316 protein-coding genes, 5 tRNA genes, 3 pseudogenes and 1 CRISPR repeat array (2 of these 325 only partly in view) are annotated in these 461,373 nt (G+C 30.2%); of the genes and pseudogenes, 111 read left to right on the plus strand and 213 right to left on the minus strand.

What is annotated here, in order from left to right; translation table 11 throughout:
- Nucleotides 1–3,139: the 5' portion of a hybrid sensor histidine kinase/response regulator transcription factor gene (locus MKD41_RS08680; protein ID WP_240241914.1), read on the minus strand. It extends 869 nt beyond the left edge of the window; 3,139 of the gene's 4,008 nt are visible here — the first part of the coding sequence; its start codon is at nucleotides 3,137–3,139; its stop codon lies off the left edge, out of view.
- A gap of 395 nt (nucleotides 3,140–3,534) precedes the next feature.
- Between MKD41_RS08680 and MKD41_RS08685 the strand changes: the two genes are divergently transcribed.
- A complete protein-coding gene (locus tag MKD41_RS08685; RefSeq protein WP_240241915.1) occupies nucleotides 3,535–4,674 on the plus strand; it encodes a glycoside hydrolase family 43 protein in 1,140 nt (379 codons plus the stop codon).
- Between the two features lie 10 nt (nucleotides 4,675–4,684).
- Entirely contained in the window at nucleotides 4,685–6,121 is a 1,437-nt protein-coding gene (locus tag MKD41_RS08690) for a sulfatase-like hydrolase/transferase (protein WP_240241916.1), read from the plus strand.
- 362 nt (nucleotides 6,122–6,483) lie between these two features.
- Here the strand turns inward: MKD41_RS08690 and MKD41_RS08695 are convergent, their stop codons facing one another.
- The 8 genes from MKD41_RS08695 to MKD41_RS08730 form a co-directional block, all read right to left on the minus strand.
- Complete coding sequence (locus tag MKD41_RS08695) at nucleotides 6,484–7,485, minus strand: glycoside hydrolase family 16 protein (protein ID WP_240241917.1); 1,002 nt, start codon at nucleotides 7,483–7,485, stop codon at nucleotides 6,484–6,486.
- Between the two features lie 393 nt (nucleotides 7,486–7,878).
- Entirely contained in the window at nucleotides 7,879–9,252 is a 1,374-nt protein-coding gene (locus MKD41_RS08700; RefSeq protein ID WP_240241918.1) for a TlpA family protein disulfide reductase, read from the minus strand.
- Between the two features lie 30 nt (nucleotides 9,253–9,282).
- The gene (locus MKD41_RS08705) at nucleotides 9,283–10,665 is read right to left on the minus strand and encodes a TlpA family protein disulfide reductase (RefSeq protein WP_240241919.1); all 1,383 of its coding nucleotides are present in this window, start codon (nucleotides 10,663–10,665) and stop codon (nucleotides 9,283–9,285) included.
- Between the two features lie 47 nt (nucleotides 10,666–10,712).
- The gene (locus tag MKD41_RS08710) at nucleotides 10,713–12,092 is read right to left on the minus strand and encodes a TlpA family protein disulfide reductase (RefSeq protein ID WP_240241920.1); all 1,380 of its coding nucleotides are present in this window, start codon (nucleotides 12,090–12,092) and stop codon (nucleotides 10,713–10,715) included.
- A 167-nt stretch (nucleotides 12,093–12,259) separates the two neighbouring features.
- A complete protein-coding gene (locus MKD41_RS08715) occupies nucleotides 12,260–13,390 on the minus strand; it encodes a DUF4465 domain-containing protein (RefSeq protein ID WP_240241921.1) in 1,131 nt (376 codons plus the stop codon).
- A gap of 15 nt (nucleotides 13,391–13,405) precedes the next feature.
- The gene (locus MKD41_RS08720; RefSeq protein ID WP_240241922.1) at nucleotides 13,406–14,908 is read right to left on the minus strand and encodes a RagB/SusD family nutrient uptake outer membrane protein; all 1,503 of its coding nucleotides are present in this window, start codon (nucleotides 14,906–14,908) and stop codon (nucleotides 13,406–13,408) included.
- Nucleotides 14,909–14,919: 11 nt separating this feature from the next.
- Nucleotides 14,920–18,306 carry a SusC/RagA family TonB-linked outer membrane protein gene (locus MKD41_RS08725; protein ID WP_240241923.1) on the minus strand — a complete coding sequence of 1,129 codons (3,387 nt, stop codon included), beginning with the start codon at nucleotides 18,304–18,306 and terminating at the stop codon, nucleotides 14,920–14,922.
- Between the two features lie 206 nt (nucleotides 18,307–18,512).
- Nucleotides 18,513–19,685, minus strand: a complete 1,173-nt coding sequence (locus MKD41_RS08730) for a FecR family protein (RefSeq protein WP_240241924.1) — start codon at nucleotides 19,683–19,685, stop codon at nucleotides 18,513–18,515.
- A 134-nt stretch (nucleotides 19,686–19,819) separates the two neighbouring features.
- Here MKD41_RS08730 and MKD41_RS08735 point away from each other — a divergent pair, with 134 nt between their 5' ends.
- Nucleotides 19,820–20,407 carry an RNA polymerase sigma factor gene (locus MKD41_RS08735; RefSeq protein WP_240241925.1) on the plus strand — a complete coding sequence of 196 codons (588 nt, stop codon included), beginning with the start codon at nucleotides 19,820–19,822 and terminating at the stop codon, nucleotides 20,405–20,407.
- 279 nt (nucleotides 20,408–20,686) lie between these two features.
- On the opposite strand, the gene MKD41_RS08740 is transcribed toward MKD41_RS08735, so the two are convergent.
- Nucleotides 20,687–20,890, minus strand: coding sequence for a hypothetical protein (locus tag MKD41_RS08740; protein WP_090120032.1), 204 nt, complete (start codon nucleotides 20,888–20,890; stop codon nucleotides 20,687–20,689).
- A 159-nt stretch (nucleotides 20,891–21,049) separates the two neighbouring features.
- Here MKD41_RS08740 and MKD41_RS08745 point away from each other — a divergent pair, with 159 nt between their 5' ends.
- Genes MKD41_RS08745 through MKD41_RS08755 form a run of 3 tightly spaced genes read left to right on the plus strand, consistent with a single transcriptional unit; the run spans nucleotide 21,050 to nucleotide 22,443 of the window.
- Entirely contained in the window at nucleotides 21,050–21,805 is a 756-nt protein-coding gene (locus MKD41_RS08745) for a hypothetical protein (protein ID WP_240241926.1), read from the plus strand.
- On the plus strand, nucleotides 21,805–22,200 hold the full coding sequence (locus tag MKD41_RS08750; RefSeq protein ID WP_240241927.1) for a DUF5675 family protein: 396 nt from the start codon (nucleotides 21,805–21,807) through the stop codon (nucleotides 22,198–22,200). The genes MKD41_RS08745 and MKD41_RS08750 overlap by 1 nt, the downstream gene beginning before the upstream one ends.
- Before the next feature lie 3 nt (nucleotides 22,201–22,203).
- The gene (locus tag MKD41_RS08755) at nucleotides 22,204–22,443 is read left to right on the plus strand and encodes a hypothetical protein (protein ID WP_090124686.1); all 240 of its coding nucleotides are present in this window, start codon (nucleotides 22,204–22,206) and stop codon (nucleotides 22,441–22,443) included.
- A gap of 366 nt (nucleotides 22,444–22,809) precedes the next feature.
- Here the strand turns inward: MKD41_RS08755 and MKD41_RS08760 are convergent, their stop codons facing one another.
- From MKD41_RS08760 to MKD41_RS08915, 32 genes are all read right to left on the minus strand, one after another.
- The gene (locus MKD41_RS08760; RefSeq protein WP_240241928.1) at nucleotides 22,810–25,152 is read right to left on the minus strand and encodes an NACHT domain-containing protein; all 2,343 of its coding nucleotides are present in this window, start codon (nucleotides 25,150–25,152) and stop codon (nucleotides 22,810–22,812) included.
- A gap of 201 nt (nucleotides 25,153–25,353) precedes the next feature.
- Nucleotides 25,354–25,716: a DUF2493 domain-containing protein gene (locus tag MKD41_RS08765; RefSeq protein ID WP_240241929.1), complete on the minus strand. Its 363-nt coding sequence runs from the start codon at nucleotides 25,714–25,716 to the stop codon at nucleotides 25,354–25,356.
- Between the two features lie 64 nt (nucleotides 25,717–25,780).
- Entirely contained in the window at nucleotides 25,781–26,185 is a 405-nt protein-coding gene (locus MKD41_RS08770) for a DUF6943 family protein (RefSeq protein ID WP_090120369.1), read from the minus strand.
- Nucleotides 26,186–26,917: 732 nt separating this feature from the next.
- Nucleotides 26,918–28,092 (minus strand): IS3 family transposase gene (locus MKD41_RS08775; RefSeq protein WP_240241930.1). Its coding sequence is split into 2 segments (ribosomal slippage): nucleotides 26,918–27,843 and nucleotides 27,843–28,092, totalling 1,176 coding nucleotides; the frame shifts between segments, so codons are not numbered across the junction.
- A gap of 961 nt (nucleotides 28,093–29,053) precedes the next feature.
- Nucleotides 29,054–29,317 carry a heavy metal-binding domain-containing protein gene (locus MKD41_RS08780; protein WP_090120026.1) on the minus strand — a complete coding sequence of 88 codons (264 nt, stop codon included), beginning with the start codon at nucleotides 29,315–29,317 and terminating at the stop codon, nucleotides 29,054–29,056.
- Between the two features lie 36 nt (nucleotides 29,318–29,353).
- Nucleotides 29,354–31,120, minus strand: coding sequence for an efflux RND transporter periplasmic adaptor subunit (locus MKD41_RS08785; protein WP_090120025.1), 1,767 nt, complete (start codon nucleotides 31,118–31,120; stop codon nucleotides 29,354–29,356).
- Between the two features lie 4 nt (nucleotides 31,121–31,124).
- The gene (locus MKD41_RS08790; protein ID WP_240241931.1) at nucleotides 31,125–33,617 is read right to left on the minus strand and encodes a heavy metal translocating P-type ATPase; all 2,493 of its coding nucleotides are present in this window, start codon (nucleotides 33,615–33,617) and stop codon (nucleotides 31,125–31,127) included.
- Between the two features lie 9 nt (nucleotides 33,618–33,626).
- The gene (locus MKD41_RS08795; RefSeq protein WP_090120023.1) at nucleotides 33,627–33,989 is read right to left on the minus strand and encodes a heavy-metal-associated domain-containing protein; all 363 of its coding nucleotides are present in this window, start codon (nucleotides 33,987–33,989) and stop codon (nucleotides 33,627–33,629) included.
- A gap of 10 nt (nucleotides 33,990–33,999) precedes the next feature.
- Nucleotides 34,000–35,226 carry a TolC family protein gene (locus MKD41_RS08800; protein ID WP_240241932.1) on the minus strand — a complete coding sequence of 409 codons (1,227 nt, stop codon included), beginning with the start codon at nucleotides 35,224–35,226 and terminating at the stop codon, nucleotides 34,000–34,002.
- Nucleotides 35,226–38,951 carry an efflux RND transporter permease subunit gene (locus tag MKD41_RS08805; protein ID WP_240241933.1) on the minus strand — a complete coding sequence of 1,242 codons (3,726 nt, stop codon included), beginning with the start codon at nucleotides 38,949–38,951 and terminating at the stop codon, nucleotides 35,226–35,228. Before MKD41_RS08805 ends, MKD41_RS08800 begins: the two co-directional genes overlap by 1 nt.
- A gap of 105 nt (nucleotides 38,952–39,056) precedes the next feature.
- Complete coding sequence (locus MKD41_RS08810) at nucleotides 39,057–39,473, minus strand: HYC_CC_PP family protein (RefSeq protein WP_240241934.1); 417 nt, start codon at nucleotides 39,471–39,473, stop codon at nucleotides 39,057–39,059.
- Between the two features lie 60 nt (nucleotides 39,474–39,533).
- Nucleotides 39,534–41,489, minus strand: coding sequence for a heavy metal translocating P-type ATPase (locus tag MKD41_RS08815; RefSeq protein WP_240241935.1), 1,956 nt, complete (start codon nucleotides 41,487–41,489; stop codon nucleotides 39,534–39,536).
- 29 nt (nucleotides 41,490–41,518) lie between these two features.
- Complete coding sequence (locus MKD41_RS08820) at nucleotides 41,519–42,103, minus strand: methyltransferase family protein (RefSeq protein ID WP_090120011.1); 585 nt, start codon at nucleotides 42,101–42,103, stop codon at nucleotides 41,519–41,521.
- Between the two features lie 60 nt (nucleotides 42,104–42,163).
- Nucleotides 42,164–42,580, minus strand: a complete 417-nt coding sequence (locus tag MKD41_RS08825; RefSeq protein WP_090120009.1) for a Fur family transcriptional regulator — start codon at nucleotides 42,578–42,580, stop codon at nucleotides 42,164–42,166.
- Nucleotides 42,581–42,583: 3 nt separating this feature from the next.
- On the minus strand, nucleotides 42,584–43,783 hold the full coding sequence (locus MKD41_RS08830; protein ID WP_240241936.1) for an efflux RND transporter periplasmic adaptor subunit: 1,200 nt from the start codon (nucleotides 43,781–43,783) through the stop codon (nucleotides 42,584–42,586).
- Nucleotides 43,784–43,787: 4 nt separating this feature from the next.
- Complete coding sequence (locus tag MKD41_RS08835) at nucleotides 43,788–48,122, minus strand: CusA/CzcA family heavy metal efflux RND transporter (protein WP_240241937.1); 4,335 nt, start codon at nucleotides 48,120–48,122, stop codon at nucleotides 43,788–43,790.
- Nucleotides 48,123–48,245: 123 nt separating this feature from the next.
- Nucleotides 48,246–48,557 (minus strand): DUF6660 family protein, encoded by a 312-nt coding sequence (locus tag MKD41_RS08840; protein WP_090120002.1) that lies wholly within the window; start codon nucleotides 48,555–48,557, stop codon nucleotides 48,246–48,248.
- Nucleotides 48,558–48,855: 298 nt separating this feature from the next.
- Nucleotides 48,856–49,530, minus strand: a complete 675-nt coding sequence (locus MKD41_RS08845) for an ATPase (protein ID WP_240241938.1) — start codon at nucleotides 49,528–49,530, stop codon at nucleotides 48,856–48,858.
- Between the two features lie 53 nt (nucleotides 49,531–49,583).
- The gene (locus tag MKD41_RS08850) at nucleotides 49,584–50,255 is read right to left on the minus strand and encodes a hypothetical protein (protein ID WP_240241939.1); all 672 of its coding nucleotides are present in this window, start codon (nucleotides 50,253–50,255) and stop codon (nucleotides 49,584–49,586) included.
- Between the two features lie 47 nt (nucleotides 50,256–50,302).
- Nucleotides 50,303–50,581 (minus strand): helix-turn-helix domain-containing protein, encoded by a 279-nt coding sequence (locus tag MKD41_RS08855; protein ID WP_090119995.1) that lies wholly within the window; start codon nucleotides 50,579–50,581, stop codon nucleotides 50,303–50,305.
- A gap of 366 nt (nucleotides 50,582–50,947) precedes the next feature.
- Nucleotides 50,948–51,793 (minus strand): RteC domain-containing protein, encoded by an 846-nt coding sequence (locus MKD41_RS08860; protein WP_240241940.1) that lies wholly within the window; start codon nucleotides 51,791–51,793, stop codon nucleotides 50,948–50,950.
- A gap of 56 nt (nucleotides 51,794–51,849) precedes the next feature.
- A complete protein-coding gene (locus tag MKD41_RS08865; protein WP_240241941.1) occupies nucleotides 51,850–53,118 on the minus strand; it encodes a site-specific integrase in 1,269 nt (422 codons plus the stop codon).
- Nucleotides 53,119–53,453: 335 nt separating this feature from the next.
- Nucleotides 53,454–53,538 (minus strand) — tRNA-Ser (locus MKD41_RS08870).
- Nucleotides 53,539–53,543: 5 nt separating this feature from the next.
- Nucleotides 53,544–54,074, minus strand: coding sequence for a ribosome maturation factor RimM (gene rimM, locus MKD41_RS08875; protein WP_240241942.1), 531 nt, complete (start codon nucleotides 54,072–54,074; stop codon nucleotides 53,544–53,546).
- Between the two features lie 12 nt (nucleotides 54,075–54,086).
- A complete protein-coding gene (locus MKD41_RS08880; protein ID WP_240241943.1) occupies nucleotides 54,087–54,665 on the minus strand; it encodes a 30S ribosomal protein S16 in 579 nt (192 codons plus the stop codon).
- Nucleotides 54,666–54,834: 169 nt separating this feature from the next.
- Complete coding sequence (locus MKD41_RS08885) at nucleotides 54,835–55,410, minus strand: electron transport complex protein RnfA (RefSeq protein WP_240241944.1); 576 nt, start codon at nucleotides 55,408–55,410, stop codon at nucleotides 54,835–54,837.
- Between the two features lie 3 nt (nucleotides 55,411–55,413).
- Entirely contained in the window at nucleotides 55,414–56,019 is a 606-nt protein-coding gene (locus tag MKD41_RS08890; protein ID WP_240241945.1) for an RnfABCDGE type electron transport complex subunit E, read from the minus strand.
- Nucleotides 56,020–56,024: 5 nt separating this feature from the next.
- On the minus strand, nucleotides 56,025–56,621 hold the full coding sequence (locus MKD41_RS08895) for an RnfABCDGE type electron transport complex subunit G (protein WP_240241946.1): 597 nt from the start codon (nucleotides 56,619–56,621) through the stop codon (nucleotides 56,025–56,027).
- A gap of 2 nt (nucleotides 56,622–56,623) precedes the next feature.
- The gene (locus MKD41_RS08900; RefSeq protein ID WP_240241947.1) at nucleotides 56,624–57,631 is read right to left on the minus strand and encodes an RnfABCDGE type electron transport complex subunit D; all 1,008 of its coding nucleotides are present in this window, start codon (nucleotides 57,629–57,631) and stop codon (nucleotides 56,624–56,626) included.
- Nucleotide 57,632: 1 nt separating this feature from the next.
- Nucleotides 57,633–58,961: an electron transport complex subunit RsxC gene (rsxC, locus tag MKD41_RS08905; protein WP_240241948.1), complete on the minus strand. Its 1,329-nt coding sequence runs from the start codon at nucleotides 58,959–58,961 to the stop codon at nucleotides 57,633–57,635.
- On the minus strand, nucleotides 58,954–59,937 hold the full coding sequence (locus MKD41_RS08910; RefSeq protein ID WP_240241949.1) for a Fe-S cluster domain-containing protein: 984 nt from the start codon (nucleotides 59,935–59,937) through the stop codon (nucleotides 58,954–58,956). The genes rsxC and MKD41_RS08910 overlap by 8 nt, the downstream gene beginning before the upstream one ends.
- Before the next feature lie 2 nt (nucleotides 59,938–59,939).
- Nucleotides 59,940–60,389 (minus strand): SoxR reducing system RseC family protein, encoded by a 450-nt coding sequence (locus MKD41_RS08915; protein ID WP_240241950.1) that lies wholly within the window; start codon nucleotides 60,387–60,389, stop codon nucleotides 59,940–59,942.
- 267 nt (nucleotides 60,390–60,656) lie between these two features.
- Here MKD41_RS08915 and dnaE point away from each other — a divergent pair, with 267 nt between their 5' ends.
- The 4 genes from dnaE to MKD41_RS08935 are packed head-to-tail and all read left to right on the plus strand — an operon-like array spanning nucleotide 60,657 to nucleotide 68,004.
- Nucleotides 60,657–65,033, plus strand: a complete 4,377-nt coding sequence (dnaE, locus tag MKD41_RS08920; RefSeq protein ID WP_240241951.1) for a DNA polymerase III subunit alpha — start codon at nucleotides 60,657–60,659, stop codon at nucleotides 65,031–65,033.
- A gap of 3 nt (nucleotides 65,034–65,036) precedes the next feature.
- The gene (locus MKD41_RS08925; protein WP_240241952.1) at nucleotides 65,037–66,134 is read left to right on the plus strand and encodes an acyloxyacyl hydrolase; all 1,098 of its coding nucleotides are present in this window, start codon (nucleotides 65,037–65,039) and stop codon (nucleotides 66,132–66,134) included.
- Between the two features lie 9 nt (nucleotides 66,135–66,143).
- Nucleotides 66,144–67,241, plus strand: a complete 1,098-nt coding sequence (locus MKD41_RS08930; RefSeq protein ID WP_240241953.1) for an acyloxyacyl hydrolase — start codon at nucleotides 66,144–66,146, stop codon at nucleotides 67,239–67,241.
- A gap of 19 nt (nucleotides 67,242–67,260) precedes the next feature.
- Nucleotides 67,261–68,004 carry a head GIN domain-containing protein gene (locus MKD41_RS08935; protein WP_240241954.1) on the plus strand — a complete coding sequence of 248 codons (744 nt, stop codon included), beginning with the start codon at nucleotides 67,261–67,263 and terminating at the stop codon, nucleotides 68,002–68,004.
- Between the two features lie 113 nt (nucleotides 68,005–68,117).
- Here MKD41_RS08935 and gldA read toward each other — a convergent pair whose 3' ends face one another.
- Nucleotides 68,118–69,014: a gliding motility-associated ABC transporter ATP-binding subunit GldA gene (gene gldA, locus MKD41_RS08940; protein ID WP_240241955.1), complete on the minus strand. Its 897-nt coding sequence runs from the start codon at nucleotides 69,012–69,014 to the stop codon at nucleotides 68,118–68,120.
- Nucleotides 69,015–69,103: 89 nt separating this feature from the next.
- On the opposite strand from gldA, the gene MKD41_RS08945 reads away from it, so the two are divergent.
- Nucleotides 69,104–69,262, plus strand: a complete 159-nt coding sequence (locus tag MKD41_RS08945; RefSeq protein ID WP_240245023.1) for a YqaE/Pmp3 family membrane protein — start codon at nucleotides 69,104–69,106, stop codon at nucleotides 69,260–69,262.
- Entirely contained in the window at nucleotides 69,262–69,957 is a 696-nt protein-coding gene (gene lipB / locus MKD41_RS08950; protein WP_240241956.1) for a lipoyl(octanoyl) transferase LipB, read from the plus strand. The genes MKD41_RS08945 and lipB overlap by 1 nt, the downstream gene beginning before the upstream one ends.
- 197 nt (nucleotides 69,958–70,154) lie before the next feature.
- Here the strand turns inward: lipB and MKD41_RS08955 are convergent, their stop codons facing one another.
- Both MKD41_RS08955 and MKD41_RS08960 read right to left on the minus strand, forming a co-directional pair.
- On the minus strand, nucleotides 70,155–71,207 hold the full coding sequence (locus tag MKD41_RS08955) for a nucleoid-associated protein (RefSeq protein WP_240241957.1): 1,053 nt from the start codon (nucleotides 71,205–71,207) through the stop codon (nucleotides 70,155–70,157).
- A gap of 153 nt (nucleotides 71,208–71,360) precedes the next feature.
- Entirely contained in the window at nucleotides 71,361–71,975 is a 615-nt protein-coding gene (locus tag MKD41_RS08960; protein ID WP_240241958.1) for a ribonuclease HII, read from the minus strand.
- A 98-nt stretch (nucleotides 71,976–72,073) separates the two neighbouring features.
- On the opposite strand from MKD41_RS08960, the gene MKD41_RS08965 reads away from it, so the two are divergent.
- Nucleotides 72,074–74,476 carry a putative porin gene (locus MKD41_RS08965; protein ID WP_240241959.1) on the plus strand — a complete coding sequence of 801 codons (2,403 nt, stop codon included), beginning with the start codon at nucleotides 72,074–72,076 and terminating at the stop codon, nucleotides 74,474–74,476.
- A 128-nt stretch (nucleotides 74,477–74,604) separates the two neighbouring features.
- Here the strand turns inward: MKD41_RS08965 and nhaC are convergent, their stop codons facing one another.
- Entirely contained in the window at nucleotides 74,605–76,065 is a 1,461-nt protein-coding gene (gene nhaC / locus MKD41_RS08970) for a Na+/H+ antiporter NhaC (protein ID WP_240241960.1), read from the minus strand.
- Nucleotides 76,066–76,174: 109 nt separating this feature from the next.
- Nucleotides 76,175–77,374, minus strand: coding sequence for an aminotransferase class I/II-fold pyridoxal phosphate-dependent enzyme (locus tag MKD41_RS08975; protein ID WP_240241961.1), 1,200 nt, complete (start codon nucleotides 77,372–77,374; stop codon nucleotides 76,175–76,177).
- A 168-nt stretch (nucleotides 77,375–77,542) separates the two neighbouring features.
- On the opposite strand from MKD41_RS08975, the gene MKD41_RS08980 reads away from it, so the two are divergent.
- Complete coding sequence (locus tag MKD41_RS08980) at nucleotides 77,543–78,007, plus strand: Lrp/AsnC family transcriptional regulator (RefSeq protein WP_240241962.1); 465 nt, start codon at nucleotides 77,543–77,545, stop codon at nucleotides 78,005–78,007.
- A gap of 63 nt (nucleotides 78,008–78,070) precedes the next feature.
- Here the strand turns inward: MKD41_RS08980 and MKD41_RS08985 are convergent, their stop codons facing one another.
- The 5 genes from MKD41_RS08985 to rsgA all read right to left on the minus strand — a co-directional run bounded on the left by MKD41_RS08985 (nucleotide 78,071) and on the right by rsgA (nucleotide 84,282).
- Nucleotides 78,071–78,712: a YceI family protein gene (locus tag MKD41_RS08985; protein ID WP_240241963.1), complete on the minus strand. Its 642-nt coding sequence runs from the start codon at nucleotides 78,710–78,712 to the stop codon at nucleotides 78,071–78,073.
- A 69-nt stretch (nucleotides 78,713–78,781) separates the two neighbouring features.
- Nucleotides 78,782–80,731, minus strand: coding sequence for a DUF3857 domain-containing protein (locus MKD41_RS08990; RefSeq protein ID WP_240241964.1), 1,950 nt, complete (start codon nucleotides 80,729–80,731; stop codon nucleotides 78,782–78,784).
- 2 nt (nucleotides 80,732–80,733) lie between these two features.
- Nucleotides 80,734–82,641, minus strand: coding sequence for a DUF3857 domain-containing protein (locus MKD41_RS08995; RefSeq protein ID WP_240241965.1), 1,908 nt, complete (start codon nucleotides 82,639–82,641; stop codon nucleotides 80,734–80,736).
- 83 nt (nucleotides 82,642–82,724) lie between these two features.
- Nucleotides 82,725–83,177 (minus strand): D-aminoacyl-tRNA deacylase, encoded by a 453-nt coding sequence (dtd, locus tag MKD41_RS09000; RefSeq protein WP_240241966.1) that lies wholly within the window; start codon nucleotides 83,175–83,177, stop codon nucleotides 82,725–82,727.
- Between the two features lie 166 nt (nucleotides 83,178–83,343).
- Nucleotides 83,344–84,282, minus strand: coding sequence for a ribosome small subunit-dependent GTPase A (gene rsgA, locus MKD41_RS09005; protein WP_240241967.1), 939 nt, complete (start codon nucleotides 84,280–84,282; stop codon nucleotides 83,344–83,346).
- A 217-nt stretch (nucleotides 84,283–84,499) separates the two neighbouring features.
- Here rsgA and corA point away from each other — a divergent pair, with 217 nt between their 5' ends.
- The 3 genes from corA (at nucleotide 84,500) to MKD41_RS09020 (ending at nucleotide 87,780) form a co-directional block, all read left to right on the plus strand.
- Entirely contained in the window at nucleotides 84,500–85,555 is a 1,056-nt protein-coding gene (gene corA / locus MKD41_RS09010) for a magnesium/cobalt transporter CorA (protein WP_240241968.1), read from the plus strand.
- 145 nt (nucleotides 85,556–85,700) lie between these two features.
- Entirely contained in the window at nucleotides 85,701–87,221 is a 1,521-nt protein-coding gene (locus tag MKD41_RS09015) for a carbon-nitrogen hydrolase family protein (protein ID WP_240241969.1), read from the plus strand.
- Nucleotides 87,222–87,387: 166 nt separating this feature from the next.
- A complete protein-coding gene (locus tag MKD41_RS09020; protein ID WP_240241970.1) occupies nucleotides 87,388–87,780 on the plus strand; it encodes a DUF6146 family protein in 393 nt (130 codons plus the stop codon).
- 1 nt (nucleotide 87,781) lies between these two features.
- Here the strand turns inward: MKD41_RS09020 and nhaA are convergent, their stop codons facing one another.
- From nhaA to MKD41_RS09045, 5 genes are all read right to left on the minus strand, one after another.
- Nucleotides 87,782–89,083, minus strand: coding sequence for a Na+/H+ antiporter NhaA (nhaA, locus tag MKD41_RS09025; RefSeq protein ID WP_240241971.1), 1,302 nt, complete (start codon nucleotides 89,081–89,083; stop codon nucleotides 87,782–87,784).
- Nucleotides 89,084–89,515: 432 nt separating this feature from the next.
- Nucleotides 89,516–91,942: a sodium-translocating pyrophosphatase gene (locus MKD41_RS09030; RefSeq protein ID WP_240241972.1), complete on the minus strand. Its 2,427-nt coding sequence runs from the start codon at nucleotides 91,940–91,942 to the stop codon at nucleotides 89,516–89,518.
- Nucleotides 91,943–92,053: 111 nt separating this feature from the next.
- The gene (locus MKD41_RS09035) at nucleotides 92,054–92,587 is read right to left on the minus strand and encodes an inorganic diphosphatase (RefSeq protein WP_240241973.1); all 534 of its coding nucleotides are present in this window, start codon (nucleotides 92,585–92,587) and stop codon (nucleotides 92,054–92,056) included.
- A 67-nt stretch (nucleotides 92,588–92,654) separates the two neighbouring features.
- Nucleotides 92,655–95,150 carry a DUF5686 and carboxypeptidase-like regulatory domain-containing protein gene (locus MKD41_RS09040; protein WP_240241974.1) on the minus strand — a complete coding sequence of 832 codons (2,496 nt, stop codon included), beginning with the start codon at nucleotides 95,148–95,150 and terminating at the stop codon, nucleotides 92,655–92,657.
- 125 nt (nucleotides 95,151–95,275) lie between these two features.
- On the minus strand, nucleotides 95,276–96,256 hold the full coding sequence (locus MKD41_RS09045; RefSeq protein WP_240241975.1) for a pyruvate dehydrogenase complex E1 component subunit beta: 981 nt from the start codon (nucleotides 96,254–96,256) through the stop codon (nucleotides 95,276–95,278).
- Nucleotides 96,257–96,432: 176 nt separating this feature from the next.
- Between MKD41_RS09045 and MKD41_RS09050 the strand changes: the two genes are divergently transcribed.
- The 19 genes from MKD41_RS09050 to MKD41_RS09140 all read left to right on the plus strand — a co-directional run bounded on the left by MKD41_RS09050 (nucleotide 96,433) and on the right by MKD41_RS09140 (nucleotide 115,162).
- Nucleotides 96,433–97,179 carry an electron transfer flavoprotein subunit beta/FixA family protein gene (locus MKD41_RS09050; RefSeq protein ID WP_240241976.1) on the plus strand — a complete coding sequence of 249 codons (747 nt, stop codon included), beginning with the start codon at nucleotides 96,433–96,435 and terminating at the stop codon, nucleotides 97,177–97,179.
- An 88-nt stretch (nucleotides 97,180–97,267) separates the two neighbouring features.
- Nucleotides 97,268–98,230, plus strand: a complete 963-nt coding sequence (locus tag MKD41_RS09055; RefSeq protein WP_240241977.1) for an electron transfer flavoprotein subunit alpha/FixB family protein — start codon at nucleotides 97,268–97,270, stop codon at nucleotides 98,228–98,230.
- An 89-nt stretch (nucleotides 98,231–98,319) separates the two neighbouring features.
- Nucleotides 98,320–98,931 carry a bifunctional nuclease family protein gene (locus MKD41_RS09060; protein WP_240241978.1) on the plus strand — a complete coding sequence of 204 codons (612 nt, stop codon included), beginning with the start codon at nucleotides 98,320–98,322 and terminating at the stop codon, nucleotides 98,929–98,931.
- Nucleotides 98,932–98,944: 13 nt separating this feature from the next.
- Complete coding sequence (locus MKD41_RS09065; protein ID WP_240241979.1) at nucleotides 98,945–100,339, plus strand: NupC/NupG family nucleoside CNT transporter; 1,395 nt, start codon at nucleotides 98,945–98,947, stop codon at nucleotides 100,337–100,339.
- Between the two features lie 82 nt (nucleotides 100,340–100,421).
- Nucleotides 100,422–101,246 carry a thymidylate synthase gene (locus MKD41_RS09070; RefSeq protein WP_240241980.1) on the plus strand — a complete coding sequence of 275 codons (825 nt, stop codon included), beginning with the start codon at nucleotides 100,422–100,424 and terminating at the stop codon, nucleotides 101,244–101,246.
- 38 nt (nucleotides 101,247–101,284) lie between these two features.
- Nucleotides 101,285–101,491, plus strand: coding sequence for a hypothetical protein (locus MKD41_RS09075; protein WP_240241981.1), 207 nt, complete (start codon nucleotides 101,285–101,287; stop codon nucleotides 101,489–101,491).
- A 13-nt stretch (nucleotides 101,492–101,504) separates the two neighbouring features.
- Nucleotides 101,505–101,912, plus strand: coding sequence for a 2TM domain-containing protein (locus MKD41_RS09080; RefSeq protein ID WP_240241982.1), 408 nt, complete (start codon nucleotides 101,505–101,507; stop codon nucleotides 101,910–101,912).
- Nucleotides 101,909–102,391 carry a dihydrofolate reductase gene (locus MKD41_RS09085; protein ID WP_240241983.1) on the plus strand — a complete coding sequence of 161 codons (483 nt, stop codon included), beginning with the start codon at nucleotides 101,909–101,911 and terminating at the stop codon, nucleotides 102,389–102,391. The genes MKD41_RS09080 and MKD41_RS09085 overlap by 4 nt, the downstream gene beginning before the upstream one ends.
- 84 nt (nucleotides 102,392–102,475) lie before the next feature.
- Entirely contained in the window at nucleotides 102,476–103,027 is a 552-nt protein-coding gene (locus MKD41_RS09090) for an RNA polymerase sigma factor (RefSeq protein ID WP_240241984.1), read from the plus strand.
- Nucleotides 103,028–103,115: 88 nt separating this feature from the next.
- Complete coding sequence (locus MKD41_RS09095) at nucleotides 103,116–104,348, plus strand: FecR family protein (RefSeq protein WP_240241985.1); 1,233 nt, start codon at nucleotides 103,116–103,118, stop codon at nucleotides 104,346–104,348.
- Nucleotides 104,349–104,519: 171 nt separating this feature from the next.
- Entirely contained in the window at nucleotides 104,520–107,087 is a 2,568-nt protein-coding gene (locus MKD41_RS09100; RefSeq protein ID WP_240241986.1) for a SusC/RagA family TonB-linked outer membrane protein, read from the plus strand.
- Nucleotides 107,088–107,117: 30 nt separating this feature from the next.
- Complete coding sequence (locus MKD41_RS09105) at nucleotides 107,118–107,804, plus strand: hypothetical protein (RefSeq protein WP_240241987.1); 687 nt, start codon at nucleotides 107,118–107,120, stop codon at nucleotides 107,802–107,804.
- A gap of 11 nt (nucleotides 107,805–107,815) precedes the next feature.
- A complete protein-coding gene (locus MKD41_RS09110) occupies nucleotides 107,816–109,246 on the plus strand; it encodes a RagB/SusD family nutrient uptake outer membrane protein (RefSeq protein WP_240241988.1) in 1,431 nt (476 codons plus the stop codon).
- Nucleotides 109,247–109,261: 15 nt separating this feature from the next.
- Nucleotides 109,262–110,038: a DUF4843 domain-containing protein gene (locus MKD41_RS09115; RefSeq protein ID WP_240241989.1), complete on the plus strand. Its 777-nt coding sequence runs from the start codon at nucleotides 109,262–109,264 to the stop codon at nucleotides 110,036–110,038.
- 24 nt (nucleotides 110,039–110,062) lie between these two features.
- A complete protein-coding gene (locus tag MKD41_RS09120; protein ID WP_240241990.1) occupies nucleotides 110,063–110,290 on the plus strand; it encodes a hypothetical protein in 228 nt (75 codons plus the stop codon).
- Between the two features lie 9 nt (nucleotides 110,291–110,299).
- Nucleotides 110,300–111,574 carry a PKD-like family lipoprotein gene (locus MKD41_RS09125; RefSeq protein ID WP_240241991.1) on the plus strand — a complete coding sequence of 425 codons (1,275 nt, stop codon included), beginning with the start codon at nucleotides 110,300–110,302 and terminating at the stop codon, nucleotides 111,572–111,574.
- A gap of 241 nt (nucleotides 111,575–111,815) precedes the next feature.
- Nucleotides 111,816–113,198, plus strand: coding sequence for a TlpA family protein disulfide reductase (locus MKD41_RS09130; RefSeq protein ID WP_240241992.1), 1,383 nt, complete (start codon nucleotides 111,816–111,818; stop codon nucleotides 113,196–113,198).
- 8 nt (nucleotides 113,199–113,206) lie between these two features.
- Nucleotides 113,207–114,115, plus strand: a complete 909-nt coding sequence (locus tag MKD41_RS09135) for a S1 family peptidase (RefSeq protein WP_240241993.1) — start codon at nucleotides 113,207–113,209, stop codon at nucleotides 114,113–114,115.
- Between the two features lie 12 nt (nucleotides 114,116–114,127).
- Nucleotides 114,128–115,162 (plus strand): TlpA family protein disulfide reductase, encoded by a 1,035-nt coding sequence (locus MKD41_RS09140; protein ID WP_240241994.1) that lies wholly within the window; start codon nucleotides 114,128–114,130, stop codon nucleotides 115,160–115,162.
- A 298-nt stretch (nucleotides 115,163–115,460) separates the two neighbouring features.
- On the opposite strand, the gene MKD41_RS09145 is transcribed toward MKD41_RS09140, so the two are convergent.
- From MKD41_RS09145 to MKD41_RS09155, 3 genes are all read right to left on the minus strand, one after another.
- The gene (locus MKD41_RS09145) at nucleotides 115,461–116,060 is read right to left on the minus strand and encodes a DUF3244 domain-containing protein (protein ID WP_240241995.1); all 600 of its coding nucleotides are present in this window, start codon (nucleotides 116,058–116,060) and stop codon (nucleotides 115,461–115,463) included.
- 417 nt (nucleotides 116,061–116,477) lie between these two features.
- Nucleotides 116,478–117,077: a DUF3244 domain-containing protein gene (locus tag MKD41_RS09150; RefSeq protein ID WP_240241996.1), complete on the minus strand. Its 600-nt coding sequence runs from the start codon at nucleotides 117,075–117,077 to the stop codon at nucleotides 116,478–116,480.
- 404 nt (nucleotides 117,078–117,481) lie between these two features.
- Complete coding sequence (locus MKD41_RS09155) at nucleotides 117,482–118,081, minus strand: DUF3244 domain-containing protein (protein ID WP_240241997.1); 600 nt, start codon at nucleotides 118,079–118,081, stop codon at nucleotides 117,482–117,484.
- A 200-nt stretch (nucleotides 118,082–118,281) separates the two neighbouring features.
- On the opposite strand from MKD41_RS09155, the gene MKD41_RS09160 reads away from it, so the two are divergent.
- On the plus strand, nucleotides 118,282–119,160 hold the full coding sequence (locus MKD41_RS09160) for an AraC family transcriptional regulator (RefSeq protein ID WP_240245024.1): 879 nt from the start codon (nucleotides 118,282–118,284) through the stop codon (nucleotides 119,158–119,160).
- Nucleotides 119,161–119,269: 109 nt separating this feature from the next.
- Here the strand turns inward: MKD41_RS09160 and sppA are convergent, their stop codons facing one another.
- On the minus strand, nucleotides 119,270–121,024 hold the full coding sequence (gene sppA / locus MKD41_RS09165) for a signal peptide peptidase SppA (RefSeq protein WP_240241998.1): 1,755 nt from the start codon (nucleotides 121,022–121,024) through the stop codon (nucleotides 119,270–119,272).
- A 203-nt stretch (nucleotides 121,025–121,227) separates the two neighbouring features.
- Between sppA and folK the strand changes: the two genes are divergently transcribed.
- Nucleotides 121,228–122,358 (plus strand): 2-amino-4-hydroxy-6-hydroxymethyldihydropteridine diphosphokinase, encoded by a 1,131-nt coding sequence (gene folK, locus MKD41_RS09170; protein ID WP_240241999.1) that lies wholly within the window; start codon nucleotides 121,228–121,230, stop codon nucleotides 122,356–122,358.
- A 53-nt stretch (nucleotides 122,359–122,411) separates the two neighbouring features.
- Here folK and gldC read toward each other — a convergent pair whose 3' ends face one another.
- Both gldC and gldB read right to left on the minus strand, forming a co-directional pair.
- Nucleotides 122,412–122,747, minus strand: coding sequence for a gliding motility protein GldC (gene gldC, locus MKD41_RS09175; RefSeq protein WP_240226491.1), 336 nt, complete (start codon nucleotides 122,745–122,747; stop codon nucleotides 122,412–122,414).
- Entirely contained in the window at nucleotides 122,747–123,706 is a 960-nt protein-coding gene (gldB, locus tag MKD41_RS09180; protein WP_240242000.1) for a gliding motility lipoprotein GldB, read from the minus strand. Before gldB ends, gldC begins: the two co-directional genes overlap by 1 nt.
- Nucleotides 123,707–123,765: 59 nt before the next feature.
- Here gldB and nadE point away from each other — a divergent pair, with 59 nt between their 5' ends.
- A complete protein-coding gene (gene nadE, locus MKD41_RS09185) occupies nucleotides 123,766–124,554 on the plus strand; it encodes an NAD(+) synthase (protein ID WP_240242001.1) in 789 nt (262 codons plus the stop codon).
- A 5-nt stretch (nucleotides 124,555–124,559) separates the two neighbouring features.
- Here nadE and MKD41_RS09190 read toward each other — a convergent pair whose 3' ends face one another.
- A complete protein-coding gene (locus tag MKD41_RS09190) occupies nucleotides 124,560–125,393 on the minus strand; it encodes a universal stress protein (protein ID WP_240242002.1) in 834 nt (277 codons plus the stop codon).
- Between the two features lie 163 nt (nucleotides 125,394–125,556).
- Here MKD41_RS09190 and rimP point away from each other — a divergent pair, with 163 nt between their 5' ends.
- Genes rimP through infB form a run of 3 tightly spaced genes read left to right on the plus strand, consistent with a single transcriptional unit; the run spans nucleotide 125,557 to nucleotide 130,220 of the window.
- A complete protein-coding gene (rimP, locus tag MKD41_RS09195; RefSeq protein ID WP_240242003.1) occupies nucleotides 125,557–126,021 on the plus strand; it encodes a ribosome assembly cofactor RimP in 465 nt (154 codons plus the stop codon).
- Nucleotides 126,022–126,033: 12 nt separating this feature from the next.
- The gene (nusA, locus tag MKD41_RS09200; protein WP_240242004.1) at nucleotides 126,034–127,293 is read left to right on the plus strand and encodes a transcription termination factor NusA; all 1,260 of its coding nucleotides are present in this window, start codon (nucleotides 126,034–126,036) and stop codon (nucleotides 127,291–127,293) included.
- 50 nt (nucleotides 127,294–127,343) lie between these two features.
- Nucleotides 127,344–130,220: a translation initiation factor IF-2 gene (gene infB, locus MKD41_RS09205; RefSeq protein WP_240242005.1), complete on the plus strand. Its 2,877-nt coding sequence runs from the start codon at nucleotides 127,344–127,346 to the stop codon at nucleotides 130,218–130,220.
- A gap of 59 nt (nucleotides 130,221–130,279) precedes the next feature.
- Here infB and MKD41_RS09210 read toward each other — a convergent pair whose 3' ends face one another.
- The 9 genes from MKD41_RS09210 to leuC form a co-directional block, all read right to left on the minus strand.
- Entirely contained in the window at nucleotides 130,280–131,566 is a 1,287-nt protein-coding gene (locus MKD41_RS09210; RefSeq protein WP_240242006.1) for a hypothetical protein, read from the minus strand.
- 91 nt (nucleotides 131,567–131,657) lie between these two features.
- Entirely contained in the window at nucleotides 131,658–132,410 is a 753-nt protein-coding gene (locus MKD41_RS09215) for a LytR/AlgR family response regulator transcription factor (RefSeq protein ID WP_240242007.1), read from the minus strand.
- A 5-nt stretch (nucleotides 132,411–132,415) separates the two neighbouring features.
- Nucleotides 132,416–135,328 (minus strand): sensor histidine kinase, encoded by a 2,913-nt coding sequence (locus tag MKD41_RS09220; protein ID WP_240242008.1) that lies wholly within the window; start codon nucleotides 135,326–135,328, stop codon nucleotides 132,416–132,418.
- Between the two features lie 282 nt (nucleotides 135,329–135,610).
- The gene (locus tag MKD41_RS09225) at nucleotides 135,611–139,267 is read right to left on the minus strand and encodes an ABC transporter permease/M1 family aminopeptidase (RefSeq protein WP_240242009.1); all 3,657 of its coding nucleotides are present in this window, start codon (nucleotides 139,265–139,267) and stop codon (nucleotides 135,611–135,613) included.
- A gap of 31 nt (nucleotides 139,268–139,298) precedes the next feature.
- Complete coding sequence (locus MKD41_RS09230) at nucleotides 139,299–140,192, minus strand: ABC transporter ATP-binding protein (protein WP_240242010.1); 894 nt, start codon at nucleotides 140,190–140,192, stop codon at nucleotides 139,299–139,301.
- Between the two features lie 288 nt (nucleotides 140,193–140,480).
- Nucleotides 140,481–141,536 carry a 3-isopropylmalate dehydrogenase gene (leuB, locus tag MKD41_RS09235; protein WP_240242011.1) on the minus strand — a complete coding sequence of 352 codons (1,056 nt, stop codon included), beginning with the start codon at nucleotides 141,534–141,536 and terminating at the stop codon, nucleotides 140,481–140,483.
- A 99-nt stretch (nucleotides 141,537–141,635) separates the two neighbouring features.
- Nucleotides 141,636–143,156 carry an alpha-isopropylmalate synthase regulatory domain-containing protein gene (locus tag MKD41_RS09240; RefSeq protein WP_240242012.1) on the minus strand — a complete coding sequence of 507 codons (1,521 nt, stop codon included), beginning with the start codon at nucleotides 143,154–143,156 and terminating at the stop codon, nucleotides 141,636–141,638.
- Between the two features lie 117 nt (nucleotides 143,157–143,273).
- Nucleotides 143,274–143,870 (minus strand): 3-isopropylmalate dehydratase small subunit, encoded by a 597-nt coding sequence (gene leuD / locus MKD41_RS09245; protein ID WP_240242013.1) that lies wholly within the window; start codon nucleotides 143,868–143,870, stop codon nucleotides 143,274–143,276.
- Nucleotides 143,871–143,958: 88 nt separating this feature from the next.
- Nucleotides 143,959–145,353, minus strand: a complete 1,395-nt coding sequence (gene leuC / locus MKD41_RS09250; RefSeq protein ID WP_240242014.1) for a 3-isopropylmalate dehydratase large subunit — start codon at nucleotides 145,351–145,353, stop codon at nucleotides 143,959–143,961.
- A gap of 706 nt (nucleotides 145,354–146,059) precedes the next feature.
- Between leuC and MKD41_RS09255 the strand changes: the two genes are divergently transcribed.
- From MKD41_RS09255 to MKD41_RS09295, 9 genes and pseudogenes are all read left to right on the plus strand, one after another.
- Complete coding sequence (locus MKD41_RS09255) at nucleotides 146,060–146,473, plus strand: DUF134 domain-containing protein (RefSeq protein ID WP_240242015.1); 414 nt, start codon at nucleotides 146,060–146,062, stop codon at nucleotides 146,471–146,473.
- Between the two features lie 2 nt (nucleotides 146,474–146,475).
- Complete coding sequence (locus MKD41_RS09260; RefSeq protein ID WP_240242016.1) at nucleotides 146,476–146,808, plus strand: NifB/NifX family molybdenum-iron cluster-binding protein; 333 nt, start codon at nucleotides 146,476–146,478, stop codon at nucleotides 146,806–146,808.
- On the plus strand, nucleotides 146,805–147,401 hold the full coding sequence (gene ribA / locus MKD41_RS09265; RefSeq protein ID WP_240242017.1) for a GTP cyclohydrolase II: 597 nt from the start codon (nucleotides 146,805–146,807) through the stop codon (nucleotides 147,399–147,401). The genes MKD41_RS09260 and ribA overlap by 4 nt, the downstream gene beginning before the upstream one ends.
- Nucleotides 147,402–147,447: 46 nt before the next feature.
- Complete coding sequence (locus MKD41_RS09270; RefSeq protein ID WP_240242018.1) at nucleotides 147,448–148,236, plus strand: MBL fold metallo-hydrolase; 789 nt, start codon at nucleotides 147,448–147,450, stop codon at nucleotides 148,234–148,236.
- Between the two features lie 248 nt (nucleotides 148,237–148,484).
- The gene (locus MKD41_RS09275) at nucleotides 148,485–149,435 is read left to right on the plus strand and encodes a tRNA dihydrouridine synthase (protein ID WP_240242019.1); all 951 of its coding nucleotides are present in this window, start codon (nucleotides 148,485–148,487) and stop codon (nucleotides 149,433–149,435) included.
- A gap of 16 nt (nucleotides 149,436–149,451) precedes the next feature.
- Nucleotides 149,452–150,333 (plus strand): zinc-dependent peptidase, encoded by an 882-nt coding sequence (locus MKD41_RS09280; protein ID WP_240242020.1) that lies wholly within the window; start codon nucleotides 149,452–149,454, stop codon nucleotides 150,331–150,333.
- A 153-nt stretch (nucleotides 150,334–150,486) separates the two neighbouring features.
- Nucleotides 150,487–151,074, plus strand: a complete 588-nt coding sequence (locus tag MKD41_RS09285) for an outer membrane beta-barrel protein (RefSeq protein ID WP_240242021.1) — start codon at nucleotides 150,487–150,489, stop codon at nucleotides 151,072–151,074.
- A 175-nt stretch (nucleotides 151,075–151,249) separates the two neighbouring features.
- Complete coding sequence (locus MKD41_RS09290; RefSeq protein ID WP_240242022.1) at nucleotides 151,250–151,699, plus strand: hypothetical protein; 450 nt, start codon at nucleotides 151,250–151,252, stop codon at nucleotides 151,697–151,699.
- Between the two features lie 42 nt (nucleotides 151,700–151,741).
- Nucleotides 151,742–152,179, plus strand: a pseudogene (locus tag MKD41_RS09295) (DUF6933 domain-containing protein); the annotation flags it as partial.
- Nucleotides 152,180–152,214: 35 nt separating this feature from the next.
- Here the strand turns inward: MKD41_RS09295 and MKD41_RS09300 are convergent.
- Nucleotides 152,215–152,409, minus strand: coding sequence for a cold-shock protein (locus MKD41_RS09300; RefSeq protein ID WP_240242024.1), 195 nt, complete (start codon nucleotides 152,407–152,409; stop codon nucleotides 152,215–152,217).
- 371 nt (nucleotides 152,410–152,780) lie between these two features.
- Between MKD41_RS09300 and MKD41_RS09305 the strand changes: the two genes are divergently transcribed.
- Both MKD41_RS09305 and MKD41_RS09310 read left to right on the plus strand, forming a co-directional pair.
- Nucleotides 152,781–153,752 (plus strand): bile acid:sodium symporter family protein, encoded by a 972-nt coding sequence (locus tag MKD41_RS09305; protein WP_240242025.1) that lies wholly within the window; start codon nucleotides 152,781–152,783, stop codon nucleotides 153,750–153,752.
- Between the two features lie 232 nt (nucleotides 153,753–153,984).
- On the plus strand, nucleotides 153,985–154,146 hold the full coding sequence (locus MKD41_RS09310; protein ID WP_240242026.1) for a hypothetical protein: 162 nt from the start codon (nucleotides 153,985–153,987) through the stop codon (nucleotides 154,144–154,146).
- Nucleotides 154,147–154,181: 35 nt separating this feature from the next.
- Here the strand turns inward: MKD41_RS09310 and MKD41_RS09315 are convergent, their stop codons facing one another.
- The 35 genes from MKD41_RS09315 to MKD41_RS09500 form a co-directional block, all read right to left on the minus strand.
- Nucleotides 154,182–155,918 (minus strand): ABC transporter ATP-binding protein, encoded by a 1,737-nt coding sequence (locus tag MKD41_RS09315; RefSeq protein WP_240242027.1) that lies wholly within the window; start codon nucleotides 155,916–155,918, stop codon nucleotides 154,182–154,184.
- A 191-nt stretch (nucleotides 155,919–156,109) separates the two neighbouring features.
- The gene (locus MKD41_RS09320) at nucleotides 156,110–157,945 is read right to left on the minus strand and encodes a glycoside hydrolase family 2 protein (protein WP_240242028.1); all 1,836 of its coding nucleotides are present in this window, start codon (nucleotides 157,943–157,945) and stop codon (nucleotides 156,110–156,112) included.
- Nucleotides 157,946–158,039: 94 nt separating this feature from the next.
- The gene (locus tag MKD41_RS09325; protein WP_240242029.1) at nucleotides 158,040–160,337 is read right to left on the minus strand and encodes a glycoside hydrolase family 3 N-terminal domain-containing protein; all 2,298 of its coding nucleotides are present in this window, start codon (nucleotides 160,335–160,337) and stop codon (nucleotides 158,040–158,042) included.
- Nucleotides 160,338–160,449: 112 nt separating this feature from the next.
- Nucleotides 160,450–162,051, minus strand: a complete 1,602-nt coding sequence (locus tag MKD41_RS09330; protein ID WP_240242030.1) for a glycoside hydrolase family 43 protein — start codon at nucleotides 162,049–162,051, stop codon at nucleotides 160,450–160,452.
- 28 nt (nucleotides 162,052–162,079) lie between these two features.
- Entirely contained in the window at nucleotides 162,080–162,919 is an 840-nt protein-coding gene (locus MKD41_RS09335) for a hypothetical protein (RefSeq protein ID WP_240242031.1), read from the minus strand.
- Between the two features lie 114 nt (nucleotides 162,920–163,033).
- Complete coding sequence (locus MKD41_RS09340) at nucleotides 163,034–164,296, minus strand: glycoside hydrolase family 5 protein (RefSeq protein ID WP_240242032.1); 1,263 nt, start codon at nucleotides 164,294–164,296, stop codon at nucleotides 163,034–163,036.
- A 136-nt stretch (nucleotides 164,297–164,432) separates the two neighbouring features.
- Nucleotides 164,433–167,891 carry a hypothetical protein gene (locus tag MKD41_RS09345; RefSeq protein WP_240242033.1) on the minus strand — a complete coding sequence of 1,153 codons (3,459 nt, stop codon included), beginning with the start codon at nucleotides 167,889–167,891 and terminating at the stop codon, nucleotides 164,433–164,435.
- A gap of 74 nt (nucleotides 167,892–167,965) precedes the next feature.
- Nucleotides 167,966–169,276, minus strand: coding sequence for a glycoside hydrolase family 2 TIM barrel-domain containing protein (locus tag MKD41_RS09350; protein ID WP_240242034.1), 1,311 nt, complete (start codon nucleotides 169,274–169,276; stop codon nucleotides 167,966–167,968).
- Between the two features lie 7 nt (nucleotides 169,277–169,283).
- Nucleotides 169,284–170,798, minus strand: a complete 1,515-nt coding sequence (locus MKD41_RS09355) for a sugar porter family MFS transporter (RefSeq protein WP_240242035.1) — start codon at nucleotides 170,796–170,798, stop codon at nucleotides 169,284–169,286.
- A 45-nt stretch (nucleotides 170,799–170,843) separates the two neighbouring features.
- Nucleotides 170,844–172,331: a glycoside hydrolase family 30 protein gene (locus MKD41_RS09360; RefSeq protein ID WP_240242036.1), complete on the minus strand. Its 1,488-nt coding sequence runs from the start codon at nucleotides 172,329–172,331 to the stop codon at nucleotides 170,844–170,846.
- 30 nt (nucleotides 172,332–172,361) lie between these two features.
- Nucleotides 172,362–173,480, minus strand: coding sequence for a glycoside hydrolase family 16 protein (locus MKD41_RS09365; protein WP_240242037.1), 1,119 nt, complete (start codon nucleotides 173,478–173,480; stop codon nucleotides 172,362–172,364).
- A gap of 86 nt (nucleotides 173,481–173,566) precedes the next feature.
- Entirely contained in the window at nucleotides 173,567–174,367 is an 801-nt protein-coding gene (locus tag MKD41_RS09370) for a hypothetical protein (RefSeq protein ID WP_240242038.1), read from the minus strand.
- Between the two features lie 27 nt (nucleotides 174,368–174,394).
- Nucleotides 174,395–176,104 carry a RagB/SusD family nutrient uptake outer membrane protein gene (locus MKD41_RS09375; protein WP_240242039.1) on the minus strand — a complete coding sequence of 570 codons (1,710 nt, stop codon included), beginning with the start codon at nucleotides 176,102–176,104 and terminating at the stop codon, nucleotides 174,395–174,397.
- A 19-nt stretch (nucleotides 176,105–176,123) separates the two neighbouring features.
- Nucleotides 176,124–179,336, minus strand: coding sequence for a SusC/RagA family TonB-linked outer membrane protein (locus tag MKD41_RS09380; protein WP_240242040.1), 3,213 nt, complete (start codon nucleotides 179,334–179,336; stop codon nucleotides 176,124–176,126).
- 797 nt (nucleotides 179,337–180,133) lie between these two features.
- Complete coding sequence (locus MKD41_RS09385; protein WP_240242041.1) at nucleotides 180,134–182,947, minus strand: helix-turn-helix and ligand-binding sensor domain-containing protein; 2,814 nt, start codon at nucleotides 182,945–182,947, stop codon at nucleotides 180,134–180,136.
- Between the two features lie 138 nt (nucleotides 182,948–183,085).
- Complete coding sequence (locus MKD41_RS16400) at nucleotides 183,086–185,368, minus strand: polysaccharide lyase family 7 protein (protein ID WP_305852409.1); 2,283 nt, start codon at nucleotides 185,366–185,368, stop codon at nucleotides 183,086–183,088.
- Nucleotides 185,369–185,441: 73 nt separating this feature from the next.
- Complete coding sequence (locus MKD41_RS09405; RefSeq protein ID WP_240242042.1) at nucleotides 185,442–187,691, minus strand: heparinase II/III family protein; 2,250 nt, start codon at nucleotides 187,689–187,691, stop codon at nucleotides 185,442–185,444.
- A gap of 48 nt (nucleotides 187,692–187,739) precedes the next feature.
- Nucleotides 187,740–190,049: a chondroitinase-B domain-containing protein gene (locus MKD41_RS09410; RefSeq protein ID WP_240242043.1), complete on the minus strand. Its 2,310-nt coding sequence runs from the start codon at nucleotides 190,047–190,049 to the stop codon at nucleotides 187,740–187,742.
- A 13-nt stretch (nucleotides 190,050–190,062) separates the two neighbouring features.
- The gene (locus MKD41_RS09415) at nucleotides 190,063–190,731 is read right to left on the minus strand and encodes a bifunctional 4-hydroxy-2-oxoglutarate aldolase/2-dehydro-3-deoxy-phosphogluconate aldolase (RefSeq protein ID WP_240242044.1); all 669 of its coding nucleotides are present in this window, start codon (nucleotides 190,729–190,731) and stop codon (nucleotides 190,063–190,065) included.
- Between the two features lie 41 nt (nucleotides 190,732–190,772).
- Nucleotides 190,773–191,990, minus strand: coding sequence for a 6-phosphofructokinase (locus tag MKD41_RS09420; protein ID WP_240242045.1), 1,218 nt, complete (start codon nucleotides 191,988–191,990; stop codon nucleotides 190,773–190,775).
- 162 nt (nucleotides 191,991–192,152) lie between these two features.
- Nucleotides 192,153–193,193 carry a sugar kinase gene (locus MKD41_RS09425; protein ID WP_240242046.1) on the minus strand — a complete coding sequence of 347 codons (1,041 nt, stop codon included), beginning with the start codon at nucleotides 193,191–193,193 and terminating at the stop codon, nucleotides 192,153–192,155.
- Between the two features lie 68 nt (nucleotides 193,194–193,261).
- Nucleotides 193,262–194,026 carry an SDR family NAD(P)-dependent oxidoreductase gene (locus MKD41_RS09430; protein WP_240242047.1) on the minus strand — a complete coding sequence of 255 codons (765 nt, stop codon included), beginning with the start codon at nucleotides 194,024–194,026 and terminating at the stop codon, nucleotides 193,262–193,264.
- A gap of 21 nt (nucleotides 194,027–194,047) precedes the next feature.
- A complete protein-coding gene (locus tag MKD41_RS09435) occupies nucleotides 194,048–195,349 on the minus strand; it encodes an MFS transporter (RefSeq protein WP_240242048.1) in 1,302 nt (433 codons plus the stop codon).
- 193 nt (nucleotides 195,350–195,542) lie between these two features.
- Nucleotides 195,543–196,250 carry a FadR/GntR family transcriptional regulator gene (locus tag MKD41_RS09440; RefSeq protein ID WP_240242049.1) on the minus strand — a complete coding sequence of 236 codons (708 nt, stop codon included), beginning with the start codon at nucleotides 196,248–196,250 and terminating at the stop codon, nucleotides 195,543–195,545.
- 142 nt (nucleotides 196,251–196,392) lie between these two features.
- Nucleotides 196,393–197,304 carry a polysaccharide lyase family 7 protein gene (locus MKD41_RS09445; RefSeq protein WP_240242050.1) on the minus strand — a complete coding sequence of 304 codons (912 nt, stop codon included), beginning with the start codon at nucleotides 197,302–197,304 and terminating at the stop codon, nucleotides 196,393–196,395.
- An 18-nt stretch (nucleotides 197,305–197,322) separates the two neighbouring features.
- Complete coding sequence (locus MKD41_RS16405; protein ID WP_305852410.1) at nucleotides 197,323–199,461, minus strand: PKD domain-containing protein; 2,139 nt, start codon at nucleotides 199,459–199,461, stop codon at nucleotides 197,323–197,325.
- A gap of 22 nt (nucleotides 199,462–199,483) precedes the next feature.
- A complete protein-coding gene (locus tag MKD41_RS09460; protein ID WP_240242051.1) occupies nucleotides 199,484–200,659 on the minus strand; it encodes an apolipoprotein A1/A4/E family protein in 1,176 nt (391 codons plus the stop codon).
- Nucleotides 200,660–200,671: 12 nt separating this feature from the next.
- The gene (locus MKD41_RS09465) at nucleotides 200,672–202,267 is read right to left on the minus strand and encodes a RagB/SusD family nutrient uptake outer membrane protein (RefSeq protein ID WP_240242052.1); all 1,596 of its coding nucleotides are present in this window, start codon (nucleotides 202,265–202,267) and stop codon (nucleotides 200,672–200,674) included.
- 6 nt (nucleotides 202,268–202,273) lie between these two features.
- Nucleotides 202,274–205,465: a SusC/RagA family TonB-linked outer membrane protein gene (locus tag MKD41_RS09470; protein WP_240242053.1), complete on the minus strand. Its 3,192-nt coding sequence runs from the start codon at nucleotides 205,463–205,465 to the stop codon at nucleotides 202,274–202,276.
- 621 nt (nucleotides 205,466–206,086) lie between these two features.
- Nucleotides 206,087–206,911 carry a cupin domain-containing protein gene (locus tag MKD41_RS09475; protein WP_240242054.1) on the minus strand — a complete coding sequence of 275 codons (825 nt, stop codon included), beginning with the start codon at nucleotides 206,909–206,911 and terminating at the stop codon, nucleotides 206,087–206,089.
- 248 nt (nucleotides 206,912–207,159) lie between these two features.
- Nucleotides 207,160–208,686 carry a RagB/SusD family nutrient uptake outer membrane protein gene (locus tag MKD41_RS09480; protein WP_240242055.1) on the minus strand — a complete coding sequence of 509 codons (1,527 nt, stop codon included), beginning with the start codon at nucleotides 208,684–208,686 and terminating at the stop codon, nucleotides 207,160–207,162.
- A 22-nt stretch (nucleotides 208,687–208,708) separates the two neighbouring features.
- Nucleotides 208,709–211,702 carry a SusC/RagA family TonB-linked outer membrane protein gene (locus tag MKD41_RS09485; RefSeq protein WP_240242056.1) on the minus strand — a complete coding sequence of 998 codons (2,994 nt, stop codon included), beginning with the start codon at nucleotides 211,700–211,702 and terminating at the stop codon, nucleotides 208,709–208,711.
- A 535-nt stretch (nucleotides 211,703–212,237) separates the two neighbouring features.
- Nucleotides 212,238–212,612 carry a cupin domain-containing protein gene (locus MKD41_RS09490; RefSeq protein WP_240242057.1) on the minus strand — a complete coding sequence of 125 codons (375 nt, stop codon included), beginning with the start codon at nucleotides 212,610–212,612 and terminating at the stop codon, nucleotides 212,238–212,240.
- 10 nt (nucleotides 212,613–212,622) lie between these two features.
- Entirely contained in the window at nucleotides 212,623–214,896 is a 2,274-nt protein-coding gene (locus MKD41_RS09495) for an alginate lyase family protein (protein WP_240242058.1), read from the minus strand.
- A 510-nt stretch (nucleotides 214,897–215,406) separates the two neighbouring features.
- Nucleotides 215,407–219,528 carry a hybrid sensor histidine kinase/response regulator transcription factor gene (locus tag MKD41_RS09500; protein ID WP_240242059.1) on the minus strand — a complete coding sequence of 1,374 codons (4,122 nt, stop codon included), beginning with the start codon at nucleotides 219,526–219,528 and terminating at the stop codon, nucleotides 215,407–215,409.
- Nucleotides 219,529–219,700: 172 nt separating this feature from the next.
- Between MKD41_RS09500 and MKD41_RS09505 the strand changes: the two genes are divergently transcribed.
- The 13 genes from MKD41_RS09505 (at nucleotide 219,701) to MKD41_RS09565 (ending at nucleotide 242,188) form a co-directional block, all read left to right on the plus strand.
- On the plus strand, nucleotides 219,701–221,080 hold the full coding sequence (locus MKD41_RS09505; RefSeq protein WP_240242060.1) for a SusF/SusE family outer membrane protein: 1,380 nt from the start codon (nucleotides 219,701–219,703) through the stop codon (nucleotides 221,078–221,080).
- 86 nt (nucleotides 221,081–221,166) lie between these two features.
- Entirely contained in the window at nucleotides 221,167–224,202 is a 3,036-nt protein-coding gene (locus MKD41_RS09510) for a SusC/RagA family TonB-linked outer membrane protein (protein ID WP_240242061.1), read from the plus strand.
- Nucleotides 224,203–224,219: 17 nt separating this feature from the next.
- Entirely contained in the window at nucleotides 224,220–225,728 is a 1,509-nt protein-coding gene (locus MKD41_RS09515) for a RagB/SusD family nutrient uptake outer membrane protein (protein ID WP_240242062.1), read from the plus strand.
- 161 nt (nucleotides 225,729–225,889) lie between these two features.
- Nucleotides 225,890–227,488, plus strand: coding sequence for a glycoside hydrolase (locus tag MKD41_RS09520; protein ID WP_240242063.1), 1,599 nt, complete (start codon nucleotides 225,890–225,892; stop codon nucleotides 227,486–227,488).
- 126 nt (nucleotides 227,489–227,614) lie between these two features.
- A complete protein-coding gene (locus MKD41_RS09525; protein WP_240242064.1) occupies nucleotides 227,615–230,797 on the plus strand; it encodes a glycoside hydrolase family 2 TIM barrel-domain containing protein in 3,183 nt (1,060 codons plus the stop codon).
- Nucleotides 230,798–231,080: 283 nt separating this feature from the next.
- Nucleotides 231,081–231,641 carry an RNA polymerase sigma factor gene (locus tag MKD41_RS09530; RefSeq protein ID WP_240242065.1) on the plus strand — a complete coding sequence of 187 codons (561 nt, stop codon included), beginning with the start codon at nucleotides 231,081–231,083 and terminating at the stop codon, nucleotides 231,639–231,641.
- Between the two features lie 141 nt (nucleotides 231,642–231,782).
- A complete protein-coding gene (locus MKD41_RS09535; RefSeq protein ID WP_240242066.1) occupies nucleotides 231,783–232,754 on the plus strand; it encodes a FecR family protein in 972 nt (323 codons plus the stop codon).
- 119 nt (nucleotides 232,755–232,873) lie between these two features.
- A complete protein-coding gene (locus MKD41_RS09540; protein ID WP_240242067.1) occupies nucleotides 232,874–236,488 on the plus strand; it encodes a SusC/RagA family TonB-linked outer membrane protein in 3,615 nt (1,204 codons plus the stop codon).
- Between the two features lie 12 nt (nucleotides 236,489–236,500).
- A complete protein-coding gene (locus MKD41_RS09545) occupies nucleotides 236,501–238,069 on the plus strand; it encodes a SusD/RagB family nutrient-binding outer membrane lipoprotein (RefSeq protein ID WP_240242068.1) in 1,569 nt (522 codons plus the stop codon).
- Between the two features lie 14 nt (nucleotides 238,070–238,083).
- Complete coding sequence (locus MKD41_RS09550; RefSeq protein ID WP_240242069.1) at nucleotides 238,084–239,316, plus strand: BACON domain-containing protein; 1,233 nt, start codon at nucleotides 238,084–238,086, stop codon at nucleotides 239,314–239,316.
- A 17-nt stretch (nucleotides 239,317–239,333) separates the two neighbouring features.
- A complete protein-coding gene (locus MKD41_RS09555) occupies nucleotides 239,334–241,310 on the plus strand; it encodes a calcineurin-like phosphoesterase C-terminal domain-containing protein (RefSeq protein WP_240242070.1) in 1,977 nt (658 codons plus the stop codon).
- A gap of 102 nt (nucleotides 241,311–241,412) precedes the next feature.
- Complete coding sequence (locus MKD41_RS09560; RefSeq protein ID WP_240242071.1) at nucleotides 241,413–241,610, plus strand: hypothetical protein; 198 nt, start codon at nucleotides 241,413–241,415, stop codon at nucleotides 241,608–241,610.
- A gap of 14 nt (nucleotides 241,611–241,624) precedes the next feature.
- Nucleotides 241,625–242,188, plus strand: a complete 564-nt coding sequence (locus tag MKD41_RS09565; RefSeq protein ID WP_240242072.1) for a glycerophosphodiester phosphodiesterase family protein — start codon at nucleotides 241,625–241,627, stop codon at nucleotides 242,186–242,188.
- 188 nt (nucleotides 242,189–242,376) lie between these two features.
- Here the strand turns inward: MKD41_RS09565 and MKD41_RS09570 are convergent, their stop codons facing one another.
- Genes MKD41_RS09570 through MKD41_RS09585 form a run of 4 tightly spaced genes read right to left on the minus strand, consistent with a single transcriptional unit; the run spans nucleotide 242,377 to nucleotide 275,968 of the window.
- A complete protein-coding gene (locus MKD41_RS09570) occupies nucleotides 242,377–242,703 on the minus strand; it encodes a hypothetical protein (RefSeq protein WP_240242073.1) in 327 nt (108 codons plus the stop codon).
- Between the two features lie 53 nt (nucleotides 242,704–242,756).
- Nucleotides 242,757–244,697, minus strand: a complete 1,941-nt coding sequence (locus MKD41_RS09575; protein ID WP_240242074.1) for an OmpA family protein — start codon at nucleotides 244,695–244,697, stop codon at nucleotides 242,757–242,759.
- A gap of 56 nt (nucleotides 244,698–244,753) precedes the next feature.
- Nucleotides 244,754–245,683, minus strand: coding sequence for a PorP/SprF family type IX secretion system membrane protein (locus MKD41_RS09580; RefSeq protein WP_240242075.1), 930 nt, complete (start codon nucleotides 245,681–245,683; stop codon nucleotides 244,754–244,756).
- Between the two features lie 57 nt (nucleotides 245,684–245,740).
- Nucleotides 245,741–275,968, minus strand: a complete 30,228-nt coding sequence (locus tag MKD41_RS09585; protein WP_240242076.1) for a Calx-beta domain-containing protein — start codon at nucleotides 275,966–275,968, stop codon at nucleotides 245,741–245,743.
- 751 nt (nucleotides 275,969–276,719) lie between these two features.
- Between MKD41_RS09585 and MKD41_RS16450 the strand changes: the two are divergent.
- A pseudogene (locus MKD41_RS16450) lies at nucleotides 276,720–277,058 on the plus strand (transposase); the annotation flags it as partial.
- Between the two features lie 39 nt (nucleotides 277,059–277,097).
- Here MKD41_RS16450 and MKD41_RS09595 read toward each other — a convergent pair.
- The 20 genes and pseudogenes from MKD41_RS09595 to MKD41_RS09690 all read right to left on the minus strand — a co-directional run bounded on the left by MKD41_RS09595 (nucleotide 277,098) and on the right by MKD41_RS09690 (nucleotide 306,680).
- Nucleotides 277,098–278,276, minus strand: a pseudogene (locus MKD41_RS09595) (IS3 family transposase).
- A gap of 214 nt (nucleotides 278,277–278,490) precedes the next feature.
- Nucleotides 278,491–279,567, minus strand: a complete 1,077-nt coding sequence (locus MKD41_RS09600; protein WP_240242077.1) for a glycoside hydrolase family protein — start codon at nucleotides 279,565–279,567, stop codon at nucleotides 278,491–278,493.
- A 48-nt stretch (nucleotides 279,568–279,615) separates the two neighbouring features.
- Entirely contained in the window at nucleotides 279,616–280,446 is an 831-nt protein-coding gene (locus tag MKD41_RS09605; protein ID WP_240242078.1) for a dienelactone hydrolase family protein, read from the minus strand.
- A gap of 74 nt (nucleotides 280,447–280,520) precedes the next feature.
- Nucleotides 280,521–281,648 carry a glycoside hydrolase family protein gene (locus MKD41_RS09610; protein WP_240242079.1) on the minus strand — a complete coding sequence of 376 codons (1,128 nt, stop codon included), beginning with the start codon at nucleotides 281,646–281,648 and terminating at the stop codon, nucleotides 280,521–280,523.
- A 107-nt stretch (nucleotides 281,649–281,755) separates the two neighbouring features.
- On the minus strand, nucleotides 281,756–282,766 hold the full coding sequence (locus MKD41_RS09615) for a family 43 glycosylhydrolase (protein WP_240242080.1): 1,011 nt from the start codon (nucleotides 282,764–282,766) through the stop codon (nucleotides 281,756–281,758).
- A 51-nt stretch (nucleotides 282,767–282,817) separates the two neighbouring features.
- A complete protein-coding gene (locus MKD41_RS09620; protein ID WP_240242081.1) occupies nucleotides 282,818–284,284 on the minus strand; it encodes a DUF459 domain-containing protein in 1,467 nt (488 codons plus the stop codon).
- Nucleotides 284,285–284,361: 77 nt separating this feature from the next.
- Nucleotides 284,362–285,942: a sialate O-acetylesterase gene (locus MKD41_RS09625; RefSeq protein ID WP_240242082.1), complete on the minus strand. Its 1,581-nt coding sequence runs from the start codon at nucleotides 285,940–285,942 to the stop codon at nucleotides 284,362–284,364.
- A gap of 63 nt (nucleotides 285,943–286,005) precedes the next feature.
- Nucleotides 286,006–287,487 carry a GH39 family glycosyl hydrolase gene (locus MKD41_RS09630; protein ID WP_240242083.1) on the minus strand — a complete coding sequence of 494 codons (1,482 nt, stop codon included), beginning with the start codon at nucleotides 287,485–287,487 and terminating at the stop codon, nucleotides 286,006–286,008.
- Between the two features lie 68 nt (nucleotides 287,488–287,555).
- Nucleotides 287,556–288,536 (minus strand): glycoside hydrolase family protein, encoded by a 981-nt coding sequence (locus MKD41_RS09635; protein ID WP_240242084.1) that lies wholly within the window; start codon nucleotides 288,534–288,536, stop codon nucleotides 287,556–287,558.
- Nucleotides 288,537–288,658: 122 nt separating this feature from the next.
- On the minus strand, nucleotides 288,659–291,217 hold the full coding sequence (locus MKD41_RS09640; protein WP_240242085.1) for a hypothetical protein: 2,559 nt from the start codon (nucleotides 291,215–291,217) through the stop codon (nucleotides 288,659–288,661).
- A 22-nt stretch (nucleotides 291,218–291,239) separates the two neighbouring features.
- The gene (locus MKD41_RS09645; protein ID WP_240242086.1) at nucleotides 291,240–291,383 is read right to left on the minus strand and encodes a hypothetical protein; all 144 of its coding nucleotides are present in this window, start codon (nucleotides 291,381–291,383) and stop codon (nucleotides 291,240–291,242) included.
- A 94-nt stretch (nucleotides 291,384–291,477) separates the two neighbouring features.
- On the minus strand, nucleotides 291,478–291,891 hold the full coding sequence (locus MKD41_RS09650) for a DUF1565 domain-containing protein (RefSeq protein WP_240242087.1): 414 nt from the start codon (nucleotides 291,889–291,891) through the stop codon (nucleotides 291,478–291,480).
- A gap of 43 nt (nucleotides 291,892–291,934) precedes the next feature.
- On the minus strand, nucleotides 291,935–293,365 hold the full coding sequence (locus MKD41_RS09655; RefSeq protein ID WP_240242088.1) for a sulfatase-like hydrolase/transferase: 1,431 nt from the start codon (nucleotides 293,363–293,365) through the stop codon (nucleotides 291,935–291,937).
- Between the two features lie 42 nt (nucleotides 293,366–293,407).
- Complete coding sequence (locus MKD41_RS09660; protein ID WP_240242089.1) at nucleotides 293,408–295,048, minus strand: sulfatase; 1,641 nt, start codon at nucleotides 295,046–295,048, stop codon at nucleotides 293,408–293,410.
- 102 nt (nucleotides 295,049–295,150) lie between these two features.
- Complete coding sequence (locus MKD41_RS09665) at nucleotides 295,151–296,557, minus strand: sialate O-acetylesterase (RefSeq protein ID WP_240242090.1); 1,407 nt, start codon at nucleotides 296,555–296,557, stop codon at nucleotides 295,151–295,153.
- A 149-nt stretch (nucleotides 296,558–296,706) separates the two neighbouring features.
- The gene (locus MKD41_RS09670; protein ID WP_240242091.1) at nucleotides 296,707–298,215 is read right to left on the minus strand and encodes a sulfatase-like hydrolase/transferase; all 1,509 of its coding nucleotides are present in this window, start codon (nucleotides 298,213–298,215) and stop codon (nucleotides 296,707–296,709) included.
- A 38-nt stretch (nucleotides 298,216–298,253) separates the two neighbouring features.
- Nucleotides 298,254–300,860, minus strand: coding sequence for a fibronectin type III domain-containing protein (locus MKD41_RS09675; protein WP_240242092.1), 2,607 nt, complete (start codon nucleotides 300,858–300,860; stop codon nucleotides 298,254–298,256).
- A gap of 1 nt (nucleotide 300,861) precedes the next feature.
- Nucleotides 300,862–302,349: an arylsulfatase gene (locus MKD41_RS09680; protein WP_240242093.1), complete on the minus strand. Its 1,488-nt coding sequence runs from the start codon at nucleotides 302,347–302,349 to the stop codon at nucleotides 300,862–300,864.
- A gap of 466 nt (nucleotides 302,350–302,815) precedes the next feature.
- Nucleotides 302,816–305,125 (minus strand): glycoside hydrolase family 95 protein, encoded by a 2,310-nt coding sequence (locus MKD41_RS09685; RefSeq protein WP_240242094.1) that lies wholly within the window; start codon nucleotides 305,123–305,125, stop codon nucleotides 302,816–302,818.
- A gap of 34 nt (nucleotides 305,126–305,159) precedes the next feature.
- A complete protein-coding gene (locus MKD41_RS09690; RefSeq protein ID WP_240242095.1) occupies nucleotides 305,160–306,680 on the minus strand; it encodes a sulfatase family protein in 1,521 nt (506 codons plus the stop codon).
- Between the two features lie 605 nt (nucleotides 306,681–307,285).
- Between MKD41_RS09690 and MKD41_RS09695 the strand changes: the two genes are divergently transcribed.
- From MKD41_RS09695 to MKD41_RS09725, 7 genes are all read left to right on the plus strand, one after another.
- Nucleotides 307,286–310,360, plus strand: coding sequence for a SusC/RagA family TonB-linked outer membrane protein (locus tag MKD41_RS09695; protein WP_256451663.1), 3,075 nt, complete (start codon nucleotides 307,286–307,288; stop codon nucleotides 310,358–310,360).
- Between the two features lie 11 nt (nucleotides 310,361–310,371).
- Nucleotides 310,372–312,291 carry a RagB/SusD family nutrient uptake outer membrane protein gene (locus tag MKD41_RS09700; protein WP_240242097.1) on the plus strand — a complete coding sequence of 640 codons (1,920 nt, stop codon included), beginning with the start codon at nucleotides 310,372–310,374 and terminating at the stop codon, nucleotides 312,289–312,291.
- Nucleotides 312,292–312,350: 59 nt separating this feature from the next.
- Nucleotides 312,351–315,146 (plus strand): SusC/RagA family TonB-linked outer membrane protein, encoded by a 2,796-nt coding sequence (locus MKD41_RS09705; protein WP_240242098.1) that lies wholly within the window; start codon nucleotides 312,351–312,353, stop codon nucleotides 315,144–315,146.
- Between the two features lie 20 nt (nucleotides 315,147–315,166).
- The gene (locus MKD41_RS09710) at nucleotides 315,167–316,903 is read left to right on the plus strand and encodes a RagB/SusD family nutrient uptake outer membrane protein (RefSeq protein WP_240242099.1); all 1,737 of its coding nucleotides are present in this window, start codon (nucleotides 315,167–315,169) and stop codon (nucleotides 316,901–316,903) included.
- A gap of 20 nt (nucleotides 316,904–316,923) precedes the next feature.
- Nucleotides 316,924–317,829 (plus strand): DUF1735 domain-containing protein, encoded by a 906-nt coding sequence (locus MKD41_RS09715; RefSeq protein ID WP_240242100.1) that lies wholly within the window; start codon nucleotides 316,924–316,926, stop codon nucleotides 317,827–317,829.
- A 359-nt stretch (nucleotides 317,830–318,188) separates the two neighbouring features.
- Entirely contained in the window at nucleotides 318,189–318,968 is a 780-nt protein-coding gene (locus tag MKD41_RS09720) for an ion transporter (RefSeq protein ID WP_240242101.1), read from the plus strand.
- Nucleotides 318,965–320,818 carry a hypothetical protein gene (locus MKD41_RS09725; RefSeq protein WP_240242102.1) on the plus strand — a complete coding sequence of 618 codons (1,854 nt, stop codon included), beginning with the start codon at nucleotides 318,965–318,967 and terminating at the stop codon, nucleotides 320,816–320,818. Before MKD41_RS09720 ends, MKD41_RS09725 begins: the two co-directional genes overlap by 4 nt.
- 404 nt (nucleotides 320,819–321,222) lie before the next feature.
- On the opposite strand, the gene MKD41_RS09730 is transcribed toward MKD41_RS09725, so the two are convergent.
- The 7 genes from MKD41_RS09730 to MKD41_RS09760 form a co-directional block, all read right to left on the minus strand.
- Complete coding sequence (locus tag MKD41_RS09730) at nucleotides 321,223–321,492, minus strand: IS3 family transposase (protein ID WP_240242103.1); 270 nt, start codon at nucleotides 321,490–321,492, stop codon at nucleotides 321,223–321,225.
- Between the two features lie 416 nt (nucleotides 321,493–321,908).
- Nucleotides 321,909–322,259 carry a hypothetical protein gene (locus tag MKD41_RS09735; RefSeq protein WP_240242104.1) on the minus strand — a complete coding sequence of 117 codons (351 nt, stop codon included), beginning with the start codon at nucleotides 322,257–322,259 and terminating at the stop codon, nucleotides 321,909–321,911.
- Between the two features lie 44 nt (nucleotides 322,260–322,303).
- Entirely contained in the window at nucleotides 322,304–322,819 is a 516-nt protein-coding gene (locus MKD41_RS09740; RefSeq protein WP_240242105.1) for a hypothetical protein, read from the minus strand.
- A 24-nt stretch (nucleotides 322,820–322,843) separates the two neighbouring features.
- Nucleotides 322,844–323,203: a hypothetical protein gene (locus tag MKD41_RS09745; protein WP_240242106.1), complete on the minus strand. Its 360-nt coding sequence runs from the start codon at nucleotides 323,201–323,203 to the stop codon at nucleotides 322,844–322,846.
- A 35-nt stretch (nucleotides 323,204–323,238) separates the two neighbouring features.
- On the minus strand, nucleotides 323,239–323,592 hold the full coding sequence (locus tag MKD41_RS09750; protein ID WP_240242107.1) for a DUF3127 domain-containing protein: 354 nt from the start codon (nucleotides 323,590–323,592) through the stop codon (nucleotides 323,239–323,241).
- Between the two features lie 15 nt (nucleotides 323,593–323,607).
- Complete coding sequence (locus MKD41_RS09755; RefSeq protein WP_240242108.1) at nucleotides 323,608–324,204, minus strand: hypothetical protein; 597 nt, start codon at nucleotides 324,202–324,204, stop codon at nucleotides 323,608–323,610.
- A 32-nt stretch (nucleotides 324,205–324,236) separates the two neighbouring features.
- Entirely contained in the window at nucleotides 324,237–324,626 is a 390-nt protein-coding gene (locus MKD41_RS09760; RefSeq protein ID WP_240242109.1) for a hypothetical protein, read from the minus strand.
- A gap of 94 nt (nucleotides 324,627–324,720) precedes the next feature.
- Here MKD41_RS09760 and MKD41_RS09765 point away from each other — a divergent pair, with 94 nt between their 5' ends.
- Nucleotides 324,721–324,954, plus strand: a complete 234-nt coding sequence (locus MKD41_RS09765; RefSeq protein WP_240242110.1) for a helix-turn-helix domain-containing protein — start codon at nucleotides 324,721–324,723, stop codon at nucleotides 324,952–324,954.
- A gap of 253 nt (nucleotides 324,955–325,207) precedes the next feature.
- Here the strand turns inward: MKD41_RS09765 and MKD41_RS09770 are convergent, their stop codons facing one another.
- From MKD41_RS09770 to MKD41_RS09780, 3 genes are all read right to left on the minus strand, one after another.
- Entirely contained in the window at nucleotides 325,208–325,696 is a 489-nt protein-coding gene (locus MKD41_RS09770; protein WP_371824260.1) for a JAB domain-containing protein, read from the minus strand.
- A gap of 241 nt (nucleotides 325,697–325,937) precedes the next feature.
- Nucleotides 325,938–327,112 (minus strand): IS3 family transposase gene (locus tag MKD41_RS09775; RefSeq protein ID WP_240241930.1). Its coding sequence is split into 2 segments (ribosomal slippage): nucleotides 325,938–326,863 and nucleotides 326,863–327,112, totalling 1,176 coding nucleotides; the frame shifts between segments, so codons are not numbered across the junction.
- A gap of 242 nt (nucleotides 327,113–327,354) precedes the next feature.
- A tRNA-Met gene (locus MKD41_RS09780) sits at nucleotides 327,355–327,427 on the minus strand.
- Between the two features lie 96 nt (nucleotides 327,428–327,523).
- Between MKD41_RS09780 and era the strand changes: the two genes are divergently transcribed.
- On the plus strand, nucleotides 327,524–328,405 hold the full coding sequence (gene era / locus MKD41_RS09785; RefSeq protein ID WP_240242111.1) for a GTPase Era: 882 nt from the start codon (nucleotides 327,524–327,526) through the stop codon (nucleotides 328,403–328,405).
- Between the two features lie 75 nt (nucleotides 328,406–328,480).
- The gene (locus tag MKD41_RS09790; protein ID WP_240242112.1) at nucleotides 328,481–329,368 is read left to right on the plus strand and encodes a CPBP family intramembrane glutamic endopeptidase; all 888 of its coding nucleotides are present in this window, start codon (nucleotides 328,481–328,483) and stop codon (nucleotides 329,366–329,368) included.
- An 87-nt stretch (nucleotides 329,369–329,455) separates the two neighbouring features.
- On the opposite strand, the gene MKD41_RS09795 is transcribed toward MKD41_RS09790, so the two are convergent.
- Nucleotides 329,456–329,962, minus strand: coding sequence for a GTP-binding protein (locus tag MKD41_RS09795; protein ID WP_240242113.1), 507 nt, complete (start codon nucleotides 329,960–329,962; stop codon nucleotides 329,456–329,458).
- Nucleotides 329,963–330,085: 123 nt separating this feature from the next.
- Between MKD41_RS09795 and der the strand changes: the two genes are divergently transcribed.
- Entirely contained in the window at nucleotides 330,086–331,387 is a 1,302-nt protein-coding gene (gene der / locus MKD41_RS09800) for a ribosome biogenesis GTPase Der (protein WP_240242114.1), read from the plus strand.
- Between the two features lie 61 nt (nucleotides 331,388–331,448).
- Here der and MKD41_RS09805 read toward each other — a convergent pair whose 3' ends face one another.
- From MKD41_RS09805 to MKD41_RS09820, 4 genes are all read right to left on the minus strand, one after another.
- A complete protein-coding gene (locus tag MKD41_RS09805) occupies nucleotides 331,449–332,168 on the minus strand; it encodes a LytR/AlgR family response regulator transcription factor (protein ID WP_240242115.1) in 720 nt (239 codons plus the stop codon).
- Nucleotides 332,168–333,169 (minus strand): sensor histidine kinase, encoded by a 1,002-nt coding sequence (locus MKD41_RS09810; protein WP_240242116.1) that lies wholly within the window; start codon nucleotides 333,167–333,169, stop codon nucleotides 332,168–332,170. The genes MKD41_RS09805 and MKD41_RS09810 overlap by 1 nt, the downstream gene beginning before the upstream one ends.
- 366 nt (nucleotides 333,170–333,535) lie before the next feature.
- Nucleotides 333,536–334,522: a Kelch repeat-containing protein gene (locus tag MKD41_RS09815; RefSeq protein ID WP_240242117.1), complete on the minus strand. Its 987-nt coding sequence runs from the start codon at nucleotides 334,520–334,522 to the stop codon at nucleotides 333,536–333,538.
- 10 nt (nucleotides 334,523–334,532) lie between these two features.
- Nucleotides 334,533–335,411, minus strand: a complete 879-nt coding sequence (locus MKD41_RS09820; protein ID WP_240242118.1) for a DUF6268 family outer membrane beta-barrel protein — start codon at nucleotides 335,409–335,411, stop codon at nucleotides 334,533–334,535.
- A gap of 231 nt (nucleotides 335,412–335,642) precedes the next feature.
- On the opposite strand from MKD41_RS09820, the gene MKD41_RS09825 reads away from it, so the two are divergent.
- The 7 genes from MKD41_RS09825 (at nucleotide 335,643) to MKD41_RS09855 (ending at nucleotide 342,018) form a co-directional block, all read left to right on the plus strand.
- Complete coding sequence (locus tag MKD41_RS09825) at nucleotides 335,643–336,944, plus strand: DUF4270 family protein (RefSeq protein ID WP_240242119.1); 1,302 nt, start codon at nucleotides 335,643–335,645, stop codon at nucleotides 336,942–336,944.
- Between the two features lie 111 nt (nucleotides 336,945–337,055).
- Nucleotides 337,056–338,312: an OmpP1/FadL family transporter gene (locus MKD41_RS09830; RefSeq protein ID WP_240242120.1), complete on the plus strand. Its 1,257-nt coding sequence runs from the start codon at nucleotides 337,056–337,058 to the stop codon at nucleotides 338,310–338,312.
- A gap of 165 nt (nucleotides 338,313–338,477) precedes the next feature.
- The gene (locus tag MKD41_RS09835) at nucleotides 338,478–339,809 is read left to right on the plus strand and encodes a cytochrome ubiquinol oxidase subunit I (RefSeq protein ID WP_240242121.1); all 1,332 of its coding nucleotides are present in this window, start codon (nucleotides 338,478–338,480) and stop codon (nucleotides 339,807–339,809) included.
- A 3-nt stretch (nucleotides 339,810–339,812) separates the two neighbouring features.
- Nucleotides 339,813–340,886, plus strand: coding sequence for a cytochrome d ubiquinol oxidase subunit II (gene cydB, locus MKD41_RS09840; protein WP_240242122.1), 1,074 nt, complete (start codon nucleotides 339,813–339,815; stop codon nucleotides 340,884–340,886).
- 10 nt (nucleotides 340,887–340,896) lie between these two features.
- Entirely contained in the window at nucleotides 340,897–341,199 is a 303-nt protein-coding gene (locus tag MKD41_RS09845; RefSeq protein ID WP_240242123.1) for a hypothetical protein, read from the plus strand.
- A complete protein-coding gene (locus tag MKD41_RS09850) occupies nucleotides 341,196–341,570 on the plus strand; it encodes a NifB/NifX family molybdenum-iron cluster-binding protein (RefSeq protein ID WP_240242124.1) in 375 nt (124 codons plus the stop codon). Before MKD41_RS09845 ends, MKD41_RS09850 begins: the two co-directional genes overlap by 4 nt.
- Before the next feature lie 58 nt (nucleotides 341,571–341,628).
- Nucleotides 341,629–342,018, plus strand: coding sequence for a hypothetical protein (locus MKD41_RS09855; RefSeq protein ID WP_240242125.1), 390 nt, complete (start codon nucleotides 341,629–341,631; stop codon nucleotides 342,016–342,018).
- A 14-nt stretch (nucleotides 342,019–342,032) separates the two neighbouring features.
- Here MKD41_RS09855 and MKD41_RS09860 read toward each other — a convergent pair whose 3' ends face one another.
- The 9 genes from MKD41_RS09860 to MKD41_RS09900 all read right to left on the minus strand — a co-directional run bounded on the left by MKD41_RS09860 (nucleotide 342,033) and on the right by MKD41_RS09900 (nucleotide 352,658).
- Nucleotides 342,033–343,499 carry a hypothetical protein gene (locus MKD41_RS09860; RefSeq protein ID WP_240242126.1) on the minus strand — a complete coding sequence of 489 codons (1,467 nt, stop codon included), beginning with the start codon at nucleotides 343,497–343,499 and terminating at the stop codon, nucleotides 342,033–342,035.
- A gap of 53 nt (nucleotides 343,500–343,552) precedes the next feature.
- On the minus strand, nucleotides 343,553–345,148 hold the full coding sequence (locus MKD41_RS09865) for an SLC13 family permease (RefSeq protein WP_240242127.1): 1,596 nt from the start codon (nucleotides 345,146–345,148) through the stop codon (nucleotides 343,553–343,555).
- A gap of 39 nt (nucleotides 345,149–345,187) precedes the next feature.
- On the minus strand, nucleotides 345,188–345,661 hold the full coding sequence (locus MKD41_RS09870) for a CYTH domain-containing protein (RefSeq protein WP_240242128.1): 474 nt from the start codon (nucleotides 345,659–345,661) through the stop codon (nucleotides 345,188–345,190).
- A 104-nt stretch (nucleotides 345,662–345,765) separates the two neighbouring features.
- Nucleotides 345,766–346,407 (minus strand): hypothetical protein, encoded by a 642-nt coding sequence (locus MKD41_RS09875; RefSeq protein WP_240242129.1) that lies wholly within the window; start codon nucleotides 346,405–346,407, stop codon nucleotides 345,766–345,768.
- Between the two features lie 28 nt (nucleotides 346,408–346,435).
- Nucleotides 346,436–347,260, minus strand: a complete 825-nt coding sequence (locus MKD41_RS09880; RefSeq protein WP_240242130.1) for an SdiA-regulated domain-containing protein — start codon at nucleotides 347,258–347,260, stop codon at nucleotides 346,436–346,438.
- The gene (locus MKD41_RS09885) at nucleotides 347,236–348,831 is read right to left on the minus strand and encodes a lamin tail domain-containing protein (RefSeq protein WP_240242131.1); all 1,596 of its coding nucleotides are present in this window, start codon (nucleotides 348,829–348,831) and stop codon (nucleotides 347,236–347,238) included. Before MKD41_RS09885 ends, MKD41_RS09880 begins: the two co-directional genes overlap by 25 nt.
- Before the next feature lie 24 nt (nucleotides 348,832–348,855).
- The gene (locus MKD41_RS09890) at nucleotides 348,856–350,211 is read right to left on the minus strand and encodes an OprO/OprP family phosphate-selective porin (RefSeq protein ID WP_240242132.1); all 1,356 of its coding nucleotides are present in this window, start codon (nucleotides 350,209–350,211) and stop codon (nucleotides 348,856–348,858) included.
- 33 nt (nucleotides 350,212–350,244) lie between these two features.
- The gene (locus MKD41_RS09895; RefSeq protein WP_240242133.1) at nucleotides 350,245–351,993 is read right to left on the minus strand and encodes an inorganic phosphate transporter; all 1,749 of its coding nucleotides are present in this window, start codon (nucleotides 351,991–351,993) and stop codon (nucleotides 350,245–350,247) included.
- A gap of 14 nt (nucleotides 351,994–352,007) precedes the next feature.
- Entirely contained in the window at nucleotides 352,008–352,658 is a 651-nt protein-coding gene (locus MKD41_RS09900) for a DUF47 domain-containing protein (protein WP_240226261.1), read from the minus strand.
- Nucleotides 352,659–353,197: 539 nt separating this feature from the next.
- On the opposite strand from MKD41_RS09900, the gene MKD41_RS09905 reads away from it, so the two are divergent.
- A complete protein-coding gene (locus MKD41_RS09905; protein ID WP_240242134.1) occupies nucleotides 353,198–353,674 on the plus strand; it encodes an META domain-containing protein in 477 nt (158 codons plus the stop codon).
- 20 nt (nucleotides 353,675–353,694) lie between these two features.
- Here MKD41_RS09905 and MKD41_RS09910 read toward each other — a convergent pair whose 3' ends face one another.
- Nucleotides 353,695–354,099, minus strand: coding sequence for a hypothetical protein (locus MKD41_RS09910; protein ID WP_240242135.1), 405 nt, complete (start codon nucleotides 354,097–354,099; stop codon nucleotides 353,695–353,697).
- 58 nt (nucleotides 354,100–354,157) lie between these two features.
- Nucleotides 354,158–354,231: transfer RNA gene (locus MKD41_RS09915), tRNA-Asn, on the minus strand.
- 331 nt (nucleotides 354,232–354,562) lie between these two features.
- Between MKD41_RS09915 and MKD41_RS09920 the strand changes: the two genes are divergently transcribed.
- The 3 genes from MKD41_RS09920 (at nucleotide 354,563) to MKD41_RS09930 (ending at nucleotide 361,451) form a co-directional block, all read left to right on the plus strand.
- On the plus strand, nucleotides 354,563–357,292 hold the full coding sequence (locus MKD41_RS09920; RefSeq protein ID WP_240242136.1) for a 2-oxoglutarate dehydrogenase E1 component: 2,730 nt from the start codon (nucleotides 354,563–354,565) through the stop codon (nucleotides 357,290–357,292).
- A 34-nt stretch (nucleotides 357,293–357,326) separates the two neighbouring features.
- Nucleotides 357,327–358,535 (plus strand): 2-oxoglutarate dehydrogenase complex dihydrolipoyllysine-residue succinyltransferase, encoded by a 1,209-nt coding sequence (gene odhB, locus MKD41_RS09925; protein ID WP_240242137.1) that lies wholly within the window; start codon nucleotides 357,327–357,329, stop codon nucleotides 358,533–358,535.
- A gap of 549 nt (nucleotides 358,536–359,084) precedes the next feature.
- Nucleotides 359,085–361,451, plus strand: coding sequence for a TonB-dependent receptor (locus MKD41_RS09930; protein ID WP_240242138.1), 2,367 nt, complete (start codon nucleotides 359,085–359,087; stop codon nucleotides 361,449–361,451).
- Between the two features lie 190 nt (nucleotides 361,452–361,641).
- Here MKD41_RS09930 and MKD41_RS09935 read toward each other — a convergent pair whose 3' ends face one another.
- The 18 genes from MKD41_RS09935 to MKD41_RS10020 form a co-directional block, all read right to left on the minus strand.
- Entirely contained in the window at nucleotides 361,642–362,706 is a 1,065-nt protein-coding gene (locus MKD41_RS09935) for a hypothetical protein (RefSeq protein WP_240242139.1), read from the minus strand.
- Nucleotides 362,707–362,737: 31 nt separating this feature from the next.
- Nucleotides 362,738–363,493, minus strand: a complete 756-nt coding sequence (locus MKD41_RS09940; protein WP_240242140.1) for a hypothetical protein — start codon at nucleotides 363,491–363,493, stop codon at nucleotides 362,738–362,740.
- Nucleotides 363,480–364,043, minus strand: a complete 564-nt coding sequence (locus tag MKD41_RS09945) for an RNA polymerase sigma factor (protein ID WP_240242141.1) — start codon at nucleotides 364,041–364,043, stop codon at nucleotides 363,480–363,482. The genes MKD41_RS09940 and MKD41_RS09945 overlap by 14 nt, the downstream gene beginning before the upstream one ends.
- Before the next feature lie 255 nt (nucleotides 364,044–364,298).
- Entirely contained in the window at nucleotides 364,299–364,751 is a 453-nt protein-coding gene (locus MKD41_RS09950) for a retropepsin-like aspartic protease (RefSeq protein ID WP_240242142.1), read from the minus strand.
- 3 nt (nucleotides 364,752–364,754) lie between these two features.
- Entirely contained in the window at nucleotides 364,755–367,448 is a 2,694-nt protein-coding gene (locus MKD41_RS09955) for a CHAT domain-containing protein (RefSeq protein WP_240242143.1), read from the minus strand.
- 167 nt (nucleotides 367,449–367,615) lie between these two features.
- On the minus strand, nucleotides 367,616–369,607 hold the full coding sequence (locus MKD41_RS09960) for a PKD domain-containing protein (protein WP_240242144.1): 1,992 nt from the start codon (nucleotides 369,605–369,607) through the stop codon (nucleotides 367,616–367,618).
- A gap of 209 nt (nucleotides 369,608–369,816) precedes the next feature.
- On the minus strand, nucleotides 369,817–370,536 hold the full coding sequence (locus MKD41_RS09965) for an energy transducer TonB (protein ID WP_240242145.1): 720 nt from the start codon (nucleotides 370,534–370,536) through the stop codon (nucleotides 369,817–369,819).
- Nucleotides 370,537–370,599: 63 nt separating this feature from the next.
- Complete coding sequence (locus MKD41_RS09970) at nucleotides 370,600–370,965, minus strand: VanZ family protein (protein WP_240242146.1); 366 nt, start codon at nucleotides 370,963–370,965, stop codon at nucleotides 370,600–370,602.
- A complete protein-coding gene (gcvH, locus tag MKD41_RS09975) occupies nucleotides 370,958–371,338 on the minus strand; it encodes a glycine cleavage system protein GcvH (RefSeq protein ID WP_240242147.1) in 381 nt (126 codons plus the stop codon). The genes MKD41_RS09970 and gcvH overlap by 8 nt, the downstream gene beginning before the upstream one ends.
- 29 nt (nucleotides 371,339–371,367) lie before the next feature.
- Entirely contained in the window at nucleotides 371,368–378,411 is a 7,044-nt protein-coding gene (gene sprA / locus MKD41_RS09980) for a T9SS outer membrane translocon Sov/SprA (protein WP_240242148.1), read from the minus strand.
- Between the two features lie 3 nt (nucleotides 378,412–378,414).
- Nucleotides 378,415–378,996 carry a Holliday junction branch migration protein RuvA gene (gene ruvA, locus MKD41_RS09985; RefSeq protein ID WP_240242149.1) on the minus strand — a complete coding sequence of 194 codons (582 nt, stop codon included), beginning with the start codon at nucleotides 378,994–378,996 and terminating at the stop codon, nucleotides 378,415–378,417.
- A gap of 11 nt (nucleotides 378,997–379,007) precedes the next feature.
- Entirely contained in the window at nucleotides 379,008–381,314 is a 2,307-nt protein-coding gene (locus tag MKD41_RS09990) for an NADP-dependent malic enzyme (RefSeq protein WP_240242150.1), read from the minus strand.
- A gap of 229 nt (nucleotides 381,315–381,543) precedes the next feature.
- Nucleotides 381,544–382,176 carry a DUF6973 domain-containing protein gene (locus MKD41_RS09995; protein WP_240242151.1) on the minus strand — a complete coding sequence of 211 codons (633 nt, stop codon included), beginning with the start codon at nucleotides 382,174–382,176 and terminating at the stop codon, nucleotides 381,544–381,546.
- An 81-nt stretch (nucleotides 382,177–382,257) separates the two neighbouring features.
- Nucleotides 382,258–385,026: a WD40/YVTN/BNR-like repeat-containing protein gene (locus MKD41_RS10000; protein WP_240242152.1), complete on the minus strand. Its 2,769-nt coding sequence runs from the start codon at nucleotides 385,024–385,026 to the stop codon at nucleotides 382,258–382,260.
- Nucleotides 385,027–385,170: 144 nt separating this feature from the next.
- Nucleotides 385,171–386,070 carry a universal stress protein gene (locus MKD41_RS10005; RefSeq protein ID WP_240242153.1) on the minus strand — a complete coding sequence of 300 codons (900 nt, stop codon included), beginning with the start codon at nucleotides 386,068–386,070 and terminating at the stop codon, nucleotides 385,171–385,173.
- Between the two features lie 58 nt (nucleotides 386,071–386,128).
- A complete protein-coding gene (locus MKD41_RS10010) occupies nucleotides 386,129–387,187 on the minus strand; it encodes a response regulator (RefSeq protein WP_240242154.1) in 1,059 nt (352 codons plus the stop codon).
- Nucleotides 387,188–387,308: 121 nt separating this feature from the next.
- A complete protein-coding gene (locus MKD41_RS10015; protein ID WP_240242155.1) occupies nucleotides 387,309–388,541 on the minus strand; it encodes a PAS domain-containing sensor histidine kinase in 1,233 nt (410 codons plus the stop codon).
- A gap of 144 nt (nucleotides 388,542–388,685) precedes the next feature.
- Nucleotides 388,686–389,540, minus strand: coding sequence for a ChaN family lipoprotein (locus tag MKD41_RS10020; protein WP_240242156.1), 855 nt, complete (start codon nucleotides 389,538–389,540; stop codon nucleotides 388,686–388,688).
- Between the two features lie 148 nt (nucleotides 389,541–389,688).
- Between MKD41_RS10020 and MKD41_RS10025 the strand changes: the two genes are divergently transcribed.
- The gene (locus MKD41_RS10025) at nucleotides 389,689–390,984 is read left to right on the plus strand and encodes an aminopeptidase P family protein (RefSeq protein ID WP_240242157.1); all 1,296 of its coding nucleotides are present in this window, start codon (nucleotides 389,689–389,691) and stop codon (nucleotides 390,982–390,984) included.
- 80 nt (nucleotides 390,985–391,064) lie between these two features.
- Here the strand turns inward: MKD41_RS10025 and MKD41_RS10030 are convergent, their stop codons facing one another.
- From MKD41_RS10030 to MKD41_RS10050, 5 genes are all read right to left on the minus strand, one after another.
- Nucleotides 391,065–392,840, minus strand: a complete 1,776-nt coding sequence (locus MKD41_RS10030; RefSeq protein ID WP_240242158.1) for a hypothetical protein — start codon at nucleotides 392,838–392,840, stop codon at nucleotides 391,065–391,067.
- A 21-nt stretch (nucleotides 392,841–392,861) separates the two neighbouring features.
- The gene (locus tag MKD41_RS10035; RefSeq protein ID WP_240242159.1) at nucleotides 392,862–394,079 is read right to left on the minus strand and encodes a DUF4249 domain-containing protein; all 1,218 of its coding nucleotides are present in this window, start codon (nucleotides 394,077–394,079) and stop codon (nucleotides 392,862–392,864) included.
- 13 nt (nucleotides 394,080–394,092) lie between these two features.
- Nucleotides 394,093–396,846 (minus strand): TonB-dependent receptor, encoded by a 2,754-nt coding sequence (locus MKD41_RS10040; protein WP_240242160.1) that lies wholly within the window; start codon nucleotides 396,844–396,846, stop codon nucleotides 394,093–394,095.
- A 10-nt stretch (nucleotides 396,847–396,856) separates the two neighbouring features.
- Nucleotides 396,857–397,576, minus strand: a complete 720-nt coding sequence (locus MKD41_RS10045; RefSeq protein WP_240242161.1) for a hypothetical protein — start codon at nucleotides 397,574–397,576, stop codon at nucleotides 396,857–396,859.
- Between the two features lie 124 nt (nucleotides 397,577–397,700).
- A complete protein-coding gene (locus tag MKD41_RS10050) occupies nucleotides 397,701–399,023 on the minus strand; it encodes an aspartate kinase (RefSeq protein WP_240242162.1) in 1,323 nt (440 codons plus the stop codon).
- Between the two features lie 102 nt (nucleotides 399,024–399,125).
- On the opposite strand from MKD41_RS10050, the gene MKD41_RS10055 reads away from it, so the two are divergent.
- The 4 genes from MKD41_RS10055 to MKD41_RS10070 all read left to right on the plus strand — a co-directional run bounded on the left by MKD41_RS10055 (nucleotide 399,126) and on the right by MKD41_RS10070 (nucleotide 406,394).
- Nucleotides 399,126–399,782, plus strand: a complete 657-nt coding sequence (locus MKD41_RS10055) for a hypothetical protein (protein ID WP_240242163.1) — start codon at nucleotides 399,126–399,128, stop codon at nucleotides 399,780–399,782.
- A 19-nt stretch (nucleotides 399,783–399,801) separates the two neighbouring features.
- Nucleotides 399,802–400,584, plus strand: coding sequence for an alpha/beta fold hydrolase (locus MKD41_RS10060; RefSeq protein ID WP_240242164.1), 783 nt, complete (start codon nucleotides 399,802–399,804; stop codon nucleotides 400,582–400,584).
- A gap of 874 nt (nucleotides 400,585–401,458) precedes the next feature.
- On the plus strand, nucleotides 401,459–404,644 hold the full coding sequence (locus MKD41_RS10065; RefSeq protein ID WP_240242165.1) for a SusC/RagA family TonB-linked outer membrane protein: 3,186 nt from the start codon (nucleotides 401,459–401,461) through the stop codon (nucleotides 404,642–404,644).
- Nucleotides 404,645–404,663: 19 nt separating this feature from the next.
- On the plus strand, nucleotides 404,664–406,394 hold the full coding sequence (locus MKD41_RS10070) for a RagB/SusD family nutrient uptake outer membrane protein (protein WP_240242166.1): 1,731 nt from the start codon (nucleotides 404,664–404,666) through the stop codon (nucleotides 406,392–406,394).
- Nucleotides 406,395–407,132: 738 nt separating this feature from the next.
- Here MKD41_RS10070 and xylE read toward each other — a convergent pair.
- The 20 genes from xylE to MKD41_RS10170 form a co-directional block, all read right to left on the minus strand.
- A complete protein-coding gene (gene xylE / locus MKD41_RS10075) occupies nucleotides 407,133–408,542 on the minus strand; it encodes a D-xylose transporter XylE (protein WP_240242167.1) in 1,410 nt (469 codons plus the stop codon).
- A gap of 11 nt (nucleotides 408,543–408,553) precedes the next feature.
- Entirely contained in the window at nucleotides 408,554–409,879 is a 1,326-nt protein-coding gene (xylA, locus tag MKD41_RS10080; RefSeq protein WP_240242168.1) for a xylose isomerase, read from the minus strand.
- Between the two features lie 21 nt (nucleotides 409,880–409,900).
- Nucleotides 409,901–411,388: a xylulokinase gene (locus MKD41_RS10085; protein ID WP_240242169.1), complete on the minus strand. Its 1,488-nt coding sequence runs from the start codon at nucleotides 411,386–411,388 to the stop codon at nucleotides 409,901–409,903.
- Between the two features lie 3 nt (nucleotides 411,389–411,391).
- On the minus strand, nucleotides 411,392–412,393 hold the full coding sequence (locus tag MKD41_RS10090) for a GntR family transcriptional regulator (protein ID WP_240242170.1): 1,002 nt from the start codon (nucleotides 412,391–412,393) through the stop codon (nucleotides 411,392–411,394).
- Nucleotides 412,394–412,561: 168 nt separating this feature from the next.
- Nucleotides 412,562–413,260 (minus strand): hypothetical protein, encoded by a 699-nt coding sequence (locus MKD41_RS10095; RefSeq protein ID WP_240242171.1) that lies wholly within the window; start codon nucleotides 413,258–413,260, stop codon nucleotides 412,562–412,564.
- 147 nt (nucleotides 413,261–413,407) lie between these two features.
- On the minus strand, nucleotides 413,408–414,433 hold the full coding sequence (locus MKD41_RS10100) for an alpha/beta fold hydrolase (RefSeq protein WP_240242172.1): 1,026 nt from the start codon (nucleotides 414,431–414,433) through the stop codon (nucleotides 413,408–413,410).
- A 327-nt stretch (nucleotides 414,434–414,760) separates the two neighbouring features.
- Nucleotides 414,761–417,142: a ribonucleoside-diphosphate reductase subunit alpha gene (locus tag MKD41_RS10105; protein WP_240242173.1), complete on the minus strand. Its 2,382-nt coding sequence runs from the start codon at nucleotides 417,140–417,142 to the stop codon at nucleotides 414,761–414,763.
- 96 nt (nucleotides 417,143–417,238) lie between these two features.
- Nucleotides 417,239–418,210 (minus strand): ribonucleotide-diphosphate reductase subunit beta, encoded by a 972-nt coding sequence (locus MKD41_RS10110; protein ID WP_240226213.1) that lies wholly within the window; start codon nucleotides 418,208–418,210, stop codon nucleotides 417,239–417,241.
- A gap of 349 nt (nucleotides 418,211–418,559) precedes the next feature.
- A complete protein-coding gene (locus MKD41_RS10115) occupies nucleotides 418,560–419,453 on the minus strand; it encodes a hypothetical protein (RefSeq protein ID WP_240242174.1) in 894 nt (297 codons plus the stop codon).
- Nucleotides 419,454–419,503: 50 nt separating this feature from the next.
- Nucleotides 419,504–420,145: a hypothetical protein gene (locus MKD41_RS10120; protein WP_240242175.1), complete on the minus strand. Its 642-nt coding sequence runs from the start codon at nucleotides 420,143–420,145 to the stop codon at nucleotides 419,504–419,506.
- 15 nt (nucleotides 420,146–420,160) lie between these two features.
- On the minus strand, nucleotides 420,161–421,603 hold the full coding sequence (locus MKD41_RS10125) for a hypothetical protein (RefSeq protein ID WP_240242176.1): 1,443 nt from the start codon (nucleotides 421,601–421,603) through the stop codon (nucleotides 420,161–420,163).
- Between the two features lie 65 nt (nucleotides 421,604–421,668).
- Nucleotides 421,669–422,148, minus strand: a complete 480-nt coding sequence (locus MKD41_RS10130) for a hypothetical protein (protein WP_240242177.1) — start codon at nucleotides 422,146–422,148, stop codon at nucleotides 421,669–421,671.
- Nucleotides 422,149–422,156: 8 nt separating this feature from the next.
- A complete protein-coding gene (locus tag MKD41_RS10135; protein WP_240242178.1) occupies nucleotides 422,157–423,332 on the minus strand; it encodes a hypothetical protein in 1,176 nt (391 codons plus the stop codon).
- 6 nt (nucleotides 423,333–423,338) lie between these two features.
- Nucleotides 423,339–424,445: a hypothetical protein gene (locus MKD41_RS10140; RefSeq protein WP_240242179.1), complete on the minus strand. Its 1,107-nt coding sequence runs from the start codon at nucleotides 424,443–424,445 to the stop codon at nucleotides 423,339–423,341.
- Between the two features lie 99 nt (nucleotides 424,446–424,544).
- A complete protein-coding gene (locus tag MKD41_RS10145) occupies nucleotides 424,545–425,312 on the minus strand; it encodes a TIGR00266 family protein (protein WP_240242180.1) in 768 nt (255 codons plus the stop codon).
- 24 nt (nucleotides 425,313–425,336) lie between these two features.
- On the minus strand, nucleotides 425,337–425,861 hold the full coding sequence (locus MKD41_RS10150; protein ID WP_240242181.1) for a DUF3592 domain-containing protein: 525 nt from the start codon (nucleotides 425,859–425,861) through the stop codon (nucleotides 425,337–425,339).
- Between the two features lie 19 nt (nucleotides 425,862–425,880).
- Nucleotides 425,881–426,777 (minus strand): hypothetical protein, encoded by an 897-nt coding sequence (locus tag MKD41_RS10155; RefSeq protein WP_240242182.1) that lies wholly within the window; start codon nucleotides 426,775–426,777, stop codon nucleotides 425,881–425,883.
- Nucleotides 426,778–426,793: 16 nt separating this feature from the next.
- The gene (locus tag MKD41_RS10160) at nucleotides 426,794–428,527 is read right to left on the minus strand and encodes an OmpA family protein (protein ID WP_240242183.1); all 1,734 of its coding nucleotides are present in this window, start codon (nucleotides 428,525–428,527) and stop codon (nucleotides 426,794–426,796) included.
- Nucleotides 428,528–428,727: 200 nt separating this feature from the next.
- Nucleotides 428,728–430,311 (minus strand): tetratricopeptide repeat protein, encoded by a 1,584-nt coding sequence (locus MKD41_RS10165; protein WP_240242184.1) that lies wholly within the window; start codon nucleotides 430,309–430,311, stop codon nucleotides 428,728–428,730.
- Nucleotides 430,312–430,391: 80 nt separating this feature from the next.
- Nucleotides 430,392–430,958, minus strand: a complete 567-nt coding sequence (locus MKD41_RS10170; protein ID WP_240242185.1) for a DUF3109 family protein — start codon at nucleotides 430,956–430,958, stop codon at nucleotides 430,392–430,394.
- Between the two features lie 90 nt (nucleotides 430,959–431,048).
- On the opposite strand from MKD41_RS10170, the gene MKD41_RS10175 reads away from it, so the two are divergent.
- Nucleotides 431,049–431,639: a MarC family protein gene (locus MKD41_RS10175; RefSeq protein WP_240242186.1), complete on the plus strand. Its 591-nt coding sequence runs from the start codon at nucleotides 431,049–431,051 to the stop codon at nucleotides 431,637–431,639.
- A 1-nt stretch (nucleotide 431,640) separates the two neighbouring features.
- A complete protein-coding gene (locus tag MKD41_RS10180; RefSeq protein ID WP_240242187.1) occupies nucleotides 431,641–432,252 on the plus strand; it encodes an FAD-dependent oxidoreductase in 612 nt (203 codons plus the stop codon).
- A 198-nt stretch (nucleotides 432,253–432,450) separates the two neighbouring features.
- Here the strand turns inward: MKD41_RS10180 and sufD are convergent, their stop codons facing one another.
- The 5 genes from sufD to MKD41_RS10205 form a co-directional block, all read right to left on the minus strand.
- Nucleotides 432,451–433,773, minus strand: a complete 1,323-nt coding sequence (gene sufD, locus MKD41_RS10185; protein WP_240242188.1) for a Fe-S cluster assembly protein SufD — start codon at nucleotides 433,771–433,773, stop codon at nucleotides 432,451–432,453.
- Between the two features lie 80 nt (nucleotides 433,774–433,853).
- The gene (gene sufC, locus MKD41_RS10190) at nucleotides 433,854–434,591 is read right to left on the minus strand and encodes a Fe-S cluster assembly ATPase SufC (protein ID WP_240242189.1); all 738 of its coding nucleotides are present in this window, start codon (nucleotides 434,589–434,591) and stop codon (nucleotides 433,854–433,856) included.
- Between the two features lie 90 nt (nucleotides 434,592–434,681).
- Nucleotides 434,682–436,130: a Fe-S cluster assembly protein SufB gene (gene sufB / locus MKD41_RS10195; RefSeq protein ID WP_240242190.1), complete on the minus strand. Its 1,449-nt coding sequence runs from the start codon at nucleotides 436,128–436,130 to the stop codon at nucleotides 434,682–434,684.
- A 36-nt stretch (nucleotides 436,131–436,166) separates the two neighbouring features.
- Entirely contained in the window at nucleotides 436,167–436,526 is a 360-nt protein-coding gene (locus MKD41_RS10200; protein WP_240242191.1) for a four helix bundle protein, read from the minus strand.
- Between the two features lie 45 nt (nucleotides 436,527–436,571).
- Nucleotides 436,572–436,901 (minus strand): HesB/IscA family protein, encoded by a 330-nt coding sequence (locus MKD41_RS10205; protein WP_240242192.1) that lies wholly within the window; start codon nucleotides 436,899–436,901, stop codon nucleotides 436,572–436,574.
- Nucleotides 436,902–437,090: 189 nt separating this feature from the next.
- On the opposite strand from MKD41_RS10205, the gene thiL reads away from it, so the two are divergent.
- The 4 genes from thiL (at nucleotide 437,091) to cas2 (ending at nucleotide 444,970) form a co-directional block, all read left to right on the plus strand.
- Complete coding sequence (gene thiL, locus MKD41_RS10210; RefSeq protein ID WP_240242193.1) at nucleotides 437,091–438,134, plus strand: thiamine-phosphate kinase; 1,044 nt, start codon at nucleotides 437,091–437,093, stop codon at nucleotides 438,132–438,134.
- An 870-nt stretch (nucleotides 438,135–439,004) separates the two neighbouring features.
- On the plus strand, nucleotides 439,005–443,612 hold the full coding sequence (gene cas9 / locus MKD41_RS10215; RefSeq protein ID WP_240242194.1) for a type II CRISPR RNA-guided endonuclease Cas9: 4,608 nt from the start codon (nucleotides 439,005–439,007) through the stop codon (nucleotides 443,610–443,612).
- A gap of 86 nt (nucleotides 443,613–443,698) precedes the next feature.
- A complete protein-coding gene (cas1, locus tag MKD41_RS10220; protein ID WP_240242195.1) occupies nucleotides 443,699–444,595 on the plus strand; it encodes a type II CRISPR-associated endonuclease Cas1 in 897 nt (298 codons plus the stop codon).
- A 33-nt stretch (nucleotides 444,596–444,628) separates the two neighbouring features.
- Nucleotides 444,629–444,970: a CRISPR-associated endonuclease Cas2 gene (gene cas2, locus MKD41_RS10225; RefSeq protein WP_240242196.1), complete on the plus strand. Its 342-nt coding sequence runs from the start codon at nucleotides 444,629–444,631 to the stop codon at nucleotides 444,968–444,970.
- 108 nt (nucleotides 444,971–445,078) lie between these two features.
- Nucleotides 445,079–448,684: a CRISPR direct-repeat array (repeat unit 46 nt; unit sequence CCTGCGAATGCTAAGTAAAAATACAAATCTGAAAGCAATTCACAAC).
- Nucleotides 448,685–448,820: 136 nt separating this feature from the next.
- On the opposite strand, the gene MKD41_RS10230 is transcribed toward cas2, so the two are convergent.
- Together MKD41_RS10230 and MKD41_RS10235 are read right to left on the minus strand one after the other, a co-directional pair.
- Nucleotides 448,821–448,906, minus strand: a tRNA-Leu gene (locus tag MKD41_RS10230).
- 22 nt (nucleotides 448,907–448,928) lie between these two features.
- A tRNA-Gly gene (locus tag MKD41_RS10235) sits at nucleotides 448,929–449,000 on the minus strand.
- A 214-nt stretch (nucleotides 449,001–449,214) separates the two neighbouring features.
- Here MKD41_RS10235 and cyoE point away from each other — a divergent pair.
- From cyoE to tsaB, 10 genes are all read left to right on the plus strand, one after another.
- Nucleotides 449,215–450,087: a heme o synthase gene (gene cyoE, locus MKD41_RS10240; RefSeq protein WP_240242197.1), complete on the plus strand. Its 873-nt coding sequence runs from the start codon at nucleotides 449,215–449,217 to the stop codon at nucleotides 450,085–450,087.
- A gap of 12 nt (nucleotides 450,088–450,099) precedes the next feature.
- The gene (locus MKD41_RS10245) at nucleotides 450,100–450,681 is read left to right on the plus strand and encodes a cytochrome c oxidase subunit 3 (RefSeq protein ID WP_240242198.1); all 582 of its coding nucleotides are present in this window, start codon (nucleotides 450,100–450,102) and stop codon (nucleotides 450,679–450,681) included.
- A 58-nt stretch (nucleotides 450,682–450,739) separates the two neighbouring features.
- A complete protein-coding gene (locus MKD41_RS10250; RefSeq protein ID WP_240242199.1) occupies nucleotides 450,740–451,720 on the plus strand; it encodes a cytochrome c oxidase subunit 3 in 981 nt (326 codons plus the stop codon).
- Between the two features lie 19 nt (nucleotides 451,721–451,739).
- Complete coding sequence (locus MKD41_RS10255; protein ID WP_240242200.1) at nucleotides 451,740–452,096, plus strand: cytochrome C oxidase subunit IV family protein; 357 nt, start codon at nucleotides 451,740–451,742, stop codon at nucleotides 452,094–452,096.
- A gap of 73 nt (nucleotides 452,097–452,169) precedes the next feature.
- Complete coding sequence (locus tag MKD41_RS10260; protein ID WP_240242201.1) at nucleotides 452,170–452,817, plus strand: hypothetical protein; 648 nt, start codon at nucleotides 452,170–452,172, stop codon at nucleotides 452,815–452,817.
- A gap of 93 nt (nucleotides 452,818–452,910) precedes the next feature.
- A complete protein-coding gene (locus MKD41_RS10265; protein ID WP_240242202.1) occupies nucleotides 452,911–453,537 on the plus strand; it encodes an SCO family protein in 627 nt (208 codons plus the stop codon).
- A complete protein-coding gene (locus MKD41_RS10270; protein ID WP_240242203.1) occupies nucleotides 453,537–454,052 on the plus strand; it encodes a DUF420 domain-containing protein in 516 nt (171 codons plus the stop codon). The genes MKD41_RS10265 and MKD41_RS10270 overlap by 1 nt, the downstream gene beginning before the upstream one ends.
- A gap of 25 nt (nucleotides 454,053–454,077) precedes the next feature.
- Nucleotides 454,078–454,296, plus strand: coding sequence for a hypothetical protein (locus MKD41_RS10275; RefSeq protein WP_240242204.1), 219 nt, complete (start codon nucleotides 454,078–454,080; stop codon nucleotides 454,294–454,296).
- 151 nt (nucleotides 454,297–454,447) lie between these two features.
- Entirely contained in the window at nucleotides 454,448–455,815 is a 1,368-nt protein-coding gene (locus MKD41_RS10280) for a TolC family protein (RefSeq protein ID WP_240242205.1), read from the plus strand.
- A 201-nt stretch (nucleotides 455,816–456,016) separates the two neighbouring features.
- On the plus strand, nucleotides 456,017–456,691 hold the full coding sequence (tsaB, locus tag MKD41_RS10285) for a tRNA (adenosine(37)-N6)-threonylcarbamoyltransferase complex dimerization subunit type 1 TsaB (protein WP_240242206.1): 675 nt from the start codon (nucleotides 456,017–456,019) through the stop codon (nucleotides 456,689–456,691).
- Nucleotides 456,692–456,723: 32 nt separating this feature from the next.
- On the opposite strand, the gene MKD41_RS10290 is transcribed toward tsaB, so the two are convergent.
- The 3 genes from MKD41_RS10290 to MKD41_RS10300 form a co-directional block, all read right to left on the minus strand.
- The gene (locus tag MKD41_RS10290; protein ID WP_240242207.1) at nucleotides 456,724–457,530 is read right to left on the minus strand and encodes a mechanosensitive ion channel family protein; all 807 of its coding nucleotides are present in this window, start codon (nucleotides 457,528–457,530) and stop codon (nucleotides 456,724–456,726) included.
- A gap of 188 nt (nucleotides 457,531–457,718) precedes the next feature.
- Nucleotides 457,719–459,764, minus strand: a complete 2,046-nt coding sequence (locus MKD41_RS10295) for a thioredoxin domain-containing protein (RefSeq protein ID WP_240242208.1) — start codon at nucleotides 459,762–459,764, stop codon at nucleotides 457,719–457,721.
- A gap of 107 nt (nucleotides 459,765–459,871) precedes the next feature.
- Nucleotides 459,872–460,072 carry a dodecin family protein gene (locus MKD41_RS10300; RefSeq protein ID WP_240242209.1) on the minus strand — a complete coding sequence of 67 codons (201 nt, stop codon included), beginning with the start codon at nucleotides 460,070–460,072 and terminating at the stop codon, nucleotides 459,872–459,874.
- A gap of 113 nt (nucleotides 460,073–460,185) precedes the next feature.
- Here MKD41_RS10300 and MKD41_RS10305 point away from each other — a divergent pair, with 113 nt between their 5' ends.
- On the plus strand, nucleotides 460,186–460,932 hold the full coding sequence (locus MKD41_RS10305; protein ID WP_240242210.1) for a DUF2490 domain-containing protein: 747 nt from the start codon (nucleotides 460,186–460,188) through the stop codon (nucleotides 460,930–460,932).
- A gap of 293 nt (nucleotides 460,933–461,225) precedes the next feature.
- Here the strand turns inward: MKD41_RS10305 and MKD41_RS10310 are convergent, their stop codons facing one another.
- Nucleotides 461,226–461,373 carry the final stretch of a pyridoxal phosphate-dependent aminotransferase gene (locus MKD41_RS10310; RefSeq protein WP_240242211.1) on the minus strand. 1,040 nt of this gene lie beyond the right edge of the window, so the window shows 148 of its 1,188 coding nt (coding positions 1,041–1,188); its start codon lies off the right edge, out of view — the gene reads right to left on this strand; it ends in the stop codon at nucleotides 461,226–461,228.

Raw genomic sequence — 461,373 nt, forward strand, 5'->3', positions numbered from 1 at the left:
CATCAATTTCACCTTTGTATAATTCTGGGGTTAATGATAACTTTATAACAAACTCTGTTTCAACATTTTTTTTACTAGACACTTCAATACTTCCGTGATGTAATTCAATAATTTTTTTAGAAAAAGCCAACCCAATTCCGCTACCAATCATTCTTGTAGTATTTGCTGATTTTATTTGAAAAAAACGATCAAATATTTTACCTAAATCTTCTTCATCCATACCTATTCCGGTATCTTTTATGGAGATAATACAGTAGTTAGCATCTTTACTTAAGGTTATTATAACTTTATCTTCTTCATTACAATATTTTATTGCGTTTGAAATTAAATTGCATAAAACAATTTCCATTTTTTTTCTATCAAACGGAAAAAACAATTCATCTACCGTAGTTTTAAAATCGTATTTAATATTTTTTGATTTTGCTAATTGCTTAAAATAAAGATGTACCTCACTAGCAAAACGCACAAAATTACCATAAGAAACATTTAGCTTTAACAAGCCATATTCTGCTTTTCTAAAATCTAAAAGCTGATTAATTAAATCTAATAATCTATTTGCATTTCTATCTATTAAATTTAATTTTTTTAATGTACTATAAGGTAAATCTTTACTACTTAAAAGCTCTGTTAGAGGTGTTATAATAAGTGTTAAAGGAGTTCTAAATTCATGTGAAATATTGGTAAAGAAATTGGTTTTTGTTTCACTTAACTCCATTTCTTTTTCTCTATCTATTCTTGCTATTTCTAGACTGTTTTTAAGTTTTAACCTATCGTTCTTAGCTTTTATAAAGAACATAAGAATACCACATAAAATTGTAAAATAAATAAATACTGCCCAAGGCTCTAACCAAGGAGAGTTTAATAAATTAATTGACATTACTTTAGGCGTGCTCCAATTTTTACCATCTCTAGAAGCTTGTACTTTTAATTTGTATTTACCTGGTGGTAACCCCGTAAAGTTCACCTCGTTTTGATGACCTAAATTTATCCAGTCTTTCTGATATGTTTCAAGTTTATAACGATACATGATACTAGAAACCCCTAAATAATCATTAGCTACAAAACTAATAGAGAAGAATTTATCTTTATGAGCTAGAGTAATATTATCTGTATAACAAAAACTTTGATTGAGTTTTTTACTATCTGAATGGTATTCTATTAAGTTGTTATTTACTTTTAAATTCATATAGATAACCTCAGGAGTAATATCACTATCTATCACTTTTTGAGGATTGAAAAAAGTTATATTATCATTCCCTCCAAAAAAAATTAATTCGTTTTTATAATTACAAACTGCATTTTTATTAAAGGAACTAGTATTAATATTATTTAAATGATTATAATTAATTAGTGTTTTCTCTTTAGCATTGTATTTTACTATTTCAGTAGTTGTACTCACCCATATATTTCCTAAATTATCTAAGGTAGATGAAGATATAAAATCACTATTTAAACCATCTTTTTTATCTAATTTAGATAGTATCTTTAATTCATTATTTATATAACTTAATTGAAATAAGCCACTAGGTGTTCCAACCCAAATAATATCTTTATTAATAGTAATAGAATTTATAATTTTTGGGAGCTGCTCTTTTGATAATGAAGAGTAATGAATAATTTTTTCACTACCTTTATTTATAATATGTAATCCATTATAAGTTCCTAGCCATATATTTCCTTGTAAATCTTCTTTAATAACACTAACCCTATCACTTTGCAACTTTTTATCTTCTACTAAGTTATCTGAATAAAAAACATACGCACTTTGTACATTTAAATTATTAAGATTTACAATACAAAGTCCATTTTGTTGTGTACCTATATACAAATCATTTTTTTTATCTATATAAAAATCGGTTATTTTTTTAATTTTTTTATTTGAAAAGATTACTTTTTTTGTTTCAACGTTTAATATATAAAAGCCTTCACTAGTACCAACATATAATTTTTTATTATGCTCGTATATAGATCTAACTTTAGAGTTATCTATTGTCTCTATTTTTTTTAAATCGGAAAAATTAGTTCCATAAAATAAGCCTGAAGCTTCTGTTCCTATAAAAACATTTGCATCATTTTTATAAACACTATTAATATTATAACGTTCACCTACTTTAAAAAAAGAAGAAGCATTATTAAAACCGTTACCTTCAGTTAGTTTTAAAATACCACCATTTGCTGTGGCTACCCAAATTAAATGATTTTGATCTTCGTGAATATTTAATATCGTCTGATAATTTACTTCCATTTTATCAGAATGATTTAACACCAAATCCATTTTAGAAAATTTCGAAAGATCCTCATTGCTTCTATACAAACCATAACCCCAAGTACCAACCCAAAGTCTATTTTTTCTATCCAGCAATAATTTTTTTGCAAAATTACTGAAAACACCAGTTTCTATTGAATCTATAGCTTGCTTATTATAATTAAAACTATATAATTTAGTTGTTTTGTTATCAATAGAGATCCAAACTTTATCTCTAATTTTATCTGCAAGAATATCTGTAATTAACCCATTCGTTTTATAAATAATTGTTCTATCTTCTGAAGGATCATATTTTACCAAATTTTTATATCTGGTAAACCACATATTATTATATGCATCTTTTTCAATATCATATACTGTAGAACCACTAGGAAAACGTTTAATAAGTTTATTATTAATATAATCAACAACAAAAACACCATTTCCCCAAGTGCCTAACCATATATAACCTTTATTATCTTCGCTAATAGCAGTTATTCTAAGGTTTTTTCCAGGTTCTAAATTAATAAGGTTATTTAAGTGTTTTATTCTGTTTTTTTTAATATCTAAAAAAGAAATACCACCACTTTTTGTACCAATCCAAATATTATTAGATTTATCTTTATATAAAACTTCAATATTTTCATTTAATAATCCTACGTGTTTATTACTTGGCTTTATATACTCAAAATCATAACCATCATATTTAGAAATCCCGTTTTCAGTACCAATCCATTTTATATTTTGATCATCACTAATAATTGAAGTAACATAATTATGAGACAATCCTTCTTTTGTCCCTATAAAATCAACTATATAATCCAGGTTATTTTCTTGCGCAAACACAGTAATAAAAAACAAAAGGTGAATTAAAATTAAAAAAAATTTCTTCATATAACTTTGTACTTATTTAATTGGTATTCGATAAAAATGTTTTTAATCTAGTTTTCAATTATTACCATTTTATTATAAAGTCTCTTAATAGTTCATAAAAGTAATATAAAATTAAAACTAGAACTATTCTAATTTCTATATTGACCATATTATCCATTATTTTGAATTAATAGACCTACTTATTTTCTTAATGTGTTACTTAACTTTGTTTTAAAGTAAATTAGCTTACAAACGTCATTAAATTTGTCTCTATATTTTACTTGTTCATATAATTTAAGTACGCTGTATTTTTTTTAAAAATTTGCTACTGAATAAAAGAGTACTCCTTATAAAAAACAAATAATTCTACAATTAAAAATTTTAAAAAAACATTATTTAATTTATAAATTTTAAAAATGAGTAAAAAACACATCTTCTTCTATTTTATAACTTTATCCTTTATACTAACTGGATATTCACAAAAAAAATACACAACTTTTAAACCTGGCGATTTATGGTTAGATAATAACGGTAAACATATTAATGCACACGGTGGTGGTATATTAATTTATAACAACACATATTATTGGTTTGGAGAACATAAAACAACTGGAAGCCTAGGAAACAAAGCTATGGTGGGTGTAGGTGTTTACTCATCTACAGATTTATACAACTGGAAAAATGAAGGAATTGCTCTTAAAGCTGTAAATGATACTACTAGTATGCTTCAAAAAGGCTCTATTATAGAGCGCCCAAAAGTTATTTATAATAAAAAAACTAAAAAGTTTGTAATGTGGTTTCATCATGAACTTAAAGATCAAGGTTATGCTGCAGCATTAACAGGAGTTGCTACTGCAGATAACATCACAGGGCCTTACACATACATAAATAGTTTTAGGTTACACCCTGGAGTTTTACCACTTAATTTCTCTAAAAAAGAATTTGATGCTGTAGAAATGATAAAAGACAGAACCGATAAAAATTGGAAAGAAAAAGTTGTAAAAGGCGCCTATTTTAAAAAGGATTTTGAAGTTGGGCAAATGTCTAGAGATATGACGCTTTTTGTTGACGATGATGAAACAGCATACCATATTACAGCTTCAGAAAACAACCAAACGCTTCATATTTCTAAATTAGCTGACGATTACTTATCCGTAACAAATGAATATATTAGAGTTTTTCCTGGTGGTAGAAATGAAGCTCCAGCTATATTTAAAAAAGACGGTAAATACTATATGTTTTCATCTGGATTAACAGGTTGGAAACCAAACCCAGGAAAATCTGCCGTTGCTGACCATATTATGGGAGAATGGACGTTTTTAGGCAATCCTTGTATTGGTACAGAAAAAGAAAAAGCAACCACTTTTTGGTCTCAAAGCACCTACGTAATACCTGTTATTGGTAAAAAAGATGCATTTATTTTTATGGGAGATCGCTGGACTCCTAAAAACCCAATTGATGGAAGATATATATGGCTTCCCGTTGAATTTGAAAATATCAAACCTATTCTAAAATGGCAATCTGAATGGGATTTAAATTACTTTAATAATAATTAACAATTAATCTATGAAAATTTCAATCCGCATATTATTTGCAACACTATTAACTTTTTATATTGGATGTAATACTGCAACAAAACAAAAAGAAACTGAAGCCACAAAAAAACCAAATGTAATTGTAATCTTAATTGATGATGCAGGTTACGCAGATTTTGGATTTATGGGCTCTAAAGATTTAGATACTCCAAATATAGATGCACTTGCAACAAGCGGTGTTGTTTTAACAGACGCACATGTAAGCGCAACAGTTTGTGCTCCATCTAGAGCAGGAATAATGACTGGTAAATACCAACAAAGATTTGGTTTTGAAGCCAATGGAACTGGTGGAATTGGTTTAAGTAACGATGTGGTTACTATTGCCGATGTTTTTAAATCTAATGGATACAAAACTTATGCCTTAGGTAAATGGCATTTAGGATTTGATAAAACTGACCATCCAAACCAACGAGGATTTGATGAGTTTTATGGATTCTCTGCGGGTGGTAGATCTTACTTTCCAATTAAAGATCCTGCCAAATCTCATATGCTACAACACAATGGAGAACGCGTTGTTTTTGATGGGTACTTAACCGATGTTTTAGGAGATCAATCTATAAAATATATAGAACAAAGTGCAAACGAGCCTTTCTTTATGTACTTAGCTTATAATGCAGTACACACTCCAATGGAAGCTAAAAAAGAAGATCTTAAAAAATATGAAGGACACCCTCGTAAAGAATTAGCTGCTATGACCTGGTCTCTCGACGAAAATGTTGGTAAACTAATAAATAAATTAAATCAACTAGGAATACGTGATAATACTTTAATTTACTTTTTAAGCGACAATGGTGGTGCACATAACAATCAATCTACCACAGGACCTTTAAAAGGCTGGAAAGGAAATAAATTTGAAGGTGGACACCGAGTACCTTTTATAATAAGTTATCCAAATGAAATTAAAGGTGGAGCTACTTATAACGGACTTACTTCTTCTTTAGATATATTTGCAACATCAATAGAAGTTGCTAACATTACTAAACCAGAAAACTTAATTCTTGATGGTGTAAATGTCATACCATACTTAAAAGGAGAAAAAGAAGGTGAACCTCACAAACAACTTTTTTGGAGAAAATTAGAAGAATCAGCTGCAAGAATTGGAGATTATAAAACCATTCATTTAGACAAATATGGTACAGTTATGTATAATTTAAATAACGATCTTGGAGAAACAGTTGATCTATCTAAAACTGAACTAGAGAAATTTAACGAACTTCAAAACGCCTATCAAAACTGGGAAACTATAGTTTCAGATCCTTTATGGGATGAAGAAAATAATTGGATGGATGCTACTTACCACATTCATAAAATGCTAATGCAAAATAAGGAACCTAAATACAAATCCCCTTCAAAAGACCCATCTATTGTAATTAAAAGAGTTAAAATAGGAAATAGTGACATTCCTTAATTCTATACTTTTTTAATTTTAAAAGAGACTGTCTATAAAGTTGAATTTTCGTCAACCTGAATTTATTTCAAGTTCTCATAGTGATTGTTTATCAGCAAGATGAGATTCTGAAACAAGTTCAGAATGACGGATTCCTAGGCTTTTTAGACAGTCTCTTTTTTTGATGAATATCTTACACAATTTTTAGAATCGTATAAATAATTTGAAAATAATTATACCACACCTCAAAATACTAACTACAGAAAATTTAAGCTATAATAAAGCTTTCATCTTTAGGTTAAACCTTAAAGCAATAAATGTTGTTTCTCATAAGAAAAACAACATTTATTTTTATTGTATCAATTTTAAATTATTCTATAAACTTACTTACTATCCATAACATAAATACGCGCATAATCTATTTCGTATTGACGAGGAAATTCAGTTTTTTCAAACTTTTCTAAATCTGGATGTGGTTTACCTCCAACAGCAAGGTTTATCCAATAATTACACGTATTACCTTTAAAAGGATATTCTAATTTTGAAGTATCTCCATTTTTAGTATCTAAAGCTATTCTCGACATAAAAACATCATCTAAATATATTGTTAACCATTTTCCGTTTCCAATAAGTTTCCAAACATGGTATTTTTCTAACCAATCTTTATCAGTATTAAAACCTAATGCTTTACCGCTAATTATATTTCTAATATCTGAATTTAATGCATTGTCTTGTCTATTCCCCTTCCAATTAACACCTTTTTTCCCTTTCGTGGCAAAATTAGCCATCATATGTCCGGTGTAATATTCCATAATATCTATTTCTCCTCCGTGTGGCCAAGGTCCAGCACCTGTTGTCCAAAATGCAGGCCATACTCCATAATCTTCATCTCCACCCGTTTTTAGCGGTAATTTGGCCCTCATAATCATCATAATAGAATCGTACTTTTGATGATGTTCTTTTTTTGTAATAAAACTTGCTGAAGTATATTTAGCATAGGGTCTGTTTTTTTTCCAATTAGAACTTCCTTCTTCATAATCAGGATTTACAACTTGTTCTTTTTTTGCAGTTATTACAAGGCGTCCTCCTGTACAAATTCCATTTTCAGATTGATACCATTGATGCTCGTTATTTCTTTTAAATCCAACTTCTGCATTCCAATATTCCTCTTTCATTGGACCTTCATGATTAAACTCATCATTAAAGACTAATTTATATCCATTTATATCTTTTTTAGGTTGAGAATTATCTGGTTCATATGGATTTATCTCATTGTTAGTCTGAACTTTTATTTCAGATTTTTTATCAATTCTAAGGCATCCAACAAATAACACAAAACCAATTACAACAGTCAAAATAATGTTTACATTTTTAATAATTTTCATATTTTACTTCTTATTTATAGATTACATTTTAACAATAACTAACTTTTTTCATAAAAAGTTACTCGTACACATTGTTGAATTTTAATACTTCAACAACATTGTTAAAACAAAAATAAAAATACTTTAAATTACATTTTGGAGGTAATCAATTCAAATTAGGGTATAAATAGGTCTTTACCTATTTTACAATGAAGAAATTGAATTGTTTAAAAACTAAATACTATCTATAATGTTATTTTATTTCATAATTATTTTGAACTGTATCATAAAAATAAGGTTCAATCATAAACCTTTTGAATACTAAAAATTAATTTCTTATTAAAAAAAATCACTTCAATGAAACACTGAAGTGATTTTAAAAAATAATTCAAACAAAAATATTAGGGTATGTTGTTATATTTTTAGCTCATTAAAGAGTTCAATTAATTTTGAATTTGATGGTCTTGGAGCATTTGCTGTTACAATATTACCTTCTGGATCTAATAAAATAAATTTAGGAATACCATTAATTACATAATCCTTAATAAATTTAGATTGAAAATCGTTATCAGCAAACAATTGAACACCGCCAAGTTCTTTATCTTCAATCATCTTTTGCCATTTTTCGAAACTCTCTTGCCTATCAACAGAAATACTTACAAATTCTATATTTTTACCATGGTAATTTTTTTCAACTTTTTTAAGCGATGGAATTTCCCTTATACAAGGGCCACACCAAGTTGCCCAAACGTCTATATAAACGTATTTTCCTTTTAAATCATCTAAAGAACTAGTTCCTCCAGTATAATTTATATAATTTTCAAATTTAGGTGATGTATTTCCTGCTTGTACTTTTTTTAAATTTTCATAAGACTCTGTTATAGCTTCTTTTTGTTTTTTATCTGTAGAAGCAGCCATAAAAAGATTGTAATATTCGTCGAGATTTTCTGTTCTAGTTATGCTAGCAATAGTTGAACTCAACAAATCATTTTTAATAATTTGGTTATTAGCTAAAGAAAATGCTTTTAAATCGGCAATATCTTTTGAAATATTTTCAGATTCTTTAATCTCAGCAGCTTTATTTCTATAATATATACCTACTAGAGATTTATAGGCTCTAGAATTTATATAATCTTCTTCATTATCATAATCTATATTATCTAAATCATTTAAGAAATCTGAAGTAACTTTAAAATCTTCTTTTTTTGTATACCTAGCGTGAGCATATTCAAAATTGGCTATTTTATTAAGATAGGTATATTTTATATCCTTTTGTTGTATTGACCTAAAACTTTCTTGAATATCTTTTGTATTGCTTAATAATTCACTTAGAGAAGAAATAATTGTATTCATTTTTTCTTTAAATACATCTTGTTCTAAAGTATAAATATTCTCTGTACCCTCTAGTTCTTTAGCTTTTTTAGCTCTAGTTCTCAAAAAATTATTCTCTCCTGCTCCATTTCCGCTAATAACAACAGTACTATCTAATGCTTTTGAATCTGCATTCATAGTTAAATCATATCCATTTTCTAAATGAATATTGGTCCGCATTTTATTATATATTAATTGATATAAGCCTTTTTCACCTCTAATGGTATCTTTAAAAGACCCATCACTTGATACTTGTATAGTATCTCTAAATGCGCGATCATTAAAGCTTAACAAAATTATTTTATCATCATTATTGTTCAGTAACTTACCTGAGAGAAGCGCATAATCTACAGGGGCTTTTTCTTTACAAGAAAGAGCTAGTATAGTCATTCCTATTATAAATAGTTGTTTTTTCATACGATAGTTATTATTTTTTAAAGGCATCTGTTAAACACCTAACTCATTAAATAAGGTTATTAATTCTCCATTTGAAGGCCTAGGCGCATTCCATGATACAATATTTCCCTCTGGATCTATTAAGATAAAACGTGGTATACTGTTAATTTTATAGGCCGTAATAAAATCAGTACTCCAATCCTTATCTGCAAGTAACTGAATTCCTCCTAATTCTTTATCTGTAATCATTTTACTCCAAGCGTCTCGTTTTTCTTGTCGATCAATTGAAATACTTACAAATTCGATATTCTTACCATGATATTGCTTCTCAACTTTTTTAAGGGAAGGCACTTCAGCTAAACAAGGACCACACCAAGTTGCCCAAACATCAATGTATACATATTTTCCTTTAAAATCATTTAAAGAATTTGTTCCTCCTGCATTATTAACATAATTTGTAAAAATAGGAGAAGGTTCACCTTTAGAAAGTTTTTTTAAGGCTTTATACTTTTCAGTGAAAACGTTGTTATTTTCTTTTGAAGTAGAAACAGCAATAAAAGTGTCATAATACAAATCCATATTATCTGTATAAGCTATGTCGTATTTTGCTGCGGAGTTTAATAAATCATTTTTTATGTAATCATTAGAAATTGCTCCAAATACTTTCAATTTAGCTAAGTATTTATCAATACCTTCTTTGTCTGCTAATTCATCTGCTTTCAGATCGAAATATTCTTCAACTAAATCTTTATACCAACCTCTATGTTTATAGGTTTCTTCGTTGGTAAAATCTAACCCTTCTAATGGTTTAAGAAATTCCTTTGAAACTCTATAATCAGGTTGTTTAAGATTATGTCCGTGTCTATCTTGATATCTAACTAAAGATAAAAGATAATAATTAGTCAATTGCTCTCGTTCAAATTGAGCAAAATCTTTAGGAAGATTTGGAAAGCTATCTAAATATTTTATAAGATTTTCTTTAATCATAAAAGCTTTAGCGCTAAAATCTGATTCGTTTAAATTATTGTATTCTTCAAAATCTCCTCTTAAGAGGTCGTTTCGACTATCTTTTGTCAATAAATATTTAGAGGCATTAGAATCAGGGCCTGTTAACACTGAGGTATTCCTCATATCTTTTCCGTCTGTGATAAGTTTATAACTACCTCCATTGGCCAAGTAAATATCAATCCTATTCATTCCTTTACCACTAAATCTATATGTTCCTGTTCCAGAAAATATTGTATCGAAAACAAAAGATCCATCCTCTGCTGTTTTAATAGTAAATCTACCTTTAGCATCTTTATGAGAGAGTCTAAATTCTTTTAATGGAGCATCTGAAATGGTTCCAGACAACAAAATATAATTTTTGGGAGCTTCTTCTTTACAGGATATTATTGTTAGCACAAAACTTAATACACAAATTATTTTTTTCATCTTTATTGTTTCTAAATTAAAAATTCTACTAGAACATTGTTTATTGTTTAAATACCTAATTCATTAAACAAGGTTATTAATTCGCTTTTAGAAGGTCTTGGCGCATTTGAACTGATAATTTTACCATTAGGATCTATTAAGATAAAACGAGGTATTCCATTAATTTGATAAGCTGAAATAAAATCGCTTTTCCAATCTTTGTCAGCAATTAATTGTACTCCTCCAAACCCTTTATCTGTTACCATTTTTCTCCAAGAATCACGAGCTTTTTCTGTATCTATAGAAATGCTTACAAATTCTATGTTTTTACCATGGTATTGTTTTTCAACTTTTTGAAGTGAAGGAACCTCAGCTAAACAAGGTCCACACCAAGTTGCCCAAACATCTATATAAACGTATTTTCCTTCAAAATCACTTAAGGAAGATGTTCCTCCCGCATGATTTACATAATCTGTAAATATTGGTGAAATTTGCCCTCTACTCAATTTTTTTAAAGCTTCATACTTTTTGGTAATGCTTTCGTCATTTTTTGTAGAAGTAGAAACTGAGCGGTAAGCTTTATAATACTCATCTATATTATTAGTATAACTAATGTCGTAATTGGCAGCTGACACTATTAAGTTGTTTTTTATAAAATCATTAGGTATTGCTCCAAACACTTTCAGTTTAGCCAAGTATCTATCTACACCCTCGTTTTCTACTAATTCATCAGCTTTATCTTTAAAGTGTTTTTCTACTAATTTAGTGTAAGAGCCTCTAAGTTTATAAGCTTCTTCATTAACATAATTTACACCTTCTAATTCTTTTAAAAAATCTGCTGAAACTTTAAAATCAGGTTGTTCAGCATATCTTTGGTGTAAACTTTCGTAATTAATTAAAGTTAAAAGGTGGTAATAGTGTAATTCTTCACGTTCGAATTCTTCAAATTCTTTAGGTACATTTGGAAAGCTTTCTAGGTATTTAATATAACTTTCATTCAGTTTGTTTTGTGTAGCAATAAAATCAGATTCGTTTAATTTGTTAAATTCAGCATAATCACCTCTTAATTTAATAATGTTATTTATTTTAGTCATTAAATAATTAGACGCATCGGGGTCGGTTCCAGTTAATTTTGAAGTTCCTCTGAAATCTTTTCCATCGGCTGTAAAATCATATTCGCCTCCATCGGTTAAATACATATCTGCTCTGTTTCTAGAATCAGTAAATATATAGTGTCCGGTTCCAGTTGTTAAGGTATCTAAAAAGGATCCGTCTTCTGCTAGCTTAATATTAAGTGTACCTGTTCCGCTATTTTTTTTAACTAATCTAAAATTTTTTGTTGGGGCATCTGAAATGGTTCCAGAAAATACAATATAATTTTTAGTAGGATTTTTTATGCACGATGCTAAAAATAGCATTGAAAATAAGATGATAAAGATTTTTTTCATGGATGTTTTTTAAGATAATTAGTAATATAAGTTTACCTATATAAATATAATATACTGATTGACATTTAGTTAAAAAATTAATACTTATTTTATGAAACTAATGTGTTAAAAAAACGGGGAATTAACTCCCCGTTCAATTTAAAATAGGTATAAAATAATTCAGTAGGTTATTGAAGACGAATTCCATCTAAACAGAACATAGAAGGGTATACCATTTTTCCTTGATCATCAACATAATCGGATGACATTTTAAATAATACTTTATCTACAGTACCTAAAGAAGTTAAATCTACTTTTTTCCAATCATTTAAAATAAAATTAAAATCTGGATATGCTGTATCAACTTCTGATCTTAGCGCTAAATAAACATCTACACTTCCTGTAGAACTTCCATTTAAAGAACCTTCAATAGTTAATTTTACATAACCTTTATGTATGGTATCGGTTGCAGCTTCAAAAGCAGCATCGTAGGCATCTTTATAAGCAGCATCATAAACAGCTTGTTGCTCTTCTAATGTGCTATCAGGATTACTCGCTATAAAAACTGAACGAGCTTCCTCACCTGCAGAAATTCCTGCTTCTTTCCCTATAGGATCTCCAACTTCATATTTAGCTAAAAGTTCAGTTCCTGCTAATCTAATGGTGTTAAGAGTTCCATCAATTCCAGGAAGTGTAAATACACCGTAACGAGCAACATCTGGATTTTCTATTCCAGGGTTGTCAGTTACGTCTCCGTCAATTAAATAGGATTGAGTAACAGGATCTAAATCATCAGAAAGTATAGATCCGTAACTAGCTAAAAGGTAGTTGTAACTAGTGTTTGCTACTAATAAATGCTCAACGGTTCCAGGTTCTGCTAATGTAAAATATGCGGCATCTCCAGTCGTTTTTCCTACAAGATAATTTTCTGTTCTATTTACTGCACCTATAGGTGTGTAAACACTAAAAGCGGTGGTATTTATAGATTCTTGTACTTCAGTTGGTGTAAGACCTCCTGCTGGAGCAAAAGTAGGGCTTAAATCCCAAGGATAGGAACGGAAATTTTTATTAGATAAAGCAAACCCGCTATAATTATTACCAGTACCAGCTACATTAACAGTAATTACTCCAGATTTATTATCTCCAGAAGTAAATGGAGCTGTTGGAATCTTGTAACTAAACCTATCTAGGGTCAATTCGTTAAACGTAATATCGTTTGGGTAAGGTATTCTAAGATCTACTTCGTCTTCGCAAGCACTAAACAAAACTAAACCAATGATGGCAGTTATGATGCCTATATATTTTTTTGTGAATTTCATATAATATAATTTAAATTATTGTAAATCTTGATTTTGGTGCATTAATGTATTTGTAGTCATCTCCTCTTTTGGAATAGGATAACATAATCTATTATTCTCTAATGTTATGTCTTTCAAACTTTCCATCCAAAGTTTTCCTGTAGCATCTTTAAAGCGTACAGAAGCAAAAAACTCACTCCCATTTTCTATGAATAATTCGAAAAAATATTCTTTAAAGATCATATCCATTAACTCTTGTTCATTTGTAGGATTTAAAGGTGTTGGAAATACTGGATTTGTTCTTTTAGAGCGCATGGTATTAATAGGAGCAATTGCCTCAGAAATGCTAGCTCCAGTTCTTGCCAATAATTCTGCTTTCATAATATACAATTCTGGATATCTGAAAAAATAGGTATTGTATTTATTATCTACTGGAGACGCTCTCAACCCGTCATATTCACCAAGTCTTGTAACCTTAGTAAAGGTATATCTTCGTGAATCATCCCAGGATAAAGCACCTCTAGACTCTCCTGTAACAATAGGCCAACGCGGATCAGCTTGAAACCAATCAGCCCCCTTATCTAGTCCTGCAGTAAGTGCTTCAGGAGATGAAACAGGTAATCTAGTTGAATAGCTATGAATAATTCTATAACGATACCAAGCATCACTATCTCTATAATTCGTATTCCCATCTCCTTCTAGATAACCAGAAAATAAATTTTCTGGAGAGTCCCATGAATCTTGGTATACCTGAGCTAAATCTCCTTGCATAGAAAAACCTGGAATACTAGCATTTAAAACTTCATTAACCAAGTTAAGAGCTTCTTCAAGACCTGCTCTTCCATCGTTAAACCCATGTCTATAAAGTAGCATCTTAGCTTTAAAAACTTTAGCAAATTCTTTAGAGACGTATCTATTATTAGTAAAACTAGGCAGGTTAGCAATAGCGTAATCAAGGTCTTCATAAATTTTTTGATAACTTTCTCCTACATTAAGTCTCGCAACTTGTAGATTTGAAACTGTAGCTAGTTCATCACGATATAATATACCATCAACATCACTATCATCTGTATTCCACCAATGCCCAAACATCCAAAGAACATAAGCATGTGAAAAGCCTCTTAAGAATCTGGCTTCAGCAATTAAAGCTGTTTGTGTTTCTTCATCTATTTGCGATGCATTTAACTTAGAAATACCATCTATAGCAAAATTAGCAGCATTTATAGTTTCATAATAACCCAACCATACATATTGTACAGAAGGACTATTATTTGATTGCGTGGTAGTCATATCATAATCTCCTGTAGACCATTTAACAAATCCTGATTTAGATGCTAATTTACCAGCAAGAGTTCCATTATAATTAGAGCCTTGTGTTATAAATGGGTAAATACCTCCAACAGCCGCTCGAGCTTTCACCTCATTTGTAATTGCATTTGTTTCATTCAACTGATAATCAGGTTTTAAATCTAAACTATCAGAACAAGAACTAATTCCAAAGATTAGAGTAATTATCAATATATATAATACGTTTTTCATATTTATCATTTTTAATTAAGTTTTAATTTAATTCCAAGACTATACACTTTTGCAGTAGGATACGTACTAGAATCGTCACCCGCTCCAGAATCAACATTTGTATAAGCTGAACCTCCTCCATCAGGGCTAAATCCAGGATATTTTGTAATTGTTAGTAAATTTGTAGCTTTAAAATTAAGTTCAACTCCATTAAGTATGGAATTATTAAAAAATTTATTAGGAAGTTTATAATATAAATTCAGAGCATTTAAACGAAGATAAGATGCATTGTGTAAGTAAAAATCAGAAAATAGATCATTACCTCCAATTCCATCTGGTGTAATTCTTGGAAAAGAAGCCTCGTATGGACTCATTACAATAGTACTTTCTCCTGCAATTAGGTTACTACTATTCTTGTCTCCAAAACCCCCAACATCATCATTAGGTAAACTCCAATATCTTTTATGTCCATAAGCATATGTAAAGGTTGTATTAAGTCTAAAAGCTTTATATGTGTATGTTAATCCAAATCCTCCATATCCTTTAGGTATTGAAGTTCCTAAATTTACACGATCACCTTCTTCGGTGATTTTTCCATCTCCATCTTGGTCAATATAAATAAGATCACCAACTGTTTCAGTATCAGTATTGAAATAATCTGGATTTCCAGAAGAAGTTGTGTTGTTTCTCATTGAATATGCATCCTCAGCAGTTACATAAAAACGACCAGCTGTTTGGTATCCAAACCATTCACCTATTTCATCTCCAGCATTCACCACCATTCGTGGTGCATAACTTCCTGGGAAAATTAATTGTTCTTGATTATTATTAATTTTTAATATTTTAGAAGCAGTCGTAGCATAATTAAAATCAAAAGTTAACCGATGATTGTTAGTACGAAGGATGTCATATTTTACATTAAATTCAAAACCTTTAGCCTCCATTGACGCTACATTTGAACTAATGTCTCTTTCAGCTGAATTCCAAGGTATATCATCATCATAAATTAATTTATCACTTTCCTTATGATATATCCCAACAGAACCAGCAATACGATCATCTAATAATCCGAAATCTAATCCGAAATCAAACATTGTTGTCTCTTCCCATTGTAAATCAGGGTTTCCAAGTGAGTTTGGATAAATTGCAGGAGAATCATTATATGTAGTAGCATCTACTCCGGTTACCCAATCAAAATTACCGAGATTTTGAGATCCCGTTATACCCATAGATGTTCTTAACTTTAAATAGGTAACATATTTTTTAATTTTTTCAGACTGCATAAATTTTTCTCCAGTAATCAACCATGCTGCAGCTACAGAAGGAAAAGTACCCCATCTTTTATCTGCTCCAAAACGAGATGAACCATCTCTACGAAGTGTTCCTGAAATAATATAACGATCATCATATTTATAGTGTACGCGCCCAAATTGCGAAAGCAATGCACTACTTGTTCTAGACTCATCTATATCATCTATATTTGCTTGAGACCCAAAATTATTCAAAATATCATCATCAGGAAAATTATATGCTTCCATCAGGTAACGTCCACTAACATTTTCCTCTAAAGTATATCCTGCTAAAACTTTAATATCATGTTTATTATTTAAAAGTGCAGCATAAGTCAAAGTGTTTTCAAATGCATCACGAGAAGATTTTGAATCACTCCAATATCTTTCTCCTTGATCAGTCACATAAGTTCCTATTCTTTTATAACTTAAACGTTCAGAATCAGCATAAGTATTTGAAAACGAACTTCTAAATTTTAAATTATTAATTAGTTTCAATTCTATAAAAGCAGTTCCTGAAAAGTTTATTCCCTTTCCTGAATTAGTATTTAATAAAGAAGAATGAGGATTTTCAATATAATAATCTGGTGTATATATAGAACCATCATCGTTATACTCCTTAAAATCTGGTGATATTCCTCTCAAAGTAAATAACAAACCGTCCTTATCACTAGTTTTACGGGTACTACCGGTTAAGTTTACTCCAAACTTAATATTGTCATTAATACTAGTCTCAAAATTAATACGTCCTGTATAGCGTTTACTAAACCCTGTTACAATACTACCTTCGGTATCTTGATGGTTGAAGGATACGAAATAGGTAGTTCGTTCTGACCCTCCACGAACGGAGAAGTTATAATCAACATTTAAAGGGTTTTGTGTAATAATATCTTGCCATGGTGTATTTCCATCATGAAAAGCACCTGGTAGCACCTGTAAATCAGACGCATCATATTCACTGGTATTCAAAGCCCAAAAAGCCTCTTCATCTATATAATTACTATTAAAATATTGAAATCCTGCAGAAAGAATATGGTCTTTACTACTGGCTGTTACATAGTCAATGTATTGAGGTGCATCAAAATATTCGAATGAATTATAATCTGTAACCACATTCGAAATACTTGTAGATACCTCAAACTGAGGTTTCGTATTTGGCACCCCTCTTTTTGTTGTAACAATTACTACCCCATGGGCAGCTCTTGAACCATAAACAGCAGTTGCAGAAGCATCTTTTAAAATATCTATACTTTGAACATCTTGTAAATTTAAATTATATAATGTATTCTCTATATTACCAGAAGTTGTTGAGGAAGCTTGTGCTATACCATCAATAACCCATAAAGGTTGATTATCTCCATCTAATGAAGAAGCTCCTCTAATAATTACACTTATTGGTGACGTAGGTGAAGCAGATTGAATTTGTACATTTACTCCTGCAGCTTTACCTTGTAATAAACTTTCAATACTTGCCCCAGCAGGAGCATCTTCAATTTCTTTAGCGCTAACTCTAGAAATTACTCCTGTTGCGTCTTTAACTTTAGATGTACCATAACCAATTACTACAACCTCTTCTAGACCAGATAAGTTAGTAACCATTTTCACATCAATAGTCGTTTTGGTTCCAATTACAATTTCTTGATTTTTAAAACCAACATAGCTGAATACTAATATGGTATCTTCATCTTTATTATTTAATTTAAGTTCGTAATCTCCATTAAAATCTGTTGAAACACCAGTTTTAGAACCCTTTACAATAACATTTACTCCTGGAAGTGGTTGACCACTTTCATCAACTACAGTCCCTTTAATAATTATTTGCTGCAATGGATCTGTAATCTCAGGATGTTCCTCTATTACTGGAGGTTTTTCCTTAATTACAATGGTATTTTTATTGGTAAATTCAAAAATAACATTGGAGCTAGAAAGACTTTTTTCCAGCAGCTTATTGGCCTTAATTGTTCCTTTTTTTAAATGTACCAAAGGAAGGTTTTTAAATAAGTCTGCGTGATAGATAAATTTATAATCTGATTGGTTACTAATCATATTAAAAACTTCATCTATTGTAACTGTTTTATCAGTGTCGACAACAATTTTAGCATTTTGTGATAACACATTTATTGGTGACATACTAAATACTGAAAAGCAACACAAAAAAATTGTTAATCTCATAATGATTTTTAAAAATCGTTTCCTAAAAAGAAAACAATGGGTAATAGAAATAATTTCCATAAATTTACATGCTGTTAGTTAGTTAAACATTTTAATTAATTAATCGTACTCTAAGGAGGGAAAATTATTTACGGTGAGATGTTTATATTTATTTCCCTCTTTTTTTATTTCAATATTATTTTTTTCTCATTTATTTCATATTGATTTATATAATTTGTATTTTTTATTAAAATTAGGATATCTTCTAAATTTTGTGATCTACCAAAATCACCATTAAATTTCACATTCTCAAGTGATTTATTTTGGATCTCAAAATCTACATTATACCATCTACCTAATACTGTTACAATGTCTTTCAATTTTTTATGTTTAAAAATAAAGTCGCCATGCACCCATGCAATTTCCCCTGATACATCAACCTCTTGAACAGATAATTTATTATTTTCTATTTGAACCTTAGATTGTTGATTTGGTTTCAACAGCTGTTTAGCTGCAGCAGTCTTTACTTTAACTTTACCTTCTATTAATGTGGTATATATATTCGACTCTTCTTTATAAGCTTTTATATTAAATTTTGTACCCAACACCTCAATTTCTTGTGCTTGATTAATCACCTTAAATTTTGCACCTTCATGCATTGTACTTGGTGAAACTTCAAAATAGGCCTCTCCGTAAAGCAATTCTACTTTACGTGTTTTTCCTTCAATAAAAGCTACTGGATATTTTAGTTGAGATTCAGAATTTAACCAAACCTTCGTATCATCTGCCAATTCAACAAAAAACTGACCACCTCTTGGAATTGTTAAAATATTATAAACAACTTCTTCCACTTTTTTTTCTTTTTGATCGGTATAAACTAATTTTTCACCATTACTTTGAACTGTTTTAGTATTATAGCCTTTACCTTTTTTTAAGGTAACACTAGAACCATCTTCAAGCGTAAGAGTTGCTTTTTCAGTTCCTATTTGAACACTATTATTTTTAGCACCTTTTTGATTACTATTGTTTGTAGTAGGTTTTATTATTTGTGTTAAAAAATATCCCGAAGCAATTAAAACAATAATAACAGCAACATATCTAAATAATTTTCTTCGATACATTGGAATCACTTTTGTTGATTCTTTATGATCAATTAGAGCTTCAATTTTTGCCCAAGAAGAGTTTTCTTTGTTATCATTAGCTAATTTTAACTGTTCTATAGAAAAATTTAACATTATATGTTCATTAAAAATAGCTCTATTTCCGTTTTCGATCCAAACAATAAGTTCATTGGCCTCAGCTTCTGAAATCTCATTATCAAAATATTTTACAATTATATACTCTATTCTTTTATTCACAATATTTATCTTAATTCACTACTAATACGTTAACATTTTATTAGATGCCTATAAAAATTTAATGTTTTTTTAACTTTTATATGAAAATTTAATATTTTTTGATTTTTATATCTAAATTTACGACCATACTTAAGATGGCAAACAAAGAAAAAATATCAAGTTTAGTGTGTTCGCTAAAAAAAGGTGACCAGCTTGCTTTTAAAGCTATTCATAATTTATACTATAAAAACCTATATGCTTATATTAACAGTTTTACTAAAAATGACTGTGAAACTGAAGACATCTTACAAGAAACATTCATAAAAATCTGGCATTTTAGAGAAAAATTAAATGAATTAGATTCTATTAAAAGCTATATATTTAAAACTGCTTATTACACTTATATTGATAAATACCGTAAAGATAAAAGGGAACAAAATGTATTAGATAGCTGGATATATCAACAACTTATAGAATCCATTGATGAGGATGACGAAATAAACCTTATGAGAATTAAAAAACTAAGGCAGGAAATTGACAAACTTCCAAAGCGATGTAAAGAAGTATTTATTCTCTGTAAATTTGAAAATCTTACGCACTCACAAATTGCCAATCATCTCGAAATTTCTCCAAAAACAGTTCAAGCACAAATGTGTAAAGCATATACACTAATTAGAGAAAGTTTTAAAGATAACGTTTTTTTAAATTTATTTTTAAATTTTTATAAAATTCTAAAAATTTAAAACTGTATTATTTATTTTAAATATACTAATTGGTTTATATAAAAAAACTCCATAAACTTAACGTTTATAGAGTTCTATTTTTATTGTTTCTTGCAGAGAGGAAGGGATTCGAACCTTTGGAGATTTCTCTTTATTTATAAGGACTTCCCTACTCCATTAAATTTTTGTTGACCGATTTGTTGACCTAACCATTGATATCCATTGATTGGTTTTAACTCTCAATCTCACTAACAAATATACGATTTTAATACTACAAATAGCACCAAACAATGTCAAATACTATGATACTTTTCTCAAATAATCGTTTACAATTTCAAGCTTAATACCACTATATTCTGCAAATTCTTCTGAAGTAATGAATTGATGTTTTTGTTTTCCGAAATGTAATTTGATTGTATTCAATAATTTTCTTCCATAGCGTTCACTACGTCCAGTGATGCATTGAATGTCTTTTGGGTAAATACAAGCTCTTACTATCTTCATTTTAATACTCTATCTATACTTTATCCTACTAGTATTTATACTTTACCTATACACCCTTATTTGTTATAAAAAGGATGTTTTCGGAATGGATGGATTTCGGTTTTTTAATTCCTTTATAAAGATAGCTTCATTTGTTGAGAATTTAAAATTTATAACATTATGGCTAAACAAACCGGTATTATTAAATTAAAAGGAACCATTGGTGGAATTTCCTTTTACAAAACGAGTGATGGACACCTTGCTCGCGAAAAAGGTGGTGTTGACAAATCTAGAATTGCAAATGACCCTGCGTTTCAAAGAACGCGTGAAAATGGTTCTGAATTTGGAAGAGCAGGTAAAGGTGGTAAAGTTCTACGTAATGCAATTCGTATTCTTTTGCAAAATGCAAAAGACAAAAGAGTGGTTAGTAGATTAACTACTGACTTATTAAAAGTAGTTAAAACAGACACAACTAACGCTCGTGGATTGAGAACTATTCAAGATGGGGTTTTGAGTTCTTTGGAAGGATTCGAATTTAATTTGAATGGTAAACTTGGTTCTACGTTGTTTGCTCCATTTTCAACAACTTACGACAGAGCAAGTGGGGATATCTCTGTTGACTTGGCTGCTTTTGCTCCTGCTGTTAGAATTGCTGCTCCATCTGGAACAACACATTTTAAAGTAGTTACAGGAGCTGCTGAATTGGATTTTGAAAATGAAGCTTCTTCTTTTGAAAATGACGAAACTGCTATTTTACCTTATGACAGTGCAAATACAGCCGCTATTGGTTTAACAGTAACTGCACCTGCAAATTCTACTCATCCAGTATTCATTGTATTGGGAATTGAGTTTTATCAAGAGGTAAACGGACAAATGTATTCGTTGAAAAACGGAACCTACAATGCTTTATCAGTTGTAAAAATTGATACGGTATAATGGAATTGGTTTTACATAGAACCTATTTTGAAAAGGGCACGAATAGTGTCCTTTTCTTGAATTCTAAATTTCTAGGGTTTACTATTGAATTGCCCTGGAGAAAAAACCAAAAATCTGTTTCGTGTATTCCAGAAGGAACTTACGTATTAAAACCTCGATTTTCTGAAAAGTTTAAACATCATTTAATCCTTGAAAATGTAATTAATAGAAGCTTAATATTAATTCATCCTGCAAATGATGCTTTAAAAGAATTACGCGGTTGTATTGCTCCTGTAACCAATTTATCTGGTATTGGAAAAGGAACTACTTCAAAACTATTATTTCAAAAAATTGTATCGCTATGCTACCAAGCATTTGACCGAAAAGAAAAAGTAATCTTAACCATTAAATCATAACTTATGAAACTTAAAGAACGATATAAAAAACCGACTCCTCCATTTTTTAGAAAATTAAGAAACATTGGAATTGCATTGGCCACCGCAGGTGGTGTTATAATTGCAGCTCCAATTTCATTACCTGCTGCAGTAATTACAGTTGCCACTTATTTAACAGTTGCCGGAACAGTTGCTACGGCTGTAAGCCAAGCTGTTGTTTCTGATAAAAAGAAAGACAAGGATCTAGATTCTAAAATTGACTAACTCTTAAATTTAGCAATTGAAGTGGCAAACAATATTCAAATAAAGTCTGGGATTATTGGGGGGACTTTGCTATCCACTGTTTTAAATATTAGCTTAAACGATGTTATTTTCACCATTGTTATGGCTGTTATTGGTGCAGTGGTTAGTTTTTTTGTTTCTTATATTTTAAAACGATTATTTTCTAATAAATAAAAAGCCTAGTTAATTTTTTAACCAGGCTTTTTGATGCTTGAACGTTTTTTGGTATCTTTTGTTGAGTTGTTTAAGCTATAAATTTAGTAAATAATTAGCGACCAAGAAAATCCGATAGGATTTGTGTAAGTGTGCTAGAACCAAACAATAAAATATATCAGTTGTTGGCTAATGTTATTTTTCTAATGCAAATTTATCATTGAATCTATACGCAGGTTCTTTTAATACAGATTTTATATATTCCCTTTTTTTCTTAATTCGTGTCTCAATTTTAGATTTTATTGCCTTGTCAACGGATTTTTTTTCTATCATACCTAATTCGATTGCAAAGTCGGCTATTAAAGGTAGTATAGGGTGTGACATAAACTCTTCTCTTTCTATTAATTTTGAGAATTTTTCATCATCGTTTATGTTAGGTGTCATTAATGTAGTTGATATCATTAAACTTTTGAAATTATTTTCAAAATTATTGTCAAGTTTGAATATTTCGTCAAAACTTATATTTAACGTATTTTTTAATGTTATAGATTTAAAATTTTCATTAAACCAATGGTTAAGTGTACCTAATAGTAGAGGTAATGGCATTTTATAAAAAACACTAGCTTCATCTTCAGTCATCTTTTTTATATGATGATAAGATTTCATTATATTTTCTAATGATTTTAAAACAAGTTTCTTTCTTTCAATCGGTTTTGTTTGGTATAGTGCTTGAGACAAATAACCCATTCCACTTGAGTTAATGAACCAATCTCTTAAATCAACATTTGGTGACTGTTCAATTACATCATCTATCATTCCTTCTAACTCTTTTGAATGTCCTGCATAAAATATTGCAGTGTTTTGCCAAGCTACGTCATTAAACTTTGTTACTAACTTACTATAATGTGTCTCTCGTCTATGATGGTATATTTCAATTGATGCAAGAAATTCAATAAATGCTTGTTGTTTAAATCCAATAATATTATTGTCAGTTATATAAAGAAGTCCTGATTTTTCGATTATTTCAATTACGTCATTTTCAGTTTGACTTTCGTACGCTCTTTCAGTTAAAAATGAATTTACAAATACTTTGAAATCTTTTAAGGAAATCTCAAATACCCTATCATCTAACATTTTTAAAGCTAATGAAGTGAAAATTCTACGTTTTAAATTATAAATTAATAATTCTGTTTTATTATAAACTTCTAGTTTGCCTAGTAGAACATTAGTAAAGTCAGTATATATATCACTTAAAGTTGCTGGGATTTCAAAATTATTTTCGTCATATAACAATGAAATTAGAGATATCGTTAGTGGTGTAGTTGGTAACTTTGAGAGAATATCACTTTCTTTTAATATTTGAATAAATTTTTCAGCCCTACTAGTACCTTCAAAGAATTTCTCAATAAAAGATTCAATTTGTTTAATATTGAAATTGTGAATTTTTATTGATTTTATTGAATCGTTATAACTGATTTCACTTTTACTGTAAGTTATTACGAAATGTGTAGAATTTTTATCACAGTATTTTTTCAACTTTTCTTTTAATTCAGTTTTTTCAGAGCTTCTTAATAAATCAAAGTCATCAATAAATGGAATTATTTTGTAATTTTTGATAGTTTCTTCATCAAAAAACTGATTAGAATAATATTTAATAATATCGTGAATAGATTCCTCAAGGTTAAAACTATAATCTCTTAACTCTAAAGCTTTTAATTTTATCGGTATTTGCTGATTGTTGAAAATCGTTTGAGGATGTGACAATCTACAAGCTAAAGTATTTAATATTTTTGTTTTACCAACTCCTTGCTCTCCAGAAAGTAAAATGTTTGTGTCAATTTTTTCAAGTTTATCTATACTGAATTTTTTTGTTTTTAGATTTTTTTCTTTTGTTTTTTTGTCTTCCTCAATTTCATCTGTTGTCAGTTTAGGTTCTATAAAAATATCAAGAAGTTTTTGAAGTTTTTTATCATCGACTTTTTGAATACTTAAATCGCGAATACTAATCTCTTTTTGTAAATCGTTAATAAAATTTTTAGAAAATTCTTTTGCAAATGAATCACCTGGAAGCCAAAAATCTGAATAATTTTTATCGATTAATGGAATTAAATTCTCATTCCACCAAAAACTAAAATTGTTATATAAACTTAATTTAGGGCTTTCAGTAATTTGATATTGAGCTCCGTTAGTGAAATTTTCATTTGTAACAACAACAACTTTGTTAATCTTGATTTTATCACCATTAACTCCTTTGTAAGGATATTCGAAAGATTGGAGAATTTGATTTTTTATCATTTCAATTTCATTTGTTCCTCCTGCAATTCTTCCTTTTTTAACAACAAAAGCAAACCAATCATCACCAGTTATTGGGTGTTCTATTCTTGCTATAATATCTTTTCCTTGTTCTGGAAAACCATATCGATGAGTATGAATAACGTCTTTAAAATTACTTTTTATTAAAAAGTCGATTAAAAACTCCCGAAACTTATTTTCATTTTTAAAATCTTTTAGTTTTTCTTTTTTCGTTTGTGTTGTCATTAATTGAGTTTATGCGTTAGTCTTTTTTATTATTAGCCAACTAGTTATATCAAAACAAAACATCCGATTTAACACTCCATAGAAGTATTAAACAGTGAAATTTGTATTAAATAATGATACTAACAGTATTGCAATTTTTATTAGTATTTCAAATCTATAACAAGTAATTGAGTTATTTGGTGATAATTGTCAGAATTATTTTCAATTAGTATTATTATAAATTGTTCTAACTTTTAAACCTCTTGTTTTTGCTAATTCAATCATATTTTTAGTACCTCTACTTTTTCCATCCCAAAAGGCAATTAACGTATCTGCATATTCTGCCATTTGTTCGTTGCGTTTTGGTCCTGCAGCTCTTCTATATCTTTTCCAATTTGCAGGGAATCTAGTTATTTTATATCCTCGCTCTTTTGCGTATTGTTCTCCAAGTTTGTCGGCTCCTTTGTAATAAGCTCCAGACACAATTTCAATGTTGTTTTGATCTTGGAGAATGTTGTCACATTCGGTGCATAGTTTTTTGTAGTCGTTGAAGGTTCTGGTTCCTGCAATTATTAGTTTCATCATTCTAGTTATTGGTTTTTTGTTGTTGGTTTGAATTCCTGCCTACGCAGGAATGACAAGAAAAAATTCAAGACCTCAACAAGGCAATTTTTAATTTTGAAATCGCTTGCAATTGCAATTCTAGATTTTGCTCAAAGGCTGTAATTTTTTTAAGCTTTTCAACTTTTAGTTCCCATTGCTGCAGCTCGTAATTTTGTAAGGCTGTATTTATTACCGTTTTTGCATCTGAAATACAGATAAACGGAATAACACTACCTTTTAAATAGTAGCCAAAGAATTGACCTGTTTTAAGTGATAAACATAGGTAATACAAAGACTCCCGAGTTTCTTCTGAAGCGGTTGTGATTACAAAACAGTTTGGGCAAGGTTGCTCCATTGGCCTACCACTATTTAAACCTTTGTTTAAAATAAAAAAGTGTGGTTTGTTGTAGGTTCTTCCTTCCTGGTGTGTCTTGATTTCATAAGTTGACATAGTTCTCCATTTAAAATTATGCGCTTCGCGCACATAATTTTTTCAGAAAACAAAAGAAAAAAGATAGCCACAGCTAGGTTGTGTGGATATGACTGTCAAGGTTTTTTGTAAAAAACACTACCTAAATTGATAGTTGAAATCATTACTAAAAATATTGTGAGGTGGAGGTTTTTTTCAAAACCCAACGGGCTTGACCTTGAAAGGCAGAAAGCGGCTGGAGATGGTAACAACCGATATTTGCTATGTTTTTTATTTTTACTTTGAACCTAAATACTTGTTTTATGTAAGAGATATTTTGAAGTTGTTTTTTAAAAAACTAACTGCTATTGATTGGAATCAAAAATATGTTTTTAACTACATTGAATAAATGTTGAAGAATTTAGATAATTTGTAATTATGTTATTTGTAGTATCGTTTTATATAATGTTTTTAAGTTTCTTTTAGCAGGTAATCGCGAAGCATTAAAGCGAGCCGCAGCGAGTTGAACGAGGGTGTTGGAGCAAGAGTACGTTGCCATCGGCATAAGTACGTGCTACGACTACGTGGAACACGCAAGGTTGGCGGAGTTTTTGAAGCGGTTGGAAAAACAAGTGCAATTTATGTAGTGATATTAATTGTTAGTCATATTCATTTTGCCTTGATGCAAAACGAAACAAAAAATCAAGACTTCTTAAAATAGCTTTGAATACTACGCTACCTCACTTTGATATTCCTACAAAAAAGATTACATTTTTAAGCGGCTCGTTTAGTTTTGATATTTTTTAATATTATTTCCATTTCTAGAGGAGTTAAATAGTCTAAAGACTGATGTATTCTTTTAGTATTATACCAATGAATATAACTATCTATTTGACTATATGCCTGGATAAAGGTTTTGAATGATCTTCTGTAAATTAATTCGCATTTAATTGTTTTAAAAAATGATTCAGCTACTGCATTATCCCAACAATTACCTTTTCTACTCATACTTTGATTTATCTTTTTATTATGCCTAAAAATAGCAGTCATTTTACCTGACGCATATTGAACCCCTCTATCAGAATGAAAAATAAAATCATCTGAAATGGGTCTGTTTTTTCTAGCTCTTGCCCAGGCTTTATAAACTGTATTTTCTACAGTCATATCATTGCTTAAAGACCATCCAACAATCTTTCTATCAGCTAAATCTATCATAGTAGTTAAATAAATCCATTTGTCTTTACATCGAATGTAGGTAATATCAGAAACCCAAACCTTACCAAGTTCTTTTATGTTGAAATTCCTATTCAATATATTAGGACTGATGTTATAATTATGATTAGAATTCGTTGTAACTACATATTTTCTTTTAGATTGGCTTCTAATTCCCATTTGCTGCATAAGTCTTGAAATATACGATGGATGATAATGATATCCCGCTCTAGCTAAGGTTTTAGTGATTTTATAACTACCATATACTTTACGATTTGTTTTCCATATTTGATAAATTTTCGCTTTAAGTATTCTTGTTTTAGAGACTCTGATAATACTACTATTTCTTAGCCATTGATAATAAGAATTTCTACTAATTTTTAAAAGTTTACACATCTTCTCAACAGGATAGTTGGTACTGTGTTTATTTATAAACCTGTACTTTACCTGTCGTTCTTGGAGAAGATGCTCACCGCCTTTTTTAAGATATCCCTCTCCATCTCAGCATCTCTAAGACGCCTTTTCAATTCTCGAATCTCTTTTTCTTCTGGTGTTAAGCTCGGAGTTCCTGAACCTGTAAAAGATTCTCGGTTTGATAAATAGGATCTTTTCCAACTGCGTATACTTGCAGAATGGACACCATATTCTTTCCCCAAATCTTCTGCACTCTGACCTGAGAGCATTAATTCTACTAACATAATCTTAAATTCCTTGTCGTACCTTTTTGTTTTACTCATAATTCAAATATATTAATTTATGAGCCGTTTTAACTGTAACTATAAATGTAGGTATTCCACTTTCGACTCCAGGCCGCTTCGCTCTTTGGATTACTCATACGTTTCGATAACTTGTATTTCTACAGCTATTTTAATAGGTCGTTTTTGTGAGTGTATTTTAAATACTAAATAATTATTAATCCTATAAATTTAATGGAATACTTTGCTCTTGTGCGCGTTTGCAATATGTAATAAATCCGCTAAATACCTATCGATGCAGAATCAAATAAAATTGAAGAATACATTTATAAGATACCCACATTCGTGAGGACAGGCGGTTTATTTTATATGCAAAATGGATGCCTTCAAAAACTGTGACAACCTGATTAGCCCGAAGTGAGCAGCAGGCGAGCGAAAATAGTGTAATAGCGGTTTACCCCTAATAAAAATGCATTTATACCTTATTGGGTTTTAGGGGTAAAAGATAGCTATGCGTGAGTGATGCGTGGAATGTGTGAAGTAAAATAAATGAACTAGTGCTAAATGAGGACTGTGGACGAATTAGTGCTATTTATGGTATATGCAAGGTTTTAAAACTATATCTATACTTATAGTGATGAGATTCTGAAACAAGTTCAGAATGACGTACTTTTCTGGATTTACCTTGCAGATATATTTTATGTAACAAAATGGTGCGTATTGCGAACACCTTATTACCTGCACGAATGTTTCTATTTTGTTCTATTGTTACTTATGGAAACGGATTTGAAAAGCGCAAAGGCAAAAAGTAAGTGCTTTTTTCAAGCTCTTACTGTGCGGAATTGGAAGCTGTATTTTTGGTTTGTTGTGAACTTGACTAACTTTTAAAGATGAGATGCAAAACAAGTTCAGAATGACGTAAAGATTAAAAAAATACTGCTGTAGATGGGGTGTTTATTATTTTATGAAAAAGAGCCCCTTTTGAGGACTCTTTTTATAGTTTCTAATGATTATGACCCGAATGATCTTCATCATTATGTTTAGCGTGTTTCTCTACCTTTTTTAAATCCATTTTACAAACTGGACAATTTCCTTTCTCATCGTATGTTTTGCCTTTTTCACAATCCATAGGACATTGGTAAACTTCCATTGCCATTTCTTTTTTGGCTTCTGTTTTTACAGGCTCTTTATCTTTTTTTGTTTCTGTTTTGCAGCTTGTAGCTACGAATAAAGCTACTACAGTTATACTTAAAATTACTTTTTTCATTGTTTTAAAATTTAAAATATTAATAATTGTTTTAATTTATTCTATTACTTGTTTTACTTCACCACATTTAAGCATTGCATCTCCAAAATAAGGGTTAAGAACTTTTTCTTCTTTGCTTAACCAATATGCACCGTTATTGTTATCTGCCATTGGACAAAATTCTACATATACTATTTCGTTGATTCCAAATAGTTGAATTGCCTTGGTTAAATGAGAAGATAAATGCTTAAAATGGTCTCTTTGAACTTTTATATCATCAGTATTTGAAATAGCGATTGTTGAAGATTTAATTTCTTTTTCTACAGTCATCCAATGCTTATGTGCTTCGCCTTTTAGTAATTTCATATTTATTTTATGAATGCTTGAAATTAACTTTTTGGCACTGTTTGTAGCTTCTTTTGAATTGTCTTCTACCAATGCATCTTTAAGAATGATATAGTTCTCATACACTGTTTTTAATTGATTTTGAAATTCTTTTGGAGCTTCTAATCGTTTATTAATTTCATAATGTTCTGTAGCATCTGAAATGTTATTTTCCATACCAAGATGCCCTTCGTGACCTGTCATTGTAGTTCCGCCAGTTTTATTCATCATACTTTTTTTACCTTGTAGTTGGGCAGCAGCATCTATGGTAAACGTACCATTTGATACTATTTCATCACCATTATTTAGACCTTTTAAAACTTGATAATTTGTTCCAATTTGGTTCCCTAAAACAATTTCTTTCATTTCAAAAACAGGTTCGTTAGGATTGGTTTTTACATAAACTATAGACCTTTCACCAGTCCAAAGAACTGCCGATGCAGGTATCATTAGTATATCATTTGTATTTGATGTGGCATTATTTACTTTACCTTCAACAAACATTCCTGGCTTAAATTCATTGTTTTTATTTTTTAATACAACTCTTAAAGTTACCGTACGGGTTTTAGTATTTAAAACGGGGTCAATAAAACTTACTTTTCCTTTAAACTCTTTATTAGGGTATGCGTTAGAAGTTATCGTAATTTCTTCACCTATTTTAAATAAGCCTATCTGGTTTTCATACACATCGAAATTTGCCCAAACTGTACTTAAGTTTGATATTTTCAGCAAAGGTTGTCCTTGTTTTATTGCTGAACCTTGTTCAACCAATTTTTCAGATACGGTACCTGAAACTGTTGCATACACAGGGAAAAATTCTTTTGCTTTTCCAGAGGCTTCAATTTGGTTTATTTGATTATCTGATAGTTTCCAGAATTTTAATTTGTTACGAACGGCATTGTACAATTCTGGTTGAGATTCTTTTAATGAAATTGCAGTTAATAATTCTTGTTGAGCAGCATATAATTCAGGTGAATAGATAGTTGCTAATAATTGTCCTTTACGAATTTCTTCACCAGTAAAATTTACATTTAGTTTTTCAATTCTTCCAGAAAAATAACTGACTTGAATTGAATTAACTTCTTCGTTTACTGCAATTTTACCAGATAATTTAAGCACATTATCTTCAGCTAAATGCTTACCAACTTTTGTTGTTTGAATGTTGGCTAATGCCATTGCATTTTTTGTTAACTTGAATTGATCTGCAGACAAACCATCAGCACCTGCTTCGGCAGGAATTAAATCCATACCACAGATAGGACAGTCACCTGCTTCTGGTTGCATTATTTGTGGATGCATTGAACACGTCCACATTTGATTTGTTTCTGTTGTGCTAGTATGATTATGTTCTGTTTTATTTTTTGAAGAATCATTGAACAGGAACTTTCCCAGAAGAAGTCCAACAGCTAATATGCCTATATAAATTATATATTTTTTCATTTTTTTAAATTTTAATATTTCTTAATCTTAATGCGTTTACAATTACCGAGACCGAGCTAAAACTCATAGCTAAAGCTGCAATCATTGGTGATAGTAATAATCCAAAAAATGGATATAAAATACCTGCTGCAATAGGAACACCTATAACATTATATATAAATGCAAAAAACAGGTTCTGTTTTATATTTTTTACAACAGCGTGACTTAATTTTTTAGCTTTTACAATACCTTGTAAATCGCCTTTTACTAATGTTATTGATGCACTTTCAATAGCAACATCAGTACCTGTACCCATTGCAATTCCAACATCAGATTGTGCTAAAGCAGGTGCATCATTAATACCATCTCCTGCCATTGCAACTATTTTCCCTGTATTTTGAAGCATTTTTATTTCATTTAATTTGTCTTGTGGAAGACATTCTGCTTTAAAGTGTTTTAGGTTTAGTTGTTTAGCTACAAATTTTGCAGTATTCTTATTGTCACCTGTTAGCATTATTACGTCAACGCCATTATTTTGTAATTCTTTAATAGCATTTTGACTTGTAGTTTTAATAGCATCGAAAATTGTGACATATCCTACTGCTTTATTATCTATTGCTATGTATGAAACTGTTTTACCTTGCTCTTGTTCTACTATAACTTTATTCGATAAACTTTCAGAAATAGTAATTGTGTATTGCTTTAATAAATTATCATTACCTAAAGCAATATTTTTATTTTCGACTTTACCTATAACTCCTTTTCCTGCCACAGCTTCAAAATCACTTACTTTAGTAATTGAACTGTTTTTTGATTTACCATAGTTTACGATTGCTGCTGCTAACGGATGCTCGCTATATTGGTTTAAAGATGTTATGTATTGTACTAAAATAGATTCATCTATAGAGTCTGTTGCTATTACCTTTTCAACTGATGGTTTTCCTTCTGTAATCGTGCCTGTCTTGTCAACAATAAGTGTATCTACTTTATTCATTTTCTCTAATGCTTCCGCATTTTTAATCAATACACCAGATTGAGCACCTCTACCAACACCTACCATTACAGACATTGGCGTAGCCAATCCTAATGCACAAGGACACGCAATAATTAATACAGCTATTGCATTTACAAATGCAAAAACATAAGCAGGTTCGGGACCAAATACAGCCCAAATGATAAATGTTATTACTGAAACAATCATTACTATTGGAACAAAGTATTTTGATATTCTATCAGCTAACTTTTGAATAGGTGCTTTAGAACGACTTGCGTTATTTACCATATGAATGATTTGAGAAAGTAAGGTCTCTGAACCGACTTTTTCAGCTTTCATTATAAACGACTTTGTACCGTTGATTGTACCTGAACTTACTTTGTCATCTACATTTTTATCTACAGGAATAGGTTCTCCTGTTATCATAGATTCATCAATACTACTATGGCCTTCAATAATACTACCATCAACAGGGATTTTTTCACCTGGTTTAACTCGTAATAAATTACCCTTTTCAATTTTATCAATAGCTATTACTTTATCAATTCCATCAATTACTAATGTTGCAGTGGAAGGAACTAATTTTAATAATTCCTTTATTGCTCCACTTGTTTGGCTATGCGCTTTTGCTTCTAACAATTGCCCTAGTAATACTAATGTTAAAATAACTGTAGTTGCTTCAAAGTATACAAATACGTTTCCTTCTGAAGTTTTAAAATCTTCAGGGAAAACATTAGGAAATATCATTGCAAAAACACTAAAAATCCACGCTATTCCAGAACCTATTCCAATTAGGGTAAACATATTTAGGTTCAATGTTTTTATTGATGTCCAAGCACGTTTAAAAAACATCCAAGTAGCATAAAAAACTACTGGAATTGATAATATGAATTGAATCCAATTCCATTGTTTTTGTTCTAAAACTGTATACAATGGATTATTTTCTAACATTTCAGACATAGCTATTAAAAAAATTGGAGCTGTAAATAAAACAGCAATCCAAAACTTATTTAGCAGCTTTTTATAAGTCTTATCTTCTTCAGATACATCCGCTTCTAATGGAATCAAATCCATACCGCAAATTGGACAAGATCCAGGTTCATCTTTTATGATTTCTGGATGCATTGGGCAGGTAAACTGAATATTTGAAGAAACCATTTTTTTCTCTTCGATTAAATCCATACCGCATACTGGGCAATCACCAACTTTGTTATAAACTTTATCTCCCTCACAATGCATTGGACAATAGTAAGTACCACTTCCTTCTCCTTTCTGAAGTTCTTTTTCTTTTATTTTTATAGGTATATGAACTCCTAGTTTATGAATACTATACCTGCCACCATCATTTTTTAAGGCTTCTTGAAATGTTTTTAACGGAATATGTGATTCCATTTCAATTGTAGCTTCAGCTTTTTCTAAATCAACTGTTGCTTTTGAAACACCTTTTACTTTAGAAAGTGTTTCTTCTACGTGACTGCGACAACCGTTGCAAGTCATACCGTGTATGTGAAATGTGTGTTTCATAACGATTAATTAATTACAATGATTACATCCTTTTTTTGCATCTGTCAATTCGTATTTACAACAACTAGGTAGTGAATTATAAGCTTTTTTAGAAGCACTTACATATTTTGTGCTGTGTCCAACTTTTGCAACTGCTTGCTCTACTTCGTAGGCACTACTTTCTTTTAGATCAAATGTAATTTTCAACATTTTGCTTTCAACATTCCAATTAGCTGTTTTTATACCTTTAACTGATTTGGCTGCTTTTTCTATTCTGTTTTTGCACATTTCACATTTACCTTCAACCTTAAACTCTTCTGTTTTTAATTGAGCAAATGTTATGTTGATTGTAAATATGAATATGATTATTAGTATTGATTTTATATGTTTCATTTTTTAAGTTTTAATTTGAAATTAAATAATTGATGATTGTACTTTGATTGTAATAATTTTTAACTGATTCTATTTGATTTATTTGAAACTTTAGCTGTAACTCTTGTATGTCTAAAACATCATTAAAATCAATAGTTCCAGTTTCATAACTTCTAATTAGAATATCTTCAGCATTTTTGGCCTGCTTTAAGTTTTTAGCTTGAATATTGTAACTAATTTTTGCTGAAATTCTTTCATTAATAGCAGCATCAAGTAAAGTTTGTAATTTGTTAAAACGCTCTTGTTTTTCGTTTTTTATTGCAAGTTGCTGCAAGTTATTTTGCTTACTTTTTGATTTGTATTTCTTATTAAATATTGGAATAGATACTGAAACCATTGGCATTAAAATATCTTTACCATTATCGCTAATTGTAATATCTGGTCTTTCTTCTACATTGACATAGTCTAATCCAAAACCAATTAAAGGATTGCTTTCTTTTTGATTTAATAATTCTGACTTTTCAACCGCTTTGTACAATTTTTCATACTTTAATAATTCGGGATGTAACTCTAAACTATTTGTATTTAAAAAAGAATCATCAGCAGGTATTTCAAGATTGTTTTCAATACGAACTTCAATAGCTTTATCACGATTCAACAACTTGTTTAATGTTGTTTGCTCTGCAATATATTTCTGATGCAATAATTGTTTTAATTTATCTAGTTCATTTTGTCGCATTTGTAAGCGTAATACATCTACTGCCGAGGCTTTATTCACCTCAACAGAAGCTAAAGCCATTGTTTCATAGTTTTTTAATAGTTCAATATTTTCGACCAAAACCTGTTGCTTTGCTTTATTTTCATACAAATTGTAATATGATTGTGATACAGCAACTATTAATTTTCGTTTGGCAATAACTATATCTTCAAACGAAGCATCAGCTAAAGAATTGGCATAATTTTCACGAGCGGTAATTGAACCAAACCAAGGTAACATTTGTTTTGCTGAAATTTTAAAACGTTGTGCTCCTGTTCTTGTTTCAGGTTCGCTTACAAAGTACCCAACACCAAATTCTGTATTTGGAAGTGTATTTACTTCGTTCGCTTTTTCTGCTTTAATTTTATATTGCAATTCAAACTTCTGAATTGTAGGACTGTTATTAAATGCCTCTTTTAAGAGCGTTTCTAATTGTTGTGCATTTGTGTTAACTGTGATAAGTAATACACTTAAAATAAATGCTATTTTTAGATTTTTCATTATGCTGTTTTTTTAAGTTTTAATTCTTCTCTCCAGCTATACAAAACAGGAACTATAAAGTAAGAAGTAATGTCTATAACCATTCCTCCAAAAATTGGAATTGCCATTGGCATCATAATATCACTACCTTTTCCTGTTGAAGTTAAAATAGGTAACAAGGCTAAAATTGTTGTTACTGTTGTCATTAAACAAGGTCTTATTCGTTTTTCAGCAGCTGCTAAAGCCGAACTTCTAATACTTTGTTTATTCGTAGGTTTGTCTCTGTCAAAAGTTTGTGTTAAATAGGTTGCCATTACCACACCATCATCTGTAGCAATACCAAATAGTGCAATAAAACCTACCCAAACTGCCACACTTAAATTGATGGTTTTCATATTGAATAACTCTCGCATATTTTCACCAAACAAACTGAAATTGAAAAACCAGTCTTGCCCATATAACCAAATCATTATAAAACCACCTGCAAAAGCAACAGTAATACCTGTAAATACCATTAAAGAAGTTGTTACTGATTTGAACTGGAAATACAATATCAAAAAGATAATGGCCAATGCTAATGGTACAACCACGGCGAGTGTTTTTTCAGCTCTAATTTGATTTTCATAAGTTCCGGTAAACTTGTAACTAATTCCTTTAGGGACTATTAATTTACCTGATGCTATTTTTTGTTGAAATAAGGCTTGTGCATTTTCAACAACATCTACTTCAGCAAAACCATCTAACTTATCAAACAGTACATAACCCACTAAAAAAGTATCTTCACTTTTAATAACTTGGGGACCTTGTTCATAACGAATGGTTGCCAATTCGCTTAAAGGAACAGGATTTCCTTTTTCTACAGGAACATAAATTTGTTCTAAATCCGTTGGGTTTGCTCTTAACTCTCTTGGATAGCGTACACGTACTGAATAGCGTTCTCTTCCTTCAACTGTTTGTGTTATTGGCATACCGCCAATTGCAACTTTAAGTATTTCTTGAACATTTTCTATAGAAATACCATAACGTGCAATTTTTTCTCTGTTAATGTCAATTAACAAATATGGCTTTCCAACAATTCTGTCTGCAAAAACGGCTTGTTCTTTTACACCTTCAGTTTGTTTTAAGATAGCTTCTAATTCCAAGCCAAAGGCTTCAATTTGTTTTAAATCTTGTCCTTTTACTTTAATTCCCATTGGTGCGCGCATACCTGTTTGCAGCATTACCAATCGAGTTTCAATAGGTTGTAATTTAGGTGCAGATGTTACTCCAGGCAACTTTGTAACTTTTACAATTTCGTTCCAAATATCATTAGGAGATTTAATTTCAGGTCTCCAATTTCTGTAAAACTCACCATCATTATCTTCAATCAGTTGAGACCTTTCCACTGCGCTCAAGGTGACATTTTCAGAATTGTTTGGATTTGAGATAAAGCGTCCATCTTTCAATTCAAATAAGCCTTTATCATTTACTTTGTATCGTTGTTTTTTACCTTTTTCATTCTTCATATATTCAGATTTGTACTGAATTACATTTTCGTACATAGATAATGGTGCAGGATCTAATGCTGATTCTGTTCTACCTGCTTTACCAACAACTGTTTCAATTTCTGGAATACTAGCAACTGCCATATCTAATTGTTGCAAAACTCTCTTGTTTTCATCAACACCAGAATGTGGCATTGAAGTAGGCATTAGTAAGAATGAACCTTCATTAAGAGAAGGCATAAATTCTTTTCCGGTGTTATTCATTATATAAATACCTGAAATAAGCACTGTAGTTGGAATGATTAAGAATGCCAATTTATTGGCTAAAGCCCATTTTAAAATTTGCGCATAATACTTTCTTAAAACAGAGAATATACCTAATATTCCAAAGCAAATAATGGCTACAAATAAAAGGTTTATAAGAATACTTCTTTCAACACCTAACGGTCTCCAATATTCAGTTAATAAAAGCACTACTGATGCAGCAGCAATTATTATGTTGATTAAATTAACCTTTTCGGGTCCAAGTTTTCCTTTTAAATTTAAGATTCCTGTAACTCCAAAAGCAATTAGAATTATTCCAAGCCAATAACCCATAATTATAGCTGAAATTCCTGCAATAATTAAAGCGATATTTATAACATAACTCACTGTCTTTTTTAACACCGTTTTTCTGAATAAAAAGGCCGCAAAAGGAGGTATTAAAAATAACGCGATTACTAACGATGCTGAAAGTGCCATTGTTTTTGTAAAAGCTAAAGGTCTAAATAATTTACCTTCAGCACCAATCATTGTAAATACTGGAACAAAACTGATAATTGTAGTTAGAACTGCTGTTAAAATTGCTCCTGAAACTTCTGCAGTAGCATTGTATACAATTTCATTTGTTGTTAGTGGTGTGCCATCTTCATTTAATCGTAGTTTTTCTTCATCTAAATGCCTAATCATATTTTCAGCGAGAATTACACCAACATCGACCATAGTTCCAATAGCAATTGCAATTCCAGAAAGCGCAACAATATTTGCATCTACATTAAATAGTTTCATTGTAATAAATACCATTAATACAGCTACTGGTAATAAACCTGAAATTAATATGGATGCTCTTAAATTGAAGACCATTACAATAATTACTAAAATGGTAATCAATATTTCTAGAGTTAATGCTTCGTTTAAAGTGTGTAAGGTTTCTTCAATAAGTTCTGTTCTATCATAAAAGGGAACCAATGTTAATTGAGAAACTGTTCCATCAGCTAATTCTTTAGTTGGTAAACCTCCTTTAAGTTCTTCAATTTTAGCTTTTACATTATTGATAACTTCCATTGGATTTGCACCATAACGAGCTACAACCACACCACCAACTACTTCAGCACCTTCTTTGTCTAACAACCCTCTTCGTGTTGCCGGACCAAGCGATACTTTGCCAATATCTTTTATTTTTATTGAAGTAAAATTTTCTGAATCTACAACGGCATTTTCTATGTCGGCAATAGATTTTATATACCCTAAACCTCTAACTAAATATTCGGCTTGGTTAATTTCTAAAGTTTGCGCTCCAATATCTCTGTTACTTTCTTTTACTGCTTTTACAATTTGATGTAAACCAATATTGTATTGACGCATTAATTCTGGATTTACATCCACTTGATATTCTTGTACATAACCTCCAATTGAAGCTACTTCAGAAACACCGCTAGCAGAAGATAACGCATACTTCACATAGTAATCTTGAATACTACGTAATTCGTGTAAATCCCAACCTCCAGTTACATTTCCGTTTTCATCTCTACCTTCTAATGTATACCAAAAGATTTGACCTAAACCTGTGGCATCTGGACCTAATGAAGGGTTAACACCATCTGGCAATAAATTACTTGGCAAAGAGTTTAGTTTTTCAAGGATTCGACTACGACTCCAATAAAACTCTATATCTTCTTCAAAAATGATATAGATACTTGAAAATCCAAACATAGATGAACTACGAATGGTTTTTACTCCTGGAATACCAAGTAATGATGTTGTTAATGGGTACGTTATTTGGTCTTCAATATCTTGTGGTGAACGACCGTCCCATTTTGTAAATACTATTTGTTGGTTTTCACCAATATCGGGAATTGCATCTACTGCTACAGGATCGCTAGGAAGAAATCCTGTATTCCAATTAAAGGGTGCATTTACGATACCCCAACCTATAAACAGTGCTAGTAATAATACTGCTACCAGTTTATTTTCTATTAAAAATTTGATGCTTTTATTTAGCATAGGTTTGATTTTAAACAATTAGACAATGGTGTTAAAAACACCGAATACAACAAATTATCCTTATAACTTTACAGCCATAGGATAAAACAGTCTATTGTTTTAAAATCAGATTAAATATGTTTCGTCTAGCTTGTAGATTTTCCTGCTGACGAGAGGGGATTGATGTTCATCATATAAAGATACCTCGCTATCTATACTTTCGAAAAGATTTACGTAAGTATAAATAAATGAAGTAATGAATACTTGTTGCTCAAAAGAAATAGTATCTATTGAAGATTGTAATTCATTTTGACCCTCAATTTTTTCAAAGCCTTCACTACAACAATTTTTCTTTGATACAGAACAATTATTAGTTGAAGTTGCTAATTCCATTTCCATTCCGCAAGTTTCTGCTTTTGAAAATATGGCTGAATCAACCAATTCATCTCCACAATAATGCATATTAATAGTAAATGACATTGTAGAGAATAACACTACAAAAGCCATTAATATTGACATTATTTTATGGAAAACTTGTTTCATATTGGTAACAAAGGTAACAAATTATAATGATTCTAAATTAGTTTAACAGGAGTTTAACGCTTAACTCCATTTCATTCGTTGCAATCTAACCGCATTTAAAATAGCTAATAAAGCTACACCTACATCTGCAAATACAGCTTCCCACATTGTTGCTAAACCACCTGCTCCTAGAATTAAAACAATAGCTTTAACACCAAAAGCTAATATGATATTCTGCCATACAATTTTACGAGTAGAATGACTTATTTTAATGGCTTTTACCACTTTTGAAGGTTGGTCGGTTTGAATAATAACATCTGCTGTTTCAATAGCAACATCACTTCCCAAACCACCCATAGCAATACCTACATCACTTGCTGCTAAAACTGGTGCATCGTTAATACCATCACCAATAAAAGCTATTTTATTTTCAGGGTTTCTCTTTAAAGTTTCAACTTCATTTAATTTATCTTCTGGCAATAAACCACCTCTGGCCTTTTCAATATTTAATTCAATTGCTATTTGTTGGGTAATAGAATCTTTATCACCTGAAAGCATCATTATATTTTTAATACCTACTTTATGCAATGCTGTAATTGTTTCTTTAGCATCTTCTTTTAATTCATCTGCAATTACAACATAACCTGCGAATTTATTATCGATAGCTACCAAAACAATGGATTCTACAATAGCTTCTGTTTCAGTTGGAACATCTATGTTATTTGTATGCATTAAGGCTTTATTTCCAACTAAAACTATTTTACCATTCACAATGCCTTTTAATCCTTTTCCTGCAACTTCAGATACTTCTAATGCTTTAAAATCTTTTCCAACTTCTTTATACTCCATTATGGCTTTTGCAATAGGGTGTGTGGATTGTTCTTCCATAGCCATTAGGAATTTCATAAATTCAGATTCTTCCCAGCCAACAGTCTTTATTTCCTTAATTTTGAAAACACCTTTGGTAACAGTTCCTGTTTTATCCATTACCAATGTATTTATTTTGGTCATAGCATCTAAAAATGAAGCACCTTTAAATAATATTCCATTTTTTGAAGCTGCACCTAAACCTCCGAAATAACCCAATGGGATAGATATTACCAAAGCACAAGGGCAAGAAATTACCAAGAAAATTAATGCTCTGTATAACCAATCTCTAAAAATATAATCCTCTACAAAAAAATAAGGTAGAAATGTAACAGCAATTGCTAAATACACTACAATTGGTGTATAGATACGTGCAAATTGTCTAATGAACAATTCTGTTTTCGATTTACGTGCTGTAGCATTTTGAACTAAATCTAATATTCTGGCAATTGAACTATCTTCAAACTTGTTTGTTACCTCAACTTCTATCACACTTTCTAAATTGATACTACCTGCATATACTTTTGCGTTTTTTGTAATCGTATCTGGTTTACTTTCACCTGTTAAAGCTGCGGTATTTAATGAGGCCTTTACTGATAGTAAAATACCATCTAAAGGAATTTTTTCGCCAACACGAATTTGAATTTTTTCGCCAATATTTACGTCTTCTGGTGAAACACTTGTATAATCACCATTCCGAAAAACGTTAGCTTCTTTTGGTCTGACATCTAATAATGCTTTGATATTTCCTTTGGCTCTTTTAACAGCAGCTCCTTGGAATAATTCTCCAACTGCATAAAATAGCATTACTGCTACTCCTTCAGGATATTCACCAATAACAAATGCTCCAATTGTAGCAATAGACATTAAAAAGAACTCTGTAAATACATCTCCTTTTTTAATGCTTTTCCAACCTTCTTTAACCACGGGAAATCCAACAGGCAAGTATGCAATTCCATACCAATTTATACGTAACCAATCTTTGAAAAAAGCTACATTAAAATAATCTAAAGCTATTCCGATCATAAGCATTAAAAAGCTTACGATTGCAGGGAAATAAATTTTGAAAGTAGCACTATTTACAATGCCGTGGTTATGACCATCATTGTGACTATGCTGCTTTGTAGATTTTGGCTTTAAATCTCTTAAATTGACTTTCTTTTTTTTCATTATTATTCTAAATTCTTCAAATTAAATATTTATATCCAACGTCTTACTTTTTTTGCATACTCTAAATAATCATTTCCAAATTCTTGTTTTAAGAATGCTTCTTCTAATCTAATTTGGGTATTTATACTTGTTGTTGATAATGCGATTATTACTAATGTAAAAGCGTTTGGAATCACTAAAAACAATCCAATATTTGCAATCATAATCCCAAGGAAAATGGGGTTTCTTGAAATCGAAAACAATCCTTTGGTAACTAACGATGTCTTGTTTTTTTCATCTATTCCAATTCTCCAAGAATTGGCCATATTAGATTGAGCAATCCATACTACAATTAGCGAAAGAATTAAGAGTCCCCAGCCTGTTTTTAATAAAGTAACACTTTCTAAATACCAAAAAGGGAGTAAATATTTGTACCAATCAAATTTAAAAGCATAAATACTTACAATAATTAGCTCTAAAAAAGAGATCAAAGTAAATACTTTACCATTATAACCGTGTGCATCATCTGTTTTGTTAAAAGTTAAAGGGTTTACTCTAGTTTTTATAAAGAGTGAAACTGACCTTATTACAAAAACTAGCAGAAAATATATTAGTAAGTAAATAAATAAAATCATCAAATTATAATTGCATATTCAAAGCAAATATGCTGAAAAAACAAATGCAATGGAAGTGCATTAATGACCGCTACATTTATCACAAATCCCTTTTACCACCAAGTTTACATTTTCTGCAACAAAACCATCAGGTACTTTAATTTGAGGAATTTTATGAGCTGTAAGGCATACTGTTTCATTGCAATTGTTACAATGGAAATGTAAGTGTAAATCATTTTCAATTTCACAATTACATCCTTTTTCACATAATGCATACTTTGTAATACCTGTACCATCATCTATTTGATGTACGATTCCTTTTTCTTCAAATGTTTTAATAGTTCTGTATAATGTAGTTCTATCTGACTTTTCAAAAGCATTTTCGATATCACTTAATGTTACAGCAACATCCTTTTCTACAAGAAACTTATAGATAAGTAATCGCATTGCTGTAACACGTATATTTTTAGATTCTAATAATTCCTCTATTGTTTTCATTATTTAATGTTCGTGTTCTGCTTCGCCTTTTTTCATTTCAGCAATCAGGTAATAAGCATTATTATAAGCAAATTTTGTGGTTTTATCTAATTCTTCAGTAAATTGAACTGCAATCCAATTGCCATCTTTTGCACCTAAAAGCACTTCAACAGGTTTAAAACTCCAGTGGTCATTTTCTTTTTCTACTGAAAATGCATAAAACCTATCTCCATCTTTTATAATTGCACTTTCAGGTAATGCTTTTGTTTTAGTTTTATTTACCTGAATTTTACCTTGAATGTACATACCAGGAATTAAGTTATCTCTTTTATTTTCAATTTCAGCGTGAACGTGTACCGCTTTTGGGTTGTCTTCAAATGTTTTACTTATTGAAAAGATTTCAGCTGTAAGTTCTGTATTTGGAATAGACTGCACTGTAAATGTCACTTTTTGACCTTTTTTTACTTTATAGGCATCTTTTTCAAACACCATTAAATCTGCGTGAACGTGAAGCGTATTAACAATTTCGAATAATTCTGTTTGCGGCTCTACATATTGCCCAATTTTCACCTGAACCTTTTGTACAAACCCTTCTATAGGACTACGTAATGATATACTTTGTGCAATTGTACCATTTCTTACTGATATTGTATTGATATTTAATATTCTTAATTGAGCTTCCAATCCATTTACCATAGCTTTTGATGCTTCATACTCGGCTTCTGCTTTTTGAAAATTTGCACCAGAACCAACACCTGCATCATATAATTTTTGTTGACGCTCATAGTTTTTCTTTAAAAAATTACTATTGCTAAAAGCATTCAAATAATCAGTCTGTAGTTTTATAATATTAGGGTGTGATAGATAGGCCACAACTTGGCCTTTATTAACTTTATTACCTTCAATTACTTTTATAGATACTACATTTGCACCAATAACTGAAGTTATTGCTGCTTCGTTTTGTGGGGGTACTTCTAATGTACCATTAGCCTCTACATTTCCACTCATATTTCGTAATGAAAGTGTGTCAATCTTCATTTTTAATGCATTATACTGCTGCTGCGAAAGCATTACTTCTTCGTTCTCACCGTGTTCTTCTTCATTTTTTGGTTTTTCACTATGTGAATGACCATCATTGTCACTATGACTTTCTTTGTTTCCGCAAGCAAAAACAGTAATGGATAACACTAGAGCAGTTAGGATTTTATATAATTTATTTTTCATTTTCTTATTGATTAAAATATTGTAGTTGAAATGTGCTTTCTAAATAGTTTATTAAAGCTGTTTGTGCATCTAGCTCGGATTGAATGGCTTCTTTTATTAATTGTGTGAAGCTAGTGTATTCTATTTCGCCTTCTTTGTACGCCAGTAAAGCACCTGTTTTTTGTTCCTTTGTTAATGGCAATACCTGGTTTTTGTAAAATTCCCAAGAGTTTTTCCATTTGATATAATTTTCTTTAGCCTGAACAAATTTTGATTGTACTTCTTGCTTTTTGAATTGGACATTGGCTTCGGCTATCTCTTTATCAATTTTGGTACTTCTAATTTGTGCTTTGTTAGTACCAGACAAAAACGGAATGGAAATACCTGCTTGATAACTGTAAAACCCAGAAGTTCCTTCTACTTTTTGTAAACCACCTTGAAGATTGAATTTTGGTAAATTATCAGCTTTTGCTACTTTATAATTGGCTGCTGCTTCATCTACAATGTTCTGCGACATACTGTACAACGGATGGTTTTCAATATTGAACTTTTCAATGTTTAAATCTATTGCAGAATCAAATTCATCAGAAACAGTAAAAATTTCATCTGAAACCAACCATAAATTTAATTGCTGTAGAGCGATTAGATAATCACTATATGCTTGCATTTTTTTATTTTGAATTTGAAAAGCTTGGTTTTTAGCGGCTGAATATTCTAATCTTGAAATCGCTTCTACTTCATAATTTAACGCAACAGCTTGTTCGAAATTGGAATAAATGGAATCCAATTCCATATAAAGATTATAGTTTCTCTTCATCTGATAACATTTTGACCAGGCCTTTTTAACTTCTAATTCTAATTCTAATACAGAAAGTTGATAAGCTTTTTGTGCTAATTGTACTCGTTGTTTTTGTAACTTCCTCTTTGAACCAATACCAAAAATATTTATATCGGATTGACCAATACCAATGGTTGTGTAGACTCCTTCATCTCCATTAATTTCTTCACCACCTGTAAAGACTTCAGTTGTACCTAAATCATAAGCAGTAGCTTTTAATTGTTCCTGTTTTGTGATTTCTAACTGTTTTTGCTTTAACAATGGGTAATTCCTTTTAGATAGTTTTACCGCATCCATTAAGGTTATTTCTGGAAGTGTATTGTTTATCTGTTGTGCATTACTTTGTTCAGAAACACCAAACATTAAAAGCAAAACTGCTGTTGCTGTAACCAACTTTTTATTCGGAATAAATTTAAACGATTTGTTTTCTACCCAATGGTATAAAATTGGTAAAACGAATAAGGTTAGTAATGTAGAAGTTAATAAACCACCAATAACAACAGTTGCTAGTGGGCGTTGAACTTCTGCTCCGGCAGATGCCGAAATCGCCATAGGTAAAAAGCCTAATACATCTGTAAAAGCTGTTAGCATAATTGGTCTTATTCTTCGTTTTGTACCTTCAATAATTCTATCTTTAAGGTTGGTAACACCCTCTTCTTTTAATTCATTCAAACCACTAACCATTACCAATCCATTTAAAACTGCAACCCCAAATAGTACTATGAAACCAACACCTGCTGAAATACTAAATGGCATATCTCGTAACCATAAAGCTACAACACCACCAATGGTTGCCATAGGAATAGCTATGTAAATCATTAAAGTTTGTGGCAATGATTTCAATGCAAAATAAATTAACACAAATATTAGTAATAGTGCAATAGGTACAACCGTTTGTAATCGGTTACTTGCACGTTCCAAATTCTCAAAAGCACCACCATAACGAATGAAATAACCAGATGGTAATTCTAATTGTGCATCTAATTTTGATTTTATTTCATTTACTAATGATTTTACATCGCGACCTCTCACATTTACACCTACATAAGTTCTTCTGTTTGTGTTATCTCTACTAATTTGCATTGGTCCTGCTTTATAACTTACATCAGCTATTTCACGCAGTGGAATTTGAGTTCCCGAAGGTAGGTTGATGTACAAGTTTTGGACATCTGAAATATCTTTTCGGTTTTGAGAATTTAAACGAACTACTAAATCAAAACGTTTTTCACCTTCAAAAATAACACCTGCTATACCACCTGCAAATGCTGATTGTACTGTTTGATTTAAGGTATTTATATGAAGACCGTACTGTGCTAATTTATTTCTATTGTAATTAATAGTCATTTGTGGTAAACCTGTTGTGGCTTCTGCTTTCATATCACCAATACCTTCTGTACCTGCAATAATTTTGGATATTTCTTCGGCTTTTTGGGATAAGATGTCAATGTCTTCCCCATATAATTTTATGGCAATATCTTCACGCACACCTTCAAGTAATTCATTAAAACGCATTTCAATAGGTTGGGTAAACTCATAATTAACACCTGGAACTATTTCAACAGCTTCTTTCATCATCTCTATCAATTCATCTTTTGAAGTTGTTGTGGTCCACTCACTTTTAGGCTTTAGAATTACAAAAACATCTGCTAAATCCATTGGCATTGGGTCTGTTGGAATTTCAGCTACACCAATACGACTAACTATTTTTTCAACTTCCGGAAATTTAGCTTTTACAATTTGCTCTATTTTTGTAGTTGTTTCAATGGTTTCTGTAAGTGAACTTCCTGGTTTTAATATGGCGTGAAATGCAATATCACCTTCATCAAGCTGCGGAATGAACTCACCACCCATTTTTGTAAACATAAAAACTGCAATTGCGAATAGCACAACTGCACTACCTATAATCCACTTTCCTTTTTGTAATGCTCTTTCCAATAAAGGTAGGTATTTGTCTTCTACCCATTGTACAAATTTATCTCCATAAGATTTTTTATTGTTTTTTGGAGCTCTTAACACTAGTGCAGACATCATTGGTACATAGGTAAGACAAAGCACCATCGCTCCAATCATAGCGAAAATGAAAGTCATAGCCATTGGTTTGAACATTTTTCCCTCAATACCTTGTAAAGCCAAAATTGGAAGAAAAACAATAAGAATAATGAGCTGACCAAAAAATGCAGCATTCATCATCTTTTTAGAAGCATTAGAAGCTACTTTGTCACGTTCTTTTGCTGTAAGACTCTTCTTTTTTAATATTTGGGATGTAATTAAGAATACTGTACTCTCCACAATAATTACAGCACCATCTACAATAATCCCGAAATCAATAGCTCCCAAACTCATTAAATTTGCCCAAACATCAAATACATTCATCAATATAAATGCAAATAATAATGATAATGGAATTGTTGAGGCTACTATTAAACCACCTCGCCAATTACCTAGTAAGAAAATAAGAACAAATATTACTATTAAAGCACCTTCAACAAGATTATTTGAAACTGTAGAGGTTGTTTCTCCAATTAATTTACTTCTGTCTAACAATGATTCAATAATAATTCCTTCAGGTAATGACTTTTCTATTTGAGCCATTCGCTCTTTTACACTGTTAATAACATTATTGGAATTAGCACCTTTAAGCATCATCACCAATCCACCTACAACTTCGCCTTCACCATCTTGAGTTAATGCACCATAGCGAATTGCAGCACCAAATTGAACTGTCGCAATATCACCAATAGTTACTGGAATATTATTAACGTTTTTGACTGTTATTTTTTTAATGTCTTCTAAACTACGCACCAAGCCTTCTCCACGAATAAAATTTGCTTGATGGTTTTTTTCAATGTAAGCACCACCTGTATTTTGATTGTTAGCTTCAAGTGCATTAAATACATCTGTAATAGTTAAACCAATAGCGTTTAAATCGTTTGGATCAACAGCTACTTCGTATTGTTTAATTTTACCACCAATGGCATTTACTTCAACCACACCTTCTACCATAGCCATTTGTCGCTGTACAATCCAATCTTGCATAGAACGTAGGTCTGCAATACTATATTTGTCTTTAAACTCTGGTGCTACTTTTAATGTATACTGGTAAATCTCTCCTAATCCAGTTGAAATAGGTCCCATTGATGGTTCACCAAAACCTGCAGGAATTTGTTCTTTAACTTCGTTTAGTTTTTCTGCTACTAATTGTCGAGGTAAATATGTTCCCATATCATCGTCGAACACAATAGTAACAACCGATAAACCAAAACGAGAAATAGATCTAATTTCCTGTACATTTGGAAGGTTGCTCATTGCTACTTCAATTGGGTAGGTTACAATTTGTTCAATATCTTCTGTACCTAAATTTGGGGCTTGTGTAATAACCTGTACTTGGTTATTGGTAATATCTGGAACAGCATCGATGGGTACTTGGGTCATACTCCATATACCTGCTCCAATAATGGTAAGCGTAAGCAAACCAATTATAAATTTGTTATTGATTGAAAAATCAATGATTTTATTAATCATAGAAAAGGTGTTAATTCAGTTAAACTTTTTGATTCAATTCTTCTAATAAAATTAGAATTACTCGAGTTGAAAAGAACCTTTAAAGGTTCAAAATTGGATATAATTATCCTAGATAAAACTGAATTATGCCCTTGGAGGCTGTAAAATAGAAGTAGAATAATTTGTTTCTAAACCGTTTAGGTAGAAGAAATTTTGAGTATAATAATTATTTACATCAAGTTTTGTATAAGTGAATTGAAACTGTATTACATTAATATGACAACAATGACACATACAAAAAGGGGAGCATAAATCTGAATCTTGATGTTGATGCTCGTCACCATTAGTTTGTGAAATTTCTGTTTTAACATTATCATCAATTTCACTATTATCTACACAAGGTGTAAAATTAAGTGCGAGAATATAAATTGATAATATGAATGCTATAAATTTCATTGTAGCAAATATATAAATTATTTAATGCAATGGCATTGCAAATAAGTTAACGCAATATATAAACTACTTTTTAAGGTAGTTTGATTTTGTTTGATACTACAAAATAGAAAAATGTTTTTTTTGATTTTAGGAAGATAATGCTATATTTGAGTATTAGGTTTTCATAGGCCTAATCTTTTTCATAGCAATTTTTTTTAACCCACTTCTCTTGAAGTGGGTTTTGTTTTTTCATTCCACAACAAACAACCTAATATAATTGGTGGGACCCTGAACCAAGTTCAGGGTGACGAATAAAAAGTTATTTTCTTTTATCAATTGAGTTTTCATCAAAGCTAATTAAATTAAACATTGTTCTCATTCTGCTTCTCACCCTGTTTCCGTAACGTTTTTCAATTTCTTGCGCGTTGAGGTTCGTGGTTATGTGGGTTAACACCTTCTGACTGCGTTCAGGATTACGCATAAATAAATCGTAACGAGAGAGCAAGATTTCACCTAATACATTGCACTCTTTTGCGTAGTGGCTACCTGTTGGTTCTACTCCTAAATCATCGAAACAATAGTTTTGAGTTTGATTGTATTTTTCAAAAACAGCATAACCTTTTGCATTGAAATTGAAAACAATATTCCTGGAGGGAATGAGTTCGTAATTAGTTTTGTGTGGCGCTAGATGTAAAAGTAATTTCATTAGTGATGTTTTTCCACAACCTACTGGGCCAGATAGTAATAATCCTTTATTGGTGTCTATTCCCATTTGTGCACAACTATAATGATCCTGGATAAAGTAATTGCATAGTTTGAAAAGTAGAGGTTCGTCTTCATTGTAGATTTTGAAATTTTTACCGAATAGTATGTGACCTTTGATGTTGAGGTAGGTTTTTATTTTTTCAAAATCGTAATGGACTGTGTTGTTTCTTATTTCTCCTATTTGGAATTTTGATGTTCCTTCGATTTTTATGTGTGGTTGTGGTTTCATAGTTTTTATTTTCCAAATGATGAGATTCCTGCCTACGCAGAAATGACAGAATCTTATAAAGGTTCGTTATAGTTTTTGTTTTGGTTGGTGTGGAGGTTGTCTTGAAAATGGTCAAGTGGTAAATCTGTGTTTTGATTTGTTTTTGATTCTTTTCGTTTTGAAATAGTAAATTCGTCTATTTTTAACATCCAACTCTCTGCTGCAGCTTGCCAATTTTCAATTGGATTGTTTCCTTTTTTCCATCCTACAGATTCGTAGTAATTGAAAAATTTTTCTGCTTCTTTTTCTGACCAATCCTTTTTTTTAAAAAAATTGAAAACCTTTTTTAGAGAGAGAGGTTTATTTATGTTTATAGTATGTTTATTAATGTTTATATTAGATACCAGCGCTTGTTCATTTATGGTAGAGTCTAAATACAAATCTTGCTTATCACTTGTACTGAAATTAAACAACTTCACTTTACTGCCTTTAAACGGATTGTGAGAAGGACTATAAATAATGTATTTCCAATGACTTAACTCTTTAATACAACGATGATATGTTGTGTTAGAACCGATTTTAGAAAACTTCATAACTTCTTCTCGATTTATATAAAATTCATCTGGAAATCGATTGTAATTCCAAATCTGAAATAAAGCAATATATAGGCTAATATGTGTTGGATTTAAACGAGTATCTTTTGAAAATTGATGAAAGATACCGTTGAGATGTTTTATGTAATTCATAGGCTCTAAATAGTAAGATTCTGAACAGGTTCAGAATGACGTTATTCTTAAAATTTGTTATGAATACTGTTTTCTTTCATTACGTTTTCAATTTCTTCTGCATCGTAGAAAATGATCCCTCCAATTTTTGTGTACGGTAGTGTTCCGTTAATTCTTAAAGTTTGAAGTGTTCCCGGACTTACTTTCAATATTTTCATTAATTCTGCTGATTTTAAATATTTTTTTTGAGGTGCAGCAGTTGTTTTTTGAAGTAAACTTTTAATGTCATCTAATAGTTCAATTTTAAACTCTCTTAAATCATCAGTTGTTATAATTTGTGTTGGCATTGATTAAGTATTTTTTAAATTAATAATTGTTTATAGCGATTTGACTTTCGTGCTACAAAGCTTAAAAGTTTTATTGAGAATCTTTAGGTAGTCATTAGGTAGTACCTAAAAAATTTAACATTTTAAAAATTTTAACTTACTGAATGACAAGAGTTTAAAAACTTTGCATTTTAAAAAAAGTTAGAATTTATAATCACACTGGATTCAATTTCAATAAAAAGGTATGTTTATAAATAAAAAGAGATGATTTTTTAATAAAAAATCATCTCTTTTTTTCAATTTTAGGTAGTCGTTAGGTAGTCCTATTTATTATAGAACATATAAAAACCATAACCAACACTAAAACAGTAATTTAACAACAATACTTTAATTAGATTCAATTCTATTAATGAGTCCAATTTTTAAAGAATCTATAAATTTTGTTTGATCTTTCTCTCTAGCTTTAATTTGCTCAAAAACTTTATAAATATTACCTAATTCAATTTCAAAAAGTAGTTCAATTACATTTTTAATTTTTTTTAGTTCTGCTCTTCCATTTCTTAAAACACCTGACTCTTTTAAAGCGAAAATTAATTCAACTAAATCCGTTTTAGTTCCTGTCCAATTTAGATCTCTTAAAATGGCTGGTTTAACCTCTTCGATAACTACATCATTTGATTTCTTGTTTTTAAGTATTTTCAACTCGTTAGAAAAAAATGCAATTAATAAATCGTGTGCAATAATTTTTGATACAAGGTAATCGTGACTGGTTGTAAATTCCGGATCTTTAAAGTGATGCGAGCTATCGATAAATAAATCTAATTGTTCGATATCTCTTAAAAAATAAAGGTGGTCTAGTTTATCTTCTTTTAACCTATAATACTTTACAAATTCCAACTGTTTCCATTTTCTCCTATCTAACCTATCAAGTTCATTGCTAATGTACTTCTGTTGTTTTGAGTTACCAGAAATTGGTTTTTCAAGTAAATAATTATGTAACCATTTAAAGTACTGGAGTCTCCCTTCTACATACGGTTTTTGATATTTAAAAAATGTTATTTCTTCTTTTTTTGAAGGGAATTTTTTAGTCCTTACAAGTGTGCTAAATTCATTTAGACACGTTCTTGAAAGTACAATACCTTGTTTTAAAATTGTTAGATCTTTTAAATTAGATTTTTCAATTAATACAATAGATTTTTTATACCGATTAAAGGCAATAGTAGTTTTTTTCATATAGGTTTTTCAATTTTTTTAAGCATTTAAAAATAAAAAAAAAACCTATAAATTAGTTAGCTGTTAGATTTCTTCTGAACTACTTCTGAACCTTGCTCTGATTTGGTATTTAATAACACTTTTAAAGCATTCATATCATCACTTACTTTTCTTTCAATTACTCTAGCATAAATTTGAGTTGTAGCAATTTTTGTGTGTCCTAAAATTTTAGAAACGGTTTCAATTGGAACGCCATTTGTTAGCGTTACTGTAGTTGCAAATGTATGGCGCGCCATATGAAATGTTAGGTTCTTTTTAATCTTACAAGCATCTGCTATTTCTTTTAAATAACTATTTAATTTTTGATTTGATAACGCAGGAAAAACGGTACCATTTAGAGCTGCTCTTTCATTATTTCTGTATTTATCAATTAAGTATTGAGCTTGGTCTAGTATTGGTATTTTCACTGGTGTATTTGTTTTTTGTCTTTTGGTAATTATCCATTTATTACCATCAATCCCAAAAACCACATTGTCTTTTTTAAGCTTCATAATATCAACATATGCAATACCTGTGTAGCTGCTAAAAATAAAAAGATCCTTTACTAAATCTAAACGTTCAATATCTGTGCTATAGTTTTCAATACTTTCAAGTTCTTTTTTTGATAAAAACTCACGTTCCTTTTTAATAAATGAAGGTTTATATTTAACAAATGGGTCTCTTTCTATCCATTCCATATGAAAGGCCATAGTTACCATTTTTCTTAAGCGTTGAATGTGTTTTATGATGGTATTATTACCTATTCTTTTCTTATTTCTTGAAAGTTTATAGCCTCTTAAGAAATTGTCAAATTGCACAACAAATGAATAATTTAGGTCTCTCAAGTAAATATCTGAAGTTTTGTATTCTTTCAGTACGAACTCCATTAAATAACTCTGGGTAGTTTTATAAAGGCCAAGTGTGGCTTTATTTAACTTGTGAGCAAAATTAGTATTATGATAATCAATAATATTTTGAAGCGAATAATATTGTTGGTCGGTTCCTAAAAATCGAGCTTTAATAGCTTCAGCTGTTATTAATTTTCTTTCATTAACTAATTCCTGGTATGCTTTGAAAATTGAAGCTTGTGTTTGGTCAATATAATTATTGATAACTCTAGCCTCTTGACTGTTTCCTTTAATTTTGGATTTAGATTTATCCCAAGATTCTAAAAGAACTTTTCTTTTTAGGCTAATATTAACTCGTTTCTGATTAACCGTAATTCTTGCGAATAAATCCGCTTCGTTATTTTTGGCACGTGAAGCATTAATCCAAATTAGGATTGAAAAAGTGTTTTGGGTTTTCATAGTTGTCGTCTTTTTAAGTTTAACTTTTTTTAAAGACGAAAGTCAAATCAACTATGGATATTGGCCCTAGTAACAAATGTATAAGATTTGTTGACCAAATCCTACCTTATTCTCATTAAATTATGTACTGTTTCACCGTTTTTAAAAATACATTTTATCAGTATTTACAGTATCTACAGCAATAATTCGGTCAACAAATTTACTTTTTTTATTTGTTGACCGATTTGTTGACTTATTTAATGAATTTAAATCAATATATCTGTTAACTCCTAAAATTCAAAACCCCGTAAAACCTATGGTTTGCTGTGTTTTGATTCAATTTGTGTTCATTTTCGCAGAGAGGAAGGGATTCGAACCCTCGATACGTTGCCGTATACACGCTTTCCAGGCGTGCGCCTTCGACCACTCGGCCACCTCTCTAAAATTTAATTATTTAGATATAAGTCTATCAATCCTGCAGGAGATTCAACAATAATTTTGTTTTTTCCTCTATCTACTTTCTTAATAAAATCATCTATCATCGGTATAAAGACATCTACGCCATTAGAATTAACTTCAAATAATGGCTGTGCTGAAGAATCATTAACTCCAGTAATTACACCCACATATCCGTAATTAACATCTTCTAAGTCGAAACCAATTATTTCGTGAAAGTAAAATTTATTTCCTGTTAGTTTTGGAAGAAACTCCAAAGGTAAGTACAATTCTGAGCCTAATATGGCATCAGCATCTTCTTCGCTTGCAACATCTTCAAATTGTATCCTTAATTGATTTCCTTTTTGAAGTAAACTTTCTTCAATAAAAAAAGGAACCAGATCGCTGCCTAAGGCAACAAATACTGATTCCAATTTTGTATAAAGTTCTGGTTCATCTGTATCCAATTTGGCTACAACCTCACCTTTAAAGCTATGTTTTCTAACGATTTTGCCTAAATAAAAACAATCTTCTTTACGCATTATCGAAAAAAATTAAGCTTCTTCGCTTGCAGCGTTTTGAGCGTCATCAATAGATTCTGGACCTTTTTCTTCTACTGGCTCTGCATTTGCAGCAGCTTCAGCAGCTTTTGCGTCAGCAGCAGCTTTAATAGCAGCATCTTCTGCTTCTTTAGCAGCAGCAGCACGCTCTTCATTTATTTTTACCTCAGCTTCAAAAGCTTTAGCTTTAGCATCTGCTTCAGCTTTTGATAAGCCTTCTACTTTTGCATTAATTTTAGATTCTTTTTCAGCTAACCAAGCTTGGAATTTTTCTTCTGCTTGTTCTTCTGTTAAAGCTCCTTTTCTTACACCTCCAACTAAGTGATTTTTTAGCATTGCTCCTTTATAAGATAAAATAGCTTTTGCAGTATCAGTTGGTTGTGCACCATTTTGTAACCATTTTACGGCTCCGTCAATATCTAAATCGATAGTTGCAGGATTTGTATTAGGATTATAAGTCCCAATTTTGTCTAAGTATTTACCATCTCTTTTTGAACGTGCATCAGCTGCAACAATCCAATAAAATGGTTTTCCTTTTTTACCGTGTCTTTGTAATCTAATTTTTACTGGCATTTTGTTTTAATTTTTAAGGTTCTCGACCTTGGTTATAAATTTTAAGTTTGCAAATATACTTAGTTATTTTAATATATTTAGTTAAAAAGCATAAAAGTTTGATTTTCAAAAGAAAAGTAAAAAAATAAATTTTAAAAGACTCATTTTCAACCTCTAATCCTTTTCACTTTTAAACTAACCCAGTAAATCCTAAAAATGCTAAAGACAACAATCCGGCTACTAATAAGTTAATTGGCACTCCTTTCATTCCTTTTGGGATATTTGCTAATTCTAAATGTTCTCTAACACTTGCAAAAAGAATTAATGCCAATCCAAAACCAATAGAGTTAGAAACTGCAAAGAATACTGCTTTTAGCAAACTTCCACCATCTAAACCTAAAGCTAAAATTGCAACACCTAATACAGCACAGTTAGTTGTAATTAAAGGTAAAAAAACACCTAATGCTTGGTATAAAGGCGGACTCACTTTTTTAAGAATAATTTCTACCATTTGCACCAATGCGGCTATTACCAATATAAATGTTATAGTTCTTAAATAATCCAATCCGGCAGGAACTAATATAAATTCGTGTAATAAATAGGTTACCATTGTTGCCAACGTCATTACAAATAAAACAGCTCCAGACATACCAACTGAAGTTGATACTTTACTTGAAACTCCTAAAAACGGACAAATTCCTAAAAATTGTGATAATACAATGTTGTTTACAAAAACAGCTGCAATTAAAATAATAATATAATCCATCTTCTAAATTGTTTTTGTTGTTAATTTATTAAATAAAACTGTTAAATATGCCAAGGCAATAAATGCTCCAGGAGGTAAAATAAATAAAATAAATGTATTTGCATCTTCTGCTACAAATTTAAATCCAAAAATGCTTCCACTTCCTAATATTTCGCGTACTGCACCTAATGCCGTTAAGGCTATTACAAATCCTAAGCCCATTCCTAAAGCATCTATAATAGATGATAAAACATTGTTTTTAGAAGCAAAGGCTTCAGCCCTTCCTAATATTAAACAGTTTACAACAATTAATGGAATAAAGATTCCTAATTGCTCGTATAAAAAAGGAACAAACGCTTCTAAAACCATTTCAACAATAGTTACAAACGATGCTATAATTATAATAAAAGCTGGAATACGTACTTTACTTGGTATTTGTGTTTTTACTAATGAAACCACAATATTAGACATTAATAACACAAATAATGTTGCAAGTCCCATTCCCAATCCATTAAATGCAGAAGATGTTACACCCAAGGTTGGGCACATACCTAACAGCATTACAAAAATTGGATTTTCTTCCACAATTCCTTTTAAGAAATTCTGGGTTTGATTTACTTGTTCAGCCATAATTCTTAATTTTTAAGTTCTTTAAGTCCTTCATTATTTTTCACAAACTCATTATAAGCCATTTGTACAGCCTCACCAAAAGCACGAGAAGTTATAGTAGCACCGGTTAAAGCATCAACTTCTCCTCCATCTTTTGTTACTTTTAAATTATATGTTGAAGGATTTTGCTCTCTAAATTGAGCCAAGAATTTTTCATCTTTCATTTTAGTACCCAATCCTGGAGTTTCTTTTTGTTCTAAAACGGCTATATTTTTTATAGTTCCATCAGGTGTAAATCCAATCATAATTTTAATAAGTCCGCTAAAACCTTTTTCTGAAGAACCTATAACAGCCGCGCCTACAAAAGCATTATTTTTAAACGCAGGATATACCTCTACAGAATCTTTTGAAAATTCTGACGCTACCAATCGCACTTCTTCAACAGGATTATTATCAAATTCTGGCAATACTTGTTTTAACGCAGTTACTTTTCGTTCAATTTTACCTTTTTCAATAGGACCAACAGTTAATTCGTTTACATATCCTAATGAAAAGCCTGATATTATGGTAATCACAAATAATGATACCACCATATTCATAAATGTATCTTTCTTTTTACTCATAATTACACAATTTTAGATTTGATTTTTGAACCAAATCTTCTTGGTTTAAAATACGTATTGATTAGCGGAACAAATGCATTCATAATTAAAATTGCGAATGAAACTCCTTCTGGATACGCCCCAAACAATCTAATTACAACCGTAATTACAGCAATACCAATTGCAAAAATTACCATTCCTTTTTTTGTCATAGGACTGGTAACCATATCTGTTGCCATAAAAAAGGCTCCTAAAATTGCACCTCCAGATAATATATGAATTAAAGGACTTGCATAACTTTCTGGATCTATTAGCCAAAAAATACCGGTCATAACAGCCATTGTAACTAAAATTGTTACTGGAATATGCCAGGTTATTACTTTTCTAATCAATAAATAAATTCCACCTAACAGTAATGCAAAAGCAGACATTTCACCAATTGAACCACCCGAAATACCTAAAAACATCTCTAAGTTTGAAGGAAGATTTGCACTAATATTAGTCATAGTATCACCAAACATTAAACCTTCTTTTATCATTCCTAATGGTGTTGCACCTGTAACCGCATCAGCAATTGTAGTATTATTTTCAACGGCTGTTGGCCACATAGTCATTTGCACTGGAAAAGATACCAATAAAAATACCCGTCCAACTAATGCCGGATTAAATATATTGAATCCTAAACCACCAAAAGACATTTTTCCAATTCCAATAGCTACTAAACTACCAACTAAAATCATCCAGATTGGCAATCCTGCTGGTAAATTAAATGCCAATAAAATCCCTGTAATTAATGCTGAACCATCTCCAATGGTTATTTCAGATTTTAATAAATATTTTTGAATTAAATATTCAAACAGCAAACAAGAAGCTACTGCAACCGCTGTAAGAATTAATGCGCTTATTCCGAATACATATAGCGAAACTAAAAATGCTGGAATTAAAGCGATAACCACATCATACATTACTTTTTTTGATGTTTTAGCCGAATGTACGTGCGGTGAGGCCGATATTATAATAGGTTGACTCATGTTAATTTTTAGAAGTTGATAATTTTTTAACAATATTTTTTCCGTAACGGATATAATCTAGCAAAGGTCTATGCGAAGGACAAACATAACTACACGAGCCACATTCTATACACGTCATAATATCTTCTTCCGAAGCTTTTTCGTACATTCCTTTTTCTGTTAAATTCATTAATAAATGTGGTTCTAATCCCATTGGACAAACAGAAACACATTCGCCACATCTAATACAGTTTTTGGCTTTTCCTCTACTTGCTTCCTCTTCAGAAATAACTAAAATTCCTGAGGTTCCTTTGGTTACAGGCACATCTGTATTTTTAATAGCTTTCCCCATCATTGGTCCACCATTTACTACTTTTCGAGTACCTTCTGGCAATCCACCAACTTCAGCAATTAAATCTTTAATTGGCGTTCCTATTTTAACCCAAAAATTAGCTGGATGTTCCATTTTTTTACCTGTAACAGTAACAACGCGTTCCATTAAAGGTTTATCGTGTTGAACCGCTTCATACACAGCAAAAACAGTTCCTACATTATTCACAATTACGCCAACATCTAAAGGCAAACCATTTTTAGGAACTTCTCTGCCTAAAATAGCTTGAACTAATTGTTTTTCACCACCTTGAGGATATTTAACTTGCAGTGCTGCAACTTGAATTCCTGGTTCGTTTACTGTTAACTCTTTAAATTGATTTATGGCATCCTTTTTATTATTTTCAATACCTATAACTGCTCTTTCAATATGTAAAGCCTTCATTAAAATTTTAATTCCAACAATAATTTCCGCTGTTTTTTCAAGCATTAATCTATGATCGGCGGTTAAATATGGCTCACATTCTACTCCATTTATAATTAAGTAATCTAACTTAGTACCTTCTTTTACATTCAATTTTACATGTGAAGGAAATGTTGCACCTCCTAAACCAACAACACCATAATCTGAAATACGTTTTATTATATCTTTTGGTTCTAATAAAATTTCTGTTTTTAAAGGATATTCTTTTTCTTCAAAATTACTTTCGTTTTTAGCATCGGTTCTAATAACTATACATTGCTTTTTATAACCACTTGTATCTATTATTTGATCTATTTTAGTAACCGTACCAGCAACTGGAGCATGGATATTTGAAGAAACAAATCCGCCAGATTTTGCAATTACCTGACCAATTTCAACTTTATCCTTTCTATCAACTACAATTTCTGCAGGAATTCCAATATGTTGAGCAATTGGTACAGTTACCACTTTTGGCAACGTCATTCTTTTAATTCCTATAGATGAAGTGATTTTATTTTCTGGAGGATGAATTCCTCCTTTTGAGAACGTTCTAATCATCCTTTTTAGGGTTTTCTAGTTCAACTTTAGCTTTTATTTCATTTTTAACAACAGCAACTTTCTCTACTTTAGCCTTTTCAGCTTTAACTTTTTCAGCTTCAACTTTATCAACAGCCTTTTCAATAATCTTTTTTGCAACAACTTTTTTAGGCTTTTTTTGCGGGAAATTTGTTGCAATAATAGAATGTGTTGGACAAACATCTACACATTTTCTACAAAGAGTACAAAGATCTGCATCTATATAAGCCAAATTGTTCTCTATTGTAATTGCACCTTTAGTACAAACATCTTCACATTTAGAACAACCAATACAAGCTACATTACAAGCTTTTTTTGCAATACCACCTTTGTCTTCATTTAAACACCCAACAAATACTTTTAAATCGCGTTTATTTTTCGGACGCATTTCTATAATATCTCTAGGACACGCTTTTACACAAGCTCCACAAGAAGTACATTTATCTGTAATAATTACTGGCAAACCTGTATCTTCGTCCATATACATGGCATCAAAATCACAAACTGCAACACAATCTCCATCTCCTAAACACCCATATTCACAATCGGTTTCACCACTATAAACCATAGCCGAAATAGCACAGGTTCTTGGCCCTTGATACTCTGTTGTTTTTGGTCGTACATCACAACCTCCTTGACAACGTACAACTGCCACTGTTGGCTCTCTCTCCACAACATCTTTTCCTAAAATTTCCGCCACTTGCTTCATTACATCATTTCCCCCTACCGGACAAAACAAATCTGAAATATCTTCTGAGCCAACTAATTTTTCAGCAAAAGATTTACAACCCGGAGAACCACAACCAGCACAATTTGCCCCTGGCAACACCTCATCAACTTCTGCAATTAAAGGATTTTCATATACATAAAACTTTTTAGAAACCACATACAGCACTACTGCAGCAATAACTCCTAAAGAGACTAACAACAAAACACTATATAAAACTGAATCTGTCATTCTTAATTAAATTTTAATATTGATACTTGAAATGCTTTCTGAAACTTATCTTTCGATACAAAAAGCATAAAATAATAAGGTACTAGAACAAAAAGTGATATTAAACCAGCAACCCATTCTTTAAAGAAAAAAGAGGCAATTATCAACACTACAAACATTAAGATAAAAGGAAACACATAAGCCCAAAAAACAGCTTTTAAACCCAATTCACGTTTTAACAAAACATCAACAGGTTCGTTTATTTTAAATGATTGATTCGAATTAATAATTTCTATTTCTTTGTCGTTAGATTCTGAAACGCCACAAGCAGATTGTGCTTTACAACCTTCACAATTAACATTACCTTTTAATGAAATAGTTATTTTTTTATCTGAAATTCTCGAAACAACCCCTTCGTGTTTTACTAAGTTATTTGTCTTATTTTTATAACTATCTAAATCCAACTGAGTCATAATCTACTTCTTCAATTTCTTTGCAGTAGTAAAATTACAGTTAAAAAATTGCATAAAAGATGACGAATGTTAGCCTTTAAATAAAAATTGTTTTTATAGCCTAATTTAACATTTTCATCTTTTATGTAAGAAAAACCAATTGGTTAACCACCTAACTAATATTAACATATAGTAATTGTTAATAAAAAAACCACTTAATAGATTTCTAAAAATATTAAAATTCATACTTTTAAAAATTGATTTTTCTCAAGCAATTTAATCTAGCACATGTTTTTAATATTTGATACAGAAACCACCGGTTTACCTAAGAAATGGAATGCACCAATATCAGACACAGATAATTGGCCTAGATGTATACAAATTGCCTGGCAATTACACAATGAGTATGGAGAACTTATAGATCAGCAAGATTATTTAATTAAACCCGAAGGCTATAATATACCTTATGATGCCGAGCAAATTCACGGAATTTCTACAGAATTAGCTGAAGAAAAAGGTGAAGATTTAGAAAAAGTTTTATATTTATTTAATGAAGCTTTATCAAAATCTAAATTTATTGTTGGTCAAAATGTAAAATTCGACCTTAATATTATGGGCTGTGAATACTACCGAAAAGATGTAGACACGCCTTTAGGTGATTTACCAGTTTTAGATACCTGTACCGAAACTACAGCCACTATGTGCCAAATTCCTGGAGGAAGAGGTGGTAAATTTAAACTCCCAACATTAACAGAATTACATCAATTTTTATTTAACACCCCGTTTGCAGAAGCACACAATGCAACTGCCGATGTTGAAGCAACTACACGTTGTTTTTTAGAATTAATTAGAAGACGCGCCTACACAAAGGAACAATTAGACGTTCCTGCAGATTACTTTCAACATTTTGATGCTAAAAACCCTTCAACAATAGATGTTATAGGTTTAAAGCATGTAAACTTAAAAAAAGAAAGTAAACGCTTAAGAAAGAAAGAAAAATCCGAAATTAATACTTCGGCACCTACAGCGGTTGAAATAAAAGATCTTAAAACCGCAAATTTTGCACATTTGCATTGCCATTCTCAATTTTCAATATTACAATCTACCTCTAGTGTAAGTAACCTTATTAATACTGCTATTAAAGATAATATGCCAGCTGTTGCAATTACAGACACTGGAAATATGATGGGGGCTTATAACTTTGTTAATGAAGCCATTGAGCACAATAATAAAATTGAAAAATTTAATGAAAATTTAAAAGAAGGAGAACAACCTAAACTACCTATTAAACCTATTTTAGGTTGTGAATTTTATGTCTGCGAAAACCACTTAGACAAATCTCACAAAGACAATGGTTATCAAATAGTTATTCTAGCTAAAAATAAAAACGGCTATCACAATTTAGCCAAAATGTCTTCAATCTCGCATACGCATGGTTTTTATTATGTACCTAGAATTGACAAAAAAATAATTGAACAATACAAAGAAGATTTAATTGTACTTTCAGGAAATTTATATGGAGAAATACCCAGTAAAATATTAAATGTTGGTGAAAAACAAGCTGAAGAAGCACTTCTTTGGTGGAAAGAGCAATTTGGCAACGATTTTTATTTAGAAGTAATGCGTCATGAGCAAGAAAACGAAAATCATGTAAACAATATATTAATTGAGTTTTCTAAAAAACATAACGTAAAATTAATTGCCACAAATAACACCTTTTATACTCGCAAAGATGAAGCAGAAGCACATGATGTTTTATTATGCGTAAAAGATGGTGAAAAAATGGCGACTCCTAAAGGAAGAGGAAGAGGCTTTAGATATGGTTTACCAAACAACCAATATTATTTTAAATCTCAGGATGAAATGAAATCTTTATTTAAAGATTTACCTGAAGCCATTACCAACATTCAAGAAATTATAGATCAAATAGAAGTTTACACTTTAAAAAGAGATGTTTTACTTCCAAAATTCGACATTCCTCAACAATTTGTAGATCCACAAGACGAAATAGATGGCGGTGTACGAGGTGAAAATGCCTATTTAAAACATTTAACTTTTGAAGGTGCTAAAATAAGGTATGGAGATGAGTTAGATGAAGATAAAATTGAACGCTTAAACTTTGAGCTTTCAATTATTGAAAAAACAGGTTATCCTGGTTATTTTTTAATTGTTTGGGATTTTATTAACGAAGCACGTAAAATGGGAGTTTCAGTTGGCCCAGGACGTGGATCAGCAGCCGGTTCAGCCGTTGCTTACTGTTTATGGATTACCAATATAGACCCTATTAAATACGATTTACTTTTTGAGCGTTTCTTAAATCCAGATCGTGTTTCATTACCCGATATCGATATTGACTTTGATGATGAAGGTAGACAAAGAGTTATTGAATTTGTAATTGAAAAATATGGCGCCAGTCAGGTTGCTCAAATAATTACTTACGGAACCATGGCTGCAAAATCTTCTATTAGAGATACAGCCAGAGCTTTGGATTTACCTTTGCATGAAGCCGATAGAATTGCCAAATTAATACCTGGTTTAAAACTGCAAAACATTTTTGGTGAAGACCCAAAAAGTATTGCAAAAGTAAAAGGTTTACGAGCCGAAGAACTTGAAAAAGTAGAAGAACTAAAAAGACTTTCTCAAGGTTCAAATTTAGAAGCCAAAACCATAAACCAAGCACGCGCATTAGAGGGGTCTGTTAGAAACACAGGTATTCATGCTTGTGGGGTTATAATTACACCTGAAAATATTACCAATTTAATTCCTGTTGCTACTGCCAAAGATTCTGACATGTACGTAACGCAATTCGACAACCATGTTGTTGAAAATGCTGGGTTATTAAAAATGGACTTTTTAGGATTAAAAACATTGACTTTAATTAAAGATACCGTTAAAATTATAAAAGCTAAACACGGTATTGAATTAAATCCAGATGATTTTCCTTTAGACGACCCTAAAACATACGAATTATTTCAAAAAGGTGAAACTATTGGTGTTTTTCAATATGAATCTCCTGGTATGCAAAAGCATATGAAATCGCTACAACCAACCGAGTTTGCCGATTTAATTGCAATGAATGCCTTGTACCGACCAGGTCCAATGGAATATATCCCTTCTTTTATCGATAGAAAGCATGGCCGTGAAGAAATCACCTACGATTTAGATGATATGGAAGAATACCTTAAGGAAACTTATGGTATTACAGTATATCAAGAGCAGGTAATGCTACTTTCTCAAAAACTAGCAGGCTTTACAAAAGGTGAAGCAGATATGCTACGTAAAGCAATGGGAAAAAAAATATTTGCTTTGCTAGAGAAATTGAAACCTAAATTTATTGAAGGTGGAAAAGCTAAAAATCACGACGAAAAAAAATTAGAGAAAATTTGGAAAGATTGGGAAGCATTTGCTGCCTACGCCTTTAACAAATCTCACTCTACTTGTTATGCTTATATTGCATACCAAACAGCCTATTTAAAAGCGCATTACCCTGCCGAATATATGGCTTCGGTTTTGTCTAATAATATGAACGACATTAAGCAAGTTACTTTCTTTATGGAAGAATGTAAACGTGCAGGAATCGCTGTTTTAGGTCCAGATGTAAACGAGTCTTATTATAAATTTGCCGTAAATAATGAAGGTGCTATTAGATTTGGAATGGGGGCAATAAAAGGTGTGGGAGCTGCTGCAGTTGATGCTATTGTTGAAGAACGTAAAAAAAATGGACCATTTACATCTATTTTCGATATTACAAAACGAGTAGATTTACGCGCTTGTAATAAAAAAGCTTTTGATGGATTAGCAATGGCTGGTGGTTTAGATTCTTTTAAAGATGTACATCGTGCTCAATACTATCAATTAGACGAAAAAGGTGTTACTTTTATTGAAAGAGCCATTAGATACGGTAATAAATACCAAGAAAATAAAAATTCGGCACAGGTTTCTTTATTTGGCGAAGCATCTGAAGTACAATTTCCTGAACCAGAAATTCCACATGCTGAAAAATGGGGAATGATGGAAGCACTCTCTAAAGAAAAAGAATTGGTTGGTATATATATTTCGGGTCATCCTTTAGATGATTTTAAAAATGAAATAAAATATTTTTGTAGTACACCCGTTTCTATTTTTAAAGAAGATTTAAGTAAATATATAGGTTCAAATCTGTCTTTTGCAGGAATTTTAACAAATGTGCAACATCGTGTTTCTCAAAATGGAAACGAATGGGCTTCTTTTGTAGTTCAAGATTTTAGTGATAGTCACGAATTTAGAATTTTTAAAGATGCATATTTAAATTTTAAACCTTATTTATACGAAAATGCTTTCAGACAAATTAAAGTAAATATAGCAGCTGGATGGAGAAATAAAGATGGTGTTGTTGGTGAGCCAAGAATTAATTTTACAAGCATTCAAATTTTACAAGATGTTTTAGAAAAACAATCTAAAAAAATAACATTTCTTTTAGACATCACAAAAATTAACGACACTAAAATAGCTGAACTCTATAAAATATTTAAACAAAATGAAGGTAGTGTTCCAGTTGATTTTATTGTTTTTGATATGAAAGATAAAATAAAGCTAAATTTACACAGTAGATCGGTAAAAGTAAAAGTTACCAACGAATTTTTAAAAATCTTAGAAGAAAAAAACTTAAGATTTAAATTAAACTAGTTTATGAAAAAAACCATTTTTATCTTTTTAATTTTCAGCTTTACAGCTAGTTTTAGCCAATCAAATTCATCGTACTTTCAAGCAGATTATTTTTACGGAAATATATTACGCCAAAATCCAGATGCTACGGTTTTAATACAAGGGCATCCAACTGGTTTTTTTATAAGTTACAACAAACGAACTTATGGAGAAGAAAATTGGCAAGAGCACTATAATTATCCAGATTTCGGATACTCCATTGGATATCAAGACTATAAATCAGACATAGTTGGTAAATTATATTCAGTTTACGGTCATTATAATTTTTATTTCACCAATAGAACTTCTCCCAACCAATTAATTTTAAGAACAGGAATTGGCTTGGCTTATGTTACAAACCCATATAATAAAGAAACAAACAACAAAAATACAGCCTTTGGTACACATTTAAATTCTAGCACCTACTTTAAATTGTATTTTCAAAGAGAAAATATACTAAACAACCTAGGTTTAAATGCTGGTTTAACATTTATTCACGCTTCAAATTCTAATGTAAAATCTCCCAATTCAGGCATGAATGTTTGGGCTGCCACTTTAGGTTTAAATTACAATTTATCAACACCGCAATTACCACATTATATACCATCTTCAGAAAGTAAAGAATTTACAGAACCTATTAAATACAATTTTGCTATTAGAGGTGGTGTAAATGAATCTGAAATAATTGGTAGTGGAATGAAACCATTTTTTGTGTTTTCAGCCTATGCAGACAAACGTTTAAACAGATTATCTGCACTTCAACTTGGAACCGAACTATTTATTTCACCCATATTAAAAGATTATTACGAATTAAATTTAACGATACCACACACCAATTTAAAAGAAACTTCAGATTTTTCTAGAGTTGGAGTTTTTATTGGACATGAATTATTTATTAATAAATTATCTATTGAAACTCAATTGGGTTATTATGTAAAATATCCTTTTGAATACCACGGAAGAGTCTATGAAACCCTTGGATTAAAAAGATATATAAACAATAAATGGTTTGCTTCTATACGCTTAAAAGCACATGCTGCTGATGCTGAAACTGTAGAATTTGGAGTGGGAATACGACTTTAAAATATATTTATGAAAAATCTAATTTTAACGTTTTTCCTCTTATTTACTGTTTTGGTAAGTTCACAAACAGCAACAACCATAGAACACAATACCGTTCAAATGGATTTCTTTTATGGAAGACCTATTGAACACGATAAAAAACTAAAAAAAGCCATAGATGGTAATTCGTACGGAGTATTGCTTAGCATAAATAATAACAGTACCAAAAACAGCACATTTAATAAACTATACAATTATCCAAAAAGAGGTTTTTCTTTTCTATATCAAAATTTTAATTCAGATGTTTTGGGTGAAGTTTTTGGAGGCTACAGACACTTTAATTATAAATTAAAAAACACTGCTACCTCTAATCTTAAACTTATAGCAGCATTTGGTGTGGGCTATGCCACAAAATCTTACAATGCAATTTCCAACCCAAATAACCATGCTATTGGATCTAAATTATTAGCTTCAGCATACTTAAAATTACAATTTCTTAAATTATTAAATAAAGAGCGTTTAAGTCTAAATACAGGTCTTAGTTTAATTCATTTTTCTAATATTGCATTTAAAAATCCTAATTTAGGAATCAATACCATAAACCTTCATTTAAGTTTAAATTACTTGCTAGATCCTTTAAAAACACCCCCTCAACAAGAAAACACTAGTATACTTGATAAAAAATTATATTTCAACCTAATTTTACGTGGTGGTTATAACGAATCTTTAGAAATTGATAGTGGTTTATTTCCCTTTTACGCTGTTACTTTTTATGCAAGTAAAACTATTAACAACTTTTCTACCTTTACATTTGGAACAGATTATTTTAAATCAGAATTCTTAAAAAATCATATTAAAATTAAAAATTTAGAGGAAGGAAAAAATTACAATGAAAATGATTATGCTAGAATTGGTCTATTTGTTGGACACGAATTAATTCAAAATAATTTTTCATTTATTTCACAAATAGGATATACAATTTATTACCCTTTTCCTTATGTTAGTAGAGTTTACGAGCGTTTTGGATTAAAATATAAATTAGGAAAACATTTGTTTTCTGAAGTAACTATGAAAATAAATTTATTTAGAGCTGAAGCCTTGGAAATAGGTTTTGGCTATAAATTTTAAACAGTAACGAACTAAATTTATGAAAAAAATACTATACATATTTTGCTTAATTACACTTTTTAGTTGCAATAGTGAAGATGCTGGAGATTGTTTACAAACTGCTGGCGATATAATTCAAAAAGAATTTGATGTTGCTTCATTCACTAGAATTTTGGTAAACAAAAAAATTGAATTAATAATTAAGGAAGGACCAACACAAAAAGTAGTTGTAGAAACTGGTAAAAATTTAATGCCAGATATTGAAATTGAAATAGTTGATGATCAAATAATATTAACAAACCATAATACGTGCAACTTTTTTAGAGATTACGGCATTACCAAAGTGTATATTACCTCTCCAAATATTACAGAAATTAGAAATGCCTCAGAACTTAATGTTACCTCCGATGGCATACTAACATACCCTAAATTATACTTAGAATCTACTGGTGTAAAAAATGAATTTTTAGCGATTGGCGATTGGTATTTAAATATAAATAACCAAAATCTAACCATTTTAACTAATGGAATTCCAAACTTTTATATAAATGGAACAAGTGATAATTTAACACTCTATTTTTCTGATGGCGATTCGAGGTTTGAAGGACAAAATTATGAAGTTAAGCACGTCAATTTATTTCACGTAAGCTCTAATGATATACTAGTTAATCCTACCGAAAGCATAAAAGGCTCTATACATTCTGTTGGAAATGTTATTTGCTACAATAAACCTCCTATTGTAGAAGTAGAAGTACTTAGTAAAGGAAAATTAATTTTTAAATAAACATAATACTTTAGCTCAAAAAAGGCTTGTTATACCTATGGAAACAGCCATCTATTTTTGTTAAGTGTGGAGTTTAGTTTACACTTCAAATCCGCTAAGTGAACAAGTAGAATTTACTTTGGTATTAACTCGTGAAACAAACTTTCTAAATTTTTATTTTTTGTATTTAATTTAAGTGTTTTTAAGCCATTATCATGCGCAAAATCAAAAACAGAGGGGCGCATATCTTTTGATGTATTAAATGTTAACAACCAACTAGTGTCGTGCACATTGTCAGCAAATTTTAAATGAGGAATGGTATTAATAAATTGTTTTTCAATTTTAAAATCAAATTCAACCTCTATAACTTGTTCCTGATTTTTTTTCAATTCAATTAAATTTTCATCAGCAATAATTTTACCTTTATTAATTATAATAACACGGTCGCAAATGGCATCTACCTCTTGCATAATATGTGTTGAAAAAAGCACTGTTTTATTTTTACCAATTTCTTTAATTAAATTTCTAATATCTATTAATTGATTAGGATCTAACCCTGTAGTTGGTTCATCTAAAATTAATACATCCGGATTGTGTAATAAAGCTGCCGCTAGCCCAACTCGTTGTCTATACCCTTTAGAGAGTTGCTTAATTTTTTTATGAGCTTCTGGCATTAAACCTACTTTATTTATTATTTTTTCAACTTCATCTTTTGCAATTTTATAAATTGAAGCATTAAACAACAAATACTCTTTAACATACATTTCTAAATAAAGCGGATTGTGCTCTGGCAAATAACCAATATGCTTTTGAGCCGCTAATTTATTAGTGTTTACCTTACAGTCGTTAACTAAAACGTCTCCTTCAGAAGCAGGTATAAATCCGGTAATAATTTTCATCATAGTCGATTTTCCTGCTCCGTTTGGACCTAAAAACCCAACTATTTCTCCTTTATTTAAAGAAAAACTAACATTATTTAATGCTTTTTGATCTTTATAAAACTTGGTAATATTTTTTACTTCAATAGACATTTAACAAAAATACATTTTAATTACAATTAGCTGTTACAAATTAACGTTGTATGCGTCATATAATTTTAAGAACTTTGAAAAAAATAATTATGGGCTGTTTTAGAGTATTACTTTGTATCATTTTTCCACCATTAGCTGTGATAGATAAAGGCTGTGGTTCTTTAATTATTGTATTTATTTTAACCTGTTTAGGTTGGATTCCTGGTGTTATTGCCGCTTTAATTATTAATAACAACCCAGATAACTAATGCAAAAAGTTAAATTACAAGATTTAGGTTTAAAAGATTATAAAGAAACTTGGGAGTATCAAGAAAAATTATTTCAAGGTATTATTGATCTAAAAATTAGTAATCGTAGAAACGAAACCACAATTAAAACTCCAAATTATTTTCTATTTGTTGAACACCCGCACGTATATACTTTAGGTAAAAGTGGCGATTTAAGTAATTTATTACTAAATGAAAGCCAACTTCAACAAAAAGGTGCAACTTTTTATAAAATTAACAGAGGCGGCGATATTACTTACCACGGACCTGGACAAATAGTAGGCTACCCAATTTTAGATTTAGACAATTTTTTTAGTGATATTCATAAATACCTACGATTTTTAGAAGAAATTGTTATTAAAACGTTGGCTGAATACGGTGTAAAAGCTGAACGCAGTAAAGGAGAAACCGGTGTTTGGCTAGATGTAGGCACTCCTTTTGCACGTAAAATTTGTGCTATGGGTGTTAGAACTAGCAGATGGGTTACTATGCACGGTTTTGCACTAAATGTAAATACAGATTTAGGCTATTTTGACAATATAATTCCTTGTGGAATTAGAGGAAAAGCTGTCACTTCTTTAGAAGCTGAATTAAATAGAAAAGTAGATTTAGAAGAAGTTAAAGCTAAAATTTTAAAGCATTTTACAGCGTTGTTTGAAGTTGAGTTTGTAGGTTAAGACATCATATTTTAACAATCCTTTTTTTTTTGAAATAACAAGATGAAGTGCTGAAATAAATTTTGCATGACGGAAGTTAACTTTGTCTCTTTAAACTTCTGCAACTTTAAGACTGCCACATTTTACTAAAAAAATAAAATTCGCATTGACGAAAAAATTTACCTTTAAAACTTTGTCCCTTTGAAACTTTTCAAAATCTAATCTTCTTCGTTATAAAATACTTTATAAAATTTCATTTTTTTCTCCTCGTCATAGCCTTTTTCTAAGTATTCACTTGAAGCATCTGGAGCATCAATATCTAATTTAATTTGAATATTAGTATCTAATTTAATTTCAGTTTTAATTTTTTGTTTCTGTTTTTTAAGAACAATATCTGAAATTGCAAACTGATTTCTAACCAACACATCGTTAATTTCTTCGAATTGTTTTTTATAATTATCAAACAAAGGTTTAAAATCTTCATTTTCTTCAAAAACCTCATCTTTAAAATCGTGAATATTTACATCTTCATTTTCTTTAAAAAAGTCAACTGTTTTAGCTAAGAATTTCGACTTTTCTTGTACACCAAAATCTTCTTTTATCACTTCTTCAGAAAATTCTTTACACATTTCTATGTAATTTTGAGTATGCTGGTTACTGTCATCGGCATATTTTACATTTAAAAAGTTTTTAACCCAATATTGCGCATCGTAATTATTGGTATCTACACTTAAAACCACCCTTCCTTCAGCATCTGAAGAGTTAATAATAAGACATCCTTTATCTAATTTTTTTGTACTAATTCCTTTCTGAACAAAGACATCTAAACTATCTTTTTCCATAAAAGTTTGAAAGAAATTTATTTTATTTTCAATTTTAAAAATTCCTACAGCATTGGTTACAACTTCATTGTACTCAATATCTTCAATAAGTGCAATTATTACATCTCCAACTTTAATTTGTGCAGAATTAGATTGTTCAAACAAGTGATTAACAATATGTTTAGACACATCAACAAAAGTTGATTCATCTGTAAAAATTTCATTAGAATAATTGTTAATTTCGTTTAATTCTATATTTGCGTGGTGATTAAAACGGAAACTTTCAGCAACATTTCCAAAGGGTTTCAATAAAAAAGGCTTCATTAACTCATAACTTTCTTCATCAAAAGTAACTACATCTTCAGAAAAAATATTGGTTGCACTATTAAATTTATTTCCAACTTTATGAATTATAAATTTTGTAATTGAAGCTCTAGTACGTTTTATCATTAGTTCTTTTTTTTAGGAAAACAAATGTAATTTATATTCTACAAAAAGAAAACTTTTAAAATTAAAAACACTTCTCGATACAATTTTAGGTAGTATTTTACGCTATTTTATTTTGAAAACCACTTAATGTCACTATTTAAATTACAAATAGACCTATTTAGTAGCGGTAAAATCTAACTTTAACTGTTCAGGAAGTAACCGAAATGACTTTCTATGGTATGGTGTAATTCCAAATTCTCTAATGGCTGCTCTGTGTTGTTTTGTAGGATAGCCTTTATTTTTTTTCCAAGAATACACCGGAAATTCTACATCTATTTTTTGCATAAACGCATCTCTATATGTTTTTGCTAAAACAGAAGCCGCTGCAATACTCATAAATTTAGCATCACCCTTTACTATTGTTTTATGAGGAATATTTTTAAAAGGTTTAAATTTATTTCCATCTACAATTATGTGTTCTGGAGTTATAGAAAGCTTTTCTATAGCGTTATGCATTGCTAAAATTGAAGCTTGTAAAATATTTATTTCATCTATTTTTTGCTCATTTATATACGAAACACCATAAGCCAACGCATTTTTTTCTATAAAAGGACGTAATAATTCTCGCTGTTTTTCGGTTAATTGTTTAGAATCGTTTAATAAAGGGTGTTCAAAATCTTCAGGTAAAATTACAGCTGCAGCTACAACTGGCCCAGCTAAACAGCCTCTTCCGGCTTCATCTGTACCAACTTCTATCGAATTTTTTAAATACCTTTTTTTAAGTCCCATTGCACAAAAATAACATTCCAAAATTAATAAAAGTTATCATTACAATTTACTGTTATTATTTTCGTTCAAATAATTACCTTTGCAGCTTTATATATTTTATGAAAAAAGTATTAGTAATATTATTTTTAGGGTTTTCTTTTTTAAATATTTCGGCACAAGTAATTATGCCCGATCGAGACAATGGTTTATATCAAACAGATAGTACTTCGTTTAGTGGGCAAACAAATGTGAAGCTTAGTGGAAAAACAAAGTACACAGACTTTAGACTTTTTTCTATAGATAACGACACTACAATTATAGATACCACATTAACGCTAAAAAAAGATTTTATATTTAATTATATAAGAAAAGATAATTTTGAATTATTACCTTTTAATAATCAAGGTCAAACTTTTAACAAGTTAGATGCTGATTTTGAGAATAATTCTTTATTTCCAAAAATGGGAATGGAAGCCAAACAATATAATTATTACAATGTAGATGCTATAAAATATTACAAAGTACCAACTCCAACCTCACAATTTACCTATAGAACTGGATTAGAACAAGGGCAAGTTTTAGATGCATTTTTAACAATGAACACCTCTCCTAGATTTAATTTTTCTTTAGCATACAAAGGTTTGCGGTCTTTAGGAAAATACAGACAATCTTTAGCAAGCCACGGTAACTTTAGAACAACCTTTAATTACCATTCTAAAAACAAAAACTATTATTTAAAAGGACACTTTTACTCTTTTGACTTAATGAATGAAGAAAATGGAGGTTTACCACAAGAATCTATAGACTATTTTGAAGCTAATGACCCTAATTATACCGATCGTGGACGTTTAGAGGTTAATTTTACAGATGCAGAAACTATGTTTGAAGGAAAAAGATATTATATAAACCACAGTATGACTCTTTTTTCTAAAAAAAATCAACTTATTAAAAAACACAAAAAGAGCGAATTATTAATAGCACAAAGAAAGGCAGATTCTATAAATAAAATAAAAGCTCTTAAAATTGCAGATTCTCTATATAAAGACTCTATAAACCTTTTAACTAATAAAGAACTTATTACAACAGGTATTAAAACCAAAGATTTTATTACCGAATTAAATGGTAATAAATTCGCATTAGATACAGTTATAGCAATTAAACCTGAAGATTCTACATTGGTTAAAACTCTTGAAACAACTACTGTTCTAAAAGACACTTTGCCTCCTTTAACTAAAAAAGAACTAACAACAGCTGATTTAAAACAACAAGATTCTATTAAAAAGAAAGATAAAATTTCTGAACTCGAAGAAAAAAAAGCACTTGCTCTTAACCAAAAGAATAAAATAGCACATGGTGAAACAGCTAAAGATTCTTCAAAAGTTAAAATTAGTAAACTAGATTCTATTGAAAATATTAAAGACAATCTAGTAGCAAAAATAGGCCATACTTTTATGTATGAAACCAAACATTATAGATTTGATAAAGCTGCTTCTGGTAGTTATTTTGGAGATTCTTTCGAAACATCTATTAGCGACCACACCTCTTATCAAAATATGGAAAACCAACTCTATTTCGAGTTATACACACCATATACAGGAACTTTAAGAGCCAAAGCAAATCATTATAAATACAATTACCATTACAATAGTATTTTATATCTAGACACCCTTACAATTTCAGATAAATTAAAAGGAAATGTATTTTCTGCAGGAGCTGATTGGAACGCTAATATTGGTAATTTAAATATTAAAGCCGATGCTACCTCAGTGATTTCTGGAGATTTAACAGGTAACTCTATAAAAGCTTCTGTAGGCTATAAAAAAGATAGTATTTTTAGTATTAAAGGATATGCTGAAGTTACTTCAAAATCACCTAGTTTAAATAAATTGTTATTCCAAAGTGCTTATAAAGATTACAATTGGAAAAATAATTTTGATAATGAAGAAATAAAAAATGCTGGAGTTGAATTTAAATTAAATAAATGGGGTAGCATAAATGCTTCTTATAATTTAATAGATAACTACACGTATTTTGACACAATATCTAGTCCTACGCAAGCAAAAGAAACTTTAAATTATATTAAAGTAAAAGCAAATCAATATTTTACATATAGAAATTTCACATTAGACAACACAGTAATGTATCAACACGTTACAGAAGGTGAATCATTTTTTCATGTACCTCAAATAATTACTAGAAATACCTTGTATTACGCAAATTATGTATTTAAAGGAAAACCTTTATACTTACAAACAGGAGTTACTTTTAAATATTTTACAGCATTTAAAGCAAACGCCTATGACCCACTTTTAAGTGAGTTTGTTTTACAAAATGATGCTGAAATTGGAAATTTCCCAATCTTAGATTTCTTTTTTAATATGCAAGTACGTAGAACTCGCATATTTTTTAAAGTTGAAAATTTTGGAGCTAGTTTTACTGGAAGAAACTATTACAGTGCACCAAACTACCCGTATCGTGATTTAACTGTACGCTTTGGATTGGTTTGGAACTTCTTTATTTAATAGCTTTAGATATCTATGATAAAAATATTATAGAATAACGTCCGTTTATGCTGAACTATAATTTCAACTTCTAACAGGCTTTAATATGTAAGTCTTTAATAAATATATTCTAATGGCAAAACAACTAATTATTTTTCGCCTAATTGTTTTATTTTAATATCTAATGCAGCAAAAAGCAATGTCATAAATGGACTTAACCAATTAAATATGGCATACACAAAATAATCTGCTACGCTTACACCTAAAACCGTAGATTGATACGCTCCACAGGTATTCCAAGGTATTAAAACTGAAGTAACCGTACCAGAATCTTCTAAACTTCTACTTAAATTTTCTGGTGCTAAACCTTTATCTTCATAGGCTTGTTTAAACATTTTTCCAGGAATTACAATTGCTAAATACTGATCGGATGCAATTGCATTTAACCCCAAACAACTTATAACCGTACTTGCAAACAATCCAAATACAGAACTAGCAACTTTTAATAAAGCATCGGTAATTCTGGTTAAAGCTCCAATGGCGTCCATAATTCCTCCAAAAACCATAGCGCAAATAATAAGATATATAGTCCAAAGCATTCCTTGCATTCCTCCTGAACTAAAAAGCTCGTTAAGTTTTTCGTTATCTGTTATTATTTCAGTATCAATAAAAATGGCATTTATAATTGATTTAAAATTAGAATCTGATAAACTACCCAATATCTCTGATTGAAAAATAAATGCAAAAACCGCGGCTAACAGCACTCCTACTCCAAGAGCAATTAATGGTTTTGTTTTAGTAACAATTAAAATAATTACAGCAACTGGTACAATAAATAAATAAGGTGAGATTTGAAATGTATTATTAATAGTATTTAATAAACCGCTTACATCAGCATTTCCAGAAGTATCAATATTAAAACTAATAATACTAAAAACAATTAGGGTTATTATAATTGTTGGTACAGTAGTAATTGTCATATACCTTATGTGGGTAAATAAATCGGTTCCTGCCATTGCAGGAGCCAAATTAGTTGTATCACTAAGTGGAGACATTTTATCACCAAAATACGCCCCAGAAATTACTGCTCCAGCTATAATACCTGTAGGTATCCCCAAAGCAGTTCCAATACCAACCAATGCAATACCAACTGTTGCTGAAGTAGTCCAAGAACTTCCTGTAGCTATCGATATTAAAGCTGCTATTATAACAGATGCTGGTAAAAATATTGAAGGTGTTAAAACTTGTAATCCATAATAAACCATTGCTGGTATAATACCACTAACAAGCCAGGTTCCTGCCAAAGCACCTACCAAAAATAAAATTAATATTGGTATAAAAACACTTTTTAAATTGTCTATTATTTCAACAACCATTGCTTTAAAATTAACTTTATTAAAAAAGCCAACTACTGCAGCAATTAAACCTCCAAGCAATAAGATAAACTGATTTGAATAATCACCCAACAAAACTCCGTCTGCGTAAAAAATATTATACGCTAACATTGCCATTAAAGCAACTACAGGTATAAGTGCTTCTAAAAAATTTAGTTCTAAATTATTTATAATATCTTTATCTTCAGAGGTAGGTGTATTGTTATTTTCTTGCATGTACTATTTTTGGATGTGTAATAATACGGAAAATTGAAACTTTACACAAGTTTAAAGCCCCATTCAACTTAATAAATGAGGCTAAGGAAAAAATAAAAAGAATATAATTTTATAAAACTCCTACTTTTTTCATACACATTCTCATGGCACGGTAAGTACGTTCAATATCATTATCCAACCCAATAGAAAAACGAACAATACCTTCTGAAAGTCCCATTTTTTCTTGTTCTTCTTCAGGAATTTCAGAGGAAGTACTTGTTCCTGAAGCGCTAAATAACGTTTTATAAAAACCTAAACTTACGGCTAAATAACCTAAATTTTCATGTTGCATCAACTCCATTAATTCATTGGCTTTGTTTAAATTTCCAACATCAATAGTTAAAATTCCACCAAAACCATACTCTTTATTATGCATTGTTTTAAATAATTGGTGATCTGGATGACTTTTAAGACCTGGATAAACAACTTTTAATCCGTCTTTTTCAAAATGTTCTGCTAAATACAAGGCATTTTCACTATGTTTCTTCATTCTAATATGAAGTGTTCTTAAATTTTTTAAAATACTAGAAGCACGTAAACTATCCATTACCGGGCCTAATAACATAGCAGCTCCATCATTTACACTTCGCAAACTATCTATAAATTTTTGACTACCACAAACCACACCTCCAACGGTATCATTTGTTCCATTTATAAATTTTGTTAAACTATGAATTGTAATATCTGCACCTAACTTTTGAGGAGAAATTACCAAAGGAGAAAAAGTATTATCTACCACCAATAAAATATTGTATTTTTTTGCTATTTTAGACAATTTAGCAATATTTGCTATTTCTAATAAAGGATTGCTAATTGCCTCACAATAAATCATTTTGGTTTGTGTAGTTATTGCATTTTCTATTGCTTCTAGCGATGTAATATCAATAAAAGTAGTCGCTATATTAAATTTTGGAGCAAAGTTTTTTAGAAAAGCATAACTTCCTCCATAAATGGTTCTACTTGATACAATATGATCTCCCGCATTGCAAACTTGCAAAAAAACAGATGTTATTGCTCCCATTCCAGAAGCGGCTACATTGGCTGTTTCTGTAAACTCCATAGCAGCCAAGGCTTCACTTAAAAATAAATTACTCGGACTTGTATGTCGTGAATACAAATAACAACCTTCTGCATGACCCTCAAAAGTATCAAGCATAGTTTTAGCATGTAAAAAAGTGTAGGTTGCTGAATCTGAAATTGAAGGATTTACGCCTCCAAATTCTCCAAAGTATTGTAAATCTTGAATGTTATTTGCTGGTTTATTACTCATATGTCAACTGTTTTTTAATATTAAAATCACTTTAAAAATACCAGTTTAAAACTATAATTTCTGAATAATTTTACAATAACACTATTATATTCTGAAATATTAAAAAAATAAAGAATTAAACACCATTAAAATAATTCTTTTTATTAATTTTAGTAAAAATTACTTTTTATGAATAAAATTGACTCCATTGACAATCAAATATTAATGCTTTTACAACAAAATTCTAAAATGAATATAAAAGAAATTGCACTAAAAATTGGACTTACCTCAACTCCAACATATGATAGAATTAAACGTCTCGAAAAATCAGGAATAATTACCCATTATAAAGCTGAAATAAACAGAGAAAAAATAGGTTTAAATTTGGTGGTTTTTTGTCAAGTTACCCTTCAAGTACACTCTAAGAAATTAATAACTCAATTTGAAAATGCTGTTGAAAGAATGCCAGAGGTAGTTGGCTGTTTTCACATTGCTGGTAATTTCGACTATTTATTAAAAATTACAGTTCCAGATATTAAATCTTATCAATTTTTTTTAAAGAATAAACTATCTGTTTTAGAGTCAGTTTCAAATGTACAAAGCAATTTTGTAATGAGTATGGTTAAAGAAAATGCCATTTATAAATTGACATAAAAAAAGCCCGAATTTAAAATTCAGGCTTTCTTATACTATTTTTATTTATTAAATACTAAACTTTTATTTTGAAGCATTCACTTCAAAAGAAATTTCAAATTCATCATTAATAAATTTATCTTTTAAATTATCGAAGAATTTTTGAGATTTGTATTGAATGTTAAACTCAGTTCTGTCAATTTTAAAAGTAGCTCCTGTTAATTTCACTCCAGTTTCAGTAGTGGTTAAACTTGCAGGAAACTCAATACTTTTAGTAATTCCTTTAATTGTTAAATCTCCTTTAACTAAAGTAGCTTCACCTTCAGTAACTTCTGTAATTACAAATGTTGCTGTTGGGTTATTTGCTACATCAAAAAAGTCTTTACTTTCTAGATGACTTTTTAATTTTCCGTTAGAATCTTCTTCTGCTGGAATATCTAAAACTGTAATTGAACTCATATCAAACACAAAATCACCTCCAATTAATTTTCCTTCATTTACTTTTAAAGAACCTGTTTTAATTGCTACGGTACCATTGTGCATTCCTGTAGGTTTAAAACCTTTCCAATTTAATACCGAAGTTTCTGTATTTGCTGTGTAATTTGCGTCCGCAACTTGTTCAATTGCTGCTTTAGGAGCTGTTTCAGTTTTTTCTTCTTTTGCTTTCTCTTTACAAGAAATAAAAAGTATAGATAATACTAAGATTGATACAATGTGTTTTTTCATTTTTAAGTAGTTTTAAGTTTAGTACAATTATACAAAATAATATATATATATACTTCTATAACGTTTAATTTATAGTTTATTAAGCACTATTTTTTCTAAGTTTTTAGCTACTATTATTTTATAAAGTTCCCTAATTTCTTGATAATTATGAACTGGCACTATACCTTCTTTAACATCGATTAATGACTTTACTACAATCTTATTACCAACTTGTTTAGTTGTATAAATAAACTTCACAATTTCATCATTCAATACAATTGCTATATCTTCTGGCAGAGACTCAACACTATAACCTTCTGGAATTTCAATTCCTGTTGTTATTCTTTTTTCCCAAGGAGTTCCAAAATCTATTGGATATTCTCTTTTTTCTAATTTAAATGGATTTTCTTTTTCCGATAAAAATAACATAGGTGTTAAATACATATTGTTCCCAATTACTTCTACACCATCTTCTTTTTCAAATTGATAAACTTCATTAATTGGTTTTGAAATTTCAGTTAAATTTGAAACTCGATAGTTTAATATTTCAATATCATCATTATACTGTTCAATATCACTTATCAATGCTTCTTTTTCTAGACCTACATTTTCATTTCTATAATTAATTGCTGACAAATTCTCATATCTAACCATTGTTATACCTTCAATTACAGCTTCATCAGTAATTTTATAATTTAAATTAAACTCTTTGATAGAAGGTATTGAAGTTGCTAAATTTATAAAATCAACGGTTTTATCGTCTCTAATAATTGTACCTTGCCAATTTAACACTCTTAAAGGCAATACATTTACTAAACTATATTTTTCTGATGCATCAGCTAAAAATTTACCATTCTCGGTTTCTGCCAATGCAATAACGTAATTAAAACCTCTATTTGTTGGTGATATTGGAACACCATGTTTTCTAGTACTTACTAAAACTGGGTTTGCATTAACACCTAATTCTCTTAAAACTACAACTAGAGTTAAATTAATATCTCCAATATTTCCACTACCTTCAGAATATGCTTTTTTTAAACCTTTTTCTGCATATTGGCTATAATTCCCATTCCACTTTATCTTACTTTTTACAAATTCTAATGCGCCTAAAATTTTGGCTTGATCTGTTTTTAATATAGCTTTTAATTTATCTATATCTTCTTTTAAGTGTTTAGTTTTTTTTAATTCACCTCCAAAAGATGAACTTTTTAGTATTGTCTTAGCTATTTCATCCCAACTTGTTGCATAATTTTCAAACATTCCATATTCTGGTGCAGATAGAGAGGCTACTTCCAATTGCAAAGCAGATGCATAATTACTCATATTATTTACATAAGGTTCGGCTTTTAGTGCTGGAATATTTTCTTCAAGTACTTCAACTACCTTATCGTTAGTTTTTAATTCACTATTATAATCTGAATATTGATTTACTTTAAATGGATAATATCCTTTTTGGCGTTTGTTGAAATAAAACCACTCAAGCAGATTAATTTTAGCTTCAAATTTTTTAATTGGAATTTCTTCTTGTAAAACAATATCATCAATAATTGAAATATAAGGTGAAAATATTCTATAAGACCACTCTAATACAGAGCCTTCTTTTACATTTGGCATAGTGAATTTCTGAACCTTTAATGATTCATTTTGTTTTTCATAAAAAATAGCTTTTTTATCTAATTCCATTTCTTGAACTTTTCCATCTACTAAGTTATAAGTAACTGCCTTTATATTAGATACTTTTTCACTATTAGATTTGGTGTCTCCATATAAATTAATAGACACTGTGGACCAATCAAACCCTTCTTTATTATATATTTTCATTCTTACTTGCACCTCTGTAACAAGCACAATACCAGCAGCATTTAAAGTTGTATACGTTAATCTTTTTTTATATAAATAAGCCGCATTAGCTGTTGAATCTAATGGGTACGCCTGCTCTTGTAATTCTTCTTTTGAAACTTTTCCAAATTTATAATTTTGACTATAACTAATTTGAAAAAATACAATTCCAACTATAATAATTAATACTAACTTTTTCATATTTATTTTTTTAATAAAACTATTTTTGATTTATCATTTTTTGCTATTTTTTTTAAAAAATCACGAAAATTATCATAAAATTCTTTCGGATAATTCCCACTTTTTATAAGAATCTCTCGCTTATATTTTAAAATTTTATCTGAAACTTTTTCAATAGTTAATTTATACATCCCAAATTTACTATCAATCTCTACGCTTTCAGCTATTGCTTCAATCTTATAATCATCAGGAAGCTCAATTTCAACTTCATCAACATCATAAAACCCTCTACTTAAAACTATTGGTAGTTTACGATTTCTAATACGTTTAGGCACACCCTCAAATACATTAAATGCATTTATTGGAACAATCATTCGCTCACCGCTAATCAATCCATAATTAATAGCCGAAAATCTTATTGATTCTTCAAACCTCCCTTCTTCTTTATTATTTTTAATAGCAATAGCATCAATTGTAATATTGTTTATATTACTCCAAAACTCTTTATATAATTTATCTAGCTCTTTACTTGTAGCTCCTTCATAATATATATGATTGTCGAATTGAATTCCTGAGCAAACCATATTAACAATTGCTTTAATGGCTCCATTATTATTTAAAATATACTTTCCAATAATTTTTTGATGATTTTCTTTATCATCATATATTTTTGTACGTTTAATTTCTCCTCCTTCTGGCGAAATAACAAGCGCATTTCTATCGTCTGTAAAGTCTCCTCCTTCAGCAAAAGGAGTTTTTTGACTTGTACACTCTAACCATAAATCTCCGGTATTAGTTGGTATATTTAAAACTGCGTGATTTCCTTGATGTGACAAAAATTCATTATCAATATCTCTCTTTGTCCTATCTCCATAAATTAATGTATAATTTGATGCAACACCAGCTGCATCTAATAATGTTTTAGTATAGTTTGTTAACGCTTTACAATCTCCATAACTTAATTTATCAACCTCACTAGCCAACATTGGTTTAAAACCCCCAATACCAACTTGAATACTTATATACCTAACTTTATCTTGCACATAATTGTAAACAATCCTGGCCTTTTCAATTGGATTTTCAGTTACACTTGTTAAGTTTTGTATTTCTTTTTTTGTAGATTCTGGTAAATCGAATGTACTTTTTAGCAAATTATTATAATACCATTTACCAAATTCGCTCCAATTATTTGCCTCACCATCAATACCTTCCAAATTAAATTTATTTACTCCAAATTTAACATTAGGCACCAATTCTCTTATTGAAGGTGAATAAGGTTCTGAATCTTCTGCTGGCACATTTTGTATGAAATATTTTAAAATCTCTGATCCCTCTGTTTTTTTTATTTGATAATCCATGAAATTATTTTCAGACTTTCGAAGAACTATATCTGAGGGACATTTTATAGTATAACTAGATTTTTGAACGCTTTGCCTGTAAGAATCTACTGGGAACCAAGGAGGAATAAATGCTGTATTCGATGTTTTTACCTCATAAGTATAATGAATTGTATAAGGGTAACCTATCGGAGTATAATTATAATACAACGCTCTATTATCCGAATACAAGGCTCCTCCAGAAGCACTAAAATCTTTAAAATCACTTTTTTTTATTTTCTTTATTTCTTTACCACTTGCATTGTAAACATAAGCTTTTACATTTTTTATATCTGTACCTTTATTGTAATAAATTGTAATATCAGCAAATTCATCAGCTAATTTATTATAAATCGTAATCGCTGCATCAACACTATAAGTCATTTGACGTTGAGATTGAATATCCAACGAAAAATTTTCAAATCTAATTACAGAATTAGCATCTTTCTTAAGGCTATCTGGTATTTTCGAAATATTAAAATTAAGGTTTTGTGAGAAGGAAAATAAGGTAAAAAAAAGCAAAAAATAGAATGGGGCACTTCTTAATTTTTTCATAGAAATTAATTTTATATAAAAGAACAAAAAATTCTATGAAAAAACCTTGATAATTATCAACCTTAATTAATTTAAGTATAAATCTACTCCTTTTGTTTAGTGTCTATTATAATAGTTACAGGTCCATCATTTATAAGAGCAACTTTCATATCTGCTCCAAATTCTCCTGTTCCAACTTTTTTAGCTAACTCTTTTTCAAATTGATTTACAAACTGGTTGTATAACGGAATTGCAATTACAGGTTTTGCGGCTTTTAAATAAGAAGGTCTGTTTCCTTTTTTTGTACTAGCTTGTAGCGTAAATTGACTGACAATAATTGCTTCTCCATCAACATCTTTTAATGAAGTATTCATAACACCATTTTCGTCATTAAAAATTCTAAGGTTTATAATTTTTTTTACCAACCAATCTATGTCTTCTTTTGTATCCTCAGCTACAATTCCAACTAAAATAAGCAATCCGCTTTTAATTTCACTTACTACTTTTCCTTCAATTGTAACCGAAGCTTCTATAACTCTTTGAATTACTGCTTTCATTATTTTTTATTATTGTAAAATTGTTTACTATTCTGTCTTCTAGCATACACCTTCAACTAACCAAAAAATTACTTAAATTTTGTTTAACTTTAGGCTTTGGTTTCTACTCCGTTTAGCCGCTGCCTATAAACTTTTTGACTTTAGAACTTTACAACTTTTAACTTGTCTAACCATAAATATCTGTTCTATAATGTTCTTCATCTCCTTCAACCATTTGCAAATAACTAGTATAACGCGAATAGGCAATTTCACCATTTTCTACAGCTTCTTTTATAGCGCATTTAGGTTCGTTTATATGCAAACAATTATTAAATTTACATTCCGATTTCAACCTAAAAAACTCTGGAAAATAATCTGTTATTTGATTCGGCTCAAAATCTACCACTCCAAAACCTTTAATTCCTGGGGTATCTATAATAAATCCGCCAAAACTTAAATGAAACATCTCTGCAAATGTAGTTGTATGCATACCTTGCTTATGTTGTTTAGAAATTTCTTTTGTTTTTAAATTTAAGCTTGGTTCAATAGCATTTATTAAGGTAGATTTTCCAACACCTGAATGCCCTGAAAACATAGTAGTTTTATCTTTCATCAATAATTTTACCTCAGCTACACCAACTTTCTTTGTTGCAGAAATAGCAATGCACTTGTAGCCTATATCTGTATAAATTGCATCTAAAACTGCAAGTTTCTCTAATTCTTCGTCTGTATATATATCTAATTTATTAAACAAAATTACTGTTGTAATATTATAAGCTTCAGCAGTAGCTAAAAAACGATCTATAAAACCTGTAAACGTTGGCGGATTATCAATAGTTACTAATAAAAAGGCAATATCAACATTTGCTGCAATTATATGCGTTTGCTTAGAAAGATTTACAGATTTACGAATAATATAATTCTTTCTATCAATTATTTTATTAATTACACCAGTTTCTTTACCTTCTTCAAATTCAAATGTAACAGCATCTCCAACCGCAACCGGATTGGTACTTTTTATTCCTTTAATTCTAAATTTCCCCTTCAATCTACAATCTATAGTACCACCATTTTCGTCAAATACAGTATACCAACTTCCAGTTGATTTTGTTACAACTCCTTTCATCTATTTCTACTTATTATTTAAAAGCCTAAGAAACATCTATTTTATTATACCTTAAAAAAAGAGATGTTCACATTTACAAATATAATATAGTTTAAAAGTAATAGCCCAAATTATGATTTAAATTTAATTGGCTGCTGCTTTTATTAAAAAGTTAAATTAATTTTATACTTTTAGATTACTTACAACAAAAATAAATCATCTTAAAAAAAAACCAAAAATGGGTAAAAAAAAACTAACTAGAAAAAAGTCTAACCCGCAAAATCTCATTTTTACAGGTACAAAATATACCGAAGATTTTAAGATGCAACTTTTTAGTTACAACCAAAATGAATTGCTTGAAATTACCGACTTTTTAGAAAAAGATTTCATTGGCTTTACAGATGAAACCAAAAAATATTGGTTAAATACGCACGCAATTCACGATGTAAAACAAATAAATAGCATTTGTAAAAAAATTGGAATTCACAATTTAGTAATTCAAGATATTTTAGATGTAAATCAACGACCAAAATTTCAACAATATGAAAATTACTTATTTTTTACAATAAAATCGTTATTACCTACAGACAATGTAGATATAGAAGCCGAACAATTAAGTTTTATTTTAGGGAAAAACTTTTTAATCTCATTTCAAGAAAAAAAAGCAGATCATTTTGAACATGTAAGACATCGTTTAAGAGAAAATATTGGTATTTCGCGCGAAAGAACTTCAGATTTTTTACTCTTCCTTTTGCTTGAATCTATTTTAGATAATTATTTTAAAACAATTGACAGTATTGAAGATAAAATTGAAAATATAGCGCTTATAGACATTAATGAAGACCCTTCTCCTGAAATTTTAAACACTATAGAAATCTACAAAAGACAATTGCATACTATTAAAAAAACAATTATTCCAATCCGCGATTTTGCAACAAAAATTGAACGAGAACCCTTTAATCTTATTGAACAAAAACATCTAAAATACTTTTTTGAAATTAAAGATATATGTTTAACGCTTTTAGACAATTGCGATAAAATTGAAACAAGACTTGAAAGTAATATTAATTTATTTTTTTCAATACAAGGTCATAGAATGAATCAAGTTATGAAAACACTAACCGTGGTTTCCACTATTTTTATACCACTTACTTTCTTAGCAGGAATTTATGGCATGAATTTTACTAACATTCCAGAACTAACTTGGAAATGGGGTTATGCTGCTTTTTGGGGTATTATAATTGTTATTTTTATAATTATGCTCTCTTATTTTAAACGAAAAAAATGGTTTTAAAACAACAAACTTTTCAAGGTTTTTATTTCTAAAAAAATAATTCAATAATCAAAAATATTATCTAATTTTACTTTGTAAATAACATAAGGATTACAAGATATTTTTACTTATATCTTTCTTATTTAAAACTATTTACTACAAAAAAATGAAAGATATAGAAAATATAGAATTAACATATCTTACGTTAGATGATTATCAAGAACTGAAAGAAGTAATGATAGATTCTTACGTAACTATGCCAGATTCTTTTTGGAAAGAACACCAAATTGCAACACTAATAGACCGTTTTCCTGAAGGGCAAGTTGTAATAAAAGTTAACGATCAAATTGCTGGTTGTGCATTGGCTATTATGGTAGATTATAATAGCTTTGACGACCACCATTCTTATAAAGAAATTACCGGAAATTATACATTTAGCACACATACACCAGACGGAGATGTGCTCTACGGAATTGAAGTTTTTATTAAACCACAATACAGAGGTTTGCGTCTTGGACGAAGATTGTACGACTACAGAAAAGAATTATGCGAACGCTTAAATTTAAGAGGTGTTGCTTTTGGCGGAAGAATTCCAAATTATCATAAATATTCCGACACTTTATCACCTAAAGAATATATTTCTAAAGTACGAAGAAAAGAAATTCACGATCCTGTTTTAAATTTTCAGGTTTCCAATGATTTTCATCCAACAAAAGTTTTAAAAAATTATTTAGAAGGAGATGAAGCTTCTAACGATTATGCTGTACTTTTAGAATGGGACAATATTTATTATGAAAAAAAATCTAAAAAGGCTTCTGTTATAAAAAAAATAGTTCGTTTAGGTTTAATTCAATGGCAAATGCGCCCTTATAAAGACCTAGAAGAATTAATGACTCAAGCAGAATTTTTTGTAGATGCTGTTTCTGGATACCGATCAGATTTTGCTTTATTCCCTGAGTTTTTTAATGCTCCATTAATGGCAAAAAACAACCATTTAAGCGAATCGGAAGCAATTAGAGAACTTGCAAAAGATACCGAAGCAATAGTAAAACAATTTTCGCAGCTATCCATCTCATACAATATAAATATAATTACGGGTAGTATGCCCGAAATGCAAAATGGTAAACTCTACAATGTAGGTTATTTATGCCGAAGAGATGGAACTACCGAAAGGTATGAAAAATTACACGTAACACCAGATGAAGCACGTGTTTGGGGACTTCAAAAAGGGCACGAATTAAAAAGTTTTGATACAGATTGTGGTAAAATTGGAATTTTAATCTGTTACGATTCTGAATTTCCAGAATTAAGCAGAATTCTTGCAGACGAAGGCATGGATATTTTATTTGTTCCATTTTTAACAGATACTCAAAACGGTTATTCAAGAGTTAGAAATTGCTCGCAAGCCAGAGCTATTGAAAACGAATGTTATGTAGCAATTGCAGGTAGTGTTGGAAATCTTCCAAAAGTTCAAAACATGGATATTCAATATGCGCAATCTATGGTTTTTACACCCTGTGATTTTGCGTTTCCTGCAAATGGAATAAAAGCAGAAGCTACACCAAATTCTGAAATGATTTTAATTGCCGATGTTGATATAGACCTATTAAGACAATTACATCAATTCGGAAGTGTAAGAAACTTAAAAGATAGACGCAAGGATTTGTATGAATTAAAGAAATTATAGTAAATAAACCATCTAAAAAGAGCTTAAAACCATATTTAAAAACTTATTTCAAACTTCACTCTACAATTTATTAATTATTTCGAGGTTCTGTACTATTTTAAACAAACTATAGTTTTACTTTTTAGACGGTTTTAAATTTTAAAAAACTAACAAAAAAATAACCATCATGAAACAAATCATTTATTTTATAGTTACATTTTTTATTGTTGTTGGATGTAGTTCTACAACAAAAACAACTACCCAACTTCCAAATGAAGCTGTTAGAATTGCTAATGACGATTTAGAATACGAGATTATTATTATAGATCCTGGTTTTAAAACATATTTACTTAGCCAAGCTAAACCGGCTAACTTTTATTCACAATCTTATTACGAAACAAAAAATAAATTTTATGTAATTGAGTGGAATAAACGAGTAAATAACCCTTTAGCCTATAATCCAAATATCTACGAAAACGTAATTGATTACGATTTTAATATTGATTATGGTTTAGATGTTAACTATAAACTATTCAACTATTTTAAATTTGTTGAATATAAATACAAACAACAGTTTTAATTTATTTTACTGGTTTTAAGGTAAATTTTAAAACAAAATAACCTATTAAACCAGAAACTAAAGAACCAATTATAATTCCCATTTTTGCTGCAGCAACTACGCCTTCATCTACATAAGCTAGATTAGCAATAAATAAAGACATTGTAAATCCAAGACCTCCTAGTATACTGATACCAAATATTTGTTTAAAATTAACATTCTCTGGTAAATCTGCAATTTTTAGTTTTACACTAATAAAACTCATTAATAAAATACCTATGGTATTACCAAACACTAAGGCTAAAGCAATATTATAAACCACATGTGCTGCATCTTCAATACCTGCAAAACTTATTACAACCCCTGCATTTGCCAATGCAAAAATTGGCATAATTAAGTATGAAACCCAACCGTGTAAATTATGCTCTAAGTGTTGTAAAGGAGAGTGTACTTTCTTAGAACAATTTTCTATAGAATCAATAGCATGTATTTGATCGTAAGATAGCAACTTACTCTCATCTACAGTTTTTTCTTTAAAAATTGACAATTGTTGTTTAACTGTTGTTAAATATTGAGATATATTAACTTTTCTATTAATTGGAATTGTAAATGCCATTAAAACTCCTGCAATAGTAGGGTGAATTCCAGACTTTAAAAACAAAATCCAAACCACACATCCTATTAAAAAATAAAAGTATTTAGAATATACTTCTTTATAACTTAAATAGGATAAACCAGCAATTAATAACATTGCATAACCAATTAAATCCCATTGAATATTTGCACTATAAAAAACGGCAATTACCAATACTGCCCCAATATCATCTACAATTGCAAATGCTGTTAAAAATATTTTTAAACCAATTGGAACTCTTTTACCTAACAACTTTAATATTCCTAAAGTAAAAGCAATATCTGTAGCCATTGGAACTCCCCAACCTTCAATTCCTATTTTACCTTGATTTAAGAAAACAAAAATTAATATAGGAAATGCCATTCCTCCAAAAGCAGCAAAAACAGGTAGTGCGGCTTTTCTTAATGTTGTAAGTTCTCCTGCTAAAATTTCACGTTTAACCTCTAAGCCAATTACAAAAAAGAAAACTGCCATTAATCCATCATTAATCCATAATATTAATGACTTTGATAGATGAAAATCTGTATTTGCAAAACCGATTGTGAATTTTTTAAACCAAATTTCTTCATACAAATATCCAAAAGATGAATTTGCCCAAATTATAGCAAAAATTGAGGCTAAAAAGAGGATGATACTTGAAGCTGTTTCTAATTGAATAAATCTTTTTAACTGTGCGCTTAGGTACTTCATTTAACTATGTTTTTTCGGTTGAAATATACGATTTTTCCAAAACATATCCCATTAAATTAAAGTGAAGAATTCATAAAAAAATATTAAATTTTTAAAAAAAACTTAAAACAATTCAATTAAAACAAACAATATTTAGTTAAAATATTGAATTTAAAACAAAAAATACTTTTGAAAAAAGAGCTTATTTTCTAAAAAAAAATGATTTATAATAGTTGATTTAAACAGCTTTAAAATACAGCTTTTCACCTATAAATGAACATATTAATCATATAAATATAATTTACTTAGTACACTAATTTTTACGATAATTTAATTACCAATAGAACTATTTTTAATATAAAATGCCATTTCACCGACAATAAAGGCTACAAAAAGCAAAAAGGCATTCAAGAATGAATACCTTTTAATTTTTAAAAAAAATTTAGTTATTGTTTACATAACTTCTTTTACTTTTTCAACTTTTGTAATATTAACGTTTACTTGTCTACCTTCTAAATCTTTTAATTTAGATGTTATTTCTTCTTCTGTTCCTGTAAACTCTTCTTTAACCGTTATTATTTCACCATTTTTTAAAGTATCTGTAACTACTACTGCATTCATAGTATTATCACTATTTACAGTTAGTGTAACTTCTACATCTTTAGACAGCTCTACTAAATCAGCTACAACTTCATTTGGAGTATTTTCATTAGCATATGCAGTTACTGCATCAGTATCTACAGCAATACTAGGCGCAATAACTAAAGCAACAACCGACATTAATTTTAATAAAATATTTAAAGAAGGTCCTGAAGTATCTTTAAATGGATCACCTACAGTATCACCTACAACAGCAGCTTTATGAGCTTCAGTACCTTTTTTACCTTGTTCTTCAATCATTTTTTTAGCATTATCCCACGCTCCACCAGCATTTGATTGAAAAATGGCCATTAAAACTCCTGACGTTGTAACACCTGCTAAAAGTCCTCCTAACATTTCTGCACCACCTACAAAGCCAACTAATACAGGAACTACCAACGCTAATAAACCAGGTAATACCATTTCTCTAATTGAAGCTTCTGTAGAAATCTCTACACATTTTTCATATTCAGCATACCCATCAGCTTCATCAAATATTCTTCTATCTTCTGGCGTTGCTTTAGACATATCTGTATCATATTTACGCATAACTTCTAATGCAGCTTTTAACTGTGGAATATCTTTAAACTGACGACGCACCTCTTCAATCATAGACATTGCAGCACGCCCTACAGCTTTCATAGATAATGCAGAAAAAACAAAAGGCAACATACCCCCTATTAATAAACCTGCCATAATATCTGGACGAGAAACGTCAATTGAAGTTATTTTTGCAGTTTTCATAAATGCAGCAAATAATGCCAACGCCGTTAAAGCTGCAGAAGCAATTGCAAATCCTTTTCCAATAGCTGCGGTAGTATTTCCAACTGCATCTAACTTATCGGTTCTTTCACGCACTTCTTTTGGAAGTTCAGACATTTCAGCAATACCACCAGCATTATCAGAAATTGGTCCATAAGCATCAACTGCTAATTGAATACCTGTATTGGCTAACATACCAACAGCTGCAATTGCGATTCCATATAAACCAGCGAAATGGTGAGAAACTATAATGGCTGCTGCAATTAATAATATTGGTAGCATTGTAGACATCATACCAACACCTAAACCTGCAATAATATTTGTTGCAGAACCTGTTTCAGATTGTTTTACAATTGAAAGAACTGGCTTTGTACCTGTACCGGTATAATATTCGGTTACTTTACCAACAGCTAAACCTGCAGCTAAACCTGCTATAGTTGCCCAAAACACACCCATAGAAGTATAAGTAATTCCAGCATCTACCCAAGAAGCTGGCAACATTTGTTGAATAATAAAATACGATGCTACTAACATTAAACCTGCAGAACCAAATTCTCCAATATTCAATGCAGTTTGAGGGTTTCCTCCATCTTTTACTCTCACAAAGAAAGTTCCAATAATAGACATTACAATACCAATAGCAGCTAATACTAAAGGTAAATATACAGCGCCTAAACCATTAAAAGAAGCTTGAAATTCTGGTAATGTAGCATAAATAGCTCCTAAAACCATTGTTCCAATAATTGAACCGACATAAGATTCGAATAAATCTGCTCCCATACCAGCAACATCACCTACATTATCACCAACGTTATCGGCAATAGTAGCAGGATTTAATGGATGATCTTCAGGAATTCCTGCTTCTACTTTACCTACTAAATCAGCTCCAACATCGGCTGCTTTTGTATAAATACCACCACCAACACGTGCAAATAAAGCAATTGAAGAAGCACCTAATGAAAACCCTGAAAGTATATTTAAAACCATAGCAAGATTTTCTTGTCCAGGCCAAATTCCTTGATAAATTATAAACAATCCGCTTAAACCAAGTACTCCTAAACCAACAACACCTAACCCCATAACAGCTCCACCTGCAAATGCAACTTCCAAAGCTTTTTCTAAAGATGTTGTTGCAGCCTGTGTTGTTCTAACATTTGCCTTTGTTGCTACTTTCATACCAATAAAACCAGCTAATGCAGAACAAATTGCTCCTATAATAAATGAAACAGCAACCATACCATGAGAACCAACATCGTAAGTTCCTTTTAAATACAATAAAATTGCTACAGCTATTACAAAAATAAATAGTATTTTATATTCTGCCTTTAAAAAAGACATTGCACCATCTGCAATATGTTTAGCAATTTTTAACATTTTCTCATTTCCTCCATCTTGTTTTGACACCCAAGCGTTTTTTAGTACTACAAATACAAGCGCTAAAACCCCAAAAAGAGGTAAAAATTTTACAATATATTCCATTGTTTATTTAAATAATTTAATTAATAATTTTTTTAGTTGCACACAAAGTAGCAAAAAATATAACATTAAAAAAACCAGCTTTTTAAAACTGGTTTGTAAATTATACTTTTACTAAATTGTAAATGTTCTTTTTTTCTTGTGCTCACTATTATTGTATCTAGCGATACATTCATGATAGATTTTTACGGCTTCTTCGGCATTACCCCAGCCACCAACATCTACTTTCTTCTTTTCTAAATCTTTATAAACCTGAAAGAAGTGTTCAATTTCTTTCAATCTATGTGGATTTAAATCGTGTATATCTTTTCTATTATTCCAAATTGGATCTGAAACTGGCACACAAATTATTTTTTCATCTGGCCCTTTTTCATCAGTCATATGGAAAACTCCAATTGGTCTAACTTCCATTACAACCATAGGAAAGGTTGGTTCAGTACCTAATACTAAAACATCTAAAGGATCTTTGTCCAATGCTAATGATTCTGGAATAAACCCATAATCTCCTGGATACATCATAGATGAAAATAACATTCTATCGAACCTAATTTTGTTCAATGCAAAGTCGTATTCATATTTATTTCTACTTCCTTTTGGAATTTCAATTAACACATCAAATGTTAACGGTTTTTTAGATTTAGCAGTCATTTTATATTTTATTTTCGGCAAAAGTACAAAAATGATACTTTTACATAGGCATTTTTTAACATGATTTTTAAAAATGAAACCCAAAAGCTCCTTTTATGGCAAATTTATTAGCATTTGGAACGTCTAAATAATTACCTCTCCAACTAAAATCTATTCTAAATACTTTAAAAATATTACCTATTCCAACACTATACTCGTAGTAACCTTTTGTGGGTGCTACATAATTTATGTTTGAAGCATTTAGAGCTATATTTTTATCTGATATTTCTCCCCAAACACCTTTAACACCAACAATTTCTCTTAAATTTAATTTTCTTAATAGCGGAATTCTAGATAAAAAACGCCCATTAAAACTATGTTCAATATGAAGTGAAGCGTATGTATCTGTTACAAATTCGTAATAATCTAATAAAGCATAGGTATTTTCAATTGTAAAATAAGATTGATTTCCAGGAACTACATTTAACAACCCTAACGGAACTTCTCCAAATGTTTTACCTACTTCAAAAGTGGTAAACATTCTTCCAAAACCACCAATTAAAATTGGCTGACGGTAATAAAATTGTAATTTATGATAATCAAAATCACTATTAAAAACTCCTTTTATTCCTTGTGAATAATTTAAAAATAATGTAGAATACGTATCTGAAACTTCATTTCTTTCTACACCATAACCAATTGTTTTTCTATTTGGTGTATATCTTATTGAAAAATCTATTTCAGATTGGATAATATCAGATTTTTTTAAATCATTTTGTTTATCTACCCAATAATCTAGATTAAATGTTTCTGGAGAAGCAGTAACTAAGGTTCTATAAGATGCTCCAATTCTAAATAACAAATTCTTTTTTGGCTCTATAGACATAAAAACATTTGATAAATTTATAGATGTTAATTTACTATTATCTCCGCTTGCAAAAAATGACGATGAAGCAAAACTTCGTCCTAAAACATCATTTGTTGTCGTTAAACTTACACCTATTTGCTCTACATCTCTCCTGTTTCCACCACCAATAATAAATCTACTTTTCGGGTTTACCATCCACTTACCAGACATGCCGTATTTGAATTTATCATCATCAAAACCATAAGCGGTATACCCTTGCAAACGCCAAGGTTCGTTTCCACCTAAATACGTTCTTCCACCAACACGCAAACGTAACCCTTCAACATCATTTTTACCAAAAGTTGAATAGATAGACCCATAATCGAAATTATTAAACTCTATATATCCAGAACCTAATATTGAAACGGCATTATACATTTTCTTAAACTTTGGAACCGTTGTCAGCGTATCTAACATTTTATAAATTCCAAGCTCATTATCGTTTAATTTTTCTTGCCTATTAACACTCCAGTAGGCATCTTCTTTATTATAAATTTTTTGATCGTATACATTAACCTCTTCATTATAGAAACTTGCATCTTTAGGCTGATCGAATTTATAGTCTTTATACATAGTGGTTCTTCTACCATAAACTCCTTTAGATTTGTCTTTTTTATTTAAACTAAAATCAGACAACATATAATCTCTTTTTAATAAAAAAACAGAATCATTTAACACGTCAAATTCTTGTTCTATATAAATATCTTTAACCCAGTTAATATTGGCACTTCTGGTTGCCTGCATATTAATTTCTTTAATTGCAAAGGTGGTATCGTTAACCCAAAAATCTCCTTTAAAAGTTAATTCACTTTTTCTTCTCGGATAATACAGAATATTATAACACCATTTATTATCTACATAAGCACTATCTGCCAATATATAATTATAAGTTGAAATTCCTGCCGCCTTAGAAATTGGGCTTACAAAGCTTTTATCAAAAATTTTAATATAACTATCATATACATTATAATCTACATACAAATCTTTGATAAATGCAATTACATTTTGATTCGAGTTAAAACCCGAATTTTTATTAGCAACTAAATCTTCACGAAATTTTTCACCGTTTTTATTCTTTCCATAAGAATTATAAACAGATTCGTTAATAAAAATTGGCAAAAATGCTTTTCCTGTTATGTTTGAAGTATCAATATTTTTAAAAATAAATTCCATTCCTTTAAACAGTTTCTTTTCCATAAAAGCACTGTCCACATTATTCATATCAAACTCTAGTTTCTCATACTTTTCATATTGATACTGATCAAATAAGTAAATTCCATTTTTACGTTCTTTTGCCCAAACTTTTTTTAGAATTTCAATAGCGGGATTTCCTTTTTTCTTAACGTTTCCGGTATAAATAAAAACTTCATCTAATTGAGCGGCAGCTTCTTTTAAAACTATTGTTAAATTAAAATCTCTACTTTTTATAGGAATTATTTTTGTTTCATACCCTAAAAACGATACTTCTATTCCTGTATATGTAATGTTTGATTCTAAGTAAAACTTACCATTCTCATCTGAAACCGTTCCTACATTAGAATCTACAAACATAATATTTGCAAACGGAATTGATTCGTTTTGCTCATCTACAACCACACCGCTAACTTTAACTTGAGCAAAACTCATTGAAAAAATAAACAAAAAAAGGATGTATATAACTTTAAAAATTCTCTTCATTTTAATACCTATTGTATTTTAGGGTCAAATTAGTCTATTGTTTAAATGGGTTAAAATAGACGTTTGAAATAAAAAATCCTTTCAAGTAACACTTGAAAGGATTTAATAACGCAAATAATACGTCTTTATTTTATATACATAACGTCTTTTACAGCTTTAACAACATCGTTAAAGTTTGGCAACCATTCTTCCATTAAAACTGGAGAATATGCTGCAGGTGTATCTGCTGTAGTAATTCTTCTAATTGGCGCATCTAAGTGATCAAACACATTTTCTTGTACTTGAAAAGTAATTTCTGATGAAACACTAGCAAAAGGCCAAGCTTCTTCTAAAATAACCAATCTATTAGTTTTTTTAACTGAAGTAAAAATAGCTTCAAAATCCATTGGTCTAACAGTACGCATATCTATAATCTCGCAAGAAACACCTTCTTTTTCAAGAACATCTGCTGCTTTATAAGCTTCTTTAATAATTTTACCGAAAGAAACAATTGTTACATCTGTACCTTCTCTTTTAATATCTGCAACACCAATTGGTATAATATATTCTCCTTCAGGAATTTCCATTTTATCACCATACATCTGTTCAGACTCCATAAAAATTACTGGATCATCATCTCTAATTGCTGCTTTTAATAAACCTTTTGCATCATAAGGATTTGATGGTACAACAACTTTTAAACCAGGAGTATTAGCAAACCAATTTTCAAATGCTTGAGAGTGTGTTGCACCTAATTGCCCTGCAGAACCTGTTGGTCCTCTAAAAACAATTGGACAATTTAACTGTCCACCAGACATTTGTCTAATTTTAGCAGCATTATTAATAATTTGGTCGATACCAACCAAAGAAAAATTAAAGGTCATAAACTCTACAATTGGCCTATTCCCATTCATTGCTGAACCAACAGCAATACCTGTAAAACCTAATTCTGCAATTGGAGAATCAATAACTCTTTTTGCTCCAAATTCATCTAACATTCCTTTAGACGCTTTGTATGCACCATTATATTCAGCAACTTCTTCACCTATTAAAAAAATAGATTCATCGCGACGCATTTCTTCACTCATTGCCTCGCAAATAGCTTCTCTAAATTGTATTGTCTTCATTATATTTTTTTTATGGAATTGCAAAAGTAAGCATTTCTAATTTTACTATCAAAAAAATAATACTTAATAAAATTTTATTATGCACGCATAGCATTTTTGAAAAAAAGTAGTATATTCGTAAAAAAATAACATTAAAAATCGTTATTTTTATATAAAAAAATCAAATAAATAACAAAATGAAAATATTAGTTTGTATAAGTAACGTTCCAGATACTACTTCAAAAATAAATTTTGTCGAAAATGATACAAAATTTGATAGTAATGGCGTACAATATGTTATTAATCCGTATGACGAATTTGCTTTAACCCGCGCTATGTGGTTTAAAGAAAAACAAGGTGCAAGTGTTACCGTAATATCTGTTGGAGACGCCTCTATAGAACCTACTTTACGTAAAGCTTTAGCTATTGGAGCAGATAATGCTATTAGAATTAATACACCTGCTACCGATGGGTTTACTGTAGCAAAAGAATTAGCTGAAGTAATTAAAAACGACACTTACAATCTAATATTAGCCGGAAAAGAATCTATCGATTATAATGGAGGAATGGTTCCTGGAATGATAGCTGGATTGCTAGATTACAATTTTGTAAACGCTTGTGTTAGCTTAGAAATTGAAGGCGAAAAAGCAACAATTGCAAGAGAAATAGATGGTGGAAAAGAAGTTTTAACGTGTAATTTACCTTTAGTAATTGCTGGACAAAAAGGTCTTGTTGAAGAAAAAGACTTACGTATTCCAAATATGCGTGGTATTATGATGGCTCGTAAAAAACCTTTAACCATAATAGAACCAACAACAAATGATACTGCAACCGCTACAACCTCATTTGAAAAACCAACAGCAAAATCTGCTTGCAAATTAGTAGATGCCGATAATGTAGATGAGTTAATTAACTTGTTACACAACGAAGCAAAAGTAATATAATTAATTTCTGTTAAATTGTGTATTTGTTATATTGTGTAAAAACAGTTAAACAGTTAAACAGTTAAACGATTAAACAAAATAAAAATATATGTCAGTTTTAGTTTTAGCCGAATCATCTAACGGAAAATTTAAAAAATCATCGTTTGAAGTTACTTCTTATGGAAAAAAAGTTGCTGAACAATTAAATACCAATTTAGTTGTTTTAACAGTAAATACTACTGATAACGAAACACTCTATAAATATGGTGCCGAAAAAGTATTAAATGTTTCTAATGAAGCTTTAACTACTTTTAATGCCAAAACAATAGCAAACATAGTTAAACAAGCTGTAGAAAAAGAAAATGTTGAAGTTGTAATTTTAGATTCAAATGCTAATGCACTCTACGCAGCCCCTTTGATAGCTGTTAACATAAATGCAGGATATGCAAGCAACACAGTAGCTCTACCAAGTTCAACAACACCTTTTATAGTAAAACGCAAAGCCTTTTCTAATAAAGCTTTTAATAATTGTGAAATTTCAACAGCTATAAAAGTAATATCATTAGCTAAAAACTCTTATGGAATTTTTGAAAATGAAGTTTCAGGCACAACCGAAAGTTTTACACCAGAACTTACAAGCAGCAATTTAACTTCAGAATCTATAGAACAAACAACAGGTAAAGTAACAATTGCCGATGCAGATATTGTAGTTTCAGGCGGACGTGGATTAAAAGGACCTGAAAATTGGGGAATGATTGAAGAATTAGCTTCAGTTTTAAATGCTGCAACAGCTTGTTCTAAACCAGTTTCAGACTTAGGATGGAGACCACATAGCGAACATGTTGGACAAACCGGAAAACCAGTAGCTTCAAATTTATATATTGCTATTGGTATTTCTGGAGCAATTCAACATTTAGCAGGTATTAACTCATCTAAAGTAAAAGTAGTTATAAATACCGATGCCGAAGCACCCTTTTTTAAGGCCGCAGATTACGGTATTATAGGAGATGCTTTTGAAGTAGTTCCTAAATTAATTGAAAAGTTAAAAAAATTTAAAGCAAATAACGCATAATTTTATTAAATTGTGCCTCTTAACAAGGCTGTCTAATTTTTGGGCCAACTGTCCTTTGATTAGGCAGCTTTTTTTGCTAATTTTAATTTATGAGTTTAGTTCGTCTAAATATAAAAGGAATATCATACAGTCAAACACAGAGTGGTGCTTATGCATTAGTTTTAAGTGAAGAAGAAGGAAACAGAACGTTACCAATTGTAATTGGTGCTTTTGAAGCACAATCAATTGCTATAGCTCTTGAAAAAGAGATTAAACCTCCAAGACCTTTAACACACGATTTATTTAAAACTTTTGCAGACAGGTTTCAAATTAAAATAAAACAAGTAATTATTCACAAATTAGTAGATGGTGTTTTTTACTCTAGTTTAATTTGCGAGCGCGATAAAATTGAAGAAATTATAGACACTCGAACTTCAGATGCTATTGCTTTAGCTACCCGTTTTAGTGCTCCAATTTATACGTATGAAAACATTTTAGATAAAGCAGGTATTTATTTAAAAATGAAAGATGAGTTAAGTCCAACAGAAGAAGATGATTTAGGTATCGAAAAATTAATTGAAGAACCTGAACCTATTAAAGAATCTGCTTATTCAAAAGTTTCCTTAAAACAATTAAACGAAAAATTAGAAAAAGCTGTTCAAGACGAAGATTACGAATTAGCTGCAAAAATTCGTGATGAAATTAATAAACGTACCCAATAATCAAACTTCAAAAATGATAAAAAAAATTGGTTTAGCTACACTGCTATTTTTCAGTATTACAACTGCAAATTCACAAGAAATTACATCAAATATAATAATAGAAAATCAAGGTTTTTCAATCACTTCTTTATGGAGGGGAATTTTAGGAATGCTTTCTTTATTAATTGTAGCCTACTTATTTAGTAGTAATAAAAAAGCAATTAAATGGAAAACTGTAGGAGCCGGTTTAACAGCTCAACTTTTAATAGCTATAGGTGTTTTAAAAGTTCCTTTTGTACAAGCAATTTTTGAATTTGTAGGAAGTATTTTCACAAATATATTAGACTATACAGCTGCTGGTAGCGAATTTTTATTTGGAGGTTTAATGAATATAGAATCATACGGTTTTATATTTGTATTTCAAATTTTACCTACTATCATTTTCTTTTCGGCTTTAACCTCTTTATTATTTTACTTAGGTATTATTCAAATAATAGTAAAAGGTTTAGCTTGGCTACTTACAAAATTATTGCATATTTCTGGAGCAGAAAGCTTGTCTGTTGCAGGTAACATATTTTTAGGACAAACAGAAGCTCCTTTAATGATAAAAGCATATTTAGAACGTATGAATCGTTCTGAAATATTATTAGTTATGATTGGTGGTATGGCTACAGTAGCCGGTGGTGTTTTAGCTGCCTATATTGGTTTTCTGGGCGGAAATGATCCTGAACTTAGATTGCATTTTGCAAAACACTTATTAGCCGCTTCTGTTATGGCAGCGCCTGGAGCAATAGTAATATCTAAAATTCTATACCCACAAACTGAAAGTATAAATACAGATGTACACGTATCACAAGATAAAATTGGCTCTAATATTTTAGATGCTATTGCAAACGGAACAACAGAAGGTTTAAAATTAGCAGCAAATGTTGCCGCTATGCTTTTGGTATTTGTAGCCATTATTGCAATGCTAAACGGAATGCTAGGTTGGGTTGGAGATATAACCAATTTAAATGAATGGATGGTAGCAAACACACCCTATCAAAAATTTACTTTAGAAGCTATTTTAGGAACTATTTTTGCACCATTAATGTGGTTAATTGGTGTAGCTAAAGAAGATATTATGCTAATGGGCCAGTTATTAGGTGTAAAATTAGCAGCAAGTGAATTTGTTGGCTACATACAATTAGCCGAACTTAAAAACGTTGCAAACATTACTCATTTCACCTACAATAAATCTGTAATTATGGCAACCTATATGCTTTGTGGATTTGCAAATTTTGCATCCATCGGAATCCAAATTGGAGGTATTGGATCTTTAGCTCCTGGACAACGCAAAACACTTTCAGAATTTGGAATGAAAGCATTAATTGGAGGTTCAATTGCTTCATTACTATCCGCTACAATTGCAGGAATGATTATTGGGTAATTTTTTATATTGAAATGTACAAAAAGTTGAATGGTTATAAATCTTATAACATATTTAACTTTTAAAATTTTAAACAGCATAAATGAAACAATATTTAGATTTAATAAAACACGTTCAAGAAAATGGAACGGTAAAAGAAGATAGAACAGGAACAGGTACAAAAAGCGTTTTTGGCTATCAAATGCGATTTGATTTAAGTAAAGGGTTTCCAATGGTAACCACAAAAAAATTACATTTAAAATCTATAATTCATGAGCTTCTTTGGTTTTTAAAAGGAGCAACAAACATAGATTATTTAAAAGAAAACGGCGTAAAAATTTGGGATGCATGGGCTAATGAAAATGGTGATTTAGGTCCTGTTTACGGACATCAATGGCGTAATTGGAATAGTGAAGGTATAGACCAAATTACAGAAGTAATTAATACTATAAAAACAAACCCAGACAGCAGAAGAATGTTAGTAACAGCTTGGAATCCGAGTGTATTACCCGATACAAGTATTTCATTTTCTGAAAATGTAGCAAACGGAAAAGCTGCGCTTCCACCCTGCCATGCTTTTTTTCAATTTTATGTAACAGATGGAAAACTATCTTGCCAATTATACCAACGCAGTGCAGATATTTTCTTAGGAGTTCCATTTAACATTGCTTCTTACGCCTTATTAACTATGATGATGGCACAAGTTTGTGGATTAGGTTATGGAGATTTTATACACACCTTTGGAGATGCACACATATACAGCAACCACAGCGAACAAGTAGCACTACAGTTATCTAGAGAACCAAAGGAGCTCCCTCAAATGAAAATAAACCCAAATATTAAAAATATTTTTGATTTTAACTTTGAAGATTTTACCTTAGTAAATTACAATCCGCACCCACATATTAAAGGTGCAGTTTCTGTATAATATTATAGAAAAGTAAACGTTAAGCATAAAAAAACAACATGGACTCTATACAACTTAAAAACAAAATTATTCAAAGAATTATTGAAATTGAAGACATTAATTTGTTAAAATCAATAAATGTTCTTTTAAATGCTTCAGATAAAAATATTTCAAAATTTCTAACCTCTGCTAACGATAAGCTTTCTGAAGCTAATGAAACAGAAGATTATACTAACTATATAAAAGAATGGGTTAAAAATATGTAAAACTAGTTAGATTATGAATGAACAATTTGAATTGTATGAGAATGCAAGAAAACGCATCAAACAAAAAAAACGCCTTTACTTACATTTTGTAATTTTTTTAATCGGGTCTGTTTTTTTAATCATCCTTAATAAATTTGTTAAAGTTTGGGAACAGTACGATTGGTTTGTTTGGGCAATTTTAACTTGGTTTTTCTTATTTATATTACATTTTATCAATGTTTTTATTACCAACAAGTTTATGAACAAAGAATGGGAACGTAAACAAACCGAAAAATTAGTTCTAAAACAAGAAGTAAAAATAGCTAAACTCGAAAAAAAAATAGCAGAAGAAGGTAAAAGAAAAGCTGAAAGTGAAAGTTATGCTTCAGAAGTAATTGAAAAAGAACAACAAAAGCTACCAAACATTAAAAAAAACGAATGATCACTATTATTGCTGCAATAGCTAAAAATAATGCTTTAGGAAAAGACAACAAACTTATTTGGCATTTACCAGCAGATTTAAAAAGATTTAAACAAGTTACTTTAAATCACCATATTATTATGGGAAGAAAAACTTTTGAATCACTTGGTAAACCACTTCCTAATAGAACTTCAATTATAATTTCAAGAAATAAAAATTATAAAGTTGAAGGTTGTATTGTTGTAAATTCTTTAGAAGAAGCCATAAAAGCCGCAGCAGAAGATGAAAACCCTTTTATTTTAGGTGGCGCAGAAATTTACAAACAAGCTATTGATATTGCTGACAAATTAGACTTAACATTTGTACATCATACATTTGAAGCCGATGCTTTTTTTCCAAAAATAGACACTTCAATTTGGAAAGAAACTTCTAGGCAAGATTTTAAAGCCGATGAAAAAAACAACTATGATTATAGTTTTGTTAGCTTTGAAAAATTATAAGAATTGTAATTCTTAGTTTAAACTTTTAATTAATTATTTTTTTTTACCATAATCACATATATTTACAAATTAAATTTGTTTTGAGTGATTTTGGATATAAGAAAGGTGATTTTAAATTTAAAAAAAGGTGATACCAATGCATTTAAATTAATTTTTGATGCTTTTTATGATCGTCTCTATGCATTTTCATATCAGTACGTTAAAGAAAAATATGCGGCTGAAGAAATTGTTGAAAATACCATGCTAATGGTTTGGGAAAAAAGAAAACATTTAGACGCCATACAAAACCTAAAATCTTACTTATACAAAACAGTTAGAAATGCATCGTTAGATTATTTAAAAAAAAGCAGTAAAACAGTTCAATTAGATACGGAATTACACGACACTCAATTCAATCAATTTATAATTGAAGAAGAAACACATCAATATTTTATCAATGCAATGGAACTACTTCCAGACAAATGCAGACAAATTTTTAAAATGTGTTGCATTGAAGGTATTAAATATAAAGATGTTGCTGAAGACTTAAATATAAGTATAAATACTGTAAAATCTCAAAGAGCTCGTGCAGTAAAATTACTTCAAAGTCACTTAAAAGACAAGCCCTTCTATTTAATTATTCTTAACCTTATGTAAAAAATATTATTTTTTTTACACCCTTTTTTACTTTTCTTTAGTCATACCTAAAATTAATCGCTATAATTTTCAATATTTAACAACAGTAATGACCAAAAAACTAACTACATATAGAATTGCTGAACTTATATACAAATCTGTATCTCAAACAATTAACAGTACAGAAGAGAAAGAACTTCAAGTTTGGCTAAAAAATAAATCTAATAAAGATTTATTTGAAAAAATAATTAAAAGTGATGCTATTGAACAAAAAATATTGCTTTACAAACAATCTAATAAACAGGCTGTATACAATAGATTATCTAAAAAAATAGCTCTTAACCAACAAAAAAACAATAAAAAGAACAAATTTGCTACAGTCTTAAAATATGCAGCAATATTAATTATATGTCTAACTGTTGGAAATTTTATTTATCAAAATAATTTTAATGAAACAGTCATTACAAAAAATGCTGTAAAGCAAATTAAACCTGGTTATAAGAAAGCTACTTTAATTTTAAGTGACGGAAGCTCTGTTGACTTAGAGAGCACAAAAAATACAGTAATCGCGTCAACAAATACCACACAAATTAAAAATACAAATAACATTTTACAATACAATACTGTAGACAAAGCTCCTAAAACAAAAGATAAAACAACCCCAGAAGAAGTAACCTATAATACATTATATGTTCCTACGGGAGGTATGTACCAAATTGAATTACCTGACGGAACTAATGTTTGGATAAATTCAGAATCTTCATTAAAATACCCTATAAAATTTACCGGTAACAAACGCATAGTAGAACTTACAGGTGAAGCATATTTTGAAGTAACAAAAGATAACTCAAAAGAATTTATAGTTGAAACAAACTCAGCTTCAATTACTGTTCTAGGAACAAAATTTAATGTTTCCTCATACAATACTGATAATTATTTTTCTTCAACACTTGTAGAAGGAAAAATTAAATTAACCAGTTTAATAAATACTAAAAAATCGATTATAATGCTACCGGGAGAAAGAGGAAAAATCGATAACGGAAAATCATCAATTACTATTAATAATGTAGATTCAAACCTATACACAGCTTGGATAGAAGGGAAATTTTACTTTGAAAAAGAAAATTTAGATAGAATTCTAACTAAAATAGGGCGCTGGTATAATATTGATATTGAATTTGATGACCCTTCAATTAAAAAACAAACATTTACAGGAGTTGCTTTAAAAAACAAACCTGTAGATTATTTATTAAAAATGATAAGCGAAACAGCAAATTTAAAATATAACATTAATAAAAACAGAGACAATGATAAATACAAGCTAATCATATCAAAAAATTAGCAAAAAAAACCGAGAAATGCTACCAACATTTCCCGGACATTATTTATTTGCTAATCAAACCTTTACGGATATAAATTATTAATTAACTAAACATACAAATTTATGAAAAAAAAGTTAACCGCAGAAATATGTAGGTTACCCAGCAAACAAAAATCTTTAATACTTCAGTTTATGAAACGATCCCTTATTTTATCAATTCTATTCTCTAGTATTACTGCGTTCTCATTTTCTCAAAAAATTACAATTAATATGGGAAAAGTATCACTACATGAAGCTTTAAAAGAGATAAAAAAAGAAACAAATATTGACTTCTTTTATAGTGATAGAGAGTTAAATACTGATAGAGTTGTTTTAGCAAACTTTATAGATACCGATATTGAAGAAGCTATATCTAAACTTGTTGGTAAAACATATAAAATTCAAAAAAACGAAGAAGGTATTTTATTAATTACCCCTATACATTCAGTTAATTTTCAAAATGAAATAACAATAAAAGGAGTTATTACAGATGAATTTAACAACCCACTACCAGGTGTAACAATTTTAGTAAAAGGGACCAAACAAGGAACCACTTCAGATTTTGACGGAAACTATACAATAAAAGCAGATAAAGAATCTACTTTAGTATTTAGCTATGTTGGTTACAATACACAAGAAGTTAGTGTTAATGGTAAAACAGAAATAAATGTACAACTAAAAACAGCTGTTGCAGAATTAGATGAAGTTGTTGTTACTGGTATTATAGAACGACAAAAAGAAACCTATACTGGAGCAGTTACAACCATTTCTGGAAATGAATTAAAAGAAATAGGTAACCAAAATATTATTCAAAGTATAAAAACTATAGAACCTTCATTTTTAGTACTTGAAAACAACATTCAAGGAGCTAACCCTAATATATTACCAACTATTGAAGTTAGAGGACAAACCAGTATATCTACTGAGGATTTAAGAGATGAATACGATTCTGATCCAAATAGCCCATTATTTGTATTAGATGGTTTTGAAACTACTTTAAGAACAATTGTAGATTTAGATATGAATAGAGTAGAATCTATTACTATCTTAAAAGATGCAGCCTCTACAGCTTTATATGGTTCAAAAGCAGCAAATGGTGTAGTTGTTGTTGAAACCAAGAAGTCTAAAGATGGAGAATTAAACATAAGCTATACAGGAGATTTTAGTGTAGATATTCCAGACTTATCAGATTACAACTTAATGAATGCTGAAGAAAAATTAGAATTTGAACGTTTATCTGGTAGATGGACTTATTACTCTGTAGATCCAGCATATCAAATTCCTTTAGATAGTGCATATAATGCTAAACTAGCTGATATTAAAAGAGGCGTGGATACGTATTGGTTAAATGAACCAGTACAAACAGCTTTTACACAAAGACACTCTGTTTACGTAGATGGAGGTAGCGATGCTTTACGTTTTTCAACAGGATTAAGTTATAGAGATAACGAGGGTGTAATGAAAGGCTCTGGTAGAGATATTTGGAGTGGTAATATAGATTTAACCTATAGAAAAAATAAAATAAACATTACAAATAGATTATATGTAAGTGGTTCTATGGCAAATGAATCTAATTATGGTTCTTTTGAAAAATTTGCACAAGCAAATCCATACTATAAAAAATACAATGATGAAAACGAAATAACTAGACATTTAGAAACTTCTGCATATGGTAACTATGTTAGAGGTTATTATGGATACAACATTGTAAATCCTTTATACAGTTCAACCCTAAACAATATAGATGAAACTAACGGTTTTTCAGTTCAAAATAATTTAGCATCTATTTGGACCATAAACAACAATTTAAGAGTTCAAGCAGGGATTCAACTTAAAAAATCAACTACAGAAAATGAAGTATTTATCTCTCCTGAAGAAACCATATACGACAACGTAAGTTTTTTTGAAAAAGGAGAATATACAAATGCACATTCTGAAAACTTTAGCTATGTAGCAAATGCTATGTTAGTTTACCATAATTTATTTAATAAAAAACATAGTTTAACTGGTAATTTAAGAGCTGAAATTGAAGAACAAAACAACGAATCTTATACTACAAAAGCGGTTGGTTTTCCTTCAGGATCTAATGGTAAACCAAGCTTTTCTTTTAGTTATGATTTAAATGCCAAACCTAATTTTTACACAAATAAATATAGAAGAAATAATGTTATGGCATCTGTAAATTATTCTTTTGATAAAAAATACTTTATAGATTTAAATTATAGATTAGATGGTTCAACGGCTTTCGGCTCCAAAGAACGCTACTCTCCTTTTTGGTCTGCAGGTCTTGGATGGAATCTACATAACAACTTTGGAATTAAAGGAGATGTTATAAATGTGCTTAGATTAAGACAAACATTAGGTTATACTGGAAACCAAAACCTTGGAAGTGTTGCTTCAACCTCCGTTTACACATATAATAGCCTAATAAACTATTACGGTGCAGGAGCTAAATTAACTCAATATGCAAATGCAGACTTAGAATGGCAAAGAACATTTGATACTAATTTAGGTTTAGATTTAGTAATGTTTAACAATAAACTTGATGCCCAATTTAACTTATATAATAAAAATACCAATCCATTAGTAGTGCCTATAGATTTAGCTTCTTCAACAGGTTTGGTTAACTATCCTTTAAATGTTGGGAAACTTAAAGTAAACGGATGGGAAGCTGTTATAAACTACAAAATAATTAACAATTTAGAAGATCAACTATTTTGAAGAATAGGTGGAACAGCAGCAATTGTTAATATGGAATATGATGATTTTGGTAATAAATTAAAAAGTTTAAATGACGACGCCTTAAATAGTGGCTCTTTAAAACGCTATAAAGATGGATATAGTCCTGATGATATATGGGCTGTACCGTCTTTAGGTATCGACCCAACTACAGGGAGAGAAGTATTTCTTAAGAAAAATGGACAAAGTACTTTTGACTACGATTATGATGATGAAGCTGTAGTAGGTAGCACTAGAGCTGATATTGAAGGGGTATTTAATACATTTTTCAATTACAAAGGCTTTAACTTAGGTCTTAATATTAGATATAGAATAGGAGGTCAAGCATTTAACACCGCCCTATATGAAAAAGTTGAAAACATTAGTACAGCAGATATTACACTTAATCAAGATAAACGTGCACTATATGACAGATGGCAAGAACCAGGAGATATTTCTCAATTTAAATCCATTTCAATTACAAGCACCACTCCAATCTCATCTCGTTTTGTACAAGATGAAAATGTACTTATTGGAGAATCTATAAGTATTGGCTATAGAGCAGATTCAAAACCTTGGTTAGACGCACTTGGTTTAAAAAATATACGCTTTACAGCATATATGAGTGACATTTTCCGAAATTCTTCAATTAAAGTTGAAAGAGGTATCCAATATCCATTTGCTCGTTCAATATCATTTAGTATTAATACTTCATTTTAACATACATAATCATGAAAAAAAATATATTTAAAATAATATCTATGATAATTGTTTTAGGAACTTTATTTTCCTGTGATGATTATTTAGATGTACAACCAGAAGATAAATTACTAGAATCTCAAATATACACTACTGAAGGAGGTATTAATAATATCTTAAACGGTATATATATGGATTTAGTTAGCTCAAATTTATATGGAGGTAACCTAACTATGAGCACCATAGAACTATTGGCACAACAATACAGTGTGTCTGATTCTAGATGGAGCAACAATTCATTTGTAACCTATCAATATGAACAAACCAACGTAAAATATGCTTTCGAGAATGTATGGTCTTCAGCCTATTTAGCAATTCTTAATATTAATGACCTTATAGAAAATATTGATAAATACAATACATTACCCCCTTCCAAAACTAACATTATAAAAGGAGAAGCATATGGCTTAAGAGCTATGATGCATTTTGATTTATTACGTGTTTTTGGTCCTATTTACAGTGTTTCTCCTGAAGCCTCAGCTATACCCTACTATACTAAAGTTAGCACACAAAATGGCAAAATTCTATCAGCATCAGATGTTGTGACATTAATTTTAGAAGATTTAAAAAAAGCTGAAGAATTACTAATAGACGATAGCATTAAAACAGGTATTATAGAAAGTAGTGAAAATACTTTTTATGAAAGTAGACGTAATATGAGACTAAATTATTTTGCTGTAAAAGCATTACAAGCTAGAGTAAATTTATATGCAGGAAATACTGTAGAAGCTAATAGTGCAGCAAAAATAGTAATAGAACAAGCTTCAGAATATTTTCCGTGGACAGATCCTTCTAGTATTATCTCAGCTGGAGCAAATCCTGATAGAGTTTTCTCTTCTGAATTAATATTTGCTATTCAAAATGTAAACTTATATGATAGTCATGATGAATATTTTGCCAGCCACCTACAAGATGAATACATCTTAACACCAAACAACACAAGGCTATCAGATGTATTTGAAAATAACGAAAATGATTATCGTTACAATTCTACTTGGATTTTACCAACTACTGGTGAAAAAACATATAAAACTTTTTATAAATATGCTGATGTTACAGATACAAGTATGTCTTCTAGATTTTTACAGCCTTTAATTAGAATTTCAGAAATGTATTATATAGTTGCTGAAACTGAAACAGACCCTAATTTAGCTATAGAATATATTAACACCGTTAGATACAATAGAGGACTTATAGATCTAGATGCAAGTGCTAATATAAATGCAGAACTTAAAAAGGAATATCAAAAAGAGTTTTATGGAGAAGGACAATTGTTTTTTTACTATAAGAGAACTAATACCTCTACAATACCTTTAGGCTCTTCTGAACAAGATCAAACAATTTCAATGGGAGAAAATGAATATGTAGTACCACTTCCAGATTCTGAAACTCAATATCAATAATCTAAAAAAAGAAATATGAAAAAAATAAATATATACTTAATTTTAATTTGTTTTGGACTTTGTTTGAGCTCGTGTGACACAGATGATATTAAAACCTACCAAACTAGCGATAACATTTATTTTAGTTGGTCAAAACATCATAATTTATGGATAAATAATACGAGCCAATATATTGATAGTATCGGGTTTTCTTTTGCCTTTAAAAACGCAACTGTTGTAGACACATTATTTCAGTTGCCAATATCTGTTCAAGGAAAAGCATTAGACAATGACAGAATAGTTAATTTAAAAGTTTTAGACCAATCTACAGCAATAGAAGGTGTTCATTTTGACATTTCAGATCCCGTTATTTTTAGAGCTGGAATGAGTATTGACAGTATACCTATTACATTTTATAGAACACCAGAAATGAAAAACAATACATATACTTTGGCTATTGAACTTTTGGCTAATGATGACTTTTCTGTAAATATGAAAAATGAAGTCTTAGATGATCTTACAGAAGAAATAAGAAATCATACTATATTTCAAATATCTGTAAACGACATTTTAACAGCTCCTGAATATTGGTATGATGGATACCTAGGAACATTTAGTTCTAAAAAAATGTTTTTAATGAGCGAGTTACTTGGTATTGCTACTAACTTTTACGATTCACCTATTCAAAGTTACTCAGAAGTACAATATCACGGACTTTTTATGCAACGTTACTTAAATGAAAAAGAAGCTTCAGGAGAGACCGTATATGAAGATGATGGTAGTAAAATGATGATGGGGCCATATGTACAATAATTTTAAATAAAAAATTTAGACAATATGTTAAATAAAATAAAATATCCTACAATACTATATATAATTGCTTTTTCAATTATGTTATCATGTTCCGAAGATCTCGGAAACTATGGCTACAAAGAAATTAATGAAGTGAATATTGAAGGCCTAGAAAATGAATATACAGGTTTATTAGGACAACCATTCGAAATTATACCAACACTTAATTTCACTAAAGATTCAGATGAAAATGAAGATGATTATGAATACTAATGGATTGCGATGACCAAAGGAAATGTGTTAGCAGCAGACCGACAAAAAGATTTAGCAACAACTAAAAATCTACAATTAGATGCTTTATCTATACCTCCTGCTTCTTATGAAGTATTTTATAGAGTTACAGATAAAAACACTGGAATACAATGGTCTACCTCATTTAACTTAAATGTAGAAAGCACCATTTATCAAGGGTGGTTGATTATGAATGATGTAAACGGAACAGCTAGACTAGATATGATATCTAAATTAACAGATGACGAATTGATAATGCATGATGTATTAGCTTTATCTGGTTCATCATTAGTTTTAGAAGGTGCTCCTGGAAATGTGTACTGCTACCCTTACGACCCAACATTTTACGGAATATATGTAACATCTGAAGAAACTGGAACAACAAAAATTCACCCAGAAACTTTTGATTGGGAAACAGAATACTATTTATCATTTGAAATGCTTTCTTCTGTTCCTACAGATTTTAAGGCAGATTTTATTAAAATGTTGCCATTTGGATCAGAAAGTTTAATGTACAAAGACGGTAACTATTACTATTACCTAAGAGTCTACCAATACAGATATGGAGTACCTATAAATATTGTAGATGGTGAAGTAAATACTTTTAAAGCTTCTCCTTATGTTGGTACAGCTGGAGTAATGGGAGAAAGTATACTTTATGATGAAGATAATAAACGCTTTGTGAGACATCCTTGGGCTTCTTTAAAATCTAACGTATTTCCAGAAGGAACATTATTTGATTATAATATAGATATGGATTTGGTTTTTATGGATAGAACTGAATACAATGGAGGAGAAGTTTTTGCAATTTTAAAAGATAACCCTAGCAATAAACTATATTTAGCACGTATGAGTTCAGGATTCTTTGGAAATATAAGTCAAAGATATTTTGAAGAAATACCTACTGAAATTGCTGAAGATATGGCACTAGCAGAACACTTTGCTATAAGCCCACAATTTGGATATCTATTTTATAATGTAGGTAGTAAAATTTATGAATACGATTTTGGAATTAAACAATCGAAATTAATGATTGATAAAGGAACTGAAGAGATAACCCAATTAAAATTCTCAAAATTTTCATATCCTAATAACGAACCACAATCGTTATATACTAATCAATTACTTGTTGCAAGCTACAATTCTGGAGAATCTAATGGGACTCTAGAATTCTATGAAGTACCTCCAGTAAATGGAGATTTAATCTTAACAGAATCTTATGATGGTTTTGGAAAAATTGTTAGCACTTCTTTTAGAGAACGCTAATTTCTAATAAATTAAATAAGGGATGATAATATCATCCCTTATATTTATCTATTAAATAATCATCAACATTATTAATTTAAGCCTCCCAGATAAGACTCAAACATTTACATTCAATTGTTATCTACAGGTAAAGTTCAAAACTAACTATTTTTATTTTTTTCATAAATAATAATCTACAACCTGCTCAATAACCTAAAAACCTTTAAAAGTTATACAACTTTAAACCCTTTAAAAACAAATTATGAAATTACAACACTTAATTTTCACTATACTTATTACAAGTTTATTTATATCGTGCAACACTGATAAAACCTCAACCAATAAAAACGGGTTTTCAACAATAACAGGAACACTTGATATGCCCTATAAAACAGAAATTAACTTATCCAAAGTCGAACATGGTAAATCTTCTATAGTTAGTACTGCACAATTAAATAAAGACAAACAATTTGGATTTACTGTAAACCCTGATAAAGAAGGGTTTTACATTTTAGGAGATAGAGATATTAAAATTCCTATATACATTAAGGGAGATCAAGCATTTAATATACAATATAATGAAGAGGGCTATAAACTATTAGAAAACCCTGATATTGAAAATGAAATACTTTACAACTGGATTAAATCTAACGATACATTAGAGGTTTTCGATTTTAGAAAAGGAGCCAAAACATATAAAGATTTTTTCCCTTTCTATACAGATTTTATCCCTGAAATGAAAAAACAACACGAAAATGTTAATTCTAAAAACAATCGTTTTAATGAGTTAATGCACGCTTACATAGATTTAAATATTGAATACCAAGCATTAAATTTTTTATTTACCCCAAGAAGTGCTCACCCAAAAAGAAAAGATTTAGCACCATTTTATACTGACTTTGCAAAAGGTGATACCTTTAAATCTGACATTATATTAGATGTTCCAAATGGTTTAAATACTTTAAGATTACATCAACAATATAAATTTAGCCATACAGGTAAAGATTCAAAAGAAAAAAATTATCTAACAGAAGCTTTAAAAGATATTGAAAATGATAAGCTTAGAGGTTATATAGCTTTAAATCATATTAAACGATTTAAAGCTTATAATAAAGAATATTTAGATTTTATAGAACCTTTAAGAAAAGATATTGCACTTAGTGAATATGTAAGTGCCGAAGTTGATAAATTCGAAGTTGGTATTAAAACAACAACAGTAGGAACCCAAGGCTATCCTTTTACATATAAAGACCAAAACGATAAAGATGTTTCTTTTAGCGATTTTAAAGGAAAACTTGTATATATAGATGTATGGGCAATGTGGTGCGCACCTTGTAAAGCAGAAATTCCTTACCTGAAACAACTAGAAAAAGATATTCATGGAAAAGATATTCAATTTGTTAGTATTTCTATGGACAAGCCTAAAGAACATGAAAAATGGAAACAATTTATAAAAGATCAAGAATTAACTGGTGTTCAATTATTCTCTGATGATGCCTTTAATACTAGAATTGCCAAAGATTATAAAATTAATACCATTCCAAGATTCTTATTATTTGACAAAGAAGGTAAAATTGTAGATGCTGATGCAAAACGTCCATCAGATCCTAAACTTAAGCAACAATTATTAGAATTACTTAAATAATAAACAGTATGAAATTTAATTTTCAAATAATATTACTTTTAATTCTAATAACTTTTAGTTGTAAAAACAACAATCAAAAACATCAAAATAAAACAAGTGAAATAGCTACAACAGAAGTAATTAAAGAAGTTAATGTTCTAAAAAGTTCAACATACATAACTAATGTTACTAAAAAAGTACAAAATTTAATAGGAGAAAATAATTTCACTCATTTTAATCAGTTACAAATGCAAAAACTAGATAGAATTGAAGAGAATTCTGAAGTTATAGTAAACACCTCTACTCCAATATTAAAAAATGGAAATCAAATGTATTATCATTTAAAAGAAAGCACCTTATACATTGGCTCTTCTTATTTATGTGATAGATGCCCAGAAATCCATTTAAATAATGCTAGCGGTTTTGTTATTCATGAAGAAGGTGTAATTGTAACTAACTATCATGTAATTGAAGTAAAAGACAATATAAATGTTTCTGCAATTTTTGCTGCAGATAGCAATGGAAATGTCTATCCTGTCTCTAAAATACTAGCTGCTAGTCAATCTAACGATTTAGCTATACTTCAACTGGACACTAAAGGAACAAAATTAAAAGCACTTCCAATGGCTGAAGAAGAATCAATGGGTGAAACTATTTATATGATGGGACATCCATACAATAATCTTTTTTTTATGACCAAAGGAATAGTATCTAGAAAATATTTAAGTGAAAGAGATAGTGAAGTTAAAATAGCAGTAACAACTGAATTTGGACAAGGTGCAAGTGGTGGACCAATAGTAAATGAACATGGCCAAGTAGTAGCCATGGTTGCAGGCGTACAACCTCATAATGCATCAGGTAACCAAGGCCCAACATTAATGGTTTCTAGAGAAGCTATACCTGTTAGTGTTTTAAACAAATATATAAGAAAACCTTAATTACTCAAATTAATGAAAAAACATATATTTACACTAATACTTGTAACCACTTTTGCCTGTAACAATAAAACCCCACACCCTAACTATATTGAAATATCAGGCAAAATAGTAAATGCAAAATCAAAAGAAATTTCTTTCTATGGAATGGGAGGTCCTTCAAAAAAAATTCCTTTAAAAGAAAATGGTAAATTTAAAGACACTTTAAAAGTATTAAAAGGTAGAAATAAATATCAATTATCTTTAGCTAAAGATGAAATAATGGCTTTATTATATTTAGAGAATGGAGCTAATCTATCAATAAAAGCTGATGTAAAAGATTTTGAAAACACACTGAAATTTGATCAAGATTTAGCTGATTATAATAATTTTTTAAATAAAAAATTTAATTTAATTTCATCTGAAAATGGTTTTAAAAAAACTTGGTATCAAGAAAAACGAGGAGTATTTGATACAAAAATAACCACTTTAAAAACTGAATTAGAACAGACTCTAAAATCTTTTAAAAACATATCAGCTGATAATGTTGAATATGAAGAAAATTACATCAACTCTTATATAAAAAGATTAACTGATAAGTACCCTGAAGAACATATGTTTGCAATAAAATTAGCAAAAGGTACACCATCTCCTACATTTAAAAACTATGAAAATATTGATGGATCTTTAACTTCTCTTTCAGATTTTAAAGGAAAATATGTATATATAGATGTGTGGGCAACTTGGTGCGCTCCATGTAAAGCCCAAATTCCATTTTTAAAAGAATTAGAAAAAGAATACCATGGTAAAAATATTACCTTTATTAGTATGTCTGTTGACAAACCAAGAGATAGAGATAAATGGTTAGCTATGGTTAAAGATAAAGAAATGTCAGGAGTTCAAATAATAGCACCTAATGCTACAGCTTCAGATTTTACAAGAGCATATAATATTACAAGCATTCCTAGATTTATTCTTATAAACACAGAAGGTAAAATAATAGATTTTAATGCTCCAAGGCCTTCTGTGAAAGAAAAAATAAAAACATTATTTTCATCATTAAATATCTGAATTAATTAATTTGTAACTATTTTTTAGTAGCATTTAACTATTTGAAATTTAAAGTTTATAAAACCAAACTTTTTTATATACAAATAGCTGATGCTACTTTTTTTATTAAATAAGTTATATTAGTAGTAATAAAATACTAAAACTTTTAAATTAAATACTACCTACGATAATTATTTATCTCACTTTAAACAAGTTAAAATACGCTATATTTTCACTAAACTATAAAACAAAAAAAAGTCTTCTAACGAAGACTCTTTTTTACTAAACCAAACATAAATAATATATAAATTATATACTACTATTTTTTATAAACATTTTGTTCAAATATTTTTCCTGCACTTTTTGTTACAACTTTATAACTTCCAGATTTAAGATCTTTTAAATTAAGAGCCTTCCCTAAATTTACTTCTCCAGCTAATAACTCGTTATACAATAAATTGAATTCATCATCATATAAATTAATTTCAAAGTTTTCCTCGTTAAAAGCTATTTTAGAAATAAGAATTAAATCTCCTTCTTGTCTTACAGTAGGCTTATAATATGTACTTGTAATTTCATTATTAAATTCAAAACCTCTTGAAGTTACCGTAAATGGCATTAAATTAATTTTTGTAACGCCTTCAATCTCGAAATAATAATTACCAATTGGTAATGTATTTAAATCGTATTTTTTTGAAAAATAACTTCCCGAAAATTCCTCAGAGTATAAAACTTCTCCATAAGAGTCTTTTACACTTATAGTTAAATCTCCATCAGAATTCTTCAATCGTAAATCAATTAATTTAGAATCAATTGTACTTACTTTTATATCTAGGTTGTTATTAATGTTCGTTGCGCTTATTACTACTGTAGTTAAAACGGCTACAATAAGTAAACTTTTTTTAATTAAATTTTTCATAATTTGATATTTTATCAATTAGTATGGGGCAAATATATGGCAGATTTCAATTTTAAAATACTTCACATTTCCCATATTTATATCCTATTTTAACCATTAATTAATTGTTAAGTTTTCAAGGTTAATTTAGAGTATAAAAAGGTTAAATAGCATTATTTATTACTAAATAATAGTTGTAATCTAGTGGGTTTAGAATTACTCGTTTTACTAGATTTTATTCATAAAATTTTAACAGACTAAAGAATTGTTTATAAACAAATAGAATACGCACTACAAACGTTTTATTCATTATAATTAATATAGAATCAACTTAATCTTAATATTAAAAGCTTATTAGTATAAAACAAAAAAAAGATCTTCAAACGAAGACCTTTTTTTTACTAAACCAAACATAAATAATATATAAATTATATACTACTATTTTTTATAAACATTTTGTTCAAATACTTTACCTGCACTTTTGGTTACAACTTTATAACTTCCAGATCTAAGGTCTTTTAAACTTAAAGCTTTGTCTAAATTAATTTTACCATTCAATAATTCGTTATACAATAAATTAGATTCTTCATCGTATAAATTAATCTCTAAATTTTCTTCGTTAAAAGCTATTTTAGAAATAAAAACTAAATCACCATCTTGTCTTACTGTAGGTTTGTAATACGTACTTGTAATTTCATTATTAAATTCAAAACCTTTTGAAGTTACTGTAAATGGCATTAAATTAATTTTTGTAGTACCTTCTACTTCAAAATAATAATTACCAGTTGGCAATGTATTTAAATCGTATTTTTTTGAAAAATAACTTCCTGAAAATTCCTCAGAGTATAAAACTTCTCCATAAGAGTCTTTTACACTTATTGTTAAATCTCCATCAGAATTTTTTAATCGTAAATCAATTAATTTAGAATCAATTGTACTTACTTTTATATCTAGGTTGTTATTAATGTTCGTTGCGCTAATTACTACTGTAGTTAATACGGCTACAATAAGTAAACTTTTTTTAATTAAATTTTTCATAATTTGATATCTTATCAATTAGTATGAGGCAAATATATGGCGGATTTTAACTTTAAAATACCTCAGATTTTTCATATTTATATTCTATTTTAACTATTAATTAATTGTTAAGCTTTTATGGTTAATTTGAAACATAAAGAGGTTAAATAACACACAATGCTAAATTCTTAAAGATCTAAATAGAACTACACTAATAATATTCCTTTCAACATATTTAAGGTACTAAGTGTAATATATTATATATGTAGATATTTTTTTATTAATAGGAAGTAAACAATATTAATTAATACAGTACTAAACTTGCAAGTATTTATTAAAAGAAAAACTATAAAACAAAAAAAAGTCTTCAAACGAAGACCTTTTTTTACTAAACCAAACATAAATAATATATAAATTATATACTACTATTTTTTATAAACATTTTGTTCAAATACTTTACCTGCACTTTTGGTTACAACTTTATAACTTCCAGATCTAAGGTCTTTTAAACTTAAAGCTTTGTCTAAATTAATTTTACCATTCAATAATTCGTTATACAATAAATTAGATTCTTCATCGTATAAATTAATCTCTAAATTTTCTTCGTTAAAAGCTATTTTAGAAATAAAAACTAAATCACCATCTTGTCTTACTGTAGGTTTGTAATACGTACTTGTAATTTCATTATTAAATTCAAAACCTTTTGAAGTTACTGTAAATGGCATTAAATTAATTTTTGTAGTACCTTCTACTTCAAAATAATAATTACCTGTTGGCAATGTATTTAAATCGTATTTCTTTGAAAAATAACTTCCTGCAAATTCCTCAGAGTATAAAACCTCTCCATAAGAGTCTTTTACACTTATAGTCAAATCTCCATCAGAATTCTTCAATCGTAAATCAATTAATTTAGAATCAATTGTACTTACTTTTATATCTAGGTTGTTATTAATGTTCGTTGCGCTTATTACTACTGTAGTTAAAACGGCTACAATAAGTAAACTTTTTTTAATTAAATTTTTCATAATTTGATATTTTATCAATTAGTATGGGGCAAATATATGGTGGATTTTAAGTTTAAAACACCTCACATTTCCCATATTTATATCCTATTTTAACTGTTAATAAAATGTTAACTTTTAAAAGGTTAATTTAGAACATAAACATATTAAATCTAAATAGAATCATTGTTTATTTTATATTTACTTTTGTATATATGGCAAACATGAAAAATACAAAGCCCACATTTAAAAAACTAAATCCAGAATTTGGAAGCTCAATACGCATAAAACAACATAACAAAAACGTAGTTGATGCTGTCCCTTCTTGGCATTTCCACCCAGAGTTAGAGTTAATATATGTTAATAAAGCAAATGGGAAAAGGCATATTGGAAGCCATTTATCACATTTTAACAACAGCCAATTAATACTTATTGGAGCAAATTTACCACATAGTGGTTTTACAGATAGGTTTACTTCTAATGGTACAGAAACTATAATTCAATTTAAAGAAGATTTTTTAGGTAAAGATTTTGTTAATTTACCAGAAATGCAATTTGTAAAGTCCTTATTTATAAAGGCAAAAAAGGGGATTTTATTTAATGTTGAAGCAAAAAAAGTAATTGGACCAAAGATAGAAAAGCTAGCTGAGTATGAAGGTATGGATAGAATTATCCACTTTTTAGAAATTCTAAAAGACCTTGCGCATACAAAAAATTACTCGTTGTTAAATGTAGATGGTTTTGCTTTTGAAATTGAACCACAAGACAATAATAAAATAGATATTATTTTTAGTTTTGTTAATTCAAACTTTAAAAGACCAATTCCTTTAGATGAGATTGCAGAAAAAGTTAGCATGACGGTTCCGGCATTTTGTAGGTATTTTAAAAAATCTACAAATAAAACATTTACCCAGTTTGTAAATGAGTTTAGAATAGTACACGCTACAAAATTACTTGCTGAAAATCACTCGAGTATAACCGAAATTTGTTTTGAAAGTGGTTTTAACAACTTCTCTCATTTCAATAAATTATTCAAAAAATTTACAGGAAGTAGCCCTTTAAAATATAGAAATGAAATGAAAAAACTGTTAGTTCAAAAATAATTATCTTTTTGAATTAACAGTTCTTATTGTAATGTAGGTAAGAAACCCCTCCCATTCTTTAATGGTTCTACCTACTTAACAGTAAGCGTATATTACATAAACTTTTATGCTATTTAATATCTAACACAAACGGAGCTCTAGCTTGAATTCCTTTTAACTTAGAAACTTGCTTTAAGTTTTTATACATTCTATAATTCTCCTCTCCTAACTCTTCAATAATTAATTTTTCTTTTGATTTTGCAAAAGGAAGACTATTAAGTCTATCTTCAAAATCTATATTGTAATTAGGATAATTTCTAACTCTATAATCTGTAACACCGGCCAATTCAGCAGCTTCTGTAATTGCAGCTTCTAAATTACCTAATTTATCTACTAAACCTTTTTCAATAGCCTCTACACCAGACCAAACTCTACCTTGCGCAACACTATCAACTTCCGTTACCAACATTCCACGTCCCTTTGCAACTCTTTCTAAAAAAGTTGTATAAACTTGCTCTACTCCTTCTTGAGTAACAGTTCTAAAAGCATCTGACATTGGTTCAAAAACACTATAATTAGCACTATTATTTGTGCTTACTTGCTCTGCATTAACACCAATATTATCTGCCAATTCACTAATATTTGGCAATACTCCAAAAACACCAATAGAACCAGTAATAGTAGTAGGTTCTGCAAAAATAACATCTGCATTACAAGCAATATAATAACCTCCAGAAGCGGCAACATCTCCCATAGATACAACAATTGGGAGCTCCTTACTTGCTAACTCTAACTCTCTCCAAATTAACTCACTTGTTAGTGCACTACCTCCCGGTGAATTTACTCTTAAAACAATAGCTTTTGTATTTTTATCATCTACCGCCTTTCTTAAAGCATTAATAATTAATTCTGGACCTATATAGTTTTCATCACCTTTACCATATATAATTTCACCTTGTGCATAAATTACAGCAATTTTGTTACTTGCTGAAGATTTTAAACGCCCCTTTCCTGTAGAAATATAATCTTTTAAAGTAATTTTATTTAACTCATCTTCAGTAGAAACACCAACAGCTTCTTTAAGTTTATCCGTATATTCATCAAAATAAATTGCTCCATCTACCATATCATTTTCAAGTGCTAAATCAGCATTTCTTGTCAACAAATTATCTGCAATTGTATTTAATTCTTCAATGGTTTTATTTCTACTTTCAGAAATATCTTGCAACATTTCATTCCAAATAGAAGTTAAAAACGATGTAATTTGAGCTCTATTATTATCACTCATTTCATCATATAAAAAAGGCTCTACAGCACTTTTATATTTTCCATGGCGAATAACTTCCATCTTTACACCTGTTTTATACTGAATATCTTTATAATACAAAACTTCAGATGAAAGCCCTTTAAAATCTACAGATCCGAAAGAATTTACATAAACCGAATCGGCAACAGAGCTTAAATAATAGCTTTGTTGATCGTACATATCTGCATACGACTTTATAAACTTGCCAGATTCTTTAAAATCTAAAAGCGCATTTCTTATTGCTTGCGTTTGGGCAATTCCAGCATTAATACCTGCAAGATCAATACTTATACCTTTTATATTAGTATCGGAAGCTGCATTTTCAATAGCATTTATTATTTTATTTAACCCCATTTTACCATCATTAACCCCAAATATCTCTTCAAAAGGATTATCACTTTTAGGAGCGTAATCTTTAATAACGCCACTTAATTTTAATTCTAAAACCGAATTCTTTTTAACGGTTACTTTTTCAGTTTCTGAAGCTAAAGATGCTATTAAAATAAATAGCATAAAAATAATACCTAAAGCTATAAATGTTCCAAAAATTGATGCTAATAAATTTCTTAAAAATTTCATACGTTTTTTTTATTGTTTTTTTTGAAGGTCGCAAGCTAATCCGTCTACTGGAAGAGCGTTTTATCTTATTATTAAATGATAAATTTTTAAGCAAGTTCGTTTCGTGAAATATACATTTTATATTAAAAAAACTTAAATGTTTATAAGTTGAACCACAAAGATATATTTTTAAATAATACTTTTCTTTTCTTTGTACTCAGTTTATGAAAATATTACGAACAACATATCTTTCTTTAGGAAGCAACCAAGGTGCTAAACTTAAAATTTTACAAGAAGCTATTAATTTAATTGCTGAAAAAATTGGTACTATATCTAAAATTTCATCGGTTTATAAAACTGCTTCTTGGGGTTTTAAAAGTGATGATTTTTATAATATATGTATAGTACTTTCTACAAATTTAAATCCAGAAGATTTGTTAAGTACTATTCATAAAATTGAAGCATCTTTAGGTAGAACACCCAATTTAAGTTCTGAATATAAAGCTAGAACCATTGATATTGATATTTTATTATTTGATGATGAAATAATTTTTTCGAAAGACTTAAATGTTCCTCACAAAGAAATGTTAAATAGAAAATTTGTATTAATTCCTTTAGCTGAAATTGCCCCAAATGTACTTCACCCAATTAAAAAACAACGTATTAAACTACTTGTTAAAGATTGTAAAGATACTAACGAAATAGAAAAAACAACTTTAAAACTTATTCGTCCTATTCCTATTTCAGAAAAATACAATTACATAGCTATTGAAGGAAATATTGGTGCTGGAAAAACCACATTAGTAAATATGATTGCTGAAGATTTTAATGCTAAAAAAGTGTTAGAACGCTTTGCAGACAATCCGTTTTTACCAAAATTTTATAAGGACAACGAACGTTATGCTTTTCCTTTAGAAATGAGCTTTTTGGCCGATAGATACCAACAGCTTACAGATGATTTAGCGCAATTTGATTTGTTCAAAAATTTTATAGTCTCAGATTATTATATTTTTAAATCGTTAATTTTTGCACAGGTAACTTTACAAAAAGAAGAATATTTTTTATATAGAAAAATGTTTGATATTATGTATAAAGAAATTACCAAGCCAGATTTATACATTTATTTATATCAAAATACACCGCGTTTGTTAGAAAATATTAAAAATAGAGGTAGAGATTACGAACAAAATATTGCATCAGAATATTTAGATAAAATTCATAATGGATACAATACCTTTATTAAAACTGAAAAAAAATTAAACACTTTAATTATTGATGTTTCAGATAAAGATTTTCTTAAAAACCCTGAAGATTATGCCGCTATTTTAAAAACCATAAATAATTGCGATTACTAAGTTTTTAGTTATAATCCTAATCAAAGTCTAGGTCAAGAACTTAAAGGCCTTCCCTACTTCTTCAATTCTAATTTTTCAGCAAAATAATCGCAAAAATCACGCATAGTTGCAGCCATTTTATCATCATTTGTAGCATTTTCAAAAGTATTAGCCATAGAAACCAAAGTTTGATGAAAAAACTGTTTCATTTCATCAATCGGCATATCTTTTGTCCATAAATCCATTCTTAAAGTATCTTTAGTATTTGGATCCCAAACAGAAATCATTAAAGCTTTTGCCTCTTCATTGGTAATACCACCTTCTTCTGCGTTCCAATGTAGTTTTTCAGGAACTTTATTTTCATCTAAGCCAACTGTAAATTCTATTTTTGATGTATGTTTTACTGCCATTATTTTTTTGGTTTGTATTTTGATTTGTTAAATATTTGATCTGCATTAGTCTGCAATAATTGCTGCAAAGTTACATTATTATTATTCATATAAGATTTTACAATTTGCCAACCTAACCATACACCAATACTACCAGGTGTTTCTTTATCAATATCTATAAAAAATTTAGAAAACGGTGCTTTATCAACAAAACGTGTTCTTAAATCAGTATCTGAACTATATAACAGTTTATTTTCAATAAAATATTTCCAAATTTGAGATTCATTACTCACTGCCCATTCATATTCTTCTGAAGTATAACCCAATAAACTAGCTTTTGACTGTTTTGGCAAATAACTTTCAATTAAAAACATTCTTTTACCTTCATCTATAATAACATCTAAAAATTGTCGTTTTCTGGTTGTATTAAAATTTCTCTTACTTATTTCAGTTGCAATATCAACAACCAATTGTTTTTTTTCAAAATTCTTAGAAATATATGCCGGAAAATCAATATAAACCGGATTCTTTTTTCCTAAATACATATCTAAAGCAACAAACAATAGGCTATCTGCATATATTACTTTACTTTCATAATCTAAATCTGTAACCAAAGTAATAACTTTAGGTGCTTTAAAATTTTTATTATAATATTTTATATGTTTAAATAAATCTTCAATCTCCAATGTTTCACCTTTAAAATCACCAAAAACTTTTTGAGTTTCATTAAAAAGTTTAATTTCATCTTCGTCTTTAATCTTTTGAAGCCAAATACTATCAGTATTATAAACTGGAAATAAGTAAGGATATTCACTTTTAATTTTAGGTAAAGTTGCTGCTGTAGTAGTATAAAATTGTTGTTCAAACCTATCAATCTCAACATTTACAGCTATATTTGAAACATCTACATCGGTATTAATTTCATTTTTACAAGAAAAACTTATTAATAAAACTAGTAACAGTATTAAAATTTTGTTCATTAATTTATATATTTACGCTTCTTTATTTAAAACGCTAAAATTACTAAAAAAGTTTAATTATGAATACAGAGAAAGTTGTTGAACATATTGTTAACTGGTTAAAAGAATACGCAACAAATGCAAAAGTAAACGGATTTGTAATTGGAATTTCTGGAGGAATAGACTCTGCAGTTACATCTAAACTATGCGCAAAAACCGGATTTCCTGTTTTATGTGTTGAAATGCCAATTCACCAAGGAGAAAACCAAGTTTCTAGAGCAAAAGAGCATATTTTACATTTAAAAGATAATTTTAAAAATGTAAGTTCAACAGTGGTAAATTTAACAACTTCTTTTGAAGAATTTAAATCTGTAGTACCAACTATTGAAGATACAGCTACTGTAAATATGTCTTTAGCAAACACACGTGCGCGCCTACGAATGACAACCTTGTACTATTTTGCAGGTTTATACGGATATTTAGTGGCTGGAACAGGTAATAAAGTTGAAGATTTTGGCGTTGGTTTTTTTACAAAATACGGAGATGGCGGTGTAGATTTAAGTCCAATTGCAGATTTAATGAAATCTGAAGTTTATAAAATTGCTAAATTTTTAGAAGTTCCTGCAAGTATACAAAAAGCAGCTCCAACTGATGGTTTATTTGGAGATAGCAGAACAGACGAAGATCAAATTGGCGCAAGTTACAACGAGTTAGAATGGGCAATGAACCAAGCAGAACTTGGTAAAACCGTTAATGATTTTGAAGGTAGAGAAAAAGAAGTTTTCACCATCTACAAAAGTAGAAACACTGCAAATAAGCACAAAATGGTAGCAATACCGGTTTGCGAAATTCCAAAAGAATTAAAATAAAAATATTATAACTTAAACGTTACTACAGGTAAATTGGCATGGTTTGTTAAATCTTCGCCAATACTTCCATTAAATAAATATGCCAAACCTTTTCGACCGTGTGTATTTAGCACAATTACGTCAGCATCAATTAATTTAGAAAAATTAAGCACTCCAGATTCTACAGAAACATCGTTATAAATATTTAGTGTAAAATCGTCTCCCAAGTCAAAGCCATCAATAAAATTACGTATAGCTTCACTAGAATCTTTGGTTGTTTCAAAATTATTAATTGTATTAATTTTAAGTAAGTGTAATTGAGCATTAAACAATAAAGTAAAATCTAATATTCTCTGAAAAGCAGATCTATTTTCTATATTAAAATTAGAAGCAAAAACAATATTTTCAATTTTAAAATCTTTAATATCGTTTTTAACAACTAGCACAGGTATTTCAGAATTTCTAACAACTTTTTCTGTATTAGAACCAATTAAAATTTCCTCAAGCCCAGATGCCCCTTGAGACCCCATAACAATTAAATCCACTTTTTGTTTTTGACTTTCCTCGAGTATTCCTTCATAAGCTTTATGAAAATTCACAGAATCTTCAACCTCTAGACCTTCTAAAAAAGGAAGTTTTTTAAACTCTTCAAATTTTTCATGAGCTCTTTTTAAAAATAACAATGCCGTTGGAGCATTATTTGTCATACCAAAACTAGTAGGATCAATAACTCCCGAAGGCAATTCTAACATATGTAATAAAAAAATTTTAGAATTGGTTTGTTTTGCTATTGAAGCCGCTACTTGTGCTGCATATTGTGCTTGAATCGAAAAATCTACTGGAACTAATATACTCTTCATAAAAAATAGATTATTTATAGTTATGCTTTTACGTAAAGTTAAGAATTTTAAATTAAAAAAAGAATGATTTTTTATAATTAAAAAATTGTTAGTATATTTGCACCGAATTATTACAGAATTGAGGATTGGAGGGGACGTGAAGTCCCCTCTTTTTATAAAATAAATGGATAAAAATAAAATTATAAATTTAGTAGATCAAGCACTAGAAGAGAACCCAGAGCTATTTTTAATTGATCTAAAATTTTTACCGGACAATAAAATTTATGTTGAGGTAGATGGTGATAAAGGTATTGCTTTAAACGAATGCATACGAATTAGCCGAGCCGTAGAACATAACTTAGACAGAGAAGAAGAAGATTTTTCTTTAGAAGTAACATCTCCAGACATAGCAAACCCTCTAAAAGTAAAACGACAATACCTAAAAAATATAAATCGTATATTACAAGTTAAGTTAAAAGATAATTCTACAGTTGAAGGAAAACTTAACACCGTAAATGAAGAGGATATTGAGTTAGAATGGAAAGCACGTGAACCAAAACCAATAGGTAAAGGAAAAGTTACAGTTATAAAAAAAGCAATAATACCATTTGTGGATATTTTAGAAGCAAAGGTGAAAGTAATATTTTAATAAAATGAATGCATGGAAAATTTAGCATTAATTGAATCATTTTCAGAGTTTAAAGGAGACAAAAACATAGATAGAGTTACGCTAATGTCAATACTTGAAGAAGTATTTAGAGCTGCTTTAAAAAGAAAATTTGGATCTGATGACAACTTTGATATTATTATTAACCCAGATAAAGGTGATTTAGAAATATGGAGAAATAGAGTGGTTGTAGCTGATGGAATGTCTGAAGATGATAATGAAGAAATAGAACTTTCAGAAGCAAGACTAATTGAACCTGATTTTGAAATTGGAGAAGACGTTTCTGAAGAAGTAAAATTAATTGACTTAGGAAGAAGAGCAATTTTAGCATTACGTCAAAACCTAATTTCAAAAATACACGAACACGATAGCACAAATACGTTCAAACATTTTAAAGAATTAGAAGGAGATATTTACAGTGCCGAAGTACATCATATTCGCCACAATGCAATTATATTACTAGATGATGATGGAAACGAAATTGTTTTACCAAAAAGTGAACAAATTCGTTCAGATTATTTTAGAAAAGGAGAATCGGTTCGCGGTATCATTAAAACAGTAGAATTACGTGGTAACAAACCTGTAATAATATTATCTAGAACTTCACCTCAATTTTTAGAAAAATTATTTGAACAAGAAATTCCTGAAGTATTTGATGGTCTAATTACCATAGAAGGTGTTGCAAGAATTCCAGGTGAAAAAGCTAAAGTAGCAGTAGATTCTTACGACGACAGAATAGATCCTGTTGGAGCCTGTGTAGGTATGAAAGGTTCTCGTATTCACGGAATTGTTCGTGAATTAGGAAACGAAAATATAGATGTTATCAACTATACAAAAAACACCCAATTATTTATTGCTAGAGCTTTAAGCCCTGCAAAAGTAGTTTCTATGAAAATTCATGAAGAAGAAGGTAGAGAAGACGGTAAAAAAGGTAGAGTTGATGTATTTTTATTGCCAGAAGAAGTTTCTAAGGCAATTGGTAAAAACGGAGTAAACATTCGTCTAGCATCACAACTAACTGGTTTTGAGCTAGATGTACAACGCGAAGGTGTAGAAGCTGAAGACGATGTAGAATTAACAGAATTCTCCGATGAGATTGAAAACTGGATAATTCAAGAATTCAAAAAAATAGGTTTAGATACAGCACGTAGTGTACTTGAAAAAGATGTAGCTGAACTTTTAAAGAGAACTGATTTAGAAGAGGAAACTATTCTAGAGGTTCAAAAAATATTAAAAGAAGAATTTGAAGATTAAAAATTAATCCTTACATTCTTCAACATAATTTGGCTAAAAGAAAAAATTATATGGCTGACAACAAAACATTGAGACTAAACAAAGTATTACGCGAATTAAACATTTCGTTAGATAGAGCCGTTGAGCACTTAACAAGTCATGGATATGACATTGAGGCACGACCGACAACAAAAATATCTAATGAAGAGTACAATGTATTACTAGATGGTTTTCAAACTGATAGAAACAAAAAGGCCGCTTCAAAAGAGGTAAGTGAAGAAAAACGAAAAGAAAAAGAAGCGCTAAGAATTGCTCTTGAAGAAAAGATGGAAAAACAACGTCTTGAAGAAGAAGCAAAAAAAGTTGTTGTTAAGGCAAAAGCTGAAAAATTAGAATTAAAAACCATTGGTAAAATAGATATTGAACATAAAAAAGAAGCGTCAAGCGCTCCTAAAGTTGAAACATCTAAACCAATAGTTGAAGAGATTAAAGAAGAGGCTCCCAAAAAACCTGAAGTAACTAAAGAAGTTATTGCTGAAACTCCAAAAGTTGAAGAGAAAAAGCAAGAAGCAAAACCTGTTGCTAAAAAAGAAACTCCAAAAGAAGTTACTCCAGAAACACCAAAAGAGATTAAAAAGGAAGTTCCAAAATTCAATAAAACAACACCTAAAAAGGAAGTTGTTAAAACAGAAAAACCAAAGATTGTTGAACCTGTCGCAAAAAAAGAAGAAAAAACTGCTACAGAACAACCTTCTGCACCTCAAACAATTGAAACAAAATACAAAAAGTTATCAGGACCTAAAATTACAGGTAAAAAAATTGATTTAAAACAATTTGAAAAACCTAAAAAGAAAAAACCTGAACCAACTAAAAAAGAAAATACTACAGATGCTAATAAAAAGAAGCGTCGTAGAATTGTAAAAAAAGCAACTCCTGCTGGTGGTAATAGAAGACCTGGAGGACAACATAATAGAGGAGGAAACCAAAGAGGACCATTAAGAGGTGGACCAAGAAAACCTATTATAAAAGAAGAACCAACTGAAGCTGAAGTACAAAAACAAGTTAGAGAAACTTTAGAAAAACTTCAAGGTAAATCTAAAAAAGGTAAAGGTGCTAAATATAGAAGAGATAAAAGAGATCAACACCGCCATCAAACTGAAATAGATCAAGAATTACAAGCAGCAGAAAGTAAAATACTTAAAGTAACAGAATTTGTTACAGTAAGTGAAATTGCTACTATGATGAATATACCTGTTACTAATATTATCTCTACATGTATGTCGTTAGGAATGATGGTAACAATGAACCAACGATTAGATGCTGAAACATTAACAATTGTTGCTGATGAGTTTGATTATAGCGTTGACTTTATTGGTGCGGAAGTAGAAGAATCTATTGAAGAACACCTAGATACCGAAGAAGAATTAGAAGCAAGAGCTCCTGTTATTACCGTAATGGGTCACGTAGATCACGGTAAAACCTCTTTACTAGATTACATTCGTGAAGAAAATGTAATAGCTGGTGAATCTGGTGGTATTACTCAACATATTGGTGCCTATGGTGTAGAACTAAAAAGCGGACATAAAATAGCTTTCTTAGACACTCCTGGTCACGAAGCATTTACAGCTATGCGTGCACGTGGTGGACAAGTTGCAGATATTGTAATTATTGTAGTTGCAGCTGATGATGATGTAATGCCGCAAACAAAAGAGGCTATTAGCCACGCACAAGCTGCTGGTGTACCAATTATTTTTGCAATCAATAAAATTGACAAACCAACTTCTAATCCAGAAAAAATTAAAGAGCAACTTTCTCAAATGAATTTACTGGTTGAAGACTGGGGAGGTAAAATACAATCACACGATATTTCAGCAAAAACTGGTTTAGGTGTAGACGATTTACTTGAAAAAGTAATTCTAGAAGCAGAAATGTTAGACTTAAAAGCAAATCCAAACAAAAATGCTGTTGGTACTGTAGTTGAAGCCTTATTAGACAAAGGTCGTGGATATGTTTCAACAATATTAGTGCAAGAAGGTACTTTAAAAATTGGAGACTTTATGCTAGCAGGTAAACATAGTGGTAAAATAAAAGCTATGTTTGATGAACGTGGAAATAACATGCAAAGTGCAGGACCTTCTACCCCAGTATCTATACTAGGTTTAGATGGTGCACCACAAGCAGGTGATAGATTCCATATATTTGAAGACGAAAAAGAAGCAAAACAACTTGCAACTAAACGTTCTCAATTACAACGTGAGCAATCTGTTAGAACACAACGCCATATTACATTAGATGAAATTGGACGAAGAATTGCATTAGGAGACTTTAAAGAATTAAATATTATCTTAAAAGGTGATGTTGATGGTTCTGTTGAAGCCTTAACAGATTCTTTCCAAAAATTATCAACTGATGAAATTCAAGTAAATATCATTCATAAAGGTGTAGGAGCAATTACAGAATCTGATGTGTTATTAGCTTCTGCTTCTGATGCAATTATTGTTGGATTTAACGTAAGACCATCTGGAAACGCTAGAACCTTAGCCGATAATGAAGAAATTGATGTAAGAACATACTCTATTATTTACGATGCAATTAACGATCTTCGTGATGCAATGGAAGGAATGCTTTCTGCTGAAATTAAAGAAGAAGTTACAGGTAATGTTGAAATTAGAGAAGTTTATAAAATTTCTAAAGTTGGAAACATTGCAGGTTGTATGGTAACTAGCGGAAAAATATTTAGAAATTCTAAAATAAGAATTATTAGAGATAGTGTAGTAATACATTCAGGAGAATTAACTTCTTTAAAACGATTTAAAGATGATGCTAAAGAAGTAGCTAAAGGTTACGATTGTGGTATTCAAATAAAGAATTTTAACAATATTGAAATTGGTGATGTTATTGAAGCTTACCAAGAAGTTGAAGTTAAAAAGAAACTTAAAAGAAATTAATTTCTTACTAAAATATTTAAACAAAAAAATCGAGGCTTTCACCTCGATTTTTTTATTTATTATTCCGTTTCACATTTACAATAACTTCCATAAGGCGCACGAATACTGCCTCTATTTATTCCATTAAAATAAACGCTACCATAATTTCCTCCTCCAGTATAATCCCTTCTAACAATAAATTGTTGCAACATACACTGTCCATCAGAATTTTTTTGAATAACTACTCCAACAGCCCATTGATACAACGGTACACCAGTTACTTTATGTTTAACAGTTGACCATTTATTAGATGTTAAATACTGCTTTAAATTTTTCATACTTGTTTTTCCGTAATATGCATTTAAACCACTAACAGCTGCACTTTTAATCTCTGAGTTCGAATCAAAACTACCTTTACTTGGCATAACTACATTACTTAACTGCTCACCTTTCCAATCTTTACGTAATTCATCAAACTGTTTAAAAGTTACTTTTGAAGTTAATTCTGGATTCTTATAATATTTCTTAATATTTTCAGGATCTTTTGCTGCAATTATAAATTGTTTTGGTTGCGCATTATTCATCCACTTGTGTCCTTCGTTATTGTTTTTATGATACACCTCTGCACCGATTAATAAAACACCAGGCTCTAATAAAAGCACATTAACATTTGTCCATTCTGGTCCATCTCCCATTCCAAATTGAAATTGAATATTACCCTTGTCGGCAGATTTTCTATAACGTTCTGGAACTACACCATAACGCTTTTTTTCTGGAGTAAAAAACGCATTTAATTCATAAGTTGTAGGATTGTATTCAATTGAAAAACCTTCATAAATAGAACCAGGATCATTGTCGAAATGATTTATTGGACCTTTTACAAAATACTGAGAAAAATGATAATAACCAGACAATCCTTTTGAATCTGAAAAACCACCATCATATGCTGGCTTTTTTATAAATTTTGTATTATTCAGTAAATAAATTTGATTGTTTTTAAACTTTTTATCTTCGCTACTTTCCACAGGAGATGGAATTTCGGTAACTACAATACCTTTACTATTAGCCTTATTTCTTAAAGCTTCTTCTTCAGCCAATTGCTGTGCTTGATATTCTTTATATTTTTTAAAATATAACTCCTGTTTTTCTTGATCATTTGGATATTTTTCAGCTAATTCTGCTTTAAACTCTTCATCTGTATAAGTTGCTTCTGAAGAATTTTCACTGCTTGAAGATACTGTATTATCGCTTTTTGTTACTTTCTTTTCTAAAGCTGCTTTAGCTTTATTCTTTAGCATTTTTCCCAATTGTGCCTGTGTTGAATTATAGCATAACACAAATACACATAATAAAATAATTTTTTTCATTAGTAGATATTTAAATTTACTTCAAAAAAAATTAAAATTATTATAGAATCTATATGGTTTTTTCTGAAAACCGCTGTTTTTTTTCTAAAATCTATAAAAAAACTTCCTTTATAACTTCTAAAAAATGATCGCGTTTAGATTTTGAAATTGGAATTCTCTTTTGATTATTCATTAATAAGTAATCTCCATCATCTTTTACCAATTCTTCAACATATTTTAAATTTATTAAATAGGAACGGTGACATTTAAAAAACATAGAATTATTGGCCAATTGCTGTACAAAATGTTTTAACGGTTTACATATAGTTTTTTGTTTACCCGTTATTAAATGTACATTGGTATACATTCCATCAGCTTCAAAATATAAAATATCAGTGTGAGATGTAAATAAGATTCCCTTTGGAATTTCAAGTGCAATTTTATCTACGGATAGTTGTTTTAATGATTCTCGTAATTTATTTAATTGGTCGTTAAAATTTTGTGCCTTTATTGCTTCTTGGGCTTTTGCAATAGCATACTTGAGTTCTTCTACATCTAAAGGTTTTAGCAAATAATCTATCGCCGACATTTTAAATGCTTCAATAGCATATTGATTGTATGCTGTAACAAATATGATTTTAAAATCTATGTTATTTGGAAAATATTCTAATATTTCTAAGCCTGTTTGATTGGGCATTTCAATATCTAAAAATACAATATCTGGTTTAGTAGTATTAATTAAAGTAACTCCTGAAGCTAAATCTACTGCTTCTTGTATATCTACTATATTAGTACAATGATTAGATATTAAATTAGCCAATAAATGTCTGGCACGTTTTTCATCATCAATTATTAAGGCTCTCATATTTATTAGATTGTCATTGTTATAACTACTTTTGTTCCCGTTGGTTTGTTATTGTTATACAAGTCAATTATATCAATAACAATATTACGTTTTAATTTATTTTTATATAAGTGAACACGCTCATTATTTGCTTGTGTAGCAAAAGGTTTATGCTGATTTGGTCGTTTATTTTTTTCTGATTGTGCTCTACCAATTCCATTATCTTCAACAATAATTTGCAAAGTATTCTCCTTAATAATTGTTGCTTCAACTTTTAAGTTTCTATCGTTAGTTTTATGCAACAAACCGTGTTTTAAAGCATTTTCTACATAAGGCTGTATAAACAAAGAAGGCACCTTTATATGTTTTGTATCTAACTTTTCATCTATAAAAATAATATAATGTAATTCTTCTTCAAAACGAATTTTTTCTAATTCTAAATACAATTTTAACGCATTAAGTTCTTCTTGCAATGTTATTTCATTTTGTTGACTAAACACAAGATACATTCTTATTAATCGGCTAAATTTTACTAGATAAGAACTAGCTAGTTCTTTTTTGTTAGATATTATATAATCTTGTATAGAATTTAATGCATTAAAAATAAAATGAGGATTCATTTGCGAACGTAAATTCTCTAACCTAAGATTTGTTATTTTTTTATCCATTAAAATCTTATCAATTTCTACAATACGTTGTAGTTCTTTTTGTTTTAATCTCCATTTAAAGTAAAGCCAAATAATTCCGATTATAAGTATTAAAACTAATGCATAAAACCAAAAGGTTTCCCATAATGGTTTTTCAATTAAAAAAGTAATTGGAGTTGAAAAAACAGCTTGTTTAGAATTTACATTCTTAGCTTGTAATTCAACTGTATATGTACCGCTAGGAAGACTATTAAAACTTATAAATTGAGTTTTTAAAGGTATATTTTTCCATAGCGAATCAATTTCTTTTACACGATATTTATAATTAACATATTTATTGGATTGATAACCACTTGAATTAAAATCTAATCTGATATTGTTATGATTGTAAGACAGTTTATAATACGATGAAATTACGGTATCTCTATTATTAATTATCACCTTTTTTATTTCAACTTTAGAAGTTAAATAATTTTTGAATAATGCATTTCCTTTAGGTAAAATATAAAAAGCATTTGGTAAAATCACAACCAAATGATTTTTTAAAATAATAAACTTATTAATTGTAAAATCTAAACCATCTTGAGTCCCTATAGCTCTAATTATATTAGATTTTGTATGATATTTAAATAGATTATTATCAGTTGCAATCCAAAGTAGTGTATCTGAATCTGCTTTAATAGCTTTAATATGATGTACTTTAGGAAACAAGTTTAAAACCTGCATTATTGAGTCGTTTTCATATTTTAATAATTTATTATGCTGAGTAGCAAGCCAAACAACATTATCTGTTTTAACTAAATCACTAGCCAACAATCTTTTATTATTAAATTTTAACTCTTCAAATGAAAAATTTGAAGTATTGTATTTAAACACACCATCAATATAAGAAACAAACAAATGATTGTTTGCAAACACAGAGTTAATTACACGACTTGAACGAATTATTTGTAATGAATCTGTTTTATATGGTTTATTATAAACAATCCCCTCCTTATAGTTGCCATAAAATAAATTTTCGTTATCAATTTTTGAAATAGTTTTAGCAACAGAAAACTTAGACTTTACATCAATTATTTTATTGATTTTTAAGTTAACAATAAAAGACTCTGAAGCATTTATACTTACAAGTAATTGATTTTTATTTTCATCATAAAATAAATTACCTATAATTTTTTGACCTGGTAATTGCAGGGTTTTAATCAATTTTCCCCCTTCATAAAACAATAATTTCCCTTTATTTGTTCCCAATACAAATTGATTATTTTCTATACTACAAGCCGAAATTACTTTATCTTTTCTAACACTTAAATCAACACTTTTAATATTTAAATTAGGTGATACAAGTACGCCATTATCTAGAGTAATAAACCAATAGTTATTATTAAAATCTACTTCAACCTTAGCAATAGACTCATTTTCGAAAATTTGCTCTACAAATTGCAAAGAATTATTTTGAAATGAATAAATAAACACTCCTGAGGTTGTTAAAAACCAATAATTAGCATTAAACTCTAAAATATTATAAATTTTTAAATGCTTTATTTCATCAGGTGTTCTAAGTAATTTTGATTTATTATCCTTACTATTAATATGGTAAATTAAATTACTTTCTTTATTTTTAAAACTAACAAATACATTATCCGTAAAGGCATAAATACTAGGTGATTGAACACCATTATATTTTTTAATTTCTAATATTTTTTCTATTGAATTACCAGTAATTTTATATACACCCCCTTGTTTTTTATTTTTAATTCCTTCCTTAACAATAAATGCATATGAAATCTTTTTATTATTAGTAGCACTAACTACCAATCCGTCGGTTATTTTTGTAATATTTTTGTTGGATTTTGCTATATCAAAAATTCCTTGAGAGGTATATACTCTAACACTATTTTCTCTAATAACAAAAGGCGATAATTGTCCTTTAACCAATTTATTAGCATCAAAAAACAATTTTAGACTGTCTTTTTCAACATAAAAAATTTGTCCGTAAATATTATTACACCATACTTTTCCTTTGCTATCTTTTTTTAATCCAAAAACTGCAACTCCATATTGCTGCTTATTAATTATTTTTTTATATGTGTTTCCATCATATTTAAACAAACCTTTACCTGCAGATAATAACATGTTGTTATCATCATCTTCAATAATGTCATAAAATACTGTATCTGGTAAATCAGATTTATCCAACAAATTATAACTTACTGGATTTTGACCAATAGCATGTATCAGAAAAAATAAAAATAATAGTTTAGGTAGTGTTTTTTTTATTAAATTATGCATATTCCAAAAATTCAAACTTACAAACTTTATAAAAAATACAATAGTTTTTTTTCTAGATTAAGGGTGTTTTTTTCTAAAGTATAAAATAAACTAGCATTCATAAATTATAGTATAATGCACCTATTTAATTAGTTGTTATTTTACATTATAAAACTCTTCAACTACCTCTTTCAGAATTCCATATTACAAATAATTAATTAAAAAATAAACCTGCCAACAGTGGCAGGTTCAAATTAGTGAAACACACTTTTAAATTGATTTTAACTATTAAATAACGATTTATTAGAGCCCTCTCCTATTATCTTCAGAGTTATTGTCTATTAACTTATTGTAAGGATCTACACCAACTTCCGTTGGTTTCTTATCTACAATAATGCTCACTTTATTATTAATTGAAGTTATCTTATGCTTCTTTAAATAGAGTTCTACTTCTTCTTTTTCCCCTTCTATTTCTTCATCATAAAAAACACCAATTTCAACATAATCTTTTAATGGAAGTGACATTTCAGGCTTCCTCATTTTATCTGTTTTATAAGTAAGAGTATCTCCTAGTTTTTCGCCATAAATACGTTTTCCTGAATCATTAAGTCTGTATTTATTCACATTAAATTCTATATCTACTTGATATTTTCCGTTTTCTAATTCGGTCGATTCTACATTAACAATTCTATTTCTATACAGTGTAATTGTTTCAAACATATCTTTAATTACATATTGTAAAGAATCTGGTGTAGCTTCTTTTATATACTCAACCATTTCAATAGAAGTTGTGTATGGTGGTTCTTGAAACTTTACTTTATCTACATATTTTTTTATGATTGCATTTAAATTTTCTTCACCTATAAAATCACTTAAAGCATACATAACTAAAGAGCCTTTTTTATAATGAATGTACATTTGACCATCATTATACATTAACGGGCTTTCTCGTTTTTGTTCTAAAGTTCTACCTTGTAAATATTCATCTAAAGATTCTTTTAAATACTTACGCATTTTCTTTTTGCCGTGTTGGTGTTCTAACACTTTTAATTTTACGTAATCAGACATACTTTCAGATAACATAGTTGCACCTTTTACATCGGCTCCAATTACTTGATGTGCCCACCATTGATGCGCCAATTCATGCACAGTAATTGCAAAACCGTAGTCTACGCCTCCTTTGTCCGAATCATCTACATCAGCAATAAATCCTACGCCTTCTGAAAAAGGAATTGTGTTTGGAAATGATTGTGCAAAACTTCCGTCTGTTCTAGGAAATTCAACAATACGAGCTTGTTTGTGTTGGTACGGACTAAAATATTTAGAATTGTAATCTAAAGAAGCTTTCATTCCATCTAACATTCTGTCTAAATTATATTCGTGTCCTTTATGATAATAAATCTCTAAATTAACATCGTTCCAAGTGTCTTTTTTCACTTCGTATCTTGCAGAATTAAAGGCATAAAAATTCAATATTTTACTATCCATTTTATAATGAAAATAACGCCTTCCATCTTCAATCCATTCTTTTTGCAAATATCCCGGAGCTATTGCAATTTGATCTTCTGAAGTACTTACCGTCGCTTCAAAATCTATCCAATCAGAATCACTAGAAATATACGTGTTTCCTAAAGCTGTTGAATCAGTTGGAAACGGTCTTAATTTATTCTCTGGCAACTCATACTTTTCACGAACTTTATCATCCGTTAATTCACCGCCACTTGAATAACCTAAAAAAGGAAACAACACTTTATTATTTATAAATGTTCCATTTTCTTTTACATCTGAATGAATTCTAAGAAATGTATTTGGTTTGTTTTCAACTTGAAAATTTAACTCTAAGCTATCGCCAGGCAACAAGGCTTTTTCTAACTTATAAATATCGAAATTATGAATAGTATCTTCTAAAACTAAGGTATTGTTTTTATTGAAAGTAAACGTACTTGGATAACTGTTATGGCTTAATAAAATACTATCAATTTTTTCTGAAGATTTATTCACCATTGTATAAATTCCATCAGCTTTAAAATCTAACTCTTTTGGATAAATATCAAAATTAACATTTACGGCTACAATTCTAGGTTGAATTTTACCATCGAACTTCTTATATTTTTTCTCCCATTCAACTTGTAACAATTCGCGCTCTTTTGCAGAAGTTCTTTCGTTTAAAATATTGTTTTCATAATAAATTCTATAACCTAAACTTAAAAAAGCGACTAAAAACACTACAAAACCGATTAAATAAACTCCTTTAAAACGATTTTTAGCTATAGATAACCGTTCTTTAAATGAATGTGGCAACCCTCTAACCCAAAATAATGCTGAAACAATAAATAATACAATTCCTGCAAAAACCCAGTAAATTTTGTACGTTATATAACTACTAAAAGACGCTCCATAACCATTCATATCTGAATACGAATATCCAGGACCTTGATTGTATTTAAATATGGATTGTTCTATACCTGCAAAACTTAAAAACGGTAAACCTATAGAAATAACCAACAATATAAAAAGGCCTAAATACGCATTACCAACCAATGTTTGAATACATATTGCTAAAAATGCCCAAATAGCAAAATGAACAAATTTTAAAACTAATAATTCGTACAAATACTGATCTATTTCAAAATTATAGTAACCTCTATAAATTTGAAAAATAATACCACCAACCATAATAACAAATAGCAGTACCAATTGCATTTTTAACAAGGCTACAAATTTTGACAATAATAAAGTCCAATTTGGAATTGGAGTTACATCTATTAAATGATTAGATTTTGCCATTTTTCCTCTTTGCACAAGCATTCCTGCATATAAAAAAGTAAGAATATTTATAAATAAAGAGAAGGTATTTCCAGGATACAATAACATTTGCCAAGTAGTTGGGTATGTTTTAGTTCCTGATATTTCACCTAAAGAAATAGACATTATTAAAATAAAAATAAGGCCAACAAGTAAAATACTTAAAAAAGGCCAACTTTTTATAATGAATTTAAAATCTAAATTAGAAATTCTCCAAGATGTTTTTAAATTTTGTAAAAATGAAAAATCATAGGTAACTTTTGGCAATTCAATTCTTGTTATACCTCCAAAATTACTTTTTGTAACGCGTTCAGCTTTTTGTTTTCTAAAACTAAATGTTAACGCATTTTGACTAAACGAAAAATACTTAAAAACCATTCCAAAAATAACAGCTGCAATCGCCATCCACAATAATCGGTTATAAATAACAACACCTTTAAACGGAATTAGCAATTCGTTTTGCTCTGCAACTGTCCAATAACGTGTATAATAATTTGCTGCCTGCGCTCCAAACGGATCTAACATTGCAGATAAAAATCGGTTATCAATATCTCTTAATAAACTTTCTGAAACTCCTTGAATTAGCATTAACATTACAACCACAATAAAACCTGCGGAAATATTACGTGTAAAAGTAACCGTAGCAAATACAATGGCTCCAAATAAAAATACATTTGGAATTATATAGATTAAATAAGAATGTAAATACGGAACAAACCTAAAATTACCCACAATTTCAGGGTTTGTTCCTGGAAGCCTGAATCCAATAAAAATTCCCAAACCAATTACTAATACAATTATAGTAACTATTAAAAATGAGCTTAAAAATTTTCCGAATAAGTAATTGGCTTTTGTAAACGGATACGAATACAAAATGGTATGCATTTCACTTTTGAAATCTCTAAAAATAGATACGCCAATTATTGATGGAAATAAAAAATAGATTAAAATGGTTAATCCATTAAACATTCCATTTAAATTCATTGGAGAATTCACAATTTTTGAAGACCCCGTACTTAACGTAAGTGAATCAAAAATACCTGCTGCACTTGCTGCAACAAATAACGCTATCACAAAAAAGACAGCTAAATATATATAAAATGAAGGTTTTTTAAACCAATATTTTAATTCGTGTTTAAATATTGTAGTAAACATATAGGTACGTTTTAATTGTTAAAAAAGGAGTTTATTCTGAAACTAAATTTGCTTCATCTTCCTTTAAAGCAATAAAATATACATCGTCTAATTGAGGTTTCGCTGCACTAAAATCTTCCGCAGGTTTTTCAGTTGAAAATACTCGAATATTTAAGGTATTATCTTGATTGTAATTTGAAGACAATACATTATAATTTGCTTCCATGGCTTCTAAATCGTCACGTTCAATTATTTTAGTCCAAATCTGACCTTCAACTTCTTGGGTACAAGTTGTTGGAGTTGTATGTTTCAAAACTCTCCCTCCATTAACAATTACCATTTCGTTACATAGTTCTTTTACATCTTCAACTATATGTGTTGAAAATATAACGGTACAATTTGTACCAACCTCACGTAAAACATTTAAAAAACGATGACGTTCAGCAGGATCTAAACCTGCAGTTGGTTCATCAACAATTATTAATTTTGGGTTATTCAATAGTAATTGCGCAATCCCAAAACGCTGTTTCATTCCTCCAGAATAGCCAGCAACGTGTTTTCTTCTAACTTCATATAAATTAGTAATTTCTAATACCTCTTTAACCAACTTAGTTCTATCTTCTTTTGAAGCAACTCCTTTTAAGGTTGCAAAATAGTCTAATAATTCTTCTGCAGACATTTTTGGATATACTCCAAAAGATTGAGGTAAATATCCCAACACTTTTCTTAAAGCCATAGGATCTTCTAAAACATTTATATCTCCAAAAGTTATAGTTCCAGAATCTGGACTTTGCAAGGTTGCAATAGTTCTCATTAAAGATGATTTACCAGCACCATTTGGACCTAAAAGACCAAACATTCCAGTTCCTATTTCTAAACTTAAATTATCAATAGCTTTTACACCATTTTTATAGGTTTTTGATAAATTTTGGATAGTTAACTTCATAAAGTTGTAGATTTTATATTTAAAAATTACAATATAAGTATGTTTCACTTGTAATTTGTTACAAAAAACTAATTATATAAAAAAACTGTTTGAAAAAATTGAAACTTGTCGTTCTTAGACAAGAAACAAAAATTTTATCAAACAGCTTTGATGATATCACCTATAAATAGGTTTGTAATTCGTGTAAAAACAGGAATCTATACAGTATGAAAATAGATTCCTGCCTCCGCAGGAATGACAATCGGATTTTAAAGTTTTTTTAGAAAGCCTTTAAAATTCAATAGTTCCTTAAATATTTTCAGCTAACCAATCTCCTACTTCATTTGTTCCGTAAGCTTTTCCTCCATCAGCTAAATCTTCAGTTACAACACCTTCATTTAATGCTTTATTTACAACTTCTCTAATTGCTTTTCCTTCATCATGTAATCCAAAGTTTTCAAACATCATAGCAGCAGATAAAACCGTCGCCATTGGATTAGCAATATTTAATCCTGTTGCCTGTGGATATGAGCCGTGAATTGGTTCAAATAAGCCAATATCAGAACCTAAAGATGCTGAAGGCATTAACCCCATAGATCCAGAAATTACAGAAGCTTCATCAGTTAAAATATCTCCAAATAAGTTTTCAGTAATTAATACATCATAACTATTAGGCCATTGCACTAAGCGCATAGCTACAGCATCAACAAATTCATAAGAAACCTCAACTTCTGGGTAATCTTTTTCCATCGCTTGTACTGTTTCTCTCCACAAACGAGATGTTTCTAAAACATTGGCTTTGTCTACACAACATAATTTTTTAGAACGTGTCATCGCTAATTCAAATCCTTTTTTAGCTAAACGTTGTACTTCTTCTCTTGTATAAACACAATTATCATAAGCCGTTTCTCCTTCATCTCTTCTTCCTTTTTCACCAAAGTAAATACCTCCAGTTAATTCTCTTAAAAAAACTAAATCGGTACCTTCAATACGTTCTTTTTTTAAAGGTGATTTTTCTAATAATGAAGGAAATGTAAATGTAGGACGTACATTGGCAAATAAACCTAAAGCTTTACGCATTTTTAACAACCCTTGTTCTGGACGAACTTTTGCTGAAGGATCATTATCAAAACGAGGATGTCCAATTGCTCCAAATAAAACTGCATCTGAATTTTTACAAATTTCGTGTGTTTCATCTGGGTAAGGTTCTCCAACTGCATCAATAGCAGCTGCACCTGTTAATGCTGGTTTCCAGTTTATTTCGTGGTTAAATTTTGTTGCAACAACATCACAAACTTTTACTGCTTGAGCGATCACTTCTGGTCCTATTCCATCTCCCGCTAAAAGTGCTATATTTAATTTCATTTTTCTTTTATTTTATTTTTTTATTCTTTAAATCCAGTATTTTAAAATAGTTAAGCTTTCAAAATCGGGCTTCGATTCTTCTCAGCCATCAATTTAAATCTACTTAATATTCAACATTTTTTGAGTGGCTTTAATTGCAGAAACAGTTTGATCTGAATCTAAACCTCTTGTTATAAATTTTTTACTTTCTGTTTCCCAAGTAATAATAGTTTCACATAATGCATCTGCAGTACTTCCTGGAGGAATTCTAACTGCATAATCTATTAATTTAGGTAAACTAATATTTTCTTTTTTGTATATTTTTTTAAGCGCATTCATAAAAGCATCAAACTGACCATCACCGGTAGCGTGCTCTTCAAACAATTCATTATCAATTTTAACCAATATTGTTGATGAAGGTTTTAAACCTTTAGAGTGTGTTAAAACATAGGATTCTACACTTATTCTTTCTTGGTATAAATTACTATTTAAAACATCAGAAATAATAAAAGGCAAATCTTCTTTAGTAACCAGTTCTTTTTTATCACCCAGCTCAATAATTCGTTGCGTAACCTTTTTTAAATCTTCATCATTTAATTGTAAGCCTAATTCTTGTAAATTCTTTTCAATATTTGCTTTACCTGAAGTTTTTCCTAAAGCATATTTACGTTTTCTACCAAAACGCTCGGGCATTAAATCGTTAAAATACAGGTTATTTTTATTGTCACCATCTGCGTGAATTCCGGCTGTTTGTGTAAATACATTATCACCTACAACTGGTTTATTTGAAGGAATTCTAATTCCTGAAAAGGATTCAATTATTTTACTAACCGAAAACAACGATGTTTCTTTTACTTGAATTTCAACTTGGTCTTTAAAGAAATCATTAATTACCGCAACCACACTTGCCATTGGTGCATTTCCGGCACGTTCACCCATTCCGTTTACAGTTAAATGCAATCCTTTTGCACCAGCTTTAATAGCCTCCATAACATTAGCAACGCTTAAATCGTAATCGTTATGTGCATGAAAATCAAAATGAACTGTTGGATATTTTTTAGTTATTTGTGAAAAATAATCAAATGTTTGGTTATGAGTTAATACTCCTAAAGTATCTGGCAATAAAATTCTTTCGATAGGAAGTGTTACCAAAAAGTCTAAAAACTGAAAAACATATTCTGGAGAATTATGCATTCCGTTACTCCAATCTTCTAAATAAACATTGGTTTTAATTCCAGCTTTTTGAGCCAACGCTACAACTTCTTTTATTTCAGAAAAATGTTGTTCTGGTGTTTTTTTTAATTGATGTTTTAAATGATTTAAAGAGCCTTTTGTTAATAGGTTTTGAACTTTAGCTCCAGCCTCTTTCATCCATTCTATAGACCTTCCACCATCTACAAAAGTTAACATTTCTACGCTATCTATATACCCATTAGTAGTTGCCCAATCGGTTATTGCTTTTACAGCGTGAAATTCTCCTTCTGAAACTCTTGCCGAAGCAACTTCAATTCTATCTACATTTAATTCTTCTAATAATAATTTTGCAATAGTCAGTTTTTCAGCTGTAGGAAAAGAGACTCCTGATGTTTGTTCACCATCACGGAGTGTGGTGTCCATTATTTCAATTTTTCTTTTTTTCATTTTTAAAACACCGTTTAATGTCATTTCGAGCGCAGCCGAGAAATCTTCATTTCTAATTATTAAACATTTCGACTACGCTCAATGTGACAATTAAGCTATTTCAATTTTACTTTTATTTTAAAAAGGTCTTTTTTCAGCAAAAGCTGTAATTTCAGATTTCATTTTTGATAAATAATCTATATCATCAAAACCATTTAACATATTTTCTTTTTTGTATTCGTTAATTTTAAAAGACTCTTGCTCTCCTGAAACTAATAAAGTAATTGTTTGTTTTGGTAAATTTATTTCAATTTCTGTGTTTGGATCAGCTTCAATTGCTTTAAAAATTTTGTCTAAAAATTCTGCACTTACCTGAACTGGAAGCACTCCAATATTTAAACAATTACCTCTAAAAATATCTGCAAAGAAACTAGATACCACACAACGGAATCCATAATCGTATACCGCCCAAGCAGCATGTTCTCTAGAGGATCCAGAACCAAAGTTTTTACCTCCAACTAATATTTTACCTTTATAAATTGGATTGTTTAATACAAATTGTTCTTTAGGTGTATTGTCTGAATTGTATCTCCAATCTCTAAAAAGGTTGTCTCCAAATCCTTCTCGTTTTGTTGCTTTTAAAAAACGAGCAGGAATAATTTGATCTGTATCTACGTTTTCAATTGGTAATGGAACCGCAGTACTTTTTAATATTTCGAATTTATCGTAAGCCATTTTTGTTTAGTTTTTAGTTATTGGTTTTAATTGTTAGTTACAAGTAAAACCAACACATAATTTTTAATTTTTAATTATCAATTATTAATTAAAGTAATGTTCTTGGATCAGTTACAACTCCGGTTACAGCTGTAGCAGCAGCAACTAACGGACTTGCTAACAATGTTTTTGATCCTGGACCTTGACGTCCTTCAAAGTTTCTATTTGATGTACTTACTGCAACTTTACCTGCAGGAATTTTATCATCATTCATTGCTAAACAAGCTGAACATCCAGGCTCTCGTAATACAAATCCGGCTTGGTTGAAAATATCCAATAAACCTTCTTCTTTTATTTTTGCTTCAACAATATGCGAACCTGGCACTAACCAAGCTGTTATATTATCTGCTTTTTTTCTTCCTTTAACTATAGATGCAAATGCTCTAAAGTCTTCAATTCTACCATTTGTACAACTTCCAATAAACACATAATCTACTGGTTTTCCTATCATAGACTCACCTTCAGCAAAACCCATATAATCTAAGGATTTTTTATAAGTAGCCGCACCACCTTCAACCTGATCTGCAGTAGGGATATTATTTGAAATTCCTGTTCCCATTCCTGGATTTGTACCGTAAGTAATCATCGGTTCAATTTCTGCTGCATCAAATGTAAACTCTTTATCAAAAGTAGCATCGGCATCTGTAGAAAGTGTTTTCCAGTATTCCATTGCAGTATCCCAAGCTTCACCTTTTGGTGCAAACTGACGTCCTTTTACGTATTCAAAAGTTTTTTCATCTGGAGCAATCATACCTCCACGAGCACCCATTTCTATACTTAAATTACAAACAGTCATACGGCCTTCCATAGACATATTTGTAAATACATCTCCTGCATATTCAACAAAATAACCTGTTGCACCCGAAGTAGTTAATTTAGAAATAATAAATAACGCAACATCTTTAGGTGTAACTCCTAAACCAAGTTCACCATTAATTGTAATACGCATTTTTTTAGGTTTTGGTTGCATAATACATTGCGAACTCAATACCATTTCAACTTCAGAAGTACCAATACCAAAAGCAATTGCTCCAAAAGCACCGTGTGTAGATGTATGTGAATCTCCACAAACAATAGTTGCACCTGGCAATGTAATTCCGTATTCCGGACCTACAACGTGTACAATTCCGTTTTGCTGGTGTCCTAATCCCCAGTGAGAAATTCCGTATTCTGCAGAATTTTCTTCTAATGCTTTTAACTGATTTGCAGATAAAGGATCTTCAACTGGTAAATGTTGATTTATAGTTGGTGTATTATGGTCTGCAGTAGCAAATGTACGATCTGGAAATAACACTGAATTTTTTCTTTCTTTTAACCCTAAAAAAGCTACAGGACTTGTAACCTCATGAATTAAATGTCTGTCAATAAAAAACACATCTGGTCCATCTTTAATTTTACGAACAACATGTGAATCCCAAACTTTGTCAAATAATGTAGTACTCATTTAATTTTTTTTTTGTTTTTATTTGATACAAATTAGGATTAGCAACCCTTAAATGTATGAATGGTTGCAAATTTAAAAAAATCTATTATGATGCCAATTTTATTATTTTATATATACGATACCCAAAGAGTTATTTTTTAGAAGTATTTATTTAACTGGTTTTAATTAAATATTTCATAATTCCAGAAATTAAAAATTTCAACATCTATAAATCTTTTTTTAATCAGTATATTTTACTTTCTCATTTTGATAATTCAATACATTAAACAACTCTAAAAGCTCTAATTTTAAAAATAATTTAAAATTAAACACCCTTTAATTAATTTTTAGCAGTAATTAACGCTTTTTAAAGTTTTCTATAGATACAATTATTTGAAGTATCTAATTAAAAAATACTTTAATTTTATGCAAAAAAAAATACCATAGTTTAATTAAATACTACGATATCCAATATTAAATTAAGATTTTGAAATCCATTACACTTTAAGCTAAAACCTAGAATAAAAATGCGTTTTAGAGGTTTAGAAGCACTAAATATTCTTTGCTTAAAAAACACAAAAGATGTTTCCCAAATTTACCTAAAAGTCTTTATATAGTATAAACACCACACTTTAAATATAAAACAGCAATATTCATTCTTTCAATTTTTGTTATGAGAATATTCTCATTATCTTTGAACTGAAATTTAAATAGACTCAAAAAATTTATGCCTCCTAAAAGAAAACTTAGAAAAATTGTAACTCCTCCAAATTTTAAAGGATACAAACCTTATGGAACAACAAAAGAATCTATTGAAGCAATTGAATTGTTGTATGAAGAATATGAAGCTATAAAATTAGCAGATTATCAATTTTTAACACATTTAGAAGCTAGCAAATTAATGGGAATATCAAGAGCAACCTTTGCTAGAATTTATGAAAAAGGGAGAAGAAAAATAGCCAAAGCACTTGTTGAAACACTTGAAATTAAAACCGTTTTTGGAAATGCTTCACTTGATAAAAGTTGGTATATATGCCTTAATTGTACTGCAAAATTTACCATTCCAAAAACTATTAAAGACTATTGCTGCCCTATGTGCGCCTCTAACAATGTTGAATCTACTTTAAATTTAAACCAATAATTATGAAAATTATTATCAGTTCAACAGGGAATACTATAAAATCTCAATTTGATTTACGTTTCGGTAGAGCACCTTATTTTTGTGTAATTGATGAAACAGATTTAGATTCTTTTAAATTCTATGAAAATTTCTCTTCAAACAATAATAAAAATGCTGGTATTGCTGCAGCAAAAAAAGGTGTTTCGTTAAAAGCTACTAAAATTATTTCAGGTGAATTTGGAGATCAATCTAAAAAAATTTTAGACGAGCATAATATTCAATTAATTATGATTAATGAAGAAAATTGCACTATTGAAACACTTTTAGAACGTTTAAAAAGCAACAATAAATCATGAGCAGTCTTAATTTAATATTAATACAAGGTGAAACCGTAAAACTACCTACCAAATACGGTAATTTTGAATTAACGGTTTTTAAAGAAACTACATCTAAACTTGAACATATTGTACTCTTAAAAGGAAATTCAAAAACAGAAGGAACTTGGTTAACACGCGTACATTCGGCTTGCGCTACAGGAGATTTATTTGGCTCGCTACGTTGTGATTGTGGAGAACAACTTGAAAAATCGCTTCAACTTATAGAAGAAAACGGAAAAGGAATTGTTATTTATTTAATGCAAGAAGGGCGCGGAATTGGGCTCCTAAATAAAGTTAAAGCCTACAAACTACAAGAAAATGGCATGGATACCGTAGAAGCGAATTTACATCTTGGATTTAAGCCTGATGAAAGATCCTACGATATTGCAGCCTCAATATTAAAATCATTGCATATTTCTGAAATTAATCTATTAACCAACAACCCCGATAAAATTGAAAAACTTGAAGAAAATGGCATTCAAATTAAAGAAAGAATTCCGTTAAAAATCACACCCAATGTTCACAATATAAAATATTTTAAAACTAAAGTTTTAAAAATGGGGCATTTATAAAATAGAGCTAGAAACTCAATAATACATCAAAAACAAATACAAACACATGAAACTAACAGTATTAACCGAAAATTACGCAGGAGATAAGTTTGAAGCCGAACACGGACTATCGTACTTAATAGAACATAACAACCACAAAATATTGTTTGATACTGGAGCTACAGATGTATTTTTAAGAAATGCCAAAATTTTAAATATTGATATTAAAAATGAAATTAACACTGTAGTTTTAAGTCACGGACATTGGGATCACGGTGGCGGATTAGAGTATCTTAACAATAAAACCTTAATAACGCATCCTAGCTCATTTATAAAAAGATATAGAAAAAAGGATAAATCGTCTATTGGGTTGACTTTGAGTGAAGATGAATTAAAAGAAAAATTCAAAATAATTAAAACCAGTAAACCTTATATTATAAACGATAATATGATTTTTTTAGGTGAAATCCCTAGATTAAACAAATTTGAAGCCAAAAAAACATCTTTTATAGATAGTAAAAGAAAACTGGATTTTGTACCCGATGATTCTGCCTTGGTACTATTAAACAAAGAAGAAATTATAATAGTTACAGGTTGCTCGCATTCTGGAATATGTAATATTGTAGATTATGCTCAAAAAAAGTTTAAACGCTCTAAAATTAAAGCGGTAATTGGCGGATTTCATTTAAAAGAAAATAATGTTCAAACACAAAAAACAATTGAGTTTTTAAAAAAATGTAACATTTCAGAAATCTATCCATCACATTGCACTGCTGAACCTGCACTAGAAGCTTTTGAACAAGATTTCAAATTTGATCGCGTAAAAACAGGTATGACACTTACTTTTTGGGAATAGATTAATTTATCTATTTACGTTAATAATTATTGGCATCCCCAGCACTTCAATTCCGCTCATAAACCGCTCATTGGGCGGAATAGATGTGTTTTTAAATTTCTGTATAAAATGTGCTGAATCAAATTCAGTACAGTGGTTTCTATACTTTTTAAACAACCTCATTATTTTTTTAGTTAATTTCGCCTTTAAAATCACAGTACTTAGAAAATCCAAACCCTTTTCTAAATAATTATGTGAATTACTTTAAAATGAATTACAAATTATTAGCATCTCCTCTACAAGGATTTACAGATTTTAGGTTTAGAAATGCACAAAACAATATATTTGGTGGTATTGATACTTTTTACGCACCATACATACGATTGAATGGAAAACGCATTATTAAAAATTCATATCAAAGAGATTTATTGCCCGAAAACAATAAAGTTCCAGAATTAATACCTCAAATTATTACTAATGATGCCGATGAATTTTTATTTGTAGTCGACTATGTGCAACAACTTGGCTACAAAGAATTAAACTGGAATTTAGGTTGTCCCTACCCAATGGTTACTAAATGCGGAATGGGCTCTGGACTTATAAATGATGCTCAAAAAATTAACGAAATTCTAAAAAAAGTACATTCAGAATCTGATATTTTAGTTTCTATGAAAATGCGTTTGGGCTACGAAAACAGCGAAGAAATTTTAAAAACACTTCCTATATTAGACACATTTCCGCTTAAAAATATTGCAATTCACGCACGTATTGGAAAACAATTGTACAAAGGAGGTGTAGATTTAGAAGGCTTTCAAAAATGTATTGATACAGTAAAACATACACTGTATTACAACGGTGATATTACTTCAGTAGCTAAATTTAGAGAAATGCAAGAATTGTTTCCAACAATAAACCATTGGATGATTGGTAGAGGTTTAATTGCAGATCCTTTTTTACCAAGTATGATTAAAAATAACACCTTAGAATACCCTGAAAACAGGATAAAATTATTTACAGAATTTCACAATACCTTGTACCAACAATACAGCCAATCGCTTTCGGGAGCTACACACATTCTACTAAAAATGCACCACCTTTGGGAGTATTTTTCTAAATCATTTTCAGATCCACGTAAAACTTTAAAGAAAATAAAAAAAGCAAAAAGTATTAGAAATTACGAAGCCGCTGTAAACGATATTTTTAATAATGAAACCCGTTAATTAATACCTATTTTTTATGACTCCATTAATAAGCATTATTATAGTATCTACAATTATAATTTACATTTGGAAACGTAAAAACACCAACTCTTGGAAAAAACCTACAAAATCTTTTCCTAAAGAATGGAGAGTTATTTTAATAGAAAACATCACTTTTTACAACGCTTTAACCAAGGCTGAGCAAACAAAATTTGAATATCAAATACAAGAATTTTTATTGAATTGTAGAATAACAGGTATTAAAACTACTGTAAATTTAGTCGATAAATTATTGGTAGCTTCTAGTGCTGTAATTCCTGTTTTTGGTTTTGACAATTGGACTTATTCCAATATTAACGAAGTACTAATTTACCCAAATTCTTTTAACAAAGACTTTAAATTAGAAGGTGAAAACAGAGCCATTTTAGGAATGGTTGGCACTGGTTATATGGACGGAATTATGATACTTTCTAAACAAGCCTTACATCACGGTTTTAAAAATGAATCGGATAAAAAAAACACTGCAATACACGAATTTGTGCATTTAATTGATAAAACTGGCGGAACAATAGACGGAATTCCTTCGGTACTTATGGAAAAGCAATATGCCATACCGTGGATTGATTTAATAAACAAAAAAATTGATGAAATTTACGATGGAAAATCTGACATAAACCCGTATGGAGGTACAAACAGAGCAGAGTTTTTCTCGGTTATTAGCGAATACTTTTTTGAACGTCCAAAACTTTTAGAAAGAAAACACCCAGAACTGTATATACTTTTAGAAAAAATATTTAAACAAGATATGGCTGCTAGAAATTTAAATAAAAAAGCCGTTAAAATTGAACGCAACAGTCCTTGTCCTTGCAACAGCGGTAAAAAGTTTAAAAAATGTTGCGGAACTTCACATTACAATTAAAAACACAGATTAACAAATTAATTTTTTTTGATTAAATTTGAGCTACTACTAAAAAATTGCAATAGTATTTGTGTTTACACCGATTTTATTGAGGGATAAACATTATTAAATTAATTATATAACACGTTGTAGGTAATTAAAAAAATGACAAATATGAAAACAGAAATTACATTCGTATTATTTTTACTTTTTACGATTAATTCATTTTCGCAAGATTCAAAATTTTCTATTGGAGTAAATTTCCCAGTTCTGATTGACAACAATCATTACGGAGAAAATTATAATGGAATAATCGATTTAGGATTAGAATATCGTATTTCAAATTTTGGATTTATGGATTTAGGATTCGCTCTAAATACATCCTTATTTAATACAAGTTACGAGATTAGTTCTGACTTTACTACATTTAACGTAAAAGAGAACATTTTTTTTATAAGACCAAAAGTATTTTCAGAAATTATTTTTAAGTCTAATGAGAAAATTCATCCGAGAATTGGTGTAGGATATACATTTATCAAATCAAAAGTATCAGCAAAGAGTTCTGATTTTCCAAATGAATCGAAATCTTATTCTGATAATGGGCTAAATCTAAATTTAGGAGTTGCATATGATATAACCAATAAAATTTTCATTCAAGCCCAATATGATTACATAAAGAAAAAGATCTCAAAAGAAGTTCCTGACTATAAATATTATTCAAATATAAACTTCTTAAATATTGGATTAGGATATAGATTTTAATGAATCAATAAAAAACTACCTACAACACCTCATATAATTTATGCTTACATTCGAACTAACATTAACGACAAACATTCAACAAACGATTTGCTACGGCAGAAAAATCTCCGATTTTCCAGTCGCACAAATCATATAAAATCACGTTGTAATTCATTACCGATGAAAAATTTGTAAAATGATAAAATATAGATATATAATAGCTTCAATATTTTTAATAATTATTACAATTTTTATTTTCATACCGAGACCAATAGAAAAGATATATATAGCTTATGATGAGAAAGAGAATGATTGTAATTCAAAGATTATAAAGCAAAATTTATTGAATGATTCATATTTGATTTGTGATGGATTTAAATTTCTAAATTTTGTAAAAATTAAAGATAAAAAATCTAAAACTTTAGATTTAGATAAAATTGACAAATTTAAAATTGTTTCGAAAAAAGAATTCCTCAATAGATTTAATAATGACAAAGTATCGAAAGAAAAATACTCTTTTGATTTATTAGATAGAAATAAATTGTTTGAGTTTAATTTAATAACAAAAGATACATTTTCTGATAAGATAAATATTATTCCTGTAAAACAAATTCGAGTTTTATGTAAGCTTAAATTGATAGATTAATTAAATTAGACTGATTTATTAAAAGCATTATGGAATGCAACAGTATTTTATGTTGACAGAAAAAAATGCTGGTTAATCACAAACGGAGTGACCAAATACAATGTAATTCTGACTAATATAAAATCATCGGATTTGAGTAAGATTGAGCAAATTTTTAAAGAAGCTCTTTTCGAACAATTAATTTTTGACGGAATAAAAATAGACTTTGAAATTCTAAATTTAATTATTGGTGAACTAATTTTTCTGCCAACTGATAACGATCGAAGTACAACTGGATTTCAAAATCAAAGACTTTATGAACTAGATTTTTGGAAAAATGATTTTGGTGATTTAGAAAATATGCCAATTAAAGACTTTACAAACCTATTGAATAAAAGCCCTATTCATATTGGAAAAGAACGTAAAATGTTTGATTATACAAATTCAATTTTAACCAAAAAAAAAGACCGTTTAAAAAAACGATCTTTAATAGTTATATAGTGTATATCTTTATTTAATATACATTATTTGGTTCTTTAGTCTATAACTTCAACGTTAATAGCATTTAAACCTTTTCTTCCTTCTTGAGTGTTGAACTGAACTTTGTCATCTTCTCTAATTTCATCTGTTAAACCAGAATTATGTACGAAAATGTCTTCACCAGTTTCTGATGATTTAATAAATCCAAATCCTTTTGTGTTGTCGAAAAATTTTACTGTGCCTTCTTGCATCTTTACTTAATTTTAAATTGTTATTATTTTTTCACAATAAAGAATAGCCTAATTAAGATAAGCATAATAAAATATTATTATTGAAATTGTAAAAACAATTCTTATAATTTAATGCGCTATTGAAAAAAGTAATTGTAAATATAAAATTGGAAAGAAGAGAAAAACTCGTAAAAACTAATTGTACTATATACTACCTTAAAACTCTATAGGTATCTTTTATTGTTTTGCAAACATACGACATTTATTTAACACTTACTAAATAATTTAACATTAATGTTGTTTTTCAACAATTTCAATTTAATTATCAAATCGATTATTTACGCCTCGTAAAATTTATACTTACATTTGAAATAAAAATAAAGAAACCATTTATGAAAGTAAAAATCGACAGATTTGTACTTGCTATTATAATAGTAATTTGCCTAGCTTATATTTTTCCACAGTGGGGAATTCCAGAGAGTAAAATCCCCATAGATACAATTAGTTCTGTAGGAATTTCACTTATTTTCTTTTTCTACGGACTAAAATTAAGTTCTACAAAATTAAAACAAGGCCTTAAAAATTGGAAATTGCATATTTTAATACAAGCATCTACCTTTTTGTTATTTCCTTTATTAGTGTTACTATTTCAACCTTTTATTCAAAATGAAGAACAAAAAATAATTTGGTTAGCATTTTTTTTCCTGGCTGCACTTCCTTCAACCGTATCTTCATCAGTTGTTATGGTTTCAATAGCAAAAGGGAACATCCCTGCTGCAATTTTTAATGCTAGTATTTCTGGAATTATTGGTGTTGCTCTAACTCCTTTATGGATGGGATTGTTTGTTCAAAATACTCAAACAGATTTTAATTTTATAGATATTTATATAAAGCTTATCGTACAAATAATACTTCCAGTAGTTTTTGGATTGCTTTTACAACGTTTCTTTGGAAAATATGCCCAAAAATATACCAAGCAATTAACATTATTCGACAAGTCTGTAATTCTATTAATCATTTACAAAAGTTTTGCAAGCTCGTTTAATGATAATATTTTTAGCACGGTATCTTTATTAGATTTACTATTACTTTTTATTGCTGTTTTAGCGTTGTTTGCAATGCTGTTTTATTTAACAAGTTTTTTAGCAAAAAAAATGAAATTCAATATTGAAGATCAAATTACTGCTCAATTTTGTGGAACTAAAAAATCGTTGGTTCACGGAACCGTATTTTCTAAAATAATTTTTGGACATATGTCTTCAATTGGTATTATTTTATTACCTCTAATGCTATACCACGCCATACAATTACTAATAATTAGTATTGTTGCATCTAAAATGGGACTTAAAAATCAAACAGAATAAATATTTAAATTATAAATCTGTTTTTTACAAAACCTTAATTTAAGATATGCTAAAAACAGCTACTCAAATTTAGATATAAAAGATTTTATAGTCCTAATATTAAGAAAAGGTTAATTGTTGAATAACCAGCATTTTAGAAATAATAAATCCGTTACTTTGTTTTGATATTATACTTTACTTAAGTATATTTAATGCTTCAAAAATCAATATATGAACCAATATCTTTTTTTAAATGAAAGCCCACAAAAACATTGAAGATAATTCGACTTCTTATATCAAAGAATTTGCATTAAAAAATTATAAAACTTATGTAACACATTTTAAAAGCAGAAATTTACAACCACCAATGCCATTTCAAGATTTCTTAAAAAACTATACTTCACAAGAAAACTGATTTTTATAGCATTATTTTATAAAAATTGTTTAAACTTATATTCTACTTTGGTAGGTATATAAATCATAATAACGCCCTTTTTTAGCTAGTAATTCATCGTGTTTTCCACGCTCTACAATTTCGCCCTCTTCAATTACTAAAATTTGATCCGCTTTTTGAATTGTACTCAACCTATGTGCAATTACAAATGTTGTTCTATCTTGCATTAGGGTTTGTAAACTTTTTTGAATAAAAGATTCGCTTTCTGTATCTAAATTTGAAGTTGCTTCATCTAAAATTATAACTTTCGGATTTGCCAAAATAGCTCTAGCAATAGAAATTCGTTGACGTTGCCCACCAGATAATTTTACACCTCTTTCACCAATAACTGTATTTAAACCATCACTAAACCTATCGGTAAATTCGTTAACATAAGCTCCATCAACTGCTTCTAAAACTTGTGCTTCTGTAGCTTCTGGCCTTGGAAATAAAATATTTTCTCTAATAGTCCCTTCATATAAAAAATCGTCTTGCAACACAACGCCTAGCCTACTTCTAAAGCTATTTAAATTTACTTTAGACATATCTACACCATCAACAGTAATAATTCCTTTTGAAGGATTTAAAAATGAAGCCGCCAAACTTGCTATTGTAGATTTACCAGAACCCGAAGAACCTACCAAAGCCGTAACACTTCCTTTTGGTACTTTAAATGAAATATTATGTAACACTTCTTTTCCTTTTTCATAACTGAAAGAAACATTATTGAACTCGATATCACCTTCAATTTTACCTAAAACTTCTGTTCTAATCTCTGGATCATCTTCTTCAGTCATATTCATTAATTCTTCCGTTCTATCTAATCCAGCCATTGCTTCTGTAAGCTGACTTCCAATATTACTCATTTGGACAATTGGAGCTATTAGAAAGCCTAAAAACAAGGTAAAAGACACAAATTCACCATAAGTCATTGTATTATTCATTATAAAATAACCACCAATTCCCATAATACCTGCGGAAGCCAAACCTAACAAAAAGGTTGAAGAACTCGTCATAAGTGCCGTTGCAGTTAAACTTTTTTTCACATTTAAAAACAATTTTCCCACACCAGCTTCAAAGGTTTTATTTTCTTGAGTTTCTGCATTAAAACCTTTAATTACACGAACACCATTTAAAGTTTCTGTCAATCTACCTGTAACCTCTGCATTAATTTTTCCACGTGCTCTAAAAATAGGACGAATATATCCAAATGCCTTTAATGCAACTACTGCAAAAATCACTACTGGAACCAATACAAAAAGCGTCATTAATGCATTTATTTTTATTAAAATTATTAATGAAATTACGGATGTTATAGAACCTCCAACTAATTGTACCAAGCCTGTACCAACAAGATTTCTAACACCTTCAACATCTGTCATAACTCTAGAAACTAATGCACCAGACTTATTATTATCGAAAAAACTTATGGGTAATGTTAAAAGCTTTTTTTGAACTTTTGCTCTTAGCAATGAAATTAAATGTTGTGCTTCTACGCTTAACAAACGCGTTAAAGAAAACGAGGTTATTGCCTGAATAAGAATTGCTGTACAAACAATAATAATTAATGTTGTAAGTGCGCTCATATCTTGTGAGGGAATTACATCATCTATCAAGTTTTTACTGGCATAAGGAAGTACCAAACTGGATAAACTTTTAGCCATTATTAAAAATAAACCTATAGAGATTATTTTTTTTCTTGGCCAAATAAACTCTTTAAATGCCCACCAAAATGATACGTTCTTTTTACTCATACCTTTAATAGTCGAAAATCGAGCCATAACTTTACAAATGACAATTAGGCAGAGAAAAAAGTTTATTATAAAACACTAATTAACAACAGTTTTAAAGCTATAAAAGCAGTATTTAGATTTGTGTAATTGCTAAAAGTAAAAGAAGTTGTTTTAAAACAACCTCTTTTCCACTAAATATTTTAAAGTATATTTTACTTTTTATTATCATAGAAATCCTTCAATACAAAAAACGCTTTCTTTTTTTGTCCGTCTTCAGAAATTAATCCTTTTCTATTATAACCATCTTGTATTTTTGGTAATACACGTCTTGGCGATCTAAAATCAACTAAAATCCAAGGAGAAAAACCTTGTAATTGCTCAATTCCTTCCAACATTTTTAAAGTTTGAATATACAAATCCTCTTGATATTCTTCAGTCCAACGTGTTAATTTATCGCCGTGAAAACCAACTTTAGCCCCAGCACCAAATTCTGAAATTAAGACTGGTTTATTTTGTGTAATTTTCCAACTAAGTTGTCCACATTTATCTGGTAAACCATCATACCAACCAACATATTGATTAAAACTTAATACATCAACAACATCGGCAAAGTCGTCGTGAATTGTTCTTATAGACGGATTTCCTTGATAATCTGTTTGCTCTAAAGCTGCACTAATTAATCTAGTTGGATCCATTTCACGTGTGTGTGCTGCTAAATTTCCAAGGAAAACATTACGAGCATCACTAGTAGGCGTTTCGTTTGCCATAGACCAAATAATTACAGAAGCTCTATTTTTATCTCTATTAATAACCTCTGATAATTGATTTTCGGCATTTTTATAAGTTTCCTCATTATCCCAAGCAATGGTCCAATAAACCGGGTTTTCTTCCCAAACTAATATTCCCATTTTATCGGCTAGTCTAACCATATGTTCGTTATGTGGATAATGTGCTAAACGCACATAATTACATCCCAATTCTTTTGCCCAATTTAGCAATTGTTGCGCGTCTTCTATTGTAGATCCTCTACCTCCAGAAATTGGACTTTCTTCGTGAATAGAAATTCCTTTTAAATATATTTTTTCATCATTTAAAAGAATTTCTTGTCCTTGTGTTTTAATAGTTCTAAACCCAATTTGATCTTCAATTTTATCTGCACCAACAGTTAAAACTACATTGTATAAATATGGATTTTGAGTTGACCAATATTTAATTTTTTTCGATTTTATTTGAATAGAAGCAATACCTTCTTTATTAGTTACAACTTTTTCTTTTATTTTAAGTTCTGGAATAGTTACTAAAATTTCTTTTTCAGAAACATCTTGCCCTTTTAATTGCACAAACCCTTTAATTTGTTGGTTATTTTCAGGATTTAATTGAATAAAATAATCTTGAATAAAAGTACTAGGAACCTCAACTAATTTTACATCTCTTGTAATTCCACCATAATTAAACCAATCGGTATTTAAAGTTGGAACACCTTCTGCTATTCTTTTATTATCAACTTTTACAACTAAAAAATTATCACTTTCTTTTAAAAGATCGGTTACTTCAAAATTAAAAGGTGTAAAACCACCTGTATGAGCCCCTAATTTTTTTCCATTAAAATACACATCTGATTGATAATTTACGGCTTCAAAATATACAAAAACACGGTTATCTTGATTGGTTTTTACATAATCGAATGATTTTTTATACCAAACGGTGCCTTCATAATAGTATAAATTTTCTTTTTGTGTATTCCAATCACTTGGTACTGCAATTGAATCTGACAAATCAAAATCATATTCTACCAAATCAGATTTATCTTTTGGTTTTGCATTCATAAAAAATGCACTACTACCTGGGTTTTCTTGATCTTCAAATGCTTCTAAACGGTAATTATAAAAACCGTTTTCATAAGGGTCTACAATATATTTCCAATCGCCATTTAAACTTTCTGACGATCGATTGTATGTGTTTATTATTAAATTTTCTTGCGCATTTATTTGTAAACAAAATGAGAATACGAAAATTAATAAAAGGATTTTTTTGTGAATTTTAAACATCTTATAGTTAATTTTAATTTATTATGATTTATACAATGTTGACTGTTAACTGTAATCAATTCTGATTGTTACACTATTTTAAATAATTGATTTATTAATTTTTGTAATATATTTTGTGTTTTAATAATTCCTGCGGATTTCCACCTACTAAAATTTCAAACTCACCAAGTTCTATAACCCAGTTATTATCAATCCCTATACTTTCTAGATCTTTAGTAGTTAACTTAAACTCAACTGTTTTTGCTTCACCTGCATTTAAATTAATTTTATTAAAACGAATTAATTTTTTTGCATCTGGAGAAACTGTTGCCACTAGGTCTTTTACAAATACTTCTACCACTTCATTTCCTGCTCTATCTCCTGTATTTTTTACCGTAACTGAAACTTTAAATCCCTCTGAATTTGATAGCGTATCTTTATCTATATTTAAATTTGAATATTCAAAAGTTGTGTATGAAAGTCCGAAACCAAACTCAAATTGTGGGTAAAAACCATCGTATCCCCAACTTATATCTCTTATATCGGCTTTTTTATAATAATAAGGCAATATATTTCCTGTATACTTTGGATAGGTATATGGCAACTTTCCACTTGGATTTACATTACCAAAAACCACATCTGCTATAGCTCTTCCACCTTCTTGCCCTGGTAAATATGTCATAATAATTCCATCAACTAAAGGTTCAATATCTTTTATAATCCTAGGTCTTCCTTGTACTAAAACTAAAATAATTGGCTTTCCAGTTTTAGCTAATTTTTTAACTAAATCTTGTTGTGCTTTAGGTAAATCTAGTTCATTTATATCTGAAGGTTTTTCAGATGCTGGAATTTCACCAACACAAACTACAATATAATCTGCATTTTTTGCTTTTGAAACTGCTACATCAGAATTGATATCATCTAAATAATCTGTACCTGCTACAAACTCCACATTTTTGGCTCCAACTTGTTTTTTTACAGCATCTAAAATTGTAAGTTTTGTTGGATCATTATATTTGGTTTCTCTTCCTAAAAAAGAACGAGACCAAGCTCCGTTTAGCATATTTATTGAATTTGCCGCATAACCAGTTACCAATATTTTTTTGGTGGAAGGCAACGGTAAAATTTCATTTTTATTTTTTAATAAAGTTATTGCTTCACTTGCTGTTTTATAATTGGCTGCTATATGTTTTTCGCTTCCAAATTCGGGATACTCATTTGGGTTGTTATAAGGCGTTTCAAAAAGATTTAAGTAAAATTTTAATCTTAAAATTCGTGTTACAGCATCATCAACCCTTTCTTTTGAAATTTCGCCAGCCTCTACTAATTCAACAATAAAATCTACAACATCTATATCATACGGATTCATTAATAAATCAATTCCAGAGTTTACCGCTAATTTTGTTGCTTCTCGTTTATCTTTAGCAGATGCATGTGCCTCAACTAAAAATTCAACATCACTGAAGTCTGAAATCACCACTCCTTTATAATCCATTTCACCTTTTAAAATATCTGTGATATAATAAGTGTTTAAATGGCAAGGAATTCCGTTTACAGCATTAGAGCTTATCATTATTCCCATAGCGCCATTTTCAACAGCTTTTTCAAAAGGAGGTAAAAAATATTGACGTAAACTGTTTTCTGGAATAATAGCATTTGCTCTATCTTTTCCATTTCTACCTGCTCCATAACCCACAAAATGTTTTACACAAACAGCAGTACTAGTTGCATTTTCCAACCCTTTTTCTTGAGATCCTTGAATGTACGCCTTAGTCATTTCTGAAATCAAATATGGATCTTCACCAAAGCTCTCTCCAATTCTACCCCAAAGTGGGTTTGTTGCAACGTCTGCATTTGGGTTAAAATTCCAAGGAAGTGATGCCGCTCTAGATTCATAAGAGGTTATTTCACCACCAATTCTAGAAAGCTCTGTATTCCAAGTAGCTGCAACAGCAATTTGATGTGGAAACATAACAGAACCATTTACATAATTTGCTCCGTGAATATTATCAATACCATATAAAATAGGGATTCCTAAACGCGATTTTTGCATTGCAGAATCTTGAATTGTTTTTACTATTTGATACCAAACTTCTTTTTCTGGTATAAATCCGGGTGTATTATGAATAGATCCAATTGCATAATCAACTATAAATTTTTTGAATTTATCTTTATTAAAATCAGCACTATCTTTTGGTTCCCAATAACCTCCTTTTAAAATTGCAGGCAAACCTATGTTTAACATTTGGCCAGCTTTTTCTTTTAAGGTCATTTGAGATAAAATATCTTGAATTTTTGATTCAATTTCAACAGATTGAACACTTTTATTTGTTGAAGTTTCAGTACTATTTTCTTTTTCTGAACAAGACAACAGTACTATTGCTACTATAAAAAGTTGGATTATTTTTTTCATTTAAATTTAGTTTACTGTAAAATTTGACACTATTAAATAGTTTTATTTCTATTTTCTATCTTTAAAATTTTCATCATTTTTAAAATTAAAATAAATTATATTTCAACCTAAATTACTCCCCTTCATAAGAGAACCAATCAAATAAAGCATGGTTTTCAGACTTTACACCGTTACTTGATGCATACATTCCAATTCCAGCACCGTTAAATTGATTACCATTTCCATCAGCAATTACTTTTAAACTTTGAGAACCCTCTATTTCTTTCATTTTGTTAAGAGATTCACCGTAACTAAATCTCACATCATTATTCTTACCTTCAGCTCTTAATATAACTTCAATTTTATTGTATGGAACCCTAATAACCTCTTCTTTTACACCTTTAAAACTTTTTATTAAAACCAAATCATTTTTCTCTTTTAGTAGGAGATAATAATTTTTATTAGTTCTATAAATTGCTAATCCAGCTTGTTCATTTTGCTTACCAGTTTTAAAGCTTAGTTTTGTGGTAGCCGTAAACTTATGATCCTCAATTCTTTTTATAATTAAAGAAGAATTCCCCAAGCTATCCAATACTTCTGACCGAAGTTTAATTTTTAACTGACCATTTTTAATAATGTGAAATTTTTGCTTAGGTATTCTGATAAAACACCATTCCAAACCAAGCTCATGACCTTCAAAATCATCTTTAGAAGACTTAACTTTAAAAGGAAACCAAGGTAAATTTGGACGCTCTTGTTCTTTTAATACTTTCCCTTTCCCATTATTAAAAATAGGTGTTTTATCTTCAAATTCTACTTTAGATAAAAATGTTTCACGAGCTAAAGTGGTTTGACCTTCTATTACTCTTTTTCCAAGTGTTACGGCCCACCATTCTCCATTTTGAGTTTCTACTAAATCACCATGTCCTACAGCTTGTATAAGAGATTTAACTCCAAAATGTCTGTGGGTTAATACTGGATTAATTAAATCAGCAACATATGGTCCCCAAATTGATTCACTATGATGAACTGATAAAGCGTGGTATAAACCAGTTCCTCCTTCTGAAAGCAACAACATATAATTACCGTTAATTTTATATAAGTGAGGCCCTTCAGTATAGGAGGCATTATTCGCATGACCATAGGTTAATATTTTTCGTTCGCCAACTAATTTTTGCTGCTCTAAATCAAGTTCCTGTAACCAAATACCACATTGTGTTGGCCAATCTTGCTTTGAAATCCAATTCTGCCCAGTATAGTAACATTTTCCATCATCATCCCACATTAAGGATGGGTCTATTCCAGGTGCATCTTTCAGCCAAATTGGGTCTGACCAAGGTCCCGCAGGGTCTGTAGCCGTTATATAAAAATTACCATCACAATTGACACAGGTGGTTATTAAATAAAAAATTCCTTCGTGATATCTAATAGTTACGGCATAAACTCCTTGGGTACTTTCTAATCCATCAAAGTTTAATTGATCTGGGCGATCAATTGCATTTCCAATTTGTTCCCAATTCACTAAATCTCTACTATGGTAAATTGGAATACCTGGATACCAAATAAAAGTAGAATTAGCTAAATAATAATCTTCTCCAACTCTTACTATTGAAGGATCTGGATGGTAACCTGGTAAAATTGGGTTTTTGAAATTGTTTAAGACAGTTTGTCCGAACATATTCAAACTAATTATTAATCCGATAATTATTGACAATACAAATTTTAGATTCGTCATAAGTATTTGGTTTCTTATATTGATTGTATTAATTTGAATAAACATTAAAAAACTGTTCTGTATCTTCAACATTTTGTATTCCTAAAATCCAACAAACTTCAACAAGGTCAGAAAAGTCTAAGCCTCCATTAGAAATAACTTCGTTATTATAGCGTCCTTCTTTTCCATTATATTTGTTAGATAAATCCACCGCTAATTGCCATATTTCAATCAGATTTAAGTTTGTGATATTTTCTTTCCAGTTATAAATAGGGTCACGAAATCCTGGGCTTCCGTTTCCCGCTGCATTCCCATCGGGGATCTTCTGATAATCTGTATTGTTTTTTACAAATTGAAGAAGCTCTGGAGAAGTTTCTTTTTCATTCCAATAGCTATGTTGAACCACATGAATATGTTTTGAAACATTTAATTCCGGCAACTCTAATTGAATGGCTTTAATTAGTTGCGCAGAAAAGTCGGATTGACCAGCTTCTGCAATCCAAACATCACTTTCATTTAATATTGTTTCTAACACAATAACTTTTACCTGTTGAATTGCTTCATTTACGCTCTCGTTTGCATCTGTCCAATTATTTCCAAAAGCGAGTTGAAATAACTCATTTGGTGGTACATATAAACCTCCTTGAGTACCATATGTCCCTGCAACTGCATAATATTGTATTTTAGAAAATTCAGAATTAGACAGTAATGTTGCTAAGGCAGCCACAGTATATAAATCATCTACATCCGTTTTACAATCAAACTGCACTAATAATAAATCTTTTTCTATATTGAAATCTTGCTTTTTAGAACACCTTGAATCGGTTGCATTACTTTCAAAAGCAATTAAGACAGTTACTATTATGATTGCCAACGTTTTGAATTTCATTTTTTAAATTTATAAATCATGTTTATATTCTTCTTACTCTTTAGTATATACAGCAACCTATAATAAGTTAGATTATTTTTTTCATTTTAAAACACATTAATTGCTATATTAATTTTAATCTACTTTAAAATTCAATCCTTTTGTATATCCTTTATTAATAAAACAATTTTTATATAAACTATTTTCTAAATATTGATTTAAGGCTTTTTGAACTTTTAAAATATCGGGTCTGTTTTCTCTAATTTTAGCAAAAGATGAACAATCACTTTTTGCATATTCGGTTATTAAATGATAATCTTCTGGTTGATTAAAATTCATAATACCTTTAGTATTATTCATTTTTTTATACGGCCAAAAACACCAATTAATTTCATTTTCATCTAATAAAACTCTAAAATCGTTTACCCATTCATCTGTATTTTCTCCTGTTTCTCCAATATAAATTGGCACTTGGTGCTTTTCTCTAAAATCTACATAATCTTGAATTTCTTCTTGCTTAACGTCAAACCAATATTTATGAAATTCATACACAATATTATTATCTACCAATTCTTCAAAAACATCAAAATTAGTACTCCAAACTGACCCGTTTAAAAATATTGTATGTTCAGAATCTACTGTTCTTATTTCTTTAATAATACGGTTATACAATAAAAATAATTGATGGTTTAAATCGTCTAATTCATCTTCAAAATAATGCGCAATTGGTTCGTTCACCAAATCATAACCAATAACTACAGGTTCATCCTTATATCTTTTGGCAATATCAACCCAAATTTTTGTCATTAAATCTTGAGACGATTTACTTTTAAAAAGAAAAGGGTATCCATAGCTATCGTCTATATTATCACCTGTTTGTCCACCTGGAGCACAATGCATATCTAACAAAACATACAATTGTTCTTCTCTACACCAATCTATTAATCTATCGAAATACTTAAAACCAGCATTTCTTTCTCCCATATATAAATCGTTTGTAAACATTTTATAATGAAAAGGTAATCGTAGATGATTTACTCCAATACTTTTTAAATATTTTATATCATTATGAGTTATATAATTATTTAAAAAACCTTTCCAAAAAACCTGTAAACTATCTGGACCAACTAATTCGTATAATAATTCATCAATTTTTCGAGGTGCATTTACCTGCTCCATTTTAAACATATAACCTTCTGGAACAAGCCAATTACCTAAATTTGTACCTTTTAGAGTTATTTCTTTTCCTTGATCATCTACTAATTTTGTCCCTTTGGTTTTTACAAAGTTTAAGGTAGGTTCTATTGATTTTTCTACATTTTCGGCAGATTTTTCTTTACAAGAAAACATAGTAATTATTAATACTATTGCAGCAATGAGGGGTAAGTATTGTTTCATGTGTCTATTTTGTTTTAACGATCACATCTATACGCTATCTATTTTTCAAATAGCCATATTAAGCATTTTATAGAATGCTAAACTTTTTAACATGCTCGCTTTATTTTTAATTGTTTTATCCTCTACGTTTATTGACCTATTTTAAAATTAAAAAGACATGTATTTTTTTAATAACACCAGTTCTATTAAAAATATCTTCACTCATTTTTTTATCTAGTTCTAAGTTTTCAATAGTTAAAATAGTACCATCTTTTAATTCTACACTTAAACTATTTTTATCTGCTAATTGATAAACAATTGGAACTTGACAATATGTAAAGCATAATGAATTCTTAGTCAATTCAATTTCTTGCTCTTGTTGCGTTACATCTAAATATTTAAATTCACTATCTACACTTAAAAACTCTTTCTTATTTAAAAGATCTGCTTTAAATTGCAGTTTTCCTTCATTAACAACAACACCTAATTCTCCAAACCTACTTAAGATATCCTCTTTTACTTGCCCTGTCATTCCTGGTTGTTGTGCTCCTTTACCTGCTGGCGTATGAGAATATGGGTCTGTAGGAAATGCTCCATATAATTCTGGTGATTTATGCACTCCTATTCCTTTATTTATTAGGTAATAATGTGCTATTAGCTTATCAATAATTTCAGGATTTTCCTTAGCTTCAACAGCCTTTACACAAACTTCTTGTACAGCTAAAGCTAATTTTGAAACCATATGCCAATAAATAGAACCTAAACCTTCATAACCGAAAAATGTTCCAGATCTACCTGTAAACTCTTTATGATTAAAAATATCTTCAAAAACATTTAACAATTGTTTTTTATCCTCTTCTACTAAATTTTGATATGAATTTGGTAAAGAAGATAGTGCGCTTTTTAAACTATTAGCATTGTTGAAATTTCCATTAAAATGATAATTACCCTCACAATCTTTCTCTATAATTTGTGAATTGTTATCTTTTAAAAGTTGTTGAACTAGCTTAGAGCCTTCAATTTTATCTGCTGGAATATTATTTTTATCAACAAACCTAGAAAGTTCTTTATTTGGATATAATAAATAACTGTACTGATCTTTTCTGTATAAAGCACTCTTTTTTAAGCTATCTAAAAGTTTTAAACTATTTTCAGAAGAAATATAACCAGAACTTAATGCCGCAACCTGACCTTCTAACATTTCAGGTAAATAAGAAATGGAAATTTTATGATTAGTAATACTTATTAAGTTATAGCTATGGTATAAATTATCTTCTCTTTTGTTAGCATCAATAGAGTGTTCTAAAAATGCAATAGTATTTAAAATAAAGTTTTGCAAATCACTTTTTACAACAACGCTCTTATTGCTAGAAAAACCTTTTTTATAGATTGAAGCCCTATAATTTCCAGCAGCACTTCCAAGTTTATCTGCTATTTTTTTTCTATCCGAATCAGAAATTACACCTTCTAATAAACCTTTATTTTTTTCAAAAACACTTGCTAATTCACTTAAAAACAAAGCTAATTCTTCCGAAATTTCTACATCGGTTAAATTTGAATTTGAAACAATCTTATTAAAAAACTTTAAAAACCGTCTTAAATGATAAAGCGTAACCATTGAAACTCCATTACCTACAAGTGCATTGTTAGCATCGTTCCATTCTGGTCTTTGTGTATTTAACCAAATTCCAGCCTCAGGAATAAAGTTGGACACTTTCACTAAAACTGTTGCCAGTAATTTTTCAATAAGGTTTACTTTATAAATAGTATTGTTTTGATCTAAAAGCAAAGCACCATCAGCTCCAATTTGTGTTTTTCTTTCTCTAATTTTTTTATCTAAATCAAAATCAAAATCAATAGTATCTTTTGGGTTGCTTACAATATCCTCATAATTTTTAATTTTATAAGGCACATTGGCATACACAAAAATAGTTTCTTTAAAATATTGAGATATTTTTTTAGGATAATGTTTTTCAATAAATTCTAAAAATTTCAATAAGTAAATAAGCTGATGATCTCCCCAATACCCAATAAATGACCAAGGATCATCTGGCTCTACAATTTCCCAATCAAAACCACCTTTTGTTACACGGTAAGGATTATAACCTTCAAATGTTGTTGCATTTAAAAATTTAAAAATCATATTTTCAATAAAGGCAGGATAAGAATGAGCTAAAGCTTCCCAGTTTTGAAAAATATCTCTCCAATTACCTTCATAATCCAATATTTTTGATCCATCAATTTCACTTCTAGTATTTATAGAAAACTTATTCCAAGGTCTACTTGGATCTCCGTGTCTTCTACTAAATTTTAATGGAAGGTATTCAGTACAAAGTCTTTTAAAATCTAAATCATTATTTTGTTGTGATTTTTCCTGTAAAAATTTAAGCGAAAATACTTCAGGAAAATCATTTAAAATTAATTCTTGGTTCGTATAAACTTGCTTATTTGCATTTAAAATATACTTTTTAAAATCCTTTAATTCAATTGTGTAGTTTTCGTCAAAAATACCTCCACGCATATTGTTAAAAAGCACATTTGCAAAATGCCTAGTATCTCTTAAACTATCTTCAGTTACTTGTAGACCATCTGCATTACCCGTTAATTCAATTAAATTCTGGGTACCTAAATCAATATCTTTTTTGACTGAAATTAATAAGTCTTTTGGATTTTTTAATTGTTCTGATATGTTAACTATAGCAGAAGGACCTTGATTTACATTTGCTGCTAAAAACCAGCTTTGTACAGATTTAGAACGTAATTTAATTTCTGAACTAACAAAATAAGCTCCTTTTTCGGCTCTTATATCGTATTCTTGTTTAATTTTTTTCCCTTTTCTATACTTATCTAATTGTAATGAAGATATTAAATAAGTTGGATTTTCTAAGCCTATAGACCAAGCTATTGTTGCTTTTAAGGCTTCACTAGGCTCTGCTTTATCAACAATAACAGCGCTTAGTGCATAAATACCTAAACCAATATTTGCTTCTAATTCGCTTTTTTTATAAGCATCTACCAAATTACTTTTTCCATTTTGCATCTCAGCTTTTACGCCATAAGGCACAATATTTTGAAAGCCGTCTAGTACACTAATTTTTAAATCTTTATCAGAACTATTTATTAATGTAGATTTTTTCACAAAACCAAAAAGGTTACTAGAGCTCCACTGATACCTGAAAGTTAGCCCTAAATCTTTATTTTTTTCTTCGAAAATTATTTTATTCCCAAACCTATTTTTATATAAGTTTCGTTGTATTTTATAAATACCTTCATAATTATCTGAAAAAGGTTCCCAAAGTAAAATTTTCTTTTTTTTATGAATTTTAAAAATAGTTTTACTGCCTGTTATATTAGAAGATTCTGTTATTTTATCATCAGTATAATATGGAAATAAGGCATTATCGCTATCTTTTCTTCCTGCGGTTAAACCTCCGTTGCTTGCAATAAACATCCAATGGTTTGAATCGCTAACTATACTCATAAAAAAAGGTCTCATTGTATTACTATTGGAGATTTTGTAATACGTTTCTCCTTCAATAACTACAGTTGTACCTTTTACTTTTGTTTTTTTATTTAAAACTTTATTAGATCCTATGTAAACAGACTTATGACTCATTATCACTATTTTTAAAATAAAAACCTCTAAAAATTTATGTTTAAAGAGGTTTTTACAATTTACTTATTATGAACTCAATTAACTCTAAATGGAATATTAGCTGTTGCAGCATGTCCAAAACTATCTTCGGCATAAACAAACAACCTGTAAACACCACTTTCTGGGGCTTTAAAAGTAACTTTTCCTTCCTCTATATTTTCAAAATTAATTTCAATTGCTTCTGGACGCTCTTCATAATCTCCTCCATCTCCTAAATCTGTACTTTCTGGTAAAATTTCCCATTTATAATTTATAGGGTCATTTTCAAAATCATTAATTTTTAAAATAGCTTCATACGTTTTACCTTCTTCCAGATTCACATTTTCATAAGCTGTGCTGCCATTTAAGGTAAATGATACTATTTGAGGAGTTCTATTTTCTGGCCATTTATTATTCCAAATTTTATGCATTACATCAACTGACTCTGATTCTTTTCCATCTTCAAAAAATATTCCATACCAGGTAGGCGTTCTTTCTTGCTTGTTTCCCCAAAGAAAAACATACGATCCAATACATTGTAAAGTATCTGCTTCTATACCTCCTTTATATCTTTTTAAGTAATTTGCAGCTTTTAAAGTACTATTTTCTTCTATAGGAGCTCCCCATTCTGTTTTTGGCACTTCCCAATGTCCGGTTGCTCCCCATTCTGTAACCATATAAGGTTTTTCCCAACCAAATTCTTTTATAAGTTTCGGTAGATTAGGTAAATCGCCATACATTTGAACAGATAATATATCGATATCCGTACATCTTTCTTTAATTAAAGAAATCTCTTTTTGTGAAATTCCGGCTAAAGTAGTAGTTGTTAAATGATTTGGATCTATTTCATGAATCATTTTAGAAATATCATTTACAGCATTCCAAACTTTAGGATTTGTAGCTCTTAAATTTAGTTCGTTTCCAATTGCCCAAATCATTAAAGCAGGATGATCTTTTAGCTCTAAAACTTCCTTTCTAATATTTTCTAATTGTTCTTTTACAGCAACCTCATCATCATAATCAAATCCGTGACGTTCTCTGGCAACTTCAATACCCATAGTTACCATTAATCCATGTTTATAAGCTTCATCTAAAACCTCTTTACCACTTCTTTGTCCATTTTCTGTTCTCCAGGTTCTAAAAGAATTTCCGTTGTGTTTTGCCAACGCTTCAATATTACCAAACTCTAAACCTGCACCATCAATATAGAAAGGCTTATTGTTAACTAATAATTGATATTTACCATTTGTATTAGTTAATGTTACTTTTGCTGGTCCATCCATTGCTTCACTTTTATTTTTTGATTGCTCTGTTTTGCAACCATAAATTAATGAAATACAAAAAATAATTATTACTATATTTTTCATTTTTTTATTACGATCTAATTAATAATTCCTCTACTTCTTCTAATGTTTTCCCTTTTGTTTCAATTACAAATTTTAATACAAATAACAATGCTAAAATTGCCATACCTGCATAAATTGCAAAAGTAACTGTTGGACCTAAATTGGTAAGTTCCCATGGGAAGAATTGTGTTACAGTATAACTTACTAATGAATTAAAGAAACCTACTATTGAAATTGCAATTCCTTTTACGTTACCAGGGAAAATTTCTGATAACATTGTCCACATTACAGGTCCTAATGAAATTGCAAAAGCAGCTACATAAAGCAATATTGCAACTAATACTAAGGTTGCATTAATATTGATAAAGCTTTTTATTTCGTTTTGTTTAAACTCTGTAAATTGAACTTCATTTAATAATGGCTCAACATTTTCAAACAACTCATTTTGAGACACAAATGAAAGTCCATTTAATTCTGTTAATGCAGTTTTAATTTCTGGATTAGTAATTTCACCAATTGTTGCTTCATTAAAATTATATGTTGCTTCATTAAAAGCAAAAGTTGCCATTGACAAAGAAATTGCCATTGCAGAAGTACCAATTATTAAAAGTGGTTTTCTCCCTAATTTATCAATTAAATAAATAGCCACAAAAGTAAATACTAGATTTGTTAACCCAACAACTATTGCTTGTAAAAACGAAGCATCTGTACTTCCACCTGCTTGTTCAAAAATTGTTGGAGCATAATAAAATATAGCATTAATCCCTGTAATTTGTTGAAAAAATGCCAATCCAAAAGCTATAATTACAATCACACGCATTCTTTTACTAAAGAAATCTGCATACGTTCCTTTTTCTTCTTTTTTATCAATACCTCTTTGTACCTCATCTATTGTTTTTTGAGCAAACTCTTCACCTCCAATTTTTATTAAAGTACTTTTAGCAACAGCAACTTTCCCCAATTTTTGAATTAACCAACGTGGACTTTTCGGTATAAAAAACAGCGCTAAAAAGTAAATAACAGCTGGTATCGCTTCTACTCCTAGCATCCATCTCCAACTTTCAATTTCTATATCTTTTAAAAAATAATTAGAAAAATAAGCAACAGAAATACCTAAAACTATATTTAATTGATTTAATGAAACCAAACTACCTCTTAATTTTGGTGGTGCAATTTCAGCTATATAAATTGGTGCAATTAAAATAGCTCCTCCAACACCAACACCTCCAATTATTCTAGCAATAACAAATGAGATATAATTTGTTGCAAATGCAGACCACAATGCTGATACTGTAAATAATAAGGCTGTTAAAATTAATATTGTTTTTCTACCAAATTTATCGCTTAATGGGCCTGCTGTAATATTACCAGCCATGGCACCAAAAATCACACATCCAACAGAAAAACCAAGTTCCCAGTCAGTCATTTCAAAGTAAGTTCTTATACCGCTTACTGCTCCTGAAATTACTGCACTATCGAAACCTAATAAGAAGCCTCCCATGGCTACAATTAAACTTATTGATATTGTATATAATTTATTCATAATTAATAGTATTAGTTAGTTTTAGGCATTGAGGTAAGCTTAAATTTATTTCAACAATAATGTTTCTATAGCATGTGCAGGCATATCTAATGTCGCGGTTTTTGAACCAATAGTTACTGTATAAGTTAAAGGTTCGCTACTTTGGTTCATAGCAACAATAACAATACTTTTATCTTTATTTATAAATGCCGTAGTTAATAATTTGTTTGCACTAGACACACTAGAAATTCTTTTGGCTCCTGGTCTAATAAATTTTGAGAAATGACCAATATAATAGTATGAATTTGTAAAGTTAAGTTCACCTGTTCTAGTATCTCCATGGACTGGAGAAAAACATAAATTACCTACATGGTTTGGGCCTCCTGTTTCATCTAATAAAATATTCCAATCAGTCCAAGCAACAGTTCCATTATTAAAATCGTTGATCATTGATTTCCCATAACGTTCTGCTAATTTTGGATCTTCATTTACAATTCTACTTAAATTATAAGACTCTGTACAACCTTCTGTAAATATTAGATTTTTATCAGGATATGCCTCATGAACTTTAGCTACATTATCAAACATTGGAACTCCATCTTTCCAATCTTCATACCAATGAAAACCAATACCCCAGACATATTTTGAAGCATCTGGATCATTTAAAATAGTACTTGCTCTTTGAAATATTAAATCACGGTTATGATCCCAAACAATAATTTTTTTATCTCCTAAACCTTCATTTTCCAATGTTGGGCCTAAATGATTTTTCAAGAAATCACGTTCTTCTTCAGCTGTATAAATACAAGACTCCCAAATTTGAGTTGCCATTGGTTCATTCTGAATTGTTAATCCCCAAATTGGAACTCCTTCTTTTTCATAAGCTTTTATAAATTTAGCATAATATTTTGCCCATGATGCTGCAAACTCAGGTTTAAGTTTTCCACCATTTAACATATTATTATTTGTTTTCATAAAGGCTGGCGGACTCCAAGGACTCACATACATTTTTAATTTTCCTCCTGCTGCTGCAATTGCAGATTTAATAAATGGTAATCTAAATTCTTTATCGTGATCAATATTAAAGGTTTTTAGTTCAGCATCACCCTCTTCAATATATGTATAGCTTTCACTACCAAAATCACTACTATGTATAGTTGTTCTAGATAAAGAATATCCTATACCTTTATCTATACTGTAATAAGCTTCTAAAAATTTTGCCTGATTTTCTTTAGTTAATTTATAAAATGTTTCTGCTGCTGCATCTGTTAGTGATGCTCCAATACCTACAAAAGTTTGAAATTGTTTAGTAGGATCTACTAAAATAGAAGATTCTGTTTCTAAAGGTTGTTTAAACTCTGAAAATTCAATAGTACCAGTTGGTGTTAATTTAAATTCTGAATTATGAGCACTTGTAAATACTTGTAGTGTATTACCGTATTCTGTTATTTCTTCAGTTTCTATTTCTTTTACTGCAGCAGATTTTGTATTCTCTTTTTGAACGCATGCAGATAACCAAGTTATCAACGTAAATGCTATAAATAATTTTCTCATTACTATATTTTCTATTTTTTATACTTAATTTTATTGATAAACCCTTACATAATCTATTAACATACTAGATTCTGTAAAATCTGGATCTATCTCGAACCAACTCCCTCCCATAGCTACATTTAATATTATAAATTGATCGGCTGTAAATGGCCAAGTTTTATCGTTTTTTGTAGCTGGATTGTATGTATAAGTTACTTTATCATCAACTGAAAAAACAATTTCTTCATCGTCCCACTCTACAATATATACATGAAATTCATTAGAAACATCTTCCAATAATTGTGCGCCATGATTGGTTGTATTCCCATAGCTAGATGGTGTGTGCAAAGCACTTTGTACCGTACCATGGTTGTGTCCCCAATGCTCCATTATATCAATTTCACCACAAGCGGGCCAACCTACCGTATCTATATTAGCTCCTAGCATCCAAATTGCTGGCCAAGTTCCACTACCAAATGGCAACTTTGCTCTTACTTCTACTCTTCCATAAGTAAACTCAAATTTATCTTGAGTTAACATACGGGCTGAAGTATATTTTTCACCTTCATAATCTTCTTTAATTGCAGTAATTTTCAAAAAACCATCTTCAACAATAACATTTTCAGCTCTATCTGTATAATATTCTTTTTCACCGTTTCCCCAACCATTATCTCCAGTTCCAATATTATACCCCCATTTAGAATCGTCTGGACTTCCATCAATATCAAATTCATCAAAGAAAATCAAATTATCAAATGGTGCACGCTGTACTGTTATTTTAATTTGTTGAAATGTATTTATAGTATCACCTGTTTTAGAAAAAGCAATTACTGAAACAATATAATTATTTGTACCTCTATCGGTATACTGATACTCTACAGAGCCTGATGTATTGGTAATTTCATCTCCATTACCAAATTTAAATTCATATTTTATGGCATCTGTGGCAGAAGCTGTACAATAAACAACTCCCGTACCATCACCGTTAGGATTTTCTGAATCTAAACCAACAATATCGATAGTTAATAAAAGATTTGAAGGAGTGATAACTTCAGGATCTATTACAGAATCAAGAGAGCTATCATCTCCTTCACTTCCACAAGAAATAATAATTATCAGTATTAATCCTACTAAAACATTTAACTTACTATTTTTAATAAAGTCTAACATGTTAACTAATTTATTAGATACTATTAAAGAGTTAAAACAACTGTTTTTAGAAAACTCGATAATTAATTATTCTTCTATTTTAATATTTATTCAGCTTTAAAAACCCAAGTCCAACCAGTACCACCAGCATTGTTAGATAAATACAGTACCATTTGATCTTCTGTTAATGAAACTATATCGTAAATTCCTTCTGGATTTCCTCTTGGTTCTTCAGCTCCTAATATATTACTACCTATTATTTGTAATTTCTGATTTGCAACATCTAATACAAAGCTACCTGCTTCACCTGTTCCTGAAGAAGCATCTGCATAATAAGTAAAGTTAGCTGCTCCATCTAAATCGAAATGCATTTTACCTGCTGCATCTACAGGCGGACAACAATCTCCTCCTGCATTCCACCAAGCACCCCAAGCGCCATCTTTATTTCCTGGAGCAGACATAAACCACCACATTCTACCATCTGGATTTGGACCTCCATCAAACACCCAAGTTTTTCCTCCAACTGTATCTTCACTTACCAAATTATACCAATCGTGATCTAATTCGTGATCTAATTGATCTACTTGAACATCTATAGTTTTTGTAAAAAACTCTTTTCCTAATGTACCTGTAAACGTAAAAGTAGCAGTTCCTGGTATTGGATAAACAAATGTAATTTTATCTGTTAGTGCTTGACCTAAATTATAATCCCAATATCCATTAATACCTGGAGTTACAAGATCTAAAGTAATTTCATTTCCACCTGGAGTACTCTGTGTAGCTGAAAGTTCCACTCCGGCAACATCTGTAGTATTTTCCAGTACATCTTCGTCAACTATTGGTTCACAAGCTGTTAATATCAACAGCAGTGAAGCAATAAAAAAACCTATTATTTTATTAATTTTCATATTTTTAAGTTTATAAGTTTATAATTATTACCAGCCTGGGTTTTGTTGGTAAACTCCATTACTTAAACGTACTTCCGTTTCTGGTATTGGAACCAATCCTTTTGTTTCTGATCTATAATTTACACTATAGGTCGCTGGAATCCCTGAATTGGTAACATCTATAGTACCATTAAAAGCAGTTTCTACATCTCCCCATCTTACAAGGTCGAACCAACGTAAACCTTCAAATGCTAATTCGTGTAAACGTTCTTGTTTTATAGCATCTAATGAATATCCTACTGCTGGTAAACCTGCTCTTGCTCTCACTGCATTCATACCATCAGCTGTTCCTGTAATTTCTGAGTGCATTAATAATACATCAGCAAAACGCATAAATATAAAGTCTTGAGCGTGCATTAATTGCATATCTGTGTTTGACCAATCGTATAATTGTACAAACATACCTACTACAGTTCCTTCCTCATCTGGATATTGGATAGATGAATACTTCTTATTAAATAAGCCTGTTTCGTGATCTCCCTTACCAGCTTCATAAGCTGCTGTTCCTTGGGTTGTATCTCTTGGATCTAATATTGATCCTTGTTTTCTAGGATCTGCATCATCCCAATTGTTATATAATGTTGGATTTACTGTACACCATCCCCAACCTTGACCAAAAGGAGTCATTGAATTATCTCTTATTCCTGAGTATAAAACATATCTATTTGTATAACTGTTTCCATTACTCCAACCCCAATCTCCAAATGAAAATCTTTGCACAAACATTGTTTCATAATTTCCTGTACCAAAAGTTGGTGAGTGACCATCTTGACCTACCCAAGATAGACCTTCAGTTTCAGCCCAAGGTAAAACAGTACTTCCTGCAGATTGATTTACATAAGAATATGGCCATAAATTTCTAAAATCACTTGCTAAAGCATAACCGCTATTTTGAATACAATCCTCTAAATATGCTGATACATCTGATGCACTTAATGAACCTCCATCTGCTAATGGTAAATCGCTTGTAGCTTGCCCTTCTATGTTGGTCATATAACCTGTATAGTACAAGTAAGCTCTTCCTAAATATGCTTGTGCCACCCATTTATTAGCGTGTCCATACTCTGATGTAGGAATTTCCGTAAATGATTTATCAGGCATAGTTTCTATTGCTAACTTTAAATCTGATGCTATTTGAGCATAAGTTTCTGTATAAGTAGCTCTTGCTACATCTTTTGGATCATCGATTGCTATAATTAAAGGTACTCCTCCAAAAAACTTAGCCAATCTGAAGTAAAAGAAAGCTCTCATAAACAAAGCTTCTCCAATAGCTTGATTTTTAAATTCTTCTGCTTCTTCTGTACTAGCAAAAAATGTAGAAAAATCAGCTGTAGCAGTTTTTTCAATTATGGCATTAGCTCTTGCAATACCGTTATAAGATTGTGTCCACATATCTCTATACGTATCTTCATCAGGATCTTCGAAATTATCAACATATTTTGCTGATTTATCGTCTGGTCCCCCACCTCCTAACATCATATCTGATAATAGATTGGCAGCTACAGTTTCTTCACTATGAACACCAGGTGTATAAATTGCATTATATACTCCAGCCATAGCTTCTTCAATATCTGTTGGTGTGCTATAATAAGTATCTAAACTTTTACCGTAAAGGTTATCAGTATCTAGAAACTTATCACCACAACTTGTTGTAATAACCATTGTGACAATAGCTATAAAATATTTTAGTTTTTTCATAATTTACTTTATTTAAATTTTAAAAATCAAGACTTAGTCCAAACATTACTGTTCTAGATTGTGGATATAATCCTAAGTCTATTCCTGATGCCCAATCTGAATCATGTCCAAATCTAACTTCTGGATCCATTCCATCATATTTAGTGAATGTATATAAGTTGCTTATTGCTGCATATACTTTTAAGTTTGTAATTGCTGCATAATCCTCAAACATATCTCCAAACTCATAACCTACTGTTAAGTTGTTAATTCTTAAATAATCTGCATCGTGTATAAAAATATCTGAAATTAAATTTGTATTTCTATTTGATGTAGAACTTAAACGTGGTAATGTATTTGAAGTTCCTTCACCATGCCAACGATCAAAAATATCTGAAGTGTAGTTTTGATCAAAACGGTCAGCAAAAGAACGGTATGATTGCATTACTTGCATTCCAAATTTTCCTGAGAAAGTAACATTTGCATATACTTTTTTGTAAGATGCATTTAATTGTAATCCCATTTCAAAATCTGGATTTGGATTTCCTATGTAGGTTTTATCTCCTTCATCTATAACACCATCTTGATTTAAATCTACAAAACGGACATCTCCTGGGCGTTGATCTGCAAAATATGGATCACCGCTTGGTGTAACATAAGCATCTACTTCATCTTGATTTTGTAAAATACCATCTGTTGTATATCCGTAGAAAAAACCTATTGGTTGACCTACTTCTACTCTTGATACAGCTGCAGTACCTTGAGATAATACACTACTTGATCCTTGTATTATTCCATCTGAATTTGCAATTCTTGTTACTTCATTTTTATTATGAGCTCCCGTTAATGTAACTCCATAATTAAAATCCCCTAAATTCTCTTTCCAATTTAATACAAGCTCAATACCCGTATTTTCAACGTCTCCTCCATTTACAAAAGGTGGGTTAGCACCTGAAGTTCCTAAAATTGGTGATTCTAACAACCAGTCTTTTGTTGTTTTTTTATACCAATCAAATGTTACTCCTAATCTCGAGTCAAAAAATTCTGTATCAAAACCAATATTTAATTGTTCTGATGTTTCCCATTTCACATCTGGATTTGTTACACGTTCTGGGTAAGATGTTACCCCTGATACTGGTTTAGTATCTCCAAAGAAATATCCTGGAAAAACATACGCAATTTGAGATGAGTAAATAAAATTTGGAATGGATTGATTACCATTTTGCCCCCAACTTACACGAAGCTTAGCAAAATCTAATGCATCTACTTTATCTTCCATAAAGTCTTCACTTGTTAAAACCCAACCTGCTGATACTGATGGGAAAGTACCCCATCTGTTTCCTTCAGCGAAATTAGAAGATCCATCTGCACGAACTGTTGCTGAGAATAAATATTTTTCTTTGTAATCATATTGTGCTCTTGCGATATACGATAATAATCCTCCACCACCTGCGGCCCAATCTGCACCCCAAGTATTAATTTCATTAATAGAAGAAGGACTCTCTGTGTTATTTATATAAGCATAGTTTGGATCTCCTGGAAATAATAAATTACTTCTTGAACCACCAACTTCAGTATTTAACTGATTTTTATACAACTCAGTACCTACTAAAACATTTAATTTGTGATCTCCAAATTGACGATCATAAGATGCTGTGGTAGTCCAAGTCCAATTACTTCCTAAGTATTGACTTTGTGAAGCTCCATCTATTTTGTCTTCATACAATAAACCTAAACCATAAGTTGGATTCATTGATCTGCTGTGTCCAAACCAAGAATCAATACCGTAAGAAGTTCTTATTTTTAAATCTTTTATTGGTTCTATTTCTAAATATACATTTCCAATAATTTTATTTGATTTACTATAATTATAGTTTGATCTGTAATACATAACCGCCAATGGGTTTGTTTGATCATTTGCCAATCCGTCTAATGATGGGCTAAATCCAAATGGGTCAATATTACTATCTATAGATTGTTGCCAATAAGCAGGTTGTAATGGATTATGCACTAATGCATTATGCAAGTCATTATAATAAATATTTCCTGTAGCTACTGCTCTATTTTTTGTATTGGTATAAGTAAAGTTTTCTCCTATAGTAATAATATTATGTTCATCATTTTTTTTCAATACCATTTCTGTATTTAACCTTGTTGTGAATCTCTCAAATCCAGCATCTATAATATCACCACCAATAACTCCTTCTTGATCTAAATATGAAGCTCCTAATGAATACGTCATATTATCAGTACCTCCTGTTATATTAATAGCATGACTTTGTATTATTGCATCTTCTTTAGTCATTTCATCTACCCAATTGGTTCCTTCCCAACCATTTTCTAGGTCGTTCCAAATTTCTTCTCCATATTGAGTTCCTAAACCTGGATAATTTGAATTTAACCAAGCGTTATTTTTTAAAATTGCCTCCCAATCGTTTGGTTCTAAACCATCATTTACACGACCTTCATCCATTATGTACATATATTCTTGTGCATTTAATGGATCTAAGTTTTTGTAAGTATTTTGAATTCCATAATAAGTATCGTAACTAATTTTTGCAGGACTTCCTTTACGTCCTTTAATAGTAGTTACTAACACTACTCCGTTGGCAGCACGTGATCCATAAATTGCAGCAGATGCTGCATCTTTTAAAACATCAATAGATTGAATATCTGATGAGTTTAAATAATCAATATCACCTACAGCAACTCCATCAACAATGTACAAAGGATTAGAATTACCAATAGTACCTAATCCACGAATGGTTACTTTTGTACCTGCTCCAGGTTGACCATCGTTTCTAGTAATACTAACTCCGGCTGTTGTTCCTTGTAATGCCTCCATAGCTGTTCCAGTATTTAAAGAAGCAATATCTTCTCCTTTTACATTAACACCAGCTCCGGTTATTAAGGTTTTCTTTTGAACTCCGTAACCTACTACGACTACTTCGTCTAAACTTTGTAAATCTTCAGAAAGTACTACATTAATAGTAGTTTCATTATTGATTACAATTTCTTTGTTTACAAAACCAATATAAGAAAAAACAAGTACCTGTCCTTTCTCTACATTAGTTATTGTAAAATTTCCATCAAAATCTGTAGAAGCACCATTTGTTGTGTTTTTTACAAGTACAGAAACACCTGGTAAAGGCATTCCATTTGTGTCAACTACATTTCCTTTTATTTCTTTGTTTTGTGAATATCCTAAGATACTTCCAAAACTGAGAAAAATTAATAATAAAAATGATTTCATATATATTGATAATTAAGTTTACATAAAACTACACTTAATTTCATTTCATTTTTAAAAAGCCACCTATACAAAAAACATACATATAGCCAGCAACACAGCATTAATATACTATAGTTTACGATTAAAATAGAACTATTATTATTGGTTTTATAAGGGTCTAAGAGGATTTAACGTTAAAATAAAAAGTCTTAAAAAAACGTTAATAAATCCTAACTAAAACCTTGTAGTTAGCATAATGTTGTGGTAATGTTGAGGTAAATTTTAAAACTGTAGCGTAATTTATAGTCTTAAAATTTAGGCTACAATATATATATTCATCAGATTTGACTTATTAATGTAAAAATTTTACAATTATTTATAAAAATAATAACTTCATTTTAGCAATAATTAAATTAAAAATACTTTCACTAATAACTTATAGAGCTTTAAAAAAATATCTACCTTAAAAATTAGCTTCTTATTTTAAGTTGTACAAAAATAGATTCCTTACTTTTTATAGGTTGATTAAATCTATACTTGCAATAGAAATACATAAAAAAAGAATTAACTAAGTTATATTAGACTAATGTAAAAAATTAGTCTAAAACTATTAAAAAAGCTAAAACCCTTCATTTTAAAATAAATAACTAAGCAAATACCAAAGCGTTATACGGTTACTAACACTTATGGAAGCTTGATTTTAAAAGTTTATAGATTTTAACATCCCTAAATAATAAAAGAATAATTAATTATAGTAACTCTAAGAATGGTAAACAAAGATTATATTGATAAAAACGCTGTTTTTAAAGGCTTTTGCTTTAAACCTCTAAAATATATTCAACAAGGCTTTTTTCGTGCGCTAATTCCATTTTTTTTCGTAATCTATAGCGCTTAATTTCAACACTTCTAGCTGATATATTCAATAGAGGTGCTATTTCTTTTGAAGATAAATTTAAACGCAAGTATGCACACAACCGCAAATCGTTTGGTGTAAGATTTGGGTGCAATTCTTTAATCTTTTTCAAAAAATCACTATCTGCATTATTAAATGCTTCTTGAAACAACTTCCAATCGCTAGTATTGGATAGGTTTTTATTGATAATTTTTATAACCGGCTTAATTTTTTCTTTATCCTTAATAGTAGAAAGCTCTCCTTTAATGGTATTTAGTATTTCATTCTTTTTTACGATACTCATTGTAGAAGCGGATAATTCTCTTGTTTTACTATCAATTTCATGTTGAAGTTTTTCATTTTTCAATTTCATAATTTCCTTTTCACTTTTTAATTGCGACAAAGAAAATTCTCGTTGTTTTTGGTCTATTAATTTCTTTTTTTGTTTTGAATAGTGACGTTTATACAAGCTATGAACTAACAGTAGTAACGCTACAAATAAAAATGAATAAATAACAATTGATTGATTAGATAAATACCAAGGTCTATCAATAACAAAAGAATAAGTAGCTGTATTAGTAGATAATGTATTTCCTATTTGAGCTCTAACATTAAATGTATAGCTTCTTCCATAAGGTAAGTTTTCAAAAGATGCTTCAGAATCTGTTGACCAATTACTCCACTTATCATAATAACCTTCTAATTGATATTGATACGTAACTTGATTGAACTTATTAAATTCAGGAACGCTAAACGTAAAATTTAAATTATTTTCTTTCGAACTAAACTCTACTTCTCCATTTAAAGGAACAAATTGTTTAGTATCATCTAACGCCTTTTTTTCTATTGAATTTATTGATATTTTAAAATTAGTTGTGTTAATTTTGCTTTTATCTAGTATTAAATAGCCACGTGAAGTCCCGAATAGATATAATTCTTCTTTTAAATTAATTACGCTTTCAAAACCTGTTAAATTCCCTCTTAAAGAAGCTGGAACATATATTTTAGTACTTTGTAAAGTACTATTTAATTTACCGGGCGAAAAATAAATAATACTTTTATCTGTAAACCCCCACAATGTATTTGTTTTAGACTCTAAAACTAATTTACCTGAAATAAATTCATCATCTTTTAGGAACTTTTCTGATAGAATTTCATCTTTTTTAAACAAATCCTCTTTATAATTATATTTAAAAATACCTTGATGCGAGGTGTATAATAAATCTCCATTATATTCTGATATTGCTGCTTTTAAAGCTTTGGGGGCACTCTCTAAAATTTTAAAACTATTAACTTGTGTAAAATCGTCATTTATATCTAACTTAAAAAGTCCTTTATATTCGTGAAAAACTAAAATACTACCATCATTGGTAAAATCGAAAAAACGAGTTGTCGGATCAAAACCAACTATTTTATTTCTTAGTTTCCAAGTATCATTAACTTTTTCAATAATATTTAAACCATAGTAATACCCTTGAATTAGTTTATCCTCATGACCTTTAATTGATTTAATCGCCATAGTTCCCATAGCGCCAGGAATAAGATCTGCTTTATCTCCTTCAACTATAAAAGTTCCTTTATTATGCCCACAAAATAAGGTATTATCATGTACCTTAAAACACCATACTTGACCATCAGTATCCGTAATAAATTTAAAATCATTATTTGAACCTATTTCTTTATAAAATAACCCCTGATTAGTACCTAAGTATAATTTATTATTAAAAATAACCGAAGTATAAACAGATCCGAGTTTTCCACCAAAATCATTATAAACTGAAAAAGGAGAATTCATGTTAACAACACTAACACCGTTATCTAAACCCAACCATAAATTATTATCTACGTCTTCAAACATAGATAAAACAGTATTATTATTCAATCCCTCTTCTTGGTCTATTTGCAGTAAAACATTTCCTTTTTTATCTAATTCAAAAATTCCGTTTGAAATAGTTCCTAAAACTAAATTACCATTTGCTAGTTGCAAACTACTATAAACACTTAAATCTGTAATTTTTGGATTAGTTGTTACATTCCACTGATGTACATTGTTATCTTTATCCAAATAATAAAACCCTTTTGTTTGAGTTAAATATAAAACTTTATCATCTAGTTCAAAAGCATCAACTAAAATATTCTCTTTAAACACATTATCTTCAGAAACTAAAACAGGCTCTCCACTTTCAATTCTAAAAACCCCTTCATTTAATTTTTGAAAATAGATACTTTCGTCTATTTTAAAAGCTTTTGGAAGTCGATTTTCAGAATCAATAATTCTAAATGATTTATCAACTGTATTGTAAATATAAATTCGATTTAAAGATTGAAATAAAATCCATTTATCAAAATCTATAATACTCCAAAAATCTTCTTCTATTAAAGATTCTTTTAATTTTGCGCTTAATGATGTATATTCTAAATTACCATATATGTTTTTTTCCCAAAACCCAAATTCCATATAGGCTCCAGTATAAATTTTATCTCCAATAGCATTTACCGAACGTAATATTGTGTTATTTGGCGATGAATACAATCTCCATTTAGCTCCATTAAATTCTAATAAACCACTATTATTAGCTAAATAAATGTATTTATCTTCCGATTGAGAAATAGACCAGTTCTGGTTTTCAGCACCATATACTTCTGAAGCATAATTTTTAATAGGTGGTAACTCTTGACCAACTATATAAAAAGAAGTTAAAAATAATAGAAAATTTAAAAATTGCTTTATTATACCCATAAAAAAACTACTAAAAAACTGTTATTACAATATTACAATTTTTAAGCTATTTATTATAATATTACAGCCTTTTCTAATACATACAAACAATTATATGATACTAAAAATTAAGAAAATTCAACAAAAAATGAATACCGTTTAATGCTTTACTACTTTAAAAATATAATCTTTATCTAAATGTACTTTAACAAAGTAAATTCCTCTAGGTTTATGTGTTAAATCTAACTGTACTTTAGAATTTATTACATTGTATATTTTTGATAACACCAACTTAGAAACTGTATTAAACACGCTAATTTCAACCGTTTTATGGTTTGTTTCTATTGGAATTGAAAATAAGCCCATAGAAGGATTCGGATACACGTTTAAGCTATTAAATAATTCTATATTTTTAGAATATACTCCTTCACATTCAATCTCTGTTTTTACCTCTACTAAATCTCCATGATTTACTTCAAGATTAAAATCATTATCAAAGGTTTTAAATTGTAAACTTCCATTCACAATAACTTTATAAGGCAACGTTCCTTTGGAAATATTTACAAATAATTGTTTATTAGTTAAAGTAGATTTCCCAGATATAGTAGTTGCCTCAGGTATTACCACAGTATAACAATATGGAGACGTTACGCCAATTACTTCTATGCAAAAACTATACGTTCCTGGAGTAAGATTTTCCAAGGTTTTTTCTGAAGTAAAACTAAAAGTCTCATTATAATAAGTTAACGTATAATCTTGATCTTTAACAGCTGTTATAACTAATTTTCCATTATTTTTACCAGAACAAGTTTCACCTAGTACTTCAATTTTAAAATTATTAGATTCTAAAAGTGCGCAGCCATTTGCATCTACTGAGGTTCCTATACTAGTATTTGGACATTTATCATTACTATTTAAAACACCATCATCATCGTCATCAGCCACAGAAGTTGAAATTCCAAAAACTCTAAATTCTAATAGACTTATCCAATCACCTGTATAATTTTCGGAACCTGTAACAGTAATTTTAACAAAGCGTGCTTCTATTACTGAAAAAATATTAATATTTGGATTTAATTCAGTGGCCGGAGAAGTATTTTCAGACCTATCTACTATTTGAGTAAAAGGACCATTTTCAGATGTTGCTACAGCAATTGTATATTTATAATCTCTATCCGTATAAGCTACTAACTCAGTTCTTTCTATAGCATAAATTTCACCTAAATCTACGGTTGCTGCTTGTGGGTATCCTGAAACCGACCATCTTGTAGCTATTAAACCGTCAACAAGATTTGACACTACATTTTCACCATCTGAAGTTCCCGTACCAATAATTGGTTTATTTAATGCCAAATTAGAACCTACAGCTGATTCCATGACATTTATTGTACTTGAATTAATAAAACCACCTTCACTTGTAGTTACTGTTATTATTGCACTACCTTTTGAAACAGCAGTTACCAAACCATTTACATCAACAGTAGCAACAGCACTATTACTAGTACTATAATTAACTTCAGAATTTACAATTCCTTCAGGACTAACCGATGCAGATAATTGATATGTATTACCAACTAAAAGATCTTTATATTCAGGTGATAAAGTAACTCCTGAAACAGCAACATCTCCATGTTTTACAAAAAAATCATATACTAAAACTTCTCCATAATTTTCTGGATTATCAGTATCAGAGCCTTCTTCAACTGCATTACTCTGGGTGTAATTACCAACCTTAAAATAAGATTGATCATAATTTAAATCCATCACATAATCATTACCATCAACTTTCACTAAATATTGATCTACATTTCCATTATTATAGGCATTCAAAAGATTTCCATCTTCAGAATAATAACAATAATGTTTTCCGTTAATTACATTAAAAATTACTTCATGTACAGTACCTAGTGTATAATTTGTAGAAATAGTAACATTATCTCTTAATTTACCACCATTAAAAGATAAAAAAAGATGTGTTCCTTCTAGTCTTAACACCATAGAATCGTCTATACCATCTTCTTTATTTCCATGTATTTGTGTAGCTACTAATTTGCGTTTATTAATTGGTAAATGTGTAATTGCTTGTTTTACATATATTAAATGAGAGCCCTCTGTAGTCCAATAAACATCTACACTACCATCCGGTTCTCTTTCTCTTAGTTCTGAACGTATATTATCCGATTTTGGTGTAGTACCATTATCACTTCTTATAGGTGTTCTAAAAACTATTGCATCACCAGCGTCATTTACATAAAAAAACTCATTATTAGCTTCGCCACAGAGTGTTTTATCTTCTTCTCCCGTGGGATATGTAATTTTCCATTGCTTACAATTATCCATTAAATCTGAAGGCACTTTTTGAGCCATTATTGGAATTGTAAACACTATTGCTATAACACAAAAGAAAGTAGTTAATATTTTATTTTGTAACCATTTTTTCATATTTAACTTTTCAAAGTTTTAAACTAATAAAACATTTAACTCTATTGTAATAAATAAAAATTGAGAATTTTATTTAAAAATTATTTTTTATACTGGAAAGGCTCAATAATTCTCCTGAATCTAATTCTTTTTCAGCTTTCCAATTTTCAGATTCAACCTTAATTGGCTTATCACCAATATTCTGCAAGGTTACTCCATTTTTTGTAGAAATAATTACATCTGCTTTTGTATTAAATTCAATTGAAATTGTTTCATTTTTTATTTTTGAAGTTTCAAATAAAATAACGGTAGTTGTATTGGATATAATTGTACTTGCATCTGATTTAAACAATTTTTGATTGTTAATTTTCCAAGTACCTAATTTTAAATTTTCATCAGTTTCATCTAACCTATTTTCGTAACCTTTGTATGGAAAAAGTGCCGTTATAAAACTAAAATTAGTATTCGCATTTTTAGTTACTACCGACCACTGTTTACCTCTAGCTCCATCAGTATTTATTGTATCTACTTTATTTAATTGATAAATATCTAAGCCAGTAGCATCATCAAACGTTGCTCTTAACAAATTTGGTGCATTTTCAAGCGAATAATGCCCTTGCCAAACTTGTTTATACGCATGTGATTTTTGAGAAATAAAATTATCTTTTACAATCCAAAAATTATTTTTTATGTTGATTACCTGACGAGAATAACTTACTCCAACATTTTTAAAACCATCGTGTGACCCAACAAACACATCATAATCTTTATTTGTTTTCCAAGAAATAGTTTTAGGGTTAGGAAGTTCTAAAAATTTACCAAAACCACTTCCTCCTTTGTTTGATGTATACTGTTTTCCTTGTAATTCATCATCAACCAAAGCAACATTTTTTACTATCGAATTTTTAAAAAATCCGTAATCTTTTAACGAATAGCGCACTTGATAGTTTGGTAAAACAACGTTACCATTTGCCATAGCCTGAACACCCAACATATCTCCATGCTGATGGTCTGGCTTAAATGCATCTAAACCTGCTGAAATAATTAACATATTAGCATTAGCATTCCAACCATCTCTAGAAATATAATATCCTGTTGTTGGAAAAGAAACTGAACCCATAACTGGTGTTTCTTTTTGTATTGAATTTAAAGCTTCTAATTGTTTTTTATTTAAAAACCAATACATATTACTTGCAACATAATTATTTGCAAAATAGCCTAAAGAAGGATCTTTAAACAGTAAATATCCTAAAGTTAATACGCCAGAAATATCATTTTTTTCTGCCCAAGGATTATCTGTATCATCTTGTAAAACAGGAGCTGACTTATCTGGATATGCAATTTTAGTTAATGTTGTAAACAAAGATTTTAATTTTTTCTCCCAAAAATCGCCAACTTTAATATTACTTAATTTGGCTAACTGGTATACATAATAATAATTGCCAATATCACTCATATGATAATGTACAGAACGTTCAAATTGAAATCCATCATCATTAATTTCTTTAGATAAATGTTCTTCTAATAATTGCATCGCATGATTATACCAAAGATCGGTACCTTCAAAATCTCTTAATAAAATTGAAATCATAACCAATGCCGACAAACCTCTAGTTTGATGGTTACCTGATTTAAATTTTGTATTACTAGCATATAAATGCGCTCCGTGTTGCAATAAGGTTGCAACTGTTATTAATTGATCTTCATCGGTATAACTTTCTTCACCTAAAAACATATTGTAAATTTGCAACCAATTTAAAACACGATAACCAGATCTAAATGCTTCATAGACACCATTTCCACCTTCAATTTTTTCATATTTACCTTGACTTAAAGCTATATTTAAAGATTTTAATTGATTGGTGAAATAAGAAATATACTTTGGATTTTTATTTTGATAGTAGTAATAATACGCAATATCAACCATTTTATGCTGACGTGCTAAATGACGTAACGCATAAGCATTTACAGGCTCACCGTTTAAATAATTAAAAGGTAGTTTCCACTGTGTAACTGCTGAATATTTTAAACTATGATCTAAAGCTCGTTCTGTATGACTTGCTTCAATATTAGGGTAGGTTTTGTTGTATTTTTGAAACCTTTCATCTACATTTTTCCAATTAAAGAAATAACGTTCAGAAAATTTATTTCTTAAATAATCCGCTAATTTAGCTTCAGAAATTATATTATTTTCATTTAATTGTGCTTTAACTTCTTCTGTTAAATAATTTGAAAGTTTAGAATTTTCAATAATTTTAGTTGTAGGGATTTGTTGTGCATTCCCCACTAAAGTAAAAAACAAATAAATACAAAAAATTAATCTATTAAATTTCATTTTTCCCATTTATTTGTTTTTTAGATTTTTATAAATCAACGTACTAGCTCACACCAGCTAATACATTAATTTCATTTTTAAGTTTTCTTCTACTACAATTTTCCCTGAATTTTGAACTTTATTGTTCGCGTGTGAATTATTTTTAGCTCCCCATAATAATGCTACCAATTTTACTTTATTATTTTGGAACGTATTATTTTCAATATTTACATTAACAATACCTCTTGTATTAATTAAAATATTAGTTTCTTCTTTAGCACCACAGTTTTCAAAAGTACTATTAGTAAGTGCTAAATTTCCTCCAATTGTAGACTCATCGTAACCACCTCTATAATAATCAACAACATTGCTTCTTACATTGTTAAACTGACAGTTGTCTATGGTTAAATATTCTACATTGTAATCTCCTTTATCGTTAATTTCTTCTGAAAGTTCAATACCATTTTCACAATTAGTTATAGTTGTATTGGTAAATGAAATTTCTTCAGCAAATGTTTGTTTGTATGCTTTTAAAACATAATCAAAGTTGCTTATTTCACTTCCAGAAACTGTTAATCCGAAATGATTAAACATATTTTCTTTTAGACTTGCAAAGGCTTTTTGAGTTCCATTGCCTTTAATCTTAACATTTTTTAATGTTAATAAACCATAAGGATTTAATTCAAACAATGGTGTATTTTCTTCACCTGAAAAAACAATTTCTGCTTTTGCTTCATCTTTAGATTGAATTGTAATGGTTTTATCTATTACTAGAGATTTAGGCACTGTGTAAGTTCCTGCGTTTAATGTTACAATATCTCCTGCTTTTGCTTCAGCAATTTTAACAGCAATATCATCATTAGTTGATACTTCAAAAATTTGAGGTTCACTTGGCGTTACTTCATTTGAATACCAGCTAGCACCATATTTTGTTTTATCTAAAATTAATGGATCGTTAGTTACATCAGAAACAGTAGCTCCTATTGAATTAGAATTTGCTCTAGAATTCCCAAAAAGATCGTTTGTAATTTCCTCAAATCCAAATCCATTATATGGTTTAAACTCATCAGAAACACCCGTTGGAACAAAAACATATTCACCAATTTTAGTTATTTCAAAACTAGTAGGAACAATACGGTCTTCATCATTAAAACTAACCCCCTGATTGTTAATTATATTACTTTTAAATCTTACACCATCGGCTTTATCGTGTTCTATAATTGGATTAGAATCACCTACTTCATTAAAAATAATATTATTTGCAACGTCTATTCTAAGTGGTCTAGCTGAACGAATTTCAGACAAAGGCAAGACATCTTTTTGATCAATATTAGTACCTACCCCAAATTGCCAAGGAGATTTACAGTTTACATACGTATTGTATGCAACTACTACATCTGTAACTTGGTTGTATCTATTTAATGGAGATTTAGGTATCCCGTTCATAACAGCTAAAGGACTTCTAAAGTTTTCACCAATAATATTGTAGAAATAATTATTTACTACCCAATGACCGGTATTTACAAGTCTTATTCCTCCATAATTTTTATTTTCACCATCACCTATAAAATAATTTCCATCAATAATTGCATAATTACCATGACGTGTTACAACAGACCCTTCACTTTTATAAAAAACATTGTTTCTAATTTCGTTAAAGTTAGTTTTACTAGAAATAATTTCAACCTCTCCGTTACATTCTTCAAATAAGTTATTTGCAATAACTGTATTACCAGGAGACATTGAAGAAAAACTACCTCCTAATTGAATAGTTTCTCCTCTTGCACCACCTTTTCTAGGTCTTGGACCAAAATGATTATTAACAATTTGATGGTAATTTCTTATACTTTGATTTCCGCGTATATCTACTCTAAGCGTAGGACCTCCATTAGTTTTTCCTCCAAAATAACAATGGCTTACTTCATTATGTTTTCCAAAAAGTTGCACCCAATGATCATCTCTATCACGTTGTTTTTGATTATAATCTAAAATTACACAATTTGTTACTTTAGAATGATTGGCTACGTTTTCTTTACTTGTTCTAAAAGCAATTACATCTCCACTCGGCGTATATCCATTTCTAAAAAATAAGCCCTCTACAAATAAATAATCTCCTGCAATTTCTAAATTAGAAACACCTTCAATAAAAACTTCTCCAACAGTTTCTGCTTTTAAAGTTATAGGTTTTTCTTCAGTTCCTTTACCTACAAACTTAATTTCAACATCTTTCCAAACACCATTGGCAAGTACAATTTCATCACCAGGTGTAGCTTTTTTTATTGCTGAATTTAGTTCTTCTATATTTTTAACTTTTATCATATTTACTGAAACCTCTTTACAAGAAATCGATAAAATAAATGATAAAACAATTAATAAATTTTTATACATTGACATAGTATTTTTATTTTCTTACTTCTTTAATTAATGCTAATGCCTCTTTAACTTTAGCTTTTAATCCGTCGTAATCTTCTTTTGCTATAATTTCTTTTGAAATTAGTTGAGATCCCATTCCAACACAAGTTACCCCTGCATTAAACCAACCTGTTAAATTCTCTTTTGTTGGAGAAACACCTCCTGTTGGCATTATACTTGTCCAAGGTTGAGGTCCTTTAATTCCTTTTACAAATTGAGGCCCGTAGATATCTCCTGGAAATAATTTTACAATTTCGCAACCTAATTCTTCGGCTCTTGCTATTTCTGTTAATGTTCCACAACCCGGAGACCATAAAACTTTACGACGATTACAAGCAATAGCAATATCTTCTCGTAATACTGGAGTTACTATAAAGTTTGCTCCTAATGCCATATATAATGAAGCTGCTGCTCCATCTGTTACAGAACCAACTCCCATTATCATGCCTGGTAATTCTGCAATTGCATATTTTGTTAATTCTCCAAAAACTTCGTGTGCATAATCTCCACGAGCTGTAAATTCCATTAAGCGCGCTCCACCATCATAACATGCTTTTAATACTTTTTTGCTTAATTCTATATCACTATTAAAAAACAAAGGAATCATCCCGGTTTCTTTCATTGCTATTGCTACTTCTATTCTTGTAAATTGTGCCATAATTTTGTTTATTGTATAATTACTAATTGTTAATCAATAACTTATTTCCAGTTTAATATTTTTTTAAAATCGTATGCCGAAGGATCTTCTACATATTGTTTTGCTTCTTGATAATCTTTTTCTCTAATATAAATTAGATTTTTTATAAATAATTGAGCCATATCAGACTCTATATCTACTAATCTAGGTTGAACTTTACCATTTTCATCTTCAAAATCTTGTAAATATAACGGCATAACATCTCCGTTTGAATTAGCGCTTACTATACAACCTGTAACGCCTTCTTTATATAATTTTTTAACACCTATAGCCAATAATGTACATAGTGTTAAATCGAATGCAATTGGTTTACAACATCTTAGTTCATAACCTATTTCAACCGGTCTAGTTTTAATATCTAGTCCTAATTCTTTTAATTTAACCTGAAGAAGGTAGTTAAAAATATGAGATTTACTAACATTTCCTAATTCTGGATGTCCATGAGCATCATACGTAAAATTAATACCTGAATTTTTTATTTCGTCATCATCCATAAAGTGAAAAACACCTTCACTTACCATAGCAACACCATATTTAATTCCTCTAATTTTACTTTTTATAATAGACGAAATAATAATATTCGTTAATTTTTCAAAAGTAATTTTTGTTTTATTAAACATTTCAGGAATAATCATCATTGGAAAATGACAAGCAGAAGCAATACCAAAGGCTAAATGCCCTGCTGATCTACCCATTGCAGAAACTACAAACCAATTTTCACTGGTTCTAGCATCTTCATACACAGTATTACCAATTCTAACACCTTCATCTTTTGCCGTATGAAATCCGAACGTAGGGTTTCTATCTGGTAGCGGTAAATCGTTATCAATGGTTTTTGGAACGTGAATATGAGCTACATTTAATTTTTTATTAGTTAAATATTTTGTAAGTCTACTAGCCGTTGAAGCCGTGTCATCTCCACCAATTGTAACTAATAATTTTACATTATTTTTTTGAAAAAAATCTGCATTAAAATCGCTATCTTTTGGTTTAAACCTACTCATAGTTAAGATTGAACCACCTAAACTAAAAATTCGATCTGCACTCTGATAGTCGAAGGATTTTATTGAAGGATTTTTAGAAAATAACCCTTTATATCCATGGTGTACACCTAAAACGTTATAACCATCTTTTAAAAATGTTTTAGCAAGTGTACTTATTACAGTATTGATTCCCGGAGCAGGACCTCCACCACAAATAATTGCAATTGACTTTTTCATATACCTCCATTTTTATTTTAACAAGCAACATCTGGACTTACAAGTTACTTTTTACTTGTATTAAATTTGTAAATACACACATGTTACATAAATTAAGGAAAGTTAGTTTGATGGATGTAAACCAACTTTCCTATAATCAAACATAAATATTACTATATAGTATTATCTTGCAACTCTACCTGAAGCATCTCCACTCATTAATTTTTTAACTTCTTCTATTGTAGATAAGTTTGCATCTCCTTTTATTGTGTGTTTTAAACAAGATGCTGCTACTGCAAAATTTAATGCTTTTTGGTCATCTCCTTCATATTCTAACAAACCATAAATTAAACCTCCCATAAATGAATCTCCTCCTCCAACTCGGTCTACAATATCTGTAATTTGGTATTGTGGTGATTCAAATAATGTTTTACCATCATATAAAACTCCTGCCCAGGTATTGTGTGATGCTGAAATGGATCCTCTTAATGTGGTTATTACTTTTTTAGCTCTTGGGAATTTTTTCAACATTTGATCACAAACTGATAAAAATGCTTCTCCTTTTACATGTTCTCCTTGAGTTGTAATATCTAATCCTTCTGGTTTAATGTTGAAGTGTTTCTCTGCATCTTCTTCATTTCCTAAAATAATATCACAGTACGAAGTTAATTCAGTCATTATTGCCTCTCTATCTCCTCCATATTTCCATAATTTCTGACGGTAATTTAAATCCGTAGAAATTGTTAAACCTAATTTACTAGCTACTTTTACAGCTTCTAAACAAGCATCTGCTGCTCCTTGAGAAATGGCTGGTGTAATACCTGTCCAATGAAACCATCCTGCTCCTTCAAATACAGATTCCCAATCTACCATTCCTGGTTCTATTTCTGCAACTGCTGAATGTTGTCTATCGTAAACTACTTTACTACCTCTATTAACAGCTCCGGTTTCTAAGAAATAAATTCCTAATCGATCGCCTCCCCAAATAATATTATCGCAGTTTACACCTCTTTTACGCATTTCCATCATAGCACATTCTCCAATATCATTTTTTGGTAAACGAGTTACAAAATCTACAGGAACACCATAATTAGCTAAAGATACAGCTACGTTTGATTCTCCTCCTCCGTAAATCACATCAAAACTATTTGCTTGTGAAAATCTTAAAAATCCGTGTGGAGCTAATCTTAACATGATTTCTCCAAATGTTACTACTTTTTTCATTATAAAATTTTTTTATTATAAAATTGGCGTAGAAAATACCTACGCCAATTTTTAGACTAACCTATAAATTAAATTCCTAAAGCTTGTCCACCACCAATTTGGATAGTTTCAGCTGTTATAAATGAAGCATCTTTACTAGCTAAGAAAGATACAACAGAAGCTACTTCTTCTGGTTGACCTAATCTACCTAATAAAATACTGTTTGCCCAAGAAGCAAAAACTTCTGGTTTAGTAGATTTAATTTGAGCGTGGAAAGGAGTATCAATTGTACCCGGAGATACTGCATTTACTCTAATTCCATATTCTGCTAAATCTTTTGCCAATGCTCTAGTAATTGCATGTACACCAGCTTTAGATGTTCCATAGATACCTGCTCCAGGTCCACCAGCATTCCAAGCTGCATTTGATGTATAATTAATTATTGAAGGATTGTCAGATTTTTTTAAGAAAGGTATTGCTGCTCTTGATGCAAAGAATACTGAATCAAGGTTTAAAGCCATTACAAATCTGTAAAATTCAGTTGTCATTTCTTCAAATCTAGATCTTCCACCTAAACCACCTGCATTGTTAACAAGTACATCTATGTGACCATATTTTTCTCCAATTGCTTTAATATTAGAAGTTACAGCATCATCACTTGTAACATCAAATCCAATATACTCTGCAGTAATTCCTTCAGCTGTTAATTCTTCAACTCTTTTAGCTCCATCTTCGTCTTCAATACCATTTAAAACTACAGTATATCCGTCTTGACCTAATCTTTTAGCTACTTGAAATCCGATTCCTCCTGTAGCACCTGTAACAACTGCTACTTTATTATTTACATTACTCATTTTTAATTATTTTTAATTATTTTATTTATTTCTTTTAATTGGCTCAATTTTAGGGATAAATATCCACACACTAGCTAAAGTTAGAATAGCTAAAGCCGCTCCTATTATAAAAGCTGGTGTATAATTACCTCCACTAGTTAACCAAGGCACTAAGTAGGTTAAACCTGCAGCAGTAAGTTTTGCCGCCATTCCTGAAAATCCAGATAATGTTCCAACTGTTTTTCCTGAAAAAAGGTCACTTGGTAAGGTTTGAACATTACCAATAGCTGTTTGAAAACCAAACAAGATAACAGCCATAATAATAACGGCAGTAACAGCTTCTCCTGGATTTGCCATAGCAATTAATGCTGGTAGCATAATTAAACACCCAAGTGTAATTGTTAGTTTACGTGTTCTATTAGCATTCCAACCTGCTTTTAATCTATTTTGTGCTAATAGACCACCAAACCAAGCTCCAAACATAGCTCCAACGTATGGTACCCATCCATAAAGCCCAATAGATTTTACATCCATTCCATAAACTTCATTTAAATAAATAGGTATCCAAAAAACAAACAGCCACCAAATTGGATCTATAAATGCAGATGCTAATATTACACCCCAACTTTGTTTATGACCTAAAAGCTCTTTTGTATTAGGATTATACTCTTGATCAGGTGTTCCATCTCCATCAAAATCTTCATTTTTTTGACCTGTTAAAATATAATCACGTTCCTCATCTGTAATCCAAGGGTGATCTTTTGGTGGTGCTTTTACTAATATCCACCATGGTATTAACCAAAGTAAACCTGCTAAACCAATCAATATAAATATTGATTTCCAGCTAAAATATACAGCTAAAAATGCAATTAGCGGAATAGATATAATCCCTCCAATAGCTGCTCCAGAATTAAAAATTCCTTGAGCAAGTGCCCTCTCTTTAGTAGGGAACCATTCTGCATTACCTTTGGCAGCTCCTGGCCAGTTTCCTGCTTCTGAAATACCTAATATTGAACGAAAAATTCCAAAACTTAATATCCCTTGAGCAAATGCGTGTAATGCTGTTGCAATAGACCACACACCAATAGATAACACAAAACCTAATCGTGTACCTACCCAGTCGAAAATTTTACCAAAAATGGCTTGTCCGAAAGCATAAGAAAATACAAAAATGATTGAAATAAGCGCATAAATTGCCTTTGTTTCATCGGGTGTATGCCCTGGATATAATTCTTTTGCAATTTCAGGCCACAGTACACTTAATGACTGACGATCAATATAATTAATAATTGTAGCAAGTGCAATTAACGCTACAACCCACCAACGTAAACCTTTTAATTTCATTTATTATTAAATTTAATCAGGGTTTTTTATAAACATAGATTCACTGACCAACCCTATTTTAGTCATTAAATAACACTCTTAATAAATACGAAATTTAATTTATTGTAAATAACTTCCCTCTAATTTTAATGTATTTATTAATCGTACTACTTTCCTCTATGAGAGTAACTTAATTTTATCGTTTATAATAATTTTAAATTTTAACATTGTAACAATACTCATACAAATTCTTAAAATGTAATTTCATTTTTTCTTTAACTTCTGTTGGGTTCTTTTCTTTTATTGCTTTAAAAATAGCTGAATGCTCTTCAATACCTATTAATGATGATTTTTTATCACACACATGATGTTTTTCAAAATTGATGATAATTTCAGGTGTTATCATTAACATTAAGGTATTTAAAGTACTATTACCTGCAGCTTTAGCAATTGCTAAATGAAATAATAAATCTTCTTCCACTGCATCTTCTCCGTTAAGTGCTTTTTTAGAAAATGCTTCTAATGCCCCTTCTATTTCTTTTAAATCCGCATCTGTTCTTCTTAAAGCAGCTAATTTTGAAGTTTTTAACTCCAACAAAATTCTAGTTTCTACAAGTGATTTAAAATCTGGTTGTTCTAACCTTAAAACACCGTCTATAATACCGTTTAAAGCAGTTACACCAATATTAGCAACAAAAGTTCCACTTTGAGGAATTGATCTTAAAATACCATAAAACTCTAACCGCTGAATTGCCTCTCTTACATTATTTCTACTGGTCTCAAACTTTTCAGACATCATACGTTCAGATGGCAATTTATCTCCTGGTTCTAAATTCTTAAAATTTATATAATCTCTTATTTTAGAAATAATTAAATTTTGAGTTTCTATGTGATCTATTTTTGTTAGTATTTCTAATTTCATTTTAATATTGGTTATAATTTTTAATCTAAAATATAAAATATTTTTAAGTGAAAATAAATTTGAATATACTGACTCTAGCAATAGAGCCAGCATATACATCAAATAAACTCAAACTTTAATATCAACTCATTTATAATACATTTTAATGACTTACTTCTAATTCGTAATACCTTACAGTTGAAAAAGACCCTTCATCTCTAGATTGAAAGTAATTTCCAGCTTTAAAATAGTTTTCAAAAACACCCCAACGTTTAATGTGAATATCATCATAAACTTTGTATTCATTACCATTTAATATCACTACCATTTTTCCTTCACTTACTTTAACTTCTAACGTAAATTTTCTAAAACCTACTTTTTGTTCAAAGTTAAAACCTTCATCATCTCCCCAAGCGTCTTCATGAAGTATTTCTTCATCGGTAGCATGTATATTTTTAAGTACTTTAGACTTTACACGTATTTTTCCTTTATCCCAATATATTTTTAATATTGGCGGAGCATTGTTATCGTCTTCACCTATTAAATCGCGTTGTTCATTAGTTAACCTTCCATGAATTTGCATAATAATGGTTCTATGAAATTTTCCTTCATCATCTTTTGTGGTTTCTGCCATCGCTAATTTTCCCTTCAAATAACCACCTTCTGCAAAAGTCCAGTTCCTATTATTATCTCCAGGCACCATCTGCTCACGTAATTCTGAACGTGTATACTTCGTATTTTTAGTTTTAGATGCTGTTGGCATTGCATGAAAAACTATAGCTCCTCTTGTAGAATCAATATACATATAAGGTTTTGCTACATCTATTTCAGCAAATTTTAAAATTTTTGGAGGTTCAATTTCATAAGGTCTCCCTTTTTCATTTGTAACTGGTAAGGTAACTTTCCAATGACTTAAATCAATCATTGGAAGTTTTACCTTATTCTTCTTCTTTTTCTTCTTTTCAATTTTAACATCCGAATCTGAAACGCTACTTTTCTGTGCTTGACAAGCAACGTTTACAGTTAGAAATGCTAACAAAAATATACTCAATATTTCTTTTCGGAAATGCTTCATTTTTTTAATTATATAATTTTAAAATCCTGGAGTAATAATATCTATATTATCTATAAATACCTCATTACTACCATCAACAGCATTTAATGCTCTCACATAAATTACAGCAATATTTGACGATGCTGTGAATGTAAATGTAGTTGTTGTAAATGTATTCTCAGTTGCAGAACCTTTACTTGGATTGAAATCATTTGTAATATTAAAATACGCGTCTACAGAAGGATCATTTTCAGGATCCATATCTAAACCTACTTCCGTAGTAATTTCATTATTTAAAATAAATACTTCTGTATTAATTCCTTCTGCTTCAGAACGTGTATCAATAGTAAACGTATATTCAACTCCTGGCTCTACTGCTACAACTTGATATAAACGACGACTACTATTAGAAAGCTTAACAGCTCTTGTTTTAACACCATTAACATACGTACCATCACTTGATGATCCTGGTTGTTCATTAGTACCGTAAGTAGCATCTATATAATCGTTTAATGCTGAATTATACCAAATAGCTTTATAAGGACTATCAATTTCACCTAGTACATCATCTTTTACCGTACTATTAGGTGTCATATCCCAAGCATCAGCATTATCACCTGTTTCACCTTGATAATCATCAGCTGTACCATTTAAGGTTTTAGCTTCAAAAGTTGCATCAACTCCAGCACTAGCTTCTGGCGTAATAATATCAATATTATCAATAAATACTTCATTACTACTATCAACAGCATTTAATGCTCTTACATAAATTACAACAATATTTGCAGTTGCTGTAAACCTAAAAGTAGTTGTAGTAAATGTGTTCTCAGTTGCTGACCCTTTACTTGAATTGAAATCATTTGTAATATTATAATAAGCATCTACAGATGGATCATTTTCAGGATTCATATCTAAACCTACTTCAGTAGTAATTTCATTATTTAAAATAAATACTTCTGTATTAATTCCTTCTGCTTCAGAACGTGTATCAATAGTAAACGTATATTCAACTCCTGGCTCTACTGCTACAACTTGATATAAACGACGACTACTGTTAGAAAGCTTAACAGCTCTTGTTTTAACTCCATCAACATACGCACCATCACTTGATGATCCTGGTTGTTCATTAGTACCGTAAGTAGCATCGATATAATCGTTTAATTCTGAATTATACCAAATAGCTCTATAAGGACTAGCAATCTCCGCACCTGTGTTATCTTCAATAGTACTATTAGGAGTCATATCCCAAGCATCAGCATTATCACTAGTATTTTTAGTCCAATCATCAGCTGTACCATTTTGAACAACCGCCATAAATGTAGGATCTATTCCTCCAATTGGAACAAATTGTGAAATACTCTTAGATACACCTGCATCGTTAGTTGTAGTTAAAACTACTTCATAAGTTCCCTCACCAGCGTAAATATGTGTTGGATTAGCTTCTTCTGACGTATTTCCATCTCCAAAGTCCCAACTATATGAAACTGCTAAAATAGAAGCATCTGTAAATTCAGCTGTAAATCCTCTAGTTATAAATGTAAAATCTGGAACTGTAGACAATACTAATCCTTCAATATTCTTTGTTACAGAAAACTCTGTACCTAAATGATTAGTTGCGGTTAAAGTAGCACTAAAAGTTTCAGCTGTTTTATATGCATGTACAGGGTTAAAGTTCGCATCTTCCTCTGTATCTTCAGCATCCCATTCTACAGTTTCTCCGTCTCCAAAATCCCAAACTAAACTAGCCGCACCAGAAGTAAGGTTTTCAAAAGTAACTTCTGAATCTATAGAAGTATGATTAAAATCAACTAAAATAGGTGCCACATCTGAAGAGTCTGTTGCTATTAAATTATCTGAACTTGTTGTTGTTAATTTAACAGTATATAACCCACCTTTTTCATATGTATAGTCTGGATTAGCATCTGTAGATGTATTACCATCTCCAAAATCCCATAAATAAGAAGCAGCATCTGTTGAGTAGCTTCTAAATACCATTGATAAACTATTATCTGGGTTAGTACTTGTTGTAAATAACGTATTAGGTTGTATATTGTTTACATTTCCAGTTGGTGGTACAAATTCTTCGTAACCATTATCATAACATGATATTAAACCTAAAAACATTAACAACAGTACCAAAATACTCTTATTGAATTTTTTAATTATTTTATAAACCATAATATTATATTTTAGAGCTTTATTATTGTTTTACTGTTATATCAAATGCATCTAATCTACACTCTGTACCTGAATTAGTAAGTAAAATAATTACTTTTTCATATTCACCAGCTTCAAAGGTAATTGCGTGTTTTTTAAATACATCATCAACTCTTCCTACAGAACTTTCTGTTCTAGAAGCTATAATATTTGCTTCTAATTTTGCTTCATCAAGTGTTGTTGCATTAGGGCTAATTATTGATACGGTAACTTCACCTATATTATTAGTATCTAACTCACTAAAGTAAGTTAACACATAGGTTGCTCCTGGTGTTACTTCAATTTCTTGATACCCAACTCTAGATCCATCTGAAGGGAATTTAGCAGCTTGATAACCGTCAGGTAAAACACCTAACTCAGATTTTGTGTTAATTTGAAAAACTGACCCCCATTTAGAACTACTAGGAGCTCTCCAAGAGTCTCTACCGTCTCCAGTACCATCAAACAAAGTACCATCATCAAAACTTGGCTCACCAATTTCAGGAATTGGAATTGTTGGCACAACTTGATTTACTGTAATTGTTTTTTCTATATAATCTGATTTACCAAGGTTATCGGTTACAGTTAAGCCCACAGTATATTCACCTGGACCTGGAAAAGAAACTATTATTTCTCTATCTTGTAAAGTTGCCGCTGGTAAAGTTGCTATTTGACTTTCTAAATTAGATACATTTTGCAAAGTTTCATCTGTAAGACTTGCTTTTGCTGTTTCTAATTGCGCTTCTAAATCAGCTATTTGCGCTTCTAACACCGCAGCTTTAGCTTCATCTACAGTACACGGCAATTTAAATTCTAATTTAGAAATTGCATCTTCTAATGCTGTAACAGTAGCTAATTCACCTTCTATAGATTTTTCAAGAATAGGTAAATCTTTATTTATTAATTCAATACCTTCTGAAGGTGAAACTTTCCATTCATAATATATACCATTTACTGCTAAATTTGAACCAGCTTGAAAATTAAACTCATAGTTAGCTTCTAATTCAACATCGCTACAATCAAATTCTGAAGTAGTAATATCGGTTACGTTATAAAACGGCGTAGGCCCTGTTATATCTTCTAAATCACCTACATCAGCCAAGTCATCATTGACACAAGAAGTTAAAGATACAAATGTAACTAAAACTATATATTTTATTTTAAACAAATATTTATTCATAATTATCTGATTTTAGTATCCGCTATTTTGATTATAAAAATTAGGTAAATTGTCTATTTCTCTTTGAGGGAAAGGAAGGTATTTTTTCCCTGGAGCATAAAATAAACTATTTTCATTAGAAAATTCCGTCAACACATTATCTGCTTGACCAAATCTAATTAAGTCATACAGACGTTGATTTTCATATACAAACTCAACTCTTCTTTCATCTAATAAAGCTTGCTTAGTTAAATTTGCAACTTCTTCAAGTCCTGCTCTAGCTCTTACTTTATTAAAAGCTTCAACAGCTCTTGGGTCTGTAGTACTATCATTATTTCCTAAAATAGATTCAGCGTACAACAACAACACATCAGCATATCTTAAAACAATCCAATCGTTATCACCAATTTCACCATCAGTTGGGAATTTAGCATTAAACGTATCATTTGTTTCAAGCGTAGGATTGTAAGATAAAGCATCAATACTAGCATAAAATCTTACTGGTTGTAATTCTGGATTCATCACTTCTAAAAAATCAAGCGATGCAATATTTACACCATTTGATGGCCCTTGCAATGTCATAGCAAAACTATGTGATTCTGAATCTGTTTCTACTTGATCATCTAAACCACTATCACTAGTTGTATAATTATCACTACTAACTAATTCGTATGCTATTGAAAAAATTATTTCATTATTAATCTCATATGCAGAATTGTTTGACCAAGAACCATCAAGTACTCCATCAGAAAATCCACCTGAAATTGAATTACCAAATACGTGTCCATAATCTATAACTAAGTTAGCATAATATTCTGCATCTGTTAAAAGATCTACAGAAGCATCAGTAGGGTCTGCATTAAATTCAAACTGTGAAGCATTGCTTCTTTCTGTAAATAATAAGTTATAATTATAAGCTCCACTATTTTCAACAATTGAAGCTAATAACAATTCTGCTTCAGAATAATTTGGATTTGGCTGACTTAAATATGCTTTAGCTGCTAAACTTATAGCAGCACCTTTAGAAGGTCTGTATCTATTTTGTTCTACACCATCTAAATAAGCAATAGAAGTTTTAAAATCATCTATAATTCTTTCATAAACTTCACTTTCTGGTAACTGAGGAAAATCTCTAGCCTCTTCTGTATTTATGTCTAAAACTTTATCTACATAAGGAACGTTTTGATATGCTCTAACTAAATTAAAGTGACATAAAGCTCTCATAAAATAAGCTTCACCAACTGTATATTGTTGACTTTCTGGTGCTAAAAAACGATTCTCTATAATTGTATTTGCATGTTTAATGGTAGACATATTATTAGAATAATACGTTGCTACATCTCCATTATTTGGATCTACATTGTATGCATTAATTGCTGGATAATTTCCATTTTCTGTATTAGCCCTTACATTATCCGATCTTAATTCTATTAGTAAAAACTCATTAGCTGGAACTTTTTGATAAGCATCTAAAACTCCATTAGATAATAATTGAAATCCATTATCTGTTTGTAATAACTCTTCTATAGAAAGTGCCGTAGGGTTACTTAGATCTAGTTCTTCTTCACAACTTACAAATAAAGCCATAAGAGAAAAACAAACTATTATATTTTTATATATATTTCTCATAATTAATTAAAATTGAAAGTTAATACCTGCTGAAATTGTTTTAACTATTGGTCCGTCACCTCTTTGATAACCTGATGTTAGAGGTGTATTAGCATTATCTGATGTTTGCCCAGCAGCTTCTGGGTTAAACCCTTCATATCCTTCAGCAGTAAAGAAAAGTAAATTTTCACCTGTTAAATATATTCTTAATCTATCAATATTATATTTTGAAACAATTGATGCTGGTATTGTATATCCAACACTTAAATTTCTTAATGCTATAAATGATGCATCTTGAATATGATCATCTGTATATCTTCTATGAACTGTTTTATCTATATCTGGAAAGTTTGCAACTGGATTAACTGCTGACTCACTTGCATAATATAACTGATCTAAATCTGCTACTCTTACTTCAGCACCGTGAGATCCTTGCCATTGAAATGAAAAATCAAAATCATTATACGTAAAGTCTGAATTTAAACCCCAAGTAAAATCTGGATATGGATTACCTAATTCTGTTCTATCTTCACCATCTATAATACCATCGTTATTTAAATCTTTTACATATACATTTGCAAAATCATTATTAAATCTATTAAAAGGATTGTCTATCCACTCTAAAGGCATTTCTTTTTCATAAACCCAGCCATAGAAAGATGTTATTGGTTGTCCTACTTTTGCAATAAATTCTGTAGGTCTTGTATCTTGATCTATTCTAGAAATAATTTGTTCATTATTACCTAAACTAACTACTTCATTTCTATTTAAAGAGAATTGACCTGATGCAACCCAGCTAAAGTTTTCTTTTGAAATAACCCTAGAGCTCGCTTCTATTTCAACACCTGAATTTTTTACTTCACCTATATTTTGCAACCAATTATCTGTACCATAAGTAGCAGGTACTGGAGCAAATAATATTAAATCTTCACTTCGTCTATCATAATAATCTACAGATAAGTTTAGAAGTCCATTTGCAAATCTAACATCTACTCCTGGATTAAATTCTACTAATTTTTCCCAACCTAAATTTTGATTAGCTAACGTTACACCTTTAACACCTGTTAAACCATTATAACTAATTGTACTAAAAGTTTCTTCAAATCTATAAAGAGATTCATAGATGTTTCTAGATATTTCATTAGAACCTGAAATACCGTAACTAGCTCTTACTTTTAAAAATGATATTAGATCACTTTCTAATAAGAAATCTTCATTAGACATTATCCAACCAACTGAAGCTGCTGGAAAAAATCCAAATCTTGTATTTGTACCAAATCTAGAACTACCATCTGTACGAGCAGATAATTGCATTAGGTATTTTTCATCATAATTATAATCTACTCTACCAAAATACGAAACTAATTTATCGGTTCCATTGTCAGTATAAGTAGTTCCACCATCTGCAATTGCAATATTGTTATTAAAATCATTTGTATAACCTACAGCTTCAGATTCTTGCACGTAAAAATCTCTACGTGTATATTCAAAACCGAATACAGAATTAAAATTGTGATCTCCAAAACTTGTATTATATTTAAGTAATGATTCTACTGCGTATTGATTTAACTCATCTCTACCTTCAAATCTAAAAGCTTCTTGATCTCTATTTTCTTGACCATAAAAATAATCGTTATTATTGTTTTTATTATGTCTAAAAACACCAGAAATAGATTGTCTAAAATTAAGACCTTTCGCTAATTTAAAATCGATATAAGCAGAAGTATTTAAACTTAATTTTTTCTTTACTCTTGATCTTTCTAAGTAATGTACAAGTGGATGTACGTTTTTTGTAGTAGACAACGTTAACCCACCAGAAGTTAATCCACTAGGAATAGGAAGTCCTGTTTCTGCATCTCTAAGAATATCTCTAGGATTGTTAGGGTCTACTGTAAAAGTGTGGTCAAAAGCTCTTGAAAATCCATAGCTACCTACACCAAGGTTTTCGAACAATTTTCCTGCATCTGTAGAAGTACCAACAGCTGTAGAAAAAGGAGTTACATACTTTAAATGATCTTCATTTAAGTAAAGAGGTAAATGCCCCATTTGTCTTAATGGATCTGTAAATCTGGTTGGAACTCTAACTTGATCGTTGTAATTAACGCTTAAACTTGCACCAAACTTAATTTTCTTATTTCTTGATTTACTATCAACTTTAATTCTGGCATTAATTTTTTCAAAATTATCTGTCAACACAATACCTTCATCTTCTAAAAATCCTAAAGAAGCAGTATAGCTTGTTAATTCAGTACCACCTCTTACAGCTAAAGAGTGACTTTGTATAAAACCACCATCAAAAATTTCATCTTGCCAGTTTGTTTCGCCACCACCTAAAGAAGCAATAAAATCCATAGCTTCAAGCTCTGCATAAGCATTGTCGTAATATCTATTAATATCTTCATATCTTTCACTTGTAGGCAATATTGCTGAAACTGTTGCCTGAAGCCCATCTAATCTAGCTCTTTCATCGGCAATTGATGTATTAAAATTATCATTATTTTCAGAATATTTATACCCTACAAATGTATTATATGAAAAACTAGTTTTTCCTGAAACACCTTCTTTAAGCGTAATTAAAATAACCCCATTTGCACCACGAGAACCGTATATTGCAACTGATGAGGCATCTTTTAAAACACTTATAGACTGTATATTATTATTATCGATGGTACCTAAAATATCTGCATCGGTACCCAGCACAACACCATCAACAACAATTAATGGAGCTGATGTACCCGTAATTGACCCAGGCCCTCTTAATGTAATTTTAGGGTCACCACCCGCTTCTGAAGCAACTGTTTGAATTCTTAAACCTGCAACTTTTCCTTGAAGCGCATCTTCTACACGAGATACTGAAACATTCTCAATATCTTTACCAGAAACTTTGGTTAAAGAACTTGTTACATTACTTTGTTTTTGATCTCCATACCCAACTACAACAACTTCATCTAATACAGCAGAATCTTCTACCAATTGTACGTTAATCACTTCTTGACTTACATAGGGAATTCTTTTTGTAACATAACCTAAATAAGTAATTTCAAGAATTTCTCCTGATACCAATTCAATTTGATAATTACCGTCAAAATCTGTACTTGTACCTTTTTGCGTACCTACTACAATAATATTTGCCCCCAAAATAGGCTGCCCATCTGCTTGAGAAGTAACAGTACCTTTTACTGTAAAACTTTCTTGAGCCATTAATGGTATATTGAGCATCAATATCACTATTAAGGTTAGCTTAATTTTTAAATTCATAATCTATTTTTTTATGTTAAGTTTAATTTTAGTAACTGTTTAGTTATTACTATTAATATCAATAATTAATGTTTAATTGCCTTACCTCATTAAAAAACTCAACTCTGAAGATTCGTATGCTTGCTTAGGTATTTTTTGCAGGTTGTATTTTTTAATATGTATAACTTTTAGTATCTCAGAAAAGATTATTTTTAAAGAAGATAGGTGCAACTATCATTTTTCTTTTTAATTTAATTTATTTTATCATTTAAAGCGTTATAATATACTGGTTTTTAGATGTTAATACTTGTTTTTATTTGATACCTTAAATTGGTTTACCAATTTGGTTTACCAAATATATATTAAAAAAAAGTTAAAAAAAAATATTCTTCAAACTATTTTAAATATTTAACATTTAGCACTATAACGTTTTAGTAATACATTCATATTTTTTATTATAAATACCTAAAAAGATTACAAAACCATTAAATTATTTTGAATTTTAGCAAAAAAGACATACTAAATTAGTAGCAAATCTGGATTTTTAAATTATTTATCTTATTAAAAAAGCTTTGCATTAACTAGACCTTATTAAGTTAATTTTTATTCTGTAATTTTATTGTGTGTTTTCAACCACTCTTCCCCTTCTTTATCTCTAAAAAAATCCATCCACATATAATACATTTTTTTTTCTTTTTCTACCTCAACAGAATGACTTGAACCCAAAGGAATGTGTAAAATTGAATATGCTGGAAGTTTAATTTGAGCATCATCTGCAAAAACTGTAATTTCATTATCTGTTAACCCTAAAAACAATTGCTCTAACATGCCATGTTCATGCGCTCCTACTTTATCTGGACCAGGAGCTTCAACTGTACCCAATGCAATGCGTGGTATATATTTATTAGGCAATACTGTTCTGCTTATTGTATTAGGACTCTTTATAGGTTCTGTATAAGGTTCACAATCATTAAATTTTGCAAAATAAGGTTTTTGTGTATTTTCTTTCGGAAACTCTTTTAAATCAAGAAGATCTTGCTCGGTTAAATTAGTTGCTATTTTAAGAAAGTGAAGGGTATCATTTTTATTTGCACTAATTGAGATCATCTCTAACATATTAGGCAATAAAATAGTTTCTGGAACAATACTATAATTTAAAGTATCTACAACAACGGTTCCCTGACCTTTCATAAAAAGGTATATAAATTTATAACCTTTTTCTATAGATTCATCTCTAATAACGTCTCCTGTTATTGCAATATGATCTACAGTAATTCCTGGAATTTCATTTTCCAATACAGCTTTACTATATTCTAATGTATTTGGCTTTAAATTCATATTGAGGTGTTCAATTGGAATTTCCATTGTACAAGCTGTATTTAAAAGTAAGATTGCTGTTAAAATTAAATATATATATTTTGTTGACATACGTAATAAATATTTTGGTTTATTTTTATATAACAAATTAAAATAGGTTTTACTTTCTACTAACAATCAATAATTTAGGCAAAAAAAGTAATCAACTTTAACGTTTATAATTAAACCTATTGAATTTTATGATAACTCGGTAAGGTACATTTATATACTAGTAATCTTGGATCTACACTGATTAATAATGTGTAAACCCAAGATTAAAAACTAGCAACGATTACTATCGTTTTATACAACCATTTAATTTAGTTTCCAATATTAGGGTTACTATCTATCTCATCTTGTGGTATTGGTGTATCATAATCTACTGAAGAATTCCAGTCTGGTTTTGCTCCTTCATAACCAGAAGCACTAAATACCTGATCTCCTAACTTTCTTCTTTTAATATCATACCATCTTTTACCTTCAAAAGCTAATTCTATTCTACGCTCTTCTAATACATCTTCAACTGTAACAGAAGTTAGATCTGCAGGTACCGCACTTGGAGGTATAACCACTTCAGTATAACCTCCAGAAGTAGATGCTCCACCTTTTCTAGCTCTTGCTCTTACTTGATTAATATAGTCTAAAGCTAAAGGGTTCCCTATTTCAACTCCAGCTTCAGCAGCGATTAACAATACTTCAGCATAACGTAACATAGAGTTATTATGGCTGGTTGCTCTTTTATTTGAACGAGCATAAGGCCCTGGATAACGTGTATATTTAGCAATATAAGGCCTATTTGCAGCGTGCTCATGCCCGCTTATAGTAAACTGGGTGTAATCTACAGTAACTCCACCAATTGTAGCTTCTGTTTGAAAACTAACATTTGTTCTATAATCATCTGGATCAAAAGATTCATAAACAGCCATGGTTGGAACTAAAACAGACCAACCTTGATCGTCATCATCTCCTCTAATACCTGTCATTGGTGCTGTTTGATCGTACCCATTATCATCTGCTTCGTAAGCATTGTAATCTAATACAAAAATTGGTTCTAAAGAAGCGTCAATTTTATTGGCATTAAATAATGTTTGAAAATCTGGATCTAGATCTAGATTATATACTCCTTTATTATCAATTACTTCTTTAGCTTCATCAAAAGCTTTTTGAAAATACGTATTATCACTTGTCCCAGCCATAGTTAAATACACTAAAGCTAAATATGAACTAGCCGCAGCTTTAGAAGGTCTAGATCTTGTTATTTGTGTATTAGGCAACCAAGTTTTTGCAAATTGTAAATCTGAAATAATATTTTCATATACCTCTGCTTCTGGTGTTAAACCTACTGTAGATGCAGCTTCTAAATCGTCAATTGGAGTATCAATATAAGGTATATCTCCAAACAATCTTACTAAATGAAAATAGTAAAATGCTCTTGCAAAATAAGCTTGTGCAGTAACAGGATTTTTAACTTCCTCATCTACAGCAACATCTTCAGCGCCTGCAATTGTATTATTAGCTGCAGCTATTCCTAACCAAATTCTTCTCCAAGGATCATAAACCATTTCATTATCACCTGTTATAGAATGCATATCCATCTCTAATCTATATGTTTGAGAAGATTGAAGCTTCACCATATCAGAACGCACTAATAGCGACATAGACAATTTTCTTCCCCAAATTTGTTCGTTCATGGCATGTGTTAAAGAGCCATCTACCCCAGTTTGTATATCTTGTACCGTTGAGTAAAATCCATCGGGAGATAATAATCCAACTGGATGTTCTTCTAAATCTGAACAACCTATTATTGATAATCCTATCAATAAAAATAAATATTTATATGTTTTCATTATATATGTTTTAAATTATTGATTAAAATTTAACGCTAAGACTAAAACTTACAGATTTTACAGTTGGATAATTCCCAAAATCAAATCCTCTTACAGTATTACTAGATGTATCATTATCTCCAGAAGCACCATAATAATTAACTTCAGGATCTAAACCAGAGTAATCTGTAATTGTTAATAAATTTTGCGCACTCAATGATAATCTTAAATTTTCTATACCTAACTTTTGTATATTTTCTGAAGGAAATGTATAACCTACAGCTATATTTTTTAATCTAATATAACTACCATCTTCAACAAAACGAGAAGAGATTTCTCTCCAACTATTATTTCCTACGCGAGGTTGACTTGCATCTGTATTAGATGATGACCAGGCATTATTATAATAATCGTAAGTAGTATTTGCATCTCCATTATTTAACTGCACATTAGTCATATTAAAAATATCTCCACCTTGAGATCCTTGAAAAAAGATATTAAAATCAAAATCTTTATACTTAAAGCTATTGGTTATACCCCAAGTAAAATCAGGATTTGGATTACCGATAATTTTTCTATCATCATTGGTAATATCTCCACTATCATCTAAATCTAAAAATAATGGATCACCAGCAACTCCTCCTGTAATTGTAGCTGTACCAGCTGGAAAATTACCTCCTTGGTATACACCTGCATAGTCCCAACCATAAAAAAGACCTACTTCTTCGCCTTCTCTTAAAATATAGTTATCATCAACACTAAAATAACTTGGTGCACCATCTCCAAACCAATCAACCCCGTTAATTAAAGAAGTTACTGTATTTTTATTTTTAGAGAATACTAAATCTGTTGTCCAACTAAAATCGTCTTTAATAATGTTTCTTGTATTTAAAGAAACTTCTATTCCTTTATTATTAATTTCTCCTGCATTTGTTAAAATCTCATCATTATAAAATCCTAAATAATCAGGCATCCCTTTATTAATCATAATAATATCTTTAGTATCAATATTATAATAATCTAAAGAAAGTAATACTTTATTATTGTATAAACCTAAATCTACACCAATATTTGTTTGGTAAGATGATTCCCATTTTAAATTTGGGTTTGAAGGTTGGTTTGGTGTAACAGCTGCAACAGTTTCACCATTGCTAGAAGCGTATAAACTTGCAATACTTGCTAAAGATTGGTAAGGATCAATTGATGGGTTACCAGTAACACCATAACTTAATCTTAACTTTAAATTAGAAATTGTTTCATGGTCTTTTAAAAAGTCTTCACTAGAAACTTTCCAACCTAATGCTGCTGATGGAAAAATGGCATACTTTTCATTTTCTGCAAAGTTAGAAGCCCCATCACGTCTCACTGTAGCTGTTAATAAATATTTATCATCATAATCGTAATTAATTCTTCCAAATTGAGATTGAATTTCTGTTTCATTTACATAAATAGCTCCTGAACCCCCATTAATTAAATTAGTTGCTGTCCATAAACCATAGTAAGAAAAAGAATCTGAAATTGTTCCAGTACCCTCACTATAAGAACCTTTATTCGTTGTTTTTTGATAAGAATAACCTGCTAATAATGTTAAATCTCCTTTCCCTATCTCTTTTTTGTAGGTTAAGTAATTTTCACTTAAAACACTTTTAGATTTATTTTCTCTAATTATAGCTCGTCCATCTAAACCTTGTCCTGCAGTAACAGTTAATGTTCTTGGCATATACATACCTCTAAAAGTATTGCTATTACTTAAACCAAACGTTGTTTTAAATGTAAGACCTTCAATAATTTCATAATCTGCATAAAAATTAGCTCTAAAATTTTCTATTTCCGTATCATCATCTCTTTGGGTTGCAACTGCCCAAGGGTTATCAACTTGATCTCCAATCTTATCATTTGTTGAAAAAGAACCATCATCATTATAAATTCCTTTATCTGGAGCAAATCTCATAGCTAAAGAAACTACATCATCACCTCCCACGGTAACAGAACCATCAGATTGAGTTGTAACACCATCTTTTTTACTTAAACCACCTGTTAAACCAAGACCTATTTTTAATTTATCAGAAACTTGTGCATCTAAATTTGTTAAAAACGATACTCTTTCGTAAGCAGAATTAACCAGCACCCCATCTTGTGTAAAATAAGTACCTGAAGCATAGTAATTTACTTTATCTGAACCTCCTGAAAAAGAAAGTTGATTATTTGAGGTATTACCTGTTCTATAAATTAAATCTTGCCAATCTGTATCATAATCTCCTTGAACATAAGGAGTTGAATTATCTTGATTTGCTCTTATTTCATTTTGATATTTTGTAAAATCACTTGCATTTAATAAATCTAAACTATTTGAAGTTGTTTGAATAGCGTATGTTGAGTTAAGTTCAACATTTAATTTACCGCTTCTACCTTTTTTAGTAGTTACCAAAACAACACCATTTGATCCTCTAGAACCATAAATAGCAGTTGCAGAAGCATCTTTTAAAACTTGTAAAGATTGAATATCACCTGCCTGAGGCATTGTTGCTCCAACAAAACCATCTACAACAATAAGTGGATCACTACTAGCATTAATAGATGTATTTCCTCTAATATTCATTTTAATAGGAGCACCTGGCTCACCACCATTATTAGACTGTACAACAACACCTGCTGCTCTACCTTGAAGTGCTTGCTCTGCTTCTAACACAGGAAAAGCCGTTAATTCATCTGTTTTTACAGAAGATACAGAACCTGTTACATCACTTTTTCTTCTAGCACCATAACCCACTACAACAACTTCGTCTAAAACCGCTGTATCTTCTATTAAAGTAATTGTAATTTCTTTTTTGTTTGTTAACGTAATAAGTTGGGTTTTATACCCAATATAAGATGCCACAAGAACTTCTCCTTCTGTTACATCTAAACTGAAAATACCATCAAAATCTGTAGAGGCTCCTCGAGTAGTATTTTGAATTAAAAGGCTTACACCAGGAATTGGCATATTATCTTTTGCAGACAAAACCGTTCCTTTTATTGTAAAGCTTTCCTGAGCCATTAATGAAATATTGAGCATCAATATTACAATTAGCGTTAGCTTAATTTTTAAGTTCATAATTTAAATTTTTATGTTAAGTTTAGTTTTAGCAATACTATTTTGTATCACTTTTAGTATAGATTGTTAATCTTTAATTATCCAATCACTTTAAAAAATTTAATTCTGAACATTTATTTCTTTTTTTGTAATATTGCAGAATGTATTTTTTAAAATGAGTACATATTATAAATTTTACTTCCCTCAGAAAAGAAGTATTTTTAATAAAAAGGATAGGTGCAACTATCCTTTTTTTTGTTTACTTTATTATATCATTTAATTAATTTTATTTTAAACGGTTAAACTTATTTATATCCTCTTTTAAAAACTGGTAAACCAATCTGGGAAACCAAATATATGTTAATTTAAAGTTAAATAAAAATATTAAACTATTTATTTTCAATATTTAACAGATTCACTATAACGTTTTAGTAATAACAGTTAAAAAAAGCGTTTTATACCAAAAAAGGTCAACGCTTTTGAATTAATTTTTGTTTAATTATTTTTTATCACCAAAATATGATACTCCATCACCACTTAAGAAATCTTCTCTTACAGGGCTAAATGTATCAATTAATTGTCCTTCTTCTAAACAAACTGCACTATGCCATAAATTAGGCTCAATATACACACCATCTCCTGCTTCTACAATTTGCTTTACTCCATCAATTTCAAATTCAAATTTACCTGAAACACAATAAGTAGCTTGTGTATGAAAATGTTGATGTGGCGCCCCTAATGCTCCTTTATCAAATTTAACGCTTACCATCATAATTTGATTATCGTAACCTAAGAATTTTCTAGATACTCCTCCACCAAGATCTTCCCATTCCATATCCTTTGCAATGATGTATTTTTCACTAAATCGTTTCATAATTTTATATTTATTTATTTTCTATTAATATATAAGAACCTTTCCAGGTATAATCTTTATTGTTTATAGTTAATTTATGTGTTGCTTCATTATCATTATTTTCATTTGAAATAATAAAAAGCTTTGATGTACCGTTTTTTTCTTCTATTAATACAGCTGTATATTCTTTAGAATTATGAACCACCGTTAATTGCTCTATATTACTATATGCATTGATAGCCAATTCTGAAACAGGGTCATAGGTACCGTGTGATTCTATTGTAGAAACATATAAAGCATTTTTTGCTTTCTTTTTTCTTAAAATTAATGTTTGCTCATTACGTAAATTATATTCTGGATCATTTGCTCCTATTCTACCAAAAATAACTTCATCATTATTTGTTGTTACAGCTGAATATGTATAAAATTTATTATTTAATAGCCAATTTAATTTTATATTTTCTCCCATTACATTTGCTTCAGCTTCTTTATATAAATGCTGATAGCCATCTGAATTACCTAAAACTTCTGGTGTTGGTAATTTTGAATATTCAAAATCTGCTTGCATAATTTGTCCTAAGAAATAAAATGGTAAATCGTACTGATTATTATTTTCAGATGTTACTCGCAAAATATCTAATACATAAGGATTTTCATAAACTTCATCTTTAATAGTTACCATAGTTCTATGAAGTTTTGTACCCGGGTATGCATTTTCTTCTTTAGCGCTAGCTACTTGTATATTTTTATCTTCAACACTAAATATATATTTATTAGAGTGGTATTTACTTCCAATGTCATAATTCCCTTTAAATTGAGATTTTTCATTTTGGGTTATCGTATTATGTGCTATAGTTTGTTTTGCCCAAGTTGTGTTTTCTTTTAAATAATTTCCACCACCTTTTTGTTCAATATTAACAAAACGACTCATACCATAATCTTGTACCACTTCAACACCATCTTCAAACAAAGCAAAAGACAACTTATCATAATGTCCATGACTTAACCCGTGTGCAGTATATTTAAAAACAACTTCTAAATCATCACTACGTAAAATTCCAACTGCTCCTTGGTCTCCATCGGGACCATCAGACAATTGAATTGATTTTTTAACAAAAGGTTTTTCCTTACCTTCCTTAATACCTAGAGCCACTGCTAAACCAGCATCATCTAAAGTAACCTCGCCTTGCATTTTAGCAATACTTAATAATTCTGGATTATTTCCACCAAAATGATAGCCAATATCAACAGTAGAAATTAAAGAGGCGTTAAAATAAGACATTCCTTTTTGAGCGTCGTTTAATAAAAAGAACTCACCATCTACATCTGATAAATTTAATAAAGCCATTACACTTTTTAAAAGCACCCCATCTTTATATTCAAATACCTTTTCTGCAGGTTTTTTATTTTGAAGTGCTTGTGCAAAAATTAAAAATGGATACGAAGCATAACGTTGATAATAAGGTCCTTCTGTAAAATATCCATCTGGAGAAAAAGGCTCATTTATATTGGCAAAAAAACCAATTTTTTGACCATCTTTTCTAATGTAACCACCATCATTATCTTTTTCGTTTGGGTTAAAATCAACATCTTTAACTCCATTTAATGCTCTATCTAACAATTCGTCATCATCCATTGCCAAAGCAATCATTCCAACCGCAGCATTACCCCAAGTGGCATGGTTATGCACTCTGTTAAAAAATTGTGGATTTTCTTTTGAAATAAAATCTGCAAAAGGTCTAAATAAATCTGTCTCTAAAACATTACGTTCTTCTTCTGTTAAATAATTATAAATACAATCGTATGCTTGACTTGTATATACCAACCAATTAGAATCGTTTAAACATTGCCAAAATAACTTACCTCTAGCATACGATCTTGGTTTTGGATGAACAGGCCATGTTGGATACTGTTTTGCATACTCAAATAACATATCTTTTACATATTTAGCATACTTTTCATCGTTTAATATTTGATAAAGTACACCTGCTTTTTGCATTAAAATGTAATTTTTTTTATGTGTTTCGTGTGTATATCCCCCAGAGTAATCTTTAGGAACAGGAACATCAAACCCCTTAACAATTTCAGCATCAATCTCTGCTTGAGCAATTGCTAATGTTTTATCAAAAATTGGAATACTTCCTAAGTTAGCTCTAATATCTTTTACACCTTGTTTAGTTAAAATTAAACTTGGGTGACTACTCTCTTTAGAATACAAATTTTCAGCAGTTTTAGAATCAGTTTGTTTGCAAGAAATAAAACTTACCAATACTAACAACGGAATTAATTTTATTATATTTTTCATTTTCATTTTTTAATGTTACACCTAAAATTTTATTAGGCTCCCTATTTGAAATTTATATTTTCTAGCAAACAATAAACAACCCCCTAATTATAAATTAAAAACTGAATTATAATATTTACTTATATTATTTCTAAAAAACACATTTAATTGAACAATTAAAAGAGCTAAAACTTAAATTATTAAAGAAAAAACAATTAAATCATGTCTTTTTTTAGTTCATTTATAACGTTTTATATTGGTTTACCAAATTGGTTTACCAAATATATGCATATATTTTATATTTACAAATATTTCTACTGAAAATTAACACATAGCAGTTCAATATTGATTTTTTAAAAAGACTTTAATTATTTAATAAAAGCTAAAATATCATTATATAAATTAATATAGACTAAGAATTGTAGTAATTATTTATAATTTATAATTTAAAATTTATATAATTTGAAGTAATAAATAGAAGGTTTTAGTTTTACTCTACTACGCTATAAAATATAAATACTTAATAAACCTCTATTTTTTATTAGTTGTAGTTTTATATTTTGAAGGTGTAATTCCAAATTGTTTTTTAAAACTAACACTAAAGTATTTAACATCATTAAAACCAGCATCAAAAGCTGCTTGAGAAACGTTGTAATTGTTTTCGAGTAATAATTTTGCAGCCTTATTTAATCGTACTCTTTTTACAAAATCGCTTACCGAAGCTCCTGTTACCGCCTTCACTTTTCTATAAAGAGATGATCTACTATACCCCAACTCTTTTGCTATTTCAGGAATTAACACATCACCACTAGTAGACTTATCGAGAACTAATTTTTCTAATTTAGCAAGAAATTTATCTTCAACATTTTCTTTCAATTGGTTTTGTTCTAAATTCTCTTTTTTAGATGTGCTATAAAATTGAATTAACTTCTTTCTATTCTGAAATAAACTCTCAATCTTAGCCATTAAAAAATTAGAATCGAAAGGTTTGGTAATATAATCATCTGCACCAATTTCTACACCTTCTAACCGATCGCTTTCACCTAATTTGGCCGTTAATAAGATAATTGGAACATGGCTCGTTTTTTCTGAATTTTTCAATTCTTTACATAAATTCATTCCAGATTTTTCTGGCATCATAATATCAGAAATTATTAAATCTGGTATTATTTCAAAGGCTTTTTCTACTCCTTCTTTTCCGTTTATTGCTGATATTACTTTAAAATTAACCGATAAAATTTCGCCTAAATAATTTATGATATCTAAATTATCATCAACAATAAGAACAACCTTATCGTTTTTATTAAAGTTAAATTGTACTGGTTCATTATGCATTATATCTGTTTCGTCTATAAAAGGTTTTTGAATGATAAAATTTCCAGATTCTACAAATTCTACATTTTTTATTTTAGAAAAATGTTCTTTATTTTTAAATAATTCTATCTTAAAACAAGACCCAACACCTATTTTGCTTTCTACCAATATTTCACCTTCATGTAAATCCATTAATTTTTTACACAAAGCCAATCCAATACCCGTACCTTCAATAGCATCAGCATTATCTTTATGGTAATATAAATTAAAAATAGAATCTAATGCTTCTTGTTTTATTCCTAAACCTGAATCGGCAATTTTAAGTAAAATAGTACCTGTAGTTTCTTGAATTGTAATTTTAATTTCTCCGCCTTTTGGAGTATACTTAAATGCATTGGATAGCAAATTAAAAATTACAAGTTGTATTTTTTTATAATCGAACCAAGCGTAGTACTCTTTTTCAATTTCAATAATAAATTGAATTTCTTTTTGAACAGCATAAAATTCGAAATTACTTGAAATCTCTTTTAAGAAATGGGTGAAATTATACTTTCCTATTTCTAAGTGATTGTGTTCTGTTTCAGATTTTCTAAATTCGAGCATTTTGTTTATAAGCTCTAACAAAATTTGAGAATTTCTTTTTATCAACTTTAACTTACTTGTGTTTTTACCGTTTTTCTCCTCTCTCAATATATCTGAAATAGGTCCTAAAATTAAAGTTAATGGCGTTCTAAGCTCGTGTGAGAAATTTGTAAAAAACCGAAATCTCTCTTTATTTAAATCTTTTTCTTGTTCTCTTAAAATTTGAGTATAAAAAAGTGAGTTTTGCAGTTTAATTTGATTTGCATAATACTTTAAAACCACAAAAATTATAAATGAAATACTAATTATATACATTAAAACCGCTGGTAATGTTAACCAAAATGGTGGATTAATAATTATTTTAACCGTAGCTATTTGTTGGTCTTTATTACCCACTTCGTGAGCTAACCTTACCTTAAAAACATATTCACCATGTGATAAATTTCTGTAGGTTGCAGATGTAGTAGCACCTACTTTATTCCAATGTGTATCGTAATTTTCTAAAATATATTCGTAGTTAATTCCTCTTGAACTTGGAAAGTTAAGTGCTGCATATTCAATTGTTATAACATCTTGATTATACGCCAACTCAATCTCTTTAACTTTAGAAAGACTTTGTTTTAAAGGCGTTTTATTAATTTCATTACTTACATTAATAGATGTATTAAATAATTTAAAATCTGTAAATATAATTTTTAAAGGATTGTAATCTTTATAAATTTCGTTCGGATAAAAAATATTTAAACCATTAAGCCCTCCAAAAACAGCATATCCATTTTTAGACAAAAATCCTGAATTACCATTAAAAGATCCTACTCTAACTCCGTTTGCAGAAACAAAACTATCAAATTCTTCATCTTCTGTATTAAATAAATTTACGCCATTATTGGTACTCAGTAATAATTTAGACTTGGATTCTACAACTATAGCTTTAACAGTATTATTTGAAAGTCCATTAGTCTCTGTATACTGTGTTACTTTCTTGGTTTTTAAATTAAAATGTATCAACCCTTTAAATCGTGTACCAATCCACAAATCCTCTTCAGAAACAAATTCAACATCAAACACAATATGTGCTTTTAAACTATCATATTCAGGATATGTTTCTATTTTATTTTTTTCATAATTAAACGACAAAATTCCAGTGCCAAAAGTCCCAATCCATAAATTGCCATTTAAATCTTCCGTTATAGCTCTAATATCTAACCAACCTACTTCTGTTATAAAATTAAAATCATCGGTTTCTGGTTTATATAAATGTAAACCACCTCCATTGGTTCCAATCCAAATGCGTTGCTTACTATCTTCAAAAATTACACGAATATCATTACTATTTAAATTTTTATTTGAAAGTCCTTTCTTATAGTGTGTAAATTTTGTTGATCCTGACTTTAACACGTTTAATCCACCGGCATACGTTCCAATCCATAAATTTCCATTACTATCAAAACAAGAACTCAAAATGGCATTATCGCTTATAGAAGTATTATCTAAAGGATTATGTAAAAACTTTTCTACATTATTTGTAAATGGATTAAATTTATACAAACCTCCGCCATCTGTACCTACCCAAATATTATTATTAGTATCTTCGCTAATTCCCCAAGTACTTTTGGTGCTAGACTTGCTGTTATCTTTAGCTAAGTTGTTATACAATCTTAAACTTTCTCCATTTGGGTTAACAACATTAACACCTAATAAATGAGTTCCTATCCAAATATTATCTTGATTGTCTTGATAAAAGGAACTTACCGAGCGATAATTGACACTATCATCAAAACTATTTGGAAAGTAATTTACAAACGTATTTTTTTCTTTTTTTGAAAGAATTTCATTTCTTTTACCTTTTATAATACCCGAGTTTCGGGTACCTAACCAAACAACACCTTCATTGTCTTCAAAAATGCTTAAAATATCGTTATCTGAAAATGAACGGCAATTTTCTAGATTAATTTTAAAATAAGCTTCGTTTTTAGTATTGTAAATTGTTAAGCCAGCATTTGTGCCAATCCATAAATAACCTTCTTTATCTAAATACAACGTATTAATTTCGCCTGATGAAGTAATTTCATCAATTCCATAATTAAAATTTGTAACTTTTTTTGATTCTAAATTAATTTTATTAAGTCCTTTTTTCCAATTCCCCACCCATAAAATACTATCATTCTGTATTTGAAGTGATGAAATTAAATTAGAAGATATATCAAAGTTATTTTCTTGTTTATAGTTGTGGATAAATGTTCCATTTTTTAAAATATTAATACCTCCTCCATACGTACCAACAACATACTCTCCATTACTTCTTTCAACCATAGTTGTAATGCTATTATGACTGAGCCCACTAATTCCATCAGCTAAATAAATTTCAAATATCTCTTTTACGGTATCAAACTTATTTAACCCTTGATCTGTCATAATCCACAAATCACCGTTACTATCAACAAACAATGATTGAATAAAATTATTAGAAATGGAATTTTTATTCTCTATTGAATGCCTAAATGTTTTATAATTTTTACCATCAAATCTACACAACCCATCATTAGTTGCAATCCAAATATACCCAACAGAATCTTGGACAATAGAATTTATAATATTATTTGGCAACCCATCTTCTACAGTAATAGAATTGAATTTTAATTTAGGCGGTAGTTTATCTTGTGCAAATAAAGTTACCCCAATAATTAAAAATACAATTAAAAGTATTTTTCTATTAATGTCTATAAAAAATGAATTAATAAATTTTGAACTATTCAATATCTCAATTTTTAATTAAAAAAAACAAATCTAATTCAATAATAACAATTTCAACCTTATAATTGAAAATTTGAGCAAATAGCACCTTATATTTGAGCAAATTTTACACCTTATTCAAGCTATACTATCGGTAATTTTATCCTATTAAATTTCTAAACCAAAATTTTTAAAAATGACTAGTAAACTATTTTTTCGGATAATTTTATCCACAGTATTATTTTCATTTTTTATTTTTACATCATGCGATGATGATGACGAAATAAATGATGCTACAAACCCTAACATTTCTAATTTAACAACAGCTATTAGTTCAGCTCCCGGATTAGAATTTGTTTTTGAAGGAACCATTTCTGATGATAATGGTATAGAAAATATAAACATTAACTACGATAATTGGTACCTAGATAAATATATTACTTTTGACAACCCTCTAAAAGAGTATAACTTAAATTATAAGTTTTTAGTGCCTGCTGAAGAACAAGCAAACAGTTCTCACACCTTAAAAATTTCAGCTACAGATGTAGGAGGAAACGTAAGCACTTATGATGTTGTTGTTACTTTAGATTACGACACTACTTTACCAGTAATAACATTTACATCGCCAATTAGTGGCACTTCTAGCACCGTTGGTGACCTAGTTGATTTAAATATAAATTTTTCTGATAATAAAGCACTTGACTCTGTTATTGTAATGAATGAAAGTTTAAACTATGAGGTTAAACTAAAAATGCCAGAAAACACTCTAAACTATAACTTTACAGATTCAATTGAAATACCTTTAACAGATATATCTGGGGCAATTGAGTTTACTGCTATCGGTATTGATAAAACTGGAAATACAAACGCAACTTATTCTACAGTTCTTGTTGGAGCAAAAGATGAAATATTTAATATGTATGCAGTTGGAGGTTCTACCTGGTATGGATGGGATCCTAGCAAAGCAACTGAAATGTGGAAAAACCCAGATAATAATGATTGGTTTGTTATAGAATATTACTACACAGTAGGTAATGGAATAAAATTTATAGGTCAATTAGATTGGGAACCTAACAATTGGGGAACTGATCCTAATGACAACTCTAAAATTATAAACTCACAAAGTAGTGGTACTATTGAATTTGCTGAAGATGGCTATTACCATGTAGAGTTTAATCCATATACATTAGAATATACCTATGAAAAAATGGAAGTAGACGTAGATGTTAAAGAAAACATGTACTTAATGGGTAATGGATTTGCTGGCTACGATTTAGATTGGAACCCTGCAGATGCTATTCCAATGGAAAAAGATAGCAACGGAAATCCTTATGTTTTTACAATCAATATTGAAATTACAGAAGATACTTCATTAAAATTTATTGGACAAACAGATGGTTGGGGACCATTTGATTGTGGCTTTGAAGTTGGTGGTGAAACAATAATACCCGTAAATTATGTTAAATGTAAATCTGGAGATGGGTCACAAGATTTAAAATTTAAAGATCAAGCGGGTACATACACCGTCACATTCGATTACTTTTTACTAAGAGCAACAATTCACGAATATAATTAAGTTTTAGTATTTATACCACGAAAAACAATTAGTGTTTTTCGTGGTATTCAAAAAAACAAACACACATTAAATTAAACCATAAATTTATGAAGCTAATGAGAACATTCACTTCTTTAATTTTGAGCATATTTTTACTTGTAGGAGGAACAATATTCGCTCAACAAAAACAAATAACCGGAACAGTAACTTCAAGTGGAGAACCAATGCCTGGTGTATCCATTTTAGTAAAAGGAACCTCTACTGGAGTTTCAACTGATTTTGATGGAAATTATACTATTTCTGCAAATAACACAGACACTTTAATCTTTTCGTATATAGGTTTTTTACCTCAAGAAATTGTTGTAGCAAACACATCAACTATAGATGTTGATTTAATTGCTAGTACAGAACAATTAGATGAAGTTGTATTAATTGGATACGGATCCGTAAAAAAGAAAGATTTAACAAGTGCCATTTCAACCGTAAAAGGTGAAGAACTCTCAAAAAGGGTTGTTTCCAACATTCAAGATGCCTTAGCTGGTCAATTACCAGGTGTTCAGGTTTCTTCAAGTGGTGGTAAACCAGGAGCTTCTTCTTCAATAACTATTCGTGGTATTTCAACACTTGGAGACAATACTCCTTTATATGTTGTAGATGATGTGCCTTTAGATGATATTAACTTTTTATCTCCTCAAGACATTGAAAGTGTTCAAGTTTTAAAAGATGCATCTGCGTCGGCTATTTTTGGTTCTAGAGCTTCAAATGGAGTTATAATAATTAGAACAAAACAAGCTAAAACAAATAAAGTAATTGTTTCTTTTGATGCATATACAGGTATACAGTCTGTAGCAAAAGATCCTAGTTTAGCAAACGCTACTGAATATGCTAAAATTTTAAATGCTGCAAGTTTAAATGATGGAGGTAGTTTAATTTATTCTGATCCTGAATCTTTAGGAAACGGCACTAATTGGTGGAATGAAATTACTCAAAACACACCAATCTATAACGCAAACTTATCAATTGCAAAAGCTACTGAAGATATTAAAATATCATCAAGTATTTCTTACCAAGATCAAGAAGGAATTATAAAAGGAAGTGACTTTAATAGAGTAACGGCACGTTTAAATACAGAATATAAATTAAACGATAAAGTTACAATTGGAGAAAACTTTACGTTTGCAAACTCAAAAACTAAAAATGGTCCAGATTTAGTTTGGAATGCACATAGATTAGAGCCTGTTACAAACCCATACTTAGCAGATTATGAAATAGACGGCTTAAATGAGTATAGTATTTTTTCGCCAACTATTACAGACGTACCAAATGCATTAGGACAATTAGCTAGATCTTATAACGATACTGAATACTCTAGAGCAGTTGGAAACTTCTATGTAAATTGGGAAGCAATTGAAGGTCTTACTTTTAAATCTCAATTTAGCGTTTATTATAGTTCTTGGGAAAATAATTGGTTTTCACCAAACTACTATATAGAAGAAAACGATAAGCTAGAAGTAAACTCTGTAGGAAGAACACACAATAACAAGCTAAATACAACTTGGAATAACACCGTTAATTACCAAAAAGAAATAGACGATCATAGCATTAACCTTTTAGGTGGTGTAATTTTAGAATCTCAAACAGAAAAAACATTAAGTGGTACAGGAGAAAATATTCCTAGTAACCATGAAGATTTAAGATATCTTGATGCAGCAACTGAAGGATTTTTTACCACTGGAAATAATGAAAAGTACAGTTTAATATCGTACATAGGACGTGGAAATTACTCTTACAAAAGTAAATATCTATTAACTGCAACTGTAAGAGCTGATGGATCAAGCCTTTTCCCTGACGGCAACAAATGGGGAGTATTCCCTTCAGTATCTGCTGCCTGGGTTACTTCTGATGAAGATTTTATGCAAAATGTATCTTGGATTAGTTCATTAAAAACTCGTGTAGGATGGGGACAAATTGGAAATGACAACAGAAATTCTATTCCAATTAACGCAAGGCTAACAACTATTGGTAATGAATACTATACTTTAGGAGATGACCAACAAGTTATATTAGGAACAGCACCTGCAAACGTAGGGAATCCATCTATTGAATGGGAAACTGTTGAAGATATGAACTTTGGTATTGACTTAGGTTTATTTAATAGTAGTTTAAATATAAATTTTGATATTTATAAAAGAACTACACACGATATGTTAATGGCAAAAAGTATTCCTGCTTACCTAGGTTCTGGTTACGATGCGCAATGGGCTAATATTGGTAGTTTCGAAACAAAAGGTGTTGATTTAGGTATTACTTATAAAAAACAAATCAATAAATTAAAAACTGCATTTACGCTAAACTTATCAAGTTATGATGCAACTGTAGTTGAATTAGCTGATGGAGAAGCTATTTGGAATGGAAATCACCAACGTTTAAATAGCTTAACTTATACTGCAGAAGGTCAAACTCCTGGATTATTTTATGGATTTGTAACTGATGGAATTTTTCAAAATGAAACAGAAATTAATAGCCATTCAGATAACGCTGGAAATATTATTCAACCATATGCACAACCAGGTGATTTTAGATTTAAAGATTTAAATGGTGATGGAACATTAGACGATGATGACAGACAAGTTATTGGAGACCCAACTCCAGATTTTTCATTCGGATTTAATATGCAATTTAACTACAACAATTTTGATTTAAACATTTTATTTACTGGTAAATACGGAAATGACATGTTAAACGCTTTAAACCCATATTTAATGAGTGGTAGTGGTACTTATAACTCATATGCTGGTTTATTAGATAAAGCATGGAGTGGTGAAGGTTCAACGAATTCTCAACCTCGTTTATCAAATGATGATCCAAATCAAAACTTTAGATATTCTGACTATTATATAGAAGATGGTTCATTTATTAGACTAACTAATTTACAATTAGGGTATAATTTAGACGACAGCATTATTGAAAGTTTAGGACTTACAAGAGCTAGAGTTTATATGAGTGGTGAAAACTTATTTACAGCTACTTCATTTAGTGGTTTAGATCCAGATATTAGTGGTTCTGCTACACAAAGTGGTATAGACTGGGGACACTATCCTTTACCAAGAACTATAAATGTTGGTGTTAACTTATCGTTTTAATTTTAAAAATGTACACAATGAAAATTATTAAACACATACTATTTATTTTTATCGGTTTGAACATCGTTTCTTGTTCAGACTATATTGATAACGAAATAACAGGAGAACAAAATTTAGATACATACTATTCTAACTATACCGAAAGCAACAAAGCTGTTTTAGGTTGTTATGCTTCTCTTAGCCCACAAGATTGGTGGCAAACAGACTTCTTTTGGTTAGTTGGTGATATTTGCTCTGACGATGCTTTTAAAGGAAACACAAACGAAGGAGACCAAAGAGATTTTGGAAATTTAGCAGATTTTAACATCACATCTTCAAACGAATGGTTAGATAGTAAATGGAGATATACCTACCAAGGAATTTTTAGAACTAACTTGGCAATTACAAGAATCCCTGAAGCGCCAATTGAAGAAGAAGAAATAAATGCACTTGTAGCTGAAGCTAAATTTTTACGTGCTGTTTTTTATTTTGAATTGGTAAAAAACTGGGGAGGAGTTCCATTATTAACCGAACCAATTTCTGTAAGTGAAGCTAATTTAGAAAGAGCTACTGAAGAAGAAGTTTGGGCACTAATTGAAAGTGATTTAAATGATGCTTTAGATTATTTACCATTAAAATCGCAACAAGCTTCTACAGATAAAGGAAGAGCTACTAAAGGAGCAGCAATTGCTTACTTAGCAAAAGCTGCTTTATATCAAAAAAACTATACAGAAGCTCAAAGTTTAGCCAATGAAGTAATTACTTCTGGAGAGTACAATTTAAACGATGCTTTTAAAGATGTTTGGAGCGTTGCAAACCCTAATGGAAGTGGTTCTATTTTTGAAATCCAAAACTCATACAGCGATCTTTATGATACTGGTAATGCCTTACCTGTTTTATCCCGTAGTAGAGCCGATGGTGGTTGGGGGTTTGGTACACCAAGTAGTAATTTAGATAACTTTATGGCTGGTGACCCTAGACGTGATTTTACAATTATTAAACAAGGTGATTATGTAAATGAAGAATATCCTTCATACGATACAAAACCTTCAGAAAATATGACTGGTAGAATTAACAGAAAATACTTTTTGAATTCTGAAGATCGTCCTGAAAAATCTGAACACAAAAGATCTCCTCTAAATCATATTTTATTTAGATATGCCGATTTATTATTAATGCACGCAGAAGCCGCTTATTATAATGGAGATGAAAATTCAGCTTTAATTTCTTTAAACAAAGTAAGAGCTAGAGTTGATTTAGATGATATATCAGCTACAGGACAAGGTTTATTAACTGCTATCTATAACGAAAGAAGAATGGAATTAGCAATGGAAGGTCATCGTTATTATGATTTAAAAAGAACAGATAGGTTAACAGAAGCTATGGCAGCATTTTCTAATTACAACTTAAACGAAAGTACAGATGAGTACGATGCTGGTAATGATGAAGGAAAATATTATAAAGCTGAAATTCATTCTTTATTTCCAATACCAATTTCAGAAATTAATTTGTCTCAAGGAAGAATAACACAAAATCCTGGATACTAAATATAAAGAAACCGTCTTAATAGACTAAAAACTCGTCATTCTGAATCAATCACAAAACAACATCAAAGTGTAATTCAGAATGACGAAAATTTTACTTTAAGACAAGTTCCTTAAAACAAAATAGATAAAACTATTATTTATAACACATTATACTAATAATAATGAAAAACAAGAAACTTTATAATGTATTAGCAATTTCATTATTGCTTGTATTAACTATTGCAGCCTGTTCCAACTCTAATGATGATGATACATCTGATAATGGTGGAGGTACAACATCTTCAGATTATTTAACCATTACGTTAAAACCTTCAACTGTTTACCAAACAATACACAGTTTTGGAGCATCAGATGCTTGGAGTACGCAATTTGTAGGTAAAAACTGGCCTTTAGAAAAAAGAAATCAAATTGCTGATTATTTATTTAGTTCTGAAACTGACAATACAGGGCAACCAAAGGGTATTGGTTTAAGCACTTGGCGTTTTAATATTGGTGCTGGTAGTGACGTACAAGCAAGTGATAGTGGTATAAGTGACGCATGGAGAAGAGCAGAATCATTTTTAACTTCAAACGGTTATAATTGGGATGCTCAAGAAGGCCAACGTTGGTTTTTACAAGCAGCAAAAGAAAGAGGTGTAAATGAGTTTACAGCATTTTCAAACAGTCCGCCAATTACACTTACAAAAAATGGAAAAGCACACTCTTCTGGCGGTTCTTCAGCAAACCTTGATGCTACTAATTATAGTAATTATGCCGATTTTTTAACAAATGTTATTGAAAATATTAGAGATAATGATGGTATTACTTTTAACTATATTTCTCCTTTTAATGAACCACAATGGGATTGGACAGGCGGACAAGAAGGTTCTCCTTGGTTAAATTCTGAAATAGCAGCAATTACTAGAATTTTAGATGCTAAAATTGAAAGTAAAAACTTAAACACTAAAATTGAAATTACAGAATCTGCTCAATTAAATTATTTATACGAAGATTCTAACAAAAGCGGAAGAGGTTCTCATATTCAAGAATTTTTCGATAGCAGCTCTTCTAACTATGTTGGAAACTTAAGTAATATTGCTAACAAAATTTGTGGGCATAGCTATTATACAACTTCAGGAAATACCACCTTAATTAATACCCGTCAAAATGTAAAAGATCAAGTTGAACAAACAGATAGTTCACTAGAATTTTGGATGTCGGAATATTGTCTTCTTGAAAACAATTCAGAAGTAGAAGGAAATGGAAGAGATTTAGGCATCGATCCTGCACTCTATTTAAGTAAAGTAATTCATACCGATTTAACTGTTGCAAATGCAAGTTCTTGGCAATGGTGGATTGCTTTAAGTCCTTATGATTATAAAGATGGATTGGTTTATATCGACAATGATAAATTTGATGGTGAAGTTTACGATTCTAAATTGCTTTGGGCTTTAGGAAACTATTCATACTTCATTAAAGAAGGGTATCAAAGAATCGATTTAAATAGATCTGATAATAAATCTATAGAACAATCTATTGATGGCTTATTGGTATCTGCTTACAAAAAACCAGACGACTCTAAATATGTTGTAGTATTTGTTAATCAACGAACAATTGAAATTCCAATCAATGTAAAAATTGATGGTAAATCTAATTATTCTGGTAAATTGTATCAAACTTCAGCAGAAGCATCCGATAATTTATCTCCAAAAGAAAGTATCGATAACTCTACTGTTTGGTCAATTCCTGCTAGAAGTATTGTAACAGTAGTTGTAGAATAATTAAACCTAAATATTAAATTAAAAAAAAGCTATAACAACAATTATTTTTTTCATTAAAAAACTTGAAAACATGAAAAAAATTGATATTATTAAAATGAAAATAATTAATCAATAATTTATTAAAAAATGAAACTAAAATACATTGCTATATTCTTAATACTACTGAGTTCGTGTAATAAGAATCATAAATATGCTGATGTCTCTTTTGAAGAACAAGAAATACCAGATTGGGAAAATCCAGCAGTTTTTGGAATAAATAAAGAACAACCTAGAGCCTATTTCATCCCTTATTTAAATAATGATGATGTAATAACAGATAAAGCTAAAAACTCTCCTTTTTATACTTCATTAAATGGAGAATGGGAATTTAATTTAGCAATAAAACCAGATGAAAGACCTTATTATTTCTTTAAAGAAGATTATGATACTTCAGACTGGAAAAGCATAAAAGTTCCTTCAAATTGGGAATTAGAAGGTTTTGATATACCAATTTACACCAATGTAAAATACCCACATGAAAAAACACCTCCTAAAATTCAAGACCATTATAACCCTGTAGGTTCATACCGTACTTATTTTAATATTGACAGTATAGATTCTAAAGAAGTATTTTTACATTTTGGAGCTGTAAGTTCTGCTATGTATGTTTGGGTAAACGGCGAAAAAGTTGGGTATAGCGAAGGCAGTAAAACACCTGCAGAATTTAACATTACAAAATACTTAAAAAAAGGTAAAAACCTTTTAGCTGTTGAAGTTTACAGATGGTCAGATGGTAGTTACTTAGAAGATCAAGATTTTTGGCGCTTAAGCGGTATTACAAGAGATGTTTATTTATTAGAAAGAAACAAAACTCATATTAAAGATTTTTGGTCTCAAGCAGATTTAGACGCTTCTTATAAAAATGGAATTTTTAATGTTGACATTGAGTTAGAAAATAAAACTAATGAAAATTATATTGTTGAAACTATTTTATTAGATAGCGACAAAAAAGAAGTTTATGCAGCATCAAAAAACATAGAAGATGGTAAAACTACTCTAAATTTTGAAAAAACCATTCCAAATGTTCATTTATGGAATGCAGAAAACCCTTACCTATACAATTTAATTATTCAATTAAAAACAGAAGATAGTACCTTAATAGAATCTGTGGGTACCGAAGTTGGATTTAGAAATGTAGTAGTAAAAAACGGACAACTTTTAGTAAATGGAAAAGCTATTTATGTAAAAGGTGTAAATCTTCATGAACATCACGACAGAAACGGTCATTATTTAGATGAAGAAACTATGATAAAAGATATTAAAACTATGAAAATGTTTAATATCAATGCCGTTAGAACGTCACATTATCCACAACCAGAATTATTCTACAAACTTTGTAATAAATATGGTTTATACTTGGTTGATGAAGCAAATATAGAATCACACGGTATGGGAGCTGAACATCAAGGTACTTTTGATACGATTCAACATGTTGCTTATCGCCCAGAATGGAATGAAGCTCATTTAGATAGAATAAAAAGGGCCATTGAAAGAGACAAAAACCATCCATCAGTTATAATTTGGTCAATGGGAAATGAATGTGGAAATGGACCTGTGTTTTTTGAAGCCTATGATTGGATAAAAAATAGAGATAAAACACGCTTAGTTTTATTTGAACAAGCTGGCTTAGAAAGAAACACAGATATTGTTGCGCCAATGTATGCAGGCATTAATAGATTGGAAAGTTATGCGAAAAACCACACAGACAGACCTTATATTTTATGCGAATATGCTCATGCAATGGGTAATAGCGTTGGAAACTTACAAGATTATTGGGGTATGATGAAAAAATATCCAGTTTTACAAGGTGGCTTTATTTGGGATTGGGTAGACCAAGGATTGGTTAAAACAACCGAAGATGGTGAAGAATATTGGGCTTATGGAGGTGATTTTGGATCTAAAGATGTTCCTTCTGATGGAAATTTCTGTTTAAACGGATTGGTAGATCCAGATAGAACACCTAAACCTGCTTTATATGAAGTAAAAAAAGTACACCAAAATATTCAATTTAAAGCAGTTGATTTAAAAAATGGTAAATTTGAAATTACGAACGAATTTGATTTCACAAATTTAAATGCTTATAACTTTTCTTACGAAATAATGTCTGAAGGAGAAGTTATAACAAAAGGAAAGCTTCCAACTTTAAATATTGAACCTACAAAATCTAAAATTGTTGAAATTAAATATCCAGAAATAATTAAATCTGAAGAAGTAATCTTAACAATTTCAGCAACAACTAAAGAAGAGAAAAATTTAGTTCCAAACAACCACGAAATTGCTTGGGAACAATTTAAAATAAATACTCCAAATACTACTTTTAAACTTGAACAAACATCTAAAGTAGTAATTGCTAATGATGATACTTCAATTAAAGTAAGCAGTAAAGAATGTAAAGTTATTTTTGACAAATCAACTGGTATAATGACAGAATTGTACTTTGAAGATACTACTAATATAATCCACGAAAACACAGGATTTACTCCTAATTTTTGGAGAGCACCAATAGATAACGACTTTGGAAATGATCTCCACAAAAGAAGTAAAGATTGGCGTTATGTAAGTAAACACAGAACACTTAAAAGTATAGACTCTAAAATGAATGGAGCCAATGCTATTGTAACAATAAAGTACGATTTAATTAACGAAGCTAATGAAAGTATGGGTACTTTCACCTCTAAATATAGTATAAATGGAAATGGTGAAATACAAGTTGATAATGAATTTATTAAAGCAAACACTAAATTACCAGATTTACCTAGAATTGGTTTAAACATAGTTTTAAACAACAATTTAAATCAAATTAAATGGTATGGAAGAGGTCCTTACGAAAGTTATTGGGATAGAAAATCAGGCGCAAAAATTGGTGTTTATGAAGGAAGTGTTGCCGATCAATATTGGGCTTATATTAGACCACAAGAAAATGGTAATAAATCAGATACACGTTGGGTTAGTTTAACTGATGAAACAGGCAAAGGAATTATTGTAAAAGGAATTCCTACAATAGATATTAGTGCACATCATAACATTATGGAAGATTTTGAATCTTTAGAACGTTCTGATGGAAGACACAGAGATGGAGACATTGTTAAAAATCGCCATACCACAGATGTTCGCCCAAGAGATTTAGTTTCTTTAAATATTGACTATAAACAAATGGGTGTTGGAGGCGATAATAGTTGGGGAGCACATACGCATCCAGAATATAAACTATTAGATAAAAAATACACGTATTCATTTATACTAAGTAGTACTGAAAACAAAAAACCTTAATACTTTTTTTATTACTACACTGTAAAAAGAGGCTGTTTAATTAAATATTAAACAGCCTCTTTTTTTTATTACAACCTTTCCTTCTAATTTTATTTCTAAAATAAAAACCAACAAAGTAAACTCTTCCCAAACATCTATGTAATTAAAAAACTACTTTTAATAGCTAATTTTAACTTATCCACTAACTAAACAATATATAAACGTAATAAACTAAACTTTACATTTAAATAATACAAAAGCACCTTAAAAAAATTAGTTTAGCCAATCTAACTAAACACTATAAATGTATTCTAACTTAGAACTTGCGAATCGTATTGCCAATTCTGACCAAACAGCATTTAATATATTATACAATAAGTTGTGGGAAAAATTATATGTATTTTCTCAATCTATTATTATGGATGAAGCTGAGGCAAAAGATATTCTACAAGAAGTTTGGATAGATTATTGGAATAGACGTAAAGAAATCTCTATAAAACACAATATTGAAGCATACCTCTACCAAGCAGTACGTTATAAAACCTATAATATTTTAAGGAATAAAAAGTTTAATACAATTCAATTAGAAGTGAGTTATGAACTTTCTGTAGACGCTTCAATAGAGTTAAATTATGATTTAGAAGAAACTCATCTACGATTAAATAACTATATATCTAAATTACCTTCTAGATGCCAAGAAATTTTCACTCTAAGTCGTAATGAAGGCTTGAGTAATAAAGAAATTGCAGACAAAATAGGCATCTCTATACGAACCGTAGAAAACCAAATTTCAATTGCACTTAATTCAATAAAAAAAAATATGGAGAAAGCAGTTCTCTTGCTTGTGCTTATCTTTAATCTTTAAATCTGCATCTATTTCTTCTTTAAAAATTTGCTTTATTAATTTTAGGTTAACAAAACTCTTAAATATAAACAAATCGTTAAGTCCAAGATTTCAATCGTGAAACCAAGTAGCTATTAGGTACATTATATTAGAAATCACAAAATGACAGAACAAGAATTAAAAAACCTAATCCGTAAGAAACAACAAAAGTCTCTTACCAAAAAAGAAGAAGCTACGCTTTTATCTTTTGAAAAAAAGATGCTTGATAGAAACCGTGCACATGTTTTTTTAGATGAAATACATAAGTCTAAAATAAGCAGTACAATTTATGCCAAAATTCAATCTAAAAAACAAAGCCATATTAGTAATATTTGGATGAAAGTAGCTGCAATTTTAATAATTACTATTTCCCTTGGAAGTATGCATTGGTACCTTTCACCAAATAAAAAGTCTTCTCATAACATGCGTCCTAAAATAACAATGTTACAGATAGAGGCTCCATTTGGTAAAAAAAGAACATTTAATTTACCAGATGGTTCTATAGTAAAATTAAATAGTGGTAGTAAAATTAAATATCCTGAAATTTTTAATGATTCTATAAGAGAAGTAACTCTCTCTGGTGAAGCTTTCTTTGAAATTAAAAAAGATAGTTCACAACCTTTTATTGTAAAAACATCATCTTTATTTACACGTGTACTAGGCACGTCATTTAACATAAAAGCTTATGAAGATGAAGATAACACTATAGTGACCTTAGCAACCGGTAAAATTAGTGTAGGCACCAATCAAAAAGATGAAATTATACTCAACCCTTCTCATCAAGCAATTTTGAATAAAAAAAACAAACGTTTTACAAAACAAAAAATAGACCTCGATAAAACACTAAGTTGGAAAAATGGAATTTTGAGATTTGATAATGAAAAATTAGCTACAGCTATACCTAAGTTAGAAAAATGGTTTAATGTTAAAATAAAGCTTAAAAATAAAAACAGTGCAGCATGTGCATTTACAGGGATATTTGAAAATGCTTCATTAGAAAGCATTTTAGAAAATATAACATTTGTTAAAACAACTTTAAAATACAAATTCATTACAAGTAATGAAATTGAAATTTCAGGATATTGCAATAATTAAAAACCTATAAAATGAGATAAAAAACCTATAAAAAGCAGCCTGTTCTTAATACTTTGGCGAGTAAAACAGACTGCTACAGCTTAACAATAACTAATCAAAGAAATTATTAAACATTTTTTATGAAAATCATCAAACATCCTATTGTCAAAATGGCAACAAAACTGTCTGTATATCTGGCTATCTTATTCTTAGCTAATCCTATATTAGCAAATGAAACCTTTAGTCAAAGCCTTAAAAAAACAAAGATATCAATTTTAAAAACAGACGCAACACCTTTAGAGATTATAAAAGAAATTGAATCAAAAACTAATTATCACTTTGTATATGACCAATCTATTAAAACTATTGACACATTAATTAGTATCAATTCTAATAAAATATCAGTTTTAAATATTTTAGAACAACTATCACGTGAAGCTAGGTTAAAATTTAAGCAAATTAATTCGAGTATCTCTGTCCAAGAAATACCTAGAGTTATTAAAAAAGCTCCAGTACCAAAACTAATATCCGGTACTGTTTCTGATGAATTTGGACAAGCTTTACCTGGAGCTACTATTTTAGAAAAGGGCACTACAAATGGTGTACAATCTAACTTTGATGGTAATTTCAATATAACAGTATCTAAAGAAGATGCAATATTAGAAATTTCATACCTTGGATTTATAGCTCAAGAAGTTGCTGTAAAAAACCAAAGCATACTTAATATAGTATTAAAAGAAGATGCTGCAAAATTAGAAGAAGTAGTTGTAACAGCACTTAATATAACTAGAGAAGAAAAATCTCTAGGATATTCTGTTGCAAATGTTGAAAGTGATGATTTAACTAAAACTGTAACTGGAAACTGGATTAATGGTATGTCTGGTAAAGTTGCAGGGTTAACTTTTGACCAAGCAGGCACAGGGCCAAGCGGCTCTGTAAGAGTTACTTTACGTGGAGATCAATCTTTAAACTATGGAAATAACGAAGCTTTATTTGTTGTTGATGGCGTTCCTATAACATCTGGAATAACATCTACTAGAAGTGTAAGTAACTATGCGCAAGGAGATGCCCCTATCGATTACGGTAACGGTATTAGCGATATTAACCCAGATGATATTGCTTCAGTATCTGTATTAAAAGGACCTGCAGCGGCAGCATTATATGGATCTAGAGCCGCTAACGGCGCAATTTTAATAGTTACTAAATCTGGAAAAAAAACTAAAGGAATTGGTATTACAGTAAACTCATCTGTTACTTTCGACGAAGCGGGCTATTTTCCAGATTTTCAAACTGAATATGGAAATGGTTCTGATATGGGACAAAATGAGTTTTCTCTTTGGGAATTAACTCCAGAGATGACTTCTGATGGAATAGCAATTCCTAGACATTATTCTAGATATACTTTTGGTGAAAAATTTGACCAAAACACATTACGTTATACATATGCTTCAAAAAATTGGGAAACAGGAGAATTTACTAAACTACCTTGGACTTATAAAGATGACTGGTATAAAGGCTTATTTCAAACAGGAATAACTAAAAGTAATACAGTTAGCATTAGTGGTAACAATGGTAAAGGAACTTCAACACGTTTTTCTATTACAGACTTTAAAAACGAATGGATATTACCTAATACAGGTTTTGATAGAAAGTCAATTTCTTTATCTCTAAACACACCAATAACTGATAGAATAAAATTAAATACAAAAGTTAATTACACCCGTAAAGAGAGTGATAATATGCCTGGTGGTGGGTATAATGAAAACAACCCAATGTATGCTTTAACTTGGGGTTTTAATACAAATAGTATAAATAATTGGAAAGATGAATATTTTCAAGGTAGATATAATTATGCCAATTGGTCTTCTCAGGGTTCAAATGGTCAAGGATTAGTTTTTCCTTCTTCCAGTAGTTTTAACCCTTACCGTTCTCTTTATGAAGAATTAAACACACAAGACAAACATCGTGTTTTTGGTAATATTGGTTTTAGTTTTGATTTAATGAAAGGACTTACTTTAGATGTTAGCTCAGGCTTAGATTGGTCAGATGAATATAGAACACAACGTAGACCTTTTTATACAGCCGATTATCAAAATGGCTTTTACAGAGAACAAACTGTAAGAGTAATTGAGAATAATAATGAAGCTATGTTGCGCTTTACAAATAATGAATTAGCACAGGGTAAATTTGGTATTACAACTTTGGTAGGTGCTAATAATAGAACAAACGAATATTATAATAGTAAAATATCGTTAAGTCAGCTTGGAGAAGAAGGAATATATCATACTACAAATTTACCAACCGGTGTAATTCCTGACCCATACAATTATAGAACAAAAAAAGTTGTAAATAGTCTTTATGGATTGGCTTCTTTAAGTTGGGACAACACATATTATTTAGATATTACAGGTAGAAATGATTGGTCTAGTACACTTTCAAAAGACAATTGGTCTTTCTTTTACCCATCAGTTGCGGCTAGTATTTTAATCAACCAAATTTTTGATTTTAAATCAAACGCTCCTTGGGTTGATTTTACAAAATTACGTTTATCTTGGGCAAATGTAGGAAACGATACTTCTCCTTACTCTTTAGACCAATACTATTCTACTTCATCATATTCGGGTGGATATACTTTACCTGGCACAATTCCAGATCCATTAATTCAACCTGAAAATGTAGAAAGTTGGGAAACTGGTTTAGAAGCCAAATTGTTTAAAAATAGAATTTCTTTTGATGTCACCTTGTATCATTCTTCTACAACAAATCAAATTGTTTCTGTTGGTGTAGATCAAATCACAGGTGCAACAGGCTTAAAAATTAATGCAGGTGAAATTACCAATCAGGGTATAGAAGTTTCTGCTCATTTTGTTCCTATTAGAAGTAAAGATTTTGAATGGTCTATCGATGCTACTTGGTCAAAAAATAAAAATAAATTAGTTAGCTTACAAGATGGATGGGACCCTAACGAACCACTTCAAACAGATATGGGAACCACTATTGGAAGTAGAGTTTATGTTTATTCTTATGTTGGTGAAGAAATGCACCAAATATACGGCCGAGGATTTCAAAGAGCTCCAGAAGGTTCAACATATATAGATGAAAATGGTAATGAAGCAGATGCCTCAGGAATGCATCTAGTAAATTCAAATGGTTATCCTATTCTTGATGAATCACCTGACAAAAAAATTGGTAGTGTTAACCCAGATTGGAGAGGTGGTTTTATTCAACGTTTTAGATATAAAAACATTTCATTAAGTGCTAATTTCACTGGTCAATTAGGAGGTCACACTTATTCGGTAACCAATTTTGCACTTTCATATCAAGGTAAGCTTAAAAATTCGTTAGAAGGTAGATACGATGGACTAGTTCATGAAGGCGTAAATGCAATTACAAATGAAGATGGAACAACATCATATACCCAAAACACTACTGTAACCAATAGCATACAAACTTACTACAATTCTTATATTTGGAACAGAAACAACACTGAAACGAATACTTTTAGTAATTCTTATTTAAAACTAAAAGAACTGCGTATTGATTATAAATTACCTCAAGAAATTTTGAAAAAAACAGGATTTTTAAACGATTTAAGTATAGGGGTTTATGCTACAAATTTATTTTCAATTACAGATTTCCCACAATATGATCCAGAAACAGGTATGTTAAATGGTTCTAATATTTATAAAGGTATTGAAACTATGTCTTTTCCAATGACAAGATCTTACGGTTTTAACGCAAAATTTTCATTCTAATATAATCAAGAAATGAACAAATTAAAAATAGTGATAGCAACAAGTTTACTTGCAGTTTTTATAAATGCATGTACAAACGATTTTGAAGATATAAACACAAACCCAAACACCACTAATGTAGGTCAAATACAAGCAAGTGGTATGTTTGAACCTTTACTATATAATGGTGCTAAATTCTGGCAAAATTACACCTGGTATTGGAACAATGAACTTATTCAATTTACAGCCTTTACAGGTGGAACTACAAGGCAAGAGCACCGCTACTTTATTAGCGATGGAAATTGGCAAAGTGTATGGAATGCCTACAGTCGCTATGGTAATAATGTTTCTCACATGTACGATTTAAGTATTGAAGAACAAAACCTTGCTTTAGAAGCAATTGCGCTTACTCTAAAGGTTTTATATATGTCTAACCTTACTGATATATTTGGAGACATACCATATTCTGAAGCATTTACAGCCCGTAAACTTAATGGTACAACCAAACCAAAATTTGAAACACAAAAAGAAGTTTACGAACAAATGTTTGCCGATTTAATAGAAGCCAATTCAATATATTTAACAAAACCTGTTTTTGTTAAACCTTCTTTAGATGGTATGTATGGAGGGTCTATAGAAAAATGGCAAAAATTCAACAACTCGCTATACCTTCGCTTATTAATGAGAGTAAGCGGAAGAAGCGAAATGAATTCTGGGGCAAAAATCTCAGAAATATTAAATAATCCTTCAACATATCCTATTTTCACATCTAATGCCGATAATGCAACTGTAGTATTCTCTGGTAGCGACCCTTATAGAAGTCAATTTGCAGATACAAACGAAGGAAGTTTTACCAGCTCTGGAAGAAAATTAACAGAACAGCTTATTAAAATGACTGTGTTAACTGATAGCAACAATAACGAAATATTTACCGACCCTCGTTTATCAATTATTGGTAAAAAAAACACCAATATAAATGTTAATCCAAATAATATATGGAAAGGTACCATAGCTGGTTGTACAGAACAAGATCAAAGTGAAGCAGACCGTGGAAGTTCTTGGTTAAACACAGCTGTATTAGGTAGAGTAGATACTCCGGGAACCTTTATGGATTACGCCGAAGTTCAATTTATTTTAGCTGAAGCGACTTTAAAAGAATTAATTTCTGGAGGAGAATCTTCTGCAAAATTATATTATGAAAAAGGAGTTACAGCTTCTGTTGAAAAATGGGCTGAACTTGGACAATTCAGTGAAATACCTGTTACTATTAACGAAACAGATATCTCAGCTTTACTTGAGTCTGATCTAGCTTCATGGGATAAATCTACTAATAAAAATGAGTTGATTGGTAACCAGAAATACTTGGCTTTATTTTGGATTGGTATGGAAGCTTACCATGAATATAGAAGAACAAACTACCCTAAATTAACCATTGGAGAAGGAACCGTATTTAATGATTACATCTTACCAACAAGATTTGCATACCCAACAACAACTTTAGCCACTAATGCAGTTAACTCTGAAGAAGCTATAAATAACATGGGAGGGAATGACATGAAAACCCCTATTTGGTGGAGTAAACAAGCTATTGGAGGTAACTAAAAAATAAAAAAACGATGAACACAAATAAGATATTTAATTTAAGAGAAAAATTAAAATTGGTATTTATACTATCAATTTTTTGCATAGGAATATTTAGTTCTTGTACTAAAGATGAAAATGAATTACCTGAAGAAGCTTATTTTCTAATTGAAGAAAATCCTACAGGAATTTTAGCAGATACCCAAGGAATTACCCAAAGTTATGTTGTAAGATCTAATAGACCTTGGAAAATAAAACCTGAACAAGAAATAAATTGGGTAAAAGTTTTCCCTAACGAAGGTGAAGATGACGGTATTTTTAAATTTATTATAGATGAAAATATAACGTTTGATGCTAGAAATATTAACTATTCATTTATTGTTGATGGTACTGAGCAACCTGTTCTATTTAGAGTTGAGCAAGTTGCAAATATTCCATTTATTGTGGTTGATGAATCTGAAAGTGGCGTTTCAATACCTTCAGCACAAACCAATTTTTCTATTAATGTAAAAGCTAATGTTGAATGGACATATACTTTAAGTGATAGTAGTTGGCTTTCTGAAAATACCATCTCAGAAAATGAGCTTACAATAAACGCAGAAAAAAACAAAGGTGAAACCCGCTCAACAACATTAACAATTAATTCTATAGAATACCCAAATTTAAATAAAGAAATTACCATTACTCAATCTTCTGGAAATGTTATTTTAGAAGAAAATTTTGATTGGTTAAACTACGGAAGTACTATTTTTTATACTTACTCTGGAGAAGTTAGAATGGATACTTGGACTATTGATGAAATGAATAATGGTTGGAATAGTACTGAAAATGTAGATTCAAGTAACCAAAAAGTGGTATATGCCCGTACAGGATTTTTAAAACTAGGTAAAACAGGATATGGAGGAGATTTAATTTCACCCTTTCTTACAGAATTAGAAGAACCAACAAACTTACTAGTAACTTTTAAAGCAGTTCCTTATCAAACTAAAGCTGGCACACAAGACGACAATACATTAAGAGTTAGTGTAATTGGCCCTGGTGCAACAAGTGTAAATTCAATTACAATTGATAATTGGCCAGATTATGAAACAGACCCTAACTGCACTACTATATGGCAAGACGAGGCTTCAAATTACCAGTTTACTATTACTGGCGCTACTGCAGAAACACAAATAAAATTTTTAGGAGGTGATTATTACTTAAAAGACATTGGAAAAGGCAAAAACCGAATTTTTCTAGATGAAATTAAAGTGAAAATTATAGAGTAATAAATAACTATTTTAAAATGAAACAAACACGAAGAAAATTTATTAAAATAGGTGGTTTAACTACTGTTGCTAGTTTAAGCGGAATAGGACTCACTTTTGCTAGCTGCCAAGACGATACAGAGCTTGAAATTAATGACTTTATTATAACTGGAGTTTCTATTCCCTCGAGTATTGATATTGCAATCGGAGAACCTGTAGTGCTAACCGGCAAAGGTTTTGTAATAAATGACCAAATAGAGTTAAAATCATCAATAAATTCTGACATTATTTACACTGCTAATATTATAGATGTAACAGATAAAACAGGAACCTTTATTATTCCTGATGATTTTTCTACAGGAAATTATAGCATTAGAGTTATAAGAGGTGAAAAAAATCTTCTTTTAGGAAGTTTACTATTTAATCTAGTAACCAACGTTACTATTCCTGATATAGAAGGCATGACAATAAAAGGTGTTGTTTATTCAGATGGAAAAGGCATTTCAGGAGTTACTGTTTCTGACGGGCAAGAAGTTACCATTACAGATAATGAAGGCGTATACTACCTATCTTCACTTAAAAAAACAGGTTTTGTATTTATTTCTATACCTGGAAATTTTGAAGTTACAGCAATAGGTAATTCTCCACAATTTTTTAAACGATTAAGTAATAATACAACTATTGTTGAACAAAAAGATTTTTCTTTAATTAAAGTAGACAATCAAAAACATGTTGTAATACCTATGGCCGATTGGCATTTGGCAAATCGCAATAATGATACCGATCAATATACTAATAAAGTAGTACCCGATGTAAATGCAACTATTGATAAATATAAGGCTGATGGAACAAAAGTATATGCCTTAACATTAGGCGACTTAACTTGGGACCTATATTGGTACAAAAATAATTTTGGACTTAATGAATACATACCTTATATGAATATGTTAAATTGTCCTGTTTTTAATTTAATAGGAAACCATGATTATGATCCTTATTATGCAAATGATTGGGAAGCTGAAAATAAGTTTAGAGACATTTTAGGACCAACATATTATTCATTTAACTTAGGTGATATACATTATGTTGTATTAGATGATGTTGAATATATTAATACAGGAGGATCTATAGGAACAGTTGGTAACCGGAACTATAATTACACCATTAATTTAGAACAAATAAAATGGTTAAAAAAAGATCTAGAAGCCATTATTGATAAAACCACACCAATAGTATTAGCAATGCACACCCCTTTATACAAAAGGCCTAGCGTAGATTCTAATGGCGATCAGGTTAATGAGATATACTTAAATAATGGTAATGAACTAATTGAAATTCTTAAGGGCTTTTCAAAAGTTAATATCTTAACAGGACATCTTCATGAAAACTACAGAGTTGAAGAAGAAATTAATTTAATGGAACATAATACTGCAGCAATTTGCGCTACTTGGTGGTGGACAGGTAAAAATGGTTATGCTGACAACCATATTTGTAAAGATGGAAGTCCTGGCGGATACAGTATTTGGAATATAAATGGAAGAGATATACAATGGAAATACAAAGGCATTGGTTATAGTGAAAATTATCAATTTCGTACTTATGATTTAAATACTGTACATATTACTGCTGATAGTTTTGCACCTCAATCAACAGATGCTGAATTGTCTGTTTATTCTGATTCCTATTCTCAAAAAAATTCAAACAATGAAGCTTTAATCAATATCTGGTCTTATGAAAAAGATTGGAAAATTGAGGTTACTGAAAATGGTAATACTCTAAATGTTACAAGAATAAATGCAAAAGACCCGCTACATATTATTTCTTACGAAGCTTTACGTCTAAACAATGGGGCAACACCTACATCTGCCTTTGTAACCAGTAAAACCTCACACATATTTAAAGTAAAAGCATCTGCTTCTGAAACTACTTTAGAAATTAAGGTAACAGATAATTTTGGAAATGTATATACTGAAAGTATGATACGTCCCAAAGCATTTTCTTTAGATATTAATTAACTATTAAAATAGATGTTTAAAATTCATTTTTTTAACATCTATTTTATCTAAAAAATTTTTAATTGTATTTATCAACAATAAATACTTATAATAAATAAACGAATGATATCATTTTTTTTTAATCTTAGAAATAGGATTACAGCTATAGCCTTTTTACTTTTATTCCTAAGTTGTAACACAAATACAAGTAATAAAAACCCTATAATTGCTCATAGAGGTGCTTGGAAACTTGACAAGCTACCCGAAAATTCTATAGCCTCTCTAAAAAATGCTATGGATCAGAATTCGATGTACATCTAACAAAAGATAATATTATGGTAGTTAACCATGATAATGATTATATGGGTCTTGACATTGAAAGTTCTACCTACCAAGAACTAATAGCTTATAAACTTTCTAACGGTGAACAGTTACCAACATTAAAAAATTATTTAAAAGTTGGTCTTAAACAAAATAAGACAAAACTAATTTTAGAAATAAAATCTGCCCCTTCAGGAGTAGAAAGAACATTACAATTAACTAGAATGGCTGTGGAATTAGTTCATAATTTAAATGGCCAATCTATGGTTGAATATATATGTTTTAATTACGATGCTGGGCAGTTAATTAATAAATTAGACCCAAATGCCAAAATAGCTTATCTAAACGGCGATAAAAGTCCTGAAGAAGTTTTAAAAGCTGGTTATACTGGTATAAATTACAATTACAAAGTATATCAAAAAAATTCAACTTGGATTAAAAAAGCTCAAGATTTAGGACTAACTACCAATTCTTGGACCGTTAATAAAGAAGAAGATATGGAGCAGTTATTAAAACAAAAGATAAATTACATTACGACAAACGAACCTGAATTACTTTTTCGAGTATTGAACAATTAATAAATCAAAAACAGCAATCTTAAAAGTATAAAGACTCATATTAATAGGATAAAAAAAAGACAACCAGATAAAAAATCCAATTGTCTTTTCTTAATTTAACCAAACAAAAATCTTATTAAATTTTACAGTTTCAGTATTTTTAAAAACAAGCATTACCACTTAGGTATGCTTGTTATATTATTTATATTTTAATTAATATCATGCGGGCCTTCATTTGCAGAAGTTGGCCAACCTGGGTTTTGATAAACAGGCGAGCTACTTACATCATTATTTTCTGAAGTAATTAAAAAATGTTGCATTGCAATTGGTTTTAAATAATGCGCCATTGCCCAAGAATATCCATCATATACCAATTCATTTCCTGTTTTTTCATAAGGTCTTAAATATTCACTACGTGACGGTGCTGATACATTTGCAGAACTTGAACCGTAAGTTAAATCTGAATACCATTCTTGCATTGGCCCCCAAAGTTTAAAACCTTCAATATGATAAGGATTTGTAGCTAGTTGATCCATAGATCTCCAACGTTTTAAATCCAGTCTAATGTAGTAATTCCAAGTTTCTAAAATTACATTTTTAAAATTATAAATTCAGATCTTCTATTTAGTTGATGTAACATTTCTGAGCAAGGAACTCTATTTTTGCATTTATTAATTAATCTAGTTTCACCATATCCTTTGGCTTTAATTATTCTATTAGGGGCAATACCTTTTGAAATAATATAATCTCTAGTTGCTTTTGCTCTCTTGTCAGATAAAAGTAAATTATAGGCATCTCTCCCTCTAGAATCGGTATGCGATTCTATATTTATTATCATATTTGGGTATTGCTTTAACAAGAATACAACTTTATCAAATTCAAAAGCTGCATCCTTTCTAATATCCCACTTATCAAGGTCAAAGTAAATAGTACCTACTTTTATTTTTAACAAACCATTTTCTTCTACAATTAGTTCATTTAATTTATCTATTCCAATAGGTATGCTAATTTTTTCAGATTTATCTGTTGTTAAAAATGATTTCTCTTTTAAATCAAATCCATTTTTATGAACTTTTAGTATAAATTCAGTATTACAAGATATTTCTTTTTGAAAAGAATAATTCCCATTAATATCTGTTTGAATTTCCTCTAACTTATCACCTTCACTTGAAAATAAACTTACGTTTGCATTAGAAATTTTTTCTCCTGTTAAATTGTTTGAGATATATCCTTCTACAAATTGTTTACAAACACCTATTTCAATTCTCTCAAAAGAGTAGATATCATCATCTCCTTTTCCTGAGTTTCTATTAGAGCATACAAAACCGGTATTTGTTTCTTCATTTACAATATAACCAAAATCATCTAAAACACTATTTAGAGGCGCACCTAAATTAATTGCAGTTTCAAAAACAGTGTTAGTGCTATAGTTACTTTCAAAAACATCTAACCCCCCCAATCCAATATGTCCATCTGAAGCAAAATACAGTTTATTTTCAGTTAAAAAAGGGAACATTTCTTTACCAGAAGTATTAATTTTAGTTCCTAAATTTTTAGGTTGAGAATATACATCATCCTTTAAAATATCAACAACAAAAATATCGGTTTCACCTATGGTACCAGGCATGTCTGAAACAAAATACAATTTAGTTCCATCTGCACTTAATGCAGGATGCCCAACAGAATACTCTTTACTATTAAATGGTAACTCTTTTATATTTTCCCAATCTTTTTTCCCATCAGCTCCTTCAACTAAAGTAGCACTATAAAGTTTTAGTCTATTTATTTTTCCATCATTTGCTCCATTTCCAACATAATTATTACGTGTATAATACACTTTTTTAAAATCTGAAGAAAAAGACAATGTTGCTTCATGGTATTTAGAATTCAAAACTTTTGAAAAATCTCCTTCCATGATTACATCTTTATTTTCATAATTTATATCACCCAAATATAGATTGAAATAAAGAGGTTTATTAATTTTATAATTACTGGTTTGACTATATGATGAATCAATTTCAGAAGCATATACCAATTTATTATTATAGTACATAGGCGCAAAATCTGAAAAAACGGTATTTATAGATAAATTACTTAATATAAATTGTGGTTCTTGATCTAAAATGTGTTTTGAAGTAGTATCTGTGTTTAAATTGCTATTTAATACATCTTTTTTACTTTTCGCTACAAAAACTTTCATCCATTTTTTTGCTGCACTATATTTTTCCATACCTTGAAATGATTTTGAATATCTAAAAAAATATTCAGCTTCTAAATCTTCTTCATACAGTGTAATTAATTTACCATACCATTTATTAGCGCTTTTCATACTTGTATTAAAATAATATGCGTCTCCTATTTTTTTCAAAACATCTTTTGAATTATCTCCATTATTTATTGCAGCTTCATATTCTTTGGCAGCTTCTAAATATTGCATTTTTTCAAAAAAAGTATCAGCAAGTTTATATTTTTCTTGTGAAAAACCTATAGTTGATATACTTATAAAAATTACAATTATTATATTTTTCATATTACTTATTTTAATAAAATCTTGAAGATATAATTTATACTTATTTTGATTTGATATTAGAAAAATCTAGGTGATACTACTTTTCCAAACCTATTAAAGAAATTATACTTTAAAAATATTTCATGAGATCCAGAGTTATAGTTAGCCAATCTTGTGGTCTCTAAATCATAGCCATATCCAATAAAAAATGAGTCACTAACTTGAAACCCAACTAAAGCACTTACGGCAACATCCCATCTGTAGGCAACCCCAGCTGTAAATTTTTCATTGATTAAAAAATTCCCTGAAATATCAACTTGTAGTGGAGCACCTTCAACTGTTTTCAGCAAGACAGAAGGTTTAAATTTTACATCAGTACTAAAATCAAAAACATGACCAGCAATTAAATAATAATGAAGTCGTTCTTGGGCAATAAAACTATTTGTGCCTACATCTGCATATTTATCAAAATGTTTCGTTTCTAACAAATAAGGTGCTGACAACCCAATATAAGATTTGTCTGAATACAAATACAGACCTACACCAACATTTGGAGAAAATTTATTATCTACATTGGTTTCAAAACTATAGTCGTTTTGATCGTATTGATTTAATTTATTAAAATCGATATTTAATAAGTTTCCACTAGCTTTTAAACCAAATGCCAATTTATAAGTATCAGAAATTAATAATGTATAAGAGAAATCTATAGCAACAGTACTTTCATCTGAAGGTCCAATTTTATCATTAATAATAGATAAACCTAAACCAACATTACTTCTGTTCATTGGTGCATGAATTGAAACATTTGTAGTCACCGGAGCACCGTCTAAACCAACCCATTGTGAACGGTTTAACAAAAAAAGACTTGTTCCTACATTAGAACCAGCATAAGCAGGATTAACACTTATGGTATTGTACATATATTGTGTATATTGAGCATCTTGTTGGGCATAGCTATAACCAACTAAAAGAATCAATCCAAATGCTAAAATTTTATTTTTCATCTATTCATTTTTAATATACCTAAGAAATTTACTTCCTTAGGCATACAATTTAATTATCTATCTTCTATTTATATACAAATAACCTGCTTTTTGATGTGCATTACCGCCTGCATCTTTATATTTTAATATATAAAAATAAGATCCATCAGGTAATTCTTTAGATTGACTTACAGTTAATTTACCTTCAGAAATTCCTTTAAAAGCTCTATCGGTATTATTGTAATTATCACGTGCAAATACCAAACCTCCCCAACGGTTGTAAATCTCTACTCTATTATCTGAATAACATTCTAAACCTCTAATATAAAATACATCATTATCACCATCATCATTAGGTGAAACCGCATTAAACACTTCAATTACACACCCTGAAATTGCTAATACAGTAGGATTATCACCATAATTATCTATATCATCTGACGAATCTCCAACAACAATTCCTTTAGGACTAATTGCTGTAACAAATGCCTGATTTATTACGCTTCCCAAATTAATATCGTCTTGGGTAATTTTATAAGTCGCTGTAAATGTTTCATCATCAAATTCACCTGCTTCTAGAGTTATTGGATTTCCAAATACAACAACACCTGGTAATGGGTCTTCAACTATTACATCAGAAAGTGCTACATTACCCGTATTTGTAACTACAAAACTATAGGTGATAGTTTCTCCAGCTTGAGCATATCCATCTGAATTATCATCGTTAAATACACCTGTTTTAATTATTGAAATTTCAGGTTTTTGCTCTAACGAGGTTATTGTTGGATTATCATTACCATCATTTATAATTCCATTATCTGAAATATCTGAAATCTCATTACCTAAAACATCTACACCAAAAGCAGTTGCTGAATTAGTTACACTTCCTGCATCAACATCAGCTTGTGTAATTGTGTAATAAGCATTTACGCTAGCAGTTTTATTAGGTTCTAACATTCCAATTTCAGCTATTGAAGTTTCAGAAATTAAAACATCATTTAAAGTAATATCATTTAAAGTAACATTTCCAGTATTAGTAATAGTAAATGTATACGTAATAATATCACCAACCATTCCATCTCCTTGTACAGTAGCAGTTTTAATTAATTCAATTGATGCGTTTAAAGTAACTTCTACAGTAATAGTTACAACCGCATTTGAAGTATCACCATCAACATCGGTTATTGAATACACAAAACTATCTGTTCCAAAGAAATAAACATCAGGAATATATGTATAAACTCCTTCTGAATTCATTGATACAGTTCCATGTTGAGCTCCTCCATTTTCTCCAACCAAACTCCATACATTACCACCATCTTCACTAGGAAGATCATTTTCTGCAGTTAAACCATCTACAATAGAAGTATTTTGTTCTGTAGTAACAAAGTCATCATTTGCTATTGGTAAATCATTAATAATTCCAATTGTAATAACAACTTGCTCATTAGTTGAGACAGAATTTACTCCATCAGATGCATTATAATCAAAACTAGTTTCCCCATTCCAATTTGGATTTGGAACAAACTCTAAATTATTAATATCTCCCGCAAGTATAATATCTCCAATATTTACTTCAATAGTATCAAGATATAGAACTCCATTTTCAGGTAAACTAACTATTGTTATACTATATAACGCATCTCCATCAGCATCGCTAAATGATGTTATAAAATCACCATTTGTAAACTGAACTGTAATATCTTCTGTTCCTGAAATAATTACATCCGTTAAAATAGGTGAATAATCATCATTAATAATTGTTCCAACTCCTATGTTATTTCTTAATGTAATAGCATTACCATTTGTAATTAAATTACTTAATTCAATAGTAAATACTTCGTCTAATTCTTCAACATTATCAGTGTTCACAACAACAGTTATTGTCTTAACAGTTTCACCTGGTAAAAATGTTAATGTTGTTGTAGAATGTGCTACATAATCATTATCTAAAACAGTAGCAGTACCATCAAGCGTTCTGTAATCTACAGTAGTTATTAAATTTGAACTATTTGATAATTTAACTTCAAATTCAAAAATGGTAGTTCCACTATCTCCTTCTATAACTGATACATTATTAATATCAATTGTTACTGAATCATCATCACTAATTGTTACTGTTGCTTCATCTATACCTAAGCTTACTAAAGTATCTGTTGAATTAAGCGTTACTATTACCGTCTCTCCACTCTCAACAATAGTATCGTCTATTATCCTTACTGGAATAGTAGCTGAAGTACTTCCTGCTGGTATTGTTACAGTTCCTGTTAAAGTTCCATAATCTGTTCCTGCAGTAGCGCTTCCTGCTACGGTATAACTAACTTCGGTATCGGTACTTACTGCATTGGTCATTGTCAAAGTGAACAGTCCATTGCTGTTTGGTTCACTTGCCTGAGTTGTTGCTGCAATACTTACTTCTGAAGTATCATCATCTCCAATGGTGATTATTGCCTGGTCTTTAGATGCATTAACGCTAACTGCTGAACTTGTTTCTGTTAATGTTACTACTACAGTTTCTCCACCGGTTTCTACTAAACTGTCATCAATAACTACTACTGGAATGGTTACTGATGTCTCGCCTGCTGGTATTATAACCGTTCCTAATAAGGCTTCGTAATCTATTCCTTCGTTTGCTGTTCCTGTTACGGTATAGCTAACTTCAGTAGCAATATTAACAGCTTCACTCAGTGTTAAAGTAAACAGTCCATTACTGCTTGGTTCACTTGCTTGATCCGTTGCTGCAATACTAACCATTGAAGCATCATCATCTCCTAATGTTACCGTTGCTACTGTTGTTCCTAAAGTAACTGCAGTACTTGTTCCTGTCATCGTAATAACAACTGTTTCTCCTCCAGTCTCTACTAAATTATCATCAATCACCGTTACTGGAATTGTAATTGTTTTAGTATTTGCTGGTATTATTACTGTAGTGCCTATCGCTGCATAATCTATGGACTCTGTCGCTGTTCCTGCTACTGTAAATGTTACTTCAGTATCAGTACTTAGTGCATTGGTCATTGTTAAAGTGAACAAGCCATCAAATCTAGGTTCACCTGCCTGAGTTGTTGCTGCAATACTTACTTCTGATGCATCATTATCACTAATTGTTACTGTTGCTACTGTAGTATCTAATGTTACTGCTGTGTCAGTTCCTGTTAAGGTTACAACAACTGTCTCTCCACCTGTCTCTACCAAGTTATCATCAATCACCGTTACTGGTATTGTAATTGTTTTAGTATTTGCTGGTATTATTACTGTTGTGCCTATCGCTGCATAATCTATGGACTCTGTCGCTGTTCCTGCTACTGTAAATGTTACTTCTGTATCGGTACTTACTGCATTGGTCAGTGTTAAAATGAACAGTCCATTACTGTTTGGTTCACTTGCCTGAGTTGTTGCTGCAATACTAATTTTTGAAGCGTTATTATCACTGATTGTTACTGTAGCTGCTATAGTTCCTAAATTTACTGCGTTATCTGTTTCTGTTAAGGTTACAACAACTGTTTCTCCACCAGTCTCTACAATTGCATCATCAATTACAGTCACTGGGATAGTTACTGTTGTTGCGCCTGCTGGTATTATCACACTTCCTGTTAAGGCTGTATAATCTGTATCCGCCGTTGCTGTTCCTGCTACATTGTAACTAATTACTGTTGCAGTACTTACTGCATTGGTCATTGTTAAAGTAAACAGTCCATTGTTATTTGGTTCACTAGCCTGAGTTGTTGCTGCTATACTTACTACCGAGGAATCATTGTCTATGATAGTTCCAATTGCTGTTCCATCTGAAATGGTAGCTAAACCTGTAATATCACTTAAGGTTACCGTGTAAGTTTCTATTGATTCTACAAAACTATCATCGGTGATTGAGACCGTAAACGTTTGTACATCGCCTGTCTCTGAATCTGATGGGAAATTAAGTGTTCCACTAGTCGCTGTATAATCTACACTTGCCAACGCACTTGCATTGTCACTTGTTACATAATCAACACTAAATGGATCTTGTACATTTCCTGTCAAGGTTACCGTAAACGTTGCTGTGCCTGCTCCTTCATTTACACTTACATTGGCAATCGATACACTTGCTTCATCATTATCGGTAATCGTTCCTATAGCCTCTGCATCTGAAATTGTTGTCAATCCTGTAATATCACTTAACGTCACTGTGTACGTTTCAGTTGGTTCTAATTGACTGTCATCACTTATAGCTACCGTGAAGATTTTTATTGTTCCATTTGCTGAGTTTGCAGGGAAGTCTAACGTTCCACTAGTCGCTATATAATCTTCTCCTGCAACTGCCGTTGCATCGTTTGTTGCATAGTTTACCGTAAAGCTATCTTGTACATTTCCTGTTAAGGTTACTATGTATGTTGCTAACCCTGCAGCTTCATCTACACTTACATCGGCTATAGATACACTTGCTGAATCATCATTTAGAATTGTTACCGTGGCATCATCTATAATGTCTACTGCTAAACTTGTTGCTGCTAGGTTATTCATTGAAACCGTTAAGGTCTCATCTGACTCTAAAATAGCATCGGCAGTTGGTGTTACTGTAAAGGTCTGTGTCTCACCTGCGGTTCCTGCAAAGGTTAACGTTTGATTGATTACTGCTGTGTAATCACTATTTGCTAGTGTTGCTGTGCCATCGGCTGTAGTTACATTTACTGTGAAGCCGCCTTGAACTGCAGCGCTTAACGTAGCGGTTACTGTAATAGCTCCTCCATTTTCTAATCCACTTATATCGGCAATCGTTACCGTTGCTGCGTCATCATTGGTGATTGTTACCGTGGCAGTGTCTGTAATGTCTACTGGCAATGTTGTTGCTGTTAAATTATCCATTGAAACTGTTAAGGTCTCATCTGATTCTAAAATAGCATCTGCAGTTGGTGTTACTGTAAAGGTCTGTGTCTCACCTGCGGTTCCTGCAAAGGTTAACGTTTGATTGATTACTGCTGTGTAATCACTATTTGCTAGTGTTGCTGTGCCATCGGCTGTAGTTACATTTACTGTGAAGCCGCCTTGAACTGCAGCGCTTAACGTAGCGGTTACTGTAATAGCTCCTCCATTTTCTAATCCACTTATATCTGCAATCGTTACCGTTGCTGCATCATCATTGGTGATTGTTACCGTGGCATCATCTGTAATGTCTACTGGCAATGTTGTTGCTGTTAAATTATCCATTGAAACTGTTAAGGTCTCATCTGACTCTAAAATAGCATCTGCAGTTGGTGTTACTGTAAAGGTCTGTGTCTCACCTGCTGTTCCTGCAAAGGTTAACGTTTGATTGGTTACTGCTGTGTAATCACTATCTGATGTCATTGCTGTGCCATCGGCTGTAGTTACATTTACTGTAAAGCCGCCTTGAACTGCAGCGCTTAACGTAGCGGTTACTGTAATAGCTCCTCCATTTTCTAATCCACTTATATCTGCAATCGTTACCGTTGCTGCATCATCATTGGTGATTGTTACCGTGGCAGTGTCTGTAATGTCTACTGGCAATGTTGTTGCTGTTAAATTATCCATTGAAACCGTTAAGGTCTCATCTGATTCTAAAATAGCATCGGCAGTTGGTGTTACTGTAAAGGTCTGTGTCTCACCTGCGGTTCCTGCAAAGGTTAACGTTTGATTGATTACTGCTGTGTAATCACTATTTGCTAGTGTTGCTGTGCCATCGGCTGTAGTTACATTTACTGTGAAGCCGCCTTGAACTGCAGCGCTTAACGTAGCGGTTACTGTAATAGCTCCTCCATTTTCTAATCCACTTATATCGGCAATCGTTACCGTTGCTGCGTCATCATTGGTGATTGTTACCGTGGCAGTGTCTGTAATGTCTACTGGCAATGTTGTTGCTGTTAAATTATCCATTGAAACTGTTAAGGTCTCATCTGATTCTAAAATAGCATCTGCAGTTGGTGTTACTGTAAAGGTCTGTGTCTCACCTGCGGTTCCTGCAAAGGTTAACGTTTGATTGGTTACTGCTGTGTAATCACTATCTGATGTCATTGCTGTGCCATCGGCTGTAGTTACATTTACTGTGAAGCCGCCTTGAACTGCAGCGCTTAACGTAGCGGTTACTGTAATAGCTCCTCCATTTTCTAATCCACTTATATCTGCAATCGTTACCGTTGCTGCATCATCATTGGTGATTGTTACCGTGGCAGTGTCTGTAATGTCTACTGGCAATGTTGTTGCTGTTAAATTATCCATTGAAACTGTTAAGGTCTCATCTGACTCTAAAATAGCATCGGCAGTTGGTGTTACTGTAAAGGTCTGTGTCTCACCTGCTGTTCCTTCGAAAGTTAACGTTTGATTGGTTACTGCTGTGTAATCACTATCTGATGTCATTGCTGTGCCATCGGCTGTAGTTACATTTACTGTAAAGCCGCCTTGAACTGCAGCGCTTAACGTAGCGGTTACTGTGATGTCTCCATTATCTTCTTTTTGTGAAATATCGGCAATCGTTACCGTTGCTGCATCATCATTGGTGATTGTTACCGTAGCTTCATCTGTAATATCTACTGGCAATGTTGTTGCTGTTAAATTATCCATTGAAACCGTTAAGGTCTCATCTGATTCTAAAATAGCATCGGCAGTTGGTGTTACTGTAAAGGTCTGTGTCTCACCTGCGGTTCCTGCAAAGGTTAACGTTTGATTGATTACTGCTGTGTAATCACTATTTGCTAGTGTTGCTGTGCCATCGGCTGTAGTTACATTTACTGTGAAGCCGCCTTGAACTGCAGCGCTTAACGTAGCGGTTACGGTAATAGCTCCTCCATTTTCTAATCCACTTATATCTGCAATCGTTACCGTTGCTGCATCATCATTGGTGATTGTTACCGTGGCATCATCTGTAATGTCTACTGGCAATGTTGTTGCTGTTAAATTATCCATTGAAACTGTTAAGGTCTCATCTGACTCTAAAATAGCATCGGCAGTTGGTGTTACTGTAAAGGTCTGTGTCTCACCTGCGGTTCCTGCAAAGGTTAACGTTTGATTGATTACTGCTGTGTAATCACTATTTGCTAGTGTTGCTGTGCCATCGGCTGTAGTTACATTTACTGTGAAGCCGCCTTGAACTGCAGCGCTTAACGTAGCGGTTACGGTAATAGCTCCTCCATTTTCTAATCCACTTATATCTGCAATCGTTACCGTTGCTGCATCATCATTGGTGATTGTTACCGTGGCTTCATCTGTAATATCTACTGGCAATGTTGTTGCTGTTAAATTATCCATTGAAACTGTTAAGGTCTCATCTGATTCTAAAATAGCATCGGCAGTTGGTGTTACTGTAAAGGTCTGTGTCTCACCTGCGGTTCCTGCAAAGGTTAACGTTTGATTGATTACTGCTGTGTAATCACTATCTGATGTCATTGCTGTGCCATCGGCTGTAGTTACATTTACTGTGAAGCCGCCTTGAACTGCAGCGCTTAACGTAGCGGTTACTGTAATAGCTCCTCCATTTTCTAATCCACTTATATCTGCAATCGTTACCGTTGCTGCATCATCATTGGTGATTGTTACCGTGGCAGTGTCTGTAATGTCTACTGGCAATGTTGTTGCTGTTAAATTATCCATTGAAACCGTTAAGGTCTCATCTGACTCTAAAATAGCATCGGCAGTTGGTGTTACTGTAAAGGTCTGTGTCTCACCTGCGGTTCCTGCAAAGGTTAACGTTTGATTGGTTACTGCTGTGTAATCACTATCTGATGTCATTGCTGTGCCATCGGCTGTAGTTACATTTACTGTGAAGCCGCCTTGAACTGCAGCGCTTAACGTAGCGGTTACGGTAATAGCTCCTCCATTTTCTAATCCACTTATATCTGCAATCGTTACCGTTGCTGCATCATCATTGGTGATTGTTACCGTGGCTTCATCTGTAATATCTACTGGCAATGTTGTTGCTGTTAAATTATCCATTGAAACTGTTAAGGTCTCATCTGACTCTAAAATAGCATCGGCAGTTGGTGTTACTGTAAAGGTCTGTGTCTCACCTGCGGTTCCTTCGAAAGTTAACGTTTGATTGGTTACTGCTGTGTAATCACTATCTGATGTCATTGCTGTGCCATCGGCTGTAGTTACATTTACTGTGAAGCCGCCTTGAACTGCAGCGCTTAACGTAGCGGTTACGGTAATAGCTCCTCCATTTTCTAATCCACTTATATCTGCAATCGTTACCGTTGCTGCATCATCATTGGTGATTGTTACCGTGGCATCATCTGTAATGTCTACTGGCAATGTTGTTGCTGTTAAATTATCCATTGAAACTGTTAAGGTCTCATCTGACTCTAAAATAGCATCGGCAGTTGGTGTTACTGTAAAGGTCTGTGTCTCACCTGCGGTTCCTGCAAAGGTTAACGTTTGATTGATTACTGCTGTGTAATCACTATTTGCTAGTGTTGCTGTGCCATCGGCTGTAGTTACATTTACTGTGAAGCCGCCTTGAACTGCAGCGCTTAACGTAGCGGTTACGGTAATAGCTCCTCCATTTTCTAATCCACTTATATCTGCAATCGTTACCGTTGCTGCATCATCATTGGTGATTGTTACCGTAGCTTCATCTGTAATATCTACTGGCAATGTTGTTGCTGTTAAATTATCCATTGAAACCGTTAAGGTCTCATCTGATTCTAAAATAGCATCGGCAGTTGGTGTTACTGTAAAGGTCTGTGTCTCACCTGCGGTTCCTGCAAAGGTTAACGTTTGATTGGTTACTGCTGTGTAATCACTATTTGCTAGTGTTGCTGTGCCATCGGCTGTAGTTACATCTACTGTAAAGCCTCCTTGAACTGCAGCATCTAATGTAGCTGTTACTGTGATGTCTCCATTATCTTCTTTTTGTGAAATATCGGCAATCGTTACCGTTGCTGCGTCATCATTGGTGATTGTTACCGTGGCAGTGTCTGTAATGTCTACTGGCAATGTTGTTGCTGTTAAATTATCCATTGAAACTGTTAAGGTCTCATCTGATTCTAAAATAGCATCGGCAGTTGGTGTTACTGTAAAGGTCTGTGTCTCACCTGCGGTTCCTGCAAAGGTTAACGTTTGATTGGTTACTGCTGTGTAATCACTATCTGATGTCATTGCTGTGCCATCGGCTGTAGTTACATTTACTGTGAAGCCGCCTTGAACTGCAGCGCTTAACGTAGCTGTTACTGTGATGTCTCCATTATCTTCTTTTTGTGAAATATCGGCAATCGTTACCGTTGCTGCGTCATCATTGGTGATTGTTACCGTAGCTTCATCTGTGATATCTACTGGCAATGTTGTTGCTGTTAAATTATCCATTGAAACTGTTAAGGTCTCATCTGATTCTAAAATAGCATCGGCAGTTGGTGTTACTGTAAAGGTCTGTGTCTCACCTGCGGTTCCTGCAAAGGTTAACGTTTGATTGATTACTGCTGTGTAATCACTATTTGCTAGTGTTGCTGTGCCATCGGCTGTAGTTACATTTACTGTGAAGCCGCCTTGAACTGCAGCGCTTAACGTAGCGGTTACGGTAATAGCTCCTCCATTTTCTAATCCACTTATATCTGCAATCGTTACCGTTGCTGCATCATCATTGGTGATTGTTACCGTAGCTTCATCTGTAATATCTACTGGCAATGTTGTTGCTGTTAAATTATCCATTGAAACCGTTAAGGTCTCATCTGATTCTAAAATAGCATCGGCAGTTGGTGTTACTGTAAAGGTCTGTGTCTCACCTGCGGTTCCTGCAAAGGTTAACGTTTGATTGATTACTGCTGTGTAATCACTATCTGATGTCATTGCTGTGCCATCGGCTGTAGTTACATTTACTGTAAAGCCGCCTTGAACTGCAGCGCTTAACGTAGCGGTTACTGTAATAGCTCCTCCATTTTCTAATCCACTTATATCTGCAATCGTTACCGTTGCTGCATCATCATTGGTGATTGTTACCGTGGCAGTGTCTGTAATGTCTACTGGCAATGTTGTTGCTGTTAAATTATCCATTGAAACTGTTAAGGTCTCATCTGATTCTAAAATAGCATCGGCAGTTGGTGTTACTGTAAAGGTCTGTGTCTCACCTGCTGTTCCTGCAAAGGTTAACATTTGATTGGTTACTGCTGTGTAATCACTATCTGATGTCATTGCTGTGCCATCGGCTGTAGTTACATTTACTGTAAAGCCGCCTTGAACTGCAGCGCTTAACGTAGCGGTTACTGTAATAGCTCCTCCATTTTCTAATCCACTTATATCTGCAATCGTTACCGTTGCTGCATCATCATTGGTGATTGTTACCGTGGCAGTGTCTGTAATGTCTACTGGCAATGTTGTTGCTGTTAAATTATCCATTGAAACTGTTAAGGTCTCATCTGACTCTAAAATAGCATCTGCAGTTGGTGTTACTGTAAAGGTCTGTGTCTCACCTGCGGTTCCTGCAAAGGTTAACGTTTGATTGATTACTGCTGTGTAATCACTATCTGATGTCATTGCTGTGCCATCGGCTGTAGTTACATTTACTGTAAAGCCGCCTTGAACTGCAGCGCTTAACGTAGCGGTTACTGTTATGTCTCCATTATCTTCTTTTTGTGAAATATCGGCAATCGTTACACTTGCTGCATCATTATCGGTAATCTCTCCTATTGCCTCTGCATTTGATATTGTTACCAATCCTCCAGTAATATCACTTAAGGTTACTTTATAAGTCTCTGTTAGTTCTAAAACACTATCATCTGTAATTGTTACGGTGAACGTTTTTCTTGTTCCACTTACTGAGTTTGCTAGGAAGTCTAACGTTCCACTAGTCGCTGTATAATCTTCTCCTGCAATTGCGGTTCCATTACTTGTTACATAATCAACACTAAATGCTTCTTGTACATTTCCTGTTAAAGTTACCGTATATGTTGCTGTGTCTGCTGCTTCATCTACACTTACATCGGCTATAGATACACTTGCTGAATCATTATCGGTAATTGTTCCTGTAGCCTCTCCTTTTCCTTCTGAAATCGTTATTGCTTGGCCATTTGAATCACTTAAAGTAATTATTCCTTTAAAAGTTTCTGTTGGTTCTAATATTAAATCTCCTAATATATCTACTGGAATAGCAACAGTTGTACTTCCTGCTGGTATGGTATAAGTAGTTCCACTTTGAGCAATAAAATCAGTTGTTGCTGTTGCTGAATCTGCGGTTGTAGAAAAACTTAACACAACATTTTCTTGAGCTACTCCATTCATTGTAACTTGTAAATTCATTTTCTGAGCACTCTCGGTCTCTACTATTGAATTATCGGCAATACTTATTGTATACGCATCATCATCCGTAATTGTTCCAATGGCTTGTGCATCGTAAGTAACTAATGCATTACTACTATTTGAGAAGTTTAAATAAAAACTTTCTATTGGTTCCGCAATAGCATTTTCTGTAGTAGGAACTGTAATCGTGAAAGATTCTGATGCTGTTCCTGTAAAATTCAATGGCCCTGAAGTTGTTGAATAATCTAAATCATCTAAAGCAATGGCTGAATCATCTGCGGTTGTATAATCTATACTTACGCCTCCTTGAACATTTCCTGTTAAAACTACTGTAAATTCTGCATTATCACCTTCATCAACAGTAACATTTGAAACTGTTAAAGATGCTGCATCATTATCATTTAATATTGCTATTGCTTGACTATCATATGTAACTAAAGCATTACTAATAGCACTTAAATTCAGTACAAAATTTTCTACCGCTTCTAAATAACTATCATCATTTGTTGAAATGGTAATTGTTTTAGATTCTGTATCTGTTCCTGTAAAAATAAGCGTTCCTGTTTTAGCATCATAATCACCTGGTTCAATAGCTGACCCATCTGCGGTTGCATAATTAATAGTAAATCCGCCCTGAACGTTTCCAGTTAAAGTTACCGTAAATACGGCATCTACTCCTTCAGTAATTGTTATATCTTCTATTGCTAAGGAAGCTGCATCATTATCTGAAATAGTTACTGTAGCTGTAGCATTTGCACCATCAATAGATGCATCTGCATCTCCTGAAGAAATCGTATTTAAAGTTGCAATCACTGTTTCACTTGCTTCTAAAATACTATCTTCTTTAACATCTACTGCTATAGTTACAGATGTTTGTCCTGCTGGAATCGTTGCTGTTCCTGTTAAGGCTGTATAATCATCCGTTGCATCTGCTGTACCGGTTACGGTGTAACTTACATCCGTATCAACATCACTGGCATTACTGATACTTATTGTAAACTCACCATTATCACTTGGCTCACTCGCTGTTGCATCTGTTGCTGCAATGCTTACTAATGCCGTATCTTCATCATCTATAGTAACTGTGGCTTCATTTGTTGTTCCTACTGAAATATCTGCATCACCAGAAGTAATAGCGTCTAAAGTAACAATCACTGTTTCACTTGCCTCTAAAATATCATTATCTACAACTAAAACATCTATTGTTGCTGATGTACTTCCTGCTGGAATTGTTACGGTTCCGGTTAAAGTAGCATAATCTGTTGCTGAAGTTGCATCCCCTGAAATTGTATAACTGATTACAGTTTCAGTTGAAGATGCTAAGCCCATACTTACCGTAAACTGTCCGTCTGTACTTGGCTCACTTGCTGTTGCTTTATTTGCTGTAATATTTACCGTTGTTTCATCATTATCGGTAATTGTACCTAAACCACTAGCATCTGAGAAAGTTATTAATCTTCCGCCAAAGTCATTTTCACTTAAATTAACTGTAAAGGTTTCTGTTGGTTCTAAAATATCATCGCCATTAACAACTATTGTTATGGTTTGTATTTCTCCTGTTGTACCACTAAAAGTGATAGTATCCGTTTGGTAAATATAATCTGAACCAGCTAAGGCATCAATATTAGCAGTTGTGTAGTTTACAGAGAATGGACCATCGGTAGATTTTCCATTATGTGTTACTGTAAATACATAATCTACTGTTGCTCCTCCATCAACTTCTTCTTTTGTAACATCATCAATAGTTAAAGTAACCTCATCATTATCTATAATATTTCCAATTCCTGTTGAAATTGGTCCATTATTTAAAGTTACATTTTGACTGTTAGTTACTAATGAACTTAAAATACCACTAAATAATTCTGTTGGCTCAGCAATCTCATCATCTGTAATAGTTACTGGAACTGTTTGTGGGTTAGATTTTGAACCTCCAAAAGTTAATGTGTCTGAAGGAATAGCATCATAATCTGAACTTGAATGTGCAGAACCATCTGATGTTGAAAATATAACTGTCACTTCATTTTGAATTTCTAAACTAGAAGTTATTGTAAAATCTGCTGTTCCAGCATCTTCATCTACAGTAAATCCTGCAATTGAAATAACTGCATTATCATCATCATTAATAGTACTTGTTGCAGTAGCTGTACCAATAGTGATTTGTTGATCATTTGCATTTACTAATGCAATTTCACCTGTAAACGTTTCTTGTGGTTCCGTAATTAAATCTCCTAAGATTTCAATAGGAATATTTATAGATATTGTATCACCAGGAATTGTATATTCAACATCTTTTTGTGCTGTAAAATCTGTTGCTCCTGCAGTTCCATTAGTTGTTGTAAACGAAATAACAACTGGCTCTTGAGCTAGGCGATCTAAAGTAGCTACAAAATTATGGTTTACATTACCATTTGTTTCTGTTTTTGTAAAACCTGTTAATGTAATTTCATTTAAAGGATCGTCGTCCTTTATAGTTCCTAGTCCTTGAGCATCATCAATGGTTGCTGTCCCTGTTGAAACTATATTACTTAAATCAACTGTATAATACTCGTTTAAAGGTTCTGTTATTGCATTGTCAATAATAGGTACTGGGATTGTTTGAGTTGCAGCTGTAACTGAACCTGCTAGGAAAGTTACCGTTCCAGTAGTTAATGTATAATCGAATGGTTGGTTTGCAGGATTTGCTCCTGTACCATCATTTGTTGTGTAATCTACTGTTAATGCATCTTGAATATGACCTATTAAGGTTACCGTAAATACTGCTGTACCATCTCCTTCATCTACACTTACATCATCAATTTCAACACTTGCAGCATCATTATCTGTAATAGTTCCAATTGCAGTATCATCTGAAACTGTTACTAAACCTCCTGTAATTCCACTTAAAGTTACAGTATAGGTTTCTGTTGGCTCAACTAAATCATCATCCGTTATAGCAACCGTAAAAGTCTTAGTTGTTCCTGTTGTTGAACCTGTTAAGAAAGTTAATGGCCCGGATGCTGTTGTATAATCTGAGCCGTTAAGAGCACTTGGACTTGTATCATCTCTTGTTGTATAATTTACCGAAAACTCATCTTGAACATTTCCTGTTAAAGTTACTGTAAACACGGCTTCTTTAGCTGCTATATTTTCAGCAACACTAACATCCGCAATAGCGATGCTTGCAAGATCATTATCTTCAATTGTATAAGTTGCTGTTGGTTTAGTTAAGGTAACTTGTTGCGCATTGTAATTATTCTCAGTAATTTCTGCAGAATATGTTTCAGTTGGTTCTGTAATTAAATCACCTAAAATATCAATTGGGATATTTACTGATGTGCTTCCCGCTGGAATTGTTATTGTTGTGTATGTAGGTGTTGTATAATCATTTTCATCTAAAGCTGTATCATCAGATGTTGAAAAACTTAAAACAACATCTTTTTCAGCAGCAATATCTGTACTTACAATATAATTAATTGTTTGAGTTCCGTTTGTTTCAGTTACTGTTTTATCTTCTAATGTTATTTTAACAATATCATTATCTTCTATAGTCGCTGTTGCAACATCTCCTTCTACTGTAAATTTAACCTGCTGATTATTCTTATTATTTATAGTAATAGTACCTGTGAATGTTTCTGTAGGTTCTGCAATTTTATCACCTGCAATAGTTGTTGCTAAAATATTTACATTCGCTGTTGAAAGTGCTGGTAAATTAACATCTACATTAGATTGAGCTGTGAAATCACTTAGTGAAGTAGCTGTACCATTAGAGGTTGCAAACTTTAATAAAATTGGATATTGTGATTGAATATTTTGACTTACATAAAAATTAGCTGTTTGCGGTGCTTCTGTTTCAGTAATTGTCGCAAAACTATGTAAGGTTAATTCTACAATGTCATTATCTATAATTGTACCTAATCCCTGAGCATCAGAAAAACTAACTTTAGATTGCCCCGATGCGTTTAAATCTGTAAGATTAATATTGTAAGTTTCTGTAGGTTCTGCAATTGTATTTTCTACAATAGTAACATCAATACTTTTTGTTGTTCCATTTATTGAACCTGCTTCAAAAACAATTGGTGTTGAATTAATTGCTACATAATCACTTGTAGCTTCTCCTGAAATATTGGCTGTAGCATAATTAAAAGAAACTGCTTCTTGAATTTCACCAGTTAATGTTACTGTAAATGTTGCCGTCCCATCAGCTTCATTTACTTCTACATCATCAATTGCTAATGAAGCTGAATCATCATTGGTAATTGTTCCTGTTCCAGTAGTATTTCCAAGTGAAATATTTCGACCATTATTTACCAAGTTACTTAATTCAACAGTAAATGTTTCATCAAGTTCTACTTTTGTATTTCCATTTACAGGCACCGTTATAGTTTTTGTAGTTTCTCCAGGAGCAAAAGTTAAAGTTCCTGATTTTTTAACATAATCTGAATCTTCAATAGTTGCATTCACATCTGCTGTTGTGTAATCTACTTTTACCTCAGCGTCTGAAATTTTTGATAAGGTAACTGTAAAATCATAGTTTGTAGTTCCACTATTCCCTTCATTATGGGTTACGGAATTTACAATAGCTACGGTTGGTGTATCATCATTAGTAATGGTTCCAACAGCTGAAGCTGGATCTTGAGCAAATGTAATTGCTGCACTTGGTGCACTTACTGGAACTATATTACTTAAATTTACTTTGAATGTCTCATCTAATTCTACCTTTTCATCTCCGTTGATAGTAACTTCAATTGGTTGAATTTCACCTGTTGTTCCTTCAAAAGTTAAAGTACCAGAACTTACAACATAATCTGAGTCTGTTGTTTTTGCAGTAGCATCAACTGTTGTATAGTCTACTGAAAGTCCGTCTTCAACATCCATACTTAAGGTTACGTTAAAAGTTAACGTTTGTGTTCCAGAATGTCCTTCCGTAATAGTTTTATCTGCAATTGAAAGTGTTGCATTATCATCATTAGTAATGGTACCAACACCTGTTTTTTTAGCAGAATTAATGGTAATATTTTTACCAGGAGCATTTACAGATGCTAATACTACATTAAAAGTTTCGTTACTTTCAACAGCTGTATCTCCATTTACTGCAATTGTAATGGTTTGAGTTTCACCAATATTTCCACTTCCTCCAGTAAAGTTAACAAGACCTCCATTAGCAGTAAAATCGGTTGGTGCTTTTGCTATATCATTTTGTGTATAGAATGAAACGCTATAACCGCCAACTACCTCAGCTCCAGAATGTGTTACTGTAAATTCGAAATTGGTTGTTCCAGTATCACCTTCATCAACAGTAACATCTTCTTCTATTGATAAAAATGCTGCATCATTGTCTTCATTATTTACAGAAATATCTTCTGGGTTTAGTGAGTCGTAATTAGAATCTGTTGTTAATGTTTCATTAACTGTATTTTCAATAATATATGAAATAGTTCCATCTACTAAAATATCATCAACACCTGTAACTGTAACTATTTGACGTTTATCCCAGTTTGCAGCAGTAAAAGTAAGTGGAGTTGAGATAACTGTTCCTTCATCTGTATTACTACTAGCAACATCTACAACTACAACTTGGGTTTGATCTAAGTCTGTACCTGGTTTACTTGTTAAAACTACCTCAAATGTTGCTGTTCCTCCAGCTTCAGTGGTTGTTAATGTTGTTGGTGTTACAATAAACCCTGCAGTATCATTATCATTATTTACAACTGCAACATCAGCAACAACCATTGCGTTGTAATTTGTATCGGTTGAAACAGCCGCACTAGTAACAATAGTATAGCCAACATTTCCATCAACTATGTCATCATCTTTACCTGTTACAGTAACAGTTTGTGGTGAATTCCAATTTGCTGGTGTAAAGGTTAATGTTGTTGGAGTAAATGTATCACTTTCAGTAGTATCATTGCTTGTTAAGGTAATTGTAACATCGTTTGTTGGTTCTGTATCTAAAATTACTGTAAAAGTTGCGGTGCCACCAGCTTCAGTAGTTGGACCACTTATTGCTGAAACTGAAATTCCTGCTGTATCATTATCTGTATTTGTAGCACTTACATCGGCAGGATCAACATTTTCGTACCCTGATAAATCATCAGTTAAGCCTTTGTTTGTTGTTAAAACAATAGTATAATCAATATCTCCATCGTCCACATCATCATTTACACCTGTTACGGTAACTGTTTGAGGTGTGTTCCAATTAGTTGCGTTAAAAGTTAATTGAGATGTATCGACTGTCCCTTCAGTAGGATCATTACTAGCAACATCAAATACAACAGTACCTGTTGGTGCAAAAGGTAATACAACTGTAAAAGTAGCTGTCCCTAAATCTTCATTAGTAGTTATTACTGTCGGAGAAACTATTACAGTGTTATTTGCTAAGGCATTTACGGTAACAGTAAAACTACAAACTTCTGTATTACCTGCTGCATCAGCAACTGTATAAGTAATGGTAGATGTTCCTAATTTAAAATTAAAACCTTCCAATGGATTTGAAACACCCGAAGAAGGAGCTAATACAGAACCTGTTGCTGATTCTAAAACACCTGCACCAGCTATAGCCCAACTTAATTCAGTTACAGCACAATTATCAGCATACTCAGGAGCTACTATACCCGTAACTTCTACTGCAGCATCACCTGCTAAAGCTACATCTTGTATAATATTTGAAGAACAAGTTGCTATTGTAGGTTTTTGGTCATCGGTTACAACAACATCAAAATCAATAGTTGCTGTATTTCCATAATTATCCTCAGTTTCCCATGTAACTGTTGTTGTTCCTTTTTCAAATACCTGTCCGTTTAAAGTTGTATTTAGAGGGTTATTTTCCAGAATTGTTGCTCCGGTTAATGCGTAGGTTATAGTTGGAGCCGTATCACAATTATCTGTTGGATCCCATGAATCATCTGTATGTGTATATGTACAAACATTTGCATCAACTACTTTATTTTTATCATTTAAATCATCTAAAGTTGGTGCTTCTGTGTCTTCAACTGTTACTGTTGTTGAAATAACATCTGTATTTCCAGCAGCGTCTGTTACTTTTAACCAAACTGTATTTGGACTAGTTGTAATGTCATCACATTCAAATTCTATTTCTGTTCCATAGTTACCATTTGTTTTTGAAATTTCATAAGTTATAATTCCACAATTATCTGTTGAAGTATTATTAATTGCTGCAGGTAACGCTGTTACAGTACCATTTCTTCCTAATGCTACAGTTGCAGTTTTTGCAATGGCAGTTGGGTCTTCATTATCAGTTACATTTACTGTAAATGAACAAGTTGCTGAATTATCTGAAGCATCTTTTGCTGTCCAGGTAATTGTTGTAATACCTTTTTGAAATACAACTCCATTAAGATCTGTTCCAGTAGCAGGAGAAGCTCCATTATTTGCGGAATATGTAATTGTTGGTGTTGCACCATCACAATTATCGGTTGCAGTAGCATTCCAATTCAAAGTTGAACCATCATGTGTATAAGTACACTCTCCTGAATCTGTGTCAACAATTTGTTCTCCTGAAACAGGGCAATCAATCTCTGGAGCTGTTATATCTTCAACTGTTACTAATGCAGTCGCTGTTGAAACATTGCCATTTTCATCAGTAACTGTTAATGTAACTGTATTAGTTGCTACATTTGCACCTAAATTAGTACAATCAAAATCTGTTTTATCTATAGCTAAACTTTTTATATCACAACTATCATTTGAACCATTATCTATTTGAGCAGCTGTAATTGTAGCATTTCCTGAAGCATCTAATTCAACAGTAATATCTTGTGTTTTTGCTATTGGTTTTACTTTATCTACAACAGTTATAGTTGTTTTACAAATAGCTGTATTTTCTGCTATATCTGTTACTGTTAAAGTTACCTCGTTAGCACCTATATTGGTACAATTAAACGTATTTGGTGAAACTGTACGCATTACAATTGAACAATTATCTGTTGAACCTGCTGAAATGGTATTAATATCTGCTTCAGATAAAGTATAAGTTCCTGCTGTACTTAATTCAACTGTAATTGGTGTACATGCTGCTACTGGTGGAATATTATCTTGCACTGTTACTGTTGCCTCGCAAGTTGAAACATTACCGCTTGTATCTGTAACTGTTAGGGTTACTGTATTAGCTCCATAATCTGCACAAGTAAATGCTGTTTTACTTGCTACAATACTTTGAATTCCACAATTATCATTAGAACCATTGTCAATATCTGCTACAACTATTGAAGCATTTCCTAAAGCATCTAACTGAATATTAATATTTTGACAGCTAGCAGTTGGCGGTTGATTGTCTTTTACTGTAACTGTATAAGAACATTGTACTGAATTATTAGAACCATCAATTGCTGTCCAAGTTACTGTTGTTTCTCCTTTATTAAATACTTGTCCGTTTAATGTTGTATTTACTGAATCATCAGCAAGAACAGTATCTCCAGATAACGCATAGGTTAAACTTGAAATAGAACCACAAATATCTGTTGCAGTAGCATCCCAAGCTGTATTATTGTGTGTATACGTACAAGTATTAAGGTCTGTATCAACTGTTTGGTTATCTTCAATGCAAGTTATTGTTGGTAATACTTCATCTTTTACAGTTACTGTAGCTGTAGTTGTTGAAACATTGTTGTTGTTATCCGTAACGGTTAATGTAACAGTATTTGCACCTATATTACTACAATCAAAATCTGTTTTATTTATAGCTAAACTTGCTATTCCACAAGCATCATTAGAACCATTGTCAATATCAGCTGCTGTAATTGTTACATTTCCTGAAGCATCTAACTGAACAGTAATATCTTGTGCTATTGCAGTTGGATTTGTATTATCTTGAATTGTAACTATGGCTGTACAAGTATCAGATTTTCCTGAAGTATCCGTAACTGTTAAAGTTACCTCGTTAGTACCAATATTAGTACAATCAAAAGTTGAAATACTTGGCGTATATGTTAATTCGCAGTTATCATAAGAACCATTATCTATATCTAATCCTGTTATAGTTGCTTCTCCGTTTGCATCTAAATCAACTACAATATTTTTACATACTGCAACAGGATTTATATCATCTTCAATAGTAACTGTAGTATTACAAGTTGCACTATTTCCATTAACATCGGTTACTGTTAATGTTACTGTATTTTCTCCAAAATTAGTACAATCAAAATCTGTTTGACTTGCCGTAATAGTTGCTATTCCACAGGTATCACTTGATCCATTATTTATATCTGCAGCTGTAATAGTTGCATTACCCGATGCATCTAATTTTAATGTTATTGGTTTGCATAAAGCAGTTGGTGGTGTTACATCTTGAACAGTAACGGTTGCATCACAGGTAGAAACATTTCCGTAAATATCGGTTACTGTTAAAACTACCGGATTTTCTCCAACATCTACACAACTAAATGAATTTGTAGAGATTTGATAAGTAATAGTTCCACTAGGATCTGTTGAACCGTTATCAATATCGGCTGCAACAATTGAAGCATTTCCGGTAGCATCTAACTCTACCGTAATATTTTGACAAACGGCAGTTGGCCCTTCATTATCTTCAATAATAATTTGGTAAGAACCCGTATTACTGTTACCATATATATCTGTTGCTGTCCAAACCACATTATGAGTTCCAACAGTAAAACTTTCTCCAATAATACTTGTAGTAGTATCCGTTCCAACAGCAGTTGCTCCATCAATAGAATAGGTAATTGTTTCTAAAGTACAATTGTCTGTTATTGGAATATCCCAAGCACTATCTGCTGCACTTGTAGCTGTATAAGTAGCTAAACCTAAATCTAAATTTCTTGTTTGTGTTGCTACAGGGATTATTGTTGGGTTTTCTGTATCTGTAATTGTAAACGTAGTAGTACAAGTAGCACTCTCATTATTACTGGAATCATACAATTTCCAAAGTACTTCAGTTGTTGGATTTGCAGTTGTTCCAACAGGAATTTGCGCACCCACTAAAGTAGTATTAACATCAGTTCCAACTTCTGCGCCTCCATTAATAGAATAGGTTAATTTAGAAGTTGATGCATTATCATTAAGATCATACGGATCGAATTCTGAACTTGTTACTGTAAAAAAACAAGATCCAATATCTGCATCTCTACTAACCTCTGCATCTGCACAACTATTAATAATAGGATCTTCAATATCTTTTACAATAACATTAATGGTACACGATGCTGTATTTCCACTTTCATCTGTGGCAGTCCAAATAACAGGTGTAGTTCCTACTGGGAATGTTTCTCCTTCAAGTGTCTCATCATTATTATAATTATTTTCTAAAGTAACTTCACAATTGTCTGAAAAACTTGTTGGGTCAAATTCTGTACCAATAGTAGTATAAAAAGCTTCCCCAGTATCTGTATTTCTATTAAATTGATTACCTGTAGGACAAGCTATTACTGGGTCTTGATTATCTGTAACTGTAATATTAAACTTATATGTAAAAGAGTTTCCAGATTCATCAACCACAAAGTAGGTTACTTCTGTATCACCTACAGGAAAATCATATTCATCATTTATGTATGAAGGCGAAACTGTAATTACAAGATCTTCTTGAGCGGTAACATTATCTATAAATGTTGGAGGTGTATAATTAACCTTTGCAGTACAATCATCAATACCTGTATCTACAGAAACACTTGAAGGAGCTGTTTCTAAGCGTGGTAATTCTGTATCTACAATATATACGTAGAAATTTGCAGTTCCAACATTACCACTATCATCGGTTGCTGTCCAAGTAACTGAGTTTTCACCCATTTGCATTGCTAAACTATCTAAAGTAGATACTTCAAATTCATTTACTATTTTAGTTACAATTCCACAGTTATCTGTTGATGTAACATCATCAAACTCTCCATCTTTTACGGTATAATAATTTTTATTAGTATCTGTACTTCTAATTTGATTTCCTGGAACCACCAAAATTGGAGGTTCATCATCAGTAATTTTTAATGTAAATGAGCAAGTTGCTGTTTGATTGTTTGTATCAGTAGCTGTCCAAGTAATTTCAATTTCACCGGTTGTTCCTTCTCCTTGCCCTCTAGGTATAGTAACTCCAGAAAGCGTATTAGTACCTGTTACTGGTAGACCTGTTTCAGGATTTATAAAACTCCAAGTTAACGTAGGTGTGCTACAATTATCATTAAACGCAGTTACGTCAAATTCATTCCCTACTACTTTATACGAACAAGTACCTGCATTTGCGCTTCGTGTTTGATCTTCAGTTAAGCAAGATAATGTAGGTGGCGTATCAGTTATAACTACATTAAAAGAGCAGGTAGCTATATTTCCATTATTATCTGTTGCTGTATAGGTAACTGTTGTTGTTCCAACACTAAATAAAGTTCCTGGAGAATGTGTTGATGTAAAAGATTTCATACCACTACAAGCATCAGTTGCTATAAGTGAAGGCCAAGAAACCGCAACTTGACAACCACTACCGGCTGCAACTGCTGTTATTTCTGCAGGGCAATTTGATATTACAGGCGCTTCATTATCGTATACTGTAACTTTTTGATTGTGTATTGTTGTATTACCAGATTCATCTGTTAATTCCCATCTTACATTTGTTGTTCCTAATAAAAATGTTGCAGGCGCATTGTTTGTAATTGTAATAGCTTCGGGAGCTGTACAATTATCGGTTGCTGTTGGCGGTGTTAATGTAAATGTTTTGGTACAAGTACCAGCATCTACATCTACAGTTACGTCTTCAAAAGGCGTATCTAAAACAGGTGCTTCTTCATCTTTAACCGTAAAAGTAAAACTACACGTTTCAGAATATTCAACATTACCTATTTTTTGAGTTGCTGTCCAAGTTATGGTATTTGTACCTTTAGGAATGGTTGCTCCAGCTAACGTTGTATTTGAAGGCGCTCCAGCTAAATCGTGCGTCATTGTTCTTCCATCTCCAGAAATTGATACAAATGTTGCATCATAAATTGTACTTCCTGTTGGAACTGTATAACCACATGCTCCAATAGCTGTTGTTTGAGTAACATTATTCGGACAACTAATAATTGGTTTAAAAGAATCTACAACAGTTACATTTACATTACAAGTAGTTGTATTTGCAGTATCTGTTGCTGTCCAAGTAATTGTATGATCTCCTATTGCTAATTGTGTACCATTTAAATACCCTGGTCCTGTTAAACTATTGGTGTATGATTCAACCTCACAATTATCAGAAACTGCTGGTGTAAATTCACTACCTACAACTGTATAATATTCTACATAAGGATTGTTATATTCTCTATAATAGGTTTCTGTTGGGCAATTAATTACAGGCGCTTCATCATCTGTAACTATAACTTTTTGGGTTATTGATGTAGTGTTTCCACGTTCATCACTAGCATACCATGTAACTGTAGTTGTTCCAATAGGATACGTAGTTCCTGTATGATTATTCCAAACAGAAGTTACTCCACAATTATCAGTTGTTTCTGGTTCATCTAAAACTACACCTGTCGCATTACAATCTGAATTTATAGCCACAGTAACATCTGGAAGAGAAATCGTGGTAAATGATGGATCTTCTTTATCTATAACTCGTATATCATAAGTACAACATTCATTAGTGTCTGTACCATTAGTAGCTGTCCAAGTAACAGTAGTGATTCCTTTATTTAAAACCACACCATCTAAACTAGAACCAGTACCTGTTGTTTTTCCACTTAAAGTATACGCAAGCGTTGTTCCAGCTGTACTTGTTGAAATATCTAATTCTGCACCACTAACTGTATATGTACAAAAACCTGGGTCGGTATCTCTGGTTTGGTATCCTTTGCATTCTACTGCTGGCGTATTATCTGAACTTATAGTTAGTGTTATTGTACAAGTATTATTTTTCCCTCTTGCATCGGTTACAGTCCAAATAATTTCATGTTCTCCCACTGCAAATGTTGCTCCAGCTAAAGTATTAGTTGATGACGTACCTGAAATATTATGTGTTTTAGTAGTATTTGAACAGTCATTAATTCTATAAGGATCAAATTCATTACCACTTACAACATAAGGTCCTGTTTCTACTTGTCTACAAATTTCACCAGGAGTACCAGAGTCAGGACATTGAAAAGTTGGTGCAGTATTATCAACAACTGTAACTGTTTGTGTTGCAGATGAAGTATTTCCATGAATATCTCTTACATACCATGTAACAGTAGTTGTTCCAGTACCAGTAGTTCTATTTATACCATAAGTAGCATCATTTTGATTATTCCAAACATATAAAACCCCACAATTATCACTTGTTGTAGGTGTTCCTAAATCTACACCTGTAGCGTTACACCCAGAACCTGCATCTTCTGTAACATCTGCTGGAGCTGTAATTACAGGAGCTTCATTATCATCTACAAATACATAAAAGCTGCAATTATTTGTATATAATGTACCATCTATTGTTTGTGAAGCTGTCCAAGTAACATAAGTTGTACCTTGAGGAAAAACTTCACCAGCTAAACTTGCAGAATTATTAAAATCGTTAGTTAGTGTTGCACCGGCTGTGGTTGAAGTAGCGTCAAATTCAGTTCCTACAGCTGTATAATCACATTCACCTGAATCTGTATCTTTTGATTGATCTCCAACACAGGTAATAGAAGGATATAAATCTGAAACTACATTTACAGTAATTGTACAAGTTTCAATATTTCCTGATGCATCTGTTGCTGTCCATACAATAGTATTTTCACCTTCATTAAGTTGTTCATTTGTTAAATTTGTACCAGACCCCGTTGTTGCTCCGGAAAGCACATAGGTAAAAGAATCGATTTCGCAATTATCAGTTACAACAGGCTTAAATTCATTATTTCCTACAGCATAATAACTTTGGTTTTTATCGTACACCCTAGTGTATGCACTAGAAGGACAGGTAATAACAGGTTTTACATTATCTTCTACTGTTACGCTTAAAGTTTTTACTGTTTCATTACCATAATTATCTTTTACAGTCCAAGAAACTTCAGTTGTTCCTATAGGAAATTGCTCATACGCTAATGATAAATAATTATTTCTATCATTAATAACTGTATTGTTAGACAATGTACAATTATCTGTAATATTTTGCGGATCAAATTCATCTCCAACTACTGTATAATAACAATCTGTACTAGACGTGTATTTGGTAACAGAAACTGTTGAACTTGCATCACCTAAAAGTTCAAAAGCTGGAGCTGTTTCATCTTTAACCTCCACTTGATATTGCATAGTTGCAACATTGCCACCTGCATCTGTAACTGTCCAAACCACCACAGTAATTCCAACAGGAAATTCGTATCCTGCCAATGTTTCTGTACCGTTTTGATTGTTTACTAATGTAAATGTTGTACAATTATCTGTAATTGTTTCTGGATCAAACTCTGTTCCAACTGTAAAATAACTACAACTAGTAGCAGGTGCAATTCTTGTTTGATTTGCCACTGTTGATATTGTTGGTGCTTCAGCATCTTTAACTGTAATATTAAAACTACAGCTATCTGTATTTCCTTTTGAGTCTTCTATAGTCCAAACAACTGTATGTACTCCTGCATCTAAAACTTTACCATCTAATGTAGTTGATGTACCGCCAGAAACACCATCAAGTGTATATGAAATTATTAAATCTTCAGTAGCATCACAATTATCAAGTAAATCTGTTGGATCAAATTCAGAACCGTTTATGGTATACTCACAACTTGTTGAAGGTATATTTCTAATTTCGTTTCCATAACATTCAAAAGTTGGTGCTTGGTTGTCTGATACAGTAATAGTATAAGCATCTGCAACTACTGAATTTCCGTGTTTATCTTCAACAGTCCAAACAATTGAATATGGATCGGCATCTGAGTCTAATTGAAGTCCTGCTAAAGTATTTGTTCCAGTAAACTTATCTTCTCCATTTTTAGTAATAACGTATGTAGGATCTTTTAATTCGCAATTGTCTGCTACATTTCTTAAATCGAAAGATGTATCAGTTATGGTATAGTAACATTGTGCAGGATCTGTATTTTTAGTTACATTTATTTCTGATGGAAGATCAAACGTTGGATCTTGTGTATCTGTAACTTTAATATAAATAGTACAAGTACTTGTATTGTCAAATTCATCAACTGCAGTCCAAGTAATCTCATGACTTCCTACTGGTAATTCTTTTCCTTCTAAGGTTGTTGTTCCATCAAACGAGTTGGTTACTTCTGTTAAAGCACAACCATCATCTGTTGTTGCGTCGAACTCTGTTCCTGAAACAGTATAAAAACAGAAATCATTAGCTGCTACTCTTTGAAAAGGATTTGTTTCTGTACTACCTGTTGGACAGGTTAATTGCGGAGGAGTTAAATCTTCAACAATAACATTAAAACTCATTTTAGTAACATTCCCTGATGCATCAACAGCTGTATAGGTAATTTTTGTAGTTCCCAACGAAAACTCTGATCCACTTGCTAAGCCTTTTGTTTGAGAAAAACTACTTACTGTACAATTATCACTTGCAGTAGGTTCTGTCCAAGTAATTTCTACTGTATCACAACCAGCACTAATATTTTGATGAATATCATCTATATTAGTAATAATAGGTGGCGTATCATCTGTAACAGTAACTCTAAAAGTACTAGACTTAGAATTTACACCATCACTTACAGTCCAAACTATCGTATTAATTCCAGGGGCAATTTCTATACCAGCTAAAGTAGTTGCTGCAACTGATGCACCTCCGTTAATAGTATATGATACTGATTCAACAGAACAATTATCGGAATATGTTGCGTCAAATTCTGCTCCATTAACTGTATAGTAACAATTATCAGCATCTGTTCCTTTGTATTGATTTCCAACGGTTAAAACTGAAGGTGCTTCATTATCTATTACTGTTTTAGTAAACGTTAAAGAAGTTGAAGTATTTGTACCATCAGAAGCAGTCCATGTTATTATATTAGCACCTTTAGAAAGCGTTTTACCGGTTAATGATCCTGTACCAGATAAGGTTGTTGCACCTGTAACAGTGTAAGATAAGGTAGTACCCGATGTACAATTATCAACACCAATTGGATCTAATTCTGAACCTTTTACTACATAACTACAAGTACCTACATCTACATTTAAATTAGAATTTACAGTGCCTGAAGTTGCTGTTAATGTAGGAGCAATTTCATCGACAATTGTAACTGTTGCATTACACGTAGCAATATTTCCTGCAGCATCTTTAACAGATATTACCACTGTATTGTCTCCTGCATTTGTACAATTAAATGTAGTTCTGCTTAAAGTTATTACTAAATCACCTTCAGCAGTACAATTATCCGTTGCACCACCATTTACATCGCTTACAGTTAAGGTTGCTATACCTGATTCGTTTAAAGAAATGGTTGGTGATAAACAACTTATTACTGGTTCTTGGTTATCAGAAATAACTATATCAAAACTACAGGTATTGCTAATATTACCTGCTTCGTCTGTTGCAGTATAGGTAACGGTGGTGGTTCCAACATTAAAAGAGTCTCCTGGATTATGAGATTTTGTCCAAACTAAAGTGCCCGAACAATTATCAGTTACTGTTGGCTCAGTCCAAGTTACTGTTGCTGTACATTCGTCTGTATCAGTTCCTTGAACAATGGTTGAAGGACAATTAGTAATAACTGGTTTTTGAGTATCTTCAACCGTTACATCAAAAGAGCAAGTTACACTATTATTTCCAGCTTCATCTGTTGCTGTATAGGTAACTGTCGTGGTACCTAAAGGAAAAACTGTTCCTGGAGTATGTGATTTTGTCCAAACTATATCTCCAGTACTTGTACAATTATCGGTTACGGACGGTTCTGTCCAAGATACTGTTGCTGTACATTCTCCTGCATCATTTGACTTGGTAATATTAGAAGGACATCCTACAATTTCTGGAATTTCATTATCTGTGACTGTAATTGTAAAACTATCAGAAAATTCATTTCCGCTTGCATCGGTTGCTGTATAGGTAATTGTTGTTTCTCCAATAGGAAAAACACTGCCATTATTTAAGCCTTCAGTTGGACTTGATGCAAATGTCAAACTTTCAACAGTACAATTATCTGCTGAAGTTGGTACAGTCCAAGTTACAGTTGCACCACAACTACCTACCGTATTATAAACTAAAATATCTTCAGGCAAATCTACAATGGTTGGGTCCTCATTATCTATAATAGTAACAGTAAAACTACAAGTTGTTTTATTTCCAGAAGCATCTGTAACTTCAAACGTATTTATTGTTTCACCTACAGGAAACATACTCCCACTTGCTAAACCTGCTATTTGAACAGTTGAAGCTCCAGTACAATTATCTGTTCCAACAGGTACTGTATAATTAATTACGGCACCACAAGTTCCTGCATCTATATTTTGAGAAATATCTGATGGACAGCTTATTTCTGGAAACTGATTGTCTGTTACAATAATATCAAAGCTTCCTGTATCTTCATTTTCGTCAGCATCTGTTACAGTATAAGTAATTGTTGTTGTTCCAATTGGAAAAGTATCTCCTAAAGTTAACCCTGTAGTTGGACTTGACACATAGGAAATAGAAGGCGCGCTGTCGCAATTATCGGTAGCTGTTGGTTCAGTCCAACTTACAATTGCTCCACAAGCATTTGCATCATTATTTACTGAAATGTTTGTAGGTAAATTATCTATTACAGGTTTTTCTGCATCATTTATGGTTACTGTAAAACTACAAGTTGCAGTATTATTTGCTCCATCGGTTACAGTAACTTCAATATTAGTTACTCCTTTATTAAAAGTTGTTCCATTTAAAGTAGTTGCTCCTGTAACAGTAGTTGCTCCTGTTAAATCATATGAAACTGTTGGCGTACCGCAATTATCTCCTATTGTTGCATTCCAAGAATCATCAGCAAGTGTATATGTACAGAAACCAACATTAGTTGTTGCTGTTTGATTTCCTACACAAGCTACTGTTGGATTTATAGTATCTGCCACTGTAACATCGAAATTACAGGTCGCTGTATTTCCTGCACCATCAGTCACCGTCCAAGTTACAGTTGTTGTACCAGGTGAAAATGTTACACCATTTAATGTAGTTCCTGTTCCCGTTGTTGCTCCCGTTAAAACATATTCAACAGAGGATACAGTACAATTATCGGTACCAACAGCATCCCACGCAGTACCACTATGAATATAAGAGCAACCATCATTTGCTGAAACATTAAGTTGATCGCCAACACAGTTGATTTCTGGAAGAATATTATCTTTTAAAGTAACATTAAAATTATAGGTATTTTGGTTACCTGCTTCATCTTTAGCTGTTATTTCAACTGACTGAACTGTATTATGACCCGTTATACTTGAGCCCAAAACTGGATTTTGTATTAATGTAATATTACCAACTAACGAACAATTATCTGAAACAGTAACACTTGTTGTATAATCTGGTAAGGTTGCACTACAAGATTCGTCATCTGGATTTAAAATTTTATCACCTTCACCCGTAATACTTGGAGCAACATTTTCTAAATCTACAGTTAATGCTTTTATTGATTCACAACCATTAGCACTAATTGTTCTTATGGTGTAATTTGTGTCTGCTGTTATAGATGTAGTATATGGTAAATCAGCAATTTTAGTTGCATTTGCTGCGTTCCATAATTCATAAGTACTACCATTTGTTGCTGTTGCAGAGATTACAAAATCTGTATTATAACAAACTGGATTTCCAGAATTTACTGTAGCAACAATGTTAGTTGGTAACGGATTTACGGTAATTGTTTCTGTAAATATATCATTTACTGGTAAAGGACCATACTCAAAAGATACACTCACCAAAGAATAGGTAGTTGTCGCGCTAGGAGTCACCATTATTGGAGTTCCTCCATATGTTAAACTTTCCGGGTCTGGGTTACTACTATAATTATTAATCGTAACTTCAGTTGTACCATCAGAATAAACAACGGTATATGGCCCAGTTCCAGCATCAATTATTACCTCTAAAGTAGTACTTTCTCCATCACAAATTGCTGTGGGAAAACCATCCTTAACTTGAATTACGGCTTGTGCTGTTAATTGCTGATTGAATCCTATAAAAAAAAATAAACTTAAAAAAAGTAAAATGAACAAATTACTTTTGGCATGTATTTGCCTATGAGGGGTTGGTAGTTGATGTTTCATATTGTCTATTAGATGACTTAAATCCTAGTAAGTTTAAACGCCTAGTTTAAACTTACACATTGAAAGAGTAAAATTCAATTTGAAATAAAACCTAAAAATGAACTAAAATGGTAATCGAATATATAATTGAATTAATTGCACCCCTACAATTGCTCAAATTTAACATTTATTTTTAATAAATAAATAGTTTTTGTCATTTAAAAATAATGAATGGCAAACTAATAATAATAAATGGCACCTATTAAACGTTAAATGAATATAACACAAACTACCTGTAAAAAATAGTTTTTATGTACAAATTAAACATTTTTAAAAAAAATCGTTTTATCATATTCAAATAATTAACCTTTAAAAACTATTTTAAAAAAAGTTTTTAAATCTTTTTTTTTGAAGAATTTAAAAGCAACCTTTAAAACACGTTAAGATAAGACCTACAAAACATTAAAATATTATTTACCTGAAAATAAAATATTTAAAACATAAATATAAAACTAAAATTACACTGGTTTTAAGAATTTTTATTATTCACTTTAAAATACTTCTAATTTTATTAAAGGATTTTATAAATATTTACCCTTAAATAAAAAAGTCAAAGAAACTAATCTTTGACCTTCCGCTATTTCTTTCAATATAAAATAAATAAACAATAAAAACAAATGGCAGTATCTCATAAACTGTGTAAGTTTTAAAATCTCAGGTCAAAAATTGATCTGAGATTTTTTATTTTATTAATTTTAAATTTTACACACTTATGAAACCAGAAGACTTATTAAACGAAGATTTTTAAAGCAATTTAAAAACGGACCAGAACTGACCAACTTTTTAGAACAGCTTCATAAACGAGGCATAGAAAAAATACTTGAAGGAGAGTTAGATACCCATTTAGACTACGATAAACATAAAAAAAGTAAAGCTAAAAACTTTAGAAATGGCTATACCCAAAAAAAAGTTAAAAACGACTTTAGGAGAGACCGGAATAAAGGTTCCAAGGGATTGAGAAAGTTCTTTTAACCCAATGATTGTAAAGAAACGAGAAAGTACAACACACGTCATTGAAAACATAATAATCTCTCTTTACGCCAAAGACATGTGGACTTGCAACAAAACATTGGACAATTAATTGCGAGATTTAAGCGGCTACATTTTGATTATACATTTCTGTTTCAAATTCATTAATAGTTTTATAACCTAAAGTTGAGTGTATCCTTCTTTTATTATACCAAGTTTCTATCCAACTAAAGATTGATAGTTCTGCCTGAGATCTATAATTGTATTTGTGTTTATAAACCCATTCTGTTTTTAAGCTTTTGAAAAAGGATTCTGCAACCGCATTATCCCAACAATTCCCTTTTCTACTCATAGATTGTGTTACTAGCCCCTTGTAATTTTTAATAATATCTGTAAAACGACTACTAGCATACTGCCCCCCTGTCAGAATGAAAAATGAGTTCTTCTTTAATTACAGTCGATTTAACAGCCATATTCCAAGCAGAGATTATAGTGTCTTTAGTTGTTAAATTATCACTCATAGACCACCCAATTATTTTTCTGTTAAACAAATCTATAACGACCGTTAAATACATCCATCCTTGTTTAGTTTCTATATAAGTGATATCCGACACCCATACTTGATTTTTTCTAGAGACTTCAAAGTTTTGATTTAAAATATTTGCTGCTACAGGATATTTATGATTGCTATCTGTAGTTACTTTAAATTTTCGTATTCTTCTAGCAAATAACCCGTTAACCCTCATAATTCTAGCTACTCTTGGTTTAGAAATATAATGACCTAGCTTTTCTAATGCGGCTTTTATTCTTGGAGCTCCATAGCTTTCAAAACTATCATTAAAGATAGTAACAATCATTGCTGACAGCTTCTGATTATATAACCAAAGATCTGACGCCTTAGCCTTTAACCAATTATAATAACCGCTAGTACTTACTTTTAATACTTTACACATCTTCTCAACTGAAAATTTAAATTTATGGTGTTTTATAAACCTGAATTTCTCTTGTCGCTCTTGGAGAAGATGCTCACCGCCTTTTTTAATATCTCATTTTCTTCTGAAACATCTTTTAACTGACGCTTTAATAACGCTAGTTCTTTTTGCTCATCTGTTAATTTTGGCTTCCCTCGACCTGGAAAACTGTTCTTCCCATAATCTTGTGACTCACGCCGCCAACGATGTAATACCGAATATGGGATATCCAATTCCTCACATATTTGCTTAACACTACCTCGTGCATAGCTTAATTCTAAGGCCTTTTGTTTAAATGATGTACTGTAATTTCTGTGTTGTCTTTTCATAATTCAAAGTTAATTTAAGTAACTCTAAATCTCGCATCTTTATGTCCAGTCTAATGTAGTAATTCCACTCAGAGAAAGTACTAAAGAATGGACTATGCCTATTAGGAATTGGGGAGTTATACTTAATCAATTTTTAGCTATATTTGAAAGCAGGATCAAACTTTAAATAATTTAACCCTGAAATTTTGAACTTACACAGATTTTAGGATAGTGTCTATTCTTTTTTTTCTAATGGTATAAAAACAATATAAGAATCATCTTCTTTTTTTATTGCAAGGCATAGCGCAATAGGAATGTTATTTTCAACATAAATAAATGGACGTTCCATACGATTTGGAATTAAGAAAGCTCCATTATCAAGTGCTATTTTTTTATTAGTTATATTGTAATAATGTGCTTTATTCCAATTTAAACCATCTAATGAAGTCATTAATCCTATAAATTTATGGGCGTGAAAAACAGCATAAAATATAGCTTCATTTTCATCATACCACATTGAAACATCTTCAGTATCTAAATTTCCTATAACTGGATTTGGCTGCATTTTAAAAGGTCCTACAGGCGATTTAGAAGTCGCTATTGCTTGGTTTCTAATAAATCTTTTTTCATTGGGTTTATCTCCTTTCACTATCAAATAATAATTTCCATCACTATCTTTATCAATAGCTGGATTTACAGTTATTGTTGCTATTGGTCCAGATGGTTCTATCAATGCATTATCCATTCTTTGCCAAGGTCCATTAATCGAAGTTGAAACGGCAACACCAGTTCTTTGGTTTTTACGAAGCGTTCCTCTGTCTTTGGTTTTTAAAGATTTTGTACTTAAATCAATTAAATCTTTATGCGTAAATTCTTTATCTCCCAAATTTGTAGCAATATAGTATAGATAATATTTACCTTCAAAATATTTGATTTTAGGATTATGTACTGTAATTGCATCCCAATTTCCATGACCTCTTCCTTTTAAAACCGTTTCTTTATAATTCCAAGGTCCTGTAGGTGTTTTTGAAACAGCATGTGCAATTTCAGAAAATGTTAACCAACCATTAAAAGTATATTCTCGCTTCCATCTTGAATAAAACAAATGATAATTTTCATCTTCTCCTTTTATAATTGAACCTCCCCAATTGTAATAAGCAGTATCTCTAAATATCCCATCTTGTTTTAAAGGCTCCATCATTTCATTAATATTCAGGCTCTTTTTATTCTCTTGTGATACAGCACACACAGAATAAAAGAACAATAAACTAACTAAAGATTTTGAAAAAATTTTAATAATATTATACTTCATAATTAATAATGTTTTAATAGTACAACTGGTTTCTTTTTTACAATTAGCTTATTTTTTTTGACTAAAAACCCATTCTATTAATTCAGGTTCTTTCCAAGCATATTCATAAGAATTATGCCCAATGCCTTTATAAATTGTTAAACGTGCTTTATTCTTTTTATGTTTATATAACGCTTCAATCATTTCAATTGAACCAGAAATTGGAACCGTAGGATCTTTATCTCCATGAAAAGCCCAAATTGGAATTCTGTTTATATTTTTAGCCTCCAACGGATCAGCTGCACCACAAATTGGAACTGCTGCTGCAATAAGTTTATGATAACGCATTACAAAATTCCATGCACCATAACCTCCCATTGAAACACCCATTACGTATATACGCTTTTTATCTACCGAATATTCTCTAACAACTTTATCAAAAATTTCTTTTGCAAGTTTCATAGGTTTACTTAATGGAATATCTTTTAAAAAGTAAGAACCATTTTTCCAGGGTACATTTACCCATTGTTGTTTTTTAGGACACTGAGGCATTAAAATTATACACGGATGTTCTTTTTGCAGCTTGGCATCCATCCATCCGGCAACCCAGGGACGCATTTGTTTTAAATTATCGTTTCCTCTTGAGCCAGCCCCATGAAAAGAAAGCAACAATGGATACTTTTTTTTAGGGTTATATGCTGAAGGTAAAAACACCCTATATGGCATTTCTAAACCATTTTCATCTATATAAATATAAGGTTTCGAATTTTCTACATAGTAACCATTTTCTTGCTCGTTAACACCACAATTATCACTAGAAGATTTAGCCTCCAAATATAATGTTTGAGCAAATGCAAACTGTGAAAGCACACTAAAAATTAATACAATAACTATTCTCATCTCTAAATTATTTATTGAAATACTAAATTAAATATGACTAAAATTAAAACAACTTTTTTCATTTGTTTTACACTTTATTTTTCATATTTCAACACATAACTGTTCGTTCCATCACTTCCATCTAAGGCTACTCCACTTGGACAAAAAAGGTATTCAGGCTCTCCATTAGCATCCATTAATAATTGAGGTCTTTCAAATTTTACCTTTTTACCACCATAACGGATATTAACCCCTTCAGGAAAAACTCCTTTAAGGTAAAAATCTTGATAATTATGAAAGCCAGATAATGGTTTAGCCTCGAATTGAAGTCCGTCATCAGATACCCAAAGTAAACCTCCTCCTTTCTCTAAAATTCCATGATTATCGGTGGTTAACAAACAAACTTTATTTTTCCACATAAAAGCATATCCATCTTCAATTCTAACCTTATTTGTTGTAATTGGATTTGGCTGAATAACATACGGCCCTTCTAATTTTTCTGAAATAGCAACTCCCATACTCACTTTTCCACCTTCTCCTTTAGGTCCAGCCATAGCTTTAAAGTACAAGTAATATTTACCGTTAGGATGTTTTATAAGTGCAGGATTATTTACTCCAAGCCCACTATTATAGCACCAAACAGATGAATCTTTAGGTGGACTTAATAAGGGTTGGTTCTTATTTGGTTTTTCTACCCAAGGACCATTAAGGCTATCACTTATAAGCATTCCAATTCTTTGACTTGGGCCATGGTTTTTTGCGCCATCATTTGCTATAAATATTAATACATATTTGTTATCTATTTTTTTTATACTTGGATTATGAAAACCGGCAGCATTCCAACTTCCATCTTTACTCCCTTTCCTAATAGTTTCAACAAATTTAAAAGGTCCTTCAGGTTGTTTAGCTATATAATGTGCTATTTCACTATTATACCTCCACGCTTTTTTAAAAGGGGTATCTGAAGACCATCTTGCAGAAAAAAGATGCACATTACCATCTTTATCTCTTATTGGAGAACTTCCCCAAACATCATACCCTGGTTCATTTATTGCTTCACCAATAAATTTCCAATGATTTGACATTGCTGTAGGTACCTGTATCTGTTTTTCATTGTTTTTATGATTCGTAGTTTCTGCTTTCTTTGTTTTAGTGCTATCACATGAAATAAAGACAATAGAAAAAATTGTAATTCCTAAAAATATTTTTGTTATACGTTTCATAATCAATTTAGCCTCTTATTTAAGTCATCGTCTTTTTTAGCGATTAACCTTTGTTATCTATAATTTTCACTTTATTAAATTCCCTATTATTTACTAGGTGTTACTGTTTACTTCATTTCAAAACGCACCAAATACGCTAATCCTTTCTTTTGAATCATTGAAATTCCCCACCCAGGAATTTCAGTCGTTAAGTTTCCGTTTTCTAAATGGGGACGATACAATCCTGGCGCCTTTGGTATCTTTTTAAGACGCTCTTGTAAAACCGTAAAATGCTCACCATCTTTAGCATAATTTATGGTTGCATTAATAGAAGCTAAAGAAGCGACTCCACCATCTTTTTGCCAAATTAACACTTCATGACTTTTATCTAATAAAGCGCCATTGTGTTTTTTATAAGGTCCTTTTATATGCTTTGCATACGCAACACTCATTTTTGTTTTTTGAGGGCCTTTTTTCCCATCAACAAAAGATCTTCCTTTATAAAATAGCCATATTTTTTCATCTCTAACCAATAAGCTGGCATCGTCAATTCTAAAACTATCAAAGTCTGAATCCACAGTACTTATCTCTAAAACCGGATTATTTTCCACCCTTACAAAAGGACCATCTGGGCTATCTGAAACGGCAAGTCCTATAGCTGTAATATCTGTTTCTGAATTATTTTCAAATTCCTTATTTTTATTACCTGGTGTTGGTTTTACCCCTGTATAATATAAATAATACTTGTTGTTATACACTAGAATATTGGGTGTAAAAACAGCATGACTATCAAATGCATCTTCTTTTCCTAAACCAAGTGCCATTCCTTGTTCTTTCCAAGTATATCCATCATCTTGTGAGGTTGCGTACCAAATTGTACCCCAATAACCAGATGTTGTAGGACTATCCATACGTGTGTACCACATATAATAAGTACCTTTTACTTTTATAATATCACTATTATCTCTTCTATTATATACCGAATCTACACCAACTCCTGTAATATTTTGATACGTGAATTTTACGTCATTTATTTCCGTTGTTAATTCCTTTGCTTTTTTATTTTCCTTTTTTGCAGTATTACAAAAAGTTATTAAACTTACAAATATGATTGTAATTACTAATTTTAGTTGTCTCATTTAACTTTAATATAAAGGTTGGTTTTTGGACTTTATTTTTAAATAAATAAACTATTGGATTTCCTTAGCTATCTTATTTGCTAACATTTTATACCCTTTATTATTTAAATGAACACCATCAACAGTGTATTTATAAGCTTTTTTCATTAATGTATTTACATCTATTAATGTAACATTTTCTTCTTCTGAAATATCTCTAATAATAGGAATTACCCATTCTTTCAAATGCACAATACGTTGTTGTATTTCTGGGTCTCTACTGTTTTCATGTTTATAAATTGGTAATGGTGTTAATACATATATCTCTGCTTTTGCATTCTTACTTCTATAAGCATTTATCAATTTTATATATCGACTCTTAAACTCTTCTTGTGGTGTACCCTTAAAATCCGTTTTTCTTGTTTTGTCTAGACACCACTTAACATTTGCATCGTTTGTACCAAACATAATTAAAACAATATCTGGTGTGAACTTTAAAGAATTTTGATAAACAGTCTTTTCAAAATATGGATGATTTGTTCCTTCTAATAAAGTTGCTCCACCTTTTCCAAAATTTTTAACTTGGTATTTTTTACCCAATTTTTCTTGTAAAAACTTTGGATATGTAGCTTCAGTATTACTATCTCCAACACAAGACACCTGCTTTATATTTCTAGAAAGTGTTGGTTTTTTTTTCAAATAACCTAATTTTCTTAAAAAAACATCTGTTTCGTATACGGTTAAATTAAAATACTTATCTCCAGAACCTTTTCTAAAAAAATCTCCATTAAAAAAACCATGACCAACATTATCAACTGCAATTAATTCACATTCATTTCCTGCTTCCTTCATTAATTTAGTAAAACGTTTTGCATTTTCAAAAGGCACTGTTTTATCATTTGTACCATGAAATATTAGCACAGGTGGCATTCCTTTTTTAACCTGATGCGCTGGAGATATTTCTGTTTCGCGGCCTGTTACTTTTTTATAACCATACCCTTTTTTAGTAGTATCTAAAACTGGATTATACCCAACAACAGCATTAGGAATTGAACTAACAGACAAGTTCTCATTAGCATTTTCAAAACCATCTATTAATGCAGTGGTTAATGCAACATGTCCTCCAGCAGAACCTCCACTGGCAACAATTTTATTTGGATCTATGTTTAATTTTTTTGCATTTTCGCGAACCCAACGAATAGCAGATTTTCCGTCTTCAACGCACTCAAATGGAGAAGTACCATGGGTATTTTTCACCCTATATTCTGCTGAAATTGCTAAAATCCCTCTCGATGCAAAATATCTACTTTGCTGATAAAATTGTTGTGGGGTACCACCTGTCCAACCACCTCCAAAAAAGAATACAATGGCAGCAGTTGGTTTTTTAGATAACTTAGGTTTAAATACATGCAGGTATAAACTATCCCCGTGTACCTCTTTATATAAAATTTTACTATCAGGAATAAAGTTTTGAGCATCAACACTAAGAATGGTGCAAACCAAAATTAAAAAGACTACAATTATATTTTTTGATCTCATTTTATTTATTATTATTTTTTAATTGATTTTTTTTATCATAAATACACAGACTATTTCAACTACAGAAGCTTTAGAGTCTATGGTTTAAAAGTGTCTGTTCTAAATGGATAAGCGGGTAAATCAACTTCATTTACCAAGTTTACATTTGGCTTCCCTGTAAAAGCATAACGAACAAATAAAGGTTTTTTTAAATCTAAAGACGTTAACACTACTTTTTTCCCTTTTATTTTCGCTTTTGCAGAAAACCATTTCCCTGATGCATCTGACAACCAAAAACTTGTAGGAGCTTTACCATCTGTTGTTTTTAAGTGTTTAACATCATTAAAATAAACAACTATAGAATTAGCTTTTACTTTTACCTTTTTTAATGTTGGCCCCATAGCATCTACTTTTTTATTGAATACATTATGTAAGGCAAAAAGAGCTAAACGTTTACCAACTGGTAATTTATCTTTTGGATGAATATTTTTTTCATCACCCAAATCAATAGTATTTATTACAGATGTATTTGGTAATTCTATTGCTTTTAATTGAGATTCACGCATCCAAGCCCAAGAATGCGCATCTGGACTTTCTGGATTGATATCTTTTTCTGAATCCAACACCTTTCCAAATCCAGGAAGCATTACCACAAGAACATGCAACTCATCATTATTCCAAGCTTTTCGATAGCGTTGTATCCAACTTTTAAGCACATCTCCATACTTTAATATTCCTGAATTTCTAGAAAACCATGGTTCTTTAACCATGCCATACATAGATTGTGCATTGCGTTCTCCTTGATACCAAACCAAGCCTCTGCAAGCATAAGGAATTAACGGGTGCATCATTGCATTATATAAAATATTTGATTGTCTACGTAAAAAAATATCATCTGCATTTTTCCAAGGTCTTGGGCCTTCTAAGATAGCGTTTATTTTATTTTTAGTTTTACTATCAGCATCAAATTCATCCATCATTATTTTAAAATGAGGCACTGTTTCCACCATATCTCTGGGCATCCAAGCCTCTAAAGAAGAACTACCCCAAGAAGTTAAAATAATACCCACAGGAACATTGGCAGATTTCTCTAAAAAATAAGCAAATGAAAATGCAACAGCACTATTTGGATGAATTACTTCCCACTCACCTTCACAAGTATCTTGAGGCTCTAGTGAAACCATTTGTTTAACTTTAAAACTTCTAATATTTTTTGCCGAAGGCACTAACTTTTTAACTTCTGGAGCACCATTTACAGAAAATTGCATATTAGATTGACCTGAACAAATCCAAACCTCACCTACTAAAACATCTGAAATTTTAATTATCTTTTCATTTTGTGAAGAGGATACTACCATAGTTTTAGGCTCAAAATTTGCCTTTAAAACACCCAAATTTACGCGCCATTTACCATTAGCATCTGTAACCGTTTGTTCTTCTAAATCACCTAGTTGAACCTTAACAACTGCTCCTTTTTCTGCTGTTCCCCATACTGGAATTGAAACACCTTGTTGCAACACCATATGATCTTTAAAAAGAGAACCCAATTGAAATCCAGTTTTAGAAGTTTGCGATTTTACTGTACTGGTTTGTGCAAAACTAGCAACTCCATTAAATAATATAAATAGTAATGCTAAGTAATAAATAGCAGAATTCTTATATGTAAATTCTTTTTTCATTTCTTTTAATTATTTAAACTTATCTTTTATTTTGATTCACTTTTTTAAAACAACACTTAAAAATTATTTTATTTTAACAGAAATTACATTAAATGAAACCGGTGCTAATTCTGCCTTCAAAATATTGTTATTTATATCATTATAAATCATCTCTGAGTACACTGGAAACTTATCCTCTGGATTATTCCCGGTAAAAGTTTTTATTGTATAATTTGATTGTAACTTAAATTTTGAAGTTTCCATATTTACAATTTCTGCAGTATCATTTTTATTGATTAAAAAAATATTTAAATTTTCATTTAATTCATCAATACAAGCATATGCTCTAATAAAACCATTTACTCGAGGTACCTGTACAAAATAATCTAAAAGATTATCGTTAATAATCTTAATAACTTCTCCTCTTGGCTCTCGATTATTATCAAGATCAAGGATGTTATAAGGGGCATTCTCGTCTGGCCCACCCCATGGTCCATGCGTATTCCAAATATAAGTAGCTTTTACATCCTCAAAACTACAAGCATTTAATAGCATTTCACCATATGCTAACGAACGAAATAAATCATCGCTATCAGATTTATCTTTCCAAGGGCGAGAATTCATTTCGGTAACGTGAATTTCTGTATCGGGAATGGATGAATTATTTACAGCATTTTGACACTTTTCCACATTATTTATTAAGTTATCATTTGCATTTTTCCATCCTTCATAATCTTCATTTCTCCAATCGTATTTATACAAATAGTTGTGAACACAAATAAAATCTATATTATCAGGGTCATGAGCTAATAATGCTGCATGCCAATTACTAAGCAAACCAGGACCAATCCAAATTGTAGGGTCTACCTCTTTCATTGCAGTAGCAAAATCTGTATAAAGCGCTTTATATTCTTCTTGCGAAATCAAATCTGAATGATGGTCTACTTCATTACCCAAGGCCCAGCGTTTCACCTTATAACCTTTAGTTAAATTAGCATACCGTACCCATTCTATAGCAGTTTCTTTTAATTGTTGATAGGTTGGTCCATTTTTATATTTATAAGAAAGAATATTAACTACTACCATTGGTTCAGCACCCACATTATTACAAATAGAAATGTATTCGTCAAAATCCATATCTTTTATAAATTCACCCGTTGATTGATTTACAGCCCAATCCCAAGAAGCTGGAGCTTGTGAAGTGGTCGCAATTTTTGGAGTAAGTGTATTTCCCCAGTCATTATCTGCATCCCATAAATAATTATCAGCCAAATGGCCATAAGGAAAACGAATGTATTTTACACCCATTTCTTTCATAGCACTGGTAAAAGATGTTTTTCTTGGACGTTCAATATCTGAATCTAATAACCAACAGGAAACAACACCTCCCGGATTTTTTGAAACCGGATGTGTTTTTATTGAAGTATCTACTGTAATTATTTCTACATTCTGCTCTAATACCTCTTCTTTTGCTTTAACTTGCGAACAACTCACTAATATCAATACAAGCAAAACTAATAATACGTGTATCCTCATTAAATGTAATCTCTTTAATATTGTTCCCATTTTAGCTATTTTTACAAACTTTAAATTAGTAGCATCAACATTTCCTATAACAATTTACCAAATTGAATTTATTCGAAAGTAATTTTAAAAACGTGTGAACTACTACCATAACCTGGTTTCACTTGTACACCAGTTGCTAAGTATAAATAAGCAGGTTTATCATCTATAAAAAGTATTTGAGCTCTCTCAAGATGTCCATCTTTTTTCCCTCTGTATGAAATAGCATTTTTTAAATGTTCTTCACCAACATAATGTTGTAAATCTTCATAAGCACGTACTGTTTTTTCAGCAGGAAAAGTAAAACCATCTCCAGATTTCCACAGCAAACCTCCTCCTCTATTTCCTAGAGTTCCTCTAAAATCGCGACTCATAAGATAAACCGAATCTTTCATTGTAAAAGCATAAGCGTCTTCAAGTGGCATTTTTTCTTCTGTAACTCTTGTAGGAGTGTGTACATAAGGACCTTCAACATTATCAGCAACAACAACACCATAAGAAAACACATATCCTTTAGGTTCTTTTCTTACAACAGATTTATGATATAAAAAATACTTCCCTTTATATTTTATTAATGACGGATTTGAAACTCCTAACCTTGCTGTATAATTCCAAACAGTAGAATCTTTTGTTTGACGTAAAATTGTACCATCAGCTTCTCCACCTTTTGCAGGTCTCCAAGTATCATTCAAATCGTCCGCAACATACATAACAATACGCTGTGTTTTTAAATCATTGTTTTCGTTTACAATAAAACAAAGTTGATATTGACCGTCAATATTACTTATAGTTGGATTGTGAGGTGAATTAAACAAACCATCTTTGTCTTCAACTGCTACACCTAAATACTTAAAAGGGCCTTCTGGGCTATCACCTACATAATGACCAATTTCACAATCTTTAAACCAACCACTAAAATTTCCAGGTTGTGTTTTTGTAGACCATTGCGCTGCAAATAAATGTATTTTACCATCCTTATCCTGTACTGGTGAAGACCCCCATACATGCATTCCTTTATTTTCTGCTGCCCTTCCTACATAATCTATTTTCATAGTCTGAGGTTCTTTATTGCAACCCTGAAAAATAAATAGTAGTGTAAATATTATTATTTGTTGTAATCTCATTCGTATTATATTTTAAGTTTATTTCTAATTAATTTTATAACTTATTTCTTTTATTTATATATAAACCATGCAGTTGCATTACAATCTTTACTAGATTTTAATTGCGCCCAATGCGCACTAAATCCTTCAGGAAATTTATAGGTTATTTTTTCTCCTGCTTTTAACTGAAATGTTTTAAATAAAACAGGCTCTTTTGAATAATGATTTATATGGATATATAATTCAAAATCTGTAGCAACATCCGATTCTAAAATCACTGTTTTTTCATCATAGCCAGTCATTAAATACATATCTGATAATTGGTTGGCTTTTACTTGTGTATTTTTCCAAGGACCACCTTCTCCAACTGGCTTACCCAAACTCCATAAATCGTCTATACCACCAAACCAAAGTGCCACATTACCATCATCAGATTTATAGACATGTTCTGATGGTTTTGCATTCATTTTTACACCACTTAAAACCAACAGACCATTCCAAGTATTAAATTCGGTAATTTGTTTATTATGTGTTGCAACAGGGCGCATCATTTTATACAAAGGCTCTTTACCTACTTTATAAATTGGCAATTCATAAAATGTTCCAGAAATATTTGCTAACTCACGTTCAGATTCTACTTCTCTGGTAACTCGTGTTGCTTTTGCAGAAAATTTTTTTGAATAATTAGCATTTCCTTTTGGCAATCTTAATTGATACTCTTTAGCATGTAGTATTATAGATGCAGCATCTTCTGTCCAAACCTCTTTTTCATTTTCTGTTGCTTTTAAAGATATGTTTGAGTTTTCAGTATAGAATTCAACTTCTTCTCCAATTTTTTTATTTTTTAAAGCCATTACAGATGAACTATCTTTTATACCTTCTACAAATTTAAAATCGTATTTTAAAAACTCGTAAGACTGCATAGTTTTAAAGATGTTATTTTCAATTTCACCTGCATAAACACTTAAATTATAATTAATTTTATTACTATACAGTTTAGTATGAGATACTTTACCAGTCTCGTTAATATCAGCTAGACTTTTAAATAGTTCAGCTCCGTTAACACTGTTTTTTAAATTTTGGTCAGTAAAATGGAATGCAGCTGTTAACTTACTTGTTTTATCTGTAACCAATCGTACCCATTCGGCTTTTAAATCATTCTTAAAAATATAATAATTATAGCCTTCTTTTTCCAAGGCTGTGGTTTGTAGTTCTTTCCAATCTCCTGTTCCTTTTTCATCAATTTGAATAGTAATAGTAACTGGAATTTCACCTAAATTATTTAAATGTAAAATTCTATTATCAAAACCAGCTATTAAAAAAGGAAGCGATGGTGTTTTAGCAACCACCTCATCATTTAACCAAATAGCTCCATAAGCAGATTTTGGCCCCCAATTTGTGAGTTCTTCGCGTGTACCAAACCAAAGATTAGACTGTGGTTGACCTGCATAAGGATTTCCTTGTATACTTGTTTCATCTGTAGCTAAAACAACCATATTATTCCAGCTTAAAAAATCTGGGATATAACGTAAATGCGATCCCATAGGTTTAATACCAGCTGTATTATTATGAGAAAACGTTTCAGGAAAATCATAAAACATACCATGCATATCCATCATCATTTTTCCGTTACCAATTTCTCTAATTCTTGGCCATTCCGTAAACCAACCATGAGAGGGATCGTTATTATAGGCTGCTTTGGGTAATAAAAATGTTTTCCACTTACCTTTCTCTAAAACTTTTAATCGTATTGATCTTTTATCCCAACCCATAGACCAAAGAGGAGATTGCTCATTTGGCACTGCATTAATTCCATTTTTTGTTGTAACATCTGTAAACTGTCTTCTTTCAATAACTTTAAAATTTTCACCGTCAAATTCAGCTAAAATCCCTTTATCTTCTTCACTTTTTTGATTTTCTAAAGTTATTTTCCAATTTTTACTACTTTCATGCCCATGTTCACCATTATTTGCTAATACCAATTTATTTTGACTTGTATAAGCGCCTTTTCCATGCCAACCAGGTAATGGATTATGATACAATTTTTTAACTTTTAAAGTATGTACATTTACTTCATACAACATGCCTTCCATATCGTAATAATACACAAGATTTTCTGGATCTTTTAAGTGACGTGCAATAGCTGTTAAACGACCTTTCATTTCTTTATTAGGAATCACGCGTACTTCTCCAGAACTACTAATTACATAAGGACCAATAAGTAATTGGTTAGATTCTTTATGAATCATTCTAGCAGCTGGAGTACCTCCAATACTTCCCTGAAACACTTGCATATTTTTATCTTTATCTATAATATACAATTTATGTTCACTTCCTTTTGGTTCGTGTGCAGCATAATTAATCATATATAATTTTTCGTTCCATACTGCTAAAGCTCCAATACCACATTCGTTACCAAAACTATAGGTTCCATTTTCTCTAGCATGTGCATACGTAGTTAAATGCGGATAAATACCACTTATTTGTCTTGTTCCTGAAACCGAAATAATTTCTCCCTTTTCAGTTTTAACAGTGGTTGCTTGATCAATGCTCTTTTCTTCTGAAGATGTACAACTCCAAAAAAATACTATTAATACTATCGATATTACTTTTAAAAAACTATTTACCATTGAAATTAATTATTTAATACGCTTATTGTTTTGTTTTATTTACTTCTTTTAAATCAAACCTTTCGAGATATTCTATACCATTCTTTTTTACTCTTTGGACGCCCCACTCTATAAGTTTACCTTTATTGCTATTGGTAAACGCTTCTGGTCCTTCTTTACCAATCATTGTTGCAACTCCTTTTCCTTGTGGCCAAACAAGTACTTCATGCCCACCTTTTACAACAGGATTGTTTGTATATTTTATATATGGTCCTTCAGGACTATTGGCTATTTATAAATAATTGATTAAATTTTAAAGCATCATTTACAGTAGTAATCATTATGTTTTCTGTAAAAGGCTCCCATTTAGTATCAATAATTTTAGAACCCTTGATAGTTACTTTATCTACACCTTCACCTATAATTGAAATATTATTTAATTCTGGTATTATAAGTAGCGTTTCAGTTAAATGATAATCGCCCTCTAAAAGATGTACTCTAATATTCTGGTGCTCACTTCTTTTAATTAATTGAGCATTATTTAATGCTTTTTCTATAGTTTTAAAAGGGTTATTTTTCGTTCCATTATTCATATTATTTCCTTTCAGACTAACATAAATATCAATTTTCTCGTTTTGACAGCTGTAACAAACAATAACAAATAAAAATATTAAGAGAACACCTACTTTTTTCATTTTGACTTATTTAAAACCTAGCAATATTTCAGTTACAATACTCCTACTCTTTCGACAATACTTCTTTCATTTTTACTGGGTTTGAATACAATACAGGTTTATTTTGCATTAATCTTTTATGAATATGAGAAGTTACATCCATCCAACTACGATCTTCAACCCATAATGGATTCATCATTTTAGATTCCCAGTTTATTAATTCATTTTGCAATAACTCTAATTCTTTAGGATGTGAAATTTCAAGGTTTGTAGTTTCACCTATATCATCTTTTAAATTATACAATGTAGCTCCATAATTTTGTAGTCTAACCATTTTATAATCTCCTACTCTAGCCCCAGCTTCTTCTAATTTTCTCCAGAACAATTTACTATGTGGATTTCCTTTTTGTTCACCTTGCAAATAAGGTAATAAGTTAACGCCGTCTAAAACTAAATCATCTTCTTTTTTAATATTTGCTGCTGCTAAAGAAGTGGTAAAAATATCTAGTGATGAAGACAAACCGTTAAACTTTTGACCTCCTTTAATAACTTTTGGCCAGCTAACTATAAAAGGTACGCGGTGTCCACCTTCAAATTTATTTCCTTTCCATCCTTTTAACACACCTCCACTTGAAGTATTATTAGCTGCACCTCCATTGTCACTTAAAAAGTAAACTAATGTGTTTTCTTCCAGATTTAAATCTTTTAATTTTTGTTGAAGTTTTCCAATGTTTTCATCCAAAGACCAGGTCATTGCTGCTAACTTTTGTCTTGAATGATTTTTGTATTTTTCTAAATGTTCTTCTTTAGCCTCCATTGGTGTATGTACTGCATTATATGCTAAATACATAAAAAATGGTTGATCTTTATTTTCTTCGATATATTTTACAGATTGATCTCCTAAAACATCAGTCATATACCCATCAAACTCAACACGCTCACCATTATGCTGTAGCATATTATATTTTGAAGGATTTTCGAGTGGAAAATAAGATCTACTCCCAGTTTCAAAGCCAAAAAACTCATCAAACCCTCTTTGGTTTGGGTGATCGGTTTTGTCTTTTCCTAAATGCCATTTACCCAAAGCAATTGTTTTATATCCATTTGCCTTAAATACATCAGCCATTGTTACAACATCGTCTGAAAGTCCTATATCGCCTGACTCTCCATAACCTGTATTATTAGCCTCAAAACCAAAACGCTGTTGATATTTACCAGTAATTAAACCAGCCCTAGAAGGTGCACAAACCGTAGCACTTACATGCGCATCCGTAAAAACAACTCCATTTTTAGCCAATTTATCTATATTAGGAGTCTCTAAATCTTCACAGCCCATAAATCCAAAATCTGCATAACCAGCATCATCTAAAAGTATAACTATTACGTTTGGTTGCTCTAATTTATTTTCAGGACTAACTTCTTTATTCTTTTTACAAGAAAGCATTATAAAAAAGGTTAATATTAACAAACTAAAAACCTTAATATTGCTTTTCATTTTCTTGAATATTAAATTATTTATCAAAACTTAATTTTTATATTATTCGCTTTTATTTAATTCACTACCCCACCAATCTTTATTAGGCTTCCAATCTGGTGAAAGCATTTTTTTACGTTGTTTTTCTTGTCTAGGTAATGTTACATTTTTTTGTTTTTCTAACCATTTTTCACGAGCTGCTTTATCCCATTCAGGATCTACCTCAGCATAATGCGTGTCCATAGTTTCTAACCAATCTAAAAGTTGCGTTTTCATTTGGTCTGCAATTTCTGGGTTACTTTCGGCAAGGTTATTACGCTCTCCTAGGTCAGTTTCTAAATTGTATAATTCAGCCTGAAGGTCTTCCCAATAATAGATAAGTTTCCATTTCCCTTTTCTAATAATAGAACTTGGTTCTCCACCTTGATTTCCATAATGAGGATAATGCCAATACAATGGTCTCTCATCAATTTCTTCTCCTAATAAAAGAGGTTTTAAACTTACTCCATCTTTATGAGCTTCTGGTTTTAACGGCAAGCCAGACAAGTCTAATAATGTTGGAAATAAATCTACTCCTGAAACAGGAACATTAATACTTGCTCCATCTTGCTTTATCCAAGGAATATCAATAAAATAAGGAATTCTGATACCTCCTTCCCATTGGTAACCTTTTCCTCCTCTTAAAGTAAGTTGGTTTGTAGAAAAGTTATCTCCAGAAGTTACACCGCCATTGTCTGAAGTAAAAACAATAATGGTATTTTTATCTAAACCTAAATCTTTTAAAGTTTTCATTACAGTTCCAATAGCATCATCTACATGCTCAATTAAACCAGCATATACCGGATTGTCTTGATATTTTCTAGCAGGAAGCACACGTTCCATCTCAAACCCTTCCTCTTGAATTCCCATTTTTTCTGCTTTATCTCTATACTTTGTCCATTTTTCTTTAGTAGTTTGTATTCCACTATGAACAGCATAAAAAGAAAGGTATGCAAGAAAATGATTATCCTTATTCTCTTTTATAAACTTACTAGTTTCTTGAGCTAATTTCATTGATAAATTCAACCCTTTTTCTTCTGGTAAATTTGGTAAATATGGGTTTTTAAAAGGTGAAAAATATCCTCCACTTGGACCACCAGCGTTGTATCCTCCAATATTAACATCAAAACCATGGTCTGTGGGTAATGATCTTTGTTCTTTTCCTCCTAAATGCCATTTACCTGCAAAAAAAGTTGCATATCCTTGTTCTTTAAAAGCTTCTGGTAGTGTAATAGAACTAGAGTCTAAATGATGTTTATATTCTGGTGGTAATAATTTGGTATAACGTTTACGTTGTTTCCACGATTGCCCACTATTTCTTTTTCCTTCAAATTGAGTAATCCCATGTCTGGCTGGGTATTGACCTGTCATTAAACTTGCTCTTGATGGACTACAAACCGTACAAGCTGCATACCCATCTGTAAAAATTGTTCCAGATTCTGCAATTTTATCGATGTTTGGTGTTTCGTAATACGAACTTCCCATTATACTCAAATCTGCATAGCCTAAATCATCTACCAAAATAAATAAGATATTAGGTTTTTCAGGTATTTTAGTTTCCGATACATCAACAGCTTTAGAGTTAGAATTACAAGCCATTAAAGAACTTATTAGTAACAATAAAATTGTTTTTTGAAATATGAAATTAATATTAAGGTATTTCATTTATTAAAAGTTTAAAATATTGTTTTCTATTTAGTAGACTATTTATCTACAGACTTTATTGCCATTACATAACAACTTACAAATGCATAAATATTTATTAACTTACTGAGCATAAAGCACTTCATCCCAATTATCTGTTCTAAAAGGTAATGCTGGTAATCCTTGTTTGTTGTACAATGTTCCGTTGGCATTATTAGCCCAAATATATCTTGCTGCAACCGGTTTTTTTACTTTAGAAGAACTTAAAATAATTGTATTTCCGTCTTGTTTTACTTGTGCTTTGTGAAACGTTTTATTTTCTCCAGCAATATAAAATGATGGTATTCCACCCATATTACCTCCTGCTGAATGTAATTTAGAACCTGGTGTTTCAAAATCAATAACTAAAGTTTCACCTTCAGTTTTATAAGATTTTAAAGAAGGCCCTGCATAGACAATATTACTTTTACCGTATGTTTTATTTAAAGCTATTAAACTTAATCTACGACTAACTTCTTTTTTTTGAGGTGGATGAATATCATAAATAGCACCAATATCTTGGGTACCTGCTACACCTGTATTTGGTAGTTTTAAAGCTTCTAATTGTGCTTCTACTATTTGTGGCACAGCAAATTTATCTGAATAATTATAAGGTGCTATTTGTACAAAATAAAAAGGGAAATTACCAATACCCCATTGTGCTCTCCAACTAGATATCATATTTGGGAAAAGTATTTTATATTCTTTCCAATTTTTAGCATTAGATTCTCCTTGATACCAAATCGCACCTTTAATTCTGTAATTAATTAAGGGTGAAATCATACCGTTATACAGATTGGAAAATTTATTTTGAGCAGCTTTTTCTAAAGTTGTTTTTTCAACACCTTCTTTAGGAGTCCAAGGTTCAACTCTAGTTCCTCCCCAAGCAGACTGGATTAAACCAACAGGGGTTTTTAATTTATCCGATAACTGTTTTCCATAAAAATAACCAACCGCCGAAAAATTTAAAACTGTTTCTGGCGTACACTCAACCCATTCACCTTCACAATCTTCCAACGGAGTAGTTGATTTTTTCTTTTGAACCAAGAACATACGTATATTAGAATTATTTGCATTTTGTGATTCTTCCCAAAAATTCACAATCGGTTTTTGATTGTTACGAAAACCTAATTGTCTTTCCATATTAGATTGCCCAGAACACAACCAAACTTCTCCAAATAAAATATTATTTATAGTTAGCTTTGTTGAACCGCTTATTTTTAAACTACCCTTTTTTCCAGCTTTTGGTGTAGAGATTAACAATTGCCATTTCCCAGATTCATTAGTAGTTGTTTTTACTGATTTTGTCCAAGAAGGATTCACAATTACACTTTGTCCTGGCGTATCCCAACCCCAAATCTTCACATCTGTAGCTTGTTGTAAAAGCATATTATCCGATAAAATTGATGGTAATTTAGTTTGAGCAATTAACGCTTGAAAACCAATAAATAAAGTGAAAAAAAATACAATTTTAATTACTAGATGTTTCATTTTTATAATACATTTTATTAATATAATTCTAATTTACTAAGGTAATTTATTCTATAGCTAAACGCTATAATTTTAACCTATATATGGATTCACAGTAGCTTTTTTTATTAAAACATTATACGATATAATAATTTTTATGGTTCGTTTAATTATAACTCTCTACTATACCCTTGTTTTTTATATAACTCCAAAAGCTCATCTAATTCTTTAACTACTTCGGGATATTGACTGTACACATTATTTTTCTCTTCTGGATCCTTTTCAATATTATATAAGGTTCCCGGTACTTCACCATTTTTTGCTTGCATAGATTTTGGTTTTGTAAACCCTCCAGATCCTAAATTTGGAGTGTATTTCCAAGCCCCTTTTCTAATCGAGAACATTCCACTGAATGAGTGATGAACAACTGCACCTCTTGTAGCTGGATTTTCAGTTGAAGTATAAGCCGACCACAAATTAAAACTGTCTTCAGCTCCTTCTTTAACCATTGGTTTATTTAAAATCCCTGATAAAGTTGCAAATAAATCCGTAGTACACATTGTTTGATTAGACTCAAAACCTGCAGGAATAACTCCATTCCATTTAGCTATATATGGTACTCTGTGTCCACCTTCATAAATATCTGCTTTTTGACCTCTATAAATATAATTAGCACGGTGCGCATACTTTTTCTTATCTGCCGGTTTCCAATGAGATCCATTATCTGAAGTTACAATTATTAATGTATTATCCATTTTACCCGCTTTTTCCAAAGCATCAACAACTGCACCAACAGCATCATCTACCATTGTAACAAAATCTCCATAACGTCCTGCTTCAGATTTCCCAACAGCATCACCTGTTGGCAACCAAGGAGTATGAGGTGCTGTTAAAGGAAAGTACAGAAAAAAAGGAGTATCAACTTCTTTTTGATCTGCAATAAACGAAACTGATTTTTTAGTAAAATTATCTAACACATTTTCAAACACAAAACTTGGCGCCTTTTCTCCAGCTCTCCAAAAAATACCACGTCCTTCTTTATTTTGATTTTTACCTTTTGTATATGCCGTAGGTAACTCTACAGCTTTTCCGTTTTCAACATACACGTAAGGAGGCATATCTAAAGAACCCGATATTACATATGAATAGTCGAATCCTAAATCGCTAGGACTTTTAATTTTTTTATTAAAATCTATATTACTAACTCCATTTTTTTCAGTTATGGCTGCTTCACCATCTTTTGGCTGAAAACCTAAACCTAAATGCCATTTTCCAATACAAGCAGTTTTATAACCGTTGCTTTTAAGGTAAGAAGCAATAGTTGGCCTAGTTTCTTCTATTAAAGGTTCATCATAACCATTTAAAACCCCTTTTTTTAAACGGCTTCTCCAAGCATAACGTCCTGTTAAAATTCCATACCTAGTTGGCGTACATACTGAAGAATTTGTATGAACATCTGTAAAATGAACACCTTCTTCAACTATTTTATCCATATGAGGTGTTTGAATTCCTGATTTTTGATTTAAAGCTGAAAGGTCTCCATAACCCATATCATCCGCTAAAATATAAACGATATTAGGAGTTGCACTTTTAGTTGTTATATTTTCTTTTTTATTATTTTTATTGACTTCACAAGAAGTGATTAAAACCAATATTAAAAGAAACTTTATTGTTTTCATTATTCGGTATTTTTTTATGTATTCAAGTGAAATAAGATCTAATCTGTTTGAATATTTTTATCTGGCAAATTGCTAAAAAGATCTTTACCATTGGTATTAATAAATGCTTTAATTGAGTATTTAGATTTTTTTACCAATTCAGAATTTGGAACAAATACCTCAAACGTTTTTGACTTAATTGACAATTTTTTACCTTGCACAATTTGCTCTTCAACAGTTAAATAAGATATATTTTCTATTTTAAGACCGTAAGAATACTCACCGTCTAATAAAATATTTTTAAATGCTACTTTAAACAAATAACCATTGTCTTGTTTTTCAATATCGGTTATATTTATTAAGTACTTTTCATCTGTTCCAAACAAAGTGGCTGTATTAGGATAAAAATTACTTTCTCCCGCAGATGTTTCAGCTTTAACAGTATAGAAATAAAGCTTATCTTTTTCAGCTGAAGTATCTTTATAAAAAACACCTTTTATGCCACTTGCTATTTTATGATATTTATGCAGTTCCACTCCTCTATAAATGTTATACGTAGTTTCTGGAAGAATTGAATTTTGTTCAATCCATTTTACAGATACAGTTCCATCTTCAGCTCTAATTGCAGATACATTTCTTGGACTTAACGGCACTTTTTCAGACAAAACAAGTGTTTCTCCTTTTGAAAACTCTCCAATACCAATACCATTATATGCTGCAACTGAAAACTTGTAAGGTACATTATACTCTAAACCGTCTACTCTAAAACCAAATACATTATTGGCTTCTACTAAAGTTTCTTTGTTATTAGTTTGGTTTATATATTTAAGCTTATATCCAGAAGCATTTGGCACACTTTTCCAAAAAATAGTGGCTGTATTATTTCTTCTCGATGTTTTAAATATTTCTGGTATAGTTGGAATACTATTTTTTATAACTATTTGATTAGAAAATTCACTTGATCCTTGTTTATTTTCTGCATTCATTTTAAAATAATAAATAGCATCCTTTTTTAACTTGTCAATTTCTATTGAATTTACAGAAGGATCTTCAATCTTAATTTTCTGAATTAAGTTATTAGAATCTTCACCATAAAAAATAGTATAATTTTTTACATTTTCTATTTCTCCCCAAGTTAATTTAATACCTGAAGCCATTATTTCTCCTTTATAAATTGTTGGATTTGCAGGCTTAGTTACTAATTTAGAACTCCATTTGGCAACAGAAACACTAAATGGTGGAATATTAATTTTTCCATTATTAAAAACCGCTTTTTGTATTTCGGTATTTTTAACGTTAAGTGAGTCTGCAGTAATGTAATTTACCTCAATTTGTTTATTTAGTTGATTCCCATCAATAATTATATCAAAATCTTTTGATTGCACTGTTCTGTTGGTAAACACTAAATAATCGTAGCCATTTATACCGCGATATGCTTGTGTATAAAACCCTGTTTCAACAGCATTTTTTAGACCAGGAGCTTCAAAACCATTTGTAACAGTTGAGTTAAATATAAAATTTGAATGATTAGTTACATCGTGATAAATTTCATACGCCTTACCTTCTAATGTTTTATTTACACCTGTTGAAATAAGGTCTGTTTGAAGTTTAGTACCATTTTTATAAGCCTCTTCAATTTGATTATTAATATTTATTTTAGGCCTATACTTACTACTTACCTCATGAGCACCAATATACCAAGAATTTGGGTGTTGTAACTGACGCATAACATATTCTATATTATAAATACTAGAATAAATACCATTTAATGGTGGATTCCATACGCCAAATTCAGTAATAACCATAGGTACATTATCCCAAGTATAATCTTCAATTTCTTGCATTGCCTCCATAGAAGTTGCTTCTAAAAGCTTAGTATTTGCTCTTTTATAAGCGTTCTCTATTGTTTCTTTTTTACCAGTATGTGGAGCGTATGAATGTTTAGAAAACACATTCCAATAAGCACCTTGTTGCTTTTGGTAACTGTTAATTTCTTTCATAAAACCCCAAATACCATCCCAAGTATTATTTAAAGCTAAAAATGCTTCAGGAAATACTTCTTTAATAGCATCTGCATGTGGTTTCATTTTAGCTGCATAATCGTAGCCATTATTCCACCAATAACGTTCTCTATGAGGGACATAAAAATAAGGTTCGTTACAAAATTGCCAAATTGCGACTTCAATATTATTGTTTTTACAGAATCTTGCAAGCTCGCGTGTCATTTCTGGAGTTTCAGAAAACCCATTAATAGTTACAATTAACTTTCCATTTATTTCACTCAACAAATCATACAAATCTATAATACGATGTGGTCCTTTAATTTCTGTAAATCTATAACCTTTTAAATATGACTTAGAATGATCGAACATCATAGCATAATCAATATCGTATTGACCTGTGGCGCTACTAAATGCATCTCCCATAGTTCCAGAAAAATAGCGTAACCACCCTGGGTTTAACTCATGAACCGCTTTTCTAAAATCTGGATGTAAATAACTCCAACTTTTGTCTGCAATTCTAACATTAAAACCACTAGAACCAATTTTTATAGCATGCCCTGTTTTTGTATCAATATTAATTACACCTTCTTTTTCTTGAGAATAAGACAGCTGAAAAAACAAGCAAATAATTACTAAAATATGTTTGTTTTTAAACACCCTCATCTTAATCTACATTTAAAAAAGTTGTTTGACTAAATGTAAATACATCTGATGGTGTTCTTGCTTCTTTAATTATAGTTTCCATTTTTGAAACTATTTCAGGATTTTGAGCTGCTACATTATTTTTCTCACTTGGATCTTTAGATAAATCGTACAATTGAATTGGAGCATTAGGATTTTTAAGCACTTGATATTTTACAGCTTTCCAATCTCCCATTCTTACAGCCTGACGACCGCCTTTTTCATGAAACTCCCAATATAAATATTCATGTTCTTTTTGCGCTTCAGTATTACCTAAGATTTCTGGTAAAAATGAAATTCCATCTATATTATTTGGTTTGTCTACACCTATAATATCAGAAAATGTTGGAAAAACATCCCAAAAAGCAGAAATATGGTTAGATGTACTATTCTCTTTAACTTTCCCTGGCCACTTAACAATCATTGGCACTCTAATTCCCCCTTCATATAAATCTCTTTTCGTTCCTTTAAAAACACCATTACTATTAAAATAATTTGGATCTGCACCACCTTCTTTATGTGGACCATTGTCTGATGTAAAAATAATAATTGTATTATCAGCTATTCCAAGTTCTTCAACTTTAGTCATTATTTCACCAACTTGTTGATCTAATAAATCAATCATAGCCGCAAAAGCAGCATGAGATTCATTTTGAGACTGGTATGCTCCATTTCTTAATTCTGCAGGAGTACTATTATCTGTAAACACTTTTTCTGGTAAAAATTTACCTCTGTACTTAGCCATAAGTTCTTCTGGGGCTGCTAATTCAGCATGTGGAATAATAGATGCTACATATGCAAAAAATGGTTTATCCTTATTATCTTCTATAAATTGGATGGTTTTTTCGTGAATTACACTTGGTGCATAAATTTTATTTGCAAAGTTTTCGTTACCTTCTAAAACAATAGAATCTCTATTTGACCATAAATGATCTGGATAATACTTATGCCCTAATCGTTGACAATTATACCCGAAAAAAGTATCAAACCCTTGATTTACAGGATCTCCTTCTGAACCAGGAAAACCTAATCCCCATTTACCAAAAGCACCTGTTGTATAACCTGCTTTTTTCATAACTTCAGCTAAAGTATATGTATCATCCGGTATTGGATATTGTCCTTCTGGTTGAATTTCTTTATTACCTCTAACAACCGTATGACCAGTGTGCATACCAGTTAAAAGAGCAGAACGCGATGGTGCACAAACAGTACTTCCTGAATAATGCTGTGTAAACATCATTCCTTTAGAAGCTAGTTTATCTATATTTGGTGTAGAAAATTTTTCTTGGCCATAACAGCTTAAATCTCCATAACCAAGATCATCTGCAAGGATATAAATTATGTTTGGTTTACTTGTACTTCCTTCAACATTGGAAGCTACAGAATCTTGTGTCTTATTGTTAGACGAATTACATGACATTAACACTATTGAAAACAATAGAATTAAAATGGAAGTTGAAATTTTAGTCATTTTAAATTATGTAAATTGTGGAATTAAATTTTAAATCCGTTAATTATTTATTTGTTTTTACACACCTACTTTAGAAATACTTTCAAAGGTATTAACTTCCTTTGTTTTGTAATTCTCATTTGAGACCCACAAATGTTGCACATTTACATAATAGCTTTAAAAGACTCTAATTATCCAATGTAATTAGCGCCTTAAAGACAAAAAAACTACGTTAAAATCAAAAAAAAGATGACTATAAATTAACAATTGTACACTCCATATTACTAGTAGATTTTACCAGTTTACCATACCATAATCCATCCGACATTTTAGTAAATTCAAAATTATCTGATGATGGAACTTTTGTTTTGGACCAACCAGTTTTAATAGGACTTAATAAAATATACGTTCATTTTGTTATTCCAATTAAATAATCATTAACTAAAAAGTAAACGTATTTTAGCTCAGTAAACCTAACTATCGATAATTAAAGCTTTAATAACTGATTGTTAAACTTTAATACTTCACCTACTTTTGTATCAAAACTTTTTAGAGTTTTTCCATAACGAACTTGTAAGTTATTTCCCAGTTTAGAGCGTACAACAAGCGATTGAAGTTTTCCTTCTTTCCATTCTATATCTACTTCAAAGCCTTTACGAGCCACAATACCTTTTATTGAACCATTTGCCCATTCTTTTGGTAAAGCAGGCAATACAAATATTTCTCCTTCATGGCTTTGCATTAACATTTCTGTGACACCAGAAACCAACCCAAAATTACCATCAATTTGAAATGGAGGATGTTTATCTAATAGGTTGGGTAATGTAGATTTTTGTTGCAATGCTACAATATTTTCATGGGCTTTTTGAGGCTCTAATAAACGCGCCCAAAAGTTTATAATCCAAGCTCGACTCCAGCCTGTATGACCACCTCCGTTAGCCAATCGATGTTCTATGGTTTTTTTTGCAGCTTCAAATAACTCAGGTGTTTTTGTTTTTGAAATTTGATTAGAAGGATGCAAAGCATATAAATGAGATATATGTCTATGCCCTTCATTTTCTTCTTTAAACTCTTCAACCCACTCCATTAAACGTCCATCACTTCCTATTTTAAGTGGCGGCATTTGCTGCATTTTACTTTGTAGAGTATTTTTAAAATCAATGTCGATACCCAAAATATCTGCAGCTGAAATACAATTTTGAAACAATTCAAAAATTATTTCTCTATCCATTGTAGATCCCATACTAATGGTTGCCATTTCTCCATTTTTATCTAAAAAACTATTTTCGGGTGATACAGAAGGCCCTGAAAGTAACTGCCCTGTTTTAGGGTCAATTACCATAAAATCTACAAAAAACTGCGCAGCTTCTTTCATTACAGGATATGCATAATTTTTTAGGTACTCTTTATCTTCTGTATATTCAAAATGTGTATACAAATGTTGGCAACACCAAGCTGCACCCATAGGCCACATACCATATCTTGCCCTTCCAAAACCAAAAGTATTGTGCCAAATATCACTCGTATGGTGTGCCACAAAACCGCTACAACCATAAGTTTCTTTTGCTGTAATTCGCCCCATTTCACGAAGGTTACCGATATATTCTAAAAACGGTTCATGGCATTCAGATAAATTTGTCATTTCTGACATCCAATAATTCATTTGAACATTGATATTGATATGATAATCGGAATTCCAAGGAGGTGTTAAACCATTAACCCATATTCCTTGTAAATTGGCAGGTAATGTTCCTGGTCTAGAACTACTAATTAATAAATACCTTCCAAACTGATATTGAAGCTGTGTAAGGTAATTATCGAAGCCTCCATTTTTTACTTTTTTAAGACGTTGATTTGTAGGTAAATCTAAACCATCATTATCTGAAATATGAAAATCTACTCGTTTAAACAAAGAGCGATAATCAGCAATATGTTTTTCCTTTAATTCATTGTAATTTAAAGACAATGCGTGGTCTAAATTCTGCTGACACAAGGTCTTCGGGCTATCAGTACGATAATCGCTAACTGCAGTTACACGGATAATTACCTCATCCGCTTCTGATATCACTAATTTTCCATCTTTAACTTCTAATTTTCCTCCTTTTGTTTCAAAATGAATAATAGCATAAAACTTAACACCTATTCCGTCCCCTACATGCTCAGAAAATTTTATAACATTCTCAGCCAATTCAATTTTAGTATTTTCAGTACGTTTAACACCTGCAGAAAAACTAACAGAACTATCTTTATCTGCTGAGTATTTAAAAACCATCACTTTATCGGGAAAACTAGAAAAATATTCATTCTTATAAGTAATCCCATTTTTTTGAAATGAAGTTGTTACAATAGAATGGTTTAGATCTAATTCACGTTTATAATTCAAAAGGCTATCTAAATCAGAATTTTCAATAAATAAATTCCCCAACATCTGATTTGCATTGGTTCCTGAAGGTAAACGCTTTGCTAATAATTTTTCGGCAACTACCTTTTCAGCTTCAACATATTCACCATCAAACAATAATTGGCGAATCTCACCTAAAGCCTTATTCCCATCCTTTTTATCATTATACCATTTTTTCCCACTCCAAATAGTTTCTTCATTAAGGCAAATTATTTCTTTTGTTGGAGTTCCATAAATCATACTTCCTAAGCTACCATTACCAATAGGCAAACCTTCATCCCATTTTGTTGTAGGCTGATTAAACCAAATTTTTAAGGGTGTTTCTTGCTCTATTTCAGCTGTTTTAGAACAACCAAAAATTATAAAAATCAGCAATATTGGAAGTATGTTTTTCATAATTTTAAAATAAATGGAAATATATTCGGCTATTTTATTGTTTCAAGTTTTCAAATATTTGAATCAATTCTTTTAACTTTTCAGGATTTTCTTTTGCCAAATTATTTTGTTGACCTATATCATTTTTAAGATTATAGAGTTTATATTCTAATGAATAACCTGTTTCTGTACCAACTTTTTTATTAATACTTTGCCCTTTATATGGTGGTATCATAATCCAATCTCCACTTCTTAAAGCTGTATTAGATTTTGCTTCAATAATTAAATGATCACGACCTTTATCTGAAACCCCCATTAATGTATTTAAGAAGTTTTTACTATCAGTTGATTTTTCATTTACCCCAACAAGATCTGCTAATGAAGCCAATAAATCCATTTGACAAATTATAGCATCTGACACGCCCGGATTAATTTCACCTTTCCAATAAGTTATAAAAGGTACACGTGTTCCTGCTTCAAAAAGGCTGTATTTACCTCCGCGTAAACCTCCTTTAGGATCGTGATTACCTAATTTTTCAACGGCATCATCAAAATAACCATCATTTAAAACAGGACCATTATCGCTAGAAAATACAATAAGAGTATTCTCTAAAATTCCTTCATCTTCAAGGGTTTTTATAAATTCTCCTATACACCAATCTGCCTCTAAAATAACATCGCCTCTTGGCCCCATTCCTGATTTACCAACAAATCTTGGATGCGGAGTTCTTGGAACATGTGGCTGTTGCATTGCATAATAAAGAAAAAATGGTTTTTCTTTATGTGTTTTTATATAATCTTGTGCTTTACTTAAAAAATGATCTGCCATATCAACATCACTCCATTTTGCTGCTTCCCCACCTTTCATATATCCAATTCTTGGAATACCATTTACAATGCTATTATTATGACCATGGTGCCATTTCATTGTTAGCATTTCTGGATTTGATTTTGCTGTTGGTTCTCCTTCAAAATTCTTTTTATAATTAACCTCAATAGGATCACTTTTATCTAAATTTACCACATTCCCATTTTCAATATAAACTGTAGGTACTCGATCTTGAGTGGCGGCTAAGATGTATGCTTCATCAAAACCCACTTCATTAGGCCCTGGTTTAATAGTCTCATTCCAATTTACAAATCCCGATCCTAAACCTAAATGCCACTTTCCAATAATAGCAGTTTGATAACCTGCTTTTGATAGCATTTTAGGTAAAGTTTGTTGCTTTGTGTCTATTAACAAAGGAGCATCTCCTGGTAATATTTTAGCATCTTTATTTCTCCAAGGATACATTCCAGTTAATAAAGCATAACGACTAGGTGTGCAAGTTGCAGAAGTAGCATAACCATTGGTAAATTTTACACCTCCCAATGCTAAATTATCGATATTTGGAGTTTTTATAGCTGTTGCTCCATAACAACTTAAATCCCCATATCCTAAATCATCAAGGTAAATAACTACAACATTAGGTTTAATTGTATCTTTATCTATAACCGTGGATGTATTGTTTTTACAACTTAAGTTTACGAGTAATATAAATGCACCTAAGAAGCTTTTGTATAATTTTAAATTCATTATTCTATTGCTTTAAATTTTATTCAACTTTAAAAACACTTTTAAAAAATTATTTCACAAATTTAAAATTTTTATACCAAAAAAACTTCTCAATTATGGGGGGTAAATGTTACTTTATTTGAATAAAACAATCTTAAAATCATTTATATCAGGGTTTTAACATTTTTTAATACTGTTATTTCTTCACCTTACTAAAAGTTGATTTAATGTTGTACAGATACATAAATCTCCACAACAAACTATAATTATTCACTCAACACCTATTAAAAACAAAGCCCTAATTACAATGTAAGACCACCGTTTAATAGACTGCTAAACAAGTACTACAAAGTTTAAATTCCTAATAATAAAAAGATTTTATTATTATTAAAATTAGCATTAAACAACCCTTATTTGCTTTATAAATTATTTTTCAAAACAATGGTAATATTTTGTTAAAACCCATAAACAACACTATTTTAACAAGGCTATTTAACATTTCAGTAACATTTACCCCCCATAATTGAGAAAATCAAAACATTTAAACATCTTATTTTTGTATAACAATATTCTAGAAGAGAAATTTTCTAGAGCACATTAAAAATAAACTAAACAAATTTAACATTATGAAATTAAAGATAATTACACTTTTTACATGCTGTTTTAGTCTTATTTCTGTATGGTCCCAATCCAACGTTTCAGGTACGGTGACTGACGAAACAGGAATGCCACTAATCGGCGTTAATGTTTTAATTAAGGACACTTCAAAAGGTGTCACTACAGATTTTGACGGTAATTTTCAAATTAGCGTAAATCCAGGCGAAATTTTAAGTTTCTCGTATATTGGTTACAAGGAACAAACAGTATTAATCAACACCCAAAAAACCTTAACAATTGTAATGGTTGAAAACGCTTCAAAATTAGATGAAGTTGTAATTGTTGGGTATGGTTCACAAAAAAAAGAGAGTGTTTTAGGAGCCATTAGCCAAGTAAAAGGGGCAGAAATAATAGAATCTGGTGCTTCTAATATTACCAATGCATTAAGTGGACTTTCACCAGGTTTAAATATTGTTCAAACTACTGGTGAACCAGGAGACGATGCGGGTGATATTTATATTCGTGGTAACTCAGACCCATTAATATTAGTAGATGGGGTTGAAGTTGTTGGAGGGTTTGCAAATATAGACCCTAGAGATGTAGCAAGTGTTAGTACACTTAAAGATGGTGCTGCTACTGCCGTTTACGGTATTAGAGGTGCAAACGGAGTTATTATAATTACTACAAAAAGAGGTCAAATAGGAAAACCAGTAGTAAATATAACTAGTGAAGTTACTATGAAATTTTACCCAGACAAATATGATTCTTTAGACGCATATGCTGCTGAGAGTTTACGAAATGTAGGTGTCTATAATGACGCTGCTTTTGATACTGGTTTCTCTACACAAGCTGAATTAGAACACTATAAAAATGGAGATTTACCTTATATCTATCCAAATACAGATTGGGTTGACTATACAACAAAAGACTTTGCAACAAGTTTTAATCAGTCGGTGTCTGTAAGAGGTGGTACAGATTTTGTTAAATATTATGCTTCTGCAGGATATTTACAAGAAGGTGACATTACAAATTCTAAACAATATTACAACTTCGATCCAGAATATAAATTTGAAAGATATTCATTTAGAGGAAATTTAGACTTTACATTATCTAATACAACTCGTTTAAAAACAAGTGTTAGTAGCCGAATAGAAGATCAAAATAAAGCGCGTGGATCTGCCAGCACCGATTTTTTAAGGCTGTTTACAATTGCTCCAGGAGGTAGTGTACCATATTACCCTGAAGAAGCCCTAGAACTTTACCCAGACCCTCTTTACCCTGGATTGGTAGAAAATAGATTCCCTATAAGTCGTACAATAGGTACTTTTCTTGAAGGATCAACTAATACTATAAAAACAATTTTCTCTATTGATTTTCAGTTAGAACAAGACTTAAACTTTATTACTGAAGGTTTAACATTTACGGGTAAATATAACTTTATTAGTAATTACCAAACAAAAAGTGAAATAAAATTTGACTCATCTTTAGAAACAAGACTAGATAGATACGATTTACTACCTGATGGTACTTGGGACTCTTTTGAAGGTGCAGATTACGAACGTCCTTACGATTTTAATTTAGGAAGTGAAAGTATTAATAATACTCAAGAAATAACTTATACAAAAGCACAATTTGATTATAAACGTTCTTTTGATAAACATAGCGTAACAGCATTAGGAGCTTTTAGTCGTAATAAAAGAATTAACAACACAGATTTCCCTTATTATGAAGAAGTTTGGGTTGGTAGAGCAACTTACAACTATGATACTCGTTATTTTTTCGAAATAAATGGTTCATACAACGGTGACGAAACTTTTGCTGAAGGACAACGTTTTAAGTTTTTCCCATCATATTCTGTAGGTATTAATTTAGCTAAAGAAAAATGGGTAGAAGAAGCCATACCAGCTCTTAACAATTTTAAAATTAGATATTCTAATGGTAAAACTGGAACAAAAAGTGGTTTAGGAACCAACCGTTGGCAATATTTAAGTTTCTATGATAATATAAGTGGAACTGCATCAATAAGACCAACTTGGAGATATAACTTTGGAGAAGGTGATACAGGACGTTTATCTGTTATTAGAGAAACCCAACTTGGAAACGAAGAATTAACATGGTCTACAGTTACAAAACAAAATTTAGGTGTTGAATTTGGACTTTTTGACAATGAAATATCTGGAGAAGTTGAGGTATTTAAAGATAAAAGAGACGGTTTAATTGCCAGACCATCTGCTACCATTCCTGGTTACGCTGGTTTTGTTACCGGACTTCCTTTTGGAAACTTAGGCTCAACAGAAAGTCATGGTCTTGAAGCTACTTTAACCTACAAAAACAGAACCGAAGGCGGATTTAAATATTCTGCATCTGTTGTTTATGCTTTTTACGAAAACAGAGTTCTAAAAAGTGCCTCGGATGGAGCTGGTACACCTGAATATACCAAAATTGAAGGGAAACCAATCGGCGCATCATCATTACTACAAACAGATGGTTATTTCCAAAATATTGATGAATTAGTAAACTACCCAGTTTACGCAGGAGATCCAGGTTTAGGAGATTACAGATATATTGATTATAATGCAAATGGAACAGTAATAGGTACTAATATTGAAGATCAAATTCGATTTGATTTACCAAAATCGCCTAAACACAGTTATAGTGTAAAATTAAATGGATCATATAAAAACTGGTCTCTAAGCGCCTTAATTAACGGTATTGAAGGTCATAAAGGTCTTGTTAATGGAAGTTTAGCTTACGCGCTTCCTGAAGGTGTTTCTTCAGCGCGTTACGAGCAATTAGACTATTGGACACCTAGTAATCCAGATGCTGCATATCCAGCTATACATGCAGATGTAAACGACCCTAATTTAGCAGCAGCTACTACAGGTAGAATTGTTAGTCTAGACTATATTAAATTACGAAGCGTAAATCTTGGATATAAATTTAATATGGAAAAAAGTAATAGTATTAAATTATTGAAAATTTATATTAGCGGTACCAACCTTCTTACCATTTCTGATATGAAATATGCGGATCCTGAAGGAAATTCTCCAGGTGCTTACCCAATACTACAAAGAGTTAACCTAGGTTTAAACATGAGCTTTTAAAAATTAAAATTATGAAAAAAACAAAATATACATTTATTTTAATCTTGGCAAGCCTTTTTATTAGCTGTGAAGATTATTTAGACAATGAACAATCCTTCGAATCATTAGACCAAACCGATGTATTTAGCGACATTCGTTTGGCTACAAAATATTTAGATGGTGCTTACACCTACTTAATTTCTGAAGTAAGTGCTAAATCTAGTGCCCCAGATATACTTCCAGGTATGACAATGTCCGGAGAAGGTTACCCTGGCAGAATGGGTAATAGTGTACCTCAAAGATATATGTCGTACGCCAATTCAGATTATTTAGGTTTAATGAACCTATCACCTGGAGCTGGAACTGCTACTACACCAAATTTTGTATCTAGATATTTTGAATCTTGGAAAGGAATTAGAACTGTAAATAGTTTTCTTGAAAATAGTGATAAAATAAGTAATGCTTCCGAAGAAGATGTTAACGGCTTAATTGGCCAAGCGCATTTTTTAAGAGCCTATTTTTACCACTTAATAACAAAACGTCACGGAGGTCTTGTTTATTTAAAAGAAAACTTAAGTCTTAACGAACCTCTAGAACGAGAAAGAGAAACTTATGCTAGTAATTTAGCGGATATGTTAGAAGATCTAGATCTTGCTATAAGCTTACTTCCAATAGCATGGGAATCTGAAAACGTAGGACGACCAACAAGAGGTGCTGCTATGGCTCTAAAATCTAGAATTACATTATTTGCTGCCAGTCCTTTAGTAAATACTTCAAACGACCAACAACCTTGGATAGATGCTGCAACTGCTGCTTCAGACCTAATTAATTATGCAAATGAAAATGGTTTATACAACCTTGTAGACGCAAGCAGTGCTAACAGTATAGACGTTGGCCATAATGGTGCTGATCTTTTTACTCCAGAACCAGAAGCTTTACTACCTTACCGAAATGTATTTGTTGGAGTAGGTAAATCAAAAACATTACCTCAAGAAGTTATTTTTATGGAGGTGAATGATTTTACTGCTGGTGGTGGTGGAACTTTAGTTCCGCTTCCTAGAACATATTTAACAACAGGGTTTGACATAGCAAAAGGTAACAATAACCCAATGAATATTGGAGCATTAGCTAATTTTATAGAAAAATTTGAAACAAAAAGTGGTCTTCCAATTGAAGACGACCCTTCATACAACCCTCAAGAACCATTTATTAATAGAGATCCTAGATTTTATAATGCAATTTTATTTGATGGAGTTCCATGGACAGTTACAACTGCTAATGCAGTAAACAAATCGGGTGCTGCTGACTTAGCAATCGTAAATGAAGAAGGTAAACTAGGATTAGACATTCATGACCCTGCAACACCAACTAATAGATTTTGGCAAGTTAAAAATACAACTGGTCTACGCATAAGAAAATGGATTCCAAATGGATATTATTTAACATCTGGTTGGAAAGGACATTTAGACTATTATGCAAATAATATACTGTTCAGAATGTCTGAAATTTATTTAAACTATGCTGAAGCTGCAAATGAAGCATATGGCCCAGGAGGAACTGCCCCAGGAGCAAGCTTATCTGCCCTTGATGCTGTAAATAAAATAAGAAACAGAGTAGGAATGCCTAATGTAAATGCTAAATACTCTGGTTCTAAAGATGGTCTAAGAGAACGAATTAGAAATGAACGTGCTATTGAATTATGTTTTGAAGGTTTTAGATATGATGATATAAGAAGATGGAAAACGGCTCATTTAGAAGAAAACTTAAAAGTTGAATTTTTAGAAATGCGTTGGCAAGGTGGAGAATCAGAAATTTACCCATCAGGATTTAGTTATGAAAATGTAGAGCGCACAGATTTAAGAAAAACATTTAATGAAAGAAACTATTGGTGGCCAATTCCTAGTTCAGAAATTGAAGCGGTACCAACATTTAGACAAACAGATGGCTGGTAATATATCTTTTTTAAAGACTATATCTAAAACATCTAACTTAAAACTATAAAATAAAACAAATGAAAATAACCATAAAAAAATTAAAAGGTTTTGTTTTCTGCGTATTTAATGTTCTCGCTATTAATATTGGTGTAGCTCAAAATACTCCATTAAAAAGTGTAGCAGCACAAGAAGATTCGCAACAAATAACAAATAATGATGAATTTCTAAAAACACCATTTGGAGTTTTTAACATTACGCAAACAACTGGTGCTATCTTTAGAATTTCTGGTGATGAATTAAGAAAATCAGGTGGTGATAATTTAATGAACTCATTAAGAGGAAAAGTACCTGGATTAAGAATTATTAGAACTAGTAACACCCCAGGAAATGGTGGGTATTCATATACCCTAAATGGTGGTACTCCTAACGTATTAATCGATGGTCAACCTAGAGGTTTACAAGTTGATTTAAGAGATATAGAGGAAGTAATAGTACTTAACGATGCTACTTTTAACTCTTTGTTAGGAAATTTAGGTGATAATGGACTTATTTACGTAATAACAAAAGGTAATAAACCTAGTAAACCAGTAATTGAAGTTAATTATCAAAATTCTTATAACACACCTTCACACTTGCCTAATTTATTATCGGCTGCAGAGTATGCAACTGTAGTAAACCAAGCGGCAAATAATGATGGATTAGCTAATATATATAGCCCAGAAGCTATTGAAGCATACAGAAATGGTTCAGACCCAATTAATTTTCCAAATATAGATTCTCAAGAAACATTTTTAGAAGACTTTACTCCGTCTAATTATTTATCTCTTAACTTATACGGTGGAAAAGAAGAACTTACATACAGTGCTTTTCTAGGTTATTCAGACTGGAAAGGATTAGAAAAAATTGGAGCAATTGATGGTCGAAACATTACTTTTAGAACTAAAATTAATACAAAAATTAATGATATTTTAAAAGCTCATGCTAGTGTTTATGGTAGATTTGGACTTAACGACAGACCTGTAATTGGACCTAACGATACATTTAGTTGGATAACAAACACACCAGCAAATGCTTTCCCTTTAAAGGTTGGAGACTCTGCTTATGTTGTTAATAATCAATATAAAACTAATTTATTATCAGAATTAGAAAATGGAGGAACAAGAACAGATTATACTTCTAATATGATTTTTGATTTGGGTATGGATTTCGATTTTGGAAAATTTATTGAAGGCCTTTCCTATAGTACATACATTATGATGAAAACTTATAATGCACACTCTTTAGTTACTAATAATACTCCTGCTTTATACACCCTAGAGAACTTTCAAGATATTACAGGGCAAGATTCTTTAGCTTTAAAAGTAAAAACAAATAAATATTTAGACCTATCTGTTGGAAGAACAGGAGGTGCAATTCAAAGAGATTTTGCTTATGGAGGTAATTTTAGCTACATCAAAAAATTTGATGAAAGTGTCTTAAATTTAAATTTAAATCACCTTTTATATTATCAACCAAATACTAATTCTAGTCAAACAGATAAACGTAACATAACATTAAACTTAAATGGTGCGTACGCTCTAAAAGATAAATATATTTTATATGCCAATCTAAACTCTAGTAGTAGTTCAAGATTTCTTGATGAAAATAAAACTAAATATTACCCTACTGTTGGTGCAGCTTGGGTAGCATCAAATGAAGACTTTTTAAAAGATAATGATGTAATAGATTACTTAAAACTTAGAACATCATATGGTATAGTAGGAACCGAATATGGTTTTGAAACTCTTTTATATTTAGATACTTGGAGTGGTGGTAGAAACAATGGTACTACTTTTCTTGGTACAACAGGAAACCCATCACAAGATGAGCTAGGATATAGATTAAGTACAACAGGTAATGAAGCTATTGATTGGGTTGAATACAATCAATTATTTGCTGGTATAGAATTACAACTGCTTAAAAAATTACGATTAGATTTTAATTACTTTGATATTGAAGTTAACAATCAAGTTGTAAAAGCAAGTCAACTTTATGCAAGTGCCTTAGGAAATGACGTGTATTTACCTCAGCTAAACTACAAACAAAGTAGAAATAAAGGCTTTAACTCTAGTGTAACTTTTAACAACAACACAAATGCTTTAAAGTATTATATAAGTGCAAATGTTGGACACTATAAATCTATAGGACAAAAAATAGCTGAAGTTCAATATCCAGACCAATACAGATTAAAAGAAGGTAAAGCCCAAGATCTAATTACAGGTTATGTAAGTGATGGACTTTTTACAGCAGAAAATATTGGTAATGCACTACCTCAATTTGGAGACGTACAAATTGGAGATATTAAATATGTTGACCTAAACGGTGATAATATAATTGATACTAGAGATCAAAAAGCTATTGGTAACAGCACTCCAAGATATAATTATGGTATTAGTGTTGGATTTGAATACCAAAATTTCAATCTAGATATTGCAGGTATGGGTGTTGCAGGATATGATATTAATTTAAACTCATATTCATACTACAAACATAGCGGTTTAGGCAACTATTATGGAAGTGTAAATAATGATTTACCTAATGGAAATGCAAACCCAAGATTAAGTACTTTAACTAGTATTAATAATTACAAAAACTCTGATTATTGGATATTAGATAGAAGCTTTTTTAAAATTGCAAACTTAGAATTAGGGTATGCAATGCCAGAAACATTAATCTCGAACACTCCATTATCTAACGTAAAAATATTTTTAAGAGGTAGTAATTTGGCAGTATTTAGTAAAATGAAAGATTTAGATCCAGAAGACCCAAGTGCTGGTTTTTCTGAATACCCTATGATGAAAACTTTCTCTTTAGGTACTACTATTAATTTTTAATAAGTTAAAACATAAAAAAAATGAAATTAACTAAAAACATATTAATAATTATTACAATAATGCTTTGCATTACAGGATGTAATGATTTTTTAGAAGATACACTTCAATACACATCAGAAGAAGAAGTTATAACCTCTGGATTACGATCTAGAGGTATTATTGAAGATATTTACACGGATTACTCTTTTAGATATTTTACTGATTTTTCAGTTGAGTACCTAACAGATAATGGGGTTTTAAATTCTTCAGAAACAAATTATGCAAATAACAATTGGGGAGCAGCTGAAAGTCACCCTTACAATTATGTTTGGCAACAATCTTATAATAATATTAGACAAATTTATCAATATATAGATTTGGTTCATGACGCAGGATTACCTTATTTACCATCTGAAGCAAGCGAACCTTTTAGCGATAAAATTGTTGCTAGATATTATGGAGAAGCACATTTCTTAAAAGCTTGGGCCGAATGGGAATTGTTAAAAATATATGGTGGACCATCTGCAGATGGAACTATGCTTGGTTTTCCAATTGTAAATGGAACTTTAGAAAATGAAGAATATGCTACATTAAGTAGAAATACTTATGATGAATGTGTAGACCAAATTATGGCAGATTTAGATGTTGCTATTGAAAATCTTCCACTTATATATTCAGGAAGTGAAAATGACAACCCTGGATATAGCGACCTTGAAACAGGTAGAGCAAGTGGTTTAGCTGCTTATGCTTTAAAAGCTAAAGTAGCCCTATTTGCTGCAAGTCCTGCTTTTAACCCATCAAATGATAACTCTAAATGGGTATTAGCAGCGGAATATGCACATGAAGTAATTGAACAAAATGGTGGTTTAAAATCTTTACAACCTTTTAACAATAGTAGAGAAGACAACCCAGACCAAATTTGGAGAATGCGTAATTCTAGAAATAACAATTCACTAGAAAAACGCTTATATCCTCCAACTTTATACGGACAAGGGGAAGTAAATCCTTCACAAAACTTGGTAGATGCATTTCCAGATTCAAACGGATACCCTATAAGCAATGCTTCAAGTTTATATGACCCAGCAACACCTTATAGCTCTAGAGATAGTAGATTTTATAAATTTATATTTTATAACGGAGACCAATGCTTTCAATCTGAAAATTGTACAAATTACAATGCTTTAGAAATGTTTGAAGGAGGTTTAGATAATTTTGGAGGGTTTATTCCTAACGAAGGTACAAGAACAGGGTATTATTTAAAGAAATATTTAAACAACCTAAATTTTGACCCATCAGCAGTTAATGCTACAACTACACTACCAAAAGTGTATGTTCAATTAGGTTTAACAGATATTTACTTAAGTTATGCTGAAGCTGTTTATAATGCATACGGACAAGCAGAAACTGCTCCTCCAGGTTTAAATTATTCTGCAAAAGAAGTTATCGCTGAGATTAGAAAAAGAGCTGGTTTTACATCAGATCCATATTTAGATGAAGCTGCCGCTGATGCAAATCTTTTTGAAAATTTAATAAAAAATGAAAGACGTTTAGAATTATGTTTTACAGGTGAAAGATTTCACGATTTAAGAAGATGGAAAGATATTGTAAATATAGAAAACGTTAATGGTGTTAAAATCACTAAAAACGAAGATGAAACTTTTTCTTATGACAATATACAAGTGGAAGCAAGAGGTTATGGAAATAAAAACTATTATTTACCTTTACCTTATGATGAACTAATTATAAACACAAATTTGAAACAAAACCAAGGATGGTAAAAAAATTAAACATAAAGATTATGAAAAATAACAAATTAAAATCTATTTCCAAATTATTGGTATTGGTTATAATTGGACTTAGTATTGTATCGTGTTATGATGATTTTGTTGAAGACGAATTTGAATTTACTTCAGTTTACTTACCAAAACCAACAATTGACCGTACTTTTATAATGGGTGAAGGAATGCAAATTGGAGTTGGCGTTGTACTAGGTGGAAGACTTTCTAATTCTGAAAATGTAGAAGTAACATTTTCGTTAAATGATGCACTTGTAACAGATCAAGGTCGCACTGTTTTACCTTCAAATTATTATAGCCTTGTAGATAGTGAAGGAAACCCTGCAAATAATAAAATAATTATTCCATCAGGTAAAACTCAAGGGTTTGTTTATGTTAAAGCAGATTCTATTAGCTTTCTTAATGACGCATTATCTCTTGGAAATAATTATGCTTTAGGGTTTGAATTAGAAAATGTAGTAAAAGCAGATTCTATTTTAACAGATTACAAAACATCCATGATTACCTTTACCTATATCAATCAATTATATGGTAACTACGTTCAAAAAGGACAATTTGTAAAAAATGATGGAACAACACAAGAAACTATTGAATATCCAGGTGAAATTACAGATGCCTTAGAATTAACTATGGTTTCTCCAAATACTTTGTCTTATGACGGTCTCACGGACTTAAGAGGAGCTGATAAAAAGCTATATATTACTATAGCCGATGACAACTCAATAAGCATAAGCACAGCAGAAGGTGGTGTTCCTGTTATAGACGACGGTGGGTCATCTTATAATCCAGAAACACGTGAGGTTAAACTAAACTATTCTTTCGAATTTAATGGCGTTAGTTATAAAGCTAATGATATTCTTGAATTTAGAAACAGAATTGTAGATGGAGTAAATCAGTACGATTTATAAAATTACAAAACCTAAAATACAGAAAGCCTCTCATAAACAATATATGAGAGGCTTTTTTAGTTTAATAAAAACAACTTACCTCTACGGAAATCCGTAACATTAAAATATTTAATTATTGTATTTTTCGAGTAATTATATACTCTATAAAAATAGAGAACTTAAATCTTGGTGGATTAATATGTAAATATTCAGACGAACCTAAAAAATAACATAATACACTTTAGAGCAAGAAAAGTCTCTAATTTGAATACTAAATGAATAAAAAACAAATGTTAATAATTGGTAAAAAAAATACTATATCATGTACTAATTAGGTTACAATAATTCTAACAAATCTATAAAAAAGAAGAAAATATAGGATGACAACAAAACTGTTTCTAAACGATAAATTTATACTTCTATTAATTCTTATAAATGCCGTAACAATATTTCTAAGTGGGTTTGAAATGTCTTTAGACAATAGGTTTACACTAACCTTAACAGATAATCTAATAACAGTTCTTTTCATTACCGAGTTAATCGTAAAATTTAAAGAATTTGGAATAAAAGGTTATTTTAATTCTAATTGGAGAAAATTTGATTTTATTTTAATTGCATTATCAATTCCTTCATTAATTGCCTTTATTGGAAATTTAGAAATTACAAATTTAAGTTTCTTACTTGTATTTAGAGTTATGAGAATTTTTAAATCATTTAGATTTTTAAAATTTATCCCAGGAATAGAACATTTAATAAAAGGTATTAACAGAGCTTTAAAAGCATCTATTTTCGTTTTTATTGGATTTATAATTTACATATTCATAATTAGCATCTTATCCTTCTATCTTTTTAAAGGAGTTTCACCTGAACATTTTGGAAACCCGTTAAATTCTCTTTATACTACGTTCAAAATTTTTACAGTTGAAGGGTGGTACGAAATTCCAGACTTAATAACCCATAACTTAACACCTACAACATCCTTTTTTACATATTTGTATTTTATTTTTGTTGTAATCTCGGGAGGTATCTTTGGTTTATCTCTTGTTAATTCAATTTTTGTAGATGCTATGGTTAGTGATAATAACGATACACTTGAAATTAAAATTGATTTATTAGAAAAAAAAATTGATAATTTACTTTATAAAAACAAAAGACTATGAAATTAGAAAAAATATTAGATAATGTAAACTCACTTGAAAAGAACTCATTCCTAAAAATCATTGATAATATAATTTCAAATCATCCGAGTAATTACAAAGAAATTGATAAAATACTATCAGACAATAACAATAACTTAAAAACTATTGATAATATAAATATTGCTAAAGTATTTAACCTAATTACTAATGAATTTACAGAAGTAATAAAACAAGAATTTGTGAATACAACTTCTCAACTTGATATTCTAATCGATATTATTATCAGAGATGGACATAATCTTATTAAAGAAGATTGGTTTACAAATCTCTACGAAAAAGAAATTAAAGGCATTAAAAAGAAAACAACTGAATTAATTAAAAAACTTAATAATGATAAATCAGATATTGACATTCAAAGAAAACGTGATTATTTAGTTTATAAAGCCTGTGTAAATACAGCATATTTTAATGATAATGTTTGTAATAGAGATACAAAAATAACAAATGATGAATTATCTATTTTATTAACTTTATCAAATGAACTTGAGCTATCACAAGAAGAAATTAAGTTAATAAATTACATTGTTATCCCTCCTACTAAATTACAAATTGAGCAAGTTATCAGCGACTTAAAATCGGTAGGTTTAATTTTTTACTCCAAAAAAAATAGACAAGTTTATGTCGCTGACGAAATTGTTAGGGTTTTAAGAAAAATTCGTAAAAAACAAGTTGCAGACAAATTTTATCGCAGATTTTTAAAACAATTAAGAGAGCCTCAAATTAATCTTGTCTGTAGAAATCACAACATAGATATTAAATTACCTCTTAATGAAAAAATTAAAAATATTATCAACGAAGGTATTTCATTTTCAAAATTACTCTCAAATGAGCTTCATAAAGAAGGAACTTCATTAACTGATAAGAAAAAATTTGTCAATGAAGTTTGGAGTAAAGGATTTGAAATCTCAGGTAATTTAAAAGGGACTACTATAGATGAAAAAATAAGTAATTTAATTGCATACTTCGATGAAATTGAAAAAGATGAAAAAGTTGGAATTTCAATAGACGGGTATAGCCAATTACTTTCTGATCTAAACGAGACTTTCCCTAGTCTTAATAAGATTATTCGAGCAGAATTTGAAATGCAAGATGAATTTGTATTAAAAAGTGAATATTTATTAGATTTCAATATTAAACCTAGAGATATACTCGATATAATAGAGAAAAAAGAACTTCTTGTTTTTTGTGAAAAATACAACTTAAAAAAACGAGGAAATCCTATTTTAAACATCCTCGATGGTTATAAAGATGCAGATAATTTATTTATCGAAAATTATGAAAATATAGGGTTTAGAAACTTAAACGCATTAAAAGATAACGGAATAAGCTTAAAAGAAGCAGAATTAGGAATAAAATTCGAAGACATTACAAAAACAATATTTGAAAAACTTGGATTTAATGTTGATGAAGATTTAAAAAAGAAACTTAATACTAAAAAGAATAAAATTGACCTTGTTTTAAATTTAGGAGACAATGGATTAATAATTATTGAGTGTAAAACTGTTAAGGAAAGCGGTTACAATAAATTTAGTTCAGTGACACGACAAATGAAATCATACATTGATTTAGCAACTGGAAACGGACATAATGTTGTGAAATCATTATTAGTTGCACCAGATTTCAGTGATGAGTTTGTAAACGATTGTGATGTTGATTTTGAGTTAAATTTATCATTAATAACAGCTTCTTCTCTATTAAGAATACTTGAAGCTTTTAAAAATTCAAAGCATAAACAATTTCCATATCAACTTTTAATGAAAGATGTTTTAATTAAGGAAGATAGAATAATTAAAGCTATAAATAAAAGGTAGTTGGTGAGAAAAAATTCTAAAACAATTGACTCTATCAATTTTAATTGGCTTCTTGATAATATAATTACAGTCAATTAAAAAGAACTTAAATAAAACACAAACTAAAAGTAAAAAATCTTAAGCACTATTTTAATTGATGCGATAATATTTAAATAAAGTAGTATTATAAAATAGACACTTCCGAGCAACATCTATTATAATCTGCAACAAAACATCGAAAATGTTTGCGCTTTTATTATAAACAAAGAAAATGCTTCAATTTTTAATTAAATAGAAAAAATTTGGTTAAAATTAAGTTGCAGTTTAAAAATTGGAGTTGGGTAAAATATTTTACTGTTTAAAATCAGTTTTCAAAACTACAAAACATTATAAAAAACGTGTTTTTGGTAATTATACGGAAGAATTCACCTAATAAAAGCACATTTATTAAATGCTTTATTAGTCGTAACTCTGTTAATTTTGGCTTCAATAATTTGATTTTTAAAGTAATCTTTATCAGGAATTTTACCTTGAATAACTTCTATAGTTGTTAATCCATATAAATCAGTAGGATATCTTTGATAATTATAATAATGAACAAAATTTTGTAAGCTCCCGAGATGATTTTTAATTGTTCTCGACACTTCACCTCTTAAAAATTCTGTTTTATAAATGCTATGAGTACTTTCAGCCATGCTGTTAGATAATGGGAAATCATTGGTTCGTGCAGTAATCTTAAAAACAATAGGTGGCGCATTAAATTGATGTACCCCTTAACTAGTTAAATAGTGAGTTAAATACAGCTATATATAAGTATTTAAAAACAGAAACAGTACCATCGGCTAAAGTTATAACTGCGATTTCAATGATGCTATTTTTTAAAGCAACTCTCCTTACAAGGAAGTAGGGTTGTGATTTACACAAATTTATTATTCTGTACCTATTCTGTACCCATTGAAACAAAAAAAGCTTCTGATTTCTCAGAAGCCTAGTGTTTACTAGTAGCGGGGACTGGACTCGAACCTAAACTTTTAGGTTATTCTATATCAACACTTTACACTATCTCAAATTTGTAGGTATGCCTAAAAGTATGCCTTCAAGTAAACCTATACTAAAAGAATATGTTAAATGAACCTTGTATTAAACCTATATTCCCATAGGCTATAAACACTTTATCTCCTTTAATTTTACAAAAAATATCATAGTTAGTTTTTAAGTCTAGTTTTACTTTTTTATAAAATTGTTTATCTCTATTTTTAAAAACAAACAGCACACATTCAAGTATGTCTAGATTAAAAATAAGTTCAGTTTCATCTGGTAAATAATTCAGAAAAAACTTAAACTCATTTCCTATGTATTTATAGCTGTCATACCCATTAATTCTATCTGGTAGTATCTCCAATTCAAACTCCCAATTTTCATACTGCTCTCCTATTTGGAAAGGTAGTTTTGTATTTTCCATATCATTGGGTTTTAAGTATAAAAAAACCACCTGTATTGAAGTGGTTAGTTATAATATTCATTGTACTCTAATGAATAATAATTTGTTTTAAAAACCTCTATAAATTTATGTAGGTTTTCACATTCTGATTTATCTATCCTTATGTCTATTTTTTTATAAGGTTCTTTCTGTGTTGTTACTTGTATTGTACCATCAAAGTACAGATGTTTTCCCAGCTGTTCATTAGCTTTTACCCACTCAAATACAGCCTTTTTATTGTGTTTAATGCCCTCATAAGGAATTAAAACTTCTTCATACATTTCATCATCAAGCATTAATTTTAAAACCCTATCAAGCTTAAAATACAGCTCTATAAAAATACAGTCTTCCACTCTAGTTGGACAAGCACAAGGAAAGGGCTCCTCTCCTGTCATTAAGAATCTTTTCCACTTTCTACATTCAGTTAAACCAATAGCTTTCCTATAGTCATCTTCATACTTTATTAACCACCAATGTATGTGGTTAATATTGAGTGTGGAATCTAAATTAAGAAGTTCTTGTATGTAAGATATGTATGGCATTAGAAATCTAACAGAATTATTATTCTAAGTAACAGGTTTAATAGCTCCTTTTATCATTCTTATTAAAAATGAGACAATTGTGAAAAGACCAAAAAGTAATAGCACATTTAAAAAACCATAATCCCTTTCATAAACAATCCAAATAAAATGAATAATTAGACTAATTATACTACCCAATTTACTTAGTAAAAGACTCAATATTACACCTACAATAATAATAGAAACTTGCAAGACTACATATACTTTAAAAAAATCTTCTATACTGCTAATATCATTAACAATCCACGAGTTTTTTTCACTTAACAAACCAACTTCTGAACAACTAGTTAACAAAAGAAGAGGTATTATTGCTAAGGTTTTTGGTAATTTAAAAAGTTTAATCATAATTATTTTTATAAGTTTAATGTTTTATTTTTATACTAAAAAGGTAAATCATCTGGTTCATTTTCAATAAAAGTATTTCCTACTTCAATAGGTTCTACAATATCTTCACCTATTTTTTCAATAGCCCATCCTTGAATTGAATTAAAGTATTTAGCTTCACCTTCAGGATTAACCCACTCTCTACCTTTAAGGTTTATGGATATTTTTATTTCTTGACCTACTTCATATGCATCTAACAAATCACACTTATCCTGTATGAATTCTATTAGTAGTAATTGTGCGTACTGCTCATTAGTAATAACAACTAGTTCTCTTTTTCTAAAACCATTTGCTCCAAATGTTTTAGTATCATCTATTTTTTTTATTGTTCCTATTATTTGTTTTTCCATAGTTTTAAAATTTAATTACTCACACCATTCCATATCTTTTAGATAAACAATAAATTCTCTGCCTCTATCATCTATAAAAGATGCTATTCCATCATCTAAATATGCATATTCTTTATAATGTTTCTCATTAAGTTTACCTCCATTATCCCAATAAATATCTGTAACTCTATTATCTTTTACATTTACTTTCAATGTGTATGTAGAGTGTTTCTCTGTATCTGGGTTGTAATATTCTACTGTAGCACAATTTTCTCCATTTGAATAACCACTTGAAAAAATATAGTATAGAAAAAGTAAGGTAGTAGTAATATTTAAAGCTAAAGGTATTAAACCACTATTTTTTCTTTGTAAGTTAATAATAATATTAGGAATCACATTAACAATAAAAATGACACCTAATACAAAGTAGAGTATTGCTAAATACCATTTAACCTCATTAAACAAAACTATTAATGGTATTAATACTCCACATATAAAACTCCAAATTGTAAAAAATAAAGTATTATAAGCTTCAATATTATCAAATTCTCTTTCAGCCCTAACCATTGAACTCCTGTAAGTTCCAACTGCTAAAAAACCTACTATAATTATTACTAAACTAAAAATGTTCATATCTTATGAATTAATTATTAAACTTGTTTACTTTAAAAAGCCTTAGAAATAAAATCCTTAGCCATTTTTAATTGTTGCTCTTCTGATATTTTAGCAGGAATATTTATATATTTCTCTGAAAATGTATCTGTCCCCCCTAAAAGGAATGTATCATTAAAATTCAGATAAACTGAAGTTTTTCTATAAAAGATTTCAATATAATAATATAGCTCTGGAGAGTTATTTCTTACTAAAATATAATGTCTATTTGATTTTTTTAATAACCTAAATTCAGTATTCTTAAATAGTTGAATCCCCAATTCATCAACAAGAACCTTAAATTTAGTCCCAAATGGATTTTCTATTAAATAGTTGTTTTCAACAATTCTCTCAACTATAATGTAAACCACTATAAGTAAGATTATAATTATTATCAATTCCATAGTTTTTTGTATTTTAAAATTTATAAAAATGCCTTAAATGGCATTAACCCCTTCAAAGTTAAACACTTCTTTTGACTTTTCATATATGTAAAGTTTGGAAAAGTCAGAATTATTAAAACTTATTGGTAAAAGGATACAAGAAATTAGATTAAGTAAAGGCTTATCTCAAGTAGACCTAGTTGGTAAAGTTGAAGGTAAGATAGATACTACTAATATTTCTAGAATAGAATCTGGCAGAACCAATCCAACACTTTTTACTCTCTACAGAATCAGCCAAGCTCTTGAAGTTTCACTTTCTGAAATTGTTGATACAGAAACTACAATTTAGCTATTAGTCAATTCTGATGTATAAGCCCCTTAAACCTATTTCTATAGAATATCTACTGTATCTATAAAAACCAACTACTTATTTACTTATGTGATTAACACAATTTGGCTATAATATAATATCACAGATATTTTTTACTTCTAGAAAATAAATAAGTAAAGGTTAATAGTGTCACCTTTGCACTTACATAAACTTAAAAAAACCTTACACTTTGGTACACATACTATATAGCAGTAAAACCAAGTTGTAAGGTCTATATAAGTCCATTATCATTCATACTGTAGAAACTATCCTTTGAAATGATTAGATGGTCTAGTAAAGATAAATCTAGTGTCTTACAAGCTTCTTTTAGCTTACTTGTAATAGACATATCTGATGTACTAGCTGTTAAATTCCCACTAGGGTGATTATGTACTATTATAATGCTTGATGCATTACACTTTAAAGCAACACTTAGTACAATCTTAACATCTAAAATACTACCTGATACTCCACCTTTTGAAAGGTTATAAATACCTAGAACCATATTAGCTCTGTTCAACAAGAGTACTTTTATTTCCTCTTGAAATTCAATTATATCCTTATCCCAATGTTCAAGAACAACCTCATAAGCAGTTTCACTACTTACAATTTTAACTTGCTCTGAATTATTACTGGAATAGGAAACTTTAATTTCTGAAACTCTCATAATAAAAATAAATCCTTCCTGTTTTGTTCCACCACCTATACAGTGACTAAACAATTCTGGAAGGATTTTAAACTTTTAGATAGACATTTCATTTTCTAATACCCCATTTTCAAAAAACTTATGTTCTGAACCTAAAAGCTGTTGAATTGCTGATTCCTGTTTACTAGGAGTTGCAACTTCATTAGGATTGTAAGCATACCTATGTGACAGTATAATTACTTCTCCTGTTTCTTTTACAGTGTACTCATAAGGTTCACTTTCTACACGTGATATTCCTACAAAAAAGATTACATTTTTAAGCGGCTCGTTTAGTTTTGATATTTTTTAATATTATTTCCATTTCTAGAGGAGTTAAATAGTCTAAAGACTGATGTATTCTTTTAGTATTATACCAATGAATATAACTATCTATTTGACTATATGCCTGGATAAAGGTTTTGAATGATCTTCTGTAAATTAATTCGCATTTAATTGTTTTAAAAAATGATTCAGCTACTGCATTATCCCAACAATTACCTTTTCTACTCATACTTTGATTTATCTTTTTATTATGCCTAAAAATAGCAGTCATTTTACCTGACGCATATTGAACCCCTCTATCAGAATGAAAAATAAAATCATCTGAAATGGGTCTGTTTTTTCTAGCTCTTGCCCAGGCTTTATAAACTGTATTTTCTACAGTCATATCATTGCTTAAAGACCATCCAACAATCTTTCTATCAGCTAAATCTATCATAGTAGTTAAATAAATCCATTTGTCTTTACATCGAATGTAGGTAATATCAGAAACCCAAACCTTACCAAGTTCTTTTATGTTGAAATTCCTATTCAATATATTAGGACTGATGTTATAATTATGATTAGAATTCGTTGTAACTACATATTTTCTTTTAGATTGGCTTCTAATTCCCATTTGCTGCATAAGTCTTGAAATATACGATGGATGATAATGATATCCCGCTCTAGCTAAGGTTTTAGTGATTTTATAACTACCATATACTTTACGATTTGTTTTCCATATTTGATAAATTTTCGCTTTAAGTATTCTTGTTTTAGAGACTCTGATAATACTACTATTTCTTAGCCATTGATAATAAGAATTTCTACTAATTTTTAAAAGTTTACACATCTTCTCAACAGGATAGTTGGTACTGTGTTTATTTATAAACCTGTACTTTACCTGTCGTTCTTGGAGAAGATGCTCACCGCCTTTTTTAAGATATCCCTCTCCATCTCAGCATCTCTAAGACGCCTTTTCAATTCTCGAATCTCTTTTTCTTCTGGTGTTAAGCTCGGAGTTCCTGAACCTGTAAAAGATTCTCGGTTTGATAAATAGGATCTTTTCCAACTGCGTATACTTGCAGAATGGACACCATATTCTTTCCCCAAATCTTCTGCACTCTGACCTGAGAGCATTAATTCTACTAACATAATCTTAAATTCCTTGTCGTACCTTTTTGTTTTACTCATAATTCAAATATATTAATTTATGAGCCGTTTTAACTGTAACTATAAATGTAGGTATTCCAAAATTAAATTTGCAACCTATCAAAATATAGTATCCAAACTGAAAATTCATAGAGGTTAAGCACAAATAGATAGAATTAACATCAAGTTTTAAGGCTAACACGAAAATAGTTAAATTCTGTACCTATTCTGTACCCATAATTAAAAAAGCAGCTATATTTTCATATAACTGCTTGATAATCAAGTAGCGGGGACTGGACTCGAACCAGCGACCTTCGGGTTATGAGCCCGACGAGCTACCTACTGCTCTACCCCGCGATTTGGACTGCAAAGATACATCTTTTTTTAAAAAAACAAACACATTTTATAATTAAAAACTAATTTAGTTTTACCTTTGCAACTTAAACACTGAAAATGAAGCATAAAGCCGGTTTTGTAAATATTATAGGAAATCCAAATGTTGGAAAATCAACGTTAATGAATGCACTTGTGGGTGAAAAACTATCTATAATCACCTCAAAAGCACAAACAACTAGACATAGAATACTTGGAATTGTTAATGGTGACGATTTTCAAATCCTTTTTTCTGATACGCCAGGAATTATAAAACCAGCTTACGAATTACAAGAATCTATGATGGATTTTGTAAAATCTGCCTTTGAAGATGCCGATGTTTTAATTTATATGGTTGAAATTGGTGAAAAAGAATTGAAAGATGAAGCTTTTTTTAACAAAATAACAAACTCTAAAATACCTGTACTTTTATTAATCAATAAAATAGATACTTCTTCACAAGAACAAGTTGAAGAAAAATTATTATACTGGAAAGAAAAAGTACCAAATGCAGAAGTAACTTTAATTTCTGCTTTAGAAAAATTTAATGTAGAAGGCGTATTTAACAGAATTGTTGAATTATTACCTGAATCTCCTGCTTTTTACCCAAAAGATCAATTAACAGATAAGCCCGAACGCTTTTTTATCAACGAAGCTATTCGCGAAAAAATATTACTACACTATAAAAAAGAAATTCCGTATGCTGTTGAAGTAGAAACCGAAGAGTTTTTTGAAAGTGATAAAATTATTAAAATACGTTCTGTAATTATGGTAGAACGCGAAACGCAAAAAGGAATTATTATTGGCCATAAAGGCTCTGCTTTAAAACGTGTTGGAACTGAAGCTAGAAAAGATTTAGAGCAATTTTTTGGAAAGAAAATCCATCTAGAATTATATGTAAAAGTTAATAAAAACTGGAGAAGCGATAAACGACAATTAAAACGCTTTGGGTATAATGAGTAGAAAAAACTTATTTTAATCTTACCTTTTAAGTTTAAATTGGCTAAAATTTTATTTCAAAACAATGCTTAGGCTTCTATGGAGACAATTGCAATAAACTTTTTTAAGTTCTTAAAAAATCCAAAAGAAAAATTCAACGAAACACTTTATCTAAAAGAAAAATGGAACCTCTTATTTTCTATATTATTGTTAGATTTTATATTGGTAATTATTGCTTCTGGAATAACAAGTCTTATAGATTTACATTTGTTTGAATTAAAATCTGATCCACTTGAAGACCTCTTTTCTAATAAAGCAGCATTTTATATTATAATTATAGCTGCTTTAATTGTGCCGTTAATTGAAGAATTCATATTTCGCTTATTTTTAAACTACAAACGCAATTTTGTATTTCAATTTTTTGACGCATTTACAAATAATAAAGCAAAATTATTTTGGGATAAACATTTTAAAAAAATATTCTACTTAGCTGCAATATTATTTGCCTTAACGCATCTTACTAATTATAGTAACACCAATACACTCTTTTATATTTTAGCTCCATTAATTATTTTACCTCAACTTATTGGCGGTTTAACATTAGGTTATATTAGACTTAAACTTGGTTTTTTTTGGGGAGTTTTAATGCACGGGCTCTACAATTTAATTCTTTTTTCTGTTGCTATATTATTTTTAAATATAACATCACTTACAAAAACAACCACTGTAGATTATTCACTTGAAATAACTAAATTAGAACTAGGCTTAAACAAGCCCGTAGCATTAGAAACCTATAAAACAGGTGCTAAAATAGACTCTATTATTGTAAATAATTCAACAGTTAAAGAAGTTGCCACAGTATTAAACGCCACAGATACAACATTGCTTAAAAATTCAAATAGAATAAATATTCGCTTTATTAATAAAACAGACATTAATAATGTAGAAACCCTTATTTTAAATGAATTAAAAAAACATTTCAAATAATCTTTATATTTCTAATTTATTAAAAAGTTAATTTGTTTTAGAGTAGACTTTGAGACTTTACAACTTTGTGATTTTGCAACTTTACAACTAATCACTCTCTAAGGTGCTCATCATAAACTTGTACAATTCATCCATTTGTTTATGTCCTTTTCTCCTTCCAATTCTTCCTAAAACATACATTACAACCCATAAAACAGGTAATGCAAGTACTATTATTAATGCAATAATATAATCTTCTTTTAAAGTCCATTGAACATACGTCATTATAGAAAAACCAATAAAAGCAACTGCCATAGCAAAATGAAAAAACATAAAAAAGGTCCAAAGTTGTGGTTTTGGACCAAATAAACCTTTTACAATAGTCTTTTCTGAATCGTCTTTTTCAATTTCAATATTTAATTGTGGCGACCAAAAATGATTTTCGTTAATAGGCACATCAATTATTATATGTCCATCAACAATTTTACTACAATATTTACAGTCTTTATCATTTAATCGCTTCTTAAATCTTGAAATTAAAACATCCTGACTTTCAGTAAAATTCATTTTAAATCTAGGGCGTAAATGAATCTCGCTATTTATTTGTACTTCCATATGTTTGGTTGGTTGAGATTTGAAATATAGTAAAATTAATTAAATGTCTAATTTTGAATTCATAATACTTTAAATTTCAAATTTAAATTGCTTAGTTTTGCAAAAAATTTCAATACGAATTTTATGAGCAATATTGTAGCCATTGTAGGAAGACCTAATGTTGGAAAATCAACTTTATTTAATCGTTTAGTACAACGTAGAGAAGCTATTGTAGATTCTGTAAGTGGTGTAACACGTGATAGACATTACGGAAAAAGCGACTGGAACGGAAAAGAATTTTCTGTAATTGATACCGGTGGTTATGCTGTGGGTTCTGATGATATTTTTGAAGAAGAAATTAGAAAACAAGTACAACTAGCTATTGAAGAAGCTGACATAATTGTTTTTGTTGTTGACGTAGAACAAGGAATTACCCCAATGGATAGTGAGGTTGCCAAAATTTTACGCAAAGTAAAAAAACCAATATTAATGGCTGTTAACAAAGTTGATAATGCCATGAGAGAAACCGATGCTTTTGAATTTTACAACCTTGGTTTAGGAGATTATTTTACAATTTCTTCTATAAACGGAAGTGGTACTGGTGAACTATTAGATGCTTTGGCTGAAAAACTAGAAGACGCTCCTGAAGATGAAGAAGAATTGCCAAGATTTGCCGTTGTAGGCCGTCCAAATGCAGGAAAATCATCATTTATAAACGCGTTAATTGGGCAAGATAGATTTGTAGTTACAGACATTGCTGGTACTACAAGAGATTCTATAGACACAAAATACAACCGTTTTGGTTTCGATTTTAACTTAGTTGATACTGCTGGAATTAGAAAAAAATCTAAAGTAAAAGAAGATTTAGAGTTTTATACGGTAATGAGAGCCGTTAGAGCCATAGAACATTGCGATGTTGCAATTTTAGTTTTAGATGCAACACGTGGTTTTGAAGGACAAGATGAAAATATTTTTTGGCTAGCTGAAAAAAATAAAAAAGGAATTATAATTTTAGTAAACAAATGGGATCTTATTGAAAAAGAAACCAACACAATGCGCGATTTTGAAGCGCAAGTAAGAAAAGAAATTGCTCCGTTTACAGATGTTCCAATTATATTTATTAGCACCTTAACAAAACAACGTATTTTTAAAGCTATTGAATCTGCTGTTGAAGTTTTTGAGAATAGAAAAAAACGAATTCCTACTAGTAAACTTAACGATACTATGTTAGAAATTGTAAAACAATATTCGCCACCAGCTTATAAAGGTAAGTTTGTAAAAATTAAGTATTGTATGCAATTACCTACACCAACACCACAATTTGTGTTTTTCTGTAATTTACCACAATACATTAGAGAACCTTACAAACGTTTTATTGAAAATAAATTACGCGAATTATACGATTTTAAAGGTGTGCCAATTATAATTTATTTTAGACAGAAGTAACAATTGTTTAAGTGTTAAATTATTGGTAGAAAATGCCAACAGAGGCTGTATTACTTATAAATTAGCCTCCAATTCTTTTTATAAAATCGTCTTTATAATTATTACCAATTGGTATTCTAACCTCGTCAATTAAAATTCTATTTCGTTGTACAGAATGTATATATTTTAATGAAACTATATATGATCTATGTACTCTAACAAATAAATTTACAGGTAATTTTTCTTCAATTTTTTTAAAACTACTTAAGGTTAAAATTGGCTTATGTGAATTAGAATAAATTTTAATATAATCTTTTAAACCTTCAATATATTTTATATCATCTAAGTTTAGTTTTATATTTTCATAATCGGCTTTTACAAAAATAAAATTACTCGGCTCTACTAAAGTTGTTGTTTGAGGCACTACTACTCTTTCTTCCTTGCTCTTCATTAAAAACACCTCTTGAGCTCTATTTACCGCTGTTAAAAACCTGTGGAATGGAATTGGTTTTACTAAATAATCTACCGCATTTAAATTAAAACCTTCAATAGCATAATGCGAATATGCAGTTGTAAAAATAAATAACGGCTTTACATCTAAGGCTTTTATAAATTCTATTCCAGAAAAATCGGGCATTTCAATATCAGTAAAAATTAAATCTATATTATTACCTTTAACTATTGAAATTGCTTCAATACCATTAGAACAAGTAGCAGCTAACTTTAAAAAAGGAACTTTTGATACAAAATCTTCTAACAATTCTACCGCTAAGGGTTCATCATCTATAATTAAACAATTCATTATCTTTTTAAATTTAGTACTAATTCTACACTATATATTTTTTCTGAAGCTGTAATTTTTAAAGAATGTGTTTTAGGATATAATAAGTTTAGCCTACTTTTAATGTTTTGTAATCCAATACCAGAATTATCTTTATTTTTTTCGTTTACAGAAATATAATTTTTACTACTTAACGTTAACTCTTGCCCTTCAATAGAAATTTGAATATTTATATTAGTTTTACCTGTATAATCTGTTCCATATTTAAAAGCATTTTCAATAAATGAAATTAGCAATAATGGCTCTATATAATGGTCTAAATTACCTCTAGCATTAAAACGAACACCGCTAGAGTCTTTTAATCGAAGATTTTGAAGTGCTATGTAATTTTTTATATATTCTACCTCTTTTTTTAAAGATACATATTCTTTATCCGTTTCATATAACATATACCGCATTAATTCAGATAATGTTATAATTGCGTCTGTAGTAAAATCTGATTTTTTATTAGCTAATGAATAAATACTGTTTAATGAATTAAACAAAAAATGAGGGTTTATTTGAGCTTTTAAAAAAGAAAGTTCTGTATTTATTTTTTGAGTTTCTATTAAGGCTTTCTGTTTTTCATTTTTATACCATTCTGAAACCAATTTCATACTTGCTCCTACGGCAAATAAAAGCACTCCATATAAAATTTGAACACCCATAAAAATATTTCTATTAGGTCTTAAAGGTCGTTTATCTAGTGATCTAAAATCCATTTGATTAGCAACCATTTCTGGATTTATATCTCTTGGAGGAAGTAATACATCTTTTAAATAACTTAGCAGAAAAATAAATGAAATTGATACAACTACGTATAACAGAATTTTTTTATTCAGCAATAGTCTTGGTACTAGTATGCTATAATTTAAATAGAATATTAAAATATCTAATAATGTTCTCACATAAAATTGATATTCTAAAGGAAAGGCTTGAAATCTATTATAAAAAGCCAACATACTTATTAAAACAACAAGCATCCAGCATAGTGTGTGGATAATAATTGGGTTTATATTTTTAAAATAAATTTTCAATAGAATTATTTAAGTTTAAGGTACAAATTTAATTTTAATAGTAGCTTTAATCGTTTTTTTAATTGTAATAAGATGTTAAAAATTTAAAACTTGTTTTTAATAAAAATAAAGAAGCTATCTAAAAAATGAGAAAACATCTATTTAAACTCGCTTACTCGCCTATTTTATATTTTACAATATGAAATAGAAATCTGCGCTTTCAAATTCTCAAAACTAATTAATCACTAGTTTTATGAGATGCTAAAACAAGTTCAGCATAACGATTTTCAATATTTTTTAGACAGCTCTTCTTCCTAAAATCAACCCTATGTTTTAATCGTCTTCGTCAACTTCTTCTAAAGGTCTGTATTCCCAATTGTCATCAAAATAATAACTACCACTTCTTCCCATTAATACAAACGCTTTGTCTGAAAAGCTAAACGAAACAGCATCTTGTCTAGCAGTTCCTTCAAAATCTGGATCTTCATCCCAAGTATCTGTTGCTGGATCATATACCCATAAATTTTTAGAAATACCTGAAGATTCACCAGTTGCAATATATCCTAAACCATCTAATGTAAATGAAACCCCACTTGAAAGCAACACACTATAATCTGAATCATCATCATCTAAATCTGTTAATCTTGTCCAAGTTTTAGAAGAACCATCAAACATATAAAAGTCGTTTTCATAAGCTCCATTTCTTAAACCTGAAGCTAAGTAAGCATTGTCGTTAATAACAAAAACCAATGCATCTTTTCTTTTATCACCACCAAAACCAACAGCTTGTGCCCAGCTATCAGTAGCATCATCATATTCATAAAAATCTTTTAACTCACTTCCGTCGTATCCAGTACCAATATAACCTTTGTTACCTACAGAAAACCCAACAGCACCATATCTAGCTGTACCAATAAAATCTGCTTTTTGCTCCCAAGTATCTGTAGATGGGTCGTAACACCAAAAATCATTTAGTTTATCCTCTCCATCGTAACCAGTACCTATATAACCTTTTCCATTTAATTCAAAACCAACGGCTCCACTTCTTGCAACACCAGGAAAATCAGCTAATCTCACCCAATAATCTCCATTTTTATTATATTCCCAAAGATCACTTAAATAATCATCTCCATCATATCCTGTTACTATATATCCTTTATCACCTATTACAAATGAAACAGAATTACCTCTTGCGTCTCCATCAAATGATGAACTTTCAACCCAGTTACCATACTCTGTATCATCGTCTGATGAACAAGAAATACTTATTACGGCAATTAAAATTGTTAAACATTTTAAATACATTTTTTTTGAAATCATAATCTTCTTTTTAACTTTTATCATTTAATAAATTGAATTTTAAACTAACGCCTGCGCTAAAATTATTTTTAGTTTTAAATTCATACACACTATTCAAATTTTTATCTAATAATTTATAATCGGATTTTAATTGATATCCTGCATCAACTTCTATTTTCCAATTACCATCTATACTATGACTGTATTTTAGGCCTGAAATAATAGACTGAAATTGTGCTTTTTCAACCTCATCATCTATATTCACCACTATTTCATTTGTTATATTTGAGTAAAATCCTTTTGGTTTTGCATACAAACTAAATTGATTTCTTGTATTTACTTTATACAAAAATTCTGTAATTGGAAAACCTACACTATAAGTTAATTTTTGGTTTATAGCTCCTGCAATACTTACAACCGGTATTGGCGTACTAAATCCGTAAGATGAATTTCTAATAACTCCAAATTTAAGTTTGTTATTAGTAAACATTTTAGAAAAAATAACAGCTCCATTAAATACAACATCATCAAAAGAAATATTAGATTCAAAATTTGATGAAATTGAAGGAGAAGCACTAATTAAATATCCCCAACCATTTAAAATTTCTTTCTTAAATTGTAATGCATATGCAACAGATTTAAAACTTTCAATACCTAAAAGGCTTTCATTTAAAATTTCATCAGAGTTGTAATCAATTTTATAATTAGAATATGCCAAACTGTTTGTTAAAACACCTTCTTTAAAATCTATTGAATAGTTAAAAGTAATATTAGTATCCTGAAAACCAACAGAATTGGAGCTACTAGGAACGTAATTAAATTCTGTTACAAACAGATTATCTGTTTGAGCTACAATTAAATTTGTACCTAATATTAAAACAATTAACAATACTCTTAAAACCATTATCATTTATAATTATTTTTCAAAAGTATTTAGTTATTATTTGTATAGATACCTAAAATATACTAACAAGCATTTTTTATCTACCTAAAGCCTCTTATAATCTATGAAGCTTAATATATGCTGATTATTAGCTGTTTAACATTTTATTAACTTTTTTATCGATACAATTCAAGTACTCATCTATTTTACAGTGGTAAAACAAATGGGTTAAAATACCTTTACACAAAAAATAGAATAATGAGAAACTATTTATTGATACTTTTTCTAAGTTTTACTGCATTTATCGCTTGTGAAAGTGATGCAGATACGTATACCGTAGGAGAAGATTTTTTAGATGTAGATACCAATGTTATTGTAACAGACACAATATCAATTGAAACATCAACCATACAATTAGATTCTGTAAATACAACAAACCCTACCCGCTTACTAATTGGTGCTTTGCAAGATCAAGATTTTGGTAATTTAAAAAGTAAAAGCTTCTTTAACTTACTCACATCTACGTATGATATTGACAATGATGCTACTTTCGATTCTATTGGTATAATTTTATATTACGACACCTATTATTACGGAGATACCACTACAGTACAAACGTTTAAAGTTTACGAAATAACAGAGAATTTTGAATCGTATAATGAAGATGATGCTAATTTTTACAATACTTCAACCTTAGAATATAGTGATACAACTTTAGGAGAACTCACTTTTATACCATACCCAAATAAAAAGGATTCTATTTACATACCTATAAACCATGATTTTGGAAATGATTTGTTTGAAAAACTTCAAGATAACGATATTAATAATTCTGATGATTTATATCAAATTTTTAAAGGTTTAACAATTGCACCAGACGAAAATAGTAATGCCGTACTTGGTTTTAGCCAATCTTCTGCCGTAATGAGAATGTATTACACCATAAAAAGTGAAGATGATGAAGACAATGATTATTACAACGATTTTACCATACAAAGTTATACTCAAAGTTTTAACCAAACAACAAGCGATAAATCTAATACGGTATTAAATTCTATTGAATCCTATACAGATATTTTAAGCACCAAAAACACAGGTAATCTAGCATATATTCAATCTGGAACATCACTTAATATGCGGGTAGAATTCCCTTCAATCAGAAATTTAAACGCATTAGAACAAAACAGTACTGCTATTAATGCTTCATTAAAATTTTATCCTACATTAGAAAGCTATGATACTAATTATACTGGAGCAGATTCGCTTGCCGTATATGTAATTGACAAAAAAAATAGAGTTATAAGCCAATTATCAAACTTAAGCGGAAGCTCTGTTTACGCAACATTAAACACCCAAAATGATGAGTTTGATTCTAAAAATTATTACACAGCCGATTTAACATATTTTATAGAACAAGTTTTAACCAGTAGTTATAATTTAGATTACGCTTTATTATTTCAACTTCCTAATAACAATAATGGTGTTAATAAAATAAATATTTATGATGCTGATAGTTCGGAACACAGTATGAAACTTTCAGTTACTTATTTACTCTATTAATTTTAAAATTTAAATCTATAAAACCAGCATACTAAAAGTTACAAACAACTAACAATATGCCCGTTATTAACAGCTTAGAAATAAGATCTTAAAAAAACATAATACAAACACATGAAAAAAATACTATTTTCATTTCTAATAGTTACCTATACATCCGTTTTTGTTGCAAAAGCACAAAGCGATTTTAGTTCTCCCTATTCATTATTTGGTTTAGGTGTAGAAAACTCGAACTATTTTGGAGGTTTTTCAGCCCTTGGAAATACAGGTATTGCAAGTAAAAATCTTTTTTCAATTAACAAAGCAAATCCGGCATCTATAACTTCAATAGCTTCAAGTTCATTTTTATATGAATTTGGTTTAAATAGTACTTTTTCTCATAAAGAAACTTTAAATTCTTCACAAAAAAACACCGATTTTAATGTTTCTCATTTAGCATTTGCTTTTCAAGTAAAAGATTATTGGAAAATGAATTTTGGATTGGTTCCTTATTCTAAAGTTAGTTACGACATTGATTTAATTAAACCTGTTGAAGGATCTTCACAATATATAAGCACCTCAATATCTGGTTCTGGAGGAATAAATGAAGTGTTTTGGGGAAACGGTATAAAACTTAGTAAAAATCTCTCTGTTGGTTTTGAATTATCTGCACTGTTTGGTAATATAAACGAAACTCAATTAATTTATATTGGTTCTTCATACGCAAATCTAACAAATTCTAAAAATTATTTTGGATTGGGATTAAACACCGGTTTACAATACACTATTAATAATATTTTTGGAACAGAAACAACTTTTGGTGCTACGCTTAATATACCAACCTCATTAAGCGGTACAGAAGATGAAACTGGAACCAAATCCTTTTCGGGGTCAGGTGAACTTGATATTTTAAACGAAACAGATATTGAGCTCAACGATTATGATTTACCTTTAAAAATCGGCTTTGGTATTTCTTCAATAATCAACAAAAACTTAACAGTAAATGTAGATTATAAAAAAAATTATTGGTCAGAAACCTACACTTCAAACAACACGTATAAATATCAAGATCAAGAAATTTATGGAGCTGGAGTTGAATACCAACCTACAAAAAATTTAAATACTTTTTGGAACAACTTAAAATATAGAGCCGGTGTAAACTATAACTCTGGATATTTAATTTTATCAAAACAAAAAATAGACAATTATGCAGTTTCTTTAGGAGTTGGAATTCCACTTTCTAAAAGTATTTACACCTCCATGATTAATATTAATTACTCTTACGGAAAAGAAGGAACTATTAACAATCAGCTAATACAAGACAATTACCATAAACTATCTTTAAATTTAAGTTTATTAGGAAATTGGTTTCAAAAAAGAAAGATTTTTTAATTAAACAAGCGTTATTTAACTTTTAAAATAGCATTTACACACTAAAATTTTATATTAATTTTCTTGTTTTTAAAAAACTATATGTGCTTTTACTCACATATAGTTTTTTTTTAATTTGTACTTTCGTGTATACAATTTACTAATTTATTTTAAATAGTTCACCAAATGGAAGATATGATTTTCTACGATAGATTGCAGTTTGCATTTACTATCACATTTCACTATATATTTCCACAATTAACAATGGGGTTATCTTTAATCATTGTTTTTTTTAAATGGAAATTTTTAAGAACAAAGATTCAAAAATACAACGATGCTGCATTATTTTTTATGAAAATATTTGCTATTAATTTTACAATGGGAGTTGTTACAGGAATTCCTATGGAGTTTCAATTTGGAACAAATTGGGCTAAATTTTCTGAATTAACAGGTGGAATTATCGGCCAAACATTAGCAATGGAAGGAATGTTTTCTTTCTTTTTAGAATCTTCATTTCTAGCCTTATTTATTTTTGGTGAAAAATTAATGGGACAAAAACTGCATTTTTTAACAGGATTTTTAGTGTTTTTAGGTTCTTGGGCAAGCGGTTGGTTTATATTAGCCACTAACGCTTGGATGCAACACCCTGTTGGATATGAAATTTTAGATAATGGTAAATTTGTACTAGAAAATTTTTCAGAATTATTTAGTAATCCTTGGTTAATCCCTGCTTTTTTACACAATCAATTTGCTTCTGTAGTTACTTCTGCTTTTGTAGTGGCAAGTATTGGAGCCTTTTATATTTTAAGAAATAAAAACTTAGAACACGGAAAATTATTTTTAAAAACCGGAGTTATTTTTGGATTAGTATCTAGTTTATTAGTTGCATTTCCAACAGGAGATTGGAATGCTAAAAATGTAGCTAAATACCAACCTGCAGCTTTTGCAGCAATGGAAGGTATTTTTGAAACCGAAGATGCTGGTGCCGAAATTGTGCTTATAGGACAGCCAAATATGGTTGAAAAAAAATTAGACAATAAAATTGCCGTTCCAAATATTTTAAGCTTTTTAACCTATCAAGATTGGAACAAACAAATTGCCGGAATGGACCAATTTAAAAAAGAAGAATTGCCAGATAATATTCCTGCACTATACTATTCTTACCATATTATGGTTGGATTAGGTACAATTTTTATAGGTATTATGTTTCTAGCTGCTTTTTTTCTTTGGAAGAAAAAATTACACACAATTAAACCGTTGCTTTGGAGTATTATGTTTTTAGTACCGTTTCCTTATATAGCCAATATTACCGGTTGGTATGTTGCAGAATTAGGTAGACAACCATACTTGGTTTATGGGCTATTAAAAACTAGTGAAGGTGTTTCTCCTACAGTTTCTTCAGGAAACACCCTGTTTACACTCTTAGGTTTTGTAGGCCTATATATGCTACTTGGATTGTTATTTTTAATATTAGTTGGTAAAACTATTCATCAAGGTCCTAAACCTGTAAAACATTAAATTATGGAACTATTTTGGTATATTATTATTGCACTTGTATTAGCTATTTTCTTTGTTTTAGATGGTTATAATTTTGGTACAGGTATTATTCATTTATTCTTTGCAAAAAAAGAAAAAGATAAAAAAGTTGTAGCTAAAGCTGCCGGACTATTTTGGGATTTTAATGAAGTTTGGCTTGTTGCAGGTGGTGGAATGCTCTTTATGGCTTTTCCAACATTTTATGCATCTGTATTTAGCGGTTTCTATTTACCACTAATTATTGTGCTTTGGTTAATTGTATTTAGAGCCATTGGGTTAGAGTTTAGAGGTCAGTTTAACAATAAAATGTGGACTTCAATATGGGATACTTCATTTGGTATTTCTAGCTTATTATTGGCTTTATTTTTTGGTATTGCCCTTGGAAACATAGTTAGAGGTGTAAATTTAGGAGGTGTTGAAAATAGTAATTCTTTATATGAAGCACATTACTTTTTCTTACCGTTATGGGACAGTAGTTTTAGTCCACTAACCGAACACCCTGGTGTTATAGATTGGTTTACAATAATTATTGGAATTATTGCTGTAGTAACTTTAGCAATTCACGGAGCTACGTGGATTCGCCTAAAAACAAATGCTTCTATTAATGAAAAATTAAAAAAAGCAATTTTTAATTTAAACATTGCCTTAGCTGTTTTAACCATATTCTCTTTAATTATATGGCAAATTGTTAATCCAAATGCCTTAACTAATTTTATTGAAAGACCATATTTATTAATTTTTCCAATTTTATATTTAATCGGGTTAATCGGATTGTTTTTTATTAAGAAAATTAAAAAAGATGTTCATAGTTTTATCCTTTCAACACTATTAATAATTGGAGGAATTACATCATCTTTAGCTTCAATATTCCCTGTAATATTACCTTCTACAAACCCAGTAAACGATTCATTAACAATTTACAATACAGCGGCCTCTAATTACGGATTATCTGTTGCATTTAATTGGGCAATTGTGGGTATTATTTTACTTGCAATTTATATTATTATTCAAAGAAGACTTTTAAAAGGAAAAATTGACAAGATGGATTACGGACATTAATTTAATAATTATGACTGCAACTTTAATTTCATTAATTAGTATTTTAATAGGTATAATTGGAGCTAATACAACTGCTATTACTTTTAAAAAACATTCGTTAGGTGTTATTGGAAACACCATTGTAGGAGTATTTGGAAGCATACTTTTTATTAAATCTTTTGGTCGTTTAGGTTTTGATCCTTTTACAATAGTGCAGTCAGGAAACATTAATTTTAGCCTTCTTTTATTAAATTTATTAGTTTCATTTTTAGGAGGTGCAATTGCCTTAATACTAATTAAAAAGTTAAAACTAATTCTAAATAAAAACTCATGAAAATAGCAATACCAACAAACGATAGAATCTCTATTGCAAAAAGAACTGGAAGAGCTTCAGAATTTGCATTTTACACCATTGAAAACAGAGAAATTAAATCTGTTATTTACAAAAAAAACACGCATAGTCACAATAACCACGACAGAAATGAAGGACATCATCATGGTGAACACGAAGAACACGACCATAGCGAGCATCATGAACATGGAGAACACAGTCACGACGATCTTTTAGAAATTTTAACTGATATAGATCTTATATTAGTTAGAGCCGTTGGAAAATACATGCGTAAAACACTAAAAAAAGGAGATTTCGAGTATAAATTAGTAAAAATTGATCCTATTTCTGAAATTTTAAAAGACTATTTATAATACACTCTAAAAAATAATATCGAAAAATTAGTTATTTTTATTGTTGAATTTTAAAAAAATGAACATAAAATATAAAAAAAGACATTTAAAAATTAATCTAATTTTTGGAATTGTTTGGCTAATATTTGGATTACTAAGCATTTTCACTAAAGAAAAGACTTATTGGACAGATTATGGATATATCGTAATTTCAATCTTATATTTACTTACATATTTTTACCAAAAACAATATAAATATATAACCATTGAAAACGGAATTTTAAAGATAAATGGTGCTTTTGGAAAAAAAATTAACCTATCTGAAGTAAAACAAATTAAAAAATTTGCTGGAGATTATATTCTAAAAACCAATAAAAAAGAATTGACAATCAATACACAAATAATAGACCCAGATTCACTTATAGAATTAAATACTGAATTGGAAAAGTTGAATGTTAAATGGAATTAAAAACTGAGTTAAAATTATAACACATCCAATTCAATAGGTTCAATACGTTTTATTCCTTTTCTATTCATAATTACAAGGTACCGTTTAAACTCTATTCCTTTTTCAGTATAAAATTTTTGTATTAGATTAATATGGTAAATTCTATTGCCAACTCTATTTATAATTTTACCTTTTTTTAATAAAGAATATTCTTTTTTAGGATCATCCATTTGTGTAGTAAATCTATACAAATTTATACGTGTAATATCTACTATACTATTTAATCTATTGTCTGAAATTTCTTCACCAAATTTTTTAGGGTAAATAACAATCTTTTTTTTGTACTGAATAATTTGCTCTCCTAAAAAATTATAATCAGCATCTATAAATTTATTTTTTAAACGATGTTTTTTAACTTTAGGACCTAATTTATTAAAAGGAACAAATGTAAAATTCTCTTTAACAATACCAATTAAATTTGTTGCCGAATCTTTAATTTTTATATTAAAATCGTGATAAAACGAACTTGCTTTGCTTACAAATAATAAACCAATAGAAGCCTTTATTCTATCTTTAAACATATAACCTACAACCAAAGCAATAAAAAAAGGCAAGGTAAAATTACCATATACTTGTTGGTAATAAAAAGCAATTGCAGTTGAAAAAACCATAGCTAAACCAGCTGCTAAAGCAAATATAGATTGCTCAAAAAAGGTTCCATCTTTTCTAATATCTCTATTTAAAAACAACACACTTTCTATAAACTTTTTTAACTGACTTCTTTTATGAAACAACATTTCATCAAAAAAATCTTCGTTATCGGTTACGTCAAAGTTCTGTGTTTTTCTATAGGTTTGTTCTTCTTTTATAAAGCCAATTAACTCTTTTAATAGCTCTTTCTCTACATTTTTAATTTTAAAATTTTCTAACCAGATAATAAGATGATAATTTGTAATATTACTTATATATTCATCTCCATATTTTATGGTGTTTTTTAAATCCTCATCAATTTCTAACGCATCAACATTTACCACTAAACTTCTATAAGTTGCTAATACTTTTTTAAGTTTTTCAAAACATTTAATAATATTATTAATTTCGAGCTTTTTATTTTCCTTTAAAATTAAAGTTTTATTTTTAAGTGTATTATTTAAAATAGCACCTAACATTTTAACTCTAGATTCAAATTCTAACTTATTTTTTTTTGAAACTTTTTTACTTGATATTTTTTTTACAATCTTTATTAATTGATGTAAGGGACCCGATTTTAAATTAAGAATTTCATCTAAAGTATATTCAGATGCATTGTACCTAATATACACTTTTACATCGTTATAAAATTTAGATTTTGGATATGTTTGAGTATTAATATTTAAACCATTTGGAATAAAAAGATACGTAATAGTACTATAATTGGTTTTCTTTTTTTCTGAAATAATTTCATAAATAGATTTTATTTCTAAAGAAAAATTATCGTGTATTTTTACATTATCGTATATCATTTCTGCTTAGTATCTGGCATCTCTAGTATTTGGTAACATTAACCTCCAAAATACTAAAATAAACCATTTGGAGTAATACCCAACCATTTAAAATAAGTCATAGCCATTAGTATAGACATAACCCAAGCTATTATCTGCATTGTAAAACCAAATTTAAATCCATCGGACATACTATAATGATTTGTAGAGTATGATAATAACGCTGGTTTACTATTAAATGGTAATGTATACACATGTTCTATTAACATTGCTACCGGAAATGCCAAACTCATAATTGAAAAATTAAAACGTGTTGCAATACCTATAGCTATTGGAATAAAAATCATTGCTCGCATAGTTTTAGACTGCATAAATAAGGCACTAAAAATCATTGCAGCAGTAAGCACAACATATAAAACCCAAAACGGAGTTTCTGCTCCAAAACCTAAAGCATCAAACGATGCATTTACAGAAATTGAAGGAAGATCTGTAACTTTAAAGCCTGCTCCTAAAGTATAAGCACCGGCAGAGAACAATAATAAATGCCAAGGAATATCTACATCATTCCATTTTACTATACCAATTTTTGGCATTAAAGCAATAATTGCACCAACAAAAGCTACAGCAGTTGGACTAACACCATGCCATTTATCTGTAACCCATAAGGCAAGTATACTTACAAAAATTACAATTGATTTAATTTCTGTAAACGAAATTTTACCAAGATCTTTTAAATCCTTTTTAAGGCTTTCCATACCTCCAGGAATACTTGGTTTACTTTCTTCTTTTTTTATTGGAAAAATAATTTTAATACCAATTATCCATCCAATTAACATTAAAGCCATTGCTACAGGAAATGATGCCACCATCCATTCAGAGAAAAATATATCACTTCCAACGGCACCAGCTATTAACGATGCTGCTAACAAATTAGCTCCAGAACCCGTTAAAAATGAACTTGCTCCCATATTATTTTGAAATAAATTTTGAAGTAAAACATTACGCCCTACATTATTTTTTTTACCGTTTGAAGCTCCATAAATTGCAGCAACTACCATAAATACTGGTAATAAAATAGCTGTTTTTGCAGTAGTTGCTGAAATAAATAAAGACAATACAACATTAATAACCATAAAACTTAAAATAACAGACGAAGCACTTTTTCCAAATTTAATTATAAACCAAAGTGCAAATCTTTTAGCTACTCCGGTTGCTACTAACATACTGGCTAAAACAAACGACATAATGTTTAACCACATTACTTTATGACCTAATTGTGCATAGGCCACTTGTTCTGGCAATACTTGTGTTAACACCAAAGCTATTATCAAAATTAACGAGGTTAAATAATTTGGAATTGCTTCTGTAATCCATAAAATTAAGGAAGAAACAAAAATTGCTAGCATTGCTTTATTAGAAAAAATAAATTTTTCTAACCCAATGTTTTCTAGATTATTATGTGCACTTTCACTTAAATTTGAGACATCTAAATTATCTAAGAATGGTATTTTTAAAACAAATAAAATAAGTACAAAAGAAATAATTGCCAATGGCCCACCAATTCGCATTAAAAATTGTTCAAATTTAGATTTTTCCCTTTTGGGAAGTTTCTCCATTCGATAATTTTTCATGTCTAGTACGTCAAACCCGTCTTTTAATATTGCACTCATTTAATTTGTTTTTAAATTATACTTTCAATTAATTTTAAGCTATTTCCAGTTTTTATATGGGTTTTTCATTAACATAGAATTGTAATATTTTACTTGTCCTGTTACCTCTTCTCCTAACCAACTTGGTTTAACAAAGTCTTCATCTTCTGAAGAAAGTTCTACCTCAGCAACTGTTAAGCCTTCATTTTCTCCATAAAACTCATCAACTTCAAAAGTATGTTCACCAGAGGTTACATTAAAACGTGTTTTATCTATTACACCTGGTTCACTTATTTTTAATAAATCGGTAGCATCTTTTACCGAAATTTCTTTTTCCCATTCAAAACGAGAAGCTCCAGATTTATTTCCTATACCTTTAACTGTAATATATCCTCTGTCGCCTTTAATTCTAATACGAACCGTACGCTCTGGAACGGTTGATAAAAATCCTTGAACTATTTTAGTTTGATTAAAAGATTCTTGTTTATAATCATCGTTTTTTACTAAAAACTTTCTTTCTATTTCTTGTGCCATTTTGTTATCTATTTATTCTTGTTTAACTGTTTAATTGTAAAGCGCTACACTTAATTTTCACCACTTTTATTTTCAAATTTTGAGCCTTACAATTTTTAACTCATTTAATTTGCAAGCGGCTTATCAATCCAACCAATTACACGTTTTATGGCTTGTAAATAATTAATGTTTTCGGCACCTTCTAATTTACAATCCACAATGGTTTTTTTAATATCGTCTAACTCTGTAGATTCAGAATTTATAGTCACAATTTTGGCTCCATTAACCAATACATTTCCTACTTCACACAAGGTATTATTTACCATATACCCAAAGCGTTGTTTGTGCACACGTACTCCTTGTAAATCTGGATTTTCAGCAATCATTTCTAAAAATTCTTCTAATGTATATGTATCTTTTGTAAGTTCAGGCATTGCTATCTGAAATGCAGGAAAAACGTCGTTTTCTAATACTTGTTTAGATATTGGAAATTCACCTTTCATTAAAGGATTCCATTGCTCTAAACCATCTACGGTTTGCACATAGGTTTTAATATCCATTTTACCATCGCGTATTTTTGTATTATTAATATCGTTGGTTTTAGATAGAATATATATTTCTTCTGAAGTTCTTTCCCAAACTTTTTCTGGAATTGGTACTGATAAACGTGCCATATACTTTGCTTGTAAGTCAAAGTTTTGACCAAACGTTCTAAACTCGAAACGAGGTTTTGAAATTTCACCTATTTTCATTGCTGGTTTTGTCATAATTATATTTATTAATTTTTGTCGGAATTTATTTTATTGGTTTTTTAAACTTGTAGAGTTTCGAATTTGAATCACTTACTATATAGATAAAATCTTTAGTAACCACTATACCTTCGGCATTACTTACATTTATAGCATAACTTTCTATCAATGCTCCTTGTAAACTACATTTATTAACCGTTTTACTTTGATCGCTAACGATCCATAATACATTTAAATCTTTATCATGAAAAATACCTGAATAATCTGATGCAAAATCTAAATTGTACGATTCTATAATTGAAAAATCGCTTCTTAATCGCATTAATAATCCTGGTTCTTTTTCATTAATAACAAATAAAGTGTTATCGTTTAAGTTATAAGCAATTCCTTCTAAACCACTGTTAGAATCGTTATTACTATAGATAACTTTATTTTTTTTATAAGTTTTGGCAGTTAAATCATATTCAACAACTTCTTTGGTTCTTTCTTCTACTAATACTACTTTATTATTAGAAATTACTGAAATACCTTCAACATCATTTCCATCATATTTATATTTTTTCAGTACTTCTCCAGTGGTAGATAATTCATAAATATTATTGGTATCATCACTAACAGTATACAAGGTTGAACCGGAAGCGTTAATTGCTAAACCTGAAGCTTCTACAACAGCAATTTTATCACTTGAAATTAACTCGAGTTTACCGTTGTTATTTTCTACAACATTGCCCTTATCACAAGCTAAAAAAGAGGTCATAAAAACTATGGTAAAACTTAATATTTTACTTAAATGTATCATTTTAAAAGTACTAGCTTGTGCAAAAACACAAGCTAGTTTTTTAGTTGTTATTGAACTGTGTAAACATTCCACAATGTTGGATCGTCTTTAAAATCATCAGATTCGTCAGTATCTCCTCCACCTGGAGTGTTATCTAAAGACATTGCACCTGTATTTGAATAATAATATTCTGCTGTATCTGTAGAAATACGCACATAGAATGACACTTTAGCTCCTGTTTCACTTAAAGATAATTCATCTCCATCTGTAACAACATCTTTTAAATTAATAGTTACACCGGTTTGTGTAAATGTATCATCATCTTCACCAGATACTTTATTAGCTTTTACATATTCTGGTTCATCACCAACAGCAAAATAAACTCTAGCTTCTGTAATTTCTTCTGAACTTGCATATTCTAAAACAAGATTAATATCAGACCCTGGAATTGGGTTTGTTGGAAATGTTAAACTTGTTAATGGCCCGTCTGTTGAAGTAATAGTTGTCTCTACAACTTCATCATAATTTACAGCTTCAACTGTATAAGTAGGCCAAGTTGTACCTAAATCGTGATTAAAATCGCCACCATCTTCCAGTGGGTAATACGTTTTTGTTCCATCAACATATTCAACTCTAATATAATAATGAACTTCACCTTCTATATTAAGAGCAGGAACTACAGCTTCCCAAGTATCACCATTTTGAGTCATTTCAATTTTAGTTTTATCATCAAAACCATTGTCTTCATCTTGTTGTTCGCCTGGGAATAAGTAATACAATCTTAATTCATCAACTTGTTCTGGATACAATGGTGTAGCAGTAAACGTAACATTACCTCTATTACCATCTATTTCGCCCTCAAAACTTAACTCACTAAGACCTCCAACAACTGAAAACTCTGCAGGTTCGTTAGTTCCGTTACTTGGGTAATACGATTTTAATCCTGTATTATCTGTTGCAACTACATAATATTTAACAACTTCTCCAACATTTGCTTTAGGTACAGAAGTTTTGTATTCACCATCTACCAATGCCATATCTAGAGATTGTACGCTTTCACCAATAATAAGCACTAATTTTACTGAAGAAATACCATCGGCATCTGAAACACTTACAGCATAAACATCGGTAAATTCAGTAATAGAACTAGCATCTAAAAACGGTGCTGTATTTGCCACAGAACCATTTGAAGAATTTGGAGTTGGAGAACTAATTTTCCATTGGCCAGCACCATCAATTTCTCTTGCCCAAGTTAGCCCAACATTACTACTCATATCTGGTGTAACCGTATGATCTACAATTGTTCCATTAGGCTCAAATAAACCAACATCTTCTCCTCCAGAACTAATAGACTCTCCAGATTCGTTTGCATCAACAAAGTAAAAACCACCTGCTGGTATAATTGTTCCTGAAGGTATTTCATAACCACCTACTGTTGCTTTATCATTTAAAAAGTAACCAGAGATATCCATATCGGTTGTACCGCTATTGTAAACTTCAATCCAGTCTGGGTTATCTCCAACATCCTTAGACATAATTTCATTTAGTTTCAGCACACTACCTTCTACAATAGGCTCATCTTTTGTCATTATTTCATCCTCTACACAACTAAAAGTAGTAGATAACATAATAATTGTTAGAACTATATATTTTAAATTTTTCATTGTTTTATTTTTTAGATATAATTATTAAAAATTAACTTCAAGTCTTAAAGAAACCTGACCATAATCGTCTCCTGCATCACCTTCTGCTTCTGTTACTAAAGACCAATCTTTAGTTGGATTTCCAGAAGCATCATGTCCTACATACAATTTACCTTTTCCATTTGCAAAACGGTCATGGTTATGATACACATAATTTAGAGCAACTTTTACATTAGGATTAACATAGTAATTTAAACCTGCTGAATATCCTTCAGCTGATCCTCCATAAATTGAAGCATCAAAATCGTTTAAATCAATAAAATCGTAACGTAAAGCTAATTCAATATCTCCTTTATCAGAACCGGGTGTAATTCTTGTAAATTCACCTTCTTTAGTATTGTAATTATGTTTACCACCTAATAATAAATAGGCTGCTTGTGCATAATAACCTTTAAAAGAAGCATCAATACCATCAATCATATTAACATTATGTTCTTTATATTCTCCTTGAAACATAACCCCTTTATATTTTCCTGCTAATTCAAACGTATAACCAAAAACATTATCTACTCCTGAAATATCATCAGTATCTAAGAATTTTTTTCTATTTACTACTGAATGAGAACGTGTACTAAGTCTATAAGCACCGCCTTCCCAATATGTTTTTGGAGTTCTATGTGTAGCGGCAACACCTAAATGTAGTAACTTTTCATTGTCATTAATAGGTGCCCAAACAGCTCTACCTGTCAATGAATATCCTTCATCTACACCATCATCTTTATTGGCATCTTTTGTTATAGTAACTTCTTCAGCATCACCAACTGTATTAAAGTGAACACCTGCAACAAATAAAAACTTATTTGCATAAATATTTGTTTGAAAACCTAAATGACGAGAAGGGTCGAATGTTGAAGCTAAAGAACGCTCCATAAATAATAGATATCTAGAAGTTGTAGTAGTTTCCATACCATAACCTTCTTTAAAATGCCCTGCTTTAATATCCCATTTTTTAGAATCTGCAGTATATTTAAGATAAGCATCTTTAATCTCTGTTCCAGAACTTTCAAAATCCAAATCTATTTCACCATACCAGTTTTTCCAAAACTCAGCTTTTAAAGCAAAACGCATTCTACGAATTGTAATACCATTACCTAGCTCATTTAACGCATCATTAGAAAATATATACGCATCTAATTGAGCTCTGTTATCCATCCACATTTTATAATTACCATCTTCTGAAAACCACTTGATAAAACCATCTTGTGCCTCAGTATGTAGAGGAATTGCCTCTACTTCTTGTCCGTATTGGTTAATACGAATATTATCCTTTTTTTCTTGGGCATTTAACCCTATTCCAAATAGAATTAATGCTACAACTAATGTACTAACTTTACTTTTCATTATTTTATGGTTTAGTTTAAATTCATATTATATTTATAGTTTACTGATTATTTCCGATAAATTATTTTCGCGTTTTAAATGCATTTTCTTTCGTAGTCTATGCCTATTAACCTCAACACTTTTTGTTGAAATATTTAAAATTGAAGCCATATCTTTTGAACTTAAATTTAAGCGTACTAAAGCACACAAATGCTGTTCGTTTTCGGTTAAATTTGGATACCTATTTAACAATCTGAAATAAAAATCTCTATTTAATTCGTTGATATAAATATTAAAACGCTGACGATCTTTATCAATACTTAAATTTTCAACAATTAATTTTTTTAAGTTTGAAAGCTCTTCTTGATTGGTATCAGATTTATTAATTATTGCATCAATTTTAGTTCGTAACTTTTCTAAAAAACGATTCTTTTGAATAATACTTAAAGCAATATTCATTTGCTCTTTTCTTTTAAATTCAATTTCTTTTTCAAGCTCTGCATTTTCCGAATTAACTTTGGTTAATTCTGTCTTTAAAAAGGCCTCTTGGGCTTTATACTTTCTAACAATATCTGTAGACTCCTCGTCTTTAGAATGTAATTTATCGTTTGTTAATTTTAATACTAAAACAATTATTACAACTATTAGTATTACAATTATGCCATATAACAAAGGTTGAAATAAGTTAATATTTAAAGTAGTTTCCGATAAAGTTGGTAAATTATTAAGATTGGTAGTTACAGATGTTAAAGCTGTATTTGTTTCATTAAACACTTCTAGTTTAAATACATTATCCATAAAAAACAACGACATAAAAGAAACAAAACCAGCAATTATTGGTGTAGTAACCCAACCTAATGAAATTCTACCCAATATATTAAATTTAATACCTCTACCACCTTTTAATAAACCAACCCCCATAATTGCACCAACAATGGCCTGCGAACTTGAAACCGGCACCAATGGTATTGCTGGTAAGCCAATACTTTGTATCGCATTTGATAAAGAAGAGGATGAAAAAATAAACAATACCATAGCATGTGCTAATACTATAACCAAAGCAGCTTCTGCAGATAATTTCATTAATTCGTTACCCACAGTCATCATAACTTTTTTTGAATAAGTTGCTATACCTACGGCAATAGAAATACCACCCACTAAAAATAATAATTGAACACCATCTAAGGCAAAAAATCCAAAGTCTAAATAAAGATCAGGTACAGAAGGTATAAATACACCTACAACATTTGCTACATTATTTGCTCCCAAACTATAAGCACCAAAAGCACCTATTATTAAAAGTGCATATTTTAAATAAGCATCTAATTTTATGAGATGAATTTGACTTCTTTCAAGAAAGAATTTCAACAATAAATACAATAAAATTGCAAAAATAGCTCCCAAAATTGGCCCTGCTACCCAAGTACTAACAATTCTACCTAAAACAGTAATATCTGTTGTATTCCCAGAATAAAAATTCCAACCAATAATTGCACCAATAATTGCTTGTGACGTAGATACAGGTAATTTTAAACGAGTCATCCAAAAAACTGTAACACCTGCACAAAGAGCAACAGTAAAAGCACCACCTATAGCATTTACAGATCCTAATTTACCAAGTGTATCCGATGCACCAGCTCCCTGTAATACAGCCCCTAAAATAACGAAAATAGAAGCAATAATAACAGCTACACTAAATTTCACCATTTTAGATCCTACTGCAGATCCAAATATATTAGCTGCATCGTTGGCTCCTAAAGACCAACCTAAAAATAAACCACTTGATAAAAAGAATAAAAACATAGGATGTTGTTTTATTACATTTTTATTTTTATAACTAACGAAGAAAGCAGTTTAGCAACTACTTTTGATGCTTCGGCAACCTGCTCTACATGTAATGTAAAATAACGTAAATGTATTTTTTCACTTAACTTTAAAAAAGGCATGTCTTTAAACAATGTTCTTTTTATTTTGGTTGCTAATTTTTCAGTTTCACGTTCGTAAAAAATTACTTTTTGTAACTTATCTTTTACTAAATTAGGTGCCGTAAAAAAAACTCTTGCTGCTGGTATTACATTTTCAGCAGACTTTACAGATAAAGAAACCAACCTTGAGAAATCATTTTTTATATCTTCTGGAAAATATGGATCTTCTACATCAAACTGACTTAAATTATCTTTTATCTTATCTATAATATCATCCGTTTTTTCTAATAAACTTAAAATATCACTCGAATAATTAGGCATTAAAGAATGTACATAAAAATCATTTTCAATCTTTCTAATTATTGCATCAGCAGATTCTTCCTGTTTATTAACTTTATCTAAATTGTTTTCAAACTCAGAAAGATTCCCTTCTAAATAATTATTGATACCTTCTTTAAAGTTTAATATCCCTAACTCAACAGTATCAAAATATTCATCAATATTTAGAATAACATTTTTTGAAGTTTTAAATATTCTAATCATAATTCAAAATCTTTACATCAAAGTTAAATATACATTCAAGTATTAAAAGTGACATATGTCACTTATTAGAGTTCACTTTAAAAAATGTAGGTTATTTAAAATTATATACTACTAAAAATAAACAAATTAAAACACGTGTGTAGTGTTTATAATAAATTATAATAGCCTTATGTAGTGTTTTTTTATGGTTTTATTATTTTTTATATATGAAAATATCCTACAGATTTAAGATCAAAATTAAAAGAAATAACTCCCAAAAAAACCCTAACAGACAATGATTACATAAAATTAACACTTTAAAAAAAGAAGTTCTTAACCACATTTTACAGTTTAATAATAAAAATAAACTAAAAAATTGATACTAAGAAACTTAAGAGATATTTTTAAGTTTGAAGTTTAAATAGCAGTTTTAAAAATATTTTGCATTTCATTATTAACAATATGTTAAGCTACCATCATCTTTAATCTACTTAGCCTCTACTTAATAAACTTGGCACACTTTTAGTATAAAAGATAATTAAAGTTTTAAAAACCAAATTATGAATACAAAAAACATAATATTCTCATTAATCACACTAGTAATAATAAGTTGCAACACAACAAAAAAAGCAAACACAGAAATAAAAGCTAGCTCAGACATAAAACAAGAAATTACAAATAACAATCCGATTACCGAAAAATATTGGAAATTAAAAACTTTATCTGGAAAGGATATTAAAATGGATGAAAAACAAGAAAGAGAAATCTATTTTACTTTAAAGCCTGATGAAAATAGAGTTGTTGGATTTGCTGGATGCAATAACTTTAGTGGAACTTTTACAATAGAAGAAGGAAATCGCATTCGTTTTAAACAAATATTTTCAACACTAAAAGCTTGTCCAGACCTAAACATCAACGAATCTGAATTTTTAAAAATATTTAATCTTGTAGATAACTACACCATAAATGGAGACACCTTAAATTTAAATATTGGAAAGCGTGCACCTTTAGCCATTTTTGAAGCTGTCTATTTTTAATAAACACAACACACTTTAAATCACCCTCCAAAAAGTTGAATAATTTGATTTTTAGTAAAAAAAGCACTTCTACCAAAAGTATTACTATTTAAATTATTTTGATATACATAAAGCATGTATTCTCCATTTAATTTTTTAAAATTAAATTTTACAATAGTATCTTTATTTGTCTGTACAATTATTTGATGTCCTTTATTTCTATTAAAACCATTTATTAGTATAGAATAAATAGTTTCTTTATTAGGAAAGTTAAATGATTTTTCTTGTGTAGCAGTTACAGACTTTACATCTGAATAAACCAACGAAAACAGATTGTCAATTTTTAGAAGTTTTACAAAATGAGTACCAACTTTCACATTCCCAATCTCTTGACAAAATGTTACTGAATAAAACAATAGAAAAGGAATTAAAAATTTTAATCTCATAAAGTATATTTCATTAAAAAGCACAAAAAAACCTGCAGAATCTGCAGGTTTAATTTTGCTCCCCCTCTTGGGCTCGAACCAAGGACCCTCTGATTAACAGTCAGATGCTCTAACCAACTGAGCTAAGGAGGAATGCAATTTGCTTTTGCGAGTGCAAATATACAAGCTTTTCTTATTTTTGCAATGTTTTTTTAAAAAAATTTCACTTTTTTTTTACTTATTTTTTTTCACATTTATAAATACTTGTAAATTAGAATTTTGTAGAATCAAAAAAATGTATTTTTTTAGAACATTTTTGTTATTTATAATAAAAAAAGTTATTAAAAATACACTTTTGTAACCTAATTACTTTTTTTTTGTCATTTATACAATAATTCATAAAATACCCTAATTAAAATGGTAGTTTTAGTAAAAGTTGTATTTTTGTCAAGATAAATAAAACAATAGACTACTAACATAAAACATGGATAAATTTTCATTTTTAAATGCTGTACATACAGAATTTATAGCCGATCTATACGATCAGTATCTAATTAACCCTGACAGTGTAGAAACAAGTTGGAGAAGTTTTTTTCAAGGATATGATTTTGCAAATGAGAACTACTCATTAACAGATGCTGAAGTTCAAATTCCTGAAAACGTATTTAAAGAATTTAAAGTAATTGATTTAATTAACGGTTACAGAACTCGAGGACACTTTTTCACTAAAACAAATCCGGTTCGTGCACGCAGGCAGTATACACCTACATTAGAAATCGAAAATTTCGGTCTTTCCGAAAACGATTTAGATACAGTTTTTGATGCCGGTGGAATGATTGGGTCTGGTAAAAATACCCTTAGAAATATCATAAAACACCTTCAAAACATTTATTGTGATTCTATTGGTGTAGAATATATGTATATTCGAAATCCAAAAGAAATAAAATGGCTTCAAAAACAATTAAACAGAAATTCTAACCACCCAAATTATTCGGTTGAATCTAAAAAATACATTCTACAAAAATTAAATCAAGCTGTAACTTTTGAAAACTTCTTACAAACAAAATATGTTGGTCAAAAACGTTTTTCTTTAGAAGGTGGCGAAACTTTAATACCAGCATTAGGATCTGTTATTAGAAATGCTGCAGAAATTTATGATGTAGACGAGTTTGTTTTAGGTATGGCACATAGAGGACGTTTAAATACGCTTGCCAATATTTTTAGAAAACCAATACGCGATATTTTTAGCGAATTTGAAGGAAAAGATTTTGAAGACGAAACCATAGATGGTGATGTTAAATACCATTTAGGTTTAACAATTAATAAAACCTTAAAAAACAATAAGGAACTAAAAATGAACTTAGTTCCAAACCCTTCGCATTTAGAAACTGTTGGACCAATAGTAGAAGGTATTACACGCGCAAAAATTGATAAAACTTATGATGGAAATAATTCCAAAATATTACCAATTATTGTTCACGGAGATGCTGCAATTGCAGGACAAGGGTTAGTGTATGAAGTAACACAAATGAGCAAACTACCTGGATATACAACAGGTGGTACAATACATATAGTTATAAACAATCAAATTGGTTTTACCACCAATTATTTAGATGGTAGATCTAGTACCTATTGTACAGATATAGCAAAAGTAACGCTATCGCCTGTTTTACACGTAAATGCAGACGATGTTGAAGCCGTTGTTCATGCAGTAGAAATGGCCTTAGATTTTAGAATGAAATTTAAACGCGACATTTTTATTGATTTATTAGGTTATAGAAAATACGGTCATAATGAAGGCGACGAACCTAGATTTACACAACCAAAACTATACAAAGCAATTGCCAAACATAAAAACCCTAGAGATATTTATGCCGAAAAATTAATTTCAGAAGGTACTATTGACTCTAGTTATTTAAACAATACAATAGCAGAATTTAAAAATCTATTAGAAGAAGAATACCAACTTTCTAAACAAACTGAAACTTCTAAAGTTAGTGAGTTTATGAAAGATACTTGGAAAGATTTTAAGAGACATAGATTAGACGCTATGTTAATTTCTGAAACTACAGATTATCCAAAATCAAAATTAGAAACAATTTCAAATGCAGTATCTACTGTTCCAGAAGGCGTAAAATTTTTAAGAAAAGCAGAACGTATTCTTAGAGATAGAAATAGAATGGTTTTTGAAACCAATAAAATTGATTGGGGTATGGCTGAAACTTTAGCCTACGGAAGTTTACTTCAAGAAGGTTTTGACGTTCGTATTTCTGGTCAAGATGTTGAACGTGGAACTTTTAGCCACAGACACGCAATTTTACGCGATGAAATTTCTGAAGAAAGAATAAACCTATTAAATACAGTTGAAGGCAACAAAGGACAAATGTATATTTACAACTCTTTGTTATCTGAATACGGAGTTTTAGGGTTTGATTATGGTTATGCAATGGCAAATCCAAATACATTAACTATTTGGGAAGCTCAATTTGGAGATTTTAGTAACGGAGCACAAATTATTTTCGACCAGTACCTATCTGCTGCAGAAGATAAATGGAAACTTCAAAATGGTATTGTAGTTTTATTACCACACGGTTACGAAGGACAAGGTTCTGAACATTCATCGGCACGTATGGAACGTTATTTACAATTGTGCGCTATAGATAATATGATAGTTACAAATTGTACAACACCTGCAAACTTTTACCACTTATTACGCCGTCAAATGATTCGTAAGTACAGAAAACCACTTATTGTATTTACACCAAAAAGTTTATTACGCCATCCATTAGTTACTTCAACTTTAGATGAATTTTCAAAAGGAAGTTTTCAAGAAGTTATAGATGACACTATAGACCCAAACAATGTAACTAAATTAGTATTTTGTACAGGTAAATTTTATTACGATTTATTAGCAGAAAGAACAAATTTAGAGAGAAACGATATTGCTCTTGTAAGAATTGAGCAACTTTTCCCACTTCATTTAGATAAATTACAACAAATTATAGATAAATATCCAAACGTAAAAAATTATGTTTGGGCACAAGAAGAACCAGAAAATATGGGTGCTTGGAGTTATATGTTACAACGTTTTAGATTGGTACATTTAGAAGTTGCTTCACAACCTTTTTATGCAGTTCCTGCAGCAGGATCTTCTGCTCGTTTTAAAAGAAGACATCAAAGAATAATAGATAAAATATTTCAAACTAACGAATAAAAAAATCGTCATAAAAGATTAAAAAAAGAACAACATGGTTTTAGAAATGAAAGTTCCCTCTCCGGGAGAATCAATTACAGAAGTAGAAATAGCAACTTGGCTTGTAGAAGATGGTGATTATGTTGAAAAAGATCAACCAATTGCTGAAGTAGACTCTGACAAAGCAACTTTAGAATTACCTGCTGAAGAAAGCGGAATTATAACATTAAAAGCAGAAGAAGGTGATGCCGTAGAAGTTGGAGCAGTAGTTTGCTTAATAGATATGGATGCTAAAAAACCAGAAGGAACAGCTAAAGAAACAACTAAAGTTGTTGAAGCTGAAACCCCAAAAGTTGAAGCGCAACCAAAAGAAGAAAAAACAACTTACGCAAGTGGTGCAGCTTCACCAGCAGCTAAAAAAATATTGGCTGAAAAAGGAATTTCTGCATCAACAGTAAAAGGAACTGGAAAAGATGGTAGAATTACAAAAGATGATGCCGTAAAAGCTGTTCCAAGTATGGGAACCCCTACCGGAGGCGCACGTGGTTCAGAAAAAAGCAAACTTTCTATGTTACGTAGAAAAGTTGCACAACGTTTAGTTGCAGTTAAAAATGAAACTGCAATGCTTACTACTTTTAACGAGGTAGATATGAAACCCATTTTTGATTTACGTAAAGAATTTAAAGAAGATTTTAAAGCTAAACACGGTGTAAGTTTAGGATTTATGAGCTTCTTTACATTAGCAGTTGTAAGAGCTCTTAAAATATACCCAGACGTAAACTCAATGTTAGATGGAGATTATAAAATTTCACACGATTTTCAAGATATTTCAATTGCAGTTTCTGGACCAAAAGGTTTAATGGTACCAGTAATTAGAAATGCTGAAAATTTAAGTTTTAGAGGTGTAGAAAGTGAAGTAAAACGTTTAGCAATTAGAGCTAGAGATGGACAAATTACTGTAGATGAAATGACTGGAGGAACATTTACCATAACAAATGGAGGTGTTTTTGGCTCTATGTTATCTACACCAATTATTAACCCACCTCAAAGTGGTATTTTAGGAATGCATAATATAGTAGAACGCCCTGTTGCTATAAATGGCGAAGTAGTTATTAGACCAATTATGTATGTTGCCCTTTCTTACGATCATAGAATTATTGATGGAAAAGAATCTGTTGGATTTTTAGTTGCTGTTAAAGAAGCTTTAGAAAACCCAATAGAACTTTTAATGGATAACAATCCTAAAAAAGCATTGGAATTATAAAAAATAATACCTTTAAATTGAAAGTCGAACAGTCGTTCGGCTTTTTTTTATGACAAATGTCATTCTTATTTAAAATTGTTCTAAATAAGCTTGTTTCTTATTTAGAATGGTTCTAGTTTTGTGTCTCAAACTAAGATATAGAATGAAATTCTTTAGAAATAAATTTATTTTAAAGTTCTTAAGCTTACTAAGTATAAGCATTCTATTATTGAATATTGCTAACAAAAGTGTTTATTTACATTCGCATAAACTAGCTAATGGAGAAATAGTAACGCACGCTCATCCTTTTAATCAACAACAAGACCATGACCCTTTAAAATCTCATAAACACTCAAGCCTAGAGTATTTACTATTAAGTGCAATAGACATATTTAACTTAACTATTATTGCATTTACTGTAGTTATATTAAAATTAGTAATTACTAATAAATTTTATTATCCAAAAAAATTCATTAGACAGCTTTATTTTCATTATAAACAAAACAAATCCCCCCCTTTTTTAAATAGTATTTAGGGAAAAAAAATCAAATCAACTATTTAAAATATATAATGAAGAAAATTATTATTATTCTAATAAACATAGTGTTTATTGGGCAAACTATATTTGCACAAGACAGCAATAAAAGTGCAAGTATAACAGGAAAAACGACAAGTAATGGAGCCGAAATCCCGTATGTATCTATCTTTTTAAAAGGTACAACTATTGGAACCACTACAAACGAAAATGCAGAGTTCAACATCATAAATTTAAAACCTGGCTTTTACACAATACAAATACAGTCTATTGGTTTTAAACCATTTGAACAAAATATAGAGCTAGAAAATAACGAAAACAAACATATTAACATTGAATTAGAACCAGACGTTTTAGGTTTAGAAGAAGTTGTTGTAACAGGAAATAGAAGTAGAATTATGCGTAAAAAAGCTTCTACTATTGTAAATGTTATTAATGCTGAAATTTTTCAATCTACACAGTCTGCAACATTAAGTGAAGGACTTAATTTTTGTTCTGGTTTAAGAATGGAAAATGATTGTCAGAACTGTGGATTTAGTCAAGTTAGAATGAATGGTTTAGAAGGACCTTATTCACAAATATTAATAAACAGTCGCCCAATTTTTAGTGGATTAGCAGGAGTTTATGGATTAGAATTAATCCCTTCAAATATGATTGAAAAAGTAGAAATTATTCGTGGTGGTGGTTCTGCTTTGTACGGAAGTAATGCCATTGCAGGAACCATAAATTTATTATTAAAAGATCCTACACAAGATGCATACGAAATAGGAATAACAGACTCTTTTATAGGTGTTGGTGGAAACGGAGATAACACCGCAACAGATTATACATTAAACTTTAATGCTACAGTTGTTGGTGAAGATGATAAAAATGGAGTTTCAATTTATGGTTTCCACAGAAATAGAAAACCTTATGACGATAATAATGATTCATTTTCTGAAATTGCATCATTAAATAACACTACTTTAGGCTCTAGAATGTTTCAAAAATTGGGTACAAGAGCTAAAGTTTCTTTAGATTTCTTTCATATTAACGAAAAAAGAAGAGGAGGAAATAAATTTGATTTACCAAATCACGAAGCAGATATTTCAGAAGCTGTTGAACATCATTTAACCACAGCAGCAGTAACTTTTGAACAATATTATAGAGAAAATGATTTGCTTTCTATTTTTGCTTCAAGTCAAAAAATTAATCGTGATTCTTATTACGGAGCTGAACAATCTCTTTCAGATTACGGAAACACAAAAGACTTTACTTTTAATACAGGAGTTCAATACAATGCTAAATTTAAAAACTCTGAATTAGTTTCAGGAATTGAAAATACATACTCAGCCCTAAAAGATAAAAAATTAGGATATGTTGAGTATAGCATTTCTAATTTAGGAGATTTAGTTGAAACCCATTATAATAATACGATTGTTTCAGACCAAAAAATGAACACCTTAGGTCTTTTCTCTCAATATGATATTAGATTGAACAAATTCAAACTATCTTTAGGAGCAAGATTCGACACTTATAAGGTGGAAGACAAAGAAAAACAAGCTGATGATAAAACAGGTAATGTATTTAGTCCAAGAGTAAATCTATTATATGATATTCAACCAAACTTTCAAGCACGTTTAAGCTATTCTGCAGGTTATAGAGCTCCTCAAATTTTTGATGAAGATTTACATATTGAAACTTCAGGTTCAAGAAAAGTAATTCACGAAAACGCTTCTGATTTAGAACAAGAAACAAGCGATAGTTTTATGCTATCTTTTGATTACAGTAAAATATTTGAAAACAACAGTAACCTTGGAATTTTAATAGAAGGGTTTTACACAAAATTAAACAATCCATTTGTAAATGAATTCTCTGACCCAAGTGCTGATGGAGTAGTAACATATTTAAGAGTAAATGCTGATGAAGGCGCAACTGTAAGTGGTGTAAATTTTGAATTAAACTATGTGCCCAATGCAGATTTAAAATTAAAGGCTGGTTATACTTTTCAAACTAGTGAATACGAGGAAGCTCAAGAATTTAATGAAAAAAGTTTCTTTAGAACTCCAGACAGTTATGGTTTTTTTACTGCTGATTGGGAATTAACTGATACTTGGTGTGTTATTGGAACTGGTACTTTTACTGGAAAAATGTTAGTCCCTTATTTTGGTGCTGATCTTGCCAATCCTGAAGATGGAGAACTTAGAGAATCTGATACTTTTTTTGATGCAGGTTTAAAAATTACAAAAACTATAAAATTAGCTCATAATAATTTAGAAATTTCAGGTGGAATTAAAAATATATTCAATTCTTTTCAAGAAGATTTTGATACAGGAATTGACAGAGATCCTGCTTATATTTATGGCCCAATGACACCTAGAACAATATATTTTGGTTTAAAATTTGGAAATATTTTAAACTAACCTTTTTATACATTTAGATAATAGCCAATCTAACTTTATAATTGAAGAGGCTGTTTAGAAAGTAGAATTTCCGTCAACCTAAACTTGTTTCAGGTTCTCATATTGATTCGTAACAATTATGATGAGATTCTGAAACAAGTTCAGAATGACGAGTTTTAATACTTTTTAAACAGTCTCTTCTAATTCAATATTAATCCATATCAAATCTAACACCTAAAGAAACATTATTTTGCTTAATAACTTGATCTTTAAAAATTGGTGATAAATCGTATTTTGCATACACGGCTACATTTCTAAAAGCCACATAAGAACTTAAGCCATACACCAAATTGCTAGCGTTATAACCTTGTTTTAGTTTATCTTTAACTTTATCTCCATCTACAGAATATTTTAATTTTTGACGAGTTCCAATATTAAATCCGGCATAACCACCAATTCCAAATTTAAATTGATTGTAAGTATCATATCTAAAGTAATTATCTTTTACATTTTTGTTAGACGGTCCAAATTCAAAATGAATAGGCACTACTAAGTTGGTAATAGTTAATTTAGATTTTTTTAAATCATAAGGAAAAACTTCAAGAGAAGTTTCATCTCCATAATCAACAAAATACTTATTATCCGTAGGTTTTAAACCATTAAACTGTAAAGAAAAACCATATTTTAAACGCATAAAATTTGTATTTTTAAACACCCTTGTTTTCCACGCCCAACCAAGTTCAAAAAAACGTGAACCCCCAAACTTGTATGGAGAATCATCTATTTTTTCACCTTCTATAATTGCATTATTAAAACCAACAGCAATAACTAATTCACTATATGTTCTTCTATCATATCTTCTAGGTTTGTTGTTTCCTTTTGTTTTTACACCTATAACTGTTCCGCTATTTCCACCAATACTAAAACCAGCAATGGACGTTTCTCCATCATTATCATAATAGCCATCTTCATTACGTTCTAAAAGCGCTATTTTATTATTTATAATTGCTGTTCTGTTTTCAATGTTTAAAGCTCGTTTTTTTGCTGCTTCTTTTTTTAATAAATCAGCTTTTTCTTCAGTAATTTCACCATTTTTAAAGCGAAGCATAATATTTTCAACTTCACTTTTCAAATAGTCACGTTCTTCAGTGGAAATTTTTTCTTTTAATTCTTTTAATGTATTAATTCTAAAACTGCTACTATTTTCTTGAGCTTGTATAAACTGTGTACTAAAAGCTATTAAAATAAGTACTATGTATTTTGTTATATTTTGCATGGTGTGTTTTTTAATTTAGACATTCAACTTACTAATCATTTCGTTGCGCAATCATTGTTTTTAGATTCTCATAATTCAATCTTAAAGTTTCTAAAAACTTAACTCTAGTAGACCTATCTATATCATCTTCAACGTCTTGAAGTAATTTATAAGCATCTACTATTTTGGTATTTTCTTTATATAATTTTTCAAATTCTATTGCTAATTGAGCTTCTTTTAAAAGCTGATCAATATCGCTATCTGTCACTGTTGTATTGAAGGTATGATTTTTACTTTTTAAGTCTTCAATTTCACTTATTAGTGCTTCAATCTTTTCTTCTTCAACAGTAACTACTACAGCAATTTCTTCTATATTTTGAAGTTTTATTTTCTTGGAATCAACAAGAACTTCATTTTGCTGCATACCAGATTTTATTTTTTTATCTTTTAAAGTATCAACTATTAAACTTTCCGAATTTTCTAGACTATTATTATTTTGTAAAGTATCTAATATTTTTACATTATTATCAACCACAACAGTGCCCGAATCTTCTTCAGTCTCAGAAACAGGGATAGTTACAATGGTAGGCGTAGTATTGTTAACATCATCTTTAAAAAAGATTGAAACCATTAATAATACCCCTACAACACAAACTGCAACTGCTAAAAAGTACCAAGCTTTTACGCCTTTTTTTCGTTCTTTAGAGTTTAAAGAGGCATCTAACTTATTCCAAGAGCTTGCCGTTGGTTTTATAGTTCGTTTTTCAAGCTTATTTTTTATGTCTTCTTCAAATTTATAAGGTTCCATCGCTTGTTTTATTTAGTTTAATAATTTGTTTCTGAAGAATTTTCCGTGCTTTAAACAATTGAGATTTTGAAGTTCCTTCAGAAATATTTAACAAAGTTGCAATTTCATGATGTTTATATCCTTCAATAGCATACATTACAAATACAATTCTATAACCATCTGGAAGTGCATCAATTAAATTTTGAATTTCATCAACATCCATATCAGAATACACAGAATTAATAGTTGTTTGGTTAAATTCAACATCATCGGTTACAAATTCAATTTGCTTTTTTTTCCTCAAAAATGAAATGGACTCTCGTATCATAATCCGTCGTATCCAACCTTCAAAACTACCATTATGCTCAAAGCTATTTAAATTGGTAAATACTTTTAAAAATCCATTTAACATGGCCTCTTCAGCAAACTGAATATCTTTAATATAATACCTACAAACACTTAACATTTTTGGCGCATGCAAGTTATATAGCCTTTGTTGTGCTTCTCTGTTATTTTGAAGTGCTTTTTTTATAAGCTTTTCTTCGTTTTTAAATAATTGAATAATTTTCACAATTTACAATGGCTTTTAACTTGTTTAATTTTATAACATATTAAAGTTTCAATTGGGGTTCTATTTATAAAGACGCAATTTATCTGCTAACAGTTGCCTGAAGTATCTATTTTTTTAAAAAAAATGAAATAAACAACTAAACACATCACAACAAACATCTATATATCAATAAAATAGATGAAAAATATCAGCTAAAAGAAAATTTAAAAATAATATCTTAACTAAAATTAAGTACAACGTAATTTTAATATGAATTTAAAACTTAAAAACAAGCTTTTTTAAGTACACACATTTATTTTTATAATCTATAATTGCTTTTCCTTTTTCTAAAATATCTGCACCAATAATTCCTTCTACAGCTTTCGCATTGTGCTCTGTTAATGCAGTATTTACATGGGTTAAGTCCAATAAAACTAGATTAAAATTAGAATATTCCCATTCTTTAAATTTAATTGTATTATTAGATGAAATTTTAGTTTCCATACCTATTGCTCCTGCGCCAGCGGCTAAAGTTTCAGAATCTTCTACATTTAATTTAAACTGTTCAGCCAAAGTAATATCTAAACACGAATTTGAAGCTCCAGTATCTAGAATAAAACGTCCCTTTACACCATTTAATGTTGCTTTTATTTCAAAGTGATTTGTGTTTAATTTTTTGAGTTTAATTATAACAAACCCCTTTCTTAAAAGAATACTTTTTAGTTTCATGTACTACTTATTTAGCCCAAATCTACTATTTTTAAAAAAGATAAAGCCAACTAAAAGTCCAATTATTATAATAAAAAGCCACCAATAGCTATTATTCTGATTTTTGAGGGTTGTAATTTCACCAAAATAACTAAAACTAGCCCAATAATAAGGCGATTTCTTTATAGCAGAAATAGATGTATCTTTTAAATAATTTAATTTAGAATGGTACAATGCTTTGGATTTACTACCGGTTTTTTTGTAATTTTTATAAAAAGAAGCCATTAAATTTTCGGTAGATTTATCGTTTACTTTCCACAAAGAAACAATTAAATTTTTAACACCAGCATACGAAAAACCTCTTGCCAAACTTAAAACACCTTCTCCTTTACTTAAAGTTCCAATTCCTGTTTCACAGGCACTTAAAACAACCAAATTGTAATTTAAGTTATAACCATAAATTTCTGGTAAATACAATGTTTCATTAAAAAATTCAATAGCTGGTGGCGTATATAAATCTCCTGCTGTTGCGTGTGTAGAAAGGTGTAAAATAGAAAAATCATCCTTTAAAAGGTTAAAACTTTTTTTTGAAGCAGCCTCTCCAATTAAAAAATTTCCATCTATTTCATTTTTAATACTTGTAGCCTCTTGTGCTGTATAGCCTAATTCTGCTAAATTTCTATGATTATTTTTAAATACTGGAAAAAAACCTATCAATTTATTCTTTCTTGTATCAATTACTTTAGAATCGCTCCATAATATAGATGCTGAATAGCTATAACTTATAGTTGTTTTATGAATTAAATAGGGCAATTTTTCAAAATTAGTAATTGATGTTTCTTCTGTTAACAAGGCATCAAAAGGTATAAAAGAAAACAACCCATCGGGTATTATAATAGTATTTGTATACAATTCCGCATCAAACAATTTATTGAATAAACTAAATGCTAATGTAGTATATTCTTGAATATTATTTTGAATTGCAGCTCCTCTAACGTCTGAAAACAAAGCTAAAAACCGAGAAATTTCATCTTTAAATTCTGTTGTTTTTTCTATTCTCTTTATTGAAATTGAATTGTTTTTTGAAATTGAAAAACTATAAATGTAATTTGTTCCTTCAAAAAATTCGATTAACAATTCATCATTAACCAATAGTTCTTCTTGTATGGTTTTTACAGAAACAGTTTTAATTAAATCTGATTTTAAATTTGGATATTTTAATTCAATTTCCTGATTTAATAATTGAATTTGTTGAGCAACATTTACACGTTCTTTAGTTAATTCAGCTAATAAATTTACTGCCGCTTTATCTTTTTTTAATTGTTCTAGCGTAATGCTTTTATTTAATTGTGCTTTTTTAAATGCTAATGCGGTTTCTTTAATAAATAAACTATCATTTTTTATGGTTGATTTGGCTGCCAAAAGTGTTTTATTTTCTAGTAAGATTGATGCTTTTGTTAATTCAGCAAATTCAAATGCTTTTTCAGCCCAACTTATTAAGTTTGTTTGCTCAAATAAAATGTAACATAAGTCGATACATTTTTCACTTCGCACTCTATTTTCTTTCTGTTGTACTAATTTTGCATTCTGACTTAAATATGTATTATTAAGTTCTTTTTCAACTAAAAATGATAACTCATAATTATTTAAAGCAGCTTCAAAATCACCAATTATAGTAAAAATATGTGCTCTACCATCTAAGGCTTGTTTTAATGTGTTTTCAGGATAAAAATAAGTACTTTCCGGATTTTCAATTTCATTTTTGGGAGCATAATTTGGCAACAATGTACTCAACGCTTTTTGATATGTTTCTAATGCTGTTTTATGCTCATTTTGAAGTCTGTAAACTTCAGCAATTTGATTGTAAATTTTTGCAACTTCCCTATCATTATTTCCAAAAGCCAACTTTGAAAATTTTAATGCTTTATTCAGCTCAACTAAAGCATTATTAAATTCATTTTTTAGTATAAAGCAACTTCCTAATGTATTAAAATTTCTAGCTAAAATAGATGCATCTTGTTGTACATTTAATTCATTAGAAACCTTCGTGTACTTTTCAGCTTTATTTAAAGCTTCTAACATTAAGTAATTAATAGCTAAATCAGAATTAATTTTAGCTTTTAAATACTTTGAATTGGCATTTTTTAACCCTAAATTTAAATAATTTATGGCTGTTAAATAAACTCCTTTAGTTCTATAAATAATTGCTAAATTTAAATATCCCGAAGCAATTTGATTGTTATTTTTCTCTGCAATAGCTTGCTCTATTGTAATTTTAAGAATGTCTTCTGCATTGTCAAAATCTCCAAGTCTGGTATAATTATTAGCCAAAGGTTTTAAGCAGTATTCAATTATATTGTAGTGTATCGCATTCTTTTTAAAATGCGCATAACCTTTTTCATAATACTTAATAGACTTGTTTATAAATCCTAATTCTTTTAATTGATAAGCATAATTAATATAAAAATAAAGTTGTGCCACAAGTTCATTATTACTTAATGGATTTCTCCACAAATTAGCATCTAAACTTTCAAAAATATTTAAATTTTTTACTGTAGGATTTTCAGCAAATTTATCTAAATGTACATAAATATACTCGGCGTAATTATCTGCTTCTTTTAATGCCTGAACAGTAGTTTTAAAACTTGTGTTTTGCTGTTGTGCTGAAACTAAAAAACCACAAATAATTAATAAAAAAATTAAGCCTTTTTTTAGCATCAGTTATTTAAAGTTTTGAATTATTCTTTTAATGGCTTTATAAAATATTGTTATTTTTTTGATATAAATATCTAAATAGAGAGCATTCGTAAAATACATTTCTACACCGTTCAACAACCAAATTTAGTAGAAAGAACCATTTTAACTAATATATATAGAATCTGTTTTTAAATTTTCCAGATTGCATAAAAATGCAATTGCGAATTTGGTTCATTAAAATTATAAATATATCGCGCTCCTAAACTTGGTCCAATTCGAGAAGCTCCAATAGTAATATCTCCAAAAATACCATATTTAATGTCGGAAAACGCATTATTTTCTGAAGTTGTTATTGTTGATGAGGCTTCTTCAAGAAACTTCCCTTTTTCATCATTATAATACGTATAATACTCAGTAGCTGTAGTCGTTTCTACTTCATTAGAAACATCTAAAGAAATTTGAGGTCCAACTCCAAGCCCAATAACTCCATTTAAATTATATCTAAATGAAACAGGCACAATATCTAAGTTAATTTTTTCGGTTGTTATGCTATTATTTTCTTCTTTTAAAGCAATATCTACAGTTGCTCCAGGTATTTCGTCTAAGCCTACAATATCTGACATACTATTAAAATCCGTAAATTTATGTGTGCCCATCATAATTTCGGCTTGTAAATATTTTTTATACGATTTATAAGGTGAAATTGTAGCACCCACAAAATAACTTTTAGAATCTGTTAAATCTGGAAAACTATTATATCCGGCTTTTACACCAATTGAAATTCCTGGTTTAAATCTAGATGTTGAAACATTTGTAATTATAGGTTCATTTTTATCGAATATAATTGCTGTTTGACTTTTAGATTTTACTTTGTGAAAATCTTTTCCAAATTTTAATGCGTATTTTACAAATCCTTTGGTAGAATCTTTGTCGTGTACTCCTTTTTGCGCTGTTCCTGGTAAGTAAATATTTTTAAACTGAAACGATATTTGATCTTTACTTATTATAGTATCTAAACAACTGTATTGAACTTGCTCTTCTGGACAAATAGGGCATTTTGGATACATATCTATAACCTCTAAAGTTGATTTATCTAACATTTCTGGAATATCAACATTTAATTTTATAAGTTTTGCAGGCCCTTCTCCATCATTTTGAAATCGTACTTTATATTTTAATTTTTTATAACGCACCAATCTGTAATTTAATCGCGTATCATAAACTGCCATTTTATTTGGATCGTGAGATGTTACAAGTTCCATTTCTTTAGTTAAAACCTTATGTTCATCATTTCCTCTTTCTGGCACATAAATACTTCTAATGGATATTATTGCACTGGTATCTTTTAACATTTCTGGAGTGGTTTTAAATGTAAAAAACATATTGCGTTCTTCATTAGGTTGCATTTCATTAAAGTTATACACTTTCACATCTTGATAAGTTATTTTAGCTTCTTCTAAGCTAAGCGGTAAATTTTGTTGTATAGAATCTGTCACCAATAGTTTTTCATCTAAAAAAGTGCTAATTCCTGTAGTTTGAATCAATTCTTCTTTTGAAATATAACGTTTACTATCTACAATCATTTCATCTAAAACTTCTTGCTCATTATTATGCAAACGCACATCTACTAATTCAAAATTTTTATCTTTATATTTCGTTTCATTAAAAAACAAATATACTTTTCCGTTTGTAGCATATTCTTTAGTATTTCCATAACTTACAATAAACTGCATTTCTTGTTCTGGCATTGGTTCTCTGTTAGTTTGTAATCTAAAGCCATTATGAGCAGCAATAAGGTTGTATTTTATGTTAGAGACATTCTTTTTATTAATACTAGTTACACTAACTTCTTTTGGTCTTGTTGTAGGTGGTTTTCCATCATCATAATTATTAGTAACCGAAAGTTGAGCTGTATAATTCCCGGTTTCTTTATAAACATGTTCAGGGTCTTTATTAAAACTATAATTTCCGTCTCCAAATTCCCAGTAATAGGTATAAAAAGCTTTGGGCGCCCCTGCAATTTGATTTAACTCTGGAGTTTCGGGGCTAAAAGACACCTTATTTTCTTCTACAGTATGTACTATTGCAGCTGTTCTAGTGATAGTATCTTTAACAATAGATTGTGAATTTGCATAATTACAACTCAATACAAAAAAAACAATTTTTAAATAAGTTTTCATACGTCTTTATTATTTTTTTTAACGGTCGCATACTGTTCACATTTTATCATTTTTATAGCTGATAAATTATATAACATGCTCGGTTTGTTAGTATTCCATTTTAACAAATATAGAAAAACATTCTAAATGAAGCTTAAAACTAAATTAAATGAATAAAAAAAGCCACCTTAAAAAAGGTGGCTTTATAGTATTCTATAAAAATCATTTATCTATTCAACTTTAAAAGCGATAGGTAAACTATATTTTACACCAACTGGTCTTCCTCTTTGTTTACCAGGAGTCATTTTTGGTAATAAGTTTACAACTCTAATTGCTTCTTCTTGTAATCTTTTATGTGGTGCACGTGCCATTACATCTGTAATTTCACCATTTTTATCAATTTTAAACATCACAAAAATACGCTTAACACCTGGAGCTAATCCTAAATCTGATGCTAAATCTGCATTAAATTTTCTATTAACGTGTTTAGTAATTTTATCTTGTAAACAATTTCTTAATTCAGTTTTATTTCCTTTACATCCAGGATATACAGGTACATCTTCAATAATTGCAAAAGGTACATCTTCCATCACCTCTTCCTCTTCTTCTACCTCTATAATTTCCTCAACTTCAACAGCTTCTGTTTCGTCTGTTTCAGTAGATTCAATTACAGTTTCCTCAATTTCTTCTTCATCTTCAACAACTTCAATTTTGTCTGGTGTTGGTGGTGGTGGAGTTTTTGGCTCTGGCGGCTTAACCTGTTCAATTTCTATTGTTTGTTCTTCATCTTCCATATTTAAGACCACTGGTCCTAAATTTTCGATAACTCTATCATAGGTTTTCTTCTCAATGGCTAAATAAACCACCAACAATGCTAAAACTAGCCCTAATTGCATAAATAACTTGCTGTAGTTCTCTAGATTTGCTTTTGGATTTTTTTTAATCTGCATCTGTAAAATATTTATAGTTCGCTAATTTAATAATTTTATAACAACTTTTACAATAATATTTTTCTATTTCAAAAGTTTTTTTTGTTGAAATACTTTAAAAACTGTAAATCCAATTGCAATTCCTAACAAATTAGCTAGTATATCTTTAATTTCGAATTGTCTATTAGCTGTAACAGTTTTTTGTAACACTTCAATAATTATGCCATAGAAAAATATCAAGAAAATTATGTAAGTATTGATATTCAAATATTTATAATTTTTATTTAAAGCAATTAACCAACAGAGTGTTAATAAAAAATAAGCACTACTGTGTATTAATTTATCTGAAACTTTAATATTAGAAGGTACAGTGTCTCCAATTGTTATAAGACTACCCCAACCAATAATTATTGTTAAAGAAATTGCAAAAAATAAAACTATTTTATGCACCAATCAATGCTTTATAATCTTCTGCAGATAATAATTCATCAATTTGAGAAGGATCGGCAATTGTACTTTTAATCATCCATCCATCTCCATAAGGATCTGTATTAACTTTTTCTGGCTCGTCTTCTAAAGCTTCATTAAATTCAGTTACTTCACCAGTTAAAGGCATCATAAGGTCCGAAACTGTTTTTACAGCTTCAACAGATCCAAAAACTTCATCTTTTTCAATTGTTTCGTCTAATGTATCTACATCTACATAAACAATATCTCCCAATTCGCTTTGTGCGAAGTGTGTGATTCCAATAATTGCTGTATCACCTTCTACCCTAACCCACTCATGGTCTTTTGTGTATTTTAATTCTGCAGGAATACTCATTTTAATTTAATTTTATAGTTGATAATTTATTAATTTCCTAAAACATATCTAATACTTAACCCTGAGCTTACTGATTGCCTTGGGAACGTAGTAGAAATTGCATATTTTGATGAGCTTTGATCGAAATAAAACGATGCTGTTAAATTAGCATTTATTGCATAATCTGCAAAAAACTTAAATGACAATAAGCGTTGACCTCCTGTTACTTGATCATTGTCTTCATCTATGGCTCTTATTATTGTTTTATTATCTCTTAGAGATAAATCTGCTCTTAAGTCTAAATCACCCTTTAATCTGGTTAATTTACCTCCAAATCTAAATTTCATTGCTAAATCTTTAATTCTATAGCCCATTCCAATTACATATTCTAATCCTTTTGTTTGTGTAATTGTATTGTTACTGAAATTTAAATTAAGTCTTCTATCCTTATCAATTCTTCCTGAAAAAGAAACTGAATTTTTCATTTTCATATCTACTTTTAACAACGGACTAAATTCCTCAATTAAATCTACATTTGTAAATAAGGTTTTATTATAATAATTACCTACAATATCTGTTTCTGCATAAGGATCTTGTGCATTGTATTCTAAATTATTAGTAAAACTTAATATTGAATATTGTGAATTATAACTATGTGATAAAGAAAAACTTCTAAATTTATCTTTAAACCAAGCCATTTTCATTAAACCTTTGTAGTTAATATCCCAACTAGGAATTGGCACATCTCTAAAAGCAGACAATTTAATTTTACTTGCATCTTGACCAGAATAAGCTGCTAAAAAGGCTGGTAAAGAAACTTGCTGACTTGTAACACCAAAGCCATCAATTGGTTGCCCAGATGCTTGTGCTAATCGTTGTGCTATAATTTCTCTGTTTGCCTTAAATTCTTCAAAATTTTCATCACTATTTGAAAATGCTGTTTTTATCATATTATGACTAATCATAAAATTACCAGCTTGTGAAATTGGAGAATCTGTTAGAACATTGTCTATAACATCTAATTGTTGAGAGGTGTTTTTTGTATAGATTTTATTCCCTCTTAATTCTATATCAAAATTAGAGAATGGTTCTACGGTAATAGTGTAATCTAGCTTATTCATATGGGTTACACTGTAGGTTTTATTGTAATACGGATCGGATTCACTTCTAGATAATAACCAGCCATTCTCTAAAGCTCGTTCTCTGATATCTATTTGACTTCCAAAAACAAAACCAAGTGAAGGCGCAACACCTCCATTGTAATTATCTTGTCCTAAAAATCCTACTTCAGGAATATAACCTGGTAAATAGGTTCCGTTATTTTCTGAATAATTTAAACGTGCCTTTTTAAAAGCTGTTAATAAATTATAAACACCTTCTTTTAAAGTTGGTCTTGATTGTTTTGTTCTTTGACTTGCTCTATTTGTAGGATTATTTAATCTACTTTCTGAGCTATTGGAAGCAACTGATTGCTTTTTATTAAATAATTTTGTTAAACCAACATTTTTATAAAATTTACCAAAATCTACGTCTAAGCCTAAACTATGGCTATTTGTATTTTGAATAACATTTCCTACTTGTTCTACATAAGATTGAGAAGAAGCTTGCCAATCAAAATCTGCGGCATAAGTATAATCTGCATTTATAAAATCTAACAGAGGTAATTTATTAATTGGTATTTTGTAAGTACCGCTTAATGTTTGATGGTAATGATCTGGTCTTCCTAAAGAAAAGAAATTATCAAAAATTTGAATGTCATCAGCGGCATCAAAATCATCATACAAATAATTATTTGCTGCTCTAAAATTAAATTGTAGAGATTTGGTTAAATTGTATCCAATTGTATAATCCCAATCGAACATAAAATGACGCTGTTTTAATGTTGGCAATTGCGGTAAACCTTCTACTAAACTTCTTGAAAGTTGCTCGTTATATGTTCTGAAAATATTTGAATTCACAGAAACAGTTGTAGGTACTAAATTTATATTAAGATCCTTTAAAAACTTAAAATACTTACTATTTAGAGATTGCCAATTTTTAAAAGGCTCTATACTTTTTGGTTCAAAACTATAATTATAATTTACTGAAGCTCTAACATTTTGATCTACATATTTTTCAACATTATAATCTCTATGGAATGTCTCATTATAAGCGTACGATACAGAAAGGTTTTCTACATTATAAAAACGCTGTTTTCTTTCTGCATTAGGATTGTGCTCTTTTCTAACATTAATTAAGCTAATACTTCTTCTCTTGGTATAATCTTGATTGCTTTCTCTATTTGGACTGTTTTCTATATTCGTATCTTCATATAAAACATCTTGATATTGTGAATCGTATTTTGGATCTTTTATTTCTTCAGAAACACTATAACTTAGCGGTAATGAAACTCCCCAATCTTTTGGAAGTAATTTACCTACATTTACATTGGTAACAAGATCATACAATTTTGTATCTTCTTGGCTACGCTCATTTACACTTTGCTCTATACCTCCAAAACCTTGAGTTTCCATACGTCCTGTAACTGCAACATCTGCAAGGTCGGCAATATTTGCATCTGCGCTAACTACAGCAGCCCATCCACCTTCATTATCAAAATCGGCAACACGTAATTCATTAAACCAAACCTCAGCACTTTGATTTGCGTTAGATACGTTTTTAACACCTAACATAATTGTTTTTATATTCGATAGGTTTGGATTTCCTTTTACTCTAATTTCGTACCCATCTATTCCTTCAATTGGTGGTACAGTACCTTCTGCTGGATAGACTTCGTTTGGCGCTAGACCTTCATCAAATCTTAATAGTTTTAAGTTTGTTAGGTATTCTAACATTGCCTCTATATTGTTTTCTTCAGGCCAAATATCTAACTCATCGGTAGCGCTATAATCAGATATTGTTAATAATTTTTCAATTTGATAGTAGTTATCATCCAAATCACTACCCAACCTAATTATTGCTTTTAATTCATCATTTTGTACTTGTGCTCTAGTTTGAACACCTTCAGCATGTAAAAACAACTTCAATTGTTTGTACATTCTTAAATCTACACTTACATTTTTATAAATTGCTCGTGTATCATTAGGTTCTAAATCTGTTACTTTTAAAGTTAAAGATTGCTCGTTTTGTTGTTGTAAAGTTGTACTACCTCTTAAAATTTCGCGTTCAATACCTGGAGGTAAAACATAAGGTATTGGATTTCTATCTTCATTCTCTTGAATATTAACAACTCCAACTTCAAAGTTTTGTAATTCGGTATCTGTTAAATCTTGTGGTACTGTAATAGCTTCATCTAATGTTTTTGTGTAACGTCTCCAATCTCCTCTAACCAATTGAATTTCTCCAAAACGCAACACTATTGGCATTTTAAACTTGGTTAAAAACATTCTCATAAATCGAATAGAGTTAAAGCCAGTAATATCATTTATAACTTCATCTGGTGTACTAACTTGAATTCTAAATTGCAACCATCTAAATTGTTTTTGACTTCCATCCTCTAAAGTAACAGTTACCACTTTTTCATCAACAATATTATTTTGACCAACAACTAAGTCGCTTTTATTTAATGAAACTTTGTATTGATAGTAACTCTCAACAGTATTCATTGTTTGATCTTTATTAATATCTTCTGTATCTGGATAGGTTGTAGCTGAAGTAGGGTAACTTTCAGTTGATAAATTATTAGTTGGTGAATTTCCTTCTGTATTATTATATTTTTTATAACGCGTTAAAATTGATGCATTAGAATTATCATATTCTGTACTTCTAAAATAGCTATAGTTATCGTTCGATGGATCTGGCCCAAATGCAGTTCCAAATTTTGCTACTTCTTGGTCATCATTTAATCCGTCAAAACCTATATCTTGATTTAAACGTTCGTTATCATCATCGCTAAAAGCATACAATAAAGATTGATTTGTAGGAATTTTACCCCACATAGTTTCCTCTGTATTATTTGTACTTAAAGGATCTTCTGGCAACCCATTTTCGTACATTTTTCTACCATCTTTTAAAATATCTTCAGAAACATTCCCTAAGTTAAAATACAATTCTCCAACTTGGTTTTCTGGGTTACTTGGGTTAACACCTACAGGCAGTCCTTCTTCATTAGTGATAGAATAATGATCGTAAGGATCCATTAACCAAAACTGAATATATTCAACATTAGATTGTTCAAAATTTGTTGTAGTAAGCGCTCTAGTTATACCACCCCAACGTTCTTCTGGATTTGTAAATTTACCATCTGCACCAACATTACTTGTATCGTAATTATAACTTCCTCTTTCATTTGGAAAATAAGCTAAATCTAAGGTTCTAACAATGGTAGATTGTGTTAAATCTAAATCTTGTTCAGGGAACAACTCTTCATATCTTACTCTCCTAACCTCTGCTCTTGACAACTCTTCGTTATCAATATTCCCAGGTTTTAAAGAAGAACCTCCATAAAAAAGTGGATCTATAATATACCAAGATAACCTTGCTCTTTTATAACCATAGCTAATATCTGAAGCATTACCTCCTAAATCGAACTGCGTTTGATATTGCGGTGTACTTGCCAAATGCCATTGTTGAATTGATTTAAGTTCTAAAGGAATTTGAGAACCTTCAAAATCATCTACATACGATGTTGCCTCTCCATCTAACTCTATTCTACTTGGTGATCCGGGTTTTAAATAAGCAAAATCTCCTCTAATAGAAAAATTAGATTTATAATCCGTATCAATATTTGGTAATTTATTTGCCAATTTAGTTAAAAATGGAACCTCTGTACCAAAATTTGCATTTAACCCAAAAATAGTATTGTTAATTGGTTCTTGACCAAAAAGTGCTTTTTGAGTAATTGGTTTTTCATTTAAATTTAAAATTGTAGCACCTGCAATAAATTTATCTGAGAATTTATGCTCAATATCAACTCCAAAGAAACGTTTTGTTTGTAAGTTAAATGCTGCATTATTCTCTACTGAAACATTTATAGGTGCATTTGAAGCTTCTAAACTAGGGTTTACAATTTGCACCCTACCCATTTGATAATCTACCACATAATCTACTCCTTCTACTAATTCTCTTCCTCCAGTTGTAACCCTAACCGAACCTTGTGGAACGTTAAAAGCTCCCAGCGGAATTCCGTTAGAGCTTTCAGATTTATGGTATCCTTTTATTAAATACTTATCTTTATATTGGTAATTATTTCTAGCTTCAGATTGTGTGATTTCATACAATTCGTTAAAAATATAATTTTCATCTTCTGTACTTGTCAATTTTAATTCTAAATCTTCACCAAAAGGTTCTACCGTTGGAAAAATAATGTATCCTTTTTCAGAATCTACAGTTACCCCTTCAACATAATCAAAATAACCATCACCTTCTGCAACATAAAACTGACTTTGATCTAATTTATCAATATCTAATAAATTTAATAATGTTTTATCTGAAACACCTGATGTTTGTGCATTTTGTAATACATTTATTGAAACACCTGTTTCGTCGTCGGCATATAAAAGTTCTAACCTAAAGCCATCTTGCTGCATTCTATAGGTTTGAAGCGAGTAAATATTTTTCATCATCAAATCCCACATAGGAACATCAGTACTTACTATTTCACTTCTTAACAGTTTTACAACTATATTGTCTGGCGCAATAATACCATCACTTGTAAATTCTCCTACTCTATATACTTTTGAATCTCCACTAACTGTATATTCAAAAGCAACAGCTAACACATCAGAATCTGTAAGCCTTCTATTTAATGAAATATACCCTAATTGCGGATCAAATTTATAATCATCTACCCCTAATTTAATCGCATTTTCTAATACCGAATAATCTCTACCTTGTTGCATAGCGTAAGGCGTTAAACCATTACCTACAGTTGAAATTTTTCTAACTGGATTTGTACTATTTAAAATTGAAGCAATATTATTTGCATCGTTTGAAGGGTATAAAAACCCAGGATTTGGCGTTACATTTGCGGGTCCAATATTTGTTGGATCTCCTTCTCCAAGATCTGCTATAGCAACAATATTTCTAATATCTTCAGTAGTAGCATTTCTATTAGTTACCCATACTTCAACTTTAGTAATATTTATAGGACTATTAATTAGTGGATAGTTTTTTAAAGCTGTATTGTAATTATCTCTAAAATATTGTGAAAGAAAAAAGTGTCTATTTTCATCGTAATCTGTTGTTTGCAATTCAAACTCTTGAATTGTAGAACCTCCTTCTGCTGCTACAGTACGTGTTTGCGATTTTTGTTCAGCAAAAACACCAGTAACCGTAGTACGTCCAAATTGTAATTCTGTTTTAACACCAAATAAACTTTGCGCACCAACAATTAACGAATTTTTTAAAGGCATACTTACATTTCCAACTTCTACTTTTTGAAGAATATCATCTTCTGTTGGTGTGTATTCTAACTTTATTTGATTTTGAAAATTAAAAGATGCTTGTGTGTCGTATTGTGCTCCAACTTTTAAACGTGTACCTACTTTTGCTTGAATACTTGCACTAATTTGCTGATCAAAATCAAACGTAAAACTACTTCTATTGCGTTCAGATAATTGAGGGTTGTCTACTTTTTGGTACAACGCACCCATTTTAACAGTAACATCTCCGGTTGGATTTACTTCAATGCTATTTCCTCCAAAAAGAGATTGAAAAAAATCAGAATCTACGTAATATGTAGGTAATAAATTCTTTTGAGCTTCTTCACTTCCAAGCTTTTTACTATTGGTGGCACTAATTTTATTTTTATAGTAACCAAGCATGTCTTTTTTTAGCTTGTACTCTTTATATTCTTCTTGAGACATATACACTGGACGTTTTATATAATAATCTCCAATTTTCTCAACAATAATATATTTTCCTAATTCTGTATCGTAAATAACTTCAGATTCTGAAAGATTTTCTAAAAACAAACCGCCTTTCTGGTTACCTTTAAAAGGATACTTTAAACTTGTTGAATCTTTAGCGTTTTCAAATTTTGCAGTATCTTTTGCTTGTATTATAGGCAACACTTGTGCATTTACTGTTATTTTAAAAAACAACAATAAGATAATTAAAATATGTGTTTTAAATATAAATTTTGTTTTTTTCAAATCTTATAAATTTTTAAGTGCTTTTTTAATTAAAGCTTCAACACTTAACGTATTATCTTCTAATAAAATTTTATCAATAACCTTTTCTGCTTGTTTTTTAACAAATCCCAACACCTCTAAAGCAGATAACGCTTCATTTTTATTTGTATTATTTACCGATGCTGAAACTTCGTCAATATTGTATGTTTTTAAAATTTTATCTTTTAAATCTATCAATACTCTTTGCGCTGTTTTAACTCCAATTCCTTTTACAGATTTAATAACTCCCACATTTTCTGAAGCTATTGCCTGCTGAATTTCATCGGTAGTCATTGAAGACAACATTGTTCTTGCAATACTTGGACCTACACCAGAAACTGAAATTAACAATCTAAAAATTTCACGCTCAATTTTATCTACAAACCCAAATAATGTATGCGAATCTTCTTTTACAGACAAATGGGTATACAAAAACACCAATTCATCATCAGAGATTTTTGAATAGGTGTTTAATGAAATATGTAATAAATACCCTAAGCCTGCTGTTTCAACAACAACATAGGTCGGGTTTTTTTCTATTAATTTTCCTTTAATATGAGTGATCATTTCACTTATGGCTATTTACAGCCAAATGTAGTAAAATAATCTGTATTATTCTTAGCATTTTCTTGTGCATCTACAATAGCCACACAAACCATGTTAACAATCTCATCTACACTACACCCTAACTGTAGAATATGTGCTGGTTTTTTTAGTCCCATTACTATTGGCCCAATAGAGTCTATTTTATTTAAAGATTTTAAAAGTTTATAACTAATATTTGCAGAATTTAAATTAGGGAATATCAACCCGTTTACTTTTTTCTTATGAATTTTAGAAAAAGGGAATTTATCATCTCTTAAAGTTCTACTCAATGCAAAATCTGCTTGAATTTCTCCATCGATATTAATTTCTGGAAAATTTTCGTGTATATACGCCACTGCATTTGCACCTTTATTTGCCGATTTTGAATCTGCTGAACCAAAATTAGAATAAGATAGAACTGCTAAATGAGGGTCTATACCAAATATTTTCATAACTCTATCCGTCATTCTAACTATTTGAATAAGATCTTGTTCTGTTGGGTTTATATTAAACGCTGTATCAGAAAAGAACATTGGTCCTCTATCTGTCATCATTATATTAGTTGCAGCAACTCTACAAACACCTTTTGCCATACCGATTAATTCTATCATTGGTTTTGCCACACTCCTATAATTTCTAGAATATCCTGTAACTACAGAATCTGCTTCTCCTTCATTTACCATCATTGCAGCAAAATAATTACGTTCTCGCATCCATTTTTGAGCATCTAACAATGAAATTCCATTTCTTTGATGTTTTTCCCAATAAATTTTAGCAAACTTATTTCTTCTTTCTTTTTCTTCATCAGATTTTGGGTCGATTATAGGAAGATCAGCATCAAAATTTAATTCGTCCATCAATTCTTTAATAATCTCTTTATCTCCTAATAAAATTGGTTTTCCTATACCATCATCATGAACTATCTGTGCTGCTTTTAAAACATCTAAATGATCTGCTTCAGCAAAAACAACACTTTTAGGATTTGCTTTTGCACGTTCTGTAATCATTCTCATTAGCTTACTTCCAGTTCCTAACCTTTCGGCCAACACCTCTTTATAGGCATCCCAATCTGTAATAGCTTCTTTTGCTACACCCGATTCCATTGCCGCTTTTGCAACTGCTGGTGGTACTTCAGTTATTAAACGCGCATCAAAAGGTTTTGGAATAATATACTCTCTACCATACTGAATGTTTTTTTCTCCGTAGGTAATATTTACCTGCTCTGGAACGGATTCTTTTGCTAAATTGGCTAAAGCATATACCGCTGCAATTTTCATTTCCTCATTAATTTTTGTTGCTCTAACATCTAAAGCACCTCTAAAAATAAAGGGAAATCCGAGTACATTATTTACCTGGTTAGGATTGTCTGAACGACCTGTTGCCATAATAACATCTTTTCTTGTTTTTATAGCTAAATCGTATTCAATTTCTGGATTAGGATTTGCCAATGCAAAAACTATAGGATCTGAAGACATACTTAATAACATCTCTGGTGTAAAAACATCGGCAACTGATAAACCAATGAAAACATCGGCTCCATCTGCCGCTTCAGCTAATGTATAAATATCTCTATCAGTAGCAAACTCGGCTTTTTGAGAAGATAAATTTTCAATATCTTTTCTAATTACACCCTTACTATCGCACATTACAATATTCTCTTTTTTTGCTCCTATTGCCATATACAGTCTAGTACAAGAAACAGCTGCTGCTCCTGCTCCATTTACAACTATTTTTACTTTTGAAATATCTTTACCTGCAATTTCAATAGCGTTTTTTAAAGCTGCTGATGAAATTATTGCAGTTCCGTGCTGGTCATCGTGCATTACAGGAATATCTAATTCTTCTTTTAGCCTTCTTTCAATTTCAAAAGCTTCTGGCGCTTTAATATCTTCTAAATTTATTCCTCCAAAAGTTGGAGCAATATTTTTAACAGTTTCTATAAATTTTTCAACATCAGTAGTATCTATCTCTATATCAAACACATCAATATCCGCAAACACTTTAAATAGCAGTCCTTTTCCTTCCATTACAGGCTTTCCAGCCAATGCTCCAATATTTCCCAGACCTAATACTGCTGTTCCGTTAGATATAACCGCTACTAAATTTCCTTTTGAAGTATATTTATAAACATTTTCAGGATCTTTTTCAATTTCTAAACAAGGCTCTGCAACACCCGGAGAATACGCTAAAGATAAATCTTTTTGGGTAGCATATTTTTTTGTTGGAACTACTTCAATTTTTCCTGGAGTAGGTTTTGCATGGTACAATAAAGCCTCTCTTCTCATTCTTGAATCACTCATAAAAAATTTTTTTTAATGTATAAGAACAAATTTAACAATATAATAGTAATAGCACACTTTATTTATGGTATTTACTGCGAAAACGAGATAAATATTATGTAATATTCACTATTTAGATTATTCTTATTTAAAACATTTAATTTATATTAAAAAACGTTCCGAATTAAGAAATTTAATGCAACAAAAAAAGTATCTTAATTTTTTAAAATTGGTTAAAATTTTAAACCTTTCAATTATTATTTTTAGTTTCAGAAGAAATTAGACATTTACCATTGTCCCATTTTTTTAAATCTTTTGAAGAAATAATAACATTATTACAGGTTAAATAGTTTCCTAAACTATCTTTTTTAATTATTTTTAAATCGCCTCGTTTAATTGCATTTACAATTTTAAAAACAAGTCCATTTTTACTATAATTAGTATCTTTAACCGAAAATGTTAACCCCATTTTATTATTAAATAAATCCATTTTTTTTGACGCTAAATCTGGATGAATTCCATCTTCTAAATCACTTTTTTTAAATGAATTGAAATTAGATTTCTCATACGATTTACCTAAAGAACGAGCTGCTTTTTCTCCAATCTCTATCTTTAAAACAGCCATCCAATACGCATGTCTAAAAGCATCTACTTGTCCACCAACCTTATCTTTATCCAACAAATTAGTGTTTGCTATAGAATCCGTTATTTTAATTACTTCATTAGATATTTTAAAGGCTTTTTTTGCTTTAAAAGGATGTAACAATGCCCATTTTTTAAGCGAACTAGGCTGATCTTTAAATAAACTCCAGTTAGATTGAGCTTGTAATTTAAAAGAAAATAGAAGCACTACAATTAACAATTTAACTTTAAAATAATTCATTTGAAGTGATAATTTTTATTTAACTATAATTACCTCTACTTTACTTTTACTCCGCTGAACAGTTGCACTTGACTAAAACATTTATTTTACCTCAAAAGCTTTCTTAACAGTCCCTATTTTCACAAAATACGTGCCTTTTGGTAAATAATAAATGCCGTTTTTAGCTTTTTTATGTGACTGATCTTTCATAGATAAATTATAGATATTCTTTTGTCCTTTTACTGACAAATTATAATTAAAATAATTAAATCCTTTATCTGCATTAACTATAAAAGAATTTATTTTTGAATCGTCTTCAGTTAAAATTTCAACAATATATTCATCTGCTTTTGAACTATAGAAAGGAATTATTATAGTTGGTTCAAAGGCTTTAGACCATTTACTTCTAGCATTTCCCCATCTTGAAGAATATCGTATTGAAGGAATTTCAAAAATTGCAACCAACGAATTTTTAATAGTATTATATTCTTGTAAAGCAGCAATATTTGCCTTATAGATAGAACGTCCGTGCGTACCAATAAGCAAATCTTTAGCTTCATTTTGAATTACCAAATCGTGAATTGCAACTTTAGGCAATCCGTTAGAAAATAATTGCCAATTTACACCTTTATCAAAACTTACATAAGCTTCATTATCGGTACCTAAATAAACTATATTTTCATCCTCAGGATCTTCTTTTATAACATTTACAGCATAATTTGGCAGTTTACTTCCAATATTTTTCCAAGTAATACCTTTATTTTCACTAACAAAAACATAAGGTTTAAAATCGTCGTTTCTATATCCATTTAAAGTAATATAAACCCTATCTTTTTCGTGTTGTGAAGCTACAACTCTTGACACCCATAAACCTTGCGGTAGATTATCTGAAATTCGAGTCCAAGTTGCCCCACCATTTTCTGTAACATTTATATAACCATCATCACTTCCAACATAAATAAAACCAAATTGAAAAGGACTTTCTGAAATTGTTGTAAGCGTACCATAAGGCACATTTCCTTTTTTTCCACCAGTGGTTAAATCTCCAGAAATTACATCAAATTTTTCGCCTTTATCCATAGAGCGCAATAATTTATTAGCTCCCATATATAAAATATCTTGATTATGTGGCGATAATACTATTGGAGTTTGCCAATTATAACGATAAGGCGTATCTCCCAATTGATGCTTTGGATGAATACTTAAACGTTCTTTTGTTTTTAAATTTAAGCGAAAATAATACCCAAATTGAGAGCCGGTATATACCAAATTATTATCTCTATTATCTATTTGAACTTGCATTCCATCGCCACCGCCAATACTTTTATATGGATACTCTCCACTGCTTTCCCAACGCTTAGAAGTTCTATAATTACTAGATCCGTACCACACACCATTATCTTGTAAACCACCAAAAACATTATATGGTTTTTGATTGTCTACATTTATATAATAAAATTGCCCAACTGCAGGTGAATTATTTTTAATCCAGTTTTCACCATCATCATAGGTAATATTTACACCACCGTCATTCCCATCAATTATATGCCCATTTAAATTAGGATTTACCCACAAAGCTTGATGATCGGCGTGTACATTTTCCTTACCTATTGAAGTCCAGTTTCTACCACCATCTTCCGATTTAAACAATGGAACACCTCCAATATAAATTTTATTCTGATTGCTAGTATTTACCGCTATTACACCAAAATAATAACCGTAAGAACTATACATTCCGTCTAAATAATCTTTATGTGTTTTTTTCCAGGTTTTACCACCATCTACAGATTTATACACCTCGGCACCAATTACTTCAGAAGTTAATAAAACACTATTTGCATCTTCTAAATAACTTGCTAAATCACTTGGTTGTACAGTTTCTTTCTCAATTGCTTCTTTTACACTTATAGCAGTGTATTTTTTTTCGAAATTATTTGTTTTTAAAAATGAATTCAAATCCTTATTATCTAACTTTAAAAAAGTTTCTTTAGTCATTTTTTTAAAATCATCTTTCTGCAAACCTTTTTCTTTCTTTTTCTTTTTTTCAGGCCTCATAAACTGATTGTCTAAAAGTGCGTAAATAACATTGTTATTAAAAGCAGCTAACCCAATTCTACCAACACCATTACCTGTTGGAAAACCGCTCTTTTCATCGCTTACATTTACCCAAGTTTCACCAGCATCTGTACTTTTATATATTGCAGAACCTTCTCCATCGCCATCAAAATTCCAAGCTTTTCTAATACGCTCCCAAGAAGCTGCATATAAAACAGCAGGATCTGTAGGAGATACGCTAACATCTATTACGCCTGTATTTACATTAATAAACAAGGGGTTTTTCCAAGTTTTCCCACCATCGGAAGTTTTAAAAATACCACGCTCTTTGTTTGGCGTATATAAACTTCCAACGGCAGCTACTACAACTTCATTTGGGTTGTTTTTGTTTATAATAATACGACCAATATGTTGCGAATCGGTTAAACCAACATTTTTCCACGTTTTACCACCATCGGTAGTTTTTAAAACTCCAATTCCTGCATAAGAAGAACGTGAAGAGTTACTCTCTCCAGTACCTGCCCAAATTGTATTATTTTTCCAATCTACGGCAATTGCTCCCATATTTTGGGTTGGAGCATTTTCTGTAATTGCAGTAAATGATGTTCCATTATTATTTGTATACCAAATACCTCCAGAAGCGTACACAACATAAAACTCTATTGGGTTTTCAGGGTTTACTGCCAAATCTACTACACGACCACTCATTATTGTTGGTCCTATATTACTAAATGGCACATTTTTTACTAATGAATTTTGAGCATTTATTTCTATAAGAAGAAATAAAAAACTAAAAAAGAAGATTATTTTTTTCATTCTTGAAGTTTAATAGTTTAGCATAAAAATGCTTTTCTTCAAATTTAGCAATATAATTTAAACTTTAAGGAATGAAAAAATAGATTTATAATTCACATGCTAAGTAAATTAAAATTAGCTAATTCAGAATTAATTTATTTAATACTAAAAATTAGATTGGTGTAATGCTAAAAAAGGTGTTTTAGAATAATAATCTAAGGTTGCCATTTTTGGTCTAAACAAAATTTGTTCTAACAAATTAAGGTTTTTTGCAGCTAACACTATTAAATCTATATGCATTTTATTAATAAATTGCTCTATAGATTTTTCAAAATTTTTATTTATTTCTGAATGAAAACTATGTTGTTTTTCTGTAAAATAATCTTGTAAGGTTTCTTTATTCCAACGTTGTTCTTCAGTTAAAATTTCGCTGTTTTTATTTAAGTATAAAAACCGAACTGCAGCATTAGCATAACACGATTTACTTGTTAAATAATGTAACAATTTTGCTTCGTAATAGTTGGTATAATCTGTAGGAAATACAATTTCATTTATTTTAGTATAAACAGCAGTTTCTGGAACCACCAAAACAGAACATTTTACTTTTGTTATAATTTCTTCGGAAATAGAATTTCTAGTTATTTGCCCTTTTGAAGGAATATCATTAGCGCCAATTACAATTAAATCAATTTTTTTTGTTTTAATTTGATTTCTAGTAGCTTCAACAATATTTTTTTCGTCTAAAATTGGGATAAAAGTATGGTTTCCTTTTATTTTTAAAGTATCTATTTTATTAACTAATGCTTCTATCTGTTTTTTTGCATCTTTTTTAGCTGATGCTTGAACTAAATTTGTTTCTTGATGATGATTAATATCCCATTCATTCTCATATCTATTACCTGCATTTAACAAATGAAAATTGTATTGCTCATTCTGAAATAAACTCAGTGCATAAGTGATAGAATTCCAAGATTTCTTAGAAAAATCAGTTAAAATTAATATGTTTTTCATACCATTAATTATTGCTACAAACTTAAAAAAAGCCGTAGTAATAATAAATGACATTAATCAGTGAAATTTTGAATGTGGTTTACGTTTTTTTATTTAAAACATTGAATAATTATTAATATATAGCCTCTAATTGCTCTAAATCAACAATTCTAATATTTCTTCCTTCAATTTCTATAACTCCCTCTTTTTTTAAGTCTGTTAATGTTCTAATTAAACTTTCGGTAGCTATACCTGCAACACTTGCAAGATCTCTTCTAGAAATATTAATATTATCAGATGGTTTATGCCTCATTTTATTAGCAAATTTTAGAATTGTTTTTGCTGTTTTTCTTCGCATAGAACCATAAGCCATTTGTAATAATTGATCTTTTACTTCTGTTAAGTTTTCATTAATTAATTGAAACACTTCTAATGATAGGCTATAGTTTCTTTTTAGAATGTTTTGAACTGTGGTTTTAGGCACACTCATTATTTCTAATTTTTCCATAGCAATTGCAGATTCATAATTATGAGAGTCTTCAAAGATTGCTGAAAATCCAAAAAATTCATCTTCTTTATTAATTGTTATAATTAACTCTTTTCCAAATTCATCTATTTTAACACCTTTAACTTTGCCTTTATAAATGAGATAAATATTATTAGTTTTTTCTGATTCTTTATAAATTAATTCTCCTTTTTTAAATATTTTAGCAGTACCAAAATCACAAAAATAGTTTTTAAGGTCATCTATGGTTAAAATATTTTCAAATGTATCTTCTTCAGGAGTTTCAGTTTCTTCAACTGTTAAAGATTCTTTTAAAAGCGCAGCTTTTGCTAACCTACTTTCAATAGCGCTTAATAATAATTCTTCTTCAACTGGCTTTGTTAAATAGTCATCTGCACCCAAATCCATTCCTTTTCTTATGTCTTTAACTTCAGTTTTGGCAGACATAAAAATAAATGGTATTTTTTTTGTTGCTTCATCTTCAGACAGCAATTTAAAAACATCATACCCATCTAGTTCAGGCATCATAATATCACAAATAATAAGATCTGGAAGCATTATTCTAGCTTGTTCAATACCTCGTTTTCCATTAGAAGCTGTTACAACTTTATAATCTTCTAATTCTAAAATTTCAGCCGTAGTTTCTCTTAAAACTGTATCGTCTTCAATTAATAATAATGTTTTCATTTCTTTTACATATTGTTTTAAACGTGCATACTTTATCTTAATTCAACACAAATCTTATATTCTAGTTATACATAAAACTAGTTTATTTTATTTAGAAAAAAACGTTCTAATACGCTTTGCTTTATTTTTTATTAATTAATGGCAACTCAATAATAAAAGTTGTACCCTCATTTTCTATACTTTCAAATTTTATAGAGCCCCCTAAACTTTCTAAATGACTTTTAACTATATTTAATCCTATTCCTGTACCTTGGTTTGTTAGTGCATTTTCTGCTCTAAAATATCTGTTAAAAATATGTTTTTGATCACTTAGTGGAATTCCAATTCCTTCATCTTTAATTTTAAAAATAATAATTGGTTCTTTTATCTTAATTTTAAAATCTATTTTAGTGTTTTCTGGTGAATATTTAATAGCATTATTTAAAACATTAGACAGCATTAATTCTAAAATTTTTTCATCTTGATAAACATCTATATTATCAATATCTTTTGGATAGGTAATATGCTGTCCACTTTTAAGCATTAAATTAGCATTATAAATAACTTCATTTACTACTTTACTAAGTTTAAAGTTACTGAATTTATAATTTACTCTTCCAGATTCTAACCGTTCTACCGATAAAAAATCATTTAAAATACCATCTAAATAATGCACTTTATTTTTAATGGTTAGCAAATGCTTCTCTCTTTTATCTTGCATTTCGGTTTTCTTATATTTTCCGACTAAAACAGCTGCATTTAACACACCGCTTAGAGGTGTTTTAAATTCGTGAGAAACCAACGATAAAAATTTGGTTTTTAATTCATTTAATTCTTTTTCTTTTTTTAATGCTTTCCTTAGCTTAGACTCTGCTTTTACACGCTTTTCAATTTCGCTTTTTAAATTTGCAACCGTTTTATTTAACTCTGTAGTTCTTTCTGAAATTTTACCTTCTAATAAAGTATTTAATTCTCGAATTTTATTTTCAGAATTTTTACGATATGTTATATCTATAACAATTGCCATTACATATTTTTCTCCTTCAATTTCAAAAGGGTTTAACCCTACCTCAACCGGAAAATTATGTCCGTTTTTATGAGCACCATTTAAATCTTGGTTACTCCCCATTTGTCTGGCAGAAGATTTCTTGTAAAAAGAATTAAAATGAGCTCCATGACCTGCATGGTAATTTCTAGGAATTAAAATATTTAAATGCTGATTTTGCAACTGACCTTTTTCATATCCAAACATTTTTTCTGCCGCAGCATTATTTGCAACAATTGTTTGGCTTTCATCTACAACAATTACACTTTCAGAAACTGCTTCAAAGAGCACATTAAATACAAATTCATTTTCATGAAATAAATTAGGCAATGGTATATTTTTTTAGTTTTTAGTAGTTTCGAAAATACTAAAAAATTATGAACTACAATAGCAATTTATACCCAAAAAGAAAATAAGCGCTTCAATACTAATAATTACAATAAAAAATTTAAAACCCTTAGAATAAACTTTTAGTTAATATGTTTTTGTCATTGTTGAAGGCACAACAATTATAAAGTCGGCCTTTAATTTATTTTCTGTATCGAATTTTTTAATATTTTCTTGTTCAATTACACTTACGGTACTAATTTGTAAATTGGGATTTCCTTTTTTTAAATACCAATAAATTCCCTCGTAATTATCGGAATGATACGAGCCATTGTAATGAACAAACAACTTCTTATCTTGTAGATTTTCCAATATAAAATAACCCATTGTTGCATCTTTAACAGCTTGTGCTTTTGGCAAGTTATCGCTACCGTGACCACCCATCATTTCTTTCATTTTAACATAACCAGGTAAGGTTTTATCGTATGCAATTGGCAATGGCGCTATCCACGTTTTCTCGTCATCGGTTAATTCTTCCAACGCTTCAAAACCACCTCTAAACACCAAACTAGCGTATCTTCTAGGAATATTAGTGGCTATAAATTTTAATTTATTGTCTTTTGCAAAATCTACCAAAGGCTTATAATCTGTTTTGTAATTATTCCATAATCTAGCAACCGTATCTAATGCTTTTGCATCAATAGCTCCTGACAAATAATTATTTAATTCATTTTGATTATCTGCTTCAAACATTTCAGCCCCTAAAATTAATTTATTTTCTACACTTAAATCTTTAGTTGCCTCATACTGCAACCAATGTATAATAGGATTGTTATGATATTCTCCAAATAAAACCACATCGGCTTTACTCATTTTTTTTATCATCTTTTTATAGGAAACCTTTTTACCTTTGGCATTGTATAATTTATATGCTGGTTTGTTTTGTGCAAATACTACTCCAGAAAAAATAATTACCAGAAAAAATACAAGTTGTTTACGCATAAATATTATTGATTTTTTAACAGTTGGTTTTGAACAAATTTATAACTTTGTTACTAATTATTACAATTATTTCTTAATAATGAAATCTTAAACTTATTATTAGTTTGTTTATTAAGATATAAATAACATTTTAAAACATTCATTAAAAATGAAATACCTTCCAATTAATAACCAACTTTTTAAAAAAAACAGAGCAAAATTCACTGCTCAAATGAAACCAAAATCTCTTGCGGTTTTTAATTCTAACGACACTTTTACTACAGGTGCAGACAGTACACTTCCTTTTAAACAAAGTAGCGATTTATTATACTTAAGTGGAGCAGATCAAGAAGAAAGTATTTTAGTGCTTTTTCCTGATGCTATAAACCCAGAACATAGAGAAATTTTATTTTTAACCGAAACCAGCAAATTAATTGAAATTTGGTATGGTGCTAAATACTCTAAAGAAGAAGCTACAGAGGTTTCTGGAATTAAAACTATTTATTGGCTATCTGAATTTGATAAAGTTTTTTATGATTTAATGACTGAGGCCGAAACCGTATATTTTAACACCAACGAACACTACAGACAATCGGTTGAAATAGAAACTAGAGAAGATAGATTTATAAAAAAATGCAAAGCAGATTTCCCTGCTCATAAATGGGAAAAAAGCGCTCAAATAATGCTTAATATTAGAGGTGTTAAAGAGCCAGAAGAAATTGAACTATTACAGACTGCTTGTAATATTACAAACAAAGGTTTTAGAAGAATATTACCTTTTGTAAAACCTGGTGTTATGGAGTACGAAATTGAAGCCGAATATATGCACGAGTTTTTAAGAAACAGATCTAAAGGTTTTGCATACACTCCAATTATCGGGTCTGGTTATAGCGCTTGCGTTTTACATTATATAGAAAATAATAAAGAATGTAAAGATGGCGATATGCTTTTAATGGATGTTGGTGCAGAATACGCTAATTACTCTAGTGATATGACACGTACTATCCCTGTAAACGGTCGTTTTACAGAAAGACAAAAAGCTATTTATAACGCCGTTTTACGTGTTAAAGATGAAGCAACAAAAATGCTAGTTCCTGGAGCAGATTGGGCTGAATACCATAAAGAAGTTGGTAAAATAATGACCAATGAATTATTAGGTTTAAAACTTTTAGATAAAGCCGATGTACAGAATGAAGATCCAAAATGGCCTGCTTATAAAAAATATTTTATGCATGGAACTTCGCATCATTTAGGCTTAGATACGCACGATTATGGAGCATTAAAAACACCTATGAAAGCAAATATGGTGTTTACTGTTGAACCTGGAATTTATATTCCTGAAGAAAATATGGGAATTAGAATTGAAGACGATGTTGTTATTCAAGAGAGCGGAGAGCCATTTAACTTAATGAGAGATATACCTATTACCGTTGAAGAAATTGAAGATTTAATGAATAGTAAGTAATTCTTAAAAAAACAGTACCGTATAAACTACATACGTTTCAAAAAACTCAGGATTAAATTCAATCCTGAGTTTTTTTTATATTATTCTACAACAATTATTTCTTTTAAAGAAACTGGTTTCCCTTTATTTGTAAAACCTTCTAAAGAAATTTCAAACGTTCCTTTCACATCCGAAGTAAAAAAGCTTACATCTTTAGTTTGAGCATTTAATTCAACGTTTGGCAACCATAACAATTGAGTTCTATAGTCTGGAATTCGCTTTAATTTATCTGTACCATCATATTGTTGTTTAAAGTATTTTTTATGTTCTAACGGTTTTAACAACACTACATTTATAGCCGTATCATCAGATGTTAATTTAGAAAAATCACCATTTATAGAACTAAAAGAAATAATACCTTCAAATATTTGAGTACCATACAAGTACTTCTCCCTTACAACATCAATTTGTTGTATTTTATTTGCATTATAGTTTATAATTTCATTATGATCTTTAATAATTATTCCATCAAAAAGCACCAATGGTAACAATCCAGAATCGTAGGTCCTATTAGCCCAAATAACATCTAAAAACACCTTTCCCTTACGGTGCTTTAAAGTTACAACATCAACAACTTCAACAATGGTTTCTTTAACCGTTGGAAAACGTGTAAAATCATCTAAATTAAAGGTAATTTCTTTAGAATTATAAAATGTACCGTCTAAAGCTACTTTCTCTACCTCTGTAGGTTTAACAGCTCCGTAAGCATTTTCTATTTGATTGTTAATACTTTGTTTTAAAATAAAATCACTAATAGATGTATCTATTTTATAATCACTAAATTTTAAGTTTGAATATGTTAAAGAAACTTCTGGATTTAAATTAATTTTATACTTTTCAGCATCACTAAGCAACTGAATTGTAGCTGTAGGCTGTTTATAATTCTCTAACAAATTAAAATAAAATTGCCCTAAATTATTTGTAGTTGACATTTTAAAAAGATCATCTTCTTTTCCTGAAATAGACAAACTAACTTTTACATTAGTTGCTGGTAAATTTGTAGCTTTTTCAACAACAGTTCCTGAAATTAATTCTCCTCTTAATTCTGGTAAAAATATTTCGTTTTTAGTTGTGTTAGCTATATCCGTTTTTTCCATTTCAAAATTTGAAAATTCAACAGAACTAGTACTTTTAAGAGTTTTAAATGGCTGTATTTTTCTAACAGAAATAGAATAATTTCCGGAAGATTCTTCTTCTTCTTTTAAACTATTAAGTTGTAAACTTACTTTTTGTCTATTTTTAAATTTATTTTGATCTAATAACAACTCAACAAAATTACTTTTAATAATTTTTGAAACATCATTATTTGATGTAGTTACAAATTCAAACGCTTTTGAATTTAAAGTATCTAGTTCTTTTGACAGAATTCCATTTTGATTTTCATTAAACGGATTTACTATAGAAATATCTTCTTGAAATATAACTTTCTCCCCTGCATTACACATCCATTGCGTATAGGCTACAATTTTATAATTTCCAGATAAAATAGACGTTGGAATAAAAAAATCTCCTTGCCCTAAACCCGATTCTAATTTTATTTTTTGCTTAAATACTTCGTTTAAATCACTATCCACTAAAGCTACATAAGCTATTTTACTTAAATTACTCAATACATTAGTATCTCTATTTAAACAATACAGTTTGTAGTAAAAAGTTTCACCTGTAAGTAAAAAAGAACTATTATAATGTATAAATATTTTTTCTTGATGTATGGTTTTAAAAAGGGGTTTATCGTTACTTTGTAATACAACTTGCGCATTCACAGTATAGCATTGACTATAAAACACTATTAATAATAAAAAGAACTGTTTTTTCATGGTCTTTTAATTTCAATTTAATTATTCAATCCAGAAATCTGGTTTAACATTAGTTCCTAAAACTGTACAATCGCTACAAGGAACTGGAACCATTTGATAAGGTCCTCCTGGAATTGGATCCACAGGACTAAATTTACCTCCATTTACTTGAAAAAACTTTAAAGTACCTGCTTTTATCGCATCAATTAATGGTGAACTATTTCCACTTCCATCTACTAAAAGCGGAGCAACTAATTCGCAGTTAGAGATATAAGGAGGTGAAGTTTCTATTATTTCTCTTGGGTTCACAAATATTCTTTTGGTTGCTACTGAAGCTACTTCAAAAAAACCTATTACTTTTTCTTCACTATTTTCATCAGAAGAAATATTTCCACTAAAAAAACCTGGTTGATTTTGTGAAAACAAACTTTCTGAGCCAGATAAGTTATTTAAAATATTATAAAAAGTATAGGCTTCTATTGATTGTACATATTGTTTTAACAAAATACTATACCTATTGGTAATTATAAAATCATCTTTTGAAATAAACCTCACAGGAAATTTAGACACTCTATCCTCAACAAAACTATTGGTTTCTGTTTGAATGATACCTTCTGAAAATATAGTATTATAACATGTTTTTTCTTCTTTAGTTCTTGGAACAAAATCAACCTTAAAAGGAGGTACATCAGATATAACTACTGCATCATAAGCAGACCAATACGGTGTAATAATTTTATACGTTTCTTCAAATTCATAGCGATAATACCTAGCATCTCCATTTGCATTATAACTACTTACCTGAATTGATATACCTTCATTTCCGTTACTATCAATTTCTTTAACTGCTATAACCTCATTAATTTCTGCTTCATTTGTAATCTGTGTTGGTTGAGAAGAATAAGACCTTCCGTTTGAAGTTGTAATTTTTAATTGATACTGCCTACCAGTTTCTGCTTTAAATTCAACTTCAGACAAATAAACTCCTGGGGTTTCTTCTTCAAAATGATAAGTATTACCAGCATCATCTATAACTTCAACCTTCGCATTACTCTCAGTTGTAGGCGTATTATCCTCTATTTTAAACGTTCTACTTAATTTTATTTGATGAAATTTATTTTCATTGGTAATTGAACCCTCAACTACCAATGCATCATCAAATGAAATTGTTTTTAAATCAATTTGTTCTACACAAGCGTTTGTTAATAACAACACCACAACAGAGTATAAAATAAAAGATAAAAATTTTATATTTTTCATAATTAATTGCATTCTAAAATTTAAAATTATAGGTTATAGTTGGCACTGGTATTGAAAAAATTGAACTCTGATATGCTTTAATTTCACCTTTATCTGTAACAAAATAAACCGAATAAGGATTATTTCTACCTAACACATTATACACTGAAATATTCCAGAAACTATGCGCAAACTTCTTAATTTTATGATTTCCTTCAATATTAAACCCTATATCAAACCTATAATAATCTGGAATTCTAAATTTATTTCTATCGCTATACAAAACACGTTCTTCTCCATTATAAATATATTTTCCTACTGGATAGGTAACTGGTCTTCCTGTTTGATAGGTGAAATTTGCTGAAAAACTATAGCGTTTTGTTAATTTATAATTTGCAACTAAACTTACATCGTGAGGCTTATCATAATTAGATGGAAAATAATCTCCATTATTCACTCTTTCTTCAGAGAATTCACTATCTAATTTCACCATAGAACGAGAATAACTATAACCAAGCCAGCCATTTAAATTTCCTTTTGTTTTTTTAACTAAGAACTCAACACCATAGGCCTTACCTTCTCCTTGTAAAACTTCTGTTTCAATATATTCATTTAGCAATAGATCTGCTCCAACTTTATAATCTAAGGTGTTTTTAGTTTTTTTATAATACCCTTCTAAACTTAATTCGTAAAAAGAGTCTTGGAAATTTTTATAAAGCCCTAGTGTAACCTGGTTTGCTTGTTGTGGTTTAACATTTAAATCAGACAACTTCCAAGTATCTGTTGGAGAAACTGTTGTATTGTTAGATAATGTATGTATATATTGATATGTACTATTAAAACTTCCTTTAACCGATAAACTTGGTGTTAAAAAATAACGCGCAGACAATCGTATTTCAGGACCACCATAAGTTTTAACAACTTCATTTTTATCGAAATTTAAAGTATCAATCACAGAACCTTCATTTTTCGGTAAATCTTTTTGGTATTCTCTTTGGGAAGATTTACCCAACGAAGTATAAAACGAATAGCGCAATCCAAAATTAAATAACAGTTTATTATCTACCTTATAAGTATCAGCAATAAAAATAGCAGATTCTAATGCTTTTTCTTCTGCAATAGTTGAAGTTTCAATTATAGATTCAGTTCCTATTGGATTAATAGAACCTGGATTTACTACATACAATTTACTAGAAATACCATAATCAAACTTATGAGTTTCACTATGCAAATACTTCATTTTAAGTTTTAGTTCGGTTTCATTTATTTTATAGCCTAATTTAAAATCTGTATCAATGGCTCCATCATAATTAATATTGAATTTATATTCACTATTTGCCAAAATTAAGCTTCCATTATTTTTATTATTAAAATTTCTATTCCATCTTAAAGACATCAGTCTATTGTTATAACTATATAGAGAATCTGAAGTTATGCTAAACTCATCATTACTATAATACCCTGAAGCTTCTAAAGTATTATTGTTATCTAATTTATGTTTGTATTTAGCAACCAAATCAAAAAATGAAGCTTCACTATCTTTTATTGACGCATCATCTAACGATTTTAATATCCAGTCTGAATAGGTTCCTCTTCCTCCAATTAATAAAGAAGATTCGTTTTTAACAATAGGGATTTCAAAAGTTAAGTTACTAGTTACAGGCCCAATTGAAGCCTCTCCTGCAAATTTTTCTGTAGAGCCATCTTTGGTATTTATATCGAAAACAGAGGATAATCTACCACCATACTCAGACGGCAAACTACCTTTGTAAATATTTACATCGCCCGAAGTAAATGGGTTTAATGCAGAAAAAATTCCGAAAAAATGTGATGGATTGTATAGAACGGCATTGTCTAACAAAATTAAATTCTGATCCTCTTTACCTCCTCTAACATTATAACCTGATGAACCTTCACCTGCTTTTTTTATACCTGGTAATGTTGTAGCAACTTTTAAAATATCACGTTCTCCTAAAACTAAAGGTATATTTTTAATTTCTTGAACCTTAATTTGAGTTACACCAGATATTACTTCCTTTATATTTCTATCTCTACTAGCCTCCACCACAACTTCTTTTAAAGTTTCTGAAGTTTCTTTTAGATTAAAATTTAAGGTTCCATCGCTATAAATAAGCACTTTTTTATTTGCCTCTTCAATACCAAGCGATTTTGTTTCAACATAATTTATACCTGGAGGTAATTTAACACTGTAAAACCCATCAATATCAGTTACAGCATTAATATTTTTACCAACTACAATTAATGCTAAGTTTGGAATTGGATCGTTTGTTAAACTATTTTTAACATATCCAGAAAGCGTGTAGAATTTTTTTGAATTGGTTTTTGTTTCCTTACCTATTCTTACTGTTTCGTAATTTTTGGTTTTAGCCACAAAATTATCTTCATAAAATACTGGTTCAACTTCTTTATAATCTGTTATTACTTCTTTCTTTTTATAAAAAGTGCTCGGCAAATAATCGTAAATTAAATTATTTTGAGTTAAAACAACTTTATTGTCTTTACCTATATAAAAGTTGATATACGTATCTTTAAATATAGCTGTTAAAATACTATTTAAAGAAGCATTAATGTAATTACCAGAGATTGGTTTATTATCTATCCAATCTTCAATAAAATAAAATTGATAACCTGTCTTTTCCTCTAATTGATTTATAACTTCAATCTTACTTGAATTTTGAAAACTCAAAGTAATTTTTAGTGATTCTTTAGTTTGAGCATTTAAAAAATAAAAACAGAAAAAAGCTACTAATACTATAATTTTTCTCATAATTTACAGCTTAATTATTTGATATTAATTCACTTAAATACCCTGAAAGTTTAGATAAAAACAACTCATAATTCATTTTTCTTAAATTTGTATTATTCTTGTAAAATAAATTAATATCTTTTTTAAGATTTGGTAATACTTTTGAAATATTACTTTTTGATTTTATTTGATAATATTCATTATTATAATAAAGTAAATATGATTCTTTTTCTGTAAAAACATAATATGCAAAATCTTTATCTAAATGCTTTTTTATTGTTTTTATATACTTTTTATAAAACTTTATATTGCTATCTTCAAATAAAACCTCATAAAACCCTGAAACACCTTCAGCAGAAAGCTTTACAAAGCTATGACCGCTTATGGAAAAACTCGATACCTTTTGTTGAATTAATTGAATAGTATTATTAGACTTAACGCTTGGTAATTGTGCAATAAGCTCGTCATTATGAATGTCATATTTCAAGTACACATCAAAATAAGGCTGATTGCTATATAAAACAGTACCTTTTATAAAATCTGAACTTAAAAAATATTCGTGATTCTTATTTATTGTATTATAACTTCTTTTATATTGAATTCCATTATATAAATCTGTATTACCTACTCCAACAACAGCGTCAAACCATTTATAATAATTTTCTTGGCTACTATTTGTTTGCCCGTAGAACGAAATAGAATTTAATATAAAGACAAAAAACACAATAATTTGTTTGCCTATTCTTATCATATATCTAATTAAATTTGAGTTTTCGAAGTTAAATAAAATTATTATTAATCTCAGGTATCTTTAAAAAATAAAAAACCCGAATTTTAAAAAATTCGGGTTTTTTATTTACCTATAAATTAACATTTTAAGACACTGCAAAATCAAAAACATATTTATTTAAATGTTTAAGTGCAGAAATTTTATCGCTAGTATTTACTAAAAGAGAAATATTATAATTACTTCCACCATAAGAAATCATTCTTATAGGAAGATCTTGTAATACTTGAAACAATCTATGTGTTTCATGATGTTTTACAATTTCATTTCCAACCAAACATATAATACTTTGATTGTTATCTACTTCAACCAAAGAGAATTTTTTTAATTCTTCAACAATTGAATTTAAATTTGCATCATTATCAATAGTTAACGAAACTGCAATTTCTGATGTTGTAATCATATCGATTGGCGTTTCGTATTTTTCAAATATTTCGAATACTTTTTTTAAGAAACCGTGTGCTAAAAGCATACGTGCCGACTTAATTTTAATAGCTGTAATATTATCTTTAGCAGCGATAGCTTTAACTCCTTCCCCTTCAATATCTTCAGATATTAAAGTTCCGTAAGAAGCAGGGTCCATTGTATTTTTTAAACGAACTGGTATATTAGCTTCTCGCGCAGGCATAACAGTTTGTGGATGCAATATTTTTGCTCCAAAATACGCTAATTCAGCAGCTTCATCAAAAGATAAATTAGATATTGCATGTGTATTATCTACAATTCTAGGGTCGTTATTGTGCATTCCATCAATATCAGTCCAAATTTGAACCTCATCTGCATCCATAACCGCACCAATAATTGTTGCTGTATAATCACTTCCTCCTCGTTGTAGATTAGCTATATTTCCATAAGCATCTAAACAAATAAAACCTTGTGTTATGTAAATATCTGCAGGTAAATTTTCATGTAAAATTCGTTGTAAATTTTGTTTGATATAAAAATCATCTGGCTCGTTAGATTTATCTACACGCATAAAGTCTAATGCTGGTAATAATTGTGCATTTACCCCTTCTTGATTTAAAAACTTAGTAAACATAAAAGTGGACATTAGTTCTCCTTGCGATACTATTTTATTGTATAAAAATACAGTATGCTTTTCTGCAGCTAAAGCTCTTAAATGTTCAAAAACACTATCAACATAATTACTTACTTCTTGCTTTGTTTCAGAGCACTCAAACAATTCATCTATAACATCTTCATATTTTGCTGATAAATTTTCAACATATTGTATTGCAACATCTAAAGCTCCTAACTTTATTTGTTCAGAAATTTCTACCAAAGCATTTGTAGTTCCCGACATAGCAGATAAAACAACAATTTTTCTATCACCGTCGTTAATAATCTCTTTAACTCTTTTTATATTTTCAATAGAACCTACTGAAGTACCTCCAAATTTTAAAACTTTCATTTTTTGTATTTTAGTTCTGCAAATGTAAAATCATTTTCAACTTATTGTGTATATTTAAAAACAATACACTAATTTTGCACAAACTGTTAACTATTTAACAATATGAGAACAATCGCAACCTGTGTAGAAGAAATTTTAGTTTCGCAACCATTTTTAGAGGATGCTTTAACTAGAAATATTTTAAATTTTAGCGCTTTAGCTGAAGAGTTAAGAGATCCTATTTCTAAAATGTTACGTAAACCTGTAAAATCTGGTGCTATTATGATGGCACTACGTAGATACAGTCCACCAAAAGAAATGGCAAATAAAATTAAGTTAAATAAAGTACTTCAAAATTTAGGTGATATTACAGTACGCTCAGACCTGTCTGATTACACTTTTAAAAACTCAAATTCGCTTGTAAATAGCCATTTAAAAGCTTTAGAAATAATAAAAAACGACCCCCATATTTTTTATACGTTTACACGTGGAGTTCACGAAAGTAATGTGTTAATTACCACAACTCTAAAAGATAAAATTGAAAGCTTTTACAAAGATGAAATTTGCACTTCAGTAAAAGGAAGTTTATCTGCAATTACCATTGGTTTACCTAAAGAAAATACTAAAATTGCAGGTTTATATTATCAGTTTTTTAAACGTTTAGCTTGGGAAGGAATTGCATTATACGAAGTAGTTTCTACCACTAACGAATTTACTATTTTAGTAGAAGATGATGTAGTTGACAAAGCTTTTTCTGCTGTAAAAGGCCTAAAAAATTAAATTATAAATACTTTTTATAATGACTTTTTCTTATAAAAATATAGCTGTAAATTTTACTTCAAAAGGAACAGGTAAAACCATAGTTTTAATTCATGGTTTTTTAGAAGATAGTACTATGTGGAATTCAGTTTCTAAAGAACTTTCTAAAAAATACCGTGTAATTTGTATTGATTTATTAGGACACGGTAAAACAGAGAACCTTGGCTACATACATACAATGCAAGATCAGGCAACAATGGTTATTGCCGTTTTAAAACACCTTCGTTTAAGAAAATACATCTTAGTTGGGCATAGCATGGGCGGATATATAGCTTTAGAAATTTGCAAATTAGCACCAACTAATGTAAAAGGTTTGTGCTTAATGAATTCTACCGCATTACCTGATTCTGAAGAAAAGAAAATTAACAGAGATCGAGCAATTGTTGCTGTAAAACAAAATCATAAAACATTTATTAGAATAGCAATACCAATGCTTTTTTCTGAAGAAAATAGAACTATTTTTAATTCAGAAATTGAAGAAATAACTAACAATGCATTAAACATATCTCCTCAAGGAATTACCGCAGCTTTAGAAGGTATGAAAATTAGAGAAGATTATACTTCTATATACAAAAGTGCTAATTTCCCTATACTAATGGTTGTTGGAAAACAAGACCCAGCCTTAGATTATAATTCTTTAATTGCACAAACTAAAAATACCAACGTAAAAGTTGTAGAATTTTCAGATGGACATATGAGTCATATAGAAAATAAAGAGGCTTTTATTACTACTTTGGCTAGTTTTGCAAAAAAATGTAGCTAGCTTAGAAACTGATGTATTCCGGTAAATAAAATAGCTGCTATTATATGGTATACAACAAACTAATTTCATCCCTAAAAAACAATTAAAAACTCTGCCTTAATTCTATTAGATATTAGAACCTCTCTTAAATTAAATATATCGGAATTCACAACTTTATTGGTAGAGTAATAACAACATCCATATACTTAAAAAATGAATTTTAATAAATTTTATTAAGTAATTCAATAGCTTATTATATTTTAAATTTAATACTAAATTAATAAGAATATATAGTATATTGATTTTTTATTATAAAAAAATAGATTGCATTTTAACTATAAATCTAAACATGGTTAAAATTTAACCATTTTAACAAGAGTTTTGAAAAACAAGACAAACATTCCAGCACTACTACTAAATACTATTTCTTTTTAACTCACTAAAAACAACCCCATTAATAAACTTACCAATAACAAACAAGCACTACTTTAATCATTTTACAAAAATGATTCTATTGCATTAATAGTAATTTTTTCTAAATCACAACACTCAAATAAATGATTTTTATCGAAGAAAACTAGTAATTCGTCGAAAAACATAATTTTTTAACAATTATTTATGTTAAATTTAAGGATAAATTAAGATGCTTTTTTAAAGATAAAAGTGTGTGTTTTTAATAATTTAAGCTATTTAAACACACCTAACTTCTTTTAATTAAAACAAAAAATTCACTTAGGTAGTAAAATATTTAAGAATGCTAAGAACACCCTAAACAAATAAATAATTAACTAACACAAATCCTATGGAAATTAAATCAACTAGTTCCCTTTTTTATTTTAAAAAAAGGTTATTAATTCTCATCACGAGAATCTTTATTTTTTTATGTGTCACAACAATGTTTGGTTTTACTTCAAACATTGACAATGTAAACATAAAAGGTAGTTTTAATCAAGAAAAGCAGATTACTGGTACTGTTAAAGACAGTAACGGACAACCTCTTCCAGGTGTAAACATTCTGGAAAAAGGTACAAACAACGGTGTTTTAACCGATTTTAATGGTAATTACACCTTAAAATTATTAAATGAAAATGCAACTTTAGCTTTTTCATTTATGGGCTTTAAAACAAAAGAAGTTATTGTTAATAACCAAACAACTATAAATATAACTTTAGAAGAAGACGTTGCCAGCCTTGATGAAGTAGTTATAGTTGGTTATGGTACAAGAAAAAAATCAAACGTAACATCTGCAGTTGCACAAGTGAGTGCTGAAACATTTGAAGATAGAGCTATTGCAAATGTATCTACTGGTTTACAAGGAGCTGTTACGGGGCTTCAAATTACAAGTACAACAAGCGGTGGAGAGCCAGGTGCAACACAAAACATCAACATTAGAGGGTTAATGACCTCTACAGGCTCAAGCATTAGTAATGCTGGCCCATTAGTTCTTGTAGATGGAGCTGTAATGGATATAAATGATATTAACCCAGAAGATATAGAAACAGTTTCTGTTTTAAAAGATGCTGCTGCGGCCTCTATTTATGGTTCTAGAGCTGCTGGAGGTGCTATTTTAATTACTACCAAAAGTGGTAAAAGCATGGATGGTGGTATGAAAGTTACTTACTCTAACAACTTCTCATTTTCTACATATACAAAATGGCCAAATCAAACAGACGCCTTAACTTATACAACGGTAATGAATGAAGCTGGCTTCAACAACACTGGTCGTAACAATGTTTTTTTTAGCGAAGACGCTATTAGTAGAATAGAACAAAATATAGCAAATCCTGGTAGCGCACCTACATTGGTTACTAAAAATAATGGTTTAGACTGGGATGTAAGTAGTGGAGGTCTTTATGCAAGTGGAAATACTAATTGGAGAGATTTTCTTTTTGATGATTTAGCATTAAAAACCAAACACAATTTAAGTTTTAGAGGAGGAAATGAAAAATTAAATTATTACATTTCAACAGGTGCTTACTCTGAAGATGGACTATTTAAAGTAGCTGAAAACAATTTTAACAGATACAATTTAGATGCAAAAATAGCAGCAAAACCAACAAAATGGTTAAAATTTGAACTTTTAACTAAATTACAAAGAAGTGATGCTGAGTTCCCTTGGGATCCTTCTTATGGTAGAGGTAGAGTATTTGATCAATTATCTAAATTAAAACCAACCATGCCTACCGTTGATCCTACCTACGGTGAGCCACTTACTGCTGCCTATTACCCTAGTTGGAATTACTCAAGTGAAGTAAATACAAAAAACCAATTAGTATTACTACCTAGAGTTAGCATAGAACCTCTTAAAGATTGGTTTATTAATTTAGAATACAACTACAAAACAAACAACAATAAAACAGTATATTCTACTTCTGAGTATGAGACCATACGTCCAAATGGAGATCCACAAGTTATAATTTCAAAAGATCAAACTCGTGTAACTCCTACATTGTATACCAATGACTATTGGTCTCCAAACTTATACACTAGCTATCATAAAACTATTGGCGAACATAATTTTGATGCTACAGTAGGTTACCAAAGTGAACGCTATAATGTTTATAACTTAAGTGCAAACGCTTATGGTTTATTATCCGATGGTGTTACTTCAATATCAACAGCCGTAGGAGATCAAACCGTTACCGACGGTATCTCTCACTGGTCTACAGAAAGTGTATTTGGTAGATTTGGTTACAATTACAAAGAAAAGTACATGGGTAGGATAACTTACCGTAGAGATGGATCATCAAGGTTCGAGCCAGGTAATAGATGGGCTGGTTTCCCTTCATTTGAGTTAGGATATAACATAGCTAAAGAAGATTTTTGGTCAATTGAAGAAATAAGCATGTTAAAGCTTCGTGCTAGTAGCGGTTCTCTTGGAAATCAAAATGTGGGTAATTACCTATATGTACCAAGAATCCCAATTTCAAATGGTTTTTACCTATTTAATGGAGAAAGAGAATACACTGCAAACGTACCAGATTTAACTAGTATCAACCTTACTTGGGAAACTGTAAAAACTAAAGATATTGGTATTGATATTATAGCATTAAACAATAAGCTAAATTTCTCTTTTGACTGGTATCGTTCTGACATAGAGGATATGTCTACTTCAGGCGCTTCTTTACCAGCGGTTCTTGGAACAAGTTCTCCTTTAATAAATGGAGGTATTACGCGTACTCAAGGATGGGAAGCTGAAGCAAGCTGGCACCAATCATTCGGCGATTTTAGATTTAACGTTAGAACCACACTATCTGACTATAAACAAACTATAGTAGAATTTCCTAATGAAACAAAATTATTATCTGACTTATATGAAGGCAGAGATCTTGGAGAAATATGGGGATTGACTTGGGAAGGTTGGTTTACTAGTGACCAAGAAGCTTTAGACCGAGAATCTGTTGTAAACCAAAGATGGGTGCACAACAGCCAATTTGGTGAAGGAGACACAAAATATGCTGATTTAAATGATGATGGTGTAATTAACAATGGAGCTAACACGCTAGATGACCATGGTGATATTTCCATAATAGGAAACTCAACACCTAGATATCAGTATGGAATTACAATTGGTGCTAATTACAAAAGCATAGACTTTAATATGTTTATACAAGGTGTTGGAAAAAGAGAGTATTCTCCATTGGCAGGAAATTTAAAGAAACAATTTTTAGGACCAAATCAAGGTCCATTCCATTCAAATGTATACACAGAACATTTAGATTATTACAGACCTGCTGATACTGACAGTCCATTAGGCGCTAATACTGACTCGTTTTTCCCAAGACCATATGCTGTAAATGGTGGTAAAAACAATAGAAACTTTAGAACTCACGTAGACCGTTATATCCAAAACGCGGCTTATGCTAGACTAAAAACAATCCAACTTGGATTTACAATTCCTAAAAAAATAACAGATAAATATAAAATTGATAGATTTAGAATATTCGTTACAGGTGAAAATTTACTAACAATTTCCGACCTAAAATTTTATGATCCTGAAGCATTACAAGGATCATTTAGTGGAGGGGTATCCTATCCTTTATCTAAAACTATTTCTACAGGAGTTAATATTTCATTTTAAAATTTAATTTATAATAATTATGAAGAAAATATTTTATATTCTAACAATATGTACGGCAATCTTAATAGTATCGTCATGCGACAAAGATATATTAGATAGAACACCTCTAGATGAAATATCTGAACCAGAATTCTGGAAAACAACAAGTGACTTAGAGTTATACGCAAACTCTTTTTATAATAAATTACCTGGATGGTCTGGTGTAGGTTTTGGTAGTGCCCAAATGCCAGACGTTGGTACAGATTTAGGGTTAGGAACAGGTATTTCATCTAGATTACACGGAAGCCAAGGTATTCCTAGCTCATCTACTAATTCACTTTGGAGTTGGGATGAAGTAAGACAAGCGAATTACTTTGTATCCAATGTATCTAAAGCAGAAGGTTTAGAAGCAGAAATTAATCAATTTACTGGAGAAGGTTATTTCTTCAGAGCTTATTTTTATTACGATTTACTAAAAAAATACGGTGACTTACCTATTTATGAAGAGTATTTTGATAATTTAAATACAGATGCTTTATACCAAGCTAGATCACCAAGAAATGAAGTTGCTGACTTTATACTTGCAGATTTAGATAAGGCAATTTCTTTACTAAAACCAAAAAGTGACCTTCCTACACCACGTGTAAATAAAGAAGCTGCTCAATTACTAAAAGCAACAATAGCACTTTATGAAGGTACTTGGGAAAAATATCACAACGGAACTGAATTTGGTGTACCCGGATCTGATGGTAGCGCTTTTTTACAACAAGCAGCAAATGCTGCTAAAGACCTTATTGATGGAGGAACAAGAAGCTTAAACCCTACTTATGGCGATTTATTTAATCAAACAAACCTTAGTACCAATAACGAGGTAATCCTTTGGCGAGAATACGATTATGTAGGTTTAGGAAGATCATTTGGTAACGATGCGCAAGTTCAATGGCCTAACAATTTTTCTTTTTCACTAAGTGCCATACGCAGTTATTTAGCCCTAGATGGTTTACCTACAGCAGTTAGTCCTTTAGATACAGATGATAAAATGTTAGCAAATATTGAAACGAACAGAGACCCTAGACTTGCTCAAACCCTAATGGTTCCTGGCGATATTACTGTTGTTAATATTGATGGCTCTATGCTATATTGGGAAGAACCTACTGTAGGAAAAAGTGTAGGAGCTTATGAATCTCAAAAATACAGAATTGTTGAATTAGACGCTTCTACTAATGACTATAGCAGAAATACAGCAAAAATTCTTATGAGATATAGCGAAGCATTACTTATTTATGCTGAAGCTAAAGCTGAATTAGGAACTATTACACAGGCGGATTTAGACCTTACAATAAATAAATTACGAGAAAGAGCTGGTTTTGATTTTGCTACATACCCAACTGCAAAACTTACTTTAAACCCTGTAACTGACCCTAATTGGCCAGATTATGGATATTCATTATCAAATTTACTTCAAGAAATAAGAAGAGAAAGAACCGTTGAATTAATGAATGAAGGGTTTAGAACTGCTGACTTAATGCGATGGAGAGCACATAATCTTTTTGTAGGTGCACAACAAAGACCAAAAGGAGCTTACTACGAAGATTTAATTATTGAAGTTGCGGGTAACTTAAACACTGATTCAGATGGATATCTTGACCCATATGCTTCAGACTTATCCAATGGTTACGGTTTTAATCCTGAACGTGATTATTTACTTGCTATACCATCTGAAGAATTAGTATTAAACCCTAACTTAACACAAAACCCAGGTTGGGAATAATATATTAATTTTAAACTTAATAAATTGAGTTTTTAATATTAGCCCAAAATTTAGTTTTTTATGTATTTTCATAATAAAAAACTAATTTTGGGTTTTTATTTATCTATATACTTGCTTAAAAGAAACACAACATACTCAAGCACTATTATAAAAACCTCACACACTGCTCCAAAAAGAGAGCTAACTCCTATCTTTATAAATTATTAAATATGCTTAATTAAGCCTTCTATAGGTTTACTAAAAACACCCAATTCCTATAACTTTTTCTAGCTATAACTCCACCTATAAAATTAAAGTTTAAAATAAATTCTAGTAGTTTTAAGTATTATCTCTGAAGTAAATTACGTTATAAAGAAGCAATAAAACACATTCTTTTTCTAAATTAAAACCTATTGTATTAATAAAGGTTTCAAAAAAGTCAACGTTAATTAGAACCAATACATTCCAAAGCTACACTTAGTGTATTTGATACAATAAAAAATAGAAATCTTGAAATACTAGTTTCACAAACTTTTTTACAATATAAAAAGACTGTCTAAAAAGTTAAATTTTCGTCAACCTAAATCTATTTACTCATCTATTTCACATTTTATAATATGGAATTTGTGAGTCTTCGAATTCATGTTCTCAAGTGAATGATTATCAGTAAAATGAGATTCTAAAACAAGTTCAGAATGACAGATTCCTAGACTTTTTAGACAGTCTCTTAAAAATATTTTAATTAAGAAAATAGAATTATTATTTCCATATTTTTTCTATTTCCTCTAAAGTTTTCCCTTTGGTTTCTGGAACAAATTTCCAAACAAGTAACGCTGCTAACACTCCCATAACACCATAAATCCAATAAGCAAAACCATGGTTAAATGTTTCTAGTAAATAGGTGTTTTTATCTAACATTGGAAACGTCCAAGAGACTAAATAATTAGAAATCCATTGAGCTGCAACCGCAACTGCTAAAGCTCTTCCTCTAATTTTATTTGGAAACATCTCTGACAATAGCACCCAACAAACAGGTCCCCAGCTCATAGCAAAACTAGCTACATAAATTAACATAAATATTAAAGCTCCTATACCAACAGATTCCATAAAAAATGTAGTTCCCAAAGCAAACATTGCAAATGCCATTCCTATTGCACCAATAATCATTAATGGTTTTCTACCATATTTATCAACTGTCATAATTGCTAACACTGTAAATAATAAATTAACAATTCCAACAATAATAGTTTGTAATAATGCAGCATTAGTACCAGACCCCATACTTTTAAAAATTTCAGGAGCATAATACAACACAACATTTATCCCTACAAATTGTTGAAAAACAGATAGCAATACACCAATTACAATTACCGCAATACCAAAAGAAAATAACTTTCCTGAATTACTAACTACTGTATTCTGAATTTCTGCAAGAATCTTTTTGCCCTCTTCAAGACCATTTACTTTAACTAAAACATCCAATGCTTTTTCTGGCTGAGATTTTAACACCAAAGACCTTGGAGTATCAGGTACCATAAATAACATTATTAAAAATAAGGTTGCAGGAATAATTTCTGAAGCAAACATCCAACGCCATCCAACAGTATTCAACCAGGTATCGTCTCCCTGTTTTGCAATAAAATAATTTACAAAATACACCACTAACATACCAAAAATAATAGCAAATTGATTCATTGACACCAATTTACCTCGTATTTTTGCAGGTGCAATTTCAGCAATATATAAAGGTGATAGCATTGATGCTAACCCTACTCCAATACCTCCAATAATTCTATAAACAATAAATATGTAAATAAAAGTATGATCTCCTTCTCCAACAGGTTTTATCAACATTTCTGGCATTGATGATCCAATGGCTGAAAATAAAAACAACACTGCCGCTAAAATTAACCCATTTTTACGTCCTAGTTTTTTACTAATAACACCACCAAAAACACCACCAATAATGCATCCAATTAAGGCACTGGAAACAACAAATCCTAAACGGGCATTTGCTCCCAACTCATCCAAACCAAAAGGCAGAACAAAAAAACTTTCTAACGAACTTACAGTTCCAGAAATAACTGCGGTATCGTATCCAAATAACAGTCCGCCCAATGTAGCGACTAAAGTTAGTTTCAATAAATATTTAGAATTTGCTGTTTCCATACTACTAAAAATTAAATGTATTGATTAATAATATTTTCAAATAATTCTTGCTTACCACTTTTTAGCGGTAACTCTCCGTTTTCTTGTGCAATTTTATACAAGTCTTCCATAGATAATTTTCCTTCTTCAAAAGCTTTTCCTTTTCCTGAATCAAAAGAAGCATAACGTTCTGCTCTTAATTTTGTATAGGGAGATGAAGTTATAATTTTATCTGCAATTAACAAGGCTCTTGCAAAGGTATCTGCTCCACCAATATGTGCGTGAAATACATCTTCTAAATCTGTTGAATTTCTTCTAATTTTAGCATCAAAATTAACACCTCCACCTTGTAAACCACCAGCTTTTAAGAATACCAACATTGCTTCTGTAGTTTCTTGAATATTGTTAGGGAATTGGTCTGTATCCCATCCATTTTGGTAGTCTCCACGGTTAGCGTCTAAACTTCCTAACATTCCTGCTTTGGCAGCAACTTCTAATTCGTGTTGGAATGTATGTTGCGCTAACGTAGCGTGATTTACTTCAATATTTATTTTAAAATCTTTGTCTAAACCATATTCTTTTAAAAATCCAATAGCCGTAGCTGTATCAAAATCATATTGATGTTTCATTGGCTCCATTGGTTTTGGCTCAATAAAAAAGTTACCCTTAAATCCTTGTGCACGCGCATAATCTCTTGCCATTCCTAAAAAGCGCCCCATATGGTCTAATTCACGTCCCATATCTGTATTTAACAACGACATATAACCTTCTCTACCTCCCCAAAAAACGTAGTTTTCACCACCTAATTTAATGGTTGCATCTAAGGCTAATTTAATTTGTCCACCAGCTCTTGCAAGTACATCAAATTCTGGATTTGTTGCAGCTCCATTCATATAACGTGGATTTGAAAAACAATTGGCTGTTCCCCATAATAATTTAACTCCACTTGCTGCTTGTTTTTCTTTTATATAATCGGTAATTGTATGTAATCTAGCTTCTGATTCTGTAAAAGTTGCTGCTTCTTGTACTAAATCATAATCGTGAAAACAAAAATAATCGAATCCCATTTTTGTAATAAATTCAAAAGCGGCATCTGCTTTATCTTTTGCTGCCTGAATTGGATCTGATGATTTATCCCACTCAAAACTCTGAGTTCCTGGTCCAAATGGATCGCCTCCTTGCCCACAGAATGAATGCCAATAGGCAATTGCAAATTTAAAATGCTCACGCATTGTTTTTCCTGCTACAACCTGATCTGGATTGTAATATTTAAATGCTAAAGGATTGTCTGATTCTTTTCCTTCAAACTTAATTTCACCAATGCCTTTGTAGTATTCTTTGTTTCCTAATAGTGCCATTTCTATATATTTTTTTTGTTATTATTTTTTATACATTTTTTCTAAATCTTGCTTCCAAAGTAGGTAAGCATCCATATATATTTTTTTATCATTTAATGGATGATAAGTCATTACGTGTTCACTATCTGAAAACGCATCATTCAAAGTTTTAAAATCTCCAAAACTTACCCCAGCTGCTCGCGCTGCTCCAACTGCTCCAGTTGTATCAATTATTCTAATATCTGCGCCTACCAATGTTGCAATTGTGTTTGAAAATATTTCTGAACGGAATAAATTATCGTTTCCTGCTTTAATTGCATTCACATCAATTCCATCATTTTTTAAAATATCAATGCCATAGACAAAACTAAAAGCAATACTTTCTAAAGCGGCTCTTAACAAATGCGGTTTGCCATGTCTATTAAAATTTAAGTTTAAAAAGCTTGCGCCAATATTTTCATTATTTAACATACGCTCTGCTCCATTTCCAAATGGTAAAATTCGTAAGCCATCTGAACCAACGGGAATAGATGCTGCCAAATTATTCATGTCATTATAAGAGTCTGTTGCAGCTACAATATTATTTTTCATCCAACTATATTGAATTCCTGCGCCATTAATATTTAGCAGTTTTCCAATTCTTGGTTGTTCTTTCTTATAATTTACGTGTGCAAAATTATTAATACGCGTATTTTCCTTCGTTTTTGAACTATCTGTTACCGCATAAACAACTCCCGATGTTCCTCCAGTTGCAGCAATTTCTCCAGGCTCAAAAACATTTAAAGACATTGCATTGTTTGGCTGATCGCCAGCTCTGTATAAAACCGGAATTCCTTCTGGCAACCCTATTTCTTCTGAAGCTTTTTTAGTTACTATTCCTTGATTTGAAAATGTTGGAACTATGGTTGGAATTACATCAGTAGCAATTCCCATATAATCGAACAACCAATCTGCTAATTTGTTTTGTTTAAAATCCCACATAATTCCTTCTGAAAGTCCAGAAATTGTGGTAGTTGCTTCTCCAGTTAATTTTAGAGCGATAAAATCGCCTGGTAATAACAATTTAGTTACTTTTTCAAAAATTTCAGGTTCATTTTCTTTTACCCATTTTAGTTTTGAAAGTGTAAAATTTCCTGGTGAGTTTAATAAATTAGCTACACATTTATCTTCTCCTGCTTCTTTAAAAGCTGCATTTCCAATTTCAACAGCTCTACTATCGCACCAAATAATCGAAGGTCTTAAAACTTCATTGTTTTTATCAACCACCACCATTCCGTGCATTTGATAAGCAATACCAATACCTTTTATTTCGTTTGAAGAAATACCTGTTTCTGCAAGTAGTTTTTTAGTGACTTTACATATATTTTCCCACCATAAATTAGGGTCTTGCTCTGCCCAACCTATTTGCTCAGCAACTATTGCCATTTCGGTTTCCGGATAATGCGTTATCCCGACTGATTTTCCTGTTTTTGCTTCAATTAAAGCTGCTTTAACTGATGAGCTTCCTAAATCAAATCCTATATAATACATAGTTTATAATGAATCTCTAATTGTTAGTTTTGTTGTAATATATTTTTGCATTGGTTTATCTTCTGTAATAAATGCTGCTGCTTTTGTTCCTAATTGTTTAAAATCTGTTGAAACCACAGATATTCCTTTGTATATAAACTTTTTCATAGGTGTATCGTTATATGATAAAAGCCCAACATCGGTTCCTGGCTCATATTTTTTACTTCTACATTGCTCTAAAAACAAGCCCAAAACCCGATCACTTACACTTATATACGCCTTATTTTTTTGAATATTATATGTTTTTGAATTGGTTAAAATTTGATATTTAAAATCGAAATCAGTACAAAATTTCTTAAAATATTCTATTGTTTCTATAGGATGATTTGTGTATTCTGGATATAAAAAAATTATATCTTCATACTTTCTAAACAAATGATTAGCTTCTTGAAGTGACTCATAAAAGGCTTTTCCAAAATCTTGAAAAACATAATTATTAGTTGATTTTGAATATATATTCCAATCAATTAATAATAACTTCTCCTCATTTATTTTTGAAACAACTTTTGGAACCTCTTTATGATTAAAGTTCATTACTATATACTTATAATATTTACCAAGACTATTGTTTATAATAGTTTTAAAATTTTCAATATTATAATGATGAAATTGAACATCAGTTATTATATTATCTGGTAAATTATTTATAAATGAATGGTATAAAACTTCTTTATAAGCTTTAAATGTATCTAACAGCAACAACACTTTTCTTGTTTCACTAGCCACATAATACCCTTTATTTGGAACAGATTCTATAACGCCATTTTCTTTTAAAATAGAATACGACTTAAAAACTGTATCTCGTGATAATTTAGTTGTTTTACAGATATTATTAACAGAAGGAAGCAAATCGCCTTCAGTTAAAACATTGTTTCCAACTGCATTGTTTATAGCATTTACTAATTGTTGATATTTTGGTATATCACTGCTATGTTGAATTGTTAGTATAATTTTACTTTTACCCATACTGTTCTGTTATGGTATGCTAAGGTACTAAAAAAATAAGAAATTATATTAATAATATTAAAGAATTTTAATTTTGAAACTCAGCAATAAAGAAACATCACCAACATACTTAATTTTATAAGTTCTGCAAGTAAATACATTGCTTTAAGAAAATAGAAAACAATTAATTTATAGTTTTTTAGAAATGGTTTTAGAACTTTTATTATTTATTGTTTTATTCATAAATATTTTCATTGAATATCCAAAAACAAGTCCACCAATTGTCCAAATAACAAGTCCCAACAATAATGTTTTTAGCGTAATTTCTTGTCCTTTAAAATATGGAAAACCTACGGACATTGTAAGAAACATAAAAGCTCCCCAACTTAATCCCATTCTAATCCAACCTTTTTTGCCAAATGGAGTTGGTAAAATTTCAATATTTATATTCTTATACCTTTCTGGTTGTTTTTTTAACCAAGTATCTTTTAGTTTATTTTTAAACCAGCCCCAAATAGGAAAAGGTAAAGTTAGGATTATAAAACTAAATACATTTATAATACACGGAATTATTTTACCACAATTAGAACAGTAAAGTCCATACCAATTTTTAAAAGCAGTTCCGTTTTGAGTTGCCCATGTTCTGCCATCATGTAATTTTCCACAATGTGGACAAGGAACAAAAGTCCTTTCAATTTTAGGTTTATTTGAAGTTTTATCTTCTAAAGTAATTTTTGGAATTCTTTGTCCCAAAAATAGCTCATTTATAGCTAAACCTGGATTTAAAATCCAATGTAAAATCATCCAGTTTTTCCATGTATAGATTTTATATTTTTCTTTATTAAATTCCATTATATTTTGATTAATCAATATTGATACTAATGGCATTAGTATGTTTTAATTGAGCAACGAATTTAGTAAATACATCTTAATATACCTACCTATAGGCAGGTGTAAAATTTGTTAAATTTTTATAAACATGCTCTAATAAAGCAATTAATTATTTACGATTTAAATTTGTAAAATGTTTTTCTTTTAACCTTTTAATTTAATTGTTTCAGCCATTAAAAGTATTTCATTATTAATTATTTCAGCATTTTCTTTTTCTGTAATAATAGAACCATGACTTCCATTAATAACAAATTGGATTCCATTTGTAGATAGTTCTTTCAGTTCTTTTTGCATTTCGTACCATAATTGAATTTGATTATCGGGATCAATTCCTTGATTTCTATAACTTTCTTTTTGAGATTCTCTATATTGTTCTGTAGCGGTAAAAACTAAAACAGGTAATGAATCTAAACTACTTGATTGACCTGAACGCAAAAGAATATTATCATTTATGCAATTTTCTTTTAGGTACCGGTTATATACTTTACCTGAATAACTTGCAAGATTAAGATTACGAATGTGGCAATCTTTAGGTAAACCATCTTCTTTAGCTTTTGGGTTAGTAATTTTATTATAAACCCCTCTTATTCCCAAATCTGAAAGCACCGCAATAAGTTTCGTAAATTTAATTTGATTTTTTGGAATCAATTCTTTTTGAGCTAATCGTTTCCATTGTTCTGGATGGCTAGAATCTAGAAAAACCATACCTACTACTTCATTCGGATATAAATCTCTAAATATTCTTTGGTAAACACCACCCATAGAATGACCCACCAATATGTAAGGAGGTTCTTCTCCACTTTTTTTTAGTAATTCGTGTAATTGGTATGCATAAAATTCTGTTGTAATACTATCTTTACTTGACTCGCTAAACCATTTTCCCTCCCTATCATAACGTATAACTCTTAAATCATCCTTTAGTCCTTCTGCAATCCAATGAAACATATCTGTATGACTGTTTGCACCTGATTCGAGAATAATAGTTGGTAAATCATTTTTATCACCTTCTGCTCTTATATGAAGTTTTGTTCCATTAACATCAATTAATTTACCTGGTGGAACTGGTTTTGAACTAAATAATCGAAAGCATAATCCTGACATTAATAGTAGAATTACAAATCCAGCTAAAATTTTACCAATCCATTTGAATATTTTCAGTATTAATTTCATCGTTATTTTCATAAATGTTTTACAATGGTTTTATATAAGAATAATAAGGCTGAAGATGAGCGCAAATCATTCGGATGAACACAAGCCAAATTTAAAACTTGGCGACCTTATAAAGGAATTTTAACATTTTGTATAAAAAAAGCTCATTTTATAAAAAATGAGCCTCTAGTTTATTGTGTTGACTATTTAAGTCAGTTATTAACCGTAGTTAAATTACTTATTTAAGAACAAAATATTAATTAGCCAAATATCATTAAAAATACATTATATATTTATTTTATGAAAATATCTTATTCACAAGATATTAACATTTATTTTTAATTTTATTTAAGAACCACACATTTCACAATCATCAGGATTGTTTTGAGAGGCAATTAACATTGCTTTAAGTTCTTCTGGGCTAAGTGGCACGTCTTCTGCTTTCTTTTCCTTAGAAACTGTAAATTGTATTGCATTTACAGCACTTTTAGTACGTAAATAGTACATTCCAGTTTTTAATCCGCTTTTCCAAGCGTAAAAGTGCATAGATGTAAGTTTAGAATAATTAGCATCTTGCATAAATAAGTTTAAAGATTGCGATTGATCTATAAAGTAACCTCTTTGTCTAGACATGTCTATAATATCTTTCATACTCATTTCCCAAACAGTTTTATACAAGTCTTTTAATTCTTGAGGAATTACATCTATATGTTGAATAGAACCATTAGCACGCATAATATTTTCTTTCATTTCATTATTCCACAAGCCTAATTCTACTAAATCTTCTAATAAATGCTTATTTACAATAATGTATTCACCACTTAACACTCTTCGCGTATAAATATTAGACGTATACGGTTCAAAAGCCTCATTGTTTCCTAATATTTGCGATGTAGATGCAGTTGGCATTGGAGCTACTAATAAAGAGTTTCTAACCCCATGCTCCAATACTTTTTTACGCAATGCTTTCCAATTCCAACGACCGCTTAAATCATCTTCTGAAACGCCCCACATATTAAATTGGAATTCTCCTTTAGACATTGGAGAGCCTTCGTAAGTAGAATATGGTTCTTTTGCTTTTGCAATTTCCATAGAAGAAGTTACTGCTGCAAAATAAATAGTTTCAAAAATTTCTTCATTTAATTTCTTAGCTTCATCACTAGTAAAAGGCATACGTAGCATAATAAAAGCATCTGCCAAGCCTTGAATTCCTAATCCGATAGGTCTATGGCGTAAATTAGAGTTTTCAGCTTCTTTAACCGGGTAATAATTACGATCTATAACTGTATCTAAATTTCGTGTAATTTTTTTAGTTACTTTAAACAGTTTTTTATGATTGAAGAATTTCTCACCTTCTTTACTTTCTTCAACAAACATAGGAATAGCAATAGATGCTAAGTTACAAACTGCAACCTCATCTTTTGCTGTATATTCCATAATTTCGGTACATAAATTTGAAGAACGAATGGTTCCTAAATTCTTTTGATTTGATTTTCTATTGGCTGCATCTTTATACAGCATATACGGATTTCCAGTTTCAATTTGAGCTTCTAAAATCTTTTCCCAAAGTTCTCTAGCTTTAATTGTTTTTCTTCCTTTTCCTACTTTCTCGTAGCCTGTATATAATTTTTCAAACTCATCTCCATAGGTGTCAAATAAGTGCGGACATTCATTTGGGCACATTAAGGTCCAATCTCCATTTTCTTCAACACGTTTCATAAATAAATCTGGAATCCACATAGCATAAAATAAATCTCTTGCTCGTTTTTCTTCAGCTCCAGTATTTTTACGAAGGTCTAAAAAGTCGAAAACATCGGCGTGCCAAGGTTCCATATAAATTGCAAAAGATCCTTTTCTTTTTCCACCACCTTGGTCTACATAGCGCGCTGTATCATTATAAACTTTTAACATTGGTACAATTCCGTTAGAAGTTCCATTGGTACCTCTAATATAAGACCCAGTTGCACGTACATTATGAATAGACAAACCAATTCCACCAGCAGATTGCGAAATTTTAGCGGTTTGTTTTAAGGTATCATAAATTCCATCTATACTATCGTCTTGTATTTGTAATAAGAAACAAGAAGACATTTGAGGTTTCGGTGTTCCTGAGTTGAAAAGTGTAGGTGTTGCGTGTGTAAATATTTTTTTAGACATTAATTCGTAGGTTTCTATGGCTTCATCAATATCATTTTGATGAATACCAATAGCAACACGCATTAACATATGTTGCGGACGTTCTGCAATTTGTCCGTTTAATTTTAGTAAATAAGAGCGTTCTAATGTTTTAAATCCAAAATAATCGTAGCCAAAATCTCTGTTGTAAATTATTGTTGAATCTAGTTTTGCAGCATTATCCATAATTACCTTATACGTTTCGTCAGATAATAAAGGAGCCTTTTTTCCAGTTCTAGGATTTACATAATTGTATAAATCCGTCATCACCTCAGAAAAAGTTTTTTTGGTATTTTTATGTAGGTTAGAAACTGCAATTCTAGCAGCTAAACGCGCATAATCTGGGTGTTGTACAGTCATTGTAGCTGCAGTTTCAGCGGCTAAATTATCGAGTTCGGAAGTAGTAACACCATCGTAAAGCCCTTCAATAACACGCATAGCAACCTTAACAGGATCTACTAAACTGTTTAAGCCATAACACATTTTTCTTACTCTTGCTGTAATTTTATCGAACATTACAGGTTCTTTTCTTCCGTCTCTTTTTAGTACAAACATATTTTAGTTTTTAGTAGTTGCTAACTGGTTATTGGTGCCAGATATCACTTATTTTAATAATAAAGAATTGCTTTTGGTTAAAAGCCTATTGCCGTTTTAAAAGTCGGCATCGAAACTGATACTGCCAGTTCCACCAGATTTTACTCCTGCTTTTTGATAATCTGAAACGCGTTTTTCAAAGAAGTTAGTTTTACCTTCTAAGGAAATCATTTCCATAAAATCAAATGGGTTTGTTGAATTGTAAACTTTTTCACAACCAAATTCTAGAAGTAATCTATCTGTTACAAATTCTAAATATTGGGTCATTAATTTAGCATTCATTCCAATTAAGCTAACAGGAAGTGATTCGGTTATAAATACACGTTCTATATCAAGCGCATCGACTAAAATTTCTGTAATACGCTCTTTTGGAACTTTTTGTACAATGTGGTTGTTGTGTAAGTGCACTGCAAAATCACAATGTAAACCTTCATCACGAGAAATTAATTCGTTAGAAAAAGTTAGGCCAGGTAATAAACCACGTTTTTTTAACCAAAAAATTGAACAAAAACTACCAGAAAAGAAAATACCTTCAACGGCAGCAAAAGCAATTAAACGTTCTGCAAAACTTGGGCTTTCAATCCATTTTAAAGCCCAATCAGCTTTTAATTTTATAGCAGGGAATACTTCAATAGCTTTAAATAAATCGTCTTTTTCAGCTTCGTTTTTAACATAGGTGTCTATTAATAATGAATATACTTCAGAGTGTATATTTTCCATCATAATTTGAAAACCATAAAAGAATTTTGCTTCAGAATATTGAACTTCACTTACAAAGTTTTCAGCTAAATTTTCATTAACAATTCCATCTGATGCAGCAAAAAACGCTAAAATGTGCTTAATAAAATAACGTTCGTCGTCATTTAATTTATTTTCCCAATCTATTACATCTTGATGTAAATCAATCTCTTCTGCAGTCCAAATACTTGCTTCTTGTTTTTTATACCATTCCCAAATATCTTGGTGTTGAATAGGAAAAATTACAAATCGGTCTTTGTTTTCTTGCAAAATAGGTTCAATAAACGACATTATAAGTGTTTTTTTAGGATTGTTAAATTAAGCTTGATTTTCGTAAAAACGAGAGAAACAAAGATTAGAAAAAAACAAACAAAAAAAAAGGGTACTTATTCACATTTGTAAGTAAGTTTTTAACATTTTGAGTGTTTTTAGATAAACGATTAATTAGTCCTTGAAGCTGAAAATCAGTAAAATATAAATTTTAATTCTTGCTCGCTTGTTGGTTTTGTTAGCTTTAGATTAAAATGTCGTAGAAAGAGAACTAAATGGAAAAAAGTTCAAGTTTTTAGACTTGAACTTTTAATGTTAGTAGAAATTAATCAACAATAAATTACCTCAAATTCTAAAAGGTAAGTATGTTTTATTTTTTAGATATTCCGTAATAGTCGCAAACTGCATTGTAATCTTTAACATCAACACCTGCAGCTTCTAATTTATTTAGTATTATTTGTCGTTTTGTTTTACTACTGTCTTTACCTGCAGTATTTCCATCTGTTTCAGTCAAACTTGATGAAGGTATGATAACACATTTAAACCATTCCATAGGCAGTAAATCTGCGTAAGGCGTTAAACTCCCATCCAATTCAAATGAATAAATAAAGATATTTAATTGAGCCGATATTTCCATAGTGTAATTTTTCCAGGCCAAAGGACCACGATAAAGTCCTGGTATTGAATAAACTGAAATCCTATTTCTATTTTTTACGTAACCTAATATTACATCTTCTTTAATATTGTGTTCTGTTAAAAAACTCCCCAAGGATAATTTCATATATGAAAATTCCGTCCAAGTAGGGTTATTAAACACATACGTACTAACATTTGCATTCCCATCTGCTCCGTCAGCACCGTCTTGTCCATCAATACCGTCTGCTCCGTCAGCACCGTCTTGTCCATCAACACCATCTGCTCCATCAGCACCGTCTTGACCATCAATACCATCTGCTCCATCAGCACCATCTTGTCCATCAATACCATCTACTCCATCAGCACCGTCTTGTCCATCAATACCATCTACTCCATCAGCACCGTCTTGTCCATCAATACCGTCTTGCCCATCAGCACCATCTTGTCCATCAATACCGTCTGCTCCGTCAGCGCCATCTGCTCCGTCAACACCATCTACTCCGTCAGAACCAGTTACCCCAACAGGTCCTTGTAGTCCATCTATTCCATCATCTCCTGTACAGGAGCTAATATTTGCTATTAAAAATAAAGCGATAATTGCGTAACTTACTAATTTAATTTTTTTCATAATTTTTAATTTGTCTTTTTGTTCATTTTTATGAACTTTAATATTGATAATTATTTTTTGTATTCTCTAAATTCAACAGTTTCAATCATATATTTAAACACAGGCTCAAGTGTTTTGACATCTTTTTCAAATGCAGTTATAGGAGAGCTTTTTGCTTGATCTATATAAAATAGTGCGGTTGTGTTATGATGCGGAATTATATAACCAAGCCTATAATACACACAAGAATAATCGTTTCTACTAAAATTAGAGGAAACAAGAAATCTTTTACATGTTTTACCTGCAATTACAACATCACTGTACTGTTCTACAACATTTTCTTTTTTTAGTAATGGCCTTAAAATACTGGATTTTTTAATGTTTTCAAGTGCCGTATTGATAGTAGTATTTTCACCTTTTATAAACGGATTTGTAGATAAATCACTATATTGGTATATATGTTGTCCAAGATATTTACTAGTTGGGACTTCTTCTCCAGCATCATTGCGAGATCCGCCATATTCTTGCTTGCTAAACCCTTCACCTTGATACGGCGTTTGAAGTGATGCAAAACCTTGATAATTAGTAATTTCAGTAAATGTGATACCTACTGGTGGAACTGGGTCTGGTTTACTTGCTGTTGTAGTTTTTTTATTTGTTGAACAAGAGCCTAAAAAGGCTACTGTTATTAATAAATATACTATACGTTTCATAATTTTAAGCTTTATTTATTCTACTTCAATTTCAATTTTTATTTTTCCCAAAGCATTTTTTGTGTCTTCAGATCCATTTTTTAGTAAAAAGTATTCATAGGTATGAAACTGATTTTCTAAAGCCGCACCAGGGATTCTTTTAGTGAAAGGTGAATCTATGGATGTACCTGCATACATACCTGCATCTTCCCCATCTCGTTGGGTAAGTATCCAAGCACCTGCTGCATTTACCATATTGGCATCAAAACTGATTTCGACATATAAATCTTCTCCTTGTTTAACTTTAACTTTAGTTGTGGTAGGTTGTTCTAATTTAAATTTATAATCTACTTTATAATTAGGATCTTTCATTTTTAAACGTAGGATACTTTCTTCTGAAATGATGGCATATTCTATATAAGAAACTTTGTTTTTATCATCTACTATTAAAATATATCCGTTTAAATCGTCAAAACGTTTTTCTCTAACAAAAAACCACATATTGTCTTTTTTGTAAAAAGTTTTTAGTTCTATATCAAATTGACTAACAGGTGAAAGATCATCTAATACATTCTGGAACAATAGAGCGTCATCTTCTGTTTTTAAAGTGTATTTTTCTTGTAAACTATTTAAAAATATTGGCATTTCCAGCAAACCATCAATTGTAGATTTTATGTATTCATTGTTGTTAGAAATTAACATAAAAGGAATGTTATTCGTCCAGCTATTACCTGCTTCACCTTCGGTAATTTTTAAGTTGCATTTGTTTAGAGAAATAGTAGAAATTTTATTTAGTGAATGAAAATCAAGAGGGGAAACCTCAAATTCATAATTTGTGTTTTCAAATAAATAATTGCGCATAAAATCACTATCTTTTGTTGAAATACTAGCTTCAGAATTTGTATAGTCTATGTTTTCATCTGCTTTCAAAAGTGTTTCAGGCAAGGTTTTTTTCAATTCATCTTCGTAAACTATTGATAAGATTTGACCTCTATTATCTGTAGTAACTACATACGCTTTTATATCATCAAAAAAATTATCTCTTATAAAATACCAGGTATTATCTTCAGTAAAAAAACCTAAACCACGTTCAAAATCTAATAATTTTAATACGGATTGAAAGGCTACACCATCTTCTTCTGTATTTAATTTGAATTTTTTAGCTTTTATGCATTCAATAAACTCGTTTGAAGCCAATAGATCTATTCTATCTCTAAAAGGCATAAGTTGATCTCTTGTTTTTATAAAATATTCTGTGCGTAATATATCATAACCATCGTGATGATTTGTACTAAAATTTAATTGACTTTCAATAATATCTGCAGCCATTACGTTTTGCGAAGTGCTACTAATTAATAGCGTATTCTTGTTTAGTATAGTGCTTTCTAAATAGTCTTTAATTTTTGTTTGTTCTGTATTGTTTTGAGAAAAGGAAACAATACTTATTAATAATGAAATTGCTATAAGTAAGGTTTTCATAGTTGTGTTGTTTTTTATTTAATTTCTAGCTCTTATCAAAGAGTTCATCAATAAATTTTATAGTGTTACTTCTCTAAGTAGTTTTTATACTTTTCGTTAATTTGATCAAGTCTAGCATTAAAGGTTGTACCAACTTGTTCCAATGCTTTTAACTGTGTATCGTTAATTAAACCTTGTTCTTGTCTGTCATTCATATATGTATCAAACTCTTCAATAAGCGTTGCCATTTGCGTACTATTTGATATAAATTGAACCATTAATTTCCCTGATTTTAAGCCATCCATTAAGGTTTGATCTTCCTCTTTTTTACTTAATACATCTTTGCCTTCAATGACTAATTGTTCTATATTGTCTGAAAATTCATTCATTGCTTTTTCAGAAGATTTTATAACTTCAACTAGCTCTGCATCTCCACTAATTTCTGTAGCTATTGGAATACTTAGAGGTGGCAAAAAGCTGGCGTTTCGTTTGTTTTCTGTTGAACAGGTAATAAGCACAAGGCTAAAAATTGCTAAAACTGTAATTTTTTTTATTAGATTTTTCATGCTATACATTATTTAATTTCTTCTAACTCAATTATTGAATATTCTAGTTCTTCAAATGGATTTAAACTTTCTCGAATTATTTTAGCATACACACCTGGTTTATCTATAATCATCCAATATTTAATTTTGGTTTCACCATCAAATCCTTCAAAAACCTTACAGTTAAATTCACCGGCTGGAACTGTTATAATTTCAGTAGTTACTAATCTAAACGGACTAGGTTCTTCTTGTGGAAAAAAGTTATTGTAGCTATTCATCAAGTCTCCTTTAACACTCTCAGAATACTGCATGGTATCTTTTTTAGAAATGCTTAAATTGGCTAAATTTATTCTTTTATCTTCAGAATTTATATTGATTTCAGACAACAACGTATTGTATTTAAAAGCTGTAGTATTGGGTATTAACCTACTTTGTTTATACTTTATATATTTTACCGTTTTTAAGCCGTTTAATAAAGCATCAAAATCTTGCCAAGGTGAATTTTCGATTTGTTCTTCAGGAAAATCTTCATATTCAAAAGACAGTCTTTCAATTGGTGTTGTTAAAGCTTGTTTATTAGCAATAATTTCTATTCCATTTTTTTCTAACACAAATTTATTTTCTGAAAGCTCTTTTATAGTACTTACCCCTTTCAGCAATGTAGATCTTCCAATAAATAAAACAGTTTTTTCTTTAGAATTATATGCCCAGCTTCCTTTTGATTTAGTTGTATGACCGACAGCAGCATTTGTAAAATAAAAAGTATCTGGAAGTTCAATTTTTAACAATTGAGTTTCACCTAAATCATTTTTTAAATTCCATTCACCTACTAATTTTGATGTTTTGTTCTCTTTGCTAATTTGTTCAAAATCTAGTTTTAAGTAAGTTACTTTTGTACCGTCTTTATCAGCAATAAGCTCTTTATCTGTGAGGGTTAAAATTTTATCGTTACCATTAAAATCTTTATCAAAATCTGAAAGCATTTCAATTTCATTGGTTTTTTTGTTGTAATTCCAAGTTCCAATTTCCATCCCCATCATTACCATTTTTCCTTCTTTGGTATATTCTTTAATCACATATGGATTTTGAATTTCACCAGCAATTTCAACTTTAGTTGCAAGCCAACTTCCAATAATTTTAGATTCTTGAGCTTTTAATGTAAATCCGCTTAGGATTATGATGTATATAATTATAATTTTTTTCATAATATTCTATTTTCTATAAAATTTTGGTATTTCTAAGTTTTTTGACCTGCTTGGTTTTAGTAAAAAAACACTGATATTGTTTTTATGAATTATTGTTGCATTTTTATACATAAAATCGAATTCAGATTTTTCAGATTTTTTATAAGTGATATTATCCATATTTACCATTGAGCTATCTTTAATTTTATAAGAATCTCTAGAATCTAACTCAAAACCATTGTTATTATAGAGTAGATATTTAATGGTTAAATTATTTTGATCAATGTCTAAAACTTGAAGCTTCCCAGTAGCTAGTTTGGTGGTTACAAACAATAAAATGTCATTTTTTTTAATTTTAAAATCGATATTATTTTCTGCTTGAATAAGTAATTCTTGACGTCCATCCATTAATTCAACAATTTTTTGTTGATTTAAAGAGTTATATAGTGTTTCACGTTTTAACCAAATAGGATTGAACAGTTCTTTATTTATTGCTGAAATAGTATCAATTTCTACAGCCACTTTAGCTCTCTCAATAGTGTTTCTCGGACCGCTTGATCCTCTTGTGGAAAAACTTTCATCTTTTAAAACCAATCCTTTCCAAGCATATAGGTCATGGTAATTATCTATTCTATAATAATCAGTTTCTTTACCCAATAATTCTTTAGTTCCAGATTTTTCAGTTCCCATATAAAGCGTCTCTATCCAAGAACCTATAATTTGATAATATTGAAAATGTTGTTTGCATTTTATTCTTAAATGATATGGATCATCGCTTACTGTATTTTTTTCAAAACTGAAATAATAGCGATGCTCATCAACCCAAAAACGTTCCGCTATTTTAACTTTTTCGGGAAGTAATTTCCCTCCAAATTCTGAAACTTGATACACTTCTTCAAAAGCGATATCTCCATATTCATCCCAATAATAAACTACCTGTTGATCTATGTGGGGAACTTGTTTACTATAACTTGTTTCAACGCCATTATGATTGGAATATCCAGAAACAGTTGAATATTTTAATATTTCATAAGTAATCTTCCCAGATTTAACTTTGTAAGGTTTAAAATCTTGAGCTTGAACTACAGCGTTTACAGTAAAAATTATTAACACAAACAACATTTTACTTTTCATAGCTATTTATTTATCAATTATTATCAGTTTATTGTTTTCTGAATTACTCTGAAGTTTTCAGAATATTAAAGAATCTCAACTCAACAATTATTATACTTATTATTCTAATAAGCTGTTTAATAATCCTCCACTTTCTTCTTTATGACTGTTTGAACCTCCAGTAGATAATTGGCTAATTAATTTACTAATTGGCATTGACTGTAGCCAAACTTTTCCGGTTCCTTGTAAGGTTGCTAAAAACAGTCCTTCACCTCCAAAAACCATAGATTTTAAATTTCCTGCACGTTGTATGCTAAAATCTATTCCTTCTTGAAAACCAACTACACAACCTGTATCAACCCGTAGTGTTTCGCCGTTTAATTCGTGTTCAATTACTGTTCCACCAGCGTGGATAAATACATTTCCATCTCCTTGTAGTTTTTGTAAAATAAAACCTTCACCTCCAAAAAAACCAGCGCCTAATTTTTGGTTAAAATGGATGCTGATTTTTGTACCGAGAGCTGCACATAAAAACGCATCGCGTTGCACAATAATAGTACCACCAACATCATCTAAATCTAAAGGAATTATAGTTCCAGGGTAGGGTGCTGCAAAAGCCACATGGCTTTTACCTGATCCTTGATGTGTAAAATGAGTGATAAAAATGGATTCTCCAGTTATTTTGCGTGCTGCTGCTGAAAGCAATTTACCAAACAAGCCTTTTTCAGGTTCTGAACCATCGCCCATTTTGGTTATAAAATTGATACCTTCTTTCATATAAAGCATCGCGCCAGCTTCAGCAATTACTGTTTCTTGTGGGTCTAATTCAATTTCTACAAATTGAATATCATGTCCTTTTATTTTGTAATCTATTTCGTGTGATTTCATAATTATTTTATGCTTTTTATTGATTTAATTTCTGCTACTTAAAAAAAGAGCAAGTATTAATACTCCAATCTTTTTTACTAATTGTAATAGCATTAACACTCCAATAAAACCTAAGCAATAAGGACCGTACTTAACAAAATAAATAAAGAAGTCTGCTCCAGGTTTTAATACAGCATTATTTGGTAATTCTGGATCGTAATAAACAGTTACCTTTGAATTAACAGGGTAAGTTTGGAGTGTTTTTTTTACTTTTCCAATATTACTTGTTGAGGTGTTATTACTTGAAAGAGATATTCTATCTCCAATGTAAGATTTGTTATTAACTAAAAATTCGTAGTTAATAGCTGCGGTATACATTTTTTTTCCGTCACTTATACTTTGCGAAATATCAGAGTAGGTTACTATTCCAGATGTGGTTGGCCAATTTTCAGAAGCTTCTGATTCTTCAATCATAGGCACACTAATATTACTATACACCACCCAACTAGTAATAATTAATACCATACCCATAATAAATGTCCCTATTGGAGAATTATTTTGATTTGCCATAATGCTGTTTGTTTAGAACTTATTTCCCTTGACGCATTTTTATCATTTTCTGAATCATATCATACGTTTTACGTAATTCTTCTTCACTCATATTTTGCATTTCTTCATCAGATTTATCTGCCAATGATATTTTTTTCCATTCTTCAAAAGACATTTTACTTAGCATATCCATTTTCTCGTCCATATCTTCCATTTCATCTTGGTATTCATCATTGTCCATAAAGCCTTCTTCTTTTATAATAGGGAAATCAGGAAGTTTAAAATGACTATCAGAAACATTTACATTAAATTTGGCGCTAGTAGCTTCTTTAATAGTCACTATTCCCATTACTGTCATTTCTAATTTTAAAACAGCTCCTTTATACATCCATTGTTTGGCTCCCATTACATCCCAAATTTCACAATTGTAACCTAAAAAGCTTTCGGTACCAATTTTTTTTCCACCCATGCTTTCAAGCATTTGCATTCCTGTTTTATTTACATCACCTCCAGCAAAGGTCTTAGTCATTTCCATTGCCATATCTCTACGTAAGTAAATTTGTTTTTTATCAAAATCTACATGGTAACTTTCACCATTATTTAATTTATTTATTGCGTGTACATTAGCAACATCAGTATTTGTTTTACCAAAAATTTTTGTAACTGTTTTTGTTGTAGATTTTTCTTCAACAAGTTCAATATTACCCCAATCTTTAAAATATAAGTTTTCGGTTCCGCTACCTGTTGTTGTACTACCCATTATTTTACCATTGGTGGTTAATTTGTAGTTGATTATACCCGATTTTACCTCGTACCGTTTTAATTTAGGATCTTGTTGATCTGTGCTTATAGATAAACTATCTGCGGGTTTGTTTTCGTTACCTTTGCAACTTATAGTTACTATAAATAATGCAAGTATGATGCTTAGTTTTTTCATTTTTTATGATTTTATGTTATTTAAGAACTTTCAAAATTGTGGTTTCATACGGATAAAGTGTCTCACCACCATTTCTAAAATCTGCTTTGTTGCGTTCTACACCTTCATTTCCGGTGTCTAAATCACAAGTAAAAGTTCCTCGAATTTCCAAATTATTAGATTCACTGTGAACGGATCCATCGTAATTGTATGTTACATATTTAATGGTAAGTTTATTATTGTCGTTTTTATCAATATCTAGAATCTGCATTTTACCCATATTGCCATCTGAAGTTGCATAAATTATAACAGTGCCTGGTCCGTTTATAATACCAGTATTATTTGACATTGGAATATTAAAACTATCTGGGAGCGATTCTAACTTTGCTCCAATTGTTTTTTTATCTAACTGATCAAAATTAGAATTTCCATTATTGCTATTTGAATTGTTAGAATTTGAATTAGAATTTCCTGAAAATTTCACAAATTCTACACGTCTATTATTTGCTTTTCCTTCTGGAGAGTTATTGTTGTCTATGGGTTTACTTTCACCAAAACCATCAAATTTAAGTCTGTTTGAAGCAATTCCCATTTCAATTAATTTATTCATAACAGTTTTTCCTCTTTCTTTTGAAAGTGTCATGTTTGTAACATCGCTACCATCACTATCTGTATGTCCTTCAACACTAAAATTAATTGTAGGATTGTCAACCATTAATTTATAGATTTCATTAATTGGGCCCATACTTTCGGCTTTTAGAGTAGCCTTGTTTACATCGAATTTGATACCGTTTACCACAATTTTTCCATCTGAAAGAACTCGATCGTAGTATTTTACACCGCCTTTAGCAATGCGGATGTTTTTGATATATGTGTATGAACCAGACTCAGACCTGATAGTCATACCTGTAGGGTTTCCTTCGAGACGAGGAATATTAATCAATCGCGTGTCATCCATATAGGCTTTAAATTTACCTTTTGTATAAGCTATAGAAATATGTCTCCATTGTGGTTCATCTACTATACCCCAATTTACGTTCTCTCTTCCAGGGTATCTCTTACTTGAGTTTCCATATTCTAATCCATTAGGATATAATTCTAAATCTGTAGTTTCACCTCTTCTTTGATTCTTTTTATCAAAAAAATCAATCCAATATCTCTTATACTCTTGTTCTTCACCAAACCATACATCCATTTCTACAGTGAAAACTTCGGGTAAATAATCTTCGTTTGAGTTTTTTAAATAGGGTATTATTGATCCACCATGGTCAAGAAACATTATAACTGGTGTTCCATTAAATTCGGCAACTTCAGCACCTCCTTCATATAAATCCCAACGGCTTGGAAACTCACCATTTTCTTCATCGGTACTTGGGCTGTCTTCAAAAATAACTTCATCGCCAGGTATAAAATCAAACTTACTCCAAACTACGTTTGGTTTATTTACTGTAGTTCCATTTTGTTGTGAAGTATCTTGATTATTAGGATTGTTGGCTTGTGTGTTTTGGTTGGTATTTTCATTTCCTTTACCATTATTAGTGTCGTTTTTAGTTTTACCATCTAATACATCTTCGGCCTTATCAAATTGTTTGTCGATTTTTTTGTTCATTCGGCGTTCAGCACGTTTTTCGGCTTCGCGTTCAATTTTCTTTTCAGCTTTTTGTTTTAGTTTTTTTAAAAATTGCGCTTCTACATGCTGAGGAGCTGCAAAAAAGAGTCCTATTAGTATTAGTAATTTAAATAGGAGTTTGTTTTTAGTTACGTTTTCCATAATTTTTGTTTTAGAATTTTAAGCAATTGTCTTGTTGATTTTTCTAATGCTAAATTATGTTGAAGTGAAGAAATTTACTTCATAAAAAAGGATGATTTATATAACCCTTTAGGGTGATATTAATGTGTTAAGCTATTGATTTTATTAACAACGTTGTTAAATGAAGGTGAAGAGTGTAAAAAACTAATTATTTAAAAAAGTTAAATACTATTTACTTTTTTTATTGCTTGAATTCTGTTTTTCACATCTAATTTTGAGTAAATATTTTTGATGTGAGTTTTAATAGTGTTTTTTGAAACGAACATTTTTTCAGCAATTTCATCGTTGCTTAATCCAAATGTAATATGGTTGAAAACTTCTATTTCTCTTTTAGAAAGATTGTATTCTTCAAAATTATCTGGAGAAATATCAGATTTATTTTTAGCTTTTTCTTTTAATTCTTTAATTTGATGTAAATAATTTTGAAGTTCACTATTTTTATTTTCTATTTCTAAATCTGAGTTTCTTCTATATAAATAAAGTAAATAACCTAAAACAGATACTAGTAATAAACCAATTATTGAAATAATAATTAACCTATTAAAATTGGTTTTTGCATTAAGCTCACTTAAATCTTTTTCTTCGGCTAATTTCTGAATTTGCTCATCTTTTTTAGATGTTTCATAAGCTATTTGCGTGCTTATAATTGTGTTTTGAGAAGCTTCATTAACAATACTGTCATGAAAAGCTGTTGCATTTTTATGTGCATCTAATGCTTTTTTATAATTATTAGTTAATGTATAGTAATCTACTAAAGCGGCATAACCAAGCATGATGTTTTCTTTAGAATTAATTTCTTTTGCACCGTTTAATCCTAATAGAATATTTTCTTTTGCTTTATCATATCTCTTTAGGTGAAGTTGATTTTTACCAATGTTAATGAGGCTATTGCTTAAATAGCGTACATTATTATATTTTTCGAATAATGGAATTGATGATTTATAGTAGTCTAACGATTTTTGATATTCTTCTTTTGCTTGATATAGCAAACCGAATTTAGAGAATTTAATAGCCAAACTTTCTCTACGGGGATTTTCTATTGCCAACATTAATGACCTATCAAAATAGGAATACGCAGAATCGTATTGCTTCATTTTTAAAAAAGTCTCTCCGATATTTAAAAGTCCATATTCTTCTCCTCTAGGGTTTCCTGCTTTAATTTCAACTTCTAATGCTTTTTTTAAATAATACAAAGCCTTGTCATATTGTTCGGTGTTTAAAAATACATTTCCAATGCCGTTTAATGATATAGTGACTCCAATTCTATCATCAATTTTTTCAGAAAATTTTAAGGCTTTAAAGTAGTATTCAAATGCTTCTTTTTCTAGATTTAGTTTTCTATAGGTAACTCCTAAATTTAAAAGGCATTTAGCTATTAGTAAAGAATCGGTACTGTTATTTAGGTAATTTAATGCTCTTTTATGGTATAAAACAGAATTGGAGTAATCAAATGCAACTCTAGCAGTAATCCCCTTTCTATTGAAACATTTTGCTAAGCCATCAAAATAAGAAATATCTTCAGAAATACTTTTAGCTTCATCTAAAATAGCTTCATTTATAAACCTACTTTTAATTGATTTTTTATATAAAGAGATTAAATCGTCTACTTTTTGAGTAGTATTAGGTAATACTTTTAGTGCAATAAAAGCACTGTCTATTTCTTTTGACGTTAAATTTTGAGCGAGACCATTTTGAATACTAAAAAGTACAATAAGAATACTTAAAAAGTTGCGGGTTTTAAACATTGTTTAAAATGGCTATTATAGTCCTTTGTAAAATTACAAAACAGCACACCTAACTAAGAAACTTTAGTTACATAAGCAGTTTAAAATTTATGATTTTCAGCTACTTTTTCTAATTCAGCATACCAATCCTTACCAAATTTTCTAATTAATGCTTCTTTTACAAATTTATATACAGGAACCTGAAGTTCTTTTCCTAATGTACATGCATCGTCACAAATAGGCCATTTATGATAATTTACAGCAGAAAATTCGCTATAATCCATAATTCTAATAGGGTATAAATGACAAGAAATAGGTTTCTTCCATTTAATTAAACCCTGATTATAAGCCTCTTCAATTCCGCATTTAGCAGTATTATTATCATCAAAAGTAACAAAAGCACAATCTTTACCATCTATTAAGGTTGTTTCGTATTCACCTTCATTGGTAATAAATAAGCCTTGATCTTCAATAGCTTTTATACCTTCTTCGCGTAAAAAAGGTTTTACTTTTGGATAAATATCCAATAAAACTTGAAGTTCACTTTCTTCTAATGGTGCTCCAGCTTCACCATCTATACAACACTTGCCCTTGCAAGCATTTAAATTGCAGACAAAATCTTTCTCGATAATGTCTTCTGAAACTATTGTCTTTCCTAATTGAAACATTTTGCAAAACTAAACTTTTTTATGCTAATTTTGTTATTATTACTAAAGGATTATCTACTTTTGCCGACCCTTAATTTAAATAGTATTATTATGTTAGTTAATTTTAAAGAAATACTTACTGCAACAATGGTATTATTTGCGGTGATAGATGTTATTGGTAATATTCCAATTATTATTGATTTACGTGCAAAGTTTGGACAAATTCAGTCTGAAAAAGCCTCTATTATTGCAGGTGTAATAATGATTGCCTTTTTATATTTAGGAACAAGCATCTTAAATTTAATTGGCATTGATGTAAATTCTTTTGCTGTTGCAGGTGCCTTAATTCTATTTTTTATTGCATTAGAGATGATTTTAGGTGTTTCGCTTTATAAAGAAGAAGAAACAAATGCAAGAACAATTTCTGTTTTCCCATTAGCATTTCCTTTAATTGCGGGTCCTGGAAGTTTAACAACCTTACTTTCTTTACGTTCCGAATTTGCAACTATTAATATTTTAATTGCAATAATTATTAATTTGTTTTTTATGTATACAGTGCTTAAAACTTCAAATAAATTAGGTCGATTAATTGGAGACAATGGTATTTTAATTATTAGAAAAGTTTTTGGTGTAATTTTACTTGCTATTTCAGTAAAATTATTTACTTCAAACATTCAAGATTTAATAAATTTAAATTTATAGTATGAAAAATTTCGATGTTTTAATTATTGGTGGAAGTGCAGCTGGTTTATCTAGTGCTTTAATATTAGGGTCTGCAATTGGAAAACCGTTTGCAGAAGGAAAAAAAATTGGAATTATAACACATCAAAAATCTTCAGCATTAAATACTGCAGAATTAAATAATGTATTGGGTTTTGATAAAGGAACCAAAGGAAGTGACATTCTTAAAAAAGGATTGTTACAATTAGCAAAAGATTTTCCTCATGTTGCGCAAATAGAAAAAGAAAAAGTGGTTTCTGTAATAGGCTCAACACCTAATTTTATAGTTAAAACCAATAAAAATGAATATACCTCTGCAATTGTTGTTATGGCAATTGGACCTTCAAATTTATTTAATATTGAAGGCTTAACAGAGTATGTAACACCACATACCAGTATTCCTCCACAAAAAGAGAAAATAATGCTAAAAAACAACAATCATTTAGTTAAAGACGGACTTTATGTTGCAGGTGTGTTAGCAGGTTGGAGAAGTCAATATGCAATTGCTGCAGGAAGTGGCGCTTTGGTTGCAACAGATATTTTAACTCTTTGGAATAACGGAAACCACACTATGGTTCACGATGTTATTGAGTAAAAATTAAGCTGTTAAAAAGTACAGTTTTCGTCACCCTGAACTTGATTTAGGGTCTCATAGTGATTGATTATAATCTGATGAGATTCTGAATCAAATTCAGAATGACGCACTTCTAAATTTAATAGGCTACCTTCTTTATAAGAAAAGATTACTTCGTCGCAAATGCTTCTTGCAATGACGATTTAAACATTAATATTTCTAAAAATCAAACCCTAAATTAACACCCAAATTTTTGGCAATTAACTTAGTAATTCTTGTTTTTAGTTGTGGAATTTTAATTTTTTCAACAACTTCATTTCCAAATGCGAATAACAATAATGCTTTGGCTTCTTTTTTAGGAATACCTCTAGATTGCATATAAAACAAAGCACTTTCATCTAATTGACCAATAGTACACCCGTGAGAACATTTTACATCATCTGCAAAAATTTCTAACTGAGGTTTAGAATTAATACTAGCACCATCATCAATTAAAATATTATTATTTTGCTGAAAAGCATTTGTTTTTTGTGCTGCTTGTCTCACAATTACTTTTCCATTAAACACACCTGTAGATTTATCGGCATAAATACCTTTGTACAACTCGTGACTTTCACAGTTAGGGAATTTATGATCTACTAAGGTATGATTGTCTACATGTTGTTTATCATTTAAAATTGAAATACCATTTAAATTAGATGTAATATATTCACCTTCTTGGTAAAATTCTAAATTGTTTCTAGTTAATTTTCCTCCAAAAGAATACGTATGTACCGAAGCTACACTCTGTTGTTTTTGCGAAACAAAAGTACTGTCTATTAACGAAGAATTTTCAGTATCGTTTTGAATTTTGTAATAATCTACAATCGCTCTTTTATGGGCAAAAACCTCTGTAACTGCATTTGTAAGCACCGCATTTTTAGATAAATTTTGGTGACGCTCAATAATTTGAACATGTGAATTTTCACCAACAACTACCAAGTTTCTAGGCTGAAGCATTACTTCTTTCTCGCTTCCAGTAGAAAAATGTAGAATCTGAATAGGTTTTGGTACAACGGTGTTTTTTGGAATATTAATAAAAGCTCCTTCAACCGAAAAAGCAGTATTTAATTCTGTTAAACTATTATTGTCTTTAGCAATGGTATTGAAATAATTATCTACAACCATTTTATATTTTGGACGCGTAAAAGCAGAAGATAATACACAAACATCGCACTCATCGTGTGTTGTGTTTGATAAAAAAGAGCTAAAAGCACCATCAATAAAAACTAAGGTATAAGATTCTATTTCGTTTATTGAATATTCTCTTACATGTTTAAATTCAACAGCTTTTTTTGTTTCAGGAAACAAACTATAATCGCTTTTTAATAACGCGTTTAAACTTGTATATTTCCATTCCTCATCTTTTTTAGTTGGAAAACCTTTTTTTTCAAAATTATGAATAGCTTTAGTTCTAATACTATGCGATTTAGAGTCTAAATCTAATCCACCTTTATTTTCAAATGCTAAGAATGAAGAAACTAATTTTTCTTTTAAATCCATTGTGATATGAGTTTTCAGTGTTCAGTGTCAGTATTCAGTTTTAACTGTTTACTGTAACGGCAACTGTTTACTTTAATATTTTATTTTAACCAATCGTATCCTTTAGCTTCTAATTCTAGAGCTAGTTCTTTTCCTCCAGATTTTACAATTTTACCATTGTGTAAAACGTGTACAAAATCTGGAACAATATAATCTAATAAACGTTGATAATGTGTAATAACTAACACAGCATTGTCTTTACTTTTAAGTTTGTTTACACCATTTGCAACAACTTTTAGAGCATCGATATCTAAACCAGAATCTGTTTCATCTAAAATAGCCAATTTAGGTTCTAACATTGCCATTTGAAAAATTTCGTTACGTTTTTTCTCTCCTCCAGAAAAACCTTCGTTTAAAGAACGTGATAAAAATTTTCTATCAATTTCTAATAAATCGGCTTTTTCACGAATAAGTTTTAGCATATCTTTTGCTGGTAAATCTTCTAAACCTTTAGATTTACGAGTTTCATTAATAGCTGTTTTAATAAAGTTTGTAACGGTTACTCCAGGAATTTCAACAGGATATTGAAAAGATAAGAAAATACCTTTATGTGCTCTATCTTCAGGAGCTAAATCTTCTAAATCTTCATTATTTAAAATTACAGACCCTTCTGTAACTTCAAATTCTTCTTTTCCTGCAATAACAGCCGAAAGTGTACTTTTACCAGAACCATTTGGTCCCATAATGGCGTGTACCTCGCCTGCTTTTATGTCAAGATTTATACCTTTTAAAATCTCTTTATCGTTGATACTTGCGTGTAAATTTTTTACTTTTAACATCTTAATTTATAATTTGAATGTTTTAAAGTTGAGAGTTTTATAAGTTATAATTAGAACTTAAAACTTCGAACTTTTTAACTTTATGAACTTTTAACCTACTGAACCTTCTAAACTTATTTCTAGTAATTTTTGAGCTTCAACAGCAAATTCCATAGGTAATTTATTTAATACTTCTTTTCCAAATCCGTTTACAATTAATGCAATAGCTTTTTCAGTATCTATACCACGTTGGTTGCAATAAAAAAGCTGGTCTTCACCAATTTTACTTGTTGTTGCTTCGTGCTCTATTTGAGCTGTTTTATTTTTAGCTTCTATATATGGAAATGTATGTGCTCCACATAAATCTCCCATTAAAAGCGAATCGCATTGCGAAAAGTTACGTGCATTTTTTGCTCTTGCTCCAACTTGCACTAAACCTCTGTATGAATTTTGTGAATGCCCGGCTGAAATTCCTTTAGAAATAATGGTACTTTTAGTATTATTTCCTAAGTGAATCATTTTTGTTCCGGTATCTGCTTGTTGGTAATTATTGGTAACGGCAATTGAATAAAACTCACCAACCGAATTATCTCCTTTTAATACACAACTTGGGTATTTCCAAGTAACAGCACTACCTGTTTCTACTTGTGTCCAAGAAATTTTTGCATTTTTCTCGCACAAACCTCTTTTTGTTACAAAGTTGTATACACCACCATTTCCATCTTTATCTCCAGGGAACCAGTTTTGTACGGTAGAATATTTTATTTCGGCATCGTCTAAAGCAATAAGCTCAACAACAGCGGCGTGCAACTGATTTTCGTCACGTGCAGGTGCTGTACAGCCTTCTAAATAACTAACATAACTTCCTTTATCTGCAATAACTAATGTACGTTCAAATTGACCAGTACCTCCTTCATTAATTCTAAAGTAGGTTGAAAGTTCCATTGGACAAGTAACGCCTTTTGGTATGTAACAGAAAGATCCATCAGAAAACACTGCTGAATTTAATGCTGCATAAAAATTATCTGTTTTTGGAACAATGGTTCCTAAATATTTTTTTACCAATTCTGGATGCTCTTGAATGGCTTCAGAAATTGGCATAAAAATAATACCCTTTTCTTTCAATGTTTTTTTGAAGGAAGTTGCAACAGAAACCGAGTCAACTACAACATCAACAGCTACATTTGACAAACGTTTTTGCTCATCAATTGAAATACCTAACTTTTCAAAAGTTTTTAGTAATTCTGGATCTACCTGATCTAAACTGTCTAATTTTGGTTTTTGTTTTGGAGCAGAATAATAACTTATATCTTGAAATTTAGGCTTTTCATAATTAACATTTGCCCAATCTGGCTCTTCCATTTCTTTCCAAACTTTAAAAGCTTCTAAACGCCATAAAGTCATCCATTCAGGTTCATTTTTCTTTTTAGAAATTGCAATTACAACTTCTTCATTTAAACCCACAGGAAACTTATCAGCTTCAATGTCTGTATAAAAACCGTATTCGTATTCTTTGGTTTCTAATTCTTTTTTTAAATCGTCTTCAGTAAATTTACTCATATTTATTTAAAGATTTAAATATTGAATGATTAAAAATTAATCAATATTACTGTTTTTAAGAAAGTTAATAAATTTAGATAATTGCTTCGAAATATCTTCAACCTCATTAATTAAAGTAAAAACTGTGTTTTTTTCTAATATATGTAATTCTTCACAAATTCTCAATAAACTTCTAACTTCACCACTTGATCCTTTTGAAATGTACAAAAACTTAACAAATTGTCTGTTAGATTGTAATTCAAAACCTTCTGCAATATTTAGTGGAATAGAAAGTGCTGCTCTTTGAATTTGATTTTTTATGTTATTATTGAAAGATTTCTCATTGGTAAGTTTATAAATGGTAATTGAAAAATTGAATGCTTTTTTGTAAACTTCTAAATCTTCAAACCTTTTCATAAACCGACTCCTTCAATCTTTTAATTATTTAATTTTTTAATAACCTTAAAGCGAAAACGACTCCCCGCAACCACAAGTACGTTGTGCATTTGGGTTGTTAAATACAAAACCGGTACCGTTTAAACCACCAGAATATTCTAATGTTGTACCGACTAAATACAAAAAGCTTTTTTTGTCAACAATAATTTTTATACCATTATCTTCAAAAACCTTATCGCCTTCCTTATTTTCTTTGTCAAATTTTAAATCGTATGAAAGTCCTGAGCAACCACCACTTTTAACGCCAACTCTCACAAAATCAACTTGTGGGTCAAAGCCATCTTCAGTCATAAGTTCTACAACTTTCTTTTTTGCTATTTCTGAAACTTTTATCATTCTTCTATAAATTAATATGCAAAGGTAATCCTTAAAATATGATATTTATCATAAAATGAATCAAAATTCTATATATTTCTATAAATAGAATCAATATTACAAAAATACTATATTTCTATTGATTTGTAATTGTTTTTAAGTTAATCTTAACTATTGATTTCTAAATATTAAATTCAATATCTTTGCAAAATGATAGAAGATAAAAACCAAGCACGTACAAGTTTGTCTGAATTAGGCGAATTTAAACTTATAAAACACTTAACTCAAAACTTTAAAATAGCTCAACCTACTACGGTAAAAGGAGTTGGTGACGATGCAGCTGTGTTAGATTTTAAAAACAAACAAGCCTTAGTTACCACAGATTTTTTGATTGAAGGTGTACATTTTGACTTAACTTATATGCCTTTAAAGCATTTGGGATATAAGGCTGTTATGGCTAATTTATCTGATGTTTATGCCATGAACGGTACAGCAACGCAAATAACAGTTTCTATAGCTGTTTCTAACCGTTTTCCTTTAGAGGCTGTTGAAGAATTATACGAGGGAATTTACTTAGCTTGTAAAAATTATGCTGTTGATTTAGTGGGCGGAGATACCACATCTTCAGTTAAAGGTTTATTAATTAGTATTACAGCTATTGGCGAAGCAAATGCAGAAGATATTGTATATAGAAACGCTGCAAAGCCAAACGATTTACTTGTTGTAACAGGAGATTTAGGTGCTGCATATTTAGGATTACAAGTACTAGAACGAGAAAAACAAGTTTTTGAAGTAAATCCGAATTCGCAACCAGATTTAACAGATTACTCCTACTTAATTGAGCGTCAATTAAAACCTGAAGCGAGAAAAGATATTGTAAAATTATTGAAAGATCTAAACGTAAAACCTACTTCTATGATTGATATTTCGGATGGACTTTCTTCTGAAATTTTACATATTTGCGAACAATCTGAAGTTGGATGTAATTTATACGAAGATAAAATTCCGCTAGATCCTCAGGTTATTTCTACGTGCGAAGAATTTGAATTAAATAGCACCACTATTGCCTTAAGTGGAGGTGAAGATTACGAGTTGTTATTTACAATTTCTCAAGAAGATTTTCCTAAAATTAAAGGGAATCCACATTTAACAGTTATAGGGCATATTGCTGATAAAAGTATTGGTGCAAATTTAGTAACCAGAGCTGGGCAACAAATAAAATTAACAGCTCAAGGCTGGAATGCAATTAAATAATTGAAAAATTTAATTTAACAAATTATCGATTAAAAGTTAGAACATAGCTTAATTCTAGATCTTTAATGCGACAATAATTATTTAGGTTTTTTATATTTAAGTGTTTCTATTAAATTGATGTTAGTCATGTTATGTATGTGATAAGTGTTATATATGTAATATGTATTATATAAATAAATTATCCAGGAAGAACTTTTTCCCTTTTCCTAAAAAAATAATTGAATTAATTAATTGGGGTGTGCAATTACGCATTCTCAATAAATACATCAAAAATTTATAGTAAAAATTTGAGATAAGTATCATTTTTTACTACTTATATAAAAATTTTACAGTACACAACCTTTTCTACAGGGAACAGACCCCCTAGTCAAAAAGAATTTTTACAAAATATTGAAGAAAAAGAGCAAGACCCAAATTTTACAGGAGACATGGAAGCTCTTTTGAGACCAGAAATAACATACAACCAAGAAGCTGCTTTTAAGTGGCTTAAAAGTGAATTGATAGAAAAAATATAAGTTTAAATATCTAAAAAAACTGTTTTAAATAAATTTAACCCATTTATACCCCTAGTATAATTTTATTAAACTAATTCAATAATTTTAATTAAACGTTAAAAAAAAGACACTCAAATTAATGAGTGCCATTTTAAATGTTTTCACAACGGAATAATCCTTATTGTGAATTGCTTTCTGATTTGTAATTCAAATATACACAAAAAGAGAATACTATTTAATGACACAAATCATTTTTGATAAAAATTTTTTTTAGTAAATTCAAAGTTTAAAATTGTTTTGAAATTAATCTTTATCTATTCTATCTTTTTTTAGAATTAGATAAGGGTTTCTTCTTATAAAAAAAGTTGTATTACACATGAAAAAAATATTAGGCTTAGATTTAGGGACTAACTCTATTGGTTGGTCATTATTACAAACAGATTTTAACAAAAAAGAAGGAAGTATATTAGGTTTAGGAAGTAGAATAATTCCAATGAGCCAAGATGTATTAGGGAAATTTGATTCAGGAGTTTCTATTTCTCAAACAGCTGAAAGAACTGGCTATAGAGGTGTGCGTAGGCTGCTAGAACGCAATATGTTAAGGCGAGAACGACTACACAGAGTTTTACATGTTTTAGATTTTTTACCAAAACATTATGCAGATTCAATAGATTTTGAAAAACATTTTGGGCAATTTAAAAATAATACAGAAGAAAAGTTGAATTATCGCAAAAATTCAGCAGGTAAACACGACTTTATTTTTATGGATTCTTTTAATGAAATGGTTAAAGAATTTGAAGAAAATGGAGTTAAAATAAAAATACCTTATGATTGGACACTCTACTATTTACGTAAAAAAGCATTGTCCAAAAAAATAACTAAAGAAGAATTAGCTTGGATTATTCTTAACTTCAACCAAAAAAGAGGTTATTATCAATTAAGAGGAGAGGAAGAAGAAATTATTGAAGGAAAAACAAAGGAGTTTATTGCTTTAAAAGTAAAAGAACTGGTAGCTACTGGTGAGGTAATAAAAAAAACTGGAGATAAATTATATGATGTTATTTTTGAAAATGGTTGGAAATATGATAAGCAAATTGTCAAAAAAGAAAGTTGGATAAACAAAACGAAGGAATTTATTGTAACAAGTACCATTAAGAAAGATGGTAATATAAAAAGAACATTTAAAGCTGTAGATTCTGAACAGGATTGGATCGCCATAAAGACAAAAACAGAACAAGATATTGCAAAAGCAAATACAACTGTTGGTCAATACATTTATGATACTTTATTACAAAACCCAACACAAAAGATAAGAGGTAAATTAGTAAAAACCATTGAACGTAAATTTTATAAAGAAGAATTTCAACAAATACTAAAAACCCAAATTACAAAACATCCCGAATTACAAGATAGAAAACTATATGCAGCTTGCATAAATGAGCTCTATCCAAGAAATGAAGCACATCAAAACAACATTAAAGATAAAGGGTTTGAATATCTTTTTATGGATGATATTATATTTTATCAAAGACCTTTAAAAAGCAAAAAATCTACCATATCGGGTTGTACATACGAAACAAGAAGGTATAAGAAATCAATTATTGATAAATTAACCAAGGAGGAGAAACAAGTTTGGGTAAATGAACCTGTCAAGGCAATACCTAAATCACATCCTTTATTTCAAGAGTTTAGATTATGGCAATTTTTACAGAATTTAAAAATATATAAAATTGAAGGGAAAGAAGATATAGATATAACAACAGAATTATTAAAAACAGAAGATGATTGGGTTGTCTTATTTGATTTTTTAAATGATAAAAAAGAAATAGAGCAACATCAATTATTAAAATATTTTAGTGATTTAAAACTGATTCCAAAACAAAAAAAAGATGATAAAAATTATCGATGGAATTATGTTGAAGATAAAAAATATCCTTGTAATGAAACTAAAGCTCAATTTATTTCAAGACTTAAAAAAGTAAAAGGTATTAATGTTAATACTTTTTTAACTCCAGAAATGGAATATAAGTTATGGCACATTATATATTCTGTAACAGACAAGGTAGAGTTTGAGCGAGCAATTGAAAACTTTGCCAAAAAACATAATCTAGATCAAGACTCTTTTGAAAAAAACTTTAAAAAGTTTCCACCATATAAATCTGATTATGGAGCGTATTCGGTAAAAGCAATAAACAAGTTAATACCTTTAATGCGTAGAGGAAAATATTGGGATAAAAGTGTTATTTCAGAAAAAGTAATAAACAATATTAACAATATAATGGAGCGTGTAAATGCCCTAAAACTCAAAGTAAACTATTCTAAAAAAGATTTGAATACAGCTTTACTTGAAGTTGTAGATGATGATATTTCAACCCAGTTAGTGAAAAGTTTTATCCCTTTTAAAAACAAAAATCATTATACGGGTTTAAATACTTATCAAGCTTGTTATGCTGTTTATGAAAGGCACTCTGAAGCAAGTGATTTAGCGCAATGGAGAATTCCAGAAGATATTACACAATATTTAATCAATTTTAAGCAGCATAGTTTAAGAAACCCTATTGTAGAACAAGTAGTTACAGAAACGTTACGCACAGTACGTGATATTTGGTTGTATTATGGAAATGGTAATGAAAATTTCTTTGATGAAATTCACATTGAGTTAGGAAGAGAAATGAAAAATCCAGCAGATAAACGTAAAAGAATATCTGCTCAAATTTCTGAAAATGAAAATACAAATCAACGTATTAAAGCTATTTTAAAAGAACTTAAAGAGGATGGTGTTTCAGATATAAAGCCATACTCTCCAAGTCAACAAGAAATTTTAAAAATTTATGAAGAAGGTGTTTATCAAAGTGTTGATATTTCTGATGAGATTGAGAAAATAAGAAAAAACACAGCTCCTTCAAAAGCTGAAATTAGCAAATATAAATTGTGGTTAGAACAAGGATATATTTCACCATATACAGGACAAACAATACCTTTAAGCAAGTTATTTACACACCAATATGAAATTGAGCATGTGATTCCACAATCTAGGTATTTTGACAACTCTTTAAATAATAAGGTTATTTGTGAAAGCGAAATAAATCAAGATAAAAGTAATATGACTGCTTATGAGTACATACTTCAAAAGGGAGGTAGTATTGTTGAAGGCATTAAAATATTAAGTAAAGAGCAGTACCAAAATCATTGCGAGAACTATTTTAAAAAGAATAGAACCAAACTTAAAAACTTATTAAGTGAAGAGGTTCCTGAAGGATTTATTAACAGACAACTAAACGACAGTCGCTACATAAGTACGTTAATTAAAGGCTTGTTAAGTAATTTGGTAAGAGAAGATAACGAAAAAGAAGTCACCTCTAAACATATAGTACCAGTTACAGGTGCTATTACTTCAAAATTAAAACAAGATTGGGGATTAAATGACAAATGGAATGAGCTGGTCTTACCAAGATTTTTACGTCTAAATAAATTAACTAACACCAATAATTTTACAACTAAGAACACAAATGGAGTTATAATTCCAACAGTACCTGATGAGCTTTCAAAAGGATTTAATAAAAAACGAATCGATCATAGACACCACGCTTTAGATGCATTAGTAATTGCTTGTTGCACAAAAAAACACACAAATTATTTAGGAGCTTTAAATGCCGAAAATAAAAATTATGGTTTACGTGATGCATTATTAATAAAAAGCAAGGAAGGGCATTATACCAAACATTTTTTAATGCCTTGGAAGGGGTTTACTTCAGATGCTAAAGCACATTTAGAAAAAATTGTTATTAGTTTTAAAAAGAATACACGTGTTATTAATAAAACGAATAACAAAACTATGCAATGGGTAAAAAAAGAAGGAAATTGGAAAAAGCAGTTAGTACCACAAACTAAAGGTAATAATTGGGCCATACGAAAACCAATGCACAAAGAAACAGTATCTGGAAAAGTACTGTTAAAAAGAGAAAAGGGATTGGTGAGTTTCAATTTGGCGATTGCAAATTATGAAATGATTGTAAATAAAAGCATTAAAAATAAGATTAAGAGTGCTTTTAATTTGTTTGAAAATGATGTAAAAAAAGTAAAGGCACATTTTAAAAATAATCCTATAATAGTAGATGGCAAAGCAGTCAATAAAATAGCTGTATATGAAAATATAGAAGCCACAGCTACACGTACTGCTTTAACTGATAAATTTACACGTAAACACTTAGAAAGTGTTACAGATACAGGAATTCAAAAAATATTAGAAAATCATATAAAAAATTATATTGATGATACTGGAAAAGAAAAATTCGATGTTGCTTTTTCTCCAGAAGGAGTAGAAGAATTAAATAAAAACATTGTTGAATTAAATGGAAACAAAAAACACCAACCAATTTATAAAGTGAGACTCTCTGAAGTAGGAAATAAATTTAATGTTGGTTTAAGAGGAAATAAAAAAGATAAATATGTAGAAGCTGCTAAAGGCACGAACCTCTTTTTTGCCATATACCAAGACGAAGAAGGGAATAGAAAATACGAAACTATCCCATTAAATGAGGTAATAGAACACCAAAAACAAGTGGCTCACTTACCTAAAAGTGAACGCACAGAAATACCTATAAAAAATATGTTAGGGACTAAGGGAAAAGAACAGCCTGTAAAGTTTTTATTCTCACTCTCTCCAAACGATTTGGTGTATGTACCAACAATTGAAGAACTGGAAAAACCCAATTCGGTTAATTTTGATAAGTTAAGTAAGGAACAAATTAAAAGGATTTATAAAATGGTAAGTTGTACAGGTGTTGAATGTCATTTTATCCCTAATCAAATAGCCAGTGAAATACAGAAAAATGAAAATGGTACAAATAGTAAAAATGAGCGTATTCAAGATTTTTTCGATGAAAAAACTATTTTTGATATAAAAATGAAGCCGATAATGATAAAAAATCAGTGTTGGAAACTTAAAATTGATCGACTGGGGAATCTAGCACTAGCAAAATAATGTTTTAAGGTTGTAATGATGAAATAGTATTATTGGAAATATACTCTACTTAGAAAAGCCTAGAGTTAATTTGTGATTAGAACAAGATGATAAAAAGAACGCTGTTTTTTAGTAATCCAGCTTATTTAAGCACCAAAAACAATCAATTAGTTGTTAAATTTCCTGATTCAGAAAAAAAACAAAAAACAATACCAATTGAAGATATTGGTATGTTAGTATTAGAGAATCAGCAAATCACTATTACTAATGGCTTGTTATCTAAATTAATAAATAATAAAGCTGCAATTATAAATTGCAATGAGTTTCATATGCCTATTAGCTTATTACAACCCTTAGTTGGGCATAGTGAACAGGCAGAACGATTTCGAAATCAATTAAATGCCAGTATTCCATTAAAAAAGAATTTATGGCAACAAACCATCAATGCTAAAATCACAAATCAAGGGCATGTTTTAGAAGAGCTAAATATTCCAGCTCGTAAATTATTCAAATGGGCAAATGATGTTAAAAGTGGAGATTCCGAAAATCATGAGAGTAGAGCTGCTGTTTATTATTGGAAACATTTTTTTGGACTAAATGATTTCACAAGAAATCAAGATGGTATTGCACCCAATAATTTATTAAACTATGGGTATGCCATATTAAGAGGTATTACCGCAAGGGCATTGATCAGTTCGGGAATGTTACCAAGCGTAGGTATTTTTCATAAAAACAAATACAACGCCTATTGCTTAGCCGATGATATTATGGAGCCTTATAGAGTATATGTAGACGTATTAGTTAATGACATAGTTCAGCGTAAAGCAGATATCACAGAATTAACTACAACCTTAAAAATGGAATTGTTAAGGTTTCCAACTATAGATGTTTATATAGATGGTAAAAACAGTCCTTTAACAATCGCAATGAGTAGAACAACAAATAGCTTATACAAATGTTTTTTAGGAGAAAGTAGAAAAATTGTATATCCATTATATAAATAACTACTATAATGGGCAAAAAAATTATAATTAGTTATGACACGTTTCTCACGATACAACCAATATAGAATTATGTGGGTATTGGTTTTTTTTGATTTACCTACGGAAACAAAAAAGGAGCGCAGAGCTGCTTCATTATTTAGAAAACAATTACTAAATGATGGTTTTACAATGTTTCAATTTTCCATTTATATGAGGCATTGTCCTAGTAGAGAAAATGCAGATGTACATACAAAAAGAGTAAAAAGAAACTTACCTAAATTAGGAAAAGTAGGAATTTTACAAATTACCGATAAACAATTTGGAATGATGGAGTTGTTTTTAGCTCAAAAAATAACTGAAATAGAACAACCAACACAACAGTTAGAATTGTTTTAGAATTTAAAAACGCATTAAGTTTAATAAAGTTAATGTGGAATAGGAATATATTTTAATTTCTAGTAGATTACTTAACTTGCAGGTTATTAGATTTTTAGAGTCTAATACCCTGCGAATGCTAAGTAAAAATACAAATCTGAAAGCAATTCACAACGAATATTTCTCTTGATACGCGAACAGATACCTGCGAATGCTAAGTAAAAATACAAATCTGAAAGCAATTCACAACCGTGCGCTGTTAATACTCTTTCATTAGGTTCCTGCGAATGCTAAGTAAAAATACAAATCTGAAAGCAATTCACAACGTGTTTCATCAAAGTATTTTTTTAATTTGCCTGCGAATGCTAAGTAAAAATACAAATCTGAAAGCAATTCACAACAAGTTTTATCTATAGAAAGTTTTATTTGTTCCTGCGAATGCTAAGTAAAAATACAAATCTGAAAGCAATTCACAACCGTATCGTCTTAATTTTATAGCAATACGGCCTGCGAATGCTAAGTAAAAATACAAATCTGAAAGCAATTCACAACCGTGTTTTAATTATTAAAGTATCGTTAACACCTGCGAATGCTAAGTAAAAATACAAATCTGAAAGCAATTCACAACTAAATGGTTGTTTTGCCATTTCAACTAAATCCTGCGAATGCTAAGTAAAAATACAAATCTGAAAGCAATTCACAACTTTAAATCATTTAGGTAGAATTCGTAGTATCCTGCGAATGCTAAGTAAAAATACAAATCTGAAAGCAATTCACAACATAAAGTAATTTGCTTTTACATAGGCTTTTCCTGCGAATGCTAAGTAAAAATACAAATCTGAAAGCAATTCACAACTTGTAATTGATATTGCAGATTTACACATTACCTGCGAATGCTAAGTAAAAATACAAATCTGAAAGCAATTCACAACGGTGTGTTTCTTTGTTTAACTCATTTGAAACCTGCGAATGCTAAGTAAAAATACAAATCTGAAAGCAATTCACAACTACGGCTTCTAATTGTATTATTATACCTACCTGCGAATGCTAAGTAAAAATACAAATCTGAAAGCAATTCACAACACTGATCCTGCTCCTTGCTTTTTAGCAGCACCTGCGAATGCTAAGTAAAAATACAAATCTGAAAGCAATTCACAACAAAACGGAAATATTTCTTATTTTTAACAGACCTGCGAATGCTAAGTAAAAATACAAATCTGAAAGCAATTCACAACGAGTTAGCAGTATTGTATATGGATGAGTTGCCTGCGAATGCTAAGTAAAAATACAAATCTGAAAGCAATTCACAACACAGATCGCTATCGCTTTTACAACAACGTCCTGCGAATGCTAAGTAAAAATACAAATCTGAAAGCAATTCACAACAGAACCAGCTGTTATCTTGCTCTCTTTCAACCTGCGAATGCTAAGTAAAAATACAAATCTGAAAGCAATTCACAACAGTTTCTAATTAGGAAATTTAACACATTTTCCTGCGAATGCTAAGTAAAAATACAAATCTGAAAGCAATTCACAACTCCATATTCAATACCAATCAATATTTGATTCCTGCGAATGCTAAGTAAAAATACAAATCTGAAAGCAATTCACAACAAAGATGATAATGTAAACAAATATTTAAACCTGCGAATGCTAAGTAAAAATACAAATCTGAAAGCAATTCACAACAAGTCAAAAGCCATATCAGGAATATAATTCCTGCGAATGCTAAGTAAAAATACAAATCTGAAAGCAATTCACAACTAAACTTTGACGCTCACTTTCAAATGTTAACCTGCGAATGCTAAGTAAAAATACAAATCTGAAAGCAATTCACAACGCTATTTCTTCTAAAGATGTGTTTTTGAAACCTGCGAATGCTAAGTAAAAATACAAATCTGAAAGCAATTCACAACTAATACATCTAGTAGATTAAAAATTACAACCTGCGAATGCTAAGTAAAAATACAAATCTGAAAGCAATTCACAACAAGCACAATTTTTATACATTCCTTTTTTAACCTGCGAATGCTAAGTAAAAATACAAATCTGAAAGCAATTCACAACATAATATCTCACTTCCATTTTTCCAATATCCTGCGAATGCTAAGTAAAAATACAAATCTGAAAGCAATTCACAACCCTGTGCTGTGATAAGTCTTGCTTATTCAACCTGCGAATGCTAAGTAAAAATACAAATCTGAAAGCAATTCACAACAAGCACAATTTTTATACATTCCTTTTTTAACCTGCGAATGCTAAGTAAAAATACAAATCTGAAAGCAATTCACAACATAATATCTCACTTCCATTTTTCCAATATCCTGCGAATGCTAAGTAAAAATACAAATCTGAAAGCAATTCACAACAAGTTATTGACTTATATCTAACACACTTTCCTGCGAATGCTAAGTAAAAATACAAATCTGAAAGCAATTCACAACTATGAAACAACGGATTAATTATGTGGTTTGCCTGCGAATGCTAAGTAAAAATACAAATCTGAAAGCAATTCACAACCCTCTTCTTCTGTTATCAATTCTTGCGCTTCCTGCGAATGCTAAGTAAAAATACAAATCTGAAAGCAATTCACAACAAGCGATTGACAATATATTTATTATGACTGCCTGCGAATGCTAAGTAAAAATACAAATCTGAAAGCAATTCACAACGGTATTCTTTTGCTAACTTTTCGCAAACACCTGCGAATGCTAAGTAAAAATACAAATCTGAAAGCAATTCACAACCGTGCGCTGTTAATACTCTTTCATTAGGTTCCTGCGAATGCTAAGTAAAAATACAAATCTGAAAGCAATTCACAACTAGAGACTTAAATTAACATCACCCCATCTACCTGCGAATGCTAAGTAAAAATACAAATCTGAAAGCAATTCACAACCCAACGAGCACAGGAGGTACAAACACTATTCCTGCGAATGCTAAGTAAAAATACAAATCTGAAAGCAATTCACAACATAATCAAGTAGAAAGCTACGCTAAAACAGCCTGCGAATGCTAAGTAAAAATACAAATCTGAAAGCAATTCACAACCTCCCAGTGATTTAATATATTATAGTCTCCCCTGCGAATGCTAAGTAAAAATACAAATCTGAAAGCAATTCACAACTACTGCTTATACTGAATATTTACCAATTATCCTGCGAATGCTAAGTAAAAATACAAATCTGAAAGCAATTCACAACCAATTAATACCTTTCCATTATAATCGTCATCCTGCGAATGCTAAGTAAAAATACAAATCTGAAAGCAATTCACAACTGATATTTTATTATTGTATTCTTTGCATAACCTGCGAATGCTAAGTAAAAATACAAATCTGAAAGCAATTCACAACGTGCTTTTAATTTAGCACGTCCCATTAACCCCTGCGAATGCTAAGTAAAAATACAAATCTGAAAGCAATTCACAACACACCATTCTTTTATATTTTCAAGTCCTTGCCTGCGAATGCTAAGTAAAAATACAAATCTGAAAGCAATTCACAACAGCTTTTACGAGTTATCACCGAATGACCTTCCTGCGAATGCTAAGTAAAAATACAAATCTGAAAGCAATTCACAACCAGTATAGAATAATAGCATTACCTCGCCCACCTGCGAATGCTAAGTAAAAATACAAATCTGAAAGCAATTCACAACACTGTATGGCATCCGTTGGTAGTAGACGGACCTGCGAATGCTAAGTAAAAATACAAATCTGAAAGCAAAGCCAACATTAAAACAGAAACATAAAGCATTCAAAAAAATAGAAAACTATATTAAAAAAAAAATTTACCGTACAAAACCGTACAACTTGAACCTTATAAAAACCAAAAAACTCTTGAAAATCAAAAGATTAACAAGAGTTTTAGTACTCGAGATGGGACTTGAACCCATACGGACATTACTGTCCACTGGATTTTAAGTCCAGCGTGTCTACCAATTCCACCACTCGAGCATTGGTATTTTATATGTTGTAGAGCGAAAGACGGGATTTGAACCCGCGACCCTCACCTTGGCAAGGTGATGCTCTACCCCTGAGCTACTTTCGCAGTCATTATTTTTATATGAACGTGGCACTTAATATCTCAAATGCGAGTGCAAATTTAATACATTTTTATTAACCACAAAGACTTTTTTGATTTTTATTTAAATTATTTTTTTAATCTCCTTATTTTAAGGTTGTAAATGTGCAATAATAAAATATCTTTGCAGAGATTCAAAACAAAAAAGAATACAGCTAACTTTAAAAGTTTTAAAAACAAAATGAATTTCTCTGCCATTTTTAGTGACTTTAAGCAATTAACAAAAGTTGGTCTATCGCTTAGTGTTGTATTTTCTTCAATAGCTGGTTATTTACTCGCTGTTGAAAAAATTGATATTACGATACTTATTTTATTAGCTATTGGAGGCTATTTAATGGTAGGAGCTTCAAATGCCTTTAATCAAATTATTGAAAAAGAAACAGACGCTTTAATGAAACGTACTAAAAACAGACCTCTGCCAACAGGTAGAATGCACGTTTCTATGGCGCTTGTTATCGCTATTTCATTTACAATTGTTGGATTGGCTATTTTATATAGTATCAACCCTAAAAGCGCCTTATTTGGAGCAATCTCAATATTTCTGTACACAAGTATTTATACACCTTTAAAAGCAGTAACTCCTTTAGCTGTTTTTGTAGGCGCTATTCCAGGTGCAATCCCTTTTATGTTAGGTTGGGTAGCAGCAACAAATACTTTTTCTATAGAGCCAGGTATGCTATTTCTAATTCAATTTTTTTGGCAATTTCCACATTTTTGGGCAATAGCTTGGTTACAATACGATGAATATAAAAAAGCTGGTTTTAACCTTATGCCAATGGGTAAAAAAAACAAAAAAGCTGTTATTCAAATAATAATTTACACTTGTTGCTTAATTATTGTTTCTATAATACCAGTTTTAAAATTAACTGGAAGTTTTTATATTTACCCAATTACAGCTTTAATTTTAATTGCCTTAGGTAGTTTAATGCTTTATTATGGAGTTAAATTATACAAACATCAAACTAATAAAGAAGCTCGACAATTAATGTTATCTAGCGTTTTATACATTACACTAATTCAAGTAATTTACGTAGTTGATAAGTTTTTACACTAAAAAAATTAAAAAATGAAAGTAACTTTAGACGAAGAATACAAACAAGCTAAAAGAAAATCAGCAAAACCCATGCTTTGGGTTTCTATGATTAGCATGACAATGATGTTTGCCGGCTTAACAAGTGCCTATGTTGTTAGTAGAAAAAGAGCCGATTGGGTTTCTTTTGACTTACCAAACGCCTTTTACACAAGTACTATTTTAATTATTTTAAGTAGTATTACATTTTTATTGGCTAAGTATTTTATAAAAAAGGACAACCGACAACTAACAACCATAACTCTTTTAAGTACGTTAATTTTAGGAGTTGGTTTTGTCTATTTTCAATTTGAAGGTTTTAATCAACTATTTAATGCTGGATTTGTTTTTGCTGGCGAACAAAGTACTGTAAAATCATCTTTCATTATTGGTATTTCTCTTGCACATATTGCACATGTTGCCGCTGGAATTATTGTTCTTATAGTAGTAACTATTAACCACTTCAATAAAAAATACACATCTAAAAATACTCTTGGGCTAGAACTAGGTGCAATTTTCTGGCATTTTGTAGATATCCTGTGGATTTATCTGTTTTTATTTTTCTATTTTATCAGATAATAAAAAAAAAATGTATTTTTGGCACAACTAAACTAAAAAAATCAAAACAAAAACTTATATGGAAGCAACTGTTGCTACTAAAACTAATGGAAAAATTTGGGATGGTGGGTCTAGCAAACCATTAGGCACAAGTTATGGTAAAATGATGATGTGGTTCTTTATTTTATCAGATGCACTTACATTCTCTGGATTTTTAGCCGCTTATGGTTTAATTCGATTTAAATTTATTGAGTCTTGGCCAATTGCCGATGAAGTATTTACGCATTTCCCGTTTTTACACGGAGTACATGCACCAATGTACTATGTGGCATTAATGACCTTTATTTTAATATTTTCTTCAGTAACAATGGTGTTAGCCGTTGACGCAGGTCACCAAATGAATAAAAAGAAAGTAACATTTTATATGTTTCTTACAATAATTGGAGGTTTAGTGTTTTTAGGTTCTCAAGGTTGGGAATGGAAAAACTTTATCAATGGTTCTTACGGAGCTGTACAATTAAACGATGGTAAAATTGTTCAATTTGTTGATGCTACAGGACATCAAGTTTCTTTAGAAAGTTTTGCCAAATCTTCAAATTCGGAAAGAGTTCAACATACAAAAGATAAAGGATTATGGTTTGTTGAAGAATCTGCACTAGCAGCTTTTACAGTAAAAGAAGTAATAGATGGATTTAATGCAAATCCAGACATTTCAATAAGAACTGAACTTATCAATCCAGAAACAAAAAAGAAAACTATTATACCGCGTGAAAATGCAATGGCCTACTTAAACGAAGCTAAAATGGTAGTTAATGGAGCTAATTTAAAAGTAAATGAATACGGTAAAACTATATTTGCCGATTTCTTTTTCTTTATAACTGGTTTTCATGGATTTCACGTATTTACAGGGGTTTTAATTAATATTATTATCTTTTTTAATGTAATTATAGGAACTTACGAACGTAGAGGACATTATGAAATGGTTGAAAAAGTAGGTTTATACTGGCACTTTGTAGATTTAGTTTGGGTATTTGTATTTACATTTTTCTATCTAGTTTAATTCATTAAAATTATTAAAAATGACAACACACTCTCAAGAACATACATCGCACACAAAATTAATTTGGAAAGTATTTGGCATCCTTTCATTTATAACAATTATTGAAGTTGTTTTAGGTATTATAAAACCAGATTCACTTCATTTAACTACAATTTTAGGAACAAGCCCTTTAAATATTATCTTTTTAGTACTTACATTAGTAAAAGCATACTATATTACTTGGTACTTTATGCATATGGTAGAAGAAAAAAAGAGTTTAAGACGTTCCGTTGTCTGGACAGCCGTTTTTCTAATATTATATTTAGCAACTTTATTATTAATTGAAGGTAGCTATTTAAACGATGTTTTAGCACCGCTAGTAAAGTGGAATTACTAATAACGCTATTTTTTTTTAAATTAAAGAAGGTGGTTTTATTAACCACCTTTTTTTTATTTTTGTAAAAAACACGATGAAAAAATTCTGGGTACTTTTTAGCTTATTTATTTTACCATTAATATTTTATATCTTTCTTTCAAAAGGAATTTATAAATACGCAAATTTACCAATATTAACAGAAGACGTTCAAAATGTAAACGAACTTTCTAAAGATGCTGAAGTTACTTTTAATAACAAATTAACTGTTGTTTGTTTCTTAGGAAATGAACTAAATACTGCAAAAGGCAGTATGTTCAATTTAAATCAAACAATTTACAAACGTTATTACCAAAAACCATATTTTCAAATTGTTGCAATAATTCCAAAAGAATCTAAAGAAGCATACAAAGAATCCATTGCAGAACTTTCAGCTTTTACAGACATTAGTCAATGGAATTTTATTTATACCGATAAAACCGATATTAACAACTTATTTAATAGCTTTAACACGCCTTTTTCTTTAAATGAAGCATTGTATTCTGAAAACGCCTATATTGTAGATATGGAATTGCGTTTAAGAGGCAGAAAAGATGATGAGGATACTAAAGATGGAAAATTATACGGATATAATATGAAGTCTGTTGCAACGTTAAAAAATAAGATGAAAGATGATATTGACATTATCTACTATCAATTAAAAAAATCTGCTGAAAAAGAAAAACGAAGAAAAAGAGAAATCTAATCTTATGAAACGAGCATGTTAAAAAGTTTATCACCCAACAAAATAACTAATAGCAAACAACAGGTGACCTTAAAAAAACAATAATATAGACACATGAAAAAATATTCGTACATAGGAATTGCTTTTATAGTTTTAATATTTGGAATTTACGCTGTTCCAAAAATTGTAAACAGATTTAAAACACACGAACTTGTAACAATTGGTACAGTTCCTTCTTATGAATTTACAAATCAAGATGGAAAACAAATTTCAGACGCATTTTACAAAGACAAAGTATATGTAATAGAATTTTTCTTTACCACCTGCCCTACCATTTGTCCAAAAATGAATGCAAATATGGTAAAACTTCAAAACGAATTCTACGGAAATTCAGAATTTGGAATTGCCTCTTTTAGTATAAATCCAGAATACGATACTCCAGAAATTTTGAAAGAATATGCGAAATTACACGGAGCAACTTTAAAAAACTGGAACTTTTTAACAGGTGATAAAGAAACCATCTACAACCTTGCAAATAAAGGAATTGCCTTGTATGCAGGTGAAAATAGTGAAGCCGAAGGCGGTTTTGAACATTCTGGAATGTTTGCTTTAGTAGACAAGCAAGGAACTATTCGTTCTAGATTAGATGAATATGGAAATCCCATTGCTTTTTACGATGGATTAGATGCCAAAAACATTCAAATGTTAAAAGAAGATATCGCAATTTTATTAAAAGAATAATGAGTACAGAAATTAAAAAATATAATAAATGGATTGTAATTTTATCAATTGCAATTCCTGTAGTTGTAGCAATTTTATTTGGTGTTAAAATCGATGCTGAATTACCTATTTTTTTACCACCAATTTATGCTAGTATAAACGCATTTACAGCTTTACTTTTAATTGTAGCTGTATGGGCAGTAAAAAATAAAAAAATAAAATTGCATGAAAAATTAATGAAAACTGCTATTACTTGCTCTGTGCTTTTTTTAGCAATGTATGTTGCTTATCATATGACTTCAGAATCTACTAAATTTGGCGGTGAAGGAGCTATAAAAACAATTTATTTTGTTATTTTATTCTCACACATTCTGCTTTCTATTGCCGTAATACCTTTTGTTCTTATAACTTATGTTAGAGCAATTACCAACAACATAGAACTTCATAAAAAAATAGCTCGTATTACATTTCCTTTATGGTTATATGTTGCTATTACCGGAGTTATAGTGTATATTATGATTTCCCCATATTATTAAAATAAAGTTGAATACAATTATTTAGATGAAAAAAATAAGCATTATACTTCTCTTAATTCTAGCTTTTGTAAATAAAGCAAATGCACAGTGTGCTATGTGTAAAGCCGTTGTAGAAAGCGGTGGAGATACCTCTCAAGCAGAAGGCTTAAATAGTGGTATTCTATATTTAATGGCTTTTCCCTATCTTTTAGTTGGTGTACTTTTATTTTTTATTTTTAAATACAGACGAAAATTTAAACTTTAACGCTTCTATATTTAACTTAATATGTAACAAATAATAATTTTAGTCGTCTTATAATAGAATTAACTAAACCGCTAGATTGAAGTGTTCTAAATTAATGCTCCTATTCGGTTTTATTTATTACAATAAACTAAAAACTAATAAACGCTTTTAAATGAGAACTAAAATTATTACTATTCTAGTACTAGCATTCTTTTTTACTACCAATGCACAAGATAAAAAATGGACTTTACAAGAATGCATTAATTACGCAGTAGAAAATAATATTTCTATAAAACAGCAAGAGTTAAGCAAAGAACTAATTAAAGAAGATATAGTTACTGCAAAAGGAAGTTTTCTACCTTCATTAAGCGCTTCAGCATCACAAAATTTTAACTTCGGATCTTACATCGATAATTATGGAGGTCGTGTTTCTAGAGATAGCCGTTCAAATAGTTTTGGAATTAGTTCTGGAGTAACATTATACAACGGAAATATCAACAAAATAAACTTATTACAAACGCAAAAAAATCTAGAAGCAGCTGGTTTTGATTTAGAAGAAAATAAAAATAGTATTATGTTATTTGTAGTAAATTCTTACTTAAACGTACTATTAAATAAAGAAAGTATTGTAATTGCTGAAGAACAAATTTTAATAAGCAAAAGCCAAGTAGAACAAACAAAAGCTTTGGTAGATGCTGGAGAAGTACCAAGAGCTAATTTATTAGAAGCTGAAGCAACTTTAGCTTCTAACGAACAACAACTAACATCTGCTCAAAATACTTTAGATTTAGCACTTTTAAATTTAGCACAATTATTACAAGTTTCTCACAAAGGGTTTGATATTGAAAGTGTAACTCTAAATATTGATTCTGCTTCATTAATTTATAATGATACAGATGCTATTTTTAATACTGCATTAACAAGTTTACCTGAAATTAAAAGTGCAGAAATTGCAGTAGAAAACTCAGAATTATCTGTTGATAGAGCTAAAGCAGGTTTTTTACCTTCACTTTCTTTTGGGGCCGGAGTAGGAACATCATACCAACACAACCAAGGCTCTAAAGATGTACGTGCTATTTTAGATGAAAATAACAACGTTGTTTATGTTCCTAATGGTTTTGGCCAGCAACTTGAAGATAATCTAGGATTTAACGCTGGCTTTTCTTTAAGTATTCCAATCTTTAATAGGTTTCAAACAAAAACTGCTGTAGCAAAAGCCGAAATTAATCAGCAAAGAGCCGAATTAGCATTATTAGATAAGCAAATTAAATTAAGAGAAACCATTGAGCAAGCTTACGCCGATGCTAAAGCTGCTTTAAATCAATATATTTCAGCTGAAAAAAGTTTATACGCTCAAAATGAATCTTTTAAAAATGCCCAAGAAAGTTATAATGCTGGAGTAATGACTTCTTTTGATTTTGATCAAGTTAGAAACAGATTAGTTAATGCACAATCTTCAATGGCAAATGCAAAATATAATTTTGTATTTAGAACTAAGTTACTAGAATATTATTTAGGCATTCCAATTGTTTTAAATTAAAACTTATATAAATCGCTAATTAAAAAGGCTTTTTAGAGAATAAATTACGTCAACCTGGACTTATTTCAGGCTCTCATAATAATTGATACTCAGTGCAATAAGATTCTGAAACAAGTTCAGAATGACGGTATTAAAACTTTTTTAAGTTGGATGTTTTGTTTTATAGCACATTAATTATCTTTGCTTTAAAATATCTAAATTTTGGCATATATCTTAAATATTGAAACAGCAACAAAAAATTGCTCGGTTAGCTTAGCTAAAGATGGTAAAACTATTGCTTTAAAAGAATTAAACGACGGTGGTTATTCACACGCCGAAAAACTTCATGAGTTTATTCAATTAGTTATAGATGAATCCAAAATCTCTTTGTCCGATTTAAATGCAATAGCTGTTAGTAAAGGCCCAGGTTCTTATACAGGCCTTCGTATTGGAGTTTCTGCAGCAAAAGGCCTTTGTTTTGCTTTAAATATACCGCTTATTTCAATTAACACATTACAATCTTTAGCACAATCAATTACTGTTTCCGAAGGATATATAATTCCGCTTTTAGATGCTAGAAGAATGGAAGTTTACAGTGCTGTTTACGCTAATAATAAAAATGTAAGAGATGTACAAGCTGAAATTATTGACGAAACATCTTTTGATGACTATTTAAGCAAAGACACTGTTTATTTTTTAGGTGATGGTGCTGAAAAATGTAAAAATAGTATTATCCATAAAAACGCAAATTTTATTGATAATAAGTTTCCTTCAGCAAATGAAATGTCAGCACTATCTTATATAAAATACAAAAAAAACGACATCGAAGATGTCGCTTATTTTGAACCTTTTTATTTAAAAGATTTTGTAGTTACAACAGCTAAAAAAAAGGTTTAATTAGCTGCGTAAACTACAAATACTATAATTTATTATTTCTTAATTTCAACTTGATGAGGATAAGGAATCTCAATACCTGCTTTATCTAATGCAATTTTTGCAGCTTCCATAACATCAAAATAAACCGTCCAATAATCTTCAGATTTACACCAAGGTCTAACAGCAAAATTAACTGAACTATCTGCTAATTCAGAAACATTAACTGATGGTGCTGGTTCCCTTAAAACATTTGGATGATTTTTAATAACTCCCATTAACACTTCTTTAGTTTGTTTAATGTCTGCGTCATAACTTACTCCAAATGTAAAATCTACTCTTCGAGTACCAAGCACTGTGTAATTAACAATATTTCCATTAGATAAAGTACCATTAGGAATGATAATTTGTTTATTAGAAAGTCCAGTAAGTTTTGTTGTAAAAATTTCAATTTCTTTTACAACACCAATTTCACCTTGTGCTTCAATTAAATCTCCAACTTTAAAAGGTTTAAATATCATTATTAAAGCCCCTCCAGCAAAATTAGCTAAAGAACCTTGTAAAGCTAAACCAACAGCTAAACCTGCGGCTCCTAATATTGCAATAAACGAAGTTGTTTCAACTCCAACTTGAGATATAGCTGTTATAAAAATTAATATTTTTAAGGTCCAACCAATTAAATCTCCTAAAAATTTTTGAAGCGTAACGTCTACACCTCTTTTATCCATAACTTTTCTAATAACTTTCACAACTTTTTTAACAAGCCATAAACCTATTATTAAAATTAATAATGCAACAATTACATTGCCTATATTTTTGTTTACAAAGTTAATTACTAAGTTTAAATACTTTTGATAATCCATTATATTTATAATATTTAATTATTATTAAAAAATTCTAAAATTTGTAAGAAAAATAACCCTATAACCAGTTTTATCTTTCTAATTATATATGACACAAAAACACCTGTAATTGTCACACAAATATTATACAAAGTAAAAGAAAAGTAATATTTCTTCAAAATTATAACTCATTGATTTAATTATAACTTTTAAAAATTAATTTTCAGCTTATTTAAAGCTTCTTCTACATTTTCTATTGGCAATTGGCAAGTACCATCAACACATACATAAATTAAATTTTTAGTTTCAACAAACCTATTTTTCATTAATGGAATTGTACTTTTTTTTGTACTTGCTGCAATTATTTTATTTGGTATATAATTTTTATTTATTTCTAAAATGTTATTTTTTGAAGCTTTACCTAAAACTGCTATTTGATAAAAATCACCTGAAAAATTACACATTAATTGTAACCAATTAGAATATCCAGACCCATAACTTACTATTCTGTTTTCTACATTTTGAAGCATTTGTTTACTTGTTTCAAAAAAATAATTATTAGAAAAATAAAAACTTAATTTAAACAAGTTATTTGCCATTATAGAGTTTGAAGCAGGCATAACATTGTCTTCAATTTCCATTTTACGAGTTATTAAATCGGCATCTTTATTAGAGGTAAAGTAAAACATCTTTCTTTTTTCATCGAAAAAATGATCTAAACTATAATCGGTTAATTGTTTTGCTACATTTAACCAAAATTCATTTGAGGTAACTTCAAATAAAGAAATATACGCCTCAATTACAGCTCCATAATCTTCTAAAAATCCGTTTATGATACTCTTTCCATTTTTATAACTGTGATTTAAACTTCCGTCTTCTTGTATTTGCTTTGTATAAATAAAACGTGCATTATTTATTGCAACTTCTAAAAAATGAGGCTCATTAAATACTTTATAAGCATCTATATAACCTTTTAGCATAAGCGCATTCCAAGAAGTTAAGGCTTTATCATCTAATCGAGGTCGTTCTTTTTTTGAACGTTCTTTTAATAGTAGTTTTTTCCAAGAAGCAACTTTTGTTTCTAATTCTAAAATAGCTATTGCATTATTTTTTGCAATTTCTTCATCACTATTTTTTCTAATTAACACATAATTATCATGTTCCCAAAAACCATAATAATTTACATTATAATATTCTGAAAACAATTGAAAATCACCCTTTAAAATTGCTTTTAACTCATTTTTAGTCCAAACATAAAAGGCACCTTCTTCTAATTTTCCCTTTAAATTTATACTATCTGCATCTAATGAAGAATAGAAAGCCCCTTCATTACTAGTTAATTCATTTTCAATAAATTGCAAGGTCTCATATACTATATTTTTGTATAATTTATTTTTAGTAGCTAAATAAGCTTCTGAATATAAGCTCACCAACTGCCCATTGTCGTACAACATTTTTTCAAAATGAGGCACATGCCATTTTTTATCTACCGAATATCTTGAAAAACCTCCACCAATTTGATCGTAAATACCACCATATGCCATATTAGTTAATGATGTATTTACATAATCTAATAGTTCTTTATTATTAGCTTGAAAAGCGTAACGTAATAAAAAAAGATAATTGTTGGGCATTGGAAATTTTGGAGCTCCTTTTCTACCGCCTAAATCAAAATCCATATGCTGTTTCCATTCATCAACAACATTTTCTAATTCTGAAACCGTAAATTCTTTTTTATTGGTGTTTAAAGAAATTAAATCTGTGTTTTTTATACCTTCAGTAAGTTTTACCGCATAGTCGATTACCTCTTCTGGTTTTTCTATAAACATAGAACTTAATTGATTTAAAACTTGTATCCAATTTCCTTTTGGTACATAAGTACCACCCCAAATTGGTCTTCCGTCTGGCAATGCAATACAATTTAATGGCCAACCCCCTCTTCCAGTCATTAATTGAATTGCATTCATATATACTTGATCAACGTCTGGACGTTCTTCTCTATCTACTTTTATGTTTATAAAATTTTGGTTCATAACCGCTGCAACTCCCTCATCTTCAAAGCATTCATGTTCCATAACATGACACCAGTGACAAGATGAATAACCTATAGAAATTAACAATAGTTTATTTTCTTTTTTTGCTAATGCCAATGCTTCATTATTCCAAGCATGCCAATCTACAGGATTGTGAGCATGTTGCAATAAATAAGGGCTTGTTTCATTTATTAAACTATTGGTGAATTTATGGTTATTCATAATTTTTAATATGACTTATTTAAATAAAAGAAGAGGGTGTTTAAAAAATTAAAGTATATAAATTCAACTTTTTAAACAACCTCTTTTTTAACTGATGAAATAATTATTTATTTTACTTCAAAAGTAATTTTTACATTTACTCTAAATTCTGAAACTTCATTACCGTCAACCACTACACTTTGTGATTGCACAAAAGCAGATTTAATATGCTTTACACTTTTTGAAGCATGCGATATTGCATTTTTAGTAGCATCTTCCCAACTTTTGTTAGAACTTGCCATTACTTCAATAACTTTCATTACTGCCATAATTTTTTGTTTTAAATTAATAATACTTAAATATACAAAATATACTTAAAACTAACAATCGTCATTTTTTATCCTGTTATAAATAGTAAATTTGTACGTTTAAAAATTTACCCATGAAATATATTATTTCAACAATTCTACTTTTAATTACCATTAATTATACAAATGCTCAAACAGAAATATTAAAAGATAATGGCTCTTGGTTTACATTAACAAATAAAGTTAAAGTTTCTGAAAAATTTTACATTACTAATGTAACGCAACAACGTAGGGTTAACTTTTTAAAAAACACGCAAGCTTTTTTACTTTCACCAAGTATTAATTACCAACTGACAAAAAATGTAAGTTTTGGTGTTGGATATATGCATTATACCTACTTTACAAACGGTGTTTCACATGCTTCTATTAAAAAAGATGAAAGCCGTTTTTTTCAAGATTTAGTGGTAAATTCTAAGCTTGAAATTTTTAAAATTAGTAACAGATTTAGATTTGAAGAACGCGTAATTGATGTAATTAATACTAGCGTTACTCCTAATATAATAGATGGTTCTAAATATGTTAATCGTTTTAGATATAGAGTTCAGGCTACAACTAATTTATTTAAATTAAAGAATGAAAAATATATTTTAGGAAAATTATCTAATGAAATTAGAATTCGTTTTGCTGGTGGTGGAATAAATGAACCTGATTTTGATCAAAATAATTTTGCTGCTTTAATAGGCTATAAACTTTTACCAAACTCAACAATTTGGATGGGTTATGGCAGGTATTATTTCAAAAAAAATGCTGCGCTTTATATTTCAAACAATATTTTACATCTTAATTTAAGTTACAATTTTGATTTAACAAAAAGAACTTAAAATCAGTACAGATAAACACATCATATTTCCACAGGAAAATAACGCTAAATTACAACACATCTTTACATTCTTAAAAATTATAGAATAATGTTAGTAATTTAATGGCTGTTATTGAGATAGCAATTAAAATAGAAATAAAAAAACTGTTTAAAAAGTTAAACTTACGTCAACCCGAATTTAGTTCAAGCCTTCACAATAATTATTTATTAATGTGATAAGATACTAAAACTAAATTCAACAGACGAGTTTGTTACTTTTTAAACAGCTTTTTTTTATATAAAACAAGAGTTGTATTAAGCCAATGCTTTTTCAACTCTAGAAACAGCTTCTCTTAAGTTTTCTTCAGATGCAGCATAAGAAATTCTTATACAATCTGGCGCTCCAAAAGCTTCTCCAGTTACGGTAGCAATATTAGCTTCTTCTAATAAAAATAAAGAAAAA

The sequence above is a fragment of the Lutibacter sp. A64 genome (genome assembly GCF_022429565.1).
GTDB lineage: Bacteria > Bacteroidota > Bacteroidia > Flavobacteriales > Flavobacteriaceae > Lutibacter.

Bases quoted from the DNA above. Each gene is read 5' to 3' on its own strand.
- MKD41_RS09190 (WP_240242002.1), bottom strand. From the start codon at position 125,393: ATGAAGAGTATATTAGTTCCAGTAGATTTTTCGATTCAAGCACAATAT.
- MKD41_RS09365 (WP_240242037.1), bottom strand. From the start codon at position 173,480: ATGTTAGACTTTATTAAAAATAGTAAGTTAAATGTTTTAGTAGGATTA.
- MKD41_RS09065 (WP_240241979.1), top strand. From the start codon at position 98,945: ATGATAAAAAAAATTGGTTTAGCTACACTGCTATTTTTCAGTATTACA.
- MKD41_RS09160 (WP_240245024.1), top strand. From the start codon at position 118,282: ATGAAAAATACAAAGCCCACATTTAAAAAACTAAATCCAGAATTTGGA.
- MKD41_RS08690 (WP_240241916.1), top strand. From the start codon at position 4,685: ATGAAAATTTCAATCCGCATATTATTTGCAACACTATTAACTTTTTAT.
- MKD41_RS08685 (WP_240241915.1), top strand. From the start codon at position 3,535: ATGAGTAAAAAACACATCTTCTTCTATTTTATAACTTTATCCTTTATA.
- MKD41_RS09540 (WP_240242067.1), top strand. From the start codon at position 232,874: ATGAAAATCATCAAACATCCTATTGTCAAAATGGCAACAAAACTGTCT.
- MKD41_RS09225 (WP_240242009.1), bottom strand. From the start codon at position 139,267: ATGTTTACTACAATATTTAAACACGAATTAAAATATTGGTTTAAAAAA.
- MKD41_RS09855 (WP_240242125.1), top strand. From the start codon at position 341,629: ATGAACATAAAATATAAAAAAAGACATTTAAAAATTAATCTAATTTTT.
- MKD41_RS08995 (WP_240241965.1), bottom strand. From the start codon at position 82,641: ATGAAAAAATTAAGAAGTGCCCCATTCTATTTTTTGCTTTTTTTTACC.
- MKD41_RS10030 (WP_240242158.1), bottom strand. From the start codon at position 392,840: ATGAAAAAACAGTTCTTTTTATTATTAATAGTGTTTTATAGTCAATGC.
- MKD41_RS08990 (WP_240241964.1), bottom strand. From the start codon at position 80,731: ATGAAAAAGTTAGTATTAATTATTATAGTTGGAATTGTATTTTTTCAA.
- MKD41_RS09605 (WP_240242078.1), bottom strand. From the start codon at position 280,446: ATGAGAATAGTTATTGTATTAATTTTTAGTGTGCTTTCACAGTTTGCA.
- MKD41_RS09995 (WP_240242151.1), bottom strand. From the start codon at position 382,176: ATGAATTATTTTAAAGTTAAATTGTTAATTGTAGTGCTTCTATTTTCT.
- MKD41_RS08715 (WP_240241921.1), bottom strand. From the start codon at position 13,390: ATGAAATTCACAAAAAAATATATAGGCATCATAACTGCCATCATTGGT.
- MKD41_RS09060 (WP_240241978.1), top strand. From the start codon at position 98,320: ATGAGTTTAGTTCGTCTAAATATAAAAGGAATATCATACAGTCAAACA.
- rsgA (WP_240241967.1), bottom strand. From the start codon at position 84,282: ATGAAAGGAGTTGTAACAAAATCAACTGGAAGTTGGTATACTGTATTT.
- MKD41_RS09270 (WP_240242018.1), top strand. From the start codon at position 147,448: ATGAAACTAACAGTATTAACCGAAAATTACGCAGGAGATAAGTTTGAA.
- MKD41_RS08840 (WP_090120002.1), bottom strand. From the start codon at position 48,557: ATGAAATTTATAGCATTCATATTATCAATTTATATTCTCGCACTTAAT.
- MKD41_RS09350 (WP_240242034.1), bottom strand. From the start codon at position 169,276: ATGAAAAATATAGTAATAATTATTTTTTGTATTTCATTAATTTATGGT.
- MKD41_RS09755 (WP_240242108.1), bottom strand. From the start codon at position 324,204: ATGAACATTTTTAGTTTAGTAATAATTATAGTAGGTTTTTTAGCAGTT.
- MKD41_RS09285 (WP_240242021.1), top strand. From the start codon at position 150,487: ATGAAAACAGAAATTACATTCGTATTATTTTTACTTTTTACGATTAAT.
- MKD41_RS08885 (WP_240241944.1), bottom strand. From the start codon at position 55,410: ATGGATTATATTATTATTTTAATTGCAGCTGTTTTTGTAAACAACATT.
- sufC (WP_240242189.1), bottom strand. From the start codon at position 434,591: ATGTTAAAAGTAAAAAATTTACACGCAAGTATCAACGATAAAGAGATT.
- MKD41_RS09710 (WP_240242099.1), top strand. From the start codon at position 315,167: ATGAAATTAACTAAAAACATATTAATAATTATTACAATAATGCTTTGC.
- ruvA (WP_240242149.1), bottom strand. From the start codon at position 378,996: ATGATCACTCATATTAAAGGAAAATTAATAGAAAAAAACCCGACCTAT.
- rimP (WP_240242003.1), top strand. From the start codon at position 125,557: ATGGATAAAAATAAAATTATAAATTTAGTAGATCAAGCACTAGAAGAG.
- MKD41_RS09555 (WP_240242070.1), top strand. From the start codon at position 239,334: ATGAAACAAACACGAAGAAAATTTATTAAAATAGGTGGTTTAACTACT.
- MKD41_RS08750 (WP_240241927.1), top strand. From the start codon at position 21,805: ATGGAATTGGTTTTACATAGAACCTATTTTGAAAAGGGCACGAATAGT.
- MKD41_RS10140 (WP_240242179.1), bottom strand. From the start codon at position 424,445: ATGAAAAGTAAAATGTTGTTTGTGTTAATAATTTTTACTGTAAACGCT.
- MKD41_RS09430 (WP_240242047.1), bottom strand. From the start codon at position 194,026: ATGAGTAATGTAAATAATAAAGTAGCAGTTGTTACAGGTGCTACAGGA.
- MKD41_RS09955 (WP_240242143.1), bottom strand. From the start codon at position 367,448: ATGCTAAAAAAAGGCTTAATTTTTTTATTAATTATTTGTGGTTTTTTA.
- MKD41_RS09125 (WP_240241991.1), top strand. From the start codon at position 110,300: ATGACCAAAGGAAATGTGTTAGCAGCAGACCGACAAAAAGATTTAGCA.
- MKD41_RS09360 (WP_240242036.1), bottom strand. From the start codon at position 172,331: ATGAGAAAATTATTTATAGCATTTACGTTGATAACTTGGTTATCTGCA.
- MKD41_RS09515 (WP_240242062.1), top strand. From the start codon at position 224,220: ATGAAAATTATTAAACACATACTATTTATTTTTATCGGTTTGAACATC.
- MKD41_RS10270 (WP_240242203.1), top strand. From the start codon at position 453,537: ATGAGTACAGAAATTAAAAAATATAATAAATGGATTGTAATTTTATCA.
- MKD41_RS10150 (WP_240242181.1), bottom strand. From the start codon at position 425,861: ATGGCAAATCAAAATAATTCTCCAATAGGGACATTTATTATGGGTATG.
- MKD41_RS08725 (WP_240241923.1), bottom strand. From the start codon at position 18,306: ATGTCACCAATAAATGTGTTATCACAAAATGCTAAAATTGTTGTCGAC.
- leuD (WP_240242013.1), bottom strand. From the start codon at position 143,870: ATGGCTTACGATAAATTCGAAATATTAAAAAGTACTGCGGTTCCATTA.
- MKD41_RS08910 (WP_240241949.1), bottom strand. From the start codon at position 59,937: ATGACAGATTCAGTTTTATATAGTGTTTTGTTGTTAGTCTCTTTAGGA.
- MKD41_RS09105 (WP_240241987.1), top strand. From the start codon at position 107,118: ATGGAATATGATGATTTTGGTAATAAATTAAAAAGTTTAAATGACGAC.
- cydB (WP_240242122.1), top strand. From the start codon at position 339,813: ATGGAACTATTTTGGTATATTATTATTGCACTTGTATTAGCTATTTTC.
- MKD41_RS08745 (WP_240241926.1), top strand. From the start codon at position 21,050: ATGGCTAAACAAACCGGTATTATTAAATTAAAAGGAACCATTGGTGGA.
- gcvH (WP_240242147.1), bottom strand. From the start codon at position 371,338: ATGAGTATTCCTGCAGAATTAAAATACACAAAAGACCATGAGTGGGTT.
- MKD41_RS09120 (WP_240241990.1), top strand. From the start codon at position 110,063: ATGTTAAATAAAATAAAATATCCTACAATACTATATATAATTGCTTTT.
- MKD41_RS09585 (WP_240242076.1), bottom strand. From the start codon at position 275,968: ATGAAACATCAACTACCAACCCCTCATAGGCAAATACATGCCAAAAGT.
- MKD41_RS09890 (WP_240242132.1), bottom strand. From the start codon at position 350,211: ATGAAAAGTAAAGTTAGTACATTAGTTGTAGCATTAATTCTATTTGGA.
- MKD41_RS09950 (WP_240242142.1), bottom strand. From the start codon at position 364,751: ATGAAACTAAAAAGTATTCTTTTAAGAAAGGGGTTTGTTATAATTAAA.
- MKD41_RS08795 (WP_090120023.1), bottom strand. From the start codon at position 33,989: ATGAAACATATAAAATCAATACTAATAATCATATTCATATTTACAATC.
- MKD41_RS09070 (WP_240241980.1), top strand. From the start codon at position 100,422: ATGAAACAATATTTAGATTTAATAAAACACGTTCAAGAAAATGGAACG.
- MKD41_RS10000 (WP_240242152.1), bottom strand. From the start codon at position 385,026: ATGAAAAAAATAATCTTCTTTTTTAGTTTTTTATTTCTTCTTATAGAA.
- MKD41_RS09685 (WP_240242094.1), bottom strand. From the start codon at position 305,125: ATGAAAAACATACTTCCAATATTGCTGATTTTTATAATTTTTGGTTGT.
- MKD41_RS09835 (WP_240242121.1), top strand. From the start codon at position 338,478: ATGGAAGATATGATTTTCTACGATAGATTGCAGTTTGCATTTACTATC.
- MKD41_RS09385 (WP_240242041.1), bottom strand. From the start codon at position 182,947: ATGGGTATAATAAAGCAATTTTTAAATTTTCTATTATTTTTAACTTCT.
- MKD41_RS09640 (WP_240242085.1), bottom strand. From the start codon at position 291,217: ATGGTAAATAGTTTTTTAAAAGTAATATCGATAGTATTAATAGTATTT.
- MKD41_RS10200 (WP_240242191.1), bottom strand. From the start codon at position 436,526: ATGAAAAGGTTTGAAGATTTAGAAGTTTACAAAAAAGCATTCAATTTT.
- MKD41_RS10110 (WP_240226213.1), bottom strand. From the start codon at position 418,210: ATGTCGTTTATTGAACCTATTTTGCAAGAAAACAAAGACCGATTTGTA.
- nhaA (WP_240241971.1), bottom strand. From the start codon at position 89,083: ATGAAGTACCTAAGCGCACAGTTAAAAAGATTTATTCAATTAGAAACA.
- MKD41_RS09375 (WP_240242039.1), bottom strand. From the start codon at position 176,104: ATGAAAAAACTAAAATATTTTATAGCTATTGTCACAATGGTTATTACA.
- MKD41_RS09850 (WP_240242124.1), top strand. From the start codon at position 341,196: ATGAAAATAGCAATACCAACAAACGATAGAATCTCTATTGCAAAAAGA.
- MKD41_RS09255 (WP_240242015.1), top strand. From the start codon at position 146,060: ATGCCTCCTAAAAGAAAACTTAGAAAAATTGTAACTCCTCCAAATTTT.
- MKD41_RS09735 (WP_240242104.1), bottom strand. From the start codon at position 322,259: ATGGAAAATACAAAACTACCTTTCCAAATAGGAGAGCAGTATGAAAAT.
- MKD41_RS10275 (WP_240242204.1), top strand. From the start codon at position 454,078: ATGAAAAAAATAAGCATTATACTTCTCTTAATTCTAGCTTTTGTAAAT.
- MKD41_RS09990 (WP_240242150.1), bottom strand. From the start codon at position 381,314: ATGAGTGATTCAAGAATGAGAAGAGAGGCTTTATTGTACCATGCAAAA.
- MKD41_RS08835 (WP_240241937.1), bottom strand. From the start codon at position 48,122: ATGATTAATAAAATCATTGATTTTTCAATCAATAACAAATTTATAATT.
- MKD41_RS09610 (WP_240242079.1), bottom strand. From the start codon at position 281,648: ATGAAACGTATAACAAAAATATTTTTAGGAATTACAATTTTTTCTATT.
- MKD41_RS09860 (WP_240242126.1), bottom strand. From the start codon at position 343,499: ATGATATACGATAATGTAAAAATACACGATAATTTTTCTTTAGAAATA.
- MKD41_RS08930 (WP_240241953.1), top strand. From the start codon at position 66,144: ATGAAAAATCTAATTTTAACGTTTTTCCTCTTATTTACTGTTTTGGTA.
- MKD41_RS10155 (WP_240242182.1), bottom strand. From the start codon at position 426,777: ATGAAAAAACTAAGCATCATACTTGCATTATTTATAGTAACTATAAGT.
- MKD41_RS10290 (WP_240242207.1), bottom strand. From the start codon at position 457,530: ATGGATTATCAAAAGTATTTAAACTTAGTAATTAACTTTGTAAACAAA.
- MKD41_RS09895 (WP_240242133.1), bottom strand. From the start codon at position 351,993: ATGTTTTTATTCTTTTTATCAAGTGGTTTATTTTTAGGTTGGTCTTTA.
- MKD41_RS09085 (WP_240241983.1), top strand. From the start codon at position 101,909: ATGATCACTATTATTGCTGCAATAGCTAAAAATAATGCTTTAGGAAAA.
- leuB (WP_240242011.1), bottom strand. From the start codon at position 141,536: ATGAAATTAAATATAGCACTTTTAGCGGGAGATGGAATAGGACCAGAA.
- MKD41_RS09630 (WP_240242083.1), bottom strand. From the start codon at position 287,487: ATGGGAACAATATTAAAGAGATTACATTTAATGAGGATACACGTATTA.
- MKD41_RS10090 (WP_240242170.1), bottom strand. From the start codon at position 412,393: ATGGGTAAAAGTAAAATTATACTAACAATTCAACATAGCAGTGATATA.
- MKD41_RS09520 (WP_240242063.1), top strand. From the start codon at position 225,890: ATGAAAAACAAGAAACTTTATAATGTATTAGCAATTTCATTATTGCTT.
- sppA (WP_240241998.1), bottom strand. From the start codon at position 121,024: ATGAAATTTTTAAGAAATTTATTAGCATCAATTTTTGGAACATTTATA.
- MKD41_RS08815 (WP_240241935.1), bottom strand. From the start codon at position 41,489: ATGAAAAAAAAGAAAGTCAATTTAAGAGATTTAAAGCCAAAATCTACA.
- MKD41_RS10205 (WP_240242192.1), bottom strand. From the start codon at position 436,901: ATGATAAAAGTTTCAGAAATAGCAAAAAAGAAAGTTGTAGAACTTATG.
- MKD41_RS09760 (WP_240242109.1), bottom strand. From the start codon at position 324,626: ATGGAATTGATAATAATTATAATCTTACTTATAGTGGTTTACATTATA.
- cyoE (WP_240242197.1), top strand. From the start codon at position 449,215: ATGAATTTCTCTGCCATTTTTAGTGACTTTAAGCAATTAACAAAAGTT.
- MKD41_RS09560 (WP_240242071.1), top strand. From the start codon at position 241,413: ATGATATCATTTTTTTTTAATCTTAGAAATAGGATTACAGCTATAGCC.
- MKD41_RS08955 (WP_240241957.1), bottom strand. From the start codon at position 71,207: ATGATAAAACGTACTAGAGCTTCAATTACAAAATTTATAATTCATAAA.
- MKD41_RS09335 (WP_240242031.1), bottom strand. From the start codon at position 162,919: ATGAAATTCAAAACGTTGGCAATCATAATAGTAACTGTCTTAATTGCT.
- MKD41_RS09715 (WP_240242100.1), top strand. From the start codon at position 316,924: ATGAAAAATAACAAATTAAAATCTATTTCCAAATTATTGGTATTGGTT.
- MKD41_RS10145 (WP_240242180.1), bottom strand. From the start codon at position 425,312: ATGAAATCACACGAAATAGATTACAAAATAAAAGGACATGATATTCAA.
- MKD41_RS08705 (WP_240241919.1), bottom strand. From the start codon at position 10,665: ATGAAAAAAATAATTTGTGTATTAAGTTTTGTGCTAACAATAATATCC.
- MKD41_RS10070 (WP_240242166.1), top strand. From the start codon at position 404,664: ATGAAGAAAATATTTTATATTCTAACAATATGTACGGCAATCTTAATA.
- MKD41_RS08735 (WP_240241925.1), top strand. From the start codon at position 19,820: ATGGCAAACAAAGAAAAAATATCAAGTTTAGTGTGTTCGCTAAAAAAA.
- xylE (WP_240242167.1), bottom strand. From the start codon at position 408,542: ATGGAAACAGCAAATTCTAAATATTTATTGAAACTAACTTTAGTCGCT.
- MKD41_RS09750 (WP_240242107.1), bottom strand. From the start codon at position 323,592: ATGGAAAAACAAATAATAGGAACAATAAAAAAAATAGATGATACTAAA.
- cas1 (WP_240242195.1), top strand. From the start codon at position 443,699: ATGATAAAAAGAACGCTGTTTTTTAGTAATCCAGCTTATTTAAGCACC.
- MKD41_RS08780 (WP_090120026.1), bottom strand. From the start codon at position 29,317: ATGAAAAAAGTAATTTTAAGTATAACTGTAGTAGCTTTATTCGTAGCT.
- MKD41_RS09435 (WP_240242048.1), bottom strand. From the start codon at position 195,349: ATGAAATTAAAAGGTTTACGTTGGTGGGTTGTAGCGTTAATTGCACTT.
- MKD41_RS09130 (WP_240241992.1), top strand. From the start codon at position 111,816: ATGAAATTACAACACTTAATTTTCACTATACTTATTACAAGTTTATTT.
- infB (WP_240242005.1), top strand. From the start codon at position 127,344: ATGGCTGACAACAAAACATTGAGACTAAACAAAGTATTACGCGAATTA.
- MKD41_RS09040 (WP_240241974.1), bottom strand. From the start codon at position 95,150: ATGAAGAGAATTTTTAAAGTTATATACATCCTTTTTTTGTTTATTTTT.
- MKD41_RS09875 (WP_240242129.1), bottom strand. From the start codon at position 346,407: ATGACAAAACCAGCAATGAAAATAGGTGAAATTTCAAAACCTCGTTTC.
- rsxC (WP_240241948.1), bottom strand. From the start codon at position 58,961: ATGATTAGAACGTTCTCAAAAGGAGGAATTCATCCTCCAGAAAATAAA.
- MKD41_RS08900 (WP_240241947.1), bottom strand. From the start codon at position 57,631: ATGAGTCAACCTATTATAATATCGGCCTCACCGCACGTACATTCGGCT.
- gldA (WP_240241955.1), bottom strand. From the start codon at position 69,014: ATGTCTATTGAAGTAAAAAATATTACCAAGTTTTATAAAGATCAAAAA.
- MKD41_RS10180 (WP_240242187.1), top strand. From the start codon at position 431,641: ATGAAAAATTTCGATGTTTTAATTATTGGTGGAAGTGCAGCTGGTTTA.
- MKD41_RS09330 (WP_240242030.1), bottom strand. From the start codon at position 162,051: ATGACGAATCTAAAATTTGTATTGTCAATAATTATCGGATTAATAATT.
- MKD41_RS08865 (WP_240241941.1), bottom strand. From the start codon at position 53,118: ATGAAAACCCAAAACACTTTTTCAATCCTAATTTGGATTAATGCTTCA.
- MKD41_RS09220 (WP_240242008.1), bottom strand. From the start codon at position 135,328: ATGCATAATTTAATAAAAAAAACACTACCTAAACTATTATTTTTATTT.
- MKD41_RS09885 (WP_240242131.1), bottom strand. From the start codon at position 348,831: ATGAAAAATTTAAAATATATAGTTCTAACAATTATTATGTTATCTACT.
- MKD41_RS10135 (WP_240242178.1), bottom strand. From the start codon at position 423,332: ATGAAAAAAATTATAATTATATACATCATAATCCTAAGCGGATTTACA.
- sufD (WP_240242188.1), bottom strand. From the start codon at position 433,773: ATGGATTTAAAAGAAAAATTAGTTTCTTCATTCTTAGCATTTGAAAAT.
- MKD41_RS10160 (WP_240242183.1), bottom strand. From the start codon at position 428,527: ATGGAAAACGTAACTAAAAACAAACTCCTATTTAAATTACTAATACTA.
- MKD41_RS09035 (WP_240241973.1), bottom strand. From the start codon at position 92,587: ATGACTGCTAAATCTAAAAAACCGTTAACATTTGATGTGTTAATTGAA.
- MKD41_RS09465 (WP_240242052.1), bottom strand. From the start codon at position 202,267: ATGAGAAATATATATAAAAATATAATAGTTTGTTTTTCTCTTATGGCT.
- MKD41_RS09020 (WP_240241970.1), top strand. From the start codon at position 87,388: ATGAAACAAATCATTTATTTTATAGTTACATTTTTTATTGTTGTTGGA.
- MKD41_RS09930 (WP_240242138.1), top strand. From the start codon at position 359,085: ATGAAGAAAATTATTATTATTCTAATAAACATAGTGTTTATTGGGCAA.
- MKD41_RS08880 (WP_240241943.1), bottom strand. From the start codon at position 54,665: ATGCCAGTAAAAATTAGATTACAAAGACACGGTAAAAAAGGAAAACCA.
- MKD41_RS10165 (WP_240242184.1), bottom strand. From the start codon at position 430,311: ATGTTTAAAACCCGCAACTTTTTAAGTATTCTTATTGTACTTTTTAGT.
- MKD41_RS10095 (WP_240242171.1), bottom strand. From the start codon at position 413,260: ATGCCATTAGTATCAATATTGATTAATCAAAATATAATGGAATTTAAT.
- MKD41_RS08790 (WP_240241931.1), bottom strand. From the start codon at position 33,617: ATGAAACACACATTTCACATACACGGTATGACTTGCAACGGTTGTCGC.
- MKD41_RS09690 (WP_240242095.1), bottom strand. From the start codon at position 306,680: ATGAATTTAAAATTATACAAAAGCTTCTTAGGTGCATTTATATTACTC.
- MKD41_RS16405 (WP_305852410.1), bottom strand. From the start codon at position 199,461: ATGGTTTATAAAATAATTAAAAAATTCAATAAGAGTATTTTGGTACTG.
- MKD41_RS10250 (WP_240242199.1), top strand. From the start codon at position 450,740: ATGGAAGCAACTGTTGCTACTAAAACTAATGGAAAAATTTGGGATGGT.
- xylA (WP_240242168.1), bottom strand. From the start codon at position 409,879: ATGGCACTATTAGGAAACAAAGAATACTACAAAGGCATTGGTGAAATT.
- MKD41_RS08945 (WP_240245023.1), top strand. From the start codon at position 69,104: ATGGGCTGTTTTAGAGTATTACTTTGTATCATTTTTCCACCATTAGCT.
- ribA (WP_240242017.1), top strand. From the start codon at position 146,805: ATGAGCAGTCTTAATTTAATATTAATACAAGGTGAAACCGTAAAACTA.
- MKD41_RS08720 (WP_240241922.1), bottom strand. From the start codon at position 14,908: ATGAAAAACGTATTATATATATTGATAATTACTCTAATCTTTGGAATT.
- MKD41_RS10300 (WP_240242209.1), bottom strand. From the start codon at position 460,072: ATGGCAGTAATGAAAGTTATTGAAGTAATGGCAAGTTCTAACAAAAGT.
- MKD41_RS09420 (WP_240242045.1), bottom strand. From the start codon at position 191,990: ATGAAAAAGTCAATTGCAATTATTTGTGGTGGAGGTCCTGCTCCGGGA.
- MKD41_RS09675 (WP_240242092.1), bottom strand. From the start codon at position 300,860: ATGAGGGTGTTTAAAAACAAACATATTTTAGTAATTATTTGCTTGTTT.
- MKD41_RS09820 (WP_240242118.1), bottom strand. From the start codon at position 335,411: ATGATAATGGTTTTAAGAGTATTGTTAATTGTTTTAATATTAGGTACA.
- MKD41_RS10170 (WP_240242185.1), bottom strand. From the start codon at position 430,958: ATGTTTCAATTAGGAAAGACAATAGTTTCAGAAGACATTATCGAGAAA.
- era (WP_240242111.1), top strand. From the start codon at position 327,524: ATGAAGCATAAAGCCGGTTTTGTAAATATTATAGGAAATCCAAATGTT.
- MKD41_RS09510 (WP_240242061.1), top strand. From the start codon at position 221,167: ATGAAGCTAATGAGAACATTCACTTCTTTAATTTTGAGCATATTTTTA.
- MKD41_RS08825 (WP_090120009.1), bottom strand. From the start codon at position 42,580: ATGAAAACAATAGAGGAATTATTAGAATCTAAAAATATACGTGTTACA.
- MKD41_RS09415 (WP_240242044.1), bottom strand. From the start codon at position 190,731: ATGGCACAATTTACAAGAATAGAAGTAGCAATAGCAATGAAAGAAACC.
- MKD41_RS09485 (WP_240242056.1), bottom strand. From the start codon at position 211,702: ATGGCTCAGGAAAGCTTTACAATAAAAGGAACGGTTTTGTCTGCAAAA.
- MKD41_RS09505 (WP_240242060.1), top strand. From the start codon at position 219,701: ATGACTAGTAAACTATTTTTTCGGATAATTTTATCCACAGTATTATTT.
- MKD41_RS09910 (WP_240242135.1), bottom strand. From the start codon at position 354,099: ATGAGATTAAAATTTTTAATTCCTTTTCTATTGTTTTATTCAGTAACA.
- MKD41_RS08845 (WP_240241938.1), bottom strand. From the start codon at position 49,530: ATGAAACCACAACCACACATAAAAATCGAAGGAACATCAAAATTCCAA.
- MKD41_RS10100 (WP_240242172.1), bottom strand. From the start codon at position 414,433: ATGAAATTAATACTGAAAATATTCAAATGGATTGGTAAAATTTTAGCT.
- MKD41_RS09380 (WP_240242040.1), bottom strand. From the start codon at position 179,336: ATGAAATCATTTTTATTATTAATTTTTCTCAGTTTTGGAAGTATCTTA.
- MKD41_RS08710 (WP_240241920.1), bottom strand. From the start codon at position 12,092: ATGAAAAAAATCTTTATCATCTTATTTTCAATGCTATTTTTAGCATCG.
- MKD41_RS09310 (WP_240242026.1), top strand. From the start codon at position 153,985: ATGAAAGCCCACAAAAACATTGAAGATAATTCGACTTCTTATATCAAA.
- MKD41_RS09050 (WP_240241976.1), top strand. From the start codon at position 96,433: ATGAAAATATTAGTTTGTATAAGTAACGTTCCAGATACTACTTCAAAA.
- MKD41_RS09370 (WP_240242038.1), bottom strand. From the start codon at position 174,367: ATGAAAATTAATAAAATAATAGGTTTTTTTATTGCTTCACTGCTGTTG.
- MKD41_RS10065 (WP_240242165.1), top strand. From the start codon at position 401,459: ATGTTTGGTTTTACTTCAAACATTGACAATGTAAACATAAAAGGTAGT.
- MKD41_RS09830 (WP_240242120.1), top strand. From the start codon at position 337,056: ATGAAAAAAATACTATTTTCATTTCTAATAGTTACCTATACATCCGTT.
- MKD41_RS08925 (WP_240241952.1), top strand. From the start codon at position 65,037: ATGAAAAAAACCATTTTTATCTTTTTAATTTTCAGCTTTACAGCTAGT.
- MKD41_RS08895 (WP_240241946.1), bottom strand. From the start codon at position 56,621: ATGAGTAAAAAGAAAGATACATTTATGAATATGGTGGTATCATTATTT.
- MKD41_RS09275 (WP_240242019.1), top strand. From the start codon at position 148,485: ATGAATTACAAATTATTAGCATCTCCTCTACAAGGATTTACAGATTTT.
- MKD41_RS09030 (WP_240241972.1), bottom strand. From the start codon at position 91,942: ATGGAATATATTGTAAAATTTTTACCTCTTTTTGGGGTTTTAGCGCTT.
- MKD41_RS09440 (WP_240242049.1), bottom strand. From the start codon at position 196,250: ATGAAATTAGAAATACTAACAAAAATAGATCACATAGAAACTCAAAAT.
- lipB (WP_240241956.1), top strand. From the start codon at position 69,262: ATGCAAAAAGTTAAATTACAAGATTTAGGTTTAAAAGATTATAAAGAA.
- MKD41_RS09155 (WP_240241997.1), bottom strand. From the start codon at position 118,081: ATGAAAAATTTAATTAAAAAAAGTTTACTTATTGTAGCCGTTTTAACT.
- MKD41_RS08935 (WP_240241954.1), top strand. From the start codon at position 67,261: ATGAAAAAAATACTATACATATTTTGCTTAATTACACTTTTTAGTTGC.
- MKD41_RS09550 (WP_240242069.1), top strand. From the start codon at position 238,084: ATGAACACAAATAAGATATTTAATTTAAGAGAAAAATTAAAATTGGTA.
- MKD41_RS09045 (WP_240241975.1), bottom strand. From the start codon at position 96,256: ATGAAGACAATACAATTTAGAGAAGCTATTTGCGAGGCAATGAGTGAA.
- MKD41_RS09300 (WP_240242024.1), bottom strand. From the start codon at position 152,409: ATGCAAGAAGGCACAGTAAAATTTTTCGACAACACAAAAGGATTTGGA.
- MKD41_RS09095 (WP_240241985.1), top strand. From the start codon at position 103,116: ATGACCAAAAAACTAACTACATATAGAATTGCTGAACTTATATACAAA.
- MKD41_RS08755 (WP_090124686.1), top strand. From the start codon at position 22,204: ATGAAACTTAAAGAACGATATAAAAAACCGACTCCTCCATTTTTTAGA.
- MKD41_RS08890 (WP_240241945.1), bottom strand. From the start codon at position 56,019: ATGGCTGAACAAGTAAATCAAACCCAGAATTTCTTAAAAGGAATTGTG.
- MKD41_RS10305 (WP_240242210.1), top strand. From the start codon at position 460,186: ATGAAATATATTATTTCAACAATTCTACTTTTAATTACCATTAATTAT.
- nadE (WP_240242001.1), top strand. From the start codon at position 123,766: ATGAATACAGAGAAAGTTGTTGAACATATTGTTAACTGGTTAAAAGAA.
- MKD41_RS09490 (WP_240242057.1), bottom strand. From the start codon at position 212,612: ATGAAACGATTTAGTGAAAAATACATCATTGCAAAGGATATGGAATGG.
- MKD41_RS09635 (WP_240242084.1), bottom strand. From the start codon at position 288,536: ATGAAAATAGATTATGTAGGAAGGGCAGCAGAAAATAAAGGAATGCAT.
- MKD41_RS09135 (WP_240241993.1), top strand. From the start codon at position 113,207: ATGAAATTTAATTTTCAAATAATATTACTTTTAATTCTAATAACTTTT.
- MKD41_RS10055 (WP_240242163.1), top strand. From the start codon at position 399,126: ATGAGAACAATCGCAACCTGTGTAGAAGAAATTTTAGTTTCGCAACCA.
- MKD41_RS10060 (WP_240242164.1), top strand. From the start codon at position 399,802: ATGACTTTTTCTTATAAAAATATAGCTGTAAATTTTACTTCAAAAGGA.
- MKD41_RS10245 (WP_240242198.1), top strand. From the start codon at position 450,100: ATGAAAGTAACTTTAGACGAAGAATACAAACAAGCTAAAAGAAAATCA.
- MKD41_RS10265 (WP_240242202.1), top strand. From the start codon at position 452,911: ATGAAAAAATATTCGTACATAGGAATTGCTTTTATAGTTTTAATATTT.
- MKD41_RS09625 (WP_240242082.1), bottom strand. From the start codon at position 285,942: ATGAAAAAAGAATTTACATATAAGAATTCTGCTATTTATTACTTAGCA.
- MKD41_RS10020 (WP_240242156.1), bottom strand. From the start codon at position 389,540: ATGCGTAAACAACTTGTATTTTTTCTGGTAATTATTTTTTCTGGAGTA.
- MKD41_RS09495 (WP_240242058.1), bottom strand. From the start codon at position 214,896: ATGAAAAATATAATAAAATTAATTCCGTTGTTAGTATTGGTAAGTTTT.
- MKD41_RS09055 (WP_240241977.1), top strand. From the start codon at position 97,268: ATGTCAGTTTTAGTTTTAGCCGAATCATCTAACGGAAAATTTAAAAAA.
- MKD41_RS09695 (WP_256451663.1), top strand. From the start codon at position 307,286: ATGAAATTAAAGATAATTACACTTTTTACATGCTGTTTTAGTCTTATT.
- MKD41_RS09145 (WP_240241995.1), bottom strand. From the start codon at position 116,060: ATGAAAAATTTAATTAAAAAAAGTTTACTTATTGTAGCCGTTTTAACT.
- MKD41_RS09445 (WP_240242050.1), bottom strand. From the start codon at position 197,304: ATGAAGCATTTCCGAAAAGAAATATTGAGTATATTTTTGTTAGCATTT.
- gldB (WP_240242000.1), bottom strand. From the start codon at position 123,706: ATGAACAAAATTTTAATACTGTTACTAGTTTTATTAATAAGTTTTTCT.
- MKD41_RS09140 (WP_240241994.1), top strand. From the start codon at position 114,128: ATGAAAAAACATATATTTACACTAATACTTGTAACCACTTTTGCCTGT.
- MKD41_RS09460 (WP_240242051.1), bottom strand. From the start codon at position 200,659: ATGAATAAATATTTGTTTAAAATAAAATATATAGTTTTAGTTACATTT.
- MKD41_RS09935 (WP_240242139.1), bottom strand. From the start codon at position 362,706: ATGCAAAATATAACAAAATACATAGTACTTATTTTAATAGCTTTTAGT.
- MKD41_RS09280 (WP_240242020.1), top strand. From the start codon at position 149,452: ATGACTCCATTAATAAGCATTATTATAGTATCTACAATTATAATTTAC.
- MKD41_RS09730 (WP_240242103.1), bottom strand. From the start codon at position 321,492: ATGGCTGAAAGTACTCATAGCATTTATAAAACAGAATTTTTAAGAGGT.
- MKD41_RS09565 (WP_240242072.1), top strand. From the start codon at position 241,625: ATGGTAGTTAACCATGATAATGATTATATGGGTCTTGACATTGAAAGT.
- MKD41_RS10035 (WP_240242159.1), bottom strand. From the start codon at position 394,079: ATGAAAAATATAAAATTTTTATCTTTTATTTTATACTCTGTTGTGGTG.
- MKD41_RS10260 (WP_240242201.1), top strand. From the start codon at position 452,170: ATGAAAAAATTCTGGGTACTTTTTAGCTTATTTATTTTACCATTAATA.
- MKD41_RS09720 (WP_240242101.1), top strand. From the start codon at position 318,189: ATGACAACAAAACTGTTTCTAAACGATAAATTTATACTTCTATTAATT.
- MKD41_RS09815 (WP_240242117.1), bottom strand. From the start codon at position 334,522: ATGATTTCAAAAAAAATGTATTTAAAATGTTTAACAATTTTAATTGCC.
- MKD41_RS09405 (WP_240242042.1), bottom strand. From the start codon at position 187,691: ATGGGAAAAATGAAATTTAATAGATTAATTTTTTGTATTTATTTGTTT.
- MKD41_RS09845 (WP_240242123.1), top strand. From the start codon at position 340,897: ATGACTGCAACTTTAATTTCATTAATTAGTATTTTAATAGGTATAATT.
- MKD41_RS09545 (WP_240242068.1), top strand. From the start codon at position 236,501: ATGAACAAATTAAAAATAGTGATAGCAACAAGTTTACTTGCAGTTTTT.
- MKD41_RS10010 (WP_240242154.1), bottom strand. From the start codon at position 387,187: ATGAAAACATTATTATTAATTGAAGACGATACAGTTTTAAGAGAAACT.
- rimM (WP_240241942.1), bottom strand. From the start codon at position 54,074: ATGCGTAAAGAAGATTGTTTTTATTTAGGCAAAATCGTTAGAAAACAT.
- MKD41_RS09795 (WP_240242113.1), bottom strand. From the start codon at position 329,962: ATGGAAGTACAAATAAATAGCGAGATTCATTTACGCCCTAGATTTAAA.
- MKD41_RS09290 (WP_240242022.1), top strand. From the start codon at position 151,250: ATGATAAAATATAGATATATAATAGCTTCAATATTTTTAATAATTATT.
- MKD41_RS09015 (WP_240241969.1), top strand. From the start codon at position 85,701: ATGAAAGATATAGAAAATATAGAATTAACATATCTTACGTTAGATGAT.
- MKD41_RS09620 (WP_240242081.1), bottom strand. From the start codon at position 284,284: ATGAGATCAAAAAATATAATTGTAGTCTTTTTAATTTTGGTTTGCACC.
- MKD41_RS09575 (WP_240242074.1), bottom strand. From the start codon at position 244,697: ATGAAAAATATAATAATTGTAATTTTTATAAGTATATCAACTATAGGT.
- MKD41_RS10045 (WP_240242161.1), bottom strand. From the start codon at position 397,576: ATGATAAGAATAGGCAAACAAATTATTGTGTTTTTTGTCTTTATATTA.
- MKD41_RS10280 (WP_240242205.1), top strand. From the start codon at position 454,448: ATGAGAACTAAAATTATTACTATTCTAGTACTAGCATTCTTTTTTACT.
- MKD41_RS09210 (WP_240242006.1), bottom strand. From the start codon at position 131,566: ATGAAAAAAATTATTTTATTATGTGTATTTGTGTTATGCTATAATTCA.
- MKD41_RS09100 (WP_240241986.1), top strand. From the start codon at position 104,520: ATGAAACGATCCCTTATTTTATCAATTCTATTCTCTAGTATTACTGCG.
- MKD41_RS09240 (WP_240242012.1), bottom strand. From the start codon at position 143,156: ATGAAAAAAAGAAAAATTGAAATAATGGACACCACACTCCGTGATGGT.
- nhaC (WP_240241960.1), bottom strand. From the start codon at position 76,065: ATGCAAGAAAATAACAATACACCTACCTCTGAAGATAAAGATATTATA.
- MKD41_RS09110 (WP_240241988.1), top strand. From the start codon at position 107,816: ATGAAAAAAAATATATTTAAAATAATATCTATGATAATTGTTTTAGGA.
- MKD41_RS09600 (WP_240242077.1), bottom strand. From the start codon at position 279,567: ATGAAGTATAATATTATTAAAATTTTTTCAAAATCTTTAGTTAGTTTA.
- folK (WP_240241999.1), top strand. From the start codon at position 121,228: ATGAAAATATTACGAACAACATATCTTTCTTTAGGAAGCAACCAAGGT.
- MKD41_RS08855 (WP_090119995.1), bottom strand. From the start codon at position 50,581: ATGCCAACACAAATTATAACAACTGATGATTTAAGAGAGTTTAAAATT.
- MKD41_RS09355 (WP_240242035.1), bottom strand. From the start codon at position 170,798: ATGAATAAATTATATACAATATCAATAAGTTTAATTGTAGCCATGGGA.
- cas9 (WP_240242194.1), top strand. From the start codon at position 439,005: ATGAAAAAAATATTAGGCTTAGATTTAGGGACTAACTCTATTGGTTGG.
- MKD41_RS08980 (WP_240241962.1), top strand. From the start codon at position 77,543: ATGAATAAAATTGACTCCATTGACAATCAAATATTAATGCTTTTACAA.
- MKD41_RS09115 (WP_240241989.1), top strand. From the start codon at position 109,262: ATGAAAAAAATAAATATATACTTAATTTTAATTTGTTTTGGACTTTGT.
- MKD41_RS08820 (WP_090120011.1), bottom strand. From the start codon at position 42,103: ATGATTTTATTTATTTACTTACTAATATATTTTCTGCTAGTTTTTGTA.
- MKD41_RS10125 (WP_240242176.1), bottom strand. From the start codon at position 421,603: ATGAAAACCTTACTTATAGCAATTTCATTATTAATAAGTATTGTTTCC.
- MKD41_RS09725 (WP_240242102.1), top strand. From the start codon at position 318,965: ATGAAATTAGAAAAAATATTAGATAATGTAAACTCACTTGAAAAGAAC.
- MKD41_RS09080 (WP_240241982.1), top strand. From the start codon at position 101,505: ATGAATGAACAATTTGAATTGTATGAGAATGCAAGAAAACGCATCAAA.
- thiL (WP_240242193.1), top strand. From the start codon at position 437,091: ATGATAGAAGATAAAAACCAAGCACGTACAAGTTTGTCTGAATTAGGC.
- MKD41_RS09680 (WP_240242093.1), bottom strand. From the start codon at position 302,349: ATGACTAAAATTTCAACTTCCATTTTAATTCTATTGTTTTCAATAGTG.
- MKD41_RS08960 (WP_240241958.1), bottom strand. From the start codon at position 71,975: ATGGGACTTAAAAAAAGGTATTTAAAAAATTCGATAGAAGTTGGTACA.
- MKD41_RS10115 (WP_240242174.1), bottom strand. From the start codon at position 419,453: ATGAAAAAAATTAAATTAGTAAGTTACGCAATTATCGCTTTATTTTTA.
- MKD41_RS09745 (WP_240242106.1), bottom strand. From the start codon at position 323,203: ATGATTAAACTTTTTAAATTACCAAAAACCTTAGCAATAATACCTCTT.
- MKD41_RS10105 (WP_240242173.1), bottom strand. From the start codon at position 417,142: ATGTTTGTACTAAAAAGAGACGGAAGAAAAGAACCTGTAATGTTCGAT.
- MKD41_RS09260 (WP_240242016.1), top strand. From the start codon at position 146,476: ATGAAAATTATTATCAGTTCAACAGGGAATACTATAAAATCTCAATTT.
- MKD41_RS09215 (WP_240242007.1), bottom strand. From the start codon at position 132,410: ATGAGAGCCTTAATAATTGATGATGAAAAACGTGCCAGACATTTATTG.
- cas2 (WP_240242196.1), top strand. From the start codon at position 444,629: ATGACACGTTTCTCACGATACAACCAATATAGAATTATGTGGGTATTG.
- leuC (WP_240242014.1), bottom strand. From the start codon at position 145,353: ATGAGTACTACATTATTTGACAAAGTTTGGGATTCACATGTTGTTCGT.
- MKD41_RS09920 (WP_240242136.1), top strand. From the start codon at position 354,563: ATGGATAAATTTTCATTTTTAAATGCTGTACATACAGAATTTATAGCC.
- MKD41_RS08800 (WP_240241932.1), bottom strand. From the start codon at position 35,226: ATGAAAAATCTAAAAATAGCATTTATTTTAAGTGTATTACTTATCACA.
- MKD41_RS08695 (WP_240241917.1), bottom strand. From the start codon at position 7,485: ATGAAAATTATTAAAAATGTAAACATTATTTTGACTGTTGTAATTGGT.
- MKD41_RS08850 (WP_240241939.1), bottom strand. From the start codon at position 50,255: ATGAATTACATAAAACATCTCAACGGTATCTTTCATCAATTTTCAAAA.
- MKD41_RS08740 (WP_090120032.1), bottom strand. From the start codon at position 20,890: ATGAAGATAGTAAGAGCTTGTATTTACCCAAAAGACATTCAATGCATC.
- MKD41_RS09705 (WP_240242098.1), top strand. From the start codon at position 312,351: ATGAAAATAACCATAAAAAAATTAAAAGGTTTTGTTTTCTGCGTATTT.
- MKD41_RS09805 (WP_240242115.1), bottom strand. From the start codon at position 332,168: ATGAATTGTTTAATTATAGATGATGAACCCTTAGCGGTAGAATTGTTA.
- MKD41_RS10040 (WP_240242160.1), bottom strand. From the start codon at position 396,846: ATGAGAAAAATTATAGTATTAGTAGCTTTTTTCTGTTTTTATTTTTTA.
- MKD41_RS08860 (WP_240241940.1), bottom strand. From the start codon at position 51,793: ATGAAAAAAACTACTATTGCCTTTAATCGGTATAAAAAATCTATTGTA.
- MKD41_RS09480 (WP_240242055.1), bottom strand. From the start codon at position 208,686: ATGAAAACATATAAATATTTATTTTTATTGATAGGATTATCAATAATA.
- MKD41_RS09740 (WP_240242105.1), bottom strand. From the start codon at position 322,819: ATGCCATACATATCTTACATACAAGAACTTCTTAATTTAGATTCCACA.
- gldC (WP_240226491.1), bottom strand. From the start codon at position 122,747: ATGGCAGTAAAACATACATCAAAAATAGAATTTACAGTTGGCTTAGAT.
- MKD41_RS10175 (WP_240242186.1), top strand. From the start codon at position 431,049: ATGTTAGTTAATTTTAAAGAAATACTTACTGCAACAATGGTATTATTT.
- MKD41_RS08830 (WP_240241936.1), bottom strand. From the start codon at position 43,783: ATGAAAAATAAATTATATAAAATCCTAACTGCTCTAGTGTTATCCATT.
- sufB (WP_240242190.1), bottom strand. From the start codon at position 436,130: ATGAGTAAATTTACTGAAGACGATTTAAAAAAAGAATTAGAAACCAAA.
- MKD41_RS09870 (WP_240242128.1), bottom strand. From the start codon at position 345,661: ATGGCACAAGAAATAGAAAGAAAGTTTTTAGTAAAAAACGATGATTAT.
- MKD41_RS09645 (WP_240242086.1), bottom strand. From the start codon at position 291,383: ATGATTGGTAAAGAAGGACCAGAAGCGTTTACCAATAGCAATAAAGGT.
- MKD41_RS09615 (WP_240242080.1), bottom strand. From the start codon at position 282,766: ATGAGACAACTAAAATTAGTAATTACAATCATATTTGTAAGTTTAATA.
- MKD41_RS09320 (WP_240242028.1), bottom strand. From the start codon at position 157,945: ATGTTTAAAATTCACAAAAAAATCCTTTTATTAATTTTCGTATTCTCA.
- corA (WP_240241968.1), top strand. From the start codon at position 84,500: ATGGGTAAAAAAAAACTAACTAGAAAAAAGTCTAACCCGCAAAATCTC.
- MKD41_RS08985 (WP_240241963.1), bottom strand. From the start codon at position 78,712: ATGAAAAAACACATTGTATCAATCTTAGTATTATCTATACTTTTTATT.
- MKD41_RS09325 (WP_240242029.1), bottom strand. From the start codon at position 160,337: ATGAAAAAAATAATCCAACTTTTTATAGTAGCAATAGTACTGTTGTCT.
- MKD41_RS09340 (WP_240242032.1), bottom strand. From the start codon at position 164,296: ATGAAACAATACTTACCCCTCATTGCTGCAATAGTATTAATAATTACT.
- MKD41_RS09960 (WP_240242144.1), bottom strand. From the start codon at position 369,607: ATGAAAACTTATTTAAAAATTGTTTTTTTTGTATTGAGTTGTAATTAT.
- MKD41_RS08785 (WP_090120025.1), bottom strand. From the start codon at position 31,120: ATGAAAAAATATATAATTTATATAGGCATATTAGCTGTTGGACTTCTT.
- MKD41_RS08915 (WP_240241950.1), bottom strand. From the start codon at position 60,389: ATGACTCAGTTGGATTTAGATAGTTATAAAAATAAGACAAATAACTTA.
- MKD41_RS09810 (WP_240242116.1), bottom strand. From the start codon at position 333,169: ATGCTTGTTGTTTTAATAAGTATGTTGGCTTTTTATAATAGATTTCAA.
- MKD41_RS09410 (WP_240242043.1), bottom strand. From the start codon at position 190,049: ATGTATAAAAATTTATTAATTGTTTTATCATTTATTTTATCGATTTCT.
- MKD41_RS08810 (WP_240241934.1), bottom strand. From the start codon at position 39,473: ATGAAACAAGTTTTCCATAAAATAATGTCAATATTAATGGCTTTTGTA.
- MKD41_RS09865 (WP_240242127.1), bottom strand. From the start codon at position 345,148: ATGAGTGCAATATTAAAAGACGGGTTTGACGTACTAGACATGAAAAAT.
- MKD41_RS10255 (WP_240242200.1), top strand. From the start codon at position 451,740: ATGACAACACACTCTCAAGAACATACATCGCACACAAAATTAATTTGG.
- MKD41_RS09905 (WP_240242134.1), top strand. From the start codon at position 353,198: ATGAATACAAAAAACATAATATTCTCATTAATCACACTAGTAATAATA.
- MKD41_RS09525 (WP_240242064.1), top strand. From the start codon at position 227,615: ATGAAACTAAAATACATTGCTATATTCTTAATACTACTGAGTTCGTGT.
- MKD41_RS10085 (WP_240242169.1), bottom strand. From the start codon at position 411,388: ATGTATTATATAGGATTTGATTTAGGAAGCTCATCAGTTAAAGCAGCT.
- MKD41_RS08965 (WP_240241959.1), top strand. From the start codon at position 72,074: ATGAAAAAAGTATTAGTAATATTATTTTTAGGGTTTTCTTTTTTAAAT.
- nusA (WP_240242004.1), top strand. From the start codon at position 126,034: ATGGAAAATTTAGCATTAATTGAATCATTTTCAGAGTTTAAAGGAGAC.
- MKD41_RS09345 (WP_240242033.1), bottom strand. From the start codon at position 167,891: ATGAGTCATAAGTCTGTTTACATAGGATCTAATAAAGTTTTAAATAAA.
- MKD41_RS10120 (WP_240242175.1), bottom strand. From the start codon at position 420,145: ATGAAACGTATAGTATATTTATTAATAACAGTAGCCTTTTTAGGCTCT.
- MKD41_RS08805 (WP_240241933.1), bottom strand. From the start codon at position 38,951: ATGCTAAATAAAAGCATCAAATTTTTAATAGAAAATAAACTGGTAGCA.
- MKD41_RS09230 (WP_240242010.1), bottom strand. From the start codon at position 140,192: ATGAAGTTAACTATCCAAAATTTATCAAAAACCTATAAAAATGGTGTA.
- MKD41_RS09475 (WP_240242054.1), bottom strand. From the start codon at position 206,911: ATGTCAACAAAATATATATATTTAATTTTAACAGCAATCTTACTTTTA.
- MKD41_RS09670 (WP_240242091.1), bottom strand. From the start codon at position 298,215: ATGAAAACAATAAAGTTTCTTTTAATATTGGTTTTAATCACTTCTTGT.
- MKD41_RS09790 (WP_240242112.1), top strand. From the start codon at position 328,481: ATGGAGACAATTGCAATAAACTTTTTTAAGTTCTTAAAAAATCCAAAA.
- MKD41_RS09570 (WP_240242073.1), bottom strand. From the start codon at position 242,703: ATGGATCAACTAGCTACAAATCCTTATCATATTGAAGGTTTTAAACTT.
- MKD41_RS08770 (WP_090120369.1), bottom strand. From the start codon at position 26,185: ATGTCAACTTATGAAATCAAGACACACCAGGAAGGAAGAACCTACAAC.
- MKD41_RS09425 (WP_240242046.1), bottom strand. From the start codon at position 193,193: ATGAAAAAAGTAGTAACATTTGGAGAAATCATGTTAAGATTAGCTCCA.
- MKD41_RS16400 (WP_305852409.1), bottom strand. From the start codon at position 185,368: ATGAAAAAATGGTTACAAAATAAAATATTAACTACTTTCTTTTGTGTT.
- MKD41_RS09655 (WP_240242088.1), bottom strand. From the start codon at position 293,365: ATGAAAAGCAATATTAAGGTTTTTAGTTTGTTAATATTAACCTTTTTT.
- der (WP_240242114.1), top strand. From the start codon at position 330,086: ATGAGCAATATTGTAGCCATTGTAGGAAGACCTAATGTTGGAAAATCA.
- MKD41_RS10025 (WP_240242157.1), top strand. From the start codon at position 389,689: ATGAAATACCTTCCAATTAATAACCAACTTTTTAAAAAAAACAGAGCA.
- MKD41_RS10295 (WP_240242208.1), bottom strand. From the start codon at position 459,764: ATGAATAACCATAAATTCACCAATAGTTTAATAAATGAAACAAGCCCT.
- MKD41_RS09940 (WP_240242140.1), bottom strand. From the start codon at position 363,493: ATGGAACCTTATAAATTTGAAGAAGACATAAAAAATAAGCTTGAAAAA.
- MKD41_RS09700 (WP_240242097.1), top strand. From the start codon at position 310,372: ATGAAAAAAACAAAATATACATTTATTTTAATCTTGGCAAGCCTTTTT.
- odhB (WP_240242137.1), top strand. From the start codon at position 357,327: ATGGTTTTAGAAATGAAAGTTCCCTCTCCGGGAGAATCAATTACAGAA.
- MKD41_RS10130 (WP_240242177.1), bottom strand. From the start codon at position 422,148: ATGAAAAATCTAATAAAAAAAATTACAGTTTTAGCAATTTTTAGCCTT.
- dtd (WP_240241966.1), bottom strand. From the start codon at position 83,177: ATGAAAGCAGTAATTCAAAGAGTTATAGAAGCTTCGGTTACAATTGAA.
- MKD41_RS09580 (WP_240242075.1), bottom strand. From the start codon at position 245,683: ATGAAAAATAAAATTTTAGCATTTGGATTGATTCTTTTAGTTGGTTAT.
- MKD41_RS08765 (WP_240241929.1), bottom strand. From the start codon at position 25,716: ATGATGAAACTAATAATTGCAGGAACCAGAACCTTCAACGACTACAAA.
- MKD41_RS09530 (WP_240242065.1), top strand. From the start codon at position 231,081: ATGTATTCTAACTTAGAACTTGCGAATCGTATTGCCAATTCTGACCAA.
- MKD41_RS09315 (WP_240242027.1), bottom strand. From the start codon at position 155,918: ATGAGTAAAAAGAACGTATCATTTTGGTGGGCATTTAAAGAGTTTATT.
- MKD41_RS09900 (WP_240226261.1), bottom strand. From the start codon at position 352,658: ATGATTAGAATATTTAAAACTTCAAAAAATGTTATTCTAAATATTGAT.
- MKD41_RS08700 (WP_240241918.1), bottom strand. From the start codon at position 9,252: ATGAAAAAACAACTATTTATAATAGGAATGACTATACTAGCTCTTTCT.
- MKD41_RS09305 (WP_240242025.1), top strand. From the start codon at position 152,781: ATGAAAGTAAAAATCGACAGATTTGTACTTGCTATTATAATAGTAATT.
- MKD41_RS09470 (WP_240242053.1), bottom strand. From the start codon at position 205,465: ATGCTCAATATACCATTAATGGCTCAAGAAAGTTTTACAGTAAAAGGT.
- MKD41_RS09660 (WP_240242089.1), bottom strand. From the start codon at position 295,048: ATGAAATACCTTAATATTAATTTCATATTTCAAAAAACAATTTTATTG.
- MKD41_RS09825 (WP_240242119.1), top strand. From the start codon at position 335,643: ATGAGAAACTATTTATTGATACTTTTTCTAAGTTTTACTGCATTTATC.
- MKD41_RS10050 (WP_240242162.1), bottom strand. From the start codon at position 399,023: ATGAAAGTTTTAAAATTTGGAGGTACTTCAGTAGGTTCTATTGAAAAT.
- MKD41_RS08760 (WP_240241928.1), bottom strand. From the start codon at position 25,152: ATGACAACACAAACGAAAAAAGAAAAACTAAAAGATTTTAAAAATGAA.
- MKD41_RS09665 (WP_240242090.1), bottom strand. From the start codon at position 296,557: ATGAAACATCTAGTAATTAAAATTGTATTTTTTTTCACTTTATTTATT.
- MKD41_RS08975 (WP_240241961.1), bottom strand. From the start codon at position 77,374: ATGAGTAATAAACCAGCAAATAACATTCAAGATTTACAATACTTTGGA.
- MKD41_RS09535 (WP_240242066.1), top strand. From the start codon at position 231,783: ATGACAGAACAAGAATTAAAAAACCTAATCCGTAAGAAACAACAAAAG.
- MKD41_RS09150 (WP_240241996.1), bottom strand. From the start codon at position 117,077: ATGAAAAATTTAATTAAAAAAAGTTTACTTATTGTAGCCGTATTAACT.
- MKD41_RS09965 (WP_240242145.1), bottom strand. From the start codon at position 370,536: ATGCAGATTAAAAAAAATCCAAAAGCAAATCTAGAGAACTACAGCAAG.
- MKD41_RS10005 (WP_240242153.1), bottom strand. From the start codon at position 386,070: ATGTCATTTATTATTACTACGGCTTTTTTTAAGTTTGTAGCAATAATT.
- MKD41_RS09075 (WP_240241981.1), top strand. From the start codon at position 101,285: ATGGACTCTATACAACTTAAAAACAAAATTATTCAAAGAATTATTGAA.
- MKD41_RS09650 (WP_240242087.1), bottom strand. From the start codon at position 291,891: ATGAAAAAAGTAGGTGTTCTCTTAATATTTTTATTTGTTATTGTTTGT.
- dnaE (WP_240241951.1), top strand. From the start codon at position 60,657: ATGTTTTTAATATTTGATACAGAAACCACCGGTTTACCTAAGAAATGG.